The sequence below is a fragment of the Cytophagaceae bacterium ABcell3 genome (genome assembly GCA_030913385.1).
In the GTDB taxonomy this organism is placed as follows: domain Bacteria; phylum Bacteroidota; class Bacteroidia; order Cytophagales; family Cytophagaceae; genus ABcell3.
Genome location: CP133159.1, coordinates 868,186 through 1,329,558, shown reverse-complemented (window position 1 = coordinate 1,329,558; position 461,373 = coordinate 868,186). Strand labels below are relative to the sequence as shown.

Below are 461,373 nucleotides of genomic sequence, written 5' to 3'. Positions count from 1 at the left end.
CGCCTGCACAGATCTCCAGATCTTCTCCTGCATCTATCTCAGGACGTTCATGAACCGTTACAAGCACACTAGACGAGTCCGTGCAGCCGTGTTCATCCGTTCCAAGCACACTATATGAAGTTGTTGACCCAGGAATAAATGCTTCGCCATTAACAACACCCCCACTCCATTCATAAGATTCGCCGCCAATAGCTGTTAAAGTTATTTCCTCGCCTGCACAGACCTCCAAATCTTCTCCTGCATCTATCTGCGGACGCTCACTAACCGTTACAAGAACATTAGATGAATCAGAACAGCCATGTTCATCCGTTCCAAGCACAATATATGAAGTTGTTGACTCAGGAATAAATGCTTCGCCATTAACAACACCCCCACTCCATTCATAAGATTCGCCGCCAATAGCTGTTAAAGTTATTTCCTCACCTGCACAGACCTCCAAATCTTCTCCTGCATCTACCTGCGGACGCTCACGAACCGTTACGAGCACACTAGACGAGTCCGTGCAGCCGTGTTCATCCGTTCCAAGCACACTATATGAAGTTGTTGACCCAGGAATAAATGCTTCACCATTAACAACACCCCCACTCCATTCATAAGATTCGCCTCCAGTAGCTGCCAGAGTTATTTCCTCGCCTGCACAGACCTCCAAATCTTCTCCTGCATCTATCTGCGGACGCTCACTAACCGTTACAAGAACAGTAGATGAATCAGAACAGCCGTATTCATCCGTTCCAAGCACACTATATGACGTTGTTGATTCTGGAATAAATGCTTCGCCATTAATAACATCCCCACTCCATTCATAAGATTCAACTCCAGTAGCTTCCAGTATTACTTCTTCTCCTCCACAGACCTCCTGATCCTCTCCTGCATCTATCACAGGACGTTCAAGAACCGTTACCAGCACACTGTCCTTACTGAAACATCCACTTTCTTCGGTAATTGTAAGCATATACACACCTGTCTCCTCAGGCACGAAAGGTACTCCGTTCTCCACTTCATGACTCCACTCGAACTCTGCCTCTCCCTCTGCTAGCAGTACAACTTCTTCACCTGAACAAACTTCAACATCTTCTAAATCAACAGACGGTGGTATATTTATAAACAACTCGGTCTTAATGATACTATCACATCCACTTGCGGCAGTTAAAGTATCAAAATATACACCTTCTACAAATTGATATTGTCCCTGCAAGAAAACAGAATCCCCGTCACAAATGGTCAACACATTTTCATCATAAACTACGTCACAAAATATTTTATAAGAAATCCACTCCTCGTCGCTGTCACTATATAGCCAGAACATGTTATTAGTAAAGGCAACCCTACCCAAATCTACCTGAGGCGCATTGTCAGGTAACGGGGTGCGACCACTAACATTTTTTGTCTCAGCATCGATAAAAACTAGCTCTCTATCAACAAAGTCATATATACCATACTCATAGCCTTTAACTCCGGTAAAAACAACAGAGCCTGGATTAGTATTTTCACTATATTCAAGGCCTGAGACAGCTACTGTTTCCATGTGTTCATTATCCACGGCGCTAAAAAAAGAGAGACTTCCATTGTCATAGTAAACAAAAAGATTATTAACATAATCATAGTCGCCAATAAGGTTTCCCAAATCTGAGGTACCTGGCTTAATATTCATCCCATCGGAGATTGCATATCCGTTTTCATTTAAACTATGCCGATAAATTCCATTAAGGTCGTGACCGTTCCCTTCCAGCGCCCTGGAATAAGGATTCCACCAAACCCCACGATAATCAAAACCTGCCGGACTAGTATGTGCAGGTTCAGCATTTTCATAAAATGTTTCTATAGGACGACTATCGGTACCTCCATTAACACTGTAATACAATCTGTTTGCCGGATCAAATGCCAGCCCGGTTCTAGTATTAGAACCTTGGCTTGTTGCTAACCTTATATCTTCAATACCTTCGGAAAAAGGCTCTTTTGTCGCAGCAGGCAAAAAGTCTTCAAAAACATCGTACCCAACCCACTGCCTATCTTCCCCATTGAATATCCAAAACTGCTCATTGGCAAAAGAAATTCTAAAATTAACAGGGGCGGCTGCTGTAGCCGGCAAGTGTGTACGCCCACTGAAAACACCAGTAGAAGCATTTATATAATACAGGTCTTTTGTATCATAGTTATACAACCCATACTCAAACCCATCTATACCTGTATAAACGACAGAAGTACTGTTAACAAACTCCGTATCCGGCAGTCCAATAATTTCTAAAGAGTCAGCAATTGTATGGTCAGCTCGATCAAACCTAACAACATGTCCATCTGAATAATATATAATAAAGTTATTCTTATAGTCCAGATCCCCTACTAATTGACCCAAATTTACATTTACCTGCATGATTATTAAACCGCCTTCCACAGCGACACCTGTCCCGGTATTCAGGTTCTGCTCCCAAATACCGGTAAAGAACCTACCATTACCTTCTAAAGCACTCCCACCAGGGTTCCACCATGCGCCACGGTAATCAAATCCGGTTTCAGCCCAACCCAATGAATCACCTGTTTCACTAAATGTTTCGACAGCATAGTCAATAGCTCCACCATTAACACTATAATATAACTTTCTTTCTGGGTTATACGCCAAAGCAGTCCTATTAGCTGTGCCCCCATAACATTGAAGACTTATAGTCTCCGTTGCATCTGTTTTCGGCACCTTCTGCGAAAATGCAATTCCAGGAACTAGAATAATAATGAAAGAAAAAATGAACCTTTTCATAATTGTATAAATATAAAATCCAGAGCCAACAAGAGTACCTTAACCAAGCTTGTGTAATAAGGTTAATTTATTGCAGCAAAATCTAAATAGTGGTGTTAAGTATGCAATACAACGATATGAGCATTGCTCTGTAATTTGAGATAAAAAAACCAAGCAAAGATAACAAACTTTACCCTCATAAAACCAATAATTTACAAATTAAAGAACGTAACCTCTGTCTTAACCCAAAATATGCACCAGAAACTTCTTTCACGTAACTAAACAACAGCCCATAGAGCTGCATGCTTTACAACATAAATGCGCTGATTTTTTGTTGTTTTGCCCCTCATGATAAACCCTATTGCATAATCCGGCTTAACAAAACAGAAAACAACGTTTCCGGCTTATTTAACTAAAGGGAACATATGAAAGCTGGGTTTCTTACATTATCATTCATTTTTTTAGGATTGGCCTTTTCCTTGCCAGCCCAAGACACCACGTGGTTTAATAAGGATCGACAAATAACCACTACGGATAGCGCTTATGGATATTGGGTTGACTCTAGTACAAAAAAAGTTACTTTGAGAAAAGAATTTGATGCGAGAACACATCAATTAAATTCTTCAGGGAGGTATTCCTCGTTGGATAAAGGTGAAAAAGAAGGCCGGTTCACCAAATACTATTCAAATGGGAAAATCAAAAGAATATCCCGCTACCACAAAAACAAATTAGAAGGTCCCTATACAGAATATTATAAAAATGGAAGACTGAAAATACATGCGTATTATGAAAAAGACTTATTAAAAGGAAGCTATAAACGTTATTACCCAAATGGCAATCTAGCTTTTACATCTATCTATAAAGACTCCCTTAAAAACGGTATCTCCGAATACTATTACCAAGATGGCACATTGCGCTCCACAGGCCGATATGAGCAAGGCAGAAAAGAAGGCTGGTGGGGGTTCTATAAAAATACCCAGCTTGTTAGCAAAAAAAACTACCGTACCCGGTACTATATTTATTCTTGCAACCTGCACTTGCGCATGCCTGAAAACGACTGGCTGGCAGTTCAAACCTCAGACTCCGGCAACTTTACCTTTATTAAACATAATAAAAAATCCAAGAACATATCAAAAATAACAGTCCGCACAGAAAATGCCGAAGACTTCACCAATTCCCCTTACGCCTATGGGCTACTGAAGCAAAAACCTTTTATTCAGAAAAACACACAGTTTGAGAAAGTGCTTAAACACACACAAATCACTTACCCTTTGAACTTAAAAAATGGCATTTACTTTAAAGGGACATATACGGATAACGACATTAAATATCATCTCCATATGATTACCTATGTCAGCCCCGAAGGTTTGGGTGTTCACATTTGTTTTACTTACCCTGAAAATGACCACCAAGAAATGTCTAAAGCGGCCAAAAGGTTTCTTAAGGAACTTAAACTTATTAAAAATCTAGATAAAGAAGAGGCCGAAAAAGATTACCTAGCACCCCCTACTGGTTTATATGATTGTTGGGATGGAGGGGAAATCGCTCGAACCCACCCCATCAGAGAGGAAGAGCTTTAAATTATATAAACGTCTTCCCCCATAAATGAAAAAGCTAACAAACATCCTTTTACCGCTTATCATTCTGGGAAACACATCTAAATGACTTAATTAACAAAAGATAATAAACTATTAAAAAAAGCAACGAAAAGGTTATCACAAAAAACTCTTCCGTCAAAGTAAGCACACTTTCCTCTGCATAATCAATATCTCCTAACATTATGCCCAATACGATCAAAGGAACAAGTATGATTAGCCCAATCACCAGAAGCTTAATTCCTATGACCCATGATAGAGCAAAGAACCTTTTGAAAAAATCTTTTCCATCTCCTGAAGCGTTAACTTTAAAAATAGAATAAGAACCCCAAATGGTAATTCCTAGGCCTATAGGAAGTTCAATATAATCAATAGGACTCTCTGCAACACCTATAAAAGGCCCTAAGAACCATATAATAGAAGTGCCAAGAAAGTACTTAAAACCTTCTTCATCTGAGAATTCGTTTTTAATAATTTTTCTTTCTAGTTTTTTAAGGTTAAACCAAATCATAGTCATACAATTTTACCTACGTACGTCACTTCACCTTCCCATACCAATTTCAAACCATCTACCGGCATTATACTAGTTCCTGAATTCAATATAAACTTAAATCATATAAACTCATTCTTTATAATAAATACCAAAGCCGAGTTCAGCAGTTCACCACAATATCATCCAACCAAGGAACTTTATATCAACCTATATTTCAAGTTTTTACAAATAAACTGTATCTTTAGACGACTCAACAAAAACATTTTTATCATGAAACAGCTAAACCTTTTACTTTTTTACTTTTTTTGGGGAGCCTCTATCGTCAACGCTCAAACCTTTACTACGCAAGCTGCATACGGAAATTATAACGCTACCGGCATGGCGCTCCTGGAAGATTTTTTATGGACAAGCACCCCTCATGGCATTGAAAAAAGAGACCTGAGCGGAAACCTCATTTCCAGATATACTTCAGAAGATGGACTAGGCAGTTCTGATGTTTTTTATTGGATAGGGGTTAACAATGCAGGTGATGTTATAGCCAACTCAGAAACCAACCTTGCTATCTACCAAAATAATATATGGGAAACCATTAACTATCCAGGAAACACAGCCTTAAATACTGATTTCAAACTAGACAGTAGCAACAACTTATATGCTTTCCATAGGGACACCTTATGGAAATATGACAATACCGAATGGACTTATTTAAACCTGAAAGAAGATGTGGAAATCGTTTCCGAACACGAATTTTCGGGAGACACAAGCAACATACTCCGCAACTTCCGCAACTTTGCCATAGACAATGAAGGCAGGCTTTGGGGCAGCGGTTGCGAGCAGTTTCGATGGATGCTAGACTTTGAAAGTAGCCGATTGAAGCTTTTGGGGAAGGAGTGTACGGTTAATAATCAAAACTCTTCCAAGGTAGACATAACTGCCAATGGCCAGAAAATCATTGTCAGCGATTCTTTATACATTTACGACCAGTCTGGAGAAAACCTTTCTCATATACAAGACCTTAACAACAAACGCTACATACATGCTGATGAACAAAACCGCTTATGGTTCCTTCACGGTCAATCCTTTTATATTTACGATCAAAACGAATGGACTGAACAAACTGTTGAATTCCCAGCAGAGAACCTTTCGTCCTTTAACCCAGGACAGCTTTTAATAGACAGCAAAGGCACCCAATGGCTTTCTATAAGAGGTGCTACCCAAAGCAGACTTTACCGGATAAGCGAAGGTGCTGCCACAAAAATCAACTATGAAGATCAGGCTTCAAAATGTTATATAGAAAATCAGTTAGAAGGCGTTGGACTTAGAAGGACTGCTTTAAATATATGGAAAGATGATACAGAAAAACTATGGTATCAACATGCACACCACCTATATTCAACAGGCAACAATTGTTCCAATGTGATTCTTATGCACGAATTGGCTGACAGAAATCTTGCCTCAGACAAAGACGGAAATATATATGCGCTTTCAGGTGCCTATATATATCATCCCGTAAGAAGAAACGAAGCTTGGAAAACTTCAATATCAAAGTATACCCCTGACGGTGAAGAAGAAGAGCTAATCAAGGAAAACCTTGGCCATTCATGGTTTCACTTTAACACAGCAGAAAGGCACATCCTGAAAAAGAACTCTCTCAACAGAACAGAAAACGGGCATCTATGGTTTATCGTTAGTTATGACTCTCTGGTCAGCCTAGGGCGTGGAGGAACGTTTTATCACACTATTGAAGCCCTAGTTCAATTTGACGGCACATCCTTTCAAACCCATCCACTTAAAATTAAACAAGAAGAAATTGACCTTTATAATGTAAGTGGGCAAGGTGTTACCCTTGCAAATATTTTAAATGAACCAGAGTCAAGTATTACCAAAGACAAACAAGATAATATTTGGGTCTCCACATCAGATAAATTGATCAGGTATGAAAATGGGCTAAAAAAAGAGAAGTTTAATTACCCTGAGGGCATTTCAATCCTAAACATCCATTGTGACTATCGGGGTAGGATATGGGGCAAAACAGATGAACAAAACAGTCAGGTTGTTTGTTTTGATGGAGAAAAATGGGAATTATTTGATGCCAATGATTTCGATGTGAAATATGAGATGAGGAAAGACAGCAGCTTTGCCATAGTGATTGAACGGGATAATGGCTTTCATTATACCAAAGACGGAGACCAGTGGACACATTATACCAAAGCAGATGGCCTCTTCAGCAACCGTATAACAAATCATGTCACAGACAGCACAGGGAATATATGGTTTGGGCATGGCAACGGTATTACCATTATGGACCAGAAAGCGGATCAGCCGACTTTTGCTTCTTTGCCGGAAGATGACCTGCAGGAGGAAATAATACTTTACCCGAACCCTGCTTATAACACCATTTCATTAAAAGGTGCCACTCCTGACTCAAAACTGGTAATTTGCAACATAGACGGCAGGATTTCAGAAATACTTCCTTTTAAAGAGAATATAGATATCTCTCACCTGAGCAAAGGCATGTATATTTTAAGAATTGAATCTGCTGAAAAGGTGGTTACAAGGCAGTTCGTAAAGCAATAAATTACAAACAACAGTAATTCCGTCATCTAAAAAAGGTGGCGGGATTACTATTGACTTAACATAAAAAAATATAAAGCAATTATAACTTTACCCTACAATCATTCAAAAGAAAAAACTAAACATTAAAGCACCTGCGGGCAAGGTATTCCACTCAAGGTAAGATACCGATGTTGTTTCTGGCTCAACATCCGGTGCAGAGGCTTGGGTAGCCCTTTCCCTATTATAAAAGAAGGTAAGCCGGGTTTCCGCCGATACTTTAATCCTTTCTCTAAACCGGAATGAAACTCCTAAAAATGGCCTCACACCAAATCTAAGTGTTCGGGCATCAATAGCAACCGGAGGTTCTCCTTCTTCAATATTTACTTTTTGATAGCCAAAAATAAGGTCAGGGCCATAATACACCGTCCATCTATCAGCAGCCTGAAAATGTCGCTGATATCCCAAAGCAACATCGGCATTATACATACCTATGAAGTTTTGATCGGCGTCTAAATTTCCACTGCCTTCCGACTGCGCCCAAACACGAATAGCGCCTTTCTCAAAGTGTCTTCTGTAAAAAACTCCCGCCCCTGCTGCCTGGTTTCCTCCGGTGATTGCAACACCTACCTCATTATGAAGCAAATCCCCTTCCCCATCTTGTCCATACAATGGCAGTGCAATCCATATAAAGAGTAAAACCACTGGGAAATTTCTCATAAACTCACATAATACTGGATATATATTACACTTTTGCCTCTCAATTGTTTTTAACTTATTGACAGAACTAGTCCTGAGTTGCAAAGAGATAAAGTCATAGCGCTTTGGCTACTAATTAAACCTTTTGGTGCTTTCAAATTGTTATAAGACCACACATTCATTTCACATGAAGCTCCCGCTAGCAGAAGAATGGTTCAAGTTAAAAGGCTGGAAGCCACACCAATTCCAAAAGGAAGCATTTTATGCAGTCTTTACAGGCATGTCGGGTTTATTAAATGCCCCAACAGGCAGTGGAAAGACTTATGCCATGTGGTTTGGTATGTTAGAGCAAATAGCCGAAAAACAAAAGCGAGGCCTTAAGGTCATCTGGATTACACCTCTACGGGCTTTGGCCAGAGAAATACACACCGCACTTCAGCAAACCTGCACAGACCTGCAACTTCCATTGACCATAGGTATCAGGACAGGTGACACGGCACATAAAGAAAAGGAAAGGCAAAAAAGAAATATGCCCGATGTCCTAATTACCACTCCCGAAAGCCTTCACCTGATGCTGGCACAGAAAGGATACTCCAAACTCTTATCAGGGCTACAGTATTTTGTAGCTGACGAATGGCATGAACTCATGGGCAGCAAGAGAGGTGTCCAGGTAGAACTGGCGCTATCGAGACTAAAAACTCTTAATCCAGACTTAAGCATTTGGGGTATTTCCGCAACCATCGGAAATTTGGAACAGGCAAAAGAAGTCCTTCTAGGAAACCATCCGCCGAAAAACACCACCATTCGTGCAGAAATCGAAAAAGCTATCGAAGTAAACACCTTGCTTCCTGATGAAATAGAAAAATACCCTTGGGCAGGACATTTGGGAATCAAACTTGCCCATGCAGTACTACCTATAATTAATGACAGCCAATCAACGCTGATATTTACAAACACCCGTTCCCAAGCAGAGATATGGTACCAGCGTTTATTAGATTTAGAACCAGCACTTGCAGGGAATATCGCCCTCCACCACGGCTCCATCAATTTAGAACTTAGAAACTGGGTCGAAGATGCCCTTCACCAAGGGAAACTAAAAGCGGTAATAGCTACATCCAGCCTGGATTTGGGAGTAGACTTTAGACCCGTAGATAGCGTAATACAGATAGGCAGTGCCAAAGGTGTGGCCAGGTTTATCCAGCGGGCAGGCCGTTCAGGGCATGCCCCCGGGCAAACAAGCAAAATCTATTTCCTACCAACCCATTCACTGGAAATAATAGAAGGGGCAGCTTTCCGCGAAGCGATCAGCAGGGGCTTTATTGAGTCGCGCACGCCCTATATACGTTCTTTTGATGTACTCGCACAATATCTGGCAACGCTGGCTGTTTCCGAAGGTTTCAGGCAGGAAGAGGTTTTCCGGGAAACACTCGGCACCCATTGTTTTGACTCTGTTTCAGAGGAGGAGTGGAACTGGCTCCTTTCTTTTATCACCCAGGGCGGAGAAGGATTACAAGGCTACGAGGAGTTTCTTAAAGTTATCATTGAAAACGGTGTTTATAAACTGACAAACCGTCGACAAGCCATGCGGCATAGACTTTCTGTTGGAACCATCGTTAGCAATACGCTTATGCAGGTAAAATACATGAGCGGCAAAAATCTGGGCACGATTGAAGAGTCATTTATCTCTTCCCTAAACCCGGGCGACAGCTTCTGGTTTGCCGGAAAAAACCTAGAGTTAATACAAGTGAGGAATTTTGAAGCCTATGTCAAAAAGGTCCAAAACAAGAAAGGTAAAGTTCCCGGCTGGCAAGGAGGGCGCATGTCCCTCTCTTCCGAACTTTCCGAAATGATACGCTTTAAAATACAAGAATACCTGAACGGCAGTATTTCAGATCCGGAAATACAGGCCATAGCCCCCTTGCTCGAACTTCAACAAAAACAGTCTCTACTACCCCAGAAAAACCAGTTTCTCATAGAAACTTTAAAGTCGCGCGAGGGGTGGCACTTTTTCTTTTTTCCCTTTGAAGGTCGCTTGATCCATGAAGGAATGGCCGCAGTACTGGCTGCCCGTATGAGCGTCCAAAAACCTGCTAGTTTTTCCATAGCCATGAACGACTATGGCTTTGAGCTTTTAACGGACCAGCAGATTGAAATCGAAAAATTTATTAACGAAGGGATTTTCAGCACGGACTATTTAGGCTCCGATGCGCTGAACTGTGTAAATGCAACAGAAATGGCCGTCAGGCGTTTTAGGGACATTGCATCCATTTCAGGGCTGGTGTTTCAGGGTTATCCCGGCAAAATGGTAAAGGCAAGGCACCTGCAGGCTTCTTCGCATTTGTTCTTCAAGGTTTTTCAGGAATATGAACCCGATAACCTGCTCCTGCGACAGGCTTATGACGAAGTGGCGGATTTCCAGCTAAACCTGCATGGACTTCATAAAACTTTTGAGAAGATAAACCGTCAGGAAATCGTCATTAAAAACCTGGACCGCCCCTCTCCGTTCAGCTTTCCTATTATAGCGGAGCGTTTTAGAGAAAAATACTCTAATGAGGATATAGAAACCCGAATCATGAAAATGAAGAAGCAATGGAAGCTGGAATGATTTGATGATACAATTATATGATGATTCGATTATACAATGATAAAATAGTTTGATGATGGAATTTGATGATCAAACTTACCTACTGCTATACTTAGCCCGAAGTTCAATTTTCTGCACCTGCCTTTCAACCAGCAAACGAGCTATAATTTCTCCAGAAGAAAGACTCTCCTTGTTCTCGGCAAGAGCCTTCTTCAACTTCTCTTCCGGCACATCTACCCTATAAAGGATCTGGAGCAGACGGCTGAAATCGTTGTGTATTAGTTCCTCAATATAGGCAGCAAGTAATTTCATCTGCTCTTCCTCTGTACCGCATATTAAGCCCTTCTGAATACTTAACATATCTGACACAAGCAGCACAGCTCTTTCATTATTATTGGTATTGTCCATAAATAGGTAATATAATGGAATCCTTACTTGGCACTAAAAAAAAACAACATTTTGTTTATGTGACTTATGTTAATATTATCGACGAATAGGTCTAGTTTTGTGATGGTATATCAAATCATGTATAGTGTTCTAATACCTTCCTAAACTGCAGGTAATGTTTTTCTATTCTATCCAGATATCCTTTGTCTGAGAACAATAGTTTTTTGTACATGTTAAAAATTTTATTCGAGCTTTTAGATTGAGTTTGGTAAATGTCCAAAGAAGGGCCTTTGAAACTAATAATCTCTTTTTCACCAAGCACCAAAAACTCTTTTTTATAAAAAGAAAGCTTATCCCATCCATACCCGATAGTTGCAACTATTTCCTGACCTAAGTATACTTGCAACAACACACGCCGGCAATCGCACTCGTCACAAAAAAGCTCTGTAAAATAATATTGGCCTTGGGGAAGGCCAAATTCATTGTTAGTATCCTGTATGGTAATCGCTTTTGTTTCCTCCATAGCAGTTTGAGGACAAACAGAATAAAATGGTATGTATGGCATATGAATGTATTTTCTTTAACCGAAAACTTCCAACAAAGATCTAGAAAATAACTTAGCTTTAAAACCTCAGGAAAAGAAATCCGAAGCAAAGAAAACTAAAAAAACATAACCTTCTTTCTCATACAGCCCCCGCAACAGATGTGAGAATGACGATTGGTGATTCAATTATGAGTTTCCAAGAACCTTCTTCAAGGTTCGTCTTTTACTACCCCTTATAAAATACAGGATCTAATCCAGTTTTGAAGATCGATTTTTGTAAATGTTAACATACCACCCCAAAAACAAAAAAGCCCCAGAGCTATCCCGGGGCTTTCTTCTATATCAGCAAGCTGATGTTATTTTATATTCACAACATTCTGCTTTAGGTTCACAGCACTCAGATTTTGGCTGGCAGCAGTCGTTGTTTATTTCTGAAGATTGTACACTTGCAAAAGCTGCTGTTCCGAAGAACAGTCCGAAAACGGCTATTAAAATATTTCTTTTCATTTCCTTAGTATTAAATTGTTTAGTCAAATAATGTTGATATTAATTATTACCACACTATAAACCTTTGTCTTACAAGATTTATATTATTTGACCAACTATCATAGCCGGAAATTTTGGTTCAAGACATTAATGTCTTCAGGTTGCGCATCTGTTTTGTATATCAATTCACCATGCGACTTATAGCGCATAGTTACCTTAAGGTCTGGCACCGCATTAAATAGTGGCACGGTAGCAATGACCACCTCTGGAGCTTCGGCCTCCTCTTTTTCATCAGAAAGATCAGCCTCTAGCTTCTTATGCTCTATGCTAAACTCGCAGCACTCCTGACTGGCGCAATCCTTAGTTTCAATTTCTGATAAACATGCAACTTCGTCTTCCGCAGAGAAATTACATATCATATTAGCAGTACTTACACCTGTAACGGTCACTAAAAGTACGAGCGAAAGGGCGATATGGAAAGTTTTCTTGAGCATCATAATTCGGTTACATACTATGAACCCAGCTTTCGAAGAGATAGTTCAGTAAAACTTAGAAAGTAAAAAAGCGGGCCATACACCCGCTTTTTTTAACAAAAAACCTTTATTTGCCGGCTCCTTATTCTACAATACCAGCTTTAATTAAATCTTCTTTCGTCTTCTCAACATTGGCACAACAATCCAAAAGTTTGCCATCAACAGCTATGGCTGGTACTTGAGAAACACCATAATCTTTTACTTTAAGCACACATTCCTCTGTATCGCATTGCTCTGCTATATCATAAACAATCACATCGCAGTGGTCAGCGGCCATTTCATTGACCAATTCCACTACCGGTTCGCAAACAGCGCACCCGGCCACAAACACTTCAACTTTACGTTTCATAACTCTTAATTCTATGTCTATATATGATTAACATAAATAGCATGAAAAAAGAGCCAAATGTATCTCAAAAACAATACTTACATGCAACATTGTTGCGTTTAAAAAAAGTTTATTATATTTGTCATTATATGTTTGAACCCATAAATACCAACGCTTCAATGTTTAATGATAAGCAACCGTTAATTAAAAATGTACTGGAGGAAGGAACTTCACTAAACCTTCAATTTGAGAAAAGAGGAGGTTTATTACCTGTTGTCGTACAAGAAACCACAACAGGACAAATACTAATGGTCGCATCGGTTAATAAAGAAGCGTTTGATTTTACCTATAAAAACAACCTAGCTGCTTTTTATAGCACGTCAAGGAAATGTTTATGGATAAAAGGAGCTTCTGCCGGTAATTTACTCAAAGTAGATAACATATTAGTTGATTGTGACCAAGATGCGCTGGTGTATCAGGTTACGATCATAGCAGGTGGTGCCTGTCATACCATCAAAGAAAATGGCGAAAATCGAAAAACATGCTTTTATCGGAAGCTAATATCAGATACTGAATCACTTACTTTTTTGAAGGGCGAAAAATAAGATTTTTTTTCTAACTGTTTTACCTTTTGATCCTTAGTCAACATGAATAAGCTACTAAAATTAAACATCATCATATACTTGACCATACTTTTACATGTAATAGCAGCAGCACTAGATCAGACAAATAGCGTGGAGAAGCAAGACACAGTTAAAACCCATATCGCACAGGATTGAGAAAAAACATTCTGCCTTACGCAAGTATAAGAAACTTTTTACCATGCAACATCGTTGCGATTAAAATAATTTTGATAACTTTCAACATTCCTTACAAACATGGCCATTATAAAACAAAAAACTCCACTCGCACCCCATTATATCTATGCGCAGAATCTCAGTGAGCTAAATCGTATCCAAGAACCCGAGTACAATATTGCTATTCACAGAAGACAACCAATAAGCCCTATTGTTCATTTTACTGATCAGTTATTGCACACCTCTTTGAAAAGCATCTCTTTAAAAGGCTCAGCTGAGGAGTTAGCGTGGAAATTTGAAAAAGAGCTTAAAGCCCAAGGTCTACACTCGAAACAAGGCTATTTGGAATTTCTAGATGATATTTTCAAGATAATAAATGCCTTCGGCAGAATAATAAAAGCAGATACCATCAAACTTTACTTTGCGGTGGTAAATTCCAACATGTGCCGTCTCTTTCACACAGATATCAACGACTTGCGACTACTATGCACCTATCGTGGCCCCGGCACGATTTGGGTAAGAAATGACAACATCAACAAAAAATGTTTAAACAAAGAAAGTAACGATTCCTTATTGATAAACCCAGACCAAACAGAAAACACTGAAGCTTTCGACATAACTATATTAAAAGGCGCACTGCATACCAGCAACTACACCATGCCTGTTTTTCATAGAAGTCCTTCTATAGAAGAGACAAAAGAACAAAGGGTGCTGCTGAGGTTAGATACGGGAGCCTTTTTGTCAGAACTAAGCTAAATATATTTATTCTTTAAACTAATGGAAAGCGCAGTTAAATTACTTCAAAACAAAAAGATAAAAGTCACCAAGCTACGGATAGAAGTGCTAAAGATTTTAATGCTAAACCGTAAGTCATACGCACACTCAGAATTGGCAGTATTACTAAACAAACTGGCTGACCGGGTTACCATATAATATATAGAAATATGATCTTGCTAACCAATGCAGGTTTATTAAAAAAGCTCATGGACTCGGACGGTGTATAAAAAAATGTTTTTAACACAAGTACGTCCATGCAAAGCCCTAACAGGTTCTATCTAAAATGTACAGAATGCGAAACTATAATTGCGCTTCCGGAACTACCCAAGAATTATCTAAACCAATTAAACAAACACCAAGTAAAACAAATCCATTTCCTTGCTGAAGGAAAATGCATTGATTGCTTATCTGATAAATCTTAACATGCAAGAAAGACCAGTAACTATACTTACAGGCTTTTTAGGAGCAGGCAAAACTACCTTCCTAAATGCCCTAATAGAAGTACGCAAAAACCAACGGTTTGCCATTATAGAAAATGAATTTGGCGAAGCTGGTATCGACAGTGAGTTAATTTTAAGAGCAGAAGGAGACATTGTGGAAATGAACAATGGGTGCTTATGTTGTACGTTAAATGAAAACCTATATGAAATACTAAACCAGCTATTTCACAAAGAAGAAACATTTGACGAGTTAATTATAGAAGCTACAGGTATTGCAGACCCAGCAGGAATAGCACTTCCGTTTTTAAACCAGCCAGCCATAGGCAAAGCTTTCCCCCTCACCAGGGTCATTTGCCTAGTAGATGCAGAGCTCATAGAAGACCAGCTTAAAGAAAATGAATCTTGTATCCAACAAATTTCATTCAGTGATATCATTTTGATCAACAAAACAGATAGGGTTAACCCACGGTATGTCCAAGAGCTGGTAAAGGTGCTGGCCAAAATCAACCCCTGTGCCAAAGTTTTTGCCGGAAACAAAGACAAATTCCCCTTGGAGGCCATACTTTCAGTTGAGCCACACAAAAGCATTGGCTCCTCCTATACTCCCAATCATGGACATGGTAAAAAAAATAACCATCAATATACCCATCATCACCACCACCATAACCATGGGGACATAACCTCAATTACTTTTAAATTTAAGGAGCAATTTGATTTTGACAGGTTGTATGCCAGACTTTTTGCCTTTCTAATATTTCAGGCCAAAGATGTTTATCGTATAAAAGGCATTATAAAATGTGGAGATGGCGAAGGCATGATTATCCAATCTGTTGGGAAAAATATAAGCACTAAAAAGCACCCATCGTCTAAAGAGTGTTTGGAAAGCAGGATAGTATTTATAGGCAAAGGTCTGGAGGAAAAAGCTTATGAAAACATGTTAAGAAGCTGTATAGCTTAATATTTCAAAAACTAATTAAAATACTGCTTTAAGAATTTAGGCCAATAAACATTGTCATAACCTGCCGTTTTTTCAACCTTCACTCCTTTCCAGAAAGAAACCATGCCTTTTAGCATCCATGCTTTTTCTAAAGGATCAGGGTAAAACCATGCGGCATTTTCATTGACCTCTCCATTAACATGAAGGTGCAGGTAATGCGCAATACCCTTGTCCGGACACCGCCCCCGGCATTTGCTTTCCTCAAAATACTTGCTTTTAAGAGCACTAAGTGGGAAATAAGTATAGCCGTCAATTTCTAATACCTGCTTACTTTTCGCAATGATTTTACCATTCCATTCAGCTATTACCATAATTCATAACCTTAGTAGCATTTTAATAACACAGTACAAAATCTTATTGTTATAAAATAATCTGACCTGCACTTGAATTATCTTCAACGGCTCATTACCTTCCAATTCTCAAAAACCACAAAGCTTACTTAACTTTTAGGATTAAAACTGTTATATAAAAAAGTAATGCAAACTGTGCCACGTTTAAATATTGAAGGACAGACATTAAGGCTTCTTCCCCAAAAAGCAATGCTATGGGAGGAAACAAATACGCTTATACTTGCTGATTTACATCTTGGCAAGGCAAGCCACTTTCGGAGAGAAGGCATAAACATCAGTCCAGGCTGTGGCGAAAAAGACCTACAGGTTTTAAAAGCATTACTAGAGTCTCACAAGCCCACAGAAGTCCTTTTTTTAGGAGATTTGTTTCACAGTAGCCTAAACAAGGAGTGGGATATTTTTTGTGAATATCTTCATGATTTTCCAGAGATAAAATTTAGGCTCCTTAAGGGGAATCATGACATTTTGCCCACCTGCTCATATATAGACGCTGGCCTCGAGGTGATACAAGGACTGTTGACAAAAGGTCCTTTTTTATTTAGCCATCAGCCAGAGAAGGGGGCGACAGGGTCAGTTAATATATGTGGACATATCCACCCAGGGGTAAACCTCCAAGGATTAGCGCACCAGTCCTTGCAATTGCCATGTTTCTATTTTGAAAACAGGACACTGTTTTTGCCCGCTTTTGGAAACCTCACCGGACTGTATATAATGAAACCTACTAAAAAAACACAGGTATATGTGGTAACCGGCGAAAAAATAATTTCAGTAGAGTTTTGATTGCCAGCTAATACTAATGGCTTTATAACCATCTTTTTCGAGTTGGTGCATGGCACGACCCATGACTAATTGGTCTATAAACTGCTCCACTGAAGTGTTTCTATATTGAGGCGCAATCAAAACAATATCTGGCTTATAAACAAGGAAGAAATCTTCCACCTCATTTTCAGAAAAGTCTGGCACCTTTAAACTAGGGTTTTCCTGTACCTTTAGCAAGAAGTCCATAACAGGATTTTGGTGATAAAAAGCCCACACCTCTTCAGGAACTCTGGATACATACCCCCCAATAATATTTTTGTGGTGCAGTGATTGGTACCATAAATCCTTTACATTAAACTTCCCCGCTTCGTTAAATCCATCTCTAATACCAAAAGGCACCGGCAATAAAACCTCTCCATGAAGTTGTTTTAAATTATTATATATTTTGGGGCTTTCATTGAGCTGAACGCTGGGAAACTGTCTTGGATAATAATCTATCAGAAACAGTAAAAAGAGAGGAACCCCTAATATGGGCTTTACACCTTTTTTATCCAGTATATAAAAAACTGCTATGGGCAAACATAAATATACCAACAGCACAAATCTGCCAGGTATCCGAAAATTATTGATTCCAGGCACAAAATGAATAAACGAAAGAGGATTATTGAATAAAGTAACCCCAGCTATTTTAAAAACTGGCATTGTTAAAAAAGCAAAAATAAGGGCTAAAAGCGCAAACACTTTTATATCACTGGGCAAAATAAGTTTCTTCTTCAAAACCCAGGAAATAACCGCCAAAACGATTAAAACAATTCCTAGGTAGTTGACATTTTCTATTTCCTGTGGCAAAAGGCTGCTTATAAAACTTTCGCTAAAGAGATTCGAGAAAAAATGATGAGCAGGAGGCACAAATAAATTAAGCAGGTCTGAACCCCACCAAAATGCTCCTACATCATCAAAAGACAACCTTAGAAGCCTAATTATAAAATGCGCAACAACCCAAAGAACTATAAAAAAGCCAACACTTTTAAAACTCCACGAAATATTCCTAAACCGGTAGGCAACAAACCATGCGACACTAAAATAAAAGGCCAACATAGTAAGCACAAGATCACTTGCCAGCGTCAACAAACCTGCAACAAAGCAAAACAGCAAATTTGTAGTGCTAGTAACCTTTACTGGATTACCAAAATCAAATGTTTTAGTAAAAAAATAAATATAAAACACCAAAGGGGCAGTCAACACCAAGTTATAATGCTCAGTCAACCGCATCATTTTCCACGGCGCAAAAGCAAAAATAAACCCTACCAATAAGCACCATGCAATAGAGCTAATATAAAGCCGGGACAGCAGAAAAGCACCCAAACCTGAAAGTACAAAGTTTAAGGCAAGGAAAATATTGATCCCTAAAATGTTATTTGAAAACATTTGAGAAAAGAAGCTCATAATAGGCGTAGAAGTGTGCAGCATCAGCGAAATCCCTTTCGGTGCAAAAAGGTAATCCGTTTTTAGTGAAAACATATTAGAGGGACTGGCCTCCGAAACCCAAGCATTCCACAAATACTGATATACATCACCGCCTGAACCAGGCACATGACCATTAAACTGAAAAAGCAACGGATAGGTGTAGAAAATATAGAAAAGAAAGTAAAGCAGGACGGGTAAAATACCCCCCACCCAAAAGTGTGCTATTATATTTGTTTTTTTATCATTGAATTTTGTCATTATCTACAAAGGAACCTCCAGACTATGAAAATCAATTAAACAACTTTACTTGTTAACCTATAAGCTAAGATATTCCAATGTCTTTTGCCTACCTAGAATTATTTTAGTTATTTTTGCCCCAAACCCAAAGCAATGCAATTAAAACATCTGTCAGTAAAAGACACGGGGTGCTTTTCCTCCCTATTTACCGATTATATAGATAAGTCAGAGGCATTAAAGCCTTTTTATGGCATATATCCTGAGCTGGAAAATTTTGAGGATATAATTAGAAACAGGAGCTTTTCACCCGAAATTCGTCAAGACCTCACCAAAGTACTCGAAGAGCAATATTCAGGTCTAACACTTCCCAAAAAGCTTGAGGAAAACCTTGGGCAGCTCAAGAAAGAAAACACCTATACCGTTACTACCGGCCATCAACTAAACTTGCTCACTGGCCCCTTATATTTTATTTACAAAATACTTACTACCATTAAGCTAGCGGAGTCGCTCAGTATCAAATATCCTGATAGCAATTTCGTACCGGTATATTGGATGGCCACAGAAGACCATGATTTTGCAGAAATAAACCACTTTAACTTATTCGGCCAAACCTATACCTGGAACAAAGAAGCGCACGGAGCAGTAGGCAGGCTTAACACCCGCGGCTTAGAAGAGCTCCTAAAAGATGTACCCGATTTACCCGAAAACCTCAAACATAGCTATACAGAAAGCCGGAATTTAGCAGAAGCAACAAGAAAACTAGTTACGCACCTGTTTGGGGACAAAGGCTTAGTAACTGTAAACGCAGACCATGCGGTGTTAAAAAAGCATATGAAAACCCTAATCGTCAAGGAGCTTGAACTAACCTCCGTCCACGATTTGGTGAGTGGCACTTCTATGCGATTGTCCGAAACTGGGTATAATGCCCAAGCCCACGTCAGAGAAATAAACCTATTTTGGTTGAGCGGCAGTATCAGGGAAAGAATAATACGGGAAGAAGACAGGTTCAAAGTAGCTAATACATCCCTAAACTTTTCCCTGGAAGAAATCATGAAAATGGCCGAAGAAAAACCTGAATGCTTTAGCCCGAATGTACTCACAAGGCCTGTTTATCAAGAACAGATACTACCAAACCTTGCCTATATAGGAGGACCGGCAGAACTGGCTTACTGGATGCAGCTAAAAGATGCCTTTAACCACCTTGATACTTCTTTTCCAGTTCTTTTCCCAAGAAGTGTGGCCATGGTCATTAACAAAAACACCAATAGAAAACTTTTAAAAACAGGAATACAGCCGGAGGACTTGTTCTTAAAGCCTGAAGATATTTTGGAAAAATATGTTTACAGCAAATCGGGAGAAGAGTTTTCTACTGAAAATGAGGTCGCACAGGTGAATAAAATGTTTGAACAGCTTCAAGAAAGGGCGGTTCAGACAGATAAATCCTTGGAGCAATTTGTGTTAGCACAAAGACAACGGATACTTTCTGTGTTGTCTGATACAGAGAAGAAAATAAGAAACGCTGGAAAAAAGCGCTTCGAAACAGAAGTAAACCAGGTGCAAAATATTTTGGACAAGCTGTTCCCTAATGGTGGATTACAAGAAAGGCATGAAAACTTCCTTAACTTTTATATCAATGACCATTCTTTTATAGAAAAGTTGTACAACAATTTTGACCCTTTTGATTTCAGGTTCAAAATCTTCATAGAGCATGAATAAACAGGAGCTACGATATATATATTTAAGCAAACGCAAAAAGCTTTCAAAAGAAGAATGCAGGGAAAAGAGCTTATTGATAGCCAATACTTTTTTCAACAGTATTGATATCCGTACCTTTTCGGTAGTCCATCTTTTTTTGCCTATTGCCAATCACAACGAACCTGATACATTCTTATTGATTGATGCCATCAGGCAAAGAAGCCCTGAAACCAAAATTTTAATACCTGTTACAGAACCAGGGACTAAGCTACTAAAAAACGTCCTTCTTACGAAAGAAACTATACTAAAGGTGAACAAATGGGGTATACCCGAACCTGAGCATCCCGAATATACGTCCCTACAGCCAGACTTGGTAGTATTACCGCTGCTCGCTTTTGACAAAAGAGGGTACCGCATAGGCTATGGCAAGGGTTTTTATGACCGTTACCTTGCCAGCCTAAAAGTAAACCCATACAAAGCAGGCATCTCATTTTTCCAGCCTGTAGAGATTATAGAAGGCATTGACCCTTATGATATCCCTATGGATATTTGCTTCTGCCCGAAAGAGGTTTACAGGTTTGATAATAAGAGATCCGATGATGTAATGGTTTATTGAGGGCTTCCTCTATTGGCGTTTTCACCAACAAGCAAAGGTTCTAGGACACCAGAGCCCCTCTACCCTTTTGTTTCATCTATAATTTCCAGGTCATAAGCGTCTGCCAACTTATTGACCACCGACAAAACCTTTTCTCTGGATTTATCTTTTATCAACATCAGATATCCCTTTTTCGAGAAGTCGACATAGCCCTGATAGATTACATTTTGCTGCTTGTCAAGATCCTCGTCTATAGTTAAACCGGCAAGTTCCTTATAGGATTCGTAGGAGCCAAATTCGAACCCTAAAACACTGAGATACTTTTTGTAGAGCTTTTTTTCTTGATCAATTTCGATACCGTGATGGGTAGTCTGAACCATAATCCATGCGAGCAGCGCCAGCATAGCCGCTACAGTATTGGCACTAAAGCCCAAAAAACCTATGGCTAAAATTAAAACAGAACCAATACGAACAAACCGAGGGAAAAAGTAGTTAATTATGACCTTCTTGGATGAACTCACAGAACAATTTTTTTTAAAACTTAGTTACAAATGCTACTACACAATATATGTGCCGGAAGTAAAATTACATCTTATAAACTTTTTATTAGCACATTATTTCATAATATATTTATAAATTGCTAAATTCCAGATTCAACTTAAAACATTGTAATACATAATATAACCAGATAGACTGTATGGAACCTAATAAGGAAAACAAAAACGACATCAAAAAAGACCCTATAAAGAAACCAGGCGTAACCAAAAAACCGGTCAAAGAAACCTCTACTAAAGCTAAAGAAGAAAAAAAAGAGAAAAGTGGCAGTAAGTTACCGCTTATCTTACTCATTTTCTCACTTCTTATAAATATCGGTTTAATTGCAGGGCTTGTACTAATAAACAACTCCAATACAGCACAGGAATCAGAAATACGTGAGTTAAGGGCCGAGATTGGAAAAATAGACAGTGAAGTTTCTACTAAAGCCAATGAGCTATCTGAAATAAGAGATGAATTAGACAGGATCAGGGCTGAAAGAGATCAGCTAGGCTTGGAAAACTCAGACCTTGATGCCAAAATTGCTGAACTGAACAACACTATCACCACGCTAAGAAGATCTTCAGCGCTTACCTCTAAATCTAAAAAAGAAGTTGACCAACTAATATCCAAATTGCGCAAAGAAATTGCAGAGAAAGATAAAGAAATAGCCAAACTGCACCAGGAGAATGATAGCTTGTCAACTAACATAAGTCACCTTAATGAGGAAAAGCTACAATTAGGCGACTCTCTATCTACCACAATGAAGGCGTTAAAAGATGCATCTATCCTAAAAGCTGAAAACCTAGAAATCCTAGGCGTAAAATCGAACGGCAAAGAAATGGACAAGCCTACATTGAGGGGCAGAAGGGTTGAACAGTTAAGGATTAACTTCAATTTAGCTGACAACAAGGCAGCTAAAAAAGAAAAGAAAAAGTTCTACGTGGCACTTGTGTTGCCTTCTGGTGAAACCTTCTCTGACATAGCCAATGGTGGTGGGACAACTACCCTGGCCGATGGCACAGATATTTTCTATACCCTTAGCCAAAACATTGACTTTGATAATACTGGCCAGCAGCTAACATTTGATATGCTAAAAGGCTTTAACTATACTGAAGGAAATTATTATGTAAACATATACTCTGAAGGTCATTTAATCGGCGAAGGAGGATTTAGCATTAAATAACATTGTCAAAACCATAAAAAAGAGGCAGCTAAATTATCTTTTAGCTGCCTCTTTTTTGTTAGCTCGTCTTTCAAATTCAACCAGATTCAACTGGAATGAAGCTTAAATTTCTTGATATCGAAAGAATATGCTTTATTCCACTTATCACTTTTATTAAATTCAATTACAAAGTGCAGGTCACGAACGGCAAACGCCATAAGTGCCGCCCCTGCAAATACAGACCCTAATATCATACTGGTAGTATATCCAGACGCAACAATTTTTCTGGCTGCCGAATCACTTAGTATGCCTGATTCTTTCTTATGCTGACCATTAATTTTAAATGCTTCTTTGGTCTTTTTGGTCAGGCCTTCAATTTTAGTAAATAATTCCATACCTCTTCCTTTTTATATTTAACCGGTAAGGAAAAGATTAGTTTATATACAAGCATTGACAAATTGCTATTATCAAAAACCCTCCGCCTTATCATCTCCCCGAGGGTCTGCGCCTCCTTCGAGCGTATTATCAGGACGAACTAAAACAGCATCTACACGACCTAAGCCTTCTATAGCCGGCGCTATCCGGTGACCTTTGGCCAAGAGCTCAAAAACAGATGAGAATCGCATAGATCCCCATTCTGCCAATATCCAGTTAGGCCTCCATTGGTGGTGAAAACGTTCTGCATTAACCGCCCCTTGCATGGGAAAATCAAAAGTAGTTACATTGAGAATTGTCTGGTAAACCGTGGTTATAATCGTTGAGCCACCTGGACTTCCTAATACCATAAAAAGCTGATTGTCCTTTTCTACTATAGTAGGTGTCATAGAGCTAAGCATACGTTTTCCAGGAGCAATGGCATTCGCTTCTCCTTCTACCAAGCCGTAAATATCAGGATGTCCAGGCTTTAGGCTAAAATCAGCCATTTGATTGTTCAATAAAAAACCTGAACCAGCTACAACCACCCTAGAACCATAAATGCTATTCAAGGTAGTAGTTCCAGCAACGGCATTTCCCTCTGGGTCTACAATAGAATAATGTGTAGTGGAATGGCTTTCTGCAAAAAAAGGTTCTCCCGCATAAACCTCATCACTATCTGTAGCCTGACCCATAGAAAAGTCAGCCATTCGCCCCTTTAAATAATCATCATCGATAAGGCCGTCCAAAGGAATGTCCCAAAAATCTGGATCACCCAAATGCCTGGAACGGTCCGCATACACCCTTCTGCATGCCTCGGTCATAAGATGGATGCTTTGGGTGGAATTCCACCCCCATTTAGCCAAAGGATAACCCTCTGTAATTTTGAGCAACTGAAGCAAACCTGTTCCGCCAGCAGAAGGAGGAGGCATTGAAATGATTTTACAATCTTTATATTTGCCGGCCACAGGTTTCCGCCAAACAGAACGGTAAGAGTCCAGGTCTTCCAAGCTGATAATACCTCCCCCTCTTTCCATTTCAGCAATTAAATTTCTAGCAGTAACCCCTTCATAAAAACCAGCCCTGCCATAATTGCGAATTAGCGCCAATGTCATGCCCAATTCCTCTAAAACCAAAGTATCTCCCGCCCGCCAGCGATCGTTAAGCATGTGTTCCGGCCTAACAGTGCTATATTCTTCCAAGTCATCCATATAGCGGTTCAACTTTTTTGCTTCCTTCTTGGTCAAAGGGAAACCATGCAAGGCAAGATCAATAGCAGGCTGCAACAACTCTTCCCAAGGCTTGCTGCCATATTTCCGATGAGCATTTACCATACCATCTACAGTGCCGGGCACCCCAGCAGACAAATGACCTCGATGACTTTCTTCTGAAATGGGTTCTCCTTCCTCATCTAAGAACATATCTCTGGAAGCAGCAGCAGGAGCTACTTCCCTATAGTCAAGGGCATTTGTTTCTCCATCTTTCGTTCTAATGACCCAAAAACCTCCCCCTCCTATATTGCCCGCATCTGGGTATACAACCGCTAATGCAAATTCAACAGCAATAGCAGCATCAAAAGCATTTCCTCCGGTCTTTAAGATTTCAACCCCTACTTGGGATGCCAAAGGGTGCGCGGTAACCACCATTGCTTTCTCTCCCACAGTCCCCTCTTCAGAAAGATCACTGTGCGCACAACTAAGCAGTAAAGTGGCACAGAACAAAAAAATATAAGATTTAAGCTTCAAAAATCCCATTAAAAATTTTAGGGTTACCCATTTAGATATCTTATGTGTTATTAGCTTACCTAGGCTCGCTTAGTTACTTTTGCCTCGCCGGCAGGGCCTTACTTTTTTTCTTAGACAAAAAAAGTAAGCAAAAAAGTCAAGGCCTGTGATGAAATTTGCTAAACTTTATAACCATTACGCTATCCCGATAGCTATCGGGATGAAACCCACCCTCCTTGCGTCGGGCTCAAACAGCAAATTTTTTGGCCGCTCCATGCTTATAAAGTTCTTAACGCAATTTCATCAATGGCCGCTTTATTTTCTAACATTAGCACATATCGCCATTAAAAAGCAATTTATCGTACAAAAAAACTTATTACTTCCTAGAGACTTAAATGGGTAATCCTAAAAAATTTTACTACTTTTATAAAATATACCACTCAATATAAAAAAAACAAACAATTATAAAAGGTTTACAAATTAGCTATGTTCTACAGAAGAAACCAGGTCAATAAAAAAGCCTCCCGAAATTAACGGGAGGCCTTTTTATTTATGTGTTGTTACTAAACTTAGTTTGCTGCTTCTATTTTTCGGGCTTTATCCATGTTCTTGATCGCCGTCTGGAAGACTTCATCATATTTGTTTATAACAGGGTAGAAACCCCTGTTACCCCAAACACTCCGAGCGATATAAGCCTTTACATTTGTCCGCATAAACTCTTTAGAACGCTTAAACTCTTTTTCTTTATACTTAATATCAACTTTTTTGCCCATTTTCACAAGGTCCTGAAGCATTTCATCTGTAACCACAAAGTCTCTCAGATAATCTTCAAACTCCATAGCCTTTAGTTTCTTTTTGTTGCTATTAAAGTAGTCAAGCGTATACTCTCTGATAATATTTTTATTAAACAGCTCCGCCAAATAATTGGTGTACATAGAAGTGTCTCTCGGCACAAAAATATCAGGCATAATTCCACCACCGCCATACACAGTACGCCCTGCTGCGGTTGTATATTTCAAGCTGTCGTCAAAACGTATACTGTCCTTATGGAAAAACTCACCATGTTTAAAACGCTTAGACAAGTCTGAGGCATAGTCTTCATCCTCGCTGTATGGCTTTTGTATACTTCTGCCGCTAGGAGTATAATACCTCGAAATTGTCAGTCTCAACTCGGCACCATCGTTCAGAGGTATAGGCATTTGAACCAAGCCTTTACCAAAAGACCTTCTACCAACTATGAGTGCACGGTCATGATCCTGCAAAGCACCAGAGACAATTTCTGAAGCAGAAGCACTTCCTTCGTTTATCAACACGACCACCGCTCCTTCTTCAAAAGAACCTTTAGTATTTGACTCAATACGCGAGTTATACCGAGCATCTTTTCCTTGGGTATATACGATCAGTTTGTTTGGAGGCAAGAAATCATCTACCATTTTCGTAGCACGATCCATATACCCACCAGGGTTGTCGCGCAAGTCTAAAACTAATTGCTCCATACCTTTAGATTGAAGTTCTTTCATCGACTCCTTAAACTCCTTGTAGGTACTTGCAGAGAACCTGCTTATTTTGATATACCCAGTTTTATCATCAATCATATAAGTTGCGTCAACAGAATATGTAGGGATTTTATCACGCACAATGGTAAAGTCCAGTGGGTTTTTAGAACCTTTACGAACCACACTAACTTCAACTTTGGTACCTTTCTTACCCCTCAACATGCCAAAAACATCCATATTAGAAATGCCTTTGCCTGCTACATTCTCTCCATCAACTGTCACAATTTTGTCACCGGCCATTAAACCTACAGATTCAGAAGGGCCACCACTGATGGGGGCAATAACAAAGATGGTGTCTTTAATAATGTTAAATTCTATCCCTATTCCTTCAAAATCACCTTCCAGTTGGGACCTGGCCACATCAATATCTTTTTTAGGAATATATGCGGTGTGAGGGTCAAGCTTCTCAAGCATTTTCACAATAGCGTGATCCACCAACTCATCAATATCGACCGTATCGACATAGTCCTTTTGGATATAAGTTAAAATTTCAGCAAACCGCATATAGTTAGACACTATATTGCTTTGTTTACCATTGTCAAAAAGTGTAGCTCCTATAAAAATCCCACACACAATTGCCAGGGCCAACATAAAAGGAAGCCTTATATAGAACTTTCTGTTTTTGATTTTACTCACTGAATTAACGTTTAATTAAAAATATATGGGTAATTTACTAACCTGTAAAGGAAAACAAAGTTATATAAAATATAAACTTTTTCTATCTAACAAACAATGTACCGAAAATATAATTCCATACAAATACAGAAATTAAAACTTTTTATAATAAACTGGCACGGATTTTCCTTATTTTATCTTTATAAAGTTATTTTTGAATAAATTTTATCTAATTAAACCAAAACCTGTCAGTAAAAAAAGCATTTTTTTGAAGCAAACGCTTTCTCATATCATTATTCTCCTTGTATGTGTCTTAACTAGGCTATTGACTACGGCCAATTATGTTGAAGATACCGAAACTATGAATTTCATATTGGGCTTTATCAATTATGATATTGCTTCAGGCACGCCTGCTTTACCAGGCTATCCTATTTTATATACAGTCATCAATAGCATAAACTTCTTCACCCATTCTTTATCCACCGCATTTGCCGTTGCAGGTGGTATAAGCACATGGCTTATCATATATTACACTTCCAGAATATTAAGGGTCACCTTATTCTCATTAGAAGGTGGACTAACTGGCTTTTTGATCTTTTTCAATACAAGCATTTGGCTTATGGGAAATAAATTCCTTCCCGACCTGATGGCTCTGGCTATAGCGCTACCTGTTTTTTACTACCTTCTGGTTGACAACTTCAAAGCAAGATACCTTTATAAAGGCTGGTTTCTAGCAGGTCTTCTTCCAGGAGTAATGTTTTCATACATCCCTTTGATAGTATTACCTGCAATATACGCACTGGTCAAAAAAAGAAGGTTTATCTGGAGTATCCCGTTTTTGCTTACTGGCATTCTTTTGTGGTTGGTCCCTTTCACCATATATATTGGTCCCAGCCAATTATGGGCTTATACAGAAATGTATTTCAATTCACTGATGCTGACAGCCGGGACAGCAAACACTGGGCCTGGATTTATAGAAATTCTGGAAGGTATTTGGGCTGAAGGGCTTACAGGTTATATCCCAGGAAGAAACTTATTGGCTATATTTACTTCTCTGCCTGTCATAGCCTTATTGTTTTTCGGATTAATGATTACCCTAAGCTTTGGCCATAGCAAACCTAAAATGTTAATTGGCCTGGCATCATTGTCACTGTTTCTTATCTTTTCCTATATATTTAGGGACAGCAACAATCTTCACAGGCACATTTTGCCATTTCTTCCTTTTTTAATGATCTTTATTTGCTACGGAATTATCTATTTCCTAGTGAATTTTAATTTCATGTTGATTAAAGTAATTATTTCATTGTTTCTTATATTATATGTATCGCTCAATACAGGTGTAGTTTCGGACAACAGTAAACCGACAGCCATAGCCTCTATGTCTAAAAGGTTGCTCAAAAAAGATCTTTCAGATGTTAGGATAGTTTCATATCCCCAAATAAATCAGTACCTCAAAGATTCAGGTGTAGAGGCTGCATCTTTTGAAGACAAAGGCGCACTATTGCAAGAAGATGAACTACACAACACACTGCTGCTGCTCCCAGAAGGATACCCTGTGCCAGACAATTATTCAGAAAGAATTACAGAAAAGCACAACCCAATGATTAACAGGCAGTGGACACAACTCACTTTATATAATTATAAATAACATGCCTAGGATCGTCGCCATAGACTATGGAACCAAAAGGACTGGACTCGCAGTAACAGATCCGATGAAAATAATTGCCACTCCCCTAGAGACAGTGCATTCATCTAAACTTATAGAATTCCTCAAAACCTATGACTTAAGCGAGGGAATAGAATCTTTTGTAGTGGGCATGCCAAAAACGCTCAAAAATATTGAATCTGAAAACGCACGGCATGTGCACATCATGATTAAACATTTAAAGAAAGCCTTTCCCGAAAAAGAGGTATTTCTTGTAGATGAGCGCTTTACTTCTTCTATTGCTTTAGATGCAATGCTGGCAGGCGGCATGAGCAAAAAGAACCGTAGGGACAAATCAAATGTTGATAAGATTAGCGCAACTATTATATTGCAGTCTTTTCTCGAAATGAAAAAATAATTATTATACCCCTTTAATAAACTTAAGTAAGAAAATGATATATCCCATAGTGGCATACGGAGATCCCATTTTAAAAAAACCAGCTTCTGATATTGAAAAAGGCTCTGTTGATGTTAAGAAATTGTCCGATGATATGTTTGAGACCATGTATGCATCGCACGGTGTAGGTTTAGCAGGCCCTCAAATTAACAAATCTCTCAGAATTTTTGTGGCCGACGGATCTGGATTGGATGAAAGCCTTACTGATTTCAAAAAAACATTTATCAATCCTGAGATTCTTATAGAAAGTGAAGAAGAATGGGAGTATGAAGAAGGATGTTTGAGCATTCCAGGCATTCGCTCTACTGTCACAAGACCAGAAAGTATAAAAGTCAAATATTTTGACACCGACTGGAATGAACATATAGAGGAGTACGATGGCATAGCTGCCAGAATTTTCCAACATGAATATGATCATCTAGAAGGTATTTTATTTGTAGACTACATGTCAGGGCTCAGAAAAAATTTGCTTAAAGGAAAGCTGTCCAACATCAGCAAGGGCAAAGTAACAGTAGATTATAAAATGAAGTTTCCAGTGAGGAAGTAATATGACTTTTTCCAGCAAATTACCCAATGTAAACACCACCATATTTACCGTCATGTCTAAAATGGCGGCAGAACATAATGCCATTAATATGGCCCAAGGCTTTCCTGATTATTCGTGTGACGATGAGCTGGTAGACCTTGTATACACTTATATGAAGGCAGGTTTAAACCAATATGCTCCCATGGCTGGAGTAGCCCTGCTTCGGGAAGCTATTGCTGAAAAAATAAAACTATGCTATAATGCGCAGGTAAACCCGGAAACAGAGATCACGCTTACCTGCGGCGCATCTGAAGCTGTATATACAGCAATATCTACAGTAGTCAAGCCAGGAGATGAGGTAATTGTATTTGAACCAGCCTTCGACAGTTATGTCCCTGCCATACAACTCTGTGGCGGGAAGCCTGTATTTATAGAAATGAATTGGCCGCACTACAAACCAGATTGGGACTTGGTACGAAAAGCAATAAACAAGCGCACCAAACTTATTATTATCAATTCGCCCCACAACCCCACAGGTAGTACCCTAGCGCCACATGACCTATTGCAACTGGAAGAGATAGTTACAGAATCAGGACTTTTTGTCCTCAGCGACGAAGTGTATGAACACATCACTTTTGACAACCTTACACATGAAAGTATCCTAAAACATCCAGGGTTGCGAGACAGGAGTTTTACTGCATTTTCCTTTGGTAAAACCTATCATACCACCGGATGGCGCATGGGCTATTGCGTAGCGCCTGCACATCTGACTGAAGAGTTCAGGAAAATCCACCAGTACATCACCTTTAGTATTCCTACCCCCATGCAGTTTGCCATGGCAGATTTTTTAAAGAAAAAAGAACACTATCTTAAGCTTCCTGATTTTTACCAAAAGAAACGGGACTTTTTCAATACAGCACTCAAGGAGTCTCGCTTTTTGATAGAGCCATCAGAAGGCACATATTTCCAACTGGCGAACTACAGTCACATTTCCAAAGACAGTGATGTAGTAATGGCAGAAAAACTTACTAAAGAAAATGGCATAGCATGTATTCCAGTGTCGACCTTTTATCACAATAAAAAAGACGATAAGATCTTAAGGTTCTGCTTTGCCAAACAAGAAGGTACACTACGAAAAGCAACCGATATTTTATGCAAGATCTGAAAGCCACATTGATCCAAAATCCATTAACCTGGCAGGACAAAACAGCAAACTTGGCAAATTTCGAGGAAAGAATTTGGCAGATAACTGAGCAACCAGACCTAATTGTTTTGCCGGAGATGTTTAACACAGGCTTTACCATGCATGCCCAAGAGGTAGCCGAGCCAATGAACCTGACGACATTTAAATGGATGAAACAAATGGCTGCCCAGACACAAGCAGTAATCACCGGAAGCTTTATAGTGAAAGAAAACCACAACTTTTACAACAGACTGGTGTGGATGCGCCCTGACGGAAGTTATGAATGCTATGACAAAAGGCACCTATTTCGGATGGCTGGCGAGCATGAAGTTTTTTCACCAGGCAAAACAAAAACCATAGTAAAACTCAAAGGCTGGAATATTTTGCCTGTTGTTTGCTACGACCTCCGTTTTCCCGTATGGCTAAGGAACAGAAACAACGAGTACGACCTGCTCATTTGCATTGCCAACTGGCCCGAAAGCCGTAGCATCGCTTGGAAAAGTTTGCTCCAGGCAAGGGCTATTGAAAACCTATCGTATGTAATAGGTGTAAATCGCATAGGAAAAGATGGGAATGACATCAGCTATTCGGGTGACTCAGGTGTATTCTCGCCCAAAGGTGAACTCATATATGCTTGTGACAATCATGAAACAATACAAACAGCAATCTTGAACAAGGAAAGCCTAGATAGCTTTAGAAAAGCTTTTCCTGCGTGGCAAGACGCTGATGACTTTACATTAGGTAATTAGGGCCTGCTGAAAAAGTCACAAGTGTGCAAGATACGCATGGCCTTACATGAAGACGTATTGGAATACTTCGAATGTAAGGCCATAAAGTAGATTGTGCGCTTGTGGCTAGCCCAAAAAAAATATTGGATTAAACCTGAAATACGCATTAGATCTTCTATTGCGTGGCAAAATAACTTCAAATCAGACGCTTCGCTCGCATTTGGTTTTTAACCATAGAACCACTATGCTTTACAAACCAAATACGCTGATTTTTTGCTCTTTTGCCCCTCATAACGAAATCTAATGCATAATCCAGGTTAAAAGTTTCTCAATTTACTGTGCACGGAAAAATAAGAAATAACCGAAAAACCCTTGCACCTATACCTCATAATTTTTATACAAATATAAACAGATCAGTATTTTGGGCGTTTTTCAGCGCGCCCTAATTAATGGAGCAGGTGTTCCCTGCCCATAGCCCTGATCAGATGGGCGCCCAAAACAGTATCACGCTTCATGTCATAGATCATCCAGTCCTCAACCTCTGATATGTGAAGTTTCACCTGCTCTCCCAACTGGATTTTCCTTAACATCTGAGGCTGGTTTCCCAGTATGCCTCTAATGGTTTTATCTTTAATATTGACCACCTCTACCCACATATGTTCCGAAAGGTTCCCTTCAGTAAATTCGGCCTTAACAGAAAAAAAGAAAGAGGTATCTTTTTGCCTCTGCTGAAAAATAGCTATAAATTCCAACATAGAGAGTGAGGCATCATGCTTTGCCTTGACAAAGCCTAAGTCATAATTATAATGAGACACATCAGAATGATCGTCCATAGGTGAGTTTCCACACCCACTAATAATTATTGAAAAGAAAAGCAGTAAACCTGTTACCCTACCCATAGTTGACGGATTGTTCCGATGTAAATAAATATTATGAATTTTTTCCCAGAGAATCTGCACTACAAGCCTCACTTACCATTCATTGTTCTCCAGTCAAACAATGCTTTACTATACTAATTACGAAGTATCTCCAACTTAGGTCGAAAAAAGCCGCTATTTCTAACCGTCCCATCGCCTGTGGCCTACTAATCAGAGAATAAACAAAGTCACTTCTAGAAAGTTTTTTAGGTAACGAAATACTTTTTTCTATGCATAAGTACATAATATTTTTCTTCTGTATACTCACGTTAGAGGCATCCGCCCAAATGAACCCTGTAACGCTTGATGGGCTGGACGATCAGGCATTCCAGCGTAATGACATACTAATAAGCCCAGGCGTATCATTTGCCTATTTCAGAGGGGAAAGTTTTGATCACTCTAGGGAGCACGGCAGTTTACCTCCTGCGTCCATTAATGTAGATTACGGAATAACCGATTTTTTAAGTGCAGGTATATTGGGAGGCTGGAACCAGAGGCTTTATACACATATTCCTACAGATCAAGAATATGCAATAGACAATATAATATTTGGCGTAAGAAGTTCATTCCATTACTTACATCTATTGGAAAAGCTGCATGATAGCAATTTGCACTCTGACCGATTAGATTTATACATAAGCATCTCAGGCGCATATAGAACCAGAGATGTAACAGTAATTGATCTAGAAGAAGAACCAAGTCCTTACCTGATTGGCGCTACAGCAGGTGCTAGGTACTACTTTTATAGAGGTTTTGGATTGTTTGCAGAAGGTGGTTACGGCATATTTGGCTATGGTACAGTAGGGCTTCAATTCCGACTTTAACCTGGATTATGAAACCCGAGCAACTAAAAAGAGCTGCTAGTCCTGCAAAAAATCGTAAATACGGCTACTTTGATCACCTTCTGAGGCATAAACATGCGTCAAAGGTGACAGGAGTTTGTCCAAAACAGCATTGTCCCCTATAGTCAATACCATGATATTGTCTTTCTTTTTATAAAGGGTTTCCATAAATTTTCTAAAACAGAGCGTCCCGTCTTCTGTACAAGATTCAAAAAGAACTACACTTTTTTCACTTTCCTTTACCAAAGAGGCTACATGTTTCAGGTATTCCCCATCAGAGAAATTATCTGCATCCAGCAACACTAGATCTTCTGCTTTTGTAAATTTGCCTTTAACAGCAGAAAGCTTATTTTCGAAAATAAACTTATCTTTCGGTATAATTTTTAAATGTAAAAGAACCTTCATTTTTCAGATGGGGTTTTATTGACAATATAACTTTTTTAAAACTTTACAGGAATGGCAGTTTCAATAGAAAACCTTTATCAAATTTACAAGAAAAGCACAGGAGTAAGTACAGATACAAGGAACATTCAACAGGGAAATATTTTTTTTGCATTAAAAGGCCCAAGCTTTAATGCCAATGAATTTGCTGAAGATGCCTTAAGCAAAGGAGCTGCTTATGCTGTAGTAGATGATCAGAAAGTTGTAAAAGATGAGCGTTTTTTATTGGTAGACAATGTTCTTGACACGTTACAGAAACTGTCTAGGCACCATAGAAGACAATTTTCTATTCCGTTCATCGCCATTACAGGTTCTAATGGCAAAACTACTACCAAAGAGCTCGTAAACACAGTCCTTGCTGCCAAATATAAAACATATGCCACCAAAGGCAACCTAAACAACCATATTGGCATCCCCCTCACCTTATTATCCATTGCCACTGACACCGAAATAGCCATTATAGAGATGGGCGCTAACCATCAGCAGGAGATAGCCGGTTATTGTAAGATAGCCGAACCTACCCATGGCTTAATTACTAATATTGGCAAAGCCCATTTAGAAGGTTTCGGAGGCATAGAAGGCGTAAAAAAAGGAAAAGGTGAACTATATGACTACTTATTAGAAACCAATGGTACCGCTTTTGTCTATTCCGAAAATGAGGTTCTCCTTTCTATGTCCAAGTTCAAAGAACCCATCATGTATCCAGGGGAAAATGATTTCTACCACTGTGAGTTAGTATCGGCAGATCCTTTTGTAAAGCTCAAAACTGAGAACAACAACACAGTAGAAACGGCGCTCATAGGGGCGTATAACTATGAAAATATAGCAGCGGCACTCTGTATTGGAAAATATTTTAAAGTGCCAGCACAGGACGCTGAAAGAGCCGTAGCCTCTTATGTCCCCCAAAACAACAGAAGCCAAATCGTAGAGCAAGGCACGAACCATATCGTATTGGATGCTTACAATGCTAATCCGTCTTCAATGAAAGTTGCCATTCAGAATTTCAAAAAAATTGCAGCAGACAAAAAAATTGCCATACTAGGCGATATGTTAGAACTCGGTTCAGAAAGCCCTGCCGAACATAGGGCCATTGGCGACCTTCTAAAAAATGCTGGGTTTACCAAAGTCTTCCTTTGTGGCCCGCATATGAAAGAAGCTGCTGCCGTAATGCCGGATGCAGAATATTCAGAAAAGAGAGACGCGCTGGAAAGCAAACTCAAATCGCTGGCACCAAAACATTGCCATATTCTTATAAAAGGTTCCAGGGGTATGGGACTTGAAAAATTATTGGAGGTACTTTAAATGCTTCATAAAACCAAAGGGGTAGTTTTAAATTTTATCAGATATAGAGAAACCTCTATTATCAGCAAAATATATACTGAGCAGTTTGGACTTAGGACTTATATCATCAATGGCGTTAGAAGCAAAAAGCCGGGAAGCCGTATTGCTTTCTTCCAACCGCTCACCTTACTAGACCTAGTGGTTTATCATAATGAAAAAAGGGAAATAAACCGGATTTCAGAAATCAGGTGCAGCAAACCTTATTCAGGCATACCTTTTGACCCAATCAAAACCTCTATTGCAATCTTTCTAAACGAAATATTGGCCCGCACACTTAAAGAAGAGGTTCCCAACCAAGAGCTGTTTGACTTTATATCATTAAGTTTTTCGTGGTTTGATGATGCAGAAAGTAGCTTTAGCAATTTCCATTTACAGTTTTTATTGAAATATGCTGGTTTACTAGGATATTACCCTGCGGCATCGGAAGATATTTATCATGGGTTAAATCAAGATGAAACTCAATTACTGGAAGCGCTGATCCAGCAAAGGTATGATAGTCAAATCATATTAAACGCTGGCATGAGGCGACGCCTTTTGGATGTCATTTTAAGGTTTTACGCAGCACATATAGACAACTTTGGAGAAATGCGGTCCTTAAAAATCCTACAAGAGATAATGTAAAAAAAGCCGGCTTTTGACCGGCTTTTTCTATAGTTTTAAAGTTTTAAATCAAGCACCTGGTGCTTCCCTTAATGTAATAGTCCTTTCGGAAGGGTTAAACTCAGTGTCCACTAAATTACCATCTGCATCAAGAAGTTCTAATTTTATATCTACCTCGCCCATTGGTAAACCTTCCATTACAAATGGACACCATCTGACCAAGAGAAATTCATTACCATCCACAGTCGCACGAACTTTATATCCATTTTCAGACAACTCAGCATTTACTAAATAAAAATCAAGCAAAACGGCTTCTGCCTCTACTCCCACATATTCATCTTTAGGACGGCTATAAAACAAGAAAGGCTTTGTTAAATCTACTTCCTCAGCGTCTACATCTCCAACAGTAAATTGTCTCAGTACATAGGCATCATTATGTTTTACACTTTCGTGATAAGAACGAGATAAGAAAGACAAAGAGACATAATGCCCAGGGTCTAATGTTTCAGTAAAGTTTGTTTCATACCTGGCCAGGTAAGGTTGATTGTTCAAAATCAGGTGAATATGTTGCCCTTTTTCAGAATTGCTGCATCTAGGACATGCTGTGGTGTCTGTTGGGTGCCCAAGTCTAAAATTGGTAATTTCATAATCAAACGTAACAGTTTCTTCATCGAAAGAAGCATCCTCTTCTGGCTGGTTCATTTCTAGAATACCATCGGCAAATTCAGGAGAATCTTCAAGAGGGGTAATGCTAATGCCTCCGACTTCAACAGTAGTATCTTTTACGACATGGTATGCGTCTACATCCCTACGGGTACGGTCTTGTTCCACAGTGTCAGTTGCTATGACAGTGCCATTTTCAGGGTCAGGTTGCTCGCAGGCAAAAAATCCCAAAAAACCTATAAAAATCAAGTATGACTTTTTCATATCTTCATCATGTTTACAAATTAGAAAAATAAATTTATCTTGTAAAAGAAATGGTATCAATTGAAAAACGCAAACAAATTATATAAACCAAACAAAAAACTTATTGTTTTTAGCTATAAACATATTTTTTGCAATCGTATAACAAATATATCACCCATAAAATACTAGGGGAAGAAGTTACCGACACCCGAAGAGTAAGATATTTGATCTTTCTGCGAGATGTATTTCTTCTTACTGTTACCTCTTTTGGTGGCGCTCAGGCCCACTTGACTTTGTTTTTCAACACTTTTGTAACAAAAAGAAAGTACCTGACCGAAAAAGATTTAGTGGAATTAAATTCATTCTGCCACATACTCCCAGGCCCTGCGTCTACCCAAATCATAACAGCCATAGGGTTCAAGCTTGGAGGGTATCGCTTAGCATGGCTCACGCTATTTGTTTGGATTTTGCCTACTACCCTTCTAATGATTTTTGCGGCAATGAGTATATCTTGGCTCCAGCGCCATGATATATCTATCACTTTCACCCGATTTATACAACCGATGGCAGTAGCTTTTGTAGCATGGTCTGCTTATAAAATCAGCAGCTATTCCGTCCAGACCAAAACCAGTCACTTTATATTTATCATTGCTGCCATAGCCTCATACTTTATCAGGTGGCCTGGTATTTTCCCTGTACTTTTGATACTGGCAGGGTGCGCAACAGCTATACGGTTCAAAAAACACCCTAAAGAAGAAAAGTCGGGGCTTTCCATTAGCTGGAAAAGTTTGCTCATTTATTCTTCCATTTTTATTGGGGCGGCGTTTATCGGTCATGTGACAGACCTTAAAATAATACGGCTCTTTGAAAACTTCTTTCGGAATGGCAGCATTATTTTCGGTGGGGGGCATCCATTAAGTGCTTTGCTTTACAAAGAGTTTGTACAGTTTAAAGACTATCTATCAGCAGAGGAGTTCCTCTCAGGATTTGCGCTTCAACAAGCTTTCCCTGGCCCTATTTTTTGCTTTACTGCCTTTATTGGCGCGCTTTCAATGAGAGAGTTTGGTTTTTGGGGTGAAGTAGGCGGAGGATTGGTCGCTGCTGCGGGCATATTTTTACCTGGAACTTTACTTATCTTTTTTATGGTGAATATCTGGGAAAAGCTAAAAAAATACCGGGCAGTAAAAGCCTCCCTCGAAGGAATCAATGCGGCCAGTGCAGGAATAGTTACAGCAACAGCCCTATTGCTTTTTACAACCTTAGGAGAGCCTTCTCAAATGACATTTTTAAACTATGGTGTTTTTATAGCCACACTTTTGACATTGCTATTAACCAAAATTCCCCCTCCCTATATAATTATAGCTGGACTTTCTGCCGGATTTATCTTCTAACCTGGATTATGCATTAGATTTCGTTATGAGGGGCGAGTCAATAAATCAGCAATTTTGAGTCGCCAATGAATAGCAGCAATTATGGTTAAGATACAAATATAAGCTAAACAACTGATCTTAAGTCATTTTCTACGTAGAAAACTCTGGGCTAAAAGTATTTGGGGAGGGCATAGAGCATTTTCAGCAGCTCAATACCCTCCCCATATATCCTGTAAAAAGTATTCTTACTGATAAACCTTATGCTCCAATAGGTTCATCAAATATTTGCCGTAGCCACTTTTCATCAAAGGCTGGGCAAGTTTTTCAAGCTGCCCTTCATCAATATATCCCATATGAAAAGCGATCTCCTCTATACAGCCAATTTTTAAACCTTGACGTTCTTCTATAGTCTGTACGAAATTTCCAGCCTGCATTAAAGAGGTAAAAGTACCCGTGTCTAACCACGCATCTCCCCTACTAAGAATGCCTACTTTAAGTTTACCGTCTTTTAAATACGCTTTATTAACATCTGTTATTTCCAACTCCCCTCTGGCACTAGGCTTTAACCCTTTTGCAATTTCAATAACTGAATTGTCATAAAAATACAAACCAGGTACTGCATAGTTGGATTTTGGTTTGGTAGGCTTTTCCTCAATAGACAATACAGTATTGTCGCTGTTAAACTCGACCACACCATACCGCTCTGGATCATGGACGTGATACGCAAATACTACGCCTCCTTCAGGGTCATTATTGCTTCTTAACAGGTCGCTCATGGCGGTACCATAAAAAATATTATCACCCAAAATCAGGGCTACTTTATCCTGACCAATAAAATCCTCCCCTATAACAAAAGCTTGGGCAAGTCCTTCGGGTTTAGGTTGCTCGGCATAGGTAAAGCTACAGCCTAAGGAAGATCCATCTCCTAAAAGTTTTTTGAAATTAGGAAGGTCATGCGGAGTAGATATGATCAGTATTTCCCTAATACCAGCCTCCATCAAACTTGCCAATGGATAATAAATCATAGGTTTATCATAAACAGGCATAAGCTGCTTACTTACAGCAAGCGTCAATGGGTGAAGTCTTGTTCCGGAACCACCGGCTAATATAATTCCTTTCATAAAAATCAGTTTTGGTTTAGATGTTCAAAATTTTTCTTAAACCATTCAAAAGTTATTGACAGCCCATCTTTTACATTAAAATAAGGCTTATAATCTAAAAATTGTTGGGCCTTACCAATATCGGCAAGACTATCTTTTATATCTCCCGGTCTAGGGGATTTATACTCAGGCTGTATCGTGATACCACTAACCTCTCCTATAAGCCGAACAAGCCCATTTAGGCTGGTTTGTTCTCCTACAGCGATATTGTACACTTGATTGACCGCCTCATTATTGTCGGTCAAGGCTGCAAGTACATTTGCCTGTACTGCATTTTCAACAAACGTAAAGTCGCGGCTTTGCAAACCATCTCCGTTAATCTCAGGAGCAGCATGGTTCAGCATTTTATTAATAAACAGCGGTATTACAGCAGCGTATGAACCTTCAGGACTTTGCTTGGGGCCAAAAATATTAAAGTACCGCAAACCAATTGTTTCTATGCCATAAAGCCCTGAAAAAACATTTGCATAAAGCTCATTTACATATTTACTAACAGCATAAGGCGAAAGAGGTTTACCAATATGCGCTTCGACCTTGGGCAACCCTGGATGATCGCCATAAACAGAAGAAGAAGCTGCATACACAAAACGTTTAATGCCATTTTCCTTCGCAGCATTCAACATGTTCAAAAAACCAGTAACATTAACTTCATTAGTAGTCACCGGGTCTTTTACACTACGAGGCACAGACCCTAATGCTGCCTGATGCAAAATAATATCAATACCTTCACAGGCCTTATTGCAAGCGTTTTGACTTCTAATATCACCTTCTATAAACTGGAAATTACCATATTGAGCAAATGCTTCAATATTAACATAATTACCAGTGGAAAGGTCGTCTAAAACAACAACCTTTCCTGCACCATATTTCAATAAGTATTCCACAAGGTTGGCACCTATAAAACCAGCACCTCCTGTAATTAAAAAGGAATACTTACTAATGTCCTTTCGATGATATTTTCTTTCGTACATCAAAATTATTAAGCACTGTACTGCTTATCATAATATTGCTGATAAGCACCAGACGTTACATTTTCAAGCCACTCAGTATTTTCAAGATACCAGTCAACTGTTTTCTCAAGCCCTTCTTCGAAATTAAGTGAAGGCACCCAACCTAGCTCATCTTTAATTTTGGTTGCATCGATAGCGTAGCGCATATCATGGCCTGCACGGTCTTTAACAAAGGTAATAAGCTTCTCAGATTCACCTTCAGCCCTTCCCAGCTTCTTATCCATGATTTTGCACAGAAGCTTAACAAGGTCAATGTTTTTCCATTCGTTATGTCCACCAATATTATAGGTCTCACCAACTTTTCCTTTATGAAAAACTACGTCTATGGCCCTGGCATGGTCTACAACAAACAGCCAATCCCTTATATTTTCCCCTTTTCCATAAACCGGCAGTGGTTTATTGTTCTTAATATTATTGATAGACAGTGGTATCAATTTTTCTGGAAACTGATTAGGGCCATAATTATTAGAGCAGTTTGTCAGCACCACCGGAATTTTATAGGTATTATGGTAAGCCCGCACAAAATGATCTGAACTAGCTTTAGAGGCAGAGTAAGGCGATTGTGGATCATAAGGGGTATCTTCTAGGAAGTAGCCTTCCTTACCCAAAGAGCCATAAACTTCATCTGTTGAAATATGGTAGAACAAATGGCCGTCAAAATTGTCTTTCCACAGGCTTTTAGCAGCATTTAACAGGTTTACCGTACCCACTACATTAGCAAATATAAAATCCATCGGGTTGGTTATGGACCTGTCAACGTGCGACTCTGCCGCCAAGTGAAGGACACTGTCAAACTTATACTTATCAAAAAGTTGCGTAACAAAAGCTGTATCAGCAATATCACCTCTAACAAACTCATAGTTTGAGGCATTTTCAATATCTGATATATTAGCTGGATTGCCTGCATAAGTCAGCTTGTCCAGATTTACAATTTTATAGTCTGGATACTTATTTACGAATAATCTTACCACATGAGAGCCGATAAATCCTGCTCCTCCTGTAATCAGAATTGTTTTCATGCTATTTCCACATTTAAATTTTTCAAATTTTTCTGCCAGTTCCATGCATCTTTCATGCAATCCTCTATATTGTATTGAGCCTCCCAGCCTAACATTTCCTTAGCTTTCTGGGTACTGGCATAGATCTGTTCCACATCCCCACTTCTTCTTTCCCCTATATAATAGTTAAGCTTCTCGCCTGAAACTTTTTCAAAAGCTTTAATTACTTCAAGCACAGTATTCCCTTGTCCTGTTCCAACATTAACAATTTCATGGACAGGTGCTGAAATTTTTTCAAAAACCTCCAAAGCTTTAACATGGGCAGAAGCCAAGTCGCATACATGAATATAATCCCGGATACAAGTACCATCAGGGGTATTATAATCGCCACCAAATACAGTGAGCTTCTCTCGCTGACCTGCCGCGGTTTGTGTGATATATGGTACCAAGTTATTAGGAACCCCTAAAGGCAATTCTCCAATATGCCCCGTAGGGTGTGCGCCGATAGGGTTAAAGTACCTTAGAGAAACAATACCTGCTTTTTGGTTAGACACTAAATAGTCGTCTAGAATCTCTTCACAAATTTTCTTTGTATTTCCATAAGGCGACTGTGCTTTACGAGGAGTGCTTTCGTCTACAGGCAGTTTATCAGGCTGCGCATAGACAGTACATGAAGAAGAAAAAACCAGCTGGTTTACATCAAACTCTTCCATAACTCTCAACAGCGTAACAAGTCCACCAACATTATTATGATAATATTTTAAAGGCTCTTTAACAGACTCCCCTACTGCTTTGAAGGCTGCAAAATGAATGACGCCCGAAAACTTCTCTTTTCTAAATACTTCTTTAAGTGCTAGATAATCTGTACAGTCTACTTTATGGCAAGGCACATCTTTGTGGATGATATTTTTCAACCCATCCAATACAGAAGCCAATGAGTTAGAAAAGTTATCTACGATAACCGGTTCATAGCCTGCATTAATTAACTCCACCACTGTGTGTGACCCTATAAAGCCAGCCCCGCCAGTTACCAATATTTTTCCCTTGCTTGTCATAAACTCCAATATTGATATTTTGTAATTGTTTTTCTAAACCAACCTTTAATATCTATAAAAGCCCCCTTTTTCTTCAGAAAAGAGTCAAAATCAGTTTCTATCATGCCAGCATACTCTTTATGCATAACGGCAACGATCACCGCATCGTAATCTTTCTTAGGTTTTACTGTCAGATCCAACCCATACATATCCTTGAGTTCTTCTGCCGAAGCTTTAGGATCCGAAATATCCACCTGAAGGTTATATGACTGTAGTTCTTTAATCATATCAACCACTTTGGAATTTCTGATATCGGATACATTTTCTTTAAAAGTAACCCCTAAGACCAATACTTTGCTACGGCGAATGTTTTTATCATCCGCAATTAACATTTGCACCAGTTTTTTTGCAACATAAGCGCCCATGTTGTCATTGGTAGCCCTGCCGCTCAAAATCACATTAGGATTATAGCCTAATGACTTAGCTTTATATGTCAAATAATATGGGTCTACACCTATACAATGCCCTCCGACCAGACCAGGCGTAAACCTAAGAAAATTCCATTTAGTACCAGCGGCCTCGAGTACGTCATACGTATTGATATTCATTTTATCAAAAATGATAGACAACTCATTCATTAAAGCAATATTCAAATCCCTTTGTGTATTCTCAATAATTTTGGCCGCCTCAGCCACCTTGATTGATTTTGCCCGATAGGTCCCAGCTTTCACCACTATTTCGTATGTCTTGCATATAACCTCCAAGGACGCACCATCGCAACCAGAAACTACTTTAGTAATACGGGACAATGTGTGTTCTTTATCGCCTGGATTGATCCTCTCAGGTGAATAACCACATTTAAAATCCCGAATATATTGCAAACCTGATTCACTTTCCAAAACAGGTACACATTCCTCTTCAGTGCAGCCTGGGTAAACCGTAGACTCGAACACCACATAGTCCCCTTTTTTCAATACCTTACCCACCGTTTTAACAGCGGACAGCAAAGGCTTAAGATCAGGCAAATTAAAGGCGTCTATGGGAGTAGGAACAGCAACAATAAAAAAATTCACCTTTTCCAGATCTTTGCTGTTATTGGTGAATTCAATATCACAGTTTTCAAAATCTTCTTTGCTCAGTTCGCCACTCGGATCAATGCTCGCCCTCATCATATCAACCCGTTCAGGATTGATATCAAACCCAACGACTTTTACTTCTTTTGCAAATGCTAAAGCGATTGGTAAACCAACATACCCTAACCCAATAACCCCTAGATATACCTCCTTGTTTACTAATTTCTGATACATTTATCTTTCAGGCGATTCGTTCCACCAAATTATTGGCCATCTTATACTTAAATCCACTCTCAGGACAAGCAGCTATACCTTCACTGTCAAAAGATAGCTTATGCCCATGTTCGCTCATCCAACCTTTTTGCCTGGCGGGATTGCCCATGACCAAAGCATATTGAGGAACGGATTTTGTAACTACCGCTCCCGCCCCTATAAAAGCATATTTCCCTATGGTAATACCACAAACAATGGTGGCATTGGCTCCTATGGTAGCTCCTTTACAAACAAGAGTGGGTGTGTATTGACCACGCCTGTTTATAGCACTTCTCGGATTTAAAACATTGGTAAAAACAACAGAGGGGCCAAGAAAGACTTCATCTTCGCATGTTACACCTGAGTATACAGAAACATTGTTCTGGATTTTTACACCATTGCCAATAACCACATCAGGAGAAACAACAACATTTTGACCAATATTACAATTCTTACCAATCCGGCAACCGGTCATAATGTGGGAAAAATGCCAAATTTTTGTACCTTCTCCTATGCTACATCCTTCATCCACTACGGATGAAGAGTCGCAAAAATATTTTAGATCATCCATACAAGATGATTTGTTCAAAATCAATAAAACTCTTTAGGGGTCAAGTCCTGCTCCGGAAGAGATTTAAAATATTCATAAGTAATTTTAAGACCATCGGCCCTGTTCACCTTAGGCTCCCATCCTAAAATTTCTTTGGCACGGGCAATATCAGGCTGACGCTGTTTAGGGTCATCTTTAGGCAATGGCTTGTAGATCACCTTTTGCGAAGTACCAGTCAACTTAATGATCTCTTCTGCAAATTCACCGATAGTAATTTCACTAGGGTTGCCCACATTAACAGGGTAAACATAGTCGCTCATCAACAAACGATAAATACCTTCAATCAAATCATCAACATAGCAAAATGAACGCGTTTGCGAACCATCTCCAAACACCGTCAAATCCTCGCCCCGAATGGCCTGACCGATAAAGGCAGGCAATACACGCCCGTCATTTAATCTCATACGTGGGCCATAGGTATTAAAGATCCGCACGATACGGGTTTCTACACCATGGAAGGTGTGGTAAGCCATGGTCATAGCCTCCTGAAAACGTTTGGCTTCATCGTATACCCCCCTTGGCCCAATAGGGTTTACATTACCCCAGTAATCTTCATTCTGAGGGTGTACCAAAGGGTCACCATAAACTTCAGAGGTAGATGCCACAAGAATACGAGCATTCTTAGCTTTTGCCAGCCCCAAGCAGTTATGCGTCCCTAAAGATCCTACTTTTAATGTCTGAATAGGAATTTTCAAGTAGTCTATAGGACTAGCAGGAGAAGCAAAGTGTAAGATATAATCCAGATCACCAGGCACATGAATAAATTTTGAAACATCACAGTTGTAATATTCAAAATTTTCTAAATGGAAAAGGTGTTCTATGTTTTTTAAATCACCAGTAATCAGGTTGTCCATGGCAATGACATGGTACCCTTCTTTTATAAACCTATCGCAAAGGTGGGAGCCAAGAAAACCAGCCCCCCCTGTAATTAATACTCTTTTCTTACCAGACACAATATTATGATTTTACAGTTTCAGGTTGTACAATTTCACGTCCTATAGACTCGTAGTGGTATCCTTTATCTTTCATAGTAAAAAGGTCAAAAACATTTCTACCATCAAAAACTACTTTACTGGTAAGAAGAGAATCCATCCTGTTAAAGTCTGGCGTTCTAAACTCTGACCATTCAGTAACTATAATTAAAGCGTCTGCACCACTTAGTGCATCATAGGCATTGTCATTGTACTGAATCTTGTCACCTAAAATTCCTTTTACATTTTCGATAGCTTCGGGGTCAAAAGCAGTAATTTCTGCACCCTCTTTCAATAAAGCATCTATTAGATAAAGCGAAGGCGCCTCCCTAACATCATCAGTATTAGGCTTAAAGGCTAGACCCCACATAGCAAACTTCTTACCTTGTAGGTTACCATTATAGAAAGCTTTTATTTTAGGGAATAAAGCTGTTTTCTGAACATGGTTGACTTCCATGACAGACTTAAGCGTCTTAAAGTCATACTCTGACTCTTCAGCCATTTTAACCAAAGCCTGTACATCTTTAGGGAAACAGCTACCACCGTAACCGATACCAGGGAACAAGAAGCGTTTTCCAATACGGCTATCTGTACCCATACCTATACGTACCTGATCAACATTTGCCCCTAACCTTTCGCACATATTGGCTATTTCGTTCATGAAAGTGATTTTCATAGCCAAGAAAGAGTTTGCTGCATATTTGATCAATTCAGCAGACCGCTCATCAGTAAAGATCAACGGGTTACCAGATCTCACATAAGGCGCATATAGCATTTCCATTACTTTTCTGGCTTTTGGCGAACTTGTACCCACCACTACACGGTCAGGTTTCATAAAGTCGTCTACAGCCACACCTTCTCTTAAGAACTCCGGGTTAGAAACTACATCAAAGTCAACTTTGGCATTTTTAGCTACCCTTTTCCTTACTTTTTCAGCAGTACCTACAGGCACAGTACTCTTGTCAACAATAACAGTATATTGTTTAAGCATTGGCCCTAACTCTTCAGCCACCCCAAGTACATACTTTAGGTCAGCAGAACCGTCTTCTCCTGGAGGCGTTGGCAAGGCAAGAAATATAATTTCTGCACCCTCTATACCTTCTTCTAAGCTACTGGTAAATTTAAGACGTCCCTCATTTATGTTCCTTTCAAAAAGAATTTCCAGTCCAGGCTCATATATTGGCATTACGCCACTTTTAAGTTTTTCAACTTTTTTTTCATTGTTATCTATACAAGTAACAAAGTTTCCAGTTTCAGAAAAGCATGTTCCCGAAACGAGGCCAACGTATCCCGTGCCTACTACTGCTATTTTCATACTTACAGTGGTTTATCTGTTAAAAAATTTAGTTATTCTGTGATAAAATTAAACTATTCCAAAAACTTTTAATCCGACCAATAAAAGTCAAGTCATTTGCATCCAAATATATAATTTCTCGTTTAATAAATGATCTACATTTAGAAAAACATTATAATTTATTGATTGTTTTTAAAAAAATTTTTTACTGATACTATGAACTTTATACCTAATGAAAACCAGAAGCTCATAACCGGAATGGTGAAAGATTTCGGAGAGAAGCATATAAAACCTTATTTCATGCAGTGGGACGAAGACCAAGCGTTTCCTGTAGAAATGTTTAAAGAAATGGGCAAACTCGGACTTATGGGAGTTTTGGTGCCTGAGAAATATGGAGGTGCCGGTTTTGGCTACTTCGAGTATGTAACTGCCATTACCGAGCTTTCTAAAATAGATGGTTCCATTGGCTTATCAATGGCTGCCCATAACTCACTATGCACTAACCATATCTTGCAGTTTGGCAGTGAAGAGCAAAAAGAAAGATGGCTACCCAAACTAGCTACAGCCGAATGGATAGGGGCTTGGGGACTCACAGAACCCAACACAGGTTCTGATGCAGCCAATATGAAAACAGTAGCACTACCCGATGGTGACCACTATGTTCTAAATGGTTCTAAAAATTTTATAACCCACGGAAAGTCTGGCGATGTGGCAGTAATCATAGCCCGAACAGGAGCACCGGGCGATAAAAAAGGTGCCACTGCCTTTGTCGTTGAAAAAGGGACACCTGGGTTTTCCGCAGGAAGAAAAGAAAATAAACTGGGAATGCGGGCTTCTGAAACCACGGAGCTGATCTTTGACAACTGTAAAGTTCCCAAAGAAAACATCCTCGGCGATGTGGGTGAAGGCTTTGTTCAGGCCCTAAAAATTCTTGACGGAGGTAGGATTTCAATAGCCGCTCTAGCTTTAGGCATAGCAGAAGGCGCACTGGAAGCCTCGCTAGCTTATGCGCAAGAAAGGCACCAATTCAACAAGCCTATTTCCTCCTTCCAAGGAATTAGCTTCAAATTAGCAGATATGGCTACAGAAGTAGAGGCTGCGAAGTTGCTAATTTACAGGGCGGCCGATTTGAAGAACAGAAACCAAAGCGTGACCAAGGAGTCTGCTATGGCTAAATATTACGCTTCTGAGGTTGCCGTCAAAACAGCCAATGAGGCAGTGCAGATCTTTGGGGGCTACGGATATACTAAAGATTACCCTGTAGAAAAATACTATAGAGATGCTAAACTGTGTACCATCGGCGAAGGCACATCTGAGATACAGAAGATTGTCATAGCCAGATCTTTAATGAAAAAATAAACAAAAAGCTTTTTAACAAAAATAAAGTTTGCTTTTTTAAATTTACGGCTCTTAATTAGTATGAGAATTTAACTCGGATAATGCATTAGATTTCGTTATGAGGGGCAAAAAAACAGCGTATTTGGTTTGCAAAGCAGCATAGTGGTTCTTGCAAGCGAAGCGTCTGATTTGAAATTATTTTGTCACGCAATAGAAAGTTCTAATGCATATTTCAGGTTTAACTATTGTCAACTATGATTTTAGTCAATGTAAACGAAAATGAATCATTAGACAAGGCACTAAAAAGATTCAAAAAGAAGTCTGAAAAAACTGGTGTATTAAATGAAGTCAGAAACAGAAGCTTTTATGAAAAACCCTCTGTTTCAAAACGGAATAGAAGAACAAAAGCCATGTACAGGCAAAAAGTTAATCAAAGTCAGTACCAGTAGAATCAATTATCATTTTATTTTATAGCAAAATTTACCATATTGGCTTAACATTAATTGTTTTAGCTGATATGGTAAGTTTTTTTTTAGACTATCTGACAAATGAGAAAAGATACAGCAGCAACACTGTCATCTCATACCAGAATGACCTGGAGCAATTCAGAGCATTTGTCCATTCGGCTTATGATTTAGAGGAACCATCCGGTGCTACACATGACATGATAAGGTCTTGGATGCTTGAACTTCTAGAAAACAATATTTCTCCTGCTACTGTAAACCGAAAAATTGCAACCTTACGCTCCTTTTTCAAGTATTTACAAAGACAGGAAATCATAGAAACAAACCCTGCTGGCAAGTTGAAGACGCCCAAACAAGCCAAAAGGTTGCCCTCGTTTATAGAGGCATCAAGCATGGACAACCTGCTTGACCATCTTTGCTTTTCCGATGATTTTTCTGGAACCAGAGATAAAATGGTATTAGAGCTTTTTTATGGCACCGGCATGAGGCTTTCCGAACTCATAAATTTGAAGGAAGCAGACATAAACGAAGCCAACAATACATTAAAAGTATTAGGCAAGGGAAACAAAGAGAGAATTATCCCAATGAACAAAACTTTGAAACAAAACATTAGTATATATAGGGGGGAAAAGGCAGCATATATGAAGGGCAGTAACACAGAATATTTCATTATTACAGACAAAAAAGAAAAAACCTACCCGGTTTTCATTTACCGCCTGGTAAATAAATATTTGTCTGAGCTTGCGGCATCCGAAAAGAAAAGTCCACATGTAATAAGACATACATTTGCTACTCAGCTACTGAACAATGGCGCTGAGATAAATGCGGTAAAAGAGTTGCTAGGACACTCAAGCCTTGCTGCGACACAGGTATATACGCATAATTCAATGGAAAAAATTAAAGCTGCTTTTAACAAAGCACATCCCCGGTCATAAAAATTTTAACCTTAAATTCGAGTAGTATGAAACTTCAGATTCAATCAATTCACTTTACAGCAGATCAAAAACTTCTGGACTTTATTCAAAAAAAGCTTGACAAGCTAGAAACGTTTAATGACAGAATAATGGAAGGAGAAGTTTATCTGCATTTGGAGAACACGGACACTCCAGAAAATAAATTAGTGAACGTAAAATTATATTTGCCGGGAACTTCTGCTATAGTGGCTAAAGAGCAAGCTTCTTCTTTTGAGGAAGCAACGGACAAGCTTTATGACAACCTGAAAAGGCAAATCCTAAAGTTAAAAGACAAGATGCAAAGCCATCATTAAGATCATTAAGAACCGGATATAAAAAAAGGGCTTATTTAAAGCCCTTTTTTTATATCCCAAATTCAGATTTTATTTTATCCTTATAGTCTAACTTTTCCCAAGTGAAGAAGTCAACCGTTTTCTTTTGCTTTCTTCTTATCTCCTGTTCTACACCATCTATATTTGAAGTTTCTACATAGTTAACTTCCACCTCTCCAGCAAACGACTCCCTTCCCATGTGGCCATAAGCTGCCGTTGGAGAAAATATTGGATTTCTAAGTCCCAACCGCTCCACTATAGCTTTCGGGCGCATGTCAAAAATATCTTTTAGCTTTTCTGCGATCTGCCCTTCAGTAAGTTTAACTTTAGAAGTTCCATAAGTATTTACCGTCAGCGACACAGGTTTTGAAACACCTATAGCATAAGCTACTTGAACCAACGCTTCATCGGCCACTCCTGCCGCCACCAAGTTTTTGGCTATATGCCTCGCAGCATAGGCAGCGCTACGGTCAACTTTAGAAGAATCTTTACCAGAAAAAGCACCTCCTCCATGTGCCCCTTTTCCGCCATATGTATCCACAATAATCTTCCTACCGGTTAAGCCTGCATCCCCATGTGGCCCTCCTATAACAAAATTGCCAGTAGGGTTGATATGATAAATAGTATTATCGTCCAGCAGTTCAGGTGGAATGACCTCTGAAATAACATTTTTAATAACATCACACTTGATCGTGTCAAGCATTGTTTCTTCAGAACTGAACTCGTCATGCTGAGTAGAAACCACAATGGTATGAATTCTTTTTGCCTTACCATTGTCATCATATTCTATAGTCACCTGAGATTTGCTATCAGGTCTTAGATAAGTCATAATCTCCCCACCCTTGCGAATCTCTGCCAGCCTTTTCAATATTCTATGAGAATAAGCCAAAGCCATCGGCATGAATTCCTCTGTTTCATTGGTAGCGTAGCCAAACATCATACCTTGGTCACCAGCTCCCTGCTCTTTGTCTTCTCCTTCATCTACCCCTCTTGCAATATCAGGAGATTGTTTATGTAGTGCATTTATAATCCCACAGGAATTAGCCTCAAACATATATTCAGCCTTGGTATAACCAATTTTCTTGATGGTTTCCCTTACAATATCCTGTACATTCACAACTGCTTTGCTCGTAACTTCACCGGCCAAAACTGTAAGCCCAGTTGTTACTAACGTCTCACATGCAACCCTGGAGTTAGGATCCTGACTCAAATATGCATCAAGTATAGCATCAGAAATTTGATCCGCTACCTTATCAGGGTGTCCTTCGGAAACTGATTCTGAAGTAAATAAGTATGACATGTTCGTTTTAATTAAAAATGAAAACCAAATTTATGGTAATTTGAAACAAATAAAAACATTTCTTTCCTCCCTTTTCTTCCTGAAAAGCCTATCCTACAAACATGAGACATAAACAATCCAGACATACGCAACTACTTTCCATAAACTTCCGATATTATAGCACTACCTGTAAAGAAAAGAATAGTTCGAAAAGTTCTTAATCAAAATTTAGCATTAAGGCTAGCATAGCTGGCAAAAGGCTAAAACCATTACACAAAGCCCCCCCCTCAAAACAGTATTACGACTATCGCCCCCTGACCATTTACCTCTGAGGTTTGCCAAAAAGAAAAACGGTAGGTTTTTTATGCAAAACCGGTTTGTTCTTTTTCCAGTCTCGGAGTTTCCTGCTAACAATCATTTGCCCTGGAGCTGAAATCTCACTGGCAATGCACAGCCATGTCTCACCATTACAGCAATCAAGCAAATCCGACAATAGGGCATCATTACGATAAGGCGTTTCCATAAATATATTAGTAACCCCCTTCTGCAACGTTTCTTTTTCAAGTTGCCGAAGCACTTTGCCCCTTTCATATGCTTTCACCGGCAAGTACCCGTGAAAAGTAAATACCTGTCCGCTAAACCCACTGCCGACCAATGCCATTAAAATAGACGAAGGCCCCACGAGAGGAACAACTTCCCTATGCTCCTTGTGAGCAAGAAAAACAGCCACTGCACCTGGATCTGCTATTCCTGGACATCCAGCCTCTGACAAAATACCTATATCTTCATTGTCAGGAATCTTATCAAAATAAGTAGCGACCTCTTCAAGAGTGGTATTTTTGTCCAATACAAAGAGCTGAAGCGATGAAATGTCAATCCCTAAATGCAATGAACTAATAAATCTTCTGGCACTTCGCTCATTTTCTACCAAAAGGTAACTTAAGCTTTTAATAATTTGTTTATTAAATTCAGGAAGTACTTTATCTTCTGTTTGGGGATAAAGCAAAGTGGGTATTAAATAAATTTTTCCTTTATTTTGGGTCAATTTCTTATACTTTAATTCATGGAACAATTCAGCGGTATCGGCAAATTATTGATTATTTCAGGAGCCGTTTTAATGATATTCGGGCTAATCATAGTATTTGCAGGCAAAATCCCGTTTTTCGGCAAGCTTCCAGGCGACCTATCTTTTAGGGGCAGAAACTGGACTGTTTATATCCCTATTGCCACCAGCATTGTACTAAGTATATTGCTTTCTCTCGGTCTTTACATTATAAGGCGCTTTTTTTAGAAAAAGTCCTTAACCACTTTTATAAATGCTGACGGCTTTTCTGCATGTACCCAGTGCCCAGCGCCTTCTATGGTTTCCAGCGAAGCTTTTTTGAATATACTTTCTATTAAAGGTTTGTCCTCATCCTTTATATATCGAGAGTTTGCCCCTCTAATAAATAGCACCGGTTTTTCGACAGACGCATCTTCAGGCAAAGCTTCCCCAATTTGCTCAATCTTTTCAGTAACAACCGGAAGGTTTATGCGCCAAGCATATTTATTTTCATCATTCCGGTAAAGGTTCTTTAACAAAAACTGTCTTACGGGCAACTCCGGCACATATTCTGACAGGATTTTATCGGCCTCATTTCGCCCACTGATGTTTTCTGGCTTGATAGCGTTAAGCCCTTCGAGTATCTGATTGTGGTGGACCGGGTAGTATTTAGGAGCAATATCTACAACCACAAGTTTTTTAAAAGCGTCAGGATATTTTATGGCAAACTTCATTACCACCTTCCCCCCCATAGAATGCCCCATTACCAAAGGGTTCTCAAGCCCAAGCTCCTGAATCATTTCCATAAGGTCATCAGCCATGGCATCATATGTAAACTCATCACTATGCGGCGACTGTCCATGATTCCTGGCATCTAGCAAATACACTTTATAATCATCTTCCAATAATTTGGCTGGGGTAAGCCAATTGTCAGACGATCCGAACACACCATGTAAAATAATCAATGGCTCCCCTTGCCCAAGCTCTCTGTAAAATAATTTCATTTCAACTGTCTTAAATATAATTGAATAGTATTTTCCAAACCAAAATAAAGCGCATCACATATCAGTGAATGCCCAATAGAGACCTCACTTATAGAAGGTATTTTCTGCACCAAAAATTTTAAATTTTTCAAATCCAGATCATGGCCGGCATTGATTTCCAGCCCAAGTTCTACAGCCACTTGCGCCGCTTTTATATATGGTGCAACCGCAGCTTCAGGATCCTTAAGGTAAGCACTAGCATAAGGTTCTGTGTAAAATTCTACCCTGTCAGCCCCTGCATTGGCAGCGCCTTCCACCATTTTCGAATCAGGATCAACAAACACAGACACCCTTACTCCCAGACCTTTAAAGCTGTTTATCATATCTTTAAGAAAATCCTGATGTTTAATAGTATCCCAGCCAGCATTAGAAGTAATAGCTCCAGGTGGGTCAGGCACTAAAGTTACCTGGGCGGGCTTCACTTCTTCCACCAGTTCAATAAATTTCCCCTCAGGGTTCCCTTCAATATTTAATTCAGTACTTATATGCTTCTTTAAAACCCTAGCATCTTCATACCTTATATGCCTTTCATCGGGGCGAGGGTGTACAGTTATTCCTTGCGCTCCAAATCTTTCGCAATCCAAGGCAGTTTTTAATACATCAGGGTTGTTGCCCCCCCTGGCATTGCGTAGTGTTGCAATTTTATTGATATTGACACTTAATCTTGTCATCCGTTTGAATAATTATTTATTAACTTTGCCTGCAATTTAATATAATTGAATATTAAAAGTAATTTTATATGAGTCTTAAAGAAAGAATAGAGGCTGACATAAAGCAAGCCATGCTCAATAAAGACAAAAATAGGCTAAGGGCGCTAAGAAGTGTTAAGTCGCTGATATTGCTTGCAGAGTCTGAAAAAGGGAACCAAGGCGGGCTTTCTCAAGATGCAGAAATCAAGCTGTTGACCAAAGCGGCTAAACAAAGAAGAGAATCTGCAGAGCTATATGAACAACAAGGGCGCAAAGACCTTCAGGATATAGAAACTGCGGAACTTAACGTTATAGAAGAGTACCTTCCAAAGCAACTTTCTGAAGAAGAAATAGCTGAAAAGGTGCAACAGATAATCAAAGACACTGGCGCACAAGGACCACAGGATATGGGCAAAGTAATGGGTACAGCCACTAAAGAACTGGCCGGCCAAGCGGATGGGAAAATTATTTCTTTTATTGTAAAATCAATGCTAAAAAAAGCAGGTGAAGGCAATTGATATTATATTAATTGTATTACTCTTATTAGGAGCCTACCAAGGCTACCGAAAAGGTTTCTTGCGGGAGATTATTTCTTTCTTCGCACTAGTTGCGGCTATTGTTGCTGCTTTTAAGCTCCTGAACCATGGGATCAACTTGCTGAAAGAGCACCTGCCAGACTCCATACTTTTAGTATTTTTCTCTTTCCTATTAATTTTTGTAGTCGTTCTTATAGGGCTTCATTTAATAGGAAAGATCCTTAAAAAAATTTTAGACCTGACACTTCTAGGCCATGTAGACAGTTTAGCTGGTGCCTTATTTGGAGCAGCGCGAATGGCCTTTATAGTAAGTTTGGTTTTATGGTTGATAAATAGCAGTGAGGTAATAAGCATGAAGGCATATACACAGGAAAGTAGCTTATATATGCCAATAGTAAATTTTGCGCCTGGCACAGTACACTATTTAACAGAGATTGTTCCATTTGAAGATGTTTTTCCTGTCATACAGGAGTATTTTAAAAAAGTATGATTCTTCTTATAGACAATTTCGACTCATTTACACATAATCTAAAAGATTACTTGCTTCAGGCAGGGGCAGAGGTAAAAGTGTGCAGAAACACAACCAGGCCCGAAGAAATAGAAAGTAGGATCTCACAATATAAGGGTGTAGTGATTTCGCCCGGACCAGGAAAACCCAATGACGCAGGCTACCTTATGGACTACTTAAACTTACTCATGCCGAGACTCCCTATTTTAGGCATATGCCTAGGGCATCAGGCTATAAGTCAATACTTTGGAGCCACACTATCACATGCTATCAAACCCATGCACGGAAAATTATCAGAAATTTTTTGTGAGAAAGACCCGCTTTTTGTTAATATTCCACGTAATTTTAAGGTCGTTCGCTATCATTCTTTAATAGTTTCATCTTTATCATCGCATATAAAGGTATTAGCAAGAGCTGGAAAAGAAGTAATGGCCATTAAACATAAATCGCTTCCAGTATATGGGATACAGTTCCATCCTGAAGCAGTGATGACGGAATATGGAAAGGAAATTTTGAAAAATTGGCTGACCATAACCCAAAACCTGGAGCTTTGTGAATAAAACTTTGTCATACTATTACACGTTTGTTATATTGTTTATTAAATCTTTTTTTTAATGCAAAACTGGGATATTAAAAATCGTAACGGATTCCGGTATATAGATGAAGGAGAAGGGGAAGTCATGCTGCTTTTGCATGGACTGTTTGGCGCCCTAAGCAACTGGGAAAGTGTTATCAATTGCTTCTCAAATAAGTATAGGGTTATAATTCCGGTAATGCCCATATATGAAACACCAATAAAATCTGCCAGTGTAGATGGTTTAGTTAGTTTTATTGAAGGTTTTGTGGAAGAAATGAAACTTGACAATATGACCCTGCTGGGCAATTCTTTGGGTGGTCATGTAGGACTCATATATACACTCAGAAATGAACGCAAGGTTAAAAAACTAGTGCTTACAGGCAGCTCAGGTTTATTTGAAAACTCTATGGGCGGCTCTTTCCCGAAAAGGGGAAGTTATACCTACATCAAGGAAAGGGTCGAATATACTTTCTATAAACCGGAAAGCGCGACTAAAGAACTAGTTGATGAAGTTTTTAATATCATCAGCAGCATTCCGAAGTGCATGAGAATTATAGCCATTGCAAAGTCTGCACAAAGACATAATATGGCGAAAGAAATAACTAAAATTAAAGTTCCGACTTTACTTATATGGGGGCTTAATGATACCATTACGCCGCCAATGGTCGCACATGAGTTTAACAGGCTCATAGAAGGCTCTATTTTAAGATTTATTGACAAATGCGGACACGCTCCCATGATGGAGCATCCGGAAACATTTAACCAAATATTAATCGAATTTCTGGAAGATAAAGTTATGGCATGACAGCAGAAGAACTTATCAACCATATGATGCCACCATTAAAGCCATCCGATACTACTGCGATGGCTCTTAACTGGATGAAAGAGTTCCGAGTCGAACAGCTAGTATTGGTCGACAATGGCACTTATAAGGGTATCATATCGGAAGAAACGCTTCTGGGAGCCAACGATTCAGAAAAACCTTTGTCGGAATATCCTCTTCAACATGAAGAGGTATATGCCACACCACAAGCCCACTTTTATGAATTAATTAAATTGGCAGGTCAGCATAAACTGCAACTGCTTGCCGTAGTAGATGATGATAAAAAGTTTTTAGGTATCATTTCAATTAATGATACAGCATCTGCGACTGCACAGCTTTTTGCCAGCCAAAGCCCTGGTGGCATATTGGTACTGGCCGTGAGGCAAAGAGACTATTCCCTTGCCGAAATAAGCAGACTGGTAGAAGAGAATGGCGTCAAAATATTGAGCGCCTTTGTAATGGATGATGAGAATGAACCTGACTTGCTCAAACTTACCCTTAAGTTAAACAAAGAAGACCTTTCTAGGGTTATTGCTACACTTGAAAGATACCAGTATGCCATTGTAGCGCATTTTCAAGAGTCTGACTTTATGAACAACGATAAAGAGCGACTGGATCTACTTTTTCGATACCTGAATATTTAACTCTTAATTCTGCCATGATTCTTGCCATACATGGAAGGCCTTTAACAGATAGTAAATCTCTTTCTGAACTTCAAAACCTTTTTAACCTCCTTGCAGGAAGAAGTTGCAAGGTGGAAGTTTTCCAACCATTTTATAACTCTCTGCTAAAAAAAGGTATTTCACTACCGGAAGTAGGGACTTATTGTACAAGAGAAGAGTTTAAAAAACCAGATTTTGTGCTTAGTATTGGAGGCGATGGCACTTTACTGGAATCGGTTACTTATGTCGGCCCTAAAAACATCCCTATTCTGGGAATTAATACAGGAAGGCTAGGCTTTTTGGCCACAACCCCCAAAGAAAACATCAACTCTGCCGTAGAAGCTATCTTTAACAAAGACTTTACGATCAATGAAAGAACCCTTATCGAGCTGGATGAAGGAGAAGGATTTTTTGATGGAGTAAACTTTGGTCTAAACGAATTTACCATCTTAAAAAGAGACACTTCGTCTATGATTGTGGTCCATACCTACATAGACGGCGACTATCTCAATTCTTATTGGGCAGATGGATTGATTATATCAACTCCAACAGGCTCTACAGGCTACAACCTTAGCTGTGGCGGCCCCTTGGTCATGCCCAAATCAAACAATTTTATCATATCGCCAGTAAGCCCTCACAACCTCAATGTCAGGCCTATGGTAGTCTCTGATGACAGCGTTATATCATTTGAAATTGAGTCCAGAAATAAAAAGTTTTTAATCTCTCTTGACTCACGATCAAAAAGTGTTCCGGTAAGCACCAAACTATCAGTAAGAAAATGTAGGTTTAAAGCCAAGCTGGTACAACTAGACAACTATAACTACCTAGAAACCCTTCGCAGCAAATTAAACTGGGGCTTGGACATGAGAAATTAAATAATTTTCGTAAATTTATTTTTGTAGTCCTGTAAAATAGCAGAGTTTCTGCATATTTTCGTTTCCTAACCACCCTACAAAAGGAAGGTGTAAAAAAAATCTATGAAAAACCCATTCAGGATAGTATTACTAATATACTTTCTGTTAAACTTTTCAGAATCCCAGGGTCAGGATTATATGAAAAGGAACAGGTATTACAGCATAGGGGCAAATATCAATGCCATGAGCTATACTGGCGAGCTAGACCCAGGCCCCAGCTTTATCGGGTCTTCTCTAAGATTTACAAGACCAAATATCGGTATTTCTTATACGTATAGACACGGATCGAGGTTTTCTTTTAGAGGAAATATCTCCTATGGGCGCATAACAGGAAGCGATGCTTATGCCAATCCAGAAAGAGACCTGGAAAGAAGGTTGCGAAACCTAAACTTCAGAAATGATATATTTGAGATAAAAACCGATGTCGTTTTTGACCTTATAGCTACCAGAGGACACTATAGGGAGAGACCAAACCTTATTCCTTATGTTTTTGCGGGGCTGGCCTATTTCCACCACAACCCACAGGGCACAGACCCTAGAACGGGCGATTGGGTAGACCTAAGACCACTCAGTACAGAAGGACAAGGGGTGCCAGGAGTCGACCAAGCCCCATACTCTTTGCACCAGATTGCTATACCGCTAGGAATCGGGGTAAGGTATAAGCTTAGTGAAAACTGGGACTTAGGCTTTGAAATAGGATGGCGCTTTACCTTTACAAACTACCTGGATGATGTAAGCGGGGTATATGCAGACAGAGACCTAATAGAGCAGCACAGAGGTGAATTAGCCGCTACTATGGCTGATAGATCAATATACAGTTTGGCTGAAGACCCACAGTTGCAAAGGCAGATAATGGAACAACAGGGAGGTTTGGTATTCCAAGAGACACAAACCGGCAATGTCTATGGTTCTGTCAACGGGTATGGGATGCCTGGCGATCAAAGAGGGAATGGAAGAAGGGACATGTATATAGTAACAGGTTTTCATTTGACATATATTATTCCAAACCGAATAATATGTCCAAACTTTAGATAACAATATTTTAATACTTACGTTTAGCACATATGAAAAAAATAGGAAAGTTCATTCTTCCTATTTTTTTTGCCTTAATAGCCTTTAGCGCAAACGGGCAAAAAAATGAAATAGGAATTAGTTTAGGTGCATTAAATTATACAGGAGAGTATGCACCACGTTTTGACGTGCTCAATTACCGTCCAGGTGGCATGGTATTTTACAGACGCAACTTCAGCCCGGTTTTTACCTTAAGAGGTTCCATTATGACTGGAAGGATAAAAGGCTCTGACGAAGGCGCCCAAGATCCTGTGCCTGCAGCACGTGACGGTGAGTTTCACAACAACATCACTGAAGCGGCTATAATGGCCGAGTACAACTTTTTGGACTTCAGGCGATACAAGGACAGAAGAAGGTTTGCCCCTTATCTTACCGCAGGTCTTGCGATATTCAATTATCAACGTGCCTATCCGGGAACAGCCATACGTGGAGGAGCCGTAAACCCTTCTATCCCTATTGGTATCGGCATTAAGTATAAGTTAACAAAAACAGTCAATTTGAATGCCGAGTTTGTAGCCCGTAAAACATTTACCGACTATTTAGACAACATATCAGACACTTACGCTGATGGGTACAGCAAACAGTTAGCCAATCCACATCTTAATGACTGGTACTACTATACCGGCTTTTCCATAAGCTACACATTCTACGGCATAGCTTGCCCTGAATTCCAGCGAAAAAATAATGTGTATTGATTTTTTAATTTAGCAATATGCTTTTGTAGATTTGCTTTTTAAAATTTTTGATTCTTCTACATGAGTTTAAAAGATCAGATTGATCCGAAAAAGTTACCACGCCATATTGCCATTATAATGGACGGAAATGGACGTTGGGCAAAAAAAAGAGGTGCAGAACGAATTTTTGGACATACAAATGCTGTTGAGTCTGTACGTGATGTAACAGAAGCTTGTGCAGAGCTCGGTATTGAGTATTTGACGCTTTACGCTTTTTCTACAGAAAACTGGAATAGGCCCAAAGACGAAGTCAATGCCTTAATGGGGCTACTGGTTTCTACCATAGGCGGAGAAATAAAAACACTCTCCAAAAACAATATCAGGTTACTTACGATCGGTAATACAGAGGAGTTGCCTGAAAAGTGTAAGCAAGAGTTGAACGAGGGTATGGAAGAAACAAAAAACAACACCCGTCTCAACTTGATCCTTGCACTGAGTTATAGTGGCCGGTGGGAAATTGCCAATGCTGCAAAAAAGCTTGCACTCGATGTAAAAAAGAACAAAATAAACCCGGAAGATATAAATGAAGAAATTTTTACTAACTATCTGAATACAAGCAAGGTTCCCGATCCAGAATTAATGATTCGCACAAGTGGCGAAAACAGGATTAGCAATTTTCTGCTGTGGCAACTCGCCTATGCAGAGTTTCATATAACTGATGTCCTTTGGCCGGACTTCAGAAGAGAAAACCTATATGAAGCTATTATTGACTACCAGAATAGAGAAAGACGGTTCGGCAAAACCAGCGAACAATTGAATTCAAATTCTTAATGAGACAAATATTATCTATAACACTGATTCTAGGCTTTTTCTTTAGTTTTTATTCTTCCGATGCCCAAATCAGGTTTAACAAAAGAAAGTCCAACAAAGACTTAAACTTGAGCTATACCAATCCTGAAGAGTATGCCATTGGCGAAATCACCTTCTCAGGAATAGAGTACCTAGACCACAACGCACTCATGTCTATTATAGGATTGAGAGAGGGCGACGTGATACAGGTACCTGGCGAAGAACTCAGTAATGCCATCCGAAAGCTTTGGGATCAGAAACTAATCGGGGATGTAGAGGTAAATGCCACCAGAATTGAAGGCAACAAAATTTTCCTAAACTTCCACCTTAAAGAAAGACCACGACTTTCTAGGATAGAAATTACAGGCGTAAAAAAAGCAGACCACGACGACTTAAAAGAGAAGATGGGATTGCGCACCGGTGCCATTGTAACCGACGCCATGATCAAAAACTCCCGTAGAAAAGTAAGAAACTTTTATGTTGAAAAAGGATACTTTAACGCCGACGTAAATATCGTTCAGAAAAAAGATTCACTCCTACCCAATAATGTCGTGCTAACCGTTAACGTCGACAGGAAACAAAGGGTAAAAATCAATTCGATAAACTTTCATGGCAATGTTTCTGACCCTGATCAGCTTTCAGACAGAAAACTGAGACGCCAAATGAAAAAAACGAAAGAGAGAAACCTTAGAAACATCTTCTCTTCTTCTAAATTAATAAAGAACGAGTACGAGGCGGATAAAGAGAGGATCATAGAGTATTATAACACCCTCGGATATCGCGATGCCCAGATCGTGTCTGACTCGATATATTTAGTAGAAGAAAACAGGCTAAATATTGACATTAACATTGAGGAAGGTAACAAGTACTACTTTAGAAACATTACCTGGACAGGTAACTTCATCCACCCTAGCAGTGTTCTTGACACGATCCTGAACATCAGAAAAGGTGATGTCTATAACTTCCAAAAACTTCAAAGAAGACTATCGTATAACCCAGACGGCTGGGACGTGAGCTCTCTCTACTTGGACGACGGCTACCTGTTTTTCCATGCAGAACCTGTTGAAGTAAGAGTAGAAAACGACTCCATAGATATAGAGATGCGGGTATACGAAGGACAGCAGGCTACAATTAAAAATGTAACTGTGTCAGGAAATACCAAAACACATGACCATGTTATTTTAAGGGAAGTCCGAACATTGCCAGGACAGAAATTTAGTAGGTCGGACCTTATCCGTTCGCAACGAGAACTTTCACAGCTAGGATACTTTGACCCAGAACAGCTAAACATTGTCCCAGTGCCTAATCCGGCAGATGGTACGGTAGACATCAACTACCATGTAGTAGAGAAACCAAGCGACCAGATAGAACTCTCTGGTGGTTGGGGTGGCTGGTTTGGTCCTGTAGGTACCGTAGGTTTGGTGTTCAACAACTTCTCTATGAGAAACATCACCAACTTTAAAACATGGAACCCGCTACCTTCTGGAGATGGGCAGCGTTTGGCGCTTAGGGTTCAGGCCAGTGGTAGACAGTTCCAAACATACTCTCTGTCATTTACAGAACCTTGGTTGGGAGGTAAACGACCTCAATCTTTGAACATAAGCTTGAGCAAGTCTAGGATGAACACCATCGACCCCGAAACCAGAAGGGCAACAGGTTTCCTTGATGTGTCCAGTGCAACCATTGGTCTTGGGAAACGCCTTACCTGGCCTGATGACTTCTTTACATTAAACAACTCAATTACTTTATTGCAGTACCGTTTAAGTAATTATCAGTCTGCTCAGTTAGGATTCTCTGATGGTGTCGCGAATAACTTTACCTTTACGACTACCATCGCACGAAACAGTGTAAACGATTTTACATTCCCGACATCGGGGTCTAATATATCCCTACAGGTAGCAGTAACACCGCCTTACTCGCTATTCAGGAACATAAACTATCATGATGAGTCTATACTTCCTGAAGACAGATACAGGTGGGTAGAGTATCATAAATGGATTATGGACAACTCTTGGTTTACCACACTAATACCAGGACAGAAAAGAAACCTAGTACTAAACATGAGAGCGCACTTTGGATTTATCGGCGGCTATAGCAGAAGTGCAGGTATTGCTCCTTTTGAAAGGTTTGTAATGGGTGGTGATGGTCTATCTGGTTTCAACTTCCTATTAGGTTCAGACATTATCGGACTAAGAGGATATCCAAACAACCAAGTATTGCCAGAACTTCCTGACGGTCCTGTTCCAAGAGATGCAGGTGGTACTATGTTTGCCAAATATGTGGCAGAACTTAGATATCCGATCAACTTGAGCCCTGCATTTTCACTATTTGGTGTAGGTTTCCTTGAAGCAGGTAATACCTGGAACAATTTTAATAACTTTAACCCGTTCAATGTGTACCGTGCTGCTGGTGTGGGCGCAAGAATATTTATGCCTGCCTTTGGTATGATCGGACTTGACTGGGGTTATCGTTTAGACAATCTGCCTGGTCAAGACAGAACGACCGACCGTTCGCAAGTAACATTTACTATTGGACAGCAGATTAGATAAAAAAATAATGTTTCAGATGAGGAAAATCTTAATTCTGGCACTCTTCTTGACAGCTTTGTCAAATACAAGCTATGCGCAGAAATTCGGGTATATTGATTCAGACTTTATACTGAAAAAAATGCCTGAATATAAAGAGGCAGAAAAAGAGCTCAATGAACTTTCGTCCAAATGGCAGAAGGAAATAGAGGATTTGAAGTCCGAACATGAAAAGATGGTAAAAGGATATCAATCCGAAGAAGTCCTTCTAACTGAGGAAATGAAAAAGGAAAGGTTGGCAGAAATCGCCGCCAAAGAAAAAGCGGTAAAAGACCGGCAAAAAAAAGTTTTCGGATTTGAAGGGTTAGTTTTTTTAAAAAGACAGGAACTAATCAAACCTGTTCAAGACTTAGTATATGAGGCAGTCGAAAAAGTTGCAAAGAAAAAGAAACTTTCCTTTGTTTTTGACCGATCTGGCGCTTTGATAATGATTTATACAAACCCTGTCCATGATTATACAGACTATGTTTTGGAAGAACTTGGGCTCGGAGACAAAGATGATTATCTCGAAAATAATAAATAAACCAAGGAATTAATTAAATTGCCATATTGTTTTTAACCAAAGTAATAAATACAAAAAAATGAGAACTAAAGCCTTTCTATTCCTGACACTCTTTTTTCTGACTGGAAGCCTGGCAGTAAATGCACAGGATATCAGAATTGGATACACCAGCTTAGAATATGTATTTGAAAAAATGCCAGAATCTGAACAGATAAAAAACGATCTGCAGACTTATGAAAAGAAACTTCAAGACCATTTGAAAGAAAAGTATGATGAGTTCGAAAAGAAACTTGAAGCTTACCAGGCTGGTGCCAACACGATGGCTGAAAGTGTAAAGCAAACTAAAGAAAGAGAGTTGCAGCAGTTACAAATGTCTATCAGAGAATTTGAAAACAAAGCTCAGCAAGACCTACAAAAGAAACACGCACAGCTTACCGATCCGGTTCTTGACAGAATTCAGGACGCTATCAACAAAGTAGGAAAAGATAAAGGATATGCTTATATCCTTAGCGGTGAAGGCGCTGTACTTTATGCACAAAACAAAGAGGACGATGTGTCTGAACTTGTACTTAAAGAACTAGGTGTTAACGCCCCAGGAGCTTCAGCCCCTACTTCGTCTCCATCAATAGAGAAATAATCTAAGAGAATATTAAAAGAGTGTACAAGAGCCTTGACTGTCAAGGCTCTTTTTTTTCTCCAAAATCTCGATATAAAAGTCAGGTTGGCCAATCTCATGATCGCTAAAAGGTAAAACACTACCGCATAACTCGGGTTTAAATGTCTCAGGCTAGTTTTTACTATTTTTAGTATATTACCCAATCAAAAAAGCAAATAAAGCCCTTATTATGCATAATCCCGATTACCTAAAACAAGGAGACAAAATAGCGATAGTAGCAACCGCCAAGAAATTTGAATTCGAAGAGCTTGCCCCTGGTATAGAAACCATCAAATCTTGGGGGCTTGAGGTTATACTTGGCGAAAACACGCTATCACAAGATAACCAATTTGCAGGCACAGATGCAGAAAGGCTGCAAGACTTACAGCATGCCTTGGACAATCCTGAAATAAAGGCCATCTTATGTGCGCGCGGAGGTTATGGCACAAGTAGAATTATAGACAAAGTTGACTTTTCGAAATTTAGAGCATCTCCGAAATGGATTGCAGGGTTTAGCGACGTCACGGTGTTACTCAACCATATTGCCCAATGGCAAATTCCATCACTGCATGCACCCATGCCCGTACTTTTTGCCCATAGAACTACAAGCGAATCGCTGGCATATTTACGCCAAGCACTATTTGGAGAAAAACTTAGTTACGAGATCGCGGGGCATAAATTAAACCGAGAAGGGGTTGCAGAGGCTCGATTGATTGGCGGTAACCTTTCGATACTTTGCACCCTCACGGGCACATCTTCAGAACCTGACACTGCGGGCAAAATCCTATTTCTCGAAGATATTGACGAATATATGTACCAGCTAGACAGAATGATGGTGATGCTTAAGCGCTCAGGAAAACTTAGTAATTTAGCGGGATTAATAGTTGGGCACTTTTCCGATATGAAAGACGGGGACATCCCCTTTGGCAAAACGGCTTATGAAATAATAGCAGACCACGTAAGCGAATATGCCTACCCAGTCTGCTATGGTTTCCCGGCTGGACATGAGCCTGAAAATTATACGCTGGCTATTGGTAAAAGTGCGGCATTAAAAGTGTCTGAAACTTACGCAACAATAGCCTTTTAACCTATTCTCTATACAACACTTCTAACAGTGTGTGACCAACAGCTTGCAATGTAGCTCTGTCTATCACATCCATATTGTCATCATGGGTATGCCAATAGTCGCCAAAATAACCGTCTCCGTGAGGATTGTATTCAATAATATCAATCATAGGTATTTTAGCAATAGTATTCACATAGTAGTGATCATCTGTAATAGGAGCTGTTTGCTTATAAATAAAGTGGTTTGAATACCCCAACCGGTTTCCTGTGTCCCAGACCTTTTTCATTACAGAAGGGGCATATTTCATAGACGTTCCTTCCAGGGCAAACTTAGCATTAGCTCCTCCTACCATATCCAATAAAATGCCATAGTAAGCAGAGTAGTTTTCCTTATGTTTATTACGGGCCCAATATTGAGATCCAAGGCACCATGTGTCAGGCTTAAAATCCCCGCTGCCTTCAGGCTGCCCATAATCTTCACCGTCAAAGAATATAATATCAATTCCTACATCAGGCTTATTCTCATGGGACTGGATAACCCGGGCCAGTTCAAGCAAAACCCCTACCCCACTTGCACCATCATTGGCACCATCTATAGGCACATCGGTATCTTCAGAATCTTGGTCTGCAAAAGGCCTGGTATCCCAGTGAGCTGCCAAAAGAATCCTTTTTGAGGCTTCAGGGTTAATACTGCCTACGATGTTTTTCAATTGAAGTACCGTACCATCAAAAGCTTCGGCCTCAAACTCCTGAACATACGTTTTCAAACCCATCTTCTCCAACTGACCGACCAAGTATTTACCAGTTTTTCGGTGAGGTTCTGTATTGGGCACCCTAGGCCCAAAAGAAACCTGCTTTTCTATAAAATAATAAGCAGAGTCTGCATTGAAACTAGGGACATTTACCTCTTTAACTTCTTTGGTGGTAGAAACCTGAGGAGATTCCGTAGTTGCCCGGTCTTGCTGTTCCCCACAAGAGGAAAGCAACAGGAGGAAAGCTGCTACACAGCTTACAGCGTAAGATATATTGTTATTCTTCATATGCCCAATCTATAGAATGCTTCATGTCTTTAATGACCAAGCCTTCTTTTTTAAAGTAAGCCCTAATTTTATCTACCTTTTCGAAATCCTTGTTTGCTTTTGCTTCACGGTAAATTTCAAGCAGGCCATCAATCAAACCTTCAGCGCTACCAACTTTTTCTTCATACAACCCCAAAACGTCCTCTACAATTCCTATAAAGGTATTTTTCATACGGTCAAAAGTTTCCTGGCTAATTTTTCCTGGATGAAGCTGCCCTGTGCTGATAGAATTAATCTTTTTCAGTAGATTAAAAAGGTTTGCAATGGTAACAGCTGTATTAAAGTCATCGTTCAAACCATCAAAGCATTTTTCCGATAGCCTTAAAATGTTTTCATCGACTTTTGCATCTAGAATCTCATTCCCTTGGGTATACACCAGACTTTTAGCATTCCTAAGGCCATTGATAAGCTTTTTATAACCTTTTCCAGCAGCGATAAGCGCCTCATTGGAAAAGTCTAAGGTACTCCGATAGTGGGCTTGAAGGATAAAAAACCTGATGGTCATAGGGCTATAAGACCTTTCTAGCAATTCATGATTACCTGAAAAAAGCTGCTCCATAGTAATAAAGTTACCGAGCGACTTGCCCATTTTCTGACCATTAATGGTAATCATATTATTATGTAACCAATATTTGGCCGGATCATGCGAATGACCTGCCTTGGCTTGGGCTATCTCACATTCATGGTGTGGAAACATCAAGTCCATACCGCCCCCATGTATATCAAAATATGTACCCAAATATTTGGCACTCATAGCAGAGCACTCCAAATGCCAACCAGGGAAACCAACACTCCACGGAGAATCCCAACGCATAATATGAGAAGGAGATGCCTTTTTCCAAAGTGCAAAATCATAAGGATGTTTCTTTTCCTGCTGCCCTTCAAGTTCACGTGTATTTGCCTGCAAGTCTTCGAGAACCCGTCCGGACAAACAGCCATAGTCCTCAGCTTTAGAATAAGCCTCTACATCAAAATATACAGACCCATTTACTTCATAAGCCAATCCTTTGCTGAGTATATCCTCAATGAGCTTTATTTGCTCAGGGATATGTCCAGAAGCATGGGGTTCAATACTGGGCCTGCGGACATTCATCTGATCCATTACCTGATGGTACCTATGCGTATAAAATTGAACCACTTCCATAGGCTCCAGCTTTTCCAGTTTGGCTTTTTTAGCAATTTTATCTTCACCCTCGTCTGCATCATGTTCAAGATGTCCCACGTCGGTAATATTTCTGACATACCTTACTTTATACCCTAAAAACTCAAGATACCGGTACACCACGTCAAAAGTAATAGCGGATCTGGCATGCCCTAAATGCGGGTCACCGTATACAGTAGGACCGCAAACATACATCCCAACCATAGGCGGGTTCAAGGGAGCAAAAACCTCCTTTGACCTTGACAATGTATTATATAAACTAAGTTCTTTTTTCATCACGTGCAAATTTAACAAAATACTTACGAGATAGAATATTTTTGTTTTGAGAATCAATCCAGCCCGCAAAAGAACTAAATTAATACCTTAGGAGTTAATAAAACATGTAATTTTAATTTAATGCGGAACACGAATATATATTACCCCGAGTAAAACATTGGCTTTTTATCGTTTATTTTAAGATAATATTTTGAATAAAAAGCTATTTGTTGTAATTTTGCACTGCAATATATTTATATATTGGAACAATGAAGGGGACACGAATCCCCTATTTTATTTTCATTTATGGAGTTAAAGGAACAAATTACAGAGATCACGAATAAGTATATTACAGATCCATCCTTTTTTCTTGTAGATGTAATTATAAGCGGTAACTCAGGCATGACAAAAATAAAAGTCATACTTGATGGGGATAAAGGAGTGTCAATAGATGATTGCGCTTCAATAAGCAGAAAAGTTGCTTCTGAAATAGAAGAAAACAAGCTTATAGAAAATGCGCATGTATTGGAGGTAACTTCTCCGGGGCTAGACCAGCCCATTACAATGCTAAGGCAATACAAAAAAAATATTGGAAGGAAAGTAGAGGTAACTGTTCAGGAGAACAAGGTTTTTAAAGGAGAGTTAAAAGAAGTATATGATGATAAAATCATTATAAATGCAGAAAGCGGAAAAGGCAAAAAAACAACTTATGCCCTGACAGAATTACCTATGAAAGATATTATAAAAACAAACATTTTGGTTTCATTCAGTTAATCATGGAAACTTCAACCTTAATTGAATCGTTTGCAGAATTTGCAAAATTCAAAAATATTGATCGCCCGACAATGATCAGAATCCTGGAGGATGTATTCCGGACTATGATCAGAAAGAAGTTCGAGTCTGACGACAACTTTGACGTAATCATCAATGTCGACAAAGGCGATTTGGAAATATGGAGGTTCAGAGAAATTGTGGATGATGAATTCGCAGAGGACAGCTTTGACTATGATCCAAATAAACATATTTCTCTTACTGATGCGAAAAAAATTGAGGAAGACTTTGAAGTTGGCGAAGAAGTAGCTGAAGAGGTCAAATTAGAAGATTTTGGTAGAAGGATGGTAATGACTGCAAGGCAAACTTTAATTCAGAAAATTAAAGACCTTGAAAAAGATATCCTTTTCCAAAAATACAAAGAACTGGTTGGAGAAATTATTGTTGCAGAAGTTTACCAGATATTAAATAAAGAAATTTTACTTGTAGACGGCGAAAGCAACGAGCTGATTTTGCCAAGAAATGAGCAGATTCCTAAAGACCGGTTCCGCAAAGGCGATAGTGTAAGGGCTATTGTCCACAGAGTAGAAATGCACAATGGAAACCCTCGGATTATTTTATCGAGAACTTCACCGGTATTTCTTGAAAGGCTGTTCGAAAGTGAAGTTCCTGAAGTGTTTGACGGGCTTATCTCTATCAAGAAAGTTGTTAGAGAACCAGGCGAAAGAGCAAAAGTGGCCGTGGAATCTTACGACGATAGGATTGATCCAGTAGGTGCATGTGTAGGAATGAAAGGTTCAAGAATACACAGTATTGTTCGCGAACTTGAGAATGAAAATATCGATGTAATTAATTTTACAGATAATATAGAGTTATATATAGCTAGGGCATTGAGCCCGGCTAAAATTTCAAATTTAAAGATTGACCAGGAATCTGGTAGAGTTTCGGTTTTCCTTAAACCGGACCAGGTTTCTTTAGCAATTGGCAAAGGTGGTCAAAATATAAAACTAGCAAGCAAACTTGTAGGTATGGAAATCGATGTCTTCAGAGAACTTGATGAGCAAGAGATCGAAGACATTGACCTATATGAATTTAGCGATGAAATAGAGGAGTGGGTAATAGAAGAGCTAAAAAGAATAGGCTTAGATACAGCAAGAAGTGTGCTTTCTTTAAGTGTAGATGATCTTGTAAGAAGAACAGAACTTGAAGAAGAAACCATCGTAGACGTGATGGGCATCCTTAAGCAGGAGTTTGAATAATTTGATTATTTTTGTTTTGTAATTTTCCAAAAACAGGAGTTTCAGAATGGCAGAAGAAAAATTAATGAGGCTTAGCCAGGTGGCCAGAAAGCTGAATGTAGGTACGTCCACTATTGCGGACCACTTATCAGCCAAAGGACACCCTATTGAGAACAACCCAAATTCCAAAATTACCATGGAGCAATATGGTATGCTCATGAAGGAATTTGAGTCATCCGTTCTTGATAAAAAGGAGGCTTCCGGCCTTACTATAGGCAAGAAGCATAATGAAAATGTAGTAATAGAAAGTGAAAAAGCTCCAGAAAAGCCTACAAAGGAAGATGACGAGGAAATCCTCATCAAAAACCTTTCACCTGCCGCGCCTGATGAGGCTTCCGAATCTTCTGCCGAACAAGAAAAGGAAGACACTCCTGTTTCTAAAGTAAAACTCCAAGGAATTAAAGTTGTAGGCAAAATAGACCTGGAACAGAAAAAAGGCAAAGCTCAACAAGAGGAAAAAGCTGAAGAAAAACCTAAGGAGCCAGAGGCACCGAAAAAGCCAGAAGCACCGAAAGAGGAAAAGAAAGCTGAGCCACAAAAGCCTAAAGCTAACGTTCAGGATAAGCTACAAGAGAAAAAGGCTGAAGAAAAGAAACCTGAAGAGCCGAAAGTTGAGAAAAAACCAACTCCTGTAGAAGAAAAACCTGCAGCAAAAACCCCTGAACCTCCTAAAGCAAAAGAGGAAAAACAGGAGCCACGCAAAGAAGAAAAAGTACCTGCCAAAGAAAAAGCGAAAGCGGAGGAGAAGTCTAAAACTGAGGACAAGCCGAAAGTTGAGGAACCTAAAGCGGAAGAAGAAAAGCAGGTTTCCGATAAGAAAGAAAAACAACCTGCTAAAGAGCTCAAAGAAAAAGAAGAAGTGCAAGAGCAAGAAGATGACAGGCCAGATACTGTTATAGAAGCAAAAGCTGACCAATTAAAAGGACTTACTGTTGTAGGTAAAATACAGCTTCCTGAGAAAAAGAAAAAATCTAAACCAGTTGCTTCATCTGATGATAAATCAACGGCAGCTGAGAAGAAAAACAAAAGAAAGCGGAAACGTGTAAGAATCAACACCGGCCAAGGCCAAGGTGGTGGTGGACAGGCACCAGGGCAACAAAGGGAGAAGAAAGGAAGGCATAAACCTGCACCTCCACAAAAAGAGGAAATATCTGACAAAGATATTCAGGACAAAATAAAAGCTACACTGGCTAAACTCAGCGGGAACAAACCTGGTGGTGGAGGCGGTGGACGCTCAAGATATAGACGTGAAAAACGTTCTGCGGCTGCAGAGGCACAAGAAGAGCGTATGCTCCAAGAACAGGAGGACGCTAAAACGCTGAAAGTAAACGAATTTATTTCAGCGAACGATTTAGCTTCTTTAATGGGAGTAAATGTCAATGATATTATTTCTGCTTGCCTTAGCCTTGGTATGTTTATTTCCATAAACCAAAGGTTAGACGCTGAGGCCATTACAGTAATTGCTGATGAGTTTGGCTATTCTGTAGACTTTGCCTCTGCTGAAGAGGAAGGACTTGAGTCTATAGAGGAGGAAGATGATCCTAAAGACCTTACAGAACGTGCACCTATTGTTACTATCATGGGTCACGTTGACCATGGTAAAACTTCATTGCTTGACTATATAAGGAAAGCTAAAGTAGCTCAAGGTGAAGCAGGGGGTATAACCCAGCACATTGGTGCTTATAAAGTAACTTCAGAGTCAGGTAAGCCTATTACCTTCCTTGACACACCAGGTCACGAAGCCTTTACCGCTATGCGTGCCCGTGGTGCCAAAATAACTGACATTGTAATTATCGTTGTTGCAGCAGACGATAATGTGATGCCTCAAACCAAAGAGGCTATCAACCATGCCCAAGTAGCTGGTGTACCTATCGTAATTGCGATCAATAAAGTGGACAAGCCTGGTGCTAATCCTGATAAAATCAAAGAGGAATTAGCACAATTGAACATACTTGTTGAGGACTGGGGCGGTAAATATCAGTGTGAGGAAATATCGGCAAAAACTGGACAGGGAATATCTAGCCTACTTGAAAAGGTATTGCTTGAATCCGAAATAATGGAATTGAAAGCCAATCCTAAAAAGAAAGCGGTTGGTACGATTGTTGAAGCCTCGCTTGATAAAGGTAGAGGGTATTTGGCTACCATTATGGTACAGGCTGGTACGCTTAAAATTGGTGATGTAATGCTTGCAGGTGCTCACTATGGTAAAGTTAAAGCCATGACAGACCACAGAGGCGCACGGATTAAAGAAGCTGGGCCGTCAACACCGGTACAGGTATTAGGTCTTAACGGTGCACCACAAGCAGGAGACAAAATGACCATTACCGATTCTGATAAAGAAGCCCGTGAAATTGCCACCAAAAGAGAACAACTTCTACGTGAGCAGTCTATCAGAACGAAGAAACATATTACGCTGGATGAAATTGGTAGACGTTTGGCTATCGGTACCTTCAAGGAGCTTAATGTAATTGTTAAAGGTGATGTGGATGGATCTATTGAAGCTTTATCTGATGCATTACTGAAGCTGTCTAATGAAGAAGTACAAGTAAATATCATTCACAAAGCTGTAGGTGCCATTTCAGAGTCAGATATTCTACTTGCCTCTGCATCAGATGCGATTATTGTCGGATTCCAGGTTCGCCCTGCTAAAAATGCCAAAAGGCTGGCAGAACAAGAGCAAATTGAAATCCGTCTGTACTCAATCATCTATGATGCAATCAATGACGTAAAAGATGCCATCGAAGGTATGCTTGCACCGAAAGAGGTTGAAGAAATATTAGGTTCGGCTGAAGTACGCGAGGTATTCAAAATCTCTAAAGTTGGAACGGTAGCAGGATGTTATGTAACTGAAGGTTACATAAAGAGAAACAGCAGCATAAGACTTATTAGGGATGGTATAGTAATCCACACCGGAAATATTGATGCGCTGAAACGCTTTAAAGATGATGTCAATGAAGTTAAAACCAGTTACGAATGCGGTATTAGCTTAAAAGGATATAACGACCTTCAAGAAGGCGACACTATAGAAGCGTTTGAAATCAAAGAAGTAAAACGAAGCTTGAAATAAAGCTTTGCAAATATGTAAAAAAGGCTATAAATTTAAGTTTATAGCCTTTTTTTATGCATAAAATCGGAATTGACCTAGGCGGGACAAAAATTGAAGGGATTGTTCTAGACCATGAAAACCAAGAAATAGCTCGAAAGCGCATAGCGACAGAGCAAGAGAAAGGGTACGACCATATCCTTAACAATATCAACACCCTATACCAACACCTTGCTCAACAGACAGAGCATAAACCGCACACCTTTGGTATCGGAACGCCAGGTTCCATATCTAAATCCACAGGCTTAATGAAAAACGCCAACACGGTATGTCTGAACGGTAAACCTTTTGGCAAAGACCTGCAAGCAATTTTAAAAAGGGAAGTTACCATTGAAAATGATGCTAACTGTTTTGCCATGGCAGAAGCCATTATGGGCGCAGGAAAAGGACATACGTCCGTTTTTGGAGTAATTATGGGAACAGGCTGTGGCGGCGGTATAGTGTTCAATGAAAAAATTTATAAAGGACTACACGAAAATGCTGGAGAATGGGGACATATGACCATTAATCCAGCTGGTCCTGAGTGCTACTGCGGAAAAAGAGGATGTGTAGAAACATACATTTCCGGCGGTGGACTGGAAAAAGTATATGCAAGCAAATACCAGCTCAACAAAAAACTACCACACATAGTAGAGGACTATAAAAAAGGAGAAGTCCATGCCAAAGAAACAATGGAAGCCTTTTTTCAACATTTCGGAATAGCATTATCAAACCTAATTAACATTCTTGATCCTGATGTGGTTGTTTTAGGGGGCGGAGTATCTAATATAGATGAACTTTACACAGAAGGCATTGCACAAGTAAAAAAGTACATATTCAATGATGAACTAAAAACATCTATTGTAAAAAATAAGTGTGGCGATTCGGCAGGTGTATGGGGTGCAGCCTTGGCAGGAATTTAAACCTGAAATAACACGACCCAAAAGTGCTGAGTGATTGTCATTTTACCCCTCATGACAAATCCTATCGAATAATTCAGGTAAAAGAGCTGAGGTAAAACCCCAGCTCTTTCATTACTTATTAAACTAAGTCGTTCTTGTATAGATATTCTGCAATTTGAACAGCATTGGTAGCAGCACCTTTCCTTAAGTTATCTGCCACAATCCACATATTTAAGGTATTAGCCTGACTTTCATCCCTTCTGATCCTTCCTACAAATACCTCATCACGGTTATGTGCATTTAAAGGCATTGGATATTTTAAATTAGCCACATCATCTTCGACAATTACTCCATCAGTTTTAGCCAAAAGCGACCTTACGTCTTCTACTGTAAAGTCTTTTTCAAATTCGACGTTCACTGATTCTGAGTGACCGCCCATAACAGGTATCCTCACCGTAGTTGCAGTTACTTTTATGCTATCATCACCAAGGATTTTGTTTGTTTCCTTGATCATCTTCATTTCTTCTTTTGTATATCCATTTTCTTGGAATACATCTATATGAGGCAAAACGTTTAAGTCAATTTTATAAGGATAAGCCATTGGCCCATCTATCCCTTTCCTCTCGTTCATCAATTGGTCTACAGCATCTTTACCAGTACCAGTTACAGACTGATAAGTAGAGACTACCACACGTTTGATTTTATATGCCTTGTGCAAGGTATCCAAAGGCAGCACCATTTGAATAGTAGAGCAGTTAGGATTTGCGATAATCTTATCATCTTTGGTAAGCTCTTTAGCATTTATCTCAGGAACAACAAGCTTTTTGGTCGGATCCATTCTCCAGGCAGAAGAGTTATCAACCACAGTAATTCCTGCTTCCGCAAATTTTGGAGCCCACTCCAAAGAAGTACCGCCACCTGCAGAGAAAATAGCAACGGCAGGCTTCATGCTTATTGCACTTTCCATACCAACAACCTTTACGTCCTTACCCTTAAACTTCAATATCTTACCTACAGATCTTTCAGAAGCAACAGGAATTAATTCCGTAACGGGAAAATTTCTTTCCTCCAGTACTTTTAACAGTTCACTGCCTACCAGTCCGGTAGCACCTACAATTGCAATTTTCATTTTATTTAATTTAATTGGATAAGGTTTGAGTTTTACAAATTTAAGTAATAATTCAGAATTTTTTACAATGAAACCTATTTGTCTCGTTTTTCTGCTTTTATTCATTTTTATTAAAACATACTCCCAGACTGAAGGCTCTTTAGCAGATACTAATTTTTTAACAAACCCAACCTGGACGGGCGACACTGATTATTTTATTTTTCATGACCATGAATACATACAAAGCAATGGCCCTAAGGAATCAACAGAAATTTACCTTAGTACAGAAAGTCAAGTCCTTGAAAATACAGAATGGCAATTTCATACAAGCTTTGCCTTCAACCCCAGTAGTTCAAATTATATAAAAATATACCTTGCAAGCGACTCTCCCAATCTTACAGAACCGCTCAATGGATACTATATTAAACTAGGAGGCATCCCGGGAGACCAAGACGCTATAGAACTTTACCGACAGGAAGGCGATATTTCACATAAAATAATTGAAGGCATTCCCGGAAATGTTGGCAACAGCCAAAATGACGTCAGAATAAAGGTGGTGCGCGATTCGAGAGGGCATTGGTATATTTACTCAGATATCACAGGCGGATCAGACTTTATATTTGAAGGCAGTGGAAGAGATGATACTTTTACCTACGCAAAATGGTTTGGTCTATCTTTCACGCATACTACCACCCGGCGATCTCTGTTCCACTTCAGGGATTTTTCTATCCGGACAGCTCCATTTTTGCTCACAGAAGTAAAACAGGAAGATAACAAAACATTAAAATTAAGCTTCACCAGCCAGCCTGATAGTCAAACTATTTCGAAAGAAAAGTTCTACTTACAGAGTATAGGAAATCCACAAGAAGTAATGACCAACGTTGGATCAGCGCTAGAGATCAGATTACAATATGACCAAGCATTTCCCCCTGGCCAATATCTGCTTAAGGTGAAAAACATAAAAGACACAGACGGAAGGGAACTGGTACCGCCTTTCCGTTTTCCTATCAACCTGTTGCACCATTACAGTTATGGAGACATACTAATAACAGAGATCCACCCGAACCCCAATCCTCCTGTAGCACTTCCCAATGAAGAGTTTGTGGAACTGTTCAACAACACTTCGGATGAAATAAACCTCGAGAACTTCACCTATGCTGACCGATCGGTTACAGCCATACTCCCATCATACAATTTAGAAGCTGGTGAGCGGGTCATTTTATGCAGGGCCGCAGCACAACAAGCTTATGAAGCATTTGGCAAAACCTTAGCGCTAGAAAGATGGCCTAGATTAAATATAACTGGAGATAAACTGTGGCTCAGAGACCCGGCTGGAAATTTGATTTTCAACCTCCACTATCACCCTTCCTGGTATAAGGACAGGGAAAAATCTGATGGCGGGTGGTCACTGGAAATGAAAAATACCGCATACCACTGTATAGGCAAAGAAAACTGGGCTGCATCTACAGATCCTACAGGAGGGACTCCTGGAAACATCAATAGTTTGGAAAAACAAAACTTACCCATACCCCAGCTTCACGTCAATGACTTAAAAATACTAGATACAGCAAATATCAATATTGGCTTAAACATAAAACCAGACACTTCCGAGATCAACAGCTCGAACTTTTCCATTTTATACCGAAACCATAAAGTGATTCCCACTTATAAAGAAGAAGAAATCACGGTCCAAATATCCCCTCCACTTGAGCTAAACCTACCTTATCAATTTTCCATAGCAAACCTATCAGATTGTGCCGGGAAACCTGCAAAAGATACTTTAATTAACCTGATCATACCAGATATTGCAGATTCATTAGATATCATAATCAACGAAGTGTTGTTTAACCCACCCAATGGAGGAAGGGAGTTTGTCGAGATTTACAATAAGTCAAACAAATTTATTGATTTACAACACTGGGAAATTGCCAATATCAGGAATGGTGAAATAGCGGTAAGAAGGACTATTTCAGACCGCCCCCTACTCTTTGCGCCTTACTCCTACCTCGTCTTGACCACAGACTTAGACCTGTTGCTGGAATTCTACCCAAATACCATTGCCGAAAATGTTGTCCTACTAAATACCTTGCCCTCTATTCCCAACAGCTCGGGAGCCATTGCCATTATAGACAACACAGGAAAAATGTGTGACCGTTTCGACTACTCGGAGAGTTACCACTTCCCACTATTACACAATAAACGTGGCGTATCGCTTGAAAGAATTTCTTTTTTTGCCCCAACCAATACCCCTGACAACTGGTTCTCGGCATCTGAATCCGTAGGATTTGCTACCCCAGGATTTAAAAACTCTCAGAAAAGCACTAACAAAACAGAAAAGTTATTTTCTGTAGAACCTAAATCTTTTTCACCCAACGGCGATGGATATAATGACTTTACCACAATCAACTATGCCTTAGATTTTAGTGGCGCCATGGCCAATATAACCATATATGACAGTCATGGGCGAAAAGTAAAAGAGCTAGTAAAAAATGCCATCCTTGGCAAAGAGGGTTTCTTTCAATGGGACGGCACTAACGAACAAAAGGCAAAGGTAAACACTGGCTACTATCTTGTTTATATCGAAGTTTCAAATATGTCAGGCCAGGTGATTTCATATAAAGAAACAGTTGCTGTCGGAACACGGTTTGGTCGAAATTAGATAATCAAAAATAAAATTAAGGTTGACAAATTATTGTTATTCCACTATTATGACCTACAGTTTCTAAAAAGTATTTTAAGCAAACTAGTCAAAAAAATCACATACCGTTGACAGTAAAACCATTGCGTCCTATAGCATTAACCTGAAAGCAAAGAAGAAAATAGAACTTTTCAAATTTATTAGGTGTTTATGCAACTGAAATAAGAATTTACCCGTTGATAAAATATTGATTGGCAATCAGGCATTTTCTCATAACTTTGCAAAAGTTTTTAAAAATGCCAGAATCAGCCAGACAAAATAATATCAACTAAAATACTTTGCTATGAGTCAGGAAGAAAAACTCAGATATTCGGAAGAGGAACTAAAAGAATTCCAAACTATTATAGAAGACAAGCTGGAAAAAGCTAAAAAAGAGCTAAATTACATGAAAGAAGCTCTAAGCAGAAAAAATGATTCGGGCACGGATACAACAGCCGGAACATTAAAACTTCTGGAAGATGGTGCTGACACATTAGAAAAGGAAAGTTTTACGCAACTAGCGGCCAGACAGCAAAAATTTGTCCAGCAGTTAGAGAAAGCCATGGCCAGGATCAAAAATGGCACCTATGGTATATGCATCGAAACTAACAAGTTGATACCAAAAGAAAGGCTAAGAGCTGTACCTCATACACAACATTCAATAGAAGCAAAATTAAATAGAAAAGATTAATTGGACTTTCTTTCAAACCATATCGAAAGTTTAATCTTTTGCTCAAGCGATCCGCTAAAAGTAACAGAGATCAAGCAATGCCTCAATGAAATGTTTGAAGCAGAAGTTCCTGAATCCGATATTACCGAAGCGCTTGAAAATTTATTAAAAAAATACGAGCAGGACGAGTACCCATTTTGCATTTACAAAAGCGGAGGAGGATACCAGTTCCTGACAAAACCTGCATATCAGGCAAGTATCAGTATTATGTTGAAGCAGAAATCAAAAAAAAGACTGTCTACTTCAGCATTGGAAACACTTGCTATTATAGCTTATAAGCAGCCCATTTCAAAGGCTGGTATTGAACAGATCCGTGGCGTAAATTGCGATTACACGGTTCAAAAATTGCTTGAAAAAGAGCTGGTTGAAATAAAAGGCAAAGCGGATACGCCCGGCAGACCACTTTTGTACGGCACCAGTGAAAAATTTATGGACTATTTTGGAATAAATAGTTTAAAAGATCTGCCTATGCCAAAAGACTTCAAAGTTGAAGACAATGAGATAGGCGACAATAAAGAAGACTAACAAAAATTTAACTTACAGTAGCGATACTGCAAAAACTATGGCACATCAAAAAAACAGAAGAGGGGGGAAACCTGCTCAAAGAAACACCGGAAAACCAGGTTTTTCTGGAAGAAAAAACACCAAACCAGGCAAATCTGACCAAGGCAAGCCAGAAAGAAAAGTTTCCAAGCTTAGGGCGCTAAGAGAAGAGAATATCAGTCAAAAAAACAACCGTTCATCTAACTTTCGAAAATCACCAAATTTTAGAAGTAGGAGACCTGCTGCGCAAAACCTGGCCCAACAAAACAACTCAGATGAAATCCGGCTGAACAAATACATCGCCAATGCAGGTATTTGTTCCAGACGAGATGCTGACGAACTGATTATAGAAGGAAGAATTAAAGTCAATGATCAAGTTGTCAACCAATTGGGATATAAAGTAAAACCAACTGATAAGGTTCAGTATAAAAACAAGTCTTTAAGGCCAGAAAGACCTATATATTTATTGCTGAACAAGCCCAAAGACTTTATTACCACACTAGACGATCCCGACAACAGAAAAACTGTTATGGACCTGGTAGGCCGAGCTTGTAAAGAAAGGATTTTTCCAGTAGGAAGGCTAGATAGAAATACAACCGGGCTCCTACTCATGACCAACGACGGTGAATTGGCACAAAAGTTAACGCACCCTTCTAAAAGGATTAAAAAAATATACCACGTAAGGTTGTCCAGGCCAATAGCTAAAAATCACTTTGAGCTTATCAAAGCTGGCATTAATTTGGAAGACGGCCCGGTAAAGCCAGATGATATTGAAATCATATCTGCCGACAAAAAAGAATTGGGCATTGAAGTGCACGAAGGTAGAAACCGGCTCATTAGGCGTATTTTTGAGCATTTTGAGTATGATATCCAATACCTAGACCGGGTAATGTATGCCGGCCTTACCAAAAAAGACCTACCAAGAGGCAAGTTCCGCTTTTTAGATGAAAGGGAAATAGGTCACTTAAAAATGATGTCTTAAATATTTACATAAAGCGGGGTTTCTATCCCGCTTTTTTTATTTGAACCACTTCTACTTTCCGCTTTTTATTGGATATACACTTTACATCCTACCAGTATCCAGAAAGGCTATTTACGTTCCGAAACCTAAGTTTTAAAGTACTTTTAATAATTAGTTTATTATCTTTATTGCTTATTTTCAACACAGAGCAACTTTACAATGGAACAGAACTTTATTACGGATATTTTTCTTCCGCTTGCGTTGGCAATTATCATGCTTGGGATGGGGCTAGGGCTTGTACCCAATGACTTCAAAAGAGTAATAAGATATCCTAAGGCTGTTACGATTGGACTAATTAACCAGGTAATTTTACTGCCGCTCATCGCCTACCTTCTTCTCAGCATGTTCTCTTTAAAACCAGAACTTGCTGTAGGTGTAATGCTTTTATCAGCCTGCCCAGGAGGTCCGACGTCCAATCTTATCAGTCACCTCGCAAAAGGAGATGTTGCATTGTCCGTTACGCTGACCGCTGTTACCACTTTTGTTACCATGTTCAGCATTCCACTTATTGTAAATTTTTCCATTGTACACTTTATGCCATCAGGGGAAGCTGTGACCCTACCTATCGGTGGAACCATACTCAAACTGACAACCATTGCAGTTGTACCGGTAATCCTTGGCATGATGATCAAGAAGTTTGCTCCTACCCTTTCGAGAAAAGCAGACAAACCTGTTAGGATCATGTCCGCCGTTTTTCTGGTACTGATCATCGCCGGGGCTATCTTAAAGGAGAGAAGCAATGTTATGGAATATTTTGCACTGGCAGGCCCAGTTACATTACTGCTGAACATACTTACGCTTGCTACAGGCTTCTTGTCTGCAAAATTGTTTAAAGTTAACCACCGACAAAGCATAACAGTGACCGTTGAATCAGGAATACAGAATGGCACCCTAGCGATAGCCATTGGTGCTTCAATGCTGAAAAATGTACCGATGACCATTCCGCCGGCCATTTACAGCCTTATTATGTTTTTTACCGCTGGCATTGTGATAGCGCTTGCGTTGCGCAACAAAGAAATTGTTAAGCCTGCAACAACGTAGAGGCTAAGACACTAACTTCTTTAAAAAAACCGGAAGGACTTAAAAAAAACTTCCGGTTTTTCCTTTTACTGTAGTATAATCGACAAAAAAAGTATTTGAGATAAGGTCGTTTCATAAGTTATTATGCGACTGTTCTTCGCAAAATCAGACCTGTTTCCTGGAAGTATGCTATACAATTTAATGTTGGCTTAACACCCTTTCAACTAACCCGGATAATTTAAAACTTACACCTACTTTTAGCTATTTCAGGCAGTCAGACCTGAATATATATGACATCTTTGGTCAGTTTGAACTATTCAAAAGGTTTTCTACCGGTTTCACAAACATTCTACTACATCATAAATTCCATATGCATTACGTAAGGTGTCTATAAAATCACCATAACCACATTTTGGAAGTTTCCTCTCCCACCAATAGTCATTATCAAAATAGTCTTTGGTTAGAATTATACCTCTAAACTCTTCGTCATATTTTAGAACTTCTTGCTTGTATTCTTGATAATCGGGAAAGTTCTTAATATCAGGATGGTCAAGCACTTTTTGTATGATGGTTCTTATATCAACCTCATTCATATACTCCCAAACAGTCCAACTATACCCTTCCTTACACTCCTCAACGAAATCTTTCCAAAGAGATAAAGCTACCTCTGCATTACAAGAACCAGAATATCCTGCTGCACTAGAAATATATTTAAATGTATTATTAAATGTCACATTCATTCTTTAATCGCATCTAGGAAATATTTCAGCCTTTTAGAGGTCTATAAAAGTGGCCATTATCCATTTGAATTTACTTTTTTCTGTTTCTGTTTAAAAACTTTAGATGTAAGTACATTGTAAACTTGACCCACCTTATAAAACCTAACACAAAGAATGACAAAAAACAATGTAATACTGCAATAATTAGAAGATAAATGTGAAAATCACTTCCATAGTGGTAAAAAAGCACAAAGAAATACACAAACAAAATAAAAACCTGAGTAACAAAATAGTACCACCTAACTCTAACATTTTTAATTAATAGGAAGTGTAAAACCCAAGTCAATATTAGTATAATTATGGATTATGGGTCTATATGATTTACTGTGGAAAGGTGATATAATGTAGTTATTTTTACAAAATGAACAGTATCGAAATATTTCAATTGGCTTTGCAGTTAACAAAGCCTTGGTCGGTAACCGATGTTAGGTTTCAGGAAGCATCCAATGGTAAACAAGAACTTCATATAACCATTAGCTTTGAGCGTGGTTTCGTATTTGAACCAGAAAGTAAAGTTCATGATACTCAATATAGGACTTGGCGTCACCTCAATTTTTTTGAACATGAATGTTATCTTCATTGCAAAGTCCCTCGAATCAAAACAACGGATGGAAAGGTAAAAACCGTGGAAGTGCCGTGGGCTAGAAAAGGAAGTGGTTTTACTTTGTTGTTTGAGGCTTTTAGCATGGCTTTGATTGAGCGAGAGATGCCCGTGAACAAAGCAGCTGATTTAGTGAATGAGTACCCACAGCGCATATGGAATATATTTAACTACTGGATACAAATTGCCTATCGGGCAGATGATCAAAGCTCGGTGACCCAATTGGGTATTGATGAGACTTCTGTAAGAAAAGGACATGATTATGTGACCGTAGCAGCAGATTTGGCTACTCGCCGTGTGATTCATGTTACTCCAGGCAAGGATCGGCACACTATCGGAAGAATTAAAGACCATTTAAAAGCAAAGGGTGTTGAACATCTGTCAATTACCGACGCATGCATTGATATGTCTACAGGTTTTATCGCAGGCATGCTCGAACATTTTCCTAACACCTCGGTAACATTTGATAAATTTCATGTAGTCAAACTGCTTAATGAAGCTATGGACGATGTACGTAAGCGAGAAGTCCGAGAACACTCAATACTTAAAGGACACAAATACACGCTATTAAAGTCCACACACAAACTTAGCGCTAAACAGAAGCAGGACCGGCAGGTACTTATTGAACTGTTACCAACTATTGGGAAGGCTTATCGGTTAAAGACCTTATTTCAGAGCTTTTGGGAGTTTAAAACAAAAGAAGAGGGCTCTGCTTTCTTGGCTTACTGGTGTGACCTTGTTGAAGAGGAAGGCTTGTATGCCTTCAAGAAGTTTGTAAACACAATAAAGTCCCACTGGCAAGGAATTACCAATTATGTCGAGTCCCAGATTGCCAATGGTGTCATGGAAGGGATTAACAGCAAAATACAACTAGCTAAAAGAAGAGCTCGTGGATATCGGAATATTACAAATTTTATCAACATGATTTACTTTATTTCCTCTAAATTGAAATTCAATTACCCACAGTATTCCACATAGGGCCATAATTATTATTGAAAAAACTAGCCAGTTCATAAATTTAAAAAAACAAAAACAGCAGTGTTAAAAGAACTACCTAAGCACACCAACCTCTTCGTCTTCAAAAACGAGTCCTGCGTCAAAACTTCTGTGACATCAGTCCGAAACCATCTCTCCCCTGGAAGTGTAAAGCCTTCCGCAAAGTACGACTTTTCACTGTGTAAATCCCATAAACCACCGGATTCAGAAAAACTAAATTTTGCTACTTTCCTTTTTTTCATTCTGTTATCAGTAAGAACTTTCGAGATAACATACTAGCGCATCATTAAACCCCCACATTATTAACCTATCACCCAAAAGACCCAATTACGTTTTTTTGACCAAAGATCATAACTTGCACAAAATCAAAACCTAACCGTCATTGCGAGGCAAAAGGTAGCGGTGGATAAAGTTCTTTGATGAAACTTAAGCCTTTAGTTTCTTATGAAAAAATGCCGCGGCAATCTGCTGACGGTAAGCTGTACCGGTTAATTAATACTAGGATAAGCACTAAACCTGACGATGAGATTGCTTGGTCGTCACCTCTTCGCAATGACGTGAAGGGGTGATGTGCAAATTGCATATAAGCTGAATATTAATCGGTTAACCAAAACCTAATGGCGGTGTAAAAGTCTGGCAGATCCCTCGTCCCTCGGGATGACCGGTTATTATTAAGGCAGATTGTATTTGTGGAGTGTAGCAGTGATTATACCTGAAAATAAAATTATCAGCTCTTGCCGAACCCGTTCCGGCATCTGTCAGCAGTTGGCAGAAAAGCATTTCTTTATTTATGTCGCCACCTTCGGGGCTTTTATAATAGGGCAATTTTTATTTCTATAATAATATCGTCCCTTCTGGGACTCTGGCATCATTACCCCCATGATTAACCTATCACCCCGAGGATCGAGTAACTTATTTCAATTGAAAAAAAGGACGGACAAACAACAAACCGTATATCAAAATTAATCGTTAACTTTACAGAACTTCATTATTAATCCTAAACAGGTATGGCTATGGGAAACGTAATAGAAAAAGATCTACTGAGCTATATTTTAAAGCTGGAAATAGATCAGCAAAAACAAGTGTTGAGCTATGTTAAAGAGCTTTTAGAAAAGGAACGGTTGAACCAAATGGCAGATGACTCTGAAAAAGCCATTGACGAGGGGAGGGTTTTGACTATGACGGAATTTAAAGCAGAGGCAGACAAATGGATACGGGACAAGAACGCTACCAAGTAATCATTACCGAACCTGCCAAGAAATCCTATTATGAAATTTTGGAGGTTCTTTTTGATAGTTACTCTCCTGAACGCTTTGCCCAAATTGCCGAAGAGCTTTATTCCAAGCCCCATGAGTTAGAAATAATGCCAGAGAGGGGCGCATTAGAGCCTTTATTGTCTGGTCGCAAAAACCAATACAGATACTTGCTGTATCACAGGACAAAGACTATGACCATTAAAATTTTTTATCAAGTTGATCAGGCAGAAAAGAAAGTTTATGTGGCAAGGTTTTTCCCTACAGAGATGAACCCGGAGAACTTATAATCCCTTCCCTTGCAAAGAGGTTTTGCAACTTTCCTTTTTTCATTCTGTTATCAGTAAGAACTTTCGAGATAACACACGAGCGTATCATTAAATCCCTCCATAATTACCCTATCACCCCGAAAACCCAGTTACATTTTTTACCAAAGATCATAACTTTCACAAAATCAACACTTAAACGTCATTGCGAGGCAAAAGGTAGCGGTAGATAAAATTCTTTGCTTGAAACTTAAACCTTTAGTTTCCTATGAAAAAATGCCGTGGCAATCTGTTAGCGGTTTGCTGTGTCGATAAAAATATAGTGTGTTAAACACCAAACCTGACGGTGAGATTACTTCGTCGTTACCTCCTACCGATGACGTGACGCGGTAATGTGATAAATTGCATACAGTTTGAATATTAAGGAGCTAGTCAAAATATAATGACGGTGTGAAAGTCTGGCAGATCCCTCGTCCCTCGGGATGACCGGTTATAAATAAGGAAGCAATCTGGAGTGTAGCAGTACCTATACCTGAAAAATAAAATTAACAGATCTTGACGGCCCCGTTCCGGCATCTGTCAAAGTTGGCAGAAAAGCATTTCTTTATTCATGTCGCCACCTTCGGGGCTTCTTTAATAGGGCAATTTTTATTCTATAATCATATCGTCCCTTCTGGGACTCTGGCATCATTACCCCCATGATTAACCTATCACCCCGAGGCCCCAATTACATCTTTTACCAAAGATCATCTATCACAAAACCACCACTTTACCGTCATTGCGAGGCAAAAGGTAGCGGTGAACAAAGCTCTTTGCCTGAAACTTAACTCTTTAGTTTCCTATGAAAAAATGCTGCGGCAATCTGCTTGCGGTAAGCTGTACCGGTTGATTAATACAGATACAGATTACGAGATAAAGTCAAATCATATGGCAAAGACAACACAACATATACCAAAAGGAAAAATTTCGCATTCTTTTTTTGCAAAACCGTTACCCATGGACTGCTCATTCCTTTTTTCTTTAATTGAATTATTTGAAGTATTTCCATAATGTCCAATCGTTGACCTGCCATTGCTTTTTATGGCAAGACTAATAAGTATTATGGAAAGTGGCACAATGATCTCCGAAACAATGCTCAGGGGCTAGCTATAAACTGGCACAATGACGTCCGAAATAGGTGGCACAACATGGCCCGAAATGGGTGGCACAATGTTCTCCGAATTATCCACAAAAGAGCTTAAAACACTGCTCCCCATGCTATCCGTAGCTTGCAGCTACGGAACTCTAATATTTAAACAAAATACTAAATGTAGCTTATAGCTACACCGTTACCCATGGACTCAACCTCCGTTGTAGTAGCTATAAGTTATTGTACGTTGCTGTAGCTGCAGGATATAATGAACATAGTCTATAAGCTTAAAAAAAGAAACGATGTACATAAACAATTGTTTCTCTTTATTTTGACTTGAAACTTCGTTGTAACGAAGGGTAGTTTATGAATTATTATGGGATTAGCGGGGCCCTACAATAAATGGGAAAGTGTTCCTATTATTGTTATATATGAAATCACTTAATACAAAGGTCATTGGAGCATATTCATTCCAATACTCCCTTTTATTTTTCAAAAATTGTTCTATAATTCTTATTTCAAAATAATTCTGATCAGGCTTAAAATATTTGGGTTCCCATGCTATCCGTAGCTTCTAGCTACGGAAACACTAATATTAAACAAAATACAGAAGGTAGCTTGTAGCTACACCGTTACCCATAAACTCAACCTCCGTTATGATAGCGGCTGATGTCTGGCAGTGCGTTTGATAGCCACAGGCTACCTTTGGCTGTGCGTCTTTGTTTGGTAGTTCGTTGCTGTAGCTGCAAGCTACAGTAAGCGTTTAAGGGGGCAACAATTTTAAAAGAATGAGTTCATCTTAAACATTGGCAAATACATGGCTACCAAAATAATTCCAACAATAAAGCCTAAAAAAATCATCATTAAAGGTTCAATTACCGTTGTAAGAACTTTTGACTGATGCTCAATATCTTCTTCATATTGTAAAGAAATTCTACCGAAAAACTCCTCTAGCCTATTAACCTCCTCCCCTACTTTAATTAAAGAAACCATTCTTTTATGAAAAACAGGAAATTCTTGCAATGCCTCATGCAAGGGTGCACCATGTAAAATTTTACCTTCAACATGAACTAATGCTGTTTCCAATGGATAGAATGATATCATTTGACGAACCAGGTTCAATGATCTTAACAAAGGGATCTTTGCGCTTATTAATAAATGAAGCGTGTTACAAAAACGGGCAAGATAGATTTTACGCACCAACTCTCCTAAAACAGGAACCTTAAGAATAACCCTAGAACTACTTTTCTTAAACCAAGCTTTATTCCTGTTCATGTATAAGAACGCCACCACAGAGCCTATAACCAAAAAGGTTGGGAAAAAATATGTCCCAAATAAATCAGAAGCGTCCATTACAAGTTGAGTTATATAAGGGAGTTCTCCCCCAAACCTACTAAATACATCTGCAAACATTGGGACTATAACATTTAGCATAAAGACCGTAACTCCCATTGACGTTGAAAAAACTATAACAGGATATGTAAGCGCACTTACAGCTTGCCTTTTTTGTTTTATTCTTGTCTTATAATACTTGGCTAATTCATCAAGAACTTTAACAAGCTTACCAGTTTCTTCTCCAATTTCTATGCTAAACAATTCGTAATCCGAAAATACTTTTTTTGAAGCAAGTGCTTCTGACAAAGTATTCCCTCTAATAACAGATTCTTTTATAGCATTAAAAATCCCCTTATCTTTTTTATTTGATGTACTATCTAGAATAAGCTCGAGAGCTGTTTTTATATCTATACCAGCTTCCAGTAAAAGCGCTAATTCATGAAAAAAAGCTTCTTTCTTTTTATCAGACAGCTTATAAGAAAATAAAGATATTTCAGTGTTCAACAATCGAGTAATAGAACTCTCTTCAGAAGATTCTTGAACCTTCTTCTTTCTTTTGTTAATAACCGAACTTAGTTCTATTTCTGGCATCTCTAATATTGAACAGGTTGAGAGTTTAAATAAAAGTCAGGTAAGTAAACCTTCTCAAAAGAAACCTTATAAAGAGAATCCTTTGCATAGTAATCAAATTCAATGGCATCGCACACATGTCCAGGCACAAGAATCTCGTCACCTTCAAAATAACCCGACACTCCTTTATTAACCAACTTAAATGTATCAGGAACATTATTATAAAGCCTTACAATACATTCCTCAAGCCAAACGTATTTAACGCCTGAACTGGAATTGTCCATCTGAACTTGGTTTTGGTCAAGCACAGCCTTTTTGCATGTAAAAAAGTCATAGGAAAACAAAGAGTGAAACCTTATAAAATCATGCTTTTCTTTACTTTTACTAATTAAACTTTGAGTACCTTTAAAAAGGAAAAAATAGCTATTATAAGCACTTATAATGATTATCCCCGAAAGGACCATAGCTACTGTTAGCTCTAATATAGTAAATGCTCGAACATTATTTGACCAATAAAATCTCTTTTTTTTCACAAAGCTTTCTACCTTTTAAATTATAAACAATTATAACCAATTGATGCAACTGAGCACTTGGATTACCATAAGGCTCAACTTTCTGGTCTATGACAAAATCATTTATAGAAACTTTTTCATCAAAAACCCGATGCTCCCTCACGGTTTTATTAAAATATTCATCCAGTATGAGCTTTGCTTCAATAACTTCTCCTGAACTTAATACAGCAGAAACCTGTAAAAATACAGTCAGCGCTATTCCTGATACAATAGAAAGTATAGTCATGGCAATAACATTTTCTATTATAGTGGAAGCTTTTAGTTTTAGTCTAGCCATTTAATTAATTTTTTCCGTAAGCCACTTCCATAAATCACGGGAGATACATAATGAGACGAAAGAGCATATGGGTCAATTTGAGCTTCTGACAAACAATTGATGCAGTCGGCTTTTCTCCCTATAAGCTTATTAGCCGAAACGTTCCCTGCAATCATTCCTCTAAGTCTTACAAAACCTCCTGTACTGACAAACCCTTCCACATAAACACCTTCCTCAAGTATAATTAATGGTTTTTGGAAGTCGCTACTATTGTCTATAGTAAAAATAGCCCCTTTTAAAGATGAAAACTTTCCGATGCGGATATGAGGCTGAAACATGGAAGACTGGTGTTTTACATTACACAATATTGAGGGGTAAAGAAGTTTACAGTTTTCTCCGACAACAATGGAATCACGAGCAAAAACCTGCAGCGAACCTTCAAACCCTGCTTCAAAAGTAACCACGGGGGCAATAATAATAATATCATCGGTGTGAGCGCCTGCAGCAACTTTAACCTCCTTATCGCAAAAAATCACCATATTCCCTTTAATAGAATCCTTAATGTTCAGGTACTCAGTAATATGAATGTATTGAGTAGGGCCGGAAAATGAGTTAAATGAAGGAAGGTCAACGTCCACCATCCACTCTTTAACCATAAGATGACTTCCAGACAAACCAACATACTTAAGGAAAGAGGTGTCAGGCTTTGGAACTGAAGCACTACTGTTGTATAGTTTACCTTTGATTACCCCTTTAGAAGAAAAACCTACTTTTTCAAACTTTCCTTTGGGAAGATAGCAGTCTCCATTTACATATGCATCACCAAGTCTGAAAGGAACATTATGATCAGCAAGGTAAAGCGCATAATCCTTTACTAGCTTATTTTCAACACCGGATAAAAAATATTTATCAAGGCTTTTTCTATTATATTTTGAATGAACACTACAAATTTCAAAACATCCCCAAATGTTTTTTTTCACAACAACGGTATCATTAAAATCGTCAGACAAGTGAAAAAACAAACTATCGCCAGCTTCAGGAGAGTCTGAGGAAAGTGCTATATTGATCCCGCTTTTAGATAAGCTCACAAGTCGGCAGTAACTATCAAATTCCTTATACTCAAGGTTTCTGACGAGAACAAGATATAATAAAGAAGAACAAAGCGTTGAAATCATTAGAGAAATAGCTATAACTACGAAATAAGCATTACCACCTAGCTTTGTAAATAGAAAATTATATTTCACAGTATCGTATTTAGTATGTGGAATTACTTTAACTTTTTACTGTTTAGCTTTTCAGCTTTCTCTGCTTTTCTTCTTTCTTTTTTTTCCCTCCTCTTGCTCTTTTTTTCTGAGCTTGTTTTACTATCCTTTTTTTGATTATGATCCACTGATTTTCGACTCTTCCGCAATTCTTTTTCAGAAGACTTGTTTGCCTTTTTCTTTTGTTTTAGCCGGTCTACAATTTTTCCTTTGCGCGTTTTCAGCTTCCGCTTCTTTCCGTCTGAAGAATAACGCTTCACCTTACCCCGCAACTGCCCCTTTCTATACTTCCCCTCTTCTGCCAACGCCCCTTCCTCATCATAATGCCAATATTTACCTACCCTTTTACCCTTACGCCATTTTACCAAAGAAGCCAGTTTTCCGTTTTCATGCCAGCTTTTCCACACCCCATGCTTTACTCCATATATAAAATGCCCTTTTTTCTTTAGGTTGTTACTTTGATACAGTTCTGTATAATTACCATGAAGCAATTTACCAAAGTACCCTCCTTGGCTATGCTTAATATCATTAGATTTAAACCAATAATAATCTATATCATCTTTTATCTTAATCCTTTTTTGATAAGTAAGCAGGCTGGCATATTTTCTCACATCCTCGTGATTAACAATAACATTCTGACCTTCTGGCGCATATGGAGGAATCTTCTGAGAATAACATAGGGTACTACATAAAATCAATATGGATATAAGTACTTTCATCATACTACCCTTTTTTTATAAAAAAAGTCTTTCCGTTAAGTCCTACCTGAATAGAATCTCTAAAATTTTTATCAAAACTGATCCCTTTTACATTATCTCCTTCAGAAACAAAAACCTTTGAATTGTCAATTACTACAAAAGCGACTTCTTTATTAGTTTGATTATTTCTAATTAAGCCCAAATATCTAATGTCAGGGACTTTTTCTGCTTCAATAGAATGTTCCGTTATCTGCATATTTTTTTTTACTGCTACCTTTGAAACATTGTCACTTTTCTTTTTTCCCAAATACGCACTCCTACCATTAGCATAAAACCCTTTTCTAGGAGCATTTACATGAAAAGGATCTTTGTAATTCAACAACAATGCAAAGGAGTCAGCTTCGAAAGAGATAGGTGTCAAATCAACATTTTTGGTGCTAACCATATTACCACTGCTTCCTTGATTTGGAGCAAGGATTTGCCATAAGGCTACTCCCCATACCAATACAACTGCAACTAATAAAAATACTGTTACCTTTTTATTCTTCATTGTCAATAATAAAATAGCTTTCTTCAGAATACTTAGATATATTATCAGCTATATCAACAGCAGATACCCTCCAATAAATTGTATCGCCAGGCTCTGCCGAATCGAAATCATAAAAATTATTTTCCCGCTTAACAGATTCAATTTGCTCTTCGTTTTGAAAAGATTTTTTTGACCAATATAGGTTATAGCTGACTGCGCCGGACAGTTTGTTCCAAAAAATACGTACTGGCAATTTCACCTTCTGCTGGTCAAAAGGAGAAATCAAATCAGGTGGAGAGTTCTTAATTGAAAAAGTCCTAACAGAAGAAAAAGGCGTAGAATTGTCTTGATGATCTACTCCTTTTACCCTCCAATAAAATTGCCCACTGGTATTGTTAACTTTATGAAGAAGGCTGGCAATAGAGCCAGAGCTTTGAAGTACACGCTCTTCCAAAACACCCTCCCCAAATACATTGCTGACCGAGTCAATCTGTACTAAATAAGATACAGCACTCGGCATAGACTGCCATTCCAGCTTTAACTTTCCTCCCAAAAAAACAATATTATCTGGAGTTAACGGTTCTAACCGTTCATCATTAAAATTAACAGAATCAATTACAAGTTTTCTGGAAGTAAAATCCGTCATAAAAGACCCGTTTTCTCCTCTTACCCTCCATTCATAAGTACCGCTACTTAAATTTAAAAATATTTTATCCTTAGAAATCAAAGTATCAACAATAAGGTTAAGTGCATTGTTAAAGGTACCTTCGACTATCTGAACGCGATAGTTTCTTGCCCCTTCTACAACTTCCCACCAAAAGGTAATACTTCCGGTGTTATATATGTTATTTTCTACTGGCGAGATTAAACTAACTTTTTCCCCTTCAATAGAAGGTTCAAAAATCAAACTGCAAGAGCTTAAAACCAAAAGCAAAGTTGAAAAACATAATAAATAGACATTGTTAACTCTATCCATCTTTTTTAAGATTTTGAAGGTATATAATGAGTTCTAAAACCTCCCTCTTCCTTTTCCTGTCTTCCTTTTTCTCAAAAACAACAGACGCTGGACGACCGGCCTCTGTCACCTTTTCTATTTCATACAGAATTTTAAGCAAGTCCAAAAAGCCTCCTTCGATAATAATTTTATTAGTTTCAATTTTATACCCATCATGCACCTCTTCAGGAAGTGTTGGAAAATCTTTTAAGGTCAGGTTATTAGCAACACAAAACTGTCCTACTACATGAAATATATACTCACGGTTTTTGACCGAGTCAATAGTATAATTCCTAAGCTTTAAATCTATATTTTCCAGCTTTGCTTTATATGCACCTAACTGCCCTTTTGCACCTGCGGCTTCTTTTATTTCTTCTTTGAGCCTAAGATTATCAACAACCAATCCTACCGTATTACTAAATACAAAGTAATATAGCATGATAAACAGAACCGGTGACGCAATCAGAATCAACTGATTTTTCTTTTTAAATGTCAGATTTTTCAACATCGACCCATAGTTCTAATTCGAAGATACCGCTCATGGCATTGTAATCATAGTTATATTTACTAGTATGGATGTTTTTAACCCATTCAAAACTTTTCATCTTATTCAACCATGGGTTTAAAATTACAGGTGATTCACAAGTACCTTGAATTATTATAACATTATGATCAAACACTAAACTTTTGCGCTTCCTCGACAACTCCTCGTTAACAGGATTTATAGTAAAAGAAAGCAAAGCAACCTTTTCAGGAACAGTTGAAGCAATTCTGTCTGCATAAAAACTGGACATAGACTGAGACAGCCAACCTGTTTTTTTAAGAAAACTTTCCTTTTCTTCCACAGATGACTTAAGTTTTTGAAAAAGCGCAAGGTCATGGAGAAGTTGGCTATTTTCCTGCGAAAGTTTATCATTCTCGCCATTGAAATAAAGAAAACAAAAAAGATTGGCTAGAATAAAAAAACCGAACACACTCAAAACTGAAAGTTTCAAAAAATTAAATTTAATCTTTTCAAGCCACTCTTTCCTTAAAACATCGGCTTGATGAACTTGAGGCTTTAAATACTCTGTAATGGGAAGAAGAAAGTCAAACGATACTGCAAAAGATGGCAAAAGAGTTGATGGCACTTTATCATCCCCTATCTGGAAAGTGCTTTCTGATTCGCTTACCTGATAAACAATTTCCTCTATCTGATCGTCACTACCTTTTCTAAAAAGGAAGGTTCCTGACATGTATTCATTGTCTTGTATAATGGCACCAATACAAGCTCCTATTGAAGCTCCTATTGATACAGAAACTACAAAATACCCGTTACCAATAAATTCATTAATCTCTTTATCAACAACATCTTTACGAGTTATTGACACAAAAGTCCCTTTACTTGTGTATATACCACTTGTATAAAAAGAGTCTTCCTCGCCTCCTGGAAAAATTTTCTCAACCAGTTCTGACTCCTCTACTGTACCTTTAAGGCTCCTAGACAATATACCTTTACCATTAAAAACTAACACAACAGGTATATCTGTACCAATGTCATTCTTAATAGAACTCAATCCTTTTCCAGAAGCTAAAACTTTAATTTTCTTCCCTGTTTTTTCTAAAAGCACATAATTATATACGACTCCTTCTGGGGACAGAATTATTTCTACCCCTGCGACTTTTTTAATTGTAAATATTTCAGAAAAAAAAGAAGCCATATTAATAAATAATATTCGGTTTTATAAAAACCAATGTAACAGTTTTGCTTTTTGAATTGGAACGTGCGCTAAATAGCCATTTCAAAATAGGAATACGAGAAAGAATTGGAACTCCTGACCCGCCATCACTCCTTTCATATCTCTCCAAACCTCCCAATACAATCATTTCTTCGTTCCTCACTCTAATCATGGAGTTAAACTGACTAGAAGCAGAAGGTGGCGGTTGGTCATCCAGTATTTGGATAAAGTCGGAATTATTAACATCTATCTCCAGCGTTACCTGGTCATCTCCAGCCACAACTGGCAGTATAGTGATGGCTAAATTAGCCTGAACAGATTGATATTGTTTGGTAACAACCGTTTGCGGAGTCATAGACCCCATAACATTCTGTGTGGTAATACTGTAATACCGGGTACTACCAATTGACAAAGTAGCTTTATGCCCATTCAGGGTACTTAGTTTTGGAGTAGATCGTACTTCCACATTTGAATTATCTTCAAGCGCCTTCAATTTTACATAAAAATCAGGGGTAACCCTTCCTAGATTTACCGTATTGTTAGCCCCTACTATATCTAAAAATTCATTGATGGTCCTAGAACTAAATGAAAAATCTATACCAGGAAAAAGTTTACCTCCAGTCCTAACAGAATCAGACAACCCTGCTTGAAGTCCTGTAGATATGGACTTGTTCTTTCTTACGTCCATAATCAAAACATCAATAAGCACCATAGGAACCACACGGTCAATAGAGTGAATAAAAGCTTCAATTTCCTCAATTTGTGGTTGAGAACCGGTAAGCAACATACTATTAAGCTCTATAAACTCCTTAATATCAACACCATGTTTAATTTCAGCAGGAATTAATTGACTTATATCCTTGGCAGAACGATATTGAAGCTGTATCACTTTATGTGCACGCAAACCCTCCAACTTCCTTTCACCAATAAGGTAAAGTCCATTTTGAGTCTTATAAGTATACTCACTTCCCTGAAGAAGTTTCTTAAGAAAGCTATCAAAGTCTACATTTAGCACCCGCAAAGTACTATTTCCTTTAATTTCGGAAAATAAAAAATAAGAGACCCCAGATGCCGCCGCAACAGTTTTTAATGTTTCAAAAATAGGTACATTCAGCGCTTCAACAGAAATCAACGGCATGTTTAAACTATCAGCCTGAACATCCACAAGCACATCCCCGGCTCCCTCTGTTTTTTTGGCTTTTTTGGGATCCATAGGAGGAAATGGGTTGTTGAACAAAGAGGTGGCCTTTTTGGCGGAAGCAGTCACCTCAACGTCGTCGCCGTCTTCCAAAGTCTTGATTATGTAAAAATTATCTTCTGTTTTTACAACCTTGAGGCTGTTAGCCAAAACCATTTTCTGAATAGCATTGTCAAAGCTGGCTTCCTGTATATAAACAGTTACCAAACGGTCATTTAATCCCGATGAGAGGATAATGTTTTTCTTACTTTCCTGACTAATTTTTTTAACGACCCTATATAAGCTGTCCCCTTTAAGATCTAATGTAAGATTATTATTGTAAGCATTATATTTAACCTTTATTTCTTTTTCCCTAAAAGACGACTTCGGGTCAATTGGGGCATTGTAAGGATGAAAAGAAAGTATACTGCCGGTAATATCAATATCAAGATTATACTCCTTAGCCAAAAAGAGTAAGATATTGATTACTTTCTCATTTTTAAAGTTATTGTAAATCTTAAACCCGATAGAAGGGTCAACGTTGATATTCAGGTCATTTGCTTCGGCCAATCCCATTAGGAAGTCCTGTATAGAGGCACCATATACAGAGAAGTCTACTTTTTCATTTAACCCTTTGTTGTGTAGGGCTATCTCCTGCAACTGCATTTCCAGCTGCTTGATCCTTTGCTCACCAACAGACTGCCCATAAGAAGTCATCGATCGTATACAGATGGACAACCAAACAAACAGCCATAAAAAAATAAAACGTCTCAAAACTAGTAGTTTATTAATAAAGGATAAATCTCTTCAACTGTTGTTAAACCTTCTTCAAAAAGCTCAAAAGCATTTTCTCCAAGAGTTTTAATGCCTTTTTCTTTCAGATAGTCAGAAATACTAAAAGTTCCACTTTTAATCCGTTCCGATAAGACAAAGTCCACAGTAATTACTTCATAAACAGCCTTACGCCCTTTGTAACCTGTATAATGACACTCACTACAACCGATTGGCCTATAATGAAAAGCTATATTTTTAGGAGGTTTAAAACTGGCAGGATATAAATCATCAGAAAATTCTGCTTTGCTTTTACAGTTGTTGCACAGAATTTTCACCAAACGCTGTGCAACAGAAGTGTTTAGGGTACTGGCCACTAAAAAAGAAGGGATACCCATATCAACAAGCCTAGACACAGTTCCCCATGCAGAGTTTGTGTGAATAGTAGACAGCACAAGGTGGCCTGTCAAAGATGCCCTAATAGCCATGGTGGCCGTATCTGCATCCCTTATTTCACCAACCATTATCACATCTGGGTCTTGACGCAAAAAAGTACGTAACGCACTCCCAAAGGTCAAGCCAAGTGCTTCTTTTAACTGAACTTGATTTATACCTTCCAGCGTGTATTCAATAGGATCCTCAATAGTTACTATATTCCTTTTAACTTCATTCAGCAGTTTTAAAGTAGCATACAAAGTGGTGGTTTTGCCAGATCCTGTAGGGCCACTGATTAACAGCAGGCCATGAGGGCGTTTCGCTCCTTCTAAATAGTTATTTAAATCTTTAGGAGAAAACCCAAGCTTATTTATATCGATATTGGTTGCGTCATTGCTTAACAAACGCATTACAATCTTTTCGCCATGCAGCGTAGGCAAAACAGATACCCGTATATCAAATCTGTTCTTTTTATAGTTGAAGAATATCCTTCCATCCTGAGGCAGCCTTTTCTCTGCAATATCAAGATTAGACATTATCTTAATCTTATTGACCAAAGAAGGGTAGTCTTTCTTTTCAAGAAAACATCGTTCAGTAAGCATGCCATCAATCCTAACCCGCACTCTGCAAACATCTTCATAGACTTCAATATGGATATCACTACTTTTGAAATTTTTCGCTTCTAAAATAAGCTGATAGACAAAATCTTCTGAATTCCCGGAAAAACTGAGTTTAGAAGACGACTCTTCCTTTCTATAGTACTTGCCTAGAGACTTTTGAAAAAAGTCACTATCAACAACCTCTATTGAAATAAACTTGCCAAAAAGCATTTCAAGTTCTTCAAGTAAATTATTGTCCGGTTGTAGATCGGAAAAAAAAATGATAGATGTCACCGAACTTTCTTTAGGAATAATCCGGTATTTCCATGCCTGCTCAGAGGATAATAGCTGAACCAATTCAGTTTTTATTTCGAGGAACTCTTGATTCATTGCTGCATAAAATAAAGTAGCCATTCCTCATTCATAGGCAAGTTGTACATCTGAGACAAAATTCCTATCAATATCAAAAGAACTCCCTGAAGTCCAGCGAGAGGGATACTATTAGACAACCTTGGCAAAATAAGGACGAGCAGAAACACAGATACTAAAGACACGTTGAAAAACAAAATGAAATTTACTGGAGAAAAACACATAGCCACGATAAGGAAAAACAGCAAATCCCCAGCCCCTATCAGATTGTGCGCAAGATTAATGAGTTTTCTTCTTTTGAATGAGAAGTATATTGTTACTAATGAATAGACAATGATTAGGTATAATAAATTAATCCCAAAGTTAGAAGCCAGCAAATAAACCTTGCCATCTATCGCCTCAGCAAGCACCAATAAAAAAGCGAGTATGGGAAACAAAATCCAATATACCGCCCTGTATTTAAAGTCCTGATATACTAAAATCATGACTAGGACCGCTGCTAAAATTTGCAGGAGCAAATGCATGGTTCCTTCAGTCTTTAGTTACCTCCACAAGGTTCCTCTTTTCATCTATCTCCCACACATTATAGACCCCGTCACCATCAAAGTCCACTACAGCAGTTGCACGTGCCGTAAACCCAGTTGGGGATGCATTGATCACTTCAATCCGATAATTAGCTTTACCATTGTCACTTTCCGTAACCAAGGCTTCTTGTTCAAACCCTATGGCATCCAGATTATTTCCATACTTAGAGTACTCATAAAAGTAAGTTTTCTGAAGGGTAAACACATGCTCAAGCTGAGTCTTTGCCTCAAGGCTTTTTGCCTTAGTTATCATTGGCATTAAAACAGGAATAGCTATAGAGGCTATAATTCCAATAATCAATAAGGCTACCAAGGTTTCTTGAAGTGTTACAGCCTTAAGTTTAGAATTGAATTTAAAAGCAATCATTTTTTATATCATATTTCTTCAAAGTTAACGAACATAATGTTCAAATTCAATATTTGACAAAAAATAATTAAAGTGTACCTTAGCAAGATTAATAAGACATTGAGCATGATTAAACAGACACTCAAACAGATAAACAACACCAAAAATATACCTAAAGCCAAGAAAAAATTACCTTACACTCTTAATAAAACACAACATCAAAAGAAAGAAAACAAAAGAAAGACTAAAACAGAAAATATAATTATTTAAATATTTCACAATCTATTTCATAGAATAGCAAGGCTACAACAGATTAAATATTACTTAAAAACACATAACATTATAAAACATGCTAGCAAAGAAGGAAAAGACCTTCCCTACAATATTTTCAAAAAGACAAAATAACTTACATGTAAAATTTAATTACCTCACAATTAATGGCTATATATCATTTCGACATCTACTCGCCTTTAACAAGGGTGCATAAGGCAATAAAAACAGGCTTTCATGCTATTTTAAAAAAAACTCCATCAATCGTTTCTCTAAGTCTAACTGTAATTTTAGCCTGTGCGGCCTTTACCTCTCAAGCCCAGCTCGAAAACATCCCTCTGGTTTCAGTAAGAGGAGAAGCGGTGGTTAAAGTTTTACCAGACCATGCGATTATAACTGTCAATGTTCCGAAACAAGTATTTAAGGCCAATCTGCACCCAGCTAGTTACCCCACGTTGTTCCAAACCGAAAACAACCAAATAAGAATGGCAGGTGTAAATGATATAGATATCGTATATCCCATAGAACAAATATTTTCCACAGACAGCATGCTGTTCATCCAAAAAGATTATATCTTGTCAGTCAAAGACATCAACAAGCTCGGCAGAGTTGTTTTTGAGCTTCTTAGAAGAGGCTTTCGAAACTTTGAGATAAGCTACCGTTCCACGGCTATTCAAGAACATAAAAGGGAAGCCCGAAATTTAGCCATTGAAAACGCCCGCCAAAAAGCAGTTGCCTATATCAAGGGGACAGGTCAAGCCCTCGGAAGTATCCATAGCATAACAGAGCTAGAGATACCGCCTATCAACTATTATACATCCAAAGAAATATATAGTGAACAAGAGCTAAAAGGCGAATCATACATTTACAATCCAGGACACATCTCAATTCCTTGTTTTGTTGATGTAAGCTTTGATTTAATTAAATAGAACCTGCGGATCAAATTACCTTGCTGAAGCTTCAAGCACCAGTGATGTGTAAAAGAAGAAGGTGATAGAAATAACTAGTATAAAAATAATGATAGCCCGGAAAAAATTTCAACTCCCTCCTGCATCGGGATGACCATAGCTTTTAGCCATGCTACCCGTAATGCCTACGAAAATACCTAGTATTTAAGGCTAAATGCCAAATGTAGCTTATACCTACAACTATAACTTAACAATAAAATGAAACTTATAAACCATAAAAACAACAAATCAATTTTGTTAATACTTCTAATTTTCTTATGTACCACTGCCTTCGGTCAGGAAAAATTCCCCAATTACAGCCTTATTAAAGGCGAACGTATAAAATACGAAGGACACAAAACTTCTAAAATTATAGGCAGTGATGGTTTACGACTTTTTATGCAGAGAAAAGATATGTTCAAGGATATTGTGATTTTTGAATGTTTTGACAAAAACATGCAACTGATAAAATCCCAAACAATAGAAGGTTTTCCTGGTGACGTAGCAAGACGTATTGAATTCTCAGTATACTTCAACGATCAAATACTTGTCTTTACTTCACATTATAATGAAGAGCTTAAAAAAGGTCGTATCTTTCTCGAAACACTCAATAAAGAAACTTTACTTCCTAACAATGACCTAAAGGAAATAGGAGAAATAAAAACCTATACGCTACTCAAGAAAGATAATTTAAATTATAGAATCTCAAAAAATAAAAAGTTTTTGATGGTCTATAACCACCCGTATGAATTAAGTAAAATAAAGAACCCAATAGTCCTTTACACCTTTAATAAAGACTTGGAAACAACCCAGAACTATTTGTCCGCAGAAAAACCTTTCCAGGTTAAGTGCGCAAAAGTTGACGACCACGGGAGTTCCTTCTTTCTTCTAAATACATCTGATACAATAAAATCAACAGGAGACGCTGTAATCATGTCAGTTGATACTAGCGGGCAGGAACATTCCTATACCATTTCGCCAAAGGCCAAATATCTTAACAACTTAAGACTCGCCATTGGGAACAACAATGACCTCATTTGTGCAGGTTTTTATTCGACCAATGACCCTAAGGAGATGGAAGGACCTTATGTAACAAGTTTTGATATAGATACAAAGAAACAAATAGGGGAAGCTTATGAAGCGTTTAGCATTGAGTTTATTGCTCAAAATGAGAAAAAAGGTTATAAACGGAAGCTTATGAAAAAAGCAGAAAAAGGCAAGAAAAAAGAGGTCACTTCTTATAAGTTAGATGATATCAAACTAAGGAAAAATGGAGAGGTATTGCTTATTGGTGAATACTACTATTCCACTAAAGTAACCTACAGAATAGATGGCGAGGGGCGTGTGCGCCCCTTTAACTCCAGGTTCCACAATTATAGGGAAATTTTTATCATAAACCTGTCTCCGGAAGGCTCGATTCTCTGGGCTAGAAAAATACCGAAAAATCAAGATGCGATCGGAATCCATGATAGGGCATCATACACAAAACTTTTCGTCAATGACAATCTTTTCTTTTTTTACAATGATCTAAAAGGAAACTTAAAGAAACTTGAAAGAAATAGGATGTGCTCTACGAATGATAACAAAAGAAATTCACTGGCTATGGCTGTGGTAGATGCCCAAGGGCAGCTTTCAATCAAAGAGTTGTTCAATAACAAAAAATTTTCTGTTGTAACAATTCCAAAAGTTTCAAAACCAATCTCTGATAACCAAATCATTCTTTCAGGAGAATATTGGAAGTATAAAAGACTGGCTTCTGTGACTATACCGGAATAACCGTAGGGTAATTCGTTTGGTAGCCGCAAGCTACCTTTAGCAATGCGGCCGTTGCCGTAGCTGCAAGCTACAGTGAGCGTAGAGGGGGCAGGCTAAAATCTGTCCTCCAAGCTATCCATAGTTCCAGCTACGGAACAAAGGCCCCTCCCAAGATATCCGTAGCTTCTGCTACACGAATAATACTCCCTCTCACTGATAACCGTAGCTTCCAGCTACGGAACACAAGTATATTATTGACGAAATACTCAAGATGCAACCGGAAACCATGATAAGGCATCATACACAAAGCTTTTTGCAAATGATAATCTTTTCTTTTTTTACAATGATCTAAAAGGAAACCAAGATATCCGTAGCTTCTGATAGTATGTTGCTGTAGCTGCAAGCTACAGTGAGCGTTTAAGGTTGAAAAGAGAAACAGGAAATACAAATACCTGTTTCTCTTTATTTTAACCCGAAACTTCGTTGTAACGAAGGTTGGTTTATTAAATTATTGTGGGATTAGCGGCGTAAGGTTGTGGATGTACAGACCATGTTGGTTATAGTACAACATGTTGCCATCGCCACTAAAGTCTATAATACTCCCTTTGTCTGGCAGTACGTTTCTGTAGCCACAGGCTACAGTGAGCGTAGGGCTACAGTGAGCGTTTAAGGTTGAAAGAGAAACAGGATATAAAAAAGATAAAGACAATTATTCAATATATATAAGCTATTTCAAGCATACTTTCCATACCAGCATATGCAGAGGCACTGGAATAGGTATAATCTTCTGCTTTATATACCAAACCAGCCCAGTTTCCAGCTACGGAACAAAGGCCCCTCCCAAGATATCCGTAGCTTCTGCTACACGAATAATACTCCCTCTCACTGATAACCGTAGCTTCCAGCTACGGAACACAAGTATATTATTGACGAAATACTCAAGATGCAACCGGAAACCATGATAAGGCATCATACACAAAGCTTTTTGCAAATGATAATCTTTTCTTTTTTTACAATGATCTAAAAGAAAACCAAGATATCCGTAGCTTCTGATAGTATGTTGCTGTAGCTGCAAGCTACAGTGAGCGTTTAAGGTTGAAAAGAGAAACAGGAAATACAAATACCTGTTTCTCTTTACTTTAACCCGAAACTTCGTTGTAACGAAGGTTGGTTTATTAAATTATTGTGGGATTAGCGGGATTAATTCTATAATCCTGAAAATTCTGATTCAGACAAAAAAACCGGAAAGCCTCTCAAAAAGACCTTCCGGTTTCTCATTTTCTTTTTTTCTCAACTCTCGTTACGCAAGCTACAAGCTTGCAATGTTTTAGGTCTAAGATACGCTATCGCTAGTCTTAGACCAGTGGGGCCCGGTAGCGGATCAACTGACAAGAACCTACCTATTCTTGCATCAGTCTTGTTATTTTATTTTAACTAAATCCATCCCGCCACATCTAACAGCAAAAGCCTTGTTGTACTTTGTATCAGCTTTTAAACAATTAATTATTTTATTTAATTTGGACATATTAGCACAGGTGTTAAAAGAAATAACTCTTAAACTTTTTCCTTTAGTATCTAAGCATATAACCTTACCAGGTTTAAAAAAGCCAAACAGTCTATTTTCTTTTAGGTTATCAAAAGTTCTTGATTCACAGTAATTAAGAAGCTTATCATATGAAACATCTGCATAATCATCTTCATATTCTATATCTAAATAAGATTCATTTAAGTTGACAATCGTATCCCCTTGAAAAGGCTCTTTTACATTAGAACCACAAACAGTTATCGTATTAGCTGACATAACACTTTCTGAACAAAAGTATTTCTTTAATACACCCTCATTTCCCTTCTCAAATATTTTTTCAACCTGAACATTCGTTTCACAAGTTTTCTTTCCCAAAAACATTATATCGTCAACGTAAACAAACCCGAATAAAAGCGGTGTGCTAGCTAAAATCAAACCAATAATTATTTTTTTTATCATATTTTTTCAAGCTCTATCTTCCTTTATGGATCTATTGGATTAGCACCAACAACTATAACTTGAGCACCATAACGAGTGGTAGCAGCCCCATTACTGTAATTTATAGACCCCGCCCCATTGTAATCCATATAGCTAAATCCTGTTATATTTCCATTTGAATCAAAATTATAATGATTGAAAATAATGCTATGTCCTCCATTTGCAAAATTATTTTGATTTGCGGCTTGGAAAGTATCATAACTATTCCAGTATTGCAATGCTGCCCCTTTTTGTAACTGACCTAACCAAACTCCGTCATTGTCAACTAAAGCTCCATACCCATTATTAGCAAGTGCCCCACCTACTCCGTACCCCCTGTACTGATTAGGTATACTATGTAATATTGTTCCCGACAACCTATAATCAACAGTTCTTGTATTCAGACTAATTGCATTGTTTATCCCTTCATCAGCAAAAGCTTGGTTGATTCTTGCCATAGAAACAGCAAAACACATACCTTGACAGTTTTGATATTGATTTGCTACCGCCCAAGATTGTCCAGGATTAGACCACAATGGAGGAGCGCTATATCCAGCAGGTGTTTGTGGTAAGCTTTCAATATTACTTATAAGCCTTAATCCTACTCTCGTTTCTTCAGTTAATTGTTCTGCTCTCGTTCCTTCCGCACTCCATCCATCATTTCCATAATACATATGCTGACCTAAATCAAAATATTGACATTGACTTCCGTTAATATCAATCATAGATACATTATCAAAAGTTTGATCGCCCAATGAAAAACTATATGTACCGTCATCATTTCTGTGTTGCTCAGGATCAATACCTGCATCATTTACAGAAACATATTCCAGCCATTCCAATTCAATACCATCAATAACTCTATTTTCGCTAAAAGCATAAGGTGAATTCCAAGGATATTCAGGCGCTAACGGGAAGAAGCTCCTACTCCTTCACGAACAACTACTTTAAATTGTCGACCTTCTTTCTGTACTGTGAAGTTATCAGCTATTTCCTGATCAGGATTAGCGCCGCGGAAAAGCAGCAATTAATTCTTTTTCTAATTTTCTATTTACACTTTTATAATCACAATTATTTATGAAGTTATACACAAATATACTATCAGCCGTATAATTAATTAAGTCTTGCTGTTTACAAGATTTACCAGTTTTAAGAAAATGAATGCCACTATAAGAATTACAAATAACCCTTATAGAATCCAGATTATACAAGCCCCGAATATGGTCTGAGTATTTTTCAACAAAATAGTCTCCATTTATCTTTTCAAAAAAACTATCATTAAGTACCTCCCAACTATCATTGGAGATAAAAGTGTTGTTATTAAACCATAAGGTATCATACCAATCAGTAAACTTAAAAAAAACAGTATCACCACCTACAACAACATAAGGATCAAGATTAATAGTTTTAATTTCATAAAATTGAGGTTCAACATATTGCCCAAATACATTTACAGACTTTAGAGAGTCGAAAATTAAATAAGAATTTGAAATTAGACTAAGACAATCACAAGGAGATTTAGCCTTAATACAGTTTAAATATTCTAAAGAAACCCAATTGCTTTTAATTTTTGGCTCGTCATTTACAGAACTGCAACCAAGCAAAAAAAACACAATATATAGGCATAATATAAAACCTTTAACCATTTGAACCTTTATTATTGATTAGTCCTAACTTCACTTACTTCATAACTTTCAACTCCACCTACAGGTATATCTGAATCATCACGCATAGCTCCTGTTGTAGTATTTAATTGAAGTTGATTATCTAAGCTTTTACCTGTTGCCGGAGAGGCATTATCATAATATCTGAAAGTGATATTGCCATTAGCATCAACGCTCATACCAGATATAACTATAAAATGGCCTGTTAAAGCATTAATATTATACACATCAATGTAAGTTGATGTACTAGTTGATTCTTTTACTCCTACCATTACCGGATTACCTGATTTTAATTGAGTCATTACATAAATTGCCCCTCCAGCTTTATTTTCCGACAGTTGAGGTCTGTTAACAGTTACACCTGCTGAATTTTGATAGGATGTCTGTGCAGTATTATTTACATCTGTTTGAATCACATTACTTGATCCATATGTCGTTACACCAGCATCAGTCATTTGTGCCCTGGCAGCAGTATTACAATTTTGACCATTATTTGCCCATGTTTGTAATGGAGCATCATTTAATACATCAGTCACATCTTCTGCATATCCGCTTAAGGAAACACTTAATGCACCTGATAAGAAATAAGTTAAAGTACCTTCAGTATAATTTTGCGGATTTCTTAACATATCAGATGCTGCTTCTACATAATCTTGCTTAACCACTCTAATTTCCGTTGAAGTACCATATGTGCCTAAATGATCGCCATTTGGAGCATAATACCTTTCCAATCCTTCCAAATCTATAAAAGCAATTGGACTGCTTTCTGCAAATGAATATGGAGAATTCCATGGATAAGTCGACGATAATGGATCCACAGATAAAAACCTTCCTAATCGTGCATCATGGACTCTGAAGGTAAATACACAACTGTTCCCAGAGCCTGATATCTCGTCGTCCTTTTCCTGTCCGTTAAACCCATACCTATAGCTCGAACTGCTGTACGACCTGGTGGACATCATCATACCGAATGGATAATACTCATTCGATGACACTATGGCCACTCTGTCTTCCCATACGGCATTGCCCGAAGCTGTCTGCACCTCCACCATCATCCGCATGTCATTGATCACTACCTGGACATTGCCCAAATGATCTGCAAGTTCATATACTTTCCTGCCCACTTCCCTGGTAAACACTTCGCGCCCTGCAGGCCTGATCCGGTAGCCTTGTACCGGCAAATAACCCGAAAGACCAAAACCGTCTCCGTCTGGCAGTGTAATGCCTCCCGCAAGTACGTCTTTCAACTGTGTTTCGTTGCGTGAACCAATGTACACTTCGCCTTGTCGCCGCACATCACCATACGCACCGCCTTCAAGTGCCGACTGTGTACTGCTGCCCCAAGCCCAAATATTGGACTGGCTGCCGGTAAGGTTGTGGATGTACAGACCATGTTGGTTATAGTACAACATGTTGCCATCGCCACTAAAGTCGACGCTACCTTTGTCGTCAGTTCCTGCCAGTGTACCGCTAATAGGGCTAAGTACGGTGGCGGTCCGGTGATCGGCTTCCAGCTCTAAGCGTTCTATGCTTATGGACTGGTACCCAAAGCCTGCAATATGCTGTTTTCTATTGAAATAAGCAAGAATGCGACCGTCTTCAGAAAGGGTAAGTTCGCCAGCCCCTTCTGCATCGTAACTTTCAAAGCCAGTCAAGAGTACTGGTGCTGACATTTCGCCTTGCCTCAGCTCAAAGTATACCAGCTGTGCCAGTCCCGGCTCGTCTGCCGTTTCTGGTGCACGGTAGCGTACGGCGTAAACAATACCTTCGTTACTGATCCTGTCCTCAATGAACGTAAAATGTCTGCCATAGGTATATTGGCCACTAGCATCCAGCACATTATTTTTGCTGATGACCCTTCCTGCCGCACCGAGGGTGGTTCCATAGCCTTGGGCAGACATATCCACGATATGGTAGTACGGAACACCTTGCTCACTGGTTGTAAAGATATAATACCACTGGCTCCTTTCCGGAGACTGCATGACAATAGACTTGCCTTTGGCCGAAGAGATCATGCCATAGCTGTTCTCCATCAGTTTGCCGTCCCTGTCAAAAACCAGCATTACCGGGTTTTCGCTACCCATGTAACTTTCGGTGGTAGCAGTATAGAACTGCAAGTGGCCGTCATAGTCTTCCGCTACGGCTATATTATTGGTGTTGTAACCCATAAAGCTGCCCTTCGGTTCAACATCGCCTCCACCAAAGTCTATCCGGTCTATACGGCAGGCGCAAGACTGCTGTCCATCTATTTCGCTGATGCGGTTAGAGGCGGTCAACCAGTTTTGGAGCGTAGCCCTTGCCGCCCTTGGCATGGCGTTCAGGCTAAGGCCATTAAACTCACCGGCAGTAAATGCCACCTCGCCCATGTCTTTGTTAGGGGTATGTTGCCCAATCCTACTGCTGCCATAAATAGGCTGCTCTTCCAGGGAAAACCTTGCCAGATAGGTATCAGGCACCTCTCCGGCCTCTATGCGCCGTTTGTACACGCTCATCACATTGCCAGAAGCATCCCGCACATAGTACGTGGTTTTCACCTCTTCCAAGGGGCTGTGTTCTCCACGGGCAGCCGCAATAAGCTCATAATAGTTTTCAAGGTGCGGCCCATCGCCGGCAATAACCGGTGCAGCCCCCTCATAATTTTCTTGTTTGATCTCTTGCTTGGAAATCCGGTTGCCTGTGGCATCATAGGTAAAGTAGTGGACATACCTAATCCTGCTGTTATCCTGCACATTTTCCAGGTAATCATACACAGCCGAAATCTTTCCATAGGTATCCCATTCCATTAATTTGGTGGACACAAATTCTTCATGGCTTTCCAGCTCACCATCGCCGTTAAGGTCAATAAAACGGTGCTCTCCTGTCTCTGCCACCAAGTTGCCCTTCCGGTCATATTTATAGGTAATGGTGCCTTTCAGGTCGTTTTCCATGCCGTTTCCGGCCACATCGTGCTCGTCGGTCACCCGTTTCAGCATGTTTTTGGCATCCGCTGTACCTTCGCCATAGTATTCGTACCGTAGGTTGTCTATCAGGTTGTCCCTGCCATGGCGCCCCAGGTGGTAAAGGTTTCCATTCCCATCGTAAGAATAGGTGGTGCTGAACCGGTTGGCCTGAAGCTCCCAATTGACCTGCCCTGTGCTTGCCTCAGGGGTATAGAATTTACTGGATTTGATCCTGTTCAACTGGTCGTAGGAGAATTCCCTTGCCGTAAGTCCATCTTTAAATTGTTCGGAACCTCCGTTTTGCGGAAGATCAAGGGCTTTAAAGCTCGTCCAACTGCTGATATTACCGTTAAAGAGTTCTTTTTCAAAGCTGCCATGGAGCTGGTTCAAGCTGTTGTTACCGCTTTTAAAGTCGCCACGGTAATAGCCAAGGCTAAAGGCAAAAACATCTTTTACATAACCGTTTTGGGCTACCTCCCCTTCGTGAGGGTTGTTCACAGCTTTAAGCCATCCATGTATGGTATAGGTATAGTTCAGCTCCTGTAATTTATCGTGTCCAATACCTGCTGTTTTAAGCGGGCCATGGTCATAATATTCATAGTTTCCATCCTGCTCCCACACAGTACCGTCGGCAGAAGTGTGTACGGCCAAAATACGGTTGTCCGCATCGTACTCATAACGGTGGTAGAATGCGTCCTCGCCGCGTTCATTGTAGCGGACTTCCGTCACATTGCCGCTCACAAGTTCATATTCATATTTCAGGTATTGCCTACCAAGCCCGGGCACTTCTTGTACCAGCCATTCCACGTTGCCGTGTGGGTCGTAACTATAGTGGGTGCGGCTTTGGTCCTCTTTGGTATCAAAGTCCCCGTCCTTGTCCCTGATCACATAAGAAACATTGTTTTTGAGGAACCGTGGCCTTTGTCCGTAATAACTGATGTTTTCAGAAGGGAAGGTATAATAGGTACGGGTAATTTCATGGTTACCCTCGGCCGGGAAGCTCATAAAAGCGTCTTCTTCATTGTATTCATGCGCCAATTCCCTAAGATCTTCAAAAGAAGTGCTGCCACTGTGTTCACCCACTTCTATCACCCTACCCAACTTGTCATATTTGGTGTAGCTAAAACGTGTTTGGCCTTCTATCGGCAGCGCTTGCTCGTCGTTCTGTGAAAAACGCAACCTGCCTACATGGTCATAAATAAACCTAGTGATGCCACCATCGGGCGTTTCCTGCTCTACCAATTGGTCGAGACTGTTATACGTGTATTCCGTAGCCATGGCATGCTCCGGGTTTGCCAGCTCTGCCATACCACCATTCTTACGGTGGTCGATATGCGCCTGAACCTCTTCTTCATCCAGCGGTTTTACCCCCTGAGGCGGAACAGTCTTAGTAAGATTGCCCGCACGGTCATAATAATATAATGTATAATGGTAGTAATCTAGGCTGTAACTAATGGTCAACTGGTCTTTCACAGCGTCCTCGTGGTAGCAGAACTCGCCTAAGGTACCAGCAGCGGTTTCCTCTGCACTTGCCAGACACTGGTCTGTTTTCTCAAGAATGTCGCGCTGCATTTGGGCGGCAGCTTCGGCAATTTCTTCTTTATAATCTCCCACGTCTTCGGGTTCTATATCCATGTCCGGTTTTTTCCAGGCAAAGCTCACCGCAAAATACTTAGGAGATGGAGGATGCACCTCATATATTTCGCTGGTCCGTGCAAAACAACCGTTCTCATCTTGCACCGTTACCATATACTTGCCCGCCGGCAATTCATAAGCTTTCCATGGCTCGTGGTTTATGCCTTCTACATAGCGGGTTTCCTTTACCGTTAAGACATAGAACCAAGGCTTTAAGGTACCTTCTTCCGTAAGAGGCACATCTACATCCACTTCACCAGGGTCTATTTCATAATTGTTGTCTTTTCTAATTACTTGCCATTGGTAGCGATATTCTGAATTGTCGTTATACTGTACTACCCCGTCTTTTCGGAATACCACTTCTGCCTCGCATGGCAATCCACTCTGAGGCTGTTTCCACTCCACAGCATAGACAGGCAGCACACCCGTCGAGACCTCAGCGGTCCTGGTACATCCCCTTTTATCGGTAACCTCTACTTCATAAGTTTGATCAGCGACCGCCTCTTCGTAGCGGGCACTGACAGAAAGCACCTCTTCATTGCCCACCTCACGCCAACTGTATTGGAGAGGAGTAACACCACCACTGGCAAGCGCAATGATTGAAGCCCGTCCTGTGCGGCATTGCGGCGCGGACACTTCTTCAGCCGTAAGTTCTATCTCATCGCCCCGGTCAATGGTAAACTCCTGTTGGTTACTACAACCAGAGGAGGTTACTTCCAAGCGGTAGTCACCAGGTCCCAAATATATTTCTGCTCCCCCGGTGCTCTCCACGGGTACATAGTCAGGCCCTTCCCTACGTTGCCAATTCCAGGCAAAAAGCGAAGGGTCTGTATTGTTTTCCGCACCACCATAAAGCACAGCCTCTGCTGTAACTTTCACTTCACTGTCCCCACAAGAAGGGCTGGTTTTAACACGCAAGTCGGTACTCATACGCCCTAAATGTCCAGAAGCATTAACCGTACAGTTATTGCCATCGGTAACCACTACCCGGTAGCGTCCAGGGGCACAATCGACCAACGAGCCATCGGTGTTTTCACTGATAGGTTCTGTACTATTTCCTGCAAACCATTGATAATTAAAAGAAGGTGCGCCACCTGTAACTTCGGCATGGGCCACGCCCGTATTGCCTTCACAAGAAGAGGCTTCTGTACGGACAGACACCGCAGGTGATGCATCTTCAATAGTAAGCGTATGCACCGAAACGCAGCCATTCCTATCGGTAACTTTTATATAATGGTTTCCAGCACCGAGGTTTTCACGTACACTCTGGTTGATCCCTGCATCAGCATCGAGCGAGGACCAACGTATTTCAAACTGAGACCCTTCACTGCCAGAGAGGTCTACACTAACCTTGGCACTACCGTCTTGCGCCCCTTTACATGTTTCTGGAGAAAGCTGTTCCACTGCTGCCACCGGCGGCATTTTTTCATCCACTTGCACGCTCAAAGGCTCACTAAGCCCACAAGCATTTTCCACCCTCACGTAATAGGTACCTGCATGGCTCACAACCTGGTCTCTCTGCCCTCCGACAAACTTTTCCTCACCAGACAAAGGGTCCAGCCTTGACCAACGGATACGAAACTCCCCATTGGTTTGTCTCACCGTTACACGCGGAAGCGATACCGTGCCACCGCCAGCGCATAGGAAAATGTCCTCATGTGGCGCCAAAGACAAGTCAGGGCGCGGTGCTACCCGAACATACCCTTCGGCAGTAGATTGACAGCCACCGTTACTCACGGTCAGGGTAACTTTATGGTTGCCAGCCTCGGTAAAACGGTGCCTGGCCTCACGACGACTGCTGAAAGTTTCGGTCAGTCCAGAAGGTCCAGTTGAAGTCCAGCTATAATGGGCATCACGCACACGTACTGCAGTAAAAAGGGCCTCTGCATCAATACACGCATTTTGTGTAAAATAATCAATTCTAGCCTGTACACCGTCATTGACCTCAAGCGTACGCTCTTCAGTGGCCCGGCAAGTTTCCCCACCATTGTTGACCACAACCTCCAATACAATACGGAATTGCCCTTTTTCAGAAAAGAGAAATTGCGGTCTATCGTTTTCTTGGTGGTCAACAACCTCACCATCCATATCATACACTGTCCAATTGTAGCTGCTATAGCCTTCATGCACATTTACAGGAATAGCCGGTTGGCCGAGACATGCATCGGAGATATCAAAATCAGCCCTTGGTGCGCCTACAAGCACTTCACGCGCCTCACTGTGGCTGTGTTCCCCAACACGCACCGTAAGGGTAACATTATATTTTTCTTCTTCCTCATACGTATGAGAAGCAATCCTTCCCCTAAAAGTATGTCCGTCACCAAAATCCCAGTGATAACTTGCGCCACTTTGGTCATAAAGCGGTTCAAAGTTGACAGTTTTGTTTTCGCAACTGGATACATAGGTGAAAAAAGCCCTAATTTCAGGCACAAAAACAGGTACAGAATAAGGTTTGCTCAGTTCTGAGGTACTCCCAGGGGAGCTGTATGCACCTGTACTGGTAGCCGTGGCCACCACATATCCTCGTGGTGAATTAAAGTCAAAAATGCTAATTTCCCATTCGCCGGTATTATTGTCGGCGCTTACCCTGCCCAGGTATTCATAAGCATGCAATCCCGAAGCGTCACTGGTAAACAGTTCCACAATATCCCCATTGCCGGCTGTACCACTCACGGTCAAGAGCCGGTCACTGCTTACGTCTGCAAATTCAATGTCAGGGGCTTCCTTATTGTCATTCCCATTATTAACAAGGCTGATTGCTTTACCCGACTCATAGATACTATTTCCACTAATGGTGGTTTGATTGTTTCCAGCAACAACTATCCCGTTGTATCTATTTCCGGCTACTGTATTACCAGCTCCCACCAAGCCAACTTTATTTTGGTTTACGCCATCAAAATAGATACCATTTTCATTAGGCAAAATGCTTCCTTCAGCAGTAATTCCTATATGGTTACCTATAATTTCATTATTCCTGGAGCCCCAAGTCACATAAATACCATTATGGTTTCCGGCAATAATGTTTCCTGCTTCCGATGTACCACCTATTGTATTGTTTTCGGAGGTTGCTGAAATATTTATACCATCATAATTACCGATGGCCACAGTTCCGCTGATATCCGTTCCTATACGGTTGGCACGTATTTTGGTGTTACTTGAGTTTTTAAGTAAAATACCATACCCGTTCTGATTGCGAAAATCTTCGCCCGGTTGGTGTCCTGAAATTGTATTGCCCGCTCCAGGCGCACCAATTTCAATATCCCCTGAACAATAGTCTACAAGGATACCGCAATTTTCGTTGGCTAAAGCAGTATTGCCGTCTGCCGTAAGCCCGATAATATTATTCCTGACCTTTACACTACCGCTTTCATTAATCATCCAGATACCATTGGAAGTGTTTCCAGACAATAGGTTGCCTTCTATGACTATGTTTGTATTATTACTGCTTCCCCCAGATGTGTGGAAAGCGATGCCGTCTTTATTGGGGAGTGGTTTTGTACCAGTAATGTCTGTACCTATTTTGTTTCCACGAATGTAAAGGTTCGTGTTTCCAGAAGCTATAAAGATACCCTTGGCCCTATGGTCAGAAATAAGGTTCCCTTCATTTTCTCCAGTACCGCCAATAGTAATATCAGTACAAGCAGACAAGTATATAGCTTCTACTGAATTAAAACCATCTGTACCAGCAGCATTAGTTCCAATCTTATTACCCAAAACAGAAACATCCGTACACGATTGCAGAACCAAATCACGGAAACTGCCACCTCCAATCACATTGCTAGCGCCAGGGACACTGCCTCCAATCATAACATTATTGCAGTCCTCAAGCCTAATAGGGCCTCCAGCTGATTCTATACGAGACGTACCATCATTCCCAATAAAATTACCCTGAAAAACAAAGCCTCCGGAATGCTTCGACTCTATAGAACCTATTATATTACCACCACCAATAGAACCAACAGTCACTTGCTGACAATTTTCTAATTCTATATGAGTAATGTTTGATTCATATATTTCAATTCCAGAAGCATATTTAGCATCAAAGAGAGCAAGCTTCGTATTATATATCTGAATACCAGAAGTATTATCGAAATAAAGTTCAAAGAAGTTACAATCCTTAACAATACTTCCATCGGAACCTTCTGTTAATTTTATAATACTATTAGGTCTTGCCATACCAGGCAAACCATGCAAGTAAACTTTCCGCTCGATTGCTGGGAGAGAAGTTATCGATTCAAATTCAGCAACTTCAATCTTAATATAGGTTCCACCTGTAAGGGTATTTGCTTTTAAAATAGCCCAGCGGAGCGTGCCGTCACAGGGTTCATCTGCGCTTTCCAAATCAGGGTTATCACCACCATTGGTAACCACAAGGCAGTGAGAAAACCCTGTTACGCCAGCAGGTATATTGCACGGCGTGTTGCAGTCCCCAAGAGTAGCGGGTGAAAGGGCTAGGCCTGCGAGCGAATTGAACGCTAACATGAAAAACAGGCACAAAAATCTGGTGTTCATCGAAAAAAGAGTAAAATTAATTCAATAAGCTAAAATCAATCATTAAAGGGATACTAATCTTCAGGAACTATTTGCGTACCAATGCTAACACTTTGCCCCTTAGAAACCTGTATCATATCCCTGTCATTCACTTCCAGGCAATCCATAATATCTCCCACCCATTCATTCTGAGGCCTGTCGGGACAATTAGAAGGGATAAAAGAAGCATCGTCTAAGTTTACGACCGGCTCCCAATACACCACTTGATCTACGACCTGCCAGGTGCAAGAAGGCATAAGTTCTACCTGTGGAGCATCAACATACAGTTCAAAATCCACATTTTGCTGTCCGGCAGGGCTATAAGAAAGGTCAATATTATAGCAACTTAACTCATCGCAATGAGGGTAGCCGCCACTAATGGCTAAGTCAAAAGCATCATTGCACTCCCGGCTACACTCGTTAAGGATTTCCTGCACGAGCAAATCGATTTCCTCCAAGGTAACTACCCCAGGATCTCCCATACAACCTCCTATTTCATAGCAATTTTCCCTAAACATTTCCTCAATGAGCATTCGGAACTCACTCCTTTTTTCTTCACAGGCACTAAGACAGCGGGTTCTATAGCTGAGCATCTCATTCTTAAGGCCATCATTTTCTATGAGTTCCTCACAGGTAAGTGCGGTCATATTGAATTCGGGATCATCAGGTACCTCATTTAAGGCTTTGAAGCTTTGGACGTCTTGAAGAAAAAGGGCTTTTTTGCTTACTTCCCAGTCCTTTACAGGCGTTACATTTTCACATGGATTAGAGCAAAGCACACCGTCTGGGTCAATACTGCTCAATCTAAGCTGAAAGTCCACAAAACAATTTTCGAGTTCCACAGGAGCTTTGGCAGGAGCAAAAACACTGTGTGCCAAACCTTCATCGTTCCCCTCCTGTACCATGTTTGTAGACCTATACTCAAAATATTTATAAGCAAAAACAGGAGACATTACATATACATCCTCTTTGAGCATATTCTCATCGTCTGCATACATTAGGTTATGGTCTTCCAGCTTTTGGATAAATACTTCCCTGTCCAGCATATATGCTTCTTTGTCCCGGTCAAAAGTATTGTACTTGTTACCAGGAATATTTTCCAGTTCTTCAAGGATATCAGTAAACTTATAGCCGATGCTTTGCATAAAATTATCAACAAAATTAGCTTCATAGAAGACGCCTTCTGTACCAGAAGACTCATCTGCCTCATCTTTTGCATAGCCGCCAAGATCCCTGATTTTCTTGAATCGCATAATAAATCTGATAAAAGATCTTAAAGGCGACTTTTCCATACCGTCGTTGATGGCATCTGCAAAATTGATATTGTCTTCATCATCCTCATTCATATCTTCCCTGTTCTGATCAAGCGCAGAGTTTACATCAATATTAGCAGGGCTTTCGTTAAGGCTCTGCAGGATATCCTGGTATGTAACCAAAGCGCCCATCCAAGCATTCAGCACCTTTTGGTAATCATAAGGGAGAATTTGTTCAATAAAAGTGTGCGGATTTCCATCCAAGTCCGTAATGGTCCTTTCTACCTCATATTTGTCGGTAACCATACGTATCAGCATTTGCCTCATTATTTCTTTGGAATACCCAAAACTGATCACTTCATGGTAAAACTCATCAAGGCTTCCGTTATACGCTTCAATAGGGTCTGCGAGGTAAGCTTCCAGCAAGTCAAGCATATCGCCTACAGGATCGGCACCAGCCAATGCTTCGGGGTCATCCACATCCCCACAAGGGTTCTCGATAGTTGGGTCTATACCTTCATTTCTGTAAATACACCTCAGTTGGTCCTTGGTATAAACAGACATAAACTGTTCATAAGGAATACGTACCTCAATCGGCCCGCAGCACCCACCTGCAATGACAAGTATGGTAGGTTTTTCATTGGATTGGGTCACATCAATGGAGTTGTCAAAATTATAGTTGCCATCTGGTGCTTTCACGTTGAAAAGCCCCACATCATGGACATCCAGCAGGTCGAAACAATCTTCACCGGCATGATCGCCCACACAGCGCTCTGGCAAATAGAAATCGAATTCATAATATTTATCAGCGAACTGATAGGTACCAGACTTTGAGGCTTCCAGGTCTGTACGGAGGTCCTTAACAGCCTTAAAAAAGTTCAAGAGTGTTTCTTCAGAATCAACATTACCCAACCAACCGACAAAAACGTTGGCAAAAGGCTCAATTCTTTTAGACTCTTCCTCAAAGCGGGCCATAACTTGGCTGTCTCTGTTATCGGTATTGGCCCTTAATATTTTTTTAATATAATAGGTACCGGCCTCTAATCTATCTGCAGGTTTCTGTGCCAGAAAAGAGCCACAAGAAAATGGTTGGGGGCCAATAACATACCGCTCCACCAAAGGGCTGCCTTGAATTTTTTCATAAATAATAATAGACAACTCATAGCCACAGTCAGGATTTACAGTGAAACAGTCTTCGGACTGAAAGTCCTTACATTCTTTATAATAAGAGATATCAGGGAAATCTATTTCAGCAGCTACTTCCAGTTTAGCAGAGCTTTCGAATATAATTTGATTTTCAAACTCCTTATAGTCATTTTCTTCCGTCATTACCCTCGCCCGAAAAGGGTCAGATCCACTGTTGTCAATACTGGACAGCAGCGGGTTGTCTTCAAATTTCAGGCATGTAGCAATAACATGGCCCTCGTTACTTGTATAAGTAACAGAAGTAACATTGTTCTGGTCAGTAGTTTCTGTTTTAATAACCGCATCAGCAGAAAGCGCTTGATCGCCAAAAACCCGGACAAGTTCGTCATCTGAAGGTTTAGAATACGTAGTCTTTACCGTCTTGCCACCGATTTTATGTACGAGTCCGACACCAGACTGCTCTTCTGCCCGATCTGTTCCATCATTTTTCAAGATAGTTCTGGTATAAGGAAAGCCCTCGGCATCAGGGACGGAGTTGTCCGTATCTTCTGGCGTATTGTCGGAGTAGTATCCATTGCTAAAGAAAAGCTTGTCTGGATTAGCTACTTTATTATCATTCAGATCCGCAGCATCTTTGTCAAAGTTATCAGCAGTGTATAAGTTACCCTGTTCATCACGGACAAACTGTTGTTTATATGCATTAAGCCTTCCAGCATCCGGCACAGGCAATGTTTGAAGAGTAGGCCTTCCGCTATAGTCAAGTACAGACTGCATGACAATGGTCTTTCCTTGCTCATTTGAATAGGTTTGCGTTTGCTTTACCTGGTTCAAGCCATTCGCATAGGTAATACCTTCACTCAGCTTATTGTTTTCAGTAAACACCCTATTATATATGTAGTTAACCTGGTCGTCAGGGTCATTAAAGTAGAATATATATTCTTTAGATGTCTGAGAATTGTCTACCCCAAAATTAAGGGATTCTTCTTCAGTCTCATTCCAGGCACCATAGTTTCTATGGTCAGCAATACCACCATCATAATAAGTACCCAAAGGCCTAACACGCCAGGCATAATACCCACTACCGCCTGCCAAAGAAAGTAAAACATTCTTTTCGGGAGATGAAGTTTCAACATTTACCGCCTTAGACCAATCGAGTTCGGCAATGATATTTGAGGAAAAATTAGTTTGCGTCGGATCATTGTTATAAAGTCTTACAAGCTGCACCTGGTAATTTGGAAATTCGTACTCTGACTGCCATGACAATATCACATGGCGTTGGTTCTCTACAGAAACCAAATTATCAGGGAAGACATCAAGAGGCGTTCCATTCACTTCTGTACGTACATCTATACCATAATCCACTTTTTCTTCCACCCCAAACATCAGGTTGTCCATCAAGTACTGCTGGTATTGCTGCACGGTATTAAGCTCGCTTATGCTATGCACAATAATTTTATAACCATCTATATCTACCCAGTCATTGGACAAGTCCAGCACAAAAACATTTAGCGGTTTGTTCTGCTTGACCTGTAAGGTTCTTGGGCCAATAAACATATTGTTTACTTCCACCGAAAAAGAAATTTCAGGCTCTCCAAATTCAGCATCGGCCAATCGAAATTCCGTTTGGATGCCCCATTTGAAATGCAGTTCAGCCTTTCTGACCTTATAATTAAGGTCAGGTTTATCAATAGAGATAACATACTCCCCGTTTTCCTGCAGAGCGGAATAAGCAAAATTGGTAACCTGCCCATGCAAACATAATGGGGAGGCTAAAAGCAACAGGGCAATTATGGATTTGTAAAACCGTGACATAATAAAAATTACTCCAAATTATCGATGAAAGAATATTCTTTATAAGCAGGAAGCAGTTGGCCGTTTTTCATAACATAGCTCTGCGCCTTTGTTGATTTAATTCTGTACTTAAAGTTTATATCATGAAAGCTGAGGATGGCACTTTTATATTTATGTCCAGCGACATAATTCGCTTCAGTTTTCAGCAGTTTGTCGTTGTTCATATCATACCAAAACACAAGCTTGGAAACCCCAGTAACCGTCATGAAATTTTCGTCTACAGCAAGCACCAGTCTATATATGTTTGCATCACTATTTTCCTTTTTCAAGGAAACAATACTAGATGTCTTCAGCATTTTAAGAGGTATTTGACCAAATTCATTAAGTAGGTCTTTTTCCATCGTTCCAGTAGGTGTCGCAGCCCTAATGACCATCATTTCCCTAGGAACCACCATAAAAGTCTCAATGGTATCTTGGTAAACCTGCACGTCGTCATGCAACACCATTTTGAATCCATTGCCAAAAATTAGTTTAGACGAGATCGGCACATTATAGCCAAGTTCAGGCTTTGCGGTGTTGATCTGCATAACCATGTCAAATAAAAAGCCTTTAGAACCTGACGGTTGTATATTTTCAAGCTTTTCATAAAAAACCTGGACCCTACCCAATACATCCTGAGGTTTTACATCCACCGATTGCTCCGTAAAAGCGGACAACAAAATGGCGCAAGGCAAAATGAGGTATATACAAAACTTCATATTATTGTCTATCTGTTAAAGGGATATTATACTGTGTTTCTTTGATGGTTTTCATTCCTCTTTCAGTTTCCACCATCTGGCTAACCAACTTGCCTTCGCTGTTATACTGGTAGTATACCCCAAAGTGTTGGTCGTCGAACTGCGTTAGAAGTTTTAGGTTCCTAACATCATATACATAGCAAGTAGCTTCTGCATCCATAGGCTGGAACCTAAAGTCATCCAAGTGTACCTCTTCGTTATCAGAGAAATCATACACAAATCTTACTGACAGTTCTTGATCTAAAGCCATGCCTCTCCAATCCGAAACTTTACCTTCATATAGCGCCCATTCACCCGAGGTACCAATGCGTTGAAGCGGGACAGTTATGTTATTATTTACATTTAGAGCAGGCGACGCCAAATCATTGACGTTAACAGGGTTAACAGTATTTACCGACCGTACCCAAATTTTCATTATAGCCCCCTGGTCCATCAGCTGTTGGTTGAGTTTAAGCCCATGGCTAGTGTTTATGAGCTCATAATTAGGGTGCGACCTAATATTAAGGCATTTCCTACCAGAATGGCTGAATTTGAGTATGCTCGCAAGATCTTCATTTTCGAAATCCTGAAACCATATAGACGGGTATTCCGCATTCGCAGAAACTACTACAGGCATCATATTGCCTCTGTAGCCAAACCTGACCGCACTTGGTATACCAATGGTATTTTTTTCTTCAATAGGCATACCATTTGGAGAATACCTGGTTACCTGATTGGCAAGAAGCCACTTTTCATCTCCAGACTGCACTAACCCTGTCTGTTGGTCTTTCGCCATTTCAGTATGCCAATCAAAGAACTGGAAATCATTAATGACCCCATCGGCATATATTTTTTTATCAGTTCTGGAATTACGGTCAGCTTTATAGGTAAAACTGGCTTTCGGCATGTAGAACCTATTGAGCTTTTCCTTTAGAGCATCAAGCTCATCAGTATTATCTACAATACCATTGTTCCCAGGATCTTTATCGTTTAAAATGTATTCTTTGATAATATCATCGCTATTAGAGTACCAATCTTTTTTAAAGTGAACAGCATTGGCGGCAATTACTCCATTGTGCCTTTTCTTGGTATCAATAATATTATCAATGAACCAATCACCTTGATCCCCATAGGCGGTAACACTACCAGCCATGGCTGACAGTTGGTTAAGGTTGTCAGGGTTATCGCTAATCCTGCCCATTTCGCTATAGAACCATGCCGCAGGGAAGTTATAAGTATAGTAATTTCCATTATGCACAGGAATTTCAGGATCTGCCAGTTTCAGGTTATGATATCCGTCAGTGACTTTAGTAATAAGCGGATCTCCCGTATACTCAGAGAAAGCAATGTTCTCTTCTCTGGTGGTAATACCATTAACCGTCTGCTCCACAGCTTTAACAGTTACTGGATAGCTGACCACCTTACTGGTGACATGTGAACTAAAACAATTTAAGGTGTTAGTAAGCATAAACCCTAAATTCGGAACTATAGAGAAGGTAGGTACCCAAGTGAAAGCAAGGTCTATTTCAAGTGACAGGTCAAAATTTTCTTCCAAGGTACTCCTCATCTCCATGGTAATCTCTTCCTCCCTTCCAATGCTTTTCATTTCTTTGACCAAGTACTTGTTTGTAGGATCATAGCTAACCACAGGAATTTTTTCTCCCGAATTATAGTATTCATACCTAGTAGAGGCCACCAATTGTGCGTCTACAGGAATCTTGCTATAATCCAACACTTCATAGGTCGAAAAAGCTTTTGGTTGGCCATGCATATTATTCTTTATAATAGAATAGCCTTGTGCCACCCATGTTTTTTTACCAGAATAATATAAAAACGGTAATGGGAGCACGAACCAATCATTCTTTCGGGCATCCTTGGCTTCGTCATGCATATCGCCAAGGGAAGTATTTTTCACAAGCATAGGATGGTCTTTACAGGTATGATATTCATTTACCTGCCTTCCAGTACCAGTTTTCCCTTTGTGGATATTTTCAATAACAACCCTGCGGTGCCCTATAGAAGGTCCAGGCAATAGGCTTTCCCCCAGAGGGCCTTCGTTTTGGTCTTTGTCTGGTCCGGCAATTACCCTGTTGAGCCAACGTTGGTTGGTACGGTCAAGAATAGTCACCAAAGAATGGTCTTCTCTTGAATCCATAGGCTCATTAGTAGCCACCCCACTTGTTCTACCATCTTCCAGTTCATAGCGATATTCATTGCCATAAATGCTGGCATCGCCAGTCTCCACACCCTTATCATACATCAACAATCGTTTAACACGAATCCCGCCACCTTTTTTGCCGTTAAAAAGTGGGATCTTCAAATAAGAGAGGCCAAAATTGACACTTTGGCACTTAGACTTTTGGCTCGGAGAAAATCTATGTATATGCGGAAAGGTTTGGTTGATGGCCCTACGTGCTGCATCCCAATGCAGGTGTCGGCTATTAAATGCCCTATTAGGATTATTGACTACGTCGGCAATTTCATCATCAGGAACATTGTTTAGGCGGGCTATGGATTCCTCTATTTGATCAAACCTATTAAGCTCGACATTTCCTTGGTCATCTCTAACCAAGCCATCTGCGTTCGACACAAAATAATCATAGCAGATATGAGCAGGCACCGTTTTCCGTACACGACGGTGGGAGTTACCATTCCGCCTCGAATTTTGAATATCTCCTAGCCGTATCCAAATACCATGTTCATCGACACCTGTTCTGGCGACTGTAGCATATCCAGAAATATATTCAGAACCTTTATCATCCAGAGAAGGAGACTCTCCCACTAAATCATATAAGAAATTAAAAAACATGAAGTTTTTAGGGCCATCCGCAGAAGAATAAAAACTCTGTAACTTTAATGCATATAACACCAGTTGCTCCTGAGTAGCATTTTCCATTCCAAAGTCGGACAAATTAAGATAGTACTTAGTATTGTCCGAATCGTAGTCGTCCACAGAATTACCTTTAAGGCTTACCAAGCCCATAGCCTGTTTGTCTTGTACATAGAGATAGTCTTTTTGCTCATACTGTACATGGATTTCGCCGCCAGAAGGCAGCTTTATCACCTTCAGGTTCCAAGCTGCAGGATCGAAATTCTCATTGTATCCCTGATAAACCCAATCTTGTAACCTATCCGCCCTTTCCTTTGCTTCCTTATGCTCCTGATAAAACCCCCAACTATCCATGAGGCGCGGGTCATAATCTGGGTTTGCATATACCTCCGCAGCAGGAAGCACATCTAGAAACGACTTAATAGCGGGATACCGATTATCGATTTCTTCTTTATAGCCTTTAGGGTATTCGTATTCAAACTGATAAGGCGCTATCCTACTCTTAAACACCCCTTCATTCTCAAACCAGACCTTTTTTAAAGTAAGCTTGCCAGAACCATCAACCGCATTGGTAGCTCCCTGACATAAGCTATAATCATATTCAAAGTTTGTTACCTGAAGCGGTTTGGTAAAGTCATCTTTAGAAAATAGAACTATTTTTTCCAGCTTTTCAAGGTGCTGTTCTTTATCTATTACCTCCTCACTGTTTTCATTTTTATTGGCAGCAGGATCCACAAGTACCCCGTCCTGCTCTATGAATTTTAAAGCGCCATACCCATCTTTTCTCTTATCCGCCTCACTGCCAGAACGAGTGTACGAGCCTTTTAAGAGCGTCTGCATTTTATCAGGAACACTGTAGTTTTCCAGTGCATCACTAAAGTCGTCATAGTCGCTGGTATTGGTCACAAAAAAAGCAACATGGGTTTTGGTTTCTACAGTTTTTAAATAAAAGACCTGTTTTAGCCCCGTGTTAACATTGGCTGCGTCATCATATCTGTTAATAAGGCTACCTTTATTATAAAAAAGCCCGTTATAAGGTGCACGATACCGGTACCAATTCGATTCGTCGTCGTTACCACGTTCCCACTGGCGGTAATTGAACCTTGTCCACCCACCAAAGTCACCCTCATCGGCTTTTTTATTATTGTTCACATCCACATAATTTGGTGTATGAATTTCAGTTAGCAGGAAGGTTCCAGCTACAGGCCAAGGGGTATACTGGCCGGTCACAAAATCATTTTCCAATACATGATCTTTTCCCTTCCAATGGTCAACCACCTTCAACGGCTCATGAGGGTATGCTAAATAGTTGTCTTCAATTTCAGCATTATCCTTGTTAACCTCCATTAAACTAAGGCTCAATTCATCTTTGGTATAAACCGGCAGCCCAAATATTTTGGAGTTGCCACTCCCATCCTTGATACTGAACTGGGCGACAGAGTTGTTTAACCTCATATCAGGTTCGTCACTAGAAAAGAAGTTTCTTACCGACGATTCTTCCAAGGCATTTCCATTTGAATAATCAGCATAACTAACTTCTTTTATATAAGAGCTAGAAGAAGCCTTCTCAAAATCGTTGTTGCCAGAAGAAAAGTTAAAGCCGGTCAAACCAGGATAGAACTCCCTTCTTCCAGGAATCTGCCTGTCTAAATAAGACTCTAATGAAGCAGAGGCCTCGTGGTCATCAGAAGTATAGCTCACTTCACCACTTTTGTCATTCAAAAACCTAAAGTAAGCCTTATCAGCACCACCGTACTGATAACGTTGAGGATAAAATTCATCAGCACCAGCGGCTCCACTTGAAGCAAATCTTCCCACACGATCCCAGTCACCCATAATGATTTTTTGGTGTCCAGGATTGACCTCCAGTCCCACGCCAGCATTGTTCCAGCCAACATTACCCTCTAGACCAAATGCCCTGACCCCTTCTCTATTATACACACTAAAAGGATATACATGACCTACATCCTGCCTACATAGCTTAAAGCTACCACCCAATTTCTCTCCAGTAACCATGAAAATATCAGGCGTAGAAAAAGGGATTGGTAAATATCTGTCCCTTTTATTCACATTTGTACCTTTCTCCACCATGTAATCATAGCCAGAAAAATCGTGAAAAGAGTCTATGTCCCCCCTTCCCTGTCCAGTTTTTCTAAACTTTCCTGTAACTTCTTTTTGGTACGGGTTGCGGTATCCATAAGCAGCCACCTCAGTCCTTTTTCTTGGGAATTGGATAGAAAAGTTTCCAGTATGCCCTACCTCTATACCAAGATTAGTAAAAAAATCCAACTGCAAGGACATGGTTTTCTTCATAGAAACGCCTCTGTAAGAACTAAGGCTAAAAGTCCCAGAAGGTCCTCCGACAAAATCAGCGCCACCATAATTAAAAAAGCTACCCTTGCTTTTGATGGATGATTTCCCTAAATCCATTTTTTTAAGTGCCATGACTACAGAAGCAATTTTATTCCCTAATTTCTTTTTTCCTTTTTCAACATCAGCCGCTTTTTTAATTTTGTTACCAAACATGGCAAAAGGGTCTATGGTCGGATTAAAAGTAGCAACCCCTCCACTCATGGACATGCCCAAACCTACCCCACTAAAACTGGCACCGAAACTAAAAGCTTTCGAAAAGCCCCTGTAATTATTAAAGCGAACCGACTTAGACAGGTTAAACCTCATTGGGCCAGCATCACTAGATGAATCAGGTTTAACAGCTTGTGCTAAAACCTTCTTTTGTTCACTCATCTTTTCCACTTTGTCAGAACTCAGAGATTTGATCTCCAACCCTAACATAGCGGATGATGAAGAGGTCCAGGAAGGTCTGGTTTTATTGTATTGAGTTACAGGGTGTCCATCAAACTCATCTGCATATCCACGCTTAGATCGGTTAATAGCTCCCGGGTTCAATGTCCATCCATAACCAACCCAAGATGCTTCCTCTTCCGGATTGACACCACTATGGTAGCTAAGAGATAGCGCATAGCCACTACCTTCAGGACCAGGCACATTGACAACAGGGATATTATAAGTAAAATCACCTGAAAAATCGTCCACCATATCGGTAGTACTCACAGGTTCGAAACTGGAAAACTCAGGAGACTCAGGTCCTCCTGTAAGCGCCAGGGCCACAGCAGGGGCAAAAATCTCCACTAGTAAATTTAAAAGCAGGAAAACTGCTAAAGCTCTATTGAATCTGGTAAAACGGAACATAAACTGTTAAAAATGAAATTCAGGTATATCAGAAATCTTATTATGGTCAAAACTAAATTTGGTAATGCCTGTGCTAAACAGATAGTCAGTAAAAACTATTTTCATATCGTCAGAAAGACTTTTTTCTGGTTTAGGAAATACGAGATAAATAGTACGATGGGGCTGCAGCCCATAACTGTCTTCCATTTTGGCGAGTACAGGAGAGGTCTTTTGACCATCAAAATGCAAACTGAAATAATCATTAAGCTGGAAATTAAGCTCCATCAACATTTCTGAATATTCAGCATAATTTTCCACTGCGTTCTTCAGCAAATCGCCATGTTCAGGGTCTTTATAGCCAATTTTCAATAAAAAGCTCAGTGAATTGTTATACAGCCCGAGTAAGCTGTCTTTGCGCTCGGAAGGCAAGTCTTGAATACTGCCAAACTCCTTGAAAACTAAATATTCTGGGGGCAGGTATTTCATTTCCATTTTCAATACCCCAGCCTCTTTACTGACCACAAAGCCATTGCCTCCTTCATTTAACCACCTGTAAAACTCAGACTCAGAATTAAAAGATTTCTTACAAGAGAAACAGCCAAGGAAAAGGACAAACATCAACAACTTATTCATCGGAGTATTTTTTATTTAAAGCCCTTAGCACTGGTTCGGTCAGGTCGAACATATCATTTCCATAAAGAACTGCTCCCCCTTCACTGGTGCTGAATATTATATCATACCCATTTGCTTCTCCATATTCTGAAACAAAGTCACTGACACTATTAAGTATACCAAGCGAAAGCTGCTGATCTCTTTTTTCATATTCTTCTTCCGCAGATTTTTGCTTTTGATATAAAGCATACTGGAGGCTACGAATCTTTTCACGCTTACTGATTTTTTCTTGTGTAGAGTAATGAATAGAATCGCGTTTATAATTTTCCACTTCAATACTCAAAGAAGCTTGCAAAGAATCAAGTCCTTTACTCCCCGATGCCTGAAACTCATCGAGAAGACGGTAAGCATCTTGGGTACCAGCATAATTTTCCAATAAATCATGACTCCTAACAAAGCCAATTTTGGGCTTGGAGAACTGTTGTACTAAAACAAGTGCTAATGCTATTACAGCTAAGCACAAAGAAGCATAAGAGATAATTTTCATCTATCTTGATATAATAAATTGTCCATTCAAATACTCCTCTCCGACTTTGAGTTGGAAGAAATAGACACCTTCCGGCAGGTCAATTCCATTCTGTTTTCCGTCGAAAGGAGAAGAAATAACTTCAGTACCTGTTTTCATATATACAGGTGCATCGTGTTGGTCTGAGGCACTAATTTTCAAGTAGTCTATAAGCTCTCCTGAGATGCCATTTACTATAAATTGGTCAGTATCATGGAACAACATAAAAGGATATTGCTCATTGAGCTGAATTTTTATGCCTGAACATGAGACAGGTTCACGGGCACTACCAGAAGAATGCCATGATATAAGGCGATCGTTAAAGTATACATCATACAGTTCAGGACTTAACAAATGTTCTTGGTCGTCCTGATCAATAAAGTAGATCCTGTATTGGTCATTGTTTCTCACGACTTGTCCTTGATCATTGGTCACTATTCTAATTCTACCAGGTATGTTATTGAAGTTTCCATGTATTTCCATAATGTGTTCACCAGCCAATAACATCGGTGTTACAGTATGCCCAGCATTTACTCCATCATCGTCACCTGATTCCGCACCAGTTTCAAATACAGGTGAGCCTGCAGTAAAGTCGCCTTCAGACTGCGCGGTATTAAACTGATCTCCACTCATCGAAAACCCTACAGCATTGTCAGATCCAGCAGGATCCCCAAAACTATTGGTTTGCATGACAAAGCCAGCTTTACCCAAAGCAAATACCTCTGTATCAAAATTCTTGTAATTCTGCACAATGACCCGATCAAGGATCCTGTCCGCATAATTTGAATTGCTCTCAAAGAAAACTTGTGCCAGGTCATAATCAAGGACATTCTTCCAGTAAGCATATTTGCCAGATGGGTCATCAAGTCTAATACTGTTTCCTTGAGCGTTTACAGGATACAACCTCAACATTTCACCATTAACTGGGAAGGAGGTAAGCATTTCTTCCGGCTCGTTTTTCCAATGTGCAACAGATTGGAAGGTACCGTCAGATCTCCGGCTAAAAAGTAGCTTAAGGTTTACAGGAAGATCATTGTAGTTATCTGCATTCTCAGGATCCTGTTCAACTTGGTCGTCTTTTCTTATGATATGGTAAAAGTCTGTATTGATGCCCGAAACTGTTGGAGACCTTACCGTCGTCAAATAATTGTCATAATCAGGGTTTTTCTGAACCATTCTGACAGAGAAAGTTTTTAGGCCAGCCTCTGCTCCTCTAAGTGGGCTTAGATACAGAGGACGGTAAAGGTAACCTGAGCCTACAGGGAACAGATAATCATTCATATTATCATCCATTATATCCCTCTTGAGGAAGCCATCTTTCCTACTAGATATAAATCCTCTATCTCCTATTTCATCCCTTTCTATGGCATCATATTGGGACGTATTAATATGAAGTATCTTATTTCTTGTAGCCAGTTCAACATTGTTCAAGCGAAGCAAGCCATTGACACTTACGTCAGCAAACATGCTTTTGATCCCATTACCTTGTGTATATAGGTGGTAAAACTGGGTTGCATTGCGGCCTCTCAGGCGCTGGGCATTACCGTCGAGAATCACCAGGCCATGCTGCGGGAGGTTTTCATCATCAATGTTAGCAAAGACAAGGTTTTCTGCATTGTTAGTCCAGTCACTTTCAACTATAATGGTACCTTCATTTTTGAACCTGCCTTGGTCTTCATCAGCAGCTAAGCTACCACTCACCCTTTGTTCATTCAGTACGTTTCCATAAACATTAAGACTATATCCATCCCCGACATTTACCTTAACACCATAGTTATTGAAAGAGAATCCAGTTGGACTTTCCTCTCCAGGAATTACGACAGAACCTAGGGCCAAATAGTTTTGATCCAAATTCCAGTCTGCATAGGCCGGCGAAAGTTGGGCTTTGATAGCACCACCAGAGCCTTTTGATCCGGTGTGAAAGTCGTTTCCAAGACTTACCCAATCCTGGCCAGCAGCCACAGCTACCCTCATAAGAGAAAGATTATTGAGTATGTCACATGAACGTCTGTCAAACCCAAGTGTGGCAATGAAAGCTTCGTCATAGTCTGCGGACACTTTAAAGTGCTCACATTCACTCACACTCTTGATTTCGTTGTTCTCACCCAAATAAACACCCGTTTTAGGCTCTCCAACAAATTCTACAAGATAGTCATGCTGCATGGAGGCCTGTACAGTCAAAGGATTGTATTGCTGGTCTTTTCCAAGAGGAAACTCAAATCTATTGGTAGCAATTTTTTTAACAGGACCTTCTATGAAACTATTTCTACTATAACCTGAAATGGTAGATGGTCTAGAGACTGTCAAAACAGCATCAGTATTAGTTACTATATTTCCTTTTTCCAGCTTGAGCTTACCTGGAGAAGCACCCAAACCTATATAAGCAGGAACACTGATATAAAACTTATTCAAGGAGTTATTGACAGCTTTCTCTAAATACAGATTAGAGAAGTTGGCCACAGAAGAAGGGTATCCATCAAGGTCTTCTGCTTCTAAAGATTGGTTGGTAAGCCCGCTTATTACAACTTCACCTCCACGTTTACCAAATGTAATATCAGAATTTACAAGGTAGATATTGCCTTTATAATAGTCTCTATTAAGCGCAGTTGGATAAATTTTCCCCGATGATTTCTGTTGGAATGTAACTTCGCCCTCATACACATCAGGGTCAGCCTGTGGCATAGAGGACAAGTACCAGTCTCCTGTACCTGAATTTACGAGGAAAGTTTCTCCTGAGAACTTATTATTACCTTTTGACTCTACCTTAGCACTTCCTTTCTGCTCAAGATAGGTATATGTGGCAAATTCAGAACCATTAAGGTAAATAGAAGGACACTCTTCGACTTTAATTACTGATTCAAATCTAGTACCAGCAAAGAATGCACTCTGTCCTTGGCTATTGTTTTTCATCAGAAATTCGCCATCACCTTTTACTACCCCTCCTGTATAGGTACCATTTCCATTTACAGTAAACTGTCGCCCATTTAAATTCAGGCTACCACCCATCATACAAAGATCCTTTATATGAATATTTTCAGAAAGCACAGGGAAAGTAGATACGGTATATACATTATCCTCACCTTCACCAGGTAAAGCAACCTCATATTTAATAACCACATTACTTTCAGCAGACGGAACAGTTTCGGGATACCAGTTTAGAGGGTTATTCCAGTTAGAGTTTCCTCCTTTTCCAGTCCAAGCAATAGCAGGCGACTCTCCTCCTTCACACCTACATTTCGCATCAAAAATTACCGTAACCTCATCTTGCCTTACACAACCATATGCATCTGTCGCCCTTAAAGTATAGGTAACATTTGAAGATACATTAACAGAAGGGTTGGCAATATTAGGATTGTTTAATCCCGCCGCAGGTGACCAGTTATAGCTAACTGCATTTTTTCCTTCAAGCTGAGCAGCTTCACCATAACAAACCGGCACATCATCACCTGCACTCGGCATTTGCAGGGTTGGCACCTCTACAGTAGCCACAGCCATACAATTATTACTGTTGGTCACCTCTACCGAATAGTTTTCACTAGAGAAGCCAATGTGAACAGGGTTTCTAATATTATCAGCACTTAAGCTTTCTGAAGGGGACCACCTATATGATTGGCCTTCGGTAACTATTAATTGAAAACCATCATCAAGACACGCATTAAATACTACCTCAGCCACAGGGTTAAATGCAGGGTATACATTTACGTTAACATCCCTTTCTACTACACACCCATTGCCGCCTGTTATACTTACAGTAAAAACCTGATTAGATGTAAGTTTCGCTATAGGGTTAGAAATAGATGCATTGTTAAGCATGTTCTGAGGAGACCAAGCGTACGAAGCCCCTCCAGAAGCGCTTAATTGCACCTCACCGTCATAACATGCATTAACATTTTGAGCAACATTCACTTCTGGGTTCTGTTTAACACTAACCGCAATGCTTCCTTCAGTGACGCATCCAGTCCCTATAGCAGTAGCTTCAAACCCATAGGAAGCACTAGTTTCAGGAACTATAACAGGGTTGTTAATAATTCTGGAAGATAATCCAGGAACATTTTCCCAGTGGAAAGTAGATGGTATATCGGTTTCGACCTCAGCTATAATTTCCTCTTCGGCGCAAACATTATGCTGTGCTGTGTAAGCCAACACAGGCTTAGGGCTAATCGTAATGTTAACACTTTCCTCATGTTCACAAAGTTCTTCAGAGGTTTCGAGGGTAGCAAACACTTTATATACACCCGCTTCAGGATTTTCAAAAGCAGCATACTCAGAATAAACTCTCTGGCCTGAAGGCGATTCCCAATAAACACAGTCCTCACAATCGCTATCTTCTCCCGCATTTGTTTCTATAAATAATTCAAGGATTTCCCCTTCGCATAAATACTCGTCAGCATCCACATAGGCATAAATACCTCCCCCTACTTCAAATTCGTAATCAGTACATGAAGAGTTGCCCTGCTCAGCACTTCCACATATAATATCTGCATTATAAACGCCAGGAGCAAGATTGCTTAACTTAGGCCCAGTACCAAGAACATTTTCTTCATTCTCATCATACCAGATCACCTGGCAGTAATCAGGATCCGTCACCACAAAATCATTTTCTCCCTGAGGGATAAAATTGAGAGGGTTATCATCAAGGTCAAATGCGAGAATCTTACCTGTCAAATCTATTTCCCCATCATTTGCATCACATGAACTAACATCTTTTACATAAATCTGCTCTCCCAATTCATCAAATTCCTCAGGTACATAAATAAACACTTCAGGTATGTCAAGGGAAATATTTTTGAACAAAGAACACCCAGTGCTATCATCAGAAACAGTAACACTATACTCACCAATATCCAGATTGCGTATCCTTTTGTCTCCAGTCCTACTAATTGGGTAATCCCACTTAATATCAATCCCAGATGGATCCAAACCATTTAGATTGACAATAATCTCCCCATTTGAGCCAGTCTCACAATCTGGGCTAACACTAGAAACCTCCACTGGGAAAAAAGCACAAGGCCCACATTCGCCTCCCATATTCCTTTCTACAAGAACATCTTTGCTTATAGAGCAATTATAGGAATCCTTAACCAACACATGATGAACACCTGGTGCGAGACCTCCCATTGAAGGTTTCCTACTAAATTCTTTAGATTTATTCCAGTAATAGAAATACCTGCCAGAGCCACCAGAAACATCAACGTTGATTTCTCCGTCATTGACAGACAAATCTGCACATGAGACATGCGTAACAGAGTCTTGGAGAACCAATGGTTCACTTCGAACTACCCTAACGCTATCTTCCATTGGGCACACTTCACCCGCATACAGCACTTGCGTCTCGTAATGATAAAAGCCAGGTTGAAGGTTAGAAATGCCTTCACTAGAAGTATAAACAGACTGGTCTGGGTATCTCCAGGTTATTTGAGGATTATAGGTTTGACCATTAGCCTCACTATAAAAGCTAACATTTACTTTGCCGATATCATCAGCGTCACATAAAATAAGTTTACCTGAAATCAGTTCTTCTAAGTCAGCGCATACGCCACAACCCTTACTACCTTCTTTAATAACAGCATAGTCAGTTTTCTTGCATTCATTGGTATCAGAAACCGTCACATAATATGTTCCAGCGGACAACTCTTTAAGAGAGTTTTGGGTTACCCCCTCATTATTAACTTCAAAATGCAATATACCACTTCCACCGGAAGCACTGATAATCAACATACCATCGTTACATCCGAGCCCAGATGTATTTGTAGGATTCAGGTTCAGTGTAAGCTCTTTCGGTTCGGTAATACTGAAGGTTTGCCCCTTAGAACAAGAAACCCCTTGAAATTTGAAATTAACATCTACTTTATAAACACCTCCGCTCAAGCCATCTATTTCGGCAAGCCCTTCTGTGTCTGGAATAGGAGCGTTATCCTTAAACCATCTTGCAGATGTCAGTTCGCTTCCTTCAGGTAAATTAAATTTAGCAGAACCGTTTGACAGTCCCTTACAGGTAACATTTTGAGGTTTAACAGAGAATTCAAAATTGTCACACCCACAAGAAGAGGATTCCTTACGAACAAATTTACTTTTTGATGCCGTACAGTTATTGTTGTCTTTTACCGATACATAATAAGAAGCAGAGGTGAGACCACTTACAGTATCCGTATTAAGTGGTGTATGGCTCCACTCATATTGAAAAGGTCGGTTGACATTATTGGTCTTAACTATAAGCACTCCATCATGCCCTGGCTCACAAGACTCAGGTGTCATTTGAAATGATATAAGGAAAGGCAAAGCTTCATAAAGTGTATGTGAAAGCTGCTGCTCAGGGCACACTTTACCATCTACTTCGAGCTCTACCACAGCTGTATACCTGTCAGGCATAAGCCCGCTTAAGTCTATACTATCGTAGCCAAAGAATTCATTAATATTTGAATTTCTTCTCCACTTGACAGAATGAAAAGAGACATTTTCTACATCATCAGGCAACCTTACATGCAAAGCACCATTGGCCTTCTCTCTACAGGTAATATTTTCATAACCAAGTTTAAAATAAGCAGAAGCACAAGTATCCTCATCCGCTGGCGCGTTAGTATAAGGAGGGATAGTTGTAGAGCCATTACTTGGTCTGGAATCAGTAACAGTAACAGTAGTGTTATCATTATCAGATGTAGAGGAAGACTCTTGGCTTACACCAGTAGTTCCTGTAGGAGTATTAACTGTTATATTAACAGGGCCACGTGTGTTACATGCAGTTATAGTGGTAACATAAGGAGGGTTCCCATCACCACCTTCAGGCGTCGGAGTCGGATTGCTATTATTGGAGTTATTCCCCACATGTACTCCTACAGGCAAATCCTCCTCTATTACAAACTGTTCTGTAACTGAAAATGTCTCACCGTCATCTGTAACTACAGTAACAGTTACCACATAGACACCAGAACCACAATTAGTGAGCTGATCAGTATTAGAAATAGTTTCTCCTGTAGGTGTTTCCCATGTAATGTTAGTCACCGTACTATTAGGTGGATAGCTGGAAACTAAAGTCACTACCGGCCCCTCATCATCGCTCTGTTGGGGAGGAGAAGGAGGTGTTACAGTAATGCCTATAGATACAGGAGGACAGCTTTTGCTAAAGCTATTGACCTTTACAAAATTTTCATATAAACATCCATTACCATCAGTTATAGAATAATCATATGAGCCAGGGCTATCAATGAATTTAAAAGAAGCAATTTCACCAGAAAGTCCCCAATAATACTCATGATTAGCAGTGCCACCTTCAGAAAGCAACTGAATCTTACCATAGGCTTCGCCATCACAACCAGGATCATTAACAGCATAAGTCACAGAAATAGGTTCTGGCGTATAAATAGGAACACCTCTAGTATACGTGCAGGTACTATCTTCAATAATGGCCACAAAGTCAAGTTCATAAAACCCTTCAGCCAAATTCCCTATATGCTGGGTTTCAGAATACAAAGAACCATCTTTCTTCCATTGTATAGAGCTAACCTCTGTCCCCGCTGTATAAAACAATTCAACAGATCCTGCCCTTTCACCATAACAATTGTTATCAGATCTGATTGTCCGTAAAACAATGTTATCACAAGGGTTACACCCAGCGTTGCCATCCTTCTCAATGTTAAATGTTTTATTAGCACTACATCCATCACTTCCATATACATTAAGCCTATACAAGCCACTTCTCAGGTGATGCAGAGATATACTATTAGAAGGAAGCATATTCCAAACGTCGCCCACCTTTTCTTCCCAAACATAAGTAGCAGGTGATTTAAGCCCAGAAACAATAGCATAAGCCTCCCCATTTGGATATTCCGAACATGTGTTATTAACAAGCCTAAAGTCTATATTAACAGATGGGGCAGCATTTAATACTTCAGTTCTTGATAGGTTGCAAACAGTTTCATTCTTAACAACCTCCATATTCACAGTGTATTCACCCGCAGGCAGTCCATAAATAGACCGTACGCCTTCTTTTTGATAACCAGGGCCGATCCATTCAATATAGTTGACCTCGTCCTGATTCTTTAACTCCAAATGGAGTTCACCACCTTGATCATTTCTACAAGTAATATCTTTCTTATGGAGGTTTGCTATTACATCTTGACAAGCAGGAGCTGATTCACTTTCATCTAAAGTATAATCTCGAGAAGTACGACATTTGTTTTCATCGCTAAGTATAACCGAATGTGTCCCTTTCCCGAAACCAGATGCTGTAGTCCCAACATAGGAAAGAGAAGGCCAGTATGTTCTAAGCGAGCCAGTTCCTCCCGAAACCCGTACAGCAACACTTCCATTTTGTTTGCCAATAGAAGGGTGTGTTACCCTTACTGTTTGAATTTGCAGTTGCTTTGGTTCTTTTAAGTAAATGTCATATTCTTTTTTACACTCTTGGCCATCAGCAAGTATTACCTTAAAAGTTAATTCATATTTACCTGCCCGTAAACCATAGATAGACTTATCAAAAGAGGTGCTGCCATCAGGAAATATCCACTTCAAGTCCTTAATAGTTTCACCTGGCTTAAAATTAAGCACAATTCGACCATTACTTTCTCCAAAACATGAAGGCTCTTTTAAAGAGTAATTTACATCATATAGATCGCAATCTCTACAAGCCGCCCTTTTACTGTCATCCAAATCAACAATATCTGAATAGCTACACATGTTACCATCCTTTAAGGAGAAAGCATATGTGCCTGAAGGGATAGAGTTTAAATGTATAGATGTTTCTTTTCTATTTTCCCAAGTAACCTGAATAGGTGCTGTACCACCGATATTGTCAAGAAGTATCCACCCGTTTGCCCCTCCCTTGCAAATAGGGGCTTTTTTTCTTACAAATGGTTTAAGGTTTTTAGGCTCCGTTACAACAACCACAGGATTGTAAAGACATACTCCAGTGCCGGTTTTAATATCTACAACTGCCTCATAAGCTCCCTTAGAAAGACCTTCTATTTTTTCTGAAGATGAAGTAAAGCCATTTGGTCCAAACCACTGTATACTTTGCACTTCATAATTAGACAGACCATTCAGTTGAACAGCACCGTCATTATACCCGTAGCAGGTAATATTATCAGACCCTTCTCCAACACTAAGGTTGGCACATTCTTTACATTCTTTTCCGACTGGGCTTAATGAAGTTTGAAAATTTGCAGAACAACCATTCTGATCTAAAATATCAACAGAAATATTACCATCAGATATACCCTTAATTTCTGACATATTTTCCGATGATCCACTCCAAGTAAATTCATAGTCAGGAGTCCCCCCTTCTACAAAAACTGCAACACTACCATCCTTACACCCAGGCCCAGAAGGTTGAACTACAGAGTGTCCATTAACTGTAAGTTCCTGAGGCGATTCTACTCGTACATCCTTAGTATAGTCACATGTAAACCCTTCTACTTTAAATTGTGCACTCAAACTATAAAGCCCTGTATCAAGTGCTGATATATTAAGATTATCGGAATAAAAAAGATCATCCTGGCGCCAAGTGGTATTAAGAGGGACAGTGTTAGTTCCTGCGTGTACAGTAATCTTACCATCTTTTAGTCCATAACAAGAAATATGTTCTCGCTCTACAGAGATCTTTATTTTATCACACTCTGAACACTCTTGTTTAGTTTTTGATAGTACTATCTCTTCTCCAACAGAGCAGCCACTATTATCTTTTACAACTACATCATACTTACCCGATGATAAGCTACTAGCATGTTCTGTATTTTCTTCCATGCTATGAGACCAGTTTATTGAATAAGGCTTTACCCCTCCGGTAATATTTAAAGAAATTTCACCGCCTTCGTCTGTTTTACACGGAGAAACTGTCTCATAAGCAACTTCAAGTCCAGGGCTTATTCCAACAGAAAAAGGGAACTCCCTGTAACATGTTCTGTTTTCATACTTAAAATATGTTTTATTAAGATAATCCCCTGGCCTAAGATTGTTTACCGACAGAGATCGACCAATAACCTCACCATCAATATCATACCAATAAGTTTCCGAAACTGAATGGTTTTCTGACTTAAGATTTAAAAAAGCTTTCCCATTATCAAGCTGACCACAGCTTACATTATCACTTGAGATTTCAGCTCTAGCGTTAAGACAGTCCGAAAAACAAGCCTCATCATCATATCCCACTTCAATATCTTCCTTTAAGAATGTACAACCATGATCATTGACAACTTTTAAAGAGTAAAGTCCTGCCTCTAAATCATAAACCTCTTCACCGTCTAAAACCTGCCCTTTGGGAGTAGTCCAGTAAACCTGATAAACATCATCAAAATCGAATCCTGAAACAATAGCTTCTAGCTTTCCATCCATCTTACCTTTACAAGACTCATTAGTGACCTTTGCCTCTGCAGAAAAATCAGACTTCGTTTTTACTTCAAATGATTCGGATGCAGAGCACTCTCCACATGATAAAGAAACGGAATAGGTTCCTGCTTTAAGACCAGATCTCGTTTTCCCTACATATCCATCGTCCCAAACAAACTCACCCTCAGATTGATCAGGCTCAGGTTCCTCCTCACTACCTAAACACTCACATTCAAACTTAGCCCCGTTTAAAAAAGTGTGTCCATTATCTAATTCTATAGTATTATTTAAATCACAGAAGTAGATTTTCCCATTGAATACGGGAGAATCAAAAACAGTTGTGCTAGAAGTGATTTTCCCACAAGAAGCCCCCTCATTAACAATGGTACAACGATTTAGATTAATAGAGGAAGTAGAAAGCTCACTACCTGGATGAACCACGAATTGAGAAAGTGGGCTAAAAAATGTTTCATTGACTCCCGAAACAACCCCATAATTTTCAAAGACGGAATTATCATGAATAATAAAACGCTTTGCAACAGTAATATTACAAGTGTTAACAAAAACACTACTCCCGTTACAAATCAAAGAATTACCCAGATTTAATGGCCCTTCATTTTGAAAAAATCCTTGATTGTTATGGAAACTACCTGCCACAGTAATGGATCCATAGTTTTCAAGCTTTCCGATACTTTCTACATTAAGGTTTCCAACACTACCATTAATGGTTCCGTAATTAGTAACAAAAGCTTCAATATTTAAGTCACCAGAATAGTTAATCTCCCCATAATTTATAATTTCAGCATCTGGTCTATCCAGTTTAATGGAGATTACATTCAGTACACCGTAGTTAATAATTTTGTCTTTTCGCTTAAGGACAATATGGTTAAAGTTAGCGACACCGCAGACATTTAAGACATTATTACCATTAACAAAGTCAACATTACCAGTAAATAAATCTTTAATACATGCTTTTTCAGATCCACTTAAAGCGTAGTTATTTTCTCCAGAAAAAACTTTGTGACATCCAGCTAGACAAGCATCAGAGTCAGGAAGCCCACCCTCATAACAACCTTTACCATTCTCCCCATTTTCACCATCAGCTTCCCCACATAGTTCACTATTGACACTTAAAGTAACTTCTCCATCACCTGCGTCCTCACAACTTTCATCTGTAACCTCTACCTTAATTTCTATTTCATCCCCTTCATAAATACTGATTCTTTTTTCGGCGACACAACCCTCTGAATCTGTAACTTTGAACACATAGCTTCCACCAGATAGGTTTTCATAAATTAAACTATTTGATGCATTTCCGTTGAAGGAATACTGATATTCGCTGCTTCCCCCTGATACAGAAAATTCTGCACGCCCAGTACTCGTCTCACTACATAAATTTGGTGTTGTAATGGCAGAAATTCTAATTGGGTTATTAGGTCCAGGAACAAAAACGCTTACATCTCTACTACAATTACCATCAGATATAGTAATGTTATAAGTTCCTACTGACAAATTCTCAACATAATTCACAGAACCCAATTCTGGGAACTGGTGCCAAAGAAATGTAAAATCTTCAATGGTCTGTTGCGAGTTATTTACATAAGGGCACTCACAGTTTAGATTCAGCTCAATGTTAGGGTGGTTAGTCTCTACACCGTTAACATCACAATAAAAAATGTTTGAATGAACGGACGCTCCCCAATTAATTACAGATTCAGAAGTAACTTCTAAAAGAGCGCACCCCTCATTCTCACTATTAATGGCTGCGTTTACTTCTATATCCTTTGTTTTTAGATAAGCACCTTTGAAAAGATTCAAAGAGGCTCCAGAGTTAACCCTAGTTCTACTCTCGACAACAATCTGTCCCTTGTTGTCTACAACAGAATTTATTTCAAAATTCTCTTTTACAATAATCTTACAGTAGTTTTCAAGTTTAGAGCCTTGGTTGATGTACATTGTACCCTTTAAAAACTCTAGGTTATTATAGTTCCTAACTAAGCCATTGTTCCCCAATCCACCTACGTACATACTGGCATAGTTGTCTAGTCTTCCTGCTTGGTGGACATTAAAAATTTCATTAACAGTAATGGAACCATGGTTTTCCAGAACTGAGCTAAAACCACCCCCATATTTGACAACTATTTGACCATAGTTTTTTATACCTCCAAAATTATCAGACGCATTAAGGTGATCAGTATATAAAGTACCAGTAATAAAAACCTGTCCATGCAGTAATTCAATATCCTGAATATGGGCGGATCCACAAATAGTAAGTGTCCCTCCATTGACCATAATTCCACCGGTAAATTCAAAATCTTCAGGAATTCTTAGATGTTCCCCAGATGAAATTTGGTAATACTTGTTTTCCCTAATTTCAGTTCCTTCAGAACACATATCCGCAGGGGCATTTTCTGCACTTAAACAGCTCCCGGAGTTTGGTAAAACAGGTGTTATTTCTATTGAGCCATCGCTACCAGTCAAACAAGTAGTGTTAGTTTTTTCAATAGAATAGTTCAAGGAACAATCCTGAGCAGATACTTCAGCAATAAAAACTACTGATAAAACGATGAAAAGTAATCTAAACGGGTTCATAAAAATTTCCCTAATAATTAATAGCTTTTGGAGTATTATAAGTTTTTCCCTGACCCTGATAAATGCCTTTATCCACTTTAATCAGATACACTACAATGTAATGAGGCGGTCTATTGTCTACAGGTTCTATATGTGTCTGATTTTCTGGGAAAGTGGACATTAAAGATCCATCAGGGAGCCGATTAAAGTTAATCTCTATCTGTGCTTGGTTTTCCGGCACTTCCAATTTTGCGACTAAGCCATCTCTGGTTGGTCCACTATGGTGTTTTTCTAGGTTCTTCTGCCTTCTCATAGATACTTTCATTTCTCCATTTTGAGAAAGAGTAGAAGTTCCATAGTTTATACCATGATCGTGGTCTCCAGTAACTGTAACTGTATGAGAGTGGTCCAGTCTACTACTGCTACCACCTTGATTGGACCTATGCACATGTGGAGGCATTGTATTGACAGTGAATGCATATTCGTCCTGCCCCCCTGTACTTCCTGTACTATTATATATTGAGATATTAGGCGCTTCTTCAAAACCTTCTGAAACCTCTCGCTCCTTTATTGTACCATTTTCACTTGCTTTAAAACCGCCTACAATAAACCTTCCGCTAAGGTTAGGGGTTAGATTGTTGCCATTACAAATAGCCCAACCTTCCATATCAGTACCTTCCTTACCCAGTCCTTTACCAACTCCTTGAGGAACTGGCTGTCCATCATACCCATAAAAGTTATTCAAATTTCCTGTGTAAATAATAATAGACCCTTCCGGCTCCACATACCTGGGACTATTATCCACCGGCGTATAACGCTTCCATTCTTTATCATAGGAGTCATAGAACCACATACCTTGAGCATTACCAGTATTATCGGTGACATAAACCATTAACCCTTCTTTAGGATTATGTATGTTAAGCATCTGCTGGTGAGTCATTCGAGGAAAAAGAACACCTCGGGGTTCATTAACTGCTTCTGCATGAAACAGTATATCAGGATGACTTTCTAAATCACTCCCATCCGTAATCTTAATACCACTCTGTGCTTTTAATAAAAAAGTGGCACCTAATAAGTACATCAAAAATAGCAACCGTAATCTCATATCAGTCAAATTGTTGAAGGGTTCTGTATTGCTGATAGCAATTTTCATCCAAAAGGAAATTCACTTTCATAATGTATAACAAAGCAGTATATGCAGGACGGTTGTTTATGGGCATTTGTCCAGATGCTGATTCAGGAGTTGCTTTAAATATTTCTGCAGGCAATTCAAACCTGACATCATCTACCGCAGAAGAAACCACCACATTTGCTAAAGTAGATTCATTAGTAGCGATTGTCCGGTACTGATTCCCCCATTTTTTCTTTACCCTAGTGAACCTCCTTAAAGGTCGTCCATCACTGATATCGCTAACGGATCTTTTAGTGGAAGTTTCAATATGGTGCTTGTGCGGCTCGTCTTCGTAAACAACATGTGTATGTGGGGCATTCACAGAGATAGAAGAAAGGGCATGTTTGTGGGCTGGCAAATGAGCGTCTTCCATAAGGTATTGCTTGCCAGAAGTAACCCGTAAACCATAACTGGTAAGAGAACTTTCCCTGCCCGAAATGTTATGAACTGATGGATCTACAGCCATTACAGTAAACATTGACCGTAAGTCAGGCGTACCGTTATTGCCGTTACAAATAGCCCAGCCTTCTAAAGAGCTACCTATTCTACCAAGACCTGACTCATCAAAATCATCCACCTCTCCATAATACATAATCACGCCACCATTGGGAAGAGCAATTATGTTTTCCTCTTCTGATAGCTTTAACCATCCATTGTTCCTATAATATATGTGGAACCCTTGCCTGTCAGAATCAGTGACGAAAACAGTTAACCCGTCCGATGGCTCTTGTATACTGACCATTTGGCTATAACTAAGGCTTGGGAATAACACCCCTTGTGTTTTAGAATAAATTTCAAGTATAGCCGATTCATCGGGCTGGTTGACTTTCTTTAGTTCGGTGTTATATTCCCTTTCAGGGATGTCCTGTAACAATACGTTCTTGTCTTGCTCAGAAATAACTTTTACCCCATTAGTAGAAACCTGTCCGTAAAGAGAAGGACAAGCACAACAAAGGGATATAAAGATAAATAGGTGGAAAAATCGCATTTGTTTATTAATTACATGTACCAGAGGAAGTTGATAAAGGAACAGGTATTTCCACATTCCCTTGCCCAGGCTGACTTACTGCAGTTCCTTGCTCTACCCGCATAATATAAAGTGCTACATAAAATGGAGGTGCATTATCTATAGGCTCTCCTCCTCCAGTCTCCTGAACCGCTTCACCTATAGTAGCATTATTGACACTAATAGGAGATTCACCCACCTTAAGAACAGTCCTTCTACTTTGAATGACAGGGTGACCTGGAAGCTCCTCATAAGCTGGATTATTTCTCCTAAGCCCCCGCCTATTTTTACGCTTTCGTACCATAACCGTGGTTTGTTCATCCATACTATCCCCCTCTCTCCTTCGGTGACTATTCCCGGAACCTTTGTTCGTAACATTGAACTCATGTCTGTGCGGGTCTTCAACAAACTCATGGTCATGGTCTATACGAACCCTATCCATAAAACTAAAATCTACTTTATGTTTATGGTGCCGAATATTGTTTGAAGTCAATGTAGGATTAGGCCCTTTGCCATGTAGTATGGTAATGCCACCGGTTTTTCCTCCAACATTATAGTCATTATCATTACCATCTGCTCCGACGACAAAGCGCCCTCTTAAATCTGGCGTACCATGGTTGCCGTTACATATTGCCCATCCTGCCATTTTAGTGCCACTGAGACCTTTTCCATTTGAGTCAAAAAGCTGTGAAGGATTTTCTTGACCCGTAAGAGAATAAAATAAGATAGAGCCAACAGGGTATTGGATTCGCTGAACTTCTAGCTTTTTCCATGTATTAGCATTCCAATAGTACAAACCCCTTCGTTGCTGCTGTTGCCAATTAGCATCAGGTGCAACTTCTACATGCACGGTAGTTCCAGCAGGAGGGTTCTTATCACCAAAAGCCACCATTTCATCATAGGTCATTCTTGCGATCAGCATACCTTTATTCAATGACCTTACATCTAAAATAGCAGAAGGGTGAGGAGGCAGAGAGTCTTCAGCAATAGACACACCTTTAACTAAAGTTTGTTGCCCCACCCCTTTAAATGCATGAAAACATAAAAAAAGTAAAAAAGTACAAAGTAAACTATTCCTATACATAATCTTAAATCATAGTATTATCTTAAGCCAAAACCCTAAACAAAACATTTCTTACACAATCAAACATTTCTACAGAAAGACAACAAACAAAGACAAAACACGCAGAACACTACGCTTAACAAGCTCGCAATTTTACAACCGTAAAAAATATTAACAAAGAAAAAAAATTACACTCAATGTAATATTTAAAGAAAAAAACAAAGAATCATAAAAATAAAATCTTCAAATATTCACAGCGTAAAAAAGCAAAAACTTGCAAAAAACCTTACAATTGAATAAATCATACACCAATCATGTACAAAAGTCACCCAGTAAGCCTCTTGGGCTTCATGAAATATTTTTAAAACAAATACATAAAAACATAACATCTTGCCCGTCGCCCAACGCCATACATCTACATTAAATACAATTTAACCTTTAAAAAAACACAGAGGCGGTAGTATCGCTAAAATTGTCAGACAAAAAATAAACATAGCTTATAGTTATGGACTCATCGGGAGAAAAAGATGACAATTTATATTCACTGATATCACTAGTAGCTATACCAAGCTACCTTCGACATTACGGATTTATTTGAATATTATGGTGCTGTAGCTGCAAGCTACAGTAAGCGTATATTAAGAGGCTAAAACTAGGGTCAACCTATAGCTACACTCCAGCCACGAAAACTCTAACACTAAACGCCTATGCTATCCGTAGCTTGCAGCTACGGAGATACCCTAAACAAGACGCAAATAGGAAAATAAACATTAGATATTGCGATTGGCAAGCCGCAGGTCACCTTTAAAAGAAGAGAGGCAAGGGTTAGTTTCAACAGCTTATGGCTGTTTAATTAGTTTGACTTTACATTTTGCTCTTTTACTTTATACGCAAGAGCACTAACAGCTTATACCATTGCTATCCGTAACTTGTGTCGGATATGGAATTATGAATATAAAAACAAGGTAAAAAATGTAGCTTGTAGCTACACCAATTACAAATTTCCACCTTCTTTTTACTAAACCGTAAATTATTTTGCGTTATTAGCTTAGTTACGTCTAGGTTTCAACTTTTATGCTTATTACTTTTACCCCAAGCAGAGATAAAAGGTGAAGCACGTTGTATTTTTAAGAAAAAATCACCTTTCAATAACTTTGAAGGCAGAAATACAGTATACTTTAGGAAAAAATGGACACTTATAACAATATAGCAGATACAAATAAAAAAACCCTCCTTAAAAAGGAGGGTTCTAAGCGTGGTGATGAATGGAATCGAACCATCGACACAAGGATTTTCAGTCCTTTGCTCTACCAACTGAGCTACATCACCGCCGAATTGTGACACAAAGGTATCTATTTTTTTTTTCAATGCAAATTTTCTAAACTTAAAAAATAAAAAAACATATATATGGCTTACGCACCACAAATAATTTTTATCATAATATTCGGTGTAACAGTTTTTTACGTTACCAAAAGAATTAGAGAAATTCGAAAAAATATTTTGCTCGGCAGAGAGGTAGAGCTGACCGGAAGCCGCTCCGAACGGTTCAAGACAATGGTTCTCTTTGCTCTTGGCCAAAAAAAAATGTTCCATAAGCCGCTCCCCGCTATTTTGCATTTGTTTGTATATATAGGCTTTATAGTCATAAACATTGAAATGATAGAAATCATACTCGATGGTTTTTTTGGCACCCATCGTGTGTTTGCCACTGGCTTAGGCAATGTCTATCCTTTCTTTATCAATGTATTTGAACTATTAGCAGTATCTGTTATCATAGGATGTGTGATATTTTTGATCAGAAGGAACATTCTTGGCTTACGTCGTTTTAAAGGGGAAGAAATGAGACGCTGGCCAACCCTCGACGCCAACCTTATTCTTACCGCCGAAATTTTATTGATGCTGGCTTTTCTTACAATGAACTCTACAGACGTAGTGCTTCAGCAACGTGGGGCGGAACACTATGTACAAACTGGCAGTTTCTTCTTCAGTGGTCTACTGGTAGACTTTTTCACCAATTTCTCCAATGCCACTTTAATTGCCATTGAAAGGTTTGCGTGGTGGTTTCATATAATAGGTATTTTTGCTTTTTCTATGTACATATTTTATGATTCAAAACACCTGCATATATTTTTCGCATTTCCTAATACCTGGTACAGCAAACTTACCCCTACCGGGAAGTTCAGCAATATGCCGGAAGTAACGAAAGAAGTAAAACTTATGCTAGGAGTGCCAGAAGAAGCGCCTGCGGAAAGCACAGAAGAAGCACCTCCAGGAAGGTTTGGCGCCAAAGATGTTCAAGACCTAACTTGGAAAAACATACTGGACGCCTACAGTTGCACAGAATGCGGAAGATGTACAGCCTCATGCCCAGCCAACATGACAGGCAAAAAGCTTTCTCCAAGAAAAATCATGATGGACACGAGAGACAGGGCTGAAGAAATTGGCCGTAACATTAAGACTAAAGGTACAGACAAAGCCAATGAAGGGGCTGCCCTTCTGGACGGTTACATAACCTCTGAAGAACTTATGGCTTGCACTACTTGCCAAGCATGTGTAGAGGCTTGTCCTGTAAACATAGACCCGCTAGATATCATCATGCAGCTAAGGCGCTATAAGGCTATGGAAGAATCCAGCACGCCAGCCGCTTGGAATGCGATGTTCTCAAATGTTGAAACTAACTTTGCCCCTTGGAAATTTGCCCCTAGTGACAGGTTTAAATGGGCGGAAAAAATTAAAAACAATTAATACTATGGATAATAATGTTCCTATAATGTCGGAATTGGCTGCCGCCAATAAAGAGCCGGAAATCTTGTTTTGGGTAGGCTGCGCAGGCTCTTTTGACGAAAGATATAAGTCTGTAACAGTAGCTTTTGCTAAAATACTAAATAAGCTGAAGATAAATTACGCTGTATTAGGCCCCGAAGAGGCATGTACAGGAGACCCTGCCAAAAGGGCTGGGAACGAATTCCTTTTTCAAATGATGGCTGTAAACAACATACAGCTCCTAAACGGCTATAATATTAAAAAAATAGTTACGGCTTGCCCTCATTGTTTCAATACCATCAAAAATGAATATCCAAGCTTGGGAGGAAATTATGAGGTGATCCACCACTCTGTTTTTTTGCAGCAGCTTATTGATGAAGGCAAAATAAAACTCAAAGAAGGAGGTGATTTCAAAGGCAAGAAAATCACCTACCACGACTCTTGCTACTTAGGCAGGTCCAACAATATCTACGAAGCCCCAAGGAAAGTTTTAGAAACTTTAGATGCAGAGCTCATAGAAATGAAAAGGTGCCGAACCAAAGGATTGTGCTGTGGCGCTGGTGGGGCGCAAATGTTCAAAGAGCCAGAACCTGGCAAGAAAGATGTAAACGTAGAGCGTACAGAAGAAGCGCTCAATACAGGCGCGGAAATAATTGCATCTGCATGCCCATTTTGCATGACGATGCTTTCTGATGGTGTGAAAAATAAAGAAAAAGAACAATCGGTAAAGGTATACGATATTGCAGAACTTATTGCCAAAAACGAAAATCTATAAACATGAAAGTATCATTTGAAGACCTTAGCCCCGAGTCAATCGTTTGGATTTACCAGGCCGAAAGAGTTTTAAACAATGAAGAGCAAAAAACAGTTATGGCAAGGATGGATGATTTTTTTTCATCTTGGCAAAGCCATAACGAAGATGTAGAGGCCGCAGGCAAAATTTTTTATGACAGGTTTGTGGTTATCGGCGCAGAATCAGGAGAACATGTAAGCGGATGCGGTATAGATAAGTCTATCCATTTTATTAAAGAACTTGAAAAAGAACTTAATATAAAATTAATGGACCGCTCTTTCGTTATCTATGGTACGGAAAAAGAGTTTAGCCAAACCACGCTTCAGGAAATTAAGAAGTTAGTTTCTGAAGAAAAAGTAAGTTCTGATATCAAAATCTTCAACAATACGATTACGAAGAAAAAAGAACTGGAAAACAAGTGGCAAATACCATTAAAGGAATCTTGGCTATCAAAATATATTCCAATCAAAAATAATAATAGTCATAAATAAGAAATGTAATTTTTTTTGATTATTATTGCATATTGCAATATTTAAATTAGGCATAGACACATTTATAAATTTGGCTTAATTTATTTGCAGTTTGTAAAAAATTGATTGATAAATATTAATCAAAAAAATCAATGAAAAAAACCGGAATCCTGAGCGTCCTGATACTATCAGTTATCGTTTCATCTTGCTCCCCAAGTGCCAAAAGGCTTTTTAGTCGTGGTCAAGAAAGATATGAGCAAGAAGAGTTTGAATATGCTAAAGAAGATTTTAAGCAAGCTTTAGCCAAAGGTGGCCCTAGGGCTGAATCCAACTACTATATTGCAGAGGCTTATAGAAAATCAAACAGGATTCACGATGCAGAGTCTTATTATAAAGATGCAATAGATGCAGGCATCAAGGACGAGGAAGCCTATTTTTATTATGCCAAAGCCATGACGGCAAATGGCAAATATGAAAACGCCAAAGAGCAGTACCGCAAATTTTTGAAAATTGCCAGCAACTTTGACTTGATCGACAGGGCCAAAGCCGAAATAGAAAACCTCAAACTCTTGTCAGATGTAACCAAGAAAAAAACATGGTACGACATCAGAAACCTTGAAGAGCTAAACAGTGAAGGAGCTGACTATGCACCGGTTTTGTTTAACAACAGCTTATTTTTCACTTCTTCAAGAGGCTCTGAGAAAGTATACGGCGGAACAGGAACTGGGTTTACCGATATTTATGAGTTTATCTTTGACGGTGTAGAAAAATACTCCGGACAAGCGAAAAGACTTCCAAAGTCTATCAACAGTGAGAACGCACACGAAGCCTGTGCGGTCTTTTCTAAAGATGGCAGGACCATGTACCTAACAAGAAGCAATACAGGTAAAAAGAAAGAGGGATCTCATGATGTAAACCTTTACATGTCTAAAATGGTAAAAGGTGAATGGTCAGAGCCTGTTATGATGAAAATATCAGATGAAGAAGCTTGGGATTCCACGCCAATGTTATCGGCAGATGGCAAAACATTATACTTTGCATCTAACCGTGAAGGCGGAATGGGCGGAACTGACCTTTATAAAGCCACCAGAGACTCTACAGGAGACTGGGGCAATGTAGAGAACCTTGGCGCCCCTTTCAATACCTCAGGCAATGAGATGTTCCCGTTTGAATACGAAGACGGAACCTTCTACTTTTCTTCTGACGGCCACCCGACGCTTGGCGGACTTGATGTTTTTGTAGTCACTGAAGATGAAGAAGGTGAGCTGGCTGTTGAAAACATGGGAAGCCCTTTAAATAGTACTTATGATGATTTTGGCATCTTCAAAACTGATAGCATAAGCGGTTTTTACTGTTCTAACAGGCCGGACGGAAAAGGTGATGACGATATTTATGAATTTGTTGACAAGTCTCGCGTACGTATTGCTATTTATTCTATAGACGGTACAGCATTCGGAACAGAAGATGAAATAGAGGAACATATCTTGGCAGGTGCCACTATCAGACTTATTGACGATAATGGAGACACCCTATCTGTCGTAAAATCTGATCCCGAAGGTAAATTTGAGCTACCAGTTGAACCTGAGAAAAACTATAGAATTGTCGCTGACAAGCCAGGTGAACCTGCATATTTGAGAAAGTCATTTGAGCTTTCTACCAAAGACGAAACGGTAGCGTTTGAAGACTTGGAACCTGGGGACAATGAAATAAAAATCCCATTCTCCCTAACATTGATGGCGAAAAAGAAAATCAAGTTTGTTGTTGACAATATCTACTATGATTATGATAAAGCAAACATCAAACCTTCCGCAGCAAAAGAACTTGACAAAATTGTAGCATTCCTTGACGACAATAGAGACATTACCATAGAGCTAAGCTCTCATACAGATGAAAGGGGTGATGCAGAATACAACAGAAAGTTATCTCAAAGAAGAGCAGACTCGGCAGTTGCTTATATCATTAAGCAAGGTATAGAAAGCGAGAGAATAACAGCTATGGGTTATGGAAAATCCCAGCCACTGATCGTTGGTGCAAAAACTGAAGAAGAACACCAAAAAAACAGAAGAACAGAAGTGAAGATTACTGGTATTCTAGAAGATGTAGAAATCGACTATAAAGGTGAGTCTTTCAATAAATCCAAACCTGAAGATCAAATAGCTACGGAAGAGCTTATTCCAGAAGAGGAAGAAGAAAGTATAGGAGAAATAGAAGAAGTTGAGGTAGAAGATCCAGAAAAGGAATAAAACACTAACAATAAAAATTTAATCAAAAACTTTCACAAAAAAGTCCCGGCAATCCCGGGACTTTTTATTTTTGCATTATAATTACAAATATCATGAACAGGTACAATCAGAGAGGTGTCTCCTCGGACAAAGAAGATGTTCATAATGCAATAAAGAACATTGACAAAGGCATATTTCCCAAGGCGTTTTGTAAAATCATACCCGACATTATGGGCAATGATGCCAATTATTGCAATATAATGCATGCGGATGGCGCAGGGACCAAATCTTCCCTGGCATACATATACTGGAAGGAAACAGGAGATATATCTGTGTGGAAGGGAATAGCACAAGACGCGGTGGTAATGAATACGGACGATCTGCTATGTGTTGGCGTAACCGACCAAATTCTGCTATCCTCTACCATTGGAAGAAACAAAAATCTAATCCCAGGAGAAGTTATTGCAGAGATAATTAACGGAACGGAAGAAACCCTGCAAATGCTTCGTGACAATGATGTAGATATATTTAGTACTGGTGGAGAAACCGCTGACGTAGGCGATTTAGTAAAAACAGTTATAGTAGATAGTACTGTCACAGCCAGGGCCAAAAGGGAAGATATTATATCAAATGACCGGATCAAAGAAGGGGATGTAATCGTTGCCCTTGCCTCCCATGGTCAAGCATCATATGAAAACGAGTACAATGGAGGAATGGGAAGCAACGGACTCACATCTGCCCGCCATGATGTGTTTAAACATGACTATGCAACTAAATACCCTGAAAGTTATGACGGATCCATTTCTAAGGATCTGATCTATTCAGGCAGCCGTAGCTTAACAGAAAAGCCTGATGGCTTTCCGCTCGATTTAGGAAAGCTAGTGCTCTCCCCTACCAGGACTTACCTTCCGGTAGCCAAAAAGCTTTTTGCAGAACTTAAAAGCCAAATTAATGGAATGGTGCACTGTAGTGGTGGCGGCCAAACAAAAGTCTTACATTTTGTAGAGAACCTGCATATTATAAAGGACAACTTAATGGAAGTACCACCTTTGTTCAAATTAATTCAGGAAGAAAGCAGCACCCCATGGAAAGAAATGTTTAAGGTGTTCAATATGGGACATAGATTAGAAATCTATTTACCTGAATCCTATGCCAAAACGGTCATTGATATAGCTAACAGCTATAATATTGATGCAGCAGTAATAGGAAGAGTAGAAAAGTCTGACAAAAAAAGGCTGACCATCAAACATAACGGCATTGAATATCTATATGAGTAACCATGCGATAATCATGGCTCCTTGAAAAGCCATACAACCATCCAAAAAGGCAGCATAATAATAAGGCTGCCTTTTTTTGTTTACAAGAACCACAAAAAAGCAAGCCGCCAAACCTGAAATCAACAATGGAATAGCATAATCATTATGAGTATAGTAAAAAACCAATAATAAATAAATAAAAAGAAATACCATAGAGACCCGCTTCGTCCAAGGTACACCTATTAATAACGGGGCGGTTGCGACTCTGCCTTTTTTATCCGCAACAAGATCTCGCACATCAAATACAAAAGAAATACCAGCGATAAAAAACAGTCGCTGTACAAAAACATGAAGTACTTCCTGACCTAATGTTAATCCTGAAAATAAAACAGGCAGTATGACTGTAACAGAAGCCCATGTGTATCCCAAGACAATGGCCTTAAAGAAAGGAATTGACCTAAGTGCCTGAAGGTTAAAAATTGGTGTTGTTAAAGAACGTCCATACCAATAGGCAATTACACCCAAATGAATACAGTAAACAATCAGTGAAAAGCTCGCCCCAAAAGGTATCATCATAAACACCAAAAGGAGCATGAACCACAAAGGCCATTTGGCTTGGTCCTTTAACCATGCATAAACAGCAAATGTAGCAACCGAAGACACCAATGAAATCCCTAAATAATGGATTTCGGCATGCCCAAGAAGAACAAATGTAGAAAGGGAAAGAAGAAAAGCACAAAAAGCGATAAAAACGTTGTACCCCATAGGTAATAAACGCAAAAAGCCCACCAAAAAGGTGGGCTTAGAAACAAAAATTTTATAAACTAGGCATTCAACGCTTCGGCACCACCCACAATTTCGAGAATTTCAGTGGTAATAGCCGCCTGCCTTGTCCTGTTATAGCTAAGCCTAAGCTCTTTCAACAATTCTTTTGCGTTTTCAGTAGCTTTGTCCATGGCCGTCATACGTGCACCATGCTCAGAAGCATTAGACTCAAGAAGTGCTTTGTAAAATTGAATTTTTAAGCTTTTAGGGATCAACTCGTTTACAATTTCGGTTTTAGAAGGCTCAAAAATATAATCCGTTCCAAAACCTTGTGCATTCTGCTCTTCCTGTCCCTCCTCTTTTTCTTCATCAACCAGAGGCAAAAAGTTCTCCCTTCTTACCACCTGTACAGCCGCATTTTTAAACTCGTTGTAAACGATTTCTACCTTGTCATATTCACCTTTCACAAAGCTATCCATAGCATACTCGGCAGCTTTCCTGACATTATCAAATACAAGATCAGAAAAAAGCGTAGCGTAGTCATTGATAACTTTGACATCACTTCTTTTCTTAAAAGCATCAGCACCTTTTTTACCGATACAAAGCAAAGTCACATTACCAGCATTATGTTGCTCACGATAATGGTTTTCCAGAAAATAATTCGTTGCTTTGATGATATTGGTGTTAAAAGCCCCCGCAAGACCTCTGTCAGAAGTAACTACCACTAACAAAATCTTTTCTGGTTCTCTAGTAACACTGTACTGATTCTCAAAAGAGCTGTCAAGGCTGGACGTAATATTGTGAAGAATCTCATCTAGCTTTTGAGTATAAGGGCGGATTTTTATAATATTATCCTGTGCCCTTTTCAACTTAGCAGCGGCCACCATTTTCATGGCTTTGGTAATCTGCTGCGTAGAATTGACAGATACTATCCTTCCTCTGACCTCTTTTAAACTTGCCATAATTTATTTAGCGAATTTTGAAGATAAATCTTTAGCTACCTGCTTAAGTACGCTGGTAACAGAGTCATCTATTTTACCTGATTTTATTGTCTCCAGAACATCTTTGTGTTGCGCCACAAGAAGCCCAGAAAACTGGTTCTCGAAATTCTTAACTTCCTCTACCGGTACATTGTCTAAAAGACCATTGGTAGCCACATAGATAATAGCTACCTGAAGTTCTACAGCTACTGGAGAGTATTGTGCTTGCTTAAGAATTTCAAGGTTTCTCTTACCTCTTTCAATCGTAAGTTTTGTAGAAGGGTCAAGATCTGAACCAAACTTAGCAAATGCTTCTAGTTCCCTAAACTGCGCTTGGTCAAGTTTAAGTGTACCAGAAACCTTCTTCATAGATTTGATCTGAGCACTACCACCTACCCTAGATACGGAGATACCTACGTTAATAGCAGGACGGATACCAGCATTGAAAAGGTTAGTTTCTAGGAATATCTGACCATCTGTAATAGAGATCACATTGGTAGGAATATAAGCGGAAACGTCACCAGCTTGTGTTTCAATGATCGGAAGTGCAGTAAGAGAACCACCACCTTTAACAATATCTTTGATATTTTCAGGAAGGTCGTTCATGTTCTTAGCAATCTCGTCCGACTTGTTGATTTTGGCAGCTCTTTCAAGCAAACGACTATGCAAATAGAATACATCACCAGGATAAGCTTCACGTCCTGGAGGTCTTCTCAATAAAAGAGAAACTTCTCTATAAGCTACAGCCTGCTTAGAAAGGTCATCATAAACCACTAGAGCAGGACGACCTGTATCTCTGAAAAACTCACCTATAGCAGCACCCGTAAAAGGAGCAAAAAACTGCATAGGCGCTGGGTCTGAAGCAGAAGCAGCAACTACAACAGTATAATCTAACGCTTTACCTTTTTCAAGAGCGTTAACTATTTGAGCTACAGTACTTGCTTTTTGACCTACAGCAACGTAGATACAAAATACCGGCTCACCTTTTTCATAATATTCCCTTTGATTAAGAATAGCATCAAGCGCAACAGCCGTTTTACCAGTCTGTCTATCACCAATGATCAACTCCCTTTGCCCCCTACCGATCGGGATCATAGAGTCAATAGCCTTGATACCAGTTTGAAGAGGCTCATTTACCGGCTGTCTATAAATAACACCAGGAGCTTTTCTCTCTAATGGCATCTCATAAGTTTTACCTTCGATAGGGCCTTTTCCATCAATAGGATTACCCAGCGTATCCACCACCCTACCTATAAGACCATCGCCTACGTTAACGTAAGCAATCCTTTTAGTTCTTTTAACTGTATCACCTTCTTTAACATTACTGTAATCTCCAAGTAATACAGCACCTACATTATCTTCTTCAAGGTTAAGAACCATAGCCCTTAACCCGTTTTCAAATTCTAAAAGTTCACCAGATTGTGCGTTGGTAAGGCCATAAATCCTTGCCACACCATCACCTACCTGAAGAACGGTACCGACTTCTTCAAGCTCAGCTTCTGTTCTGAAATTAGATAACTGCTCTCTTAATATTGCAGAAACCTCATCGGGTCTTACTTCTACCATAACTATATTTTGGCTAAATATGGATTATAACTAAAATTACTTTTCAATTTCTGGAGCTTGCTCTTAATTGTTTCGTCTATCTGACGGTCTCCAATGGTCAGGTTAAAGCCTCCGATAATATTTTCATTGATAACTTCGGAAAGTTCGACCTTCTTACCAGTTATATCAGAAACTATTTTTACAAAGCTCTTTCTTTGGTCTTCTGTAATAGGATAAGCACTTACCACCTGGGCTTTTACTATACCTTTATAGTTTCTATACTGAGATAAAAATTCCTTGGAAGTATGGAAAAGAAACTTTTCCCGACCTTTACCAGAAACAATATCAAAGAACTTAAGGGTAACATCGTTGACCCTACCTTTTAAAAGGATGTGAAGAATTTGCTTCTTTTTATCACTTTTGATAATTGGGTTTTTAAGTACCCTTACCAGTTCATGATTTTTTTCACAAAGATCCCCAAAAAAGGCCATATCTTTCTTAACCTCTTCCAAGATTCCCTTTTCAATTGCGAAGTCTATTAAAGATTTGGCATATCTGGACGCCACCCTCGACTCATGCATTGCCTTTAATTTAAGTTTACGTCTTTAATAAATTTATCTGCAAGTTCTTTTTGAGCAGCAGCATCAGAAAGTTCTTTTCTTAAAAGCTTTTCTGCAATATCAATAGCAAGTTCAGCCGCTTGATTTTTCACCTCTGTAAGAGCCGCTTGTTTTTCAGTGTTGATTGCCACTCTAGCGTTTTCAATCATCCTGTTACCTTCCACCTGAGCAGTTTCTTTAGCTTTAGAAACCATCTCATTGGCAGTTGCTTGGGCTTCTCGAAGGATTTTCTCACGCTCCAAACGAGCTTCTTGAAGAAGTTTTTCATTTGTTGCTTTCATCTGAAGCATTTCTTCTTTGGCACGTTGTGCAGAAGACAAAGCTTCTTCAATCGTATTTTCCCTGTCTTTCAAGGCTTGCATAATCGGCTTCCAGGCAAACTTTGAAAGTATGAACAATACGATAATGAAAGTAAGAGTTTGCCAAAATAATAGGCCAAAATCTGGGGTTATAAGTTCCATGTATGTATTTAGTAATAAATTCCGGTAATCAAGATTATGTAAAACCCAGTCTTCTGAGGCCGAGCCTAATGCCCGGCTTCAAAAAACTTTTTGACTTAAGCTTCTGTGAAAGAAATAAGAAGACAAACAACTACTGCAAAAAGAGCAACACCCTCGATGAAGGCAGAAGCAATAAGCATAGCAGTTTGGATCTTACCACTCTCATTAGGTTGTCTTGCAATAGATTCAACAGCAGAAGAACCTATTTTACCGATACCTATACCTGCAGCTAAAGCAGCGATACCAGCACCAACACCAGCTCCGAAAAGAGCCCAGCCTAATTCGATTAAGAATAATGGATTGAACATAAAGGTTTGTTTATATATAGTTTAACAAAAAATTCTTAGTAAAGTGGTTTTTCTACAGTGTCGTGCTCATGCTCATGATGTTCTTCTACTGCCGCTGAGAAGTACATAGCTGAAAGCAGGGTAAATATATAAGCCTGCAATATAGCAACGAACAACTCTAGGAAGGACATAAACAATGCAAAAGGCAGACTTAGCAAACTAGCCCAGGCAGTCCTGAACAAAAAGATCAGAGACAAAAGGCTGAGAATAATGATGTGCCCCGCTGTGATGTTGGCAAACAACCTGACCATTAACGAAAATGGCTTGGTAAATAAACTTATTATCTCAATTGGTACAATGATAAGTTTAATAGGCCAAGGCACCCCTGGTGTGTTAAACACGTGCCCCCAATAGTTTTTATTACCACTAAAGTTAGTGATAAGAAAAGTAGTGGCAGCCAACATAAAGGTTACTGAGATATTTCCGGTAACGTTTGCAGCGGCTGGGAATAACCCGAATAAGTTGTTGAACCAAATAAAGAAGAATATAGTCAACAAGTAAGGAAGAAACCTTTCATACTTCTTTTCACCAATAATGCTTTTAGCTACATCGTCTCTTATAAATACAATGATAGGCTCAAAGAAAGACTGAACACCCTTAGGAGCATGACCGGCATTGTTTTTGTAGCCTTTAGCTACAGCGAGAAATACCCACACAAGTATAATACATGCTATAAAAAGGGCTGCAACATTTTTAGTAATAGAGAAGTCATATATAACTTCATCAGGATGGGTAGAAGTAATGGTGGCCGTTTCATGATCCAAGTGCAGTCCTTGGTGGGCGTGTTCTTCGTTATGAAACTGCGAAGACATAAAAGTTATTAAGCCCCGCTGATTTGAAAATAAAATAACCGGCAAAGGAAGTGTTATATGTGTTTCACCGATTGTTGCAAAGTGCCATTCATGCGCATCACCTATATGGTGCATGATTACTTCTCCGACATTAACTTCTTCAATGGGAGTGTCTTCTGACTGGCTTCCCCCAAAAGCATAGTTAAACTGGCATAGCACAGCCAGCAAAGCAATTAAAAGCTGCTTTTTAAACATTTTTTCCCTCATTTTTAGAATTGGCTCGCAAATTACGCAATAGTATATATATTTCAAACGATGTATATGTGAAATACAAAATAAAAAAGTCAATAACGAAATTTAACCGTGCATCTTTGGACAGAAAAAGGAAAATAAGCACAAATACCAAGGATAAGAAAAACCGCAAACCCATAGACCCCATGTAATAAACATGGAAAGTCTCGACATTCTTCAGCCCCATTTCAGCTATCCTATGGCTAGCAAGAGACACGATCAGAAAATATATCTGTATTACCCAAATGTATTGACTTGGAAACCCTGCATCCACTACATGGGTTAATAAGAAGATAATCAGGCTAATTGTTATAAAAAGAAGCAGAAAGTTTTTATAAAAACTCGTCGTTCCGTTTTTCATTTATTGTTGAGCAGGGATTTAATCACCAAATATACGGAGCCTATCACGGAAAACAATAATAAAAATATAGTAAAAAGGCGATTCTTTACTTCAAAGTAAGCATCAAGCTTTGATCCGGCCCAGACAGCAATAAGCATTAGCATGATCATTTGCATGGCCAGGCCGGAATATTTTATATAAGCCTCAAGCGGTCTTTTCTTTTGCGATTGTCGGTTGTTGCTTTGTCTGCTCAACGTTTTCTCCTATTTTTATCTCTTTGATTACAGCGCCCATTTTACATTTTCCATTAAAAGTGGCACCTGACTCAATAACCAATTTATTGGTAACAATGTCTCCATTAATTATTGCCGTCGACTTTAGGATCAGAACATCAGAAATTTCAACTACGCCTACAACTTCACCTTCTACCTCAGCAGTATTGGCCAATATGTTGCCCTCTACTTTTGAAGAGTCTCCTAGCACTACCTTAGACTTGCATTTTACATTTCCGATTAACTTTCCCTCTACACGTATATTACCAAAAGTTTCTATGTTACCTTCTAAAAGTGTGCCTTTGGCTATAATAGTACGGGAGTTCAAAACCTCCTCGGGAATTTTTTTGTCATCTTTTTTACTGAACATGGGAAATAAGGTTTATCTACGAAATTGTCAAAATAAAATATAATCTTGCGGGTTGACCTGAACACCTTCGTGCCAAAGTTCAAAACTTACCACCTGTGCATCTTCATCAGAGTCTCCCACCTTGGCTATTACCTCACCTGCTTTTACACTATCTCCATTTTTCTTCAAGACTACTGAAACATTTTTATAAAACGAAATAAAGTTTCCAGGGTGAAGCACCGCTATGATATGTTGGTCTTCTAACGTCCAAGAGGTAAAAAGCACTTTCCCTTCAGCGACAGATTTCACACTTTCCTTTTTGCCTACCTTTAACCTTAACAGGTTGCCCCCTTCTACTTGTCCGTTTACGGGAATTCCTGACACAGGTTTTACAAAAATATCATTTAAATCGCCACCAGCATTCTGCTCAAAATAAGAAAGTTCGTGCCCCCCACTTTCAAAGCGGGCTCTTAGTTCCTTATCAACGTCAGAAACCTCATCAAGATTGGCGGCTTGAACCTGTTTTTGATTAGAAGAAACCACACTGTCCTCAGAATACTCCAGAATTTCACCAGCAATCACTTTTCTGATATTAGCAATAAACATATCTTTCCGCTGCACTTCTAATAATAAGGAATCGGCCTTAATTGAAAGTGAAATAACTTTTTTATTAGTCTCTATTTGCTGATACCGCGGGTTAAACCATTTTGCAAGAGCCGTAGTGGCAACAAAAAAGCAGGCACCGGTTACCAAAGAAAGAAATAGTATGGAAAAGACTATTAGTTTTGCATAGTTGAAACTATAGGTTCTTTTTTCTGCAAAATTTTCTTCGTTACGAATAATTAAAAGGAATCTATTCGTTAACCACTTGTATATTGTCTTTTTATTTTTCAATTTACCTTTTGGGTTTTATAAAGGATTGTAAAATTACAGATTAAAACAGCATTTAATAAATTGAGAGCTGCAAATTTTAATTTTTTAACGACACCGAGAAATATTTGGCTGATTTTCGCAGCCATCATCCTTACTTTTTCGGGCTGTTCGCAGTATAGTCAAAACTTTGTAAGCAAAACATTCCATAATGTAACGGCCAGGTACAATGCATATTTTCTGGCGAGAGAAAAAATGAAAGAGGTAGAGCATGATATGTGGGAAGCGCACAAAGATGACTACAACAGGCCGCTTTATGTTTTCCCTAACTTAGACACGACCCTTCAAAAAAGCTTAGTCCCAAGCACTGACTATATTATAGAAAAAGCAGCCCTGCCTGTTCAAAAACACAAAAACAGCAACTGGGTAGATCCGTCATATCTGCTAATCGGCCAGTCAAGGATATTCCGTGGGGAGTTTGAAACTGCCGTACAAACATTTAAATATGTAAACACCAAAGGAAAAGACGTTGAGCATAAACAAGACGCTCTCATCTGGCTCATTAGGACCTATATCTATTCAGAAGAACTTAAGCTTGTCCCTTCGGTAGTAGACTACCTGAAAAAAAGGAAGCTGACCGATGACAACAAAAGAAACTTTCACCTAACCCTTGGCTACTACTACCAAAAACTTGCAGATAGCAAAGAGGTGCTGGAAGAAGAGGATTACGATTTTGTAATTGCCCACCTCACCAGGGCTGTGCCATTTATCAAAAAACGTGACGAGCGCTCTAGGGTACATTTTATTCTTGGGCAATTAAACCAATTTAGAGGAAGGCCCAAAGAAGCGCACGAACATTATCAAGCCGTACTCAAAAACAATCCCCCATACGAGCTATCGTTTTTTGCACGTTTATATATGACACAGGTATCCGACCTGTCCAGAGCAGGCGACGTACAGCAGGTAGAAAAGTATTTCAGAAAATTACTAAAGGACAAGAAAAACGTAGAATATAAGGACAAGATATACTATGAAATGGCACTGTTCAGACTTAATCAGGACAATCATAAAAAGGCCATCGAGTTTTTCGAAAAGTCATTGGCAAGTAGTGCTGGCGACCAATTTCAAAAAGCCCGCTCTTACCACCAGCTAGGGCGCTTGTATTATGAAGACCTGCAAAAGTATGAATTAGCCAAAGCTTACTACGACAGTACTGTTACGCTATGGGACAAAAAAGACAGGGAGTATAAACCTATAGCCCGTAGACAGGAAATATTGGCCGAGTTCGTTAGACAACTAAAAACCATTGAACGCGAAGATAGTTTACAAAGACTTGCAGCAATGGACAGTACAAAACTTAGTGCCTTCTTGGATCAAATAATTCTGGACGAAGAAAAGAAACAGCGTGAAGATATGAGGCGCTTGGAAGAAGCAGCTAAAAGACAAGCCAATGCAGCAGCCATGCAACAGCAGCAAGGCCTGGGTACCGGTGATGGCTCCGGCAAATGGTACTTCTATAACCCAGCGAATGTAAATATGGGTAGAATGGAATTTGAAAGAAAATGGGGTAAACGTAAACTAGAAGACCATTGGCGTAGGTCTATGAAAGAAGTGAACTTTGACGACGATGAAGAAGAGGAGGAAGAGGAGGAAATGTTTGCAGAAGAAGTTGACTCCGCGGCTATACGAGCTCAGCGAAAAGAGGAGTTATATAAAGACATTCCATTTACACAAACACAAATGGATACTTCTGACCACCGTCTGGAGCAGGCGCTTTATAAGTTGGGTAAAATTTACGACCTAAACCTAGAGGAATATGAAAACTCTATTGAAACATTTAAAAGGTTAATAAAAAAATATCCTAAATCTGAGCATAGGCCTGAGGTGCTTTACTTCCTGTACTTGTTACATAAAGAAAAAGAAAGCCCCGAAGCAGAAGATTATAAAAACATGATACTTAGTGAATTCCCTAATTCAGTGTTTGCCAAAATAATTAAAAATCCGAATTACCTTGAAGAAAGTAAGGCGCTAAATAAAAAAGTGGCCAAACTGTTCAAGCAGGCATATGAACTCTATTCACAAAAGGAATATTTCTTAAGTGAAAAAGCATTAAATAATATAAAAGATCAATATCCAGAGAGTGATATAGAAGATAAAATAGAATTTTTGCTTATACTTATCCATGGAAAAACCGGAAGTACCCTCCAGTTCAGAAATGACCTGGAAGCGTTCATCGAAACATACAGCAATAGTACTTTGCTTAAAAAAGCAGAAGAACTAATGAAAACGGCTGATGACTACTTGGCTCAAAAAGAACAAGACGGAGACAGGCCAGGTGGTGTGGAAGTTAAGTATATCAACAAACTTGATAAACCTCACTTCTTTATAGCAGAACTTCCTAAGGATAAAATCATTAAAAATAAAATAATGATTCAGTTCAGGAATTTCACAGACAAATCAGCCCAAAATGGTGCTTCAAAAGAAATAAATCTTTTAGATTTGAATGATTCAACAGTGGCAGTTGTTGTAAGAGCATTCGGCTCCATAGAAGAAGGCTTTAATTATATGGACGATATTACTAGTATACATTCATTCCTGAATGACTACAAACCGTCCTATAGAATAGCATTGATTACTGATGATAATTATAGTTTGTTTGAAAAATCAAGAGACATGGACGCCTACTTAAGGTTTTACCGTGCTTTTTATGAATAAAAGTCAAAAGTTTTATGGCCAAAAGATCAAAGTTTAAGTATTTAATGATTTTTACATGGGCGTCCTTTATTACAGGACTGTCTGTGCTGATACTATATATTTATATGGTATCTGTTGATTTTATGGGTTTGTTTGGGCCAATGCCAAGCCTGGTAGTCCTGGAAAACCCCAAAAGTGAGGTAGCGTCTGAATTATATACCTCAGACGAAGTGTTGCTTGGAAAGTATTTTAGAGAAAACCGTACACCGGTAGACTACGACGATATTTCACCCAATCTGATCAATGCACTAAAAGCAACTGAAGATTCCAGGTTCGAAGAGCATTCAGGTATTGACCTAAGAGGCCTTATGAGGGTAATGATCCGAACCGGGATAATGAGACAGTCTAATGCAGGTGGGGGCAGTACCATTTCGCAACAGTTGGCAAAGAACTTGTTTGACACGCGTGGCGAACTATACAAAGGAAGGCTTTCTTCTCTGAACAGCCACGCCCTTAACATGCTCATCATAAAAACTAAAGAATGGATCACTGCCGTAAACATAGAACGAAGCTATACGAAAGAAGAAATCATTACCATGTATTTAAACGTGGTGGACTTTGGAAGTAACTCTTTTGGTATCAAAGTAGCAGCAAAAACCTTCTTTAACACAACTCCTGACAGTCTTGACATACCACAGGCGGCTACACTGGTCGGTCTGCTCAAAGCGCCAACTACTTATAGCCCGGTAATGAACCCTGACAATTCATTTGGAAGAAGAAATGTTGTTATCGAGCAAATGCACAAGTACAATTATCTGGCTAAAACAGAAGCAGACTCGCTAAAGCAAATACCGCTTGAACTAAACTATAATGTAGAAAACCATAACAAAGGTTTGGCCACCTACTTTAGAAGTGTAGTCAGCAACTACTTATTGGCTTGGTGCCGCAACAGAGGCATTGACCTTTTTGCCGATGGCCTGAAAATATATTGTACCATCGACAGCCGCATGCAGAAATATGCTGAAAACGCTATGGCTGAACACATGAAAATGCTACAAGGAAAGTTCTTTGAACACTGGGAGGGGCGAAACCCTTGGATAGACGACGATGGAAAAGAAATCAAAAACTTCATAGAAAATGCAGCCCAGAGAACCCCAAGGTTTAAATCACTGCAAGTTAAACATGGTGATGACACCAAGAAGATTTACGAGGAAATGAACAAGCCGGTAAACATGCGGGTGTTTTCTTGGGAAGGTGAAAAAGACACACTTATGTCCCCTATGGACTCTATTAGGTACTATAAGCATTTTCTACATACCGGGTTTATGGCTATGGACCCTGCATCGGGACATATCAAAGCCTGGGTAGGTGGCATAGACCACAGGCACTTCAAATATGACCATGTAAAACAAGGAAGAAGGCAGCCAGGCTCAACATTTAAGCCTTTAGTATATGCCACCGCACTAGACTATGGCTATTCGCCGTGCTATGAAATGGTAGACGCCCCGGTAAGTTTCCAAACTGGCGATGAAAATGAAACATGGACGCCGAAAAACGCAGACAATAAATTCAGCGGAGAGCCTTATACTTTGAGAAAAGCTATGGCAAACTCTGTTAACTCTATCACTGCAGGCCTGATAAAGAAGGTAGGTCCAAATGCAGTAGTAGATATGGCAAAAAGACTTGGCATAGAAAGCAGGTTAGACCCTGTGCCTGCGCTTTGTCTCGGCGTAAGTGATGTATCCGTATATGAACTTATCGGCGCATACAGCGCTTTTGTCAACGAAGGTGTTTACACGAAACCATTTTTCATTGCACGCATAGAAGACAAACATGGTAATGTGCTTCAAGAGTTTATTCCCGAAACCAAAGAAGCCATCAATGAAGAAACGGCACATTTAATGGTACACATGCTTAAAGGTGCTACACAAGAAGCGGGAGGAACAGCACTTGGCTTGCACAGATATGGCCTTCTTGGCCCTGACAATGAAATTGGAGGAAAAACAGGTACCTCTCAGAATGCTTCCGATGGATGGTTTGTTGGTATTACCCCAAAACTTGTCGGTGGTGCATGGGTAGGAGGTGAAGACAGAAGCATACACTTCAGAACAATGGAAATGGGACAAGGTGCAAGAATGGCCATGCCTATATGGGCTGGATTTATGCAAAAAGTATATGAAGATGAATCATTGGAAGTCAAAAGACAAAAATTTCCACAACCATCAAAACCACTTTCTGTCGAAGTAGACTGTAAAAAGTTTAAAGAGAAAAATGAAGAGGACGAGGAGGACGAAGACGATTACGAGATAGATGGATATGATCTTGATGGCTTCAGGGATTAAGAACACCTCAGTGCTAATTTCTTGAGAATAGAATATGGCCAATGAACATATTGAAAAAGAAGAAATAAAAAATTTGCCTGACAAACCTGGCGTATATAAGTTCTTTGACACTGAAAAAGAGCTTATATACGTAGGCAAGGCTAAAAGCCTCAAAAAAAGGGTAAGTAACTACTTTAATAAACAGTCTTACCTAGACAGAAAAACACAAAGGCTTGTTTCTCAAATAGCATCTATCGAGTTTACTATAGTTAATACTGAATTTGATGCCTATTTACTTGAAAACAACCTGATAAAAAATCACCAACCCAAATACAACATTCTTTTAAAGGATGACAAGACATATCCTTATGTTTGTATTTCCAATGAACGCTTCCCCAGGCTGTTCAACACAAGGACATTTAACAAAGCCCAAGGCACCTATTACGGCCCGTATTCAAGTGTAAAAGCGATAAACACAATTACAGAACTGGCAAGAGACCTTTATCAGTTAAGGACGTGTAACTTCCTATTGTCAGAAGAAAACATTGAAAACGGCAAATATAAAGTCTGTCTAGAATACCACATTGGAAACTGCAAAGGCCCCTGTGAAGGTTTGCAGTCAGAAGAAGAGTATAACCGCAATATAGAGCAGGTACACCAGATTTTGAAAGGAAATATCAGTTCAGTAAAAGCACACTTTCAAAATGAAATGCAAAAAGCTGCAGAAGCCTTAGATTTTGAAAAAGCAGAAACCTTTAAGCAAAAGCTGCACTTGCTCACTAAATTCCAAGCATCATCTGTTATTGTTAATCCCAAAGTGACAGATTTAGCCGTCTTTTCTATAGCTACCAGAGATAAAATGGTAGCTGTAAACTGCTTGATGATAAGAGAAGGAAGAATAGTCTATACCCGAACACTGACTGTCAAAAGGAAATTGGATGAAACAGAAGAAGAAATATTGCTCATGGCCATTGCAGCAGTAAAAAATGACACTGGAGCACAACCTGTAGAAATACTGTCCAATATAGAAACAGACTCCGACATAAGCGGAATCAAAATAATCATACCCAAAATTGGAGACAAAAAAAAGCTAGTGGAGTTGTCTTACAAAAATGCTAGCGAGCAGCTTCTCCAAAAAAGCCTAAGGGAAAAAGAAGATCCTGGCCTCAGGGTTATAAAACAATTGCAAAAAGACTTGTCCCTGTCCCAACTTCCGGAGCACATAGAATGCTTTGACAACTCAAACATTCAAGGGACCAACCCTGTAGCAGCCATGGTATGTTTTATAAAAGGGAAACCAGCCAAAAAAGAATATCGTCATTACAACATCAAAACAGTAGTAGGGCCAGATGATTTTGGTTCCATGCGTGAAATCGTCTATCGCCGCTATAAAAGGCTTTTGGATGAACAAAAGAGCTTGCCTCAGCTTATCGTTATTGATGGAGGCAAAGGCCAGTTAAATGCAGCATGTGAAGCACTTCAAGAGTTAAATATATACGGAAAAATCCCAATTATTGGAATAGCTAAAAGGCTGGAAGAGATATTTTACCCTGGCGATAAAGATCCACTATATATTGATAAAAAATCTGAATCCCTAAGATTGCTCCAATTTATCAGAAATGAAGCCCATCGCTTTGCAATCACATTCCACAGACAAAAAAGATCGGGAGGCTCTTTAAAAAGTTCATTGAGCGAAATAACAGGAATTGGGGAGAAAACACACGAAAAGTTAATAAAACACTTTAAATCGCCGAAGAGAATAAAAGAAGCAGAACTGTCAGAATTAGAGAAAGTGGTAGGAAAAAGTAAAGCAGAAGTAATCTATAAGTTCTACAGCCAACAATAAAAGTGTAGATTTGAGCAAAAGAAAGCCTATGAAAAAGCTTTACTTGAAGTGTGCAGATTTCATCACCATTCCTAGTATCTCGCTACATTCTGATAAAGGCAGTTAACTGCTTGTATAGAAGACGATAAATCGCATTTTAACACTACAACAAACCCAATCTGCCTTATAATAGCCGGTCATCCCGAGGAACGAGGGATCTGTTGGATTTTCGCTCCGCTAATTGATCCCTAAACATTCATCCTGTATACCATTCATCACATCACCCCACCACGTCATTGCGAGGAGGTAACCACGAAGCAAGCCCACCGTCAGGTTGTTTAACACTTACGCTGTCAGGACCAAGGGACGCTGACAGGTAAATAATCTATATACCATCACTTTACCCCACCGTCATTGCGAGGAGGCAACGACGAAGCAATCTCATCGTCAGGTCTAGTAATGTACTATCTGAACCGGGATTCGCAGGATAAAAGGATAGACTGGATTAAAGGGAAGATGTTTTTACAACCTAATAGATAATACCAACCACTATTACTACTCACCCCACCACGTCATTGCGAGGAGGGACGACGAAGCAATCTCATCGTCAGGTCTAATATTGTTCTCCCACAAATAATCAACCAACACAACTTACCGCCAACAGATTGCCGCGGCATTGTTTCATAAGAAGCTTAAGGATGATTCGATGATATGATGATGCAATGATATATAACCTGTCATTCCGACGCAGGAGGAATCTGTCAGACGCTGGCACCTGCCTAATATTTTGCAATTCACATTCCTGCTTTACCCAAACAGACCCCGCAACAGGTGCGGGGAGACAGCTATATTGTTTATTTTTAGCGTTTAAAACACCATCCCAAAAAACTAACAGTCAAAATTTGCGATAACCTCCTAACTGGTAAGATCCGAAAAGTAGACAAAAAGAATAACTCCATAATCAGCAGACCGGTAGCTACTAAGGGCGGGAGGGGACTCTATGGCTGGTGTGGGCATATTGCGGCTTGTGGGGTGCCGGATTTTTAAAAATGCCGCCATTAAAAACTGCCTTTGACAATGAATCGTCAGTTAAGGCATTTTTTTGGCAGGGAGGCACTGTGCGTTTAGTGCGTGGCAATATGCCTTTCAGCCATAGTGTCTTTTTTGGTTACCTTTTTTGACAAGCAAAAAAGGTAAGAAAAATGAAGAATGGGCTTTAGGTGACATTAGCTCATTAGGTTTATAATAAAGCGATCAATGTAATGATTTGATAATTCGAAGAAATACATCCTACCATAACCCAAACAGACCCCGCAACAGGTGCGGGGAGGCAGCTATAGTGTTTGATATTAGAGTTTTAACCACCATCCCAAAATTCTAACAACAAAAACCAGCGATAACCTCCAAACTGGCAAGAGCCGAAAAGTAGACAAAAAGAATAACTCCATAATCAGCAGTCCGATAGCTACTAAGGGCGGGAGGGGACTCTATGGCTGGCGTGGGCATATTGCGGCTTGTGGGGTGCCGGATTTTTAAAAATGCCGCCATTAAAAACTGCCTTTGACAATGAATCGTCAGTTAAGGCATTTTTCTGGCAGGGAGGGATTGTGCGTTTAGCGCGTGGCAATATGCCTTGCAGCCATAGTGTCCTTTTTTGGTTACCTTTTTTGGACAAGCAAAAAAGGTAAGAAAAAATGGAGAATGGGCTTTAGGTAACATTAGCTCATTAGGTTTATAATAAAGCGATCAATATAATGATTTGATAATTCGAAGAAATACATCCTACCATAACCCAAACAGACCCCGCAACAGGTGCGGGGAGGCAGCTATAGTGTTTGATATTAGAGTTTTAACCACCATCCCAAAATTCTAACAACAAAAACCAGCGATAACCTCCAAACTGGCAAGAGCCGAAAAGTAGACAAAAAGAATAACTCCATAATCAGCAGTCCGATAGCTACTAAGGGCGGGAGGGGACTCTATGGCTGGTGTGGGCATATTGCGGCTTGTGGGGTGCCGGATTTTTAAAAATGCCGCCATTAAAAACTGCCTTTGACAATGAATCGTCAGTTAAGGCATTTTTTTGGCAGGGAGGCACTGTGCGTTTAGTGCGTGGCAATATGCCTTTCAGCCATAGTGTCTTTTTTTGGTTACCTTTTTTGGACAAGCAAAAAAGGTAAGAAAAATGAAGAATGGGCTTTAGGTGACATTAGCTCATTAGGTTTATAATAAAGCGATCAATGTAATGATTTGATAATTCGAAGAAATACATCCTACCATAACCCAAACAGACCCCGCAACAGGTGCGGGGAGGCAGCTATAGTGTTTGATATTAGAGTTTTAACCACCATCCCAAAATTCTAACAACAAAAACCAGCGATAACCTCCAAACTGGCAAGAGCCGAAAAGTAGACAAAAAGAATAACTCCATAATCAGCAGTCCGATAGCTACTAAGGGCGGGAGGGGACTCTATGGCTGGTGTGGGCATATTGCGGCTTGTGGGGTGCCGGATTTTTAAAAATGCCGCCATTAAAAACTGCCTTTGACAATGAATCGTCAGTTAAGGCATTTTTTTGGCAGGGAGGGTTGTGCGTTTAGCGCGTGGCAATATGCCTTTCAGCCATAGTGTCCTTTTTTGGTTACCTTTTTTGGACAAGCAAAAAAGGTAAGAAAAAATGGAGAATGAGCTTTAGGTAACATTAGCTCATTAGGTTTATAATAAAGCGATCAATATAATGATTTGATAATTCGAAGAAATACATCCTACCATAACACCCCGCAACAGGTGCGGGGAGACAGCTATATTGTTTATTTTTAGCGTTTAAAACACCATCCCAAAAAACTAACAGTCAAAATTTGCGATAACCTCCTAACTGGTAAGATCCGAAAAGTAGACAAAAAGAATAATTCCATAATCAGCAGTCCGATAGCTACTAAGGGCGGGCGGGGACTCTATGGCTGGCGTGGGCATATTGCGGCTTGTGGGCTGCCGGATTTTTAAAAATGCCGCCATAAAATAATGCCTTTGACAATGAATCGTCAGTTAAGGCATTTTTCTGGCAGGGAGGGATTGTGCGTTTAGCGCGTGGCAATATGCCTTTCAGCCATAGTGTCCTTTTTTGGTTACCTTTTTTGGACAAGCAAAAAAGGTAAGAAAAAATGGAGAATGAGCTTTAGGTAACATTAGCTCATTAGGTTTATAATAAAGCGATCAATATAATGATTTGATAATTCGAAGAAATACATCCTACCATAACACCCCGCAACAGGTGCGGGGAGACAGCTATATTGTTTATTTTTAGCGTTTAAAACACCATCCCAAAAAACTAACAGTCAAAATTTGCGATAACCTCCTAACTGGTAAGATCCGAAAAGTAGACAAAAAGAATAATTCCATAATCAGCAGTCCGATAGCTACTAAGGGCGGGCGGGGACTCTATGGCTGGCGTGGGCATATTGCGGCTTGTGGGCTGCCGGATTTTTAAAAATGCCGCCATTAAAAACTGCCTTTGACAATGAATCGTCAGTTAAGGCATTTTTTTGGCAGGGAGGCACTGTGCGTTTAGTGCGTGGCAATATGCCTTTCAGCCATAGTGTCTTTTTTGGTTACCTTTTTTGACAAGCAAAAAAGGTAAGAAAAATGAAGAATGGGCTTTAGGTGACATTAGCTCATTAGGTTTATAATAAAGCGATCAATGTAATGATTTGATAATTCGAAGAAATACATCCTACCATAACCCAAACAGACCCCGCAACAGGTGCGGGGAGGCAGCTATAGTGTTTGATATTAGAGTTTTAACCACCATCCCAAAATTCTAACAACAAAAACCAGCGATAACCTCCAAACTGGCAAGAGCCGAAAAGTAGACAAAAAGAATAACTCCATAATCAGCAGTCCGATAGCTACTAAGGGCGGGAGGGGACTCTATGGCTGGTGTGGGCATATTGCGGCTTGTGGGGTGCCGGATTTTTAAAAATGCCGCCATTAAAAACTGCCTTTGACAATGAATCGTCAGTTAAGGCATTTTTTTGGCAGGGAGGGTTGTGCGTTTAGCGCGTGGCAATATGCCTTTCAGCCATAGTGTCCTTTTTTGGTTACCTTTTTTGGACAAGCAAAAAAGGTAAGAAAAAATGGAGAATGAGCTTTAGGTAACATTAGCTCATTAGGTTTATAATAAAGCGATCAATATAATGATTTGATAATTCGAAGAAATACATCCTACCATAACCCAAACAGACCCCGCAACAGGTGCGGGGAGACAGCTATATTGTTTATTTTTAGCGTTTAAAACACCATCCCAAAAAACTAACAGTCAAAATTTGCGATAACCTCCTAACTGGTAAGATCCGAAAAGTAGACAAAAAGAATAATTCCATAATCAGCAGTCCGATAGCTACTAAGGGCGGGAGGGGACTCTATGGCTGGCGTGGGCATATTGCGGCTTGTGGGCTGCCGGATTTTTAAAAATGCCGCCATTAAAAACTGCCTTTGACAATGAATCGTCAGTTAAGGCATTTTTCTGGCAGGGAGGGATTGTGCGTTTAGCGCGTGGCAATATGCCTTGCAGCCATAGTGTCCTTTTTTGGTTACCTTTTTTGGACAAGCAAAAAAGGTAACCAAAAATGGAGAATGGGCTTTAGGTAACATTAGCTCATTAGGTTTATAATAAAGCGATCAATATAATGATTTGATAATTCGAAGAAATACATCCTACCATAACCCAAACAGACCCCGCAACAGGTGCGGGGAGGCAGCTATAGTGTTTGATATTAGAGTTTTAACCACCATCCCAAAATTCTAACAACAAAAACCAGCGATAACCTCCAAACTGGCAAGAGCCGAAAAGTAGACAAAAAGAATAACTCCATAATCAGCAGTCCGATAGCTACTAAGGGCGGGAGGGGACTCTATGGCTGGTGTGGGCATATTGCGGCTTGTGGGGTGCCGGATTTTTAAAAATGCCGCCATTAAAAACTGCCTTTGACAATGAATCGTCAGTTAAGGCATTTTTTTGGCAGGGAGGCACTGTGCGTTTAGTGCGTGGCAATATGCCTTTCAGCCATAGTGTCTTTTTTTGGTTACCTTTTTTGGACAAGCAAAAAAGGTAAGAAAAATGAAGAATGGGCTTTAGGTGACATTAGCTCATTAGGTTTATAATAAAGCGATCAATGTAATGATTTGATAATTCGAAGAAATACATCCTACCATAACCCAAACAGACCCCGCAACAGGTGCGGGGAGGCAGCTATAGTGTTTGATATTAGAGTTTTAACCACCATCCCAAAATTCTAACAACAAAAACCAGCGATAACCTCCAAACTGGCAAGAGCCGAAAAGTAGACAAAAAGAATAACTCCATAATCAGCAGTCCGATAGCTACTAAGGGCGGGAGGGGACTCTATGGCTGGCGTGGGCATATTGCGGCTTGTGGGGTGCCGGATTTTTAAAAATGCCGCAATTAAGAACTGCCTTTGACAATGAATCGTCAGTTAAGGCATTTTTTTGGCAGGGAGGCACTGTGCGTTTAGCGCGTGGCAATATGCCTTTCAGCCATAGTGTCTTTTTTTGGTTACCTTTTTTGGACAAGCAAAAAAGGTAAGAAAAAATGGAGAATGAGCTTTAGGTAACATTAGCTCATTAGGTTTATAATAAAGCGACCAATGTAATGATTTGATAATTCGAAGAAATACATCCTACCATTACCCAAACAGACCCCGCAACAGGTGCGGGAAGGCAGCTATAGTCTTGGTTTTTAAAGTTTAAAACAACCTGTCAAAGGTTATAAATAGAAAATACCAGATTAATAGATTTTAGAATAACAACCGTAGGGGCTCTCCGCAACCAGATTGCCGCGGCATTTTTTCATAAGAAACTAACAATTTAAACTTCAACCAAGAACTCTTTCCATCGCTACCTTTTGCCTCGCAATGACGGTTACATTTTGGTTTTCTGTCAATTACATTCATAATAACCGGTCATCCCGAGAAACGAGGGATCTGTAGAACCTGAGAACTAGGTTGTATCCCCTATCCTTAAAACTAAAAAAGGGCTGTCTAACGACAGCCCTTCGGTTTATGAAAAAATTAAGTGTTGTATTAAAATTCCCACAGGTTATGTTCGTACTCAAGAAGATCATGTGCAGCCCATGATGAAGCCATGATACCTTTTTGTTGATCGCCACCATAAATGTCAACCAAGTACTGATTCATAGGGTTAGAAACCCTAATGATATAAGAACTAAACAATCTAAGTTCAAAAGCATCAGCAAGGTTAATGTGAGAAGCATCATTTTGCGGATTATACCAAATAGCTTCAGGGTTATCCTTGAACAACTTTTCAGTAACTTCTTTATAGCTGAAAGATGCTATAGGAAGCTGAATTCCTTTGATGTTTGCTCCGTGGTCAGCAGGCACAAATAAAGTAATAGCTATAATGTCATAGTACATTCTAGATCTTTCTTTATCAAACAAAAGATCTTCTTTGATTTCCATTTGATAAAGGTCACGAGGGAAGTAGTACTCCGTTCCAGATGAATACATGAAAGAAGAGTCTCCCATTTGCAACATGATTTCTTTTTCTTCCGGAGAAAGTTCCGGCTCTGAAGAAGGCATTTCTATTGCTTCCTTAAATTCCGCAATTGTTAATTGACCACCATCTTCAAGAGAGTCATTACGGTAAGGAGTAATGATGCCGTTTTCCACAGCTTCGATGAAAATTCTGGTAATTTCCCTTTTTTCAGAGAAAATCGGCTTATTTTGCTTTTCTCTCAAATCCAAAGCCCTAATTAGGGTCTTTCTGTACATAATATCAGATTCATGTACTGGCCTTAGAGAGTATTTATTATATCCATCTTCATACATAATGTCCTTTATCTTTGTCTGGGCTTGAAGCCCAGACAATCCAGATAATAAGACAAATGCCATAACAATAACACTTAATTTTTTCATAACATATCCTGTTTATTATAAAATAATTTAGTTCAGAGGTATATTTTTAACAGTCGTAGGAATAGAAACCTCTTCTAATTCATTCAGGAAGTTCATTCTAACAACTTTCTTAATCTCTACCAAAATCCTGTCACCAGGCTGTGCTTGAGAAGCGAAAGTAGCTAAGTTTCCATTTTCTGAAGTAAATACTTGAGGAGCTCCTACAGGTCTCTTCCCCCTTACAAGAATGGCTTCCCATTGTGCTACTCTGTAGCGCGCATCCTTTGGAAGGAAGTTTTTGAAACTTTCATCAGGTATAGCTTTAGCAACAAGCATTCTAGGTCCAGGAGCTGGCACACCAGTTTTCTCATTTACAGGCTTGCCTTTGTCCCAGATTTGAAGTTCAGGTCTAGGAACCATTCTCACACCAAAGTCTTGATGTCCAATAGGGTTACCATTACTAGCTACATTCAATCTAACCTTAGCTTTGTTAGGAACTAGCGTAACTTTACCTTTTTCAGAACCAGGAATTACTTTAGCACCAGTAGCAGTAAACTTAGGGTTATAAGTAGACCCTAGAGCAGGCACTTGCACATCAAGTTCATTACCACAGTTCATGTAAAGAGCAGATACCGCAGCAGCTTGAATCGATATTACAGGCTTAGCAATAGTATACTCTTCCGTTACTGTAAAAGTAGTATCCCTACCTTTATTCTTAATAGTAATAGACCCAGTCCAAGTTGCTTTTGCATTACCTTCTTTGTCATATTTACCAGCAGGCTTAGCAACAAATGAAACCTGACCTTTACCATCTACTACAGGAATTTCTTTTCCCTCATATTTCATAGTAGGAGTAATAGAGCTAGAAGATGCTGCAATAAATAATTCAGCTTCATACTTAGTTCCAGCAGCAACTACATTTGACCTAGGTCTAACCATTGCCACTACTTGGTCGAAGTTAACTTTATGTGCACCAACTTCACTTGCTAACATAGTAAGTGCCTCGTTTTCGTACTTTAGCACCTCAGACTGCTTTTGAGCAATCATAGCAAGCGCAGCTACCATTGGAGTTTGGGCAAAGTTAATTTGTGCGAAATCCTTTGTTCTTTGACTTTTGTCATTCTTAAACAATGGATCTTCTTTGCCATCCATGGCAAGTTTAGGAGCTTTTACGCCAACTTCATTCAAATAATCTGAAAAAGCATTAAGACGCTTCTGAAGCTCATACGCATCTCCACTTTTCTTACCTTCAGGGCCAAGCATAATTTCCATTACCTTGTCCTCTTCTTTAGCTCCGGCATAAGTACTGTCATCATTGTACCCACCGGTTTTTTCGATAAGCATGTTCCTTAGGTCGTTCATGTAATTTACAAGCTCAGTAGTCCTATCTCTAACTTCTTCAGCTTTTTCCACGACCTTAAGGTCTTTTTCATCGTTACCTTCTTTTTCAACTGTTGCCCTAATGGACCTTACAGTTTCATCATGTTCTATACCCGCCTTATCATTAACAATCATCAAACTCGTGTCCAGAAATTGAAATTTCTGAATAATCACGGCGCTGACTTGTAAGGCTAGCAAGGCAAGAAGAACTAGGTACATCATACCTATCATCTTCTGTCTTGGGGTTTCTTTTCCTCCAGCCATATTTTAAAATCTTATAATTTTAGTTATTAAAATAATTTTACAATAAGAAAGGATTATCCTTTCATAGCAGTCAGCATGTTGCCGTATACATTATTTAGTGAAGTCAAGTTCTTAGACAGTTTGCCAAGCTCTTCTCTAAACTGCTCAGTATCTTTGCTTGCATCAGCCATATTCTCCATAGCAGAAGAAAGGTTGCTGTAGAACTTGTTCATAGCTCTAATGTGGTTGTTAGCGTCAGAAAGTTCCATTTCGTATACAGCGTTCAAAGCACCAAGGTTTTTAGTGATATTTTGAACCTGAGCGTGATACTCTTTAGCGTCTGTAGAAGCGTTAGCCATTTCAGCCATAGCTTCAGCAGTTCTAGCATAAGAGCTGTTCATATCAAGTAGTGACTGAGAAGCAGTCTTAACATTGTTAGCATATTCATTAGAAGCAACAGATGCATCAGTGATATCTTTCATACCAGAAACAGTTGTAGAAAGAGCTTCAAAGCTTTGACCAAGTCTACCGATAACATCTTCATTGATATTAGCGTCAGCTAACATATCATCAAGCTTTCTTGTAACACCAGAACCTGCAGGAATTAATCCATCCTCTTCTTCTTCTTCTTCATACTCTTCGTCATAATTATCTGCCAATTGAGGATAAACTCTAGCCCAGTCTGGATCTTTGTGTACAGGCTGGAAGGCACTAATTACGAAGATCAAAGCTTCAGTACCAAGACCAATGATAAGCATTAGACCAGCACCAGGCCAGTGCATAATTTTAAATAGTGCTCCAACGATTACAACTGCACCACCAAGGCCGTATACCATAGGCATGACCTTATTAAAGAACACATCTGCAAAACCACCTTTACTTTTACTCATTGTTTTAAAGATTTAATTTGTTTAACAATTTACCTTTTTTATTTAATTAAGTTTGAACTTACAAACGGATAAGTGAGAGACTTATTTCGGTTATGAATTAAAATTCAGAACCAGAAGATCTACCAAGATAAGTCATCACGCAACGGAAGCCTACATAAGATTTAGCCGAATCCTGATACTCGAAAGTTCTTGTACCAGTTTCAAGATAGTAAGCTATATCTTTCCAAGAACCTCCGCGGATAATTTTTCTAGGCTCATCATCATCATAATAAGTAGGGTTAAGATCCCACACAACTGGCACAGCAGCATCATAATAAGCGTCTTCACACCATTCAGCTACGTTTCCAGCCATATCATAAAGGCCAAAATCATTTGAGAAGTAAGATGCAACAGGGGAAGTATACATAAAACCATCATCATAGTAGTTACCTCTACCAGGCTTGAAGTTTGCTAGCATACAACCTTTCGCATTTCTTATATAAGGGTTACCCCAAGGGTATTTAGCCATATCTCTACCACCTCTAGCAGCATATTCCCATTCTGCTTCTGAAGGAAGGCGGAAATTAGGCATTTTGAAAAGCCCATGCTCGGCTCTCCAGTTATTCATGTGCTTGGTTCTCCAGTCACAGAAGATTCTAGCAGCCCACCAGTCAACTCCTACAACAGGGTATTCGTCAAAAGCAGGGTGTGCATAATAGTATTCCATCATAGGGTCGCCCATATGGTGAGAGAAGTCTTTAACCCATACGGTAGTGTCAGGATAAAGTTCTGTCATAATATACTGCTCTCCCAAAGCTTCCACAGAATCATTAAGATAAACATCCATGAACTGTCTATATTCATTGTTTGTTATCTCAGTCTCGTCCATATAAAAGCCACCAATTGTTACCTGTTTGTTCAGGTTGATCTGACTTGCTGGAACGTCTTCATCTGCTTGTCCCATGTGAAAGGTACCAGACGGACACGTAGTCATACCATAAGGGACGGTCATAACCCATCCTTCCCTATCCGGCACACCTATCAGGTCACCGCCGCCATCCGGACCTCGCTGGCAACTTTGAAGCAAAGCTGCTGCTCCTAGGCACGCAAAAAGGCATAATTTACAAATAACACTTAATTTATTCATAACTTCCGAGTTTAATTTACTTCTTAATAGGTTTTTCTATTTATTGATGATCTAGGTTGTGCTTAACACTTCGCCTCTTCTAAAACTTGTCTTAAAAAAGCATTTTCCCAACTATTGCTTAAAGACAAATAAAACTAAATTTATTACTATTTGTTTTAGAAAAAGTTCTACAATATAAAGAGTTTTTAATAACAATCCAAGAAAAACTTTATTTTAGAACTTGAAACGGGCAAAAAAATCCCAACATTCATTAGTCACCATGTCTATAACGAGGAGTCCTCACCGGTGGATTAGGCTGTCCAAAAGGATTGGGAATCATATAAGTTAGCATAATTTCATGCGAAGTCCGCTTTTTTGCGTCAACACCGCTTGTAACAAAATCAAACGCATACCCAAGCCTTAATGCATCCATACCTTGGGCGTTCTTTAATAAATTAATCCCTACCATTAAGATAATATCGTCGTTTGACCAACCTAATCCTTCACTAGCCCCACCCCGACGTTCTCCTATAGATTGACGAACATGCAATCCTGCATATATTTTTTCTTGAAATGTAGCATTAAAACCAAATAAATATGTCCATGTATTAATATCACTTTGAAGGAGCGCTGAAGGAGTTACCACTAAACTTGGAAGCACCTGGAAGTTGTAACCACCCGTTATATACATATGGTTACTCATTCTAGAGTTGACCCCGTCAAGACTAAAATCTATATTTGGCCTAATCAGGTGGTTAAAGCTAGCTCCAAAGTAATACTTTTTGTGGTGATACCAAATACCTGCAGAAAGATCCGGATTGAACTGGGACAAACCCCCACTATTGACTAACTGTTGGTAAACCTCATCTTCAGGGTTTACAACTATATAGTCTCCGGTATGAAGCCGCTGGTTCATAAAACCACCACTAACTCCAAGGCCTAACATACCTGTACCAATTTTAACATGCTTAGAAAGAGACACGCTAAGGTTAATATTGGTAATAGGCCCTAATCTATCATACATCATGAAACCACCCACCCCAATTTTTTGTTTAGGAAACAAGGTAGACCCACTAATGATAGTGGACTGTGGTGCACCACCACTAAAATTGGTAGGTTCATAGTTTAACCACTGGGTTCTATGAATACCTGTAAACCTCGTCTGCCCATCTACACCTGCAAAGCCAGGATTATAATATAGGCTGTTAAACATATATTGACTAAACTGCGCATCCTGCTGAGCGTTAGCAGTTCCGCCAAACAGTATAAACAAGGCAAATATTACGAAATATCTGGTTTGTTTCATATAAGCAAGGGCCGGGTTTTATTGAATATGATAAAAATATAAATATTTATTTAAATAAAATAATTTTTCATTTAAATTTTTCTAGAAACATGGCTAACTCGGGGATTTTTATTTACGCAGCCTACTCAATATTGTTAGCTTTTTTAATATAAACCTCTAATGCACCCGTCATAGAAGGGGCATTTGGCAGAGGCGCCTCAATGTCAAGTATCAATCCTGCATCCCTCACAGCTTTAGCGGTTGTTGGCCCAAAAGCAGCAATTCTAGTATTCTTTTGCTCAAAATCAGGAAAGTTAACAAACAATGAGTTTATCCCTGAAGGACTAAAAAAAGCAATGATGTCATAGTTAACATCCCTTAAGTCTGACAAATCGCTGGCCACAGTCCGGTATATAACTGCTTCTGTAAACTTAATGTTATTGGATTTAAGAAAAGAAGGGATATCATCTTTACGAATATCTGAGCAAGGGAACAGATATTTCTCATTTTTATGCTTCTTAAGCACGTCTTCCAGGTCGCGGGCAGTCTTATGGCCTACAAAAATTTTACGCTTCCTGATTACTATGTACTTCTGCAAATAGTTGGCTGTTTGTTCGGAAATACAAAAGTATTTCATATCAGCTGGCACCTCAATCTTAGCTTCTGAACAGATACGGAAGAAATTGTCCACGGCATTCCTGCTAGTAAATATTACAGCAGTATGGGAGAGGATATCAATTTTCTCTTTCTTAAACTCTTTTAAACTAACAGGCTCCACTCCTATAAACGGCCTGAAGTCGATCTTCAAATTATATTTCTCTGCCAATGCAAAATATGGAGACTTGTTGTCTGATGGCTTCGGTTGAGAAACTAAGATACTAGATACTTTAGTTAAACGATCTCTACTTTCCTGGGTCTGAGTCACATTCATTTTATATAAAGTATTATTAGAAATTTTAAAACTTTAAAAAATATTAATATTTATTAAAATCTTTATAATAACGAACAAAGGCAATATTTCTGAAATACAAAGGTAAGAAATTAAATAGAAATTTCTAAATGGAGAAAACTTAAATATCAAAAGGCTTGATTTTAACATAATTATAAGTAACACGCCAAATATGCCCCAGAAAAAATAAATGTAAGAAAATTCAAATCTAAAAAAATTAGACACATTAAATACGACAGCCAAAAGGACAAATGCAATATTTGATATTGACAACAGCCTGATAAACTCACTAAACTGGTTCCCAACTAACGATGATGTTTTAAACACACTCCCGGTAATCAACAAATATAAATACCGAGCCAAAAGAAAAACCAAAATAAACCCTGTAGCTTTTAAAAACCCTATAAATGTATCTGGGTGAAAATTCATCATATCATAGATCTCTCGGACTTCTGGACGGGCATTCAGTAAAAGGGAGACCAAATAAAATGCAAATGTATTTATAACAATTAACCCCCAAAAAGTAATACCATCTGCCTTTAGTGTATTTTCATCATTATCTGTTATCGATAAGATACTTTTTACACTTAAAATATCCTTAAACCTTTTAGGATATCTGTTTTTCAAAAAAACAATACATGAAACTGTTATCAAAAATACAATAAGTGTCAGGTCCTGATACGGGACATGGTACCTAGAGGGATAAATTGGCAAAAGATTGTCCGAAGGAGAAAAAGTGGCCGAATGCCCAATGTAGGAAGATTTAACAAAACGTCCTGAGGGGTCGTACAGTGAAATCAACAACTTCCCTTTAGAACCTTCCGAAAATTGATTCAAAGAAAAAGTCTTCTCTTCCCATTTACCCGAAACATTCTTATAAAAAAGCTTATTGTTAAAATACAAAGATAGATCTGGCGAAGCGGTTAAGTTTAAGTTATATTTCTTGTATCTGTGAAAGTTTATTTCTTGAAAAATATGGTCACTTGAAGTATATCCGGCAAAATAAGGGCGTTCCTCATTATTATATAAGTAACTCCACTTATTGTCCAGCCGATTAATTACAATATTATCCGCCCCTTTTCCTGAATTAGCGTATACTTCTAGGCCATTTAAGGTCAGAAGAAGCAATGTAACATAAAAACCAAAAAACTTTATATTCATTTCATTTGAAACTTAGCCGTACCAGAAAACAATTCAATTATAACAGAAACGATCAGTGCTAGCAGAAATAACATGCTTATCAAAACCGTACCATCAAGGTGGGACAAATAGGTAATAAGGCTAATAGAAAATATATTCAATGCCGATAATGTACCCACAGTCCCCATCTGGGTCAATCCCATATCAACAAGACGATGATGAATATGGTTTTTATCTGGGGAAAAAGGTGACACCCCAGATAGTATACGTAACACAAACACCCTTAGTGTATCCAGTATAGGAATAAATAAAATAGCCATAGCTATGGCAGGTGCATTATGTACCGCTTGCATCTCAATAAACTGTATGGACAAAACTGCAATTATAAAACCGCAAACCAAAGACCCGGTATCGCCCATAAAAATAATTGCTTTATAAAAATTGTAACGCAAAAAACCTGCTATTCCGCCTAATAAACAAAAGGAAACATAGGCATAAGGCACAAAATCTGTCCCGCCAAATAATAAAAAATAAATTCCATACATAGCAGAAATAATAGAAATAATTGTTCCTGCCAGGCCATCCAGTCCATCAATTAGGTTAACAGCATTAGTAAGTCCTATAATAACCAGAAAAGTAAATGCGTAACTGGTTCCATGATCCAATTCATATATGCCTAAAACACCTTGAAAGCTAGTAATGCGAATATCTGCTATAAACATAACAATTCCTGCCGCCAAAACCTGAACAAAAAATTTCTTGAATGCAGACACAGTAATTATATCGTCTTTAAGCCCTATAAAAAAAATAACCAAACAAGCCGCCAATAACTGCTGAATACCCTCGACAACTTCGCCAAAAATAGTCAAAGCAGACATAAAACCAGCAAAAATAGCCAAGCCCCCAAGCCTAGGGGTCAAAGATTCGTGAATAGTCCTCAAGTTAGGCTTGTCCAGCAACTTTTTTACATGGGCTACATATATTATGGAAGGTATCGCAAACACGGATATCAAAAAGGCCCACAAAAAACAAAGTATTGAATAATATATATATAGCATTAAAAGATGCTTATTTAATTAAAAACGACTGACAAATCCAAAATGTATTTTTGCCAGACTTAAATTTAGAGGTTGACTGCGCGACATACCCATGGAATATACAAAGTTAAAAACTCCAGGGCCAGATGAAAAGCTTACCCCTACCCCAAAACTTCGGGGTGCATCAACCTTAAACTCTTCATTATAACGGTTTGAAACCACCCCTTGGTCATAAAACACAAGCAAATATGAGGTTTCTTCTGTAAAAAAACGGTATTCTATAGTAGCCAACCCGTAGTCAGAAGCATAGAAATTATTTTCATTAAAGCCCCTTAAGCTCCTAAGCCCTCCTATACGGTAAAGGTCGTTCACAAAGATATTGTCTTCGTTGTTAAATATCATTCCTCCCTCGCCCCTAAACCATAAAACACTTTTTTTCCCGATCGGAAGATGTTTATGAACAAAAGACCGTAACATCACTTGCACAGATCTTAACTGTACATCATCATATATTTCCTCATTCCAAGTAACATTCTTTCTTATAATTTTATTTCCTACAGTGGCAGTAGCAGAAAAACGCCACCCTTTATGAGGGTAGAAAATATCATCAAGGTTGTGCCAACTATAACCACCACCATAACTGATAAAATCATAGTCTACCATCTCGGGCAGTTTATCAGGATCCGAAATTGGATATCCAGACAAAACCCTCGAAGTGCGATACCCAGAGTAAAAGGTAACCTTACCCTTCGTGTTTAGCTGATGGTGCAAACTTAAGCTACGGTCAATATTAATGAAAGAGCTGTCTTGCTTAAATAGGTTAAGGCTACCTTCTACATCAATACCTGAATGAAGAATCCTTGAATGGTAATAATTTACATCAAGAACCTGGGAGGCTTGCATAAACCTCCTCCATTCAAGAAAAAGATTTTTACCACTATTAAAGAGGTTCTTCAGGTCTAAGTTTACTTCTCCAGTAAGTAAAAGTTTGCCATCTTCAGCCTCATTAGGCAAAAAACCTATAATACCATCTACCTGATTAACCTTTCGGTCTTCTAAAAAAACACCTACTTGGGCTTTTCCCCCACGAAAAGTCACGACAGGTGGCCTCGACTGCTTTAGATATGGCAACTCACGAATAAGACGGGTAATATTATCTACTTTGGATTGGTCATAAAGCTGCCCTTCGTTGATTTGCAAATAACCAGCTAAGAAATTTTTTTTTATACTTGCCTCTCCTTCTATATGTAAAGAATCAAAAGTAATGGAGGGTCCTTTTTCAAAATTTATACAACCAGCTATCATTTCGCCTTCTATAGTAATGCTATCAATTTTAACACAGGCAAAAGGGTGGCCTGAATTTTCGGACTGCTCAATAATGCGCTGCTGTAGTTTGGCAAAATCTTTATAAGAAAATGCCTTCTCTCTATATAGTTTTTCTTTATAGCCTGACTTCAAAAGGATATGATCAGGGATATTCCCTTGGGTAAGCGATGCCCATTTATATAGAGGCCCTGACTGTATGGAAACAAATACCGTATCGCCCTTTTGAACCATAGAATCGGCAGATGCTGCTAAATATGCTGATGCATAAAATTGACCCAAGATCTGGTTTACTTCTTTAACTATAGAAAGGGAGTCAGAGTGAACTTTTTGATAATTAACTTTGTGAGTGGACTGTATATTTAGAAATAGCTCTCCATCCTCATCTGCTTGAGCAAAGCAAAGAGGTATAGTAGAAATAAAAATAACTAAGAGCCACCTAATCATTCACCTTTTAACGAAAAAAGTTCCTTCTTTTGTAAAAAAAATTAAAAATGTCAGGATTATACATCCATATTCCCTTTTGCAGACAGGCATGCCACTACTGCAACTTTCATTTTTCAACCAACCTCAAGGTTCAGGAAGACATGGTACGGGCCATCTGCTTGGAGATGGAAATGCGCAGAAACTACTTAGGTACAAAAATAATAAAAACTATTTACTTTGGGGGAGGAACACCTTCCTTACTAACAGACAAGCAAATAGACACTATATTTAACACTATAAATAAATACTTCTCCCCTTCCGATGATGTAGAAATTACCTTAGAAGCCAACCCAGACGACCTTACAAAAGACAAGCTATCAATTATTAAAAACTATTTTAACCGACTGAGTATAGGAGTCCAAAGTTTTGACCAAGAAAATCTGCGGTTTATGAACAGGCTCCATACCTCTACAGAGGCTGAAAACTGCATAAAAGAAGCGCAGCAATTCGGTCTTAATAATATAAGTATAGATTTGATATACGGAATACCCGGCTCTAATCTGAATAATTGGCAAAAAGACTTAAATAAAGCTATAACCTTTAATGTCCCACACCTTTCTTGTTATGGGTTTACCATAGAACAAGGTACCGTATTTGGGAATTGGCTCAAAAAAGGCAAGCTTAAACCTGTGGAAGACGAGGAAGCATCTGAACAATTCGACTCTATGATACATCAACTGGAATTGGCAGGTTATGAACATTACGAAATATCAAACTTTGCCTTACCTGGAATGTATTCAAAACATAATACAAGCTATTGGCAAGATGTCCCTTACCTTGGTTTAGGTCCAGGAGCTCACAGTTATAATAATATAGCTCGACAATACAATGTATCGAACAACCACCAATATATAACAGCTATCAATCAGGGGAGATTACCCAACGAAGAGGAACTTTTATCAGAAACTGATAAAATAAATGAATACATACTCACTACTTTAAGAACAACATGGGGTATGGACATGCAGGTGCTGATAGAAAAAGGGTATAAAGAGAGCGATTTGACGAATGCCATTGCTGAATATAAAGAACAAGGATATGTGGAATTAAATGAGGGCAAAGTAAAACTAACCCCAAAAGGGAAAATCATAGCAGACAAAATAACATTGGACTTGATAATTCTGTAATATCAAACCAACATTATGTGTTAATACATAGATATTTTTTATATTTGTAACAGAAACTCCTTACCATTAATGATACAGGAACAAAAGAAATCCATTCTCCTACTTAAGGCCATTATATTTAGTTATCATGGAATAAAAGATAACGAAAAAAGCATTTTGGCAGAAAGTGCAGAGCAAATTGACGGCTCTGAAGAATTAGAGTGGGTCTATGATTTTCTTAACAAAGACTCTGTATCTACTTTTGAAAGGGCAAAATCTTTCTTTCAAGAAACAATTGCCAATTATGACACGGAAACTAAGCTCGCTTACTTAAGTGAGACTTGGGACGCTGCCAGCAAAAAAGGCTATGTGACAGAAATGGAAGCCATGGCTATGCTTACACTGGCCAAAGACTGGAAGGTTCAAAAAGAACTACTTGGTCTTATAAGAAAGAAAAATCAGTAGCAATACCCCCCGTTTTAAAAGCTGCTATAACTTTTAACAATCATCATATAAAAAAATAGGCCACCATATCAATGGCAGCCTATTTATATCTGTAGAAAGAAAAAGCTTATTCAACTACAAGTCTTTCGACCCCAACAACTTCACCGTCTGCCATTATATAAACTAGATAAATACCTGCGTTTAAAATAGATGCATCGAAAGACGCACCAGTAGGGCCACCAGCAAAAGAATGTACATCCTCTCCCATAGAGGTAGCTATTCTTACCTGAATGTCCATGCCACTAACAGCGTCATAATCAATTCTTGTTGTTCCTCCAGAAGGGTTCGGGTACAAGGCAAGGTCAACCTTCATTCTAGCCCTCGCAGCCGAAGTGGTCGTTTCTGTCTGCGCTGAAACAATACCTGAGAAATCAGAGACCTCGCCCTCCACTACAGAAGCAATGCTAAAATCATAAGAGGTCTCAGGAGAAAGGTCCGAGACAAGGTAGTCATTTACATCGCCTGCCACAGTCAGTGTATCCCAGTTTCCACTGTCAGTCTCCTGCCAAGCAATTAGGTAATTGTCTGCAAGCTCTACAGCATCCCAGTTTAACTGTATTTCGGTATCAGAAATAGCATCAGCCTGGAAGTTTGCAGGAACTACAGGTGTACCAGGCTCCACTTCGTCACCAATAAGTACAGTTACAGTTTCAGATGGCTCAGACTCAATATGCACATCATCTTCGGCATGATCATATAACGCCCTGACACGAAAATCGTAATGACCTTGAAAATTATACGGGTCTTCTGTAAGTACCGGAGATGTCCAAGTAACATTATTGAACTGTTGCAACTCATTCCAGTTATCAGATCCCTCAGGCGCATAGTCCAGTGCATATCCAGTAGCATTTTCTACTGCATCAAGACTTACGGTTATTGTATTATTTGGATGAACGTTTACTTCAAAATTTTGAGGCGTATCCAGAGCATCTGGATGATCAACTTCGCCGTCTGTAGTTACAATAATAGGATCAGTAAATGGAGATAACTGACCATCAGCATAAGTAGCAACCATAAAAGAATATTGTGTACCAGCCTCAAGGTCAGAAACGACATAAGGGCGTTCCTCATCTGCATCTATCGTCAATTCCTCAACTTCCTCACCTAGTTCATTCCAGTGCACCAAATACTCATCGGCACCTTCTACATCATCCCAATCTAGCTCGACTTCTGTTTCAGAAAGAACCTCTACAGAAAAGTTTTCTGGAGCATTAGGAAGCTCAGGCTCTTCTACTTCGTAGTCTCCAACTACAATATAGTCAATCTCAACCCAAACATCGTCATCGTTGACAGAACCAGGGTTTATAGTAAGGTTAACATTTCCAATATTAGTAGCGTCTACTACTATACCACCATCTTCATCTTCACAGTCGCCACCATATTGACAAAGGAATTCAGCAACACTGATTTCGAACTCTTGAAAAGATTCCGACAAAGTCACAACCCCATTATCCATACAGTTGTCGCAATTGGTAGCATGGCCGTCCGCATCAGCTACGTGTACCTGAAGTTGTGTTCCTTCTGCTCCCTTGGCGTTAATGATAATCGTAGGGTTTTCACTAATATCAATGTATTGCTGTTCTTCACCACACTCATGATTAAAACCATACCAAACAGGTGCGTATTCAGGGTTGTTACCCATGCCAGTAATAACCACTGTGTTATCCTCTGTTCTTTCAGCTTCATAAACCTGTCCCATTTCTTCATCATCCTCAATCCATGCCTCTAGCCCAATCCAGCAAGGCTGAGGTTCGTCCTCACCTGCTACATCAAAATCTGAACGAAAGCCTGTGCCCTCATCATTAATCGATTGACCGCGTGCACCCATAATTGACAGTAAAAAAATACTGCATACAAGTAATACTTTCTTCATACTCTTCATTGTTTTTAAGTTGTTAAAAGTCTGTTTTATATTAAAAAAATTAAGATACTTGCACATCCTAATGTCAAAGCCCGTTATAATTGGCAGTGGCAGTTGATTAAACCCATTATTGATTAGCACATTATCTCTTTCACTATGAAGTGCAGCGTTGTTCTAAAAATACTCATCACATTATCAGGTTTATTGCTATCGATACCAAGCTCTGCTCAACATCAAGGAATCAGTCATTACGATACCCTGAGAGGAAAACTTCATGAGTACAGAAATTGTTTAGAGCTTTCTTTCTACGACCTGCAGCTAAGGATTAACCCTGCACAAAAATCTATATCTGGAAAAAATGCTATTCATTATAAATCAACAAGAAATCACAGCAAGATTCAAATAGACCTATTCTCAAATTTTATTATAGACAGTGTGATTTCCTCCTATGAAATAGCCAAAATTGAAAGAGACAGCAATTTTATTTTTGTAAGATTTAAGAACCCTGTACCACAAGGTGCGCAAAACATTGTAACCATTCACTACAGCGGGAAGCCCCAAGAAGCTAACAATCCACCTTGGGACGGGGGATTTGTCTGGTCAAAAGACAGTTTAGGCAGAACATGGGCAGGTGTAGCTGTAGAAGGTATTGGCGCCAGCCTTTGGTGGCCTAACATAGACCATATATCCGTGAAGCCAGACAGCATGCATATGGCATTTGAGGTTCCCGACAGCCTCGTTTGTGCGTCGAACGGAAGACTGGAAAAGAAAATCCCGCTAAACGACGGCTATACCCGGTACCACTGGAAAGTTACTTATCCAATCAACAACTACAATGTTACCATGAACTTAGCTCATTATGCCAGCTTTGATGATCATTACCTCAGCCAATCTGGTGACACTTTAGACTTGCAATATTATGTCCTGGACTACAATCTAGAGAAAGCTAAAAAACATTTTAAACAAGTGCATGACATTATTGGAGGCTTTGAGAATTTATATGCGCCATACCCTTTCATACGCGATAGCTATAAACTTATAGAAACTTCTTACTGGGGAATGGAGCACCAAAGCGGTATTTCTTATGGCAACAACTATAAAACAGATTATTTTGACTTTGACTACATTATCCTCCATGAATCCGCACACGAATGGTGGGGCAACAGTATAACCGCTGCCGACCATGGAGAGTTGTGGATACATGAGTCTTTTGCTACTTATACAGAGGCACTGTATATAGAAAAAAAGTTTGGTTATCATGCCGCTTTACAATACCTCGCTCACCAAAAAAAGATGATCAAAAATAAAGAACCCATGCTGGGACCTTTACATGTAAACTTTCATCACTGGGAGCATCCGGACATGTACTATAAAGGAGCATGGATGCTACACTCTTTAAGACATTATGTCAATAATGATGACTTATGGTTTCAAACATTCAAAGACATTACCAATGACTTAGCTTACACTATTGTAAATACACAAGACATCATTAACTATTTTTCGAAGAAAACAGGAAAAGACCTACAACCCTTTTTTGACAGATACCTGAAGTTTGCTTCACCGCCAAACTTCATCTATAAAATAAAGAAAAGAAAAAACCATAGTATCCTAACGTATCACTGGGACAAGAAAACACCTGATTTTGATATGCCTCTAGATTTGATAATAGACGGCAAGGAGGTCCTACGTATTTACCCCACTACCCAAAAGCAAAAGATAAAAATTGAAACGGATGGCAACATTAGCATAAAAAAGGACTTCTATATAAAAGTAAAATCTTATGACCTATAACCAACCACCAAGGGTTGAAAAGTCAATATCCACAAGCAATATAAGCCGAGACACCAATAGGCTGACTATCGGCTCTTTTGTAACACATGATATTTCCTATTTCTTCATGTGGAATAAAGAAATATAGAATAACCTTTCAATTATATTTGAGATCTCTTTATCTTAGGGCCTGCTGAAAAAGTCACAAGTGTGCAAGATACGCATGGCCTTACATGAAGACGTATTGGAATACTTCGAATGTAAGGCCATAAAGTAGATTGTGCGCTTGTGGCTAGCCCAAAAAAAGTATTGGATTAGAAGTCTCTCAATTTACTGTGCACGGTAAATTAAGAAATAACCGAAAAACCCTTGCACCTATCACTCATACTTTTTACACAAATATAAATAAGTCAACATTTTGGGCGTTTTTCAGCGCGTCCTATTTTAGCTTTGCTAAGCCATAAAAAAGATGAAGCATCAACACTTTAAACTATACCTCCTATTTGTTTTATTTATTTTGTACAAGCCGTGCACTGCACAGCAAGATTGGGGCATAGGCATAAGAGCTGGCGCTCCAACAGGCGTAACAGTAAAAAGGTATTTTGGGCAATCGTCACTTGAAGGTGTCGTGGGGCACGCCCCTATGTGGTTTGCAGACCACAGAATAGAACATGCAGCAAGAAGACACGGAAACAGATACTACCTTGGCGACTATAGGGGCCGCTCAGGAGCTATTAGCCTACAGTTGCGTTATTTGAGAGAAATGAACTTTGAGTCTGACCAAGCCCCTGGTCTAGCATTGTATTATGGTGCAGGTTTATACTTCCGTTCCATTACCTATTATTATGATATGTACGACTCACGCCATAGCGAGATGTTGTATAATGAGCCTTTTACGGCATTTGGGCTAGGGCCGGAAGCGATTTTTGGTATGGAATATACCTTTGAGGAGCTTCCTTTCATTTCCTTATTCTTAGAAGCATCTTTATATGTTGAAGTTTTAGGCGTTTTTCATCTTGAACCATTGTTTGGCATAGGTGCAAGATTTAACTTTTAAGCAGCTAGAAATATAGTAACTAAACAAAAAGCTATAATGCCCAGGGAAAAGTTTATCTAATATTCCTTAACCTTTCCTTTCATGCCCAAGTTATTTTATAAAAGCTGTTGGCATGAGGGGAAGTTTACATAAAATAGTTTTCTTATTACTTCTTTTTCCAGTACTTTCTGCAGAAGCACAAAGAAGGTATGAGGTTCCACAAGACTGGGACGCTCCAGAGTATAAGTGGGCTGGGGGGGGCCGAATGGGAAATCCTTTGGGAATCTCATTAAAACGGTATACATGGAACCAAAGAGCTTATGAAGTTATAGCCGGCATCCCCCTTTTCTGGTTCTATAACAATGAAGAGCTTTTTAGGTACAGGTTTATAGACAAAGAGTACCGCTACCACAGGCATAGAGCCCCTATAAGTTTACAAGCCCGCCTTTTACAGCATAAAAACTTTTCAAAAGATAACGAACACTTGACTTTTTACTATGGAGCAGGTGTGCAAGCCAGAAGGGTTGAGTTTGAGTATTATGACACCTTTATGGACAGGCCAGGGGAAAAAACCTACTTGGGGATAGGCCCGGAATTTATAGTAGGCATAGAGTATACACCAAAAAATATTCCTATAAATGTATATGCTGATATAAACTTATACACAGAAATTGTTGACAGGCCATTTACTTTTGAGCCCCAATTTGCTGCAGGCTTTAGATATACATGGGGATACTGGTACAAAAGAAACAGCAATGCAAAATAATCCCACCAAAGTCTTGAATATGCAAGGCAGGCTATGGTCGTGAGAAAACTTAGCTTTGTCAAAAAAACAGACGCTTTAAAAAAAACTTGTTACAAGAAACTAAGGGTACTTATCTAAACTCTAAAGAAGACCTGCGCAGCTCCAAGAAAACACCAAGTCTTTGTGCAATTTCTCTGATTGTACGTTGAAACCATTGGCTGGATTTTGGGTGAAATACACCGGTAAGGCATTCAAAACGTGTGTCCTTCAAAAGTATGTCAATGCTGGTAATTTCCTGCCCATTATAAAATAACTCCTCGTGACTTTTAGCTACGATCCTCACTTCATGCTCGTACTTATATCCTATTTCTTTAAAAAGACAGACTTTATTTAATCGTTGAATTTCTTCATCAGGAAGGTGAATAAGCTCATGGACATTAATATAACGTATTTTTTCTACTGACAAATGAAAGTCTTCGGGGTTAGTCCAGTTGATGTAGGCATTGCTAAACAACCTTTTCATGTCTTTGTACTTAATCCTAACAGCAATACCCTCTGGGTTAGAATAGATGCTCCACATAAGAGGTGATTCATGTGCGTTTTGGTGCCAACAGCTCACAAAATACTTCCTTTGGTTCAACTCTTGATTATCATTATTGGCACTGTCACTCATAATCAGTTTACCAACTTCCAAAAATCTATTTCCATATTTCTCTTTACGCATTTTCTTTTCCATCAATAGGCGCAAATCCACCCCTTCGTTTGCATCTTCAAACTTATCTACCCTACTGAAGTAAATAGACTTCATGGTTATCAAGTATAAGAAACCTTTTAAATCAAAGTATCGCCATAAGTAATCTTCGTCTGAAAGTTCAGGCGTGAAAAATGGAGGTTTTATCTTGTTCTTATATGTCATCGTTCTTCCCCTCTTATAAGTATGCTACTTCACATTTAACTTCTATAGGAAAAGAATCGTTTAAGAAAAGTTACTCCATTTAAGAGAGGAGTAAAAAAATGCTCAGTGAATATCAACGGGAGCATAATGCCTAGACACCACGTTTATCCACATAATAAAATGCATTAGGATTTCTAAAGTTTAATAGCTCACAAGCACTTTCTTGCTATAGGAGATTGTATCATGTTTATTAGAAATCCTAACACAAATAGTAAAGGCTTAGACAATGTTTCCAACGTAATTGCTAGATACTTCTTCAAGGATTTCAAGAACCTCTTCATAAGAATCTACTGTCACCAACCTTGTCCTATAAGGTTTAAAATCAGGCAATCCTCTAAAGTAGTTAGAATAATGCATGCGCATTTCCATTATTCCTGTACGAGGCCCTTTCCACTCCACAGATCTTTGAAGGTGCTTCCGTACTGCATCTACACGGTCATTGATATCAGGCTTAGGCAAATGTTTCCCTGTTTTCATGAAATGCTTGATTTCATTGAATATCCAAGGGTATCCAATGGCAGCCCTTCCAATCATTATCCCATCTACACCGTACCTGTTTTTATATTCTAAAGCTTTTTCAGGAGAGTCAATATCACCATTGCCGAAAATAGGAATTTTAATGTCTTGACAATTTTTTACTTCGGCGATATAGCTCCAATCTGCCACCCCCTTATACATTTGTTGCCTGGTGCGCCCATGAATAGTCAAAGCCTGAATGCCGACATCTTGCAATCTTTTAGCTACCTCTAGAATTTTAATAGTGCTATGGTCCCACCCTAACCTGGTCTTTACCGTCACGGGCAGGTTACACCTTTTGACAATTTCCTCTGTCATTTTCTGCATTTTTGGGAGGTCTAACAAAATCCCTGCACCAGCACCTTTACAGGCCACTTTTTTCACAGGACACCCATAATTAATATCCACCAGTTCAGGACCTGCGGCTTCAGCTATAGCAGAAGCTTCTCGCATTGATTCTATTTTTTCTCCAAAGATCTGGATGCCAATAGGACGTTCATAGTCATAAATATCGAGTTTCTGCTTACTTTTTGCAGCATCTCTAATAAGTCCTTCGGCAGCAATGAACTCAGTGTACATTAAGTCGGCACCGTTTTCTTTACAAACAGCACGAAATGGAGGATCGCTAACATCTTCCATCGGCGCTAGCAGAAGTGGGAACTCTCCTAGCTCTATGTTTCCTATCTTTACCAATTTTAATTATCAATATTTACAGTAAATTTACAACTTTTATGGAAAACAGACATACAGAAGACATACCTGGACCTTTAAAAGTTCTGAAATTTGCGGGCATACTGCTTCGGCTCTTCGGATTTCTAATTGTAGGCGCATTCATAACCAGAGGGTTAGTAACCCTGCTAACAGGCGAACCTATTGCTGAACTTGAAGATATTTTAGCAATTACCGATGATGAACAGCGACAAAGAAACCTACTGCTTATCATGCAGGGGGCAAGTGCTTTTTCAACCTTTCTGCTTTTGCCCTTACTGTATATAATTTATATACAAAAAGACTTGCGGCCGACCCTTCAATTTCAAACACCAAGGTTCTCTTATTTCTTAGTATTGGCAGTAGCTATATTTTTTACCGCCATGCCTTTCATATCCTATCTAGTAGAATGGAACCAGCAATGGAGGTTTCCTGTGCCACAAATACAGGAAGCGTTTGAGCAATTGGATGAACGAGCAGAAAAACTAACCCGAATCCTTATATATTTTGAAGACTTTTACGAGATTTTTCCAATCCTTCTCGTAGTAGCCATCCTACCAGGCATTGGAGAAGAGCTCCTTTTTAGAGGTATTATCCAAAATGAAATGCGGAGCATTGTAAACCCACACATTGCCATTTGGGTCACAGCTATTTTATTCAGCATTATCCACTTTCAGTTCCAAGGTTTTTTGCCGAGGGTAGCGTTAGGTGCATTATTTGGTTATCTGTATTACTGGTCTGGGAACCTCTGGATCCCTATTATTATACATTTTATCAATAATAGCTTTACCTTTGCCATTATGAGCTATGCCAGAATTACAGGTACTCCTGAAGAAACTGAAACCGCTCCGGCTTTAACATTTATCCTTACTCTTGTGTCTGTTATGCTTATAGTAGCATATCAACGTTTATCATTAGCAATAAAAAACCAAGAGCATGATTAATTGGCAGAAAGTTTATTCCACAGACAAACACCATAGGGCAGAATTGGTTAAGGATGTGTTGGCAGACAATCAAATAGAAGCAGTAATTATTAACAAAAAAGACAGTTCTTATCATTTTGGTGAGTTTGAAATTCATGTAACCAGAGACAATGTCATAAAGGCGCTAAAGATTATAGAAGATGAAATTAAATTTGAGTAGTAAAAGCAATCTTCACCAAAGAATATTGGCCGGACTAGTTGGTGCCGCTACAATTGTCCTTTTAATTGTCCTCAACGAATGGACATTTTTCTTTTTGTTTGCAGCAATCTGTGTTATTGCATTGCAGGAATTCTACAAAATGATGGAGTCTTCTGGCCTAAAGCCAAACCGTATTTATGGAACAGCTTTGGGACTGTTTATATTTACAATCGTTTTTTTCATAGAATATGGGTTACTGCATGCAAGAACCTTTTACATGATTATCCCCATATTCTTTTTACTGTTTATCATGGAACTTTTCACAAAACACGATAAACCGTTCCACAATATAGCCTTTACTTTTTTAGGCATCATTTATATAGCATTTCCTTTGGCCATGCTATCCATTCCGGCATTTAGCACCGGCACGTACAACTATGGCCACATACTATCAGTCCTTCTAATCATTTGGGCCACAGACACAGGAGCATATATTGCAGGCCGCGCTTTTGGGAAAAACAAATTATTTGAACGTATTTCTCCAAAAAAAACCTGGGAAGGAAGTATTGGTGGCGCAATATTAAGTGTAGCAACAGCACTGGTATTATCGACTTTTTTTACTACGCTCTCTCCACTTAACTGGGTATTTTTGGCCTTGATCATCATGGTTTTTGGAAGTTTCGGCGACTTGGTAGAATCCCTGCTTAAAAGAAGCCTTGACATCAAGGATTCTGGGGCGCTGATTCCAGGACACGGCGGCTTTTTGGACAGGTTTGACAGCTTGCTTATAGCCTCTCCATTTATAGCAGCCTATTTCAAAATCCTTTTTTAACAAAAAACACAACCTTCTATACATGAAAAGGTTAGCTACTATTATTTTTAAGAAAAAATATTTACAGATAAATAGCACTCATTGCTTATTAGTTCGTTTGGCAGGGTGGTCTTAAAAAAAGAAAAAACATAAAAACTTATTACAAAAAAAATAAGAATTTGTCAATTTAAATTATATTTGTCGGAAATTAAGAATACTAATGGTTATACATAAAGAAGGATTTAAAATCCTCACTTGGTTATTTGTTATATTAGCAATTTTTATTGTTATCGTTTTTTACGTATTTCCCGATAGCAATCATTTACAGACAATATCCATTATTGTATGTGTTTTTATTTACTTACTTATACTACAGTTCTTTAGAAGCCCCAAAAGAAGAACAGTTATTAACGAGAATCATGTGATTGCCCCCGCCGATGGCAAAGTGGTAGTAATAGAAGAGGTAGACGAACCTGAGTTTTTTAACGAAAAGAGAAGACAAGTTTCTATTTTCATGTCTCCTATCAATGTACATATTAACAGAAACCCTATTTCAGGGGTGGTTTCCTATTTCAAATACCATGCTGGTAAGTACTTAGTGGCATGGCACCCGAAGTCGAGCACAGAAAATGAGCGAACCACCATTGTTGTTCAAGGGAAAGGCAACAAATCAGTGCTTATCAGACAAATTGCAGGCGCATTAGCCAAAAGAATCGTGTGGTATCTAAAAGCGGGTGAAGAGGTAAAACAAGGTGAGGAACTAGGATTTATAAAGTTTGGGTCGAGGGTAGACTTACTGCTTCCATTAGACGCCAAAATCAAGGTAAATATAGGACAAAAAACCAGGGGCGGCGAAACTGTAATCGCCGAATTCGAAGAAGAAAAAAATATTTGAGAGAAACAGAACATTAATTTAAAATTTCCTGTATATAGTTCAAGAAACAAGCTAATGAACTTAGGAAATTTATGAAAGACGAGTTTGATGACCTGGACGACGAACAGCTTTACGCAAGCTTTGAGGCATACAAAACGCTTTTGGATGCTGGTTTGTCCAAAAAAAATGCCTTAGAAAGAACAGGTCTAACCGCACAAATCGTGAAAGACCTGGAAGCAGAGGAAGACGAATTGGACTTCCGCTCTGAATTTAAGGAGGTATGGACCGAGGAAGAAGATGATGATGCAATGTTTGCCAGTGAAGAGTGGCAAAGTGACGATGACTTTAATGATGCTTCCTGGAATGATGATGACGAAGAAAAAGACTATTATTAAACCTGGTGCGATAGATTCGAGGAGCAAATTAACCATTTGAGGTTATTTGCTACGTAATAGAAAGTGCTATTGCACATTTCAGGTTAAACATATTTTAAATAAATTTGCTGAGCCCGGACAACCTCCGGGCTTTTTGTTTTATTGCACTATATTAACCATTATAGTTAAGAAGGCACAGAAAACTAGTTCTTGAAAACTGAACATGACAAATAGGATAGAATGCGATCAGGACGGGCAAGTGTAATCTAAGCAGCACCAAAGAATTGCTTAAGGCACACTTGATTTGACAGCCGTACGCCAAAGTTGTCATCATTCACCCATAATGCACCATACAATCTGTTCAGATATGATTGATTTATAAGTTATTTGTTTACTTTTTCTACTGTTTTTATTAATCTTACATTTGTTAAACTTAGTAATGAGCCTAACCAATATTATCGATAAAGAATTGACCGTTGCTGCCAAAGTTCTTGAGGATTTTAAAAACGATCCACAAAGCATTGCAGCGATAGAACAAGCGGTAAAAATAATGGTAGAAGCTATTAAATCAGGGGGTAAAGTAATCTCTTGTGGAAATGGCGGGTCTGCCTGCGACGCGATGCATTTTGCCGAAGAGCTTACCGGAAGGTATAGGGAAAACAGAAAACCGATTCCAGCCATAAGCATTTCAGACCAAGGGCATATTACCTGCACGGCCAATGACTATGGTTTTGAGCATGTTTTTTCGAGATATGTCCAAGCACTAGGAAACCCGAGAGACGTACTTCTGGCAATAAGTACCAGCGGCAACTCTGCCAATGTACTAAAAGCCGCAGAGCAAGCCCAAAAAGCTTCAATGAAAGTTATCGGGCTCAGTGGGCGAACTGGAGGAAAATTGTCTGACATTTCAGATATAACCATTAAAGTACCTTATGACGGCTATGCCGACAGAATTCAGGAAGTACACATTAAAATTATACATATTATTATTTTATTGTTAGAAAAACATCTTACCTGATGGTTGCAAAAACATTTGGAAGTGCGGTTTACGGAGTAAATGCCTTTATGGTGACCATAGAAACTGTGGTCGGACAGGGAACTAAATTTCACATGGTGGGACTGCCCGACAGTGCCGTCAAAGAAAGCGAACAAAGAGTAGAATCTGCCATAAAACATTTGGGCTATAGAATGCCCCGGCAAAAGATTGTGGTCAACCTGGCTCCCGCAGATATTCGCAAAGAAGGCACCGCATACGACTTGCCTATTGCATTGGGCATATTATCAGCGTCTGACCAAATGTGCGGAGACAAACTTGATCAATATGTTATCATGGGCGAACTTTCCTTAGACGGACATGTAAGACCGGTCAAAGGTGTGTTGCCCATAGCTATAGAGGCTAGAAAGCATAAATACAAAGGATTTATACTTCCCAAAGAAAATGAAGCAGAAGCCGCTATTGTCAATAACCTCGACGTATTAGGCGTAGAGCATATACAAGAAGCCGTTGATTTCTTTAATGGCCAAGGTACGCTTACCCCTTACGTTTCTGACACTAGAGATATTTTCTACAGCAGTTTAGAAAGCTATGAAGCGGACTTCTCCAATGTACAAGGACAGGAAAACATTAAGAGAGCACTGGAAATAGCAGCTGCAGGTGGCCATAATGTAATAATGATAGGTCCTCCAGGAGCAGGTAAGACTATGCTCGCTAAAAGGATACCCTCCATCCTTCCCCCGCTTTCATTGCAAGAAGCACTAGAAACCACGAAAATACATTCTGTAGCTGGCCGCTTAGACAAAGCAGCTTCATTAATCTCACAGCGCCCCTTTAGGGCTCCCCACCATACCATTAGCGATGTCGCATTGGTAGGCGGTGGAGGCATACCCCAACCTGGAGAAATTTCCCTAGCCCACAATGGCGTACTATTTCTTGACGAACTGCCTGAGTTCAAAAGGACAGTATTGGAAGTAATGAGACAGCCACTAGAGGAAAGGAAAGTAACCATAAGCCGCGCAAGGCTGACTGTAGACTTCCCTTCCAATTTCATGTTGGTCGCCAGCATGAACCCATGCCCTTGTGGTTTTTACAACCACCCCGAAAAAGAGTGTGTCTGCGGTCCAGGAGTGGTACAAAGGTACCTCAACAAAGTAAGCGGTCCACTGCTAGACCGTATAGACCTGCATGTAGAGGTGACCCCGGTTTCTTTTGAAGAAATTACAGCTAATAGAAAAGCTGAACCTAGCAAATCCATACGTGAAAGGGTAATGAAAGCCAGAGAGGTTCAGTCTGCCAGGTTTAAAGACAACAAAGGGATATATTCAAATTCGATGATGCCCCCACAAATGGTCAAAGAATTATGCCAAGTCAACGATGCAGGGAAAACATTACTAAAAACCGCAATGGAAAGGTTAGGCTTGTCTGCACGGGCTTATGACAGGATATTAAAAGTAGCCAGAACCATCGCAGACCTTGCAGACAGCAAAGAAATAAAAATAGAGCATCTGGCAGAGGCAATCCAATACAGAAGCTTGGACAGGGAAAACTGGGCAGGTTGACATAAGCTGGGATCAGATAATAAGGTTTCGGGGAGCTTCTTTAGGTCATCGAAAAATAAAATGGAACCAACTCAAATATATTATTGTTTTGGGAATCAGAGTATTTTTAATACTTTTTTAATAGCATCTGGCATGATTTTTAATATTAATTACTTAAATTAGTATCCTGAAATAATACTATATGAAAAAACTTGTACTAATAATATTCAGTATTTTGCTCATAACACCAGTTTTCAGCCAAGACACCAACGATGGTGAAATGGCCATGAAGTGGGAAGGTGGAGAGCAGAAGTTTGAAATGGTGCTTTCTCCCAATCCGTTTGAAGACCAGCTCAATATAAAGGTCACTCCTGGGGGTAAAAAAATAACAGGGATACGCATTGTAGATTTGATAGGCAAAGAAGTTGCATGGATAGATTTCTCTGGTGGAATAAATAACTACACACTTGACTCCAGCAATATCAAACCTGGCATCTACTTCTGCAGTGTATACTCCGATAAAGGTATTATCGAAACTAAGAAACTTTTCAGAACTAAATAATTACTTATCAGAAGAAGCCAATGCTTCTTCTTTTTTTATTCCCCTCTGAATTTTTTCCTTAAAACTTCTGTTACATTCAGGTTAAGACTATTAAATTAATTTTTACTATTTTCGCCCAAAATATAGTTTTTCCATAAAATATGCTTGAATACCAAAAACTAAACAACATCACAGGCTGGATTGTGTTTTTATTCGCAGCCATTGTTTACACACTTACGGTTGAACCAACAGCGAGCTTCTGGGATGCCGGTGAATTTATTGCAGCAGCATACAAATTACAAGTGCCCCACCCGCCAGGCGCACCTCTATATCTATTAATAGGTAGGTTCTTTTCTTTATTTACTTCAGATTTAGAAAAAGTGGCCTTATACATTAATATGGTATCAGTAATTACCAGTGCAGCCACAATACTGTTCTTGTTCTGGACCATTACCATGTTGGCTAAGAAACTTGTTCTTACTAATAATGAAACTCCTAGCCTAGGACAACAAATAGCAATTTTAGGCAGTGGTGCTGTAGGAGCACTTGCATTTACCTTTTCTGATTCATTTTGGTTTTCGGCTGTGGAGGCTGAGGTATATGCCATGTCTTCTTTCTTTACCGCTTTGGTTTTTTGGGCTATTTTAAAATGGGAATCACGTGCAGATGAGCCTGGTTCTGACAGATGGCTTATTTTTATTGGTTATGCAGTAGGACTTTCTATTGGTGTTCACTTGCTAAACCTACTTGCTATACCAGCAATTGCTTTTGTGTATTACTTTAAAAAGTATAAAGTAAGCAAGCAGGGAGTGGTTCTTACCTTTGTAGTCGGCGCTGTAATCATTGGTGTGATTATGTCCGGTATTATTGTAGGATTACCTTCTCTGGCAGGTAGCTTTGAGTTGTTTTTTGTTAATACACTAGGCACGCCTTTTGGGACTGGGATTATTATCTTTTCCATCATATTTATAGCGTTGCTAACATATGGAATTATATATTCTAACAAGCATGAAAAAAGGGTTCTAAATACAGTTTTGCTAACTTTCACCTTCATCGTTATAGGATACGCTTCTTATGGAATTATTCCTATCAGATCGAATTATAATCCACCGATAGATGAAAACAACCCTGAAAATATATTAAGCTTTGTATCCTATCTGAAAAGAGAGCAGTATGGAGACCGTCCTTTAATTAAAGGTCCATTATTTACTGCTGGCTACCCTGACGTAAAAAGAGGTGCGCCTCTATACCGTAAGGATTCAGAAAAGGGTAGATATGTTATATATGACTACCGTAGGGAATACATATATGACAAAGAGCACATGGTACTGTTTCCACGTATGTACAGTACCCAGTCGCACCATGTGGAAGCGTACAAAGAAAGGGCGAACTTGGCACCTGGCCAAAGGCCGACTACCGCTGACAATATCAGCTACTTCTTAAACTACCAACTTTATCACATGTACCTGCGTTACCTGCTATGGAATTTTGCCGGCAGGGAAAGCGATATACAGGATGCTGACTGGTTAGGGCCAACAGATTGGTTTGAAAAAGACCTACCGCACTACCTGGAAGTCAATAAAGCAAGGAACAACTTCTTTATGATACCGCTTATTCTCGGATTGATAGGTTTAGTCTTCCATTATACGCGGCACAATAAAGATGCAAACGTGGTAATGCTCTTCTTCTTCTTTACGGGTATAGCCATTATTATCTACCTGAACCAGCCTCCTGTAGAACCCCGTGAGCGGGACTATACATTTGCAGGGTCTTTCTATGCATTCTCCATATGGATTGGCTTAGGAGTACTTGCTTTGAGAGAATGGATTGGCAAGCTTTTAAAAGCGCCTGTTATTGCATCATCCCTTGCGCTGGTCATTGGACTGACCGCTCCTGGTATCATGATGGCAGAAGGATGGGACGACCATGACCGCTCGAACAGATGGCATTCTGTAGATTCGGCCAAAAATCTTTTAAACTCTTGTGCACCTAACGCAATCCTATTTACAGGGGGAGATAATGATACGTTCCCGCTATGGTACGTTCAGGAAGTTGAAGGTTTCCGTACAGATGTTCGTGTATGTAACTTGAGCCTTTTAAATACCGACTGGTATATAAACCAGATGAAAAGGGATGTATATGAATCTGAAGCACTGCCAATTTCATTAGAGTTCGAAGATTATATCCAAGGCACTAATGACGCTTTATATTTCCAAGAAGTAGACAGGTTCAAGGATAGAGGTATCAGCCTTCCTGGGTACATTAACCTGGTAAAGCAAAGAAACTCTTTAGTAATGGCTCAGACCAGAAGCGGCGATGCTGTTACGACCTTCCCTTCAAGAAAGTTCTTCTTGCCTGTAAGCAAAGATGCGGCAGCACAAGCTGTACCTGAAGATTTAAGGGATTTCATTGTTGATAGAATGACTTGGTCAATCAACCAAAGCACATTGGAGAAAAAAGATTTGATCATGCTAGATATGATCTCTACCAACAACTGGGAAAGGCCAATTTATTTCTCGACGACGCTATCTCAAGCAAACTTCCTAAACCTAAAGGAATATACACAGCTAGAAGGGATGGCCCATAGATTACTACCGGCAAAACTGCCAGGTGCATCTCAAGGATGGATCAATACGGAAATTATGCATGATAACCTCATGAACAACTTCCACTACAGGGAGCTTGACAACCCTGATGTGTATTATGATGAAAACCACTTGAGGTTCCCGCTAAACTTAAGGACTCAGTTCCAAAGACTAGCAGGACAGTTAGAGCTTGAAGACAATAAAGAGCAGGCCTTAGAGGTAATAAACCATTGCTTCGCAGTAATGCCAGACACCTCTATACCTTATGATGTTTCCATACCTCCGTTCGTCCCAATTCTACTAAAACTAGGAGAACGAGACAAAGCAATTGAGATAACAGAAACAATGGGAGATAGAGCGGTAGAGAACTTGGCTTATCTGGAAAGAAAAAACACCCCTTATACCAACAGGGACTATTATCTGAACCTGCATGTTCTCAACACGCTCATAACAGGTTTGAGAAACCATGGAGAAACAGATTTAGCTGCCAGATACGATGAAACGTTTAGAAGGTATGAACGAATGTTAGGCAGGTAATCAAAAAATAAGCATTTAAAAAAGGGTTAATTTTTTTAACCCTTTTTTTATTATCTAGTTTTTACTTTCAGAGGAGTATTTATTATGAAGCTGAAAGTAGGAATATTTTTTTTCCATATTTTTTTATGCGCCTGCACTATGCAGGAAAAGCTGATGAACCACAACCGTTCATATACCTATATGAGCGGTTCAGAAAAAATCACACATAGGGTTTTAACAGACGGCAAAAACCTGAAAGTATTGATTAAAACAGTACCAAACGATATCCTGACACATTATACCGTATTGCTAGAGGTAAAGGAAAACTATAAGTCGCATGAGGTATTATATAGAGACAGCATTGCTAAACCAATATTGCAGCATAATGTAAAAGAGATTAACATTCCTGGCGAGTACCGAAACAAAATACTGGTACTCCGATTAATACATAATACGGGCAAGTACAGTTACTTATATGACATTCCACTAAGAAGAAATGCACAGTCTGCATTTCACATGTTCCGCAACCATGAACCCATGCCAGAAAATTATGCAAGGGCAAATGACACATTAGCTATAAAAGGCACCGCCGAGAAAGATTCTGTATTTTATCTTTTTCATTACAGCAACAAATTCAAAAGTGCAGAACCTCCTATATGGGCAAACAGGAGCATCAAAAAAAACCTAAGTATTGACACCATGCTCACAGTAAAAGCGGACACGCCTTTCCTCCTGCCTCAACCCGGTATGTATTTCATTCAAAAAGACACCAATAGTCTAGAAGGACGAAGCATATATGTCAGCCCTAACCGCTACCCTGCTGTCACAAAACCTGATGAATTACTGGCTCCATTGGCCTACATTATGTCTCCAATGGAATTTGAAGAACTATCCCATTACGAAGATACCAAAAAGGCTGTAGAGCTTTTCTGGCTTACTACGGGAGGTTCTAAAGAGCACACAAAAATGCTCATTAAAAAATTTTATCACCAAGTAGAAAACGCTAACATTCTTTTCACCACGCATAAAGAAGGCTGGAAAACAGATAAAGGCATGATATACATCCTTTTTGGTGTTCCAGAAGAGGTATTTAGATATGGACAATATGAGGAATGGTTTTACTACGATGATTTTAATAGTACAGGGATTAGTTTTACTTTTGTCAAAAAAGAAAGCATATTCTCTAGCAACCACTATGAGTTAATCCGTAAAGGTAGCTATAGAACCTATTGGCAAAAGACACTTGAAAAATGGAGAAATGGAATCCTGGTAAGATAAAGAAAAACAGCTTTATCAATGAAGACTATAATGATAAAAAAGATATAGTTTTTGGAATAAGACCTGTCATTGAAGCAATTCACTCAGGAAGAGAAATAGACAAGATTTTTGTACAGAAAGATCAGAACAGTCTACTCACTAATGAACTAATAGCCCTTGCCCAAGAACATGGAATACCCATTGCAAGAGTGCCCCTTGAAAAACTAAATAAGATAACCAGAAAGGTTCACCAAGGTGTTATTTGCTACCTTTCAGCTATTCACTATGCATCACTAGACAATGTTATTTCAGAAGCATGGAATCAGGGGAAAGAGCCGCTGCTACTCATTCTGGACAGGATTACAGATGTTAGAAATTTTGGAGCCATTACAAGAACGGCAGAATGCATGGGCGTAAATGGCATAGTTATACCTTCCAGAGGTGCGGCACAAATAAATAGCGACGCATTAAAAACCTCAGCTGGTGCTTTAAACTTTATACCTGTTTGCCGAGAGGAAAACTTGAAAAACACCCTTACCTATCTGAAAGATAGTGGTATTCAAATAATAGCATGTACAGAAAAAGCAGAAGACCTTCCAGCATCTGTCGACATGAAAGGCCCTGTAGCTATTGTCATGGGGTCTGAAGAAGATGGTATTTCGCCAGAATATCTAAAAAAGGCCGATAAGAAAGTTAGAATCCCTATGACAGGTAAAGTAGGTTCTTTGAATGTTTCGGTAGCAGCAGGAATGATCCTATACGAAGTGGTCAGGCAGCGGTCGTGATGAGCGGCTTATGATTGTTTAATTGGTTTGAGTTTGCCTTTCTGCTCTTTTACTAATTATGTGCCAGAGTCTAACAGATCCCTCGCGCCTCGGAATGACAGGCTATTATTAAAGTTGTAATTAACAGAAAATTAGTATTTAACCGTCATTGCGAGGCGCAAGATACTGGTTGTAAAAGCGATAAGTTTAAAGTTTACAGTCTTCAGTTTCTTATGAAAAAATGCCGCGGCAATCTGGTGGCGGTAAGCTCTGCTGATTAGTTGGTTGGGGGGTAAACACTAGACCTGACGATGAGATTGCTTCGTCGTTGCCTCCTCGCAATGACGGTGGGGTAAAGTGATGGTATATAGATTATTTACCTGTCAGCGTCCCTTGGTCCTGACAGCGTAAGTGTTAAACAACCTGACGGTGGGCTTGCTTCGTCGTTGCCTCCTACCGATGACGGTGGGGTAATGTAATGAATTGTGTCCAGGAGGGTTTGATTAATAAAAATGTATCGAGACACTACTTAAGATAAGATATGAGTCGTAGCTGGGATGCTACGACTAAAGGAGATGACATTTTTTTCAAGCTCCAAAAACTTCATTTACTCTTCTATAACAGGCACTTGAATGATTAAGTCGTCGGTTGCTCTGTATATTTCCAAAGAAGGGCTATCTTTTGTTTTAATACCTTCTCCTTCCGCATATTCTAAAATGCTCTCATAAACATTGATAGGAGAAACTATGTAGTGCGACTTCATATGCATTTGAACCACTTCACGGCTATCAATTTTAAGCACATTGTAACCTTGTGGAGGTGTAGCCAAAGAGTCTTCTACAATAAAACCAACAAATGCATCTGCTGTATCAGACCCTTGTTGTGGGTTATTGAAATAATATGCCGCACCATACCCATCAATATTGTTACTGCTAATATAGGCTTCTGCCTCCTCAAAAAGCGTGGCAAAATTTTTATCCTCTAGTTTTCCTTTATAATGTTTACCATAGATCCAATAGTCATTGGCTGTAATTTTTGAATGTTCTGGCTTCTTAAAACCACCTAGCTTATAATACCCAAAGAGCAATGAGGACATTACGACGCAGGCGATAATTACAAGTGCTTTTTTCATTAATTCTGAGACTTTAAAAATTGCATATGGTATAAATTATAGTAATATCCTTCTAACGCTAGAAGTTCATCGTGCGTGCCAGATTCTACTATTTCTCCTTTTTCAAGCACAATTATTTTATCTGCTTTTTTTATGGTAGATAGCCTATGGGCTATAATAAGCGATGTTCTGCCCTGCATCATTTTGTCCATAGCTTGCTGCACCAGTTCTTCAGTCTCCGAGTCTATACTCGAAGTGGCTTCGTCTAGAACTATAATAGCAGGGTCGGAAACCAAGGCGCGTATAAAAGAAATAATCTGCCGTTGTCCTGATGAAAGTGTACTTCCCCTTTCCATCACATTATAATCAAACCCTCCAGGAAACTCAGCAATAAACTTCTCCGCACCTAATAGCTTAGTGGTGTCCTGTATTTTCTGAGGAGAAATACCTGGTTCGTTTAAGGAGATATTATTGTAAATAGTATCTGAAAACAAAAACACATCCTGAAGCACGACACTCACTTGTTTTCTCAAACTACCCAAATCATACTCCTTCAAATCTCTTCCATCAATTTTTATGCCACCGGAAGAAATCTGATAGAACCCATTTAACAAGTTGATAATAGATGACTTTCCGGCCCCCGTTGCCCCAACCAGAGCCACGGATTCTCCAGGTTTCACGTCAAAAGAAATATTCTTTAAAACGTAGTCCTTCTCATTATAAGCAAACCATACATTATTAAACGAAATATGCCCTTTCAGATTATCCGCTTTAACATCACCTGATTTGTACTGGTACTGCTTTTCGTCCAATAATTTAAAAATACGATCCGAGCTGACAATGCCTAATTGAAGGGTGTTGAAACGATCTGCTATTAACCTGATAGGCCTAAAAAACATAGCGATATACATTACAAAAGAAGTCAGCACCCCATAGGTAACTTCCATATTCAATACACCTCTTGCTCCATACCATAGCAACAAGGCTGTGCCTGCCGCGCTTATAAAATCTGCTATTGGAAAATATACAGAATAATACAGGACGGACTTTAAGTTAGCTTTGCGATGCTCTTCATTGATCTTTCTGAATTTTTCATACTCCCGTTCCTCACTATTAAAGATCTGCACAATGCTCATGCCGGTAATATGCTCTTGAACAAAGGAGTTAAGGTTTGAAACGGCAGAGCGCACTTGATTAAAAGCTACCTTAATTTTTTCTTTAAATACATAAGTGCAAAATATTAGGATGGGCACAACAGAAAGCGTAACCAAGGTTAGTTTCCAGTTCCACCAAAACATGATGCAAAGGATAAAAATAAGTTGCAGTATATCACCAGAAATAGCGGCAAAACCCTCGCTAAAGACCGCAGACAAAGTTTCGATATCTGAAACATTTCTGGTAATCAGTCGCCCTACCGGTGTTTTATCAAAAAATCTAAGCCTGAAGGTTAGCAAATGCTGAAATAGCTTAATCCTCAGGTCACGTATTACATTTTGACCAATCCAGCCAGCCAACCAAGTATGCATGTAGTTTACCACACCATGAAGTATGAGTAAACCTATCAATACAACCGTAATAAATTGAAGCCCTTCCCAATCGCCCGAAGCAATATATTTGTCTACGGCATACCTCCCAATTAAAAAAGGTTTTAACGGACCCAGAACAGCAGTAAAAACAGTCAGGAAAACAAGCAAGTAGAAATATCCTGCGTAAGGTTTTACATAAGAAAACAACCTCCGCAGTATCCTGAAGTCAAATATATTTCCACTTTTAATTTTATGGTCTTCCAAAACTACCCTTCTCTAAATAACATGCAAAAATAGGAATGTCTGCTTTAAAAAATTGAATTGAAGAACAATTGTTGCAAAAATTAACACTCCTCAAAAAAAATTTCTTCAGGATAAGCTACTTTGCAAAGAAAGAGTCCATGAGGAGGCAAAGCACTTCCAGCCTGTTTACGGTCACGTGCCAAGATAACTTTTTCAAAATCACTAATTGAAATTTTCCCAAGCCCCACATCTATTAACGTCCCACCAACAGCCCTCACCATTCCCCTTAAAAAACGATTGGCGGTAATTCTAAAAATGATAAGGTCATCTTCCACGTCCCATTTTGCGGAAAAGATTTCACAGTTAAAGTTTTTTACATCTGTATGTACTTTGCTAAAGCTTTCAAAATCGGTATGTTTTTTAAGAATTTCACAAGCCTGGTTCATCTTATCTATGTCAAGCTTCTTGTCAAACCTCCAGGCAAATTCATTCAAAAAAGGATCTTTTGCCGGAGTTATTTTATACTCATAACTTCGGGACAAAGCATCAAAGCGGGCATGGGCGGTATCTTTTACCCGAAAAGCGGACTTGATGGCAATATCAGAAGGCAGCACGCAATTAAGGCTATACCTGTTTTTTTCTGTAAAAGCCTCTTTCACGTCAATATGAACAAACTGCTGGGAGCAGTGAACTCCGGTATCCGTTCTTCCACTACCAATTGTTTTTACAGGATACCGTAGCACCGTTGCTAGGGCCTCGTCCAGTTTTTGCTGGACCGACACAGCATTTTTTTGTATTTGCCAGCCGGCATAATTGGTGCCTTTATATGCTATTTCAAGAAAATACCTCAAACTTTATCTTTTTGTACAGGTTATAAGCCTGCGATTGTTATTTTTGCGATCTGCAATTTAAATTTTTCAAATCTATGATACAACGAGTACAAAGCCTCTTTCTGTTTGGGGCAGCAATTTTAGCTTTACTAATCTTATTTTTCCCGATCTGGACAGGCATAGGCTCAGCAGCCGATGCAGGCGAACAAGCACAAATAACTGCGCTGGTAGATGCTTTTGCAATAAGCATTGACACACAAACCGAGCCAGCAGAGGGTGCTGCTTATATTGCATCATTGGCCATTTTATCGGCCATAACTGCTTTATTCACCATTTTCAGGTTTAAAAACAGGATTTTGCAAATGCGTCTCTGTTCATTTAACCTACTTTTGCTTTCTGCACTCATTGGTACATATTTCTTGGCTATAAGTAGAGCAAGAAACTATTTTACCGAGACCGAAAGCGAAAATTTCCAAACTGGTTTCTATTTGCCTATAGCAGCCATTGTCCTCACATGGTTAGCCAACAAGTATATTAAAAAAGATGAAAAACTGGTTAGGTCGGTAGATAGGCTTAGGTAAAATTTTAAGAACAAAACACCCCATAAAAGCAGCAGACGGTATATCATCTGCTGCTTTTTTATATCTTTTAAAGTTTTTTTTCGTTAAACCTGAATAATGCGATAGAACTCTTCAAGAGAAAAATTGCAATTTCAGGTTTAAGCTGAAGTACTCACCTGTTTAGTTCATCATTATAATTGCTGATAATGGTTAAATATTCTTTATTGATATTCATTTTTATCTGTTCGTTCAACTTACATGCTCAAGATGGCAGGATTTTAAAAAAAGCGGAAGCAGCTTTAGAGTCAGGAGAATACGCACAAGCGCTTGAATATTTCGAGCAGCTTCTTGGAAAATCGCCAGAAGACGCCGAGCTTAACCATAAGACAGCGCTCTGTCACCTAAACATGTCTTCAAACAAAAAACTGCTTTACTATGCCAATAATGCAGTTAAGTACGCAGAAAAGCCAACCTTAGATATGTATTTCACATTGGCACGAGCATACCATTTGGACCACCAGTTTGATAAAGCTATTGAAGCCTATAAAAACTCAGACCCTGGCAATAAAAATAAAAAAGCAATCTCCAAATACATCAAAGAGTGCCAATATGGCAAGTCCTATGTATCCAATGCAGAAAAAATTAAAATCACGAATGCTGGCAAAAGCATAAACACAGAACATCCAGAATACCTGCCCTATATTACAGCAGACCTATCAAGGCTCTATTTTACATCCAGGAGGCCAGGCTCTACAGGTGGGAAAAAAGCCCCAGACGGTATGTACTACGAAGATATTTACACATCCGTAAATAGAGGCGGGGCGTGGGAAGCACCTGAAAACGTGGGGCCACCGCTAAATGGCGACGGGCATGATGCCTGTATAGGAATATCTGCCGATGGGCAAACGATGTTTATTTACAAAGGAAGCAATGGAGGCGATATCTATACCTCGGAGCTGAAAGGAAAAAAATGGAGCAACCCCAAGCCTATTGAAGAAGTAAATTCCCCATTTTTTGAAAGCTCTGCCTGCGTATCTCCTGATGGCAGAATGCTGTTCTTTGTAAGGGCTGCTGACTATAAGTCAAACAAGGACATTTATATGTGCAGCAAAACGGTCAAAGGCAACTGGTCTAAACCTAGGAAACTGCCTTTCAATACTGAATATGATGAAGACGCACCTTTTATGCACCCAGACGGTAAGACTTTATATTTCAGCTCAAAAGGCCACTCCTCAATGGGCGAGTATGATGTTTTTAAAGTCACTCTGAAACCAGATGGATCTTGGACCAAACCCGAAAATTTAGGATACCCTATTAATACCGCAGGCAACGATGTGTTTTTTGTACTGGCAGCCGATGCCAAAATCGGCCTTTATTCCTCAGACCGCGAAGGAGGGCTTGGCAAACAAGACATCTATACCATCCGCATGCCTGTAAAAGACAAAGGGCCGGAGCTAGCACTTTTAAAAGGGAAAGTCAAAGACGCTGAAACAGGCAAACCGTTAGAGGCTGAAATTACCATTACAGACAACAGTTCAAGGGAGCTTTTAGCAGAATTTCACTCCAACCAGTCTAGTGGAAATTATTTGGTCTCGCTACCTTCAGGCAAAAACTACAATGTAACCGTAGAAAAAGATGGTTACGTTTTCTATTCTGAAAACATCAACTTTAACCCTAAGGATGGTTATAAAGAAATGTACAGAGACATTGACCTAATGCCTTTGAAATCAGGATCAAAAGTAGTTCTAAAAAATATATTTTTCAATACAGGAGAAGATGTGCTTAGCAGCGAATCTATAACAGAACTTCAGCGGTTGGCAAGGCTCCTGTTGGAAAACCGCCAAATCCGGATAGAGATTTCAGGACACACTGATAACACCGGAAATAATGACATCAACAAACAGCTCTCTGAGAAAAGGGCAAAAGCCGTTTATGATTATTTGGTAGAAAATGGCGTGCCTGCAAACAGAATGACCTACCAAGGTTTTGGAAGCAGCCAGCCTATTGACACCAATGAAACGGAAGAAGGCAGACAAAACAACAGAAGAACAGAATTTAAGGTACTCTAAGCCTGACATCATGACAGGTAAATGTGTTTTTCATGGTATTGGAATGAAAATTGAAAAAACCTGAGGGAACAAAAATTAATGTAAGCAATGGAAGAAAAAGGTACCATTTCGATTCATACCGAAAACATTTTCCCAATTATCAAGAAATTTCTGTATTCGGATCATGAGATTTTTTTAAGAGAACTTGTTTCCAACGCTGTTGATGCCACTCAAAAAATCAAAAGATTGTCTTCTTTAGGCGAATATTCGGGTGAAACAGGAGATGTAAAAATCAAAGTATCACTGGACGAAGAAGCCAAGACCATTACCATTAGCGATAAAGGTATTGGTATGACAGCAGAAGAAATCAAAAAATATATTAACCAGATCGCTTTTTCTGGCGCTACCGAATTTGTTGAAAAATACAAAGACAAAGGTGATGACAAACAAATCATAGGGCACTTTGGTCTTGGGTTCTACTCTTCTTTTATGGTAGCAGAAAAAGTAGAGCTGATCACAAAGTCTTATAAAGAGGGTACTGAAGCCGCCCGTTGGGAGTGCGACGGTTCAACAGAATTTGAAATAACTGCCACTGAAAAAGACAGTAGAGGAACTGATGTAGTTCTTCATATTGCTGAGGACTCCAGTGAGTTCCTTGACAAGCTAAGAATTAAAGGAATTCTTGAAAAATACTGTAAGTTCCTTCCGGTAGAGATAGAGTTTGATGGCGAAGTAATTAACAACCCTGAGCCACTTTGGACTAAGTCCCCTTCAGGACTAAAAGATGAAGATTACCTAAAATTCTATAAAGAACTATACCCTTTTTCAGAAGACCCTCTTTTCTGGATTCACTTAAATGTAGATTACCCGTTCAACCTAACAGGTATTTTATATTTCCCTAAAATTAAGAGTGATATAGAGGTAAGCAGAAACAAAATACAGCTTTACTCTAGGCAAGTATTTATAACAGACGAGGTAAAAGACGTAGTTCCAGAGTTTCTGATGCTTCTGCATGGAGTAATAGACTCTCCTGACATTCCTCTGAATGTTTCTAGAAGCTTCTTACAAGCAGACTCTAATGTAAAGAAAATCAACTCGCACATTACCAAAAAGGTAGCGGACAAATTGTCTGAACTATACAATAAGGACAAAGCTGCTTATGAGCAGAAGTGGGACGACATTAATGTTTTTGTAAAATACGGCATGATCAGTGAGGACAAGTTTTACGACAAGGCCAAAGACTTTTGTCTGCTAAAAAGCACTGACGGAAAATATGCAACTTTAGAGGAATACAAAGAAAAAATCAAAGAGCACCAAACAGACAAAGAAGGCAATGTGGTGGCTTTGTATTCAACAGACCCTGGAAAGCAAGATGCTTATATAGACTCTGCCCATAAGAGGAACTATGATGTTTTACAATTTGACACTATCATAGATAGTCACTTCATAAACCTGCTGGAACGAAAGCTAGAGAAGTTTTCGCTAAAACGTGTCGATTCCGACAGTGTAGAAAAACTCATAGAAAAAGACCAGAAAACAGAAAGTGTGCTTTCTAAAGACGAGGAAGAAAAACTTAAAAAGATCTTTGAAAAAGCACTAGAAGGCAAAAACATGGCCCTGAATGTAGAAGCTTTGCCTGTAGACGAAATGCCTGTTACTGTTACCCAGCCCGAGTTCATCCGCAGAATGAAAGATATGTCGGCCATGGGTGGTGGAGGCATGAACTTTATGGGACAAATGCCTGACACAACTAATGTAGTGGTAAACGGCAACCACCAGTTGATGCAAAAATTGTTGAAAGAAGAAAACGAAGACACGCAAACAAAACTGGCCAAACAAGCATGCGACCTAGCGCTACTTTCTCAGGGAATGCTGACTGGTAAAGACTTGACAAACTTTATAAAAAACAGCATTAGCATTGCCTGTGTGTAAGCAGTGTTAACTCACATACCAACCAACCCCTTCCGAAGGACATCCTGACGAAGGGGTTATTTTTTCTTCTGACCAAGAATAATATTAACACCTGTATCATTTCTACTGCTCTGGTTTTGGCAGGCTCAGGCCAACTTATTAAATGGCACATTGTACCAGATAAATATTTCGCCCCTTCAGGGCTTTGATTTAAGTTACATTGTTCATTCCTCAGGGCCACACCCCTGAGTTAATTATTTCGCTCCTTTGGAGCTTTACTAAAATCATTAACAAACGGATTTCATCGGCACTTTCAAAATTTCCCCTTTTTATCACATGGATCTAAAATCCTTAAGGAACACCTAGAAAACGTTAGCATAGCACCAAAGGTGCGTAATATATAACAATGGGCAACAGCCCATTGTACCAGACAACAAACATTGCCCAAAGCCCTGAAGGGGCGTAATAGTTAATACCGAATTATTTCTCAAAATCTCGTTTAAAGATTTTGCCCCTTTTCAGCTTTATTAGTCTCAGTATTAAAACCCCTCAATAGCTTTAGCTATTTAAGAAAGGATTGCCAATGCTATTCCATAAAGAATTCTTGAATCTTGTCTTTTTTTAACTAGGTCGATATGTTCTTAATAATTTTCAACGCCGATCTGCGGTCTTAATATAACTAATGTCACCTGCTTTCTTTTTCTAATTTGTAATTTCCCTTATACCTTTTCTTCTCTGTTCGCCAGGCGCCGTCTACTGTAATATCCATGCTTAATTTAACAATCCCTTTATCTTGATTGATCGAATTCACCTTAACCCAACCAGCTAATCCTCTTTCTTGAAATCCATCATAAGAGTTATTTAACACCGAACAATCTACCTTCACTGTATTAGAATCAGCAAGACAAATTCTATTATTGATCTTAATTTTTTTAGGATTGAGATCAATCTTTAACCCTTCAAGGTGAAAGGAATGAATAACCCCTTTTTTATAATAACCAACCTTAACAAAAGCGCTTATAGTTGAATCTTCATTAATTCTAAAAGTATTTGCTTCTGACAAATTAGAATTAATTCTAACTTTAAGTCTTTGAGTATTTACACAGCCTTAATGTAACAAATAGCAAAAGAATAACGAGTAGTCTCATTCAATTTAAAATTGTAAATTACTAGGCGTTAAACCCAGCCCCCTGTATTTACCTCCCCTTTCTTTCAATTTACTGTAAATACCTGATAGATTCAAACAACCCGCAGGACTTTTCATATCCTTTAAATATCGAAGTATCCCAACCTCTTAAATAAGCTGACCATGCCCCTGCCCAGTCAAACCTGAAATATATCTTTTATGCTGCTGCCAAACTGATTTATTGTATTTTTGCACAACCTTGATAACCACTAGCGATTTCAGGTGTTAAAATATTAGTAAAGCTGGTACAATTTAAATGGAAACATTTGATTTTTAAACAGTTTAACATACACATGAAATCTTATTTTAATATTTCGAACTAAGTCTATTGAAAAAAACCAGCAATAGCAATAATAAAGAACAAGTGTTTCAGTTAGTATTAAAAAGTGTATTTTTCTGCTTCAGGACTATGAACATGTTATTACCACGTATTTTAACTATATGGGTTGTCCTGCTAATGCTTTGTTCTACAGAAGTGCTTGCCCAAAAAAATCCTCGCAAGGCAAGAAACGACTCTATACCTAGACTGGACACCCTACTAGACGAAGATGAAGAAGAAGAGGAAGAGAAAGACGACAGTAGGTCTGCGAAGAAAAAGATTAAGAAAAAAGTCTTTTATGGGATCAAAACCAAAAGGTCGTTTATCCGAAAAGGGAAAGGGCCCAGGCAGACTTTAGAGATGTTCTACTATCTTAAAAAACCTCTTGAGCCAGACCCTTATATAAAGTCTCTTCATGTTTTTGACATAAAAAAGAAGAAAATATTAGAGGTTTCTTCCCTTGAAGAGCTTGACAAAAAGAACATCCCGTACAAAATATTACATGGCCCTTACAAGAAATTAGTAGGGGGCGAGCTCATAGAAGAGGGTATTTTTTATGTAGGAATGAAACATGGACGATGGGAAAGGTATGACAAAGAATACAACCTGCTGGACAAAACAAAGTATAAAAGAGGCTTTTTAAAAGATTCTAAAATCACTTATTACGATCCGGCCAAAACCAAAATAAAAGAAGTTAAGCCCCTTCGCTATGACGAGTTGCATGGCGAATATTACCGTTTTAAAGAAAATGGACAGGTGCTTGAGTATGGCAAATATTTGGATGGTCATAAAATAGGTATTTGGATAGAATATTTTCCCGACAAAAACAAAAAAAAGAAGGAAACCAAATATCCAATGAACCCCTATACGGACGACAGCGAACCCTATGTTCTTAGTGAGTGGGATGAGCAAGGCAACGTGCTCATAAGAAACGGAGAACCTTTCTATGACCCTAAAAAGGGCAAACGGGCGAAAAAGTAAAATGGTTTTTTTGCTCGTCCATATTTTTTAAAATGGATTATGCATTAGATTTCTTTATGAGGGGCAAAAGAACAAAAAATCAGCGTGTTTGGTTTGCAAAGCATTGTGGTTCTACGGTTAAAAACCAAATGCAAGCGAAGCGTCTGATTTGAAGTTATTTTGCCACCTAATAGAAGATCCTCATGCATATTTCAGGTTAAAGTTTATAAAAGATATTACCCCTTTTTAAATTCCTATTCTCATTTCATTATATTTGAAGCTTGAAAAATGTTCTTATCTAATAGTATTAAACTATGAGCAACAACCTAACCGGTTATACCTCCTGGAAAAGTCTCCAAAACCATTACAAGACAGCATCAAAGCTGCAAATGAGAGAATTGTTCAATGAGGATCAAAAAAGATTTTCAAAATTTTCTATACAGTTTAATGACATCCTTCTGGATTACTCCAAGAATAGGGTAACAGAAGAAACCATGAAGTTGCTAGTTGAACTAGCCCGTGAAGCTGGACTGAGGGATGCGATAGACGCCATGTTTTCAGGAGAAAAGATAAATACTACTGAAAACAGAGCGGTACTTCACACAGCACTAAGAAATAGGGCTAACACGCCTATCATGGTAGACGGAAAAGATGTGATGCCTGCTGTAAATGAGGTGCTAGGCAAAATGAAAAAGTTTTGCGATGACATCAGAAGTGGAAGCTGGAAAGGGTATACTGGCAAGGCCATAACGGATATAGTCAATATCGGCATTGGCGGTTCTGACCTTGGCCCTTATATGGTTACAGAAGCACTTAAACCTTACGGAAAAGAGGGACTAAATGTCCACTTTGTATCTAATGTCGATGGCACACATGTTTCGGAGGTACTGAAAAAGGTCGACCCTGAAACAACTGTGTTTATCATTGCCTCTAAAACCTTTACCACACAAGAAACAATAACCAATGCCGAAACAGCCAAAAATTGGTTCCTTGTAAAATGTGGCGATCATAACTGTGTAGCCAGGCATTTTGTGGCACTCTCTACCAATGAAAAAGCGGTTGCTGCTTTCGGTATTGATACAGACAATATGTTTGAGTTTTGGGATTGGGTTGGCGGACGTTACTCTCTATGGTCTGCCATAGGACTTTCTATTGCTGTATATATTGGTTTTGACAATTTTGAGAAACTTTTATCTGGTGCACATGAGATGGATGTCCATTTCAGGGATACAGCATTTGAGAAAAACATACCTGTAGTTCTTGCGCTACTTGGTGTTTGGTACAACAATTTTTTTGATGCCGAAACTCATGCCATCCTCCCTTACGATCAGTACATGCACCGGTTTGCTGCATATTTTCAGCAAGGAGATATGGAAAGCAATGGCAAAAGGGTAACCAAAGATGGCAAAGTGGCAAATTATACCACTGGCCCAATCATTTGGGGAGAGCCAGGCACCAATGGCCAACATGCATTTTACCAGCTTATCCATCAGGGAACCAAGCTTATACCTTGTGACTTCTTGGCACCGGTACAAACACAAAACCCAGTGGGCGACCATCATGAAAAACTTCTGGCAAACTTCTTTGCACAAACAGAAGCTTTGATGAAAGGTAAAACAGAAGAAGAAGCACGTGCAGAGCTACAGAACGAAGGATTATCAGACGAACAGCTTAAAGCACTTCTTCCTCATAAGGTTTTTCCTGGAAACACCCCTACTAACTCTATTTTCTTCAAAAAGCTAACTCCAGAAGTATTGGGCGCACTTATAGCTATGTATGAGCATAAGATCTTTGTTCAAGGTGTTATCTGGAACGTCAACTCTTTTGATCAGTGGGGCGTAGAGTTAGGAAAGCAGTTGGCAAAAGCTATTTTAGGAGAGTTAAAAGACGACCAAGAGGTTGCCTCTCATGACAGCTCAACCAATGGCCTCATCAACTTCTTTAAGAAAAACCGATAAAGTACAGCCATATAATACCAAAGCCACCTTTAGAAGGTGGCTTTTTTTATGCGGTGTTAACTTATTCTCCGATTAGAAGGCTTCTGATACCATAATGTAAAACCCGTTATTCCCTCCCCTACCAATTCCATAATCCAGCCTTATATTCAGGTGTTCCTTTTCATTGATTGTGTACCGTATTCCGCCTCCATACGAATACTTTAATGTATTCAAACCAACATCGCTAATATTTTCAAAAACATCACCTATCCCGGCAAAGCAAGCAATACCAAAGCGCCCGATCACAGGCATACGGTATTCAACCTGTGTACCAAGGAAATTATTATCTCTGTACCTGTTCTTTGAGTAGCCCCTAAGGATTTCATCACTACCGGCAAAAGCCATACTGGTAAAAGGAATATCACCATGGTTAAAATTTCCAGTGACATTGGCAGCCAACACACCTCTGTTAAATACTTTTTTATAAGTACTAAAGACAAGGTTTAAATTTGTATAGTTAAAATCGCTTCCCAAATACCCACCGTAGAAATAAGAAGACGCTTCGAAAAAGACACCCTTTGAAGGATAAACCACATTGTCTCGGGAGTCATAAATACCGACGAGACCTAAGCCTGAAGTCAGACCTCCGTCATGCCCCGAAATCCTCCCTGTACTTAAAAGCTTATCTTGTTCCAAGTCAAACCCATAAGCATAGTTAAAATGAAAGTCGCCTCCTAAAAACAAATTGGGGCGCACCTTTCTCATGACCAATTTCTTAAAGGTAAAGTAGCTGTAGTCAAAATTTTCATAAACCGGCTCACTCATATTACCTACACCATAAAAGCGGTCTGGAAAATTCCGGTACCTCAAAACACCTTTAATATAATACTTCTCATCAGGCAAAAATATATCCCAAGACCCATAAACATCTAACTGATTGTTCAAGGTATAATTAGACATCAACTTAGCATGAGAAAGACGTGTAGTGCCCTCTTGGCCTTTCAATCGAAAGTAGGTAACCCCTAAAGCACCAAAAGCAAAACGGGTATCTGGGGTATAGTAAAATAATGGAAGCGCCATAAACCCTTTACTTTCTTCCAAAGTATCCGATGGATTGTCAGGGTCTCCTGGCTTCCCATTTCCAGCCGCACCATAAGAGGTAAAAATTGACAGCAAGAGCGAAAGGAAAAGTATTTTCAAAATAGTATAATACATCAGCTATAAAGGCTTGATTAATAAAAACCAAGACTACGACACAAAGCGTTGTTTTATGCTTTTCATTAATTACGAAACCCAATTTTTACAATCAGACTTAGTTGATGTATCATAAACGGACGAACACCCCATAAAATTCCCATTGGTCTTTAATTCAAAGGAATCTCTTGTAAGACATACAAGCAATAGGTCTCAAATAAATTTACAGGGAAAACAATATTGCAACTTCACTTTTCACCACGTGCTGGAATAGGGAGCGGTCGCTGAACAAAAGACCAATCCTATACAAATAAAAAATAAAGACATGTAATGAACACCCTAAATTCACCTATATGCTACACAAAAGGCACTTTTGTAAAAATTCTAAGATAATAAGTGATTTTTTCATTAAAAATGCAGAAATTTAATACACTTAATTGCAGGATAATGAAGAAATCATTTTGCTTCTTCATTGGCTTAATCATTTCATTTTTAGCGTCCGGACATAAGCCACCGGAAGAGACGCCTTTAAAATTCATAGAAAATAAAGGTCAATGGCACGACTATGTCTTATTTAAAAGTGAAATTCCATCAGGTGCTTTATTTTTTGAAAAGGACGGTTTTACTTGGAATGTATTAGATCCTACACTTTTTGATCTATTACATGCGCATTCACCAGCAAAAAACCAGATGCGCCTAAAAGGCCATAGCTGGAAAATGAAATTTAAAAACGCATCACAGCAAACCTCTGTTTCTGGACAGCAAAAGCGCCCAGAACACTTTAATTTTTTCCTTGGGAAAGATTCGGAAAAGTGGGCATCAGGGGTTTCTGCATTTACAGAGCTTTACTATAATAGCTTATACGAAAACATTGACATGAAGGTTTACACGTCTAAGACCTCTGTAAAATATGATTTTATAATACAACCAGAAGGAGATCCTTCTCAAATATCAATGGAGTATGACGGGGTAGATAACTTATCATTAAGAAATGGGGATTTAATCATTGAAACATCAGTAGGGGAAATTATTGAAACTAAACCTTATGCCTACCAAATACAAGGGTCAGAGAAAAAGACTGTCCCGTGCAATTTTAAAATACAAGGAAAGCGTGTGTACTTTGAATTTCCTTCTGGTTATGACCAAAGCGCTACTCTTATAATAGACCCGGAATTAATATTTTCTACCTTCTCTGGATCATTTTCGGACAATTTTGGGTACACGGCCACCTTTGACTCAGACGGCTTTCTCTACTCTGGGAGCACATCATTTGGTCGTTGGTACCCAACAACTGTGGGAGCTTATGACCGGGAGTTCAATGGTGGCATTGTAGATATTGCCATTACAAAATATGACACCACCGGTACATTCATGATCTATTCCACTTTTCTGGGAGGGGAAAGTGACGAAATGCCCCATAGCATGATCGTCAATAACCGGGATGAGCTATATGTGTTTGGCACGACCGGTTCGCCTGATTTTCCTGTTACTGAAAATGCTTATGACACCACATTCAAAGGCGGTCCTCCTATCAATTACATCCCTCGTGGAATGGGCACCTATTTCCCAGATGGCACCGACATGTTTGTGACAAAGTTCAATCAAGATGGCACAGACCTTTTAGGGTCGACTCTTATTGGTGGCACCAACACTGATGGGCTAGGTACCCATATTCACCTTCTATACAATTATGCGGATGAAGTAAGGGGAGAAATAGACATCGACCAGGAAGGCAGTGTGTACATTGCTTCTTGTACAAGGTCAACAGATTTTCCTGTTACCGCAAACGCTGTACAAACTGAACATGCGGGAGAGCTAGACGGATGCGTGGTCAAATTGAAACCAGATTTATCTGATGTGGAATGGAGTACTTTTTTAGGTGGCTCACATGCAGATGCACTGTATTCAATAGCATTCGACAGTACAGGACAAGTCTATGTAGCAGGCGGCACAGCCTCGCTTGATGCACCAGTTACAGACGGAATACTACAACCTAACCATGGCACAGGGCGCTCCGATGGTTATATTGCCAGCATTAGCAAAGATGGATCTGACTTGTTACGTGCAACTTTCTATGGATATGACTCATACGACCAGATTTACTTTATTGAAACAGATCACAGAAACAATGTTTACGTGCTAGGACAAACAGAAGCAGAAGGAGAAACATATATATATAACGCAGAATACAACCACCCTAACAGTGGTCAATTTATCACGAAATTTACCTCAGGTTTGGATTCCATCATATGGTCTACCGCCTTCGGTACTGGATCGGGGGCGCCAGATATTTCTCCAACAGCATTTTTGGTAGATCACTGTCAGAAAATCTACCTGGCAGGATGGGGTGGCGAAGCAAACCAATTGGGCAGAAACAATGCAGGATATACCACTGGTTTAGACATCACCGCCAATGCCTTTCAATCCACGACCAATGGCAGTGACTTTTATTTAATGGTATTGGAAGATGATGCCTCTTTCTTATCATATGCAACTTTTATGGGAGGTCCTGTAAGCAATGAACATGTAGACGGTGGAACCAGTCGGTTTGACCGTAGTGGAAAGATTTACCATGCAGCATGTGCTGGTTGTGGCTACAATTCCGACTTCCCAATACATCCTAACCCCGGCGCTGTTTCTCCGACTAACAACCACTCATGCAACAGTGCGGTATTTAAAATTGACTTTGATATGCCAGCCATGGATGCAGATTTCTTGCTACCTGAGCTAACGTGCAACCTGGATCTGGAGCTAAACTTTGAAAATAGAAGCACCTCTCACAACAGCACCCGATACTTTTGGGACTTTGGAGATGGAACCACTTCTACTGAAAAAAATCCACAACATACGTATTCAGAAGGAGGAAATTATCTAATAAAACTTATTGTCGCAGACAGCGGCACCTGCAATCTTTCAGACACCACTTACCAGGAAATTGTAGTTAGACCAGACAGCATATGGAACCTGCCAGACACTACCGTATGCCCGGGCACAGAGTTGCAAATGGGCAGAAAGCATGACGAACAGACCGATCATCATTATACCTGGATACCCGAAAATGGACTTAACGACCCTACCATACCAGACCCTATTTTAGAAGTAACGGAAAGCCAAGAATATGCCTTGGTAATTTCATACAGCAATTGCTCGGACACGTTATTTCACCAAATAAACGCAGACAGCATCAATGTAGGCATCTTGGGGGATACTGTTATATGCCATGATTCCCCACCACTGGAGTTAGTCTCCCAATCAAATGGTAATCCTGTACGGTACTATTGGTCAACCAATCCAGACTTTGACCCCATATTGAACCAATCACCATTAGACTCATCCTATAGTGCGGACCCTATGGATACTTACAATACTTATTATGTAAAAATCTATAATGAGAAAGACTGTCCTGCTACAGATAGCATTACCATTCGTGTGAGCAATGTGTCCGTTGCAGTGCCTGACACCATTATATGCAACACAGATCCACTAGAGTTATTAGCAATAGGGGAGCCAGAAGATCTCTCCTACACTTGGCAACCCCATTCATCTATACAATCACCGACAGATGGGTCAGTTATTACAGTACAGCCAGACACTACGACCCAATATACTGTTACTGCCACCAACGAAGACAACTGCACAGCAACCGCTACCGCCAATGTATCCATTTCGGGACTCTTCTTTGACCCATTAGAGGCAGAGATTTCCGCTGACACCATTTGGCAAGGAGAAAGGGTAACATTAACTGTAAGACCAGAACATGGCTATATTTACAACTGGACACCGGCGGATGGGCTGAACAATGCAAACGCTCCGAGGGTAGGTGTATACCCTGACGCCAATACAACATGGACGGTCACTGTTACTGACCCGGTAGCTGAAAACTGCCAAAGGGATACTACATTAAGTGTGGTGGTAAAAGAGGTGTTCTGTGGCCCTCAGGATATTTTTGTCCCCAATGCATTCTCTCCCAATGGTGATGGGTTAAATGACATACTGTATGTACGAGGCGAGAATATTTACGAGCTTTACTTTACCGTTTATAACCGATGGGGAGAAAAGGTTTTTGAAACAAAAAACAAGGATATTGGTTGGGACGGAACTTACAAAGGGCGTGCAGCAGATCCCGGGGTGTTTGTTTATTATTTAGAAGCAAAATGTCCGGGAGAAAGAAAGTATTTCGAAAAAGGAAATATAACCCTTCTAAGATAAGTGTATTATCAAAACCCTGACGCTACATATCGCCCACTGTCTCTTTTGCTTTGCATTATTCACTCTAAATAGCGCACAAGCTCAGGACATACATTTTTCTCAATATTATGCCTCTCCCCTAACGTTAAACCCAGGAATGACTGGTGCTTTTGAAGGAAGCTACAGACTTACCGCCATTGGAAGGTCTCAGTGGCGCTCTGTGACCATTCCATATCAAACCTTTGGAGCCTCTGCAGAAGCCAGAAATTTGACAGAGAACAAAAAAGCCGCAGCCGGGCTTCAGTTCTTCTACGACCAAGCCGGTGACTCTAGGTTCTCAACTTTACATGTGAATTTTTCCACCTCTTGGAAAATCTCTCTAGACAACAACCAAGACCTGTACATTGGAATACAACCAGGCATTGCCCAAAGAACCTTAAATTATGACGACCTGGTTTTTGAAAGTGATTATCTAGGCATAGAAAATGCAGAGGTTTTTCATACCACCAGCCTGACATACCTTAACTTAGGAGCTGGCCTTTTCTGGGAATACAAGCCTAGAAGGAATAAAACACAAGCCAATGCTGGCGCATCATTATTTAACATTAACCGCCCAGAGCAATCATTTTTCACAAACCAAGACATCCGACTGGACAGGCGCTTGTTAATCCATGGCTCAGTAACACAACAAGTAACTCGCAGGACATGGCTTATACCGCACGCTATGTATGCCAGGCAAGGCACTTTTCAAGAATTAGTAGTAGGCGGACAAGTAAAATATAAATTGTCATTTTCTCCTTATGAAAACAAAAACTTTTATGCTGGACTTTCAACCCGTGTTGGAGATGCCGCCATTGTTTCTGTAGGCATGGATATAAATGATCTATATATCGGGGCCAGCTACGACTTTAATTACAGCAACCTTGTACCAGCAAGCCATTTCAGGGGCGGCCTTGAATTTGCACTGATTTACCTTATACCGGAAAAACAGGATAGAAAGCAATATAAAACATGCCCACTATTTATGTAAAATACATACCCCTGCTATGTTTACTGGTTAGCTTTTCATCATACGGGCAAAAGCATTATCTTATATATGCTGAACAAGCTTATGCTGAAAAGGATTATTACGGAGCAGCTTTATATTACAAGCAAGCATTAGACATAGACCCTTCTAACATAAAAACACAATATGCGTATGCCGAGGCTTTGAAAAAAGGGGCTGATTACGAAAAAGCTGCACGACAGTACAAGCAGGTGTTTTATAAAGACAGCATTATGGCTTTTCCTGAAAGTGCCTTTTGGCTGGGCATGATGTTAAAAAATCTTGGCAACTACAATTCCGCACACCAGTACTTTGAAAAATATTCTAAACAGACAAAAAATAAAAACACATGGTATTACAAAAAGGCCAATCAAGAAATTGAAGCCTGCAAATTTGCGCAACACTTAGTAAAAGACTCGGTGTTGGTAGAAATAACTAATGCAGGCACTAACGTGAATACCGATTACTCAGAAATAGGGTTATGTATTATAAACGATACCACTCTTTTATACTCCACTTTTCAAGACGAAACTGACCCGAAAGCAAAGACCCAAACCAGCAACTATTTAACACTGCATCAAACCATATATAAAAATAAAGAGTGGCAAAAACGTACACCGCTCTTTGAAAACTTTACCCTGAAAGACAAACACATTGTTAATGCTTGCTCTGGATATTATAACAACCGCTTATACTTTACCGCTTGCGACAATTTGTTCAAGTGTGATATTTACTACACAGAAAAAGAAAAAGGTCCACAGCCGTTGAACATTAACTTAGAGGGGTATACAACCACAAATCCATCCATAGTCTTAATTGATGGTGTAGAGGTTCTTCTATTCTCGTCGGACAGGCCTGGCGGAGAGGGCGGCTTAGACATCTGGTATAGCATGCTGCAAAATGGATCATTTAGCGCTCCTAAAAACCTGGGCCCAACCGTCAATACTTTAGAGGATGAAATTTCTCCATACTATGATGCGCACAATAAAATACTATACTTCAGCTCCAATTGGCACAAAGGATTAGGCGGGTATGACATTTTTCAAAGCAAAGGAAGTCTGAGAAATCTTAGCACACCTAAAAACCTTGGCTACCCGATAAATTCAAGTGCTAACGATTTATATTTTAAGCCTTTTAATAAAGAAGGGGCTGTATTCATTTCAAACAGGACAGGTTCGCTAACTTCAAGAAACGAGAACTGCTGTAATGACATTTGGCTAGCTAAGGGATATAAAGCAAAAGAGGAAAAGCCTCCTAAAGCTGATACCATCCAAAGGATAGCCCAAAAAACTCCAGTGGCGCCAAAAGGCCTTTCAGCCATTAACCTATATTTTCATAACGACCAACCTGATCCAAACTCTATACTACAAGAAACATCGCAATCTTATGAAGCGCTTTATACATCATACATAGATTTAAAACCTTCCTATCTAAAAGAGGCGACCAACAGTGATATATCGTCAGCAATGAAAGAAAGTATTCAGCATTTCTTTTCTTCCCATGTGGAAAAAGGTATGCAAGACCTGAAGCTCTTATCTGGAAAAATATTAGAAGCACTAGAGCAAAATCACCAAGTACACATAACCTTATCTGGTCATGCATCACCCTTAGCTTCTAACAACTACAATTTCAACTTAACATTAAGAAGAATACGGAGCATCAAAAATTATCTAAAAACCTTTAATGGTGGCGTACTTAAAAAATACATCGACACCGCAAATGACAGTTTGCCGTCATTGGTAATTACAGAAGTTCCTTATGGAGCATATAAAACTAATACGATTGACTACAGCAATCAAACGGCACCGGCGAATGACATATACAGCACAGCAGCAGCAAAAGCAAGGCGGGTCGAAATGCAAACCTCCATTATCAATAGATCAGATACAGCCTATGCGCATTTATTTATAGAGAAGCCTGTTGCCAAAACCCCATTGCAAGAAAACAGCTTAGTCACATTTTTGCTAAGCAACACAGGAAATGCCCCTTTAAAAATAACAGACATTAAGTTTCCTAAAAACCTAACACTAGCGCAAGCCCCAGACGAAATTTTGCCAAGTACACAATCTAAACTGGTGCTAAAGGTTAAGAATGCAACAAGCTTTTCTGAAATTGAAATAGAAAGTAACAGTTATACAGGCAAGGCATCTCTATTTATCCTTTCCGAACCTTTATAGAATCTCTTTCTAATTTTTCCTTTTTTTGTTCATGTTTCACCCAAGGCCTTATAATCAGTCGAGTAGCGCGGTCATAGGTAAAGTAGTTCCATACCCAGTTAAAGAAAACAGCAACCTTGTTACGAAACCCCACCAAAGAAATAATGTGCACAAACATCCATACAAGCCATGCAAAAACACCAGCAAACTTCCAATTCGGCAGGTCTACTACCGCACGGTTTCTACCTATTGTAGCCATACTGCCTTTGTCGTTGTATTTAAATGGCTTAGGAGTTTTATTTTTGTGCATTCTAAGCAGGTTTTTAGCCACTAAGCGTCCTTGTTGAATAGCCACTTGCGCTACCATAGGGTGACCTCTAGGTATTTCAGGTGTATACATACCAGCGACATCGCCAATACAGTAGAGGTTTTCATATCCTTTTATCCTGCAGAACAAATCTACATGATACCTGTTACCTTTGATAACCTCAGGGTCAATCCCTTCTATAATAGAGCCCATAACGCCTGCCGCCCATATCAGGCTTTGGCTCACAATCTTCTTGCCATCGCCAAACTCTACAATGTACCCATCATAATTTTTTACAGTGGTATTGAGCATCACATGAACACCAAAATCATCAAGGTATTTCAATGCCTTTTTTGAAGCATTTGCCGACATGCCATTCAATAGCTGAGGAGCTGCTTCAATGAGGTAAATATCCATTTTAGTAAAATCCAGCTCTGGGAGATCGTTAGGCAGCACATGCTTTTTGAGCTCTGCTATAGCTCCTGCCAACTCCACGCCTGTTGGCCCTCCTCCAACAATAACTACATCAAGAAGGCTACTACGAACTTCTGGATCTGAAACCAACAAGGCCTGTTCAAAATTTTGAAGGATTTTACTCCTCAAATCTAGCGCCTCAGGTATTTTTTTCATTGGCACAGAGTTCTTTTTAACGTTCTCCATGCCATAGTAATTGGTTTTAGAACCAGTTGCAATTACCAAAAAATCATATTTCAAACGCCCGATACTGGTATTAATACAGTTTTCAGAGGGAAATATCCGGTTGACCTTAGCCATTCGGAAATAAAAATCTTTATACCCTTTAAAAATACGTCTCAAAGGTGCTGCAATGGCATCAGGTTCTAAGCCTGCTGTAGCCACTTGGTACATCAAAGGCTGAAAATTATGGAAATTATTCTTATCTAACAGCACTACCTGAAAAGGGTTGTCCCTGCCAAGGGTTTTGACGATTTCGACACCGGCAAAGCCGCCACCGATCACCACTACCCGAGGCTTGTCAGAGTCAGGGATATTCATAGACACCCTGCTTTTCGGCTCTTCGTTTTTGCCCTGCCCATTATTCAGATCAAAATTCGCACTACGGTATTCCATAAAAAAATAATGGATTTAAAATTCCCTTGAAAAACTTTTATTACTAACAGCCTACAAATAATAATGTTTAAAGAACAAAACAATACGCTTTTTTAGAGGCCGCAAACCAGTAAACAAAAAACCAGAAAATACACCCAATGATTTATTCTTTTCACCTGAATTATGCATTAGATTATGTTATAAGGGGCAAAAGAACAAAAAATCAGCGTATTGGGTTTGCAAAGCATAGTGGTTCTATGGTTAAAGACCAAATGCTAGCGAAGCGTCTGATTTGATATATTTTGCCACGCAATAGAAAATCCTAATGCATATTTCAGATTATATGTCCTTGGGCCAGTCATTTCATATAAGTCCTACAGCACAACCTTCTCCTCGCGCACAACTCGCTATACATGCAAAGCTAGAAGTGGCACATTGGTATTTAATGCCATTTTTCTGGTAATACTCGGCCGTAAAAGCTTATTAATCCCTTTTCTGCGATGGGTAGCCATTACCAATGCATCAGGATGGTGCCCGGACGTATATTCAGAAATGCCCTTAAGAATATTTTTATTCAGGCCATGCTCATATTCAAGCCGGTCATAACCAAGGCAATTGACTACCTTATCTTTAAACTCCTCATAACGTTTGTAATGGTCGGCGTCATCTTCATCGCTAATATTCAATACAGTAATATCTGCTTCGAATGTCTTTGCAAAATCAGAAAGCTCACATAAAGCAGGCACATCAGCGTCAGATAGTTCGCTAGCAAACATAACCCGGCGAAAATCCTTAAAAGCTGCATTTGCAGGAATGGCAAATACAGGGCAGGAAGCTTTTTCTACCAAATCTGCCGTTACACTTCCTGGCAGAAAGCCATTGCCAGCTTCATTGCCACCAGTCCCTATAACTATCAAAGAAATATGCTCATCCTTTACAAGCGAAACAATGTTATCAGCAGCCATTCCGTGCTTTAAGATATACCTACAAGGCACATCACCATTCATATCGCGCACTTCACCGACAATCCTTTCCAGTTTGGACTCATCTTGCCGAAACCTTTCTTCATATTCACGGTCTATAGAGTCCAAAGAAATATCACTACTGTAACGTGGATAATGACTTGAGTGAAACACGATCAGCTCACCTTTCATTCTCGCTGCCAGATTGACAGCATAAGCTAATGCGTTTTTAGATTTTTCTGAAAAGTCTGTTGGAAACAATATCTTATTTGCCTTCATACCACCCCCTCTTTTTTTAATTTAACCCTCCGACCTACTATTTAGTTAAGAATTTACCGCTAAAATCTGTATAAGGATAAAAAATATTGTTAAAATTGTATTTAAGCTGATTGATTATGAGAGAATATGTAGAAAAAAACCAAGAGCGATTTATACAAGAGCTCATAGAACTGCTAAAAATACCTTCTGTAAGCGCTGACAGTCGACATAAAGATGATATGACACGCGCAGCAGAGTATGTCAAAGATGCACTGACTAAAGCCGGAGCTGACAATGCCAGGCTTATACCAACAGAAGGAAACCCTGTAGTCTATGCTGAAAAAATTGTAGATGAAAGCCTTCCGGTAATTCTCGTTTATGGCCACTATGACGTGCAGCCACCTGATCCATTGAACCTATGGAACTCCCCTCCGTTTGAACCTGTCATAAAAGATGAAAAAATTTATGCAAGAGGCGCCAGTGATGACAAAGGGCAAATGTACATGCATGTAAAAGCACTAGAAATAATGCTTCAGCATGACACTTTGCCATGCAATGTGAAGTTTATGATAGAGGGCGAAGAAGAGATAGGTTCTGACAGCTTAGACAATTTTATTCGTGAGAACAAGGAGTTGGTAAAAGCCGATATCGCATTAATATCCGATACAGGGATATTTTCTAATGAATGCCCTACCATCACTACAGGTTTGCGCGGCCTAAGCTATCTCGAAGTAGAAGTTATCGGCCCTAACAGAGATTTACACTCTGGTGTTTATGGGGGAGCCATAGGGAACCCGGTCAACATTTTATGTGAAATGATTGCCTCATTAAAAGATAAAGACAATCATATTACAATACCTGGGTTTTATGATAAAGTAAAAGTCCTTTCAAAAGAAGAGAGAGAAGAACTTTCGCAGCTTCCATTTGAACCGGAAGCATTTAAAAAAACGTTAGGAATTGGGGAGCTTCACGGAGAAGCAGGTTATTCTACCCTTGAGCGGGTATCTATCAGGCCTTCTTTGGATGTCAATGGAATTTGGGGCGGTTATATAGGAGAAGGAGCCAAAACAGTACTCCCTTCAAGCGCCTATGCTAAAATTTCCATGAGACTGGTACCAAATCAAAGCTCAGAAGAAATTACCAAGCTTTTTCAGGAGCATTTTACTAAAATAGCGCCACCAAGCGTAAAAGTTAATGTAAAACCACATCATGGAGGCGAACCTGCCGTTATATCTACAAATTCGGCAGAATACATTGCAGCTAGCAAAGCATTTGAAGATGTTTGGGGAAAAACACCCGTACCTATGCGCGAGGGTGGAAGTATTCCAGTGGTAAGTTTGATAGAGAAAGAACTTGGCATAAAAACTGTACTATTAGGTTTTGGATTGGAGTCTGACGCCATACATTCTCCGAATGAAAATTTTAAGATTTTTAACTATATTAAAGGCATAGAAACCATTGTCATGTTTTACAAACATTATGCTGGTGAAAAGAAATAAAATAAAGAAGAAATGCGAAAAATAAGCCTTCTTGTCCTATTAACTATTGCCACTATTGTATCTGCTTTTGCACAAGGGGCAAATCCAGCTTCTTGGAGCTATGAAACATCTAAGTCTGAGGTAAAAGCTGGCGAAACTATTGAGCTTATATTCAAGGCTGACATAAAACAGCCTTGGTATATGTACTCTTCTGATTTTGAACTAGACGGCCCAATGCCGACAGAATTTTCGTTTGAGCCTCACCCCTCCTATCAAATAGAAGGAGACGTGCAGGCTATAAACCCTAAAACAAAGTATAGCGAAATCTTTGAAGGGGACTACACCTACTTTACCGAAAAAGCAGAGTTTAGACAAAAAGTCAGGGTTTTAGAAGAAAACCCTGTCATAGCAGTAGAAATCACTTACCAAGTTTGCTCCGATAAAGATGGAAAATGCATCTATTTTGAAGAAGAGCACGCATTCGACGGCATCAATGTTGTTCAATCTTCTATCGCACCTGAAAAACAGCCTTCAAAGCCGGAAAAGCAGCCTTCAGATGACACAAAAGCTGATAATGGAAAAATAGAAGAACCGACGAATGAAAGGGTAGAAGAATTGGTTAAAGAAAGAGAACAATACATTTCCAGAGACCAGGAAGGCAGAGATGAATCTGTAATTTACCTGCGTAATTTTGTTAGAAAGCACGGGAATTAATGAAAAAAATACTTTTAAGCATACTACTGCTTATATTCTATACATTTAATTTATCTGCTCAACAAGTAACACTTTCAGAACAAGAAGTAAGTGAGCTTACTTCTCATATTGAAAATCTTGTTAAAAGAGACAGTATAAATAATTTAATTATTGGGGAGTTGAGCAAAGAACTGGGGCTAACTTTGCCAGATCCGCCATCTACCACTCCTCCAACAGCTGAGGGAGCAGAAACTCCTACTGTATCAGAACCCGAACAGAAGATTACTTTAAAAGACCGAGGCGGAAACAATGCCCATGCGTTGGGCATGACGGCCTTTTTGCTATTGGCCTTTGGCTCTGGCTTAATATCATTGCTGACTCCTTGTGTATTCCCTATGATACCTATGACGGTAAGTTTCTTTACCAATGCGAGCAACACAAGGGGGCAAGCAGTGAAACGCGGTATGCTTTACGGTTTATCAATCGTTGTTATTTATGGCATCTTAGGTGCTATTTTGGCACCAATTAATGGTCCAGAGTTTGCACAAGTTTTAAGTACCCATTGGCTTCCCAATGTGATATTCTTTACTGTTTTTATCGTCTTCGGGCTTTCTTTTCTTGGGCTTTTCGATATTACCCTGCCAAGTTCATTTGTCAACAAAGTGGACGCCCAGGCAGACAGAGGTGGATTGATAGGCGTATTCTTTATGGCTTTTACGCTTGTGCTAGTGTCATTTTCCTGTACAGGTCCTATTGTAGGTGCCTTGTTGGTAGAAGCGGCCGGCGAAAACCCGATGCGCCCTATTCTTGGCATGATTGCTTATGCCGCTGCCTTTGCCATTCCGTTTACTCTTTTTGCCATATTCCCAGGCTGGCTAAAAGCTTTGCCAAAATCTGGAGGTTGGCTAAATGTAGTAAAAGTATTGCTTGGATTTGTAGAGCTAGCCCTTGCTTTTAAATTCCTAAGCATTGCAGACCAAGTTTACCACTGGGGGATCTTGGACAGAGAAGTATACCTTGCCATCTGGATAATTATTGCCATACTAATGGGTGTGTACCTGTTAGGAAAAATCAGGCTGCCACATGACAGTGAGGTGGAAAAAGTAAGCGTACCACGGCTATTGCTCTCCATGGTTTGTTTTGTGTTTGCCATTTACTTGTTCCCAGGCATGTTTGGGGCTCCATTAAAACCGCTTTCGGGTTATTTGCCGCCTATGTCTACCCATGATTTTGACATTCCGGCACTTGTCAGGCAACATCAAGCGGGTGTGCAAACAGAAGAAACCGACCTTTGCGAAGAACCGATACATGGACAACGGCTGCACCTGCCACATGGGTTAAAAGGCTACTTTGACTATGAGCAAGCACTCGCATGTGCAAGAGAAAAAAGCCAGCCCCTGTTTATTGATTTCACTGGACACGGCTGCGTAAACTGCCGTGAAATGGAAGCCAATGTATGGTCAGACCCTGAGGTTTTAAAAATGCTGAGCAACGATTTTATGATCGTGGCCCTTTATGCCGACGACCGCACTGAACTAGACGAGTCCCAATGGTATGAATCTCCTTATGACGGAAAAACAAAAAAAACCATTGGAGCGGTAAACAGGGATTTTCAGCTAAGAACATTTGGTGTGCAATCGCAACCATACTATGTAATTCTGGATCCTTTCACCGAAGAAATTCTTGCGCAACCTATAGGCTATGAAAGAGAGGTGGAAAGCTTTATAGATTTCTTGAAAGAAGGGAAAGACAATTTTGAAACTTTAAGAAATGGAAATTAAGACCCTTCATAATCTGGATTAGGAGAGGCTCTGCATTCACTTAAGAAAAATATAGCGGCAAGTTATGCCTTGCCGCTACATCTTATTACCTTACTGAACTCTTAGACTACACCAGCCTATACAGGTTACTTCTTGATAAACTTTAAAGCTTCTGGCGTTTTGGCTTCTTCTGAAACCTCAAGGTAATATATTCCCGGTTTCAACTTATGGACTGGAACCTGAATCTCTTCACTCACACCAGAAATATTTTCTGATAAAACATGAACCCCTAAGGCATTAAAAATATCAATTTGAACATTTTCATGGTCAAAGCTTCCATGAATATGAACAATGTCTGATACAGGGTTTGGATAAATATTAACCGCTACTTCCAGCACCACCCTTCTCACAGGGCTATAAGAATAAGCGCCGTTATAGTCCACTTGCTTTAGCCGGTAAAAAACTTCTGAATGCCTTACTCCATGATGATCAAAAGAGTATTCCTCTATAGAAGCGCTAGAACCTGCACCATCCACTTGACCTATCTTTTCAAAAAAATCTCCATCTTTACTAAATTCTACTTCAAAGCGATCATTATCTTTTTCAGAGGCAGTAGACCATAGCAATTCTACATATCCTTCTTTAGGCGAAGCTTCAAAACTCAAAAAGTCTACAGGCAATACCATCCCACAAGGGGAAAACTCAGATGTATTACCAGCTTGTCCTGCCATTTGATCTGAGGCTGTAAAAGTATAACTTCCATCGCCCTCCAATTCTTGATAGCTGAATGACCACTCCCCTGTTGCAGAAGCCCTTTCTTCACCTATAAGCTTCCAACCTTGACAGTCATCACAATCCGGTTGTACCTTATAAATTTCTATAAATGATTCAGGCTCGGCAAGCCCAGAAATTGTCTTTTCATGCCAGTCAACAGTAGGGGCAGTAAGAGGCATGGAAAAATTATTGTTACCTGTTTCATCCAAATCAGTTCCATACCCGTTACAGAAAATCTGATTATGGCTGATCCTGTTGTTAAAAGCCGCTTCACCCAAAACAGCAATGGCCGACCTTGCATTATAACTAATTTCATTACCAGCCGACCGCTCATACAATTCAGAAAACCTTCCAATAATATTATTTTGAGACTGCCCTTGAATCATAATCCCATTGACCCCATTGCCTAAACTATTAGTTTCACTCCCCCCCCCAATCACATTATCCAAAATAATATTATCACTACTATTCTCGATCCTTATGCCGTGAAGTTGGTTGGCAGATATAGTATTGCTGCATAAGCTATAGTCATCAGGCCCCGCATTAGAACTATACCCTATATGAACATTAGAACTATTCCTGATCACAAGTCCACTGCCCCCATTGGGAAGAGGCTCACCTTCATTATCAACACCAATTCTGTTGGAGCATATATCAATGTCTGAAGACTCAATTATTTCAACACCGTTGGTAAAATTACCTGAAACAGTATTGTCATTAAGAGAAGAAGATACTGCCCCTGAAAGGTAAATACCTCTTTTATTATTCCCTAAAAAACCACTTCCCCCCTCTTGCAATCCAATTATGTTTTTTTCTATAATGGCAGAAAGATTATTGCCCTCAATTCCATGCATCTGATTTCTTGAAACTACATTATCGCTCACTAAAGAAATGTCCCCTGGTTCATTTCCGCATCTACGACCAGACAAATACATGCCAGACCTACGGTTAGGTTTAGCTTCTGTACCTGAAACATCTGTTCCTATAAAGTTGTGTACAATTCTGTTTCTTCCGCAATCAGGGTAGTCGTCTATATATATGCCATAGTCATTTCCGCCGATAACATTTCTATTATACCTGTAATTACCAATGATATTACGATCAGACAGCTCAATATGGATTCCATTTCCATTGTTGGCTATAATATCTTCTCCGGCAGAGTTAAGTCCAATGTAATTTCTATAAAACGTTCCCCTAATACTTGCACCCTTCAAAAACACACCATGCCCTTCGCCGGCTCCGGCTGTCCCATTTCCAGCAATGATATTGTCGGCCATAACAATTCCATTTGCGACATCCGTTTCGTCACCATCGCCCTCTATAAAAATACCATGAGAGCGGTTACCGATTCGTGACATGCCTGTGAGGTCTGTTCCAATATAATTCGCCCCGATACTCCCCTCCTCAGTCTCATACACCCTAATCCCCCTTCCCACATTTCCAGCAAAAGACAGCTCTTCGCCATTGCCCGAAATGATGCTGTTCTCCAGAACAAAATTTTCCGATCTATTGAATACGATACCGTCCCAGTAATTACCATAAGCCTCATCCCCTTCCCGGTTGGTTCCAATTTTACAGCCAGCCACTTTAACATTCGTTGCGTCATTGACCCTTATTCCATCATTACAGTTATCGGAAACAACACAATTAATAATGTCCACTTCATCATTATCACCTTCAAAATAAATCCCATGGGAAGCATTGCTGTGTATATAGCAGTTTTCAATGGTTGTATTTTTAACACCTTGCCGCACAAGAACCCCTACGCCACCTTCTGATACCTCCTCCCCACATGCTTGACCAGAAGTACCCGTAGCACCAGAAAGCTCCACATTAACAATACTTACATCATCTGTTTCTATTACAAAAATATGTTGCTCATCCCCCATCGCATCCCCGGCTCTGATTATTACATCGGGACTAGCAGCAAGAATGGTCAAAGGTTTGTCTATAACAACTTGTTGCGTAAGCTTAATCTCATGAGATCCAATAATCATAACTGTACCGCCAGCATCTACATGCTCAATAGCCCCTACCAAAGATGCTTCTAGCGAGTTGGTTACTGACACGATTTCTTGCCCGTAAGAGAAATGAAAAAAAACAATAAAGCAGAAAAAAATTAAATATTTTTTCATAAATGTTAATTTAGGGCTGACCAGGCAAATACATGTTAAATTTCTGATTAAATTGCAAAAAACCCAAAAAAATATAAATATAACTTCCTAAAATATAAAAAATTACGATAAATTACGAGTATTTGCCAAAACTTTTATATAAAAAGCCCGTAGAGGAGATCATCAAAAAATGAAAACAACCACCATAATAAAGCAAGGAGACATTTCTCATTTACCAGAACTTTCTGCTGCCATTGTACTAAATGGCGTCATTTACAGTATTACTGCAAAAAATCTTACCCTATACGTTTTAAACCAAAACTTACAAGTAGTAAAACAAGTAGACATCCCAGAAGGGCAGGATTGTGAATACCTCATCAACCACCTCAACATTAATGGCTACCCCCACTTGGTGTTATTCCCAAAAACACAGACCAACAACACCCTAAGTTTTCTCATTAAATTGCCTACAAAATTCAATAGAGATTTTTTGGTGTTTTCCACGCAAGGAGCCGCAGATTTTTTCAGGTTACTATCATACAATGAAGACATTACCACAAGTGGAGCCTTAAACCTAAAGGGCATGTTTTTCTTACCAGAAAAAGCGATTTTTGTTCAAGAAAACAAAGCCTCTTTGGCATTGCTTTCGGCAGACATGGACGAAATAACTGAGTTTGTTCAAGGGCATGCTGCAGGAATTCCATTTCCTGTTATAAAAAAAACATCCAAAGACCCTAACGCTGCTGTTAAAGGCATGTGGAATTTTCACAATAACTATTTCCTGTTACTAGAAACTCCTGAAGGCAAATATCAAATAAAAGTTTATAGCGATCTTGAGTTAACCAAAAAGACGGCGCAGCACTCTTTACCGGTAGACAATAAACAAGCAACATTTTTACATATTTATGAAAAAGATAATGACACCTATGTTGGTTTAACTATCTTGAAGAATAGCGAAAAGCAGTTTCTAGGAATGCTAGAAATTACAATTTGATCATGCGCAAAGAAATTTGTTAGTAAAGTTGTGGAAGTTTATCCCCAGATTCCTTCCATAACTATTTCCAGCAAATGACCATCAGGGTCATGGAAATAAAAAGACTTTAAATCGTTCCGCCAGGAAGTCTCTTGCAAAACCTCAATATTGGCACTTTCTACTTTCTGCTTCCAGTCATTATATTCGTCGACAGAAACTTCAAAAGCAAGGTGCAGTGTACCATATCCTGCATGTGGCGGAAGCTCTTGGTCGTTTTTAGTCTCCTCAGGGTTAAAGCATAACAACACAGATTCGCCAGCCCTAAAAAATACATGGCGGTTTCCTGACCTGTTGATCAACTTTAAGCCCAACTTTTCCTGGTAAAAAGCTTGTGTGCGGTCTAGGTTGTCTACATAGAGACAAGTTTCTTTGATCCTTTTTATCATCATCCGAAGCTTCATTTATACTTTACCAACAATTTCAAGCAAGCCATTGTTAATTGTATACAGGAGTTGGACAAAAGGGAAAGCGGATATGAAGCATTATTCTATTTGGCTGGATAAAGCCAGAAAACAAAAAGACTACCCTTCTCTTCAAGGAGAAGGCAAATGTGAAGTAGCAGTAATCGGAGGGGGAATTACAGGATTATCTACAGCCTATAACCTTTCGCAACAAGGCAAAAACGTAACAGTACTAGAAGCAAGCAAAATCGGTAACGGTAGTACAGGCCTATCAAGCTGCCACTTAAACACAGACATTGACACCAAATACAAAAACTTATATACAGATTTCGATACAGAAATCATAGAGCTGGTTGCGGAATCCCGTGTGGCTGGCATCCAAACTATAGAAGACAATATCAGAAGGGAAGGTATCAAATGTGGATTTAAACGGATTCCGGGCTTCTATTATACCGATATTCAGGAGCATGCACAGGATATTGAAGAAGAATATGAGCATTTAAAGAAAACCATTTTGGACGTTTCTATTAAAGAAAATGCTCCTTTACCTTTTGAAACGTATAAAGCCATTAAACATGAAAACCAAGCATGGTTTAATGCGCAAGAGTATTTGCATGGTTTAGCAGAAGCGATTGACAAATCGGGAAGCAAAATTTATGAGCACTCAAGGGTCATTCACATAGAAGAAAAAGACGATTATTTCATCATAACCACTGAAGAAGGTAAACTAAAAGCGGAAAAATTGGTTCTGGCTACGCATTTGCCAATATTCTTCAATGTGTTACAAACAGTTTCTGCACCATATAGAAGTTATGTAGTAGCAGCAAGGGTAGAGAAAGGCTCAATTCCAGAAGGTTTATTTTGGGATACTGCAGAACCATACCATTATATCAGAAGCTGCCATTCTGAATCGCACGATTATTTGATTGTTGGCGGAGAAGACCACAAAACCGGTCACTTAGAAAATGCGCATGAGCAATATGCAAAACTGGAGCATTATGTAAAATCGCATTTTAAGGTAGAAGAGATAGAGTATAAGTGGTCGGCACAGTACTATGAGCCAGCAGATGGTCTTCCATACATTGGCAAAAGCCCTTTCTCTAAAAAAACTTTTGTAGCAACCGGTTTTTCTGGTGATGGGTTGGTTTATGGAACAATTGCCGCACGCATTATTGCAGATCTTATAGCAGGTAAAGACAACAAATGGCTCTATGCCTATGACGCTTCCCGCTTTACCCCTGCTGCATCTGCTTATGATTTCATTAGGGAAAATGCGGACGCAGCCAAACATTTTATTGCAGACAGGGTAGACAACGATGAAACAACAGCAGAGCTTTATTCTGGCGAGGGTAAAATTTTAGAAATAGATGGCGAAAAACTCGCCGTATCAAGAGATGAATCTGGCGAGCTTAATGCAGTGTCGCCTGTTTGCACGCACCTTAAGTGCATAGTAAACTGGAATAAAGCAGAGAAAAGCTGGGACTGCCCATGTCATGGAAGCCGCTTTGACGGTAAGGGAGAAATTATATGTGGCCCAGCAGTAAAAAATCTTGAAAAAAAGAAAATCCCGGCAGAAAAACTGCAAAATCAATTTAAGAAATAGTGGTTAACGATCATCAAAAAAGAGTAGTTAGGGTCTGCTTAGAAATAAAAAATAGCGGCATTAAGAGGATTTTAGAACTATTTTTATGAATTTGAGGGAGTCCAAGTGCAAAGAAATATGCAGAAGACCCCTAAAAGGCGTGCACCACGCTGCGAATATTCAAGTCCCAGCCAGTTGTCAATTATTGGTTTCGAGACACCGTTTCATAATCAGCTTGACCCCAACAACCGGTGGGTTTTGCTCAGCAACAAAATTCCATGGGATGAACTTGTCAATCTCTACAACAAACGCAATCCTCCAAAAAAGACAGGGAGACCGGCGCTTAACCCTCGTGTGCTGATTGGAGTGGTGATCATCAAGCATATCCTCAACCTGGATGATCGTGAGACAGTTGCCCAGATTACCGAAAACATGTATCTGCAATACTTTCTGGGGTACAGTTCTTATATCAAGGAGCCTCCATTTGATCCATCTTTGTTTGTAGATATCAGAAAACGGTTGGGGCAGGAACTTATCAATGCGATGAATGAAAGGATCCATGAGTTTTACATGGAAAAAGCCCCAAAAAAAGTTGACAAAACTACGAAAGGAAAAAATGACCCTCCTTCCTTTGCCAGTGGGCAAGAGTCTAACAAAGGAGAGGCAATCTTTGACGCAACTGCCTGTCCTCAAGATATCATTTACCCAACCGATTTGGGGCTGCTGAACAAAGCAAGGGAAATCACCCAACAGATCATAGATGAGCTTCATTGTAAAAATACCCAGGGGAAGAAACCAAGGACTTACAGAAAAATAGCTCGTAAAACCTATCTGAAGGTGGCCCAGAACAAGAATCCATCAAGAAAAGTAATTCGCAAAGGGATAAAAGCCCAGCTCCAATACCTTAGAAGAAACTTCAAGACCATTGAAAAGCAGCTGGACAGCTTTGAGGTTTTTCCTTTGTGTCATCGTACACAGCGGTCATACTGGGTCATTCAGACACTTTATGAACAACAGCTTGGCATGTTTAAGAACCGGGGCCACCATGTAGCAGATCGGATTGTTAGTATCCATCAGCCTCATGTGCGACCTATTGTACGGGGAAAGTCACGAGCCAAAACTGAATTTGGAGCCAAGATCCACCTTAGCATGGTGGATGGTTTTTCCTTTCTGGACACTGTGTCCTGGGAGGCTTTTAACGAGGGCAGTCATCTTGTTGATTACGTTGAAAAATATCGGAAACGGTTTGGTTTTTATCCTGCCAAAGTACTGGCAGACAAAATTTACTGCACCCGTGAAAACCGGAAGTGGTTGAAGGGAAAAGGAATAAAACTGGCAGCCAAACCTTTGGGCAGGCCATCCGCAAAGGCAGTGGAAAACCACGTAAGTCCAGGAGAGAGGAATCCGGTTGAAGGAAAGTTTGGACAAGCAAAAAACAGCTATGGGATGAACCGTATCCGTGCCAGACTTAAGAATACCAGCCAAACGTGGATCGCCTCAATAATCCTGGTGCTCAACCTGGTCAAATTGACCAGGCAGGCACTCTATTTTCTGAGTTTTTCAGCATGGCATAAGTCAATTTTTAACATAATTCGGGGTCTGAAAGACGTATTTGAAAGGATGACAATAAAAAACCGGCCTGGCGAGCGCTCAGGGCCGGTTTTTTACATATGTTAAATTTGAGTTTTTCAGCAGACCCTAGTTAAAGCTACTCTTTTTTTATTAAACTTTTCCCGAACCTATATGGCCTCTTTCGCCCTGCTATAAGCCACAAAATTGGTTACGCAAAGACTGATATTCTTGCCAAATTTCAGAGACAATTTCTCCAGCAGGTTTAATATCGTTAATTGCAGCAGCAATCTGCCCAATTTCTAGTTCACCTTCATCCAAATCACCTTCAAAAATACCTTTTTTAGCACGACCTTTTCCTAAAAGCATTCTAAGTTCTTCTACACCAGCCCCCCTTTGTTCAGCCTCATTAACAGATTCCCAAAACCTATTTTTTATTAACCTTACCGGGGTAATAGGTTTTAAAGACAATGCCGTACCTCCTTCCGCAAGCTCTACTACCTTATTCTTAAACTTATCATGCGCTGAAGACTCCAAACTAGCAGCAAGCCTACTACCAATTTGCACACCATCAGCACCTAGGGCCATAGCACCCATCATGCCCCTGCCAGTGCCAATACCTCCTGCTGCAATAAGTGGTACATCTATTGCCTCTCTTAGCATGGGAATCAAACAAAAAGTCGTCGTTTCTTCCCGGCCATTATGCCCACCAGCTTCAAATCCCTCTCCTACTACAGCGTCTACACCAGCTTCACATGCTTTTAGAGCAAACTTTTTACTTGAAACCACATGAACAACTTTACACCCTTGGCTTTTCAACTTCCCTGTCCATGCTTTTGGGTTTCCTGCAGAGGTAAACACAATACCCACGCCTTCGTCAGCTATAACCTCCATGTGCTTTTCAATATCTGGATATATCAGAGGTACATTAACACCAAAAGGTGTATCTCCCAAGGCACCTTTACATTTTCTTATATGTTGCCTCAGCACCTCAGGATACATAGAGCCTGCTCCGATTAACCCTAAGCCTCCCGCCTTACTAACAGCCGAAGCCAACTCCCATCCACTACACCAAACCATTCCGGCCTGAATGATCGGAAACTTAATTTTGAAAAGAGAACATATTCTGTTATCCATAACCTAAAATAATGCATTTATAGTGTCCAAAAATACAAGGCCGTACAATAAGCTTTGCAAGCTATAAAAAAGAAAAAGACAAGAAGGGCAAAGATCAAATAAGAATACGATTACAGGGAAATTCAAATTTCTTTCTTCTCCAAAGAAGTTAGAATATCATCAATATACTCACGGTTATTTGCCAACCTTGGCACCTTGTTTTGTCCGCCAAGCTTGCCCCTTTTCTTCATCCAGTTATAGAAAGTACCTTCCGGCACATGATGGATAACTGGTGGCTGAAGCGCCATATCTTTATATCTTTTGGCTTCATAATCAGAATTCACCTCTTTAAGTGTCTCATCCAACACCTGAGAAAACATATCAGGACTATTAGGGCAAGTAGAAAATTCGACGATCCACTCATGCCTGCCTTGCCTTTTCTCTGCAAGCACTACAGGGCCTGCTGTAAAATTGCGTATAGTAGCCGAAGTCGCCGAACAAGCTTTGGCAATAGCTGTTTCTGCATTCTCAATAATCACCTCCTCGCCGAATGCATTGATAAAATGCTTTGTCCTACCACTAATCTTTATTCTAAAAGGCTTTAAAGAAGTAAACTTAACAGTATCGCCAATTTTATACCTCCACAAGCCCGCATTAGTAGAAATTACCATGGCGTAGTTTTTATCCAATTCTACCTCCTCTATGGTCAAGACATCTGGATCGTCAGAGTCAAGTTGGTCGAGTGGGATAAATTCGTAAAATATGCCATAGTCAAGCATTAGCAACATATCGTCACTTTTAAGCCTGTCTTGAATGCCAAAAAAGCCCTCAGACGCATTGTAAGTTTCAACGTAATGAATGCCTTCCGGAAAAAATTTATTAAAAATATCTCTATAAGGATGAAAAGCGACAGCACCATGGAAGAAGACCTCCATAGAAGGCCACACTTCATGCATATTGTCCTTACCTTTCAATTGTAGAATTTTTTCGAGTAGCACCATTGTCCAGGTAGGCACACCAGAAATATTTGTAACATCTTTCCCTGAAGTAATTTGAGCTATTTTCTGAATTTTTTCTTCCCACTCCTGCATCAATGCTACTTTAAGGCCAGGAGTGCGCACAGCTTGCGCCCACACAGGAAGGTTGGCCATTATGACTGCCGAGATATCTCCGAAATAAGTGTCCTTATATCCGAAGTTTTTATGCAAAGCCCCTCCCACAGCCAAGCTTTTTCCTCCAAACATTTGGGAAGAAGGATTATTGTTTAGGTAAATCGCACATAAGTCCTTACCTCCTTTATAGTGGCACTCTTCAAGAGATTCTTTAGAAACAGGTATAAATTTGCTTTTGGCATTAGTAGTACCTGAAGATTTGGCAAACCATTTGACAGGAGATGGCCAAAGAATATTTTGTTCCCCTTTCATCACACGCTCGATGTATGGGAACAAATCTTCATAAGACGAAACGGGAACCTTGTTCGAAAACTCTTTTACGGTAGCAATGTTCTTATAATCATATTTCTTGCCCCACTCGGTAGTGGCAGCTGTTTTTACAAGGTTTCTAAAAACATTGCGCTGTACTTCTATAGGATTTTCCAACAAGGATTCTATAGAAGATATTCTTTTTTTAAGCGTACTGGAGATTATGGAATTAAGAAGGCCCACTCAGATTTTTCGTTTCAGTTCAAAATGTTTTCCTAAATAAACTCTGCGCACTTGCTCGTCTGCAGCAAGCTCTTCGGCTGTTCCTGACTTCAAGATTTTACCTTCAAAAAGGAGGTAAGCCCTATCGGTAATCGACAGCGTCTCGTTCACATTGTGGTCAGTAATAAGGATTCCAATGTTTTTATTTTTTAGTTTGGCAACAATAGTTTGTATTTCCTCTACCGCAATAGGGTCAACCCCTGCAAATGGCTCATCCAGTAGTACAAACTTTGGGTCTGTGGCCAGTGCACGAGCAATTTCCGTCCGACGCCGCTCCCCTCCCGACAAGACCATACCCAAATTTTTCCGAACATGTGTAAGGCTAAATTCCTCTAAAAGCTCTTCGGTTTTCTCTTTCTGTTCTTGTCGGGACTTATTCGTCATTTCAAGTACAGCCATGATATTCTCTTCAACAGAAAGCTTACGAAAAACTGAAGCCTCTTGCGCCAAATAACCAACACCCTTTTTAGCCCTTTTATACATAGGCAAGTCCGTAATCTCCTGATTGTCCAAAAAAATCTTACCCTCATTAGGTCTGATAAGTCCAACAATCATGTAAAAAGAAGTAGTTTTTCCAGCACCATTAGGACCCAACAAACCCACAATTTCACCTTGTTGCACTTCTACGGAGACATTGTTTACAACAGTCCGAGATTTATATTTTTTAATTAAATGCTCTGCCCTTAATACCAGTCGCTTCATATACGCTTGATTTTTCGTTTCCAAATTTGATATCCTTGATCATAAGCTGCAATGACTTGCGACCATTATAGTTATTTTCACTAACACAATAACAGATATCAAACATCTCGCCATTTTTTATTCTTTCGTAAAACTCAGGCATTCCAAAGCCAATAGCATCAAAAACATCAGAATCTTCCTGCATGACCGACAGTTTTATATGCTGATCTTTTAAAAGCCTTGCGCCTCCACAATCTACAACATTTCGCGATATAAAAACAGGCTGCATATTGCCAGGCCCAAAAGGCCCCATTTGCCTAATTATATTGTAAAACTTTTCTGTAACTCTGTTTAGTCCTATTTCGAGATCAATATCTACCTGCGGAACCAGTTGTTCTTTAGTAATAGATTCAGAAACAACTTGTTCAAACTTTTCTCTGAAAGCAGCTATTTTATCAGGTTCTATAGTCATTCCCGCTGCATACATGTGCCCACCAAATTGAATAAGGAGGTCTGAACATTTCTCTAAGGCATCATATAAATCAAAACCTACAACAGACCGTGCAGAGCCTGCAGCCACTTCTCCAGATTTCGTAAATATAACAGTAGGCCGATAATACTTTTCTATACACCGAGAGGCCACAATACCAATTACCCCTTTGTGCCAGTCTTCTTTATACAAAACAGTTGAACAAGCACTGACAAACTGCTCATTACCTTCTATCATTTCAAGAGCCTGGCTGGTAATACTTGCATCTACATCTCTCCGGGTAGTGTTGTTCTTGTTAATATTGCGAGCAAAATCAGCCGCTTCTTCCTTACTGCTACACAACATAAGCTCTACCGCAGCCTTTGCGTGAGCAATCCTGCCCGCAGCATTGATTCTTGGTCCTATGCCAAAAACAACATCTGTTATATCTATTTCCCGCCTATCAAGACCTGCAACCTCTAACAATGCCTGCAATCCAGGGCGAGGACAAGTGTTTAACACCTGAAGACCAAAAAAAGCTAAAATCCTATTTTCGCCTGTTATCGGTACAATATCAGAAGCAATACTCACTGCTACCAAATCAAGGTAATTTTGCAGGTCTATATTTTCTTGTAGGCTCCCCTGAATACTAATAGCCTGCATCAGCTTAAATCCAACACCACACCCTGAGAGTTCTTTATAAGGGTATGGGCAATCGGAGCGCTTTGGGTCTAGCACGGCAACAGCCTCAGGCAATTGCTCACCTGGTTGATGGTGGTCACAGATAATAAAATCTATATTCTTTGTCGCGGCATATTTTACTAAATCGACGCTTTTGATTCCACAGTCTAGACTTACTACCAATGTTACCCCCTCGTCTGCGGCAAAGTCTATCCCTTTTTTTGAGATTCCATAACCTTCTTTGTACCGGTCAGGAATATAAAATAATGTGTGGGAGTGAATTCTACTAAAAAAATCGAAAAAAGTTGCAACGGCAGTGGTTCCATCAACATCATAGTCGCCAAAAACAAGCACTTTTTCTCCCTTAGCTATTGCTTGGCAGAGCCTATCTACGGCTTTATCCATATCCTTCATTAAAAAAGGATCATGCAATTCACTCATGGAAGGCCTAAAAAAAGCCCTAGCTTCTGAATAATTATATACCTCTCTTTGCACCAAAAGGGCCGCCAAGTCTGCATTAACATTGATTTCAGAAGAAAGCTTATTTAAGATTTCTGAACCTGGCCTTTTCCGTATTACCCACCGCTTTTCCATTACCCCAAAATAAATAAAAATCTATTGTAAGACAACAAGCAAAAAAGCCTTTCACGTAAGGAAAGGCTCTTTTTTATACTTCACGAAAAAACACATTAAAGATTACCTTCAAGTGCGTCTTTCATAGATATTCTGTTTCCATCTTTATAAGGAACAACCCATGCATCTTTGACGCCCATTTCACGAAGGTACTTCTTAAACCTATCGGCCTCCCAATAATCTTCAAAGTGTCCCAAGGTATACTTTCTTGTACCATCCTTATCAATGTCTCCACTAAAGTTTTTATGGTTGTCTAAGTACTTGCTTAGGTTTTTATTTTTGAATGCACCGATCTGAACCTTATATATCAAACCCTCAATAACCGGTACATTACTACCTGATGGGTTGCTAACAGTCTTAGAAGGTGCTGAACCGGCACTATAGTCTTCCAGTTCTTTTTTCAAGCGGGCGAGCTCTGCATCTTGAGACTTATTTTCAGACTCCAGCTTACGAACCTTGCTTTCCAACTCTTCGTTTTTTTCCACCAGTTCCCTAAGCTCGTTAGGTTTCATAGATTTCAGCTTTTTAGCCCACTCTTTATCATCCAAACTTTGGGCAGAAATATTTCCTGCAAGAAACAACAGCAAAAAGAAGCCGGAAAAGAATATCTTTTTCATATTAATAAAATTAAAATACCAATATAGTCATTTTCAGAAACTAAAATAAAATTATTTAGGGCCTGCTGAAAAAGTCACAAGTGTGCAAGATACGCATGGCCTTACATGAAGACGTATTGGAATACTTCGAATGTAAGGTCATAAAGTAGATTGTGCGCTTGTGGCTAGCCCAAAAAAATATTGGGCTAAAAGCTTCTTAACTTACTGTGCACGGAAAAATCAGAAATAACCGAAAAACCCATGCACCTATACCTCCTATTATTATACAAATATATACAGATCAATATTTTGGGCGTTTTTCAGCGCGCCCTATTTAGACTTCTGAAGGCTACCAATCATATTCATCGGATTTACCCATTCGGTAAACTGCTCATCGGTCAACAACCCTAGCTCCACAGCAGCCTCTCTCAATGTAGTACCTTCCTTATGTGCTTTCTTAGCAATTTTAGCTGCATTTTCATAGCCAATATGAGGGTTAAGTGCCGTTACCAACATCAAAGAATTTTCAAGGTTCTTTTTAATTTCCCCATGGTTTGGCTCTATACCTACAGCGCAGTTATTGTTAAAGGACTCACAAGCATCACCAATTAAACGAGCAGACATCAGCACATTATATATCATGACCGGTTTAAAAACATTAAGCTCAAAATGACCGTTCATTCCACCTACACTTACCGCCACGTCATTTCCTATCACTTGCGCACACGCCATAGTTAATGCTTCACACTGGGTTGGGTTTACTTTTCCAGGCATAATAGACGAACCAGGCTCATTTTCAGGAATAAGAATTTCGCCAATACCACAACGAGGACCAGAAGCCAGCATTCTGATGTCATTGCCTATTTTCATCAAACTTACAGCCAATTGCTTTAACGCACCTGATACAGAAACTATTGCATCGTGTGCAGCAAGCGCTTCAAATTTATTTTCAGCAGACTTGAACGGGTGTCCAGAAAATTCAGCTATTTTCTCAGCGACCATTTCTGCATAACCTTCAGGCGTATTAAGCCCTGTACCAACAGCCGTTCCTCCTAGCGCTAGCTCAGAAAGGTGGTCAAAAGTATATTTTAATGCTTTAAGGCCGTGGTCTAGCTGAGATACATAACCAGAAAACTCATGTCCTAATGTAAGCGGGGTAGCATCCATAAAATGCGTACGACCAATTTTTACAACTTCTTGAAATTTTTCCGCTTTCTCAGCTAAGGTATTTCTTAACAGCTCAACTTTTGGTATAGTTTGCTCTACAATAAAAGTATAGGCAGCTATGTGCATAGCTGTCGGAAAAGTATCATTTGAAGATTGTGATTTATTCACATCATCATTCGGGTGAACTTTTTTCTTCTCATCTTCCAGGCTTCCTCCCAAAATAACATGGGCTCTGTTAGCTACTACTTCGTTAACATTCATGTTGGATTGCGTACCAGAACCTGTCTGCCAAACAACCAAGGGAAATTGATCATCCAACTTACCCTCTAATATCTCATCACATACCTGGCTTATCACATCTTTTCTGTCAGCGGGCATCACACCAAGGGCTGAGTTGGTATGCGCTGCAGCTTTTTTTAATATTGCAAAAGCACGAATAACTTCGATTGGCATTACCTGCCCCCCAATGGTAAAGTTTTGTCTTGACCTCTGAGTTTGCGCTCCCCAGTATTTGTCTGCCGGAACCTGCACCGACCCCATAGTATCCTTCTCTGTTCTGAATGACATAACTTTTTTAGGTTTATAGGTAAAAATACTTATCTGCACTAAAATTAAACCCTAATTTTATAAAACAAAAAAGACAGCTAAAAAACTGTCTCTTTTATGATATAAATCAACTAAAACCTAGGTTTCTTGAGTCCATCAGGAATTCGATCCTTAACCTTGTCCCGCAACCGTTCCTCTTCCGCTTTCCTTCGCTCTTCGGCCTCTTTCCTAAGCCTTTCCTCCTCGGCTTTTTTCCTATCAGCAGCTTCTTGCCTCAGTCTTTCCCTCTCCGCATCTAAACGCTCCTTTTCTTCTTTTAACCGCTGTGCTTCACGGCTATTGTCTATTTGTTCCCTCACTCTTCTTTCTGCTTCTTTCTTCACATTATCTTTCACTTGCTCTTTAACACTACTACTAAGCAAGTTCACTTTAGGATCTGAAAAATCACCACTAATTCCTAAGTCTAATTTAATATCCTGCGAACCATCCGTAGCCTTTCCAGTAATTTTTGACATCGCATTATTTACCGCAGCACCTACATTACCAGCAGGAATATCCATTTTGACCATATAGTCAAGAGCGCCATCCAAAGACTGTTTACCACCAATATTCATTTTTATCTTTCCGGCATTCAGGTCAAAAGGGTTGACCTCCAAATTTCCATCTACTATTTTAAAACTTAGCGATACATCTTTTAAAACTAGCGGATCAAGCCCTTCTACCTTTGTAAGCTTAGCAATACCACCCATAACTTTATTCCCTTTCAGACTGGCATCCACAATTTTCATGGATCCTGATCCATTTACAGTTTCCATTACCGGGCTCATATCATTGCCCAGCACACCAGCCATTTTAAGATTAGTGGAAAACGCACCATCCATATTTTCTGCTACAGGAGCTAATGCTTGCATGGTATTAAATGTCTGATACGCTTCTTTAATATGAACACCTTTTAACTCCATATCCATGTCAAACTTCGGGGCCTGCAAATCTTGGGTATTATAAACTCCATTAGCGAGAAATGATCCACCCAGGCTATTAAACCTAAGCTTATCCATTTTCATTATACCATCACGGACTACTATGTTCCCGCCTAGGTCAGCCAACACCATATTATCATATAGCACTTCATGAATAGAGGTATTCAGAACAAAGTCTATGTTTTTAGGCACTTCAAATGGTGCCTCATCACCAGCTTTAGTGTCGGCACCTTCCTCTGAACCGCCTTCTCCTTCTTCAGATAGCCATTCATTCGTATCAAACTTATTAGACTTAAAAACCATATTACCTTTCAGCACCTGATCAGAAAACATATACCCCATATAGTTCGCAAAGAACCCGCTAACATCTATATCACTCTCCCCCACATAGCCTTGCATTTCCGCTATTTCCATTTTCTCAGGGGTTAGCTTGAACACGGCATTGGACAGTTTCACACCTTGAGGTAACGCAACACTGCTATAAACCAAGTTTTCTACCTGCATCTCACCCCGAGTAGAGGTCTGCTCGTATTTACCGGCTTCAATAGAAGCCATATTGCCTTTTGTATGGATATTAGCTTTGACCCTACCTGCTAATGACATATCTTTCAAAGGATATAAATCAGTCAGCTTTTTCAGGTCCAAAATTCCCTTAAAAGCCACATCGTAATCCGGGTTCTCTAAATTCCTGACCAATGCTTTCGCCTCAAAAGGTTCATTTTGAAAAAGCATGTTAAAACGCTCAAGGTTAAATACAGTAGAAGCCAAAGACCCGTCCTTATTTGAAAGGCTAGCACTCATATTAAGCGCCTCTAATGGCGCAGGCACATCAGCATTTTTCACATATCCATCTTTTAGCTCCATATATGCGTCAACCACAGGCCATTGTGTTTCACTATAGGTTCCTTTTGCTTTTACATTCATTTCAAAAAGCCCTTTCAGATCAGTCCCATCCAAAGGGTATAGTTGCGTTATTTCTGAAAGGTCAACATTGGCAGAGATATCCGCATCTATATTATAAGGACCAAAACCATCCACTAAAAGCCGACCCTCGACAGGGTTGCCTCCTAAATTCATCTGAAGCTTGCGGATATCAAGGACAGTATGGTTGATAATGCCATCTTTATTCTCAACATGCATATCTAAATTGATATTAGAAACAGCAGTAGGTAAATCTGGATACTTAACCATTGCTTCATCTACTTTTAATAAAAGGCCAAAAGCAGGCATAATACTGTCATTGTATACTCCTTTTGCATATCCATCAAAAGCAAAAGTACCTTGAGCTTCCAAACCTTCATAATCTTTAAGATAAGCCGCTGGTATCATAGAGATCAAGTCCTTAAAATCAGTTTCTGCGGCATTAAAAACAATGTCCATTTGAACATCATCCCCAAGCATGGATATCATTCCGTCAAAACCAAATTTAAAGTTATTAATAGCGAACTGGTTATCTAGGAAACGGTACTCAGAGGTCAGCATGTTCATATGAAGAGCCACGTCTGCCGAAACAGCATACTCATCCATGACGGTAGTCCCATCATATTCCACCTTAACGCGAGGAATAAAAGTAGAGGTAGTAAGATCAAAAATATCTTGTGTAAAATCACCACTACCTGTATGGTTCATTCCCCTTAGTTCAGCAAATACCGGCATAGCGGCATCTTCATAAACAATGTGGGCATTCTTTATCTCCCATTTATCTATACCAAAAGAAAACTCTGAAGCTTCACCTTCACTTTCACCTTCCTCTTCTACTTGTGTTTCATCCCTGATCATAATATCCCAGCTGGACTTTCCATCTTCAGTAAACTTGGTTAATATATAAGGATTGTCTAAAGATACTTTTACTATCCGAATCTGATTGCCTCGGAAAAAAGATAGTACATCCGCAGTAAATCTCATAGAGCCCACACTAAACAAAGTGTCACCGTTAAAAGCCTCAGCCTTTCCAACCAAAGAAAAGTCATTAATACCAATAGATAAGTTTGGAAAGTTACGGATCAGAGACAAGTGAAAGTTTTTTGTTTCAAAATTCACTTCGGCATTGATGGTCTTTGCCAACTCTGCGTCCACTTTAGCTTTGATCTGATCTTTAAAAAAAACTGGTATCAGAAGCAGTACCAACAGGAAGAGCAGTATAGCACCTCCTAGAATTTTCAACCCTTTTTTCATTAAATGTAACCGTTAAAATCTGTTTGGAATAAAGGTAGTAATGTAAACCTGATGCTTAAACGCACAAGTGAAATAGAGGTTCATCCTCATTACCTTAAAACCCGTTTGAAGGTATACTGTTATAACAAAAAGAAGTAAGGAAAAGTCCTAGTTGCTATTAAGATATGGAAGAGTTCACTTGGCGATTGCCCTTAAAAAAACCTTCTATGGCTTCACTGATTTTCACAGTCTCTATAAGGAAGCCATCATGCCCATAAAGAGATTCAATCTCGCTATATTGAGCACCAGGAATATGGTCAGCCAAAAGTATTTGCTCCGAAACAGGAAAGAGCACATCGGTCTTAATGCCAATAGCCAATGTTTTTGATTTAATTTTTGAAAGCGCTTGGGCAACGCCTCCCCTTCCTCTACCCACATTGTGGCAGTCCATAGCTTTAGACAAGTGCCAATAAGAATGGCAGCTAAAACGCTTTACAAGCTTTTCACCTTGGTAGTTTTGGTAAGAAATAGCTCTAAAGTCATCAAGTTTGTCGTCAGAGTCTTCAGACTGGGAGTGTTTATAGGTGTTATAGTTTCTGTAAGAAAGCAAAGCGATAGCCCTTGCCGCTTTTAAGCCTTCTATCCCAGCAAAAGGAGACTTATCTGTCCAGGTATTATCAGCCTTAATAGCCATACGTTGGGCTTCATTAAAAGCTATACCCCATGGAGAATGCACTGCATTAGTAGCAAGAAGAATGAGGTTTTCGATCAGACCAGGATTGATAATGGCCCATTCTACAGCCTGCTGCCCTCCCAAGGAACCACCTATGCATGTATATATCTTGTCAATTCCTAAATGGGTGCGAAGTATTTCATGCACGCCCACCATATCACGAATAGTAATTTCAGGAAAATCCAAGTACCAAGGTTCACCAGTATCACTATTAATTTCCAAAGGCCCGGTAGTACCATAACAAGAACCTAAAATATTGGCACAAATAATGAAATACTTGTCAGGGTCAAAGAGTTTACCTTTTCCCACTAATCCTTCCCACCAAACACAAGCTTCAGAGTTTGCAGTAAGTGCATGGCAGATCCATATTACCTTACTCTCTTGAGGTTTGAAGTTTCCAAAAGTAGTGTAGGCGATTTTAATACCATTGATTTGACCGCCCTTCTCAAGCTGAAATGTACCGTTATATTTAAATTCCTTATTCTCCACTGCGTAAAAACCCTTTTGATTAATGAAAGTAAAAATTTGCTGATGCTTTATTGCGTGCAACAACAACAAAGTTTCAGTGAAGTAAGAAAATTGCAGGAGTAGCCTGAGCAGGTAAAATTGAAAAAGGACACAAAAGTTTCGAAAATCTTCATATATGCAATTAATTTATATGTCCCGTTTTATTCCACGGGATAGGAGTTAGCACCTTATCTGCTCCGGGCTGATAGGTTGCTAGAGGTTCACGGAGCCTATTCTCTCCCCTCTTCTTTATAAATCAATTACATTAAATACGTAATTGACCCGGATTGCAAAATTACATTTATATGCGAAAAAACAAAAAGCATCTATGGTAATTGTTTTTATCGGCAACATGAAATTTGTGCTACTTAATGATTTTTAAGGGTTAACACAGCAATTAAATCAAATACCTAGACTGTGAAAACAAAAAAAGCTGCGAATATCGCAGCTTTCTAAGTACCAGGAGCGGGACTTGAACCCGCACGTCCTAATGGACACAAGATTTTAAGTCTTGCGTGTCTACCAATTCCACCATCCCGGCATTTACTCTTTCTTCCGTACATTCGGAACTAAACAAGAAAACGCAGCATTTAGCCACGTTTCTTTACTTGAGCGGGAAACGGGATTCGAACCCGCGGCCTCGACCTTGGCAAGGTCGCGCTCTACCAGCTGAGCTATTCCCGCATGCCTTTCGTTTTGATGACACAAAGGTACAAAAGACTTTTAAAAAGGCAACATATCAACCCTTCTTTTTTTTAAAAAATTTCTATTAAAAAGATATACAAGCATTTATTATATGACCACTATTGTACAACCACCTTTTCAACCATAATGCCTGATTCATTCTTTGCTTTTAATAAATAAATACCGCCATGCAACCTAGGCAAAGATAACTGTACATGTACATTAACTCTGTCTTTATTTACGGTACTATAAACTTCCCTTCCATTTAAATCAGTTAATGTTATATGCGTATCAGACATTGAACGGAAAACCGCTGTCCTTGGAGGGGATTATTATAGACCTTTAGGTCATCCTGATGAAAATGGACCAAATTCTATTCTTTTATAAAAAGCAAACACAGTTTTGCCCTAAAACCGGAATATTGTATAAATTTGCATCCTTAGTCATTTTTTAACCATTAACAGCGCATACTGATGAGAAAAAAAATAGTAGCAGGAAACTGGAAAATGAACAAAAGCCTAGAGGAAGGCTTAAAACTTACCTCTGAACTGGTAAACATGGTCAATGATGAAGTAAAAAATGATGCACATATAGTAATATGTACTCCTTTTTTACATTTGGCGCCAGTTGGAAAGCTTCTTAATGACAAAGTTGCTTTAGGCGCACAAAACTGCCATAGCAAAGAGTCTGGTGCTTATACCGGTGAAATATCAGCTCCAATGCTTGCATCTGCTGGTGTAAAATATGTAATTCTGGGCCATAGTGAAAGAAGAGAGTATTTTAAAGAAACCAACCAAGAGCTTGCTGACAAAGTAAATATAGCTTTACAAAATGGCCTTACCCCTATATTTTGCTGTGGAGAATCTTTAGAGCAAAGAGAAAACGAAGATTATGTAGCCATTGTAAACAAACAACTTACTGAGAGCCTTTTCCACCTTTCTCCTGAAGATTTCAAGAAAGTTGTGATCGCTTATGAACCTATTTGGGCCATAGGTACAGGTGTAACAGCAAGTACAGAACAAGCTCAGGAAATGCACGCAGAAATACGCAAGCACCTAAAAGGCAAGTATGGTTCAATAGCCGAAGAAACAAGTCTGCTTTATGGCGGAAGCTGTAAACCAAGCAACGCTAAAGAGCTTTTTGCTTGCCCTGACGTAGACGGTGGCCTAATAGGTGGTGCTTCTTTAAAATCAAGAGACTTTGTAGATGTCATAAAGTCATTCTAAAACATCCCCACTAATTTCCGGCTGTGAGCAGAATCCCCTCCAAAACTAAATTAAAAAGACTCACAGCCGGAAAATTTCTTCTTGAAAATTTCCATAATAATAATATTTCTGTTATATTTTGAAAATTTGCTATTTTTAAAATACAGAAAATCTGTAGACACATTGGAATATTTAGAAGTCAAAATAAAACTATCTCCTGAAATAGTTGAAATAATCATTGCCGAATTACAGGAAATCGGCTTTGACTCCTTTGCTGAGCAGGAAAATGGGCTCGATGCATATATAGAGGAAGGTATATTTTCCGAGGACATTCTGCGAGAAACGCTTAAGAAATACAATTGCGAACAAAACCTCGTTATCGGTAAGCTCGAAAACAAAAACTGGAACGAGGAGTGGGAGAAAAATTTTGACCCTGTTATTATTAGCGACCAATGTATCATCAAAGCACCTTTTCATCAAACAGAAGAGAACTATAAATATAGTATCCTACTGAACCCAAGAATGGCCTTTGGCACAGGCCACCATGAAACCACATCAATGATGCTCCAGCATCAAATGAACATGGAACATAAAGGCAAGCAAGTGCTGGATGCTGGTTCGGGAACAGGCATTCTTGCCATAATGGCATGTCTACGAGGTGCAAAAGAAACAACAGCTTTCGACATTGACGAATGGGCCTATGACAATATTTTCGAAAACCTGAGGATAAACAATTGCACAGAAAATGTAAGAGTATATCAAGGCGACGTTAATATAAACCAAATACATGATAGAGCGTATGATATCATTCTTGCTAACATAAATACCAATATCCTCTTACAGGATATGTCTGCTTACCATAAGCTTTTGGCTAAAGATGGCCATCTGGTAATGAGCGGGTTCCTAGAAGAGGACCTAGAAAAAATAGAAAATAAGGCCATTGCTTTAGGATTAAAAAAAATCAGCTATACTTCAAACAACAACTGGGGTTCTGTGGTATATCACAACCAATAAAAAATTACTGATTATGTTTAAATATTTAACTGGATTAATCCTGTTATTTGCTTTTTTTTCATTTTCAGCAAATGCTCAGATCAAATTTTCGGATGACCCTGAAGCATTTGTAAAAGAGGCGAAAACCCTAATGAAGTCCTCTAATAACGAAAAATGTTCAGTAACCGGCAAAGAATTCGCCGATACCACTTGGTCTGCATTGAGTGCTTCTAATAAAAAAGAAGTGGTCAAAGTTGCCAAACAAATGGCCAAAAGAAGACACAGAACTTTTCCTCAGTTTAATGATTTTTTCTCTGCTGTAAACGGAGCAGTAGCCATGGGTATGGCCACTGCCGACATAGACACCTTTCTCATTGTCACCGGAAAGGCAATGGATGAGCTGGACAATAAGCAAATAAATATTTACCTAACTACATTAAGAACTTTTCTTGGCGAAAGAAAACTGTTTAGCAGTAATTATAATAGCTTAAAAGTAGAAGGGGGAACTTTTAGCTTTAAGTGGAAAGACGCTGAGCCTGAGTACGACCCGTATGCCAACTATGGAGAAGAAGATGAGGAAGAAGAAGAAGACCCTTGGGGACAAACAGATTCTTCCTCAGGCGACGATAACTGGGATGATTACTTCAGCGATTGGGATACAGATTACGAAGAAGAATGGGGTAACGATTGGGGCGATGACTGGGACAATGAGCCAGCGCAAGAGGAAGATTCTCAAGAAGAAGTTAACAAATATGATGTTGGATATGCTGCACCCCCACAACCTACTGTTGACGGGCCAGTAATCGAGTTTTCTGATGTAAACCTTGTCTTTATCATGCGTGATGACACTGTGGCCATTAACAACACCGATGGAACATTTTCATTTAACGAAAACATTTTTGTTGGCAATGGCGGAAGGTTCGATTGGTCGTCTGTAGGATATAACCCTGAAGACTGCTATGTTGAATTTAAGGAGTACAACTTTAATGTAAAAAAAACCAAGCTTACAGCAGAAGGCGTAACACTTTTTTATCCTGACAAAACAGAGAAAGAGGTAGAAGGCGTATTTGAATATGTCCATAAAAAGGCTCCCAGAGATGAAGATAAGGAATACCCAAGGTTCCGAAGCTATAACAGTAACATTAACATCAAGGGGCTTGGCAATGACATTGTTTACAAAGGAGGTTTATCTCTTGCAGGCCAGCGCATGTACAGCTCTTCTATAGACGAAGGTACCTCCTCTATAGAAGTTAAGAAAAACGGAGAAACCAAGTTTAAAGCCAAATCGGTTAGGTTCGGCCTAGGCGACTCTTTAATTACAGCAGATTATTCGAAAGTTACAGTTTATACAGGATCTGACTCTATTACACACCCTGGTACTGCTTTCAAGTACAACCGAAGCAGCTCTATTTTAAGGATCACCAAAACTGACGGATTTAGGAATGCGCCATTTATTGATACGTATCACAAAATGGGCATTACAGCGGATGCAATTATTTGGGACCTGAATACCAAAAACATTGACTTTACCATTCTAAATGCCAAAAACCATATTCCAGCGGTTTTCGAATCTGAGGAATATTATGAGTACAACAAGTATTCACTGCTACAAGGTATGTACCGGTTTCACCCACTCCAGCTCATTGTAGGGTATGCAGAGTTAAAGAATGTTAATGAAATGTATGTAATAGAGTTGGCTGATAAGTTTAAAATCGATGAAACTACTTTAAAAGGGGCAATGAAAGCCATGATGAAATATGGTTTCATTGAATATAATATCAAAACGGGACATATTAAACTCCGTGACAAAGCCACACATTATGTGCACTCCCGAAGAGATAAATCAGATTATGACAACCTAACTTTTATTTCTCTTTATGAGGCAGGATCCAATGCTACAATGGACCTCGAAACTTATGAACTGAAAGTAAGAGGTGTTGACAAAATTTATGTAAGTGACTCCTTAAGTGTATACATTGTACCTGACAATCATGAGATTACCATCTTAAAAGGAAGAAACTTTAACTTCAACGGAAAAATCAATACTGCAAACTTCCAGTTTGTTGGTGAAAATTTCCAATTTAACTATGACAGTTTCTTGGTACACATGCCTAATATCGACCAGATCAAACTTGCTGTAGATGCAAGCTCTGTAGATAAAGAAGCCAGCAAGGGTGCCAAAGTACTGGGCAACGAGCTTAGGTATTCATCAGGAACGCTATACATCAATAAACCTGACAACAAATCAGCCCGAAAAAAGCATCCAGAATACCCGATATTTGAAGCAGACAAAGGAGCATCGGTGTTTTTTGATAAATCCGAAATAGCCGGTGGCGCCTATGACACCACACTACAATTTAAAATTCCACCATTTACAGTCGACAGTTTAAGTAGTGACGACCCACACGCCATTGCATTTGACGGTACCTTTACTTCTGGTGGTATTTTTCCTGATTTTGACGAAAAACTGGTAGTAATGCCAGACTTCTCCCTAGGGTTTGTACACCAAGCACCTGAAGACGGCTATCAACTTTACGAAGGCAAAGGCAAGTTTTTAAATACCCTGAGAATGGACAATAAAGGTCTTACAGGAGACGGCATTATCCACTATTTAAATACCACCTGTAATTCAGAGGCCTTTCACTTCTACCCCGATTCGGTACTTACAATAGGAACATCGGCTGTAACAGAAGAAGGGACAAACCCTGAACTAGACCCCTCTGTCAATTTTCCACAATGGAATATAGGCTCTTACGATATGCGTTGGCTCGCAAAGAGGGACAGTATGCATATTACCAACACCTCTGCTCCTTTTCATATTTATAACAAAGCAGCAATTTTAACTGGAACAAACATTATTACAGAAAAAGGCAATTTCGGTTCTGGTGTTCTTGAAATGGAAGGGTCAGAAACGGCATCCGGGAATTTTCACTTTGAAAAAACCCGATATGAAGCACGAAACGCCAACTTCTCCATTAAATCAGACAACCCATCCAAACCTGCTGTACGCTGTGTCAATGTAAAGCTCGACTTTAGTTTTGAAGACAAGAAAGCTTTCTTTAGCCCTGAAATTAAAGGCTTTGCAAGTAATGAATTCCCTTATTCACAATACAAAAGTTCCATTGCCAATGGTACTTGGGACATGAATGAGCAGATCATTGTGATGGAAAAACCTGAAGAAGAAGACATTAGCCAATCTTATTTCTACTCAACTAACCCCGAACAAGACTCTTTGGTGTTTAATGCAACTAAAGCAGTATATGATATTGAAAAGTTAAAGCTAAATATTACCGGTGTTCCGCATATTGTGGTAGCCGACGCAAAAGTATACCCTGACAGCAATAGAGTTACCATTCTTGAAAATGCGGTTATGGAAACTCTATTCAATACAGAAATTGTCATGGACACTATTAAGGAATACCATAGACTCTATAACGGAAGGATAGACGTACTCTCAAGATATAAAATGGCGGGAGATGCATTATATAATTATAAAAATCCATCTGGTCAACGACAGGTGCTTGAGTTTAAAGATTTCCGATTTGACGATACTTCAAAGAAAGAAGAAGAACACCAAACAGTATCCACCGGAATGGTAATGCCTGAAGACTCTATAGAAGTATCAGACAAACTTCTCTATAAAGGCAAGGCTACCATGTACTCCAAAATAAAGCCATTATACTGGGACGGCTATGTAAAGCTAAACTTGTCGGGAGCTTTAAGTTACTCCCAGTGGCTAAAGTATAAAAATGATGGGGACACGAGTGCCGTAAAAATATCATTAGTCGGTGCAAAAGCAGATAATGGCCTCCCAATTACTTCAGGACTTTTCCTCAAGAAAGGCAGTGATGAGCTCTATACGTCTTTTATATCGCAAAAAAAAGAAGAAGACGACCATGAGCTTTTTGTTTCCTTAGGTGACCTTGAAGTATTCCCAGACAGTGGAGAGTTTAGGATCGTCCCTAACGATGAGGTAAAAAAGTCTTTTTATAAGAACAATGTATTGAGGTATTTTGACCACAACTCAACCATCAAATATGAGGGAGCCTTTAACTTCCTTTACCCAATGAAGAAATTTAGCCTTGCGGCAGCAGGCTATGGCTCTGCTTCAATGGAAGAAGAAAAATATAAATTCAATACGATGATGATCTTTAATATGAAAATGCACAAAAAAGTAGCTCAGGCTTTGGGCACTGATTTAGCATTTAGCAGTAAAGCCATCGTAGACTCTTCACGTTTTGGAGATTTCGACTCAGAAAAGGCACAACTGAAGCAAGACCAGCGAGACTTTAACTTAAAAGTTCTTGCCGGAGAGAAGAAAGCGGACAAATATATCGAAAAGGCGCTATACGAACCCGTATCTCTTACAGAAGTTTCTAAAGACTTTAAGAAAGCACTGGTGTTTAAAGAGGTTAACATGGAATGGTCTGCTGAGTATAATGCATGGTACAGCAAAGGGAAACTCAATGTTTCGAACTTCTACAAAGAAGACATTAGCAAAGAAATGAACGGCTTCATGGAAATTAAAAAAACACCAAGAGGCGATGTTGTTAGTATTTATTTAGAACCTTCAGAATATAGCTGGTATTATTTCAGCTATGACGACAATAGGCTAGCGATTCTAACATCAGACCATGAAGTCAACGACGTAATCAATGGCAAGTCTAAAGGTGACTTGCCAGATAGAAAGAAGTTCTTCTTTACAGAAGCAACAGCCATGGAAAAAGCTAAGTTCGTGACAGACTTTGAAGAAAAATATATGCAACCTGAGACTGAGGAGACTGAAGAGGATTCCTTATATATAGCTTTAGAACAAATGGAACTGGAAGAAATGGACTTAAGTGAGGTAAGAAAAGTAATAAAGAGAGTGGCCAATGTTCAAAAAGGAGAAGAAGAAAGATCTGAAAAAACAGAGTACGAGTTTAAAGAAATGGACTTGCCAGAACCAAAAAAGAAAAAAGTAAAAAAAGGGCTTCCTGAAGAAGAATGGAAAACTGCTCCAAGAAAAGCTAAACCACAACAAAGTCAGGAAGAACGTAGGCAACTCCAAAAGGAACAACAAAGGCTTAGAGACATGTTACGTTAAGACATTATAATGATTTTCTAATAGGTTTTGAAAACATTAACGACTAATTTGCCGTACATATTAAACGGTCAAAACTAAGCATTTGAAAAAATGGATTTATATTATATAATTTTAGCTGTGGTAGCAGCCTATATTACAGGCTCTATTCCTTCAGCTGTTTGGTACGGAAAAGCATTTAATGGAATAGATGTCAGAGACTATGGCAGCGGTAATGCCGGGGCTACCAACACTTTCAGAGTACTGGGCAAAAAAGCAGGTATTATTGTAATGCTTGTTGATATCATCAAAGGATACATAGCCTCTATGTTTGTCATTCCTCTAAAGATAGCAGGAGCTATTTCTATAGAAAGCCTCATATTGTTCCAACTATTGTTAGGAATATCTGCTGCTATTGGACATATCTTCCCAATATTTGCAGGTTTTAGAGGAGGAAAAGCGGTGGCCACTTTGTTTGGGATGATACTTGCCATACATATAGAAGCCTCGCTGGTATGCATGGCTGTATTCTTTATAGTATTTATCGCATCTAAATATGTTTCTCTTAGTTCTATTGCGGCGGCCATTACATTTTCAGTATTAATGATGATGCCAAGGTTTAGCGATCATGACCCCGTGTTGATTGTTTTGGGCATTGCAAGTACCTGCATTGTACTATATACCCATAAGAAAAACATTAAACGTCTAATCAACGGGGACGAATCAAAAATAAAAATCAGTCTCCGAAAGAAATAGACTTACCATATAAAGCCCCGCCGATACTGTCGGTGAAGGCTCCTGTTACAGAACTAAGACAGTTATTCAAGTTCATTGCCCTCAGCAAGCCAAGAAAAGCAAATATCACGGCTTCTTTATATGCCACTGTAAGTTTATCTGGCACAACTACCTCCACACTATCTTGACATTTTTCTCTAATCAAATCTATCAAGAATGAGTTAAAGGCTCCACCGCCTGTTACCAACATTTTCTCTCTGCCATTCCCCCCACCAGCCTTTACTGTTTCGAAAATCATCTCTGCAAAATGGTGACAACATGTAGCAACTAAATCTTCTAAGGGAAGCTTGTAAGAGAATAATTTTTTCAAGAAGTGGCTTTCCACCCATTCCCTTCCCAATGATTTAGGAAAAGGCTTCTGGTAAAATTCAAAATTCTTCAAGTCATGCAATAAAATATCATTCCGTTGCCCAGATTTTCCGATAGCGCCTCCTTCGTCATACTTTAGTCCCTTCTTCTGGGCAAGTAAGTTCAACACCAAATTGATTGGGCAGATATCACCTGCCATACGATTACCAGCCCTATTATCATAGGAAATATTAGCAATGCCCCCAAGATTAAGGCAATACTCATATCCCCCAAACAGCAATGCATCGCCTATAGGGACTAAAGGGGCACCTTGGCCACCTAATGCAACATCCACAGACCGTAAATCTGACACCACCGGTAGTCCTGTATGCGCACTTATTATAGCACCACTTCCAATTTGTGTGGTAAACCCATTCTCAGGCTGATGAAAAATGGTATGCCCGTGACTGGAAATAAGAATAGGAGAAACTTGATATTTTTTGATAAAATCATGTACACAAATCGCAGTAAATTTGGCAAAATCGGCATCCGTCTGGGCTAACTCTAAAGCAGATGCATGAAAAAGTCCCTCTAACCGTTTTTTCCATTCTTCAGTATATTCAAAAACATCTGCGGCTTCAACTATATACTTCCACTTGCCATCTTCCTTCTCGAACCTACAAAACGCAAGGTCCAGACCATCCAAAGAGGTTCCAGACATAATCCCTAATACGTTATATTTTTCCATAAACATTTTTTAGTTTTGGTCTATGAATCTTGCCATCGACATTGGTAATACAAAAATAAAAGCAGGTGTTTTCAATGAAGGACATCTGCTTCATAAAGAAACGTTTGAAGATATTCAAAAAATAGGGTTTCTGATCAATAAGTTTAACATAAAAAAAGCAATTAGTGCTTCTGTAAGAAAGTCAGCATCTATAAACCTTCCGCAAAGTATACAACATATATACTTAAGCCACCAATTAAAGTTTCCTTTTAAAATACATTACAAAACTCCTGAAACACTTGGCACAGATCGTATTGCGGCAGTCGCCGGGGCTTTGGCGTATGCCCCAAACCGTAATATTTTAGTAATAGATGCAGGGACTTGTATTACCTACGACTTTATTGATGCTGACAGGAATTATTTAGGAGGAAATATTTCTCCTGGAATAAACATGAGATTTAAGGCACTTCATAATTTTACGGATGGATTACCGTTGTTATCTAATAATGAAAATGCGTTACTCATTGGACAAACTACAGAAGAAGCCATTTCAGGCGGTGTCCTTAACGGGACAATCTTTGAAGTAGCTGGAATTATTAATGAATATCATAGTAAATTTCATGATGTGCAGATAATAATGACAGGAGGAGACGCGCATTTTTTTGAAAACAAATTAAAAGAAACCATCTTTGCAGTCCCGGATTTATTGCTATCCGGACTGAACAGTATTCTGAAATATAATGCTTAAAAAATATTTTCTATTATCCATACTGGCCTGCCTATTGGTTTCGCCAGTTTTTTCTCAGGCACGCTTCGACATTAACTCTCCTATAAGCAGAGACGGTATCGGACAACTACACGACAACCAGCCTGTAAGGAATATAGGTATGGGAGGTACTGGTATTGCCAACGGTCATCAAGATTATATAAACTTTCAAAACCCTGCTCTATTGGGTACAAGAAGAGGGTTACTGAGGGATAGGTCAACAAAGTACACTAAGTGGGAAGCGTCTTTATATAATTTTAACAATCAATACCGTAGCCCAGAGCTTGATGCTTCAGGAAACACCATTAACTTCAACCAGTTTTCTTACCTTTTTCCTATTGGACACAGGTGGGCAACGGCCATTAGCTTAAACCCTTTTAGCCACGTCAACTACAATATTCACTCCACAACATCTGAAGGAGATGCAAATGAATTGCAGTTGAACGAAAGAGGGCACGGTGGATTATACCAGGCCAGCTTTATGAACTCTTTTAACCTGACAAGAAACTTTTCAGCAGGATTTCAGACAAGCTATATTTTCGGACGGATCCGTCATGAAAGATTTGTAGGTTCAACATCACAAGCTATTTTGGACAAGTTCGGGACGGTAGAAAACAACCACTATAGAGGGTTCATGTTCAAGCCAGGTTTATCTTACAGGGGAAAAATCAGATATAAAAGCGGAGAAGCAAGAGACAGTATCTACTTTAACATGGGTGTAACTTATGAGTTCTTCTCTTCTATCAACGTTCAGACAGAGACCCACATGCAAACTAGATCTCCACTTGAGAACATACATTCAGATTCCATCATTGGCACATCCACAGGCATAGCAAACTTCCCATCTGCTTTAAGAGGTGGAATTAGCTTTGACAAGCTGGGCCGATGGAGTGTGGCCGCAGATGTCGCCTATACACCTTGGAGCGAATTTTTTGCGCCAGGTCAAAACGGTATCTTGACCGATCAGGTTAAAATGTCGGTAGGTGGAGAATACTATACCACCTCCAGAAGAGGAGATCTTCGTAATATCCCTATTCGCGCAGGTGCTTCATATTCAAGAGGGCACTTAGAATACAATGGAACTGACCTGCACGACATTTCGTTAAGTCTAGGTACTTCTATTCCGGTTGGCAGACCTGACCCAGTAGATAAAGTTCGCCCTTTGTCCCAAATCAACCTAGCCCTTGTTGGTGGACACAGAAGCACTTTTGCAGGCGATGGTCTTAGAGAAAGGTATGTAAACTTATTTGCCGGAATACTTATTAACGATAAATGGTTCAAAAGAAGACGAATAAATTAAAAAGATATGTCAAGGTTCCTGTATTATTGCTAGCGATAATTGCAGGAGCCCTTTCTGTTTTGCTACCAGCCTGCAAGTCAGAAAAAGTTGTCAAACACCAGCCATACGATGGGCCAGTGTTGGAAATGGAAGACATAGAAACTATTTATTCCGACTCAACTATAATGAGGGTGATGTTAACCGCACCTCTGCAATATGAGCTTAAAAGCGGGAACCGCGAGTTTCCCAAAGGGGTAGATATGGATTTTTTTGATGACAAAGGAACCAAATCTTCCAACCTCGTTTCCAATTACGGTCATTATGATAAAGAAAAAAAGCTTTATACTGTAACTGGCAATGTGGTCATAATGAATTTTGAGAAAGGAGAACGCTTAAACACAGAAGAGCTAAAGTGGAAACCTGAAGAGAAAAAGGTTTTTACAGACAAGTTTGTCCGAATTGAAACAGAAGATGAGATCTTAACAGGGCATGGCTTGGAATCAAATGAAGATTTTTCAAAATATAAGATTCTTAAACCTTCGGGTAATTTTTATTTAAAAGACGAATGAGACTAACAGAAACAATATTACTTGCTTTATCTGTTGTTTTTCTTGTAATTGGCCTTCACCAATCCTGGATACACAGCTTTGCGTCCAGCTATTGGATTTTTATGCTCATGCTGGTTTTTTATGGACTATTTCATTATGTAAGAATAGATAACGAAAATAAGCACGAAAAAAAGTCAGTCAAAGCTGTTAAGAAGCACAAAAAACGAAAAAAGTAACTTATGGACCTTGGGTCGCATATACTGATCATCATTATCACACTTTTCTTTTCTGCATTTTTCTCAGGAGTAGAAATAGCTTATATAACATCTAACAAGCTACATTTTGAGTTACTGAACAAGCAGGGGCATGTAACAGGAAAATTAATAGCAAGGTTTACGAACAAACCTTCAATGTTTCTTGGTGCTACCCTTATAGGCAATACCATAGCACTGGTCATGTATGGTATATTTATGGCAGCACTACTCGAACCTTTTTTGGAGAATGTTCTTCCCGCTGCACTCAACACGTATACAACCATCGTAATTTCGCAAACAATTATTTCGACCATTATTGTTTTGGCCACAGCCGAGTTCATGCCCAAAAGCTTTTTTTTAATAAACCCCGACAGGTGGATAGAAATACTGGCACTACCAATACTTCTAGTGTACTACCTACTGTATCCTTTGGTATATGTGATCGTTTCTGTGTCAAAATTTATTATTACCAAAATATTAAAATTAGAGTATACAGAAGCCCAACCAGTGTTTGGGTTGACTGATCTGAACAACTACATAAAAAAAAATGTAGTGGTAAAAGATGAAAACAACGAGCCGGAGGTAGACACTAAAATATTTAACAGGGCGCTGAAATTCAAAAACTTAAGAGTAAGAGATTGCATGATTCCAAGGACAGAGATCGTAGCAATAGACATTGAAGACGGAATTGAAGGAATAAAAAAAGCATTTTGTGAAACTCAACACTCTAAAATTCTTGTTTACAAAAAAACCATAGATAATATAACCGGATACTGTCATCAGGTAGAGCTATTTAAAAAGCCAAAAGAAATTTCGGAGATTATAAATCCAATTTCAATAGTTCCGGAAACAATGTTGGCTTACAACCTTATGGTACAACTTATAGAAGAGCATAAAAGTCTGGTTCTAGTCGTTGACGAGTTCGGCGGCACATCAGGTCTGGTGAGTATAGAAGATATTATAGAGGAAATATTTGGAGAGATTCGTGATGAACATGATGAAGAAGATTTGGCAGACCTCCAATTAGACCCTTATAATTATTTGTTAAGTGCCCGACATGAAATAGATTATTTAAATGAAAAGTATAAATTCAAAATCCCTGAAGGTGATTATGACACCCTTGGGGGCTTTATTTTAAGCGTAAATGAAGATTTCCCGCAGGAAAATGAAATTATTCACGTACCTCCATATACCTTTACTATTATATCATTAAGTGGAGCTAGAATAGATAAAGTAAAACTTACTTTAAATAAGGAACCAGAAACAAAAAAAAGTACTTTATAAGTCTGTAATAATAAGTTTGTTTTTTATCCCGTAAAAATATTATTTTGCAATCCCTGAAAAATTTTCTTTAAAATAAAATGGCAATATTCAACAGGATTAATAAAAACTCAGGCCTAGTAGTAGGTGTAGTAGTAGTAGCGTTAGCTTTATTCCTTTTAGGAGAAGCTCTAATGAGTTCAGACACGCTTTTCAATGGCAATAAGCAGGAAGTAGGTGAAATTGACGGAAAGTCAATTCCTCTCCAAGAATACCAGTTTGAACTGCAACGTCAAGAGTATGATTTTCAAATACGCACAGGAAAAAGTGCTTCTGAAAATGAAAGGCCTTTCATACAAGACCAAGCATGGAATCAATTGGTCTTCCGCCATGCATACCAAAAGCAGTTTGACAAGCTTGGCCTAACAGTAACAGATGCTGAATGGGAAGATATGACTATTGGTGAAAACATTCACCCAATGGTAAAATCACTATTCGGTAATCCTGAAGATTTTGAGCCGAACATGGTTCATGAGTTCCACGCAAACCTTGGAAACATGGAACCTGATGCACAGGCTTACTATAAAGAAATCTGGTCTTATGTAGACAAAAGCCTCCCACAAATTCGTATCAGGGAGAAATATAACAACTTAATGAAAAACTCATTGTACGTAACTTCTGCAGAAGCCAAAAGATCGTACATTGACCAAACTGCTAAGTTCAATACAGATTACTTGTATATCCCGCTTCATTCAGTAGCAGATTCACTTGTCACAATAACTGATGCAGATTTAAAAGGGTATATAAACAGAAATCAGGCAAAATACAAAGTTGAAGACTCTCGTGCAATAGACTATGTTACCTTCGCTATTAAAGCTTCAGAAGAAGATAGCATCGCTATAAGCAGAGAATTGGCTGACCTAGCTGAAGATTTTGGACAAGCATCTAAAGACTCTGTATTTGTATTTGCAAACTCAGACAATCCAAGCCAACCAAAATTCTTGAGTATTGAGCAATTGCCAGAAGACCTTCAGAACCTTGCCAATACATTGGAAGTAGGCAAAGTATATGGCCCTTTTAGCAAAGACGGAAACTTCTTCCTTCATAAAGTAGTAGAGATAGGCAAAGACACAGTGTCTTATGCACGTGCAAGCCACATACTTTTCAAGCCTGAAGGAGAATCTGCCGAAGACAAAAGAAAAGCTCTTCAAGCCGCTCAGAAGGTATTGGCAGAACTAAAGAATGGAGCAGACTTTACTGAAATGGCTAGAATGCACGGCACAGATGCTACTGCCACCCGTGGCGGTGACCTAGGATGGTTCCACCAAAAGAAAATGGTAAAACCTTTTGCTGACGCAGTTTTCAGAGCTAATTCAACTGGCTTGTTGCCAATAGTAGAAACAGAATTTGGTTACCATATTATAGATGTAACTGCAACGAAAACTAACAGGAACTTCAAAGTGGCTACTGTAGAAAGAGAAACCGCTTTTTCAGAAAACACCAGAGAGGCGTTTTACCAAAAAGCTGCAAACTTTGCCATGAGTGTGTCTGACACTGCATCTTTCAGAAAGGTTGCCAAAGAAGAAATGGGTATGACTATCTACTCACACGACAACCTTAAAACAACAGACAGAAATGTCAACACGTTAATGAATGCTCGTGAAATAATCAGATGGGCATTTGCCGATGCAAAAGTCAACAAGGTTTCTGAGGTGTTTCACCTAGATGATAAGTTTGTGGTGGCTGTGCTTAAGGAAAAAAGAGAAGAAGGTATTGCTGACCTAGAAGATGTACATGATGAGGTAACTGCTAAAGTTAAGAATGAGAAAAAAGCAGAATACATCATCAACAAATTGAAAGAAATGGATGGAGAGCTGAAGCAAATTGCAGAGAAATATGGAAAGGATGCACGTTTTGGTAGCGCAGAGGGTGTATTGATAAACTCAAACACAATTAAAGGTATTGGTTATGATCCAATAGCAACAGGCGTCCTAGCTGGTTTAAGTGAAGGAAAAAGAAGCCAACCATTTAAAGGAGAAAATGGAGTAGCTATATTGAAAGTAACAGGAAAAACACCTGCGCCTGAGATTGCTGACCATACAGAATATGGAAACAAAATCAGACAAAAGCGTGAAAGCCGCAAAGAAACCAATATTGACGAAAGCATTAAAAAATATGCTGGTGTAAAAGACAATAGGTTCATGTTCTACTAAGCCTAGAATATGTAAAAATAAGCCCCTGTATGTTTCATGCAGGGGCTTTTGTATTTGGTCATAAATAACAACTCTTTAATTATAGCATATAAATACAATAAACATGCTTTTTACACCTATGCTACCCATGCCCCACTTGTGCTACTTACCTTTAGCTAAAAAAATGCTGTAAAACTCAGAAAAAAGCCTGCTGCCGATGTACACAAATATTTCTGATTACATAAATCTACTGTCCAAACTAACACCAAGGCGTATCGCAAATGCATTAAAAGCGACTGTAGGCTTTTACTATTCGCGTGTTACAAGCAGAACCCATCATCCAGCGTTACCAATTAGCATTTCCATAGAGCCTACCACATCTTGTAACTTGCGCTGTCCTGAGTGCCCCAGCGGTTTAAGGTCATTTTCTAGGCCCACAGGAATGCTTACAGAACACGTCTTTGACAAAGTCATTGAAGAGCTCCACCCCACCCTACTCTATCTTACTTTCTATTTTCAGGGAGAACCGTACCTAAACCCCGGATTTTTGAAAATGGTAGAAAAAGCGTCCAGTAAAAAAATATACACCACCACATCTACCAACGCTCATTACCTCAATGATGAGAATGCTAAAAAAACCGTAGCCTCTGGCCTGGACCGCTTGATCATAAGCATTGATGGAGCCACACAAGAAACATATCAATCTTACCGTGTGGGCGGGAAATTAAGTAAGGTGATCGAAGGCACGAAAAATATTATCAAGTGGAAAAAGAAGCTTAAAACAAAGAAACCATATATTGTATTCCAATTTTTGGTCGTAAAACCCAATGAACATGAAATAGAAGACCTGAAGAAAATGGCCAAAGAGCTAGGTGTAGACAAAGCAGCCTTTAAAACTGCCCAAATTTATGATTATAAAAACGGCTCTCCATTAATACCCGAGCAAGAACAATATTCAAGGTATAAACAGTTGCCAAATGGCACCTATACGATTAAAAACAAGCTTTTGAACCATTGCTGGAAGATGTGGGAATCATGTGTCATCACTTGGGACGGAGCAGTGGTGCCATGCTGCTTTGACAAAGACGCGCACCACACTATGGGGTCAGTTCAAGAAAAGACTTTTCAAGAAATCTGGAACAGTACCCCTTATCACAAATTCCGAAAAAGCTTATTTCAATCAAGAAGCCAAATAGAAATTTGCAGAAACTGTACAGAAGGAACTAAGATTTGGGGATAAAAAAGCCCTCCCTCTAATTAGAAGGAAAGCTTTTCTTAAAGTTCTGACATTACTTAGAAGAAAATAGAAATAGCTAAAGCACCAGTACCAAAGGTACCAAAAGATCCAGACCTAGTTCTTTCATCAGACTCAATATCGCTTGTAGTGGTTTGGTTATCTACTCTAGTAGTAGTAGTTCCAGATGGTCCGCCAGCAAAAGTAGCTCTATAACCCCATCCAAACTCAGCACCAACAGCGATGTTTCTAGTAATAAAATAGTTCAAACCAACAAATGGCACTAAACCTACTCCATATTCTGAGCCAAGGCTTACGTCTGATTCCATATAATCGCCAACATTACCACCATCTTCATGAACAACCTCTGACCGGGTAAATTCACTTGCACCCAATCTGGAAAAGATAAGATCTGCTCCTACATAAGGCTCTAGTCTATGGTGGTTACCTAAGGCATATTGCCCACCCAAAGCAAGTTGTATAGTACTTGCAGCGCTTCTCTCAGTTGTTTCCACACCATCCTCTAGATCTGTTTCTGTAGAACGAAGCATATCGTAAGACACTGATGCCCTCGCAGCTATTTGGTCTGTTACATAATAACGGAAAAGAAGGGTAGGAGTGTTAACGCCTAACTCTGTGTTGAACCATCCCGCAGTACCACCAGACAGAACATTGTTCAACCCAAAGGTAAAGCCCATGGTACCGGCTACAGGTCTAAAGCTTTCCTGAACTTCCACTTCTTCTTCTTGAGCAAATACGCTTGTTGCACTAAAGGCCAAAAATGATAGTGCTAGTAAAAATTTTTTCATAGTATTAATTTTGAAAAGGTTAGTAAAACATGCAGCAAATTTACAAGGAAAGTAGGAAAAGCAAAGGGATAATATATATTTAAGACAGAAACCTAATAGGTGCCCATCACTTACACCTATATACAAGTTAATCAAATAATAACTAGTTTAAAACGGACATGCAAGGCTGTTAGAAAAAATTAAAAAACGCATGTGTAAATTGCGTTAACATGATAAGCACCTTGCCCGACTAAGGGCATTCTGAAAAAGCCACGGAGGTTTAAGATACGTACGTGATACAATACTTGAAAATGATACGCTAAAAACACTTATGATTGAAAAATAACCTATCGGATTCGAAAGTTTGGGCGTATTACAGCACGCCCTAAATGTAAAAAAGGTTAGCATTTATTCACCAATGCTTCTGGATCAGATTTAACATTTCGTCTTGGATATTCCCAGTGGCGAGCACTTCTTTTCCATAGAAATATCCGTCACCACCCTTGAAATCGCACACTTTGCCACCCGCCTCTTTCACAATTAAAACACCGGCCATTATATCCCACATTTTCAGGTTAAACTCAAAGTAGCATTCAAACCGCCCACAAGCCACATAACACAGGTCTATAGCAGCAGAGCCAAGCCTACGTATTCCGTGAGAATGCTCTACCAGTTCTTTGAGGATCTTAAAATAATCATCCGTTTTATCTAAAAGATCATAAGGGAATCCTGTTGCGATCAAACTTTGCTCCACGGCATCAATAGCAGAGACCTTTATCCCCTTATCATTAAGCCATGCGCCACCACCTTTCCAGGCATAAAAGCACTCCTGTTGCTGTATATCATAAACAACACCCAGCAGAACCTCTTCTTCACGGATAAGCGCTACACTTATAGAATATGAAGGTAAGCCATGCAAAAAATTAGTAGTTCCATCTAATGGATCTATGACCCATTTATATTCGCTCTTTGCCTGCTCCACTGTACCTTCTTCTGTAATAAAAGAAGCTCCTTGCACTAAGGGTTCAAGCTTCTGGACAAGAATCTTCTCAGTCTCTTTGTCTACATAAGACACCATATCTTTAGCACCCTTGTATTCAATATGGGACAAATCAAAACCTTGAGCTTCTTGCTTGATAAAACCACCAGCTCTTTTAACTACTTCTATAACTTCGAAAGTTAATTTCTCTAATCTCTGTTGATCCATATACCTTAAATTTTAACTTTTGGAGAAGCAAAATCAGCAGAGGAAACCTTTTTTCCCTTTCTGCCCATAAACTTTTTTATATAATAATAAATCACCAGCATTGCGGACAAATACACAGCCCATTGACCGATAAAATCTCCATAAAGGGTATAAAAAGTAACAACATCATTTACCAGCACTTCCCCTTTCATCACGGCCATAACATCATATTCAGAAGCTGAAACAATATCACCTCGCTGATTGATAAATCCGGAAATGCCAGTATTGGCAGATCTCGCTATGCCTTTTCTAGTTTCAATAGCCCTTAAAGACGCATACTGCATGTGTTGTTTATGTCCAGGTGTATTCCCCCACCAAGCGTCATTGGTAATGATGGCAATAAAACCAGCACCGTTTCGGACATAGTCTCCCACAAAATCTCCAAAAATAGATTCGTAGCAAATCACAGGAGCGGCACCTTTGCCAGTAGCGCCAAAAAACACCGACCGTTCCTCTTGCACTCCTAAACTACCCATTGTCCCACCCAAATCAATGGCAAACCTACCTAAAAATGCAGGGATGGTTTCAACCCCTGGCACAAGCTTAGATTTATGGTAAAACTCAGGGTTGTCTCCCCTACCATTGATATGCATAGCGGTATTATATGAATCATAATATCCAAACCCCTCAACATACCTCACCGTAGGGGTGGCTGCTTCGCTATACCGTACATGAGAATCCATTCCCGTAATCAATGAAAGATTCGGAAAGGCTGCAACCTTATCCATTAACTTATCTATAGTTGCATAGGACAGGATTTCTTCCTCATCATACCCCGAAGGAAGAGCGGTTTCAGGCCAAAGGACAAAATGTGTTTTATCAGTAGTTAAAGAATCCGTTAGTGCAAGCATCCGAGCCAACTGTTCTTTATAAGGTATAAACCGTGGGCTACCAGAAAATTTCTCTTCGTACGGATCTATATTAGGCTGCACAACCACTACCTCGGCAGGTTTTCCAACATCTTCATAAGATACATACATAAAAACCGATAAGGCTATAGGTAATACAATCCAAGCCACCGTTGCGACCACGAGCTGCTTTTTATAGACTTTATGCAAACCCAACAGTAAAACAAGTACTAGTACATTTGACATTAAAATCCATAAAGAACCACCCAGTGCTCCCGAAAATTCATACCATTGAACCAGTGAAGGTGTAGAAGCAAAAGCATTCCCCAAGGTCAACCAAGGCCAAGACAAGTCCCAGTTCAAATGAATATATTCAAAAGCTAACCAATAAATAGGCAAGGACAAATAGCCAACTAATATGCCAAGTCTTTTTCTGGTATGGTGAAAACCAATCATAGGAATAGACATGAGCAGTGCATTTGCAGCCATGGCAAATAAGCTACCTACGGAAGTGGCATTCCAAATCCACCATGTAGTTAAAACATTCCAGATAATAAGTGTCAAATAACTATAAAGGAAAAAACGGCTCCCAGACTTACGCGCACCGGATTGGATTAAGCTTTCATTGACCACCAACAAAGGGACGAAGGCAAAAAGCAACACCAAGCCTAAAGGCAATGGTGGCCATGCAATGCTTAGTAAAATACCAGAGAGCGAGGAAAGCAGTAAATATTGTCTATTGTTAAGCGTTCGCACTTTTTTATTTTAAATGTAATATTTATATGAACTATTCAAGAAGGAAAAAGGGTTTAAAAAACTGAAAACATTCCTTCAGCATTTATAACACAAGCTTTAAACTTTTAATTCTGATGTCAAAAACTCTTTTCAAGACCCCGACCATACTACTGTCATGTATATCAGCTTTTTTGTTTTTGTTAACCGCTTGTAAGGAAACTGACATAAACAACAAAGATAACGACCAAGATGCCCTAAAGTTATTAGTGCATGAGGCTATTGACGAATGTGTTAAAGAACTCCCAGAGGTTATGCTGATAGACCGGAGCATGCGCCTGGTGCCAGCAAAAGACTCTACAGACCATGAAAAAATCATTTGTGAGGTATTTCTAGCAAAAAGAGACCCTGCAAACCACAGCTTTACAGACTACACTGACAAACTAATAAAACTACGAGTGATGAGCAAGGTGAAAGAACGTCTCTACCAAGAAGAAATAACTATTCCGACCTACTATCATATTATGTTTTTGAGCAGAAATTAAAAGCCCCAGTTTCCCGGGGCTTTTTGTTTTATCTTTTTATCTTCTTATTAACCTTCTCTCTCACCCTTGCCACTTCATTTTCTGTAATAACACCTTCCATATCATCAAAAATAGGATCCATGTAGTGAAGCAATGGCTCTGTTTCACCATTGGCATACCTAATATGAGGATTAAGAACTCCGTCATCATCAGACCAGAACAGTTCTCCAATCAGTCTATTAGATGGATAGTACCTAAAGTCAAGATTAAAATATGTTTCTAGCAGATGCAGTTCATCTTCTTGGTTTGGATCATCCATAGCACCAGAAGCGTCTACACTTACATTCATTTTTAGCTCACCGTATCTTGCAGATAAATGCACATCGTCTACTACACTTTGTTCATTATCTTTAAATGTAGAAGAACCTTTCACTTCCCAAATTGACCCATATCCATCTTTCTCCATTCCAGTAACAAAAGAAACTTCGCGACCTTTATCATTGAACTCAAAAGTAGTTCTGAACGGCTTTAGGTACATACTATATTTTAAAGACAAAGGAACTCCACTTGGGCTATACAATGCTAGATAATCCACTTCCACATACTTTTTCCCATCTATAGTCAACTGAGCCACAATTCTAACAGGAACATCAGTTACCCCATGCATAGCGTCTGGTACTTTCTGCGTCTCAAAGGCGGTCCATGACAATGTTGCGTTATTTCGAGTACTTCCTTCTGAAGCCGGGAAATGCAGTATAAGCTTATCTGTATCCCTTACCCTGTCCCAAGTCTCCTGTGTACTGTTCCACCTGTATTCACCAGAAAACTCTTCTAGGCTAATCATTGGTTCGTTTTCAGCAGTGGACTTATTATGAGGGGTAAAAAAAGTTTTAAATGCATTAGCCTTCCTTTTAGCACGCTTTCTAAAATCTGCACTTTTCAAAGTCCTCAAATTCGCACCTTCAAAATCATCGACGCCAAACTCAAAATAATTAATAAGCGTAATTAAAGCCTCGGCACCCTCAGAACTAACCAGTTCACTCAAATCAGTCTGCATAGACTGGCTAGTACGAGCAAGAATATCACTATGCGATTCTTCAGAACCTCCTGGCCCTCCAACCCTCTCCTTTTTTTTGCAAGAAGCATTGAACAAAAGCAGCGGAACAATGGCAAAGATTAGCAACTTGGTTTTCATGATAAAAATTATAAAATTATTAAAACACTTTCATACCATTATAAAAAAGTAAAGATAGAACTTTCCCCTATATGTCCCAAATAAAGGCAAGTAAATAGAACATCTCGTTAAATCTATAAAAAAGAAAGGCTCTAAATATAAATATACTTAGAGCCTTAACAAGAATTAGTAAAACAACCTTATTTCTTTAATTTAAGCTTCTTCCTAACTTTAGATTTCATCCTAGCCTGTTCAGCATCTGTAAAGAAACCTTCCATATCATCTAAAATCGGGTCAAGATACTTTATTAGTGGTTCAGAGGTACCATCATTATATTTAATGAACACGTCTATAGAGCCTTCATAGTCCCCCTCTTCAAAAAACAACTCCCCAACTAAGCTATTGGAAGGATGCTGCTTGAACTTAGCATTTACATATTTATTCATCCTTTCAACTTCACTTCCTTCATGATCGCTATCCATACCTTGTACATCCATATCTGCTTTAAAAACAAGTTCATTATACCTGATAGATGTAGAGGCATTTAGAACGTCACCCTCATCAATACCACCATTATCGAAGGTTGCTTTATTTGAGGTAGTAAAGAACTCACCAGAACCATCTTTTGAGAAAGATGTATTCATTTCAACTTTATTGTTTTGGTTTTTAAACTCAAAAGTACTTGTGAAAGGCTTTAAGTATAAAGTATAATCAACATTAACCGGCTCTCCATCGCTGTTGTAAGTAGCATCAAAGTCTACAGAAGCATAACGGGTACCATCAAGTTTTAAGCTAAAGCCAATTTTTGATGGCCAGTCATCTCCCTGTACAGACTGTGTTTCATATGCAGTCCAAGTAAATGTCGCATTATTGATAGGATTATCGGCAGGTGCTGGAAAGTGAAGGATCAACCTTTCATGGTCTCTAATTTTTTCCCATTCCCCATTTACCAACTCCCACTCTCCTGACATATCTTCCAAGCTTGTTACAGGTTCATCTGCAAAAGATTTCTGGTTTGGTGTAAAATACTGCTTAAAAGCTTTGGCCTTTGTTTTTGCCTTTGCTCTAAAGTCAGTATTACTAACTGTCCTTTTGCTAAACTCAGAAAAATCATCTTCCCCAATATTGTTGGCAAGGGTAACAATTGCATCTGCACCTTCTGAGTTTAATAGTTCAGAAAGGTCAGCCTGCATTTCACGACTGGTACGTTCAAGCAAGTTTTGGCTTTGCTCAGCAGGAAGGTCTCCTCCGTTGCCATTGCCATTACCGTTGCCATTTTCATCTTTGTCTTTTTTACAAGCAGTACCCACAACTAGTCCAGCCATGAGCACAAAACATAAAAACCTTTTTTTCATTATCCTTTAAACATTATTTCCTAATAATAAAATTAAGTGATTTTTTGCTCCTAACATTCAGTCTTACAGTTTTTCTTCTCTTAGGATGGAAACTTCTTATAATATTAATATTCAAGCATTAAAAAATCATTTTTTAACAAATTTGAAAACCTTGCTTCGAAAAATTATAACAGAAACCCAAGCTCATAAACTGAACTAAAAAAATGTCATGAATCACAACCTTTCCCATGAACAAAAAATGCCTATAACAGTTTAAATAAAAGAAAATTTTTCACCTAATACCCTTTTTGATTATGCAAAAGATTTTTGGACTAATATTGACAATCTTGGTTATTTCAGCATGTCAGTCACATCATAAAGATACCATAGGATCGATTCAAGACCCTACGTATATCACAAGCGACAGATACCAGTTCTACAAAGATTGTTTAGACCCCATGCAAGTAGACCATGATGCGGTATGTACACAAGAACATGATCCAGTATGTGGATGCGACAGAAGGACTTACCCTAATGCGTGTCATGCGGAAAAAGCTGGTGTATTAAAATATGAGAAAGGGCCATGCCCAGAAGCAGAGGCACATGGAGCTGCTCATTAACTAGGGCGCACTGAAAAACGTCCAAAACATTGATCTATTACTATCTGTATATATTATTATAAGGTACAGGCGCAAGCGTTTATCGGTAATTTCTTACTTTTTCCGTGTGTACAGTAAATTGAGAAGTTTTTAATCAACACTTTTTTGGACTAGCCACAAGCGCACAATCTACTTTATGGCCTTACATTCGAAGTACTACAATACGTCTTCATGTAAGGCTATGCGTATCTTGCACACTTGTGACTTTTTCAGCAAGCCCTAACTAAGCTACCAAGCTAAACTAGCATTACGCTTATGTAGAGATGTTGTACAGAATGTCTCTACTCCTTATTTACCCAGCTTTCACTACTTTACCTGCTTCCTTTTTATAATAGGCACAAAAATCTGTCAGGGGGCATTTTTCACATTCAGGTTTACGTGCCTTGCAGATATAGCGCCCGTGCAGGATAAGCCAATGATGGCTTTTATGGATAAGTTCTTCAGGAATGTGTGCGACCAATTGTTTTTCTACTTCCAAAGGGGTTTTAGCTTTGGCGTCAACTAAACCTATTCTTTTTGCTACACGAAACACATGCGTATCCACTGCCATGGTAGGCTGATTAAAAATCACAGAAGCTATAACATTTGCCGTTTTTCTACCGACCCCAGGCAGCTTTTGAAGATCAGAAACAGAAGCAGGTACTTGGCTGTTAAATTCCCCAACCAGCAATTGCGCCATGCCCAACAGATGTTTTGCTTTGTTATTGGGGAAAGATATGCTTTTAATATATTCAAAGATTTCCGCCACAGAAGATTTGGCCATAGCTTCAGGTTCGGGAAACCTCTCGAACAAAGGAGGAGTGACAATATTGACTCTTTTGTCAGTACACTGAGCACTCAAAATAACAGCCACTAAAAGCTCATAAGGATTGGTATAATTAAGTTCCGTTTCCGGTTCAGGAAAGTTTTCAGTAAAATAGCTAAGGAATTTACCGTACCGTTCTTTTTTTCTCATAGTTAAAGCAAAAAGGCGATACATGCCATAGAAAAAGCATGTATCGCCTAAATTAATACTTAAAGGTTATATTTCAAACCAGTCATAAGCAGGTAATGTCAAGATGTATGAACCCGGAAGTTTCTTGAATAACTGAGAATCCGGTCAGTACACCTGTCGGAGGGGCCCAGTCTAAGTCCTGCAATACTTTCTCTGAGCGCTTCTACCTCATGGTAGAATTCCAGCAGCTCATCATTCATCAGAATAGCGCTGTTTATTTCGTGTTTTTCTGAGTTTTCTACATCGTCATAAACAAATCTGATTACGTCAGTCGTGGTAAAAGTTTTTGTCATAGGCTATATTGTGTTTCTCAAGTTTCTTCCGAAGGTTGATGAGCGCATACCTCATTCTTCCGAGAGCGGTATTAATGCTCACACCAGTGGCTTCGGCAATTTCCTGAAAACTCATATCAGCATAATGCCTCATGAGCAACACTTCTTTCTGAGCCTCGGGTAAAGTTTGTATCATTTCCCTGAGAATAGAATGTGTTTCATTCTTAATTTTCACAGTTTCCATAGAACCCTCCGAAAAACTCAGCGAGTTAAAGATATTACTACCATCCTCCATGACAATGGTAGGATACCTCTTTTCTCTGCGGAAGTAGTCAATGGCCAGGTTGTGCGCAATACGTACAATCCATGGCAGGAACTTGCCCTCTTCATTATAACTACCAGATCTTAATTTGTTTATTGCTTTTATAAAAGCTTCCTGCATAAGATCTTCGGCGACGTACTGATCCTTAACTATAAGATAGATGGTTGAATAAACTTTTGTCTTGTGACGCTTTAGGAGCACAGCAAAAGCATCTTCGTTACCCTGGATATATAGCGACACAAGTTTTGCATCACTTATAACATTTTCTTTCATTAATATATCGCATTTGGTTAACGTAGAGCTTTATATCATATTGTTCTGTTTAGGTGAGAAAATTATTTAAAATAGCCTTAAAAGCTTTAATAAACTTTTAATATATGGCTGCATTTTATCTTAATTTCTACAAATATATACATATATATTGTACAATCCAAATATGTTTAAAAAAAATTAAAAAAAATTTTCATTTCATTTTAATTTGATGTTATTATGTTGTTACACTATTAAGTGAAAAGAAAGATATACCGTGCAAAATAACATATCAGAGAAAATAGTTCCAGAAAAGGCCGATCCGAAGCAATTTATTATCATAAAAGGTGCCAAAGTTAACAACCTTAAAAATATTACTGTCGCCATTCCTAGAAACAAGCTTGTCGTGGTTACAGGCCTCTCGGGGTCTGGGAAATCATCTTTAGCATTTGATACACTCTTTGCTGAAGGACAGCGTATGTACGTTGAAAGCCTCAGCTCTTATGCAAGGCAGTTTCTAGGACGAATGGAGAAGCCAGAGGTGGAATACATAAAAGGTATAGCCCCTGCCATTGCCATTGAACAAAAAGTAAATACCAGAAATCCTAGATCTACAGTAGGTACTACCACCGAAATTTATGATTATCTAAAACTTCTATTTTCTAGAGTAGGCCGCACGTACTCCCCTGTGTCGGGCGAAGAGGTAAAAAGAAATACTGTCTCTGACGTAATTGATTTTATACACTCTTTCGAGGAAGGTGAAAAAGTTATGATCCTCTGTCCCCTAAACCTAAAAGAAGATCGTGAATTAAAAGAAGAACTTGCCCTCCTTCTTCAAAAAGGCTTTTCGAGAATATACGCAGGGGACACCTTACATTATATTGAAGAAACGGATGCAAGCAATTTAGAAAAAGAAAATATTTATATTCTTATAGACCGAAATGTGGTCAGAAAAGACGATGAAGAAACCCAGTTTAGGTTAGCAGACTCTATACAAACGGCATTTTTTGAAGGTGAAGGCAGCTGCAGGGTCATTATCCCAGGCAAAGCGGATAAAGACTTTTCGGATAAATTTGAACTTGACGGCATTGTTTTCGAAGAACCCAATGTCAACTTTTTCAGTTTTAACAATCCTTATGGTGCCTGTCGCACATGTGAAGGCTTTGGCAGTGTACTTGGCATAGACGAGGATTTGGTGATACCTGACAAAAGCCTTTCTGTATATGAAGGCGCAATTGCGCCATGGCGAAGTGAAAAAATGAGCGAATGGGCCGCGCCTTTATTGAAAAAAGGCGTATTGTTCGACTTCCCGATTCATCGGGCATGGCAAGACCTTGATCCGCACCACCAAAAATTGATATGGACCGGCAATGAATATTTCCAAGGGCTAAATGATTTTTTCAAACACCTAGAATCACAAACACACAAAATACAATACCGTGTACTGCTTTCCCGCTATCGTGGCAGAACAGTTTGCCCAGACTGCCGTGGTACAAGGCTCAGAAAAGATGCACTCTATGTTAAAATTGATAATACTTCCATTGCGGATATTGTCCTTAAACCAATTTCAGAAGTAGTACCTTTTTTTGACAACTTAAAACTTACGGATTACGAACATAAAGTAGCGGATAGGATTATCACAGAAATTTCAAGCAGGCTGGAATTCCTTACCAAAGTAGGCCTTGAATATTTGACCCTAAACAGACTTACCAATACATTGTCTGGTGGAGAGTTCCAACGCATAAAACTTGCAACTTCCTTAGGTAGCGCTTTGGTGGGTTCTATGTACATATTGGATGAACCGAGCATTGGTCTACACCCAAGAGATACAGGCAAAATGGCAGAGGTGCTACGTTCCCTAAAAGCGATGGGCAATTCAGTGATTGTAGTAGAGCACGAAGAGGAGGTAATGCGGATTGCTGATGAAATCATCGACATTGGCCCTGACGCTGGAAGTCACGGCGGTGAACTGGTTTTCCAAGGCACCTTAGAAGAAATGCTTAATTCTGATACCCCTAGTCACACGGCTAAGTATTTAAAAGGCGAAGAAAAAATTGAAACGCCCTCTTTCCGTAGGTCATGGACAAATTTTATTGAAATAAAAGGCGCAAGGGAAAACAATCTTAAAAACGTTGATGTAAAAATACCACTAAACGCGCTTACTTTTATAACCGGGGTAAGTGGATCAGGAAAATCTACGCTGATCAAAAAAATCTTGTTTCCTGCCATGAAGAAAATGCTGGGACAAGTGAGCGATGCCAATGGAAAATTTGATCGTTTGGAAGGGTCTATAAGTCAGGTGGCCCAAATTGAATTTGTAGACCAAAACCCCATTGGTAAATCCTCAAGGTCTAACCCTGTAACATATATTAAAGCTTACGACGTAATCAGAAGCTTGTATGCAGAACAACCACTAGCGAAAATGCGTGGCTATAAACCAGGTTTCTTTTCGTTCAATGTTGACGGCGGAAGGTGTGAGATTTGCCAGGGCGAAGGGACTGTGAAGGTAGAAATGCAGTTTATGGCTGACATATTCCTCAAATGCGAAGGCTGCAATGGGCAAAGATTCAAACAAGAGGTGCTGGAAGTTACCTATAAAGACAAAAACATCTACGAAGTATTAGAGATGACCGTAGATGATAGCCTGGAATTCTTCAAAGAACAGCCTAAATTGATAGAGAAGCTACAACCGCTTTCGGACGTTGGTTTAGGATATATCAGACTTGGCCAGTCATCCAACACGCTTAGTGGTGGAGAAGCACAGCGGGTAAAACTTGCTAGCTTCCTTAGCAAAGGCGCAGCATCGGCAGAAAAGATCTTGTTTATATTTGACGAACCTACTACCGGATTGCATTTCCACGACATCAAAAAACTATTAGGGGCCATTAACGCTTTAGTAGATCAAGGAAACTCTGCTGTAATTATTGAGCATAACATGGAGATGATCAAGTGTGCTGATTGGATTATAGATCTTGGTCCAGAAGGAGGAGATAAGGGAGGTCATATAAATTTTGCAGGAGTGCCTGAGGACTTTGTAAAATTAGAAAACAACCATACAGCAAGATACCTTCGTGAAAAACTTTAAAACGGCCAGTCATTATACAAAACGTTCATACAAAGCAGGACTTCCCCCTGGGTCTATGGTCACTGCTGAAAATAAGCGTGAGAAGTCACGTCTGACACTATTTACCTATAATGCTGACGAGCATAAAGAACAAGAGATAGAAGACCCTGCACAAGCAGCAGAGGCGCTGTCATTAGAACAAACCGTATGGCTCAATATCGATGGATTGGCGGACCCAGAGGTGTTAGAAAAAACTAGTAAAGTCTTTGGACTTCACTCCCTGCTCATGGAAGACATCGTGACCACGGATCAACGGCCAAAGGCAGAGGAGCATGAAAACTACTTTTTTGTAGTAGTACGAATGCTAAGCTATAACAAAGCCCTACAATTAATTCAGTCTGAACAGGTAAGCATGATATTAGGCAAAAATTTCGTGCTTACTTTTCAGGAAAAAGAAGGTGACTTATTTGACCCCATTCGGGAAAGGATTAGGAAAGGAAAAGGGCGAACCGTGCGCAATGGGGCAGATTACCTACTTTATTCATTGCTTGACATTATTGTAGATCATTATTTCGTCATTCTTGAAAATACGGGAGAAAGTATTCTACAGTTAGAGGAGGATATCATCAGTAGCCCTGATACCCGAAAGCTGCGGAAACTGTACAGTTTAAAACGGGAAATGAACTACCTCCGAAAATCTGTGTGGCCATTAAGAGAGGTGATTGGTCGCATGGAAAGGGAAGATGGCTTTTTTAACAACCCTTTTCTCATAGTTTATATAAGAGATATTTACGACCATACGATACAGGTCATAGAAACTATAGAGTCTAACCGGGAGACACTTTCCAGCCTCATGGACCTTTACCTCTCTGGTATAAGCAATAAGACAAATGCTATCATGAAGGTGCTGACCATTATCTCCACCATCTTCATCCCACTAACGTTTATTGTTGGAATTTATGGAATGAACTTCGACAACATGCCTGAACTGCATTGGCAACACGGGTATTTTTTTGTCTTAGGCGTCATGTTCCTGATTTCCATAGGAATGATTGCTTTTTTCAAGAAAAAAGGGTGGATGTGACTACCCTACCGTAAATCCGATTTCCTATCGGGTCAGGAAAACCTCTTTTACCGACCTAAGCTGAAAGACAGCCTTGATCAGTGAAACAGCTATGCCGATAAAAAATCGGCACTACAGTAAATACGATTTCTTGTCGGGGCAATGAACACAATAATTATTGAGATGAGCTAAAAGAAAGAGCTAACCGCCGAAGCAACCATGCCCTCCAGTAGATCCGATTTCCTATCGGATCAGGAAAACCTCTTTTACCGACTAAAGTAAAGATAGTCTTAGTCACTGAAAGTAGCTATGCCGATAAGAAATCGGCACTACTTTAAGTCCGAACCCTTTATCAGATCAGGAAAACCACTTTCACTGAGCTAAGTTGAAGGACACTCCTAATCGCCGAAGTAACCATGTCGATAAAAAATCGGCACTACAATAAAACCAATTCCTTTCGGATCAGTGAGCAGTACATTTAGTGAGTTGAGCTAAAAGAAAGAGCTAACCGCCAAAGGCAACTATGCCCTACCGTAGATCCGATTTCTTATCGGATCAGGAAAACCACTTTCACTGAGCTAAGTTGAAGGACACTCCTAATCGCTGAAGTACCATGCCGATAAAAATCGGCACTACAATAAACATGAGCTCCTTTTCGAATCAACGATCAGTAAATTTAGTGAGTTGAGCTAAAAGGAAGAGCTAATCATTGAAGTAACTACTCCTACCGTAGATCCGATTTCCTATCGGATCAGGAAAACCACTTTTACTGACCTAAGTTATAGGACAGGCCTAATCGCCGAAGTACCATGCCGATAAAAAATCGGCACTACAATAATCATGAACTCCTTTCGGACCAACGATCTGTACATATATTGAGATAAGCTGAAAGACAGAGCTAATCGCCAAAGGCAACTATGCCCTACCGTAGATCCGATTTCTTATCGGATCAGGAAAACCACTTTCACTGAGCTAAGTTGAAGGACACTCCTAATCGCTGAAGTACCATGCCGATAAAAATCGGCACTACAATAAACATGAGCTCCTTTTCGAACCAACGATCAGTAAATTTAGTGAGTTGAGCTAAAAGGAAGAGCTAATCATTGAAGTAACTACTCCTACCGTAGATCCGATTTCCTATCGGATCAGGAAAACCACTTTTACTGACCTAAGTTATAGGACAGGCCTAATCGCCGAAGTACCATGCCGATAAATCGGCACTACAATAAAATCAATTTCTTTCCGATCAATGATCAATAAATTTTTGAGCTAAGCTAAAAGGAAGAGCTAATCATTGAAGTAACTACTCCTACCGTAGATCCGATTTCCTATCGAATCAGGAAAACCTCTTTTAGTGGCCTAAGCAAAGATAGCCTTAATCGCCGAAGCAACCATGCCTCTACCGTAGATCCGATTTCCTATCGGATCAGGAAAACCTCTTTTACTGACTAAGTTGAAAGACAGTCCTAACCGCCAAAGATACCAATGCCGATAAAAAATCGGCACTACATATAGAGCTAATTAGACTCCAACTGATATTAACTCTTTAAAATTAAATCATTTAGAAGTAAATTTCCCCCATGAATTAATTTTTAAATATTTTTTTCCATGTATAAACCTTTTTACAGACGTAACCTTCCTCACATTCAACCAAAAGATGGTATATTTTTCATCACTTACAGGCTATATGGGTCTTTACCAAAACAAGTTCATGATTCACTGAAACAAGAAATAGAGCTTCTAAAAAAAATTAAAGCAAAACATAGCAAGCCACATCATGATAACTTATTTGAGAAATATGAAACCTTTTTAGACAAGGCAACATATGGCCCTGTATGGCTAAAACAAAAAGACATAGCAAAAATTGTTGCAAATTCGTTCCACTACCTAGATAGTAAAGACTACAGGCTTATCTGTTATACAGTTATGGCAAACCACGTCCATCTTATCATAGACAAATGCCAACGCCCGTTATATAAAATTTTACAATCATTGAAAAGACACACAGCTATTAAATGCAATGCAATGCTTAGAAGGGAAGGCGTTTTTTGGCAAAAGGAAAGTTATGACAATTTGATAAAAAACATGGAGGATCTTGCGAACAAAATAAACTACACACTAGACAACCCTGTTAAAGCTGGTTATGTAAAATGTAGAGAGGATTATGAGTTTTCGTATTGCAATCCAATATTTTTGAAATACTTATAACATTTGCGTTACCATGCGATAAAGCAGAAAGTAACTATTCCATGGTAAAAAGTCATACCGATAAGAAATTACCCTTACCGTAGATCCGATTTCTTATCGGATCAGGAAGTCCTATTTTACTGGCCTAAGTAAAGATAGCCCTAATCGCCGAAGTAACCATGCCGATAAAAAATCGGCACTACAATAAACATGAACTTCTTTCGGATCAACGATTAGTACATTCATTGAGATGAGCTGAAAGACAGAGCTAATCGCCAAAGGCAACCATGCCCTACCGTAGATCCGATTTCCTATCGGATCAGGAAAACCTCTTTTACTGACCTAAGTTGAAAGATAGTCCTAACCGCCGAAGTAACCATGCCGATAAAAAATCGGCACTACAGTAAACATGAACCTTTTCGGACCAACGATCAGGACATTCATTGAGATGAGCTGAAAGACAGAGTTAATCGCCAAAGGCAACTATACCCTACCGTAGATCCGATTTCCTATCGGATCAGGAAAACCACTTTTACTGACCTAAGTAAAGATAGCCCTAATCGCCGAAGTAACCATGCCGATAAAAAATCGGCACTACAATAAACATGAACTCCTTTCGAACCAACAATTAGTCCATTCATTGAGATAAGCTGAAAGACAGAGTTAATCGCCAAAGCAGCTATCCTTACCGTAGATCCGATTTCCTATCGGTTCAGGAAAACCTCTTTTAGTGGCCTAAGTTGAAAGACAATCCTAATCGCCGAAGTACCATGCCGATAAAAAATCGGCACTACGGTAAAGGTTTAACTTTTATTTAAAATGAAGTAGTTCCATCTCAAAAATAAGCTCACTATCAGGAGGAATTTCATAATTTGAGTCATCAAATTCATCTCTTACACCACGCTTTCCATAAGCCAAATGTGCCGGAACAATTAATACACCAATTTCACCCCTCCTCATTAGAGTGACACCTTCTTCCCAACCCGGAATCACCTGCTGTTTCCCGATTTTAAACTTAAAAGGTCTACCGTTTCTGCTGGTATCAAACACTTTCCCGCTGGGAAGCTCACCTCGGTAATGCACGGTAACCTTGTCTCCCTTTTTAGGTTTTTCCCCATCCCCTTTTTTAAGCACGACATATTTCAAGCCAGTAGATGTCACAATGGTATCAGTAAAGGTTCCATCTGTAGCATACGTGGAGTAAGAGAAAAAAAGGAATGCGAAAATGATAGTGTAATTTTTCACAATTGGTATTTTCATTTTATGATATCTGTTAATTCAGTAGAAGGACTCTACATTATAAAGATAAGAAATCTTATAAGAAAAAGCACTTTTAGGACATGTGTTCGCCTAAAGTGCTTTTGTGAAATGTTAGATTAGTAGATTTTGGAAAGTTAAGCGCTACTCTTGAACGGCGACCAACTCGACTTCAAAGACGAGCGGGCTATCAGGAGGTATAGTAGTACCGGCGCCTTCAGCACCGTATCCCAAATAAGAAGGCACTACCAAAATGGCCTTTTCGCCTTGCTCAAGCTTAGCGATCCCGATATCCCATCCAGAAATAACCTCTCCTTTGCCTAATGTGAAAACCATAGGCTCTTCCTTCTCATAGGAGTTGTCAAACACTTGTCCGTTCACAAGTTTGCCTATGTAGTGAACAGCTACACGTTGACCTTCCTCAACTTTTTCGCCATTACCTTTCTTTTTCCTTACCATGTAAAGTCCAGAAAGATCTTTCTCTACCTCAAATATTTTATTGTTCCTAAGGTAAGTATTTATTTGCTCTTCATTTTCAAGTTTTACCCGAAGCTCTTCGACTTCTTTATCCCTTTCCAGCTCATCTTCAGAAACCACTTTATCAACCTTCACATCAAAAACCACCTTATTATTCTCTAAACCACTTGGCTTGGGCGCACCAAAAGATTTTTCATATAACGAATCGGCATCTACATGAAAAGAAGCACTATCTCCTTCGGCCAGATAAGTAAGACCTTCTTCAAAACTACCTTCAAAAGGAATTTCATCCAGAACCATGTTAAGAGCAACACCTTCTTTCCAGGTATCCCGCAGCACTTCATCTCCAGCCTTTAAGCGCATATGAAAGACAACAGCATCGTTCAAAGCTATGTTTTTACGAGTTCCCTGTTTATGCACTTTATATTCCAGCCCCGAAGCTGTACGGGCAAAATCATCGTCTCCCCCATTCCCTACCATAGAGGACTGGCATGATACTAACATACCAATAACTACCGGAAATAAAAACTTAGCTTTCTTTCTCATTTTCTAACCTCTAAAATTTCTACATCAAAAATTAAAGGAGCGTTTTTAGGGATTAGAAATTTATCATGGTCAGATGGGTCAGGTATTCCAATGTCCATATATGCCAATGAAGAAGGGATAAGAATTTGCCCTTTGTCACCTTCGCCAAAATAAGTAATCACATCATCCCAGCCAGGGATAACCTCGCCTATTCCCAATACAAAGTCAAAAGGAGCACGTCCTTCTGAAGTATCAAAAACTTTTCCATCAAGAAGCCTTCCTGTATAGTGGACTACCAAAGTATCACCCGGCTCAGCTTTAGCATTTCCGGCGCGTTCTGATATAGTATAGTACACACCATGCTTAGACTTCTCCATGTCCAGGTTGTTATCTTTCATGAACTCTTTCATAATCCGCTCATCGACCTTCATCTGTTTTTGTATAGAAGCCGAATCTAAAAGCGCATCCATAAAGTTTTCAACCTGCAAAATCTTGTTTTGTTTCTCTGCCTCTAATTGCTGATGGTATTTTTCCATTTCGGCAGCCACTTCTTCGCGAGAATATATCTTATGAAGCTTTAGGTTAAAAGTCAGTTCACTACCTTCGGATAAGAAGTCAGGCCTTTCGCGATTAAGGTTTACCAAAAAGAAGGAGTCTGCATTAATTTTAAAAGAAGCACTGTCCCCTGGCGACATCATCATAAACCCTTCTTCAAGGCCTCCTTTAAATTTGGGAGTTGTAACTTTGGCACTGGTCTTAACAGAGTGCTCTAGCAAAGAGTCTCTCTCATCCCATATTTTAACATCCATTTTGACAGCTTCACCCAATGTAGCAGGTGCGCCAGCAGAATCTACAAAAAACTTATACTTCAGACCAGTCTCTGTTGCTTGATAGCCATTTTCATTTTTACAGGCATAAAAAAAGAGCGGCAGGAGCGCGAGAACACTTAACTTTTTTAACATAACTGATTTTCATGTTTATTTCCAGAAACGAGCGTACCCTTGTATTCTGGTAGAAGGGAAACAAATTTTTCTACGGTTTCATTCAATCCAACATTAGATTTTCCGCCAGCCGCATTTTTATGCCCCCCGCCTTCGAAGTGCTTACGGGCAAAATCATTAACAGAAAACTCGCCTTTAGAGCGAAAAGAAAGTTTCACAGCATCTTCGCGTTCTATGATAACGGCTGCGAAAACGACATTTTCCAATGAAAGTGCATAATTTACCAAACCCTCCGTATCGCCAGTTTGAGACCCAAAATCAATAAGCTCTTGCTGGCTTACATAAATATAAGCCGTACAGTACTCAGGGAGGACTTCCAACTTGTTCAACAACATATGCCCCAAAAACCTCAACCTTTGCTCTGAATTGTTTTCATAAATTAGTCGGTGTACCTTAGAAATATCTACGCCCATATTAATAAGGTCAGCAATAATTAAGTGTACCTCTTTGGTAGTTGTAGGATGCCGGAAAGAGCCTGTATCGGTCATAATACCTGCGTAAATACATTCTCCCATAGGAATGTCCATCAGGTTTTTCTCATCCATCCGCATTATAAACTTAAAGATCAACACTGCTGTAGCAGCCGCATTAACGTCCCAATAAGCATAATCCGCAAAATCTTCTGGTTCTAAGTGATGATCGATCAAAACCTTAACCCCTTTGGCCTTACCAATAAGTTCTCCCAGTTCATTAATTCTGGAAAGAGCGGAAAAGTCCAGGCAGAAAATTATATCGGCCTGTGCCACCAACCGTGCCGAATAAGCCTCATTTCCTTCATTGTATACAACAACATGCTCATTGCCCTCCATCCAGTGCAAAAATTTAGGATAATCTGTTGGGCTAATAACTGTGGCTTTATGACCTTTCTTGATCAAATAGTTCCACAAAGCTAAAGACGAACCCAAAGCATCAGCATCCGGCTTATGATGTGTCGTGATAACAATATTTTTGGGAGACTGCAGAAGTTCTTTCAGGTCCTTGATCATTTGCATTGTAAAAACCTCGGAAAAGGAATTTTTAGTAATATATCTTTAACAAAAGTGGAAAGATTTTGATTAAAAAACAAAGCAGAAAAACATCCTTATGTAAGGTACTTAATTACTTTGTCTCTACCACTCTCTCAGTACTCATTAAATGTATCTTTTGAAAATGTATGGTTTTCTATATAAATAAACTGGTTTAGCGTAACTTGCCTCCTGTCAATTAAACTTTATTTTCCTTTAAGAGTTGAAAAAGTGCAGAAAATTCACATAATAAAACCTTTATCAATTTTATAATTTACCAAAGTCCCTATTTTTGCGGGAAATAAACCAAAAAGAATACCAAGAACTATGGCAACAAACAGAACTTTTACAATGATCAAGCCTGATGCAGTAGCAGAAGGGCATTCCGGAGCAATTATTAAAATGATCGAAGAAGCAGGCTTTAGATTGGTGGCTGCAAAAATGACCAAACTTTCCGATGAACGTGCAGGGCAGTTTTATGCTGTTCATAAAGAAAGGCCTTTTTACAACGACTTAAAGAAATATATGTCTTCTGGCCACATTTTAGCTATGATCTTGGAAAAAGAAAATGCCGTAGCTGACTTCAGAAAACTTATTGGTGCTACCAATCCAGCAGAAGCTGAAGAAGGAACAATAAGAAAGAAGTTTGCAAAATCATTAGAGGCTAATGCCATTCACGGTTCTGACTCTGACGAAAATGCGGCAATAGAGTCTTCGTTCTTTTTCTCTGCAATGGAGCAATATTAATTTTTTTTTAAAATAAAAAGCCGGTCTACACTAAGTATCCGGCTTTTTATTTTGTAATTTTCAAATACCTCGGTCACCATTTCCCTCCGGCACCTCCACCTCCAAAGCTACCGCCTCCAAAGCCACCAAAACCACCACCAGAAGTTCCGAATCCACCTCCGTTAAAACCACCACCTCCAAAAGCTCCTCCTCCAATAACAGGCCCCATATAAGCCCCTCGGCGTGAGAAAGTAGTAGGCCCCGTATTTCGCCCACGGCCATTATTGCCACCCTTGCTTTTCAAAACCAAAATAATTACAACCAATATTATTACTATCAAAAGGGTATTATTACTATTGTTAGTTGCTTTATCTTTACTACCCCTTTCTGCATAATGTTCCCCAAAAGCATATTGAATAATGGCCGTGGTGGCCTGGTCAATACCCTCATAGTATTTATTTTTCTTAAATGCTGGCTTAATAATATTTTCAACAATGTTTTTAGACCGAGCATCGGTAATAGTTGCTTCCATACCATAACCCGTAGCAATAAAGACTTCACGAGACTCCTTAGACACAAGGATCAGCAGGCCATTATTCTTTCCTTTTTGACCCACCTTCCAGTACTCACCAAGTGCAGGAGCAAATGAAGAAGCAGGCTCTCCACCTAGGTCATTCATAATTACCACAGCAATTTGAGTAGACGTAGAGTCATGATAAGTCCGCAACTTCTTTTCCAAAACTTCGCGTTCGCCAGGCTGCAACAATTTAGCATAGTCGTTCACCAATCGTGGCGGGTTTTCAGGCTTGGGAAAACGGCTGTTATCGGCCAAGCAAACCACGACGGAAAGCAAAAGCAAGGAAAGTAAAGTTATGTTTTTAATATGTTTCATCAACCTTTATTAATGCCCGAAAGAAATATCATCGGGGAGTTCGTTAATATCATCTTCCTGTACTGGAAAATGTTCTTTAAGTTGTTTGCCAGAAGCCTCTATTCCAGCACAAAGTCCCTCGGCAAGCAGTCCCTTTATGAAGTAACCAGTCATCATATCTATAATCTTCTCCCAGAAGTCGTCAGGTACGACATTATTGATACCCTCGTCTCCGAGAATAGCAAACTTATGATCTTCGACAGCGAGATAAAAGAGCACCCCATTGCGAAGCTTGGTGTTTTGCATGTTTAGCGCCGAGAAAACCTCTGCAGCACGATCTAAAACTTCACCATTGCAATAGTTCTCTATATGTACCTGCACCTCACCTGAGGTTTTATTTTCTGCCGTCTTGATAGAGTTAACAATTGCGACTTTCTGTTCTTCTGTAAAAAAATCCTTGGCCATAATACGATCAGAATTTTACATCAGGGGCATGCTCAGCACCCTCTTTGATTGCCTGAAAATAAGCACGGGCTTCAAAATTAAACCACCCTGCATAAATAACGTTTGGGAATTTACGTATATGACTGTTATAATTTTTAACAGCCTCATTAAATTTCATGCGTTCTACTGTTATACGGTTTTCCGTACCTTCCAACTGAGACTGCAACTCTAAGAAATTTTGGTTCGCTTTGAGTTCGGGGTAATTTTCTGATATGGCCATCAAGCGGTTAAGTGCGGAAGAAAGACCCGACTGTGCCTGTTCAAACTTTTTCAAGTTTTCCTCCGACAGATTCTCAACATTCAGGTTGACAGCAGTAGCCTTTGCCCTTGCTTCAACTACACCAGTCAAGACATCCTTTTCATGGGCGGCATACCCTTTCACAACTTCTACAAGGTTAGGGATTAAATCGGCTCTACGTTGATAAACATTTTCTACTTGAGCCCACTTGGCATTCACATCTTCTTGCTTATCTACCATAGAATTATAACCACACGAGGTCATAAAAACAGCAGTAAACAAAACTATTAGATTTATAAGATATCTTTCCATCGTTTTTATAAATATTTAAAAGTAAAATTAACAAAAAACCATTAGCATAAACACTTCCTCCCTCCTTTCAGGTTCCTCTATAATTTAATGTAGTTCATCGTTTAATATTGTCTAGCTTAAAAAAAAGATTAATTTGCATGTCAAAACTGTTTGTTATCTGATTATTACAGCAAAATGTATACCTACGAATACCCCCACCCTGCAGTAACTGTTGATTGTGTTATTTTTGGTTATGCAGGGAATAAATTAAATGTACTGTTAATAAAAAGAAAAGGAGAGCCATACAGAAGTCACCTGGCGCTTCCTGGAGGATATCTTGACTTAACAGAAACATGCGAAGCTGCCGCAGCCAGAGAACTGAAAGAAGAAACTGGACTGGAAACATCGCTTACCCAACTGCATACTTTTAGTGACGTACACCGCGACCCAAGGGAAAGAACTATTTCTGTAACCTACTATGGTGAGGTCAGTATGAAGGAAGTAGATATTGTTGCAGGCGACGACGCTGAAGAGGTAGACTGGTTTCCGGTATACAACCTACCTGAAAAAATAGCTTTTGACCATAAGAAAATCATTGAACATGCCGCAGCATATTTGAGGGAAAAAACACGAACAGGACCAGTAGGCTTACAACTATTGACAGAATATTTTCGTTTCAATGATGTCCATAAAATGTATGAAGCAATCCTAAACAGAAAGCTTAACAGAATCTTGTTCAAGAACAAAATCGACAGGATGGGACATTTGCTTAAAACTGAGGAAAATGTAACCAGAAATCCTATTCTCAAATTCAATACAGAACTATACAATAAGTTGCTTGAGGAAGGATACCACCTTACACTGGACTAGACAATTGCTATGAAAAAAAATAAGGCACTACTGATCATTGCACTGCTCTTTACCGGCTTAATGATATACCTGACCATAGATATGGCCAACCGAACGGTAAAACCTTGGGACAAAAACAAAAACAATGTAATGGAAAAGTACAAAGTGAAGTAGTGGCCGCTTATTTTAATGCCATAAATTAATAAAAGCTACATTGGCACAACCACTTCATATCTAAAAGCCCATTTCCAGCTAATGGAAAAATCTTTATAGCCAGCGGCATGTATAATGCTGCTTAGCTCGTTTTTTCTGAACGCCCGCAAAACAGAAACCCCTGCATCGTGCCGGACCATCGGAGAGCGGGACAAAACAGAGGTAAGTACGTTGATGGAATGATAAGCAAACCAATGCCGGTGTAGATCATTGATCAGCAAACCTAACCTGGACTGCGACCCTAGCTGCCGCAACATAGAAACCAATTGTTTATCATTAAAATGGTGGCAAAAAAGTGTGGACATAATGATGTCAAACTTCCTTTGACGGAACTCTTCTGAAAAAATATCCGCACAAATATATTCTATTTGTGGCATATCGGCTGTATTGGCTTTAGCATAGCGGATAATATCATGGTTGGCGTCTACACCATAAAGCTTCACGTTCAGTCCATGCTTTTGCGCCCATTGAAATACAAGTTTTAAGGTATCTCCACCACCGCAACCAATATCTGCAATGGTAACCTCCTGCAATTTATCGACCCTCTTCAACAGTTTCTTTAAGCCTCGTATGGTCACATTGTCACCACCCAACCAGTAATTAATTTTTTGAAGTTCTTTTAATGTCTGGTCAATTACCTCTCCACTAGAAGAAAGATCGTCCATTATCTCCTTCTTATCAGACCTTTGATTGAATATACCCATGTAGTTTGCCTTTTTTATGGTTTATATTACTATTATAGTTAGGCACAAAGTTCATAACCATGCTTTCCAAGGTGAGGCCAGGACCAAAGGCCATAGCCAAAATCTTTTGAGGGGAAGAACAATCTTGCTGCTCTTGCAAAATACGGTGCAAAATAAATAAAATGGTTGCAGAAGACATATTGCCATAATTCCGCATAACCTCCCACGCATAACGATTGTCATTTCTATCTATACCAAACTCTTCTTCAGTCACTTCAAGAATACGTTTTCCTCCTGGGTGGATGGCAAAAAGACCAATCTCTTTAATATGACAAGAGAGTTTATTGACCATTAAGGCAGAGAGCTTGCCAACACCTTTTCGTAACAATTCTGGCACATAAGCCGAAAGCCTCATAGCAAATGCTTGGTTTTGGATTTCCCACGACATATCTCCAGAGCCATCAGGCAAAAGATCGCAAAAACTACTTTGTATTTCTAAAGCCGGCTGTCCATCTGCATGAGACTGTACCAAAGCCGCGGCAGCACCATCAGCGAAAAGTGCATTAGCCAACATCTGTTCTTCCTCAGTCCCGGGTAAGTAGTGAAGCGTGCACAGCTCTACACACACGACCATGACATTAGCCTCAGGATTGGCCGCAACAATAGAACTAGCAAGCTTTAATCCATTGAAAGCTGCATAGCAACCCATAAAATTTACACTCGTACGCTGTACCGAAAATGACAGTCCAAGTTCACGAACAATATCTATATCAAGACCAGGAGCATACATGCCAGTACAACTGACAGTGATTAAATGGGTAATATCTTTCTCGTTTATGTTTTCATGTTCATGAAGGCACTCTTTAATTGCTTGAACACTAAGCAGGGGTGCATACTGCCGGTATACCTTCATTCTGTCGGATACGTCAGGCTGGCACTGTTTTTCAGATGATTGTGAAAAAAAACGGTACTGTTTGCCAAAATCAGCGAGCACACTATGCCTGTACTTTATGCCAGATGTTCTGTATAAGGCCATTAGGCGTTGCTTTTCTTGCGGGTTCATACCAGCAGACTCAGCCATAAACTCCGCCAAAGCTCCCTGCCGGAAACGGTATGGCGGACAAGAAATTCCGACAGAGGTTATATATCCTGACATATTTTTATTTTCAAATCATAAAGTATTATATTGGATTCGGTAAAAACAGGAAAAGGACTTTTTAGTTTATTTAGTTGAAATATTTTTTAAATCAATGATCAGCAGATCCACATTTTTACACCTGAGAATTCCTTTTTCTCTCTTCTTGTTACCTTTCTTTTTGTTTGCAGCAAGTCAGGCCGAGGCCATTCATATAACTAACCTAGTGCTGGCTTTTATCATCATCCATTTTTTGTTCTACCCGTCCAGCAACGGCTTTAACAGTTACTATGACAAAGACGAAGATAGCATAGGAGGGTTGAAAAAGCCACCTCCTGTAAAAAAAGAACTTCTTATTGTATCGCTGTTGCTTTTTGCTTTTTCGCTAATACTTGGGCTATTTATAAACACTGCCTTTGCTGCTATGGTACTTGTGCTTGGATTAGCATCAAAAGCCTACAGCCATCCGTCTATTAGGTTAAAAAAACTGCCTATAACGGGATTGATAGTTGTTGCCCTGTTCCAAGGCAGCTATACTTACATGATGAGCTTTCTTGCTATAAGTGATTGTAGTTTAGAAGGACTAATGACTGAAAGGAATCTCTGGGCTGGTACTTTGTGCAGTTTAATGCTCTTCGGCTCGTATCCTATGACGCAAATTTACCAACATAGCGAAGATGCACGCCGTGGAGACATGACATTTAGCCGTTTGCTAGGTATTACAGGCACTTTTTCCTGGACTGCCGCAGTATTTGGACTCTGCATGATCGGCTTTGCTTATTTTTTTAACCGATACTATGGACTGTTGACCACCGCCCTTTTTATAGTGGCTATGTTACCAGTCATGACATACTTTTTTAAATGGTTTTACCTTACCGCAATGAAAGGTAAGCCCGTAACCTATGAATTTGCCATGCGCCTTAACCTGCTTTCTTCCATGGGTTTTATAATATTCTTTGCGTCCTTGATATTATATAGGGCCTGCTGAAAAAGTCACAAGTGTGCAAGATAAACATGGCCTTACATGAAGACGTATTGGAATACTTCGAATGTAAGACCATAAAGTAGATTGTGCGCTTGTGGCTAGCCCAAAAAAAGTATTAGATTAAAAGTTTCTCGATTTACGGTACACGGGAAATAAGAAATAACTAAAAAAACTTGCACCTATACGTCTTTTTTAAACAAATATAAACAGATTAATCTTTTGGGCGTTTTTCAGTGCGCCCTATACAACCTTACTTCCTGATTTGCTTATGTTTCTTTTAAAAGATAAAGCGAAGTAAACCAACAGTGCACTCAAAGCTCCGGCAATTAGTGATAAGGCAACTGCCCCTGTAATATACTGTAAAAGGTTGCCCGAAACATTCTCATAAGAAAAACCCTGTACAAAAAAGATATCATTCTGAGGGTTTTTAACTAAAAAACTGCCAGTGTAATAACTAGCGTATATAATCAATGGAATAGCAGGAGGAATGCTAATATGAGAAGCAACTACAACAAGAGCCTTATTTAATTTTAAGAAATGGGCAACAGCAAGGCCAACTATTATCTGATAACCCCAAATAGGAAATATTCCCATAAAAACGCCAAAGCCTATTGACAAAGCCTTCCTATGCAAAGATTCATTTTTGTCAAAGAAGTTTTTTTTTATGAAATGGTTTATGTTCTTCTTCGTGAGAGACTTGATGAACCTACGTGGGATATAATATAACAAAGCCAATGTAACGAGCCAAGTATTAAGAATGCTGATCCTTGTAAAATCTTTAAAAGGACGGAAATGCGTGACCCTTTCTGCTTCATAATGCACCTTGATAGGTATGTTTTTAACCTTAACACCTTTCCATGCAGCTTTAACAATAACTTCGACCTCGAATTCAAATTTACGGGTAAGGTACTTTAAATCCTTAAGCTGATAAATGGGGTACAGACGGAACCCTGATTGTGTATCTTCTAGACTTATGCCCGTTTCCACTTTAAACCAAAAATTAGAAAACTTATTCCCAAAAGAGCTTTTTCCAGGAACATGCTCTTGGTTCATATTTCGCGCACCTATCAACAGGCACTCAGGCTCTTTTTCTATTTCATCCAAAAAACTTGGCAGGTCTGAAGCAAAATGCTGGCCATCGCTATCAATGGTTATCGCATAACGATATCCCTTTTCAAGTGCATGCTTAAAACCATTGCGCAATGCCATTCCCTTTCCCAGGTTTTTATCATGACAAACCAGGTCAAATCTGCCTGAATAATTATTTAAAATTTCGGAAGTCCGGTCGGTTGCCCCATCATTCACCACAATTACATCACCCGTATACTCCAGCACATCATCAATAACCCCTTTTAGCGTTTTTTCATTATTATAGGTAGGTATAATGACACAACACTTTAGCTGGGCAAACCTTTTGCTAAACTCCATCAGGAAAAAGTGGCTTTTATTTTAAAATTAGTATCACCTCCAGAAAGCAGGGAACTGGCATTGACTGTAAGCCCCGCCTCCCCTTCTTTTGCATGTATAAGCAAGGTTAATTTCGGATCATTACGCGGGTCAACAAGTTTCAAGTATTTGATATTACCTGCTTCTTTTAGCCGATAAGCTTTGCCCTTTACCTCTGAAATCAGCTCCTTAAGCATCTCCAACAAGCAAACGCCAGGCAACACAGGCTGTTCGGGAAAGTGTCCTTTAAAAATTTCATGCCCCGCATCTAAAAGAACTTCTATCTTGTAGTTTTCATCTTCTACATCTATAGAAGAAATTTTATATAAATTATCTTTAAGTATCATTTTGGTAAAAGTTCTAATTCAAGACTTAAATTCATAATATTATGCGCTAAAAAAATCGTTTGAGGTATTTCATTTTCTCTATAGCTAAAGGTGGCTTTGGTAGAAATGAAATTAAGAAAAGATTTATTTTGAGCTGTTAATACCCTATTGGCTGTATTATCGACTTTCAGCCTGGTACCGTCGGCCATTTTGAATATAGTTTTGTCATTTTCCGTCTTGACCTTTTTTACTTTAGAAGGATTTTCCAACACATCCAGCAAAAGCATCCTAAAGTCATTTTCAATCAATTTCGTCAACTTCTTTTCTTCCAGCCTCTCAAAAGTTTTGATCCATGTCAGCCCATCCTGATCTAAGGTAAACTCCATGAGCGTAGGCCCAGGTTTTGAAAGCATAACCACATGATAAGAAGAAACTCCGGTCCTCTTCAATACCAGAAGCCCACTGACTTGACTCTCTTTGTAATTAAATGTCGCATTATAAACCAGCCCTTTATTCAGAAGTGTAATATAAGGATCAGGCAAACTGTAGTGCTTCGAAGTCTTGCATCCGAAAAATAAGCAAAAAATTACTATAATCGAACATATCTTATTGGTTAGAAAAAACTTCATCTGCAATAGCTTCATTCATTTTCTTATCAAAAAAAGAAATCAAAGTGTAATCTCCTCCATCTTCTTTCAGTTTCACCTTAGATACAGCGTAGTCTTTTTTGTCAAAGTATACATTTATTCCTGCGACAAACTTTGCCATCTGCGCTTCTTTTGGAACAAGCTTGGTGAGGTAAAAGTCTTCAGATTGTAAAAACTCGATATCAAACTTTTCATCATCAAGCACATTTCCTTGAATGCTATTGACAATTAGCTCATTTATCTCTTTAAAGGATTTGCTACCGCTTAGATCCATCGTATTGGACTTTCCCTGATCCTTGACAATAACTTCTTTCCCATTTAATACAATAGAATATTCAAACGGCTCATTGTACTCCCACCGCAAAAAACCTGGTTGCTTAAATCGAATAAGTCCCTCTGATTGAATTTTATCAGAAAGGATAGCAAGATACTTTTCTTGTTGAAAAGAAGCTTTTATTGTTTTTGTAGATGTAGCCACTGCTTCAAGGCCTTTCTTAAAGGAATCAACATCTTGCATTGGTGAAAAACCCCGTTCTTGGGCAAAAGCTGATAGCCAAACCGTAAAGCATAGAAATAAGGTTAATAATCCTGTCTTTTTCATTCTTGCATATGGGGAATCAGTGTACATCTATAGTTATTTTTTTCAGCAAACAATAAAACCTCTTCCAGAATTTTGGCTATATCAGGTCTATTGTCATGCAGTAAAATAATAGCGCCAGGCTTAATTTGAGCAGTAACCCTCTTTACAACTTTCCGAAAATCCTTTGCTGTAGTATCAAAAGAACGAATATTCCAGCCAAAAACTTTCATTCCCAAGTGATTTATTGCTCCTGCAATAGATGGATTTGTTATTCCATACGGCGGTCTAAAGGCGAGAGGCGCTTTACCAGATATTTCTTGAATGATATTATTGGTTCGAGATATTTCCTCCACTACCCTTTTCTTCCTGTAAAACGGGAAAAAAGGGCTGTGTCCATACGTATGGTTCCCAATCAAATGACCTTCCTTTAAGATCCTTTCTGCAAGTACCCTTTCGCTTTCCAAGCTTTTACCTATACAAAAAAAAGTTCCTTTTGCATCGTACTTATTGAGCAAATCCAGCACTTTAGGTGTATATAAAGCAGAAGGCCCATCATCAAAGGTCAGTGCAATTTCCTTTTTATCTGTCACAAAAGAATTAACTGCCCTAACAAAAAAATTCATGCCAATAAGAAAAGCCCCTCCTATCACAAGCCCTGAATAAAAGACAAGAATCAAAATATAGACTGAATAGTGGATATCAACAAAGAAAATATCGAGAATAGTAACTAAAATAGCAATGCTAAAAAGCAATATAGATATAACCCTAAAATTCAGCATTTTGATATTAGTCCCAAAGAATGATACTTATCTTTATAAACATTATAAAACAACACCTTATTGAGCTTTTTTGGGCTTGAACCTTTCACTAAAGTTTCCTTAAACACTTCTTGCCTTTGAAGCATTTTAGCAGCAAGGTGATAACCGAAAGAGGGAGCGGTAAAATACTCACCACATAAGTTTTTATAATGTATAATTGCTTTATCACTAAACAAGTCAGCGACTAGCTTATGGTACGTTTCATCTTCCTTGGTGTTACCATTATACCCAAGCATCACCACATCAACATCTTGGATTGAGGAGTTGTTATTCTTCAGGAATTCTAAAATTTCTTCTTGTACCTCAGGCTTAGACTTACGTCCATAAGCCGTTTTTACACCATCAATGCAAGCAAAAGCAGACGGTGTTTTATGTTTTGATAGTACAAAAAAAGCAGCGCCTTCTCCTGGTACAGGCAAGAATTTTTCTTTAGAGGAAGCTTTTGAAAAGCAACCTATTTGCGTGAGAATATTGGCAACCCCTGGAATCAGCTCGTCTGCACCACCTACCAGAACATTACTGCACCCTTCTTCCAACTGCATAACAGCATCTTGTAAAGCATTTTCAAAAGAATGTATACGCTGGGAATATGTAAAGTTATAACTAGGGCACGTCAATAAAAGAGCAACCTGCCCTGCAATGGTATTATGCGTAGATTGTATAAAGGAGGTTGGAGAAAGCAAGGTTTCTCCATGGTCGATAATGTTGTTCAGAAACTTCTCCGTATCATTAAGACAACCCAAACCTGTTCCAACGATAATTGCTTCTGGTTGTTCTACACCTGCACTTACCAAGGATTTTTTAGCCGTAGCAATGCTCATCTTAACAACTTTAGACATCCTTCTGGCTTGCATAGGAGGAATAAAGTCGTTGTAGCTGGGTTCTAAAACCTGAAAATAATCCTTAGGGGCTACGAATTCGCTCAAGTAATTATCTTCATCGAAAGTATGCTGAGGAGAAATAGCAGAAACGCCGGTAATATAAACTTTCATAGGCCTGAAAAAATTAAAGATGTGCAATTCCCTCCAAAGCCAAACGAATTTGACAATACACAGTTTACTTGCTGATTTTCCTCCAATGCATATAACGGTGCTTGAGGAAGGACGTCCATAGGAGTGGTAAGGTTCAGGTTTTGAAATTTCAAGTTATAATGAATTGCCATAACGGAAAAAACAGCTTCAATAGCACCTGCGGCTCCTAATGTATGCCCCGTGAACGACTTGGTAGAACTATAGGCAGGAACGTTATCTACAAAGATGTCTTTTAAAGCCATGCTTTCTGACATATCATTGTTTGAAGTGCCTGTACCATGTGCATTAATATAGTCAATGGCTCCTATTTTAATACCTGATACCTCCAATGCTTTTTTGATGGCCAGTGCTGCCCCTCTTCCTTCTGGAGAAGAAGCGGTTTGATGGTAAGCATCGTTGGCATTGCCATACCCGCAAAGTTCTGCAAACACTTTTGCTTTTCTACGCTCTACGCTTTTTTCAGACTCTAAAACGAGATAGGCAGCACCTTCACCAAGGTTTAAGCCTGCCCGGCTTACATCAAAAGGCCGGCACAGTTCACGGTCCAAAATCTTTAAAGCGTTAAAGCCATTTAACGTAAAAATAGACAAAGCATCAGAACCACCAGCAACAATGCAGTCATGGGTACCAGCCTTGATCTTCCTTGCAGCAAGCATAATTGAATTGGCAGAAGAAGAACACGCCGTACTAATGGTACTTATAAAACCTTCCAGGTGACATCGGTCTGCAATAAGCTCCGTTCCAGCACCACAATCGTGTCCTCCAAAAGCGGCAGTATAGTCTAAATTTTCACCTTTTCGAGCACTGCTATAATATTGCTCTGAAATATCCATCCCTGCCACAGAGGTTCCGTTTATCAACCCTGCTTCACGGCACTGCGTCTGGGTCAAACCGGCCATCACAAGTGCTTCTTTCACAGCTACCAACCCTAGCATGTTAGTTCTTGAAGTTTTTCCGTTAGATAAGCCTGCTAACTCCTTCAATTCTTCATTAGAATACTTAACCTCACCAACCACCATTTCATCTTTATAGGCTGTAGGCAAATATTGAGGCAAAGCAATTCCTGAGCTGCCTTTGCACAGCATCCTCAAGTTCTCCTTAGAGCCATTTCCTAAAGACGAAATTATCCCAAACCCTGTTATATATACTTTAGTAGACATTATTAGCTTTTCTTGCTTTCAATATAGCTAGCCATGGCAGATACCGACTGAAATACCTCTTTACCTTCTTCAGCACTGGTAATTTTAATACCATAATTTTTCTCCAAAAGAACAATTAGCTCAAGCGCATCAATAGAGTCCAGTCCCACACCATCACCAAACAATGGTGCTTCCGCATCTATTTCTTCGGCTTTAAGATGTTCAAGATTAAGATGCTCTACAATTTCTTGTTTTAATTTCTCAATTAAATTATCCATTTTCTTACCTTTTATCTACCTGAGTTAGGGAGAAGCAAAGCCTCCCTGTTAAACTTGCATACTTGCCTATCTTCGGCATCTTTCTCTACCAAATATAAAGATGCTGAATAGTTTTCTGAAATATAATCAATATATCCTGTGATACAGGAAGTATAACCTTCGTTTGCAATAAGATTATTTACATAATCATACAAAAACCCGGCATCATAGTCCTCCATAATAAAACAAGAGTTCTCTCCAAAAATTCTATTTCGTATACAGATTTCACCTAACATAATGTTGGGCAAAGTATATACAAAAACAGCAGGTGAGGGATAATAGTGTCCCCTGTTTTTATAAGACTCAAAATGCTTTTCATCTGAAGCCAATGAAGAATGTTTATTGCCAATGACAATAGCTGTTTCTGCACTATCTCTAAGCTTACAGTTAGACAAAAGGACTTCTGTTGCCAAAAAAGCCAACTTGCACAACTCGTCCATCTTAAAATATTTGGGGTAAGCAATATTCAAGAAATCATAAATACCTCTTGCATACTCATTAAATGAGTTTGAAGGCCACTCGTTTTTCATCAAGCGAACTCCGTTTTTAAATACCCCTGTAGGACTTATCTGGCAATATGAAGAAACTCCAATGTTCATATCTTTTCAAAAATTACAGCAGCATTACACCCTCCGAAACCAGAGGCTGTTTTCAAGGCAATTTGACATGAAAGTTCTTTGTTCATTTCAATAACAGCAATGTCCTTGGAGACCCCTTTATTTTCCAGTCCCAAAGATTTAAATAGTTTGCCAGCGGTCAATTGCCGTATGCTCATAATAGACTCGATCACCCCAGCAGCACCCAGCGTATGCCCCCAAAAACCTTTTAGGCTATTTAATGGGACATGGTTCAAACCAAGTGCATCAAAGGCAATGGCTTCCATTTCATCATTATATACTGTGGCGGTACCATGTGCATTGATATAGCCCACATCTTTTGCTTCCAGCTGGGACTGGCGCAAAGCTTTTGATATGGCAAGTTTCAGCCCTTCACCAGTCCGTGATGGGCCAGAAATATGATTGGCGTCATTGGCTTGTCCTCCTCCTGCTATAAGGGCAAGTGAATCACGATCATTACTTAAACCAGGGTCATTGCTCAGGACCATAGTTCCACAAGCTTCTCCCAGACTTACCCCGTCTCTTGATTTATCATAGGGCTTACAAGGCTTATCGCTAATAGCCATTAATGACTGGAACCCAGAAACAACAAACTCATCAAGAATGTCACCTCCTGCCACTATTACGTGATCATAAGCTCCGGTGTTAATCATCTTCTTCCCCACAAGTATTGCTGAAACACCTGAAATACACGCATTAGAAACAACCAACGGCGTACAGGTCAGTCCAAAATACCCTGCTAAATAATTAGCAAGCGCTCCAAGCCTGAGACGCTCTCTAGGTATATCAGGGTTTTGTTGCGGATTGAGCAGGTCTATGTTTCCTTTTGTACTTGAAAGAATTAATAAGGTCTTGTCCTTATTAAGCTTACTAATTTTCTTAAGAGCACTGCTTATTGAAAGAATAAGCATTCCCTCCAGCCGAGTCACTTTATCTTCAATGCTGTTAATTAAACTATCATTTTCAATCAACGCACCATGAAAACTGCTTGCAGACAGCTTGCCAGGCAATATTTCTTTAATAGCAGTTTCCTCATTGCTTATAGCAGAAAAATTCTCCTCAGTGGTAAAACCTAGAGGCGAAATAATATTATCGGCAACTGAGTAAACTTTCAAGCAGTAAAAACTTATATGGTTTAAATATTATTTTTCCTTTTCCAATCGATGTAAAAATCTGGGGCTATAAGCTGAAGCTCTCTTTCATTATTGATAAACACCTGCTCTGAACAACCTGTAGCACATAAGTCGCCACTTTCTTGATTAATAATTTTATAGCTAAAAACAATCTTAGCAGCCGCAGTATCAATGTATGATGTTTCTACAATGCAAGTGTCTGTATAAAAAATAGGTTTTTTATAGTTGCAGTCCAGTTTAACTATAGGTATAAGAAAGCCATTCTTGTATACCTCCAAATAGTGAAGTCCATATTCTTTCCCAAATGCCTCTCTACCATCTTCGAAATACCTAACATAATGTCCATGCCAGACAATTCCCATGCTGTCTATTTCACTAAACCTAGGTTTTAATTCTATGGTATTTACCAGCATTAACTTTCTTGTTTGATAAAGATTCTTAATTCACATTCTGCTATGCATTCATCTTTCATATTAAAGACCGCACCTTCTACCACCTGAATATTTGAGAAATCATGTGTCAAAGTTGTCCTGGTATAAATTTCTTCACCCACCAAAGGCTGTGCTTTAATCTTTAATTTCTTAATGCCAGCAATGTAACCAACAGGCACTTCTTGCCCAGCATCAATAAATTTTGTACCTGCATATAAAGCAGCGGTTTGAGCTATGTTTTCTACTAATCCGCCTTCATTAAAAACCCCATTTTCTACAAGTATATTGCTGTCCTTTACTTCTAAGCCTGAAACTACATAAGATGCCCCTTTTTCATAAAGCTTGTCAACCATTACAAAAGGAGGCCTTTGGGGTAAATACTGATATAACTCTTCGTCTTTCTTAATTATTTGCATTTTCATTGCTTTCATAAATACCTCCTTTAACATCTTCACTCCAAAAGTCGTAGTAATTAAACCATTGAAGCGGATACTGCTTTACTTTCTCTTCAAGAGAATGAACATACTTATATAATACGTCTTTCGGTTTTAGGCTGGGGTCAAGTACAGCTGGGGTTGATGAAAGATGATACTTAAAGTTTTTACCCCGTACTGCATACACAAAATTAAACGGCACCTTTAATTTTGAAGCCATAACAAAAGGTCCTAATGGGAAGAAAGCATCTTTGCCAAGAAAGTTTACCTTCTCCACACGAGCCCCGGCAACAAACCTATCGCCATGCATGCAGATAATCTCCTTTCTCTTTAAAGCATTGTTAATCAAAAAGAGATGGGAGAAATCCTGTTTTATAGGAATAATGTTTACGTGTTCGCTTTTCACTACCTTTTCAAGATATCCTTTAACCTTTTGCTCTTCTGCTTCAAACATCAGAATATTAATTTTGATGTCAGCCTCCTGAAGCATAAAACCTGCAATATCCCAGCTCCCTACATGACCGCTAATGAGAATCCCTCCTGTTTCTTTTAAACCTTTCAGGTGTTCAAGCCCATGGCAAGTATATGAAAACTTATGCTCCATGCCAGAAAGAATAGCTATCTTGTCCAAAAGCGTCTGTCCAAAAACATAGTAGTTTTGATACACAGATATGAAAGACTTTATGCGACTATAGCCATGTCTATCCCTAAAGTATTTGAACATGCTATAGGTAGCACCAGGTGCAGAAAACACGAAATAAACCGCTACAAATCTTAAAAGGACATAAGCAGATCGAAGCCCAAGTTTTTTGAGTATAAAAATAAATATTTTATACCCCAGTACACCTCCACGGGTTTTGCCTTTCCATGTAGTACTACTTGTTTTCAACTTTTTGAGCTATATAATCATAAAAGTCCTGAAAAACATGAATATTCTGAAAGTCTTCCTGCTGAACTTTAAAACCAAAATTACTTTCTATTTCAATAACGAGATCTAAGTAATCCAAGCTGTCGAGCTGCAATGTTTCTCTTAAGTTTGCCTCAGGTTTAATGGCTTCCGGTTCAACTTCAAATTCATCAACCAAAAAACCGTTGATTTTTTCGATTATTTCCTGCTTAGTCATAAAAAGGTATTTCTATTTAAATTTTTTAATAATAATGGAAGAATTTGTACCTCCAAATCCAAAAGAGTTGGACAAGAAAGTATCAAAGTTTTTCTCTATAGTAGAAAAAGCAAAGTTAAGGTCTTTAATTTCATCTTCAGGCTCTTCCAAGTTAACATTAGGAGCAATGAAGTTATTTTCCATCATAAGCATAGAATAAATAATCTCACTAGCCCCTGCCATCCACATTTCGTGCCCAGTCATAGACTTAGTAGAACTAATTAAAGGATTGCTTTCCCCAAAAACATTTTTAATGGCTATTCCTTCTTTTAAATCTCCGACTGGAGTAGATGTAGCGTGTGCATTTATATACTGAATATCAGATGCTTTAACACCGGAATTTTTTAGTGCCATTTGCAATGAGGAAATTGGGCCCTCTACATTTGGGGCAGAAATATGATCTCCATTAGAAGAAAACCCATAACCAATAACTTCCGCTAGAATTTTTGCACCACGTTGTTTGGCCGATTCATAACTCTCGATGACCAGAGTAGCGCCGCCACCACTAGGGATCAAGCCATCTCTGCTTTTATCAAATGGCCTAGAAGCCTTGGCAGGCTCATCTTCTTTAATAGAAAAAGCACTTAAGCCATCAAAACTTCCCATGGAGTGATAGTTTACTTCTTGAGCACCGCCACAAATCACAATGTCTTGCATACCTGATTGAATCATCATGTACCCAAGCCCAAGCGCATGAGAGCCACTCGCACAAGCTGCACTTATGGTCATGTTAATACCTCGCAGCTTAAAAATAGTAGAAAGGTTCATGGTAATGGTAGAGGTCATCGATTGAAAAGTGGATCCGCTACCTATCAATGCGGTATCTTTCTTTTTCTCCAATAATTGATATGCCTCAATGCATGGTTTTGCCGAGCTGTCATTTCCATAAATTATTCCAACATCCTTTTGGGCAAGAAAATCTTCGTCAATGTTAGCATTTTTCAATGCTTCTAATGTTGCAACGTAAGCATACTCAGCTTGCTCTGACATACCAACCCGCTGCCTCCGGTTAAGGTGTTTCTTTAAGTCAGGTTTTGGAACTATTCCGGTAAGAGAAGACCGGAAACCAAGCTCTTTTCTCAAAGGCTCTGTTCCAATACCGGACTTTCCATAATACAACGAATCTCTTACAGAGTCCAGATCAAGTCCGATGCAGGAATAAATCCCCATTCCGGTAATTACAACCCTTTTCATCAATTTTATTCTTATTTTATATTATTAGGATCTAGAGGTCTATCCATAGTTAAAAACATGGATGTTAAACCCATCAATAAAGCCCTCCCGTTATGCATATTACCTCGCCTGTGATATATGAAGCGTTCGGAGAACTTAAAAAGCCCACAAGGTCAGCTACTTCTTCTGCAGTTCCAAATCGCTTTAGAGGAATATGAGACTTATACTGAGCTTCATCAATTCCTTCTATCATTTCAGTTTTGATAAAACCAGGGGCTACTGCGTTAACGGTAATATTTCGTCTGCCAACTTCTTGGCTCAAAGCCTTCGTAGCACCAATGACAGCCGCTTTAGAAGCTGAGTAATTAGTTTGGCCGGGCAAACCTTTTACACCTGACAAAGAAACAACATTGACAATCCTTCCATATTTGCCTTTAATCATTTCCTGAAGCACCGGCTTGGTAACATTGTAAAAACCTCCCAAACTAATATTCAAAACATCATCCCATTCCTCATCTTTCATCCACACCATGAGATTGTCTTTTTTAATACCGGAGTTGTTTATCAAAACTTCTATGGAGTCATCTTTGTGTTCATTATACCACCCTTCTATTACTTTCCGTACCTCTTCTCTATCAGAAACATCAAACTTCATTAATGTAGCTTCTACGCCTTTTTCCTTAACCAGTTTCAATGTTTCTTCAGCCGCCGACTGATTAGACAGGTAGTTTATTAAAATATTGTAACCTTGTTCGGCAAGTTTTAGGCAAATAGCCCTACCTATCCCCCTAGACCCGCCGGTCACCAATGCATATTTCATTAAAAAAAACTTTTTTTATGACTAAATATTAATTCACTAACACAATGCATTCACCTCAAAAAATTTAAATACCTATTGGGTTTATATTCATCAGATGATTTTTAACCTTTTTCAAATCCTTATAAATAGGATAATCTTCTACAAATGCTGGGACTATTTCTCGGATATCCCCAAAAGTTTTGGCAGATAAAGGAGACAGCCCCTCCGTTTTCTCTAAAGCACTTAGGGCTTGTACAATGGAAATAAGTCCTATAGACAATACCTCAAAAGTGTTATCTATAACTTTTTTTGAACATATTGCCGCATTCGTTCCCATACTTACGATATCTTGGTTGTCATTGTTGTTCGGGATACTATGCACATACATTGGGTTCGAAAGCATCTGGTTTTCGGCTGTGGTAGAAGTGGCCGTAAACTGCACACCTTGCATACCGAAATTAAAGCCTAGCTTCCCCATATTAACAAAAGGCGGAAGTAAATCATTCAACTTAGGATTCATTAAAAAATTCAACTGTCTCTCTGCAAGCATAGATAACTTTGTAATGGCAATCTTTAGCTTATCCATTTCCAGTGCTACGTAGTCGCCATGAAAATTACCTCCGTGAAAAACATTTTGAGCTTTTACGTCCACTATAGGATTGTCATTTGCCGAATTTGCCTCCTCAAGCAGTACTTTTTGACAGTGTTCCGTAGTTTCAAGAATTGCGCCTACAATCTGTGGCACACACCTAATGGAATAGTACTCCTGAACTTTCTCCAAAAAAAACTTCTCTTCTGTAACTTTACTATAAGAGTACGATGATCTTTTTTTGACATATTGGCTTTTGTCAAGGGCTTCCCTTATTGTTGCTGCCACTTTCTGCTGGCCAATATGCATCTTTGCATTGTTGAGTTCTTCAGAAAAGTAGTCATCATACGTATCGACCAGCTCACTGATCATAATGGACGCAACAAGACCCCATTCTATAGCCCTTTTTGCATAAATGGTATTTACAAGGCCAATACCCGTCATTATACTGGTACCGTTCATGACGGCAAGTCCCTCTCTTAGCTTTACCTTCATTGGCTCTATGCCAAGACTCTTAAAAACTTGCGCAGTGGGTTTGCGCTCACCTTTATAAAAAACCTCCCCCTCTCCTATCATAACAAGGGCAAGATGGGCAAGTTGTACCAAATCGCCACTGGCCCCTACACCTCCATGCTCAAAGATAAGTGGGGTAATGTCATTATTAATTAATTGAGCCAATACATCAAGAGCTGAAGAGTGAACACCTGAATAACCTAAAGAAAGGGTATTCAACCTGGCCAGCATAGAAACTTTTACATATTCAGGATCAAGGATATTGCCAGATCCTGATGCATGGCTTCGAATGAGGTTATACTGAAGTTGCTCTTGCTCTTCTTCCTTAATACGATACTGTGCCATTGGGCCAAAACCAGTATTTATACCGTAAATAATCTTATTCTCAGAAAACTCTTTCAAAAAACTATAGCTTTCCTCTACCCGTTTTCTGGAATACTCTGAGATTGTTACCTTTTGCCCATGCAGCGCATTGAGCAAGTCGGGAAGCGCCAACGAAGAAGAACCAAGTTCTATCATTATAATTTTTAATACTAATACGTGTTCGTCTACATATAGCATGTAGAAATTTTACAAAAAAAACTATATTGGTAGTATAAACAAAATATAGTTTCGTCGTTTTACCTTCAATACTTACATGATCAAAGCGGCAATTATTTATTTCCGTTTATTTGTAATACCTTGAGTTAGTTTGAAGAGTTCCCATACCTAAAATAAATATTAGTAAAGATAAATGTCAGTTAGTTACACCGAGGAAACAGACGTCCTCGTAATCGGAGCGGGGCCTGCGGGAAGTATTGCCGCCTCAATATTAAAAAATGAAGGTTTTGAGGTCAAAATAGTAGAAAAAGAAGAATTCCCCAGGTTTGTTATAGGAGAAAGCCTACTACCAAGATGTATGGAAAACTTGGAATATGCTGGCCTGCTAGATGCTGTTGACAAAGCAGGGTTCCAAAAAAAATTCGGTGCTAAGTTTTCCCATGTCAGAAACGGGCATATTACTGATTTTGATTTTTCTACCCAGTTTACCAAGGGGTGGAGCTGGACTTGGCAAGTAAAAAGAGCTGATTTTGATACTATTCTTGCAAAAGAAGTAGAAAAAAAAGGCGTAAAAGTATCTTATAAGTCAACTGTTACGAAGGTTTCTTTTATCCAAAACCACGCATCTTTAACAACTATACAAAAAGAGGACGGGACTTTCTATACTATAAAAGCAAAATTTATAGTAGACGCAAGTGGATACGGACGTGTACTACCGAGGTTGCTTAAGCTAGACGAACCGTCAGACTTTCCAGTAAGAGCTGCTTTCTTCAGCCATATCAAAGACCCGAACAGGCCTAAAGGAAGTGATGGGAACAGAATTCTAATCATTGACTATACAGATGGCGTATGGTTATGGGTAATTCCATTTTCAGATGGCACTACCTCTGTAGGAGTAGTTGGCGATCCTGACATAATAAACAGGTATGAAGGAGATGAAATCAACCAATTTGCCCAATGGATAGAAGCAGTCCCCGATCTGAAAGGACGCTTCTCGCCAGAAGATATAGTTTTAGGCCCCAAAAAAATCACAGGCTATTCGGCAGCAGTAAAGAAGCTTTACGGAGATGGTTTTGTACTTACAGGCAATAGCACCGAATTTTTAGACCCTATTTTTTCCTCAGGTGTCACATTGGCGAGCGAGTCAAGTGCAGTAGCTGCAAAATTAATAGCACGGCAACTAAAAGGTGAAAAACCTGACTGGGAAACCGAATATTCAGATTACCTTAAACTAGGCGTAGATGTTTTCAGAGCATTCGTCAAAAGGTGGTATGACGGGAACCTGCAAAAAATCTTCTTTACTTCTGAGTCGAACATTGAGCTAAAAAGTCAAATTTGCTCTGTTTTAGCCGGGTATGTTTGGGATTTAAACAACCCTTTTGTAAAGAAACATGACCGGGCCATACTTGCATTAGCCAATGTTTTAGGAGACCTAAAGAAATAAGCATTAAAACATTTTCGTATAAATAAAGGGCATAATTTTCCCAAAAAGTTATACTTAATGAAAAACCTTTTCCATAACCTTTACCTTTTAATTCAAAAATACAAAGGGGTTGCTGCGGCTTTTTTCGGCTTGTTCATCGCAGGCTGCTTTTACCTAGTAAGTACATTAAAGCTTGAAGAGAATATCATCAATGTCATTCCTAAGGACGACAACCTTACTAAGATAAGTGAGGTGTTGGAAGGTTTTAAGATTAACAACCGTTTGGTATTTCATATATACACCAAAGATTCTCTATCCTCGCCAGAACATTTAATAGAGCACAGTACTATTTTCGCCGATAGCCTGAGGCAAAAGTATCCCGAACTTATCCAAAACATCCAAATAAGCTTTTCAGATCAACACCTGGAAACCCTTTACAGCTTATACTCAGAAAAACTACCCATCTACCTGACAGCAGAAGATTATGAACAAATCAACCAAAAAATCACTTCTGAAGGGTTAGAAAATACTTTAAAGAAAAACTACAAAGCCCTTGTTTCCCCTCTTAGCATTGTGAACAAAAAAATGCTAATCAACGATCCGCTGGGCATAGTAAACTTGCCACTCCAAAAAAGCAGTACCTTTCAGACAGATGAAAACATTAAGCTTTATCAAAACCATCTGCTATCTCAAGACCAAAAACACTTGATCTTTTTTGTAGAGCTTGCAAACCCGCCCAACGAAACTTCTAATAACGGTAAACTTATTAAAGGGATAAACCGTCAGATTGAAGCTTTTTCTGATACGAGTCCTGATTTTAATATAGAGTATTTTGGCCAAACTGCTATTGCCGTTGCCAACGCCAACCAAATTAAAGAGGATATTTTCATCACTATTTCACTAGCCCTCATTGTACTGTTTCTGTTTATATCATTTTTTTACAGAAACATGTTCATTTTTTTTATTGGAATTACCCCTGGACTATTCGGAGCATTGGTTGCTCTAGCAGTACTTGCCTTAGTAAAAGGAACAGTTTCTACAATTTCTTTAGGAGTAGGATCTATTTTATTGGGCATAACCATAGACTATTCCCTGCACTTATTTACCCATTACAAAGACCACAAGGAAGCCAGTACATTGTTTAGAGACCTGAATACGCCACTTCTGATTAGCAGCCTTACCACTGCAGCGGCTTTTTTGTCACTGATATTTCTACATTCAGAAGCCCTTGCCGATTTTGGCATCTTTGCTGGAGTTAGTGTTTTAGCAGGTTCTATTTATACCCTCACAGTGCTCCCTCATTTTATTATAAGGAAAAACAATAAAACAGCAACAAAAGAAAACCCTCAAAACTTTATTGAGAAAACCGTGTCTGCTATTGCAGAATACCCATTTTTTAAAGCTAAATGGTCTTTGCTTTTATTGTTGTTCCTTTCCGTTGCCAGTTTGTTTACATGGAAAAACTACGCTTTTGAGGATGACATGAACCGGCTTCACTATATGCCACCAGAGCTAGCTGCATACGAAGAGAACATTAACCGCATTTCTACCTTTTCGGCCAATACCGTTTTTGCCATCACATCCGGGCAGAATTTAGAAGATGCTTTGGAAAAAGAGCTGAAAACACGAGAAAAGCTAGAAAAACTTAAAGATCAGGGAAATATTTTTTCTTACACCTCTGTCAATGATCTTGTGCCAGCGCCATCTGTTCAGCGGGAGCGGTTGCACCAGTGGAACAGCTATTGGCAGGAGCATAATGCAGACTCAGTATACACTTCATTTATTTCTAAAGCCTCTCAAACTGGCTTTAAAGCAGATGGATTCTCTACCTTTGAGACGCTGTTAAAGAACACTTATGCACCATTGGAGCAAGAACATATCGAGAAAATATTTTCTGTATTTGGAGATGACTATATCGTTAGCCAAAATGGCAAAGTATCAGTCATTTCTACCATAAAAACCACCACAGAGCATAAAGCCTCAGTAATAAATGTATTAGAGGAGCTGGACGCCGCTTTGGCATTTGACAAAAGCTATCTTACATCAAGCTTAATCCGTCTTCTTCAGGAAGATTTCAACAAATTAGTTAATATATCGCTGATCGTTGTTTTCCTGATTATATTTATAACATACGGCAGAATTGAAGTAACCCTTGTGATATTCACTCCAATATTAGTAAGCTGGTTATGGATTTTAGGCATTATGGGCTTTTTTGACTTACGGTTCAACATAGTCAATATTGTTGTTTGCACGTTCATTTTTGGGCTTGGGGTAGACTACAGCATATTTACCACCCGCGGGTACTTGCAAGACGCAGCCAAAGGGCTAAAAACCATACTATCGTATAAAAAATCAATTATACTTTCAGCCGTAACAACCTTATTAAGCATCGGAGTATTGGCATTTGCACGACATCCAGCGCTACAATCTATTGCCCTGCTGGCTATTATCGGGATTACCTCTGTAACCTTTATTACATTTACCCTTCAGCCACTCCTTTATAACTTTTTAATAATAAAGAGGAAACAGAAAGGGCTTATTCCCTATACTTTTAAATCATTGTTTCTTTCCTCCTTCGCTTTTGTTTATTTTCTGACTGGTTGCCTTATACTCTCATTGATAAGAGCGGTGTTTTACCTACCTATTCTGCCTTCCAGGCGCAAAAAGCTCATTTACCATCATGTTATTAGAGTCTTCTGTAGCTCTCTTGTCTATATCATGAGAAACGTAAATATCAGCATTGTAGGAAAATCGCTTGCTGACTTTTCTAAGCCCTCTGTGATTATTGCCAACCACCACTCTTTTTTAGATATTCTACTAATGCTCATGTTACACCATAAAGTGGTAATGGTAACTAACGACTGGGTATACAATTCTCCATTTTTCGGATCAGTAGTCAAATACGCAGATTTTATTTCAACCACCGTTGGTGTAGAAGAGCAGGTGGGCAAAATTGAAAAGCTTATTGAAGAAGGGTACTCAATAGTTATTTTCCCAGAAGGGACAAGGTCTAACACTGCCGAAATCGGGCGTTTTCACAAAGGTGCACTCTTCTTAGCTCAGCACTTTAAACTCGATATCCAGCCTGTCATTCTCCATGGCACAAGCTATACAATGCCTAAAAGTGATGGTTTTTATTTAAAAAGTGGGAATATTACGGTAAAATTCCTTCCTCGGATTGCCTATGGTTCAGAGCTGTTTGGCTCGGGATATTCTGAAGCGACAAAAAAGATCAGTAGGTATTTCAAAAGTGAATACAAAACCCTCAGGATGGAGCAGGAAAATCCACTTTATTATAAAGAAACAATCTTAAAAAATTACCTTTACAAAGGCCCTGTCTTAGAATGGTACCTAAAAGTTAAATTCCGGCTGGAAGGTTATTACCTATTACTTCATGAGCTAATTCCAGCAGAAGCAAAAATTTACGATATCGGTTGCGGATATGGGCTAATCTCTTATTCTTTGGCATTTTCTTCTTCAAAAAGACATATTATAGGCATTGACTATGACCAAGACAAAATAGAAACAGCAGCCAATTGCCCGGTTAAGCCTTCTGGCTTATCGTTTATTCATGCCGATGTAACAGGTTTTTCTTTTGAAAAAGCTGACGTTTTTATAATAAGCGACCTATTGCATTACCTGCTTTGTGAAGAGCAAATGAAGTTATTGAAAAAAATAATAGACAACTTACCTGACCATGGGATGATAATCATACGTGATGGAAACAGTAGCAATACCAAGCTGCACAAAAGAACAGCGCTCACAGAGGTTTTTTCCACTCGGTATGGTTTTAACAAAACCCAAAATAGCTTTTGCTATATTTCTGATAAAATGGTACAAAGTTTTGCAGAAAACAATAACCTGTCTTTAAAAACTATAGACAATACAAAATACACATCAAACACTTTATTTATTCTGGAAAAGAGCGGCAATGGAAAAGTATGATATTATAATAATAGGTAGCGGACTCGGAGGACTTGAATGTGGATCTATCCTTAGCAAGGAAGGGTATAATGTACTTGTGCTGGAAAAAAACAAACAGTTAGGCGGCAACCTACAAACTTTCGTACGGGACAAACAAATTTTCGATACTGGAATACACTACATTGGTGGGCTGGACGAAAACCAGAACCTCAACCAATACTTTAAGTATTTGGGCATCATGGACAACCTTAGGCTAAAAAAGTTGGATGAAAATGGCTTTGACATCATCACCTTTGAGGGGGACGACACAGCCTATCGTTACGGACAAGGCTATGATAACTTTATAAATATACTATCATCTTATTTCCCGCAAGAAAGAAAAGCCATAAGCGACTTTTGTGACAAAATTAAAGAAGTTTGCGAAAGCTTCCCTTTATACAACCTTAAGGTAAGCAACTTAGACTTTAGCAGTATTCCATTTTTAACCATCAATGCCAGAGACTTTATTGCCTCATTCACAAAAGATGAAAAACTGAGATCAGTCCTGGCCGGCACAAACCCACTTTTTGCAGGAGAAGGGGACAGAACCCCTCTTTACACTTATGCGCTGGTTATCAATTCTTATATAGAAAGCGCCTATAGATGCATCAATGGTGGCTCCCAAATTGCCATACAGCTTACTCGCAATATTCTCAATAATGGAGGAAAAGTAATTAAACATGCCCAAGCTAAGAACTTTATTTTTGACGGAGACAAAATCCGCTTTGTTGAACTCGCAGATGGAAGAAGGTTCGAAGCAAAGCAATTCATATCTAACGTACACCCTGCCGTAACGCTAGATATGATACAAGAAGGTGTAGGCATACGCAAAGCCTATAGAAAAAGGATAAGCAGCTTAGAAAACTCGGTTTCTGTGTTTATCATATACATAGTATTGAAAAAAAATTCCATGAAATACTTCAACTGCAACTATTACCACTACATTGACAAAAATGTATGGGACGGTGCAGTGTATGGTGATGACTGGCCAAAAGGGTATGCTTTATTTACAGGAGCATCATCAGAAGAGCAGGAATACACGGACTCTCTTATAGCCATGACCTATATGCAATATGCGGATACGGCGCCTTGGGCTGACACTTTTAATACTGTCGCTTCAGAAAACGACCGTGGGTCAGGATATGAAGCTTTCAAAAAAGAAAAAGCAGAGTTACTGTTAGATAAGATAGAAAAGAAATTCCCTGGACTGAGAGAAAATATTGTATCCTACTATACCTCCACTCCTTTAACCTACAGAGATTATATCGGCACCAAAGATGGGTCACTATATGGAATAGTGAAAGACCATAAAGATCCTTTACGTTCTTTTATAAGTGCCCGAACAAAAGTTCCCAATCTATTCCTGACAGGCCAAAACCTAAACATGCACGGTGTTTTAGGGGTAACCATAGGATCAATAACAACCTGCTCCGAATTTTTAGGTCATGAGTATATTTTAAACCAGGTAAGGAGGGCCTAAAAAACAATAGTCTAATTCATTGGTTAAACCTGAAATATACATTAGAACTTTCTATTACGTGGCAAAAAAACTTCAAATCAGACGCTTCGCTCGTATTTGGTTTTTAACCATAGAACCACTATGCTTTGCAAACCAAATACGCTGATTTTTTGTTCTTTTGCCCCTCATAACGAAATCTAATGCATAATCCAGGTTAAATATTAAACCTTACCACTGATGATTCTCTTGAAAAGATTTTTCCAGGCGATTGTCCTGATCATACTATTAGGATTTTTATGCATCTCTTGTCTTAAAAGATCAGCCGGAAAGTCTTTTGTCAATAACAAAGCAAACTTCCCATACGATGCCATTATTGTTCCAGGGTTTCCATATGAGGACGAGGAGTGGCATATTATCATGAAAATGAGGGTGCATTGGTCCCATTACCTGCATAGCAATGGCTTTGTCAAAAAGGTTATTTACTCTGGGGCAGCAGTTTACTCGCCATACGTTGAAAGTAAGATAATGAAAGAGTATGCTATGGCACTGGGCATTCCAGAAGAGGATATCCTGACCGACACTCTTGCGGAACACAGTACAGAAAACTTATACTACTCCCATCGGCTTGCCCGAAAAAATGGACTTGAAAAGATAGCGTTGGCCACAGACCCGGTTCAAAACTTTGCATTACGGCGCTTTGCAAGAAAAAATGATATTGAGGTAGATTTTCTCCCCATAGTTTTTGACACCCTAGAAACGCTGCAAATGCACACCCCGAACATCGATCCTTCCCGGGCATTTGTGAAGGACTTTACTCCTCTCACTGAAAAAGAAAGCTTTTTTGAGCGGCTACGGGGAACTATGGGAAAAGAAATAGACCCTGACGTATACAAGTAAACCTACAAAAAAGCAGTAGTTTCAACCTTATCCTCCGTTTACAACGGCATATTTTTGAAATTAGGGTTACCCATTTAGATACCTTATGTTTTATTAGCTTACATAGGCTCGTTTAGTAACTTTTTGCCTCGCCGGCAGGGCCTTACTTTTTTTCTTAGACAAAAAAAGTAAGCAAAAAAGTCAAGGCCTGTGATGAAATTTGCTAAACTTTATAACCATTACGCTATCCCGATAGCTATCGGGATGAAACTCACCCTCCTGGCGTCGGGCTCAAACAGCAAATTTTTTGGCCGCTTCATGCTTATAAAGTTCTTAACGCAATTTCATCAATGGCCGCTTTATTATCTACCAATAGCGCATACCGCCATTTAAAGGATGGCAGTATAAAGAGCATATTATCATACAAATAAAAACTTATTACTTCCTAGAGACTTAAACTGGTAATCATATTTTTGAAATAATCTTGCCTCTAGTCACAATATTCCCCTGCTTTTTCTAATTTTACTTATAGTATACAAGCAGTTTATGAGGATTTTAAAATATCTTGCCTGGGGTTTGGGCGCCACAATTCTTTTGTGTCTTACCATTTTTTATTTTTCTGTAAGAATGGTTCCACCCCTGCCGTCAAGTGATGACAACATATCAGAAGACCTTGAAAGAATTGATGCCAATCAATATAGATATGGCAACAATCTACTGATTAAGAACCATCAAGGTCTATGGGAGATATATCTGGAAGGAAAGCCGTACCAAAGAGGTGTGGCCTTTGGAGCGTTGGCACAGCACTTAATGAAAGAAAAAGAAAGTGCTTTTATTGGCGAAATCAAGAACCGGATACCCTCTGAAAAATACCTCAACTTCTTAAAGTACCTCGTTGCTTGGTTTAATCGCGATCTAGACAAATATGTGCCTGAAGAAACTTTGTTGGAAATTTACGGAGCTGCGGCATATATGGATGATCTATTTGACTACATTGCCCCTAAATACCACCGGTCTTTAAGCTACCATGGCGCCCATGATATTGGACATGCACTCCAAAATATGAACTTGGTCGGATGTACGTCCTTTGCCACTTGGGGAGAAAGTTCTGAAGACAACAAGCTTCTTATCGGCAGAAATTTCGACTTTTACTTTGGCGAACCATTTTCCCGCGATAAAATAGTAGCTTTCTACAAGCCTGATAGCGGATATAAATTTATGTCTGTTACTTGGGCAGGCTTTAGTGGGGTGGTATCTGGCATGAACGAAAAAGGGTTGACTATAACCCTAAACTCGGCCAAGTCTGAAATTCCCACAAAGGGCAAAACACCGGTTTCCCTTATTGCCAGACAAATATTGCAGTACGCCTCAAATATTGAAGAAGCTTATACTATAGCTTCAAACTATGAGTCATTTGTAGCAGAAACGTTTTTAATAGGGTCTAAAGCCGACGGGAAGGTCGGGTTAATTGAAAAATCACCCCAAAACACTGCTTTGCACTTCTCTGACACCACCTATATGGTCATTACAAACCATTTCCAAAGCAAAGAACTTTTCAACGATCCCCTCAACCAAGAGTATATTGATGAAGAAGTATCTGTTTACAGGTATGCAAAAACCGAGCAGCTCATAGATAGCCTTAGCCCACTAAACGCCAAGGATGCTGCCACCATTCTTAGGGACAGAAGTGGAATTGACAATAAAAATTTGGGGCTAGGAAATGAAAAAGCCATTAACCAATTGATTGCCCACCATGGGATAATTTTCGCACCTGAAGATTTAAAAGTTTGGGTATCATGCGCACCCTATCAGTTAGGAGCGTTTGTAACTTACGACCTTAACGAGGTCTTTGATATGAGCCGTTCAGAAAGCCCAAGCTCATTCCAAGCTGCCGACTCGCTGCATATTCCTGCAGACACTTTCCTCCTTACCAAAGAGTATGAGCAATATGAAGTTTTTGCAAAATATAGAGACCTATTGCAGAACTTTATACTTGCTGGCAAGGGCGACCCTTTCTCAGAAGATGAATTGCAGGCTTTTGAAAACAGCAACCCAAACTGCTTCTTGACTTATTATTACCTTGGCAACTATTATAAAACCCTTAAAAACTGGGAAAAAGCAAAATACTTTTACGAAAAAGGTTTGACATTAGAAATTGCAAGGGTAAGTGAAAAAAAGCATATGGAAGAAAGCTTAAAATTATGTTTGGAGAAATTAAATGATCAAAAAAATGCCAATTCCTGACATAGAAAAAGCATCGCAGCACGAAATAGAAAGTTTTCAGGCACATTTGCTCCAAAAACAGCTTTTATATCTTTATGAAAAATCTACTTTTTATAAGAAACACTTTCAAAAGCATAAAATAAATCCCAAGAACATTCAATCACTAGCGGATTTAGCACTTATACCTTCTATTGGCAAACAAGAACTTCAATCTTGCACCAATGAGTTTATTTGCGTTGAGCGCTCTTCCATACTTGATTATTGCAGCACATCAGGCACGGAAGGAAAACCTGTTACCATTCCACTAACGGAAAACGATTTGCAACGTGTGGCTTACAATGAATATCTTTCCTTGGGCTGCGCCAATCCAGGGTCTGAAGAGCTATATCAACTGACCACAACGGCAGACCGTCAGTTTATGGCTGGGCTAGCATATGTTATGGGTGCCAGAATGCTTAAGGCTGGTATGGTCAGGGTAGGGCCCGGACTACCGGAGTTGCAATGGAAAACAATAGAAGAAGTTCAGCCAACCACCCTCATCATTGTCCCCTCTTTTCTGAATAAACTAGTTCAGTATGCAGAGGAAAACAACATAGACTATAAAAGCTCTTCGGTAGAAAAAGCAATTTGTATAGGCGAACCTATCAGAAAAGATGATTTCAACCTGAACCTTCTTGGGGAAAAAATCAAGAAAAAATGGGATATTAAGCTATTCTCCACTTACGCATCTACTGAAATGGCTACCGCCTTTACGGAATGTGAAGCTGGGAAAGGAGGGCATTTTCACCCAGAACTGATTATTACAGAACTATTAGATGAAAACGATAACGAAGTACAACCTGGCGATGCCGGAGAATTAACCATTACCACCCTTGGCGTAGAAGGAATGCCACTGATCAGGTTCAGAACAGGCGATATATGCAGAAAGCATGTTGAACCTTGCTCCTGCGGCAGAACCACTTATAGACTAGGGCCAATTATTTGCAGGAAAAACCAAATGATCAAGTACAAAGGCACTACCCTGTTCCCCTCGGTATTGGCAGATATTATGGACAATGCCCCTTTTGTCAAATCTTATGTTATTGAAGTCTCATCCAATGAATTTAACAATGATGATATAAAAATCATATTTCACGGAACCGAGGCTATGAACTTAAAAAGTCTGATAGATCAATTTAAAGTTAAAGCACGCGTGACGCCACAGCTTATACCAGCTTCCGAGGAGGAGGTACACAAACTAATGTTTCCCGGCACAAGCAGAAAGCCAATAAGGTTTATTGATAAAAGAAACAAGCAATCCTGCTAAACCGACAGCGACATGAATTACTATACTTTCTTTATGCACCACATACATATTTTTAAAAATACAACCTTTTTTAAAAAACCATTAATATGAAAAAACAAGTTTCACTAATTGCCTTACTCGCTTTTCTCTTAATGTCTTTTAAAGTCACTGACGACGTTCAAGACAAGGAGCAGAATGTAATTTGGTTTGGAATAGATTTCTCAAACGCAAGATTAATTGGCTCTTATGGTTTCTCAGATCCCGAGAAAATACGAGACACATACTTTCCTGCAATCAATAACCTTGTACTCAGTGAACCTAAAAAATATAACCTAGAAAAATACTACAAGCTGCCAAAAGTGCGTCATGACCTAAGCGTGGTAAAGGAGAGGAACAAAAGCATTAATATGGATGAATCAATTATTGATGATTTTTTTACTTTTGAAGAGGGACAACTAGAGAAAGTCGTGCGAGAATATGTTTCTGAGCAACACACTACGGGTACAGGAATTTTGTATGTTGTAGAGGCCTTAAATAAAACCCAAGCCACAGGGCATATCCATGTAGTATTTTTTGATATAGCATCCAAAGAAATTTTATGGACCAAGAAATACGAACAATTGGTCACAGGCTTTGGCTTTAGAAACTACTGGGCAAGCTCAGTTTATAGAGCCATGAAAGCTAGCGGCAAAGATTATCGAAAGTTTCAAAGAAAGCAGAGAAAAAAGTAATTTTTCAAAAGCTCTTGGCAGGATTGCCAAGAGCTTTTTCTTTAATCTACCCCTTATAAAAAATAACCTGCGACAAAAACCTTTCGTCAGCAACTGATACAAGAAAGCAACAATTTGGACCCTCACAACAACCACTATAAAAACCAGTAAGCCGCTTCCCAATCCCTCACGTACAAAACTAGCAATCAAGTATAACGGTTATACACCCAAATGCACCATTGATGCACCCACGACACACGTTAATACATTTACATGTTGGCAACCAATAACTTCAAGTATATTTGACATTTAAGCTATCGGGATAAATTATACCGGTCACTTTTTTATCCAATAGTTTGGACACTTTTTACAACTAACATTTAAAAAAAATGAGAAAAACTTTTTTACTCTTACTCCTCTGTGCGGGACTGTTTAACACAGTCCTCGCACAGTCAGAATATTATTGGTACAAAGGGGAAAAAATGCCCCTGACCCGCAAAGACGATCAGAGATTTGTCCTTTTCAAAAATGAAAACATTACACCGGAAAGACGACAAAAAGCGTTAGGGGACGTAGATGTAAAAGCGAGTGGAACAGAAGCGTTAGCAGGCATTACCCCATACAAAGGACGGGTGCCCAAAATGCCTCAGTGGGCAATTGTTGAAACAAAACAAAAAAATAGCAGGTTGTCTAATCGAGAAGAAATTGCTTATGAAGCTCCTGCCTATGTTTCTTCAACAAATGCCGAAGCTGTGCTGTCAAACCTTCTTTATGTAAAACTTAAACATAAAAATGACCTTCAAGCACTTGAGCAGGCAGCAAAAAAGCATAAGGTCGACATCGTAGGCAGCAATGAATTCATGCCTCTCTGGTACACCCTCGCTTGTAATGAACACAGTACAGGAACATCTTTGGAAATAGCCAACAGTTTGTATGAAAGCAATGTTTTCGAAGCTGCAGAACCCGACTTTGTTCCATTAAAGCCCTTAGAAGTATGCACAAACGATCCATTCTTCGACAACCAGTGGGGTTTGAACAACAACTCCAACAACCCTGGCAGTGGTGTTGACATCAAACTTTGCGAAGCCAGAGAATTGTCTACCGGAAATGGTGACGTTACGATTGCAGTAATAGACCATGGAATGGAGAGAAACCATCCAGACTTGCCAAACTTGTCTCCTTTTAGTTATGACACCCCTACAGGAGACGAAAGTACGGTCAGGGGCAACCACGGTATGCCATGCGGAGGAATCATTGGTGCTGCAGCAGACAACAATATAGGTGTTGCAGGCATAGCACCAGACTGTCCCCTGATGGATATCAGCGACCCATTATGGGTAACGGTAAATGCTCCCCAACAATTGGCCAATGGGTTTAATTTTGCGTGGACAAATGGTGCTGCCGTCATCAGTAACTCATGGGGACACAACCTATATGAAAGTGCTATTTTAGATGATGCCATTGACAACACCATAACAAACGGAAGAGGTGGACTTGGAACCGTAGTAGTTTTCTCAGCTGGAAACATCAACCACAACCTCACAAATCCGAATACAGCGGTAATATACCCTGCCAATTCGAACCCAGATATAATAGTGGTAGGCGCCATAAGCCCTTGCGGAGAAAGAACAAATCCAAACTCTTGCGACTCTGAGTTTTGGTGGGGAAGCTGTTTTGGGCCAGAGGTCGATGTAATGGCACCAGGGGTACTTGTGCCAACCACCGACAGACAAGGGGCTAATGGGTATCGAAACGGTGATTACAATCAAGCATTTAATGGTACATCTGCGGCTTGCCCACATGTTGCTGCCATTGCAGGATTGATGTTATCTGAGAACCCTTCTCTTACTCAAGGTGAGGTTGCAACCATAATAGAGCAAACCGCACAAAAAGTGGGGAACTACAATTACCAAAACACTGCTGGAAGAACAAATGGAACTTGGCACACCGAAGTAGGTTATGGAATGGTAGACGCAGAAGCGGCTGTTCTTGCTGCCAATGACAATAACGGAAACGACCTATTGGCGCATTTCAATGTGCCAAGGCCTACAGGGATCCCACAGGGGTTCTACCAGTACAGCAATGTACACACTATCGGAACCGGTGGACCTAGCTTGGACAATGTATTCAACTCTGTATTCAACTGGTGGGGTAGTACTAACAACCCTAATGGGTTATACCAGTTAACACTGGAAACTACCGATGGGAACCCTTCTCATTTCACTGATCTATCTAATTTTGCAACTTACACTTTGCACCTGCCCAACCCTGAAATTTCTATAAGTTCAGGCACAGGGTTTGCTAACATAGACGGAGACTATTGGGTAACACTGGACGGAAACAACCTTGTGTTGGTAGAAAAGTCTGGTAACTATGCTTTATACTTCTCTAACTCGCCTAACCAGCCCAATATGCGTTTAGGTGGAGACGACACCATTGCACTAGAAGGCGCGGCGACTTCTTTGGAAGAATCGGAGACAACAACTGCATACCCTAACCCGTTTAGCTCAGCAATCAATGTAGCTATACCAAGCGGATTAGAAGATGTTACAGTCATGGTAACCAACAGCAAAGGACAGCAAATAGAAATGCTAACACCCAAAGGAAGAACCGTTTCCTTAGGGGAAAACTATACCCCAGGGGTTTATATCCTAAAAATAACCAGCAGTACAACGGTAGAACACCTAACGGTGGTAAAACAATAATTTAAAAGCTAATAAGTATACCAAAAGAGGCATCCGGAAAACCGGATGCCTCTTCTTTTTTATCAGTAGCCCTTTCTTAGAAAGCCCGCAATGTTAGCCAAACAATTAAAATAAAATGTGGCTAAAATGCAGGTTTAAAGTTTGCCAATTTGACTTAAAGTGCTATTACAAATTCATGCAAGTGAAACGACTGATATGAAGTAAATATGCCACAAAAAAAGTCTACCCCTAATTTCGCTAAAACACCTTACTGTTTAATAAACCTCTCGACCACTACCTGCTGTTGGTTTTGATCGAACAAGTGCACAAAATAGACACCCTTCGTCAGCCTATCTACAGAAATTACTGTGTCCCCATTATTAGAATCGACCATATGTGAACCCACTTTCTCTCCTTTTGCAGAAAATATATCTATACTGCCAATGCGAACATCTCCTGTAGTTCTAATATTCAGCATATCAGATGCCGGATTGGGAAAAAACGTAACCTGATTTAACTGCGCTCTTTCTGCTTCTGTAAAAGCAAGGTTCTTATGGTACAAATGTAAATAATGGTATGCGGTGTCCAATGTACCCTCTAGATCCACCAGCTCAAGGGACTGCATGCGGGTAGTAATCAGATTATCACTGATCTCCACAATAAACTGACCCTCCCCATCAATAAATAAGGAATCGCCTTCGATTTCATATTCCCCATCTGCTTTAATTTCCCCTTTTGAAGATTCATAAGTACCAGTGCCAAAGAAAATTTCATAGTCGGACATATCAACTGCATTTTCACTTGAATCCATGTGGTACAATGGAACTATTTCATCCTGTATTACAGAATAATACTTTCCAACCACATATGAATGTGATTGAATAGGGTTTTGTGCAAAAGAAGGCAATAAAGCAATGCTGCATAAAAACACCCCAAAAAGTGTAATCTTATATTTCATTATATTTTTATTATAAATGTTAAACCAATGTTATTCTTGCTCCTCGAAAGCTTTGATAAGCCTTAGATCGATATTTTTGAATAAGATGCTTCCAATAACAACATTTCCGTTGGCATTAATTTGACCAGTACGGCTATCTCCACAATATTGGACACCAACACCACGGGAAATAACCTTCACTTTTCCACATTCATTTACAACCTTACGAACAACCTTGCCCGGATATAAGAAATGTCCATTGGCAGTAAAATTTGTAATAGAATAATTATGATCATCAGGGAAAGCATATATCTCATCATAGTCTTTAGAATGCAAGTTTCCTCCGCAAAACCAACTATCAAGTGTCCTTTCATACATTGACCGCCTTATTATCATATTAGTATTGTTATACAATTTGTATTTATGACAGGGCACAACTGACTTTGGGTTTTCTTCAGCTTGTAGTTCCATTAAGGCAAGATCCATTTGCTCAGTCTTATACAGTCCTCGAAACATAGCTGGAACATCTACAACCTCTACATTACGCTGCCGCTGTAAAAAGCTCAACACATCATTCACATTTCGGATCCTCCCTGTGGGATTTTCTTCCGTAACCTGTGGCTCCCAATTATTTACTCGCTCTACGATATCATCTAGCCCGCTACTGCTAAGCGTAGACAACAAAACAGGAGAAAAATTGTCATGTGTGAAATACTCTGGCGTAGGCGCTGTAAGGGCAACATTCTCCTTCATCAGTTTATACACATTCTCAACCGTACAAGGCACTTTATACTCATTATCACTGTTCAAGTCGCATATTTCTGTAGTCACAGTATAATCATGAAAACTACGGTCATTTTCCCTTAGATAATCATGGTCTTGAGCCATGATAAGGTCAATATCCTCTTCTCCACAATCAGATGGGTCTACTTCATCAGAAGGGAAATGCCCCATAGACACTTGAACGATTCCATTATCTGTAGCTATCCACTGAACCGTATTGTCCTGGCTTGTCCCTCCTACAATGTTATTTGACGGTAGCGCACTGTTTTCGGTGGTAAAAAATGTATAAGATGAAGGATCTTTAACCTCCCCACGCCCATCGTAAACAAGCAAACCCTTGTTTGTTCCTATAAACACATTGCCATGAGCATTTCCCCAAATAGCATTATCATTGACCCTGATGTCTTCAGGCAACATACAAGACAAATCTTCAGGAAGGACTGCTGTCCAATTACCATTTTCTCTAACAGCAAATCCATTACCAGCAAAAGAAGTAGAAACCCACTGCTTTTCGTCACCTACATACATGGCATTAAAAATACCTCCCGAAATTCCTACATCGGCAAAAGCATATTCTCCTAAATAATTAGCGTCCAAATCAAAACGAATTATTCTTGATGGGTTAAAAACCCCGTTTTTGCCAGTATAAGGGAACACACTCAACCAAACTTCTTCATTATTAGAAGAAACCGACTGACAGTTTCGAGTCTGTGCCATTTCCATGCCTGGGTTGCAATTATTTGCAGGATAAGGAAAATAATCCTCTACCTCGTTACCGTCAAGGTAATCTTGGTAAACACTTATAGAGGTAAACCTGTCTTCACCCTCTCTGATATAAGCCATGGACCCTGGATATACATAATATTCAGATGGCAATGTACCGACACCAGGTACAAAAATATCATGATATCTAAAAGCCCCCCACACGGTATTGTTCTTATCCACGGTAAGGTGGTTTGGGTTAATGGTAGGCAAACCTTCTCCAAAATTATCCGAGTTCGGGAAACACTCTTGGTTCCGATCTACAGAAAAACGAACAAAACTATGGCTGGAGTTGTCCACTTTGTTAATACCACCCCCTGCGTCTGTATAGGCAACCCAAAGATTTTGATTGCCATCGGCGGCAATACTACTTATCAAATGATCTTCAAGCCCCCTGTTGCCATCTACAATAGGCACCAGCGAGAAAGCGCCACCTCCCTCCGAACCATCTGCCAGCTTAAACAAACCAGACTTATCAGTACCAGACCAAATATTGCCCAGAGAGTCTACTGCTATACAAGAAAAACTTTCGCCTTCATTAAAAACATGGAACTGCTGCCCTACTGCCCTTTCATTAAGAAAGATTAGAAAAAGCAAACTTGCCAAAACAAGTTGGCACGATCGACTAAACATAGTTTAAAAGTTTACTAGTTGTAAATTAATAGTTTATGAAACATGCAAATTTACATAGCTTAATAACCTATCCAAACCAAAAAACAAATAAATAAACATTTCTAGAATAATCTCACCCACTACAACTCAAAACAACTGACCATCCTCGGATATTTTGTTATATTAACATATGGAACTACTAGGAGTATTGATCATATTAAGCATAGGTATTGCTACAGCTTCAGCTTTTATATACCTATTTGCTCCCTTATGGAAGGTGGCAGTCATAATACTTCCTGCATTTTTGCTTATTTATCATCTGGAATGGTGGAGCATAGTTCCTGCGCTGTATTGGGTAGGTTTAACGGGCTATGTTTTTAAAAGTAAACCTAAGGCTTAACAACACAACTGTGGGGGAATCAACTGATTTAAAGTGTTTTTTATACGTAATAAAAGCGCTATTGCATACTAAAAACTTTGACTATATGGCAAAAACAACCATTGCTGAAAAAGCAATTAACACCAGACCAAACGCAGTCATTTCTTACGCAAAAGAAAAATATGGTGCGGCTTTTTCAGTTCATTGTAAATTTCAAAACCAAGCTTTTTGTAGAAGTTGACATTGATTTTCATGGAAGTTTCCAGATAAAAGGGCCTTCCCCTGCTTTCGCTTAATTGGATAAGTTCTTTCAACAAGCTTTCTCCCAAACCTTTTCCCTGATCAGACGGACGCACCCCAATAAACCAGAGGTAGGAAAAATGTTCTTTAGGGTAAAACTTTTTGATATTCCCCTCCCTTTTAAGCACTTTCGCTATATTACTTATACCAATGCAATTAAAGGCCAGTTTAATATCTAGGCACAAGCTTTTGGCTGTGTTTCTTTTCTTTTCCGGAAAAAACATCAAAGCACAAGCTTTTCTGTCGGCTGAAAGATAGACTTCTCCAAAAAGCTGACACATATCAAAAGCATAAGCCATTAGATGCTTAACCCGTTCTTTTCGCTTTTTATCCTGCTTTACAATAAAGTTGACACTGTTGTTCGTATCAAAGGCCTCAGATAATAAATCCACCACCAGCTGCTTGTCGGAATATGCCGCTTTTACCATACTCATAGAGCTTTACGTTAAAAACAGGCAATTAGCGACAAAAAGCATTTAGTTCCAAGTATTTGTTTTCGCTTGTTGGTGTGACCCACTGATCGTATGAAGCAGGAAAAGAATAGATAAAAGCATTAACTGGCAAGCTATTCAAGTAACTTTTACTAAAGCTATAACATTAGGAGGGAAAGATTAAAAAAAATCCCGGCAGACCTAGGTCTGCCGGTCTCTCCGGCACCATGGGAAACCCAAACCACCGGGGGAGGTTCGCAAGAACCGATTTTTAAATAACATAGTAGTTTTATACGCCGCCAGGTCCAAGGACGCTGAGGGTAAGGTAGTAGCAATAGCTGTGGAAGCAACATAGACTACAGCTGCAGCCACTGGTCAATTTCCATGCAATTAAAACTGCCTTTACGAAGAAACTCAAAGTCTAATTTTCCATTAAAGTACCCTAAGGCTTTTTTCGGTTGAAGGGGTGAATAAATGTGGGGAACATGAAAAAAGAGAGCTTAAGGAAGGAGAGTATTAGTTAAGTTTGGTGGCAATAAAACAACAATCCCGCCGAAGCGGGACTGAAGTAATGTTATTCACTACAGAATAATCTTTATTGTGATTTGCTCAAACTTATGGCAAGATAAAAAACTTTTTAATCTTTTTACAATTCCCATACAAATTTTATTAATTTCGACAATAAACTTTTTACAATCCTCAAATACCCAACTATGGCAAATAAAATTACCCTCGGACTTGACTTAGGAACCAACTCTATAGGCTCTGCCTTACTAGAGTACAATGAAAACGAAAACCTTAAAAGTATTCTACATGCAGGAAGCAGGATTATCCCCATGGGAGATGAAAAAACGGCATTTGAGCAAGGTCAGAAAATTACTAAGAACGAAGGACGTAGGGTAAAAAGGGGAGCAAGAAGAAACAATCAAAGATATAAGCTAAGAAGGAATAATCTGGTCAAAGCTTTTAAGTGTATAGGTGTTCTTGACAGTAAACATAAAACAGGAGACGAATCACTAGACAATGTGCTGCTAGGGAAGAATTTAACAGATGAGGATATCTATAACTTAAGAGCAAAAGCTTTAGAAGAAAAAATTACCCTTTCTGAGTTGGCGAGAATCATTTACCACCTTAATCAAAGAAGAGGATATCAGCCCAACAGGAAAGAAAGAAGTCAGAAAAATCAGGAAGGAAACAGCTCTTATGAAGTCAGCAATGTTGCTACTACAATTCTTTCAGCAACCCCAACAGGTGAAAAAAAGAATAAAAAAGATGAATATGAGGTAAAGACTCAATGTGGCGTAACAGGCTATACGACAAACTCCTCATTCGTCTCTATGGCAGAATCTGAAAAAGAATTTGAAATTGAGGTAAGAAAGAAAACAACAAAAAAAGGAGAAGTGTCATATACCTTTGGACTCCCTGACCCGTCAGACTGGCAAAAGAAAGTGGATGCCATGGAAAATGCACTGGAAGAATCATCATTAACGCCTGGCCAGTATTTTTCTAAAAAAATTGCTGAAAGCAGGGACATAGGGACAGATTTCCGGGTAAGGCAGAACTTTATTATGCGCTATAGATACGTGGATGAGTTCAACAGAATATGGGATAAACAAGCACAGTACCATGCTGAACTTTCTGATAACAATTTAAAAGAAACGGTCATAGATGTTGTAATGCCATTAAATTCTACAGATAAATCATTTTGGCTAAAGCGGACATTAAAAGAGTTTATACGGGACTATATTATTTACTACCAACGTCCGCTAAAAAGCCAGAAAGGAAGCATTGGGTTTTGCCGGTTTGAAAAACAAAAGCGTGTTATGCCGGTAAGCCATCCTTTATACCAGGAGTTCAGGCTATGGCAAACCATAAACAATCTCAAATTGGAAAGCTCTGACGGCACACTCTCAGAAATTGATACTGAGAAAAAAGTAAAAGTTTTTGACTATCTTAATAAAACATCACAAGCAAGCAGAGAAAGAATAGCGAAAGTTCTTGATATTGACCCTGAAGAGCTTAGGATACCTGAAACTGTAGCAGGTAATGAAACCATTTTTGAGCTAACTAAAGCGTTTAAGAAAGCAGGTCTTGACCTAAAAGACTTAAGTGCTGAAAAACTTGAACTCCTGTGGCACATATTATATTCATTGGAAGACATAGAGGATGTTGAAAATGCACTATGCAAGAACTTCAGTTTCTCTCAGGAACAGGCAGAGATAATCGGTAACGTATATTTTGATAAAGACTGGGGCAGTTTGAGTGCCAGGGCTGTTAAAAGACTGCTCCCGCTGATGAGAGCTGGCCACTACTTTTCAGAGAAGGAAATTATTGAAGAAAAACATTTAAAAGAAACTCTTCAAAAATTGAACACATTGATCAATAATGGAGAAGATGAAGCGTTGCCAGAGTATATAAGGCAGAAATTTTTTGATAAATCTCAGGTTTCAGACTTTTCCGGATTGATGTATGCCGACGCAGCAACTATTGTATATGGGCAGCATTCCGTTATCTCAAGCGAAGACCCTTTTAATGAACCTGAAGACATTGCCCCCCTGCCACTTCACAGCCTGAGAAACCCTGTTGTCGAACAGGTGGTAAACGAAACGCTACAGGTGGTAAAAAAACTTTGGGAACAGTATGGTAAACCTGGCGAAATAAGAATTGAACTACCCCGTGAGATGAAGCAAAATGCTGCGGAAAGAACAAAAGCTTACCGCAACATGCTAAACAGGGAAAAAGAAAGAAAAGAAGCGGAAGAAAGAATAACTAGCGAATTCGGAATTAAAAAACCTACAAGAAAGGATATTGACAGGTATCTTTTATGGAATGAAGGCCAGCACTATTGCATTTACTCCGGCAAAAACATTCAGAAAGCATCGCTTTTTAATGGAGAAACAGATATCGACCATATCATTCCAAGGCAAAGGTATTTTGACGACTCCTTCCAGAACAAAGTACTCGTTTTCAGAAAAGCAAACGAAGAAAAGGACAACAAAACAGCCTTTGAGTACATGAGAAACAAAGATTTTTCCCGGTTTGAAGCAGATGTAAACAGGCTGTACAAAGGGAAAAAGAAGTTTTACCTGCTTACCAAAGAAATACCAGAAGGCTTTATCAACCGTCAGATGAATGACAGCCGGTATATTGCCAGAAAGGTAACCGAAGTTCTTAACCGGGTCTGCCCGGGCAAAGTGTGGGTGACCAGTGGAACGATTACAGACTATCTTAAAAATCAATGGGGGCTAAATGAAGTATTTAAACAAGTAGTAAGGCCAAGGTTCGAAAGATTAGAAAGTCTGACCAACAGAACCCTGATACGTGAGGAAAAAATTGACAACAAGAAAATATTGCGGATTGAAGGATTTGAAAAAAGGCTCGACCATCGTCACCATGCACTTGATGCCATTGCGGTAGCAGCAACCAAACAAGGATATGTTACGCAATTAAATACTTTAAACCAGATATATGAGAAAGGAGAACTTAAAGACAGAAGTCCAAGACACTTCAGACTTCCCCATCCAGATTTCAGAAATATGGTAAAGGACTCTCTGGAAAACCTGATTGTGTCCCATAAATCCAGAAAAAGGCTTTTGTCCACTTCAATAAATAAGTTCACCAAAAGAGACGCTAAGGGCAACCTTATAAGTGTAAGGCAAGATAAGAAGACTCTGGCTGTCCGCGGAGCTTTACATGACGAACAGCCTTATGGAATTGTAAAGAAGTATGAGAAAATTCCTGTTGAAAAAGCTTTAGAATGTCTAGATTCTATAGCTGTAGAGTGGCAAATCAAAGTTATAAAGGAAAGGTTAGATGCAAATAGTGGGGATGCGGCAAAAGCTAAAAAATCACTTAAAAAAGCTCCTCTCACTGATTTAAAAGGTGAAGCTTTAAAAGAAGTTACGGTTTTCCGTACCAAGTATATTAAAACATACGAGTTAAATAAAATTACTGAAAAGCAGCTTAAAAACATTGCTGACAGAAAACTTGCCAGAGAGCTTGCTGGACATGCAGAGAAATTCGGAGGGGATTTCTCAAAAGCATTTTCTGATGACGGGCTCGTAGAATTTAACAGTTCAAGAAAAAAACCTGTTTATAAAGTCAGGGTAATGCTTAATGCCGACTTAAAACCACTTCCTGGCAAAAGCAACAATAAAAAGAAGTTTATAAAAGAAGGAAGCAATTTCTGCTTTGTCATTTATGAAAATGAAGAAGGCAAAAGAAGCTTTGACAATGTTTCATTTTTTGATGCCGTTCAGCTGGCAAAAGATGGCGTACCTGTCGTAGAGCGAAAAGAAGGATATAGCCACTTTACGTTACATGCCGGCGAACTTGTTTATGTACCAAGACCAGAAGAAGATAACTTATTAATAAACTGGCAAGATAAGGCTGCAATTTCCAACAGAATATACAAGTTTATTAAGAGTTCAGGAAACAGAGTTTATTTTATATTACACAACATTTCTCAAGTCTTAACAAAAAAGACCTTTGGGTATGATGAGTTTGGCAGTCAAAATTGTATAGAAATTATAAACGAAGATAGTCCAAGGACAAAAATTATTGACAAATGCATTAAAATTTCCTGTGACCGCCTTGGCAATATCAGCCCTTATGGAACAAAAAAAGGGAGGACTCGCTTATGAAAGAAGTAAGTGAGCCAAAAGCACAATACATGAAAAACCCTTATAAAGGCGGCATATTAATCTACAAATATTTTCAGGAAGCGGAGCAAGGGGAGTGATACCTATTTCAAAAGAAATCTGCTTTAGAGGGCTTGAAAGAGACTGTTGAGCTAATTGCCGCAGTATATGGCTGCACGAAACCAGAGCTTGATGCTATTCCTATGAACCGCAAAATTACAATTGTGAGAAATGAAAAGTATAAGGGGTAATGAATATACTTATAAGGGAGCACCAGCAACTTACTGAAAAGCTTCTCGAACATAAAGAAAATTTATTCTGATCGGTGGCTATTCGGTTATTTATTACGGCTATCGAAGAACAACAGGAGACTTAGATCTATGGGTAAAACCAGATAATAAAAATAAATTATTATTGGTTAGAGCATTGTTAGATTTTGGATTTACCGAAAAAGAAGCACAGCCTATTAAAGAGTTGAATTTTACGGACTATATAGTTTTTAGTATTGGCAAGGAACCAAAAAAAAGTAGACTTCTTAACCCGGTGAAAGCGCAGACCGGCAAAAGATTATTGCTGAGGTCGACGCTTAATATTCCCATTATTCACAATAATGACCTGATTCTATCGAAGTTTAATACTGGAAAAGATAAAGACAAAGCTGGCATCGAAGAACTGAAAAAAAAGGAAAAAAGCTGATTAATAATTAAAATCCGGTAACATATATTATCTGAGGTGGTTAAACTAAATCCGCAAAAGCAGGAATTTTTAACAAAAGTTTAACCATCATGATTAAACGTACCCTTTACTTTGGTAATCCAGCTTACCTGAACACCCGAAACGAGCAGCTCGTTATCAACTTCCCCAACGCCGAAGGCTTGGATGAAATGACCAGAATGAACACGGTTCCTATAGAAGATATAGGCGTAGTTATTCTGGACAACCAGCGCATCACCATCAGCCATGCACTGATTGCTAAGCTGCTGTCTAATAATTCGGCTCTTATTACCTGTGATTTTTCACACCACCCGACCGGACTATTGCTTAACCTAGACGGGAACCAGCTTCAATCCGCCCGATTCAAGGCGCAAACAGAAGCTTCCGTACCACTGAAAAAGCAGCTTTGGCAACAAACGGTAAAAGCCAAAATAAGCAACCAGGCAGCTTTGCTAAAGAAAAAATGCCTGAACAACGGGAACCTTTGCCGTTGGTCAGAGAATGTCCGATCCGGCGATCCTGAGAACCTAGAAGCAAGGGCTTCTGTTTATTACTGGAAAAATATTTTTTTAAACCTAGCAACATCAGATCTCCCCCTGAGCGAAAACCATAAAAAACTATACTTTTTTAAACGGGACAGGGAAGGTATGCCTCCGAATAACTTGCTAAACTATGGCTACACTATTTTAAGGGCCATAGTCGCCAGAAGCCTTGTGGGTTCAGGCCTGCTGCCGACTTTGGGTATATTCCACCGCAACCAGTACAATGCCTACTGCCTGGCAGATGACATCATGGAACCGTACCGGCCGTATGTAGACGAACTGATCTATTCCATTCTTGAAAAAAATGAAGATTTTGAGGACCTGCCTCCTGCCCTGAAGAAAGAGCTGTTGATCATTCCAACGCTTGATGTGACCATCAATGGGGAAAGAAGCCCTCTGATGATAGGTGTACAAAAAACTACAGCCTCCCTGGCAAAATGCTATGAAGGAAAGCTAAGGAAAATCAATTACCCAGAACTGGTATGAACAGACTAAACGAATACAGGATTATGTGGGTACTCGTATTTTTTGACCTTCCTACGGAAACTAAAAAAGAAAAAAAAGCATATTCGGACTTCCGCAAGAAAGTTTTAAAAGATGGCTTTACCATGTTTCAGTTCAGCATCTATATGCGCCACTGCCCAAGCCGTGAAAATGCAGAAGTACATATCAAAAGGGTTAAAAGCTTTATTCCTGAAAAGGGTCATGTAGGCATCATGTGCATTACAGACAAGCAGTTTGGTCAAATGGAAGTCTATTATAATGCAAAAGAGCAGGAAAAAGCCGTGGGGGCACAACAACTGGAACTTTTTTAAAAATCCGGCAGGTTTATCCCTGCCGGATTAGAATCGGAAAAAACAGGTCATTTGTACAAATCACGGTAAAGCAACAGTGTGATTTTTTAATTGAAAATATCGACATAAGCAACTGATAGCTAACAGAGTTAAGCACATCGTGCTGTTTCCGATATTTCAAAGATCTAAGTTTGAGAGCAAATCACAACTAGTAATACCTTTTAGTCTCTTCATTGAAAGCTGTTTCCGATATTTCAAAGATCTAAGTTTGAGAGCAAATCACAACCAACGCACAGCCGTAAAACCAACTGTCAGAGCTGTTTCCGATATTTCAAAGATCTAAGTTTGAGAGCAAATCACAACAGATGTGAAGGTAGTTCTGTTATAGACCTTGCTGTTTCCGATATTTCAAAGATCTAAGTTTGAGAGCAAATCACAACACAAACCTTTTGTTTCTTGAAAGGTCTATAGCTGTTTCCGATATTTCAAAGATCTAAGTTTGAGAGCAAATCACAACATGTATTTTTTCTTTGCCATTCCCTTAATTGCTGTTTCCGATATTTCAAAGATCTAAGTTTGAGAGCAAATCACAACCTTAATGATTATGATATAAAGATACTGTATGCTGTTTCCGATATTTCAAAGATCTAAGTTTGAGAGCAAATCACAACAGTTTACTGAAAAGGAGCGGACTAAAACCTGCTGTTTCCGATATTTCAAAGATCTAAGTTTGAGAGCAAATCACAACTTTAAGCTTTTATAGAAACAGTACAGCGACGCTGTTTCCGATATTTCAAAGATCTAAGTTTGAGAGCAAATCACAACTGTGAACGGCAAGTATTGAGGGCATCCTGTGCTGTTTCCGATATTTCAAAGATCTAAGTTTGAGAGCAAATCACAACAGTTATACGCAAAAGCACGACTCCGATCATGCTGTTTCCGATATTTCAAAGATCTAAGTTTGAGAGCAAATCACAACAGTTTCTTCTGTAATCCTTAACTCTTCAATGCTGTTTCCGATATTTCAAAGATCTAAGTTTGAGAGCAAATCACAACATGTATTTTTTCTTTGCCATTCCCTTAATTGCTGTTTCCGATATTTCAAAGATCTAAGTTTGAGAGCAAATCACAACTACATGTGCTGTTTTAGTGGAGATGCTTAGGCTGTTTCCGATATTTCAAAGATCTAAGTTTGAGAGCAAATCACAACGCAGCTCCTTAGCGGAGTAGCGGTTAAGCGGCTGTTTCCGATATTTCAAAGATCTAAGTTTGAGAGCAAATCACAACTGGCGGCAGTAAGTGTTTTACCTCCAAGAAGCTGTTTCCGATATTTCAAAGATCTAAGTTTGAGAGCAAATCACAACAAACTCGTGGATATGGTTACCGCTCCCCTCGCTGTTTCCGATATTTCAAAGATCTAAGTTTGAGAGCAAATCACAACAATGACGTTTCTTAGGTTTTCAATATCCTGCTGTTTCCGATATTTCAAAGATCTAAGTTTGAGAGCAAATCACAACTTGTCGTGAGTTATCCCACGATCTTGGAAAGCTGTTTCCGATATTTCAAAGATCTAAGTTTGAGAGCAAATCACAACTCCACATCACCAGCCATGTGAGCGGTCAAAGCTGTTTCCGATATTTCAAAGATCTAAGTTTGAGAGCAAATCACAACAGGTAGGGAGGGTCACAGTAAATAAAACAGCTGTTTCCGATATTTCAAAGATCTAAGTTTGAGAGCAAATCACAACTAAGCCCTTTAGGATTGTGCTTTTTGCCAGCTGTTTCCGATATTTCAAAGATCTAAGTTTGAGAGCAAATCACAACACCCTGTGCCTACCAGCGTAAGTTTGCCAGCTGTTTCCGATATTTCAAAGATCTAAGTTTGAGAGCAAATCACAACTGCGGTTTTAAGAGTAACAGCAAGAATCCTGCTGTTTCCGATATTTCAAAGATCTAAGTTTGAGAGCAAATCACAACAGTCCTCATAGACTGCATCAGCTTTTTCTCGCTGTTTCCGATATTTCAAAGATCTAAGTTTGAGAGCAAATCACAACTTGTTTTCGGGGATTCTAAAAATTTTACCGGCTGTTTCCGATATTTCAAAGATCTAAGTTTGAGAGCAAATCACAACTCTCAATGTGCTTTTTAGACCACCCTTTTTGCTGTTTCCGATATTTCAAAGATCTAAGTTTGAGAGCAAATCACAACTACTGACCGGACGAAACCAACTGCTACAGGCTGTTTCCGATATTTCAAAGATCTAAGTTTGAGAGCAAATCACAACTATGATCGCCTTTCTGATAGGTATCAGTTCGCTGTTTCCGATATTTCAAAGATCTAAGTTTGAGAGCAAATCACAACGTACTCTCCGAGCTTGCCGGAGCCTTACGGGCTGTTTCCGATATTTCAAAGATCTAAGTTTGAGAGCAAATCACAACATATTCCGCAACTTCCTTATATAACCCCGCGCTGTTTCCGATATTTCAAAGATCTAAGTTTGAGAGCAAATCACAACAGGTAGTAATCATAAGCCGGAAGCGAGGAGCTGTTTCCGATATTTCAAAGATCTAAGTTTGAGAGCAAATCACAACTGTGGTCGGACAGGTCTATTAAGAGCTGCCGCTGTTTCCGATATTTCAAAGATCTAAGTTTGAGAGCAAATCACAACCGTTGCTTTTGCCAGGCTCAGTCCATGCACGCTGTTTCCGATATTTCAAAGATCTAAGTTTGAGAGCAAATCACAACTTTTCTCCTCTTATGTTTTACATCGATTGCGCTGTTTCCGATATTTCAAAGATCTAAGTTTGAGAGCAAATCACAACCGCTGGTAAAGATAATGGTAATGATCAAAGCTGTTTCCGATATTTCAAAGATCTAAGTTTGAGAGCAAATCACAACCCTGTTAATGTCTGCCCTAAGCCCTTGCACGCTGTTTCCGATATTTCAAAGATCTAAGTTTGAGAGCAAATCACAACGTAGGATGAGGCGTAACGGCTTCTTCGGGAGCTGTTTCCGATATTTCAAAGATCTAAGTTTGAGAGCAAATCACAACGCAAAATCACCGAACAAGAACACTTCATGAGCTGTTTCCGATATTTCAAAGATCTAAGTTTGAGAGCAAATCACAACGTCAATAAATTTGAAGAAAGCTTAATGTAGCTGTTTCCGATATTTCAAAGATCTAAGTTTGAGAGCAAATCACAACTATGCAAGGCATTGCGCAGCATACATACTAGCTGTTTCCGATATTTCAAAGATCTAAGTTTGAGAGCAAATCACAACAGTCCTCCATCGTTATTCTGACCGTTCTCGCTGTTTCCGATATTTCAAAGATCTAAGTTTGAGAGCAAATCACAACAATCTTTCTCCATTTAACACCCATTCTGTGCTGTTTCCGATATTTCAAAGATCTAAGTTTGAGAGCAAATCACAACCGAAACACAGAAAAAGAAACTACATCAACAGCTGTTTCCGATATTTCAAAGATCTAAGTTTGAGAGCAAATCACAACAGTATGGAAGTTTATAAGTCTCACAAACTGCTGTTTCCGATATTTCAAAGATCTAAGTTTGAGAGCAAATCACAACCCCTTTCGATTCCTTATCTTCTCCCATGCTGCTGTTTCCGATATTTCAAAGATCTAAGTTTGAGAGCAAATCACAACGCTCAGCCTTGCCACCTAGCATGGTCAAGCGCTGTTTCCGATATTTCAAAGATCTAAGTTTGAGAGCAAATCACAACATTGTTTGACTGGCTCCATTCTGTTGTATGCTGTTTCCGATATTTCAAAGATCTAAGTTTGAGAGCAAATCACAACTTGTTATATCCTGTGAAGTCGCACATTTTTGCTGTTTCCGATATTTCAAAGATCTAAGTTTGAGAGCAAATCACAACAGGACTCAAGATATAACACTATATCCAATCGCTGTTTCCGATATTTCAAAGATCTGAAATTGAACCCTCAGGTTGTTTTGCAATTATAAATATTTATTACTCAAACAACCTGAGGCCTCATGAACACCATTGAAAATCAGACACAACAGTGAATAAAGCAAATCACAACTAAAAACTTCACAAAAAAGCACAAGACTGACTGTTTCTGATAGATAAGTTAAAAGTAATTGGCTTATTAAACTAGCATCTAAAATGTAATAAAATGATTCTAATTGATCACTTGCAGGTGGTTAGTGAGCCACCAACCATGGATACCAACTGTTAATCAGAAACTTTGAAAGCTACTACTGTGGTCTCCCTGGTCTGCAACACACACCACCGTTGGTAGAGGATATTTTGACTAGCAGTTTTTTTCTACCCAGTCAAGAAAAAAATCCTTCGTAACACCCATTGAAGTTAGATTGGTACTTATATGAAAAAAGGGAATTTCCTTTTCGGCTCCTCTGAATACTATTGACTGAATACAGTTCGGACACCTCCATTTGTGATGTGAGCCCTTAGAGGTTTGTTTAAAATAGCAACCTTGTGACTTTAAAAAATTCTCCCAGCACTTAACTTTTATTGGGCGATAATTACTCATTAACTTCTATTAAATTCTCTTGTATCACTGTCGTTTCTGACAGGTTAAAGTTTTTTAATACGCCTTCTTTGTCAACAAAGGCGGGCTTGGTAAACTGTTTTTTTAGTATTTTATTTCTTTTCCAACCAAACTTTGTTAATTCTTCCATTGCCAGGTATTCGGGCAAGGCTGTAAGATTCTCTAAAAAGTCCACAAGAACCTCATTGATAAGCATGTCGTGAGCCTCTTCTTTCGTTTGACCGTAACCGCTCAGGTTAAAAGAAGGCAAGTAAGCTATTTTATGACCATGATCATCAAGGTCGAAAATAACAAATACTCCTGATGCTGATCTTTTACGAAAATTAATTTTTAAGAACTCTTTTTTCTCTTCCATTTTTCCAGGTTCTTTTATATCTATACAACGTATCAACGATAAAGGAGGTTTGTAATTACGCAAAAAATCAGCAAATACAAAAACTGTTTGTCGAAATTACCTTTAAGTCATTAATCGAAAGTGACAGAATTTGTTTTAGATTCTATTATAGAAGGTTCTGTATCGTATTATCTTATTCCCATTTGCCGTTATTCTAATTATGGCCACCATTCCTCTAATACGGGCTAATTTTTTGTGCAGACAATTTTATTTGTTTATATTATTCCGGTACTGCTGTTTCTGATATGTCAAAGATCTCGCAACATAGCAAACTTAAAAAAACAAGAGTTTTTATAAAGGTGTAAATATAGCTTTTTACAATACCCCCTTCCGCTACAGTTTTCAATTAAAACCTGGCAACTTCACCTCCCCCCGAAGATGAATTGTCAGCGTTCCAGAGTTTCATTTTTTATACACCGTCAGGTCGATAGACTTTATGCAAAAAAGTTGTTCCCGACCCTATTTTTTTATGCTTAAATTATGAAGTTTATCTATATTAGGGAGTTAATTAAAGATATATGAAAAAGGTCCTGCTATGCGCTTTTGCATTATTTGCTTTCTTTACTAGCTTTCCCAAGCAGCTATAGATTCAACTGGTAGAAAGCACCATGTTTACATCCATTTAGAAAGTGGGATAAGTTTAATACAAAGTGACTTCATAAGAGATGCCTATGGAATGAGTAGCATGTTCCAGTGGGGGCTTGGCACTAGATTTGACATTGGAAGAAGAAATATCACATTTAATGTAGATATAAATGGGTCAAGAACCACCCCAGCGCTTTCTCAAAAAGATTCCCTATTACGGTTTATCCAAGTAGTCCCATCAACCTCTTTCCTGATCTTCCAAAATAAACCAAGTGCCATATATGCACAGGCGGGGATCCTATTTACTAACGTAACAGATAATATGCAAAGACATAAAGCCTTGGAAAGAGGATTTAGGTTAGGCATAAGCCTTCAAAGGCAACTTCCATCCACCCAAATACTTCACCTAGACTTTAGGTATGATATGCTAAACTCCCAAGGGGCAGCATATAGAAACTATGATACAGTTAAGATTGTAATGGGGGTATTTCTCTAATAAATATTCATGCATAAGTACTCTGTTATGAATAAACTGAGTGCAAGACCTTATCTAAACCTCAACCACAACAGGTTTATGAATTGGCTTATACTGCAGGTTACATATAGAAGCGTTTACATAGTTTACCCCTTTTAGCAAGGTTGTCCCATATGATTCATGAATATGCCCACATACAAAGAGAGAAAGTTTTTTGAGCTTTTTAATGCGTTCTAGCAAGTCTTTACAGCCAACCTTGCTTTTGTCCCTCTGCACACGGTCCAAGACACCATAAACGGGACCGTGGGTAATTAGAACATTGGTATCTTCAGGGATTTTTTCCCAAATGCCCCTAAGCTCATCGCCACGCTGGTAGTTAAACGCCCAGTCATAAAACCAGGGCGTGGCAGGCGATCCATAAAACTTTACCCCTTCTATCACTGCTTCGCTGTTCTCCAGATATATGATATCCGGGAATTTGTCCAGCAGCTGTTGCGCTGCCCTTGGATTTTCTTCAAATAAAAAATCGTGGTTCCCGGCTATAAAAATCTTGTTTGGGTGCGGCAAACCGTTAAACCAAATCAGAAAATCCTCCACCTCGCTTGCATGTCCTCTGGAAGAAACATCTCCTGCATGTACTAGAACATCTCCATCTGGCAAGTCCAATAAATTGTGGTGGTAAGAGTGTGTGTCGCTAATGCAAACAATCTTCATAGGTGCTTAATTATTGGGGTGTTCCACGAAGTTAAGTCGAGCAAGTTTTTTTTCCAAGACAAAACCTTTTGCTACCATATTTGAAATAAATAACTGCATAAAAATTGGGTCGGTAAAAAATATCAATCAAAAATCAAAAACCACAACAGTCTACACTTCAATACTATTCGCCCTACGCAACATACCTATAGCTTCTTCGTCCGATATCTCCCTAAAGTCTTCATAATATCGCTTAACAGAAAAAAACACCTGCGGCACATGGTATACCAATACATCATCTACTAGGTTCTTAAAACTTTCCGTCATGTGATAAGGAGCAACAGGCGCTGCCAAGATAATTTCCGATGGCTGGTTGTGCTTGATCATTTCCACAGCCGCATTGAGCGTGCTTCCTGTCTCAATACCATCGTCCACGAGAATAACAGTCCGGTCGGCAACATCAAAGGGTTCTCGCCCTTTAAGGTAAAACCGGTGTCTTTCTTTCAAATCTTGTCGTATTCTATGCGTTTCGGCATCAATATATTCTTGAGAAACATCCGCACTATGATTGATAATTTTGCCGTATGGGCTCACTGAACCAATAGCAGAATTGGGCTTGCTGGGATGGCAGATCTTTTTGATCATTACCACACCCAGAGGCAGGTTCAATTCTGTTGCCACTGTGTACCCCACAGCTACACCGCCTCTTGGGACAGCCAATACAATAGCGTCGCTATTCCGGTATTCTCGCAATTCTTGGCTTAACTTTACTCCTGCTTCTATTCTGTCTTTAAATACCACCATATTCATCCTTTTTAAACCCTAATCGATTCATTCTGTCCAAGATATTTTGAAAACCAAGTAGCAGCAAGTTCCGCCACCTCTTCCAATGTGCCGCTTTCTTCAAATAAGTGCGTAGCCCCTTCGACTACTTTGAGCGCTTTTTCACTTTTAATTTCTTCCAAGGCTTTCTGGTTAAGCTGAAGTACATCATCGTCCAGTCCTCCCACAATCAGCAAGGTTGGAGTCTCCATATTACCATAGGCGCCTTCGGCCAAATCGGGGCGGCCACCTCTGGAAACAACCGCTTGAACAACACCCTTTCCTAACCTACACGCCGCCAACAAGGCAGATGCAGCGCCCGTACTCGCTCCGAAAAAACCGGCCCGCAAATTCTGCACTTCGTTCTGAGCAGTAACCCAACGTGTTGCAGAAACCAGCCGGTCTGCCAGCCGCGAAATATTGAAACGGTTTTCAAATACCCGGTCTTCCTCTTCTGTAAGCAAGTCAAACAAAAAAGTTGCAAAGCCGTTTTCCTGTAGCCGGGCTGCAACCTGTTTGTTTCTTTCACTATGCCTGCTGCTGCCACTACCATGCGAAAAGATAACCAAGCCTATTGCATCTTCAGGCACACTCAGCTCGCCCTGCAACTTAACAGTACCAGCCGGAAACTCTACTTCATTTCTGATTATATACATGCCGTTTTCACCTTAGTCCCTAGAATATAAACCATAGAAAAAAAAGATAGGTTTGTTTTAAAAAATCAGGAAGAAAAAAAATACTTGTAATAAATTTAACACCAGACGAATATGGGAACAACTAACCTAATAATGTGTAAAGCGAGAAACGCCTACACATTATTAGAATATTTGCATTATATATAGTTCAACTGACAATTTTCTCATCATCGGTATAGTCAATTTCTACCCGCTCGCCAGTTTCAGCACTGCGATAAACCGCCTCAATGATCCTTACGTCCCTTAACCCCATTTCGCCGGGGACAGGAGTATTTTGGTCGCCAGTTATGATTCTTTGCGCAAAATCGTCCATTTGCCTTGCTTGCTGGTTTACCTGACCAAAATGAATTACGCCTTCGTGTGTTTCACCACGCTGCCCGTAATAGTCAAAGGCAGGCTCTATTTCAAAATACCCCTCAGCGGTCTCCACTTTTAAAATATCTTCATCTTTCCAAAAGTTTGTTTCACATTCAGCCTCGGCTCCGGAAGGAAATTCCAATGTAAACTTCATACTCTCATCTACCCCTTCAAACTTATCAGGACGCTGCTTTTCCTGTGCTTCTGCCCTAACAGCTACGGGAACCTCTCCAGTGGAATAGATGGCGGCCTGTATCACATATGTACCTAGGTCATAAACAGAGCCTCCTCCTAAATCCCGGTCTGTTCTCCACCCTCCACGGTCCCAGTACATAGCAAAGGTATTTTCTGCTTTCTCTACACTACCGTACACTTCTTCTTGCCCCAAGCGCTTTACCTCTTGGTGGTATGGATCAAAATGTACCCTATAGCCAACAGACATCATTTTCCCTGCTTCATCCCTGGCTTCCAGCATTTCTTTGGCCTCTTCCACAGTCGGCGCCATAGGTTTTTCTACAATTACATGCTTGCCTGCCTGAAATGCTTTTTTGGCAAACTCGGGATGCAGGGCAGGTGGAAGCGCCAAATACACCACATCGATATCTTCATTATCTGCCAAACGGTCAAATTCTTCATAACTAAAAATATTCTCTTCTGGGAATTGATACTTCTTCAAGAACCTATCGTCCGATTCAGGAGTACCTGTAATTACGCCGGCCAGCCGACAGTATTTTGTCTCGAGCAAAGCCGGCCCTAATTGATCGGTACTGTACCACCCCAAACCACACAAAGCAATACCAACTTGGCGATCTTCGGGCAAGTCTTCTTGGGCCTTAGACGTACACGACTGAACCATAGATGCGCCTGGCGCCAATGCCATTGTAGCTAATCCTGCAGAAAAATTCTTCAAAAAATTTCTACGGGATCCCGATAACTTTATTTTCTTCATAAAATCTATTTATAAAAAGTTTATAAAAAAAATCACTTAAACCTATTTAATTAGCAGGAGAAAATAATGTTTAGCAAGATTTGGAAAGTATGTGATAAAAAATCAATTAAATGAATGAGGCATATATTTTAAACCTAACCTTTTGGTTTTTGGGTGCGTTGCTTTTCGTTTTATGGGTTTTGAAAGCTTATTTACATGCTATATATTATACCCGGACAAGAAAGCAATTTCAAAACACGCCACCCGTATTATTGCTCATTAACCCTTTCTGGTACACTCATTCCATCATTTGGTTACCGTACATAGTTTTACCGCCAGAAAGACCCAACAAGTTCATTTACAGAATAAATTTCCTGGTAGCGCTTTTTTGGGCAATGTGTACCATTATCGGTCTATTAGTGATGTTTAATAAAACGTAAAGACAATGTTCAGGCCTAACTGGGGTAAACATAATTTATAAAAAAATACACGCCACAGGAAATGGACACTTGAAATTCCACTGTCGTATCCTCCCCCACAAAATGTCATTTCCTCCATCTTGCTTTTCAACAGCCGCTGTTTAACTTTGGCTATATTATTTATGCGCAACTAATTGCATATTAGTAAGCAACAAATCATGCATTAACATGTATACTCTGAAAGCTTATAGGTATGATCCATAAAGACACAGTATCATATAATGATTCACAAGCCGAAAATGACAAAGAAGTTTGTAATTTATTGGCTAAGGAAATCAGCAAACATTTACCGGAAGCCGAAAACAAAATTTGGCACCGGCACCCGGTATGGTTTCTGGACGGAAACCCTATTGTTGGTTATAGCAAGCTAAAAGATAGCGTCCGTCTATTCTTCTGGAGTGGGGCAAGCTTTGACGAAGAAGAGCTCAAAACAAACACAGGGAAGTTCAAAGATGCATCTATCCGGTATACCAATGTAAGCCAGGTCGACCTTGAAGACCTGAAACGTTGGCTAGAAAAGTCCAGAGAAATACAATGGGACTATAAAAATATTTACAAAAGAAAAGGAGAACTAATAAGACTAAAATAACTTACAGACATGAAACAAGCTATTCAACCTTACTTGCACTTTGACAAAAAATGTAAAAATGCCATGGCGTTTTATCAAGAAATCTTTGGCGGGGAGCTGGAATTAATGACTATAGCAGAGTCGCCCGCTAAAGACCAATTTCCTAAAGACCTCCATCAAGAAGTGCTACACGCATCCCTGTACAACGACCAATTCAGAATGATGGCCTCAGATATGTGTGGGCAAGGTGAACTTCATCAAGGAAACAATGTCCAGCTAAGCTTAAACTGTAGCTCTAAAGAAGAGATCAATAACCTCTTTCAAAGACTATCCGAAGGAGGTAAAGTTGTTCAAGAACTGCAGGAACCTTTCTGGGGAGGCTTATTTGCTATGCTTATTGACAAATTCGGAGTCCGTTGGATGCTTTCCTTAGAAGCGGAATAGTTAATAGACTTGACCCAATAACCCAAAATATTATCTTTAATTGGGCAGCTGTACCTTTTTGTTACTATAAAATATTATGAATAAAGAACAAAGCTTATCACCAGATCAAGTTGATGAACTGCTTAACATCCTGAAAGCACGATTTGAAAAAAACATGCAGCGGCATCAGGATATTCAATGGACACAGGTACAGGATAGGATCAAAAGTAGGCCTGACAAGTTATGGTCTCTTCATGCTATGGAAGAAACCGATGGGGAGCCTGATGTAATAGGATTGGACAGTAAAACAAATGAATACATCTTCTGTGACTGTTCGGCAGAAAGCCCCAAAGGACGCAGGAGCGTTTGCTATGACCAAGAGGCTTTGGAGTCAAGGAAACAGTATAAGCCCAAAAATAGTGCTGTTGGAATGGCCAATGAAATGGGCATTGAGCTAATGACCGAAGAACAGTATTTTGGACTTCAGAAGTTAGGGACATTTGACACCAAAACCTCAAGCTGGCTACAAACACCCGCCGACATCAGGAAACTTGGCGGCGCCATATTTGGAGATTGGCGTTTTGGCCGTGTATTTATCTATCACAATGGCGCAGAATCATACTATGGTGTTAGAGGGTTCCGTGGGATATTGAGGGTGTAAAAAGCAGTCCAGCCTTGCGATACATTTCACAAGGCTGGACTGTTTTTAGCGTGTTCTCCTAAAGTTCACAATGAAACATCCACACCTTATTATATTTATCTTTTAATACTCCAAACAAAGCATTTCCAAAGGCTTTTTTTAACGGCTCAATAACTGTCCCTCCTACAGACAATTCTTCAAAAATGCTTTTCGTATTTTTTTCTGAATCCAAGTCTAGAGAAATAGCCATGTCATTACCAGGTTTTAAACCTTCAGGTTGCACCATATCGCTAGCCATTAACCTTGCATGGTCTACTATTAACTCTGAATGCATTATCTGCTGCTGCATACCGGCAGGACATCGGTCTGCAAAATCGGTTTCTGCAATCGTTTGAAATCTCACTTCCCCGCCAAGGCAACTTTTGTAGAAGTTCATTGCCTCACGACAATTTCCGTCAAATGTTAAATAGGGAACTATGTGTGTCATATGAACAAGGTTTATGGTTATATAAAATGATTTACTTCTCGCTGAGTTTACTTTCATCTGTAAATAGCACTTCCCATTGATGTCCATCAAGGTCAGCGAAGCAGTGGTTGTACATCCAACCATGGTCTTCTGGCCCACGATAGATGGTACCTCCGGCTTTAACAGCTTTTGAAACTAACTCATCAACTTGCTCACGGCTTTTTACCTCTAAAGCCACTAAAACTTCGGTATTTTGTTTAGCATCAGCGAGCCTCTTTTGGGTAAAAGTTTGAAAAAATGACTCTGTGAGCAACATGGCATACATGTTGTCCCCTAAGATCAAACAAGCAGCTCTTTCGTCAGAAAAATTGGCGTCAAACGCAAAGCCAAGGTTTGTGAAAAACTCCATAGTCATTTTAAGATTCTTCACTGGTAGGTTTACATAAATTCGTTTAATCATAATTAAAAAGTGGTTTCAGTAGACAAATTTACTAGGTATAACCCATCACTAAGAATACTAAAACGACAAACTAAGGGGTTGTTTACGACAGAGTTAAAAGCTAATTTGCAAAACCAATAAATCAACTCCTATTTTTCAAACTTCACCATGAAACACATATCCTTACTCCTTCCCTATGGCCTAAATGTAGCTGGTATGGACAATGCCCGTCAAGGATTTTTAGAAGCAAACAACTACTTAGTCGACCGTGGGAAAAAACCAGCTTTTAAATTAGAGTTAATAGGAGCTTCCCATCAGTTAGAAGCTCAACAAGGAGTCTTTATGATTAAAGCCGATCGGACCCTTGCGGATCTGGAACATACAGACATCATCATTATTCCACCGGTTAAGGGCTATATGCCCGACATTCTACAAAACAACACTCCTTATTACCCGTGGATTACAAATCAATATCAAAAAGGAGCTGAAGTAGTAAGTATATGCTTAGGCGCTTTTTTGCTTGCTCAAACCGGGTTGCTCAACGGTAAAAAGTGCGCTACCCACTGGCACGCCACAACAGAGCTTCAAAGACTGTTCCCAAAGGTCAGTGTAATGACCGACAAAATATTAACAGACGAAAACAGAATATATACCGGTGGAGGCGCTTTCTCTTCAGCAAATTTAATCCTATACCTAATCGAAAAGTTTTCAAATAGAGAAACGGCAGTATATTGTTCCAAAATATTCCAGATCGACCCTGGAAGACATACCCAGTCGCCTTTTGCTATATTCTCAGGCCAAAAAGATCATGGTGACAAAGAAATAGAAAAAGCTCAAGAGTTTATAGAACGCAATGCCGAAGAAAAAATATCAATAAATGAGCTTTGTGACAATGTAGCGCTAGCTAGACGAACGCTCGAAAGACGCTTCAAAAAAGCAACTTCTAACACCGTTACAGAATATATTCAACGAGTTAAAGTAGAAACTGCAAAAAAACACTTAGAGGGCGGTATTAAAACAGTCAATGAGGTAATGTTTGATGTTGGATACAGTGACACAAAATCGTTTCGTGAAATTTTCCGAAAACATACCGGTGTCACCCCACTAGAATATAAAAACCGGTATAGAAAACCACGTTTAAAATGATGTGATAAATCCCCAAGCATTGGCTCCTAAAGACCTTTATGGAACTTGCTTTCAATTTTAAAAATATATTTGAGCCAAACAGTAATATGAAATTACTATCTTCTGAAGGCTACACCTGATAACCCTTTTCTATAAATGTTTTACTTTAATAAAAATTTTGGACTCTTTGTTGGACGGCTAACCGACAATAAGTTTCATAAGCATTATGCTATACAAATTAGTCTATCATTGTCGGCTGCATTGGAGCTATCTGTTAAGAACGAGCAAAAAAGTATTGTGGGAAATGCATTTTTTATTTCATCCAATACAGAACATAAACTCTGGTGTGATGACATTCAATTAACAATTTTAATAAACCCACTATGTTCTACCGGACAACACTTATCTCAAATGTTTGGGTGCCCCTGCTTTCAAACCGTTCATAACCCCTTACAGGCCAAACTAAACAAAAGCCTCAAATCATTAATTGGTAAAGAATCGTCTTTTGAGAACTTCTGTCTTAACATTACAGAAACCTTAAACCAAAATAAAAATGAATATCACGTTAAAATCAACTTAAAAGATGACCGTATTATGAAAGCATTAGCAATTATGGAAGGTAATTTTGAGAAAGTTTATAGTCTCGAAGAAATCTCATCATTGTGCTACTTATCTCCATCGCGGTTTCTACATTTATTCAAAGAAACCACTGAGATTAATTTTAGGAGGTATCAACTTTGGAATAGGTTAATAAAATCAATGCCCTTCCTCAAAAACAACTCAATAACAGAAACAGCACACATATGCGGTTTTAGCGATAGCTCACATTACACAAGAACATTTAAAGAAACATTTGGAGTCAACCCTAAGTTTTTACAACAATAAAAATAGCCAGTTTATACAATTTTAAGCTTGAATTCCTGCGCAATTTGCAGTCTCAATAAAAGAGACAACAGTTGCGGTGCTAACATACATTACCGTCACCTAATACCGAACAACTAAAGCAAAAAACATGGACAGCTATTTAAAGGAAACCAAAATTTTAAACTATTCTAATAATTCCATCCAAAAGTTAATAAAAACACATAAGTGGCATGATATGGAAACTATTGAAAGGGTTAAGGCTATTTATAACTTCGTAAGAGATGAAATAAATTTCGGTTATAACATTTCTGACGATATCACAGCATCAGAAGTACTAAAGGATGGCTATGGTCAATGTAACACCAAAGCAACTTTGCTAATGGCCCTACTAAGGGCAAATGGCATTCCAAATAGAATTCATGGGTTTACAATCGACAAAGCATTACAAAAAGGGGCTATAAGTGGTATTTGGTACAAATTATCACCTAAAAACATTTTACATAGCTGGGTTGAGGCATATGTAAATGACCAATGGTATTTTCTTGAAGGCGTAATTCTCGATCAACAATACCTTAAAAAATTACAAAATGACAACAAGGGATGTCAAACATTTTGTGGATATGGTGTATACACAGATAATTTTGAGAATCCACCAATTGATTGGAATCAGAACAACACATACATTCAAGACAAAGGAATAAATCAAGATTTTGGAATTTTTGACAGTCCTGATGAATTCTATGCAAAACATAAACAAAAATTAGGTGTGCTTAAAAAATTCATTTTCCGCCAAATCGTCAGACATAAAATGAATAGTAATGTAGAAAGAATAAGAAACGGCAGGTAAAAAAAATTTAAGCCTTAAATTACTACCTCATGGACACGACTATAAGTTGGTGGAACCAAAATAAATTTGTATTGTAGAACGGCTAGAAAAAACATAAAGAAGACCAATTTAGTTGGCTACAGCAAAAATATGAACACTTGAAACACCCTCTTTTTACATAAAACATAATACATTGATTAATAGCATTCTGAAACACACATCATCAAAACCCAAAAGGCTATTCTTGATTGATGGGCTAGGAGCTTTTTTTACAGCACTATTTATATTTATAGCTCTGATAGTATTTGAAGAATGTTTTGGGATGCCTAAAAAAGTATTAACAATGCTTTCCCTAATAGCACTATTCTTTAGCCTTTATTCTATCATTTGTTATTTCCTTTTAAAAGGATACTGGAAACCATACTTAAAAGTAATCAGTATTGCCAACCTGTTTTATTGCTGTCTAACATTAATCTTGGTACTACAATATTATCCCCACCTTACAAAATTAGGTTTGACCTACTTTTTAACAGAAACAACAATTATATGCCTATTGGCCATCATTGAATTAAACACCTTAAAAACAGCGATATAACAAAAAAACCTCTTCCTTAAACCTGGATTATGTATTAAATTTTGTTATGAGGGACAAAAGAACAAAAAACAGCGTATTTGGTTTGTAAAGCATAGTGGTTCTATAGTTATAAATCAAATTCGAGCGAAGCGTATGATTTGAAACTATTTCGCCACGCAATAGAAAGTTCTAATGCATAGTTCAGGTAAAATACGTCCCACAAAAATCTCTATAGCATCTCCATCAACTCAATATCCTACCATAAAAAATAAAAGCAAGGTGTAACTTTTCCCTAACTTGGATTGTCTAACGACAGAATTTAGCTTAAGCCTGATAGATGATATCAACTTCTGAATATAACAAGGCCGTAAAAAACTTGTCCCCCAACCTTTTCAGGTATCTTTTTAAGTGCTTGAAAGATGAGGAGGCCAGCTTTGATATCATTCAGGACTGTTTTGAAAAGCTTTGGAACAACCGAAAAACAGTAGATTCCGCAAAAGTCAAGCCCTGGCTTTTTACTACAGCCCATAACCTGATGGTAAACTATACAAAACGTCAATCAAAAGGCACAAGGCTAAATCCCGAACTTCACGATATTAAGGAAGCCAAGTCTGACAGTTTTGAAATTAAGGAAATGATAGACAAAGCCCTCTCCTTATTACCTGAGATACAAAGGGCAATTGTTTTATTGCGAGATCTAGAAGGGTATAACTATAAAGAGATAGGAGAAATCCTAAACTTAAAAGAGCCGCAGGTAAAGGTATATCTTTTCAGGGCAAGGAAAAAAATTAAAGAAACGATAAAGGATTTGCATTTTGTGCTATGAAAGTGATAAACAAAAAAAACCTTGACGAATGGCTGTTTGAGTACTTTGAAGGAAACTTGTCGGCAAAAGGACAAGATACGCTGCACCAATTTATGGAAGCAAATCCAGAGTGCCTAGAGGAGTTCGACCTATGGAAAGAAACTTTTATATCAGAGCCCACGCCGGCCAACCTGCCTGTAGAAAAGCTTTTAAAGAGAGAAACAGCGTTTCCTCAACATTTTAAATACATCTGTTTCCCAATAGTTTTTATAGCACTACTTTTTTCCATCGGCATTATGGATTCTCCCAAACAGAGTATGAAAATAAACAAAGAACAGGAAGCAAAAAAACGTGTAAAAAAGATCAAAACCACCGTAGACCCAAAAATTGATTTGGCAGTATTTAAAAGCAAAAGCATAGGGCTACCATTCAAAAAAGCTGCATTTGAGCACCAATTAGTAAAACTGAAAAAGCCTAAGCCTACTTTTATTTCGGATACAGATATGAACAGGCAAGATGCTAGAAGTGAACCAATTGTAGACTCTGTACAACCTGTCAGAACGCCTCCCAAAGAAAGCACTGATATAGCAACAGTTAAAAAAACGATTAGCAAAAAGGAAGCCAGAGCTAAAAAGAAGGAGCTTAAGAAAAACGAACGCAGAACTAAGCGAACCATTCGAAAAATGAAGCGGAAAGCACAACAAAGACGGGAACAGGAGCAGTTTTTAAAAGGCCATGAACCTTATGTGGTGCCAGTAGATTTGAGAAATTTTTAAAAACATATTTTAATGAAAAAGCTTATAAAACTCATAGTGTGGGCTGGAATTTTTATGTCTTTCGCAAAACAAACAGAAGCCCAGGTGTGGGTAGGTACCATCCCTAGCTATTACAACCCCTCTTTCGCCGGTGGTGCTGATATGCCTAGGTTGTCAACTTATTCGTTTATAAATACCTCAAAGAATGGACTAGTAGCAAATCAGCACTATTTGTCTTATGACCAATATATCTCAAAGATAGCCTCGGGAATCGGGTTTAACCTTGAATACAATAACCGGAACTCAGTAAATTTATTGGACTTATCAAAGCCCGATAACTTTAACACTTACTATCGCGCAGAAATGATAATTGCCCCGAAAATATCAATTAACGGGAAGTGGACTATTTCTCCCTCGGTATCAGCAAGTGTTAACCACCAGCACTTTCGACTTGACGAAACTCCATTTAATCCAAGTCTACTAGGAGATGAAACTAACCTGCATCTAGGAGCAGGACTATTACTTAACAGCAAAAGGTTTTATTTGGGATATTCTATCTACCACCTTCCCACAGCAGTAAGAGGGGGCCGGTACTCAACCTCGCCATGGACGTCAATGGTACAAGCAGGATATACCTTTCAAAGAAGCGAAGAAGCTAATTTTGCTTTTACGCCCCAACTCTTGTGGATAATCAGAAACGAGTTTACACCTACAAGGAATTTATTCCCAGCAGGTGTAAGCCTTAACTTCCGCTATAAAAATATACTTTTTGGAATGGGGCAGACACCTGAACAAAGCCCTTGCATAATGATCGGTTATCAAAGCGGTAGGTTTCGGATCATGCATATGTTTGTCACACATTTGGATCTTGAAGAAGGTTCATATGCAGGGAGCCTATCGTTCCGGTATCTGTTTGGGAATCCGAAATAAAATTTCTGACGCACTAAATGTGACGCTCACAGATGAGATAGCCTTTATGATCAAAGCGTAAAGGTTCGAAACTAGCATTGCCCAAACCGAAACACGATAAAGTACACTAGGGAAAAATCGGATCAGCAATGGATTCAAATATCTATATTATTCTTGAAGTCCTTTAGTATATTCAGCAACAGCTTCCAACTCTTCATCACTCAAAATATCGCCAAAGGAAGGCATTTGCCCCTCTCCTTCTCTAGTAATACGTTCAATTTCGTCCTTAGACAAATCGGATTCCTGCAAACTTCTCTCTCCTAACACAGCTCCACCATCTTGTCCATGACAAGCAGCACACTGGCTCTGGTATATTTCTCCTCCACTAAGGTTATTTGAATTGTTTCCGTCTGCATTGCAACCTATCGATAAAACAATTAAGGAAAATAAAAATACAGAAAAAGTTTTTACTGTCAGCATACAAATACCAATATTAAATACAACTATTACAACAACCTTCGAAAACCAAGAATGTTGACATGTATAAAAAAAAGACAATACAATCTTGGCTAAACAATATTTCTTATTCTTTTGTTATAATCCAATATTAATAGTTCAGTATATCTTGTATTTCAAGGTAAAAACTACACTTAAAACAAGAAACTGAAAAAAATCTACCTCTAAAGCCAATAACGGTTTACTTTTTGTAGAAAAAAAACTTATATTGTATCCTGTTTTTTAAATAACGAATGAAAGTTTCTACAGCCGAACCTTTTCAGATTACTTATTCATTGCTACAGCATGAATATCTAGGTTATCTATTTGAGTCGTTTATGGTGCAGTTGGACCAGAATGGAAAACTTACGCTCAAGCATCAGAACATATCCTCTAAAAACGCTGATGAGTTTTCGTCAGGTTTGGATGAACGGGATTATCGATTGATCAAGCTCATGGATGATATGCACCAAGATGTTATCATCAAGAAATTTTCTAACAAAAGAATGACTCCTCACCAATTCTTTACCAAAGTTTACAATAAAGAAAAAGGTGACAAACTAATACAGGAAGCAATATCCAACTATATAGATGGCAAAATGGCTGAAATCCTAACCCTTATGGAAGACAAAATGGTCTTTGAAATGGGTAGTGATGGCGAGCCAACATGGAAACAAGTACATGTAGCCCCTGGAAAAGCCTCTGTATTGTTCCATTTTATGAGAAACGAGGACAATACACACTACTTTCCTACCATCAAATACCAAGGCGAAAAAGTTGATTTTGCCCAAAAGAACGGGATTATCGTGTGCAACAGCCCCGCTTGGCTTTTAGTAGGAGATAAAATATATAGTTTTGAAGGGGACATTGACGGGAAAAAGCTTAAACCATTTTTACATAAAAAGTTTGTTCTCATACCGCGAAAAGTAGAAGAAACTTATTACGAGAAATTCGTTTCTCCTTTGATCGCTTCTTTTAACGTTCATGCCAAAGGCTTTGAAATACGCAACGCCAACCATGACCCACGTGCGGTCATTTCTATTACAGAATTAGCAAACAGCAGTAGCAATCTCTCGCTTTTTGAAGATCCAAAAAACAAAGAGACTGAAGAAGAGTCTGGTAAAATGGTGCTGGGCTTATCTTTTCAGTATGGGAAATATACTTTCCCGTCGGACAATAAGGCTGTTTCTTATGTAAAAATGGAGAAAACAGAAGACTCTTATATCTTCCATAAGATAAAAAGGAACGTAAGCTGGGAAAAAGAGGTAATCTCGCTACTAAAAGAAACTGGGCTGGAATTCCGAATAAATAAGTTGGTAATGGAAAAACAGACGGCTTTTTCTTGGTTAAACAAATATCGAGAAGAGCTCCTGAAAAAGAACTTCCAGTTTAAACAAAACAGCAAAGACGGTAAACGATACTTTGTAGGCAACACTTCGATAAATGTAGAGGTCAATGAAAACAAAGACTGGTTCGATATTCATGCCATTATCAAATTTGGAGAGTTCGAAATACCGTTTTTAAAAATCAGAAACTACATACTTCGTCAAAAGAAAGAGTTTACTTTGCCCAATGGCGAAATAGCTGTTATCCCCGAGGAGTGGTTCTCGCAATACTCTGAACTATTTGGCTTCGCAGAAGAAGACCCTAAATTAGGCGTTAAACTAAAAAAACATCACTTGTCATTAGTACAAGAGTTAAAGCATGGCAACCTAGCCAAGGTTACAATAGACAAAAAACTGGCAAGGCTTCGTGAGTTCGACGAAATTGAAGATCTTCCACTTCCCAAAGGCTTTGACGGATCTTTACGTCCTTATCAGAAAGCAGGGTACAACTGGATGCTTTTCCTTAACAAGTTTAACTTTGGCGGCTGCTTGGCTGATGACATGGGTCTTGGTAAGACAGTTCAGACACTTGCCTTATTACAGAAGCAAAAAGAAGCAGGGGTTACCAGTGCAAACCTGCTCATTATGCCAACCTCCCTTTTGTACAACTGGGAAATGGAAGCCCGAAAGTTTACTCCTGAACTTAAAATATTTAACTATACTGGTACTTACAGGGAAAAAAATGTAGCGCAATTTGAAGGGTATGATTTAGTATTGACTTCCTATGGCACTACACGTATAGACGCGGAAATTCTTAGCGAATATAAGTTTAACTATATTATACTTGATGAATCACAAGCAATCAAAAATCCAGAGTCTAATATAGCAAAAGCGGTAAGAGAGCTGAAAAGTAATTATAAAATGATCCTTACTGGTACCCCGATAGAGAACAGCACTATGGACTTGTGGTCTCAGATGGACTTTGTCAATCCTGGGCTTTTAGGATCTCAAGCGTTCTTTAAAAATGAATTTTTAGCTCCAATAGAAAAAAAACAAGACGAAGAAAAAGTACGGAGGCTTTACTCTACCATCAAGCCATTTATCTTGCGGAGAAAAAAATCACAAGTGGCTACCGAACTTCCTGAAAAAGTAGACAATGTCAAGTATTGCAAAATGTCCTTAGATCAGGAAAGTGAATATGAAAAGGTAAAGTCGGAATACAGAAACATGATTTTGGATTCTATAGACAAAAAGGGGATGCCAAAATCGCAATTGCTACTTCTCCAAGGTTTAACCAAGCTTAGACAAATTGCCAACCATCCAAAACTGGTAGATCAAACATACGATGGCAATTCAGGGAAGTTGGAGGACATTGTCCATATGTTGAACAATGCGCTTAGAAAGGATCACAAAATCCTTATATTCAGTCAGTTTGTAAAGCATTTAGCTATTATAAAGGAATATCTTCTACAAGAAGGAATAGAGTATGCCTATTTGGACGGCACGACCAAAGAGCGCCAAGGACAGGTAGAGCTGTTCCAAAACAATGAAGATGTAAAGGTATTTCTGATATCCCTTAAAGCCGGAGGTGTCGGCCTTAACTTGACAGCTGCGGACTATGTATTCATCTTAGACCCATGGTGGAATCCAGCCGTAGAAGCACAAGCCATAGACCGTGCATATAGAATAGGGCAGAAAAATAAGGTATTTACTTATAAGTTCATTACAAAAAATTCAGTGGAGGAAAAAATTCTCAATCTCCAGAAAAACAAACTAAAACTGGCTGATGACCTTATTACCACTGAAGAAAGTTTTGTCAAATCACTATCTAAGGATGACATTACTTCAATTTTTGATTAACGAACAGCAACGAAAACTCTATAAAACACATAAAAAGCCGACTGAGAGCATTCAGCCGGCTTTTTATTTCATCTCAGATTGTCCTTTATCTATTTACCAACCTGCTTAAGTTTGCCTTTTACCACTTCTACAGCCTGTTGCATTTTGGCAGTTTCGGCAGCTGCTTTCTTCTGGTCTTTCTTATTTTTTTCTATTTCTTTCAATAAATCTTCATGCTCTTTCTCATTGTCTTTAAGAGCCTTTTCTAGTTTAGACTTCTCTTTTCTGTTCTTATCTACGTCTTTCACCAGCTTATCCCCTTCTTTAACCACTTTCTTCTCATCTTTTTCAGCGGCAGACAATGCTTTTTCAGCATCTTTCACCTGCTCTTGTATATCTTCTGAAAGCGCTTCATGGATAAAATCGTATAGCAATTTTTCAGCCGCTTTGTAAGCACTTTTGTCATTGTCCTGGGTTACAAAAAAAGTTCCAGCCTCTATAGTCCACCACACCATAACCCCTTTCTTGCTTTTCTTTACTTCAGAAACTATCCGGCACGGGTCAGAAGAAATAGTAGGCATTTTTGCTGTCTGAACAGTAAATACATTTTTGGAGGATTCTACTTTACCAAAGTTCTTCAGGTATTTTTCCCACGATTTTGACAAAGCTTTTTTATCCAAATCAACAACGACCCCTAAACCGGTTCGTGTAATTTTATCAATTTCTTCCGTAGATTCGAAAATGCTAATTTTCTGCGCAGATGAGTAAAATCCGTAAAAAACAAAAAGAAATGCAAACAGTACCTTTTTCATAAGAGTTATTAATAAATTCCAATTTCAAAATTAGGTTATACGCATCTAAACTTATAATGATTCAATTTATAATAAGAAAATTCAAACAAGTCAGTATACATTTATGATTTTTTTAACTCTGAAATATGCGATAGATTTGGTCATGAGGAGTAAAATAGCAATGTGGGCGCAGCGACTGATTTGAAGCTATTTTGCTACACAATAAAAAGTTCTATGGCATAATTCAGGTTTAATATTAAAAATATATGGGAAACAGAGTATTGATAACTGGCGGTTCAGGAATGATAGGCAGGCGACTGACAGAATTGCTTCAGGAAAAAGGTTATACTGTCCATTGGTTAAGCAGATCTGCCGGAAAAACCAATGGCGTAATCAAATACCCCTGGAATATAGAAAAAAAATACATTGAAGACGACGCCATCTTAAAAACCGACTATATCATACACCTCGCTGGCGCCAATATTTTTGAGAAAAGATGGACAGATGCATATAAAAAAGTTATCATAGAAAGTCGTACAAAATCCGCCAACCTATTATTAGGAAAAGTGAAAATATTTGAACAACCTATCAAAGCATATATTACTGCTTCAGGGATAGATATCTATGATTCATCATGTAACGAAAAAGGGTGTAACGAGCAGTCTCCATTGGGAACAGACTTTTTGGCAGAAGTATGCAAAAAATGGGAAGCTTGTGCTGATCAATTTGAAAAAATAGGAATAAGGACAGTAAAGATCCGTACTGGTGTAGTTTTATCAGAAAGTGATGGCGCGTTTAAAAAAATCCTATCAACAGTTTCTATGGGCATAGGCGCTCCATTAGGCAGCGGAAAACAATATTTCCCCTGGATACATTTAGACGATCTATGCAATATTTATATTCATGCTTTAGAAAATGAAAAGTTAAAAGGCGCCTACAATGCCTGTGCTCCAGAAGTAACAACAAACAAAGAGCTGACTAAACAGACAGCCAAGCTTTTAGGAAAACCAATGTTTATGCCCAATGTACCTGCTTTTGCATTAAAGCTTGCCTTTGGTGCAGAACGTGCCGAGTTAATACTAGGAGGGAAAAAAGCGTCTCCTGACAAAATTTCAAAAACAGGGTTTAAGTTCAAGTTTCCTCAGCTCAAAGAAGCATTAGGGAACCTACTTAACAAAAATTTGGTATAATATATCCAGCTATGGCATTAATATTGCCTTAAATTCTTTACGTAAAACACAGGTATGAAACTTTACGTTACAATCTGTACAGTTAACACAGTATATAATTTTAATTTTTTATAATATGAGTGATTTAAGTAAAAATGGCATGAACGTAGATGAGGACAGTGCCAAAAAGGCTAAAGACAACAATCCATCAACAGTTCATGATGACAATAAAGTTAAAGTAATAGACAATCTCGGAAATGTGGAAGAAGAAGAACATCAGATAAGAAGAGCATTTAAAGATCGCGATTGGAACGAAATCAAAAGTTCAGACTCTTGGGCTGTCTTTAAAGTTATGGCAGAGTTTGTAGAAGGCTTTGAAAAACTTGCAAAAATCGGCCCTTGTGTATCTATTTTTGGTTCTGCCAGAACCAAGCCGGACAACCCTTACTATCAACAAACAGTTGAAATTGCGGCAAAACTCGTCCGTCATGGCTATGGCGTTATTTCTGGCGGTGGCCCCGGTATTATGGAAGCGGCCAATAAAGGAGCGCATATGGAAGGCGGAAAATCGGTAGGCTTGAACATAAGGCTGCCTTTCGAACAGTTTAACAACGTGTACATAGACCGGGACAAGTTGCTTAACTTTGAACATTTCTTCGTAAGAAAAGTAATGTTTATTAAATATAGCCAAGGGTTCATTGTTATGCCTGGTGGTTTTGGGACGCTAGACGAACTGTTTGAAGCACTTACGCTCATTCAGACTAAAAAAATAGGCAGGTTCCCAATCATTCTTTACGGCAGAGAGTTCTGGAACGGCCTTATTGACTGGATCAAGGATGTACTCTTAAAAAGAGAAAATAACATCTGCGCCGAAGACATGAATTTAATTAATGTGGTAGACACGCCTGCCGAAGCAGTAAAAGTTATTGACGATTTTTACTCCAAGTACCTGCTTCAGCCAAACTTCTAAAGCAATTGGTGCTTTAAGCTAAGTTTTGTGCGAGTAAGAAAGGGACAAAAAAGCAGGTTTGTATATAAAATGGTTTAATTATTTTTGCCAGCTAAAATACAAGTCCTACTGCACAAGCTTATCTCTAGGCTTTAGCCTAAGATCATGATGGTAATGTCAGCTACGACCTGACATTACCATCAAAATATGTTTCACCAAATTTCTGATTCTTGAAACTAAGAATAAGTATATTGGGATTTTTAATTGTTTTGTTGCTAAATAGTAAATCAAACAGCGACCAAACAGTGGTTTTTTACGACATTGAGTTTATTCCAGAAATTCAGATGCGCCACCAGGTACTAAATCCTAAAATTCCTGACGATGTCACTTTTTCTGGAGAAACAGTACACTTCAATTCACCAGAAGCGTACTTGAAATTCGAGCGCGAGCTAAGGCTAAACGCTTCTAACAACTCCAGCACCAGACTTCTACTGAAAAATGTACGGGTATGGTTACCAGAAATAACCAAAATACTGGTAGCAAACAAGATACCTGAAGACTTTAAGTTTGTAGCCGTCGCAGAGAGCAACCTCAGCAATGTGGTCAGCCCACGAGGAGCGGCTGGTTTCTGGCAAATCACCGATATTACGGCTCTCCACCTAGGCCTTGAACTCAATGATGAAGTGGATGAAAGGTATAATCCCATCAAAGCAACCCGCGCTGCGTGTAGGTATTTTAAAGAAGGTTACAGGGTGTTTGGGAACTGGACCTCAGCTGCGGCATCATACAACAGGGGCATCAACGGTTTAAAAAGAGCATATAAAACACAAAAAGTTAAAAACTATTATGAACTGTCGCTAAACGACGAAACTTCCCGGTATCTATATAAAATACTGGCCATAAAAGACTTGGTAAACAACCCAGAAAAATATAGCATGAAGCCAATAGGCCGCTCTCAACTGGCTTATAAAACCATGGTGGTCGACTACTCTATACCTGACCTTAAAGCGTTTGCCCTTCATCATAACATAGATTATGAACTGTTTAGGGAATACAACCCATGGATTCTAAAAAACTCACTGACTATCAAACAAGAAGGGAAAACTTATACATTATTTATTCCCCGCTCACCTGAGTATCTTTTTAAAAATGAAGTGAGAAAAGAAAAAGAAAGTGACAACAAGGATGCCTAACTCCAATTTTTTAAGGATATTTGTTGAGCAGAACCCATACATACTAATACTTGTTGTATTTTCATCAGCCTTTTTTAACATTGAAAGAAACATCTGACATACACCATACCGACCTCACAGGTTATGAAAATATTGAAATTTTTGGTGCTCGCGCCCATAACCTAAAGAACATAGATCTGTTGATACCGCGCAACAAGCTGGTGGTAATTACCGGCATCAGTGGCAGCGGAAAATCATCCTTGGCCTTCGATACTATTTATGCGGAGGGGCAGCGTAGGTATATGGAAAGCTTTTCTACCTATGCCCGATCTTTTATGGGCAACATGGAAAGACCAGATGTTGACAAGATTAATGGCTTGAGCCCGGTTATCTCTATTGAGCAAAAAACAACTTCTAAAAACCCACGCTCAACGGTTGGTACCATTACTGAAATTTATGACTTTCTTAGGCTCTTATATGCAAGGGCCGGAGAGGCTTATTCTTATGTAACAGGTGAAAAGATGATCCGTCAATCAGAAGACCAGATCATCAATCACATTTTACAGAAATTAGACAACCGAAAAATTGTGGTCTTGGCGCCTGTTGTTAAAGGGCGTAAAGGACATTATAAAGAGCTATTTGTCCAAATAAGAAAAATGGGCTTCACCAAAGCCCGAATTGACGGCGAAATGACCGAGCTCGTTCCTGGCCTGCAGCTAGACAGATATAAAACCCATGATGTAGAGATTGTGGTAGACCGCCTAGTTGTACGGGAAGATGCCAAATACAGGATTACCCAATCCATAAAAACAGCGTTAAATCACGGTAAGGGCATTTTGCAAATCATGCCACTTACAGAAGACAACAGCGAAGAAAAACCATTGTTTTTCTCAAAATACCTGATGGATCCAGTATCTGGCATTGCCTATGATGAACCAGCGCCTAACATGTTCTCTTTTAACTCTCCTTATGGCGCTTGCCCAGTATGTAAAGGGTTAGGCAAAACGGAAGAGGTTACAGAGGAGTCTGTTATGCCAGACAAGACCCTTAGTATCAGTCGAGGGGCCATACTCCCTATCGGGGAATACAGAGATATATGGATTTTCAGGCAGCTTGAAGCACTCCTTAAAAGATTTGGTTACAGTGTCATTACTCCCGTACAAGATTTGCCAGAAGATTTGGTAAGGCTCATCTTATATGGGAATGAAGAGGTTACTGAAGTAAAAGACGGCAAAAAGAAAACTCCTGTTGTCGTAAAGTTCGAAGGTTTGATGAACTACTTTAACAGGCATAATGAAGAAGACACTGGCCGTGATTGGTTAGAGGATTTTAAAGTTGTAAAAACATGCCCTGCGTGCCATGGATCAAGGCTAAAAAAAGAATCGCTCTACTTTAAAATTGACAATAAAAACATTGCCGAACTCGCACAGAAAGGCCTAGAAGAATTAGCCGAATGGCTAAACGGACTGGAAGACAGAATGACTGACAGGCAACGTAGTATTGGCTCGGAAGTGCTCAAAGAAATAAGAAAAAGAACGGGGTTCCTGCTGGACGTAGGCTTGGGATATCTGACCCTGGACAGAACGGTACGTACACTTTCTGGTGGTGAGGCGCAAAGAATCAGGTTGGCCACACAAATTGGCACACAGCTAACAGGTGTCTTATATATTCTGGACGAGCCGAGTATAGGGCTTCACCAAAGAGATAACGTCAAACTTATTTCAGCACTAAAAAACCTTAGGGATATTGGCAACTCTGTACTTGTCGTGGAACACGACAAAGACATGATGCTGGAAAGTGATTATATTATAGATATAGGGCCAGGCGCAGGAAGACATGGAGGCACTGTAGTATCGGCAGGAACGCCTGCAGAATTTGTTAACAGCCGGACGACCACTGCAGCTTATTTAAATGGTAAGGAAGAAATTGCCATACCAGAAAACAGGCGAGAAGGCAATGGCAAGAGTTTAATACTCAAAGGCGCTAAGGGACACAACTTAAAGAATGTCACCCTAGAATTGCCGCTTGGGAAAATGATCTGTTTAACAGGCGTATCAGGTAGCGGAAAATCTAGTTTAATCCATGACACTTTGTTTCCGGTGCTGAATAGCCACTTCTTCAACGCAAGGAAGAAACCACTGGAATATGAAAGTGTAGAGGGACTTGAAAACATTGACAAAGTAATAGAGGTAGACCAAACCCCAATAGGTCGTACACCAAGATCTAACCCTGCTACTTATACTGAAGTATTTACCGAAATCCGCTCTCTGTTTGCCCAACTTCCAGAAGCAAAGATCAGAGGGTATAAACCAGGCAGGTTCTCTTTCAATGTGAAAGGCGGACGGTGTGAAACCTGCGAAGGTGGCGGTATGAAACTTATTGAAATGGATTTCCTTCCAGACGTACATGTACCTTGCGAAACATGCAAAGGCAAAAGATATAATAGGGAAACATTGGAAATCCGCTTTAAAGGAAAATCTATTGCAGATGTGCTCGAAATGACGGTAGAGCAAGCTGTAGAATTTTTTGAAAGTCAACCGCGAATTATCAGAAAAATTAAAAGTCTCTACGATGTCGGCCTAGGGTATATTACACTGGGACAACATGCTACCACGCTTTCGGGCGGTGAAGCGCAACGTGTAAAACTTGCCACTGAGCTCTCCAGAAAAGATACCGGAAAAACGCTTTACATCCTTGACGAACCGACCACAGGATTGCACTTTCAGGACATCAGACAATTGCTAAATGTTCTGAACAAACTTGCGGACAAAGGCAATACCGTATTAATTATAGAACACAACCTGGATGTGGTCAAGGTTTCTGACCATATCATAGATATCGGTCCTGAAGGCGGAGAAAAAGGGGGGCGCATCGTCAACCAGGGAAGCCCTGAGGAAGTAGCCCTTTCAGAAGATGGCTTTACTTCATACTTTCTTAAGCAGGAACTGAATCTCGCAGAAAAATAGCAGCTCAATAAATGCAATGTTCCGCAAAAGCCCAACAGCAGGAGCCTGTCAACTGGCAGGATAACAGTATATACAACAAACTCTTGTCTAACTTTACCCAAAACTCATAGAACTGATTGGTAAAGAGCCTGTAAAATCTTGCAGGTGAAAATAAGTTATGATAGTTTTGAAGCCTTATGTTTCAACCTGTATTATGCATTTGATGTCGTTATGAGGGGCAAAAGAAAAAAATCAGCGTATTTGGCCTACAAAACATAGTGGCTCTATGGCCAAAAACCAGATGCGAGCGAAGAGCCTGATTTGAAGTTATTTTGCCACGCAATAGAAAGTTCTAATACATATTTCAGGTTAAATCAGTAACCTAATTTTGCCCTGCTAGTATAAGTAGAAATTACAACTATATAAATAAGAAGCATTAACAAAAAAACTTTGCCTGACACAAAGTTTTTTTTAACGAAAAAAGCTCATAAAACCAGATATGAATATTACCATTTTTTCTAGCCATAGCTTATCCTTACCATTAATCAACCACATCAGTGACCGCCGGTTTTTGCGAGGAATTCTTACCGTAGACGAAAACAATGCACACACCTCTAGCCTTGAAAAAACAGCGAGTGCCAAAAACATATCCTTTATTAAGTCTGACAGACAAGGCTTGGAAATAAAAGTTGCACAATGGCTAATGGAGCAAAACTCTGACTTAGTAATTGTTATAAACTTCCCCTATCTGATTCCTGAAAACCTACTAAAAATACCCAAATTAGGCTTTTACAACTTTCACTTCGGTCTTTTGCCTGCATATAAAGGTGCTGATCCTGTTTTCTGGCAACTAAAAAACGGAGAAAAAACGGGAGGTATTTCAGTTTTGGCAATAAATGAGAACTTGGATTCCGGACCAGTTTTTTATCAAAAACCATTTTCTTTTTTTCCCGGAGAAAATTATGGCCTCCATGTTATGAGGCTTGGCTTTCTTTCAATAGAAGTTTTTAATGATGTGTACGAGAAAATTTCATCAGGAAACTTTTCATATACTTTAGAACATGATAATACGGCCAGTTTAAAAAGGCCTTCTTCAAGAGACCTTGAAATTAATTGGGAAGAAAATACGGCAGATGAAATAGAAAACCTGGTAAACGCCTGCAACCCCGCTTTCGGCGGCGCAAACACTTACATTTCAACCATTCCCGTAAAAATTCTTGAAGTTTCTCCCGCTGATTTTACTGAAGCTCCAGAAGTAGCTCCGGGGACAATTATTGTCCATGAACAGCAGGTATTTGCTGCTTGTGTAGGTAAAAAATTTTTAAGGGTCAACATAATCCAACTACCAGAAGGTACCATTTCTGGTCAAAAGTGGGCATTGTTGGGAGCCCAAACAGGAGTAAAGTTTACCAATAACCAATCAATGGCTTTATCTTGAAAGAGCAAAATAATTTTTAACATTTTAAACATCTGAATCTTATGGATCTTTATTTAGGATTAATTCTTCCCTCAGCTTTTAACTTCGACCCAGTAGGAATGGATTATTGCCACGGGCAACAAATTAGTATATCCCAGAACCAAGCACTTTTCGCTTTAATTGGTACCCATTTTGGCGGTAACGGTAGCACATACTTTAATCTACCCGATACCAGAGGAAGGGTAGTTGTAGGAACTGGAAGTGGTGCAGGGATCACACCTTATCAAATCGGGCAAACAGGCGGCGCGGAACAGGTAACCCTGAATGTAAATGAGATTCCGGCGCACACTCATCAGGCACAAGGAGCTTTAAATGGTTCTGCACCTGTGACCATATCTTCTCTTCATGCTTCTGGCGACTTGCCAGCCACATCGCAATATGGTAGTTCTAGCACTCCCGGTGAAAATGCTTTCCCTGCCAAAGGACCAGACTTGTCAGAGTTTAGAATAGGCAATAATCTTTATGGGCCAAGTGATGGCACAAAAATACCAGTAAATGTAGAAGTAAGTGCTGGTGAAGATGCTAAAGCTAGTTTTAACGATGTGCCCGTAGAAGTAAATGTTGCCTCCACTGGAGGAAATATGCCACACGAAAACAGGCAACCCTTTGTTGCACTAAATTACCTGATCGTAATGCAAGGCATATTTCCTCAAAGAAAATAATACACATCAAATGATTAAAATTGGTCTATTATCATACTGCTCATCAATATATCCCTATGCTAGTAGGGATATAGCAGATGGGTTCTATGCAGCCCTGCCAGAAACTATAGTCAGAGAAAACTTTTTTCATTTTGTACCAGACTATGTCAAGCAGGCAACAGCAAAAGGAGTTAAAGAGGCAGTTCAGAAACTTTTGTTTTTTGATGCTGTAGACGTCATTTCCGGGCCTGTCAGTTACAGAAGCGTACCTGAACTTATTCCGCTAATTCAAAAACATGAAAAATTAGGTTTCTTTTTTGATTTAGGTGAATACATCCCCTATTTCAACCTAGTTTCTGACCATGTCTATTTCAACAGCATGTTATACTGGCAGTCGCAATATGCTCTCGGAAACTGGGCCTATAAAGAGTTTGGCGACAAAGGAGCTGTGGTCATGTCTCTGTATGATTCAGGCTATCATTTACACAGTGCCTTCAGACAAGGGGCGATAGGAGCAGGTTCCAAGGTTATAGACTATTGTGTGTTGCATGGCGACCCCAACAAGTCAATGGTAAAGGGTAAAATCGATGAATTCTTTAAGAATATGGAAAGGGCTTTTCCCTCTTATATTCATGCCATCTTTTGCGGAAGTGAAGCTACTGAGTTCTTTGAAGCCTTTGCTGCTTCAAAATTGAATGGAAAGGTACCATTGTTAATCACGGCCCATATGGCTTCGGAGGAAATCCTTTCCTCTGTTACCAACTTGGGGTTACGTGCTTATGCTGCCTCCCTCTATAACTACCACTCTCAAGACAGTTTGAACATTCAATTCAAATCTTCATTTGAAAATAACTTTGGCCGGAAAGCTGGTATCTTTTCACTTTTGGGCTTTGAAATGGGATTATTATTTAAGAACCTCTACCCTGCCTTACGTAAAAAAGACTTTGCTAGCGCAAGACAATTACTTAAAAACGAAAGAATCCAAAGTCCCCGTGGTGAAATTAGTTTTGACCTGAACCAATCTTTTGCACTGCCAGTAATCGATATCGAGCAAATAGATATTTCTAATAAAAGAATATGTAAAATGGTAGTTGAACAAGGCAAGGCACTGGAATATAATAATCAAGTGTATGAACATATTCATCGAGAAAATGTAAGTGGATGGCAGAATCCTTACCTGGCTGTTTGAAATTAAGAAAGAGTCAGTATAACTTCATGGTTCTCAAACCAGTTTTTAATTATCTCATTTTCAAATATAAGTAAAGAGCAAGAACCTAATTTGCTTTATTAAACATTGCTTAACAACCACTATCCATATGAAAAAACACATACACTTTTTTAAAGGAAAAAGACTCCTGTATCTATCGAGTTTCATTTTTCTCCTCATAATGCCCAGTTTGTTGTCGGGGCAAAGCACAACTACTTTTAATTCCGTTAATGACGACCCTGTCCCTAGCTTCACCTCTCCCGCATATGCAACCAATGTTGAAGGCTGGGATATATCTGTTTATGACAAAGGGGGCTTAGGGGTAAACTTGAGGTTGATGGGTGCTGATGAGCAATACCTGGCTTCTTTCAGCCAGTTTGGTGAATGGATAAGTTATATTAGTTTCAAAAACACCAATGGGCTTTCATTTAAACTATACCAGTTTCAGATAAGGTATAATACAGAAGAAGGTGATCCTGAGTCCGAAATAACTGTCATAGGTTATAAAAATAACGAGCCAGTTCCGGGCGCTACCTACACCCTGACCGGTACAAATACATTTACGAACTCAGAAGAGTGGTGGACTTTAGACGTATCCGGAATAAATCAGTTTGAGGATATCGACGAGTTTCGTTTTTCAGCAACCGGCACACCCAATGAAATTTGGAGACTTGATATTAATAATGTAGTCTTTGAGGAAGCTCCTCCCGCAAGTCTACCTACAGTTACAACCTCAAGCCCCACATCAATTACCACCACCTCTGCTACTTTGGGTGGCAATGTAACAGATGACGGTGGAGCTACAGTGACAGAAAGAGGAATCGTGTATAGCACTTCCACATATCCAACTACGAGTGATAATAAGGTACCGATTGGCGAAGGAACTGGTAGCTTTAGCCAGTCTGTTACCGGGTTAAACCCAGGAACCTTATACTACACCAGGGCTTACGCCATAAATTCAGAAGGAACAACTTACGGAACACAACAAAGCTTTACGACCTTATCAAGTGTAACATCTATTAAACGATATGAACCTACCGCTGCAATTACCAACAGAGAAGAGATAGTTTTTGAGGTAAACTTAAGTGGGCCAGTAAGAGGCTTAAGCACCTCAAATTTCAATTTAACAGCATCTGGCATTACTGGGCATGAGATTACCAACGTTTCTGGAAGTGAGGAAAGTTATCTTGTAGAAGTAAATACAGGAACCGGCGATGGCACACTTCGCTTAAACCTGTCAAACAGTACAGGGGTTGCGCCTAGTATCTCTGGCTTACCATATACCTCAGGTCAAATTATCTCTATTGATAAGACCCCACCCACTGTAACCATTTCCAGTGATGTAAACAGGCCTACCAATGAAAGCCCATTTTCTGTAAAAATCGAGTTTAGCAAAAATGTGGTAGGCTTCCAACAAGAGGATATTATTGTTGAAGGAGGCTCCACATCAAATTTTGTGAACAACAGCGGTTATTTTACTTTAGACATTACTCCTGACGAAGACAGCGAAATCACCGTCGACGTGCCGGCAGGCGTGGCAAGGGACGCCGCTGGAAACGAAAATGAAGCAGCGGAGCAGTTCTCTATCATCTATGACGGAACTGCCCCTACAGTAGCCATCTCATCTGAACTTAGCAGCCCGACAAATACAAGCCCCATTACCGTGGACTTCGACTTCAGCAAAGAGGTCACAGGGTTCAGCATTGACGACATTATAATATCAGGTGGTACAGCAGGTAATTTTACAGGAAACGGAAGCAGTTACTCGGTAGAAATAAACCCTGACGGCGACGGTGAAATTACAGTCGACTTACCGGCCGGCGTGGCAAGGGACGCCGCTGGAAATGAAAACACAGAGGCTGAACAGTTCAGCATCATCTATGACGGAACTGCCCCTACTGTAACTATTTCTTCTGAACTTAGCAACCCGACCAATGCTAGCCCCATTACCGTGGACTTCAACTTCAGTAAAGAGGTCACAGGGTTCAGTATTGACGACATTATAATATCAGGTGGCACTCCGAACAGGTTTAGCGGTGACGGCAGCAGTTATTCTGTGGAAATAAACCCTGACGGAGACGGAGAAATTACAGTCGACGTGCCGGCGGGCGTGGCGAGGGACGCTGCTGGAAATGAGAACACGGAGGCTGAGCAATTCTCTATCATCTATGACGGAACTGAACCTACAGTAACCATCTCTTCTGAGCTTGGCAGCCCAACAAATGCTAGCCCAATTACCGTGGACTTCGACTTCAGTAAAGAGGTCACAGGGTTCAGTATTGACGACATTATAATATCAGGTGGCACTCCGAACAGGTTTAGCGGTGACGGCAGCAGTTATTCCGTAGAAATAAACCCTGACGGCGACGGAGAAATTACAGTCGATGTGCCGGCAGGCGTGGCAAGGGATGCCGCTGGAAATGAAAACGAAGCAGCGGAGCAATTCTCTATTATATATGACGGTACTGCCCCTACAGTGACCATCTCTTCTGAGCTTAGCAGTCCAACAAACACTAGCCCGATTACCGTCGACTTCGACTTCAGCAAAGAGGTCACAGGGTTCAGCATTGACGACATTATCGTCTCAGGTGGTACAGCGGATAACTTTACAGGAGAAGGAAGCAGTTATTCCGTAGAAATAAACCCTGACGGTGATGGCGAAATTACAGTCGACGTGCCGGCAGGTGTAGCAAGGGACGCTGCTGGAAATGAAAACGAAGCAGCGGAGCAGTTCTCTATCATCTACGATGGAACTGCACCGACGGTAAGCATTTCATCCGAACTAAGCAGTCCGACAAACACTAGCCCGATTACCGTGGACTTCGACTTCAGCAAAGAAGTCACAGGGTTCAGCATTGACGACATTATAGTATCAGGCGGTACTCCGAACAGGTTTAGTGGAGAAGGAAGCAGTTACTCGGTAGAAATAAACCCTGACGACGACGGAGAAATAACAGTCGACGTGCCGGCAGGCGTGGCAAGGGATCATGCAGGAAATGAAAACACAGAGGCGGAGCAATTCTCTATCATCTACGATGGAACAGCACCGACGGTAAGTATTTCATCCGAACTAAGCAGCCCGACAAACACTAGCCCGATTACCGTGGACTTCGATTTCAGCAAAGAGGTCACAGGGTTCAGCATTGACGACATTATAGTATCAGGCGGCACATCGGATAACTTTACAGGAAACGGAAGCAGTTATTCCGTAGAAATAAACCCTGACGCGGACGGAGAAATTACAGTCGACGTACCGGCGGGCGTGGCAAGAGATCATGCAGGAAATGAAAACACAGAGGCGGAGCAATTCTCTATCATCTACGATGGAACAGCACCTACAGTGACCATCTCTTCTGAGCTTAGCAGTCCAACAAACACTAGCCCGATTACCGTCGACTTCGACTTCAGCAAAGAGGTCACAGGGTTCAGCATTGACGACATTATCGTCTCAGGCGGCACATCGGATAACTTTACAGGAAACGGAAGCAGTTATTCCGTAGAAATAAACCCTGACGGAGACGGAGAAATCACAGTCGACGTGCCGGCAGGCGTGGCAAGGGACGCCGCTGGGAACGAGAACGAAGCAGCAGAGCCGTTCTCTATCATATATGACGGTACTGCCCCGACGGTGACCATCTCTTCTGAACTCAGCAGCCCGACAAATGCAAGCCCCATTACCGTGGACTTCGATTTCAGCAAAGAGGTCACAGGATTCAGCATTGACGACATTATAGTATCAGGCGGTACTCCGAACAGGTTTAGTGGAGAAGGAAGCAGTTACTCGGTAGAAATAAACCCTGACGACGACGGAGAAATAACAGTCGACGTGCCGGCAGGCGTGGCAAGGGATCATGCAGGAAATGAAAACACAGAGGCGGAGCAATTCTCTATCATCTATGACAGAACTGCCCCTACTGTAACTATCTCTTCTGAGCTTGACAGTCCGACCAATGCAAGCCCGATCATCATAAACTTCGATTTCAGCAAAGAGGTCACTGGGTTCAATATTGACGACATTATAGTATCAGGCGGTACTCCGAACAGGTTTAGTGGAGAAGGAAGCAGTTACTCGGTAGAAATAAACCCTGACGACGACGGAGAAATAACAGTCGACGTGCCGGCAGGCGTGGCAAGGGATCATGCAGGAAATGAAAACACAGAGGCGGAGCAATTCTCTATCATCTATGACAGAACTGCCCCTACTGTAACTATCTCTTCTGAGCTTGACAGTCCGACCAATGCAAGCCCGATCATCATAAACTTCGATTTCAGCAAAGAGGTCACTGGGTTCAATATTGGCGACATCATAGTATCAGGCGGCACTCCGAACAGGTTTAGTGGTGACGGTAGCAGTTATTCCGTAGAAATAAACCCTGACACGGACGGAGAAATTACAGTCGACGTACCGGCGGGCGTGGCAAGAGATCATGCAGGAAATGAAAACACAGAGGCGGAGCAATTCTCTATCATCTACGATGGAACAGCACCGACGGTAAGTATTTCATCCGAACTAAGCAGCCCGGCAAACACTAGCCCGATTACAGTAAACTTCGACTTCAGCAAAGAGGTCACAGGGTTCAGCATTGACGACATCATTGTCTCAGGCGGCACTCCGAACAGGTTTAGTGGTGACGGTAGCAGTTATTCCGTAGAAATAAACCCTGACGGAGATGGAGAAATTACTGTCGACGTTCCAGCAGGTGTAGCAAGGGATGAGGCAGGAAACGAAAACGAAGCAGCGGAGCAATTCTCTATCATCTACGATGGAACCGCACCGACGGTAAGTATTTCATCCGAACTAAGCAGCCCGACAAACACTAGCCCGATTACAGTAAACTTCGACTTCAGCAAAGAGGTCACAGGGTTCAGCATTGACGACATCATAGTATCAGGCGGCACTCCGAACAGGTTTAGTGGTGACGGTAGCAGTTATTCCGTAGAAATAAACCCTGACGGAGATGGAGAAATTACTGTCGACGTTCCAGCAGGTGTAGCAAGGGATGAGGCAGGAAACGAAAACGAAGCAGCGGAGCAATTCTCTATCATCTACGATGGAACCGCACCGACGGTAAGCATTTCATCCGAACTAAGCAGCCCGACAAACACTAGCCCGATTACAGTAAACTTCGACTTCAGCAAAGAGGTCACAGGGTTCAGCATTGACGACATCATTGTCTCAGGCGGCACTCCGAACAGGTTTAGCGGTGACGGCAGCAGTTATTCCGTAGAAATAAACCCTGACGAAGATGGAGAAATTACTGTCGACGTTCCAGCAGGTGTAGCAAGGGATGAGGCAGGAAACGAAAACGAAGCAGCGGAGCAATTCTCTATCATCTACGATGGAACCGCACCGACGGTAAGTATTTCATCCGAACTAAGCAGCCCGGCAAACACTAGCCCGATTACAGTAAACTTCGACTTCAGCAAAGAGGTCACAGGGTTCAGCATTGACGACATCATAGTATCAGGCGGCACTCCGAACAGGTTTAGTGGTGACGGTAGCAGTTATTCCGTAGAAATAAACCCTGACGGAGATGGAGAAATTACTGTCGACGTTCCAGCAGGTGTAGCAAGGGATGAGGCAGGAAACGAAAACGAAGCAGCGGAGCAATTCTCTATCATCTACGATGGAACCGCACCGACGGTAAGCATTTCATCCGAACTAAGCAGTCCGACAAACACTAGCCCGATTACCGTGGACTTCGATTTCAGCAAAGAGGTCACAGGATTCAGCATTGACGACATTATAGTATCAGGCGGTACTCCGAACAGGTTTAGTGGAGAAGGAAGCAGTTACTCGGTAGAAATAAACCCTGACGACGACGGAGAAATAACAGTCGACGTGCCGGCAGGCGTGGCAAGAGACGCCGCTGGGAACGAGAACGAAGCAGCGGAGCAGTTCTCTATCATCTACGATGGAACTGCACCGACGGTAAGCATTTCATCCGAACTAAGCAGTCCGACAAACACTAGCCCGATTACCGTGGACTTCGACTTCAGCAAAGAAGTCACAGGGTTCAGCATTGACGACATTATAGTATCAGGCGGTACAGCGGATAATTTTACAGGAAACGGAAGCAGTTACTCGGTAGAAATAAACCCTGACGGCGACGGAGAAATTACAGTCGACGTACCGGCGGGCGTGGCAAGAGATCATGCAGGAAATGAAAACACAGAGGCGGAGCAATTCTCTATCATCTACGATGGAACAGCACCGACGGTAAGTATTTCATCCGAACTAAGCAGCCCGACAAACACTAGCCCGATTACCGTGTACTTCGACTTCAGCAAAGAGGTCACTGGATTCAGCATTGACGACATGATAGTATCAGGCGGCACTCCGAACAGGTTTAGTGGAGAAGGAAGCAGTTACTCGGTAGAAATAAACCCTGACGGCGAGGGAGAAGTTACAGTCGACGTGCCGGCAGGCGTGGCAAGGGACGCCGCTGGAAATGAAAACGAAGCGGCGGAAACTTGGACGATTGAATACTATACTTCACCAACATGTGAAGAGTTAGTTATTTTAAATGAACCTGAAGACATTACGGCATGCCCAGAAGAACAGGTGACATTAACAAGTACAGTAGAAGGAACTACTCTATCTTATCAATGGCAAGTAGATGAAGGTGACGGCTTTACAAACCTTGCCAATAATGATGAATACACTGGCACAGAAAGCTACCGCTTAACAATAAATGTTCATCAGAGCCATGAAGGCAATAAGTACAGGTTATTAGTAATTGATTCATGTGAAACAAGCAAATACAGTGCTGCTGCCCTACTATCATTTCCTGAAGATGACTCATGTGATGATGTAACAGCCATTGATCAAATGAGCAAGGCACAGTTTGACTTATTCCCTAACCCAGCCACAGACCACATAAACATTAGCATAAATGCCGATTATACATTAAAGGCAGCTATAGAGGTTTACAATTTACATGGGCAAAAACTAATGAACCAAGAATCTAATATTTCAGACTATGTTAAATTAGATGTCTCTCAACTTCCTACTGGAACTTATTTAGTGGTGATTAAAACCGAAGAAGGACAAACAGCAATAAAATGGCTTAAACATTAACTACCGTTTTTACCACCTATAAAATCTAGAGTTGATAAGGACTATCCTTGTCAACTCTTTTTTTTGATGTTTTATTCCAAATCATACATGCAATAGCGAGTCTCTTTTTTAGGATCATTAGCCAAACTTCCACATTGAAAACGAAAATCTGTATCCCCCTGTACCCTTCTATACACCACAAACCTAAAAAGGATGAACGTTTGATTAATATAGATAAAAACAAAACCAAAATATTACCTATTGTAATTCAGAACCTAAAAGCACTTACTCCGTATGAAAACGTACATTGATTAACCCTGGAAACTCTGTTCTGTAAACGAACGGTTAGTGCTGAATGAACATGTTACGATTTTCATAAACTTTCATAAATTTTCAAAAACAAGTGTCAATCAGAAAAGCTGCTATTGATATATTAAAACTTAGTTTTCCAATAATACTAGCACAACTTGGTAATGTACTATTGGGATTGACCGATACGGTCATGCTCGGTCAATATGGCAAAACAGAGCTCGCAGCAGTGGGAATAGCCAATCAGATATTTTTTGTAACCTCCGTTATCGGTATGGGGGTAATGACAGCCCTCACCCCAATCATAGCCACTTCAAAAGGTGCTAATAAAAAGTCAGAATGTGGAGAGTTTTTAAGGTCTGGAATAGAACTAAGTTTAATCATTAGTTTCGTTGTGGCAGCTTTCTTAATTATCCTTTCAGCCAACTTTGGAATTTTTGGTCAAGAAGAAGCCATTAACTATAGCGCCGCAAAATATTTAAGAATCGTTGGTATCTCTATGTTCCCCATGCTTCTTTTTTTGGCGCTCAAGCACTTCAATGACGGCCTATCCTTCTCAAACCCGGCAGTTATAATAACACTCGCAGGTGTAATACTAAACGGTTTTCTAAACTGGGTCCTTATTTTCGGCAACATTACCTTTCCAGCATTAGGTGCTACAGGTGCTGGTATCGCCACACTATTTACCAGATTATTTATGGCCTTATTGCTGGTAATAGTGGTATTTAGGTCACCTTCTATTAAAGTATACTTGCCTCCGTTGATATCCCAATTCAATACAGTCCCTGTTATTAAAAAACTTTTAAAGCTTGGCTTGCCGACGGGTTTTCAGATCTTCTTTGAAGTTGGAGCTTATGCGGTAGCCGCTGTAATGACTGGATGGATAAGTCTTAGCGCTTTGGCTGCGCACCAAATTGCAATGGGAGTAATTGCTATATTTTATATGGTAGCTACTGGAATTTCAGTTGCTGGTTCTGTTCGAGTGGCCCATTACTTTGGCCAGAAAAAACAAGACTTGATCAGAAAAAATGGAATTGTTACTATAGCCATGACCGGAACAGTAATGGTTCTAACAGGTTTGTTCCTCTTATACTTTAATAAGTCTATTTTTTCCTTTTTCACCAATGACCAGACGATCATTACTATCACCTCGGACATCTTAATAATAATCATTTTCTTTCAACTATATAATGGCCTACAGGCTACTGCTACAGGTATTTTGAGAAGTGTAGAAGATGTTAAATCTTCCGCATACTTAACCATGATTGTCTATTGGGTTGTTGGTATCCCTTTGGCTTATTTTCTGGGAGTGCATTTTCAACAATCTTTAAAAGGGGTTTGGCAAGGCTTGCTGGTGGCCTTGATTATTACAGCATTTCTTGTATACAGGAGGTTGTTCAAGAAAACATTGGCTGGTGGCACTGGAAATTTATTGCAAATTATGAGGAGTAGGGACAAATAAATGTAAAGGATGAAAGCTGTACTTCTTGATTACTTTTTAATAATCGCATTTCTGCTTTTGCTAACGTATATCTTCTTTAAAAAGATAGTCGGCATTAAATCCAGTAAAGATTTTTTTAAAGCGGGCGGCAATCTTTTTTGGGTATGGATAGCAGTTTCTGTTCTGGGTACTAATATCCAAATAGAATATATACTTGCATCCGCATCCAATGGATTTAGCCATGGGCTTGCCATGGGAAGCTTTGAATGGATAGGAGCCTTTGTTCTGATTTTTGTTGCGATATACATTGTGCCGTACTTTTTAAGGGCAGGAGTACATACACTGCCAGAATACTTGGAATACCGATATGGAAGAAACCTAAGACTTGTTTTTAGCTTTCTTTTTGTTTCCATAAACCTAATGATGTTGATGCTCATTCTGAACTCGAGCGCAACTTTTCTAGAAAAATTATTTGATATCCGTCGGGAAGCAACCATTGTTACAGTGGCTATCTTAGGGGGCATAGTAATATACTTTGGAGGTATGAAAGGGAAGCTGCGTCTAGATTTAATTGTGATTTCATCCTTTCTCATTTCAGGCCTGGCAATACTTATCTTCTGCTTTATTGAAACAGAAGGGGTGAAAAATTTTTACGATAATGCCGACGGTAGGTTAGAAGGCATTTTTGCCGCTGATGATAAAAATCTTCCATGGACAGGTGTTTTTAGTGGGCTTTGGGTAACATCCATCTTTTATTTTGGGTTTTTCCCGCCTATTGCTCAATCTTTTCTAGCATCTAATTCATTGTCAGAAGCACAGAAAGGGCTTTTGTTTGTATCCTCTCTTAAGCTCATGCTTCCTTTTATTCTCATTATACCAGGCATCGTCGGGTATGAATTATTTGCGGATCAAATAACCCACCCTGACTTTACACTACCTATTGTTATTCAAAATGTTGCACCAGTTGGTGTTCAAGGGTTTATTCTTGCAGGATATATAGGAACACTTTTTACTACCTACAATAGTTTTTTAAACTCTACCGCTTCCATTCTATCATTAGATGTATTTTCCAAAGTTACTGTAGATAGCCCACCCGACCATAAACAAGTACTTATCTTCAAAAAAATAATCCCATTAATAGTTGTTGTATCTATGGTTTTTGGTGCGGTTTTCCAACCATCCGATAACATCTTTCGCTATAGCCAAATGTTGATCAATGGTTCTGCACCTGTCATTGCAACAGTATTTTTGTTTGCCATATTCAGCCGAAAAACTCCTAGTATAGCTGCTTATATTGTCACTATTCTAGGCTATCCGGTTTATTTTTTTATTGAAAAAAAGTTCGACCTTCCTTCGTTAAACGTAAGCTTCTGGTCATTTGGGCTGCTAGCAACCTTTATGCTCTTAGCTAGAGTAGCCGTTCCCTTAAACAAAAAAGCTATTATACCAGAAATTGGGAACATCAAATTTGAGAGAAACCTTGCAGTAATTATCTGGGGAATTTTTATTCTAACAATGGGGGCTTCTATATATGCCATCTTGATTTAGCGGTAATGCTGACTCCGTAGCGCCGATTTGTTATCGGCGGTGCATAATAATTATGCCGGTTTTATGTCGGAATAAGGCAATATGAAGACATTGTTAACTAAACCTTCATATCAAGAATAATTCTTTTAGTCCGTTAGGAAATTCTCGTAGTTCCCATACCAATGCATACGATTCATGTCATGCACATAGTATTGCTTTGATCAGACAAAAAATCAGGCTCACTCGATTATTTATTAAAACTAGATCATTTTTATGAGATATTTTTATATTTTTGTCGGCAGTAAAATAAATAAATCATTAATAATTAACTTTTTAACTACTACAATGAAATTAAAGTCATTTTTAGGTATAGCATGTATATGTGCCTTAGTAGCAATTTTTTCCTGCAGAGGCAAGGATGGCGATCCGGGACCACAAGGACCAGAAGGAGAGCAAGGAATCCAAGGGCCACGGGGACCTAGTGGAGCTGATGGAGCAGATGGAGAAAACTACGATCCAAACAAAATTTGGACAGAAAAAGAAGGCTATGTACAAGGAAAATTTGCGGGTACAACATCTAACGGTGTAGCATATGAGTGGGACATAGACTTCAGAGGCATCATGAGCAGAAAGGACAATTACTACCGTCAATTGAATGACCATGTAATCATCCGGGTTTATAAAGCATATGCTGAAGAAGGAGAATCATTTACTAGGGCCTCTTTCCAATTGGAGCTAAGAGTTGACGATCTTGAAACGCTATCTAACCCAGCTATTGTTTCAGCACACTTCTCTGGCTTAAAAGAGCTTGACGACCACACCATTTTTAGGGCCGAAAGAAGCTTTACCCCTGGAACAAGTGGTTTTATCAGTTCTTTGAGCAACTTATCTTATGATGCATCTTCAAGAACTATTAGCGGAGATTTTCAAATGTCTTTTCCAAGAACTTCTGAAGGCGAGGCGTTTAGCATCAACAATGCATCTTTTTCAAGCGAGCTAGTTCAAATAGTTGCTAGAGAAGGAAGGTAGGGCGTGTAACTTACAAAAAAGCGGGTCTACTTATATGCTAGACCCGCTTTTTTTATTGACTTTATTGACTTACTATAAAATCGTCTGCTGGCACCATTGTAAACACAATACCGTTATCATCCAATTTAAAGGTGTCTTTTTCTAGCTTTAGTATATCAGCATACTGTTCGCACGTAGGCAAAGTCCCGTCAAACTGTGAATAACATATATGATCATGTTCCCCATCTTTCCACTTCCATGAATTATTAGCATATTGTTTGATTCCGGAAGTCGTAGTTTCTACCAAATACGTTCCATACTCCGAAAAAACAATTTTATATTCAGATCCAGCATATAGAAATTCTGGCTCAATAGACACGACTTCCCAGGTTTGAAAGAAATAATCAACACCTTGCAACTCTTCTATAGCAGGAACAGCCTGTGCAGAGATTTCAGAAGAATCTCCATTCAATTCTAGAGTAAAGTTAATCGAGTTTTCTGACCTGGAGTTGATAGTAATGGTTCCGTGGTTGATCAACACAATTGTTTTACCTTGATCCTCTAGTGAATAATTTCCAGAAATCACTTCTCCTCCAGCGACTATAATAAATGTCCCAGATAAGTTAAACTCGAAAGACTGGTATCCTCCTGCATTACCTCCCTCAGCTACTCTCAAACCACCTTGGCCGTTAGTTGGAGCAATAAACCCTTTGCTTTGAGACCTTCTTGCATCGGAAGTTTTTACCTCCCACCTTTCAGCAATCCTACCTTCTTCTTGAGTTTCCTCTTGTGACTCTTGAGTTGGCTCTTCCTCTTCTTTTTTGCAACTAAAAGTAAAAAACGCTGCCAGTGTTAAGAGCAAGATGTTTCGTAAAAAATTTCTGTTCATGTTTCGATAGTTTAATTAAAAATTAATTGTCTTTAAAAATTAATGCACATGGTGTTCATGTTCGCTAATGATGGGAATTTCATACTTATTCATAAATGCTTTTTGAACATTTACAATATTGTCACTTATCTTCTCCAACTCCTCCAGAAGTTCATCTGTATCATCATCTTCTGGTGCTAGCTCTTCCAAACCTAGCACCTTGGTCAAGTATATAGTGTGCAGAATATCCGCACTCTTATCTACATACTCTACAGTTGTATGTTTTAGATCGTTATCTTCAAAAGTTTCTAACGCATTTAAGTTTTGAAGGGCGGTTGCCTGAATTGCCTTAAAGTCGGACAATAGACCTAAGGCTTTGACGCTATCGGTAGAGCTTAATTCAAGCCCCTCTCCTTCTACCATATTTTCTTGGACTATATCATTTATCTGTTCCATTATATCCTGAGAGTCGTCGGTAAAGCTTTGAAGGATTTCTGAATAAGAATTATAGTATGTCAATGCTTTTTTGTCTGCACCACTCTCATCGCAAGCTGTAAATGCAAAAAGGAAAATTAAAGACAAGAAAATAGCGTTTGTTTTCATAGGAGGAGTTCAAAGGTTTAAACAAACAAGATACATGTATATCAAATTAATTCCAAATACTACCTAGTTTAGCTATATTCCCCAGAAACTTGCGACTAGTCATATCCTCTTTAGGGTTTCCATAGCTTAATCCGAACAACCAAACAAAAAAACTGTAGGATTAATGATTAGTATGGCTTAATTTGTGGGATTATGAATGGAGAGCTCGATTTCATAACCAATGGCTTTATTGCTTTTTTTCTAGTTGTTGTCTTTTTAGCAACTGGTGTTTACATACGAAAGTTTTTCTTTGCTGGTAAGCACAAGTCATTTACACCTTACAACAACAGCCTGCCTGAGAACCTAAAAGCACCGCTCAAACAATACTTCCTATATTATAATTTTTTAAGTCCGACCCAAAAAGCAGAGTTTGAGCACAGGGTTAATAATTTTATACATAATAAAAATTTCATCCCAATGCATGGGATGGTAATTACAGATGAAGTTAAGGCACTGATAGCGGCTTCTGCTATTCAGCTAACGTTTGGGTTGCCCGAAGTTTACTTTGTGCATTTTGAAACAGTAATGGTTTTTCCGGATAAGTTCTTCAATAAACAAACACAAAGTCTGCACAAAGGAGAAGTAGGAACGGGTGGACATATCGCTTTTAGCTGGCACGATTTTGCGGACGGGTACATTAAGCATGATGACACCTACAATGTTGGGCTGCATGAAATGGCGCATGCGTTAAAGCTTGAAAACAGTATCAAAAACAAGGAGTATAGGTTTTTGGATGAAAAAAAACTGTTAAACTGGAAAACGCTCGCTGATGATGAATTTAATAACATCAAAACAGGGCAAGCTTCCTTTCTTAGAAAATATGCCACCAGTAATAGAGATGAGTTTTTCCCCGTCTGTGTAGAGCATTTCTTTGAAAGACCTTGCGAGTTCAAACAGGAATCACCTCATCTCTATCGAGCACTAGCCGAACTGCTTCAACAAGATATTCTTGAAGGCAAAAATACAGTAGGGCCTGTGTAATTTGTAGCTTCTCTCTCTTTTCAAGTTACTCAAGTTGACCATGAAATATTTGCTTATTATTGCAATTGCCCTAACAACCGCCTTACCTAAAGCCGCTTCTCAAGACATTAAAGATAACTATCGCATCGGCAATTATTTTGATTGGGACTATCAGGACAAAAAAAGAGGGGGATATGGTTGGGCTAAAGCTGTCCCAGAAGGTTCATCGGAAAAATTAGTTAATTGACAATAGCAATATGCATATAGGGATTTTCACCATTGGTTCGAGAGGAGATGTCCAGCCGTATATAGCGTTGGCCTTAGGATTAAAAGCCAAAGGCTATACCGTCACACTAGGTGCTCCCGAAAACTTAAAAGGCTTTGTTGAGCGTTATGGTATCAATTACCATTTTATTAGCGGCAATGCAGAAGAGGTCATTAACTCTCCCGAAGGGTTGAGGCTATTGAGAAGCGGCAGCAGTTTTTCCTTACTCAGGTTTTTTGCCAAGCAAGGCCGTAAACTTCGGCATGAGATTGGAGCACAACTTATGGATGGTTGCCAAAAAGTAGATTTTGTCATTACCAGCTACATCAGCACTTTTGTTATAGCAACCATTGCCGAAAAACTTAACAAAAAATGGGCGATAGTCAACGTAAATCCGCCCTTCGTCAAAACCAGCGAAAGACCTATTTTAGACATGGACTTTCTAAACACTCCATGGTACAACAGACTTACCTACAAAATCTATGAGTTATTTCATTGGGGCATCAACAAAAAGGACATCCAAGAATTCCGTAAATCCATAGACCTACCCCCACTAAATATAGCTCTACCCAGAAAAATACATGAAGATAAAATTCTAACCATATCAGCCATAAGCCCTATCCTTTACAAAAAACCGAACGATTGGGAAGAACAATACCTGATGACGGGGTTTATGTCCCTGCCGCCTGAGGCCCGAAAACAGAACACATCAGAGCTGGCTTCCTCTGCGTTGGGAACATGGTTAAAAGCTGGCCCGAAACCTATATATATAGGATTTGGGAGCATTCCATTTCCGAAAAAAGAGGCGTTCTTGGAAACCCTAACTTTTCTGTTAAACAAAACAGATTACAGGATCATTTTTTGTCCCGGCTGGTTTAGGGTTGGAAACTTGCCAGAACATCCAAACCTATTCATTGTGGATAAAATAAACCATGACTGGCTTTTCCCCAAATGCGAAGCCGCAGTAATTCATGGAGGTATAGGCACACTCACTGCCGTACTAAAAGCAGAAATACCACCTATAGTGGTTTCTATCTTTGCAGACCAACCGTTTTGGGGCAATGAAATAGAAAAAAAAGGCCTAGGGGCGCATATCCCTTCTAAAGAATTATCTCCTTCCAGATTGCAAAAAGCCCTAAAGTTTTGCCAATCATCTTCTGCTATGAAAGACAACATAGCCGATGTAGGAAAAAAGCTTAAACAAGAAGATGGGGTAGCAAAGACTATTGAAGCATTGGAACAATATCATTTAAAATAGGCGCATATTCCTGAGGTTAATTTGCTTCAGACATAATGAAAAAGAGCGTCTGCATCACTTTTAATCAGATAAAAATTTTTATTTTCTAGATAATTAATAACTTTACGCCATCAAACAAATGCTTAATATCTATGAAAAAACTACTACTTTTATTTTTATGCATATCTTTTTACGGTCATGCCCAAACCCAAATGCCCAATAGCGACTTTGAGCACTGGTATCAACCAGAAGAAAACTTTGAATTTAATGCACCTGTAGACTGGAGACCAGCAATAAATTGCGTTACAGTTGAAGGAGGTGAAGAAAACTGTGCAACATACATGGACAAGTCAACTGATGCACAGAGCGGTCAATATGCAATGGCATATTTTAATACCGAATCAGAAGACATACACGGCGATATGGCTGTAAGCTTCAGCCCATATTTGAATATTGCAGATGACTTTCAGTTTATCCCATTTATCGGTAGGCCAACATCCGTTTCCTTTCATTATAAGTATTCAACAGATGACAACCAGCCTATGGAGATCACTTTCTTAACTGTAAAAGGCGACTTAGTGGACTATGATTCTGTGGCCGTAGCTGTGTACAACTTTTCCGAACCTAAAAGTGCGTATACAGAAGTCAATATGGATTTAGAATATGTTTCAGACGATGACCCATCAGGGATTTTCTTTGCAATATCCTACCCATCTAACCCAACAACCGCTTTCGATACCTTAACAATGGACAATATCAGGTTTCATTACGACAACGGAGAAGAGGATGAGGTTGGCAATGGCAATGGAGACGAAGGGGAAGACCAGGCAGAAAATGGCGAAGAAGGAGAAGATGGGGACGAAGGGGAAGATCAGACGGGAAATGACGAAGGGGGAGAAGGCGACGAGGATGAAGTTACAAGTGTAAGAGATTTTGAAAGCAATCATGCATTTACTGCCTACGTTTCTGAAAGGAGCATTATAACATCTACTGAAATTAGTGACTATTCATTGTTAAATTTAAACGGAGCAAGTGTGTTAAATGGAACTAAGGGTACAAAAGACATATCCGTTGCTAGATTAACTCCTGGCGTTTATATCCTAAAAGGCTGGGCTAATGGTGAGTTTGTAAGCCAAAAAATCATCATTCTATAAAGTATAACACCCTACTACATTAACCTTAAATAAAAAAGCGCTTTAGGTTTTTACAATAAAACTAAAGCGTTTTTTTTATTTTGACACTATACCTAGGCCATCCTAAATATAACATAACCATACTTGTCCATTTTAACTTTCTCACTCACTATCCGAATCAAGAATAGCCTTTCTACTTTCAGGGTTAATGTGCAAAAAATCATTAATAGTATCCGCGACTGATTCTGCATCTTTAAGAGTATCAAATCGCCGGTTTAATAGAGGAGTTTTTTCCGAAATCCCGTAGAACTTGAGGGCCAAACAGTAATTATCTTCCATTTTATAAGGCACAGCACAACAAAAACCCTTATTGGCAATGGCATGGAGCCGTGCATTAAGCTTTTCAAGTTCTAATTCCTTAACCTGTACCACCGGATAGTTTTTATTTACGGAGGCTTGGTTTATCTCCCTTTGCAACAGTGATATCCTGGCAATTATATCTGTAAGATAGGTGTCCTTTTCATTCATAATTAAAAAATTTACAATCCTGGCGACTGGCAAAAAATATAGACCTTCACCACCACCTTTCGTTGTGCATCTTGCATAAATCGATGTTTTATGCTTATTTTTATGCAAATACATTACAATAATAAACATAAATGTTGACAATTGTAAAGATTTGTTGTTAGAAAATTTCTCTATATTTATACTTGCAGGAAAAGGTGGGCGATATTAATGATAGGATTATCAAGCTAATCCGGGATTCCGGTAAGTCTCAAAATGGCTTTGCAGAATCATTAAACACATCTGGGAGTCGAATTTCTAATATTGTTAGAAAAAGAAACAAGCCAGATGCAGATCTATTGGCGGACATTTTAAGAACATACACAAATGTTAATCCTCGTTGGCTCATTTTAGGTGATGGAAATATGTACTTGAACAACTCCCCAACCTCCGCTGACATTATTTCTCAGTCAATAAAATACAGAAAAAAGGAGGATACGGGTTCGTTTGCTGAGCCATGCCAAGATTATAAGTCATGGGACACGCTTGCTCTAGAAAATCAACAATTGAGGATAGAAAATGAAAGGCTGAAGACTAAAGTAGAAGCACTGCTGGAAGCTTTTGCTAAAATCGGAAAATAACCCAAAAGTGCAAACACCCCACTTTAAGTATCTCAGAAAATTGGGTTTCAAATACTTTCAGACATACATACAGTCACTCCAAAACTGAGTTGCCATTTTACTAACTAACTACCGCTTTTTGAGTTTTTAAATAAACAAAAAGTGAGAAGATATGGATTTCAAACCAGAAAAGTTTTCAGGACTAGAGCAGGAACAGCCCGGTAGGGAATATGAAATGGCGCCAAGACCTGAAATAATTCGTACAACCTACAAAGGAAGTGAAAAGCTTAAAGGTAAAGTAGCCTTAATTACTGGTGGCGACAGTGGTATTGGCCGTTCTATAGCTGTCCACTTTGCCAGGGAAGGTGCCGATGTGGCCATTGCTTACCTTGAGGAAGATAAAGATGCCAAAGAAACCAAGAAAATGGTAGAGAAAGAAGGGCAAAAGTGCGTGTTATTGTCTGGCGATATTGGAGAAGAAAACTTTGCCAAAAGCTGCATCAAGGAAACAGTGGATCAATTAGGCAAAATCAATATTTTGATAAACAATGCAGGAGAACAACATGAAGCAAACGATATTTCAGAGATTTCTCCTTAACAAATTGCACGAACCTACAAAACCAATGTTTTTTCATTATTTTTCCTTGCCCAAGAAGCGTTAAGATATTTAAAAGAAGGTGATTGCATTGTAAACTGTACATCTGTTACAGCATATCGGGGTAGCGGACACTTGCTTGACTACTCATCAACAAAAGGCGCAATTGTATCTTTTACACGCTCACTTTCAAAAAATGTGGCTTCAAAAGGGATTAGGGTCAATGCAGTAGCTCCGGGGCCTATCTGGACACCTTTGGTTCCTGCAACTTTCTCAGAAGACCATGTAAAGAGTTTTGGACAAAAGGTACCCTTGGGCAGGGCAGGACAACCATCCGAAGTAGGCCCTGCTTTTGTATTTTTGGCTTCGGATGACGCATCATATATTACGGGCCAGGTAATACACCCTAATGGCGGCGAAGTAGTTGGCGGTTAAATGACCCATTAGCATAAAATGGCGCAAATTTAAGGTCATTGGCTTCGAATGAAACTGACATAGTTCGGGGTCAATGACCAAACTTTTTTTGATAGATTGTTGTTCAACCTAAAGAATTTTAGCCATACTATATGCCTTTAACACATGCTGCTTGTTCGACACACCCGGAGAATATCCCATTAGCGGATGGTGGTTTAATGTATGCGGAGACAAACTTGGATTGGATTATCCCTGAGCCATGGAATGCCATTTCTTCTTTAGCCTTTCTTGTACCCGTGTTTTATTGGTTTTTAAAAGTTAGGCATGATATCAAGAGCTACCCATTTCTAATAGTGTGCATGGTACTCTTGCTGGCTGGTGGCATAGGCAGCACTTTATTTCATGGTTTAAGGACTAGCCCCCTGCTCTTGATGATGGACGTACTCCCCATTCAATTCTTAACCGTTTTGGTAAGCATATACTTTTGGTATAAAGTCCTTCCAAAATGGCATTATACGATTCCTGTTATTATGCCTTTTCTTTTAGCAAGAATATACATATTTCAGTTTACCGACACCTTCAGTGCGATTAATATTGCCTACTTCATTACAGGCGTAATGATCTTCCTCCCTGCTTTGATATTTTTGGTAAAGACTAGGTTCCAATATGCCCATAGTTTATTTCTGGGAATCTTCTTTTTTATCGTTGCATTGCTGTTCAGGCAATATGATCATGAGTTTGCAGCTATCTTACCCATGGGCTCCCATTGGCTTTGGCACGTTTTTGGCGCTATGGGTGCTGGGTACCTGGGTGCCTATTTATATCGAGTAAATGGCGTAGAACTTTCTAAAGCTGTTACGTATAAAGAGGTACGAACTATATGGCAAAAAGAAAAGTTGTAGTTTTCTGGTTACCTTTTACAAAATATACCATATAGATATAAAAAATTTAGTAAATTTCGTTTTAGAAAAAATTTGATAAATATGATTAAAACAGCCGCTTTCAAGTACATTGTTTTTTGTGTTCTTTTCATTACCGCAGCTGCCTTTACTTTTGATAAACCTTGGAAAGAGTCTCAGCTGATAGAACCTAAGGCCTTGGCCGACATCCTAGAAGGGCCAAAATCTAAACACCCTGTTATTTTAAACATGGGAACCATGCCTCCAATTAAAAGTGCGCAAATGGTAGGAATAGGCAGTACTACCCATGGCATGAACAAATTAAAGGAAGTTGCAGCAACACTTGACAAGAAATCAGAAGTAGTAGTTTACTGTGGGTGCTGTACCATGGACAACTGCCCGAATGTCAAACCTGCCATGGATTATTTGACCGCACAAGGGTTTAAAAACGCTAAAATACTCAATATCAAAACAGACTTAAACGTAGACTGGACAAACAAGGGCTACCCTATGGCAAACTAGTTCCTAAAGTAAAAAACATTAAAAAAGCCTCTGCATTTTTTTGCCAGAGGCTTTTTTTATGCTACCGCAGAACTATCCTGAAGACAAACGATGTTTCTATAGATAATGGTCAAGCATAACCTCGGTTAAAGGCCTGCGTATAAATAATATTGCTGAGAGCAACTTTAAAGTCTGAAGGCATGTTATTTTAGTTTATACACAGGGGACGAGTATAATATCGTTCTATATTTAAATACCTGAACCCCGCCATGAAAAATATAAAGAAATACTTGAAGCCAATCGCACTTCTTGCCGGAACAGGTTTTACCTTGGTAAATGTGGCGGCCTGGTTTCATGCAGGTAAGTTTACCGCCTTTTCAAAAGAGAAGGAGTTAAACCCTGTTGCTTCTGACTTAACCCCCTTACAACAAGCACGGGCATTGTTTACAGGAGTCCACAATCCACGCCCTGTAAATGACATTCTGCCATCAAAGCCATATACCACTTTTTATGTTGACGGCCCCGTTAAGCTGGAGTGTTGGCATATGAAGGTAGACAAGCCATTAGGGACAATCATAATTTTTCATGGGTATGGAGGGTGCAAATCCTCTATGGTAGAAAGAGCGGAGGCGTTGTATGATATGGGCTATGATATAATTTTGATGGACTTTTCAGGATCTGGTGGTTCTGAAGGCAATATTACTACCATAGGGTACAAAGAGTCTAAGCAGGTAAAAGCCATATTTGAGCATCAGAAAAGTAAAGACACAGGGCCAATTATTCTATATGGCGTCTCCATGGGTGCGGTAGCCATTATGAAGGCAATACAGGACAACCAAATTGAACCTGATGCCATAATTGTGGAATGCCCTTTCGGAACCATGTATAAAACTACTTGCGCAAGGTTTCGAAACATGAACATACCTTCTTTTCCTTTTGCCGGGCTGTTGTTATTTTGGGGCAGCATAAGAAGTAACTTCCCAGCATTTAGCCATAAGCCTTGCGAGTATGCAAAAGCGATAAAGTGTCCCGTTTTACACCTTTTTGGAGAAAAAGATGATAAAGTCAGCATAGAAGAAACTGTAGAAATATTCAAGAACTTTGCTGGCCCAAAACGCCTAAAAACCTACCCTCAGGCTGGGCATGAAAGTTATTTGATCAATTATAGGCAAGAATGGACCAATGATGTTGCTAATTTCTTGGCTGACTATGTTGATCAAAAGCAACCTGGTAGTAGAGAGGGAGAGAGCAGAGGCTCTATGAACGACTAATATAATGGAGGGATGTTGAAGCAGTCGTTACCCAATGGTTTCTGGTCTAAAGAAGCCATTGAGTAAAGAACTTTTAAATTATGCTGAAGGCTCAAGAACCTGAGGGGTTTTTCTAATGGTGATTTTAAATGTTGTCCCTATACCTTTTTCACTCTCAACATTTATATCTCCCCCGGCATTATCAATAATTTTCTTGACAATATAGAGACCAACGCCAGAGCCTTCTACATGGTCGTGCAGGCGTTTGAACATGGTAAAGATCTTAGATTTATTTGATGCGTCAAAACCCAAGCCATTATCAGAGACACTTAGTTCTACCTCTTCATTTCCCAATGATTTAGTTTCAACTTTAACTTCTGGGACTCTGTCAGGATGCCTGTATTTAATTGCGTTTGAAATTAAATTATAAAGGATACTTCGTAAGTTTTTCCTTGAAAAGCCAACACGCTCACACTGTTCAAAATCTGTTCTGATAAGTGCGCCACTAGTATCTATCTGTTCTTTTAGGTTTAACTTTATTTCTTCAAAAAATTCATCCAGAGCAATATCGTCCGTCTCGCCTTTTGCTTCCTTCTGAATGCGGGTAATTTCACTTAGATCGGCAATAGATACTTTAAAACGGTCAATTGACGACTTTACCATATCAATTATAGGCCTGATATCTTCTCCCGTTTTTAACATTTCGTTGACCATATTTATAAGCGCCTCTATATTTGAAACAGGGGCTTTTAAATCGTGAGATGCGGTATATACAAAATTGTCTAGGTCTGCATTTATTTTCTGAAGTTCTATATTCTTTTGCTGTAACTCCTCGGTTCTTTCTTTTACCTTAGCCTCTAGCTCCAAGTTATGCTTTTTAAGCGCTTCTTTAGCATCTAACAGCTCATCATTGGTACTTATAATTTCCTGTTCGATCCTTTTCCTTGATGTAACATCCTGAATAAAACTTATGATTTTTACAATCCCATGATCATTAATTACGGGTTTGCCTTCTCCTTGAACATATTTTATGTTGCCGTGCTTGTCTATTATGCGGTGTTCATAAGAAAACCTTCTGCTATCTCGGAAAACTTGTGTAATTGTGCTTCTTATATCATTCTGGTCATCTGGGTGTACATGGCTCATGTAAAACTGGTAGTCTACTTCTTTCTCATCAGGATTATAACCAAAAATGCTATAAAGCCCTTCACTCCACGTCATACTATTATTTTTCACATCCCAGTCCCAAATACCCATTTTGGATAACTCCTGGGCGTGCATCAGAAGGTTTTCGTTATATTTGATTTTTTCTATTGCCTTTTTTTGCTCTGTTATGTCCATGATAAAACCCACAGAACCATCTCCTTCGGGGAAGTAGTAGTTGTCTAAATGAAACACCTTTCCTTGATAAACAATGCTGCTGGTAAATGAAACGGGTTGACCTTCCAATACTTTTCGGACAGAATTACTAATCTGCGGATAAACATCAAAAATGTTTTTTCCCTTTAAATGAGATTCTACTAAGCCTGTATAGTTCAAAAGCTTACCGGCAATATCAGTAAAGTTTCCGTGCTTGTCTATCTGGCATATAACTACAGGCACATTAGACAAGATAGCTTTTAAAAGATAACTGTTTGACCTTATCCCAGCCTCAGATATATATTCAGGTTTTGATGATTTGCTTTCCATGTATGTAATTTCATTAGCCAATATAGTATTTTTTCAACCCCAATTAAGTAATATTGTTAATAAAATAAACAATATTATATTTTTGAAGTTTAACCTTAACTTAACCACAACTCTATCCCTTTACTGAGATAAAAGTACTTTATTTTTTATTAAAAGATAAATCTAAAATATTACGCAATGGCAGCGCGGAAAAAAAACACTATAAAAGAGTCCCAAACAGCAGAAAATATTAAAGAAAATCCTCAGCAAACTGAGCCATCAGTCGATGAAGTGTCCAAGAAATATTTGGAACAGCTAGAAGACCCTGAGTATACCTATAAGCAGTTGAACAGAGTGCTATTTGCACTTGACGCTTTCAAAAAAGGAGATATTTCAGTAAGGCTTCAGAAAGAGAATGATGATATTTTTGCTGAAATAGCAGAAGCGTATAATTCAATGGTAGAAATGATTGGTGGTGTTGGAGGTGAGGTATCAAGAATCTCGAAAATTGCTGGGGTAGAAGGAAATCTCAAAGCACGTGCTTCTGCCGAAAATGCGTCAGGCTTTTGGAAAGATATGATTAATAACATCAATGGCTTGGTAGACTCCATTGCAGTACCAGTCCTTGAAGTTGATAAAGTTTTAAAAAACATTTCCAAGGGTAACCTAGATGAAACATTTCAAATACCCGTTACTGGTGATTTTAAAGCAATGGCTGAAACCATTAACAAAACAATTGATAACCTCAACTTATTTGCGGGTGAGGTGTCTAGGGTAGCGTTAGAAGTGGGTACTGAAGGTAAGTTGGGTGGACAGGCATCTGTGCCTAATGTGGCTGGAATATGGAAGCACCTAACTGATAATGTAAATACAATGGCCAGCAACCTTACTTCTCAGGTAAGGGATATTGCTAAAGTCTCTACTGCTGTAGCTAAAGGAGATTTGACCCAAAAGATATCTGTAAATGTTAAAGGTGAGATTCTGGAGCTGAAAGAAAATATTAACCAGATGGTTGACTCCCTGAACATTTTTGCAGACGAAGTAACCAGGGTGGCTAGAGAAGTGTGAACAGAGGGTAAGCTAGGAGGTCAAGCCAATGTCCCTAAAGTAGCAGGTACATGGAAAGAACTGACCGATAATGTAAATACCATGGCCAACAACCTTACGGCCCAGGTAAGGGATATTGCCAATGTAGCTTCAGCTGTTGCAAGGGGCGATTTGACCCAAAAGATTATAGTAGATGTTAAAGGCGAGGTCGCAGAGTTAAAGGATATTATCAACAAAATGGTTGATTCCCTAAATATATTTGCTGGCGAGGTAACCAGGGTGGCGCTCGAAGTAGGCACAGAAGGTAAATTGGGAGGTCAGGCACACGTTCCAAATGTAGGAGGCACCTGGAAAGAACTCACATACAATGTAAACACCATGGCCAGCAACCTGACTTCACAGGTGAGGGATATTGCAAAGGTGTCTACGGCGGTGGCCAAAGGCGACCTGACGCAGAAGATTATGGTAAATGTTAAAGGTGAAATAGCAGAGCTAAAAGACAATGTCAACCAGATGGTTGACTCCTTAAACATTTTTGCAGATGAAGTTACAAGAGTGGCACGTGAAGTGGGTACAGAAGGTAAACTCGGAGGCCAAGCAAATGTGCCAAATGTGGCTGGTACTTGGAAAGAGCTAACCGACAACGTAAACACCATGGCCAGCAACCTTACTTCACAGGTAAGGGATATTGCAAAGGTGTCTACAGCGGTGGCAAAAGGCGATTTGACCCAGAAAATTTCTGTGGATGTCAAAGGCGAAATAGCAGAGCTTAAAATGAATGTCAATCAAATGGTTGACTCCTTGAATATTTTTGCAGACGAGGTAACCAGAGTGGCACGTGAAGTGGGTACGGAAGGCAAACTCGGTGGTCAGGCAAATGTACCAAATGTTGCTGGAACATGGAAAGAGCTCACTTATAATGTTAATACAATGGCCAGCAACCTTACCTCACAGGTAAGAGATATTGCAAAGGTGTCTACGGCGGTAGCTAAAGGAGACCTTACGCAGAAGGTTACTGTAAATGTGAAGGGGGAAATTCTGGAACTCAAAGAGATCATAAATCAGATGGTAGACCGTCTTAATATTTTCGGAGACGAAGTTACAAGGGTAGCACGTGAAGTGGGTACAGAAGGCAAACTGGGCGGCCAAGCTTATGTACCAAATGTAAGCGGTACATGGAAAGAGCTGACTGATAATGTTAATACCATGGGAAGCAACCTTACTTCACAAGTGCGGGATATTGCGAAAGTGTCTACAGCGGTTGCAAAAGGCGATTTGACCCAAAAAATATCTGTAAATGTAAAAGGGGAAATATTGGAGCTTAAGGAAAACATTAATCAGATGGTTGATTCCCTGAATATATTTGCAGATGAGGTAACCAGGGTAGCCCTGGAAGTGGGTACGGAAGGTAAGTTGGGCGGGCAAGCGACGGTGCCTAACGTGGCAGGCATATGGAAGCAGTTGACTGATAATGTAAATACCATGGCCAGTAACCTTACTTCGCAGGTACGGGACATTGCAAAAGTATCTACCGCAGTTGCAAAAGGTGATCTGACTCAGAAAATCTCTGTGGATGTCAAAGGCGAAATAGCAGAGCTGAAAGATAATGTAAACCAAATGGTTGACTCCTTAAATATCTTTGCAGATGAGGTAACCAGAGTGGCACGTGAAGTAGGTACAGAAGGGCGTCTTGGGGGACAAGCTGTTGTGCCTAGGGTAGAAGGTACATGGAAAGCCTTGACGGATAACGTAAATATAATGGCCAACAATCTAACAACTCAGGTACGTGGAATTACCATGGTTGTGACGGCCGTTTCCAAAGGCGATCTAACGCAAAAGCTAACTTTGGACGCAAAAGGAGAGGTGGCCGAACTAGCTACTACCATTAATAACATGGTGGTGGACTTGAACAGGTTGGCTGTTGAGGTCAGTAGGGTTGCTAAAGTTGCCGGTCAGGAAGGTAAACTCACAGAACGTGCCACTTTAGTAGGCGTAAGCGGAAGCTGGAAAGAACTTGTAGATACGCTGAACGACCTTCTTGAATCCATTGTGTCCCCTGTTCTGGAAGTGTCCAGGATAGTAAAAGCAATATCTGAAGGTGACTTGACACAGAAAGTAGAAATCAGAACGTCCGGCGATATACTTGCAATGTCCAATGCACTTAATCTGGCAGTAAGTAACCTAAACACCCTTCTGGGAGATATCAATTCAAGCTCATTAATTGTAGGCGGCTCATCTGAAGAGATGGCAAGAAAAGGCCTTGACATGAACAACATTACGGTGAATGTGGCTAGGTCAATGCAGCATATGGCTGAAGGTGCTCAAAATCAAGCGAAAAAAACTGATGAAGCCTTTAGGCTAATTGAAGAGATTATGAAAGCCACTGAGCAAACAGGCCATAAAGCAGAAATAGTGAATAAAGCTGCGATTATTGGTGAAGAAACCTCTCAGCTTGGACTAAAAACGGTGGCAGAAGTGGTAAAGAATATGGAGGAGATATCAAGTGCTGCTAACCTTACGGCTAAAACAATTGAAGTATTAAGTACCCGTTCGCAGGAAATATCTCGCTCGCTGAGTGTCATAACTGATATTGCCGCACAAACCAACTTACTGGCCCTTAATGCTGCTATAGAAGCAGCAAGAGCTGGCGAAGCTGGAAAAGGTTTCGCTGTGGTTGCAGAAGAAATAAGAAAACTAGCAGAAAGTTCCCGAATATCGGCTAGCGATATAGGCATTTTAGTAGAAGATGTTAAGAAAGACACATCATCAGCTGCAGCGGCTATTGCAACCATGAACAGCAGAGTAGACAAAGGGAAGAATGCTACTTTTGAAGCCTCTGGTGCCTTTAAAAATATAGCCGTCTCCAGTGGGGACACCCTTCGTACAACACGCGATATTCTTACAGCAACAGAAGTACAAAAAGCTAGTATTAGTGATGTAGTAAAATATGTGGAAGAAGTGGTGGCCATTGCTGAACAAACCGCTTCTGGTACTCATGAGGTTGCATCCACAGCTATGCAACTTTCTACCTCAATGCAGGAATTATCTGCATCGAGCCAGAACCTAAATGATATTGCAGAGGACCTTCAGTACAGTATAGCAGCATTTAGACTTATCAATGACATTAGACAGCAAAACGGCAGGGCGGCTAATGCTAAAAGGAAAAGATTAGTTACCAATATCCCTCTGGAAGAAATTGATATGCCTAAAAATGACGAGGGGCCTAAAAGTTCAACACCTACATTTGGAGTTAATTCAAACAATAAAAATGATGAACAATAATGCTTACACACCTGAATCTTCTGAAAAAGGCAATGAAGAAGAAAATATAATATATAAATCATATATTGTATTTAAACTTGGAAAAGAAGAGTATGGGATTAAAATAGAAAAAGTCAAAGAGGTTACCCTTACACCTACAATATCAGAAGTTCCGCATATGCCTTCATATGTGAAGGGGCTGGTCAATATTAGAGGAGATATTATCACTGTTTTGGATCTAGAAGAAATGTTTAATATAGATTCACATGGGAATCAGCAACGGTACACCCTCGTAACAGAACAAACTGACTTCCAAAGCGGTGTTTTGGTATCAGAGGTTCCTTGGACAATGAATATACCCGTTAACGCAATTGACACCTCGCCTGAAATTTTTAAAAAAATAAAAAAGGAAAGCAACCTTATAGAAGGCATAGCTAATTATGGGGAAAAAATTATAGTACTATTAGATATTGAAAAGATTCTTGAAGAAGAAGAAGAAGATCCTGAAGACTTAAAACTTTAAAACATGGCAAAAATAATTATAGTTGACGATTCTCTGTATATGAGAACTATGCTCAAGCATATTCTGACAGATGCAGGTCACGAAGTAGTAGGTGAAGCTCCTGACGCAAAAAACGCTATAAGGATAATTGAAGAAAAAAAGCCTGATATTGTAACACTCGACATCATTCTTCCCGATAGCACTGGGCTCGATGTCCTTAAAACTATAAGGGCGCAGAATACTTTACTTAAGATTGTAATGGTAACCGCAGTTGGACAGGAGGTTATTATGGAGGAGGCTCAGGGCTTAGGTGCTATTGATTATATACTAAAGCCGTTTTCGGAAGAAAAGGTAGCCAAAGTTATTAATAAAGTTGCAGGGAGTTTAGCATATTAGTATTAACGGGATGAGTTTTAGAGAGCAAGAGTTAAAAGAAGTTTTTATTGCAGAGTCACTTGAAACATATGATTCTCTAAACAGTCTTATGGTGGACCTTGAGAAGAATCCATCAGACCAGATGCTAATAGCTGAGATATTTAGGTTAATACATAATATTAAGGCAAACGCCAAGGCTATAGGCTTATCCCACCTTGCAGAAATAGCGCATCAACTTGAAACAGCCTTTGGAGGAGTTAGATCTGGCGACCTAATATTTACAGGAGAAGTAGCCAATACGCTCATGGAAGGTGTTGAAGCAATTGGAGATATCATTAGAAACATTGATAACCCAGACTTCCAGATTCTCAACACAGAATTACAAAGCAACCTAGATGCTATAATTGCCAATTTATCAGGCGCCCAAATTGAGTTACAGTCCATCCGTAAGTATTACAACAACCAAAAAATATCGCTCTCTGACCTAATACACATTAAGCTGAGCAAGCTAGATGATCTGCTTAACCTTGTGGGTGAGCTTATTCTTGACAAAGACAGGTTATTAGCTATTTCATCACGTCTTGACGATGAAGAACTTACAGGCGTCTGTGACCATCTTCACCGCGTTACTTCCAGCTTACAAAATAACGTTATGGATGCCAGGTTGGTTAATGTAAGTTCTTTATTTCATAAATTTCCAAAAGTGGTGAGGGATGTTGCTATGGTTGAAGGGAAAAAGGCAGACCTTATCATTTCGGGCGATAATATAAAAATAGATCGCAATATCCTCCAGACCATCACAGATTCACTCTTGCATTTAATTCGAAACGCTGTAAGCCATGGTATAGAATCGCCAGACGAAAGAATATCTAACGGTAAGCCTGAAACAGGAACTGTGCATGTTACTGCAAACAATGAAAAAGAAACGGTCATTATCCGCATTTCCGATGATGGAAAAGGAATAGATGTTGATAAGATAAGAAGTTTGCTAGTCAAGGAAAATGTCATATCTTCTGAAAAAGCAAAAGGAATGTCTAATAAAGAAATTTTGCCTTATGTTTTTATGCCAGGATTCAGTATGTCAGGAAAAATTACTGAATTTGCAGGTCGCGGTGTCGGCCTGGATGTGGTTAGGAGTGCAGTAGATAGTGTAGGTGGAAAAGTTGCAATTGAGTCCGAAAAGGGAAAAAACACAGTTTTCACGCTATCAATACCAGTTTCTCTCGCAGTAAGAGGCTCTTTATTATTCGAGTCTGGTGGTTCACCTTATGCCATTCCACTTATAAATACTCAGTACGTTACAAACCACCCTGCCGAAAATGTTCATGAAGCTGCTGGTTCAATGTTTATCAACATCAATAATGAACTGATACCTATTATAAACCTTAAATCACTTTTTGCTTCTCCTCTAAATAATGCTGCGTTTGGTCGGAAACATGAACTTGTCAATTCTTTTTTAAGTATAATTGTGGTCAATTATAATAATAGGAGTTTAGGACTAATTGCGGATAAAATGCTTAGGCAACAGGATATCGTAGTAAAGCCGTTGAAAAAACCCATTGACAAATCAAAATTTTTTGGAGGTGTTACTTTGCTTGGAAAAGGAGAAACGTGCCTAGTACTAGACGTCCCTTTTCTTACAAAATTCTATTTTTCTAAAGTATAGTTTTATGAACCTTCATTTCAATGAAAAAGAACAAGATTTTCTAAAAGAAATTGTTAATACTGGAAGTATTAAGGCGGCAGATGCTTTTGCTACAATAGCAAAAGAAAAGGTACTTGTGCATGTTCCCGACCTGAAAATAATAGAGTGGGGAAACTTCAGCCAACAATTTTCTGATTTTGAGAAACACACAATAGTTTCTGAAACAACTTTTTCAGGAGACTTAGAAGGTGCCGCATTTGTAATGTATACCGAAAAAGAGGCCGAAGAACTAGCAAAAGTATGCCTTGTAAATAAGTCTTTTAAGAAATTTGATTATGAAACGATAAATTCTTCCCTTATAAAAGAAGTAAGTAACATACTCAGCGTTTCCGCCCTTTCAAAAATAGGAGACATGCTTGACCTAAAGGTAATGTGTTCAAGTCAGCGCCTTAACAATAATTATATTGTAAACCTGCTTTCAAACCTCAACAACCGCTACCCTCTATTTCAGCCCATATTACTGACAGTACATACCCAATTTATATACAGTTACAAAACTATGAAATTTCCTTTTGTAATAATTTTTGACTTAAATTCCTTATATAACATTCTTAGTAAAATCAGGTCTGGAAATATAAAGTTTTAACCCTATTTATTTAAATCTCCTTTACGCTTCAATTTAACTTTCCCCACATTTTACTGCACTCCACCCAAATAAAGCAATAGTCTCCCCCTCTGTCAAATTTAAAATTACCAACACTCTTTGAAGCAGCTTAATCAGGGACAAGCAGGAAACACCATACTCCAACCATTGGCCATACCTATAAGTGTTTTTATTTAAAATCACTTTACACCAAGCTCATTCCCACTGATTCACAGCTTAAAACTGACCATTAATAAAAGACTTTATGATCTTTTTTTCCTCAAAACATGATATGCGTCATTTCTAAGGATACCTCCTTCTTGTACTTTTGCAATAAACAGAAAATATAACTATGAAAAACTTAATTAAAGGCAAAAGTTTGATCGTAGCCCTGATGTTTATAGCCGGAAGCTTTATGATTTCCAGTTGTTCTTCAGACGATCAGCAAGCAGATAAATCTCCTTCTGCAAAATCTGAAGCAGGAGAATCTGCTTCAGTACCTGAGTACGGTGTAGGGCCGGTCAAGGAAGTTTCAGTTTCAAATCCACCTGACGAGGCACTGGCAGAAAAAGGAGAAGCCATTTTTGCTTCAAAATGTTCTGCTTGCCACAAAATGGAAGGAAGGTATGTAGGGCCAGCCATGGATGGTGTGACCGAAAGAAGAAACCTTGCTTGGATTATGAACATGATCCTGAACCCTGAAGAAATGACTAAAAAAGACCCTATTGCCAAAAAACTTCTTGCAGAATATATGACCCAAATGGTCTATCAAGATGTAACTGAAGATGAGGCCAGGGCCATTGTAGAATACCTACGTCTTAATGACACTAATTAACCCCTTGATACTAATACTATGAAAAAACTAAATTTAAAAACCTTGGGGACAATGGCTATGGCAGCCATGTTGCTCACCGCAGGAATGACCTCCTGCAATGTTAAAAGCAAAGGCAGTCCTGATGGCACTGACGATGCTGCCCGTAAAGTCTATGTGGCACCCGGAGAGCATGATGAATTCTATGCCTTTCTTTCAGGCGGCTTCAATGGACAAGTATCGGTATATGGTATGCCGAGTGGCCGTCACCTAAAAATGATACCTGTATTTTCACAACATGCAGAAAACGGATACGGTTATTCCGAAGAGTCAAAAGCACTTCTAAATACAACTTACGGAAATATCCCTTGGGACGATTTGCACCATCCTAAGCTTTCCAGAACGGACGGTATGGCTGATGGACGATTCTTATTTGTAAACGGTAACAACACACCACGTATAGCAAGAATTGACCTTACTACCTTTGAAACGGTAGAGACTTTGGAAATCCCTAACAGTGCAGGTAACCACTGCTCTCCATACCCTACCAATAACACAGAATATGTTGTTGCAGGTACCAGGTTTAGTGTTCCTATTTCTGATGAAGGTGGTATTGAAGACATTGAGCTAGAAAAGCTGAATGAATATTATAGAGGCTCTATATCTTTTATTAAAGTAGATGATAAAAGTGGCGAAATGGACTTGGAATTCCAGATTTTGGTTCCTGGCTTTGACTACGATATTGCTAACGGTGGCAAAGGTCCATCTGAAGATTGGATATTCTTTACCGCTTACAATAGCGAGCAAGCAACAACTCTAAAAGAGGTAAACGCTTCTTTGCATGACAAAGACTTTGTTGCGGCCATAAACTGGAAAAAAGCAGCAGAATATGTTAAGCAAGGCAAATACAGGGAAATTCCTGCTGAGTATTTCCATAATAAAATGGACAAGAAAACACACGTAGCCAGCTCAGAAGTTAAAAAGAAGGTAAAAGTAATTTCTCCGGAAGAATGTCCTGACATCATGTACTTGATCCCAACGCCAAAATCACCTCATGGTGTCGATGTGGATCCTAGTGGAGAGTTTATATGTGTAAGTGGCAAGCTGGCATCTATGGTTCCGGTGCACTCTTTCTCAAATATGCTTAAGGCTATTGAGAATAAAGACCATGTAGATGTTTTTGAGTCAATTCCTATCCTTAAGTATGAGTCTGTACTTGCTGCGGAAGTAAAAGATATAGGTCTTGGCCCATTGCATACTGAATTTGATGGCAAAGGTAACGCTTACTCTTCCATGTTTGTTTCTTCAGAAATTGTAAAATGGAGATTAAAAGATTTTGAAATTCTTGACAGAATTCCAGTTTATTACTCTGTAGGTCACTTGATGATTCCTGGAGGGGACACCCATAAGCCTGATGGCAAATATTTGGTGGCGATGAACAAAATCACCAAAGACAGATATCTGCCTACTGGTCCTGAACTATGCCATAGTGCGCAGTTAATCGATATCAGTGGAGACAAAATGAAAATGCTTCTCGATTTCCCTACTATAGGAGAACCTCACTATGCACAGGCCATAAAGGCTGACATAGTGGCGCCAAAAAGCAAAAAGATTTACAGACTTGACGAAAATGAGCACCCTCATGCAACACTCAAGGAAGCTGACACGAGGGTGGAAAGAGATGGCAATATAGTACGTGTATATATGACGGCAATTAGAAGCCATTTAGCGCCTGACAACATAGAAGGTATTCACCTAGGAGATACTGTTTATTTCCACGTAACCAATCTAGAGCAAGACTGGGATGTGCCACATGGTTTTGCAGTTAAAGGTGCACGTAATGCGGAAATACTAATCATGCCAGGCGAAACCAAAACCCTAGAGTGGATCCCTACTAAAACAGGTGTTACACCATTCTACTGTACCGATTTCTGCTCTGCACTTCACCAAGAGATGCAGGGTTATGCCAGGGTATCACCAGAAGGTGCCAATGTGCCAATCAAGTATTGGCTTGGAGACCCTAAAAAATAAATTACTTATTACAAGTGCCCAATGCCCGTGGCCCTTTGGTCACGGGTTATCTCACCCTCAAATACTCCAACAATGAACCGTCTACCTTCAATATTCATGATACTTGCAGCCGCTTCACTAAGCTTGCTGTTCTTTTTCCCTATGTGGAAAATTTATCTTGATGCACCACAGTACCCTGAGGGGCTGGAAATGCACATCTGGATAAACAAAATAGGTGGCGATTCGGAGTTTACGCTCCAAAACTTTAATATCTTAAACCATTATATAGGCATGGCGCCTATAGACGCAAACTCTTTTAAAGAGTTAGAGATCATGCCTCTGTTTGCATTCGGGTTTATTGGCACTGCGCTTTTGTTGGCCCTATTTCCAAAAAGAGGACTTATTATGACCTGGCTTGTCCTTTTGGCACTCGCTGGAATAGCTGGGATATCCGACTTCTATCTTTGGTTAGTGAAATTCGGAACAGACCTTGACCCTTCAGCGCCAATTAAAGTACCTGGCATGACCTACATCCCTCCACTAATTGGTTCAAAGCAACTTTTGAACTTTCATGCCTTCTCTTTCCCTTCTATTGGTGGGGCGGGGATAGGACTGGCCATGCTATTCGGAGCACTTGCTTTTTGGAAAACTTATGCTAAAAAAATTAAAAAAGAAGAGATATGACTATGGCAACATTAACCTCCTACAAAAAGGGAGCTGTTTACTTCCTGTCCCTTTTTATTGGTTTTGTGTGCATGTCCTGCACTACCGAACCACAGCCAATCAACTATGGTTTTGATTCATGCGAACATTGCAAAATGATTATTTCTGATGCCCGATATGGTACAGAAGCAGTGAGTTCAAAAGGCAAAATATACAAATTTGACTCTATTGAATGCCTTGGATCTTGGGTCAACGAAACGGAAGACAGCAAGCAAATGGCTATGTTACTGGTAACCAGCTTTGACAATCCCGAAACATTAATAGAAATAGACCAAGCAACTTTCCTTCACTCTGAAGGACTGCCTAGCCCCATGGGTCTGTTCTTAACCGCATTTAGTGACAGTGAAATGGCTGAACAATATCAGTCTGAATTGGGAGGTAATATCGTCGATTGGAATGAAGTACGAAAAATCAGCACGAAGTTATGGTAAAAAATACTGCATATTTTCTTTTCATACTCCTTATGCTTCCAGCCTTCTCTCAGGCTGAAACCATAGAAGTATGTGCGTCCTGCCCAATTACTACTATACAATCTGCTGTTGACAAAGCATCGGAGTATGATACAATTGTAGTAAAAGAAGGCGTGTATAAAGAAAATGGCATTATTGTTTCCAAAAGCCTGCATATCAAAGGTGAAGGGAAAGCCATAATTGATGCAGGTAATAAAGAAGGGATAATTACTGTTCAGGAAACTGAAAATTTGACCATTGAGGGGTTGACCTTCAGAAATGTTGAGATAAGTTACATAAGAGATTATGCGGCAATTAAACTTATTCGTAGCAAGCATTGTGTCCTAAAAGATAATTTGCTTGAAAATACCTTCTTTGGGATTTATCTCGAAAAGTCAGATAGCTGCCTTGTTGAGAACAATTATGTAACAGGAAACGCTAAAACAGAATCCTCCTCAGGCAATGCCATTCATATTTGGAACAGTAATTATAATACTATAAAAGACAACACTGTAGAAGGACACCGAGATGGCATTTATCTAGAATTTGCCAAAAACTCAGATATCATCAACAATATAAGCCGCAAAAATATTCGCTATGGTTTGCACTTTATGTTTTCTGATGATAACCTTTATCAAGAAAACTCATTCATAAAAAATGGGGCAGGTGTAGCGGTTATGTATTCCAAAAGAATTACAATGACAAAGAACAACTTTGCCAATAACCAAGGAGCAGCTTCTTATGGTCTGTTGCTAAAAGATATTACCGACAGTAACATTTCAGACAATGTATTCCGAAACAACACAACCGGAATATTCGCAGAGGGCACAAACCGTACAGAAGTCCGTAACAATGAAATAAGCCGCAATGGCTGGGGAGTCAAAATGATGGGCAGCTGTGATGAATTAATTATCACCCATAACAACTTTAGAGCAAATACATTTGAAGTCAGTGCAAATGCCAAACGTCCTGGAAGCAACTCTTTTACAGGGAACTATTGGAGTAGTTACACAGGTTATGATCTAGACAAAGATGGTCTAGGTGATATTCCACACCGACCAGTAAAGTTGTTTTCATATCTACTTAGCAGAAGCCCTGCTTCTGTTGTACTTCTGCGTAGCATGTTTACAGACTTGCTTGAACTGGCGGAAAAAATAACCCCTGTTTTGACACCAGAATTTATTACGGACGAAGAACCATTAATGAAACCTATAAACCTAAAGCAATGATTTCTGTAGAAAATATCGAAAAGTCGTTCCGAAAGCTACAGGTACTTAAGGGGGTCAATTTAAAAATGTCTCCAGGGAAAATTTATGCTTTTCTTGGCCCTAACGGCTCAGGAAAAACCACGCTTTTGAAGCATATACTCGGACTAGTAAAGCCAGATCAAGGACTTATTACCATTAATGGCGCGGATATAAAAAATGGCTGGGAATACCGAAAGCAAATTGGCTACATGCCACAGATCGCTAACTTCCCTGAGAACCTTAATATAGAAGAAATATTGATGATGGTTTGCAATGTCAGAGGCATCTCTCCAGATTTCAACCATTTAATTCAATATTTCCAGTTAAAAGAACATTTAAAATCGATGCTCAAAAACCTGTCAGGGGGGATGAAGCAAAAAGTAAATGCCATAATGGCACTCATGTCTGACCCCGACATATTGATTTTTGATGAGCCTTCTACTGGACTTGACCCGCTTTCTCATTTAAAGCTAAAACAGCTTATTAAGAAAGAGAAAGACAAGGGGAAAACTATTATGATTACTACACATATTCTAAGTGAAGTTGAAGAGCTGGCAGATGAAATTATCTTTTTGCTTGATGGAAAAATATTCTTTCAAGGCCCTGTAGACCAATTACTGCACTCGCAAGAAGAAGATACCTTAGAAAGAGCCATTGCAAGAATCACGAATAAGGATGATTTTGAAAGATTTATGAAACACCAACCAGAAAATGCATTATGAGCAATAGCTTAAAAATAGTAAAGTACTCTTTTTACGATACCTTCAGAAGTTCGTGGGCTATCCTGTATTTTCTGTTTTTTTTATTAATTACAGGTGGGCTATTTTATTTTTCCGCAGACTTTTCCCAGTCGATCCCGAGTCTTTTAAATGTAATCTTGTTTATTGTGCCATTGGTAAGTATTGTTTTTGGCACTATTTACTATTACAACTCTCGTGAATTTGCCTTGCTCCTGATGACTCAACCCATGAAACGCTTCCAGCTTTTTCTGGGTCAATACCTTGGTCTTTCGAGTTCATTGGCCTTAAGTTTTGTAGCCGGCACCAGTGTGGTATTTGTATTCTTTGGAGCTGACCCAGACGCTATACCTCTTTTGGTCATGTTATTGGGTTCTGGAATATTCTTAACCTTTATCTTCACTGCCATTGCGTTTGCAGTATCCATCCACCACGACGACCGGACAAAAGGTTTTGGTGTTTCCATTCTTATATGGCTTTTTGCTTTAGTAATTTACGATGGAATATTTCTTGTGATTTTATTCGTTTTCGAAGATTACCCACTTGAAAATGTCGCCATTGCTATGACTATGCTAAATCCAGTAGATTTGTCCAGAATTATGGTCTTGCTAAACTTAGAAACAGCAGCGCTAATGGGATATACAGGAGCAGTCTTCAATAAGTTTTTCGGAACAACAAAAGGCGTATTGATTTCAGTGCTTGTTCAAGTGGCTTGGGTTATACTACCCTTGTTTATTTATCTCCGTAAAGCAAAAAACAAGGATTTTTAATAAGTTCAAAAGCCGCTTGAGCAATAAGCTTGGTAAGGAGTAGCAAAACCACTGTTTTCAGGCACAAAAAAAGGGTACTGCCTACCTATCCCAAAAACAATTTCATGTGTAACTGTCTTAATGTAGAACAGTAGGTTCTGCTAATGATAGGGAAAAGTTTAGTAAAAAGAGTCTTACAGTTTAGAAAAACCAATTTGTGGATAGCCCCGGTATTAGGTGCTATAATTGCCATTTTGGTGGCTGCCGGATCTTTGTACATGGACAGCCGAATAGATTGGGGCGAACCGCCACTGCCCTTTTTTAGAGGAGAGCCTGATACTGCACGTACTGCACTATCTGTTATAGCATCTTCGGTAACAACATTGCTCGCACTGATATTTACCGTTATAGTGGTAGCGATACAACTAGCAAGCAGCCAATACTCCCCACGTACCCTATCTTCTCTATTACAAGATAGGCCTAGCCATTTTACCATTGGTGTTTTTGTAGGTACATTTACCTATACATTGGTCATTTTATTAGCTCTCCGAAAGACCCAAATTGAAGACGGCACTATTTCCGGCATATCAATTAGTCTGGCTTTTCTGTTTGCCATTATCAGTTTAGGAACATTTGCTGTTTATAGTAACCATATTATTCAGGCAGTTAGAATTACTTCTCTGATAAACAGGGTTGGCACACAAGTTAGACAGGCCGTTAATGATATTTATAAAAAACCTTTCAAATCTGAAAGTAAACTAGAACATCCTAAGGCTGAACCTGATCAAATAATATTTAGCAGTCAGCCTGGTGCATTAATAGAAATTGACAATGAAAAAATCTTTGACCTTGCCCAAAAAGAAAATTGTGCCATTTATTTTTTGCCACAGACTGGAAGCTTTCTACCTGAAGGGTATCCAATAGCAAAAGTCTATGGCAGTAAAAATTTTGACTTGGGTGAACATATCGTTCTTTCAGGTACACGCACCCTACAAAACAACATTATGTACGGTCTAAGGCAGCTTAGCGACATGGCTGTTAGGGCAAATTCAACAGGTATCAACGATCCTGCCACGGCTGTTCAGGTCTTAGACCAAATCCACGATATATTGAGAAGGCTTGTTGTTAAAGACATGAGACCGCTAGTCATGAAAGACAAAGACAACAACATCCGGCTTTATGCGCCCATGCCTTCATGGGATGATGTACTTAGAGTAGGACTTGACGAGGTTCAGTATTATGGCGCTACATCGCTCCAAGTTGTCAGGCGCATGCGAACCATACTATTTGATCTACTGACAATTGCACCCCAAGAAAGAAAAGGGTCTTTAAAAAAACAGCTAAAACTCCTTGACAAAACTATTACCGAAAACTTTTCAAACAATCACTATAAAGAGTTGGCCCGTAGCCCCGATATTAAAGGCACAGGGTTTTAGCACTTGATATGTGATAGCATTGACCTTTTCTAGGTAATACTTTCACCAAACAATTAATGGCAACACCTCCATCGAACAAAGGCCACAGCACCCCCAAACACAACCAAACTCACCTTTTCGCCTATAACGGTTATGTCTCTTTCCTCTACGCTTGTCAACCCATATAGGACGCTTACAAGCTTACTGAGAGAAAAATGAACTTATGCTTTAACTTTAAAAAAATTAAGTGATACTACAGTATATATTTTATTTAAATAATATTAACAACTTGCTGATATTGAAGTATATTTGTAGTTTAAACATTACCGCATACTAAATTTTCGACACCTGTTCATTTATGAGGCATCCATGTTTTGTGTTATTTGTTTTTGTCCTACTCTCTTTTCAGGCATTCGCACAGGTAGAGGCAGATTTTACTTATTTCACACCTGGCGACTCTTGTGGTAGCCGTACTGTCCAGTTCGATGCCTCACCCTCTATAGGCGAAGAACTTTCTTATCAATGGCAATTCAGCAACCTTAGCACGGGAGCTTCATTAGGTACTGGTTCTGGTATAAATTTTACAAGAAATTTTTTGGAGCCAGGCTTATATGAAGCTACTCTTATAGTGAGTGACGGGGAGTCATCATCAGAGAAGTCCGCACAGTTTCAAGTTTACCGTAACCCTAATGTAGATTTTAGTGTAGATGTTACAGAAGGTTGTCCTCCTTTAGATGTAACATTTACCGATCACAGCACCCCAGGCGATGGTGAAATTGTGCACTGGGAATGGAGTTATAATGATGGTACCAGAGATAGTTTTGAGGAAGAAACCTCCCCTGTCCACACCTATAGCAGTAGAGGAAACTACTCCCCTTCTTTAATAGTCCGAAATAGTGTAGGCTGCACTGGTTCTAAAGCTATTGAGCGGCTGGTAACGGTTTATGATAAAATCAACCCATCTTTCCTATCAACCGATAACTTTAGTTGCGAAGCCCCACACACCGCAACTTTTGAAAATATATCACCAGAAAGTGACAACTTTAGCTTTATTTGGGATTTTGGTGATGGAAATGTGCGTGAAGATAATGAAACCTTTGTCTCTCACGAATTTTCTGAGCCGGGTATTTATTCTGTCAGCATTACTGCCATGAACCCAACCCAAACATGCTCCACTACGTTCCGTGGAACAGGAAATAGAAATGTAATCATCGGCAGACCTGTAGCTGGGATTAATGCGCCAGACACTATTTGCCTAGGAAGCCGCATAACACTTAGGTCTACCACCGACACTACAGGAATTAGTACAAACGGACGTTGGTTCATTGAAGATGTTGGAAACTGGAGAAATGGAACCATTCGTACCCATACTTTTAACCAAGAAGGAACTTGGAAGATCAGGTATTTCAATTCTAACAATTTATCGGGGTGCAGTAGCGATACTGTGACTCAAAACATTGTTGTTTTACCTGCGCCTAGTGCCAACTTTAGTGTAGACCATCGTGACGGGTGCCAAGTGCCACACAATGTTACCTTTACCAATGAGTCAGAAAATGCCATTGACTATACATGGAATTTTGGAGATGGCACCACCCTAAATACAGAAGACAATGAGGAAGTAACACATAGCTTTGAAGCTTTTCGCAATTACACAGTACGGCTGACGGCCCGCAACGAAGCTGAATGTGAAAACAGTACCGCATTAACTATTAGAAACAGAAGGCCGACTATAACTACGGAGTTGCTTCCTGAAGAAGGCTGTATGCCACATGGAGTAAATATGGAAACACGTGTAACATCTCTAGACCCTGTCCAAAGCTATATTTTTGATTGGGGAAATGGAGAAAAGGACACTGTAGCGGCTGGAGAAGCAGCACATGTTTATACAGAAGCAGGCGCTTACAGCCCATTTGTAACAGCTATTACCGAGCAAGGGTGTACTTTTTCTTCAGAGCCAGAGAGTGTATTAGTCAACGAGTTTTGTGATGATGATGGCAGTGGAGGTGGTGGAGGAGGCGGCGGTGGTGGAGGCGGTTTCGGCGTGGGAAGACCTGGAGATTGTGACGATAAGTATACTTTTGTATTTACCGATACCACAGAAAACGCCGAAGTTGTCTCATGGGAACTGCATGGCGAATTGATCGAAACTTCCGAAAGAGAAATATCCTATACTTTCCCTGACGATGAGGAAGACAAAAGGTTTATTGTGACCTTAACGCTGAGAGACATTAATACCTCTGAATTGACCCAGCGCTCTATTAGGGTCGTAGTTGTAGATGAAGAAGCAAACTTCTCTGTAGACAACCTTGATATTTGTAGGAACCTAACGGTAAACTTTAATACAATTGGTATCGACTCCAGCAATATCGCCACTTACACTTGGGACTTTGGAGATGGGACAGAAAGAGAAATTATTGACAATGAAAGTCACTATGACAGGTTTGAGCGATATCTAAATGGAAATACCAGTCACACATACGCAGATACCGGCATCTTTTACCCTCGCTTGATTATTGAAGACAAGTTTGGCTGTGTAGACTCGCTTATATATCCTGAACCTATCGTGGTCAATGGCCCAGAAGCTAGGTTTGTGGTAGACACGACACAGTTTTGCTCCAACGATTTTGAAGTCATTTTTGCCGATAGCTCTCGACAAAACGGGAACACCCCAATCGTTGAAAGGACTTGGAACTTTGGAAATGGCTCATTGACTTTTGACCATGATACCACCATTACAAGAAGCTACCAGCACAATGGCCATTATAGGCGTTATACCCCAACACTCACCATAACAGATGAACTAGGCTGCACCGACTCCTATACGCAGCATATTTACTCTTATGCTCCGCAAGCAAACTTTTCAACCAATGATACCCTTAGGTGCGGGATTCATAATATCCTTTTCCGAAACCAGTCCCGTGCACAGGTTTCCAGTGCCAACCAGTACACTTGGATATATGGAGATGGACAGATAGCCAATGGATATGCAGGAAACCACCGGTATACTTTTGCAGATACCGGAAGCTATACCGTAACACTTATTGTGGAAGATAATGGTGGCTGCATAGACTCTTTGACCAGAACAGATTATGTACGGCTGGTAAGACCAGTTGCCGATTTTGAAATTGGCCCGGACACTTCTCGCTGCGTAGGCTCTTTCTCCTTACCTTTTACCAGTACGTCTACGTATAGCCATACATATACTTGGGACTTTGGCGATGGAGAAACTTCTACCACAGAAAATGTGGAAGTGAGTCATTTCTATCCGCAGGCAGGGGAGTACAATGTACAATTAATAGTAACTGGGCTAAATGGTTGCCAAGACACAACCAGCAAGCCTGTGCGAATCAAAGGCCCCATAGGAGAACTAGCAGTAGCTGACACCTTTTTATGTTTGGGAGAAGAAATGAACGCTGAAGTCATAGGAAGCAATATATCTTCTTATTATTGGGATTTTGGAGACCTTTCTTCCACTTCCCATCTTAATGAGTCAGACTCAATCGCTCACTTATACAACAAGCCAGGAAAATATGTCCCCAATGTGATCCTTTTAAGTCCAGAAGGTTGTCAAATTACGCTCTCTGCATCCGACACAGTGGTAGTAGATAGTATAAATGCAGGGCCAACTGCAAATATTGAATGTGGAGATACCCATACAATGCTGTCAGGTTTCTCTGCCTTAGGACTAGAAAATTATTACTGGCAAGGACCAGATGGTGTTAATTTCTTGCCAGACAGCTTAAGCTTGACCACGGAAGCAGATGTTCCGGGTCTTTATGTACTGAAAGCCGTTGACAATATTTGTTCAATGACTGATACGGTAGAAGTAACTACATCAGGCATTGTTCCTACGGCAGATGCAGGAGACGACCAAAGATTGGACTGTATTACTGGCACAGCACCTCTTTTGGGCAGTACCACAACCCCAGAAACTTCTTTTAAATGGGAAGGGCCTGCGGGTGCCACCATTTTGCCCAATGATTCTACAGCAGCTATAACCATAAACAGACCAGGCGAGTATACATTAACTGTTATCCAAAAAGAATGTACAGAAACAGATGTTGCTTATGTAGCTGAGTGCACCCTCACCCCCATGGACACCACGGTGGCCATTTGCGCCAACATGGCCGGATTGCCTGCTCAATATGCCGGTTACGACCTGACGGGCCTAGATTATGCTGTCAGTGGCTATCAGGATTCTTATGTCCACTGGTTCAACGACGAAAACTTTACCAGTCCGGTTGATAACCCTGAAGCCACTTACCTGACAGATGGCGGGAAATATTATGCTGAAGTGAAAAGCCTGGACAGTGCCCAAACTGCCCGTGCAGTAGTTTCTTTGGTGGTGTACGACTATGTAGAGGTGTCTTTCGATGAAATACCGGATGCCTGTACCGCCTCTGAGCCTTTTGATCTGACCGGCGCGTACCCAGAAGGCGGCGTTTTCAGAGGGGCGACAGTTTCCCCAGAAGGCCTGTTCACACCGCCGGCAGACTCCGGGCTGTACGAGGTCAGCTACAAATATGTCAGCGAAGACGGGTGTGCAGATTCGTTGATGCGAGAAGCCGTGGTCGTAAAAGTGCCTTTGGCGCCTGTAGCCACCGACACGGTACGGTACTGCCAGAACATTGCAGATCTGCCCGTACTGGAAGCTACCGCAAGCGGATCCAATACCTTGAGCTGGTACAAAAACGACAGCCTTTTTGCCTCAAGGCCGGAACTGGGACGCCATGTCGTGACCGAACAGTACCAGGTAACACAGAGCAATTACCTCTGCGAAAGCCCTGCAACAACTATTACCGTAGTGGTAGATACCACACCGGTGCGACCGACTATTACGCCAGAAGGGCCTTTCTGCGAGGCGTCACTGCAAAACTTATATGTCCACGGCCTTGAAGGAAGCTCCTTTGCCTGGAACGACATTACTGGGGTTGACTCACTTGTTTATGCAGAAAATGACTCTATGCAATTTGTGGTAGCAGACCATGATGTTTCTGGAAATATCGTCGAAACCAGCATAGACGGGTGCATCAGCGACACCTCGTTTTACCATGTACCAGTGAACCTTTTGCCTTTGACAGATGCCGGAGAAGACAAGCGCCTCGATTGCATCAGCGGACAGATTGGTTTGTCGGGAGGGCCTACTGGCGATGGCATTACCTATGAATGGACAGGGCCGGAAGGAAGCACTTTTGCTGGCGGGAACGATATACCTTCGCCCGTGGTCGATAAGCCGGGTTGGTATTACCTAACGGCAACTGAAAACGCTTGCTCACAACTTGATTCCGTGTATGTATTGGAATGTACCCTCACCCCCATGGACACCACGGTGGCCATTTGCGCCAACATGGCCGGATTGCCTGCTCAATATGGCGGTTACGACCTGACAAGCCTAAACGATGCCGTCAGTGGCTATCAGGATTCTTATGTCCACTGGTTCAATGACGAAAACTTTACCAGTCCGGTTGATAACCCTGAAGCCACTTACCTGACAGATGGCGGGAAATATTATGCTGAAGTGAAAAGCCTGGACAGTGCCCAAACTGCCCGTGCAGTAGTTTCTTTGGTGGTGTACGACTATGTAGAGGTGTCTTTCGATGAAATACCGGATGCCTGTACGGCCTCTGAGCCTTTTGATCTGACCGGCGCGTACCCAGAAGGCGGCGTTTTCAGAGGGGCGACAGTTTCCCCAGAAGGCCTGTTCACACCGCCGGCAGACTCCGGGCTGTACGAGGTCAGCTACAAATATGTCAGCGAAGACGGGTGTGCAGATTCGTTGATGCGAGAAGCCGTGGTCGTAAAAGTGCCTTTGGCGCCTGTAGCCACCGACACGGTACGGTACTGCCAGAACATTGCAGATCTGCCCGTACTGGAAGCTACCGCAAGCGGCTCCAATACTCTGAGCTGGTACAAAAACGACAGCCTTTTTGCCTCAAGACCGGAACTGGCCCGCCAAGTCGTGACCGAACAGTACCAGGTAACACAGAGCAATTACCTCTGCGAAAGCCCTGCAACAACTATTACGGTAGTGGTAGATACCACACCGGTGCGACCGACTATTACGCCAGAAGGGCCTTTCTGCGAGGCGTCACTGCAAAACTTATATGTCCACGGCCTTGAAGGAAGCTCCTTTGCCTGGAACGACATTACTGGGGTTGACTCACTTGTTTATGCAGAAAATGACTCTATGCAATTTGTGGTAGCAGACCATGATGTTTCTGGAAATATCGTCGAAACCAGCATAGACGGGTGCATCAGCGACACCTCGTTTTACCATGTACCAGTGAACCTTTTGCCTTTGACAGATGCCGGAGAAGACAAGCGCCTCGATTGCATCAGCGGACAGATTGGTTTGTCGGGAGGGCCTACAGGCGATGGCATTACCTATGAATGGACAGGGCCGGAAGGAAGCACTTTTGCTGGCGGGGACGATATCCCTTCGCCCGTGGTCGATAAGCCGGGTTGGTATTACCTAACGGCAACGGAAAACGCTTGCTCACAACTTGATTCCGTGTATGTATTGGAATGCACCCTCACCCCTGTCGACACCACGGTGGCCATTTGCGCCAACATGGCCGGATTGCCTGCTCAATATGGCGGTTACGACCTGACAAGCCTAAACGATGCCGTCAGTGGCTATCAGGATTCTTATGTCCACTGGTTCAATGACGAAAACTTTACCAGTCCCGTAAATAACCCTGAAGCCACTTACCTGACAGATGGCGGGAAATATTTTGCTGAAGTAAAAAGCCTGGACAGTGCCCAAACTGCCCGTGCGGTAGTTTCTTTGGTAGTTTATGACTATGTAGAGGTGTCTTTTGATGAAATACCGGATGCCTGTACCGCCTCTGAGCCTTTTGACCTGACAGGCGCATACCCAGAAGGCGGCGTTTTCAGAGGGGCGACAGTTTCCCCAGAAGGCCTGTTCACACCGCCGGCAGACTCCGGGCTGTATGAGGTCAGCTACAAATATGTCAGCGACGACGGATGTGCAGACTCCTTGATGCGAGAAGCCGTGGTCGTAAAAGTGCCTTTGGCGCCTGTAGCCACCGACACGGTACGTTACTGCCAGAACATTGCAGATCTGCCCGTACTGGAAGCTACCGCAAGCGGCTCCAATACCTTGAGCTGGTACAAAAACGACAGCCTTTTTGCCTCAAGGCCGGAACTGGCCCGCCAAGTCGTGACCGAACAGTACCAGGTAACACAGAGCAATTACCTCTGCGAAAGCCCTGCAACAACTATTACCGTAGTGGTAGATACTGTTCACCAACCCCAAATAACACCTGTTGGGCCTATCTGCGAGGGCAATGAAGTAAGTTTGCCAGTAAGAGGCTTAGAGGGAAGCGAATTTTCTTTCCAGATAAACACAGGACAAAACAGTTTGAATGAACAATCAACTGCTGATTCCATAACATTTTATGTAGAAAATGATTTGGTGACAGGAACTGTTGTAGAAACTACCCTAAATGGGTGTGTTAGCGACCCTGAGCAAATTGAAATACAAGTAGATTTACATCCGTCAGAAGCTACTGTCTCAGGAAGCAAGTCAGATACAACTGTTTACTGTTTGGCTGAAGCAAATAAAGTTTTGACAGGAAATACCCCTCTAGTAGGCACTGGTTCATGGAATATCATTCACAACACAGGAGACATAGGCATAATGTTGGAAGACCATGCGTCGATGCTTACCAATTTTGAATCTATGAGCGATACTTTAGTCGCTGAATGGATCATATCCAATGGTGTTTGTCCTCAGGACACCGCAATACTTTCTGTTTTTCCAGAAGAAGCTTTTTATCCAGAGGTTTCATTAGAAGCTTTAGAGCCTGTATGTGAAGGCGAGGAAATAACATTAACAGCTATAACGGGTGAGGGTGTAGGTCCAACCCCTGCTTTCCGCTTTTTTGACCAAGACGGAATACTGCCTTCCAGTGATTCGCTGCAGAACACTATAGATGTGACAGTACATAAAAACCAATCGTTTTATGTTGAAGTAATTTCAAACCACCACTGCGTATATCAGCAAACTGGCAGGTCAGATATACACTATCAAGATGTGCACGAGATACCCAATGCCGAGATTATCACCAATGCTGATACAATTTGCGAAACTGACGGCCCTATCATTGCAACAGCTCGGGAAGATTCAAATGCATCGCTATATGAATGGTTCTCTCCTGAAGAGCAGTTCTATTCAGGCAACACTCCAAATTCTTTTGAGCTTGAAGCGCCTTCTGCCAGTGGTCTATATGTGCTTAGGGTTTCAGCAGAAATTTGCCCTCCTGTTTATGACAGTTTGTACATAAAAATATATGAACAACCTGAAGGATGGTTTACCAAAGAAGAGCTTTACGTTACCTACCAGCCTGGCAAAGAAACTTTATTGCCATTAGAGTTAGCCCCTTTACATTATGACACCTTGTCAGAAGTATCTTGGTACCCTACGGACTTTCTAACCTTTCCAGAAAGTGTAGACGGGGAGACATCTGATATTTCTATCCCATATTATGTGGCTCAAGATGAAGACTTCTCTACTTCTTATCAAGTCTCTATGTTTACAGGCCCTGCAGGCAGAGGTTGCCAATTAACGAAAGATATAGTCGTCAATAACTATACACCTGTTAAGATACCTAATACGTTCACACCAAACAATGATGGCTTAAATGACTATTGGCTTATAGATGGACTAGAAAAATACCCACAAACAGTAGTTAGGATTTATAACCGCTGGGGAAACATTATGTATGAAGACTATCACGGATATCGCCAACCTTGGGACGGCACCCGCAATGGACAGTTGGTGCCTGTTGCTACCTATTATTATGTAATAGAATTTAAGGGCAGCGGAGATGACTCTGACTATACATCTACAGGGTGGGTTAAGATACTTTACTAAAGGTAAAAATTAAGCTGTAGATTTAAGGCAAAAATAACCCATCTATAACTAGCAGAAAAATTCACTTTATCCACCAACCAAGATCGGTGTCTACGTTGGTGGATAAATTAGGCCCAATGCTACTATCCAAATGCGCTATTCACTTCCCTATTTTTTCAGAGAGAGCATACTGGATATTTGAGGCTATTAACAGCCTTGTCCTTTATGATTAAACTACGTCCTTAAGAAATTTTATTTTTTCCAAAAACGCCTTCCTCGCATATTTAAAAGGTTTTTTAAACGTCCTTTATTTGTTTTTTTCCTTATTTTTTAAAGGACATACCCCATGAGTTTTGATGCTTTTTCGGCGTAATTTTCCTTTATTTTTTGTCGCCCAACATATCTTTGCTTCATACTTAATCACTTAATCAAAACCCAACGACCATGAAACAAGCTATTGCTATTTCTCCTGAAATTAAACCTGCAACAACCTTTTCACAAAAAAGAATTGTTGTAATGGACAAGCATGAATGTGTATTCTTAAATGTAGAGGATATTATGTTTGCTGAAGCGGATGGCGGTTACACCAGACTCCATTTAAATAATGGGAAGTGTCTACTAGTTTCAAGAAACTTAAAAGCACTCTCAGAAAGACTTTCGCCAGAAACATTCCTAAGAATACACAAGTCATTCATTATTAATATAAATACCATAAGCAAGTATATTAAAAGCGAAGGTGGCTATGTGGTGTTGACGAATGGTAAGCACATCCCAGTTTCTGTGAGAAAAAAGGAATTGCTATTAGACCTCATAGAACAACTTGTATTGTAAAAATCAACTTTTTTGATACTGTTGACCATAAATGAGGTCTTCCCAAGTAAAGTCCTTTGACTTGCTTTTACCCGTAAGTAAGGTTATTCTTTCCGATACCTTATTTTTAAAATTTTGACACGTAGTCTTTTGAAGGTCAAGCATACCAGACATTTCAGATGCAGTTACATCAATATCTCTTGAGTAGATGTAAAGCATGTAAAAAGCCTTGGTAAGAGGGAACTTGATTCTATGAAAAATAGTGTTTGATGTCAAAGATTCATTGTAGTTACAAACAGCACAACGTCTGTCAAAACGATTTTTACCCTTAATGGACTTGACACTACCGCATTTGATGCATTTGTAACCGATTTTATCTTTAAGGCCTTTAAGATAGCGCATACAAGATGGCTCGTCTGGATAAGCCTTCCTAAAGTCTTCAAAATCTATGTGAGATTTGGTAACTGTAGAAATAGCAAAATTATTGATGTACTTCTTAAGCTCATTATTTGCCAGGTCAAGCGAGATACTCATTTTAATATTTTCCTCAGCCTTTTCTTCCATCTTTCTATTAGCTTCGTGAAGCGCTTTGGTGCGCTCTGCGACTTTTGCCTCTAACTCACGGTTAACCTTTTCTTTTAACTCCTGATTTTGTTTATACTGCACGATAAGATTAGCCTGTGCTTTATTACGCTCTTTATAAGTGTCCTTAATCATTTCAGCAATACCCATGGACAGAAATGTAAATTCTAGCACAATGCCAAAATTTACAGCGTATACAGTAATCACTCCTGAAGAAAGGAAAGTGGCCTGCTCCAGAACTGATACTAAATATGAGAACAATAAAATGGAATAAGAAATAACCAGCCATTTAGCAGGTTTATAAGTTCCTTTATAATATAAATGAAGGGAAACACCAAGCACCGCTATCATAAAACCCAAGTCAACCAGCTCAAATAAATAAAAGTGATGGTGAAATAGCTGCATGACATATATGACAACTCTAATTGATAAGACCACAAAAAGAATCTTATATATTATAGGCAACCTTCTTTTTAACCCCAGAAAACTAGAAGAAAAAAGCAGCATACCAATACTACTTAGAAAAAGCCCTGTTTCCCCCATGTAATCATTTATCTGAGGCAAATTGGGCCATAAATATTGAAACCCGGTGCCGTTTCTGCACATTAAATACAAAAGGGTACCTGAGCCATAAATAACATAATAAATATAATATAACTTCCTTAAACTAAGGAAATAAAGAAGGTTATATAAAATCATTACAAGCAATAGCCCATTGAAAATGCCTATTAAGACATACTCGTTTATTGCATAGTTAAAAATACGGTCATAAGATCGAAGTACTGGCTCCAAGACGTTCCGTTTATCCGAAGCAAAACGCATATACAATGTATCATTTTCAATATGGCTAGGCAGGATGAAGCTTACATTTTTATGGTTTACCTCCCTAGAGGAAAATGGCATCGAAAAACCAGCTTTATGCTCTACAAACTTTCCTGTACTATCAGGATAGAAAAAGCTGATTTCATCAATATCGTAATCAAAAAGCTCTATTCTAAAAGGTTGTATATCTATGTCATTTTTTACGATATGAAACTTTAGCCAGTAAACAGCTTTCCTGTTTTGGTTGATAAGGTCTTGAAAGGTGCTAGGTACAAATTGATTTTGGAGATCTTCGGAACTTAATATTTCATCTAATGTCACTCCTGCGGTATCTTCCATATATTCCACATATTCCCTTACGATAAACAGTTCCTGCAAATCATTGGACAACACAATGGGCTTGATTGCATTCGCATTGCCGGCAAATAAGCCTATAAGAAGTAATACAATAAAAAAGCTATGAAAATAATTATGACGTAAGCCCAAAACTCTAGTTTTTACAAAATTTGAAGCAATATACTATAGCACTGTTTAATATGGAAGTTAAATCTTGGTGCGGCTTATTACACCTGCTACTCTTAACGAGCATTTAAGTACTTCCTGCATAGTCAACATGTTTAAAACATTCTTAAAACGCTGTAATATTACAACAATTTTATTTTACACCAATTTATAAATCAACAATTTACAAAGTCAGACATTGGGTTTTTCAAATGCATTTAAACTCGCCTGTTTTTGCGTACTTTTTTTTTGTAACTTTGAGAAGCATTCAAAACAACATCTACATATACCGATGAGAATCGTTGATGAAATACCTCACCTGGAATTTAAAATCACCATATATTCATGGAATGGGAAATATATATTAAAGTTGGAGAAGGGGATGTATGAACAGGTTTATAAAATTAGCGAGATGGACGTAGTTGGTGACGAAGATGCTAAGAAAGTCATCGAGGATGAGGAGTTTATGAATAGCGTTATGGCACGCTTCAAAGAAATGAATGCGTCTTTAAATAATGCCTTAAATAAACTGTAAAAAAACCGGTCTTTCAGAAATGAAAAACCGGATTAGCATTTTTTTCAGTTATAATTTTTTATAAGCCTCCCTAGTGGAGGCTTTTTTATTTAGGGCGCGCTGAAAAACGCCCAAAAAATTGATCTGTATATATTTGTATAAAAAATAGGAGGTATAGGTGCAAGGGTTTTTCGGTTATTTCCGATTTTTCCATGCACAGTAAGTTGAGAAGCTTTTAGTCCAATATTTTTTTGGGCTAGCCACAAGCGCACGATCTACTTTATGGCCTTACATTCGAAGTATTCCAATACGTCTTCATGTAAGGCCGTGCGTATCTTGCACACTTGTGACTTTTTCAGCAGGCCCTATTTATTCCTTCTCTTTCCCAACCTCACTTTGAAGTCATCAGAATTACCTGATACGCTAACTGTTATGTATTTACGAAGTATACCAGTTTGCTCATCAATAATGTCTTCTTCTTTATCTTCAAATTCTTTTTCTTCAATTTTGTTTCTTTTAAGCTTGGACTTAGCGGCACTCCACCCAGCCTTTTTAACCATTTGCAGTGGCACTTTTACCTCATAGTCCATATTATTGTCAAAGTCTTGCTTACCTTCTATATATAAATACCCTAAAGTTGATGCGATCTTCATAGAAGGGAAACTGATATAGCCATCTTTAATGGTAAAGGTATTAGACATTTCTCCAAACCGAACATTATCTAAGTTTTTATCACTAAAGTAATCAGCCATGGCGTGTAAAGGCTTAAAGTTTTCCAGACGCCCATCTTTAATAGTTACTTTAGCTGTTGCGTCCGTTTTGGCAAGATCAGTAACAAAATCCGGATACATGTGTACCTTAGACTTAATCTCAGCATCCAGTATTCCATGCAGGTTCTCGTTAATCATATAGTCCTGACCGAAATTGTCAAATTTATAGAACACTTTGTCGATATCAATATTTTTCAGATTAATGTCACTAAAGAAGTAAATCTCATCTTTATTTGAACCATTGAAATAACCTTCAATATCAACATGTCCATCTGCTGCATCTAAAGCAAGCTTATCAATATACAAGAAATGGTCAGGTGTACTTCTAACTTTCCCAATTATATTACTTATTAAATATTTATGATGCCTCAAGTCTTTAATATCAACCTCCAACTCCATATCAGGAAATGCCAGCGCAAAAACATTGAAAGCACTGTCGTGGTCAACAGGTTCTGCATTATAGTTACTAGCAGATGCAGGTTGATAATTAGTCAATTCGTCAAAGTCCAGCATCTTAGATTTGAACTTCCCTCTAATATGCTTATGAGACTTCAAGGTATCAAGATAATGTTCCAACGTAAGGTCTAGCCCAACATCCGTCCTGCCCATTTTTGCATAAAACCCTTTTAAACTAATAGTCCCGCTAGTATCCGTATCTATTACCCCTTTTACATCTTTCAAGGCAGGGAAATCATTAAGCCTAAGCGTAAAATGTTTAATATCGGTATGGCTCAAGAACCCACTAGGACAAAAAGAATTACTGATAAAGTTACCCGCGCCTACAAATTCAAAGTCACGGATAATCTCCTCTTCAATTTCATCGCTGGTCAAATATTTGCCGTCATAGTACAGCAGTTCTTTTACATTAAGGTATTTAGTCTTAATGGTTGTATTGTACTTCACCTCTTTTTGGGCGTTTTCATCCATTAAAGCTTCTGGGTTTAGGATATCGCCTGTTATATAAAGGTCATTATCGCCAACAGAAGCCTTAAAACTATGAAGTGTGAGCTTATTGTCGTTCATAATGACCCTACCACTAATATCATTGATTTTATGAGGATATTTATCAATGGTCATGGTAAGGTGGTCTAACAACAAGTCTGACTGTGGAATATATTTATATTCTTTTAAATCTTCTGTGGTTGTAATAAAGTCGACCCTAAAGTCTAGGTCCCTAATTACGTCATTGTATTCTTCCGCCATAGCTGGGTCATGCGCAAGCAGTTCTTTAAGGTTTAATTCTGGCGCAACTCCTTCTAATGTAAACCTTACTTTACCTGGCTGGCCATGGAATACAGCCATTGGTCTAGTAATCTCTCCCTTTAGATCAAGTTTACTGTCTTTTATAGAAGCGTTGAAATGATGAAGAATAACATTATCACCCGCCATATCGATTTCCCCACTTTTGATAAATATTTCATGAGGGTAATTTGTCACTTTTGCACGTACATTATCAAATATAATCCGGCTATCCGTACCATCTCTTAGTTTGGTAATTACAACAATAGCACTGTCGGGGTCAATTAGCTCGTCCAAGGTCATATCTACAGATACTATCCCTTTCATGTACTCTACGCCATCTACAGCATAAAACTCTGATAGTACTTCGAGGTCAAGTTTAGTATGTAAGTCCATAAAAATCAATGGATCTACAAAGTTTCTGACTTTAAAGCTTCCTTTAAATGTACTGTTGTCGGGATTAGCGGTTATGTTTTTAATGGCAATTTCAGAAGTCTCCATGCTGCGTTCTTTACCATTGGTGTAGTACCCTGTAAAGTTAATATCCCTCAAATTGCGGTTTCTGGATGTATTGGTAAAAGAAGCGTTGGCACATCCAAATTCTACAAATACCTGCGGGGTCAAACCATAGCCAGCAGGCCCTTGAATATTTCCTTTTACAAATATTTCACCCTTGTTATTAAAATCTTTTAACTGCGCAACATATTCATCAGGAGCAAAGGCCATGATAAGGTCAAAGTTAGACTTTTTGGCATGCAGGTCTATGTTGCAAACTATGGAATCTTCAATATCAGACACCTCCCCTCCAAATTCAAAAGTGGCAGCTTCAAGTATAAACTCACTAGGATCTACTTTAAGATAAGAGGTACTCATATCGTAGTGGACATCGGTATGAACTTCCATGTGCTTATTATGAAAGAAAGAAGTCCCCCCTGAAGAAAAGTCATTCAGGTCTGCGTCTGCATCAATATGTATATCTATAGTGTTGTTCCTGTAGGCAAACTTTGCCTTAGCATCTTGCAACTGCACCTCTGTATATTGGTCAGAGGAGTAGTCCGTCTTCTTTATCAGAAGGTTTTGGATAACCAGTTCTTGAAGGTCTAGGTTAATTTCTGATGCTTCACCACCTTCGTCATCACTCTCTTCACCAATAGACTTGGCCATGAACAGGTTTATCTTTCCATCCTCATACTTAACATAATCCAGAAAACCATCTTTAAGCAAGATTTTTTTCATGGTATACTCCCCTCTCATCAAATCATACACATCAAAGCCTACATAAGCTTCTCCTATTTGGTAAACAGGAACGCTTTTACCACTTTTATCTGGGTACAAGGTAAGACTATCAAGTTCAATAGATATATAAGGGAAGTTTCTGAAAGGAGCGACACGCACCCGGCTTACCTCCATTTGTCCCTCTTGGGCATCGTTAAGCTGCTTAAGGACAATATTGGCAATCCTATCCTGATTATACCAGGCAGCACCTACGGCTGAGACGACTACCAGCAAAACTACAGCAAAGATTATAGCTAAACTTTTTACTGTATTTTTTACGATCTTGTTCATTTTCATTTAGAATGATAAGTACGATAAAAAAGAGAAACGTAATTTGTTCCAGGATGTTTAAAACCTGAAATATGCATTAGAACTTTCTATTGCATAATCTAGGTTAAAACCTAAATATTAAGATAGGGTTCACCATGACAAGCAAAAATCAAAAGCCAAGGTATATTAAAGTTCATAGTCTCACTATGGTTTCGACACAAATGTCTACCATTGGCTGTTTTGAGTTTAACTAAACGTACAAGCGAAGCCCTAATAAATATTTCGGGTTAAAATCCATTCTCTAAAAGTAGAAAATATACGACAAATAAATAAACGATTTTTTTTACTGAATATTTATTCTTTATCTTCAAGAATTCTCCCCGACAGCCTCTTTAGTTCCAGTTCTGCCGTTTTCACCTCAAACCGTGCCGACGCCAGCCTGTTATTGACTTCGTTATATGAAAGTTCTGCTTCCCTAAGTTCAAATGCACTAATAGCACCAGCTTCAAACCTTTCCATAGCCAGCTCCAGGTTTTCTTGGGCTATAAGTATATTTTCCTCTTCAAGCTCAAGAATCAGCAGGTTATTTTCATACACCGTGTACCCATTTGTTACCTCAGAGTTCAAATTGTGCCTGGTCATATTGAACAAATTTTGACTCTGAGTTTCTCTGATACGTGCTATTTGGTTTTGCCTGGACTGGTTAAAACCGTCAAATATCCGCCAAGCGGCTGTTATGCCATAGTTCCAACCACCGGCTTGCCGAAAGGTAATAATATTAGCCTCACTGTCAGCAGTGGTTAGGCTATACCCTGCATATAACCCTATGGTGGGGAAAAACAATGAATTTGAAATTTTCTTGTCAATGGTGGCCAAATTTCTGTTCACGGCTGCCTGAAGGAGCGACTTATTCCTTCCGGTCATTTCATCAACAAGATTTTCCAAGGTTAGGCGGTCTTCAAACCTATAGTCGTGTTCTATGCCATATTCTGCGTCTTCTACCCCCATCAGTCTGTTAAGTTCAATTTTCCCACTGCGCATTTCAGTTTTCTGGCGCAGCATGTTAGAGCGTTGGAGGTTATAATCCACCCTGGCCTGGAGAACTTCCGCCCGTGGCGCTACCCCTGCCTCTAAGCGATCTTCACTAAGCCTTAATTTTTGCAGCGCAATATCTGCTGCTTCTGAGTAGGCATTAAGCAATTGTTGCTGTAAAACAAGGTTGTTATAGGCATTAAGCACCTGCTGAACCGTGTTCTCGATAGTTTCTTTCATCCTATACTCTTCAAGCACGTCCAACTCTTTGAGCCGGTCATACTGCCAAAACATACTCATACCGTCAAAAAGTGTCCAGTTTAGCAAAGCCCCCACACTTCTGGTCCTAGATGCTGCATTGTCACGATCTACCACATCGCCATCAATAAACTGTAACCTGGTATCTTCTATAGCGTGTTGCTCTGTGGCTGTAACATCTATTGTTGGCAGCATGCCAGCATTACCAATATACACATTTTGTTTCACCGTCTCCTTGTCAACCCGGGCAATAATAATATCATGGTTATTGCGCAATGCCTCTTCCACAGCGGCTTCTGGTGTAAGCGTTTCCTGTGCAGCGATTGGGCAGGTACTCAAAAACAATAAACAGAAACTAAGCTTCCAATACTTCCACATTTGATGTTACTTCCTTCTTTTTTGCCGGGCTGGTCAGCCATGTATAAACGGCAGGTATAATAAACAAAGTTAAAAATCCAGAAAACAATAGTCCACCTACAACCGCAATTCCTAAGGACTGACGGCTACCAGAAGATGAACCTAAGGACATGGCAAGTGGCAAAATACCTAAAATGGTGGCCATGCTGGTCATGAGAATAGGTCTTAAACGTTGAGTAGAAGCTTCCAAGGCAGCTTTTAACACCGACATTCCCGCCTCTTTTTTCTGATTGGCAAACTCAACAATCAAAATACCGTTTTTGGTCACAAGTCCAACCAGCATGATGATCCCAATCTGGCTAAACACATTAAAAGTTTGATCAAAATACCATAAACTCAACAAAGCACCTGCGACAGCCATAGGTACGGTCAATAAAATAATAAAAGGATCCCTGAAACTATTGAACTGAGCGGAAAGCACAAGGTACACAAGCAACAAAGCGAGACCAAAGGCAAAATATAAACTTTTTGAACTGTCTGAAAAGTCTTTAGACTGCCCTGCCAGCGCTGTACTGTAGTGTTCATCCAAGACTTTTTCTTTTACCTCATCCAAAGCAGCAATACCGTCACCCAAGGTATACCCAGGGCTCATGCCCCCTGATATGGTTGCGGATGCATAACGGTTAAAACGGTACCTCGCCGGAGGATTTACTTCTTCTTTAAGTGTTACAATGTTATCCAACTGAACCATCTTTCCACTTTTAGTCCTGACTTGTAGGTTCAGGATATCTGTAGGTTTGTCCCTATATTGACGGGTCACCTGTCCAATTACCTGATATTGCCGGCCATCCATGATATAGTAGCCATATCGTTGTTCACTAAGGGCTAGTTGTAAGGTACGGGCTACATCTTCGACAGACACTCCCAATAAAGAAGCTTTTTCACGGTTTATGTCTAAGGTAATTTCAGGCTTGTTAAATTTAACATCAGCATCCACAAAAGTAAGCTCGGGTCTTTTTCTAGCTTCTTCAAGAAACCTTGGAAGAACGGTTCTCAAAGAGTCAAAAGAAGAGGCAAGAATAACATACTGCAAAGGAGGGCCACCAAAACGGCTACCAATAGTGGGAGGCTGCACCACGGTTGTCCTCAAAGAAGTCACCTTCTTTAATTCAAAGGTAAGTTCATTATAAATGTCCTGTTGGCTTCTTTGCCTATCTTCTGCATCTACCAAATAGATGCTTTGAATACCTGAATTGACCAAACCTGGGGCGCCAAAGCTAGGGGCTACAATGGTTAAAGGTGTCTTTACCTCTGGTATAGCTTCCATCAGCAAGTCATTGAGCATGTCCATATGCTTTTCCATATAGTCATAGCTGATCCCTTCCGGCGCAGTGGCCATAATCCTCAGGTTTGATCTGTCCTCTACCGGAGCAAGTTCACTGTGAATATCTGTGAACAAGAATATGACAAGAGCAAAGCATGCGCCCAGCGCAGGCCATGCCAGCCATCGCCTTTCCAAAAAACTATCAAGAGCTTTTTGGTACGCATTGCTCAACTTATTAAAAAAAGGCTCTGTAGCCAAGTACAGTTTGTTAGGCTTCTCCCTATACTTTAGCACCTTAGAAGACATCATAGGACTGAGTGTCAATGCCACGAAAGAGGAAACAATGACTGCCCCTGATAATACCACTCCAAACTCTTTGAACAGTTGCCCTGTCAACCCATCCATAAAAAGCACCGGAAGGAAAACAGCTACAATGGCTATGGTGGTAGCTATTACAGCAAAATATATTTCTTTGATGCCAGCAAATGCTGCCTGTACCGGATGCATCTTTTGCTCTATCTTGCTATATATGTTCTCCATGACAACAATGGCATCGTCACATACCAGGCCAATGGCCAGTACAATAGCCATAAGGGTCAAAATATTGATGGAGAAGCCAGCAATATACATGATAAAGAAGGCTGAAATAATGGAAACCGGAATGGCTACTACAGGAATAATGGTTGTACGCCAGTCACGCAGGAAAAGGAAAATAACAACTACCACCAAACCAAAGGCTACATATATAGTTTCCTGAACCTCTACAATAGCTTTTCTAACATAAGTGGTAAAGTCATACCCTATTTCAATATCAATATCTTCGGGCACTTCTTTTTTAAGCTGCTCAAGTCTCACATAAAACTCATCAGCAATATCGATAGAGTTGGCATTAGGCTGAGGTTGCACCGACACACCAACCATAGGCGCTCCATTTCTTTTCAGAATATTTCTGGGGTTTTCAGGCCCTAAACCTGCATAACCAATGTCCTTGAAGCGTATAGAGCGACCGTTCTCGTTTCGGATAAGGAGGTTGTCAAAATCTTCTGCAGTAGACAACAATCCGGAGGTTCGTACACTTAGCTCTGTATTGTCCCCTTCTATTCTTCCAGAAGGCAATTCAATATTCTCTCTAGCAAGGGCAACTTGTACATCTTGGGGGCTGACATTAGCCGCTGACATTTTTTGAGGATCCATCCATAAGCGCATAGCAGGTTTTTTTTCGCCAAACACCTGCACCATACTTACCCCTTTGATGGTTTGTATTTTTTCTTTCAGTACATTATTTGCGTACTCGCTTACCTCTAAGATACTTCTGGTATTACTTGAGACAGTCATATATATAATAGACTGTCCAGATGCATCTGATTTATCAACTATGGGATTATCAATATCTTGAGGAAGCTGCCTCCTCGCCCTAGAAACTTGGTCCCGCACATCGTTTGCGGCAGCTTCTAAATCCACTTCTACCTCAAACTCAATCCTGATTATACTTGCTTGTTCCCGGCTAGTAGAGGTAATTTGCTTAATCCCGTCAATAGAGTTGATCGTTTGCTCAAGCGGCTCTGTCACCTGGCTTTCTATAACATCAGCATTCGCACCCGGGTAAGTGGTGGTTACTGTAATGACCGCTGGCTCTACCACAGGGTACTCCCTTATGCCTAAGTACATAAAACCTACTATACCAAAAACCAATAAAACCACAGTCATTACTATGGCCAAAACAGGTCTTTGAATGCTTAGAGCTGATATGTTCATAAATAGGTTATGCTGTTATTATTTAACTAATACATCCATGCCCGGACGCAACTGTATCATGCCAGAGGTAATGACAGTATCTCCAGGGTTTACCCCTTTGGCCAAATACGTCATCTGTTCTTTTCTAAAGCCAATTTCGACAGGAGCCACTTCCACTTTACCGCTTTTGTAAAGGTATACTTTATGTCCGCGAATATCAGGCACAATTGCTTCTGAAGGAACTAATATGCCATTTTCGATCTGATCAAGCACAAGTTCTACTTCTGCAAAAGCTCCGGGGAACACAGTTTTTTGATGTTGCGTAGATAAAGCCCGAACCATAATGGTACGACTGTCTGGATCAATTTTAGGGTCGATGGCATATATCTCAGCAGGGAAATCCTCTTTTACTCCTGGAATGGTATATCTTACTTTCTGCCCTTTCCTAACATACATAGCGTATTTTCCAGGGATACTAAACTCGATTTTCAGCTTGCTTACATCTTGCAGACCCGCAATATTGGTGGCAGATGACACAAAGGTTCCTGTGCTTATGTTTCTCAGACCAATTATGCCAGAAAATGGCGCCCTGACCTCAGTCCTGGATATACGAGCCCGTAGCAATGCTTCTTCCGCTTTAAGTACGTTTAGTTCATTGAGCGCTATATCATACTCCGCCTGGCTAGCGCCTCCTTTTTTTAATAGCGTATTCTGCCTTTTTTCCTGTTCTTCGGCAAGCTTTATTTGGTGAATAACTTTAGATAGCTCAGCCTGCAAGTCACGGTCATCTAATTTTACAAGCAGCGTTCCCTTTCTGACCAGCGTACCTTCATTAAAATGTATACCCGTTACCCGACCTGATACTTCAGGTTGTAATGTTACTTCTTCATTGGCCAATACCGTCCCGGTAGAGGTTATTTTATTATCTAATGTTGCACCACTTACTTGATGGATATTTACAGCCATAGCTGAAGTACCTGCTTGAGCCCTTTTGGTGCTTTTTCCCTGCGAAGACCGTAATTTGGGCAAGGCTGCTAAATAAACCACTATTGATATAGCGGCCGCCCAAACAAGGAGCTTGAAAAGCTTTTTCATTTCTTTTTAAATTAAAAAATGAAGTTATAACATTTATTCAGTGAATGCAAAACAAAGAACGACGCCATGCCGTTCGCTTTCCTCCAACAATTCTATGCTTCAAAAGTTTCCCATAAAAGGGATAAATGTGAAAGGTATGAAAGAAAAAAAAGGAAGTGCTTTTTGGAGCGGAAGCCTAAGAGAAGGCAAAGGGCATATTAGTGTTGAAAGTGGTACATTTGAAAAAGTTCCTTATTCGTTCAGTCAACGTTTTGAGGACTCGAAAGGTGCAAACCCTGAGGAGTTGATTGGTGCGGCGCATGCTTCTTGTTTTTCCATGTCGCTTGCTCACGAGCTATCTATTGCTGGCTTTGTTGTCAAGGCTATTCATACAGAAGACAAAGTCCATTTAGAAAAAGGCGGTGATGGTTTTCAAATAACATTAATTGAAATTTTCTGTGATGCAGAAATATTAAACATTGACGATGAGACTTTCCAAGACTTTGCGGAAAATGCAAGCAAAAACTGTCCTGTGGCGAAAGCTTTACAAGGCGTGAAATTTAAGATAAATGCACGCCTAAGACACGCTGAAGAAGTTTGATGGACAGGTTTTGAGATAAAGAGAGTCGGCTTTAGGGCCGACCTTTGTTTTTTAACTGGTTTGGGTTGTTTACTTGAAGCACATTGGCCATTTCCTGGTTTACGGATTTCAAAGCTATTCTTGACTCCAATATCAACAGCATACTTGCTAAAAACAACAACATAGCACCGAGCATCCCAGACATTAACGGGAAATAAGCAAATTCTGCATTGGTGATCTCAAAAATACCAATTAAAAAGCTTGTGAGGATAAAGATACTTATTGCCAAGTAAAGTGATGTCATCGCTTTTTGTAACAACCGTGCCCTGTTAGAAGCAAACTGTAGTTGGTGATACAGAAATTCAAACTTTGTGTTGGCTTTATCACTAGGCTCCTCTGTCAGCTTTTCAAATTGGTCGCTGAGTTTTCGTGTACGTTCTATACTTCTTGCCAACCTTTGTGAGGTAGTCAGTAATAATGAACCTGTTGCCACAATAAGGATCGCCGGCGTAATCATCGCCGACAATATGGTAATCACTACGGAAAGGTCTCCCATAAAAATTAATGAATTATGAACTTTCTGAGTAAGCCATAGTGCCAGTAATGGCTTTATGACTATGGCTACTATCTAATCTACTAAACTGTATTACCACAGGCACATTGGAGGAAATTACAGCTGAGTAATCCTTACCTAATGGAATTGCCCGAGGATCTATTAAATCATTAAACCTTACTTTTCTTACCCTGCGTGCCTCAACTTTCAGATTATATGGCCCCAAAGGAGCATCATCTCCATAGTAAATGGTAATATTGAGATCAGCTTCCTCTTGAGACACATTGAGTACCGACATTTTGTCATTGCTGACCATTTCAGGCTCATGGCCATTACTTTTTGCTGGGATATGCCCCCCAGGCACAATCCACATGTTTTTCCCTAGTGCTTCCATGTTTTATACGTGTAATAGTTTTTTCAAATAACTATTTAAAAAAATCCCTTTAGGATCCATCATCCTGCGAACCTTCATAAAATCATCCCACCGAGGGTACAGGTCTCTCAAAGTGTCAGCGGTAAGGGTATGTTTCTTACCCCAGTGTGGACGGCCTCCATAAGCCCGGAATATAGGTTCGATATCCTTAAAATATGGCCAATATGGAAGTCCCAGATTCTGCAAAATTGCTATAGTTACAGAATCCCTTTGGTAAAATGGGCTTAGCCAAGAATTGTCCCCTTGTACAGTCCTGTACAGTACACGCCAACCAACATAATCCCTATGCTTTTGCTTCACCCTTTTTCTTACCTCAGCAAAGCAATCAGGGCCAGCTTCGGCAGGCAAGGCATATTCCATTTCCTCATACTTTAAGTGTCGAAATTTTGGTAGAATTTCATTTAACCATCCTGTTTTTTCCTTAGCGAGTTTTGCATAAGGCAAGAGTTGCTCTTTCTGCCCTTGCAGGTTATGCGTACGAAGTTTGACCAAGTCGTTACGCGGGTACCAGTAAAAATCAAAATTCCGGTTATTTTGGACAAGATCATTAAGATGTTGCATAGCCACATCTACATGGGTACAATACTCCTTACGGTCTAGTTGTAAAGCAGGTGTGGTATTAAGGATCATTTTTGTAAATACACCTAAAGCCCCCATAGATACCCTTAGCGCATCCATCATTTCTGGATCCTTATCATAATCGAAACTTAAAACATCACCTTTCCCGTTTACCATCTCCACTCCATGCAGCATTGCCGAAAGATTGGGAAGTCCAATTCCTGTACCATGCGTCCCAGTGCCTATGGCACCCGACAAGTTCTGCATGTCCACATCACCTGTGTTATGCAGCGAAAAACCTAGTTTTAGCAACTCTTGGCCTATTTCACCTACAGTCATTCCGGGATAAATGGTAGCTTGCTGCTTTTCTATGTCATAAGAGTGAACTCCTTTCATTTGATTAAATGAAAGCAAGGTGTCGCTTGTCTGCAACAAAGGAGAAGATGAGTGACCGGCGCCCGCCACGCGTATAGTTTTGTCTTTGTACAATGCCCGACGTACCAAATCAGAAACTTCTTCCGTTGATCTTGGCTCTGCTATAGTTTCGGGTGTAAATTTCACACTCCCCGACCAGTTAACAAACGTCTTTTCCTTTTTCTTGACCCAAGGGATAATTTTATTAATTCGCTTCCTTATTCCTGCCATCACATTTCTCTTTTTATAGAAACAAGCCTGCAAGGGTCAAGGTTATAAAAAAAGGAGAACATTTCTGCCTCCTTTTTATAAAAGTAGTATGCTTCTAAAAAAAGCGCTAATCCAAGTCTATAACCAATATTTTGTTTTCCTTCATTTTAGGGATCCAAAGTTTTTTGCTGATCGGGTTGTAAAAAAAGTCTCCAGGTCCATCAATCTTATGGTCCGAGATAGCTTTGATTTCTCCAGTTGCCAAATCAAGCATTTTTATACCACCTTTATCGCCATAAGCCAGCCAATCAGAAAAAAGTACATGCCCATTATCAATAGCCACACCATCTATATTGCCTTGATAGCTGCTAATTTCTTCATAAAGCACGGCGTCTCCTGCAAAAGTTATCATTCCTAAGTCCCCATTATTACCGTTGGCATTATCCTCCCTTCCAAACATACCTACATATAAAATATGTTCTTCTGCATCCCATGACAGCCCATTAGGCTTTTGCACTTCTTGTATTACCCTATAGCTCTTAGAAGTTAGGTCAACTTCATAAATTTTTCCTATATCCATGGCAGAAACAAACAGCGCAGAATCATTTTTAACAGCTATATCATTCAACAACAATGTTTTCTCACGCGAAAAATCAAGATCGAAAACCTTTTCTCTAGTAGTCAGGTCAAAACCTTTTAAACGATCGATATCAGTTACGTACAAAACATTATTAACCACTCCCATTCCTTTAGGTGAATGTAAGGTATCGTTTAGTGGCAGGTAATGCATATCTATCACATCACCGTCTTCATTCATTTTACTGATAAAACCATCTCCATCCTTTTCTAAAGGCTCAAACTTCTTTCCTACGTTGGAAACATATAGATACTTTTCATGCTGAACCACACCTTCTGGTAGCGCAAAACCATCTATTTCCTGCTCTTTTTCTAATGAAGCCCCGGAGCATGAAGCAAACAATGCCACTACAGCAATCTTTATGTATTTCTTCATAGAATGTTTTTAAACAAAATTAGTGGCATTAATGCATAACAAAAAGTTTTATACAATATTTTGTTTATGAAATAACATTAGCTTCCCGTTGGAAAAGACAAACCTACTGAAGAAGCTATAGCAACAAAGACTCTCTAGCAGTTACTCTTTCTTTTGATCCGTTTTAATCATCCCCGTACCGACACTAAAGAAAATAATGATTACGATAAACACTACCAAGCCTGTTATCCAGTTATCCAAACCATGTTGTATAAAAACTTATGCAGTATAAATCAATCCTGCTGCACCAAGCAAGGTCAAAATCGATCCAAAAATTTTCATCAGGTTCATAACAATCCTTTTGTATAAAAACATCATAAACAGGGGAAGGTTTAACCTGAAATATGCATTAGAACTTTCTATTGGTTCTTTTGCCCTCGTAAAGAAATCTAATGAATAATCCAGTTTTTTTGCTTGATTTTCAGAATAAGTATAAAAATTTCGTTATAGATTTTTTATTTTTGCGCATATTAAAAATATCTCTACCATGTTAAAACATATCGTTTGCTGGAAAATCAAAGACCAGGCAGATAAAAAGGAAAATATTGAAAAAATGAAGGAGAAACTAGAGGCTTTGCCTGAAAAAATATCCGAAATTGTAGAATTTGAAGTAGGCATCAACATCGACCCTTCTGATGCGGCATACGATATAAGTTTATATTCTTCTTTCAAAGACCAAGAAGCCTTAGCTACCTACCAAAAGCACCCTGAACATGTAGAAGTTGGGAAACTCATAAAAGAAATCACTGAATCACGTGTGGTTTCCGACTATATTATTTAACATTTATGTCGCAGAAAGATCTTTCAGTGCAGTTATTCTTGGCTGATTGGCATCAGATATTACCTACCATCCATGAGTGTTCGGTAGTTTTGTCTAAAGCTGAAAATGAACGTGCCGCCTTGTTCCATAAAAGGCGCTATGCCGAAGAGTTTATTGCCTGTAGAATACTTTTGAGAAAAGTATTGTACAGTGTTACAGGGGTTTCTCCAGAAAAATTAGAGATCCTTTACACAGAACAAGGCAAGCCGTATTTAGTACTAGATTCGCATAAAGATTTAAAATTCAGTATTTCGCACTCCTCAAATATGTGTCTAATTGGAATTAGCCATTTACATGAAATAGGGGTAGACATTGAAAAAATCCGTCCGCTGGATCATAGTACACTTTCTGCTCGTTTTTATTCTAAAGCCGAAATTGCCAACTACCAATCCTTACAAGGAGACGAGCAGGAGCTTGCCTTTTTTGACACCTGGACTAGAAAAGAAGCTTGTGCCAAAGCCAATGGAGGAGGATTAAGGTTTAAAATATCAGAACTGGACACCGGAAAACCGGGAACTTTATTTAAATCTTTTGTCCCAGGAAACTGCAAGGATTCTTTTTATGTAAAAAATGTAAAAGTTACCGAAAGCTTTTCCGCTGCTGTTGCTTTGCTGGGCAAAGAAAATTTTGAGGTAGCACTTTCGGATTTTCAAATAAAGCCTTATATGCAATAGGCTTTTATTAAACGCACAAAGCTCCTAACAGAAAAGTAGTATATCGAAAGCAAATATAAAAGGGTAGAAGACTGTAATCCTCTACCCTTTTTATGTAGGGCGCACTGAAAAACGTCCAGAATGTTTACCTGTTTATATTTGTATAAAAGTTAGGAGGTATAGGTGCAAGGGTTTTTCGGTTACTTCTTATTTTTCCGTGCACAGTAAATTGAGAAGCTTTTAACCCAATACTTTTTTGGGCTAGCCACAAGCGCACAATCTACTTTATGGCCTTACATTCGAAGTATTCCAATACGTCTTCATGCAAGGCCATGCGTATCTTGCACACTTGTGACTTTTTCAGCAGGCCCTATGTATATATCAAGCGACTCCCACCACTGAAAAAGAACTTTTACTAGGTTCAGGTTTATAGTCTTTCTCTCTACCAACTTTTCTCAAAAAACTATAATGTGATTTAAGAGCATCAAAAAAGGTAGGCTTGTCATAATATGGCATATTATGCTCCTTGGCTGTTTGTCTAACTATAGCCCCCAGTTTAGGATAATGAATGCTGCAAATATTAGGGAACAAATGGTGTTCTATTTGTTGATTCAACCCTCCCGTCAAAAATGCTGCAAGTTTGCTGTTGCTGCAAAAATTGGCCGTAGTGTACATTTGGTGTACAAACCAATCATTTTCCAGTACGCCACTCGGTTGCGGTTGAGGAAAATGCACTTCCTCAATGCCATGGGCTAACATAAAAACTATTGCAAGATAAAAACCCGCAAACATGTGCATGACGAGAAAGCCCAGCAAGGTATGCAACCAAAACTGCTCAAGCATAACAAAAGGAACCACAATAAAAAGGGTGTAGGCAATGGCCTTATAGAAAAACAGATAAAAATATTCTTTTGCCGGATGCTTCTTATTGTGAAAATTTCCTACTTCATTTTTAAAGAACTTTTCGTAATCTTTTTTGAACCACCACGAAATTGTCGCCAAACAGTATAAGAAGAAAGCATAGAAGTGCTGGTAACGGTGTACTTTTTTAAGTTCCGCACCTGGCGAAAGGCGTATTATGCTCACAGGAGAAATATCTTCGTCATAACCATGGATATTAGTGTAGGTATGATGCGCTACATTGTGCATGTTCTTCCACATATAAGCGCTGGCCCCATTAAAATTAAATGTATGAGACAGCAAATTATTGACCCACTTTTTCTTAGAGTAAGCACCGTGAATCGCATCATGTCCAATGTTTACTGTAACCAAAGCTAAAGACACCCCAAGTATAGCAAATAATAAATAGTTAACTGGGGTTGAGAAATTGCCAAAGATCAACAAACAATACGAACCAGCCCATAGTGATAGATGGAAAGCCGTTTTAAGTGCCATACTTCCATTGGCATGGACAGATGTGTTGTTTTCTTTGAAATAATCTCTGACACGTTTACGCAAAACTTTAGAAAAATCTTGATTTTCCTTAGGCTTAAATCTTAAAGGTTTGGGCATTCTGTGGATTCTATATAAGATTGGTAAATTAATTTAACTTTAAAGATAGTGATAATTTGCTTTTAAATAAAGAGGTTAGACCTAGAATATGCAAAAGAACAATGGCACATGGCCGTCTTATGAGGAAATCTATCACATAGTTTAGGTTTAACATGGTATCACTTGGTATTAGTTTTACCTCATTAGTGGAATAGTATTGAAAATATAAATGTTATTTTTGCGTATAATAAACAAGTCCTCATACCTAAAAACACCTTTAATATTAAAAAGCTCATATACATTATATTATCTATTTGCTCTTTATTAGCAATAGTTTATTTTCTTTCTGTAGAAAATATAGACTATACCAGCTATAAAGAAACACGATATTATAACATCATGTCCGAGCGGATCGATAGCCTTCCTCCTATCATGGACTTGCCGGAGGGACAGCTCAATGCAGGATGGGGGAAAAAAAATATAGTTCCTGACGAACCAATGAGAATGGCCGGCATAGGCATACGCAAGCCTTATGAGCAAGTTCATGATTCTACCTTTGCACGGGCACTGGTCATCAACAATGGCTTTGAAAAAGTGGCCATTATTTCATTAGACCTGCTAATTTTTCCGCCTATAGTAGCGGATAAAGTCATCAATGAGCTAAAACAAAAGGGATATTCCAGCCAAAACCTATATTTTTCAGCAACACATACGCACAATGCTGCCGGCGGCTGGATCAAAGGTCCGGCGGGAAGAATAATAGCAGGAAAATACCAAGAGAAGTATGTGTATCAGCTTGTAAATGCTGTTGTAGAAGCGGTAAAAGAAGCAGAGAAAGCTGCGGAAGCAGCCCAAGTAGGTTATGGCAGATATGCCGCACCAGAACTTGTCTTTAACCGCTTGGTGGGAGAAAAAGGCAAAACAGATCCGTGGATTCGCTTGCTCAAAATAGAGACCAATTCGGGCAAACAAGCAGCCATGGTAACTTTTTCTGCACATGCGGTTTGTCTAGACTATGAAGAACATTCTTTATCCGGAGATTATCCAGGTAAGCTCGTCAAACTTTTGGAAGAAGAGGGCAGTATGGACTTCGCTGTTTTTTGTGCAGGAGCTGTAGGAAGCCACGGCCCCAAAGCAGATGGAGCTGAAAACTTCGACAAAATGGATAGTTTGGCTACAGGCTTGTTCAGGCACATATCTAAAGGCCATCAGAATATTGCAATGCACGACTCTGCCGACTTGCATACTTTTTATATGCCAGTTGAGCTTAGGGAGCCCCACCTGAAAATAGGGAAAAATACTCGTCTAAGGCCTTGGGTATTCAACTGGATGTTTGGTGATTATGACCCAGGTTTTAAAGTGGCCAAAATCGGGAACACTATTTTGGTAGGCACCCCTTGCGACTTTTCGGGCGAACTTGCATTACCTATAGAGGCCTATTATAAAGAAAAAGGCTATGACCTGATCATCACTTCATTCAACGGCGGGTATATAGGATACATTACTCCTGATGAATATTACGGCCTCGAAAAAATGGAAACTTTTGAAATGAACTGGTTTGGCCCCGAAAACGGCGCATACTTCTCCGAAATATTAATGCGCTTAGCTGATAAGTTGGAGTGAGAAGGGTATCTTTTACAATTAAAATAAGAAATAAAGGCTCTTTCGCCTATGTCTTAAAATGCTATAAATAGCTTTTTTCTTATCTTATACATTGTAACACCAATGGCATCCATAAGACAAACACTCAAAGATTCTTTATACTAGTTGTTTTTTAGGTTTTTTCGCCTAAATTGCACGATAGTAGGGATTCCCAATTTTTCCAAGGTGACTATTTTTAGAACTTACTTTTTGAAGAGCATCTTGTAGGCCGAATTGTTTAATAGGACTTACCCAAAGCGACAAAAGATAAACTGCCAGCGCACTTTTGTTAAAAAGCGACTGGTTATAAACTCCTTTGTAACGCTAAAGCGCCCTATTGCACATTCGAACCAAAGTGTTAAAAACCCGACAGTGTAAAATTTTTTATAAAACCAGTTAGGCCTAGGCCTGTTAAGACTTTTCGTATGCTTTTAGCCAACAAGCACTATACCATGGTCATGGGTATGGACATCCACATGGTGACCATACCGCCCGGAGTACCTTCGCCCATACCGCACCCTTTCATAGGCTTTGTCATGGACCCTATGGACTATGTGCCCTTTATCGGGTCCACGGTGTTTATCAACGGCGTGCCCCGTGGCACCAGCGACACCAACGGCATGCTGGGCATCGCCAAGCACATCCCCATGGGCGGCCCCTTCACCATGATGCCCATGATCGGGCACGAGTCCGTCAACTTCTTCGGCAGCCTTACCGTCAAGGCGCAGGGGATGTCCCTCAGCCCCGCAGGATATATGGTCATGAGCTGCAACGACATCGGCATGCCGCTCACCGCCACCCCCGGCAAAAAGATGAAGCCCAGGCCGAGCCTCTTCCTGCCAAGTTCGCAGACCGTCCCATTGCCGGGCGGAAAGCCTGTCATGGTAGGCGGCCCTTATGCGCCCGACCTGGCCGGTGCCGCCAAAAGGCTGGCCATGTCCTATGGTTTCGGCGGGCTGCTCAAAGTAGGGGGAAAAGCCGGAAAAGCTGGCCTTTCGGCATGCAAAAAAAAGACAAAGGCCGCAGGAAAACATACCAAAGGGCAAAAAGACAGCCTTACAAAATGCATCGGTGACCCTGTGGATATGGTCACAGGGCGCGTTATTTACGGGGGCACGGACTTTGAGCTCCCCGGGCCACTGCCGGTCACCTGGGAAAGGAACTGGTACTCGGACTCCTCCTATGAAGGGCCGCTGGGACACGGTATGCACCATTGCTACGACCTTTCCCTGCACTTTTTCAAAGAAGAAGAGGCCATCATGCTGGTGCTGCCCGACGGCAGGACAGCCTCCTTCCCGTTTTTGGTGGCAGAGGGCGAATCCTTCTACAACCGCATGGAAAAGCTCACCCTTACCTGTGTCAACTTTAGGGAATACCGCCTGAAAGACCATGAAAAAAACCTAACCTATACCTTCCGGAAAGAAGGCAGGGAGTTTTTCAGCCCCGTAAAACTTGAAAACACGGCCGGACAGGCCTTGTATTTTACCTATAACCAGCGCAGCTGCCTGACCTGGATCACCGACACGGCAGGCCGTGAGATCAGGCTGCACCTGGACCATGAGGACAGGATCAAGAAAATTACCGCCAGGCACAAAAAGAAAGAAAAGACCCTGGTGGAATACCGATATAACGAGGCCGGCGACATGGAGGTGGTTGCCGACGCCCTCGGACAGGAAACAAGGATGCAGTACCGCAACCACCTGATGGTGGCCAAGACCGACCGCAACGGACAGACATTTTACTGGGAGTACGACGGCCACTCCACCGGTGCCAGGTGCATCCATACTTGGGGCGACGGGGGCTTGTTGGAAGTCAGGCTGGATTACGGACAGGGCAAAAACGTGATGACGGACTCCCTGGGCCGCAAGACCGTGTGTTACTACAATGCAGACAACCTCTGTACACAGATAACAGACCCGGAGGGCAACCATATCTTCCACGAGTACACCGACTATTTTGAACCCTACCGGGACATTGACGAAGAAGGCAACCTGACGGGCTATACCTACGATGACCGGGGCAACCTCAAATCGGTGGTGTACCCCGACATGACCTCTTCCGTGTTTGTCTATGACGACCAAGACCGCCAGATACTGTCGGTCAGCCCCGAAGGGAGGAGCACGGTAAAGGTCTACAACGAACAGGGACTTCTGTGGTCGGTGGAAGACCCCGACGGCAGCGTCAGCAGCTTCCAGTACAACGGACAGGGGCTGGTGGAAAGCATACGGGACAACAAAGGGCGGCACACAACATTCAAGTACGACGGGGACCACAACCTGGCACAGGTCACCTTCCCCGACGGTGCAGAACAGGAGTGGTGCTATGACGCCTTCGGGCGGTGCTTCTACTCCAAAGACCCCGAAAAGCGCGAGCAGAACTTCTACTATGACGACCTCGGGCGGCCCGTGCGCGTGTGCCTGGCCGACGGCAACATCATAAAGCTGTCCTACAATGCCTATGACGAGGTGGTCCGTGCCGAGGACATGCAGCACAAGGTGCGCTTTGAGTACACGCCCCTCGGCAGCATCAAGCTGCGGGAGGAGGACGGTGCCAAGGTACACTTCAGGTACGATACCGAAGAGCAGCTCAAGGCCATAATCAACGAGCACGGGGAGGTATACCGCTTCAAAAGGAACGGCAGGGGCGATATCGTGGAGGAGGCGGGCTTTGACGGCCTTACCAGAAAATACGTCCGCGACAAAGCGGGCAAGGTAATAAAAGTGGAAAGGCCGGGCGGCAGGCACACCACCTATGAATATAACCGCAAGGGCCAGATCTGGCGCGCCGAACACAGCGACGGCACTTGGGAGACCTATGCCTACGACAAGGACGGCCAGCTGATAGAGGCGGTAAACCAGCACAGCAAGGTGATCCTCACCCGCGACAAGAACGGCAGGGTAATCAAAGAAGACCAGGACGGCTACACGGTAGAGAGCAGCTACGACAAACTGGGGCTGAGGCAGCACATTGGCAGCAGCCTCGGGGCGGACATACAGCTGGGGCGCAACGAGTCCGGTTTTGTCACCAGTATGCAGGCCAGCCAGCAGGGCATGAAACTCCCGTGGCAGGCAGAGATCACCTACAACAGCCTTGGACAGGAACTGGACAGGGTACTCGGCATCGGCAACGTAAAGAACCAGTTCGCCTACGACCTGTCGGGGCGCCCGAGGGAACAGAAGACCTGGAACGGTACCGGTGCCCGTCGCCTGCACCGCCACAAGCAATATTACTGGCACCCCAACGACCGCCTCCAGCGCATCCACGACGTGCTGACAGACACTGCCACCAGGTTCCGGCACGACAGCTTCGGCAACCTGATCGAAAGCCTGACCGTTCAGGAATATCGTATACAGGGAAAGGAAAACTACTTCCGTGACGAAGTCGGGAACATATTCCGTGAAGAGGAAAAGAAAGACCGGAAATACGGCGCGGGCGGAAAGCTGCTGGAAAACAAAGGGGACAAGTACAGTTACGACGAGGAAGGCAATTTAATACAAAAGACGACCAAAGAGGGCAACTGGATTTACGAGTGGAACGGCAACGGCAGCCTGAAACAAGTGACCCGCCCCGATAACAAAACCGTCAGTTTCGAGTATGATGCTTTAGGGCGCAGGACCGCCAAGTTATTTGACGGAAAGATTACAAGATGGGTCTGGGACGGGAATACGCCAATTCACGAATGGCATTACAAAACAGAAGACCGTCCAATAGACGTGGTGGACGAGTTCGGGTTTATTTCTAAGGACAGAGAGGAACCTGTAGAAAACCTCATTACTTGGGTTTTCGATGATGGCTCATTCAAACCGGCTGCAAAAATTGTAGACGGAGAGTATTATTCCATCATCAATGATTATCTTGGCACCCCGAAGGAAGCCTATGACAAATACAGCGACTGCGTCTGGAAGTGTGAACATGAAGCGTACGGAAAAGTAAGGAGTTGCGAAGGAGAAGTGGGATTTATTCCATTTAGATTCCAGGGACAGTACCACGATGTGGAGACGGGGCTTTACTACAACCGCTTCCGCTACTACGCCCCTGACGAGGCCATGTATGTGAGCCAGGATCCAATTGGGTTGGAAGGGGGAGATAGGTTTTATGGGTATGTGGGGGATGCTTTGGCAGGAGTTGATCGATTAGGCTTAAACCCAATAGTTGTTATTGGTGAAGGGCAAAAAGCTGTAAATGAAGCAGCTAAATTATTAAAAGCGGCAGGTTATAATGCAGAAAGCATGATGTATCCAAAAGTTCAATGGAAAGGAGGGGTTTTATATGACGGTATGCCAAAAGCGGATTTTGATAAAGCAGTGCAATGGAATAAAGAATGGTTAATGGATAAAATTAAGAACGGTTATACCGTTGTTGATATTGGGTCTGATGGAAGAAGTAAACCAAGTAAATTTTACAAAGCTGAACTTGAGGCAGTTAAAGAAGTCAGAGGGAAGCGAATTAAAGTTAAGATTTTTCCAAATGGAGAAACAGTTGAGCAATTAAGAAGCCGGTTAAAATGTAAATAAATATGAGATTGGATTGTTTTGTAAATGTAATATCAATTGATCCTGCTTTAGAGTTTTATGTAAATGAATTAGGGTTCTTTAATATCAAATATGATTTTGGTATGGGTAATGTTCTAATTTCACATAATGAAAACTCGGATATATGTTTAAGACTAAAAGAGCATAATCTTCAACCTTCACCTGATATTGTTTTTGCATTGGAAGTCAAAAACTGTAAAGATCAATTTGAAATATTTAAAAGTTTTAAGTTTAAAAGTGGAGGCCAATTGTCTTCTAATAATTTACTTGAATACCCTGTTGAATCAAGTTTCATTATTAAAGATCCATCAGGAAACAAAATTCTTATTTTTGAACCGAACTATTAATTTATAAGTCAAAAAAAGCTTTTTTAAGGTAAGCGTTCGGGCAAGAACACGTTGATTTTATAAATTTACCCCCTTCTGGTCGAAGTTTAACGAAGCATAACTTCGACCAATAATCATTAAAGCTTTCAGCTTTCGTAAATCATGGAACTAGCAATAAAAAAAGAATTACTGTCATAGGAAGAATGGATGACCTGCGAAAATATGATAATGATCCTATTTTTGACACTTGGCATAAATCAGGGCGAAAGCCTAAACCAGGAGAGCCCCCTGTTACCTGGAAAGAAAATGAAAAATGGCTTCAAGATAGAATTGATCGTGGTGATAAGTTTTGGATTGCTACAGATCCCAACACTCTGCCTTCTGTTAAAAATGGATATGTTCCAGGTCAACCCAATGGATATTTTACAGCTAGAGAACTGGCTCACTTAAATAAGAATGGAATTAAACCAAAATATAAACCGTAAATTATGCAAGGGTATCAGATAATCGAATTAGAATATGTTGATGATTTAATTAAACGTAAGGTTAGTTTAGAGTTCCAGGTCTCAATTATATTGTGGCTAATTGATTCTTGTAAACAAGATCTTGTTTGTGCTCAACTTCCAATACAGATTCATTTAATTAAAGTAGATTATATGGGTGAGTATCCAGCAATTGGAATAAAGTATTTAGAAGACCAAAACCAAGAGGATGATTTTTCAGATAAAATAGAAGTTTTTTGTAATTCGACTATCAAAACCAGTTCTTTTGAGAGGTTTTCGATATTTCTAACTGAACACTATGATCAAATACAAGAAGAGGTGCGAAAATTTGCATACTAGTTTGTTTTTAATTTTGAAAAGACAAAACCATTTAAAACCTTTGGATATTCAAATTATCAGGCCATCAGCATGCTGTGGCTGATGGTCTGCTTTTTTTTATTCCGGCATAAGGTATAAACTTTGATTTGATGTCCTCCCGCGCGAAGATTCTGGTATAGCCGGATAAAAAACAAAAAACTGGTTCGAACGTCTGTTCGGACCTTTTTTGTTTTTTGCAGACCGGATCCTTCCCATCATAAATGATTATCTTGGCACCCCGAAGGAAGCCTATGACAAATACGGAGACAGCGTCTGGAAGTGCGAGCATGAAGCGTACGGGAAGGTAAAAAGTTGTGAAGGGGAGGTGGATTTTATACCTTTCCGCTTTCAAGGCCAGTACCACGATGTGGAGACGGGGCTTTACTACAACCGCTTCCGCTATTACGCCCCGGACGAGGCGATGTACGTGAGTCAGGATCCGATTGGGTTGGAAGGGGGAGATAGGTTTTATGAGTATGTGCATGACTCTAATGCTTGGGTGGATGTTTTGGGGCTTAGGTGTAGCAATGCTGAAATTAGATTAGATTACAATGCAAATGTAAATCTATTAGAAAGTTTAGGGGATAGACTACTTGCAAAAGGCTTTAGTGAAAAAGCTGTAGCTAAATATTTGCATCAAAAAAGGAGGGCTTTGGGAGTTTTATATAAAGACGCGACCCCAGCTAATTTATTAGAGTTAATTTCCTACCGAAATGTTCTTAAATATAATGATAGACTGGGGCCATCTTTTGAAAGTCTTGCTAAAGATTTAGAATTTAGTTCAATAATAAAGATGGCATCAAAGACTGCGGGTAAAAATGCAAGCACGCTTTTTGAAACACTTCAAAAAGATCTGCCAGCAACAGGAAAGAAATCGTTAAGTGCAATGGGATTTATTTAGATTTATGGAGATTATTTTAAAAAATTATTACGACAAAAATTCTTTGCTATCTTTTGATGTTAAAAGTGGAATGTCTGAAAATGTAAAATTAGGCACGAATGTTAATACCAAAGGCTTTTATGACATTTGGGGTAATATTGTATTTGGTATTTATAGTTGGCAAAATGAAGCTTTCTTTTTTGTTAATAAAAACATCATTTCATTTAAAAGTATTCAAGAAATATCTTTCAAAGAAAAAGAAGAATCAATATCAGAATTAATTATAAATCTTGAAAATGGTGAATCTATAAAATTAATTACTGAAAAAGATATGGAGTCTTCATCAGATTTATTTTATGCTGAAGATGAGTCAGATCTTAATTTAGGTATTTTAATGTCAAGATTGCATAATAATAAAGCTTTTCAAGAGCAATTTATTACTTATAATTAATGAACATTTTTAGTATTTGTTTTAGTAAAGGGCTTTATATAAATTGCCCAATAGGCTGAGTTTTGTTAAAGTATGCATAGTGGCTTTGTATTAATTACTGCAATTTACAACGCAAGATAAACCTTAAAATGTAGTCTTTCAGTTACTGTAAATGTCAGACCATCAGTTTTGTTAAATTGCTGGCCTGACATTTCTTTTGATCTTTCATTTATAATTGTACTCTTGGGTTGTATTTTTTTTAAGCAACACATCTCTAGCCTTTCTACATTGTCAATTTGTTTTGAATACCGATATTTATTGGGGAAATTACCGTCAGATAGGACGTTTACGGGAACCTTAGGCTCATTCCATCACAAATGATTATCTTGGCACCCCGAAAGAGGCCTATGACAAATACGGCGACTGCGTCTGGAAATGCGAGCATGAGGCGTACGGAAAGGTAAAATCTTGCGAAGGAGCAGAGGGTTTCATACCTTTTAGATTCCGGGCCTGTCCCGAAGCGCAGCATTCGGGAGGCAGTATCATGATGTGGAGACGGGTCTTTACTATAACCGCTTCCGCTACTACGCCCCTGACGAGGCGATGTATGTGAGTCAGGATCCGATTGGGTTGGCAGGGGGTGACAGGTTTTATGGGTATGTGAAGGATTGTAATGCTTGGGTGGATGTATTAGGGTTGAGTGAGTGTAAACCGAAGGGGAAAAAAATTAATAGAACCGTATACAGGTTCGAACGGCCAGATAGAATTTCTACAACTTGGACAACTCATCCAGGAAATGTTTCAGCGAGACATAGGTATACTAAGCCAGGGGTAGGTGGAGTTTATGGTGCTAATTCAAAAAAAACTGCTTTAGCAGAGGTTAATCATTGGGAAGCCGGAGAAGGGAAAATTTTAACAAGTAAAAAGGTTGAACTTAATAATGTTCTTGACTTAACTGATGCAAAAGTGAGAAACAGTTTAGGCATTAATTTAAAAGAGATTACTGGCAATGATTATACCTCTACACAAAAAATAGGTGATTGGGCTATAAAAAATGGTTACGATGGCATTCTAGCTCCGTCTGCCAGAAATGCTACTGGCACTAATTTAATTGGCTTTACAGGACTTTAGAAGACATATGTTATGAGCGAAGGAATTGAACAATATTATGGGCTAGAGGGTGATAGAGACTGGGAAAATGTGATTAAGACTTCCATGTCGGTATGGAAAGAATCAGATTACCAAAAAGAGCTTGTTGATAAACTAAAAGGTAGAAAAGATTTAGCTATTGTTATTTATGACAGATTAGGAGAACATAGCTTAGATTGGTTAGAAAAAAAGGTGCCTGGGCTGGAGTACTTAACACCTCTTGAGTGTTTGAAATCTCAAAAATTATTGCAGCGACTGAAAGAAGCTTTGATGAGAATGGGGTAATTTTTTAACAATAAACCCTGCCGGTGCGCTGCAAGGCACAACGCCAGACAAAACCATATTTACCCCTTCGAATATTCAAATTGCCGGACCATCAGATGTTTGAAATCTGATGGCCTGTTTTCTATTCTTATTTTATGTTGAAAGTTCCTTAAAGAACCATTTTCGGATTGGCGATATTTAACTGATTCCGCAATCCATCTGGTTTATTTTATGCTTTCTTTACCAGTTTCGGTTATTTGTAAAGAAAATAATAGTGTTTGTGCGGCATTTTTCCGCTACTTCCAGAGGAATAAGTAAAAAAAGAGAAGCTATATGACGGAAAGATCACAAGATGGGTATGGGACGGCAACGTACCGCTGAACGAGTGGAAATACGACCTCGAAGACAGGCCCAAAGACGTGGTGGACGAGTTCGGGTTCATTTCTAAGGACAGAGAAGAGCCCGTAGAGAACCTCGTCACATGGGTTTTCGATGATGGCTCATTCAAACCTGCCGCAAAAATTGTAGACGGAGAGTATTATTCCATCATAAATGACTATCTTGGCACCCCGAAAGAAGCCTATGACAAATACGGCGACTGCGTCTGGAAATGCGAGCATGAGGCCTATGGAAAGGTAAAATCCTGTGAGGGTGAGGTCGGCTTAATTCCGTTCCGTTTCCAAGGCCAGTACCATGATGTGGAGACGGGGCTTTACTATAACCGGTTTAGATATTATGCTCCCGATGAGGCGATGTATGTGAGTCAGGATCCGATTGGGTTGGAAGGGGGAAATCCGACTATTTATGGATATGTTTTTGATGCTAATAATGAAATCGATCCTTTTGGGCTGGAAATGTGCAATGCAAAAGTTTCAAAAGTCGCAAAATGGCAGAAAGCTGTACAAGGAATTGATGGGCCAGGCATAAGTGACCATTTTGCAAAACATGGATCACAGGTAGGTGCGTTTTCAAGAAAAGCCTATGATAAGAGTGCAAGAGAAACAATTAGGAATGGGCGTAGGTTTAACTATAGGGATAGGTCCACTGGTAAAAGACGAATTGGATATTACGATTCTGAAACAGGACTTTTTACAGCAACTACCCAAAGAGGAAATAATGCCATAATTCATACTCATTTTGCAGAAAGTTGGGATAACCTAAGAAAGTTACCAGGGTTCTCAGCAGGGTAGATATCTATGAAAAATAAAAACAAATTGTTACATTCAGTGAACACTAGACTAAAGAAGAATAATTGTTTACCCCATATTGTTTCTTCTTTAGCATATGATATTTTTTACTTGATCTCAAATTATGAAGATGTAGATGACGAACTTATTAAAAATAAATTCCTTGATTATGTAACTAGAAATAATCAGGAGAATCTTTTAGATATCCAAATTGAATATGCTGTTCAGCTTATGGATCATAATTCTAAACTAGAGTATGAGGAGGTACATAAAGTTTTTTCTTTAGTGGATGAGATCTTCGCATTAAAAAAATTAGGCTTAAAAACAGACTTTTTGTGCCACATTTATGAGCAAAAATTAAAAATTTTTCTTCAAAAGGAATTTACAAGAGCAAAAATGGTTGTAGAAGACAGATGGGAGGATTGGAAAAAAGATTGGTGGTGGTATAGAATTTAACTATAGAATTTAACTACCGTATTTAAAACAACGTGGTATTTGGACAATACTTTTCCCTGCACAACGCCAGACAAAACCATATTTAACCCTTCAAATATCCGAATTGTCGGATCATCAGATGTTTGCAGTCTAATGGTCTGTTTTCTATTGTTGTTTTTATTGAAAGTTTTTTAAAGAACCATTTTCGGCTTGGTGATTTTAAAGAGATTCCCCAACCCAATCTAATATCCTTACTTTTCCCCTGTCAGCCTCGGGAGTTTGAAAGGGCTATAAGTGTTTGTCCGGTATTTTTATGCTCATTTAGTTCCTTATGAGCAAGTATGCAAAGGGAACCGTGACCAGAAAGTTTATCATGTTCATCATATGAATCATTAAAAACATGGTTCAGACAAATACGTCCGCGACAAAGCGGGCAAGGTAATAAAAGTGGAAAGGCCGGGCGGCAGGCACACCACCTATGAGTACAACATGAAAGGCCAGATCTGGCGCGCCGAGCACAGCGACGGCACCTGGGAGACCTATGCCTACGACAAGGACGGCCAGCTGATAGAGGCGGTAAACCAGCACAGCAAGGTGATCCTCACCCGCGACAAGAACGGCAGGGTAATCAAAGAAGACCAGGACGGCTACACGGTAGAGAGCAGCTACGACAAACTGGGGCTGAGGCAGCACATTGGCAGCAGCCTCGGGGCGGACATACAGCTGGGGCGCAACGAGTCCGGTTTTGTCACCAGTATGCAGGCCGGCCAGCAGGGCATGAAGCTCCCGTGGCAGGCAGAGATCACCTACAACAGCCTTGGACAGGAACTGGACAGGGTACTCGGCATCGGCAACGTAAAGAACCAATTCGCCTACGACCTGTCGGGACGCCCGAGGGAACAGAAGACCTGGAACGGCACCGGTGCCCGTCGCCTGCACCGCCACAAGCAATATTACTGGCACCCCAACGACCGCCTGCAGCGCATCCACGACGTGCTGACAGACACTGCCACTAGGTTCCGGCACGACAGCTTCGGCAACCTGATCGAAAGCCTGACCGTTCAGGAATATCGTATACGGGGAAAGGAAAACTATTTTAGTGAGGGCGGAGCGTTAAAAAATGATTTGGTAAATCATTTTAGCGACGAGCCAGCTTGCAGGGCTGCAACATATTCCGTGAAGAGGAAAAGAAAGACCGGAAATACGGCGCGGGCGGAAAGCTGCTGGAAAACAAAGGGGACAAGTACAGTTACGACGAGGAAGGCAATTTAATCCAGAAGGCGACCCAAGAGGGCAACTGGATTTACGAGTGGAACGGCAACGGCAGCCTGAAACAAGTGACCCGCCCCGATAACAAAACCGTCAGTTTCGAGTATGATGCTTTAGGGCGCAGGACCGCCAAGTTATTTGACGGAAAGATTACAAGATGGCTGTGGGACGGCAACGTACCGCTGAACGAGTGGAAATACGACCTCGAAGACAGGCCCAAAGACGTGGTGGACGAGTTCGGGTTCATTTCTAAGGACAGAGAAGAGCCCGTAGAGAACCTCGTCACATGGGTCTTTGATGATGGCTCATTTAAGCCTGCGGCAAAAATTGTAGACGGAGAGTATTATTCCATCATCAATGATTATCTTGGCACCCCGAAGGAAGCCTATGACAAATACAGCGACTGCGTCTGGAAGTGCGAACACGAGGCATACGGAAAGGTAAAGAGTTGCGAAGGGGAGGTAGATTTTATACCTTTCAGGTTCCAAGGCCAGTACCACGATGTAGAGACGGGGCTTTACTACAACCGCTTCCGCTACTACACCCCTGACGAGGCCATGTATGTGAGCCAGGATCCGATTGGGTTGGAGGGTGGAGATAGGTTTTACTCTTTTAGCTTTGATACGAATTGTAGCTATGACCCTCTTGGTCTCATTTTAGTATATCGTGCTTTAAATGGAATGCAAGAAGCAAGCGCTCTTGCCAATGAACCAATAAAGCCTAAGAGTTCCTTAGCAAACTTTTCTGTCCAAGAGCATATTGATAATGGAAAGTTAGAAACACAATATATTTCTACAACCAAAAAAAGAGGTACAGCTGAGTTTTACGTAAAACCTAACCCCAGAAGAGGAAAGCGTAATAAAAGTACAATAATTGTCATAGATACTGATAAAATTGATTCATCAAAGGTTTTAGATGTATCATCAGGAAAAGATCCTAAAAGTGGAAAGCTTTTAAAAAACCCTGCTTTAAGATATGCAACTAAAGATTTAGAAGTTTTAATAGAAGGCGAAATTCCTTCATCTGCATATAAAATAGTAAAAGATTGCAACTAAATGAGTCATGAAAAGATATCTTAATAGGTTAAATCAAATTTCAAAAGAATGGAGAACGTTTACAGATTCTTCTTTTTCTGATGAAAGTGAGGAAAGGAAAGCAAATGAAACAGAAAAAAACAAAATCAAAGATCTGATTTTTGATATTAAAAAAGACCAAAATCTAAAAGAAATTGAGAAAGATGAGCTAGTGGAAAAAAGTATACTTCACTTAGCACAATCAAGTGGCTGTGTTGAAGATTTAGAGATTTCAGAAAAAATACTAGATATTCTTGAAAAGGAAAGTATTTTAAATCAAAAACTTGTTGATTTATTTTATGAAAATACTGCTTCAGGAAGGTGGGATTAATGCTAAAAATAGTATCTATTTGTATCTTTGTTATCTCGGTGATTTGAACGAAAAAATGGTGTTTATAGGATGATCTTACTTTCACTGAGGAGTAAGTTTGAATAAAGCATCATAGGTAGTTTTGAAAAGATCAAAAGTTGTGAGGGTGAACTAAGTATTGTACCATGCCCTGCACAACGCCAGACTAAACCATATTGAGTCTTTCAAATATTCTAAATAGCATATCATCAGCATGTTTAAGTTGATAATCTGTTATTTTCTTCTTTACTTTTTGATATTCTCTTTCAAAAGATTTCTGTTCTAAGTTTCTTAACAAATCCCGCAACCCTTTCCGGTTTATTTTTTATCCTTTCCTTGCCAGCTTCGGCGATCTGAACCGAGAACTGATGTTTATCGCGCATTTTTCCGCTCATTACTTCCAGAGGGGTAAGTTTGAAAAGAACGTAGGTGGCCGGAAATGTCAAAAATTGTGAAGGGGAGGTCGGGTTTATAACTTTCTGGTTTCAAGTCTGTCCCGAAGCGTAGCATTCGGGAGGCAGTACCACGATGTGGAGACGGGGTTGTATTACAACCGCTTCCGCTACTACGCCCCTGACGAGGCGATGTATGTGAGCCAGGATCCGATTAGGTTGGAGGGAGGAAATCCGACTATTTATGGGTATGTGAAGGATAGTAATTTTGTTCTAGATACCTCAGGATTATCACCATCTCCAATACATGGTTTTAAAAGTTTTGGACAACTAAATCAATTTGGATCGCAAATTAAGGCGACTTTAGCACGAAGAGGTTTTAAAAATTCTGATATTTTTATGCAAGGAAGCTCCGTTACAGGTAAAAGTTTTAGATCAGGAGTTCCATTTGATGTTGGAAGAGTTAGTGATTTTGATGTTGCAATAAGTAATCCTGAGTTGCTTAAAAAGGGTCAGTCATTAGATTTAGGAAAAGCTGGTAGAGGTTACTCCATGCCATTGGGTGTAGAAGATATGAAAAAGCTAGGATTTGGCGACCTGGCAGAATCATTATCCAACCGTTTTGGCAGAGATGTTAATTTTAGAATATTTGAAAATGAGGATGCTGTTAGGAGTAAAGGGAAAAGCTATAAACTTAGTTGTCCAAAGTAGGTGAATAAATTTATAAATATGAAATTTGGGTATATCAATAATAATATTGAATATATAGCCAATCACCTTGAGAAAAGTCTCAATATTAAACTAGAAGATAACAGGGGTATAGAGCCTTATGATGATGAAGAAGGAGATTTTACTTATTTTGGTGATATGTGTGGCTTATCTATAAGTAGTCTTATAGATCATGGTTATTCGGCATATCCAAGAAAAGGATTAAAGGAGGGATATCCTATAATTGTTAGTTGTAATGTAGTAAAAGGAAATACCTTTGAAGACAAGCAACGGAAAGCTGAATTAATTAAATCTGCACTTTTGCAAAAAGATGGTGTAGAAGTAATTGATTATGAAATTTATGGAGACTAGTACACTGCACAAAACCAGAGTCTTTTAATATCATAAATAGGAGATCATCAGCGTGTTTAAGTTGATGATCTCCTATTTTCTTTTTTACTTTTTGATATTCTCTTTCAAAAGATTTCTATTCTAACAATCCCGCAACCCGTCCAGTTTATTTTTTACCCTTTCCTTTCCAGCTTTGGATAATTCGGAGATCATTGTGCCACCCATTTCGGGCCATGTTGTGCCACCCATTTCGGACGTCATTGTGCCAGTTTATAGCTAGCCCTTGAGCATTGTTTCGGAGATCATTGTGCCACTTTCCATAATACTTATTAGTCTTGCCATAAAAAGCAATGGCAGGTCAACGATTGGACATTATGGAAATACTTCAAATAATTCAATTAAAGAAAAAAGGAATGAGCAATCGTCAGATTGCCTCTGCCCTTGGAATTAGCCGCAATACGGTCAATTCCTATTTTAAAACCTTCAAAGAGCACCAGCTCAGCATTGAAGACCTTGAAGGGCTTACTGAGACTGATTTGGCCGACCTCTTCCCTAAAGCGGACTATAAAGATAGCACTCGCTACGAGCAGCTAATTAAATGCTTTCCTTATTTCCAAAAAGAGCTTAATAAGCCCGGCTGTACCTTGCAGGTACTTTGGCATGAATATCTCAGTAAACATGCTGATGGTTACCGCTATACACAATTTGTCACTTATTACAACCAGTGGAGCAATGCAAAGAATGGTAGTGGAATATTAATACATAAGGCAGCAGAGAAGCTTTATGTGGATTTTGCAGGTAAAAAACTCAGCTATGTTGACCGAAGCACCGGTGAAGTAAAAGGAGCTGAAGTATTCGTAGCAATCCTTCCCTGCAGTCAATATACCTATGTTCAGGCGGTTGAAAGTCAAAAAAGGGAAGATTTCATCTCCTGTCTCAATGGATGCTTGCAATGGCTTGGAGGAGTACCTAAAGCTATTGTGTCAGACAACTTGAAAGCGGCAGTTAGCAAAGGGCATAAATATGCTCCGGTGATTAATAAAACACTCAAATCACTCGCCTTGCACTATAAATGCGTAATAGACCCCACAAGGCCATATCATCCACAAGATAAAGCCCTGGTAGAAGGAGCTGTAAAGCTCGTTTATCAAAGGATTTATTACCCTTTATCAAAACACACCTTTTTTAGCCTCAAAGAGCTCAATGATGCCATTGCTGAACAATTAATTAGCTACAATGACAAATACTGTTTTCAAACCAGTAGGGTGACCCGAAAGCAGCGTTTTCAGGAAATCGAAAAGGAGTTCTTGGCTCCTTTGCCTTCGTCCCCATACCTGATAAAAAACTATAAAAGAGCTAAGGTTCAGAAGATTGGCCATGTCTTTTTAAGTGAAGACAGAAACTATTACAGTGTTCCTCACCGGTATATAGGTCAACATGTCGAAGTTCAATATGACGCTTGTAATGTTGAGGTATTCTTCAATAAAGAACGCGTTGCCTCCCATAGAAGAAGTTATAAGGCAGGCGGGTATAGCACTGTAAAAGAGCATCTACCTTCTAGCCATCAGGCTTATAACGATTGGAATCCGGAGTACTTTATCCAAAAAGCTGAAAAAGTCGGCAGGTATACCTGTGATTATATTACCAGGTTAATCAGCCAATACAATTATCCTGAGCTAGCCTATAAACAAGCACAAGGCATTTTGTCATTCTTGAAGGCTTACTCTGCAGAAAGACTAGAAAGTGCTTGTAAACGAGCCTTGCAGTACCATAAGGCCAGCTACAAGACTATTGATCGAATACTGAAAAACAACTTGGACCAAGAGGCAAATTTTACCTGCAACCTCCAAAGTAACACGCCTGACCATGATAATATCAGGGGAGCTTCTAACTACATATAAACTATTTAACATCAAAACAATACATAAATGAACCAACACAACACAGTAGAAAAACTTCGGCAGATGCAACTTTCGTCTATGGCAACCCTATATCATCAAGCCATAACCGAGAACCTGTATAAAGACATGAGCACGGATGAATTCATGACCTTGCTTGTTGATAATGAATGGGAAGAACGCCAAAGAAAAAAGATCGCCAGGCTAATCAAACTGGCCGGTTTTAGAACGGATGCTTCTGCAAACAATATTGATTACCAAAGCAATAGAAGCCTTGATAAAACTTTTTTACAGCGGCTCTTTACCTTAAACTTTATAAAGAACAAAGAGAACATCATTGCTACAGGCCCTACAGGTGTAGGAAAGAGTTACATCGCCCAAGCTATTGGAAATCATGCTTGTCAAATGTTATATAAAACCCGCTATTATATAGCCGCAAGGTTCTTTGATCAAGCTAAACTAGCCAAATTAAACGGTACATACATTAAGCTTTTGAATCAGTTGCATAAAACGCCTCTTTTAATCCTTGATGACTTTGGGCTACATGCAATGGATCAGTTTGATAGACAAATACTTTTAGATCTTATAGAAGAAAGGCATCAGAGAGCTTCTACCATATTTTGTTCTCAAATACCAGTAAGTAAATGGCATGAACTAATAGGTGAAGGAACCATTGCTGATGCTATTTTAGACCGTGTTGTCTACTCCTCTCACAGGTTAGACTTGCAAGGTGAATCATTGCGTAAAAAACAAAACTTGAACTAGAGAAATTATATTCGTAATCTTGTACTGGAAAGTGGCACTATATCCTCCGAAATAACTGGCACCATATCACCGAAATAACCACCAGCTTCGGAGGTCTGAACCGAGAACTGATATATATCGGGCACTTTTCCGCTCATTACTTCCAGAGAGAAAATTAAGATGATCAGAAAAGGCCCAGCGGTGGAGATTATAGAATGAATTTTTTATATGGACAATGTACATATAGTTCTACAAGCTTATATAAGTGATAATAGCAAAAGACACGTAGTAAAAGCTGGAAATCCTCCTGAGCTTAAACCTGAATTATGCGATAAACTTCATCATAAAGAGCAAAATAACATCAAATCAGCATTTTAAGGTCGCAAAATATAGCAGCGCTATGGATTGCGACGACCCGAATATGACCGAAGCACCTGGTTTGAGGTCATTTTGCTACATGTTAAATCACTCCCTGATAACATAATCAACTTCATGTGCCTCAGAAAGCGACGGAACCTCAAGCTTTCTGATCATTTTATGCAATATTTCAGAGGGTACATTGTACTCCCTGTTTGAATTCTGCTTCAAAAGGGTTTGGTATGGCACCTCCAGGTACACAATTTTTACCTTTCCACCATAAGAAGTGAACAGGCCAATAAGTTGTTCACGCATAGCTCTAGTGATATTGGTGGCGTTCCAAATAAAAGATTGCCTTTTTCTCATAAGCCCCCTGGCCTGCTCTTTAGCTTCCTGTACCACTCGGCCATTGCCCTTGGTATCATCAGGGGCTATGTTTAGTCTTCTCCTGATGTTGTCCAAAGAAACTACTGGAAAGTCTGCGGTGAAGTTTTGGCTAACATAAGTATCTTTCCCCGAACCTGGAAGGGCTGAAAGCATGGTAACTTCAAATTTTGTCTCATCATACGGAACAAAATCCGGAACACTTTCTTTTCGGGTAAAATAGTAAAACCTAGAAAGCCCATCAGGAAACTGCTTTGGTTTTCCCAAGCAATCTTGCTCATGGCATAGCTCTTTGAACAAGTCAAGCCTGTATAGCAAATCCTTTTTATCGGGACAAATCCTTCCCAATACATCCGCTTTAGCCAATATATACAAGTGCCAAGTATTTACTTCCAGACTGGTAGCAATTACGGCCTTTGCGGCATCTTCTTTTTCAAACACCCACAACGGAAGTCCATGATACCTTACCAGTTTAACAACCGCCTCCCTTATATAAAAAGGTGCGCCCATTTCTGCATAAAGAATAGCCCTTGTTGTAAATGCCCCTTTTTTTGCATGCCCCTTGGAGGTTACCCGGTTATCCGGTTCCACAACGGTTACAGACCTTTTTTCAACATCATGCAAAAGGGCTGCGGCGCACAAAATATGCTTATCTTGTTCATTGAGCTGTCTGTATTCATCCAGCTCCAAAAGTGATTTAACAACCATTTGTGTATGAACTTCAACATCCCCCTCTGCATGAAAAACAGGGTCTTGAGGCACTCCTTCCATATCTCGAATCCAGCTAAACTCATTCTTTAGCTGCTCCCATTCATAGTTTTCAAATATTTTCCACATAGCTACCTACTTTTTTCCCAGTTTAATGGAGCTCGTTTCCAATTTCTTGCCCAATGCTCCGTAGTTTTAACATGCCCTTTTCTAACGTACTTGAAAACATTATGCATAAAGCTACTGGTGCTGTAACCACCCATATTTCTAGTTACAATTCCTTCCATTGTACATGGAGACTCAGTCACAACATCTTCTGTACCGAAAACCCCAGGCTTTTTAACCAATGCAAGTATTTCGTTTTCAAACGCTTTTCGATCTAAAGGGCAAACCTTTTTTAACACAGGCACCACCGGGAAGTCAAGCAAAGAGGAATAAAAGCAAGTCTCTTCCCATGAGAGCCAACGGTCTTTTTCCCGTATTCCAAATACAAAAAAATGTTCCGGCAATTCTATGTATCGTATTGAATGAATAGCATATAGGTTTTCGCCAAAAAACTCTAAATCACCAAGGTCATATTTAATTATCTCCCATTTTTGCTTTAAGTAGCCCGCCCATGGGTGAGCAGTCGGAGCAACATGCGATCTGGCAAATACGCCATACTTATTTAGGCAGGTATTTTCACCATCTAATTTTTCTGTATGTATTACTTCTTTTATAGAGGACATATCTTCCCAATAGTCAAACCTGATCCGGTCATCACTGGTCGTGCCAGGCGAAAAGGAATAATGATAAGTCCTCCCGTATTTCTGTGAAAGACTCATAAAATTCAATGATTAAAAACAGGAAATTCCGCTCAGAAAGGCAGTAGTTTCCCGAAGTGTATAGTGTAATTCAAGGCTGCAAAGCCACTATAAAAATTATGTCAAAAAAAGAATTACATGACTCCGGTTACTTAAAGACGTTTAAATGAATCACAAATATAAGTATAACTCTCGACTAAAAGATATACTGCAAACAGGTTTTTCCGTCCACTACTTCCCAAGTAGTAAGAAAGTAAAAATTAGACCATGCTACGCACAGCTTTTTTTAACTTTTTACTTAGAATAACTGATAAATTATAACAATATTATTCTTAACTTATCTTTGCAATTACAGTTTAGTAATAGAGTCATTTTTTAAAAACTAGGTTATGAAGATCAGGACTATCCTTTTCCCTACAGATTTTTCTGTTAATGCTGAAAATGCGATGGAATATGCTGTACAATTGGCAGACAGATACAAAGCTTCTCTTCTGTTGTTTCACTCTTTTCATATGCCTGTCATCAGAACCGATGTACCGCTGGAAGAAATGGAGAAACAGGTAGACCTTGCCGAGAAAGAGGCTAAAAAGAAGCTTCAGCAGATGCAGCAGTCAATTCAAAAAAAGTTTCCTGATTTAAGTTCTATGATAGTGGTTCGTAGAGGGTTTACCGTTGAAAATATCATAAACCTGCTAGATGAACAGTATATAGACATGATAGTAATGGGAACCAAAGGGGCTTCAGGGATCAAAGAAATCGTATTGGGAAGTATAACCGGTGATGTGATTGCGAAAGCAGAATGTCCTGTATTGGCCATTCCTGAAGATGCTAAGTATAGGCCTTTTAAAAACATGGCTTATGCTGTAGACCATAATAACCCAGACTGTGAACCGCTGTCTTATCTTGTAAAACTTGCTTTGAGCTTTGATGCAGAAGCCAAACTAGTGAGTGTTTTAGAAGATGGAGATATTCAAAACGATAAAATAAAAGAAGAATTGAAGTCGAAAGTTGCTGAACAGGTAAACTATGCCAGTATAAAAGTAGAAATAGTCAGTGACAAAGATGTTTTGCATGGCATTAACAAATATGTGGAAGAAAACCATCCTGACTTATTGGTTATGGCAACACGCAAAAAAAGCTTACTTGACAAACTGTTCAAGGGCAGCTTGACCAAAAAAATGGCATTTCACACCCATTTACCCTTACTAGCTTTGCATTCTTCTTAAACTACCAAGGCCATAAATCCCTAATTGAATCAAAATCCTTATGGTGGTTTATAGAAACACCTGTGCGGGTATTGAGATTGTCTGTATATAAATTGTGTTGACTGGTTCTAAAAAACCGTATATTGACATTGCCTGATTCATTAATTCTATATAAGACAGCATAATCCCCTGCAAATTGCCCTGACCGTTCGGGAGTTCCTACATTTACAGTTCCACCCGCGGTCACTGTTACCCTTTGGGAAATCTGACGGGAAGCCTGTAATTCGATATTCTGTGCAAAAGGCCCTTCTCTTTGGTCAAGCGACTGCACATTCACTTCGAGTTCTACGCCTCCCAAAAACTGGTCACTGAGGTTCTCTAGCTGCTTGTTCAATATCCTGCTGACACTTTGACCTGCTTGTCCAAGGAGCACACTTTCCTCTCCGGTATCAGTAGAGCCAGCTCCATCATAAATAAATCTATTGAGGACTACCAAGCCAAATACTTGCTTATTAAGCTCAGTTTCGTCGTTTCGGATCTGCTCTACCCGCTGATTGACAACAGCCGCATCTGCTGCCGCTGTAGCTTCGGGGATCTCTATATCAAAACCTATACGAGGTTCACTAAGGTCACCAGTCATGGTCATGGCTACCCTAACGGGCAAGTTCCGTCTTGCAGCCCTTACTTCTTCTGGCGACATCATATCTATCATATCAGGAACTAGGTCTATTCGCGCAGCCCTGGTCTCATACAATGCGGTAATATTAAGATTAGGATCCTCAGGGTCTCCCGCCCAACTAATAGTACTGCCCGACCTCACACGAAACTCCCGGTTTATAACATTAAGAAAAGACATGGAGTAAATACCCTCTTTGATGGCCATAGAACCAAAAAGGTTAATGTTTTGGTCTTCATCCATACTTAGCTGCAAGTCCCCTTCTCCCCTAGCGGTGACCTTATCTCCATTAGCTGGGTCTACAACAATAGTAAAAGAAGCCTCTGGTGTTAAGGTAATCCGGCTACGGAAATTATACCTCGCGATATCCAGAGCAGGCGCTTGCCGGTCTTCGCGCTGATCTGAGCCAGGTAAAAGAGAACGCTGGACCCCTTCGGCATCCGTTTCACCTTTAAAAACTATATACTGAGGCCGTATTACATTTTGATCTGCTAAAAGTTGAAGATGTAAATCCGTCCCCTTTTCTGTAGTTAGCCCCAAGTCTATGTCCATGTCATCTATTGGGCCTTTAACTCCCATTTTAACGGTAGCGATCAATTTGCCAAAAAACAATGCATCAGATCTCCGGGGGCTATCTATTAATTCAAACTGGTCTGCCGTAAATTTGACATCCATAAAAATATCTTCAAAGTTTTTATGGCGTATAAGTCCATTGACCAAGGCAGACCTGTCACGCATATCTTTTAGCGTAAAGTCCTTAAATTCTATAGATTCTTTGTTAAATATGATTTCTTGGTCTGTGACTTTGTAATTGGTTTGCGTCATGGTCAAACCAAGCATATTCCGATCTTTAAACAGGACGTTTCCTGTGATACCAGGATGATCGACAGTACCTTTAATCTTTAGATTTGCCTCCATGTTCCCCTCCATGGCAAAGAATATATCTTTTAAAAATGGTTGCAAGCGCGCAATAGCAAACTCTCTAATACTGACGGCAAAATCAATAGATGCAGGCGCCGTTCCACCATCAAGATATCCAGAAACCCTGGCATCGTTTCCATGGCCTTTAACCGTAAGATCCGTATCGACTCTACCTTTATTTTCCAGTTTATCTGCATGAAGCGTAATAGTGCCGACAGGTTCACTACCCACAAACACACTGTCCATGGTTAAATTTGCATTGGCACCTAGTCCTGCTAAAGGGTTTATAATACTTACATCCCCATTGATTTGCCCTCGAAGGTCATATTCCTGAATATCTAAAAGCTCTGCCAGGCCTTCAATTTTTATTTTTTCCATCTGCACGCTGACCAGATCGGACATATTCTTTTTCCTCCGGGTATTAATTGCCAGCTTTTGATCTGCATGAGACATTACTAAGTCATTGATGGCGAGATATTCCTCTGCATACAATATTGTATTGTTTGGCTCCAATTTCCAGTTATTCCCACCCAAAGTAATAATGGCACGAGGCATGGTTGCTTTAAAAGTATCTAACCTATGCGTAAGAAGCGCATCTATATCAATGCTATTGTCTTCACCTTGGTGATTGGCTTTAACATTAACAAATAAACTATCATTAAATAAGCTGCCATTAACACTAGGGTCGCTAATGGCAAATGAACCTGTATTGTAGACATCGCTGCGCACGTGAAAATGCAGGCTGTCCCTACCTCCGTCGACATCTAACAATAGCTTATTGACCTGCTGACCATTATAAACAAACTCTCCTACGAAAGCTTTCATTGTCAAAGCATGGGCATCCCCACGTAAAGTACCTGCAACATGCAACGTATCAAATTGCTCAACATCTGGCGCAAAAACCTCTAGCAAATCAGAAATATTTCTTACAGATATATCAAAGTTTAAGGAGTGTACTTTTGCTTCTGGCGCACTAATGGCAGACGTATAGCTACTAACAAAATACGCTGCCGCGGCAGGTATGTCAGAATAGCTAAAGTCTCCACGTAAAGAAGCATCTAAAATAGGCGAAGCAAGCGTTAAGTTCCTCCTGCCATTGTTCAGCTCAGATAATACAACAACAGATTCAAGGGTATACTGCAGTTTGGGGTTCTCAACACGAAAGTTTTTTACATGTGCCTCGCCGACAATATCATCAATATCAGTCCCCTTCAAATCCGCATATATACCAGCGCTTAAACAAAAGGTATCTTCACTTAGCTTTAACTCGTGTAAATTGACATGTTGAAAATCACCATTTATGACATAATGCATCTGAGGGGAACGCATATCTACTTTTGCGGAAAAATCTGTTTGAAGGTTAGGGTCCGCTGTAACTATGTCTGCTGTTAACTGTTGGTTTACAAAACTACCGGCTGCTTTCACGTTCTGATAGGTGTAATTGTTAAAAAACGCAGACTTAACCTCAGCATCAAAGCTTCTAATGTCATTGCCAAAACCTATAAATGCCAACGATGCCGTAACAGTCCCTACTTCTTCTGTTTGAAGCAACCTGCCAGTTTGGAACCGTTTTACCTGTACAGTTCCTGAATGTGATTTTAAATTAAAATCCTTATCTGTTTTAGCCTTAATATCTGTACCTATAAAACCAAGAGCTGTATGAGTTTGCAGTTTTGCCGATACATCATGAAGTTGACCAGCAATACGCCCACTTGTGGTAATAGTTCCGAGGGCACGAATGTTTACAGGCAACTCCTCGTCAGGCGGGAGAAAACCACCAAGGAACTTTTGCCGCACGAGTCCTTCTTTGACATGAAGGTCAATATGCGCTGTTTCATATTCAGGAAGACCCGAAACTTTAAGATTCCCTGCCAACCGTGCCTGGTCAAGGCCAATGCTAAAATCATTAAAAGTCAAGTCACCCACATTCCCTCGCAGCCTACCAGTCAATTGAATATCCGTCCCTTGTAGTTCGTCCGGGATTTCTAAATCTGGGGCAAAATACCATATATCCTTTAGGGAAATAGTTGTCTGCCCAAAATCTGCATAAGTTTTTAGCTCTGAAATTTGCTCTCCTATAGTAGACAACTCCGGAATTTGCACATGAACCAAGCTATCTAAGTGCGAATGAGGCGTAGATAATTGAGTCACTTTAACATCCAAACCTGGCGCATCCATTGTTAGTAAAAGAGAAAGATCATTAAGCACAAACCCACTCTTCTCCTGCAATGAAAGTTTCTTAAGCTCGCCCTTAATGGAATCGCCATGTAAGGCAATATTTTTAAAGGCTCCTGAGATATCCATCACAGACAATCTATTAAAGTCCATGCCTTCTGCCACAGGATCTTCATTAAAGTCATTATAGGCAAAAGCAGATTGGGTCAGGTCAATAACATCTATCGTAATAAAAAAATCGTCTGTACCTGAAGTGTCTGGCACCTGGGTAGTTTTTGGAGACCTTTCTCCCTCTAGCTGGTTTAAAGTTACATCAAACCTATGGAGAGCGGCATAGCTTACAACAAGGTGGTTGTTCTCCAACCCTAGGTCGTCTATATTAACCAAAACTCTTTGGGTATGCCCGTTTACCTCTACTCCGCTTGGCTGATCTAAATAATCGAGTTTGAGGTTTTTCAGCAACAATGCTTCAGCCTGAAACACCCAATCCGATGGCTCTGCTGGCTCATCCGATGCAAAATAGTCTACAATAAACTGATAATTAAACCCTTCCTCTTCCTGATGCCGGTAAATATTAGTTACAGCTCCATTGAGTTCAGCAATCTCTAAATTGACCTTTTTATCTAAAAGAGGAAGTATATCAAAATCCACACGAAGTCTTCTACTGTAAAATAGTGTATCGCCGGCCTGGTCTTCTATATACACATTTTGTAAAACTAGCTGACGGAGCGGATCCAACTTCATTTCCCCGATGTTAATATTTGTTTCCAGCTCCTTCTGTAAAAAGCTGTTAATATGCCCTAATGCATACTGCTGAACCTGAGGGATCCTAATGGCAATATATACCCCCAACAAAAGGGTAATCATTGCAAGTATAATAAACATCAGCACCTTGCCTGCCCTACGAAATATGTTTTTTATCGTTTTTATGTCCTTTGGTTTTTATGGTTCTTTTCTTAAATAAAAAAGAAATAAGGCTCCTGTTTTGTTTTTATTACATGAATTAAACCTGAAAATATGCATTAGAACTTTCTATTGCGTGGCAAAACAACTTCAAATCAAACGCTTCGCTCGCATTTGGTTTTTAACCATAGAACCACTACGCTTTGATAACCAAATGCGCTGACTCTTTGTTCTTTGGCCCTCATAACGAAATCTAATGCATAATACAAGTTAAAAATGAAGATGTTCCATGAGGGCAAAAACGCCCTAAATCATATTTGAAATCAAATATAGCTCTAGCGAAAAGATATGCAGATATAAAAAGGGGATTTGTGTCTCATTTTTCTTTTATATGAGATACAAATTAAGGGTTCTTTGGGTTCAAAAAGAAAAAAAAGAGGGGTAAAAAAAGCCCCTCTTTAAAAACAAATTTTACTGCTCTTTAATGCACCGAACAGAACGGCCTAACACTTTCAACCGATCGTCCAATGAGACTTCTGTAATAATGATAGCTCCACCTGGAGCGGGAAGAATCATTTGTTCACTAATCAAGTCACTACTTCTAGCTTCTTCTTCGTCTACTTCTGTGGAAGTCCAATAAGAACTGTTAATTCCAAAATTAAAAAACCTATTGGCATTTCTTAAACCTGCAGGATAACCATTGAATCCCGAGGTATTCCTGCCATTGCTAAATTCCCAATCTTTTTTGCTTGCAAGCATATAAAAAGTTTCCGTTCTTTCATCCGCTGTTTCCATTCCCCCGGTAGCTTTAAACAACTGTTCCCAGTCTTCTTCTGAAGGCATACGCCAACCATCTGGGCACAATCCCCGGTCGCTGTCGACTGCATACCAATTATAAAGCTTTCCATAAGGTTCGTTGTATTCTTCATCATTGTCATAGTAGCACCAAGCCCCTGCGGTCAAACTGCCCCATATTTCCTGGTCGCGTATTTCTGAAATTTCATCACCGTTATTATAAGTAGAAGTCCTAAGATTCTCTGCCATCCAAATCTGACTGCCAATCTTTATCGCTTTGTATTTATTACCTTCGATATCCTCAACTTCAGAATGCACAAGCAGATTCCCTTCTTCATTGATAGAAATCTGAAACTCCTCACCGGACGGGCTCCTCATAACTAACTTTCCGGCTGTACCTGCATAATTAGCCGTGTCAGCCAGAGCCGATGTATCTGCATTTGCCGCATACCTTGCAGTGTCTGCCCTAGTCGCCACATCAGACTCTGCAGCATGGTCAGCGTGCGCGGCATGCTCTGCCTCTTCTGATTTCTTGGCATTGTTTGCATGATCCGATTTATCAGAGTAAATCGCATAAGGAACACTGAGCAATTGGCTAACGCCCACTATGTCATAGTCCGATCCCCCATCAGGGTCTGCTTCTGTCTTGATAAAATATGTCCCATCATGCCATTCAATAGATGCCAATTCACCGGAAACAATATCACCTGCACCAATATGCAGACTGATGAGACCCGCTTCGTTTGTGTATATTTGATGCGTTTCTTCAAATACAGCATCACCTTCAGGGCTTCCTGCTAGTATACTTAATCTTATACCAACTTCCTTTTCTTTTAGAGGCTCATTGGCTTCATTTCTTATTACTGCTTGGTAACTAAACTGCTTCGGTGCTTGCGCAAACAAATTAAAACAAGTAACAACTGTAAAAGCTACGAGTGTAAAAACTCTTACCATACGTTAATTTTTTATTATTTTAAAAAGCTTTATTTCCTCATTATCCCTTATCACCCGGAGAAAATATATTCCACTATTATGGTTAGCCATGGGAATGCTGGACTCTTTATCTGTAACTTCATCATTTAACAAAGTTTTCCCTTGAACATCCGTTAGAGTAAAACTCAAATTCTCAAAAGACTCGTCCTCAACCCTCAGGTTGATATAGTCAGTGGTAGGATTAGGGTAAATGGTTGCTTCTAGCTCAATGGGCAAGTCTACTCCTGAAACAATGTCAATCTCATATGCTTGCTGCACCCCTTCCGATAGTGACCCAGAACTATTGGAGGTATAACTAAAAACAGGCTGCCCTACTGAATAACTAAGACTCCCATGATCTCCCGAGGCTTCTCCTCCACTGGAGAGGGTGGTGCTCTGTGCCTGTAAAAAGCCGGTAAATAAGAATAAGATTATTACTGTCGCAAAACATGACTTTACCATACACGATTTGTTTTATTTATCATTCTCAAATACTTTTACCGAAAAACTTTCGGACAATCACTAATTTACGAGTTTATTGATTGAGAAGCAATGATAGACCAGATCGCTTTGGGTATTAAACTGCCCGAAAGCAGTTTTAATCACAGAGTTTATTGTTTTAAGTCAATGCTTTTAACATATCTATTATCCATAAAATCATCAAAGAATGCACAATACTACAGAATAGCACTACTGCTAGCCCTAAAACACCCAGTGACTGCGTAGCCAACAGAGTAAACAAAATCAGCATTACTAAGAATATGGCACTCGGAAAAGTAAGGTAAATTGAATAATCTAACGTCTGCAATACATAATAGAGCGGCAGTATTGCTACAAAATATATAAACATCCCAACTAAGGAAAATATCATACCTAAACTGAAAATATCATTTAAGCCAACAGTAAATTCCCCATGAATCAAGTATGACGCACCTTCAGACAAAGCAAAGAGTACAGGAGGAACAACCCAAACACCAATAATAAAAGCTACCACTACTTGCCATTCACATACATAAAAAGCAACAAATAGAGGGATAAAATATATTATTAATACAAGTATACGTATACTTTCCATAGTTGAAGGCTGCTTTACTTTGACTTTCATAATTATAAAATTAAACAATAAATCTATCAACCAACAACTTGCAATTAAACACCATTAATTAACGTACCCAATGAAAGATTAATAGATTTCCTTTTATTTAGTTTTTATAAAACAGGAAGGGACGATTCCTTTAAAAAAACAAAGCAGATCGCAACAAGTAACGAACCGCTATCAAAAGCTCCAATTCGACAAACTGCATAAATATTCTTTTATAATTACAAATTGGCTTATCTTTGTTTATAAAATATCAGTTTAGATCGAAATCCCATAAGATGACTTTTGAAGGTGTATTGCTCATAATCGTTGTAGCGCTGGTCCTTATCAAATTTTTTCAAAGCCAGCTATATTTAACAATATTTAGAGAAAAGCCACGGCTTTCATTAAAGTCTCTCATCGAAACTGCTGTTTTTACCTTAGGGACAATTTTAGCGGGCATGTATATTACAGACCTTATTATAGCCCTTGTTCTTTTCAATGCCATTGTCTGGGGAGCCTTTCATGCTTTACTAAAATATTTAAAATACAGCCTTTTGGCATGGATTTCTGCTGTTTTATGTTGGCTGTTTGTACATGCTACTTATACGAATTTTACCCCTGTTGCTCATACTGAACTTTGGTACTATACACTAATTTCCTGGTCTTTGGCCTTCATGTTCATATTAATTTATGACACTACAGGCAAATACTTGAAGCTTGTACCTTCGCTCTTAACTTGGGTAGTAATTATTACAACAGCATTAATTGCTTCAATTTTTATTGCCTACCAAACAACATATTCGGTACCGCTAAAGTCTGGACCACTTTATGCTATCTATCAAACAAATTTGCAAGAAGCCATCGAGTATATCGCTATGTATGGATACTTGGGATACTTATTTTTAGTTGGGGCCATACTGGTTGCCCTATTGGTTCTTTTAATAAGGTTGGAGTTTCAGAAAAGAAAAGCCATTGACAATGGCATGTTTTTCAAAATTGTCATAGGGCTGTTTCTAGCCATTAACTTAAATGTATTTAAACACCTGGAAATCCCAACCCTTCTAACATCTTCTATCAACGATTACCAAAAAGAGGTAGAAATTTTTAAAGCTGAAATGGCAAATAGGAAATCAGGAGAGATTGATTTTACTGCATCAAAAAATGACGATAAGGAACTTTATGTAATAGTGATAGGCGAATCTTTAAACAAGAACCACATGAGTTTATATGGCTATCATCGCAATACTACCCCAAGCTTGGATAGCCTTTATAAAGATAACGCTATAATCAAATACGACCAAGCCGTCTCGAGCCATACGCACACAGTTCAAGTCCTTACGCAGTCACTTACTGAGACCAACCAAATAAACAAAAACGACTTTTATACATCTCTGTCTGCTCTTGAAGTATTGAATGTAGCAGGTTTTGAAACCTACTGGCTCACCAATCAATTAGCTTATGGAGCATGGGACAACCCTATTTCTGCGCTTGCAGAGGCCGCAGACCACAGATATAACTTCAACCTTAACATAGGAATGGTCGCTGACGCGATGGTACTAGACAATGAACTAGTCGTAAAGTTAAAGGAAATTATAAAGAATGGCATCAACAAAAACACTGTGGTGTTTCTTCACCTAATGGGCAACCACGGAAG

357 protein-coding genes, 3 tRNA genes, 3 pseudogenes, 2 CRISPR repeat arrays and 1 riboswitch (2 of these 366 cut by a window edge) are annotated in these 461,373 nt (G+C 39.5%); of the genes and pseudogenes, 193 read left to right on the top strand and 170 right to left on the bottom strand.

Annotated features, from left to right (window positions below; genetic code table 11):
- Positions 1-2,749: the 5' portion of a T9SS type A sorting domain-containing protein gene (locus RCC89_05550; protein ID WMJ72628.1), read on the bottom strand. 1,268 nt of this gene lie to the left of the window's left edge; only the first 2,749 of its 4,017 coding nucleotides appear in the window; the start codon lies at positions 2,747-2,749; its stop codon lies beyond the left edge, outside the window.
- Between the two features lie 404 nt (positions 2,750-3,153).
- On the opposite strand from RCC89_05550, the gene RCC89_05545 reads away from it, so the two are divergent.
- Positions 3,154-4,308, top strand: a complete 1,155-nt coding sequence (locus RCC89_05545; GenBank protein WMJ72627.1) for a toxin-antitoxin system YwqK family antitoxin — start codon at positions 3,154-3,156, stop codon at positions 4,306-4,308.
- A 49-nt stretch (positions 4,309-4,357) separates the two neighbouring features.
- Here RCC89_05545 and RCC89_05540 read toward each other — a convergent pair whose 3' ends face one another.
- Positions 4,358-4,834, bottom strand: a complete 477-nt coding sequence (locus tag RCC89_05540; GenBank protein ID WMJ72626.1) for a hypothetical protein — start codon at positions 4,832-4,834, stop codon at positions 4,358-4,360.
- A 252-nt stretch (positions 4,835-5,086) separates the two neighbouring features.
- Here RCC89_05540 and RCC89_05535 point away from each other — a divergent pair, with 252 nt between their 5' ends.
- Complete coding sequence (locus RCC89_05535) at positions 5,087-7,393, top strand: T9SS type A sorting domain-containing protein (protein ID WMJ72625.1); 2,307 nt, start codon at positions 5,087-5,089, stop codon at positions 7,391-7,393.
- Between the two features lie 102 nt (positions 7,394-7,495).
- Here RCC89_05535 and RCC89_05530 read toward each other — a convergent pair whose 3' ends face one another.
- Entirely contained in the window at positions 7,496-8,089 is a 594-nt protein-coding gene (locus RCC89_05530; GenBank protein WMJ72624.1) for a hypothetical protein, read from the bottom strand.
- Positions 8,090-8,255: 166 nt separating this feature from the next.
- Here RCC89_05530 and RCC89_05525 point away from each other — a divergent pair, with 166 nt between their 5' ends.
- On the top strand, positions 8,256-10,673 hold the full coding sequence (locus tag RCC89_05525; protein ID WMJ72623.1) for a ligase-associated DNA damage response DEXH box helicase: 2,418 nt from the start codon (positions 8,256-8,258) through the stop codon (positions 10,671-10,673).
- A 75-nt stretch (positions 10,674-10,748) separates the two neighbouring features.
- On the opposite strand, the gene RCC89_05520 is transcribed toward RCC89_05525, so the two are convergent.
- The 5 genes from RCC89_05520 to RCC89_05500 form a co-directional block, all read right to left on the bottom strand.
- Positions 10,749-11,060 (bottom strand): hypothetical protein, encoded by a 312-nt coding sequence (locus RCC89_05520; GenBank protein ID WMJ72622.1) that lies wholly within the window; start codon positions 11,058-11,060, stop codon positions 10,749-10,751.
- Between the two features lie 115 nt (positions 11,061-11,175).
- Complete coding sequence (locus RCC89_05515; GenBank protein WMJ72621.1) at positions 11,176-11,604, bottom strand: hypothetical protein; 429 nt, start codon at positions 11,602-11,604, stop codon at positions 11,176-11,178.
- A gap of 321 nt (positions 11,605-11,925) precedes the next feature.
- On the bottom strand, positions 11,926-12,090 hold the full coding sequence (locus tag RCC89_05510) for a hypothetical protein (protein WMJ72620.1): 165 nt from the start codon (positions 12,088-12,090) through the stop codon (positions 11,926-11,928).
- Between the two features lie 98 nt (positions 12,091-12,188).
- A complete protein-coding gene (locus tag RCC89_05505; protein ID WMJ72619.1) occupies positions 12,189-12,566 on the bottom strand; it encodes a hypothetical protein in 378 nt (125 codons plus the stop codon).
- 118 nt (positions 12,567-12,684) lie between these two features.
- A complete protein-coding gene (locus RCC89_05500; protein WMJ72618.1) occupies positions 12,685-12,951 on the bottom strand; it encodes a thioredoxin family protein in 267 nt (88 codons plus the stop codon).
- Between the two features lie 41 nt (positions 12,952-12,992).
- Between RCC89_05500 and RCC89_05495 the strand changes: the two genes are divergently transcribed.
- The 3 genes from RCC89_05495 to RCC89_05485 all read left to right on the top strand — a co-directional run bounded on the left by RCC89_05495 (position 12,993) and on the right by RCC89_05485 (position 15,902).
- Positions 12,993-13,535, top strand: coding sequence for a phosphoribosyl-AMP cyclohydrolase (locus RCC89_05495; protein ID WMJ72617.1), 543 nt, complete (start codon positions 12,993-12,995; stop codon positions 13,533-13,535).
- Positions 13,536-13,808: 273 nt separating this feature from the next.
- A complete protein-coding gene (locus RCC89_05490; protein ID WMJ72616.1) occupies positions 13,809-14,483 on the top strand; it encodes a DUF1826 domain-containing protein in 675 nt (224 codons plus the stop codon).
- A gap of 399 nt (positions 14,484-14,882) precedes the next feature.
- Positions 14,883-15,902 carry a GTP-binding protein gene (locus RCC89_05485; GenBank protein ID WMJ72615.1) on the top strand — a complete coding sequence of 340 codons (1,020 nt, stop codon included), beginning with the start codon at positions 14,883-14,885 and terminating at the stop codon, positions 15,900-15,902.
- A gap of 11 nt (positions 15,903-15,913) precedes the next feature.
- Here the strand turns inward: RCC89_05485 and RCC89_05480 are convergent, their stop codons facing one another.
- Complete coding sequence (locus RCC89_05480; protein ID WMJ72614.1) at positions 15,914-16,252, bottom strand: DUF427 domain-containing protein; 339 nt, start codon at positions 16,250-16,252, stop codon at positions 15,914-15,916.
- 174 nt (positions 16,253-16,426) lie between these two features.
- Between RCC89_05480 and pdeM the strand changes: the two genes are divergently transcribed.
- Positions 16,427-17,071, top strand: a complete 645-nt coding sequence (pdeM, locus tag RCC89_05475) for a ligase-associated DNA damage response endonuclease PdeM (protein ID WMJ72613.1) — start codon at positions 16,427-16,429, stop codon at positions 17,069-17,071.
- Here pdeM and RCC89_05470 read toward each other — a convergent pair.
- Entirely contained in the window at positions 17,057-18,775 is a 1,719-nt protein-coding gene (locus tag RCC89_05470; GenBank protein ID WMJ72612.1) for a hypothetical protein, read from the bottom strand. The two genes, pdeM and RCC89_05470, sit on opposite strands and share 15 nt — an antisense overlap.
- 132 nt (positions 18,776-18,907) lie before the next feature.
- On the opposite strand from RCC89_05470, the gene bshC reads away from it, so the two are divergent.
- Both bshC and RCC89_05460 read left to right on the top strand, forming a co-directional pair.
- Positions 18,908-20,470 (top strand): bacillithiol biosynthesis cysteine-adding enzyme BshC, encoded by a 1,563-nt coding sequence (gene bshC / locus RCC89_05465; GenBank protein ID WMJ72611.1) that lies wholly within the window; start codon positions 18,908-18,910, stop codon positions 20,468-20,470.
- Complete coding sequence (locus RCC89_05460; protein ID WMJ72610.1) at positions 20,463-21,065, top strand: 5-formyltetrahydrofolate cyclo-ligase; 603 nt, start codon at positions 20,463-20,465, stop codon at positions 21,063-21,065. Before bshC ends, RCC89_05460 begins: the two co-directional genes overlap by 8 nt.
- A gap of 59 nt (positions 21,066-21,124) precedes the next feature.
- Here the strand turns inward: RCC89_05460 and RCC89_05455 are convergent, their stop codons facing one another.
- Entirely contained in the window at positions 21,125-21,565 is a 441-nt protein-coding gene (locus tag RCC89_05455) for a hypothetical protein (GenBank protein ID WMJ72609.1), read from the bottom strand.
- 176 nt (positions 21,566-21,741) lie between these two features.
- On the opposite strand from RCC89_05455, the gene RCC89_05450 reads away from it, so the two are divergent.
- Complete coding sequence (locus tag RCC89_05450; protein ID WMJ72608.1) at positions 21,742-22,764, top strand: hypothetical protein; 1,023 nt, start codon at positions 21,742-21,744, stop codon at positions 22,762-22,764.
- Positions 22,765-22,850: 86 nt separating this feature from the next.
- On the opposite strand, the gene RCC89_05445 is transcribed toward RCC89_05450, so the two are convergent.
- From RCC89_05445 to RCC89_05435, 3 genes are all read right to left on the bottom strand, one after another.
- A complete protein-coding gene (locus RCC89_05445; GenBank protein WMJ72607.1) occupies positions 22,851-23,138 on the bottom strand; it encodes a hypothetical protein in 288 nt (95 codons plus the stop codon).
- A gap of 72 nt (positions 23,139-23,210) precedes the next feature.
- Complete coding sequence (gene ggt / locus RCC89_05440) at positions 23,211-24,911, bottom strand: gamma-glutamyltransferase (GenBank protein WMJ72606.1); 1,701 nt, start codon at positions 24,909-24,911, stop codon at positions 23,211-23,213.
- Positions 24,912-25,450: 539 nt separating this feature from the next.
- Positions 25,451-27,073: a S41 family peptidase gene (locus tag RCC89_05435; protein WMJ72605.1), complete on the bottom strand. Its 1,623-nt coding sequence runs from the start codon at positions 27,071-27,073 to the stop codon at positions 25,451-25,453.
- Between the two features lie 340 nt (positions 27,074-27,413).
- On the opposite strand from RCC89_05435, the gene RCC89_05430 reads away from it, so the two are divergent.
- Genes RCC89_05430 through RCC89_05410 form a run of 5 tightly spaced genes read left to right on the top strand, consistent with a single transcriptional unit; the run spans position 27,414 to position 31,612 of the window.
- Positions 27,414-28,700: a hypothetical protein gene (locus RCC89_05430; protein ID WMJ72604.1), complete on the top strand. Its 1,287-nt coding sequence runs from the start codon at positions 27,414-27,416 to the stop codon at positions 28,698-28,700.
- A gap of 1 nt (position 28,701) precedes the next feature.
- The gene (gene ruvX, locus RCC89_05425) at positions 28,702-29,115 is read left to right on the top strand and encodes a Holliday junction resolvase RuvX (GenBank protein ID WMJ72603.1); all 414 of its coding nucleotides are present in this window, start codon (positions 28,702-28,704) and stop codon (positions 29,113-29,115) included.
- Between the two features lie 34 nt (positions 29,116-29,149).
- Positions 29,150-29,701, top strand: a complete 552-nt coding sequence (gene def / locus RCC89_05420; GenBank protein WMJ72602.1) for a peptide deformylase — start codon at positions 29,150-29,152, stop codon at positions 29,699-29,701.
- Between the two features lies 1 nt (position 29,702).
- The gene (locus RCC89_05415; GenBank protein ID WMJ72601.1) at positions 29,703-30,845 is read left to right on the top strand and encodes a methionine aminotransferase; all 1,143 of its coding nucleotides are present in this window, start codon (positions 29,703-29,705) and stop codon (positions 30,843-30,845) included.
- Positions 30,833-31,612 (top strand): amidohydrolase, encoded by a 780-nt coding sequence (locus RCC89_05410; protein ID WMJ72600.1) that lies wholly within the window; start codon positions 30,833-30,835, stop codon positions 31,610-31,612. The genes RCC89_05415 and RCC89_05410 overlap by 13 nt, the downstream gene beginning before the upstream one ends.
- Before the next feature lie 425 nt (positions 31,613-32,037).
- Here RCC89_05410 and RCC89_05405 read toward each other — a convergent pair whose 3' ends face one another.
- The gene (locus RCC89_05405) at positions 32,038-32,490 is read right to left on the bottom strand and encodes a DUF2314 domain-containing protein (GenBank protein ID WMJ72599.1); all 453 of its coding nucleotides are present in this window, start codon (positions 32,488-32,490) and stop codon (positions 32,038-32,040) included.
- Between the two features lie 248 nt (positions 32,491-32,738).
- Between RCC89_05405 and RCC89_05400 the strand changes: the two genes are divergently transcribed.
- Positions 32,739-33,332: a hypothetical protein gene (locus RCC89_05400; protein WMJ72598.1), complete on the top strand. Its 594-nt coding sequence runs from the start codon at positions 32,739-32,741 to the stop codon at positions 33,330-33,332.
- A 36-nt stretch (positions 33,333-33,368) separates the two neighbouring features.
- Here RCC89_05400 and RCC89_05395 read toward each other — a convergent pair whose 3' ends face one another.
- Positions 33,369-33,755: a hypothetical protein gene (locus RCC89_05395; protein WMJ72597.1), complete on the bottom strand. Its 387-nt coding sequence runs from the start codon at positions 33,753-33,755 to the stop codon at positions 33,369-33,371.
- Positions 33,756-33,806: 51 nt separating this feature from the next.
- Here RCC89_05395 and murF point away from each other — a divergent pair, with 51 nt between their 5' ends.
- Both murF and recO read left to right on the top strand, forming a co-directional pair.
- On the top strand, positions 33,807-35,093 hold the full coding sequence (gene murF, locus RCC89_05390; GenBank protein WMJ72596.1) for a UDP-N-acetylmuramoyl-tripeptide--D-alanyl-D-alanine ligase: 1,287 nt from the start codon (positions 33,807-33,809) through the stop codon (positions 35,091-35,093).
- A complete protein-coding gene (gene recO, locus RCC89_05385) occupies positions 35,094-35,753 on the top strand; it encodes a DNA repair protein RecO (GenBank protein ID WMJ72595.1) in 660 nt (219 codons plus the stop codon).
- A gap of 48 nt (positions 35,754-35,801) precedes the next feature.
- On the opposite strand, the gene RCC89_05380 is transcribed toward recO, so the two are convergent.
- Positions 35,802-36,659: a hypothetical protein gene (locus RCC89_05380; protein ID WMJ72594.1), complete on the bottom strand. Its 858-nt coding sequence runs from the start codon at positions 36,657-36,659 to the stop codon at positions 35,802-35,804.
- Between the two features lie 128 nt (positions 36,660-36,787).
- Between RCC89_05380 and chrA the strand changes: the two genes are divergently transcribed.
- Positions 36,788-38,029, top strand: coding sequence for a chromate efflux transporter (gene chrA, locus RCC89_05375; GenBank protein WMJ72593.1), 1,242 nt, complete (start codon positions 36,788-36,790; stop codon positions 38,027-38,029).
- A gap of 224 nt (positions 38,030-38,253) precedes the next feature.
- Here the strand turns inward: chrA and rfbA are convergent, their stop codons facing one another.
- Genes rfbA through RCC89_05335 form a run of 8 tightly spaced genes read right to left on the bottom strand, consistent with a single transcriptional unit; the run spans position 38,254 to position 46,431 of the window.
- Positions 38,254-39,129: a glucose-1-phosphate thymidylyltransferase RfbA gene (rfbA, locus tag RCC89_05370; protein ID WMJ72592.1), complete on the bottom strand. Its 876-nt coding sequence runs from the start codon at positions 39,127-39,129 to the stop codon at positions 38,254-38,256.
- Positions 39,130-39,134: 5 nt separating this feature from the next.
- Positions 39,135-40,139 (bottom strand): SDR family oxidoreductase, encoded by a 1,005-nt coding sequence (locus RCC89_05365; GenBank protein WMJ75643.1) that lies wholly within the window; start codon positions 40,137-40,139, stop codon positions 39,135-39,137.
- Positions 40,140-40,147: 8 nt separating this feature from the next.
- Positions 40,148-41,197, bottom strand: coding sequence for a dTDP-glucose 4,6-dehydratase (gene rfbB, locus RCC89_05360; protein ID WMJ72591.1), 1,050 nt, complete (start codon positions 41,195-41,197; stop codon positions 40,148-40,150).
- Complete coding sequence (gene galE / locus RCC89_05355) at positions 41,194-42,231, bottom strand: UDP-glucose 4-epimerase GalE (GenBank protein WMJ72590.1); 1,038 nt, start codon at positions 42,229-42,231, stop codon at positions 41,194-41,196. The genes rfbB and galE overlap by 4 nt, the downstream gene beginning before the upstream one ends.
- A complete protein-coding gene (locus RCC89_05350; GenBank protein ID WMJ72589.1) occupies positions 42,228-43,517 on the bottom strand; it encodes a nucleotide sugar dehydrogenase in 1,290 nt (429 codons plus the stop codon). Before RCC89_05350 ends, galE begins: the two co-directional genes overlap by 4 nt.
- A 7-nt stretch (positions 43,518-43,524) precedes the next feature.
- Positions 43,525-44,106, bottom strand: a complete 582-nt coding sequence (locus RCC89_05345; GenBank protein ID WMJ72588.1) for a DapH/DapD/GlmU-related protein — start codon at positions 44,104-44,106, stop codon at positions 43,525-43,527.
- A gap of 20 nt (positions 44,107-44,126) precedes the next feature.
- Positions 44,127-45,098 (bottom strand): SDR family oxidoreductase, encoded by a 972-nt coding sequence (locus RCC89_05340; protein ID WMJ72587.1) that lies wholly within the window; start codon positions 45,096-45,098, stop codon positions 44,127-44,129.
- A gap of 4 nt (positions 45,099-45,102) precedes the next feature.
- Positions 45,103-46,431, bottom strand: coding sequence for a UDP-glucose/GDP-mannose dehydrogenase family protein (locus RCC89_05335; protein WMJ72586.1), 1,329 nt, complete (start codon positions 46,429-46,431; stop codon positions 45,103-45,105).
- A 195-nt stretch (positions 46,432-46,626) separates the two neighbouring features.
- On the opposite strand from RCC89_05335, the gene RCC89_05330 reads away from it, so the two are divergent.
- The 4 genes from RCC89_05330 to raiA all read left to right on the top strand — a co-directional run bounded on the left by RCC89_05330 (position 46,627) and on the right by raiA (position 49,479).
- Positions 46,627-47,769, top strand: a complete 1,143-nt coding sequence (locus RCC89_05330; protein WMJ72585.1) for an acyl-CoA dehydrogenase — start codon at positions 46,627-46,629, stop codon at positions 47,767-47,769.
- Positions 47,770-48,002: 233 nt separating this feature from the next.
- Positions 48,003-48,197 carry a 30S ribosomal protein S21 gene (gene rpsU, locus RCC89_05325; GenBank protein ID WMJ72584.1) on the top strand — a complete coding sequence of 65 codons (195 nt, stop codon included), beginning with the start codon at positions 48,003-48,005 and terminating at the stop codon, positions 48,195-48,197.
- A gap of 68 nt (positions 48,198-48,265) precedes the next feature.
- Entirely contained in the window at positions 48,266-49,147 is an 882-nt protein-coding gene (locus tag RCC89_05320; protein ID WMJ72583.1) for a tyrosine-type recombinase/integrase, read from the top strand.
- 26 nt (positions 49,148-49,173) lie between these two features.
- On the top strand, positions 49,174-49,479 hold the full coding sequence (gene raiA / locus RCC89_05315; GenBank protein ID WMJ72582.1) for a ribosome-associated translation inhibitor RaiA: 306 nt from the start codon (positions 49,174-49,176) through the stop codon (positions 49,477-49,479).
- Between the two features lie 49 nt (positions 49,480-49,528).
- On the opposite strand, the gene metK is transcribed toward raiA, so the two are convergent.
- A complete protein-coding gene (metK, locus tag RCC89_05310; protein WMJ72581.1) occupies positions 49,529-50,797 on the bottom strand; it encodes a methionine adenosyltransferase in 1,269 nt (422 codons plus the stop codon).
- 301 nt (positions 50,798-51,098) lie between these two features.
- Positions 51,099-51,782: an SAM-dependent methyltransferase gene (locus RCC89_05305; GenBank protein ID WMJ72580.1), complete on the bottom strand. Its 684-nt coding sequence runs from the start codon at positions 51,780-51,782 to the stop codon at positions 51,099-51,101.
- A gap of 57 nt (positions 51,783-51,839) precedes the next feature.
- Between RCC89_05305 and RCC89_05300 the strand changes: the two genes are divergently transcribed.
- Positions 51,840-52,067, top strand: coding sequence for a DUF2905 domain-containing protein (locus RCC89_05300; protein ID WMJ72579.1), 228 nt, complete (start codon positions 51,840-51,842; stop codon positions 52,065-52,067).
- Here RCC89_05300 and RCC89_05295 read toward each other — a convergent pair.
- Both RCC89_05295 and RCC89_05290 read right to left on the bottom strand, forming a co-directional pair.
- On the bottom strand, positions 52,064-52,822 hold the full coding sequence (locus tag RCC89_05295) for an alpha/beta fold hydrolase (protein ID WMJ72578.1): 759 nt from the start codon (positions 52,820-52,822) through the stop codon (positions 52,064-52,066). The genes RCC89_05300 and RCC89_05295 overlap by 4 nt on opposite strands.
- Positions 52,819-53,532 (bottom strand): pyridoxine 5'-phosphate synthase, encoded by a 714-nt coding sequence (locus RCC89_05290; GenBank protein ID WMJ72577.1) that lies wholly within the window; start codon positions 53,530-53,532, stop codon positions 52,819-52,821. Before RCC89_05290 ends, RCC89_05295 begins: the two co-directional genes overlap by 4 nt.
- Before the next feature lie 68 nt (positions 53,533-53,600).
- Here RCC89_05290 and RCC89_05285 point away from each other — a divergent pair, with 68 nt between their 5' ends.
- From RCC89_05285 to RCC89_05225, 13 genes are all read left to right on the top strand, one after another.
- Positions 53,601-54,068, top strand: a complete 468-nt coding sequence (locus RCC89_05285) for a GatB/YqeY domain-containing protein (protein ID WMJ72576.1) — start codon at positions 53,601-53,603, stop codon at positions 54,066-54,068.
- Positions 54,055-54,576 (top strand): CvpA family protein, encoded by a 522-nt coding sequence (locus RCC89_05280; protein ID WMJ72575.1) that lies wholly within the window; start codon positions 54,055-54,057, stop codon positions 54,574-54,576. Before RCC89_05285 ends, RCC89_05280 begins: the two co-directional genes overlap by 14 nt.
- Positions 54,573-55,154, top strand: a complete 582-nt coding sequence (locus tag RCC89_05275) for an aminodeoxychorismate/anthranilate synthase component II (GenBank protein WMJ72574.1) — start codon at positions 54,573-54,575, stop codon at positions 55,152-55,154. Before RCC89_05280 ends, RCC89_05275 begins: the two co-directional genes overlap by 4 nt.
- Before the next feature lie 54 nt (positions 55,155-55,208).
- Positions 55,209-55,976, top strand: coding sequence for an alpha/beta hydrolase (locus RCC89_05270; protein ID WMJ72573.1), 768 nt, complete (start codon positions 55,209-55,211; stop codon positions 55,974-55,976).
- On the top strand, positions 55,973-56,638 hold the full coding sequence (locus RCC89_05265; protein ID WMJ72572.1) for a CBS domain-containing protein: 666 nt from the start codon (positions 55,973-55,975) through the stop codon (positions 56,636-56,638). The genes RCC89_05270 and RCC89_05265 overlap by 4 nt, the downstream gene beginning before the upstream one ends.
- Before the next feature lie 14 nt (positions 56,639-56,652).
- Positions 56,653-57,531 carry an NAD kinase gene (locus tag RCC89_05260; GenBank protein WMJ72571.1) on the top strand — a complete coding sequence of 293 codons (879 nt, stop codon included), beginning with the start codon at positions 56,653-56,655 and terminating at the stop codon, positions 57,529-57,531.
- 177 nt (positions 57,532-57,708) lie between these two features.
- A complete protein-coding gene (locus RCC89_05255; GenBank protein WMJ72570.1) occupies positions 57,709-58,605 on the top strand; it encodes a DUF6089 family protein in 897 nt (298 codons plus the stop codon).
- 29 nt (positions 58,606-58,634) lie between these two features.
- A complete protein-coding gene (locus RCC89_05250; GenBank protein WMJ72569.1) occupies positions 58,635-59,336 on the top strand; it encodes a DUF6089 family protein in 702 nt (233 codons plus the stop codon).
- A gap of 60 nt (positions 59,337-59,396) precedes the next feature.
- On the top strand, positions 59,397-60,146 hold the full coding sequence (locus RCC89_05245; protein ID WMJ72568.1) for an isoprenyl transferase: 750 nt from the start codon (positions 59,397-59,399) through the stop codon (positions 60,144-60,146).
- Positions 60,146-62,713, top strand: a complete 2,568-nt coding sequence (gene bamA, locus RCC89_05240) for an outer membrane protein assembly factor BamA (protein WMJ72567.1) — start codon at positions 60,146-60,148, stop codon at positions 62,711-62,713. The genes RCC89_05245 and bamA overlap by 1 nt, the downstream gene beginning before the upstream one ends.
- Before the next feature lie 16 nt (positions 62,714-62,729).
- On the top strand, positions 62,730-63,272 hold the full coding sequence (locus tag RCC89_05235; protein WMJ72566.1) for an OmpH family outer membrane protein: 543 nt from the start codon (positions 62,730-62,732) through the stop codon (positions 63,270-63,272).
- 58 nt (positions 63,273-63,330) lie between these two features.
- Positions 63,331-63,888: an OmpH family outer membrane protein gene (locus tag RCC89_05230; protein ID WMJ72565.1), complete on the top strand. Its 558-nt coding sequence runs from the start codon at positions 63,331-63,333 to the stop codon at positions 63,886-63,888.
- 208 nt (positions 63,889-64,096) lie between these two features.
- Positions 64,097-64,993 (top strand): LD-carboxypeptidase, encoded by an 897-nt coding sequence (locus tag RCC89_05225; GenBank protein WMJ72564.1) that lies wholly within the window; start codon positions 64,097-64,099, stop codon positions 64,991-64,993.
- Position 64,994: 1 nt separating this feature from the next.
- On the opposite strand, the gene RCC89_05220 is transcribed toward RCC89_05225, so the two are convergent.
- Positions 64,995-66,011, bottom strand: coding sequence for a M28 family peptidase (locus RCC89_05220; GenBank protein WMJ72563.1), 1,017 nt, complete (start codon positions 66,009-66,011; stop codon positions 64,995-64,997).
- On the bottom strand, positions 66,001-67,491 hold the full coding sequence (cysS, locus tag RCC89_05215; GenBank protein ID WMJ72562.1) for a cysteine--tRNA ligase: 1,491 nt from the start codon (positions 67,489-67,491) through the stop codon (positions 66,001-66,003). Before cysS ends, RCC89_05220 begins: the two co-directional genes overlap by 11 nt.
- A gap of 282 nt (positions 67,492-67,773) precedes the next feature.
- Between cysS and RCC89_05210 the strand changes: the two genes are divergently transcribed.
- Genes RCC89_05210 through RCC89_05195 form a run of 4 tightly spaced genes read left to right on the top strand, consistent with a single transcriptional unit; the run spans position 67,774 to position 73,541 of the window.
- Complete coding sequence (locus RCC89_05210) at positions 67,774-68,241, top strand: ribosome maturation factor RimP (protein ID WMJ72561.1); 468 nt, start codon at positions 67,774-67,776, stop codon at positions 68,239-68,241.
- Positions 68,242-68,243: 2 nt separating this feature from the next.
- A complete protein-coding gene (gene nusA, locus RCC89_05205) occupies positions 68,244-69,497 on the top strand; it encodes a transcription termination factor NusA (protein ID WMJ72560.1) in 1,254 nt (417 codons plus the stop codon).
- 46 nt (positions 69,498-69,543) lie between these two features.
- Positions 69,544-72,603, top strand: a complete 3,060-nt coding sequence (gene infB / locus RCC89_05200) for a translation initiation factor IF-2 (GenBank protein WMJ72559.1) — start codon at positions 69,544-69,546, stop codon at positions 72,601-72,603.
- Positions 72,604-72,656: 53 nt separating this feature from the next.
- Complete coding sequence (locus RCC89_05195) at positions 72,657-73,541, top strand: ROK family protein (protein ID WMJ72558.1); 885 nt, start codon at positions 72,657-72,659, stop codon at positions 73,539-73,541.
- A 118-nt stretch (positions 73,542-73,659) separates the two neighbouring features.
- On the opposite strand, the gene RCC89_05190 is transcribed toward RCC89_05195, so the two are convergent.
- Positions 73,660-74,649 (bottom strand): aspartate-semialdehyde dehydrogenase, encoded by a 990-nt coding sequence (locus tag RCC89_05190; protein ID WMJ72557.1) that lies wholly within the window; start codon positions 74,647-74,649, stop codon positions 73,660-73,662.
- A 67-nt stretch (positions 74,650-74,716) separates the two neighbouring features.
- Between RCC89_05190 and RCC89_05185 the strand changes: the two genes are divergently transcribed.
- The 5 genes from RCC89_05185 to RCC89_05165 all read left to right on the top strand — a co-directional run bounded on the left by RCC89_05185 (position 74,717) and on the right by RCC89_05165 (position 80,640).
- Positions 74,717-77,287, top strand: coding sequence for a lamin tail domain-containing protein (locus RCC89_05185; GenBank protein ID WMJ72556.1), 2,571 nt, complete (start codon positions 74,717-74,719; stop codon positions 77,285-77,287).
- A 322-nt stretch (positions 77,288-77,609) separates the two neighbouring features.
- A complete protein-coding gene (locus RCC89_05180) occupies positions 77,610-77,996 on the top strand; it encodes a TraR/DksA C4-type zinc finger protein (GenBank protein ID WMJ72555.1) in 387 nt (128 codons plus the stop codon).
- Positions 77,997-78,560, top strand: coding sequence for an SMC-Scp complex subunit ScpB (gene scpB / locus RCC89_05175; GenBank protein WMJ72554.1), 564 nt, complete (start codon positions 77,997-77,999; stop codon positions 78,558-78,560).
- 37 nt (positions 78,561-78,597) lie between these two features.
- Entirely contained in the window at positions 78,598-79,560 is a 963-nt protein-coding gene (locus RCC89_05170) for a pseudouridine synthase (GenBank protein ID WMJ72553.1), read from the top strand.
- Between the two features lie 198 nt (positions 79,561-79,758).
- Positions 79,759-80,640, top strand: coding sequence for a bile acid:sodium symporter family protein (locus RCC89_05165; GenBank protein ID WMJ72552.1), 882 nt, complete (start codon positions 79,759-79,761; stop codon positions 80,638-80,640).
- 317 nt (positions 80,641-80,957) lie between these two features.
- On the opposite strand, the gene RCC89_05160 is transcribed toward RCC89_05165, so the two are convergent.
- Complete coding sequence (locus RCC89_05160) at positions 80,958-81,359, bottom strand: hypothetical protein (GenBank protein WMJ72551.1); 402 nt, start codon at positions 81,357-81,359, stop codon at positions 80,958-80,960.
- A gap of 400 nt (positions 81,360-81,759) precedes the next feature.
- On the opposite strand from RCC89_05160, the gene RCC89_05155 reads away from it, so the two are divergent.
- The 3 genes from RCC89_05155 (at position 81,760) to RCC89_05145 (ending at position 84,538) form a co-directional block, all read left to right on the top strand.
- Positions 81,760-82,977 carry an ISL3 family transposase gene (locus RCC89_05155; protein ID WMJ72550.1) on the top strand — a complete coding sequence of 406 codons (1,218 nt, stop codon included), beginning with the start codon at positions 81,760-81,762 and terminating at the stop codon, positions 82,975-82,977.
- 1,031 nt (positions 82,978-84,008) lie between these two features.
- A complete protein-coding gene (locus tag RCC89_05150) occupies positions 84,009-84,233 on the top strand; it encodes a hypothetical protein (GenBank protein WMJ72549.1) in 225 nt (74 codons plus the stop codon).
- Entirely contained in the window at positions 84,203-84,538 is a 336-nt protein-coding gene (locus tag RCC89_05145) for a hypothetical protein (GenBank protein WMJ72548.1), read from the top strand. Before RCC89_05150 ends, RCC89_05145 begins: the two co-directional genes overlap by 31 nt.
- 1,885 nt (positions 84,539-86,423) lie before the next feature.
- Here the strand turns inward: RCC89_05145 and RCC89_05140 are convergent.
- The 13 genes from RCC89_05140 to RCC89_05080 all read right to left on the bottom strand — a co-directional run bounded on the left by RCC89_05140 (position 86,424) and on the right by RCC89_05080 (position 97,879).
- Positions 86,424-87,569 carry a type II secretion system F family protein gene (locus RCC89_05140; protein WMJ72547.1) on the bottom strand — a complete coding sequence of 382 codons (1,146 nt, stop codon included), beginning with the start codon at positions 87,567-87,569 and terminating at the stop codon, positions 86,424-86,426.
- 2 nt (positions 87,570-87,571) lie between these two features.
- Positions 87,572-88,081, bottom strand: a complete 510-nt coding sequence (locus RCC89_05135; GenBank protein ID WMJ72546.1) for a prepilin-type N-terminal cleavage/methylation domain-containing protein — start codon at positions 88,079-88,081, stop codon at positions 87,572-87,574.
- Positions 88,050-88,397 carry a hypothetical protein gene (locus tag RCC89_05130; GenBank protein ID WMJ72545.1) on the bottom strand — a complete coding sequence of 116 codons (348 nt, stop codon included), beginning with the start codon at positions 88,395-88,397 and terminating at the stop codon, positions 88,050-88,052. Before RCC89_05130 ends, RCC89_05135 begins: the two co-directional genes overlap by 32 nt.
- A complete protein-coding gene (locus RCC89_05125) occupies positions 88,385-89,620 on the bottom strand; it encodes a hypothetical protein (GenBank protein ID WMJ72544.1) in 1,236 nt (411 codons plus the stop codon). The genes RCC89_05130 and RCC89_05125 overlap by 13 nt, the downstream gene beginning before the upstream one ends.
- Before the next feature lie 23 nt (positions 89,621-89,643).
- Positions 89,644-90,360 carry a hypothetical protein gene (locus tag RCC89_05120; protein WMJ72543.1) on the bottom strand — a complete coding sequence of 239 codons (717 nt, stop codon included), beginning with the start codon at positions 90,358-90,360 and terminating at the stop codon, positions 89,644-89,646.
- 1 nt (position 90,361) lies between these two features.
- The gene (locus RCC89_05115) at positions 90,362-90,886 is read right to left on the bottom strand and encodes a hypothetical protein (GenBank protein ID WMJ72542.1); all 525 of its coding nucleotides are present in this window, start codon (positions 90,884-90,886) and stop codon (positions 90,362-90,364) included.
- Positions 90,876-91,772, bottom strand: coding sequence for a hypothetical protein (locus RCC89_05110; protein WMJ72541.1), 897 nt, complete (start codon positions 91,770-91,772; stop codon positions 90,876-90,878). Before RCC89_05110 ends, RCC89_05115 begins: the two co-directional genes overlap by 11 nt.
- Before the next feature lie 61 nt (positions 91,773-91,833).
- Positions 91,834-92,367, bottom strand: coding sequence for a hypothetical protein (locus RCC89_05105; protein WMJ72540.1), 534 nt, complete (start codon positions 92,365-92,367; stop codon positions 91,834-91,836).
- Positions 92,345-93,559 (bottom strand): hypothetical protein, encoded by a 1,215-nt coding sequence (locus tag RCC89_05100; protein WMJ72539.1) that lies wholly within the window; start codon positions 93,557-93,559, stop codon positions 92,345-92,347. The genes RCC89_05105 and RCC89_05100 overlap by 23 nt, the downstream gene beginning before the upstream one ends.
- Position 93,560: 1 nt before the next feature.
- A complete protein-coding gene (locus RCC89_05095; GenBank protein WMJ72538.1) occupies positions 93,561-95,528 on the bottom strand; it encodes a hypothetical protein in 1,968 nt (655 codons plus the stop codon).
- 2 nt (positions 95,529-95,530) lie between these two features.
- A complete protein-coding gene (locus RCC89_05090; GenBank protein ID WMJ72537.1) occupies positions 95,531-96,973 on the bottom strand; it encodes a GspE/PulE family protein in 1,443 nt (480 codons plus the stop codon).
- Positions 96,946-97,413, bottom strand: coding sequence for a hypothetical protein (locus RCC89_05085; protein WMJ72536.1), 468 nt, complete (start codon positions 97,411-97,413; stop codon positions 96,946-96,948). The genes RCC89_05090 and RCC89_05085 overlap by 28 nt, the downstream gene beginning before the upstream one ends.
- 46 nt (positions 97,414-97,459) lie before the next feature.
- Positions 97,460-97,879: a hypothetical protein gene (locus RCC89_05080; protein ID WMJ72535.1), complete on the bottom strand. Its 420-nt coding sequence runs from the start codon at positions 97,877-97,879 to the stop codon at positions 97,460-97,462.
- Positions 97,880-98,295: 416 nt separating this feature from the next.
- Here RCC89_05080 and RCC89_05075 point away from each other — a divergent pair, with 416 nt between their 5' ends.
- A complete protein-coding gene (locus RCC89_05075) occupies positions 98,296-99,057 on the top strand; it encodes an SIMPL domain-containing protein (GenBank protein WMJ72534.1) in 762 nt (253 codons plus the stop codon).
- Positions 99,058-99,294: 237 nt separating this feature from the next.
- Entirely contained in the window at positions 99,295-100,851 is a 1,557-nt protein-coding gene (locus tag RCC89_05070) for a hypothetical protein (GenBank protein WMJ72533.1), read from the top strand.
- Positions 100,852-101,338: 487 nt separating this feature from the next.
- On the opposite strand, the gene RCC89_05065 is transcribed toward RCC89_05070, so the two are convergent.
- The 15 genes from RCC89_05065 to RCC89_04995 all read right to left on the bottom strand — a co-directional run bounded on the left by RCC89_05065 (position 101,339) and on the right by RCC89_04995 (position 143,222).
- On the bottom strand, positions 101,339-101,539 hold the full coding sequence (locus RCC89_05065) for a hypothetical protein (protein WMJ72532.1): 201 nt from the start codon (positions 101,537-101,539) through the stop codon (positions 101,339-101,341).
- A gap of 711 nt (positions 101,540-102,250) precedes the next feature.
- Entirely contained in the window at positions 102,251-102,814 is a 564-nt protein-coding gene (locus tag RCC89_05060; GenBank protein WMJ72531.1) for a hypothetical protein, read from the bottom strand.
- 23 nt (positions 102,815-102,837) lie between these two features.
- Positions 102,838-103,674, bottom strand: a complete 837-nt coding sequence (locus RCC89_05055) for a hypothetical protein (protein ID WMJ72530.1) — start codon at positions 103,672-103,674, stop codon at positions 102,838-102,840.
- A 162-nt stretch (positions 103,675-103,836) separates the two neighbouring features.
- Entirely contained in the window at positions 103,837-104,478 is a 642-nt protein-coding gene (locus RCC89_05050) for a hypothetical protein (GenBank protein WMJ72529.1), read from the bottom strand.
- Positions 104,479-104,489: 11 nt separating this feature from the next.
- Positions 104,490-113,552 carry a PKD domain-containing protein gene (locus tag RCC89_05045; GenBank protein WMJ72528.1) on the bottom strand — a complete coding sequence of 3,021 codons (9,063 nt, stop codon included), beginning with the start codon at positions 113,550-113,552 and terminating at the stop codon, positions 104,490-104,492.
- An 83-nt stretch (positions 113,553-113,635) separates the two neighbouring features.
- Positions 113,636-117,811 carry a hypothetical protein gene (locus RCC89_05040; protein WMJ72527.1) on the bottom strand — a complete coding sequence of 1,392 codons (4,176 nt, stop codon included), beginning with the start codon at positions 117,809-117,811 and terminating at the stop codon, positions 113,636-113,638.
- Positions 117,812-117,819: 8 nt separating this feature from the next.
- Entirely contained in the window at positions 117,820-118,548 is a 729-nt protein-coding gene (locus RCC89_05035) for a hypothetical protein (GenBank protein WMJ72526.1), read from the bottom strand.
- 1 nt (position 118,549) lies between these two features.
- Positions 118,550-124,606 (bottom strand): hypothetical protein, encoded by a 6,057-nt coding sequence (locus RCC89_05030; GenBank protein ID WMJ72525.1) that lies wholly within the window; start codon positions 124,604-124,606, stop codon positions 118,550-118,552.
- A gap of 6 nt (positions 124,607-124,612) precedes the next feature.
- Positions 124,613-125,218, bottom strand: a complete 606-nt coding sequence (locus RCC89_05025) for a hypothetical protein (protein WMJ72524.1) — start codon at positions 125,216-125,218, stop codon at positions 124,613-124,615.
- Positions 125,211-125,744, bottom strand: coding sequence for an OmpH family outer membrane protein (locus RCC89_05020; protein WMJ72523.1), 534 nt, complete (start codon positions 125,742-125,744; stop codon positions 125,211-125,213). Before RCC89_05020 ends, RCC89_05025 begins: the two co-directional genes overlap by 8 nt.
- Positions 125,745-138,674 carry a hypothetical protein gene (locus RCC89_05015; protein WMJ72522.1) on the bottom strand — a complete coding sequence of 4,310 codons (12,930 nt, stop codon included), beginning with the start codon at positions 138,672-138,674 and terminating at the stop codon, positions 125,745-125,747.
- 10 nt (positions 138,675-138,684) lie between these two features.
- Positions 138,685-139,758: a hypothetical protein gene (locus RCC89_05010; protein ID WMJ72521.1), complete on the bottom strand. Its 1,074-nt coding sequence runs from the start codon at positions 139,756-139,758 to the stop codon at positions 138,685-138,687.
- A 1-nt stretch (position 139,759) separates the two neighbouring features.
- On the bottom strand, positions 139,760-140,812 hold the full coding sequence (locus tag RCC89_05005; protein ID WMJ72520.1) for a hypothetical protein: 1,053 nt from the start codon (positions 140,810-140,812) through the stop codon (positions 139,760-139,762).
- Positions 140,813-140,819: 7 nt separating this feature from the next.
- Complete coding sequence (locus RCC89_05000; GenBank protein ID WMJ72519.1) at positions 140,820-141,914, bottom strand: hypothetical protein; 1,095 nt, start codon at positions 141,912-141,914, stop codon at positions 140,820-140,822.
- 1,235 nt (positions 141,915-143,149) lie between these two features.
- Positions 143,150-143,222 (bottom strand) — tRNA-Phe (locus RCC89_04995).
- A 78-nt stretch (positions 143,223-143,300) separates the two neighbouring features.
- On the opposite strand from RCC89_04995, the gene RCC89_04990 reads away from it, so the two are divergent.
- The 5 genes from RCC89_04990 (at position 143,301) to RCC89_04970 (ending at position 149,418) form a co-directional block, all read left to right on the top strand.
- Positions 143,301-144,638 (top strand): (Fe-S)-binding protein, encoded by a 1,338-nt coding sequence (locus RCC89_04990; protein WMJ72518.1) that lies wholly within the window; start codon positions 143,301-143,303, stop codon positions 144,636-144,638.
- Positions 144,639-144,642: 4 nt separating this feature from the next.
- Entirely contained in the window at positions 144,643-145,431 is a 789-nt protein-coding gene (locus RCC89_04985; protein ID WMJ72517.1) for a (Fe-S)-binding protein, read from the top strand.
- A gap of 2 nt (positions 145,432-145,433) precedes the next feature.
- Positions 145,434-145,940, top strand: a complete 507-nt coding sequence (locus tag RCC89_04980; GenBank protein WMJ72516.1) for a hypothetical protein — start codon at positions 145,434-145,436, stop codon at positions 145,938-145,940.
- A gap of 131 nt (positions 145,941-146,071) precedes the next feature.
- Positions 146,072-148,162, top strand: coding sequence for an OmpA family protein (locus RCC89_04975; protein ID WMJ72515.1), 2,091 nt, complete (start codon positions 146,072-146,074; stop codon positions 148,160-148,162).
- Between the two features lie 89 nt (positions 148,163-148,251).
- Entirely contained in the window at positions 148,252-149,418 is a 1,167-nt protein-coding gene (locus RCC89_04970; GenBank protein ID WMJ75642.1) for an AIR synthase-related protein, read from the top strand.
- Here the strand turns inward: RCC89_04970 and RCC89_04965 are convergent.
- The 10 genes from RCC89_04965 to RCC89_04920 form a co-directional block, all read right to left on the bottom strand.
- Positions 149,407-150,162 (bottom strand): hypothetical protein, encoded by a 756-nt coding sequence (locus tag RCC89_04965; protein WMJ72514.1) that lies wholly within the window; start codon positions 150,160-150,162, stop codon positions 149,407-149,409. The two genes, RCC89_04970 and RCC89_04965, sit on opposite strands and share 12 nt — an antisense overlap.
- 59 nt (positions 150,163-150,221) lie before the next feature.
- Positions 150,222-151,124 carry an ATP synthase F1 subunit gamma gene (gene atpG / locus RCC89_04960; GenBank protein WMJ72513.1) on the bottom strand — a complete coding sequence of 301 codons (903 nt, stop codon included), beginning with the start codon at positions 151,122-151,124 and terminating at the stop codon, positions 150,222-150,224.
- A 3-nt stretch (positions 151,125-151,127) separates the two neighbouring features.
- Positions 151,128-152,708, bottom strand: a complete 1,581-nt coding sequence (gene atpA, locus RCC89_04955; GenBank protein WMJ72512.1) for a F0F1 ATP synthase subunit alpha — start codon at positions 152,706-152,708, stop codon at positions 151,128-151,130.
- Between the two features lie 2 nt (positions 152,709-152,710).
- Positions 152,711-153,268, bottom strand: a complete 558-nt coding sequence (atpH, locus tag RCC89_04950) for an ATP synthase F1 subunit delta (protein WMJ72511.1) — start codon at positions 153,266-153,268, stop codon at positions 152,711-152,713.
- Between the two features lie 5 nt (positions 153,269-153,273).
- Positions 153,274-153,768, bottom strand: a complete 495-nt coding sequence (locus tag RCC89_04945) for a F0F1 ATP synthase subunit B (protein ID WMJ72510.1) — start codon at positions 153,766-153,768, stop codon at positions 153,274-153,276.
- 95 nt (positions 153,769-153,863) lie between these two features.
- Complete coding sequence (atpE, locus tag RCC89_04940) at positions 153,864-154,115, bottom strand: ATP synthase F0 subunit C (protein WMJ72509.1); 252 nt, start codon at positions 154,113-154,115, stop codon at positions 153,864-153,866.
- 35 nt (positions 154,116-154,150) lie between these two features.
- Complete coding sequence (atpB, locus tag RCC89_04935; protein WMJ72508.1) at positions 154,151-155,200, bottom strand: F0F1 ATP synthase subunit A; 1,050 nt, start codon at positions 155,198-155,200, stop codon at positions 154,151-154,153.
- Positions 155,201-155,593: 393 nt separating this feature from the next.
- Positions 155,594-155,830: an AtpZ/AtpI family protein gene (locus RCC89_04930; GenBank protein ID WMJ72507.1), complete on the bottom strand. Its 237-nt coding sequence runs from the start codon at positions 155,828-155,830 to the stop codon at positions 155,594-155,596.
- The gene (locus tag RCC89_04925) at positions 155,781-156,218 is read right to left on the bottom strand and encodes a polymer-forming cytoskeletal protein (GenBank protein WMJ72506.1); all 438 of its coding nucleotides are present in this window, start codon (positions 156,216-156,218) and stop codon (positions 155,781-155,783) included. Before RCC89_04925 ends, RCC89_04930 begins: the two co-directional genes overlap by 50 nt.
- Before the next feature lie 27 nt (positions 156,219-156,245).
- Positions 156,246-157,091, bottom strand: a complete 846-nt coding sequence (locus RCC89_04920) for a M23 family metallopeptidase (GenBank protein ID WMJ72505.1) — start codon at positions 157,089-157,091, stop codon at positions 156,246-156,248.
- 231 nt (positions 157,092-157,322) lie between these two features.
- Between RCC89_04920 and RCC89_04915 the strand changes: the two genes are divergently transcribed.
- Genes RCC89_04915 through uvrC form a run of 3 tightly spaced genes read left to right on the top strand, consistent with a single transcriptional unit; the run spans position 157,323 to position 163,928 of the window.
- Positions 157,323-159,782, top strand: a complete 2,460-nt coding sequence (locus tag RCC89_04915) for a tetratricopeptide repeat protein (protein ID WMJ72504.1) — start codon at positions 157,323-157,325, stop codon at positions 159,780-159,782.
- A gap of 14 nt (positions 159,783-159,796) precedes the next feature.
- Positions 159,797-162,103 (top strand): transglycosylase domain-containing protein, encoded by a 2,307-nt coding sequence (locus RCC89_04910; GenBank protein ID WMJ72503.1) that lies wholly within the window; start codon positions 159,797-159,799, stop codon positions 162,101-162,103.
- A gap of 34 nt (positions 162,104-162,137) precedes the next feature.
- A complete protein-coding gene (gene uvrC / locus RCC89_04905) occupies positions 162,138-163,928 on the top strand; it encodes an excinuclease ABC subunit UvrC (protein ID WMJ72502.1) in 1,791 nt (596 codons plus the stop codon).
- Positions 163,929-170,004: 6,076 nt separating this feature from the next.
- Here uvrC and gldN read toward each other — a convergent pair.
- From gldN to RCC89_04860, 9 genes are all read right to left on the bottom strand, one after another.
- Positions 170,005-170,856: a gliding motility protein GldN gene (gene gldN / locus RCC89_04900; GenBank protein WMJ72501.1), complete on the bottom strand. Its 852-nt coding sequence runs from the start codon at positions 170,854-170,856 to the stop codon at positions 170,005-170,007.
- 27 nt (positions 170,857-170,883) lie between these two features.
- A complete protein-coding gene (gene gldM, locus RCC89_04895) occupies positions 170,884-172,479 on the bottom strand; it encodes a gliding motility protein GldM (protein WMJ72500.1) in 1,596 nt (531 codons plus the stop codon).
- A 53-nt stretch (positions 172,480-172,532) separates the two neighbouring features.
- The gene (gldL, locus tag RCC89_04890; protein WMJ72499.1) at positions 172,533-173,348 is read right to left on the bottom strand and encodes a gliding motility protein GldL; all 816 of its coding nucleotides are present in this window, start codon (positions 173,346-173,348) and stop codon (positions 172,533-172,535) included.
- Between the two features lie 97 nt (positions 173,349-173,445).
- The gene (gene gldK / locus RCC89_04885) at positions 173,446-174,474 is read right to left on the bottom strand and encodes a gliding motility lipoprotein GldK (GenBank protein ID WMJ72498.1); all 1,029 of its coding nucleotides are present in this window, start codon (positions 174,472-174,474) and stop codon (positions 173,446-173,448) included.
- A 250-nt stretch (positions 174,475-174,724) separates the two neighbouring features.
- A complete protein-coding gene (locus RCC89_04880; protein WMJ72497.1) occupies positions 174,725-175,759 on the bottom strand; it encodes a type IX secretion system membrane protein PorP/SprF in 1,035 nt (344 codons plus the stop codon).
- Positions 175,760-175,880: 121 nt separating this feature from the next.
- Positions 175,881-176,669 carry a uroporphyrinogen-III synthase gene (locus RCC89_04875; GenBank protein ID WMJ72496.1) on the bottom strand — a complete coding sequence of 263 codons (789 nt, stop codon included), beginning with the start codon at positions 176,667-176,669 and terminating at the stop codon, positions 175,881-175,883.
- Between the two features lie 33 nt (positions 176,670-176,702).
- Positions 176,703-177,848, bottom strand: a complete 1,146-nt coding sequence (locus RCC89_04870; protein ID WMJ72495.1) for a DUF4271 domain-containing protein — start codon at positions 177,846-177,848, stop codon at positions 176,703-176,705.
- A complete protein-coding gene (locus RCC89_04865; protein ID WMJ72494.1) occupies positions 177,845-178,831 on the bottom strand; it encodes an MraY family glycosyltransferase in 987 nt (328 codons plus the stop codon). The genes RCC89_04870 and RCC89_04865 overlap by 4 nt, the downstream gene beginning before the upstream one ends.
- Positions 178,832-178,903: 72 nt before the next feature.
- Positions 178,904-180,634 (bottom strand): BamA/TamA family outer membrane protein, encoded by a 1,731-nt coding sequence (locus RCC89_04860; protein ID WMJ72493.1) that lies wholly within the window; start codon positions 180,632-180,634, stop codon positions 178,904-178,906.
- Between the two features lie 47 nt (positions 180,635-180,681).
- On the opposite strand from RCC89_04860, the gene hemW reads away from it, so the two are divergent.
- Entirely contained in the window at positions 180,682-181,800 is a 1,119-nt protein-coding gene (gene hemW / locus RCC89_04855) for a radical SAM family heme chaperone HemW (GenBank protein ID WMJ72492.1), read from the top strand.
- A 69-nt stretch (positions 181,801-181,869) separates the two neighbouring features.
- On the top strand, positions 181,870-182,244 hold the full coding sequence (locus RCC89_04850; protein WMJ72491.1) for a hypothetical protein: 375 nt from the start codon (positions 181,870-181,872) through the stop codon (positions 182,242-182,244).
- Between the two features lie 106 nt (positions 182,245-182,350).
- Here the strand turns inward: RCC89_04850 and RCC89_04845 are convergent, their stop codons facing one another.
- A complete protein-coding gene (locus RCC89_04845; GenBank protein WMJ72490.1) occupies positions 182,351-184,156 on the bottom strand; it encodes a fibronectin type III domain-containing protein in 1,806 nt (601 codons plus the stop codon).
- Positions 184,157-184,300: 144 nt separating this feature from the next.
- Between RCC89_04845 and RCC89_04840 the strand changes: the two genes are divergently transcribed.
- The 3 genes from RCC89_04840 (at position 184,301) to RCC89_04830 (ending at position 187,719) form a co-directional block, all read left to right on the top strand.
- Positions 184,301-185,938: a M1 family metallopeptidase gene (locus RCC89_04840; protein WMJ72489.1), complete on the top strand. Its 1,638-nt coding sequence runs from the start codon at positions 184,301-184,303 to the stop codon at positions 185,936-185,938.
- 448 nt (positions 185,939-186,386) lie between these two features.
- The gene (locus tag RCC89_04835) at positions 186,387-186,974 is read left to right on the top strand and encodes a hypothetical protein (protein WMJ72488.1); all 588 of its coding nucleotides are present in this window, start codon (positions 186,387-186,389) and stop codon (positions 186,972-186,974) included.
- 112 nt (positions 186,975-187,086) lie between these two features.
- On the top strand, positions 187,087-187,719 hold the full coding sequence (locus tag RCC89_04830) for a hypothetical protein (GenBank protein WMJ72487.1): 633 nt from the start codon (positions 187,087-187,089) through the stop codon (positions 187,717-187,719).
- Positions 187,720-187,828: 109 nt separating this feature from the next.
- On the opposite strand, the gene RCC89_04825 is transcribed toward RCC89_04830, so the two are convergent.
- Both RCC89_04825 and dusB read right to left on the bottom strand, forming a co-directional pair.
- The gene (locus tag RCC89_04825) at positions 187,829-188,614 is read right to left on the bottom strand and encodes a hypothetical protein (protein WMJ72486.1); all 786 of its coding nucleotides are present in this window, start codon (positions 188,612-188,614) and stop codon (positions 187,829-187,831) included.
- Positions 188,615-188,872: 258 nt separating this feature from the next.
- Positions 188,873-189,862 (bottom strand): tRNA dihydrouridine synthase DusB, encoded by a 990-nt coding sequence (gene dusB, locus RCC89_04820; protein ID WMJ72485.1) that lies wholly within the window; start codon positions 189,860-189,862, stop codon positions 188,873-188,875.
- Between the two features lie 38 nt (positions 189,863-189,900).
- On the opposite strand from dusB, the gene RCC89_04815 reads away from it, so the two are divergent.
- The 11 genes from RCC89_04815 (at position 189,901) to rlmB (ending at position 201,277) form a co-directional block, all read left to right on the top strand.
- On the top strand, positions 189,901-190,821 hold the full coding sequence (locus tag RCC89_04815; GenBank protein ID WMJ72484.1) for a CPBP family intramembrane glutamic endopeptidase: 921 nt from the start codon (positions 189,901-189,903) through the stop codon (positions 190,819-190,821).
- A complete protein-coding gene (locus RCC89_04810) occupies positions 190,814-191,020 on the top strand; it encodes a DUF2007 domain-containing protein (GenBank protein ID WMJ72483.1) in 207 nt (68 codons plus the stop codon). The genes RCC89_04815 and RCC89_04810 overlap by 8 nt, the downstream gene beginning before the upstream one ends.
- The gene (locus RCC89_04805) at positions 191,001-191,831 is read left to right on the top strand and encodes a phosphatidate cytidylyltransferase (GenBank protein WMJ72482.1); all 831 of its coding nucleotides are present in this window, start codon (positions 191,001-191,003) and stop codon (positions 191,829-191,831) included. The genes RCC89_04810 and RCC89_04805 overlap by 20 nt, the downstream gene beginning before the upstream one ends.
- A 199-nt stretch (positions 191,832-192,030) precedes the next feature.
- A complete protein-coding gene (locus tag RCC89_04800; GenBank protein WMJ72481.1) occupies positions 192,031-192,705 on the top strand; it encodes a phosphatidylserine decarboxylase family protein in 675 nt (224 codons plus the stop codon).
- A gap of 71 nt (positions 192,706-192,776) precedes the next feature.
- Complete coding sequence (locus RCC89_04795; GenBank protein WMJ72480.1) at positions 192,777-193,079, top strand: hypothetical protein; 303 nt, start codon at positions 192,777-192,779, stop codon at positions 193,077-193,079.
- A gap of 418 nt (positions 193,080-193,497) precedes the next feature.
- Positions 193,498-194,076, top strand: coding sequence for a D-sedoheptulose 7-phosphate isomerase (gene lpcA / locus RCC89_04790; protein WMJ72479.1), 579 nt, complete (start codon positions 193,498-193,500; stop codon positions 194,074-194,076).
- Positions 194,076-195,614, top strand: a complete 1,539-nt coding sequence (locus RCC89_04785; protein WMJ72478.1) for a YifB family Mg chelatase-like AAA ATPase — start codon at positions 194,076-194,078, stop codon at positions 195,612-195,614. The genes lpcA and RCC89_04785 overlap by 1 nt, the downstream gene beginning before the upstream one ends.
- A gap of 181 nt (positions 195,615-195,795) precedes the next feature.
- Positions 195,796-196,155: a T9SS type A sorting domain-containing protein gene (locus RCC89_04780; protein ID WMJ72477.1), complete on the top strand. Its 360-nt coding sequence runs from the start codon at positions 195,796-195,798 to the stop codon at positions 196,153-196,155.
- 140 nt (positions 196,156-196,295) lie between these two features.
- Positions 196,296-199,256 (top strand): DUF2723 domain-containing protein, encoded by a 2,961-nt coding sequence (locus tag RCC89_04775; protein WMJ72476.1) that lies wholly within the window; start codon positions 196,296-196,298, stop codon positions 199,254-199,256.
- Between the two features lie 84 nt (positions 199,257-199,340).
- Positions 199,341-200,513, top strand: coding sequence for a GWxTD domain-containing protein (locus tag RCC89_04770; GenBank protein ID WMJ72475.1), 1,173 nt, complete (start codon positions 199,341-199,343; stop codon positions 200,511-200,513).
- Positions 200,486-201,277, top strand: coding sequence for a 23S rRNA (guanosine(2251)-2'-O)-methyltransferase RlmB (gene rlmB, locus RCC89_04765; protein WMJ72474.1), 792 nt, complete (start codon positions 200,486-200,488; stop codon positions 201,275-201,277). Before RCC89_04770 ends, rlmB begins: the two co-directional genes overlap by 28 nt.
- 586 nt (positions 201,278-201,863) lie before the next feature.
- Here the strand turns inward: rlmB and RCC89_04760 are convergent.
- From RCC89_04760 to truA, 3 genes are all read right to left on the bottom strand, one after another.
- Complete coding sequence (locus tag RCC89_04760) at positions 201,864-202,388, bottom strand: GyrI-like domain-containing protein (GenBank protein ID WMJ72473.1); 525 nt, start codon at positions 202,386-202,388, stop codon at positions 201,864-201,866.
- The gene (locus RCC89_04755; GenBank protein WMJ72472.1) at positions 202,388-204,157 is read right to left on the bottom strand and encodes an ABC transporter ATP-binding protein; all 1,770 of its coding nucleotides are present in this window, start codon (positions 204,155-204,157) and stop codon (positions 202,388-202,390) included. The genes RCC89_04760 and RCC89_04755 overlap by 1 nt, the downstream gene beginning before the upstream one ends.
- Positions 204,158-204,237: 80 nt before the next feature.
- Positions 204,238-204,987, bottom strand: coding sequence for a tRNA pseudouridine(38-40) synthase TruA (gene truA / locus RCC89_04750; GenBank protein ID WMJ72471.1), 750 nt, complete (start codon positions 204,985-204,987; stop codon positions 204,238-204,240).
- A 74-nt stretch (positions 204,988-205,061) separates the two neighbouring features.
- Between truA and RCC89_04745 the strand changes: the two genes are divergently transcribed.
- From RCC89_04745 to htpG, 3 genes are all read left to right on the top strand, one after another.
- Complete coding sequence (locus RCC89_04745; protein WMJ72470.1) at positions 205,062-205,547, top strand: DUF4293 domain-containing protein; 486 nt, start codon at positions 205,062-205,064, stop codon at positions 205,545-205,547.
- 185 nt (positions 205,548-205,732) lie between these two features.
- The gene (locus RCC89_04740) at positions 205,733-207,595 is read left to right on the top strand and encodes an OmpA family protein (protein WMJ72469.1); all 1,863 of its coding nucleotides are present in this window, start codon (positions 205,733-205,735) and stop codon (positions 207,593-207,595) included.
- An 87-nt stretch (positions 207,596-207,682) separates the two neighbouring features.
- Complete coding sequence (gene htpG, locus RCC89_04735) at positions 207,683-209,506, top strand: molecular chaperone HtpG (protein ID WMJ72468.1); 1,824 nt, start codon at positions 207,683-207,685, stop codon at positions 209,504-209,506.
- Positions 209,507-210,170: 664 nt separating this feature from the next.
- On the opposite strand, the gene RCC89_04730 is transcribed toward htpG, so the two are convergent.
- Entirely contained in the window at positions 210,171-210,548 is a 378-nt protein-coding gene (locus tag RCC89_04730; protein WMJ72467.1) for a hypothetical protein, read from the bottom strand.
- Positions 210,549-211,080: 532 nt separating this feature from the next.
- On the opposite strand from RCC89_04730, the gene RCC89_04725 reads away from it, so the two are divergent.
- On the top strand, positions 211,081-211,971 hold the full coding sequence (locus RCC89_04725; protein WMJ72466.1) for a hypothetical protein: 891 nt from the start codon (positions 211,081-211,083) through the stop codon (positions 211,969-211,971).
- Positions 211,972-212,264: 293 nt separating this feature from the next.
- A complete protein-coding gene (gene pgi, locus RCC89_04720) occupies positions 212,265-213,908 on the top strand; it encodes a glucose-6-phosphate isomerase (GenBank protein WMJ72465.1) in 1,644 nt (547 codons plus the stop codon).
- Between the two features lie 72 nt (positions 213,909-213,980).
- Here the strand turns inward: pgi and RCC89_04715 are convergent, their stop codons facing one another.
- Complete coding sequence (locus tag RCC89_04715; GenBank protein WMJ72464.1) at positions 213,981-215,102, bottom strand: BamA/TamA family outer membrane protein; 1,122 nt, start codon at positions 215,100-215,102, stop codon at positions 213,981-213,983.
- Between the two features lie 426 nt (positions 215,103-215,528).
- Here RCC89_04715 and RCC89_04710 point away from each other — a divergent pair, with 426 nt between their 5' ends.
- The 3 genes from RCC89_04710 to RCC89_04700 are packed head-to-tail and all read left to right on the top strand — an operon-like array spanning position 215,529 to position 222,491.
- Complete coding sequence (locus RCC89_04710; GenBank protein ID WMJ72463.1) at positions 215,529-219,290, top strand: gliding motility-associated C-terminal domain-containing protein; 3,762 nt, start codon at positions 215,529-215,531, stop codon at positions 219,288-219,290.
- A gap of 4 nt (positions 219,291-219,294) precedes the next feature.
- Entirely contained in the window at positions 219,295-220,299 is a 1,005-nt protein-coding gene (locus RCC89_04705) for a PorP/SprF family type IX secretion system membrane protein (protein WMJ75641.1), read from the top strand.
- On the top strand, positions 220,281-222,491 hold the full coding sequence (locus RCC89_04700; protein ID WMJ72462.1) for a hypothetical protein: 2,211 nt from the start codon (positions 220,281-220,283) through the stop codon (positions 222,489-222,491). The genes RCC89_04705 and RCC89_04700 overlap by 19 nt, the downstream gene beginning before the upstream one ends.
- Here the strand turns inward: RCC89_04700 and RCC89_04695 are convergent.
- Both RCC89_04695 and RCC89_04690 read right to left on the bottom strand, forming a co-directional pair.
- On the bottom strand, positions 222,469-223,866 hold the full coding sequence (locus RCC89_04695) for an NAD(P)/FAD-dependent oxidoreductase (GenBank protein WMJ72461.1): 1,398 nt from the start codon (positions 223,864-223,866) through the stop codon (positions 222,469-222,471). The genes RCC89_04700 and RCC89_04695 overlap by 23 nt on opposite strands.
- A gap of 386 nt (positions 223,867-224,252) precedes the next feature.
- Entirely contained in the window at positions 224,253-225,086 is an 834-nt protein-coding gene (locus RCC89_04690; protein ID WMJ72460.1) for a universal stress protein, read from the bottom strand.
- Positions 225,087-225,202: 116 nt separating this feature from the next.
- On the opposite strand from RCC89_04690, the gene RCC89_04685 reads away from it, so the two are divergent.
- The 3 genes from RCC89_04685 to RCC89_04675 are packed head-to-tail and all read left to right on the top strand — an operon-like array spanning position 225,203 to position 229,017.
- Positions 225,203-226,564 (top strand): dipeptidase, encoded by a 1,362-nt coding sequence (locus RCC89_04685; protein ID WMJ72459.1) that lies wholly within the window; start codon positions 225,203-225,205, stop codon positions 226,562-226,564.
- Between the two features lie 12 nt (positions 226,565-226,576).
- A complete protein-coding gene (locus RCC89_04680) occupies positions 226,577-227,257 on the top strand; it encodes a protein-disulfide reductase DsbD family protein (protein ID WMJ72458.1) in 681 nt (226 codons plus the stop codon).
- Positions 227,257-229,017, top strand: a complete 1,761-nt coding sequence (locus RCC89_04675) for a cytochrome c biogenesis protein CcdA (protein ID WMJ72457.1) — start codon at positions 227,257-227,259, stop codon at positions 229,015-229,017. Before RCC89_04680 ends, RCC89_04675 begins: the two co-directional genes overlap by 1 nt.
- A gap of 125 nt (positions 229,018-229,142) precedes the next feature.
- Here the strand turns inward: RCC89_04675 and RCC89_04670 are convergent, their stop codons facing one another.
- Positions 229,143-231,905, bottom strand: coding sequence for a right-handed parallel beta-helix repeat-containing protein (locus RCC89_04670; GenBank protein WMJ72456.1), 2,763 nt, complete (start codon positions 231,903-231,905; stop codon positions 229,143-229,145).
- A gap of 169 nt (positions 231,906-232,074) precedes the next feature.
- On the opposite strand from RCC89_04670, the gene RCC89_04665 reads away from it, so the two are divergent.
- Positions 232,075-232,878: a hypothetical protein gene (locus RCC89_04665; GenBank protein WMJ72455.1), complete on the top strand. Its 804-nt coding sequence runs from the start codon at positions 232,075-232,077 to the stop codon at positions 232,876-232,878.
- A 38-nt stretch (positions 232,879-232,916) separates the two neighbouring features.
- Here RCC89_04665 and RCC89_04660 read toward each other — a convergent pair whose 3' ends face one another.
- Entirely contained in the window at positions 232,917-233,306 is a 390-nt protein-coding gene (locus tag RCC89_04660; protein WMJ72454.1) for a VOC family protein, read from the bottom strand.
- Between the two features lie 85 nt (positions 233,307-233,391).
- Between RCC89_04660 and RCC89_04655 the strand changes: the two genes are divergently transcribed.
- Positions 233,392-234,921, top strand: a complete 1,530-nt coding sequence (locus RCC89_04655) for an FAD-dependent oxidoreductase (protein ID WMJ72453.1) — start codon at positions 233,392-233,394, stop codon at positions 234,919-234,921.
- 117 nt (positions 234,922-235,038) lie between these two features.
- Positions 235,039-236,577, top strand: coding sequence for an IS5 family transposase (locus tag RCC89_04650; GenBank protein ID WMJ72452.1), 1,539 nt, complete (start codon positions 235,039-235,041; stop codon positions 236,575-236,577).
- Between the two features lie 84 nt (positions 236,578-236,661).
- Here RCC89_04650 and RCC89_04645 read toward each other — a convergent pair whose 3' ends face one another.
- The 11 genes from RCC89_04645 to RCC89_04595 form a co-directional block, all read right to left on the bottom strand.
- The gene (locus RCC89_04645) at positions 236,662-237,606 is read right to left on the bottom strand and encodes a nitronate monooxygenase (GenBank protein ID WMJ72451.1); all 945 of its coding nucleotides are present in this window, start codon (positions 237,604-237,606) and stop codon (positions 236,662-236,664) included.
- Positions 237,607-237,728: 122 nt separating this feature from the next.
- Positions 237,729-239,249 carry a GH3 auxin-responsive promoter family protein gene (locus RCC89_04640; GenBank protein ID WMJ72450.1) on the bottom strand — a complete coding sequence of 507 codons (1,521 nt, stop codon included), beginning with the start codon at positions 239,247-239,249 and terminating at the stop codon, positions 237,729-237,731.
- Positions 239,250-239,981 carry an LPS export ABC transporter ATP-binding protein gene (gene lptB / locus RCC89_04635; GenBank protein ID WMJ75640.1) on the bottom strand — a complete coding sequence of 244 codons (732 nt, stop codon included), beginning with the start codon at positions 239,979-239,981 and terminating at the stop codon, positions 239,250-239,252.
- On the bottom strand, positions 239,953-241,713 hold the full coding sequence (gene recJ, locus RCC89_04630) for a single-stranded-DNA-specific exonuclease RecJ (protein ID WMJ72449.1): 1,761 nt from the start codon (positions 241,711-241,713) through the stop codon (positions 239,953-239,955). Before recJ ends, lptB begins: the two co-directional genes overlap by 29 nt.
- Positions 241,714-241,808: 95 nt before the next feature.
- Positions 241,809-242,369: an Ezrin/radixin/moesin family protein gene (locus RCC89_04625; GenBank protein ID WMJ72448.1), complete on the bottom strand. Its 561-nt coding sequence runs from the start codon at positions 242,367-242,369 to the stop codon at positions 241,809-241,811.
- A 309-nt stretch (positions 242,370-242,678) separates the two neighbouring features.
- Positions 242,679-244,082 carry a class II fumarate hydratase gene (gene fumC / locus RCC89_04620; GenBank protein ID WMJ72447.1) on the bottom strand — a complete coding sequence of 468 codons (1,404 nt, stop codon included), beginning with the start codon at positions 244,080-244,082 and terminating at the stop codon, positions 242,679-242,681.
- 110 nt (positions 244,083-244,192) lie between these two features.
- Positions 244,193-247,216 carry an AsmA-like C-terminal region-containing protein gene (locus RCC89_04615; protein WMJ72446.1) on the bottom strand — a complete coding sequence of 1,008 codons (3,024 nt, stop codon included), beginning with the start codon at positions 247,214-247,216 and terminating at the stop codon, positions 244,193-244,195.
- 157 nt (positions 247,217-247,373) lie between these two features.
- On the bottom strand, positions 247,374-248,417 hold the full coding sequence (gene metX / locus RCC89_04610; GenBank protein ID WMJ72445.1) for a homoserine O-acetyltransferase: 1,044 nt from the start codon (positions 248,415-248,417) through the stop codon (positions 247,374-247,376).
- Between the two features lie 162 nt (positions 248,418-248,579).
- Positions 248,580-248,693, bottom strand: a riboswitch (SAM riboswitch).
- A 199-nt stretch (positions 248,694-248,892) separates the two neighbouring features.
- Positions 248,893-248,976: transfer RNA gene (locus tag RCC89_04605), tRNA-Leu, on the bottom strand.
- A gap of 70 nt (positions 248,977-249,046) precedes the next feature.
- Positions 249,047-249,119: transfer RNA gene (locus tag RCC89_04600), tRNA-Gly, on the bottom strand.
- Between the two features lie 119 nt (positions 249,120-249,238).
- Complete coding sequence (locus tag RCC89_04595; GenBank protein WMJ72444.1) at positions 249,239-249,418, bottom strand: T9SS type A sorting domain-containing protein; 180 nt, start codon at positions 249,416-249,418, stop codon at positions 249,239-249,241.
- A gap of 174 nt (positions 249,419-249,592) precedes the next feature.
- Between RCC89_04595 and tpiA the strand changes: the two genes are divergently transcribed.
- From tpiA to plsY, 4 genes are all read left to right on the top strand, one after another.
- Positions 249,593-250,345, top strand: coding sequence for a triose-phosphate isomerase (gene tpiA, locus RCC89_04590; protein ID WMJ72443.1), 753 nt, complete (start codon positions 249,593-249,595; stop codon positions 250,343-250,345).
- A 126-nt stretch (positions 250,346-250,471) separates the two neighbouring features.
- Positions 250,472-251,338, top strand: a complete 867-nt coding sequence (gene prmA, locus RCC89_04585; protein WMJ72442.1) for a 50S ribosomal protein L11 methyltransferase — start codon at positions 250,472-250,474, stop codon at positions 251,336-251,338.
- Between the two features lie 13 nt (positions 251,339-251,351).
- Positions 251,352-256,403: a hypothetical protein gene (locus RCC89_04580; protein WMJ72441.1), complete on the top strand. Its 5,052-nt coding sequence runs from the start codon at positions 251,352-251,354 to the stop codon at positions 256,401-256,403.
- A gap of 90 nt (positions 256,404-256,493) precedes the next feature.
- The gene (gene plsY / locus RCC89_04575; protein ID WMJ72440.1) at positions 256,494-257,135 is read left to right on the top strand and encodes a glycerol-3-phosphate 1-O-acyltransferase PlsY; all 642 of its coding nucleotides are present in this window, start codon (positions 256,494-256,496) and stop codon (positions 257,133-257,135) included.
- On the opposite strand, the gene RCC89_04570 is transcribed toward plsY, so the two are convergent.
- Positions 257,116-258,210, bottom strand: coding sequence for an anhydro-N-acetylmuramic acid kinase (locus tag RCC89_04570; protein WMJ72439.1), 1,095 nt, complete (start codon positions 258,208-258,210; stop codon positions 257,116-257,118). The genes plsY and RCC89_04570 overlap by 20 nt on opposite strands.
- Positions 258,211-258,232: 22 nt before the next feature.
- Here RCC89_04570 and RCC89_04565 point away from each other — a divergent pair, with 22 nt between their 5' ends.
- The 6 genes from RCC89_04565 to RCC89_04540 all read left to right on the top strand — a co-directional run bounded on the left by RCC89_04565 (position 258,233) and on the right by RCC89_04540 (position 265,728).
- Entirely contained in the window at positions 258,233-258,937 is a 705-nt protein-coding gene (locus RCC89_04565; protein ID WMJ72438.1) for a type III pantothenate kinase, read from the top strand.
- Positions 258,930-260,255: a hypothetical protein gene (locus RCC89_04560; GenBank protein WMJ72437.1), complete on the top strand. Its 1,326-nt coding sequence runs from the start codon at positions 258,930-258,932 to the stop codon at positions 260,253-260,255. Before RCC89_04565 ends, RCC89_04560 begins: the two co-directional genes overlap by 8 nt.
- Complete coding sequence (gene lptC, locus RCC89_04555; protein WMJ72436.1) at positions 260,228-260,803, top strand: LPS export ABC transporter periplasmic protein LptC; 576 nt, start codon at positions 260,228-260,230, stop codon at positions 260,801-260,803. The genes RCC89_04560 and lptC overlap by 28 nt, the downstream gene beginning before the upstream one ends.
- Before the next feature lie 218 nt (positions 260,804-261,021).
- Entirely contained in the window at positions 261,022-262,320 is a 1,299-nt protein-coding gene (locus tag RCC89_04550; protein ID WMJ72435.1) for a hemolysin family protein, read from the top strand.
- 77 nt (positions 262,321-262,397) lie between these two features.
- A complete protein-coding gene (locus tag RCC89_04545) occupies positions 262,398-264,509 on the top strand; it encodes a peptidylprolyl isomerase (protein ID WMJ72434.1) in 2,112 nt (703 codons plus the stop codon).
- Between the two features lie 196 nt (positions 264,510-264,705).
- On the top strand, positions 264,706-265,728 hold the full coding sequence (locus RCC89_04540) for an SPASM domain-containing protein (GenBank protein ID WMJ72433.1): 1,023 nt from the start codon (positions 264,706-264,708) through the stop codon (positions 265,726-265,728).
- Between the two features lie 53 nt (positions 265,729-265,781).
- Here the strand turns inward: RCC89_04540 and RCC89_04535 are convergent, their stop codons facing one another.
- The 3 genes from RCC89_04535 to lnt form a co-directional block, all read right to left on the bottom strand.
- Positions 265,782-266,531, bottom strand: a complete 750-nt coding sequence (locus RCC89_04535; protein WMJ72432.1) for a hypothetical protein — start codon at positions 266,529-266,531, stop codon at positions 265,782-265,784.
- 391 nt (positions 266,532-266,922) lie between these two features.
- A complete protein-coding gene (locus RCC89_04530) occupies positions 266,923-267,717 on the bottom strand; it encodes an inositol monophosphatase family protein (protein ID WMJ72431.1) in 795 nt (264 codons plus the stop codon).
- Between the two features lie 5 nt (positions 267,718-267,722).
- Positions 267,723-269,360 carry an apolipoprotein N-acyltransferase gene (lnt, locus tag RCC89_04525; protein ID WMJ72430.1) on the bottom strand — a complete coding sequence of 546 codons (1,638 nt, stop codon included), beginning with the start codon at positions 269,358-269,360 and terminating at the stop codon, positions 267,723-267,725.
- Between the two features lie 113 nt (positions 269,361-269,473).
- Between lnt and RCC89_04520 the strand changes: the two genes are divergently transcribed.
- Positions 269,474-269,881, top strand: coding sequence for a hypothetical protein (locus RCC89_04520; protein ID WMJ72429.1), 408 nt, complete (start codon positions 269,474-269,476; stop codon positions 269,879-269,881).
- A gap of 28 nt (positions 269,882-269,909) precedes the next feature.
- Here the strand turns inward: RCC89_04520 and RCC89_04515 are convergent, their stop codons facing one another.
- Both RCC89_04515 and RCC89_04510 read right to left on the bottom strand, forming a co-directional pair.
- Positions 269,910-271,055: a hypothetical protein gene (locus tag RCC89_04515; GenBank protein ID WMJ72428.1), complete on the bottom strand. Its 1,146-nt coding sequence runs from the start codon at positions 271,053-271,055 to the stop codon at positions 269,910-269,912.
- A gap of 179 nt (positions 271,056-271,234) precedes the next feature.
- Positions 271,235-272,389 carry a hypothetical protein gene (locus tag RCC89_04510; GenBank protein WMJ72427.1) on the bottom strand — a complete coding sequence of 385 codons (1,155 nt, stop codon included), beginning with the start codon at positions 272,387-272,389 and terminating at the stop codon, positions 271,235-271,237.
- A gap of 293 nt (positions 272,390-272,682) precedes the next feature.
- Between RCC89_04510 and RCC89_04505 the strand changes: the two genes are divergently transcribed.
- Positions 272,683-272,988, top strand: coding sequence for a Kazal-type serine protease inhibitor (locus tag RCC89_04505; protein ID WMJ72426.1), 306 nt, complete (start codon positions 272,683-272,685; stop codon positions 272,986-272,988).
- 331 nt (positions 272,989-273,319) lie between these two features.
- On the opposite strand, the gene nth is transcribed toward RCC89_04505, so the two are convergent.
- The 3 genes from nth to RCC89_04490 all read right to left on the bottom strand — a co-directional run bounded on the left by nth (position 273,320) and on the right by RCC89_04490 (position 274,888).
- A complete protein-coding gene (gene nth / locus RCC89_04500) occupies positions 273,320-273,982 on the bottom strand; it encodes an endonuclease III (protein WMJ72425.1) in 663 nt (220 codons plus the stop codon).
- A gap of 98 nt (positions 273,983-274,080) precedes the next feature.
- Positions 274,081-274,314 carry a hypothetical protein gene (locus tag RCC89_04495; protein ID WMJ72424.1) on the bottom strand — a complete coding sequence of 78 codons (234 nt, stop codon included), beginning with the start codon at positions 274,312-274,314 and terminating at the stop codon, positions 274,081-274,083.
- Complete coding sequence (locus RCC89_04490; GenBank protein ID WMJ72423.1) at positions 274,289-274,888, bottom strand: sigma-70 family RNA polymerase sigma factor; 600 nt, start codon at positions 274,886-274,888, stop codon at positions 274,289-274,291. The genes RCC89_04495 and RCC89_04490 overlap by 26 nt, the downstream gene beginning before the upstream one ends.
- A 253-nt stretch (positions 274,889-275,141) precedes the next feature.
- Here RCC89_04490 and uvrA (RCC89_04485) point away from each other — a divergent pair, with 253 nt between their 5' ends.
- The 3 genes from uvrA (RCC89_04485) (at position 275,142) to RCC89_04475 (ending at position 281,199) form a co-directional block, all read left to right on the top strand.
- A complete protein-coding gene (gene uvrA, locus RCC89_04485; protein ID WMJ72422.1) occupies positions 275,142-277,949 on the top strand; it encodes an excinuclease ABC subunit UvrA in 2,808 nt (935 codons plus the stop codon).
- Complete coding sequence (corA, locus tag RCC89_04480) at positions 277,936-279,012, top strand: magnesium/cobalt transporter CorA (protein WMJ72421.1); 1,077 nt, start codon at positions 277,936-277,938, stop codon at positions 279,010-279,012. The genes uvrA (RCC89_04485) and corA overlap by 14 nt, the downstream gene beginning before the upstream one ends.
- 1,587 nt (positions 279,013-280,599) lie before the next feature.
- Positions 280,600-281,199, top strand: a complete 600-nt coding sequence (locus tag RCC89_04475) for a transposase (GenBank protein WMJ72420.1) — start codon at positions 280,600-280,602, stop codon at positions 281,197-281,199.
- A gap of 789 nt (positions 281,200-281,988) precedes the next feature.
- Here the strand turns inward: RCC89_04475 and RCC89_04470 are convergent.
- The 4 genes from RCC89_04470 to RCC89_04455 form a co-directional block, all read right to left on the bottom strand.
- Positions 281,989-282,438, bottom strand: coding sequence for an FKBP-type peptidyl-prolyl cis-trans isomerase (locus RCC89_04470; GenBank protein ID WMJ72419.1), 450 nt, complete (start codon positions 282,436-282,438; stop codon positions 281,989-281,991).
- A gap of 141 nt (positions 282,439-282,579) precedes the next feature.
- The gene (locus RCC89_04465; GenBank protein ID WMJ72418.1) at positions 282,580-283,458 is read right to left on the bottom strand and encodes an FKBP-type peptidyl-prolyl cis-trans isomerase; all 879 of its coding nucleotides are present in this window, start codon (positions 283,456-283,458) and stop codon (positions 282,580-282,582) included.
- Positions 283,455-284,399 carry an FKBP-type peptidyl-prolyl cis-trans isomerase gene (locus RCC89_04460; protein ID WMJ72417.1) on the bottom strand — a complete coding sequence of 315 codons (945 nt, stop codon included), beginning with the start codon at positions 284,397-284,399 and terminating at the stop codon, positions 283,455-283,457. The genes RCC89_04465 and RCC89_04460 overlap by 4 nt, the downstream gene beginning before the upstream one ends.
- Positions 284,393-285,430, bottom strand: a complete 1,038-nt coding sequence (locus RCC89_04455; GenBank protein ID WMJ72416.1) for a bifunctional oligoribonuclease/PAP phosphatase NrnA — start codon at positions 285,428-285,430, stop codon at positions 284,393-284,395. Before RCC89_04455 ends, RCC89_04460 begins: the two co-directional genes overlap by 7 nt.
- Before the next feature lie 339 nt (positions 285,431-285,769).
- Here RCC89_04455 and RCC89_04450 point away from each other — a divergent pair, with 339 nt between their 5' ends.
- Complete coding sequence (locus RCC89_04450) at positions 285,770-286,189, top strand: nucleoside-diphosphate kinase (protein WMJ72415.1); 420 nt, start codon at positions 285,770-285,772, stop codon at positions 286,187-286,189.
- Between the two features lie 73 nt (positions 286,190-286,262).
- Here RCC89_04450 and RCC89_04445 read toward each other — a convergent pair whose 3' ends face one another.
- From RCC89_04445 to RCC89_04435, 3 genes are read right to left on the bottom strand one after another with little or no spacing between them, the layout of a single operon-like run.
- Positions 286,263-287,060, bottom strand: a complete 798-nt coding sequence (locus RCC89_04445; protein WMJ72414.1) for a TPM domain-containing protein — start codon at positions 287,058-287,060, stop codon at positions 286,263-286,265.
- Between the two features lie 9 nt (positions 287,061-287,069).
- Complete coding sequence (locus tag RCC89_04440; protein ID WMJ72413.1) at positions 287,070-287,504, bottom strand: TPM domain-containing protein; 435 nt, start codon at positions 287,502-287,504, stop codon at positions 287,070-287,072.
- 7 nt (positions 287,505-287,511) lie between these two features.
- Positions 287,512-288,093 carry a LemA family protein gene (locus RCC89_04435; protein WMJ72412.1) on the bottom strand — a complete coding sequence of 194 codons (582 nt, stop codon included), beginning with the start codon at positions 288,091-288,093 and terminating at the stop codon, positions 287,512-287,514.
- A 174-nt stretch (positions 288,094-288,267) separates the two neighbouring features.
- Here RCC89_04435 and RCC89_04430 point away from each other — a divergent pair, with 174 nt between their 5' ends.
- Together RCC89_04430 and RCC89_04425 are read left to right on the top strand one after the other, a co-directional pair.
- Positions 288,268-288,942, top strand: coding sequence for an NUDIX hydrolase (locus tag RCC89_04430; GenBank protein WMJ72411.1), 675 nt, complete (start codon positions 288,268-288,270; stop codon positions 288,940-288,942).
- A 9-nt stretch (positions 288,943-288,951) separates the two neighbouring features.
- Positions 288,952-289,095, top strand: coding sequence for a hypothetical protein (locus RCC89_04425; GenBank protein ID WMJ72410.1), 144 nt, complete (start codon positions 288,952-288,954; stop codon positions 289,093-289,095).
- A 35-nt stretch (positions 289,096-289,130) separates the two neighbouring features.
- Here the strand turns inward: RCC89_04425 and RCC89_04420 are convergent, their stop codons facing one another.
- Together RCC89_04420 and RCC89_04415 are read right to left on the bottom strand one after the other, a co-directional pair.
- Positions 289,131-289,838: a methyltransferase domain-containing protein gene (locus RCC89_04420; GenBank protein WMJ72409.1), complete on the bottom strand. Its 708-nt coding sequence runs from the start codon at positions 289,836-289,838 to the stop codon at positions 289,131-289,133.
- On the bottom strand, positions 289,813-290,973 hold the full coding sequence (locus tag RCC89_04415) for a type III polyketide synthase (GenBank protein WMJ72408.1): 1,161 nt from the start codon (positions 290,971-290,973) through the stop codon (positions 289,813-289,815). Before RCC89_04415 ends, RCC89_04420 begins: the two co-directional genes overlap by 26 nt.
- Positions 290,974-291,067: 94 nt before the next feature.
- On the opposite strand from RCC89_04415, the gene RCC89_04410 reads away from it, so the two are divergent.
- Entirely contained in the window at positions 291,068-291,940 is an 873-nt protein-coding gene (locus tag RCC89_04410; GenBank protein ID WMJ72407.1) for a UbiA family prenyltransferase, read from the top strand.
- Positions 291,941-292,177: 237 nt separating this feature from the next.
- Here RCC89_04410 and RCC89_04405 read toward each other — a convergent pair whose 3' ends face one another.
- The 17 genes from RCC89_04405 to RCC89_04325 all read right to left on the bottom strand — a co-directional run bounded on the left by RCC89_04405 (position 292,178) and on the right by RCC89_04325 (position 305,612).
- On the bottom strand, positions 292,178-293,365 hold the full coding sequence (locus tag RCC89_04405; protein ID WMJ72406.1) for a DUF2062 domain-containing protein: 1,188 nt from the start codon (positions 293,363-293,365) through the stop codon (positions 292,178-292,180).
- The gene (locus RCC89_04400) at positions 293,365-293,730 is read right to left on the bottom strand and encodes a 3-hydroxyacyl-ACP dehydratase (protein WMJ72405.1); all 366 of its coding nucleotides are present in this window, start codon (positions 293,728-293,730) and stop codon (positions 293,365-293,367) included. Before RCC89_04400 ends, RCC89_04405 begins: the two co-directional genes overlap by 1 nt.
- Positions 293,727-294,251, bottom strand: a complete 525-nt coding sequence (locus RCC89_04395; GenBank protein ID WMJ72404.1) for a hypothetical protein — start codon at positions 294,249-294,251, stop codon at positions 293,727-293,729. The genes RCC89_04400 and RCC89_04395 overlap by 4 nt, the downstream gene beginning before the upstream one ends.
- Positions 294,252-294,315: 64 nt before the next feature.
- Positions 294,316-294,957 (bottom strand): outer membrane lipoprotein carrier protein LolA, encoded by a 642-nt coding sequence (locus tag RCC89_04390; protein ID WMJ72403.1) that lies wholly within the window; start codon positions 294,955-294,957, stop codon positions 294,316-294,318.
- Positions 294,954-295,715 (bottom strand): polysaccharide deacetylase family protein, encoded by a 762-nt coding sequence (locus tag RCC89_04385; protein WMJ72402.1) that lies wholly within the window; start codon positions 295,713-295,715, stop codon positions 294,954-294,956. The genes RCC89_04390 and RCC89_04385 overlap by 4 nt, the downstream gene beginning before the upstream one ends.
- A complete protein-coding gene (locus RCC89_04380; GenBank protein WMJ72401.1) occupies positions 295,709-296,746 on the bottom strand; it encodes a beta-ketoacyl synthase chain length factor in 1,038 nt (345 codons plus the stop codon). The genes RCC89_04385 and RCC89_04380 overlap by 7 nt, the downstream gene beginning before the upstream one ends.
- Positions 296,743-297,945, bottom strand: coding sequence for a beta-ketoacyl-[acyl-carrier-protein] synthase family protein (locus tag RCC89_04375; GenBank protein WMJ72400.1), 1,203 nt, complete (start codon positions 297,943-297,945; stop codon positions 296,743-296,745). Before RCC89_04375 ends, RCC89_04380 begins: the two co-directional genes overlap by 4 nt.
- A gap of 2 nt (positions 297,946-297,947) precedes the next feature.
- The gene (locus RCC89_04370) at positions 297,948-298,202 is read right to left on the bottom strand and encodes a phosphopantetheine-binding protein (GenBank protein ID WMJ72399.1); all 255 of its coding nucleotides are present in this window, start codon (positions 298,200-298,202) and stop codon (positions 297,948-297,950) included.
- An 11-nt stretch (positions 298,203-298,213) separates the two neighbouring features.
- Positions 298,214-298,840: a hypothetical protein gene (locus tag RCC89_04365; GenBank protein ID WMJ72398.1), complete on the bottom strand. Its 627-nt coding sequence runs from the start codon at positions 298,838-298,840 to the stop codon at positions 298,214-298,216.
- Positions 298,837-299,973, bottom strand: coding sequence for a beta-ketoacyl synthase N-terminal-like domain-containing protein (locus RCC89_04360; GenBank protein WMJ72397.1), 1,137 nt, complete (start codon positions 299,971-299,973; stop codon positions 298,837-298,839). Before RCC89_04360 ends, RCC89_04365 begins: the two co-directional genes overlap by 4 nt.
- Before the next feature lie 20 nt (positions 299,974-299,993).
- The gene (locus RCC89_04355; GenBank protein ID WMJ72396.1) at positions 299,994-300,404 is read right to left on the bottom strand and encodes an acyl-CoA thioesterase; all 411 of its coding nucleotides are present in this window, start codon (positions 300,402-300,404) and stop codon (positions 299,994-299,996) included.
- Positions 300,404-300,844 carry a hypothetical protein gene (locus tag RCC89_04350; protein WMJ72395.1) on the bottom strand — a complete coding sequence of 147 codons (441 nt, stop codon included), beginning with the start codon at positions 300,842-300,844 and terminating at the stop codon, positions 300,404-300,406. Before RCC89_04350 ends, RCC89_04355 begins: the two co-directional genes overlap by 1 nt.
- A complete protein-coding gene (locus RCC89_04345) occupies positions 300,825-301,745 on the bottom strand; it encodes a lipid A biosynthesis acyltransferase (protein ID WMJ72394.1) in 921 nt (306 codons plus the stop codon). The genes RCC89_04350 and RCC89_04345 overlap by 20 nt, the downstream gene beginning before the upstream one ends.
- Positions 301,732-301,980: an acyl carrier protein gene (locus RCC89_04340; protein ID WMJ72393.1), complete on the bottom strand. Its 249-nt coding sequence runs from the start codon at positions 301,978-301,980 to the stop codon at positions 301,732-301,734. The genes RCC89_04345 and RCC89_04340 overlap by 14 nt, the downstream gene beginning before the upstream one ends.
- Positions 301,981-301,992: 12 nt before the next feature.
- On the bottom strand, positions 301,993-303,213 hold the full coding sequence (locus RCC89_04335) for a beta-ketoacyl-[acyl-carrier-protein] synthase family protein (GenBank protein ID WMJ72392.1): 1,221 nt from the start codon (positions 303,211-303,213) through the stop codon (positions 301,993-301,995).
- A gap of 73 nt (positions 303,214-303,286) precedes the next feature.
- Complete coding sequence (gene fabG, locus RCC89_04330; protein WMJ72391.1) at positions 303,287-304,012, bottom strand: 3-oxoacyl-ACP reductase FabG; 726 nt, start codon at positions 304,010-304,012, stop codon at positions 303,287-303,289.
- Between the two features lie 64 nt (positions 304,013-304,076).
- On the bottom strand, positions 304,077-305,612 hold the full coding sequence (locus RCC89_04325; protein WMJ72390.1) for an aromatic amino acid ammonia-lyase: 1,536 nt from the start codon (positions 305,610-305,612) through the stop codon (positions 304,077-304,079).
- A 214-nt stretch (positions 305,613-305,826) separates the two neighbouring features.
- Here RCC89_04325 and RCC89_04320 point away from each other — a divergent pair, with 214 nt between their 5' ends.
- The 8 genes from RCC89_04320 (at position 305,827) to RCC89_04285 (ending at position 320,277) form a co-directional block, all read left to right on the top strand.
- Positions 305,827-307,077: an NAD(P)/FAD-dependent oxidoreductase gene (locus tag RCC89_04320; GenBank protein ID WMJ72389.1), complete on the top strand. Its 1,251-nt coding sequence runs from the start codon at positions 305,827-305,829 to the stop codon at positions 307,075-307,077.
- A gap of 57 nt (positions 307,078-307,134) precedes the next feature.
- Positions 307,135-311,001 (top strand): MMPL family transporter, encoded by a 3,867-nt coding sequence (locus tag RCC89_04315; protein ID WMJ72388.1) that lies wholly within the window; start codon positions 307,135-307,137, stop codon positions 310,999-311,001.
- Positions 310,988-312,499 (top strand): NAD(P)-binding protein, encoded by a 1,512-nt coding sequence (locus RCC89_04310; GenBank protein WMJ72387.1) that lies wholly within the window; start codon positions 310,988-310,990, stop codon positions 312,497-312,499. Before RCC89_04315 ends, RCC89_04310 begins: the two co-directional genes overlap by 14 nt.
- Positions 312,500-312,715: 216 nt before the next feature.
- Positions 312,716-313,375: a YdcF family protein gene (locus tag RCC89_04305; protein WMJ72386.1), complete on the top strand. Its 660-nt coding sequence runs from the start codon at positions 312,716-312,718 to the stop codon at positions 313,373-313,375.
- 525 nt (positions 313,376-313,900) lie between these two features.
- The gene (locus RCC89_04300) at positions 313,901-315,598 is read left to right on the top strand and encodes a C45 family peptidase (GenBank protein ID WMJ72385.1); all 1,698 of its coding nucleotides are present in this window, start codon (positions 313,901-313,903) and stop codon (positions 315,596-315,598) included.
- The gene (locus tag RCC89_04295) at positions 315,585-316,883 is read left to right on the top strand and encodes an AMP-binding protein (GenBank protein WMJ72384.1); all 1,299 of its coding nucleotides are present in this window, start codon (positions 315,585-315,587) and stop codon (positions 316,881-316,883) included. Before RCC89_04300 ends, RCC89_04295 begins: the two co-directional genes overlap by 14 nt.
- Positions 316,884-316,969: 86 nt before the next feature.
- Positions 316,970-317,593: a hypothetical protein gene (locus tag RCC89_04290; GenBank protein ID WMJ72383.1), complete on the top strand. Its 624-nt coding sequence runs from the start codon at positions 316,970-316,972 to the stop codon at positions 317,591-317,593.
- 368 nt (positions 317,594-317,961) lie between these two features.
- Positions 317,962-320,277, top strand: coding sequence for a S8 family peptidase (locus RCC89_04285; GenBank protein ID WMJ72382.1), 2,316 nt, complete (start codon positions 317,962-317,964; stop codon positions 320,275-320,277).
- A gap of 247 nt (positions 320,278-320,524) precedes the next feature.
- Here the strand turns inward: RCC89_04285 and RCC89_04280 are convergent, their stop codons facing one another.
- The gene (locus RCC89_04280; protein WMJ72381.1) at positions 320,525-321,214 is read right to left on the bottom strand and encodes a T9SS type A sorting domain-containing protein; all 690 of its coding nucleotides are present in this window, start codon (positions 321,212-321,214) and stop codon (positions 320,525-320,527) included.
- A 30-nt stretch (positions 321,215-321,244) separates the two neighbouring features.
- On the bottom strand, positions 321,245-323,371 hold the full coding sequence (locus RCC89_04275) for a hypothetical protein (protein ID WMJ72380.1): 2,127 nt from the start codon (positions 323,369-323,371) through the stop codon (positions 321,245-321,247).
- Between the two features lie 169 nt (positions 323,372-323,540).
- Here RCC89_04275 and RCC89_04270 point away from each other — a divergent pair, with 169 nt between their 5' ends.
- Positions 323,541-323,750, top strand: coding sequence for a hypothetical protein (locus tag RCC89_04270; protein ID WMJ72379.1), 210 nt, complete (start codon positions 323,541-323,543; stop codon positions 323,748-323,750).
- 137 nt (positions 323,751-323,887) lie between these two features.
- Here RCC89_04270 and RCC89_04265 read toward each other — a convergent pair whose 3' ends face one another.
- The gene (locus tag RCC89_04265) at positions 323,888-324,463 is read right to left on the bottom strand and encodes a GNAT family N-acetyltransferase (GenBank protein ID WMJ72378.1); all 576 of its coding nucleotides are present in this window, start codon (positions 324,461-324,463) and stop codon (positions 323,888-323,890) included.
- 710 nt (positions 324,464-325,173) lie between these two features.
- Between RCC89_04265 and RCC89_04260 the strand changes: the two genes are divergently transcribed.
- The 4 genes from RCC89_04260 (at position 325,174) to cas2 (ending at position 331,171) form a co-directional block, all read left to right on the top strand.
- On the top strand, positions 325,174-329,103 hold the full coding sequence (locus RCC89_04260) for an HNH endonuclease domain-containing protein (protein WMJ72377.1): 3,930 nt from the start codon (positions 325,174-325,176) through the stop codon (positions 329,101-329,103).
- 411 nt (positions 329,104-329,514) lie between these two features.
- Positions 329,515-329,796, top strand: a complete 282-nt coding sequence (locus RCC89_04255) for a hypothetical protein (GenBank protein WMJ72376.1) — start codon at positions 329,515-329,517, stop codon at positions 329,794-329,796.
- Positions 329,797-329,885: 89 nt separating this feature from the next.
- The gene (gene cas1 / locus RCC89_04250) at positions 329,886-330,842 is read left to right on the top strand and encodes a type II CRISPR-associated endonuclease Cas1 (protein WMJ72375.1); all 957 of its coding nucleotides are present in this window, start codon (positions 329,886-329,888) and stop codon (positions 330,840-330,842) included.
- Positions 330,839-331,171, top strand: coding sequence for a CRISPR-associated endonuclease Cas2 (gene cas2, locus RCC89_04245; protein WMJ72374.1), 333 nt, complete (start codon positions 330,839-330,841; stop codon positions 331,169-331,171). Before cas1 ends, cas2 begins: the two co-directional genes overlap by 4 nt.
- Before the next feature lie 141 nt (positions 331,172-331,312).
- Positions 331,313-332,667: a CRISPR direct-repeat array (repeat unit 47 nt; unit sequence GCTGTTTCCGATATTTCAAAGATCTAAGTTTGAGAGCAAATCACAAC).
- Between the two features lie 107 nt (positions 332,668-332,774).
- Positions 332,775-334,890: a CRISPR direct-repeat array (repeat unit 47 nt; unit sequence GCTGTTTCCGATATTTCAAAGATCTAAGTTTGAGAGCAAATCACAAC).
- Between the two features lie 785 nt (positions 334,891-335,675).
- On the opposite strand, the gene RCC89_04240 is transcribed toward cas2, so the two are convergent.
- Complete coding sequence (locus RCC89_04240; protein ID WMJ72373.1) at positions 335,676-336,056, bottom strand: hypothetical protein; 381 nt, start codon at positions 336,054-336,056, stop codon at positions 335,676-335,678.
- Between the two features lie 715 nt (positions 336,057-336,771).
- On the opposite strand from RCC89_04240, the gene RCC89_04235 reads away from it, so the two are divergent.
- Entirely contained in the window at positions 336,772-337,176 is a 405-nt protein-coding gene (locus RCC89_04235; protein WMJ72372.1) for a hypothetical protein, read from the top strand.
- Positions 337,177-337,230: 54 nt separating this feature from the next.
- Here RCC89_04235 and RCC89_04230 read toward each other — a convergent pair whose 3' ends face one another.
- The 4 genes from RCC89_04230 to RCC89_04215 form a co-directional block, all read right to left on the bottom strand.
- Positions 337,231-337,869, bottom strand: coding sequence for a metallophosphatase domain-containing protein (locus tag RCC89_04230; GenBank protein WMJ72371.1), 639 nt, complete (start codon positions 337,867-337,869; stop codon positions 337,231-337,233).
- 150 nt (positions 337,870-338,019) lie between these two features.
- Complete coding sequence (locus tag RCC89_04225) at positions 338,020-338,652, bottom strand: phosphoribosyltransferase family protein (protein ID WMJ72370.1); 633 nt, start codon at positions 338,650-338,652, stop codon at positions 338,020-338,022.
- Positions 338,653-338,663: 11 nt separating this feature from the next.
- Complete coding sequence (locus RCC89_04220) at positions 338,664-339,326, bottom strand: dienelactone hydrolase family protein (GenBank protein ID WMJ72369.1); 663 nt, start codon at positions 339,324-339,326, stop codon at positions 338,664-338,666.
- 187 nt (positions 339,327-339,513) lie between these two features.
- Positions 339,514-340,671: a Gfo/Idh/MocA family oxidoreductase gene (locus RCC89_04215; GenBank protein WMJ72368.1), complete on the bottom strand. Its 1,158-nt coding sequence runs from the start codon at positions 340,669-340,671 to the stop codon at positions 339,514-339,516.
- Positions 340,672-341,322: 651 nt separating this feature from the next.
- On the opposite strand from RCC89_04215, the gene RCC89_04210 reads away from it, so the two are divergent.
- The 3 genes from RCC89_04210 to RCC89_04200 all read left to right on the top strand — a co-directional run bounded on the left by RCC89_04210 (position 341,323) and on the right by RCC89_04200 (position 342,781).
- Positions 341,323-341,718, top strand: coding sequence for a DUF1801 domain-containing protein (locus RCC89_04210; GenBank protein ID WMJ72367.1), 396 nt, complete (start codon positions 341,323-341,325; stop codon positions 341,716-341,718).
- Positions 341,719-341,727: 9 nt separating this feature from the next.
- Positions 341,728-342,141, top strand: a complete 414-nt coding sequence (locus RCC89_04205) for a VOC family protein (protein WMJ72366.1) — start codon at positions 341,728-341,730, stop codon at positions 342,139-342,141.
- Between the two features lie 76 nt (positions 342,142-342,217).
- A complete protein-coding gene (locus RCC89_04200; GenBank protein ID WMJ72365.1) occupies positions 342,218-342,781 on the top strand; it encodes a DUF4256 domain-containing protein in 564 nt (187 codons plus the stop codon).
- Positions 342,782-342,839: 58 nt separating this feature from the next.
- Here RCC89_04200 and RCC89_04195 read toward each other — a convergent pair whose 3' ends face one another.
- The gene (locus tag RCC89_04195; protein WMJ72364.1) at positions 342,840-343,247 is read right to left on the bottom strand and encodes a VOC family protein; all 408 of its coding nucleotides are present in this window, start codon (positions 343,245-343,247) and stop codon (positions 342,840-342,842) included.
- Positions 343,248-343,278: 31 nt separating this feature from the next.
- Positions 343,279-343,686 (bottom strand): VOC family protein, encoded by a 408-nt coding sequence (locus RCC89_04190; protein ID WMJ72363.1) that lies wholly within the window; start codon positions 343,684-343,686, stop codon positions 343,279-343,281.
- Between the two features lie 147 nt (positions 343,687-343,833).
- Between RCC89_04190 and RCC89_04185 the strand changes: the two genes are divergently transcribed.
- The 6 genes from RCC89_04185 to RCC89_04160 all read left to right on the top strand — a co-directional run bounded on the left by RCC89_04185 (position 343,834) and on the right by RCC89_04160 (position 349,544).
- Positions 343,834-344,811, top strand: coding sequence for a helix-turn-helix domain-containing protein (locus RCC89_04185; protein WMJ72362.1), 978 nt, complete (start codon positions 343,834-343,836; stop codon positions 344,809-344,811).
- Between the two features lie 135 nt (positions 344,812-344,946).
- Positions 344,947-345,675, top strand: a complete 729-nt coding sequence (locus tag RCC89_04180) for an AraC family transcriptional regulator (GenBank protein ID WMJ72361.1) — start codon at positions 344,947-344,949, stop codon at positions 345,673-345,675.
- A gap of 127 nt (positions 345,676-345,802) precedes the next feature.
- Positions 345,803-346,501, top strand: coding sequence for a transglutaminase-like domain-containing protein (locus RCC89_04175; GenBank protein WMJ72360.1), 699 nt, complete (start codon positions 345,803-345,805; stop codon positions 346,499-346,501).
- 890 nt (positions 346,502-347,391) lie between these two features.
- Positions 347,392-347,880 (top strand): RNA polymerase sigma factor, encoded by a 489-nt coding sequence (locus RCC89_04170; protein WMJ72359.1) that lies wholly within the window; start codon positions 347,392-347,394, stop codon positions 347,878-347,880.
- Positions 347,877-348,635 (top strand): hypothetical protein, encoded by a 759-nt coding sequence (locus RCC89_04165; protein ID WMJ72358.1) that lies wholly within the window; start codon positions 347,877-347,879, stop codon positions 348,633-348,635. Before RCC89_04170 ends, RCC89_04165 begins: the two co-directional genes overlap by 4 nt.
- A 12-nt stretch (positions 348,636-348,647) precedes the next feature.
- Positions 348,648-349,544 (top strand): type IX secretion system membrane protein PorP/SprF, encoded by an 897-nt coding sequence (locus RCC89_04160; GenBank protein WMJ72357.1) that lies wholly within the window; start codon positions 348,648-348,650, stop codon positions 349,542-349,544.
- A gap of 147 nt (positions 349,545-349,691) precedes the next feature.
- Here the strand turns inward: RCC89_04160 and RCC89_04155 are convergent, their stop codons facing one another.
- Positions 349,692-350,003, bottom strand: coding sequence for a cytochrome c (locus RCC89_04155; protein ID WMJ72356.1), 312 nt, complete (start codon positions 350,001-350,003; stop codon positions 349,692-349,694).
- Positions 350,004-350,272: 269 nt separating this feature from the next.
- On the opposite strand from RCC89_04155, the gene RCC89_04150 reads away from it, so the two are divergent.
- Positions 350,273-353,203 (top strand): SNF2-related protein, encoded by a 2,931-nt coding sequence (locus tag RCC89_04150; protein WMJ72355.1) that lies wholly within the window; start codon positions 350,273-350,275, stop codon positions 353,201-353,203.
- 89 nt (positions 353,204-353,292) lie between these two features.
- Here RCC89_04150 and RCC89_04145 read toward each other — a convergent pair whose 3' ends face one another.
- On the bottom strand, positions 353,293-353,994 hold the full coding sequence (locus tag RCC89_04145) for a hypothetical protein (protein WMJ72354.1): 702 nt from the start codon (positions 353,992-353,994) through the stop codon (positions 353,293-353,295).
- A 245-nt stretch (positions 353,995-354,239) separates the two neighbouring features.
- Here RCC89_04145 and RCC89_04140 point away from each other — a divergent pair, with 245 nt between their 5' ends.
- The 11 genes from RCC89_04140 (at position 354,240) to RCC89_04090 (ending at position 374,899) form a co-directional block, all read left to right on the top strand.
- Positions 354,240-355,163: a TIGR01777 family oxidoreductase gene (locus tag RCC89_04140; protein ID WMJ72353.1), complete on the top strand. Its 924-nt coding sequence runs from the start codon at positions 354,240-354,242 to the stop codon at positions 355,161-355,163.
- A gap of 115 nt (positions 355,164-355,278) precedes the next feature.
- Positions 355,279-356,112: a TIGR00730 family Rossman fold protein gene (locus RCC89_04135; protein ID WMJ72352.1), complete on the top strand. Its 834-nt coding sequence runs from the start codon at positions 355,279-355,281 to the stop codon at positions 356,110-356,112.
- 230 nt (positions 356,113-356,342) lie between these two features.
- The gene (locus tag RCC89_04130) at positions 356,343-357,284 is read left to right on the top strand and encodes a lytic transglycosylase domain-containing protein (GenBank protein ID WMJ72351.1); all 942 of its coding nucleotides are present in this window, start codon (positions 356,343-356,345) and stop codon (positions 357,282-357,284) included.
- 80 nt (positions 357,285-357,364) lie between these two features.
- Positions 357,365-360,229, top strand: a complete 2,865-nt coding sequence (gene uvrA / locus RCC89_04125) for an excinuclease ABC subunit UvrA (GenBank protein ID WMJ72350.1) — start codon at positions 357,365-357,367, stop codon at positions 360,227-360,229.
- Between the two features lie 478 nt (positions 360,230-360,707).
- Positions 360,708-361,646, top strand: coding sequence for a formyltransferase family protein (locus tag RCC89_04120; protein ID WMJ72349.1), 939 nt, complete (start codon positions 360,708-360,710; stop codon positions 361,644-361,646).
- Between the two features lie 41 nt (positions 361,647-361,687).
- Positions 361,688-362,347 carry a tail fiber protein gene (locus RCC89_04115; protein ID WMJ72348.1) on the top strand — a complete coding sequence of 220 codons (660 nt, stop codon included), beginning with the start codon at positions 361,688-361,690 and terminating at the stop codon, positions 362,345-362,347.
- A 10-nt stretch (positions 362,348-362,357) separates the two neighbouring features.
- On the top strand, positions 362,358-363,515 hold the full coding sequence (locus tag RCC89_04110) for an ABC transporter substrate-binding protein (GenBank protein WMJ72347.1): 1,158 nt from the start codon (positions 362,358-362,360) through the stop codon (positions 363,513-363,515).
- 199 nt (positions 363,516-363,714) lie between these two features.
- Positions 363,715-370,614, top strand: a complete 6,900-nt coding sequence (locus tag RCC89_04105; protein WMJ72346.1) for an Ig-like domain-containing protein — start codon at positions 363,715-363,717, stop codon at positions 370,612-370,614.
- 382 nt (positions 370,615-370,996) lie between these two features.
- Positions 370,997-372,364 carry an MATE family efflux transporter gene (locus RCC89_04100; protein WMJ72345.1) on the top strand — a complete coding sequence of 456 codons (1,368 nt, stop codon included), beginning with the start codon at positions 370,997-370,999 and terminating at the stop codon, positions 372,362-372,364.
- Between the two features lie 9 nt (positions 372,365-372,373).
- Positions 372,374-373,891 (top strand): sodium/solute symporter, encoded by a 1,518-nt coding sequence (locus tag RCC89_04095; protein WMJ72344.1) that lies wholly within the window; start codon positions 372,374-372,376, stop codon positions 373,889-373,891.
- A 324-nt stretch (positions 373,892-374,215) separates the two neighbouring features.
- Positions 374,216-374,899, top strand: a complete 684-nt coding sequence (locus tag RCC89_04090; GenBank protein ID WMJ72343.1) for a collagen-like protein — start codon at positions 374,216-374,218, stop codon at positions 374,897-374,899.
- A 61-nt stretch (positions 374,900-374,960) separates the two neighbouring features.
- On the opposite strand, the gene RCC89_04085 is transcribed toward RCC89_04090, so the two are convergent.
- Both RCC89_04085 and RCC89_04080 read right to left on the bottom strand, forming a co-directional pair.
- The gene (locus RCC89_04085; protein WMJ72342.1) at positions 374,961-375,767 is read right to left on the bottom strand and encodes a hypothetical protein; all 807 of its coding nucleotides are present in this window, start codon (positions 375,765-375,767) and stop codon (positions 374,961-374,963) included.
- 39 nt (positions 375,768-375,806) lie between these two features.
- Positions 375,807-376,349, bottom strand: coding sequence for a hypothetical protein (locus tag RCC89_04080; protein WMJ72341.1), 543 nt, complete (start codon positions 376,347-376,349; stop codon positions 375,807-375,809).
- Positions 376,350-376,541: 192 nt separating this feature from the next.
- On the opposite strand from RCC89_04080, the gene RCC89_04075 reads away from it, so the two are divergent.
- The 4 genes from RCC89_04075 (at position 376,542) to RCC89_04060 (ending at position 380,004) form a co-directional block, all read left to right on the top strand.
- Positions 376,542-377,369, top strand: coding sequence for a zinc-dependent peptidase (locus RCC89_04075; protein WMJ72340.1), 828 nt, complete (start codon positions 376,542-376,544; stop codon positions 377,367-377,369).
- 40 nt (positions 377,370-377,409) lie between these two features.
- Positions 377,410-377,595: a hypothetical protein gene (locus RCC89_04070; GenBank protein ID WMJ72339.1), complete on the top strand. Its 186-nt coding sequence runs from the start codon at positions 377,410-377,412 to the stop codon at positions 377,593-377,595.
- A 10-nt stretch (positions 377,596-377,605) separates the two neighbouring features.
- Entirely contained in the window at positions 377,606-378,871 is a 1,266-nt protein-coding gene (locus RCC89_04065; protein ID WMJ72338.1) for a glycosyltransferase, read from the top strand.
- A gap of 131 nt (positions 378,872-379,002) precedes the next feature.
- A complete protein-coding gene (locus RCC89_04060; GenBank protein ID WMJ72337.1) occupies positions 379,003-380,004 on the top strand; it encodes a T9SS type A sorting domain-containing protein in 1,002 nt (333 codons plus the stop codon).
- Between the two features lie 141 nt (positions 380,005-380,145).
- Here RCC89_04060 and RCC89_04055 read toward each other — a convergent pair whose 3' ends face one another.
- Positions 380,146-380,511: a hypothetical protein gene (locus RCC89_04055; GenBank protein WMJ72336.1), complete on the bottom strand. Its 366-nt coding sequence runs from the start codon at positions 380,509-380,511 to the stop codon at positions 380,146-380,148.
- A gap of 194 nt (positions 380,512-380,705) precedes the next feature.
- Here RCC89_04055 and RCC89_04050 point away from each other — a divergent pair, with 194 nt between their 5' ends.
- The 5 genes and pseudogenes from RCC89_04050 to RCC89_04030 all read left to right on the top strand — a co-directional run bounded on the left by RCC89_04050 (position 380,706) and on the right by RCC89_04030 (position 384,787).
- Positions 380,706-381,128 carry a helix-turn-helix transcriptional regulator gene (locus tag RCC89_04050; GenBank protein ID WMJ72335.1) on the top strand — a complete coding sequence of 141 codons (423 nt, stop codon included), beginning with the start codon at positions 380,706-380,708 and terminating at the stop codon, positions 381,126-381,128.
- A 151-nt stretch (positions 381,129-381,279) separates the two neighbouring features.
- Positions 381,280-382,137, top strand: a pseudogene (locus RCC89_04045) (SDR family oxidoreductase).
- Between the two features lie 131 nt (positions 382,138-382,268).
- On the top strand, positions 382,269-383,018 hold the full coding sequence (locus RCC89_04040; GenBank protein WMJ72334.1) for a hypothetical protein: 750 nt from the start codon (positions 382,269-382,271) through the stop codon (positions 383,016-383,018).
- A gap of 81 nt (positions 383,019-383,099) precedes the next feature.
- The gene (locus tag RCC89_04035) at positions 383,100-383,537 is read left to right on the top strand and encodes a hypothetical protein (protein WMJ72333.1); all 438 of its coding nucleotides are present in this window, start codon (positions 383,100-383,102) and stop codon (positions 383,535-383,537) included.
- A gap of 248 nt (positions 383,538-383,785) precedes the next feature.
- Positions 383,786-384,787, top strand: coding sequence for an alpha/beta hydrolase (locus tag RCC89_04030; protein WMJ72332.1), 1,002 nt, complete (start codon positions 383,786-383,788; stop codon positions 384,785-384,787).
- Between the two features lie 78 nt (positions 384,788-384,865).
- On the opposite strand, the gene RCC89_04025 is transcribed toward RCC89_04030, so the two are convergent.
- Positions 384,866-386,455, bottom strand: coding sequence for an ATP-binding protein (locus tag RCC89_04025; protein ID WMJ72331.1), 1,590 nt, complete (start codon positions 386,453-386,455; stop codon positions 384,866-384,868).
- Positions 386,456-386,632: 177 nt separating this feature from the next.
- Here RCC89_04025 and RCC89_04020 point away from each other — a divergent pair, with 177 nt between their 5' ends.
- The 17 genes and pseudogenes from RCC89_04020 (at position 386,633) to RCC89_03940 (ending at position 411,757) form a co-directional block, all read left to right on the top strand.
- The gene (locus RCC89_04020) at positions 386,633-387,502 is read left to right on the top strand and encodes a HAMP domain-containing protein (protein ID WMJ72330.1); all 870 of its coding nucleotides are present in this window, start codon (positions 386,633-386,635) and stop codon (positions 387,500-387,502) included.
- Between the two features lie 51 nt (positions 387,503-387,553).
- Positions 387,554-387,724 (top strand): annotated as a pseudogene (locus RCC89_04015) (HAMP domain-containing protein).
- Positions 387,719-390,763, top strand: a complete 3,045-nt coding sequence (locus RCC89_04010) for a HAMP domain-containing protein (protein WMJ75639.1) — start codon at positions 387,719-387,721, stop codon at positions 390,761-390,763. Before RCC89_04015 ends, RCC89_04010 begins: the two are co-directional and overlap by 6 nt.
- On the top strand, positions 390,750-391,265 hold the full coding sequence (locus RCC89_04005; protein WMJ72329.1) for a chemotaxis protein CheW: 516 nt from the start codon (positions 390,750-390,752) through the stop codon (positions 391,263-391,265). Before RCC89_04010 ends, RCC89_04005 begins: the two co-directional genes overlap by 14 nt.
- A 3-nt stretch (positions 391,266-391,268) precedes the next feature.
- Positions 391,269-391,640, top strand: coding sequence for a response regulator (locus RCC89_04000; GenBank protein WMJ72328.1), 372 nt, complete (start codon positions 391,269-391,271; stop codon positions 391,638-391,640).
- 10 nt (positions 391,641-391,650) lie between these two features.
- The gene (locus RCC89_03995; protein WMJ72327.1) at positions 391,651-393,285 is read left to right on the top strand and encodes a chemotaxis protein CheW; all 1,635 of its coding nucleotides are present in this window, start codon (positions 391,651-391,653) and stop codon (positions 393,283-393,285) included.
- A 4-nt stretch (positions 393,286-393,289) separates the two neighbouring features.
- Positions 393,290-393,910, top strand: coding sequence for a hypothetical protein (locus tag RCC89_03990; protein WMJ72326.1), 621 nt, complete (start codon positions 393,290-393,292; stop codon positions 393,908-393,910).
- 349 nt (positions 393,911-394,259) lie between these two features.
- Positions 394,260-394,742, top strand: coding sequence for a cytochrome c (locus RCC89_03985; GenBank protein ID WMJ72325.1), 483 nt, complete (start codon positions 394,260-394,262; stop codon positions 394,740-394,742).
- 84 nt (positions 394,743-394,826) lie between these two features.
- Positions 394,827-396,749 (top strand): Sec-dependent nitrous-oxide reductase, encoded by a 1,923-nt coding sequence (gene nosZ / locus RCC89_03980; protein WMJ75638.1) that lies wholly within the window; start codon positions 394,827-394,829, stop codon positions 396,747-396,749.
- Between the two features lie 72 nt (positions 396,750-396,821).
- On the top strand, positions 396,822-397,412 hold the full coding sequence (locus RCC89_03975) for a hypothetical protein (GenBank protein ID WMJ72324.1): 591 nt from the start codon (positions 396,822-396,824) through the stop codon (positions 397,410-397,412).
- 2 nt (positions 397,413-397,414) lie between these two features.
- Complete coding sequence (locus tag RCC89_03970) at positions 397,415-397,882, top strand: nitrous oxide reductase accessory protein NosL (GenBank protein ID WMJ72323.1); 468 nt, start codon at positions 397,415-397,417, stop codon at positions 397,880-397,882.
- Positions 397,876-399,129, top strand: a complete 1,254-nt coding sequence (locus tag RCC89_03965) for a nitrous oxide reductase family maturation protein NosD (protein ID WMJ72322.1) — start codon at positions 397,876-397,878, stop codon at positions 399,127-399,129. The genes RCC89_03970 and RCC89_03965 overlap by 7 nt, the downstream gene beginning before the upstream one ends.
- Positions 399,126-399,869, top strand: a complete 744-nt coding sequence (locus RCC89_03960) for an ABC transporter ATP-binding protein (protein ID WMJ72321.1) — start codon at positions 399,126-399,128, stop codon at positions 399,867-399,869. Before RCC89_03965 ends, RCC89_03960 begins: the two co-directional genes overlap by 4 nt.
- Entirely contained in the window at positions 399,866-400,654 is a 789-nt protein-coding gene (locus RCC89_03955; GenBank protein ID WMJ72320.1) for an ABC transporter permease, read from the top strand. Before RCC89_03960 ends, RCC89_03955 begins: the two co-directional genes overlap by 4 nt.
- Positions 400,655-400,797: 143 nt before the next feature.
- On the top strand, positions 400,798-402,069 hold the full coding sequence (locus RCC89_03950; protein WMJ72319.1) for a DUF2254 domain-containing protein: 1,272 nt from the start codon (positions 400,798-400,800) through the stop codon (positions 402,067-402,069).
- A gap of 337 nt (positions 402,070-402,406) precedes the next feature.
- Positions 402,407-410,947 (top strand): PKD domain-containing protein, encoded by an 8,541-nt coding sequence (locus RCC89_03945; GenBank protein ID WMJ72318.1) that lies wholly within the window; start codon positions 402,407-402,409, stop codon positions 410,945-410,947.
- Between the two features lie 423 nt (positions 410,948-411,370).
- The gene (locus RCC89_03940; GenBank protein ID WMJ72317.1) at positions 411,371-411,757 is read left to right on the top strand and encodes a LytTR family DNA-binding domain-containing protein; all 387 of its coding nucleotides are present in this window, start codon (positions 411,371-411,373) and stop codon (positions 411,755-411,757) included.
- 3 nt (positions 411,758-411,760) lie between these two features.
- Here RCC89_03940 and RCC89_03935 read toward each other — a convergent pair whose 3' ends face one another.
- The gene (locus RCC89_03935) at positions 411,761-413,626 is read right to left on the bottom strand and encodes a 7TM diverse intracellular signaling domain-containing protein (protein ID WMJ72316.1); all 1,866 of its coding nucleotides are present in this window, start codon (positions 413,624-413,626) and stop codon (positions 411,761-411,763) included.
- A gap of 307 nt (positions 413,627-413,933) precedes the next feature.
- Between RCC89_03935 and RCC89_03930 the strand changes: the two genes are divergently transcribed.
- Entirely contained in the window at positions 413,934-414,176 is a 243-nt protein-coding gene (locus RCC89_03930) for a hypothetical protein (GenBank protein ID WMJ72315.1), read from the top strand.
- Between the two features lie 344 nt (positions 414,177-414,520).
- Here RCC89_03930 and RCC89_03925 read toward each other — a convergent pair whose 3' ends face one another.
- The 4 genes from RCC89_03925 to RCC89_03910 form a co-directional block, all read right to left on the bottom strand.
- The gene (locus tag RCC89_03925; protein WMJ72314.1) at positions 414,521-417,730 is read right to left on the bottom strand and encodes an AsmA-like C-terminal region-containing protein; all 3,210 of its coding nucleotides are present in this window, start codon (positions 417,728-417,730) and stop codon (positions 414,521-414,523) included.
- 333 nt (positions 417,731-418,063) lie between these two features.
- Complete coding sequence (locus tag RCC89_03920) at positions 418,064-419,377, bottom strand: TolC family protein (protein ID WMJ72313.1); 1,314 nt, start codon at positions 419,375-419,377, stop codon at positions 418,064-418,066.
- A complete protein-coding gene (locus RCC89_03915) occupies positions 419,355-422,435 on the bottom strand; it encodes an efflux RND transporter permease subunit (protein ID WMJ72312.1) in 3,081 nt (1,026 codons plus the stop codon). Before RCC89_03915 ends, RCC89_03920 begins: the two co-directional genes overlap by 23 nt.
- A gap of 18 nt (positions 422,436-422,453) precedes the next feature.
- Entirely contained in the window at positions 422,454-423,509 is a 1,056-nt protein-coding gene (locus RCC89_03910; protein WMJ72311.1) for an efflux RND transporter periplasmic adaptor subunit, read from the bottom strand.
- 136 nt (positions 423,510-423,645) lie between these two features.
- Between RCC89_03910 and RCC89_03905 the strand changes: the two genes are divergently transcribed.
- Entirely contained in the window at positions 423,646-424,089 is a 444-nt protein-coding gene (locus RCC89_03905) for an OsmC family peroxiredoxin (GenBank protein ID WMJ72310.1), read from the top strand.
- Positions 424,090-424,120: 31 nt separating this feature from the next.
- Here the strand turns inward: RCC89_03905 and RCC89_03900 are convergent, their stop codons facing one another.
- The 4 genes from RCC89_03900 to RCC89_03885 all read right to left on the bottom strand — a co-directional run bounded on the left by RCC89_03900 (position 424,121) and on the right by RCC89_03885 (position 427,248).
- Entirely contained in the window at positions 424,121-424,624 is a 504-nt protein-coding gene (locus RCC89_03900) for a DUF2721 domain-containing protein (protein WMJ72309.1), read from the bottom strand.
- A 13-nt stretch (positions 424,625-424,637) separates the two neighbouring features.
- Complete coding sequence (locus RCC89_03895; protein WMJ72308.1) at positions 424,638-425,015, bottom strand: sensory rhodopsin transducer; 378 nt, start codon at positions 425,013-425,015, stop codon at positions 424,638-424,640.
- A gap of 3 nt (positions 425,016-425,018) precedes the next feature.
- Entirely contained in the window at positions 425,019-426,257 is a 1,239-nt protein-coding gene (locus tag RCC89_03890) for a D-arabinono-1,4-lactone oxidase (protein ID WMJ72307.1), read from the bottom strand.
- Between the two features lie 106 nt (positions 426,258-426,363).
- Complete coding sequence (locus RCC89_03885) at positions 426,364-427,248, bottom strand: SMP-30/gluconolactonase/LRE family protein (GenBank protein ID WMJ72306.1); 885 nt, start codon at positions 427,246-427,248, stop codon at positions 426,364-426,366.
- Positions 427,249-427,774: 526 nt separating this feature from the next.
- On the opposite strand from RCC89_03885, the gene RCC89_03880 reads away from it, so the two are divergent.
- Complete coding sequence (locus RCC89_03880; protein ID WMJ72305.1) at positions 427,775-428,068, top strand: Dabb family protein; 294 nt, start codon at positions 427,775-427,777, stop codon at positions 428,066-428,068.
- Positions 428,069-428,073: 5 nt separating this feature from the next.
- Positions 428,074-428,781, top strand: a complete 708-nt coding sequence (locus RCC89_03875) for a 4'-phosphopantetheinyl transferase superfamily protein (protein WMJ72304.1) — start codon at positions 428,074-428,076, stop codon at positions 428,779-428,781.
- 360 nt (positions 428,782-429,141) lie between these two features.
- On the opposite strand, the gene RCC89_03870 is transcribed toward RCC89_03875, so the two are convergent.
- Positions 429,142-430,272 (bottom strand): acyl-CoA desaturase, encoded by a 1,131-nt coding sequence (locus tag RCC89_03870; protein WMJ72303.1) that lies wholly within the window; start codon positions 430,270-430,272, stop codon positions 429,142-429,144.
- 378 nt (positions 430,273-430,650) lie between these two features.
- Here RCC89_03870 and RCC89_03865 point away from each other — a divergent pair, with 378 nt between their 5' ends.
- The 18 genes and pseudogenes from RCC89_03865 (at position 430,651) to istB (ending at position 448,760) form a co-directional block, all read left to right on the top strand.
- Positions 430,651-431,874, top strand: coding sequence for a neutral/alkaline non-lysosomal ceramidase N-terminal domain-containing protein (locus RCC89_03865; protein ID WMJ72302.1), 1,224 nt, complete (start codon positions 430,651-430,653; stop codon positions 431,872-431,874).
- Positions 431,875-432,317: 443 nt separating this feature from the next.
- Positions 432,318-436,406: a DUF6531 domain-containing protein gene (locus RCC89_03860; protein ID WMJ72301.1), complete on the top strand. Its 4,089-nt coding sequence runs from the start codon at positions 432,318-432,320 to the stop codon at positions 436,404-436,406.
- A gap of 2 nt (positions 436,407-436,408) precedes the next feature.
- Positions 436,409-436,771: a hypothetical protein gene (locus RCC89_03855; protein WMJ72300.1), complete on the top strand. Its 363-nt coding sequence runs from the start codon at positions 436,409-436,411 to the stop codon at positions 436,769-436,771.
- A 182-nt stretch (positions 436,772-436,953) separates the two neighbouring features.
- Positions 436,954-437,235, top strand: a complete 282-nt coding sequence (locus RCC89_03850) for a hypothetical protein (GenBank protein ID WMJ72299.1) — start codon at positions 436,954-436,956, stop codon at positions 437,233-437,235.
- A gap of 3 nt (positions 437,236-437,238) precedes the next feature.
- Entirely contained in the window at positions 437,239-437,592 is a 354-nt protein-coding gene (locus RCC89_03845; protein WMJ72298.1) for a hypothetical protein, read from the top strand.
- A 205-nt stretch (positions 437,593-437,797) separates the two neighbouring features.
- Complete coding sequence (locus RCC89_03840) at positions 437,798-438,511, top strand: RHS repeat-associated core domain-containing protein (protein WMJ72297.1); 714 nt, start codon at positions 437,798-437,800, stop codon at positions 438,509-438,511.
- Between the two features lie 4 nt (positions 438,512-438,515).
- Complete coding sequence (locus RCC89_03835; protein WMJ72296.1) at positions 438,516-438,941, top strand: hypothetical protein; 426 nt, start codon at positions 438,516-438,518, stop codon at positions 438,939-438,941.
- Between the two features lie 480 nt (positions 438,942-439,421).
- Complete coding sequence (locus RCC89_03830; protein WMJ75637.1) at positions 439,422-440,051, top strand: RES domain-containing protein; 630 nt, start codon at positions 439,422-439,424, stop codon at positions 440,049-440,051.
- A gap of 12 nt (positions 440,052-440,063) precedes the next feature.
- Positions 440,064-440,354: a hypothetical protein gene (locus tag RCC89_03825; GenBank protein ID WMJ72295.1), complete on the top strand. Its 291-nt coding sequence runs from the start codon at positions 440,064-440,066 to the stop codon at positions 440,352-440,354.
- Positions 440,355-440,752: 398 nt separating this feature from the next.
- Positions 440,753-441,523: an RHS repeat-associated core domain-containing protein gene (locus RCC89_03820; GenBank protein ID WMJ72294.1), complete on the top strand. Its 771-nt coding sequence runs from the start codon at positions 440,753-440,755 to the stop codon at positions 441,521-441,523.
- 6 nt (positions 441,524-441,529) lie between these two features.
- A complete protein-coding gene (locus RCC89_03815; protein ID WMJ72293.1) occupies positions 441,530-441,976 on the top strand; it encodes a hypothetical protein in 447 nt (148 codons plus the stop codon).
- Between the two features lie 414 nt (positions 441,977-442,390).
- Positions 442,391-443,227, top strand: a pseudogene (locus RCC89_03810) (hypothetical protein).
- Complete coding sequence (locus RCC89_03805; GenBank protein ID WMJ72292.1) at positions 443,110-444,279, top strand: RHS repeat-associated core domain-containing protein; 1,170 nt, start codon at positions 443,110-443,112, stop codon at positions 444,277-444,279. Before RCC89_03810 ends, RCC89_03805 begins: the two are co-directional and overlap by 118 nt.
- Before the next feature lie 7 nt (positions 444,280-444,286).
- Complete coding sequence (locus tag RCC89_03800; GenBank protein ID WMJ72291.1) at positions 444,287-444,628, top strand: hypothetical protein; 342 nt, start codon at positions 444,287-444,289, stop codon at positions 444,626-444,628.
- A 497-nt stretch (positions 444,629-445,125) separates the two neighbouring features.
- A complete protein-coding gene (locus RCC89_03795; protein ID WMJ75636.1) occupies positions 445,126-445,749 on the top strand; it encodes an RHS repeat-associated core domain-containing protein in 624 nt (207 codons plus the stop codon).
- A gap of 18 nt (positions 445,750-445,767) precedes the next feature.
- A complete protein-coding gene (locus RCC89_03790; GenBank protein ID WMJ72290.1) occupies positions 445,768-446,118 on the top strand; it encodes a hypothetical protein in 351 nt (116 codons plus the stop codon).
- A 329-nt stretch (positions 446,119-446,447) separates the two neighbouring features.
- Positions 446,448-447,998: an IS21 family transposase gene (gene istA, locus RCC89_03785; GenBank protein ID WMJ72289.1), complete on the top strand. Its 1,551-nt coding sequence runs from the start codon at positions 446,448-446,450 to the stop codon at positions 447,996-447,998.
- A gap of 27 nt (positions 447,999-448,025) precedes the next feature.
- A complete protein-coding gene (istB, locus tag RCC89_03780; GenBank protein WMJ72288.1) occupies positions 448,026-448,760 on the top strand; it encodes an IS21-like element helper ATPase IstB in 735 nt (244 codons plus the stop codon).
- A 444-nt stretch (positions 448,761-449,204) separates the two neighbouring features.
- On the opposite strand, the gene RCC89_03775 is transcribed toward istB, so the two are convergent.
- The gene (locus RCC89_03775; protein ID WMJ72287.1) at positions 449,205-450,317 is read right to left on the bottom strand and encodes an AAA family ATPase; all 1,113 of its coding nucleotides are present in this window, start codon (positions 450,315-450,317) and stop codon (positions 449,205-449,207) included.
- Positions 450,318-450,319: 2 nt separating this feature from the next.
- Positions 450,320-451,012, bottom strand: coding sequence for an RNA ligase family protein (locus tag RCC89_03770; GenBank protein WMJ72286.1), 693 nt, complete (start codon positions 451,010-451,012; stop codon positions 450,320-450,322).
- Positions 451,013-451,380: 368 nt separating this feature from the next.
- Between RCC89_03770 and RCC89_03765 the strand changes: the two genes are divergently transcribed.
- Positions 451,381-452,217, top strand: coding sequence for a universal stress protein (locus tag RCC89_03765; GenBank protein ID WMJ72285.1), 837 nt, complete (start codon positions 451,381-451,383; stop codon positions 452,215-452,217).
- Position 452,218: 1 nt separating this feature from the next.
- Here the strand turns inward: RCC89_03765 and RCC89_03760 are convergent, their stop codons facing one another.
- The 4 genes from RCC89_03760 to RCC89_03745 all read right to left on the bottom strand — a co-directional run bounded on the left by RCC89_03760 (position 452,219) and on the right by RCC89_03745 (position 459,713).
- A complete protein-coding gene (locus RCC89_03760; protein WMJ72284.1) occupies positions 452,219-456,853 on the bottom strand; it encodes a translocation/assembly module TamB domain-containing protein in 4,635 nt (1,544 codons plus the stop codon).
- 489 nt (positions 456,854-457,342) lie between these two features.
- Positions 457,343-458,620, bottom strand: a complete 1,278-nt coding sequence (locus RCC89_03755; GenBank protein WMJ72283.1) for a fibrobacter succinogenes major paralogous domain-containing protein — start codon at positions 458,618-458,620, stop codon at positions 457,343-457,345.
- A 3-nt stretch (positions 458,621-458,623) separates the two neighbouring features.
- Positions 458,624-459,100, bottom strand: coding sequence for a T9SS type A sorting domain-containing protein (locus RCC89_03750; protein WMJ72282.1), 477 nt, complete (start codon positions 459,098-459,100; stop codon positions 458,624-458,626).
- A gap of 157 nt (positions 459,101-459,257) precedes the next feature.
- Entirely contained in the window at positions 459,258-459,713 is a 456-nt protein-coding gene (locus RCC89_03745) for a hypothetical protein (GenBank protein WMJ72281.1), read from the bottom strand.
- A gap of 302 nt (positions 459,714-460,015) precedes the next feature.
- On the opposite strand from RCC89_03745, the gene RCC89_03740 reads away from it, so the two are divergent.
- A protein-coding gene (locus RCC89_03740) for a phosphoethanolamine transferase (protein WMJ72280.1) crosses the window boundary here: on the top strand, positions 460,016-461,373 show its 5' portion. It continues 1,237 nt past the right edge of the window; the window shows 1,358 of its 2,595 coding nt (coding positions 1-1,358); its start codon is at positions 460,016-460,018; its stop codon lies off the right edge, out of view.

Bases quoted from the DNA above. Each gene is read 5' to 3' on its own strand.
- RCC89_05545 (WMJ72627.1), top strand. From the start codon at position 3,154: ATGAAAGCTGGGTTTCTTACATTATCATTCATTTTTTTAGGATTGGCC.
- RCC89_05540 (WMJ72626.1), bottom strand. From the start codon at position 4,834: ATGATTTGGTTTAACCTTAAAAAACTAGAAAGAAAAATTATTAAAAAC.
- RCC89_05535 (WMJ72625.1), top strand. From the start codon at position 5,087: ATGAAACAGCTAAACCTTTTACTTTTTTACTTTTTTTGGGGAGCCTCT.
- RCC89_05530 (WMJ72624.1), bottom strand. From the start codon at position 8,089: ATGAGAAATTTCCCAGTGGTTTTACTCTTTATATGGATTGCACTGCCA.
- RCC89_05525 (WMJ72623.1), top strand. From the start codon at position 8,256: ATGAAGCTCCCGCTAGCAGAAGAATGGTTCAAGTTAAAAGGCTGGAAG.
- RCC89_05520 (WMJ72622.1), bottom strand. From the start codon at position 11,060: ATGGACAATACCAATAATAATGAAAGAGCTGTGCTGCTTGTGTCAGAT.
- RCC89_05515 (WMJ72621.1), bottom strand. From the start codon at position 11,604: ATGCCATACATACCATTTTATTCTGTTTGTCCTCAAACTGCTATGGAG.
- RCC89_05510 (WMJ72620.1), bottom strand. From the start codon at position 12,090: ATGAAAAGAAATATTTTAATAGCCGTTTTCGGACTGTTCTTCGGAACA.
- RCC89_05505 (WMJ72619.1), bottom strand. From the start codon at position 12,566: ATGATGCTCAAGAAAACTTTCCATATCGCCCTTTCGCTCGTACTTTTA.
- RCC89_05500 (WMJ72618.1), bottom strand. From the start codon at position 12,951: ATGAAACGTAAAGTTGAAGTGTTTGTGGCCGGGTGCGCTGTTTGCGAA.
- RCC89_05495 (WMJ72617.1), top strand. From the start codon at position 12,993: ATGAAAAAAGAGCCAAATGTATCTCAAAAACAATACTTACATGCAACA.
- RCC89_05490 (WMJ72616.1), top strand. From the start codon at position 13,809: ATGGCCATTATAAAACAAAAAACTCCACTCGCACCCCATTATATCTAT.
- RCC89_05480 (WMJ72614.1), bottom strand. From the start codon at position 16,252: ATGGTAATAGCTGAATGGAATGGTAAAATCATTGCGAAAAGTAAGCAG.
- RCC89_05470 (WMJ72612.1), bottom strand. From the start codon at position 18,775: ATGACAAAATTCAATGATAAAAAAACAAATATAATAGCACACTTTTGG.
- bshC (WMJ72611.1), top strand. From the start codon at position 18,908: ATGCAATTAAAACATCTGTCAGTAAAAGACACGGGGTGCTTTTCCTCC.
- RCC89_05460 (WMJ72610.1), top strand. From the start codon at position 20,463: ATGAATAAACAGGAGCTACGATATATATATTTAAGCAAACGCAAAAAG.
- RCC89_05450 (WMJ72608.1), top strand. From the start codon at position 21,742: ATGGAACCTAATAAGGAAAACAAAAACGACATCAAAAAAGACCCTATA.
- RCC89_05445 (WMJ72607.1), bottom strand. From the start codon at position 23,138: ATGGAATTATTTACTAAAATTGAAGGCCTGACCAAAAAGACCAAAGAA.
- ggt (WMJ72606.1), bottom strand. From the start codon at position 24,911: ATGGGATTTTTGAAGCTTAAATCTTATATTTTTTTGTTCTGTGCCACT.
- RCC89_05430 (WMJ72604.1), top strand. From the start codon at position 27,414: ATGAATTTCATATTGGGCTTTATCAATTATGATATTGCTTCAGGCACG.
- ruvX (WMJ72603.1), top strand. From the start codon at position 28,702: ATGCCTAGGATCGTCGCCATAGACTATGGAACCAAAAGGACTGGACTC.
- def (WMJ72602.1), top strand. From the start codon at position 29,150: ATGATATATCCCATAGTGGCATACGGAGATCCCATTTTAAAAAAACCA.
- RCC89_05415 (WMJ72601.1), top strand. From the start codon at position 29,703: ATGACTTTTTCCAGCAAATTACCCAATGTAAACACCACCATATTTACC.
- RCC89_05410 (WMJ72600.1), top strand. From the start codon at position 30,833: ATGCAAGATCTGAAAGCCACATTGATCCAAAATCCATTAACCTGGCAG.
- RCC89_05405 (WMJ72599.1), bottom strand. From the start codon at position 32,490: ATGGGTAGGGTAACAGGTTTACTGCTTTTCTTTTCAATAATTATTAGT.
- RCC89_05400 (WMJ72598.1), top strand. From the start codon at position 32,739: ATGCATAAGTACATAATATTTTTCTTCTGTATACTCACGTTAGAGGCA.
- RCC89_05395 (WMJ72597.1), bottom strand. From the start codon at position 33,755: ATGAAGGTTCTTTTACATTTAAAAATTATACCGAAAGATAAGTTTATT.
- murF (WMJ72596.1), top strand. From the start codon at position 33,807: ATGGCAGTTTCAATAGAAAACCTTTATCAAATTTACAAGAAAAGCACA.
- recO (WMJ72595.1), top strand. From the start codon at position 35,094: ATGCTTCATAAAACCAAAGGGGTAGTTTTAAATTTTATCAGATATAGA.
- RCC89_05380 (WMJ72594.1), bottom strand. From the start codon at position 36,659: ATGAAAAAGTCATACTTGATTTTTATAGGTTTTTTGGGATTTTTTGCC.
- rfbA (WMJ72592.1), bottom strand. From the start codon at position 39,129: ATGAAAGGAATTATATTAGCCGGTGGTTCCGGAACAAGACTTCACCCA.
- RCC89_05365 (WMJ75643.1), bottom strand. From the start codon at position 40,139: ATGTACGAAAGAAAATATCATCGAAAGGACATTAGTAAGTATTCCTTT.
- rfbB (WMJ72591.1), bottom strand. From the start codon at position 41,197: ATGAAAACAATTCTGATTACAGGAGGAGCAGGATTTATCGGCTCTCAT.
- galE (WMJ72590.1), bottom strand. From the start codon at position 42,231: ATGACAAGCAAGGGAAAAATATTGGTAACTGGCGGGGCTGGCTTTATA.
- RCC89_05350 (WMJ72589.1), bottom strand. From the start codon at position 43,517: ATGTATCAGAAATTAGTAAACAAGGAGGTATATCTAGGGGTTATTGGG.
- RCC89_05345 (WMJ72588.1), bottom strand. From the start codon at position 44,106: ATGGATGATCTAAAATATTTTTGCGACTCTTCATCCGTAGTGGATGAA.
- RCC89_05335 (WMJ72586.1), bottom strand. From the start codon at position 46,431: ATGAAAATAGCAGTAGTAGGCACGGGATACGTTGGCCTCGTTTCGGGA.
- RCC89_05330 (WMJ72585.1), top strand. From the start codon at position 46,627: ATGAACTTTATACCTAATGAAAACCAGAAGCTCATAACCGGAATGGTG.
- rpsU (WMJ72584.1), top strand. From the start codon at position 48,003: ATGATTTTAGTCAATGTAAACGAAAATGAATCATTAGACAAGGCACTA.
- RCC89_05320 (WMJ72583.1), top strand. From the start codon at position 48,266: ATGGTAAGTTTTTTTTTAGACTATCTGACAAATGAGAAAAGATACAGC.
- raiA (WMJ72582.1), top strand. From the start codon at position 49,174: ATGAAACTTCAGATTCAATCAATTCACTTTACAGCAGATCAAAAACTT.
- metK (WMJ72581.1), bottom strand. From the start codon at position 50,797: ATGTCATACTTATTTACTTCAGAATCAGTTTCCGAAGGACACCCTGAT.
- RCC89_05300 (WMJ72579.1), top strand. From the start codon at position 51,840: ATGGAACAATTCAGCGGTATCGGCAAATTATTGATTATTTCAGGAGCC.
- RCC89_05295 (WMJ72578.1), bottom strand. From the start codon at position 52,822: ATGAAATTATTTTACAGAGAGCTTGGGCAAGGGGAGCCATTGATTATT.
- RCC89_05290 (WMJ72577.1), bottom strand. From the start codon at position 53,532: ATGACAAGATTAAGTGTCAATATCAATAAAATTGCAACACTACGCAAT.
- RCC89_05285 (WMJ72576.1), top strand. From the start codon at position 53,601: ATGAGTCTTAAAGAAAGAATAGAGGCTGACATAAAGCAAGCCATGCTC.
- RCC89_05275 (WMJ72574.1), top strand. From the start codon at position 54,573: ATGATTCTTCTTATAGACAATTTCGACTCATTTACACATAATCTAAAA.
- RCC89_05270 (WMJ72573.1), top strand. From the start codon at position 55,209: ATGCAAAACTGGGATATTAAAAATCGTAACGGATTCCGGTATATAGAT.
- RCC89_05265 (WMJ72572.1), top strand. From the start codon at position 55,973: ATGACAGCAGAAGAACTTATCAACCATATGATGCCACCATTAAAGCCA.
- RCC89_05260 (WMJ72571.1), top strand. From the start codon at position 56,653: ATGATTCTTGCCATACATGGAAGGCCTTTAACAGATAGTAAATCTCTT.
- RCC89_05255 (WMJ72570.1), top strand. From the start codon at position 57,709: ATGAAAAGGAACAGGTATTACAGCATAGGGGCAAATATCAATGCCATG.
- RCC89_05250 (WMJ72569.1), top strand. From the start codon at position 58,635: ATGAAAAAAATAGGAAAGTTCATTCTTCCTATTTTTTTTGCCTTAATA.
- RCC89_05245 (WMJ72568.1), top strand. From the start codon at position 59,397: ATGAGTTTAAAAGATCAGATTGATCCGAAAAAGTTACCACGCCATATT.
- bamA (WMJ72567.1), top strand. From the start codon at position 60,146: ATGAGACAAATATTATCTATAACACTGATTCTAGGCTTTTTCTTTAGT.
- RCC89_05235 (WMJ72566.1), top strand. From the start codon at position 62,730: ATGAGGAAAATCTTAATTCTGGCACTCTTCTTGACAGCTTTGTCAAAT.
- RCC89_05230 (WMJ72565.1), top strand. From the start codon at position 63,331: ATGAGAACTAAAGCCTTTCTATTCCTGACACTCTTTTTTCTGACTGGA.
- RCC89_05225 (WMJ72564.1), top strand. From the start codon at position 64,097: ATGCATAATCCCGATTACCTAAAACAAGGAGACAAAATAGCGATAGTA.
- RCC89_05220 (WMJ72563.1), bottom strand. From the start codon at position 66,011: ATGAAGAATAACAATATATCTTACGCTGTAAGCTGTGTAGCAGCTTTC.
- RCC89_05210 (WMJ72561.1), top strand. From the start codon at position 67,774: ATGGAGTTAAAGGAACAAATTACAGAGATCACGAATAAGTATATTACA.
- nusA (WMJ72560.1), top strand. From the start codon at position 68,244: ATGGAAACTTCAACCTTAATTGAATCGTTTGCAGAATTTGCAAAATTC.
- infB (WMJ72559.1), top strand. From the start codon at position 69,544: ATGGCAGAAGAAAAATTAATGAGGCTTAGCCAGGTGGCCAGAAAGCTG.
- RCC89_05195 (WMJ72558.1), top strand. From the start codon at position 72,657: ATGCATAAAATCGGAATTGACCTAGGCGGGACAAAAATTGAAGGGATT.
- RCC89_05190 (WMJ72557.1), bottom strand. From the start codon at position 74,649: ATGAAAATTGCAATTGTAGGTGCTACCGGACTGGTAGGCAGTGAACTG.
- RCC89_05185 (WMJ72556.1), top strand. From the start codon at position 74,717: ATGAAACCTATTTGTCTCGTTTTTCTGCTTTTATTCATTTTTATTAAA.
- RCC89_05180 (WMJ72555.1), top strand. From the start codon at position 77,610: ATGAGTCAGGAAGAAAAACTCAGATATTCGGAAGAGGAACTAAAAGAA.
- RCC89_05170 (WMJ72553.1), top strand. From the start codon at position 78,598: ATGGCACATCAAAAAAACAGAAGAGGGGGGAAACCTGCTCAAAGAAAC.
- RCC89_05165 (WMJ72552.1), top strand. From the start codon at position 79,759: ATGGAACAGAACTTTATTACGGATATTTTTCTTCCGCTTGCGTTGGCA.
- RCC89_05160 (WMJ72551.1), bottom strand. From the start codon at position 81,359: ATGAATGTGACATTTAATAATACATTTAAATATATTTCTAGTGCAGCA.
- RCC89_05155 (WMJ72550.1), top strand. From the start codon at position 81,760: ATGAACAGTATCGAAATATTTCAATTGGCTTTGCAGTTAACAAAGCCT.
- RCC89_05150 (WMJ72549.1), top strand. From the start codon at position 84,009: ATGGGAAACGTAATAGAAAAAGATCTACTGAGCTATATTTTAAAGCTG.
- RCC89_05145 (WMJ72548.1), top strand. From the start codon at position 84,203: ATGGATACGGGACAAGAACGCTACCAAGTAATCATTACCGAACCTGCC.
- RCC89_05140 (WMJ72547.1), bottom strand. From the start codon at position 87,569: ATGCCAGAAATAGAACTAAGTTCGGTTATTAACAAAAGAAAGAAGAAG.
- RCC89_05130 (WMJ72545.1), bottom strand. From the start codon at position 88,397: ATGGCTAGACTAAAACTAAAAGCTTCCACTATAATAGAAAATGTTATT.
- RCC89_05120 (WMJ72543.1), bottom strand. From the start codon at position 90,360: ATGATGAAAGTACTTATATCCATATTGATTTTATGTAGTACCCTATGT.
- RCC89_05115 (WMJ72542.1), bottom strand. From the start codon at position 90,886: ATGAAGAATAAAAAGGTAACAGTATTTTTATTAGTTGCAGTTGTATTG.
- RCC89_05105 (WMJ72540.1), bottom strand. From the start codon at position 92,367: ATGTTGAAAAATCTGACATTTAAAAAGAAAAATCAGTTGATTCTGATT.
- RCC89_05100 (WMJ72539.1), bottom strand. From the start codon at position 93,559: ATGGCTTCTTTTTTTTCTGAAATATTTACAATTAAAAAAGTCGCAGGG.
- RCC89_05090 (WMJ72537.1), bottom strand. From the start codon at position 96,973: ATGGCTACTTTATTTTATGCAGCAATGAATCAAGAGTTCCTCGAAATA.
- RCC89_05085 (WMJ72536.1), bottom strand. From the start codon at position 97,413: ATGATTTTAGTATATCAGGACTTTAAATACAGGGCGGTATATTGGATT.
- RCC89_05080 (WMJ72535.1), bottom strand. From the start codon at position 97,879: ATGATTGCTTTTAAATTCAATTCTAAACTTAAGGCTGTAACACTTCAA.
- RCC89_05075 (WMJ72534.1), top strand. From the start codon at position 98,296: ATGGCTATATATCATTTCGACATCTACTCGCCTTTAACAAGGGTGCAT.
- RCC89_05070 (WMJ72533.1), top strand. From the start codon at position 99,295: ATGAAACTTATAAACCATAAAAACAACAAATCAATTTTGTTAATACTT.
- RCC89_05060 (WMJ72531.1), bottom strand. From the start codon at position 102,814: ATGATAAAAAAAATAATTATTGGTTTGATTTTAGCTAGCACACCGCTT.
- RCC89_05050 (WMJ72529.1), bottom strand. From the start codon at position 104,478: ATGGTTAAAGGTTTTATATTATGCCTATATATTGTGTTTTTTTTGCTT.
- RCC89_05045 (WMJ72528.1), bottom strand. From the start codon at position 113,552: ATGTTAGCGTTCAATTCGCTCGCAGGCCTAGCCCTTTCACCCGCTACT.
- RCC89_05040 (WMJ72527.1), bottom strand. From the start codon at position 117,811: ATGTCACGGTTTTACAAATCCATAATTGCCCTGTTGCTTTTAGCCTCC.
- RCC89_05035 (WMJ72526.1), bottom strand. From the start codon at position 118,548: ATGAAGTTTTGTATATACCTCATTTTGCCTTGCGCCATTTTGTTGTCC.
- RCC89_05030 (WMJ72525.1), bottom strand. From the start codon at position 124,606: ATGTTCCGTTTTACCAGATTCAATAGAGCTTTAGCAGTTTTCCTGCTT.
- RCC89_05025 (WMJ72524.1), bottom strand. From the start codon at position 125,218: ATGAATAAGTTGTTGATGTTTGTCCTTTTCCTTGGCTGTTTCTCTTGT.
- RCC89_05020 (WMJ72523.1), bottom strand. From the start codon at position 125,744: ATGAAAATTATCTCTTATGCTTCTTTGTGCTTAGCTGTAATAGCATTA.
- RCC89_05015 (WMJ72522.1), bottom strand. From the start codon at position 138,674: ATGAACCCGTTTAGATTACTTTTCATCGTTTTATCAGTAGTTTTTATT.
- RCC89_05010 (WMJ72521.1), bottom strand. From the start codon at position 139,758: ATGAGATTACGGTTGCTATTTTTGATGTACTTATTAGGTGCCACTTTT.
- RCC89_05005 (WMJ72520.1), bottom strand. From the start codon at position 140,812: ATGCGATTTTTCCACCTATTTATCTTTATATCCCTTTGTTGTGCTTGT.
- RCC89_05000 (WMJ72519.1), bottom strand. From the start codon at position 141,914: ATGTATAGGAATAGTTTACTTTGTACTTTTTTACTTTTTTTATGTTTT.
- RCC89_04990 (WMJ72518.1), top strand. From the start codon at position 143,301: ATGGCTTACGCACCACAAATAATTTTTATCATAATATTCGGTGTAACA.
- RCC89_04985 (WMJ72517.1), top strand. From the start codon at position 144,643: ATGGATAATAATGTTCCTATAATGTCGGAATTGGCTGCCGCCAATAAA.
- RCC89_04980 (WMJ72516.1), top strand. From the start codon at position 145,434: ATGAAAGTATCATTTGAAGACCTTAGCCCCGAGTCAATCGTTTGGATT.
- RCC89_04975 (WMJ72515.1), top strand. From the start codon at position 146,072: ATGAAAAAAACCGGAATCCTGAGCGTCCTGATACTATCAGTTATCGTT.
- RCC89_04965 (WMJ72514.1), bottom strand. From the start codon at position 150,162: ATGGGGTACAACGTTTTTATCGCTTTTTGTGCTTTTCTTCTTTCCCTT.
- atpG (WMJ72513.1), bottom strand. From the start codon at position 151,124: ATGGCAAGTTTAAAAGAGGTCAGAGGAAGGATAGTATCTGTCAATTCT.
- atpA (WMJ72512.1), bottom strand. From the start codon at position 152,708: ATGGTAGAAGTAAGACCCGATGAGGTTTCTGCAATATTAAGAGAGCAG.
- atpH (WMJ72511.1), bottom strand. From the start codon at position 153,268: ATGCATGAGTCGAGGGTGGCGTCCAGATATGCCAAATCTTTAATAGAC.
- RCC89_04945 (WMJ72510.1), bottom strand. From the start codon at position 153,768: ATGGAACTTATAACCCCAGATTTTGGCCTATTATTTTGGCAAACTCTT.
- atpE (WMJ72509.1), bottom strand. From the start codon at position 154,115: ATGTTCAATCCATTATTCTTAATCGAATTAGGCTGGGCTCTTTTCGGA.
- atpB (WMJ72508.1), bottom strand. From the start codon at position 155,200: ATGTTTAAAAAGCAGCTTTTAATTGCTTTGCTGGCTGTGCTATGCCAG.
- RCC89_04925 (WMJ72506.1), bottom strand. From the start codon at position 156,218: ATGTTCAGTAAAAAAGATGACAAAAAAATTCCCGAGGAGGTTTTGAAC.
- RCC89_04915 (WMJ72504.1), top strand. From the start codon at position 157,323: ATGAAAGAGGTAGAGCATGATATGTGGGAAGCGCACAAAGATGACTAC.
- RCC89_04910 (WMJ72503.1), top strand. From the start codon at position 159,797: ATGGCCAAAAGATCAAAGTTTAAGTATTTAATGATTTTTACATGGGCG.
- uvrC (WMJ72502.1), top strand. From the start codon at position 162,138: ATGGCCAATGAACATATTGAAAAAGAAGAAATAAAAAATTTGCCTGAC.
- gldN (WMJ72501.1), bottom strand. From the start codon at position 170,856: ATGAAAAAATTAAGTGTTATTGTTATGGCATTTGTCTTATTATCTGGA.
- gldM (WMJ72500.1), bottom strand. From the start codon at position 172,479: ATGGCTGGAGGAAAAGAAACCCCAAGACAGAAGATGATAGGTATGATG.
- gldL (WMJ72499.1), bottom strand. From the start codon at position 173,348: ATGAGTAAAAGTAAAGGTGGTTTTGCAGATGTGTTCTTTAATAAGGTC.
- gldK (WMJ72498.1), bottom strand. From the start codon at position 174,474: ATGAATAAATTAAGTGTTATTTGTAAATTATGCCTTTTTGCGTGCCTA.
- RCC89_04880 (WMJ72497.1), bottom strand. From the start codon at position 175,759: ATGAAACAAACCAGATATTTCGTAATATTTGCCTTGTTTATACTGTTT.
- RCC89_04875 (WMJ72496.1), bottom strand. From the start codon at position 176,669: ATGAATGTGACTCAGACCCAGGAAAGTAGAGATCGTTTAACTAAAGTA.
- RCC89_04870 (WMJ72495.1), bottom strand. From the start codon at position 177,848: ATGAATATAAAGTTTTTTGGTTTTTATGTTACATTGCTTCTTCTGACC.
- RCC89_04860 (WMJ72493.1), bottom strand. From the start codon at position 180,634: ATGATTAGGTGGCTCTTAGTTATTTTTATTTCTACTATACCTCTTTGC.
- hemW (WMJ72492.1), top strand. From the start codon at position 180,682: ATGTCAGGATTATACATCCATATTCCCTTTTGCAGACAGGCATGCCAC.
- RCC89_04850 (WMJ72491.1), top strand. From the start codon at position 181,870: ATGATACAGGAACAAAAGAAATCCATTCTCCTACTTAAGGCCATTATA.
- RCC89_04845 (WMJ72490.1), bottom strand. From the start codon at position 184,156: ATGAAGAAAGTATTACTTGTATGCAGTATTTTTTTACTGTCAATTATG.
- RCC89_04840 (WMJ72489.1), top strand. From the start codon at position 184,301: ATGAAGTGCAGCGTTGTTCTAAAAATACTCATCACATTATCAGGTTTA.
- RCC89_04835 (WMJ72488.1), top strand. From the start codon at position 186,387: ATGAAGCATCAACACTTTAAACTATACCTCCTATTTGTTTTATTTATT.
- RCC89_04830 (WMJ72487.1), top strand. From the start codon at position 187,087: ATGAGGGGAAGTTTACATAAAATAGTTTTCTTATTACTTCTTTTTCCA.
- RCC89_04825 (WMJ72486.1), bottom strand. From the start codon at position 188,614: ATGACATATAAGAACAAGATAAAACCTCCATTTTTCACGCCTGAACTT.
- RCC89_04815 (WMJ72484.1), top strand. From the start codon at position 189,901: ATGGAAAACAGACATACAGAAGACATACCTGGACCTTTAAAAGTTCTG.
- RCC89_04810 (WMJ72483.1), top strand. From the start codon at position 190,814: ATGATTAATTGGCAGAAAGTTTATTCCACAGACAAACACCATAGGGCA.
- RCC89_04805 (WMJ72482.1), top strand. From the start codon at position 191,001: ATGAAATTAAATTTGAGTAGTAAAAGCAATCTTCACCAAAGAATATTG.
- RCC89_04800 (WMJ72481.1), top strand. From the start codon at position 192,031: ATGGTTATACATAAAGAAGGATTTAAAATCCTCACTTGGTTATTTGTT.
- RCC89_04795 (WMJ72480.1), top strand. From the start codon at position 192,777: ATGAAAGACGAGTTTGATGACCTGGACGACGAACAGCTTTACGCAAGC.
- lpcA (WMJ72479.1), top strand. From the start codon at position 193,498: ATGAGCCTAACCAATATTATCGATAAAGAATTGACCGTTGCTGCCAAA.
- RCC89_04785 (WMJ72478.1), top strand. From the start codon at position 194,076: ATGGTTGCAAAAACATTTGGAAGTGCGGTTTACGGAGTAAATGCCTTT.
- RCC89_04780 (WMJ72477.1), top strand. From the start codon at position 195,796: ATGAAAAAACTTGTACTAATAATATTCAGTATTTTGCTCATAACACCA.
- RCC89_04775 (WMJ72476.1), top strand. From the start codon at position 196,296: ATGCTTGAATACCAAAAACTAAACAACATCACAGGCTGGATTGTGTTT.
- RCC89_04770 (WMJ72475.1), top strand. From the start codon at position 199,341: ATGAAGCTGAAAGTAGGAATATTTTTTTTCCATATTTTTTTATGCGCC.
- rlmB (WMJ72474.1), top strand. From the start codon at position 200,486: ATGGAGAAATGGAATCCTGGTAAGATAAAGAAAAACAGCTTTATCAAT.
- RCC89_04760 (WMJ72473.1), bottom strand. From the start codon at position 202,388: ATGAAAAAAGCACTTGTAATTATCGCCTGCGTCGTAATGTCCTCATTG.
- RCC89_04745 (WMJ72470.1), top strand. From the start codon at position 205,062: ATGATACAACGAGTACAAAGCCTCTTTCTGTTTGGGGCAGCAATTTTA.
- RCC89_04740 (WMJ72469.1), top strand. From the start codon at position 205,733: ATGGTTAAATATTCTTTATTGATATTCATTTTTATCTGTTCGTTCAAC.
- htpG (WMJ72468.1), top strand. From the start codon at position 207,683: ATGGAAGAAAAAGGTACCATTTCGATTCATACCGAAAACATTTTCCCA.
- RCC89_04725 (WMJ72466.1), top strand. From the start codon at position 211,081: ATGAACATGTTATTACCACGTATTTTAACTATATGGGTTGTCCTGCTA.
- pgi (WMJ72465.1), top strand. From the start codon at position 212,265: ATGAGCAACAACCTAACCGGTTATACCTCCTGGAAAAGTCTCCAAAAC.
- RCC89_04715 (WMJ72464.1), bottom strand. From the start codon at position 215,102: ATGTATTATACTATTTTGAAAATACTTTTCCTTTCGCTCTTGCTGTCA.
- RCC89_04710 (WMJ72463.1), top strand. From the start codon at position 215,529: ATGAAGAAATCATTTTGCTTCTTCATTGGCTTAATCATTTCATTTTTA.
- RCC89_04700 (WMJ72462.1), top strand. From the start codon at position 220,281: ATGCCCACTATTTATGTAAAATACATACCCCTGCTATGTTTACTGGTT.
- RCC89_04695 (WMJ72461.1), bottom strand. From the start codon at position 223,866: ATGGAATACCGTAGTGCGAATTTTGATCTGAATAATGGGCAGGGCAAA.
- RCC89_04690 (WMJ72460.1), bottom strand. From the start codon at position 225,086: ATGAAGGCAAATAAGATATTGTTTCCAACAGACTTTTCAGAAAAATCT.
- RCC89_04685 (WMJ72459.1), top strand. From the start codon at position 225,203: ATGAGAGAATATGTAGAAAAAAACCAAGAGCGATTTATACAAGAGCTC.
- RCC89_04680 (WMJ72458.1), top strand. From the start codon at position 226,577: ATGCGAAAAATAAGCCTTCTTGTCCTATTAACTATTGCCACTATTGTA.
- RCC89_04675 (WMJ72457.1), top strand. From the start codon at position 227,257: ATGAAAAAAATACTTTTAAGCATACTACTGCTTATATTCTATACATTT.
- RCC89_04670 (WMJ72456.1), bottom strand. From the start codon at position 231,905: ATGAAAAAATATTTAATTTTTTTCTGCTTTATTGTTTTTTTTCATTTC.
- RCC89_04665 (WMJ72455.1), top strand. From the start codon at position 232,075: ATGAAAACAACCACCATAATAAAGCAAGGAGACATTTCTCATTTACCA.
- RCC89_04660 (WMJ72454.1), bottom strand. From the start codon at position 233,306: ATGATGATAAAAAGGATCAAAGAAACTTGTCTCTATGTAGACAACCTA.
- RCC89_04655 (WMJ72453.1), top strand. From the start codon at position 233,392: ATGAAGCATTATTCTATTTGGCTGGATAAAGCCAGAAAACAAAAAGAC.
- RCC89_04650 (WMJ72452.1), top strand. From the start codon at position 235,039: ATGCAGAAGACCCCTAAAAGGCGTGCACCACGCTGCGAATATTCAAGT.
- RCC89_04645 (WMJ72451.1), bottom strand. From the start codon at position 237,606: ATGGATAACAGAATATGTTCTCTTTTCAAAATTAAGTTTCCGATCATT.
- recJ (WMJ72449.1), bottom strand. From the start codon at position 241,713: ATGGAAAAGCGGTGGGTAATACGGAAAAGGCCAGGTTCAGAAATCTTA.
- RCC89_04625 (WMJ72448.1), bottom strand. From the start codon at position 242,369: ATGAAAAAGATATTCTTTTCCGGCTTCTTTTTGCTGTTGTTTCTTGCA.
- fumC (WMJ72447.1), bottom strand. From the start codon at position 244,082: ATGTCATTCAGAACAGAGAAGGATACTATGGGGTCGGTGCAGGTTCCG.
- RCC89_04615 (WMJ72446.1), bottom strand. From the start codon at position 247,216: ATGAAAAAAGGGTTGAAAATTCTAGGAGGTGCTATACTGCTCTTCCTG.
- RCC89_04595 (WMJ72444.1), bottom strand. From the start codon at position 249,418: ATGTCTGATACGCATATAACATTAACTGATTTAAATGGAAGGGAAGTT.
- tpiA (WMJ72443.1), top strand. From the start codon at position 249,593: ATGAGAAAAAAAATAGTAGCAGGAAACTGGAAAATGAACAAAAGCCTA.
- RCC89_04580 (WMJ72441.1), top strand. From the start codon at position 251,352: ATGTTTAAATATTTAACTGGATTAATCCTGTTATTTGCTTTTTTTTCA.
- plsY (WMJ72440.1), top strand. From the start codon at position 256,494: ATGGATTTATATTATATAATTTTAGCTGTGGTAGCAGCCTATATTACA.
- RCC89_04570 (WMJ72439.1), bottom strand. From the start codon at position 258,210: ATGGAAAAATATAACGTATTAGGGATTATGTCTGGAACCTCTTTGGAT.
- RCC89_04565 (WMJ72438.1), top strand. From the start codon at position 258,233: ATGAATCTTGCCATCGACATTGGTAATACAAAAATAAAAGCAGGTGTT.
- RCC89_04560 (WMJ72437.1), top strand. From the start codon at position 258,930: ATGCTTAAAAAATATTTTCTATTATCCATACTGGCCTGCCTATTGGTT.
- lptC (WMJ72436.1), top strand. From the start codon at position 260,228: ATGGTTCAAAAGAAGACGAATAAATTAAAAAGATATGTCAAGGTTCCT.
- RCC89_04550 (WMJ72435.1), top strand. From the start codon at position 261,022: ATGGACCTTGGGTCGCATATACTGATCATCATTATCACACTTTTCTTT.
- RCC89_04545 (WMJ72434.1), top strand. From the start codon at position 262,398: ATGGCAATATTCAACAGGATTAATAAAAACTCAGGCCTAGTAGTAGGT.
- RCC89_04540 (WMJ72433.1), top strand. From the start codon at position 264,706: ATGTACACAAATATTTCTGATTACATAAATCTACTGTCCAAACTAACA.
- RCC89_04535 (WMJ72432.1), bottom strand. From the start codon at position 266,531: ATGAAAAAATTTTTACTAGCACTATCATTTTTGGCCTTTAGTGCAACA.
- RCC89_04530 (WMJ72431.1), bottom strand. From the start codon at position 267,717: ATGGATCAACAGAGATTAGAGAAATTAACTTTCGAAGTTATAGAAGTA.
- RCC89_04520 (WMJ72429.1), top strand. From the start codon at position 269,474: ATGTCAAAAACTCTTTTCAAGACCCCGACCATACTACTGTCATGTATA.
- RCC89_04515 (WMJ72428.1), bottom strand. From the start codon at position 271,055: ATGAAAACCAAGTTGCTAATCTTTGCCATTGTTCCGCTGCTTTTGTTC.
- RCC89_04510 (WMJ72427.1), bottom strand. From the start codon at position 272,389: ATGAAAAAAAGGTTTTTATGTTTTGTGCTCATGGCTGGACTAGTTGTG.
- RCC89_04505 (WMJ72426.1), top strand. From the start codon at position 272,683: ATGCAAAAGATTTTTGGACTAATATTGACAATCTTGGTTATTTCAGCA.
- nth (WMJ72425.1), bottom strand. From the start codon at position 273,982: ATGAGAAAAAAAGAACGGTACGGTAAATTCCTTAGCTATTTTACTGAA.
- RCC89_04495 (WMJ72424.1), bottom strand. From the start codon at position 274,314: ATGACAAAAACTTTTACCACGACTGACGTAATCAGATTTGTTTATGAC.
- RCC89_04490 (WMJ72423.1), bottom strand. From the start codon at position 274,888: ATGAAAGAAAATGTTATAAGTGATGCAAAACTTGTGTCGCTATATATC.
- RCC89_04475 (WMJ72420.1), top strand. From the start codon at position 280,600: ATGTATAAACCTTTTTACAGACGTAACCTTCCTCACATTCAACCAAAA.
- RCC89_04470 (WMJ72419.1), bottom strand. From the start codon at position 282,438: ATGAAAATACCAATTGTGAAAAATTACACTATCATTTTCGCATTCCTT.
- RCC89_04465 (WMJ72418.1), bottom strand. From the start codon at position 283,458: ATGAGAAAGAAAGCTAAGTTTTTATTTCCGGTAGTTATTGGTATGTTA.
- RCC89_04460 (WMJ72417.1), bottom strand. From the start codon at position 284,399: ATGTTAAAAAAGTTAAGTGTTCTCGCGCTCCTGCCGCTCTTTTTTTAT.
- RCC89_04455 (WMJ72416.1), bottom strand. From the start codon at position 285,430: ATGCAAATGATCAAGGACCTGAAAGAACTTCTGCAGTCTCCCAAAAAT.
- RCC89_04450 (WMJ72415.1), top strand. From the start codon at position 285,770: ATGGCAACAAACAGAACTTTTACAATGATCAAGCCTGATGCAGTAGCA.
- RCC89_04445 (WMJ72414.1), bottom strand. From the start codon at position 287,060: ATGAAACATATTAAAAACATAACTTTACTTTCCTTGCTTTTGCTTTCC.
- RCC89_04440 (WMJ72413.1), bottom strand. From the start codon at position 287,504: ATGGCCAAGGATTTTTTTACAGAAGAACAGAAAGTCGCAATTGTTAAC.
- RCC89_04435 (WMJ72412.1), bottom strand. From the start codon at position 288,093: ATGGAAAGATATCTTATAAATCTAATAGTTTTGTTTACTGCTGTTTTT.
- RCC89_04430 (WMJ72411.1), top strand. From the start codon at position 288,268: ATGTATACCTACGAATACCCCCACCCTGCAGTAACTGTTGATTGTGTT.
- RCC89_04425 (WMJ72410.1), top strand. From the start codon at position 288,952: ATGAAAAAAAATAAGGCACTACTGATCATTGCACTGCTCTTTACCGGC.
- RCC89_04420 (WMJ72409.1), bottom strand. From the start codon at position 289,838: ATGGGTATATTCAATCAAAGGTCTGATAAGAAGGAGATAATGGACGAT.
- RCC89_04415 (WMJ72408.1), bottom strand. From the start codon at position 290,973: ATGTCAGGATATATAACCTCTGTCGGAATTTCTTGTCCGCCATACCGT.
- RCC89_04410 (WMJ72407.1), top strand. From the start codon at position 291,068: ATGATCAGCAGATCCACATTTTTACACCTGAGAATTCCTTTTTCTCTC.
- RCC89_04405 (WMJ72406.1), bottom strand. From the start codon at position 293,365: ATGGAGTTTAGCAAAAGGTTTGCCCAGCTAAAGTGTTGTGTCATTATA.
- RCC89_04400 (WMJ72405.1), bottom strand. From the start codon at position 293,730: ATGATACTTAAAGATAATTTATATAAAATTTCTTCTATAGATGTAGAA.
- RCC89_04390 (WMJ72403.1), bottom strand. From the start codon at position 294,957: ATGAAAAAGACAGGATTATTAACCTTATTTCTATGCTTTACGGTTTGG.
- RCC89_04385 (WMJ72402.1), bottom strand. From the start codon at position 295,715: ATGCTGAATTTTAGGGTTATATCTATATTGCTTTTTAGCATTGCTATT.
- RCC89_04380 (WMJ72401.1), bottom strand. From the start codon at position 296,746: ATGAAAGTTTATATTACCGGCGTTTCTGCTATTTCTCCTCAGCATACT.
- RCC89_04375 (WMJ72400.1), bottom strand. From the start codon at position 297,945: ATGTCTACTAAAGTATATATAACAGGGTTTGGGATAATTTCGTCTTTA.
- RCC89_04370 (WMJ72399.1), bottom strand. From the start codon at position 298,202: ATGGATAATTTAATTGAGAAATTAAAACAAGAAATTGTAGAGCATCTT.
- RCC89_04365 (WMJ72398.1), bottom strand. From the start codon at position 298,840: ATGAACATTGGAGTTTCTTCATATTGCCAGATAAGTCCTACAGGGGTA.
- RCC89_04355 (WMJ72396.1), bottom strand. From the start codon at position 300,404: ATGCTGGTAAATACCATAGAATTAAAACCTAGGTTTAGTGAAATAGAC.
- RCC89_04350 (WMJ72395.1), bottom strand. From the start codon at position 300,844: ATGAAAATGCAAATAATTAAGAAAGACGAAGAGTTATATCAGTATTTA.
- RCC89_04340 (WMJ72393.1), bottom strand. From the start codon at position 301,980: ATGACTAAGCAGGAAATAATCGAAAAAATCAACGGTTTTTTGGTTGAT.
- RCC89_04335 (WMJ72392.1), bottom strand. From the start codon at position 303,213: ATGAAAAGGGTTGTAATTACCGGAATGGGGATTTATTCCTGCATCGGA.
- fabG (WMJ72391.1), bottom strand. From the start codon at position 304,012: ATGAAATATGCATTGGTGACCGGCGGGTCTAGGGGGATAGGTAGGGCT.
- RCC89_04325 (WMJ72390.1), bottom strand. From the start codon at position 305,612: ATGATAGAACTTGGTTCTTCTTCGTTGGCGCTTCCCGACTTGCTCAAT.
- RCC89_04320 (WMJ72389.1), top strand. From the start codon at position 305,827: ATGTCAGTTAGTTACACCGAGGAAACAGACGTCCTCGTAATCGGAGCG.
- RCC89_04315 (WMJ72388.1), top strand. From the start codon at position 307,135: ATGAAAAACCTTTTCCATAACCTTTACCTTTTAATTCAAAAATACAAA.
- RCC89_04310 (WMJ72387.1), top strand. From the start codon at position 310,988: ATGGAAAAGTATGATATTATAATAATAGGTAGCGGACTCGGAGGACTT.
- RCC89_04305 (WMJ72386.1), top strand. From the start codon at position 312,716: ATGATTCTCTTGAAAAGATTTTTCCAGGCGATTGTCCTGATCATACTA.
- RCC89_04300 (WMJ72385.1), top strand. From the start codon at position 313,901: ATGAGGATTTTAAAATATCTTGCCTGGGGTTTGGGCGCCACAATTCTT.
- RCC89_04295 (WMJ72384.1), top strand. From the start codon at position 315,585: ATGCCAATTCCTGACATAGAAAAAGCATCGCAGCACGAAATAGAAAGT.
- RCC89_04290 (WMJ72383.1), top strand. From the start codon at position 316,970: ATGAAAAAACAAGTTTCACTAATTGCCTTACTCGCTTTTCTCTTAATG.
- RCC89_04285 (WMJ72382.1), top strand. From the start codon at position 317,962: ATGAGAAAAACTTTTTTACTCTTACTCCTCTGTGCGGGACTGTTTAAC.
- RCC89_04280 (WMJ72381.1), bottom strand. From the start codon at position 321,214: ATGAAATATAAGATTACACTTTTTGGGGTGTTTTTATGCAGCATTGCT.
- RCC89_04275 (WMJ72380.1), bottom strand. From the start codon at position 323,371: ATGTTTAGTCGATCGTGCCAACTTGTTTTGGCAAGTTTGCTTTTTCTA.
- RCC89_04270 (WMJ72379.1), top strand. From the start codon at position 323,541: ATGGAACTACTAGGAGTATTGATCATATTAAGCATAGGTATTGCTACA.
- RCC89_04265 (WMJ72378.1), bottom strand. From the start codon at position 324,463: ATGAGTATGGTAAAAGCGGCATATTCCGACAAGCAGCTGGTGGTGGAT.
- RCC89_04260 (WMJ72377.1), top strand. From the start codon at position 325,174: ATGGCAAATAAAATTACCCTCGGACTTGACTTAGGAACCAACTCTATA.
- cas1 (WMJ72375.1), top strand. From the start codon at position 329,886: ATGATTAAACGTACCCTTTACTTTGGTAATCCAGCTTACCTGAACACC.
- cas2 (WMJ72374.1), top strand. From the start codon at position 330,839: ATGAACAGACTAAACGAATACAGGATTATGTGGGTACTCGTATTTTTT.
- RCC89_04240 (WMJ72373.1), bottom strand. From the start codon at position 336,056: ATGGAAGAGAAAAAAGAGTTCTTAAAAATTAATTTTCGTAAAAGATCA.
- RCC89_04235 (WMJ72372.1), top strand. From the start codon at position 336,772: ATGAGTAGCATGTTCCAGTGGGGGCTTGGCACTAGATTTGACATTGGA.
- RCC89_04230 (WMJ72371.1), bottom strand. From the start codon at position 337,869: ATGAAGATTGTTTGCATTAGCGACACACACTCTTACCACCACAATTTA.
- RCC89_04225 (WMJ72370.1), bottom strand. From the start codon at position 338,652: ATGGTGGTATTTAAAGACAGAATAGAAGCAGGAGTAAAGTTAAGCCAA.
- RCC89_04220 (WMJ72369.1), bottom strand. From the start codon at position 339,326: ATGTATATAATCAGAAATGAAGTAGAGTTTCCGGCTGGTACTGTTAAG.
- RCC89_04215 (WMJ72368.1), bottom strand. From the start codon at position 340,671: ATGAAGAAAATAAAGTTATCGGGATCCCGTAGAAATTTTTTGAAGAAT.
- RCC89_04210 (WMJ72367.1), top strand. From the start codon at position 341,323: ATGATCCATAAAGACACAGTATCATATAATGATTCACAAGCCGAAAAT.
- RCC89_04205 (WMJ72366.1), top strand. From the start codon at position 341,728: ATGAAACAAGCTATTCAACCTTACTTGCACTTTGACAAAAAATGTAAA.
- RCC89_04200 (WMJ72365.1), top strand. From the start codon at position 342,218: ATGAATAAAGAACAAAGCTTATCACCAGATCAAGTTGATGAACTGCTT.
- RCC89_04195 (WMJ72364.1), bottom strand. From the start codon at position 343,247: ATGACACACATAGTTCCCTATTTAACATTTGACGGAAATTGTCGTGAG.
- RCC89_04190 (WMJ72363.1), bottom strand. From the start codon at position 343,686: ATGATTAAACGAATTTATGTAAACCTACCAGTGAAGAATCTTAAAATG.
- RCC89_04185 (WMJ72362.1), top strand. From the start codon at position 343,834: ATGAAACACATATCCTTACTCCTTCCCTATGGCCTAAATGTAGCTGGT.
- RCC89_04180 (WMJ72361.1), top strand. From the start codon at position 344,947: ATGTTTTACTTTAATAAAAATTTTGGACTCTTTGTTGGACGGCTAACC.
- RCC89_04175 (WMJ72360.1), top strand. From the start codon at position 345,803: ATGGACAGCTATTTAAAGGAAACCAAAATTTTAAACTATTCTAATAAT.
- RCC89_04170 (WMJ72359.1), top strand. From the start codon at position 347,392: ATGATATCAACTTCTGAATATAACAAGGCCGTAAAAAACTTGTCCCCC.
- RCC89_04165 (WMJ72358.1), top strand. From the start codon at position 347,877: ATGAAAGTGATAAACAAAAAAAACCTTGACGAATGGCTGTTTGAGTAC.
- RCC89_04160 (WMJ72357.1), top strand. From the start codon at position 348,648: ATGAAAAAGCTTATAAAACTCATAGTGTGGGCTGGAATTTTTATGTCT.
- RCC89_04155 (WMJ72356.1), bottom strand. From the start codon at position 350,003: ATGCTGACAGTAAAAACTTTTTCTGTATTTTTATTTTCCTTAATTGTT.
- RCC89_04150 (WMJ72355.1), top strand. From the start codon at position 350,273: ATGAAAGTTTCTACAGCCGAACCTTTTCAGATTACTTATTCATTGCTA.
- RCC89_04145 (WMJ72354.1), bottom strand. From the start codon at position 353,994: ATGAAAAAGGTACTGTTTGCATTTCTTTTTGTTTTTTACGGATTTTAC.
- RCC89_04140 (WMJ72353.1), top strand. From the start codon at position 354,240: ATGGGAAACAGAGTATTGATAACTGGCGGTTCAGGAATGATAGGCAGG.
- RCC89_04135 (WMJ72352.1), top strand. From the start codon at position 355,279: ATGAGTGATTTAAGTAAAAATGGCATGAACGTAGATGAGGACAGTGCC.
- RCC89_04120 (WMJ72349.1), top strand. From the start codon at position 360,708: ATGAATATTACCATTTTTTCTAGCCATAGCTTATCCTTACCATTAATC.
- RCC89_04115 (WMJ72348.1), top strand. From the start codon at position 361,688: ATGGATCTTTATTTAGGATTAATTCTTCCCTCAGCTTTTAACTTCGAC.
- RCC89_04110 (WMJ72347.1), top strand. From the start codon at position 362,358: ATGATTAAAATTGGTCTATTATCATACTGCTCATCAATATATCCCTAT.
- RCC89_04105 (WMJ72346.1), top strand. From the start codon at position 363,715: ATGCCCAGTTTGTTGTCGGGGCAAAGCACAACTACTTTTAATTCCGTT.
- RCC89_04095 (WMJ72344.1), top strand. From the start codon at position 372,374: ATGAAAGCTGTACTTCTTGATTACTTTTTAATAATCGCATTTCTGCTT.
- RCC89_04090 (WMJ72343.1), top strand. From the start codon at position 374,216: ATGAAATTAAAGTCATTTTTAGGTATAGCATGTATATGTGCCTTAGTA.
- RCC89_04085 (WMJ72342.1), bottom strand. From the start codon at position 375,767: ATGAACAGAAATTTTTTACGAAACATCTTGCTCTTAACACTGGCAGCG.
- RCC89_04080 (WMJ72341.1), bottom strand. From the start codon at position 376,349: ATGAAAACAAACGCTATTTTCTTGTCTTTAATTTTCCTTTTTGCATTT.
- RCC89_04075 (WMJ72340.1), top strand. From the start codon at position 376,542: ATGAATGGAGAGCTCGATTTCATAACCAATGGCTTTATTGCTTTTTTT.
- RCC89_04070 (WMJ72339.1), top strand. From the start codon at position 377,410: ATGAAATATTTGCTTATTATTGCAATTGCCCTAACAACCGCCTTACCT.
- RCC89_04065 (WMJ72338.1), top strand. From the start codon at position 377,606: ATGCATATAGGGATTTTCACCATTGGTTCGAGAGGAGATGTCCAGCCG.
- RCC89_04060 (WMJ72337.1), top strand. From the start codon at position 379,003: ATGAAAAAACTACTACTTTTATTTTTATGCATATCTTTTTACGGTCAT.
- RCC89_04055 (WMJ72336.1), bottom strand. From the start codon at position 380,511: ATGAATGAAAAGGACACCTATCTTACAGATATAATTGCCAGGATATCA.
- RCC89_04040 (WMJ72334.1), top strand. From the start codon at position 382,269: ATGCCTTTAACACATGCTGCTTGTTCGACACACCCGGAGAATATCCCA.
- RCC89_04035 (WMJ72333.1), top strand. From the start codon at position 383,100: ATGATTAAAACAGCCGCTTTCAAGTACATTGTTTTTTGTGTTCTTTTC.
- RCC89_04030 (WMJ72332.1), top strand. From the start codon at position 383,786: ATGAAAAATATAAAGAAATACTTGAAGCCAATCGCACTTCTTGCCGGA.
- RCC89_04025 (WMJ72331.1), bottom strand. From the start codon at position 386,455: ATGGAAAGCAAATCATCAAAACCTGAATATATATCTGAGGCTGGGATA.
- RCC89_04020 (WMJ72330.1), top strand. From the start codon at position 386,633: ATGGCAGCGCGGAAAAAAAACACTATAAAAGAGTCCCAAACAGCAGAA.
- RCC89_04010 (WMJ75639.1), top strand. From the start codon at position 387,719: ATGGTTGATTCCCTAAATATATTTGCTGGCGAGGTAACCAGGGTGGCG.
- RCC89_04005 (WMJ72329.1), top strand. From the start codon at position 390,750: ATGATGAACAATAATGCTTACACACCTGAATCTTCTGAAAAAGGCAAT.
- RCC89_04000 (WMJ72328.1), top strand. From the start codon at position 391,269: ATGGCAAAAATAATTATAGTTGACGATTCTCTGTATATGAGAACTATG.
- RCC89_03995 (WMJ72327.1), top strand. From the start codon at position 391,651: ATGAGTTTTAGAGAGCAAGAGTTAAAAGAAGTTTTTATTGCAGAGTCA.
- RCC89_03990 (WMJ72326.1), top strand. From the start codon at position 393,290: ATGAACCTTCATTTCAATGAAAAAGAACAAGATTTTCTAAAAGAAATT.
- RCC89_03985 (WMJ72325.1), top strand. From the start codon at position 394,260: ATGAAAAACTTAATTAAAGGCAAAAGTTTGATCGTAGCCCTGATGTTT.
- nosZ (WMJ75638.1), top strand. From the start codon at position 394,827: ATGACCTCCTGCAATGTTAAAAGCAAAGGCAGTCCTGATGGCACTGAC.
- RCC89_03975 (WMJ72324.1), top strand. From the start codon at position 396,822: ATGAACCGTCTACCTTCAATATTCATGATACTTGCAGCCGCTTCACTA.
- RCC89_03970 (WMJ72323.1), top strand. From the start codon at position 397,415: ATGGCAACATTAACCTCCTACAAAAAGGGAGCTGTTTACTTCCTGTCC.
- RCC89_03965 (WMJ72322.1), top strand. From the start codon at position 397,876: ATGGTAAAAAATACTGCATATTTTCTTTTCATACTCCTTATGCTTCCA.
- RCC89_03960 (WMJ72321.1), top strand. From the start codon at position 399,126: ATGATTTCTGTAGAAAATATCGAAAAGTCGTTCCGAAAGCTACAGGTA.
- RCC89_03955 (WMJ72320.1), top strand. From the start codon at position 399,866: ATGAGCAATAGCTTAAAAATAGTAAAGTACTCTTTTTACGATACCTTC.
- RCC89_03950 (WMJ72319.1), top strand. From the start codon at position 400,798: ATGATAGGGAAAAGTTTAGTAAAAAGAGTCTTACAGTTTAGAAAAACC.
- RCC89_03945 (WMJ72318.1), top strand. From the start codon at position 402,407: ATGAGGCATCCATGTTTTGTGTTATTTGTTTTTGTCCTACTCTCTTTT.
- RCC89_03940 (WMJ72317.1), top strand. From the start codon at position 411,371: ATGAAACAAGCTATTGCTATTTCTCCTGAAATTAAACCTGCAACAACC.
- RCC89_03930 (WMJ72315.1), top strand. From the start codon at position 413,934: ATGAGAATCGTTGATGAAATACCTCACCTGGAATTTAAAATCACCATA.
- RCC89_03925 (WMJ72314.1), bottom strand. From the start codon at position 417,730: ATGAACAAGATCGTAAAAAATACAGTAAAAAGTTTAGCTATAATCTTT.
- RCC89_03920 (WMJ72313.1), bottom strand. From the start codon at position 419,377: ATGTGGAAGTATTGGAAGCTTAGTTTCTGTTTATTGTTTTTGAGTACC.
- RCC89_03915 (WMJ72312.1), bottom strand. From the start codon at position 422,435: ATGAACATATCAGCTCTAAGCATTCAAAGACCTGTTTTGGCCATAGTA.
- RCC89_03910 (WMJ72311.1), bottom strand. From the start codon at position 423,509: ATGAAAAAGCTTTTCAAGCTCCTTGTTTGGGCGGCCGCTATATCAATA.
- RCC89_03905 (WMJ72310.1), top strand. From the start codon at position 423,646: ATGAAAGAAAAAAAAGGAAGTGCTTTTTGGAGCGGAAGCCTAAGAGAA.
- RCC89_03900 (WMJ72309.1), bottom strand. From the start codon at position 424,624: ATGGGAGACCTTTCCGTAGTGATTACCATATTGTCGGCGATGATTACG.
- RCC89_03895 (WMJ72308.1), bottom strand. From the start codon at position 425,015: ATGGAAGCACTAGGGAAAAACATGTGGATTGTGCCTGGGGGGCATATC.
- RCC89_03890 (WMJ72307.1), bottom strand. From the start codon at position 426,257: ATGGCAGGAATAAGGAAGCGAATTAATAAAATTATCCCTTGGGTCAAG.
- RCC89_03885 (WMJ72306.1), bottom strand. From the start codon at position 427,248: ATGAAGAAATACATAAAGATTGCTGTAGTGGCATTGTTTGCTTCATGC.
- RCC89_03880 (WMJ72305.1), top strand. From the start codon at position 427,775: ATGTTAAAACATATCGTTTGCTGGAAAATCAAAGACCAGGCAGATAAA.
- RCC89_03875 (WMJ72304.1), top strand. From the start codon at position 428,074: ATGTCGCAGAAAGATCTTTCAGTGCAGTTATTCTTGGCTGATTGGCAT.
- RCC89_03870 (WMJ72303.1), bottom strand. From the start codon at position 430,272: ATGCCCAAACCTTTAAGATTTAAGCCTAAGGAAAATCAAGATTTTTCT.
- RCC89_03865 (WMJ72302.1), top strand. From the start codon at position 430,651: ATGTCCGAGCGGATCGATAGCCTTCCTCCTATCATGGACTTGCCGGAG.
- RCC89_03860 (WMJ72301.1), top strand. From the start codon at position 432,318: ATGCTTTTAGCCAACAAGCACTATACCATGGTCATGGGTATGGACATC.
- RCC89_03855 (WMJ72300.1), top strand. From the start codon at position 436,409: ATGAGATTGGATTGTTTTGTAAATGTAATATCAATTGATCCTGCTTTA.
- RCC89_03850 (WMJ72299.1), top strand. From the start codon at position 436,954: ATGGATGACCTGCGAAAATATGATAATGATCCTATTTTTGACACTTGG.
- RCC89_03845 (WMJ72298.1), top strand. From the start codon at position 437,239: ATGCAAGGGTATCAGATAATCGAATTAGAATATGTTGATGATTTAATT.
- RCC89_03835 (WMJ72296.1), top strand. From the start codon at position 438,516: ATGGAGATTATTTTAAAAAATTATTACGACAAAAATTCTTTGCTATCT.
- RCC89_03825 (WMJ72295.1), top strand. From the start codon at position 440,064: ATGAGCGAAGGAATTGAACAATATTATGGGCTAGAGGGTGATAGAGAC.
- RCC89_03815 (WMJ72293.1), top strand. From the start codon at position 441,530: ATGAAAAATAAAAACAAATTGTTACATTCAGTGAACACTAGACTAAAG.
- RCC89_03800 (WMJ72291.1), top strand. From the start codon at position 444,287: ATGAAAAGATATCTTAATAGGTTAAATCAAATTTCAAAAGAATGGAGA.
- RCC89_03790 (WMJ72290.1), top strand. From the start codon at position 445,768: ATGAAATTTGGGTATATCAATAATAATATTGAATATATAGCCAATCAC.
- istA (WMJ72289.1), top strand. From the start codon at position 446,448: ATGGCAGGTCAACGATTGGACATTATGGAAATACTTCAAATAATTCAA.
- istB (WMJ72288.1), top strand. From the start codon at position 448,026: ATGAACCAACACAACACAGTAGAAAAACTTCGGCAGATGCAACTTTCG.
- RCC89_03775 (WMJ72287.1), bottom strand. From the start codon at position 450,317: ATGTGGAAAATATTTGAAAACTATGAATGGGAGCAGCTAAAGAATGAG.
- RCC89_03770 (WMJ72286.1), bottom strand. From the start codon at position 451,012: ATGAGTCTTTCACAGAAATACGGGAGGACTTATCATTATTCCTTTTCG.
- RCC89_03765 (WMJ72285.1), top strand. From the start codon at position 451,381: ATGAAGATCAGGACTATCCTTTTCCCTACAGATTTTTCTGTTAATGCT.
- RCC89_03760 (WMJ72284.1), bottom strand. From the start codon at position 456,853: ATGTTTATTATACTTGCAATGATTACCCTTTTGTTGGGGGTATATATT.
- RCC89_03755 (WMJ72283.1), bottom strand. From the start codon at position 458,620: ATGGTAAGAGTTTTTACACTCGTAGCTTTTACAGTTGTTACTTGTTTT.
- RCC89_03750 (WMJ72282.1), bottom strand. From the start codon at position 459,100: ATGGTAAAGTCATGTTTTGCGACAGTAATAATCTTATTCTTATTTACC.
- RCC89_03745 (WMJ72281.1), bottom strand. From the start codon at position 459,713: ATGGAAAGTATACGTATACTTGTATTAATAATATATTTTATCCCTCTA.